This is a genomic window from Rhizobium sp. OAE497, from assembly GCF_040546565.1.
GTDB lineage: Bacteria > Pseudomonadota > Alphaproteobacteria > Rhizobiales > Rhizobiaceae > Rhizobium.
In genome coordinates this window covers 895336-1336759 of sequence record NZ_JBEPOA010000001.1, presented here as the reverse complement: position 1 = coordinate 1336759, position 441424 = coordinate 895336, and the positions used below count along the sequence as shown (strand labels likewise).

Genomic DNA, 441424 nt, shown 5'->3' with positions numbered 1-441424 from the left:
ACGCGGTGAAGATTTCGAGATCGAAGAACAGGTAGAAGAGCGGCGCGAAGAGGAAGATCGTGCGCGGGAACGGGAACAGCCAGAACAGCGTCGACGACATGTAGCAAAGACGCTGCGGGATCGTCAGGCCGCGCTTCAGGAGCGGGAAGCGGAAACGCAGGATCTGCATCATGCCCTGCGCCCAGCGGCTGCGCTGGCCGATGAAGCTGGCGAAGGTGGCGGGCTGCAGGCCGGCGATCAGCGGCTTGTCGACATAGATCGAGTTCCAGCCGGTGCCGTGCAGCGCCAGCGCGGTTTCGCAGTCCTCGGTGATGCTGATACCGGAGAAGCCGCCCTGGCTTTCCAGCGCCTTGCGGCTGAGAACGGCTGCGGAGCCGCAGAAGAAGGCCGCATTCCATTTATCGAGACCGCGCTGGATGATGCCGTAGAACATCTCGTTCTCGCTCGGCATGTTGTCGAAGGTGCGCAGGTTGCGCTCCAGCGGGTCGGGATTGATGAAGAAGTGCGGCGTCTGCACCAGGAAGAGCTTCGGGTCGTCGTCGAAATAGCCGACGGTCTCCAGCAGGAAGTCGCGGGCCGGCGCGTGATCGGCGTCGAAGACGGCGATCAGTTCGCCGGTCGAGTGTTTCATGCCGTTGTTGAGGTTACCGGCCTTGGCATGCTCGTTGCGGTCGCGGGTCAGGTATTTGACGTCGAGATCTTCGCAGAGCTGCTTCAGTTCGGCATGGCGTGCAACGGCGGCCTGTGCCTCGACGAGCTTGTTGGAATTGCGCTTCTGCAGCGTGCCGCCGTCATCGAGCAGCCAGACATGCAGCTTCTCTTTCGGATAGTCCATCGCCTTCGCAGCGGCCAGCGTGTTGGCGAGCAGGTGGGCGTCTTCGTTGTAGGAGGGAACGAAGACGTCGACATGCGGGAAGCGCTCCTCGCGCGCGGCACGCGACGGGCGCGGCGGCAGCGGGGTGGCGACGATGAAAAGGCTGAGCGCCAGCATCGCCACCGAATACATTTCGGCGAGATAGAGCAGCAGGCCGGGGATGAAGTTTTCCAGCTGGTTGACCGGCGGCAGCGTGTTGGTCGTGCGCCAGTAGACGTAGCGCAGAACGATCGCCGTGCCGAAGGCGAGCGCGATCAGGCGCCAGGTCCCCTCGCCCTTCATCACCTTGATGATCGCCATGATGGTGACGACGGTGATGCTGGCGATGAGCTGGGTCTGCAGGTTCACCGGCAGCGTGATCAGCGCAATCGTGCAGAGCGAGACAACCGCCCATATCAGGATGCTTCGGGCCTTATGCATCGACGTTCCTTCGAAATGACAGAACCGGGCCAGAAGGCCCGGGCATGCAAGTCTATCTCCGGCAGGCGGCCGTCATGGCCGCATCGCCTATGCAGTCTGGCGAGGGCACGGCGACGCCGCCTGCCCGCGCGGATTGTTGTGCCGGAGCCGCCGGCTGCGCGGGACTGCCCGGAGCAACCATCTGCGAACTCTGCTGCGGCGCATCCGGCAGCGGCACGCGCGGCCCGACGGGCGGCGCCTGCTGCACGACCGGCTGCGGTGCGGCGGGCTGCGGCCGCGTGACGACGGCGCGGCGCACGGTGACGCGGCCGACGGCCTGCGGCGCCGGTTCATAACCGAGCGGCATCGACGTCTGGCGATAGCCACCCTCATCCGGATAGATCGGCGTGCCGGTCTGGCCGAGCGTCGGGTCGGCGCCGCGAACGTCGCCGTAGGGATTCCAGATCTCGCCGTTCAGCGTGCCGGTGATCGTGTAGCCGTACATGACCGCGAGCAGCTGGCGCTCGCTGGCGCGGGCGTCGCAAAGCCGGAGCTTCACCTGGATCATGCCGAAATTGCGGGTCTGCGTATGCGCGGCGCGGCTGGAGCGGATTTGCTGCCAGCCATAGATGCAGGTATCGCCGCCGCGGCTGCGGCCGGAAGCGTAGGAGAACGGGCCGTAGCTGTTCTGCAGGAACGTCGTGTTGCGCGCCATGGCAACGCCGGGCACGGAAGCGAAGGCTTCGCGCGACATGCCGGTTTCGCTGAACATCCTGTAGCCGGCGCTTCCGGTATCCGGATTGGAGCCGCTGGCGCCCAGGAACTGCACCTTCATGAAATTCTGGCCGGGAACCGAGGACGACGTGAAGAGCGACAGCGTCTGCTCGACGCCATTGCCGCGCTTGGTCTCGACGACGCTGACGATCGACGGCCCGCCGGGCGGCGGCATGACCAGCGCCTTTTCGCTGGCAATGGCTTCCGGGCCGGACGGCTGCTTGACGCTGCCGCTCGTTGTACTGCAGCCGGCCATCACGCCCGCCACCGCAACGATCGATATCAGATTCAGCAAACGCATTCAGGGAGCCGCCGTTATCGTCTTTCCTGTTCCCCAAAACGGGAAAATTCGCCCAGCGGTTTCTCGAATCAACAAGCCGCCAGCATTCAGGATGGAATAAACGCCGCTTATGGTTAATCACTTATTAACGGGATACGCAGAGATCGCGGGCAAAAAGTCTCAACAGCGACCCTCGGGAAAGGCTAAGCCGCGGATACGCCATCCGTTTTAGTAAGGACTCAATTACTATCATTGCGCTTGGCGGTTGAAATGCGCCCCTGCCGCTCGCACATTGACATATGGCAGAAGGAAGAGTGGAGGAGTGAATGAACGCGGTGACAGAACGCGGGATACACGATCCGGTCGCGCCCGAAGAGGTCGATGTGCTTCAGGCCGTCTTCGATACGGTGGCGGCCGAGCGCCAGCGTTCACAAGCAGAGTGTGGAGGCGCTGGATGTCGCCCGCAGTGTCATTCGCTTCTATTTCGACGGCATCCAGGACTACGATACGCTGCTCGCGATGATGCGCGTGGAGCTCGCCGCCCGCTGAGATCGGCGGGCTGATTTGGGAACAACGAACTTTCCGCCACGTTTCCATGACGGCTGGGTAGGAAAAGGAGTTTATCCCATGCGCAAGATCATGCTGGCCACGGCCGCCGCACTGCTGACGGTTAGCTCTGCTGCCTTCGCGCAGAGCACCGTCATCGTCACCGATCCGGCTCCGACCGGTGCGATCGTCCTTCCGGGCGAAGTCCGCACCTATGTGATGGAGCAGCAGACGCCTTCGGTAGTCTATGACGGCGATGTGGTCGTCGGCACGACACTGCCCGATACCGTCGAAGTCCATACCGTCCCCAATATGGATGGCTATGCCTATACCGTGGTCAATGACCGCCGTGTGATCGTGGAACCGCAGACGCACCGCGTCATCCAGGTTCTCGAGTAGACCGGCGCGCGTCACAAGACCGCGGAGAGAAAGGGGCGAGACCTGGAGGTCCCGCCCCTTTCCTCGCTCATGAGGACACTGTTTCCTCGACCTTCCGCTCGCTCGGCGGCGTTTCGTCACTCGCCAAACTGGCCAAATGATCGGCAAGCCTCAGCGCCAGAGCGATGGCCGGCAGCGTCGGATTGGCCTGTCCACCCGTCGGAAAGACGCTGCTGCCGGCGACATAGAGATTGCCGACATCGTGCACCCGACAATCGGCGTTCACCACGCCGCTGCCGGGATCATCCGACATGCGGGTCGAGCCGATCTGGTGGTAGCCGTCGAGTGCCTGATCCCTGACGGCATCGTGCCGCTCGTCACAGCGGTGGATGTAATCGAGATGACCGAGCTTCTCGCGCCGCAGCCACCGATCGATGATCTCGTGGGAGCGGACGATGGAATCGAAATCCTGCATGCCGAACCGCAGGTCTATTTCGAGACCGGCCGCTTTCCCCTCGCCTTGCGTCCGTAGCCGGACGATGCTTTCGGCATTCGGCGCCTGCTCGGCGTGATAGCGCAGCAGATAGCGGCGCCGCGGATTGCGCACTGCGCCCGCCGCCCGCCGGAAGCGCCGCAGCAGCATGTCGAATAGCGTCCGCGCCGCACCCGGGATAACGGCGACATCATTGCGGATGTTGCGCCAGTGGGCGCGGTAGAGGCGTTGCGGCGTGATCGACGTAGCAGGCGCCAGGCCACGGGCAATGCGCGGATAGAGGCCGGTCAGCGCGAAGATCAGATAGACCAGCGACAGCGCGCCGCTGCCATGGCTGGGATCGGCGATCGAAAGGCTCTCCAGCCAATAGGCGGCATTGAGCAACCCGTTCGCCACCTGCACCGGGGGATCGATCATCAGGCGCTGGCGAACGATATCGCCGTCACGCGCCTTGCGAAACCAGAGCAGGTCCTCGGTCTCGACGTTGTTGAATTCGATGACGCCGAGATAGCCAGTCAGATGTCCCGCATAGAAACGGCCGAGCGGTCCTCCCCGCCCGCCGAATTTCTCCGGATGTCTCTCCTGCGCGGCCAGCAGAAGCCGGGTGTTTTCGAGACCGCCTGCCGCCAGTGCGTAGCGGCCGGCCTGCAGGTCCCTCCGGCCCTCCGATGTCAGCAGCTCCAGCCCCTCGATATCTCCATCGCCGGAGACCGTCATGGCGCTGACGCGCGCATTGGTGATCACCGTGATACCGGCGGCGGCGACCAGACGCTCGCGATATCTGCCGCCGAGATCAGGCTCCGGCGCCCAATGCTCCAGCGAATCCATCCGCACGTCACCTTCGACTCGCGACCTCATCACCGAAGCCCTGGGATCGCAGCCGAGAAAATTCAGGGCATCGGGATAGTAGGATTGCAATGCGTCAGCCGGGATCGGCCAGCCCGACATCGGGACGTGGCCGCGTCTGCCGAAATCCAGCGGATCGAGTGCCACGCAGCGGCCGCCCCAAAGCCGCGACGTGCCGCCGATGCCGCTTGCGACCGACAGCGCGCTTTCGACATGATGACCATTGGTGAAACTGACGGGACCGGGTGCGATATCGCCACCACTGCCGTCAGTGGATCCCGCCTCGACAATCGCTACGGAAAGACCGCGTTCGGCGCAGCGGAAAGCCAGCGAAAGGCCGACCGGACCGGCACCGACGATGCATATGTCAGATGAAGGAAATGCCCCGGCAGCGCCGTCTATAATCATCCAGAATTCCCCGTGCCGGATGGCTTACGGGGAGTTAGCTAGAAGCAAGGGCCATTGAAACAAGGGCAAAAGCGATTTCAGTCAGCGTACCTGGTCGAGCAGGCGCTTGCATTCCAGGAGGTCGTAGAGCGCTTCCTGGAGCAGCGCGCGGTCTTCCTTGCCGACGCTCGACTTGCCGATCGAGACTTCGCCCTGCTCATCCTCGCCGGCGACGAAATTGAAGAAGCGGCGGGTGATCGGCGCCTTGGCGCGGCCGACGAGCTGGTCTTCATCGGCCATGCTGACGCGGGGTTCGGAGGACGAAGAGCCGCCGCCATCCTTGGAACTCGCCGCCAGCGCCTCGACGCTGGCGAGATCGCCATGGGCGACGGAGACGACAAACTTGTTGCCGTTGGTCTTCAGGAGCTTCTGCACGCCCTTGATCGTGTAGCCGTGATCATAGAGCAGATGACGGATGCCCTTCAGCAGATCCACATCTTCAGGGCGATAATAACGGCGTCCGCCGCCACGCTTCATCGGCTTTATCTGCGGAAAACGAGTTTCCCAGAAGCGCAAGACGTGCTGCGGCAGATCAAGATCATCCGCAACTTCGCTGATGGTTCGAAAAGCATCAGGGCTCTTGTCCAACGTCCTACTCCCTACGCGACCTCGGTGGCGGTCCAATCCGCGACTCATCATATTTCAACGGTTTGAACCGCCGAATTCAAGTCACGTCTTCGGGTTCCCACAGTTCGCGGGCAATGACATCAATGATTTATCGATTAGGCAGAGCCGATGGAACGGGCTCAGGAGGCCGGATTTGCAGGCTTCTGCTTGACCTTGCGCAGCGTGTGAGCCTTGAGAATCCGGGTCTTCAGGACGTTCGACGCCTTGAAGGTCATGACGCGGCGCGGCGAAATCGGCACTTCTTCGCCGGTCTTCGGGTTGCGGCCGATACGCTCGTTCTTGTCGCGCACCTGGAAGGTCGCGAAGGAGGAGAGCTTGACCGTCTCTCCACGGACGATGGCGTTGCAGATTTCGTCAATGACGGTTTCGACGAGTTCGGCGGACTCTGTTCGAGAGAGACCAACCTTCCGGAAAACTGATTCCGCCAGGTCTGCTCGCGTCACTGTCTTTCCGGTCATGGTTTCCCCGCCCAAGCTGCAAAATATCTTATGAAAGCGAGCAAAGACTATTTGTCTTGCGCCTTACGGTCAAGCTCTTGTTCGTCGTCAGTTTTTTGCGATTTGCAGCACTACCAGCGCAGCAGCACGGCGCCCCAGGTGAAGCCGCCGCCCATGGCCTCGAGCATGACGAGATCGCCCTTCTTGATGCGTCCGTCACCGGCTGCAACGGCAAGCGCCAGCGGAATGGAAGCCGCCGAGGTGTTGCCATGCAGATCGACGGTGATGACGACTTTTTCTGGGGCGATGTTCAGCTTCTTGGCCGAACCGTCGATGATGCGTCGATTTGCCTGGTGGGGGACCAGCCAATCGAGATCGTCAGACGTCGTACCGGTGGCGTCGAATGCCGCCTGGATGACGTCCGTGATCATGCCGACCGCATACTTGAAGACTTCGCGGCCTTCCATGCGCAGCTTGCCGACGGTGCCGGTGCTCGACGGGCCGCCATCGACGAAGAGTTTGTCCTTGTGCGAGCCGTCGGAGCGCAGATGCGCGGTCAGAACGCCGCGATCCGAGGTCTTGCCCTCGCCTTCGGAAGCTTCGAGAACGAGAGCGCCGGCGCCATCGCCGAAGAGCACGCAGGTGGTTCGGTCATTCCAGTCGAGAATGCGCGAGAAGGTCTCGGCACCGATGACGAGAACGCGCTTGGCGAGGCCGCCGCGGATATAGGCGTCAGCCGTGGTGACGGCATAGACGAAGCCGGTGCAGACGGCCTGAACGTCGAAGGCGAAGCCATGGCTCATGCCGAGACGGTTCTGGATATTGACCGCCGTCGCCGGGAAGGTGTTGTCGGGCGTCGAGGTGGCACAGATGATCAGGTCGATATCGGCGGGCGTCAGGCCGGCATTATCGAGTGCTGCGCGTGCGGCCTGCTCGCCGAGCGACGACGTCGTCTCGCCCTCGCCTGCGACATAGCGCTGGCGGATGCCGGTACGCTGGACGATCCACTCGTCCGACGTGTCAACGACATCTTCCATGTCGCGGTTGGTCATTACGCGTTTCGGAAGTGCGGCTCCGAACCCGCGAACCACTGAACGGATCATTCTTGCTAAACCCCGTCGCTCACGCAGCTTCCGGCCCGATGGGCGGCTGCCGCTTGGCATGATATTTCTTGAGATCGTTTTCTATTTTCTGATTGAGGCCATTCTTGGCCATGTCGTAACCGACTTCGATCGCGGCTGCGATACCTTCGGCATTGGCGCCGCCATGGCTCTTGATGACGATGCCGTTCAGGCCGAGGAACACGCCGCCATTGACCTTGCTCGGGTCCATCTTCTCGCGCAGCATGTCGAAAGCGCTTTTCGCCAGCAGATAGCCGATCTTGGCCATCAGCGTGCGCGACATCGCGGCACGCAGATAGGTGCCGATCTGCTTTGCCGTGCCTTCGGCGGCCTTCAGTGCGATATTGCCGGAGAAACCTTCGGTGACGACGACGTCGACCGTACCCTTGCCGATATCGTCGCCTTCGACGAAGCCGGAATATTCGAGCGAATCAAGATTGGCTTCGCGAAGCAGGCGTCCTGCTTCCTTGACCTCTTCCTGACCCTTGATCTCTTCGACGCCGACATTGAGCAGGCCGATGGTCGGGCGCTCGATCTCGAAAAGCGCGCGCGCCATGGCGCCGCCCATCAGGGCGAAATCCATCAGCTGCTGCGAATCCGCGCCGATCGTCGCGCCGATATCGAGAACGATGCTCTCGCCGCGCAGGGTCGGCCAGATGCCGGCGATCGCCGGGCGTTCGATATTGGCCATGGTGCGCAGACAGAACTTCGACATCGCCATCAGCGCGCCGGTATTGCCCGCCGACACCGCAACGTCGGCATCGCCGGACTTCACGGCTTCGATGGTGCGCCACATGCTGGAGACGTAGCGGCCGCGGCGAAGCGCCTGGCTCGGCTTCTCGTCCATGCGCACGGCAACCTCGCAGTCATGGAAGACCGACTTGGCTGCGACTTTCGGGAACTTGGCGAGAACGGGCTCGCACTCTTCCTTCAACCCGTAGAAAACGAAGGAAATATCCGGATGCCGCTCCAACGCTTTGGCGGCACCTGGGATGACAACCTGGGGACCAAAGTCGCCGCCCATGAGGTCGAGAGAAATTCTGATCACGCGTCCCTGATCCTTCTTTTTCGCCGGGGGAGGCGAAATTTCGGCCAAAATACCGGTTTTCCCATCGCTTACAACTGAATTGTGTCAAATACCCAACGGGTATTCAGTCCTTCTTCCAGTCCTTGAGCGCAGCGAATGGCGACGGCTTCTTGTCGTTCTGGCCATCGTCCTCGATATGCCCGTTGAATTCGATGCCGGGCTTGCGCGGATAGGGATCGATCGCCATCGCGGCAAATTCGGTCACCACGGCGCCGGCATCGATGCTGTCGCCAGTGAAGGGTTCCGGCAGATCCGGACCATCGGGATCGAGCACCATCTCGCCGGCATCATTGGCCGGGCGGCGGGCAAGCTTGGAATTTTCCGGCACGAAGATCTGCTCGAAGGGCTCGTCGATATCCGAGATAACGGGCTCGAGCGTCACGACACAGGCCTGTACGATGCGGGCATGCACCCTGCCCTTGACGCGGATACCGTCCTTCTTCCAGCGGTTGACCTGCAGCTCGGCGCGCAGCTCATCGACGGAGAGAATGTTCCAGCTCTCGGCGAGCGCCTTACGCTCCTTCTCGTCGGCTTCTAGGCGCACCTCGACGGGATTGGCCGAGATATGGCCGACCTTTACCAGATAGGAAAAGGGAATGGCGTCGTCCTGATGTTTCATGTCTTCCTCCTCAGGCCGCGTCCGGCAGCGTCGCCGAGCCGGTCGCTATCTGATCTTCGGACTGCTCCGAGAGTGCCGCTTCGGCCTTGAACATCCAGGCGGCGAGCGCGCTCATGTCGGCCGGAGCTTCCGCCTTCGGGTGAATGTTGCGCGACAGCGCCGTGGACAGTGCTTCGCTGTCACCGGCATCCATCGCCTTGGAATAGGCTTCGAGGCGGCCGTAGAACATGCCCGCCAGCTTCTTCATGCGCTTCGGCACGCTGTTGTCGCCGATACCGAGCTCGCGGATCGAATAGTCGATATCCTGAAAGAAGGCGTCGACGATCTCCTGGGCGATCTCCTGGCCGCTGGTGCCGGAGGCCCGCGTGCGGCGGAAGAACAGGATCATCACCAGCGAAAGCATCTCGAAGCGGCCCATGACGGTGTCGGGCACATCCATGCTTTCGTAGAACTCGGGCGTGCGGGCGGCCGACGTCAGCGTCGAATACTGCCGCTCGACGATCGCCTGATTGTTGTTTTTCTTACGAAAGAGCCCGAAGATCATTGTTTTTTCCGGAAATGCCTCATTCTTCACGCGGAGTTGCGTGGGCCGTGTTGCATGAATTCGAAAGCTGGTTTACCGAAGCAGGCGCGAATTGCAATGCCGAAGGTGGCCACTTTCGGGACAGCGCCCTTTCAGGGCAGCGACGCGGCGAATTGGGAGAATTCGACCCCGGAAAGGCCACAAAGGTTTTGCATCAGCGGTGCTTCGCATGGTCAAAAGCCGCCTACCGATACTCAAGGGGAGTAGATGTCGTTGAAGAAACGGTATTTCAAGTCTGACGTAAAGTTCTTCAGCAGCGCGGCCATTGCCATCATGATTGCCTCAGCAGGACTTACCGGTTGCCAGACCGGCACCGTGCTGAACGGCGGCTATGTCGTCGATCAGGAATCGCTGAACCTCGTACCCGAAGGTTCGAGCCGCGAACAGGTTCTCCTGTCGCTCGGCACGCCCTCGACGACGGCGACCTTCGACAACGAAGTCTTCTATTACATCTCGCAGAAGCGCACGCGCTCGATCGCCTACCAAAAGCTCAGGGTGGTCGATCAGAGCGTTCTCGCCATCTATTTCGACAAGGACGGCGTCGTGGCACGCCGCGCCAACTACACGCTGCAGGACGGCAAGGTGTTCGACACGATCTCGCGCGTAACGCCGACCGGCGGCCGCGAGCTGACCTTCCTTCAGCAGGTTCTCCAGGGCGGCGCGGGCAGCGCGGCAAAGAGCCTGTTCGGCACGCCGCAGGGCAACCCGCAGAACCCGGCCAGCATCCAGTGAGTACGGAACGCATCAGACAATAAAGAAACCCGCCGGAGCGATCCGGCGGGTTTCTTCGTTTCAGCCCTGCCCTTCCCTTACATGCCGGCGAGAACCGCGAGCAGCAGGAGAGCAACGATATTGGTGATCTTGATCGCCGGGTTGACCGCCGGACCGGCTGTATCCTTGTAGGGATCGCCGACGGTATCGCCGGTGACGGATGCCTTGTGGGCTTCCGAACCCTTCATGTGACGATTGCCGTCCTTATCGACGAAGCCGTCTTCGAAGGACTTCTTGGCATTGTCCCATGCGCCGCCGCCCGAGGTCATCGAGATGGCGACGAAGAGGCCGTTGATGATCACGCCGAGCAGCGAGGCGCCGAGGGCGGCGAAGGCCGAGGCCTTGGAGCCCGAGATCAGCAGCACGCCGAAATAGACGACGATCGGCGCCAGGACCGGCAGCAGCGACGGGATGATCATCTCGCGGATCGCCGCCTTGGTCAGCAGATCGACGGCGCGGCCGTAATCCGGCTTCTCGGTTCCCTGCATGATGCCCGGCTTCTCGCGGAACTGCTTGCGCACTTCCTCGACGATCGCGCCGGCCGCACGGCCGACGGCGGTCATGGCGATACCGCCGAACAGATACGGGATCAGACCGCCGAACAGCAGGCCGGCGACGACATAGGGGTTCGACAGATCGAAGGAGATCGTGCCGATGCCCGCAAAGTACGGATACTGGTCGCCGTGAGCCGCGAAATACTGCAGGTCGTTCGAATAGGCGGCGAAGAGCACCAGCGCGCCGAGACCGGCCGAACCGATCGCGTAACCCTTGGTGACGGCCTTCGTCGTATTGCCGACGGCATCGAGCGCGTCGGTCGACTTGCGCACTTCCGGCGGCAGGTGGGACATTTCGGCAATACCGCCGGCATTGTCGGTGACCGGCCCGAAGGCATCGAGCGCGACGATCATGCCGGCAAGGCCGAGCATTGCGGTGACCGCAATACCGGTGCCGAACAGGCCGCCGAGCTGGAAGGTAGCCAGAATACCGCCGACGATGACGACCGCCGGCAGCGCCGTCGATTCCAGCGAGACCGCGAGGCCCTGGATGACATTGGTGCCGTGACCGGTGACCGATGCCTGGGCGATCGAGACGACCGGGCGCTTGCCTGTGCCGGTATAGTATTCGGTGATGACGACGATCAGCGCGGTGACGACGAGGCCGACGAGACCGCAGATGAAGAGGTTCGTGCCGGTGATGTCATGCCCGGCGACCATGCCCAGCGAACCCCAGCCGACCGTCAGCGAGGTTGCCGCACCAAGGCCGATGATCGACAGCAGACCGGTGACGATGAGGCCCTTGTAGAGGGCGCCCATGATCGAGCCGTTCGAGCCGAGCTTGACGAAGAAGGTACCGATGATCGAGGTGATGATGCAGACGCCGCAGATCGCCAGCGGATAGATCATCGCCGATTGCAGGATCGGTGCACCGGCAAAGAAGATCGCCGCGAGAACCATGGTGGCGACAACCGAGACCGCATAGGTTTCGAAAAGGTCGGCCGCCATGCCTGCGCAGTCGCCGACATTGTCGCCGACGTTATCGGCGATGGTTGCCGGGTTGCGCGGATCGTCTTCCGGAATACCGGCTTCCACCTTGCCGACGAGGTCGCCGCCGACGTCTGCGCCCTTGGTGAAGATACCGCCGCCGAGACGGGCAAAGATCGAGATCAGCGAGGCGCCGAAGCCGAGTGCGACCAGCGCATCGATGACTTCACGCGAGCCGGTGTCATGACCGAGCACGCCGGTCAGGATGTAATAGTAGATAGAGACGCCGAGCAGCGCCAGACCGGCAACGAGCATGCCGGTGATGGCGCCAGACTTGAAGGCGATATCGAGACCGGCGGAGAGGCTGTGGGAAGCAGCCTGGGCCGTGCGCACATTGGCGCGGACCGAAACGTGCATGCCGATGAAACCGGCGGCACCGGAAAGTACGGCGCCGATCAGGAAACCGATCGCGGCCGTGCCGGAGAGAAGCAGCCATGCTGCAATGAAAACAACGATGCCGACAATGGCAATGGTCTTGTACTGACGCGTGAGGTAGGCCTGCGCGCCCTCGCGGATATAGCCCGCGATCTCCTGCATGCGGCTATTGCCCTGATCGGCGGCCAGCACCGAACGGGTTGCCCAGATGGCATAGACCACCGAGAGCAGACCGCATGCGATTACGCATAAAAGAATGGTCATTTCGCTCTTTCCTCCAAAAGTGCCGGAACACTCCTCCGCCCGGCCACGCAAGCAGCCGAATCGTCTTCTCTCCTCAGAAACGCTCTAGCTTTGCGTGCGGAGATTGCTTGGTGGAAAACACGACGTCAAGACCGCAAGGGCCTAAAACCCTTGCAGCACAATGGATTGAGCGATTTGGTCCGATGGAGGACGGAGGAAGCTTACTTCCTGGTGTCGCCGCGTACCTGCTTGGCAATGCGGTCGAGAACGGCATTCACCAGCTTCGGCTCGTCGTCTTCGAAGAAGGCCTGGGCGATTTCCATATATTCCGTGACGATGACGGCGACGGGAACGTCCTTGCGATCGGTCAGTTCGAAGACGCCGGCGCGCAGGATGGCGCGGACCGTGCTGTCGAGACGCGACAGCGCCCAGTCGTCCTGCAGGGCAGAGGCGATCAGCGGATCGAGGCGGCGCTGTTCGCGCACGACGCCCGATACGATCGAGCGGAACCAGGACGGATCAGCCTTCAGATAGGTCTCGCCGTCAATTTCCTGGCCGAGGCGATGGGCCTCATATTCGGCGACGATTTCCAGCACGCCGGTGCCGCCGATATCCATCTGATAGAGCGCCTGTACGGCAGCGAGACGCGCAGCGCCCCGCTGATTTGCCGACTTTACCTGGCGCTCCGGAGTTTCGTTGGTCATTCAAGCCCACCCAGTTTCTTCTTCAGCTCGATCATCGTGAGAGCTGCGCGGGCAGCAAAGCCGCCCTTGTCCTTGTCCGAGCGGCGGGCGCGCGCCCAAGCCTGCTCGTCATTTTCGACCGTCAGAATGCCGTTGCCGATGGCAAGGGACTCGCTGACCGCCAGATCCATTATTGCACGCGAGGATTCGTTGGAGACGATATCGAAATGATAGGTCTCGCCGCGAATGACCATGCCGAGGGCGACAAAGCCGTCATACAGCACGCCGCCATTGTCTGCCCCGTCGAGCGCCATGGCAATGGCCGGCGGAATTTCGAGCGCACCGGGAACGGTGACGACGTCGAACGTGGCACCGGCTTCCTTCAGCGCGTGGGTCGCGCCATCGAGAAGGGCGTCAGCCATGTCATCGTAGAAGCGTGCTTCGACGATCAAAATATGGGGAGCATCATCCCGGGCCATGGTTCACCTTCGGTTTTAGAGAGTTCAGCCGTGCAGCAGGCCGCGGTCAAAACACGCCTACGCACGAATGGCAAGCAAATTCCGATCATGGCTGAAATGCAAATCCTGAAATCGCTGCAAGCATATAGCGGCAGGTTATGCTGCACTGCATCAAGGACGGCCTCCGGCCGCCTCGATCATGGCGAAAAGAAGGCAGCAAACGTGAAGAATAATTAACGCGATTTCAGTGACTTAGCCCATTGAAGGGAGAGGTTTTGCGCCCCAATTCCTTTCTCGTAACGCAGACGATCCCCTGCACGACAGCCGACCGTCAGAGCAGATGAAAGGACACTACCATGAACCGCGTTGCTAAGATTGCCATCGTTTCCGCTTTCTCCTCTCTCGCCTTCGTCGGCGTCAGCCGTGCGGAAAACCTGAGTATGAACTCCGCCTCCGGGATCGAGCACACCTTGCGTACGTTCCAGGGCAACGACTTCGCCGTCCAGCAATATCAGGACTGGCGCAACATCGACAGCATGGACCAGTTCGGCCCACGTTCGGCCCCGGTACGCGACGCCCAGGAAGTCCATCAGATCCAGGCCTCGATCGACGCCAACAAGAGCCTTACCCGCAAGCTCGCGGATCAAGGCGTCAGCGTCAGCAATGTCATCAACGCCGAACAGGCGGCGGATGGCAGCATCACGATCTATACCGATTAACAGCAGACGGGCGGCGCGTTCCTCACGCGCCGCCCGTCCATTTCTCGCGTCCCTACTCTTGAAAATTGCATGCGAATGATGGTCTGTTGCGCCCCAAAAGGGAGACGAGACATGCCATCAGAAACAACCAAGCCGGTGATTGACCCCTCCACGCTCGAACTCGAGCACTGGACGCAGGGCAAGCTTTACGAAGGCACCGACATTTCTTTCGGCAAGCTTCTCGGCCTTTCCAATCTCGGCGTCAGCTATAATGAAGTGCCTCCGGGCAAGTCGGGCTGTCCCTTCCACAATCATCATGTCGAAGACGAGCTGTTCATCGTGCTTTCGGGCAGCGGCGAATACCGCTTCGGCGGCGAACGGCATGCGATTTCCAAGGGATCGGTTCTCGGCGCGCCGGCGGGCGGCCCGGAAACGGCGCATCAGATTCTCAACACGGGCAGCGAGCCGCTGATCTATATCGGCGTCTCCACGATGTCGCCGACGGAGATCGTCGAATATCCCGATTCCGGCAAGTTCCTGGCGAAGACCCGCAAGGATGGCGGCTATCCGAGCTTCCGGGTCATCGGGCGCTCGGACGAGAGCCTCGACTACTGGCACAACGAACCCGGCGCATAAGACAGAAAGCGATTTTCAATGCTGAATATTCCGACGATCGAGACGGAGCGCCTGATCCTGCGCCCGCACAGGAAAACCGATTTCGAGGCCTACGTTACCTTCTGGGCTGATGAAGACGTGGTGCGCCATATCACCGGCGTTCCGAGCACGCGCGAACAGACCTGGGCGCGGCTGCTGCGCGCCACCGGCATGTGGCATCATATGGGCTTCGGCTTCCTGGCCATCGAGGAAAAAGAAACCGGCCGCTTCGTCGGCGAATGCGGCTTTCTCGAAACCCGCCGCGAAATGACGCCGTCGATCGAGGGCACGCTGGAAACCGGCTGGGCGCTCTCGCCGTCTTTCCATGGCCGCGGCTATGCGAGCGAAGCGCTGCAAGCGATGATCGCCTGGGCCGAACAGCGCTTTCCCGACATGGAGATGACCTGCATCATCTCGCCGGAAAACGCGCCGTCGATCCGCCTTGCGGGAAAGCTCGGTTTCCGCGAGGTCACCCGCACCGATTACAACGGCGAGATCATTCTGTTTTCGCGGCAGGGAACTCGGCAAGCCTAGCGGCGTAGCGGGCCATGGTATCGACTTCGAAATTGACGAAGTCGCCTGCCTTGCGCTCGCCCCAGGTCGTCACCTCGAGCGTGTGGCGGATCAGCAGCACGTCGAAATCCGTGCCTTCGACGGCATTGACCGTCAGCGACGTGCCGTCGAGAGCGACCGAGCCCTTCGGCGCCACGAATTTTGCCAGATGTTCCGGCGCGCGCAGGCGATATCGGGTCGCGTCGCCTTCGGCGGTCACCGAGAGGATTTCCGCCTTGCCGTCGACATGGCCGGAGACGATATGGCCGCCGAGCTCGTCGCCGATCTTCAGCGAACGCTCGAGATTGATGCGGCTTCCGGCTTTCCAGCCGGCAATCGTCGTCAGCCGCAACGCCTCTTCCCAGGCCTCGACCTCGAACCAGCGGCCGTTGCTGCCTTCGTCCGGCAGGCCGGTGACCGTCAGGCAGACGCCGGCATGCGAGATCGAGGCGCCCATATCGATGGTCGCCGGATCGTAGCTCGTGGCAACGCGCAGCTTGACGCCCTCGTTCATCGGGGAAACGGATTCGATCGTGCCCATATCAGTGACAATGCCGGTGAACATCAAAGCTCTCTTTCGTATTCGTCCATCCGGTCGGGGCCGAATGAAAATGTGCCCCTGTGGGCGAAACCGGATGGCATATCGGTCTTCGTGACCGGCGATTCAATACCATCGGCGCCGATCACCACATCGCCCTGATAGAGCTGGATGCGATCGACGAGACCGGCATCGAGGAAGAGTTTCGCCGTCCGGGCTCCCCCTTCGACGATCAACGAGGAAATGCCGCGGGAAGCGAGCGCCGGGAGCAGGACTTCCGGGTGATAGGGATTGCAATAGAGGACTTCGACGCCGAGGGCTTCGAGGGCGGTGCGGCGGGAGTCGAGGCCATCTTCAGTGCTGGCGGGTGGGATGCCCCCCTCTGCCCTGCCGGGCATCTCCCCCACAGGGGGGGAGATTGGCTGGGGGGATCCGCTCGCTTCAACATCGATTGCTTGGGGAGGCGCCGTCCGCGAGTCGATCTCCCCCCTTGTGGGGGAGATGCCCGGCAGGGCAGAGGGGGGTGACCCCTCGACGGCGGCCAAATCCGAAACCTCTTCCCGTGCCACAACGATCACCGGCACCTGCCGCGCCGTTTGCGCCAGCTTGCCCGTCACCGGCAGCGACAACGCCGGATCGAGCACGATCCGCACCGGCGAGCGATCCTCCTGCCCCGCAATCCGCACCGTCAGTTCCGGATCATCGGCAATCGCCGTGCCGATACCAACGAGAATGGCATCCGACTGTGCGCGCAGCTTCTGCACCTCGGCGCGCGCCGCAGGCCCGGTGATCGCCACCTGCCCCTCGCCTGCACGGCCGATCATGCCGTCGGCGGAAACTGCAAGTTTGAGAGTCACATAGGGCCGCCTCTTCGTCTGCCGGGTGAGATAGCCGGCGAGCGAGCGCCTGCCCTCTTCCTCCAGCACGCCCGTATCGACCTCGATGCCGGCGTCGCGAAGCATGCCGATGCCGCGGCCGGAGACGCGCTCATCGGGATCGGTGACGCTGATGACGACGCGGGAGACGCCGGACGCGATCAGCGCATTGGCGCAGGGCGGCGTCTTGCCGAAATGCGAGCATGGCTCAAGCGTCACATAGGCGGTGGCGCCCTCCGCCCTCGACCCGGCCTCGGCCAGCGCCTGCGGCTCGGCATGCGGGCGGCCGCCAACAGCGGTCGTGCCGCGGCCGACGATCTCGCCGTTCTTGACGACCACGCAGCCGACGGATGGGTTGGTGGAAGTTTGCCCAAGATGCAAAAGGCCGAGGCGGACAGCCTCGGCCATGTAACGTTCATCGTCTGATGCTGATGTCATCGCTCAACTGTCCAGAGTATCGCGGCCAATCTTGGCGTTGATCTCGGAAATGACCTTCTCGAAATCCTCGGCATGCGAGAAATCGCGGTAGACGGAGGCGTAGCGGACGAAGCCGACGTCATCCAGGCTCTTCAGCGCTTCGAGAACCTGAAGACCGATGGCCTCCGAACCGATCTCGACCTCACCGGAGCTTTCCAGACGCCGGACGATGCCGGAGACGGCGCGTTCGATGCGGTCGCGATCAACCGGGCGCTTGCGCAGCGCGATCTCGAAGGAGCGCACCAGCTTGTCACGGTCGAAGGGCACCTTGCGGCCGGTCTTCTTGACGACCATCAGCTCGCGCAGCTGCACACGCTCGAAGGTCGTGAAGCGGCCGCCGCAATCGGGACAGATACGCCTGCGGCGGATGGACGTATTGTCCTCCGCCGGGCGTGAATCCTTGACCTGTGTGTCTTCCGATCCGCAGAATGGGCAGCGCATGCGCTATCCTTAGCCGATGTAGTCGTACATTGGGAAGCGGTTGGTGAGGTTCACCACCTTATCCCGCACGGCGCCTTCGACAGCGGCATTGCCTTCGTCGGAATTGGCAGCCTTCAGGCCGTCGAGAACCTCGACGATCAGGTTGCCGATTTCCTTGAACTCGGCTTCCTTGAAGCCACGGGTCGTGCCGGCAGGCGCGCCGAGGCGGACGCCCGAGGTGACGAACGGCTTTTCAGGGTCGAACGGGATGCCGTTCTTGTTGCAGGTGATGTAGGCGCGGCCGAGGGCGGCTTCCGCACGCTTGCCGGTGGCGTTCTTCTTGCGAAGGTCGACGAGCATCAGGTGGTTGTCGGTGCCGCCGGAGACGACGTCGAGGCCGCCTGCGATCAGGGTTTCGGCAAGCGCCTTGGCGTTCTTGACGATCTGGGCTGCGTATTCCTTGAATTCCGGCTGCAGCGCTTCCTTGAAGGCAACGGCCTTGGCAGCGATGATGTGCATCAGCGGACCGCCCTGGAGACCCGGGAAGACGGCCGAATTGAACTTCTTCGCCAGATCTTCCTCGTTCGTCAGGATGACGCCGCCGCGCGGGCCGCGGAGCGACTTGTGGGTCGTGGTCGTCGCGACATGGCAGTGCGGGAACGGCGACGGATGCTGGCCACCGGCGACGAGACCGGCGATGTGGGCCATGTCGACCATCAGGTAGGCGCCGACTTCATCGGCGATCTCGCGGAAGCGCTTCCAGTCCCAGATACGGGAGTAAGCGGTGCCGCCGGCAATGATCAGCTTCGGCTTGTGGGTGCGCGCCTTCTCGGCAACGTCGTCCATATCGAGCAGGTTGTCGCCTTCGCGAACGCCGTAGGAGACGACGTTGAACCACTTGCCGGACATGTTGACCGGCGAACCGTGCGTCAGGTGACCGCCCGAGTTCAGGTCGAGACCCATGAAGGTATCGCCCGGCTGCAGGAGCGCCAGGAACACGGCCTGGTTCATCTGCGAACCGGAGTTCGGCTGAACGTTGGCGAAGTTGACGCCGAACAGCTTCTTGGCACGCTCGATCGCCAGTTCCTCGGCGATATCGACATACTGGCAGCCGCCGTAATAGCGCTTGCCCGGATAGCCTTCGGCGTACTTGTTGGTCATGATGGAGCCCTGGGCTTCCAGCACCGCGCGCGAAACGATGTTTTCCGAGGCGATGAGTTCGATCTCGTGCCGCTGACGGCCGAGCTCCTTTTCGATCGCGCCGAAGATCTCCGGATCGGTATCGGCAAGATTGCGATTGAAGAAGGTCTGAGTGGAAGCATTGGTCATGGGCGGGCTCCTCAACTGGAATGGCCGCAGCTTTAGCCTTCCGTTTGCGCCAGAGCAATACGAAGAACGACATTTGCTGGGCAATCTACGCGCGGGGTGACCTCCCTCCCTCATTCCTGTGACGAGCACAGGGATGAGGGAGGAAAGGTCTTGCCAAACAAAAAAGGCCGCGCAATCCGCGCGGCCTTTCCAAACTCAAAGAGAACCAGCCCTTACTGAACCGGCTGTTCCGTCGTCGCCGTGGTATCCAGCGCCAGTTCGGCATTGCCGTCCATCTGGTAGATGTCGTCGCGGAACTGGACGATGCCGTCGGGCATGCCCCAGGCGGAGATGTAGACGAAATAGACCGGCACTTCTTCGGCGAGCTTGATCGGCGTGTTGACGCGGCTGGCGATGACCTGCTCCATCTGCTGGCGCGGCCAGCCCGGGGTTTCGCCGAGCAGCCAGGTCGTCAGGTCGCGGACGTTCTGGACGCGCACGCAGCCCGAGGATTCGAAGCGCATGAGCTTGTTGAACAGGCCCTGCTGCGGCGTGTCGTGCATGTACTCGCCGTTCTTATTGTAGAAGTTGATCTTCGTGGACGCCATGGCGTTGATCTTGCCCGGGTCCTGGCGGAAGGTCAGGTTCGGTGCCTTTTCGGCGTTCCAGTCAATGGTTTCAGGCGCGACTTCGCTGCCCTTGCCGTCGATCAGGCGAATGTTGTTGCGCGTCAGGTAGGTCGGGTCCTTGCGCATCAGCGGCACGATGTCCTTTTCGACGATCGAGCGCGGAGCCGTCCAGTATGGATTGAGGATGACTTCGTAGATCTTCGAATTGACGAGGTGCGTCGGGCGGCTCAGGCGGCCGACGATCGCGTTGTGGCGGGTCGCGACGCTGCCATCCTGGACGGCTTCGACGTAAGCGGCCGGAATGTTGACCATGACGTGACGGCGGCCGAGATCTTCGGGGAAGGTCTGCAGGCGGATCAGGTTGGTGTTCAGCTGCTGCAGGCGCACATCGACCGGGATGTTCATCGCCTTCAGCGTGAATTCGCCGATCACGCCATCAGACGGAAGGCCGTGACGGGCCTGGAAGCGCTTGACCGCACCGTCGACATAAGAGTCGAACGAGGACGACATGCCGGCTTCCTGCGGAAGATCGCCGGTGGCAAAGAGACGCTGGCGCAGCGCCTGGACCGACTGATCGGTGACACCGAGCTGCAAGCGCTGATCGGCCGGCGGATTGACGGTCGGCCAGCCGCCGGCAGAGGCGATCTGCTGATACTGGGCGATCGCCTGCTGCATGCTGGAAACGGACTGCGGTCCGAGGATCGGGGTATTGGAAACGATGGCGTTTGCGGTGCGCGATGCGGCCTTGGCATCGAACTGATCATCCCAGTCGCCGCGTTGAGGCGCATTGATCAGCGCATCGACGGCCGTCTGCGCCAATGCCGGGGCGGCCAGTGCGCTGACACCGAACGTTGCCGCGGAGGCAAGAAATGCGCGGCGCGAGAGAGCTTCAATTCCGTTTTTCTTCGTCATAGTCCCAACCACTGAATGCCGCAGCTCTGAGAGGAAAACCGCGGGCTTTGCGAGTCACTGCGCGATAACGCAGACCACTATCATTCCGTTCTGCGGCGCATCACCGATTTTCCGCGTCCAGCCATCACAAGATTGCGAGCCGGAAGCGTGAATGCGTGAACTGCTGTTCGAGGGCGCCGTCTGCTGTGCATTTCCGCTGCCATACCAATATGGCCAATTCGTGTCGCCTGCCCTTCCGGGCACCTACCAGCGGTAGGAGACGGCACGCATCAAACCATAGCAATCCGTAAACGGTGCTGGTTAATAGCGGCTAAAAAACGGCCTGAATACAGGCGATTACGCTTGGCAGGCATGCGTTGCAAAGATGACACGCTGGTGGTGAGTGGCAAGGGAACCAGACGCATGTACTAGGAACGTTTCTGGTGCCCGCTGGGTGATTGACCAGCAGGAACATTTGCAGCACCAAGTTGTAGAGATACTTGGAGCGGGGGAATTCGCGCAAATGATGCTGCACAACGTTGCTGGATGGAAGGAATTAGCTCTGAAGCTAGCTGGCTGGGTTATCTCAGCCGCAATCATCCTTAGCCTTGCGATAGAAATTATCGGCCTTCTGCCGCAATTTGTCGCGCGGGAGGACTACACCGCGATTACGGTTCTCGTGGCCGTGTCGGGAGCCATTGTTGCCATAAGCCAGTTTCGCAGCACGGCCAGAGAACGCGTCCGCACAAGAGCGCGAATGCTCGCGTTTGTTGCTCAGCTTTGCGGCGAGGCTACCAATCTACTGATGCGACCTGTTCCAACTGGCCACATAGGAGAGATTCCCGATCCATGCGTGCTGGAACCTCGGGATATCGCTACGCGCAAACCTCACTTAGATGAGATTGGAAAGGCGCTTTTAGCATTCGATATTAAAGAGCTTCCTAGCGCGGAAGCCATGGCAGCAGTCGTGGAACTCCGTTCGGTTTTGAACCAAGTCGTCGCCTTTCTCGAGGCGCTCCCAGATGGACGCGTGAATTTCGACCACTTCGTTTCTCGCCTGATCTCCGCATCCATTCGGCTCGGAACAGAGCGAGACAAACTGTATCCAACGTATAGCATTGGCAAGTTGTTACTACAGCATCCGGATGTAGAACGGCGTTAGGTCGCACCACAAAAACGGACGTAACGGGGCGCCTTCTCTCGCCCCGTTACGTCCGTTTTGCCACTTTGAATTGTTACCGAGCCATCGGGAATAACGGCTCAGGAACTTAGAGGCGGTACATGATCGAGTCGTTCCAGAAGCGGTCGAGGCGCTGCAGGAGCTTGTTCATCTGGGTGAACTCGTCGGTGCCGATGCCGCCGACCTTGTCGATCGAGGTGATGTGGCGTTCGTAGAGCTTGGCGACCGTCTCGGCGATCTCGGTGCCGGTTTCCGTCAGGCTGATGCGGACGGAGCGGCGGTCGATGCGCGAGCGCTGGTGGTTGATGAAGCCGAGGTCGACGAGCTTCTTGACGTTGTAGGAGACGTTGGAGCCCAGGTAGTAACCGCGGGAGCGGAGCTCGCCGGCGGTCAGTTCCGAGTTGCCGATATTGAAGAGCAGGAGCGCCTGGATGGCGTTGACGTCGCTGCGGCCCTGACGGTCGAATTCGTCCTTGATGACGTCGAGCAGACGACGGTGAAGACGTTCAACAAGATGAAGGGATTCCATGTAAAGATCACGGATGTCCTGATCCTGCTGGTCACGGAAGTTCGATACCGCCTGCGGCTTGATTTTCGTGTTCATGATGACTGCCTCACTGTTTGTTTGGCGGTGTTGGTTTTCTTCCCGCCTTGAGACAGACCCTATCGAATACAAATAAAATTCTACTTAAACTGCAGGCTTAACAGCACCTTACCGAAAACCTCCCGTTGTATCAGGGTAAATCAACGCTTACCTGACGCCGCTGGCGGCGCCGCTCGAACCAGAGCGCGACGCGGAATGCAAGGTACATCACGGCCACCAGAACATGGGTGATGACGATCAGATGATTGGAGCCGAAAGTCTCCGGCAGGAAGCCGTGCATCAACACCTGCAGCCCCGCCGCAAGCACCCAGACGACCGGTCCCCAGGAGACCGTGAGCCATAGCCCCAGCGAGGCGACAGGGAAGACGACGGCGAGCGTCGTGGCCGCCACTTTCCAGGGAAGGCTCAAGAGATCGAAGCGGCCGGCGCCGAACAGCGAGTAGCCGACGAGCATGCCCCAATATTGCAGGCCGAACCAGAAACAGGTGATCGCCACCAGCCTCAGGAAGAGGATGAACATCAGGTCGGTCAGCGTACGCTTCGGCAGGGCCGGAGAATCATTTTCCATGGGGCGGACTTTATGGTTCTGTTCGGTCATTCGCCAGACGTTGCGCGCCGGCGCGGCCAATCGTCCGGTTTGGTTTTCGAAGATGGCATGATAATGAGCGCGCCAGCAAATGGAATGGCCAGGGACAAGACAATGCAGGACAAGACCCACCTCGTCGACGACATCACCGGACACCGCCGCATGCGCCGCAACCGCAAGGCCGACTGGACACGCCGCCTGGTGCAGGAAAACCGGCTGACGGTCGACGACCTGATCTGGCCGGTCTTCGTCGTGCCCGGCAGCGGCATCGTCGATCCGATCCCGGCCATGCCCGGCGTCGTCAGGATGAGCGTCGACAAGCTCGTCGAAGCCGCCAGGGAAGCCGCCGATCTCGGCGTGCCCGCGATCGCCACCTTCCCGAATATCGAGATGGAGCTGCGCGACGAAACGGGTTCGAACAGCCTCGAGGCCAATAACCTGATCAACCAGGCGACGATGGCGCTGAAGAAGCATGTGCCTACTATCGGCGTGATCACCGACGTGGCGCTCGACCCCTTCACCAGCCACGGGCATGACGGGATCCTGCGCGGCGGCGAGATCGTCAATGACGAGACCGTCGAGCAGGTGGCGCGCGCCGCCGTCATGCAGGCCGATGCCGGTTCCGATATCATCTCGCCTTCGGAAATGATGGATGGCCGCATCGGCGCCATCCGCCGGGCACTCGATGCCGCGGGCCACCAGAATGTCGGCATCATGAGCTATGCGACGAAATTCGCCTCCGCCTTCTACGGCCCCTACCGCGAGGCGATCTCGACCGGCGGGCTGCTGAAGGGCGACAAGAAGACCTATTATATCGACCCGGCCAACGGCACCGAGGCGATCCGCGATGCGGCACTCGACGTCGAGGAAGGCGCCGACATGCTGATGGTCAAGCCCGGCCTGCCCTATCTGGATATCTGCTGGCGCATGAAAGAGGCTTTCGGCCTGCCGACTTTCGCCTATCAGGTCTCGGGCGAATATTCGCAGATCAAGGCTGCGGCGATGAACGGCTGGATCGATGGCGAGCGCGCGATGATGGAAACGCTGCTCGCCTTCAAGCGCGCGGGCTGCGACGGCATCCTGACCTATTTCGCGATCGAGGTCGCCCGGGCGCTCGCCAAACGCTGAAAAGCGCGCATCATTGCATCTCCGGCCGCCGACACCATATCAGTGGCATCGTTTCACAAAGGAGACCCTAGATGAGCCTGAACCCCAACCCTGTCTATGCCGCACCGGAAGACTGGCGCGCCTATAGCGGGACGCTCAGCCGGCGGGTATTTGCGTTCATCCTGGATTACATCATCGTCCTGCTGCTGTGCATTCCGGCAGCGGTGGTGCTGTTCTTCCTGTCGATCGTGACGCTCGGCCTCGGCTTCTTCCTTTATCCGGCGCTCTTCGTGCTGGTGGCGGGCATCTATTTCGGCCTCACGGTCGGCGGTCCGGCGCAGGCTTCGCTCGGCATGCGCGCCATGGGCATCCAGATGATGCGCGTCGACGGACGCCCGCTCGATTTCCTGACGGCAATCGTTCACCTGGCGCTGTTCTGGATCCTGAACTCGGTGCTGACGCCGCTGATTCTTCTGGTCGGCCTGTTTACCGAGCGCAGCCGCCTGATCCACGACTTCCTGGTCGGCACCGTCACGGTCCGCACCGCCTGATCGCGGAAATAAAGTCCCCGGCTGGCCTTTGCGGGCCGGTTCGGGGCGCCATATCAAAAAGCTACGACAAAATGATAGCGCGGAGAACCCGGCCGCGCTGTTGACGTTTTTTATTCTTAAGTCATGCTGTCAAGATTGACGGTCACCGAAGGAACCATCCGCGTCAGATGAATACGCAGTCCACGCCATCCCCTCAGTTTTATCTGACGGCACCGGCTGCATGCCCGTATCTGCCGCAGGAGATGGAGCGCAAGGTTTTTACCCATCTCGTCGGCCCCCGCGCCGCCGAAATGAACGATATCCTGACGCAGGGCGGTTTCCGCCGCTCGCAGAACATCGCCTACCGTCCCGCCTGCGAAGCCTGCCGCGCCTGCGTTTCCGTGCGCATCCTGGCGCAGGAATTCCAGCCGACGAAATCGATGAAGCGGGTGCTGGCCAATAACAGCGACCTGATCGCCACCGAATTTCCGGCCCAGCCTTCGAGCGAGCAATATTCTCTGTTCCGCAGCTATCTCGACTACCGCCACCAGCAGGGCGGCATGTCCGACATGACGGTGCTCGACTATGCGATCATGGTCGAGGACACCCACGTCAACACCCGAATCATCGAATACCGCCGGCGCGAGGAAGGCTTGGGCCTCGAAACCCGGCCGCGCGGCGAACTCGTGGCGGCAGCGCTGACCGATACGATGAGCGACGGCCTCTCCATGGTCTATTCCTATTTCAATCCGGAATATGACCGCCGCTCGCTCGGCACCTTCATGATCCTCGACCACGTCAAGCGCACCAAGGCCCTCGGCCTCCCCCATGTCTATCTCGGCTACTGGGTGCAGGGTTCGCGAAAGATGGACTACAAGACCCGCTACCAGCCGCAGGAGCATCTGACGCCACGCGGATGGGAGCGTTTCGATCCATCGGTGTTGGAAGAGAGCGGCGGGGAGTAATGCGGCCCCTGCTCTGCGTGAGCAGCGCGGCACTGCATAACGACAACGCCGCGCCAGCTTTGGCGAAAAGCTAGCTCGCTAGCCGATCGACCTGGTCGACCTCCCGCTCCAACCCTTCCATCACATGCGCCCAGCCCTGGCGGGTCTTTTCCTCGTGAGCCGACCATTCGGAGCACATTTCGTGCGTCAGCGTCAGGCGGCAGCCGCTGCCGAGCGGTTCGAGGTCGATCTGGACGCGGTCGGTGCAGTGGTCGTGATCTTCGACGGAGAAGCTGAAGACCATGCGTTTCGGGCGGTGGAGGTCGAGGAAGATGCCGCTGTGGCAGGCATCGCCGGTCGGGCGGCGGTCGACGACGAGGAAGCGGCCGCCGACATGGGCGTCGATCTCGGCGCGGATCACATGGCCGTCATCGGTGGCGAAGAGGAAGCGCTTGGCGATCGCAGGATTCAGCCAGGCATCATAGACGACGGATGGCGGCGCCTTGTAGCTATGCGTAACGGTGAGTTTGATCTTTTCGGCGGCAGACATTGATTTTTTCCTCCGTGTTTTGGGCTCAGAGCACACCGCAAGGCATTGCCTTGCGGGGCCATTCCGTCCGCCTTTCGGAATGGAGCCGTTCCCAGTTTTTGGTGACAGGACTGAGATAGAGGAAGCGAGCCGCCCGCCAAGGGCGGATCGCCAAATTGTTACCGGTGTCAGCCGGCGAACTTGCCGCTGCGCGGGAAACCCTTCGGAACGGTGCGTCCGGCCGTTGCGCGGTCGGCCAGCCATTCGGCCAGCTCGTCCTTGTTCTTGTTGAACATACGGCCTGCGCTGTCTTCCCATGAGAGGCCCGCATCGATCGCAAAGCAGCGGACGTCGGAGATCCCGCCATCCTTGTAGCGCTGCAGGCGAACGCCCTTGCCGCGGGCCATTTCCGGCACCTGCGCCAGCGGGAATACCAGCATCTTTCGGTTCTCGCCGACGACGGCGACGTGATCGCCACTGACCGGAACGATCAGCTTGGTTTCATCCGGCATCGAGACGTTCATGATCTGCTTGCCCTTGCGGGTATTGGCAGCCATCTCGCCTTCCGCCACCACGAAGCCGTTGCCGGCGGTCGAGACGATCAGCTGCTTGCGCTGGGGATCGTGGACGAAGGCGGTGAGCACGTCCTGATCGTTGTCCATATCGATCATGATGCGCAGCGGCTCGCCATGGCCGCGCCCGCCGGGCAGCTTGTCGCCGCCGAGGGTGAAGGCCTTGCCGCCGGTGGTGACGATCAGGATCTTGTCTGTGGTCTGGGCCGGGAATGCCACCTTCAGCGCATCGCCTTCCTTGAAGGTCAGCGAAGCCGTGTCGGAGATGTGGCCCTTCAGCGCGCGGATCCAACCCTTTTCGGAGACCACGACGGTGATCGGTTCCTTTTCGATCATCGCCTGCTGGATCGCCTCTACGTCGGCTTCCGGCGCATCGGCAAACTGGGTGCGGCGGCGGCCGAGCTCGGTCGCCTTCGCGAACTTCTTCTTCACTTCGCCGATTTCCCAGGCGACGGTTTGCCACTGCTTCTCGTCGGAAGCGAGCAGCGCCTCGATGCCGGCCTTTTCGGCGGTGAGTTCGTCGAATTCCTTGCGGATTTCGAATTCCTCGAGCTTGCGCAGCGAGCGCAGGCGCATGTTGAGGATGGCTTCGACCTGGATTTCGGTCAAATCCCAGCGGGCGACCATCACCGGCTTCGGCTCGTCTTCCTCGCGGATGATGCGGATGACTTCGTCGATATTCAGGTAGGCGATCAACAGGCCGCCAAGAATTTCGAGACGCCTCTCGATCGCGGCAAGGCGGAAGCGCGAGCGGCGCTGCAGCACGTCGCGGCGGTGGTCGAGCCATTCCTTGAGAACCTCGTTCAGCGCCATGACGCGCGGAATGCGGCCCATGGAGAGAACGTTCATGTTCAGCGGGAAGCGGCTTTCGAGCTCCGTCAGCTTGAACATCGATTCCATCAGGATCGTCGGATCGACGGTGCGGTTCTTCGGCACCAGAACGATGCGGACGTCCTCGGCGGATTCATCGCGCACGTCTTCGAGCAGCGGCAGCTTGCGGGCAAGCAGCAGCTCGGCAATCTTTTCGATCAGACGCGATTTCTGCACCTGGAAGGGAATTTCGGTGACGATGATCTGGTAACCGCCGCGGCCGAGGTCTTCCGTCTCCCACTTGGCGCGGGTGCGGAAGCCGCCGCGGCCGGTCTTGTAGGCCTCGACGATGCTGGCGCGGCTGTCGATGATGATACCGCCGGTCGGGAAATCCGGGCCGGGAATAAAGGATTCGACCAGCGTCTCGACCGTCGCGTCCGGATGCTTGATGAGATGCAGGGCCGCATCGCAGAGTTCGTGGACGTTGTGCGACGGGATGGAGGTCGCCATGCCGACGGCGATGCCGGAAGAACCGTTCGCCAGAAGATTCGGGAAGGAGCCCGGCAGAACCACCGGCTCCTCGTCTTCCTCGTTATAGGTCGGGCGGAAATCGACGGCATCCTGCTCGATACCGTCGAGCAGCAGCGCAGTGACTTCGGTCATGCGGGCTTCGGTGTAACGATAGGCGGCGGCGTTGTCGCCGTCGATATTGCCGAAGTTCCCCTGCCCGTCGACCAGCGGATAACGCTGCGAGAAATCCTGCGCCAGACGCACCAGCGCATCATAGACAGACTGGTCGCCATGCGGGTGGAATTTACCGATGACGTCACCGACGATACGGGCGCATTTCTTGAAGGCGGCGTTCGGCCGGATGCCCATCTCGCTCATCGCGTGGATGATGCGGCGGTGGACCGGCTTCAGGCCGTCGCGCACGTCAGGAAGGGCGCGGTGCATGATGGTCGACAGTGCATATGCCAAGTAACGCTCTTCGAGCGCGGCCTTAAGGTCGACCGGAAGGATGCTGTCATCGTCTCCGCCAGAGGGCGGCAAAATCTCTTGTCCCATAGGCCTTGACTAGCCTAGAAGGCTCTCCACGGCAAGGAATCGGGAGGCTTGCGCCTGTGGATGACGTACCAGAATGACATCATGTGGCCATCAAGCATCGGCACGTCATTTGGACTTCGTTTTCTTTGCCTATCAACTAAAATTTAGAGTTCGCATCAATATAACGCGCGTCGACTTCGCAATAGACTAGCCTTAACCGCCACTAGAGGATTTCGTCATGACCTTTTACCGGACCACCCGGCTTATGCTTTCCGGCGCAGCATTCCTGTCGCTCGCCACCAGCGCATTCGCCCTTGATGGCCAGGATCTGCTGAAGAAGCTCAACGCCGCCTATATCGCCCAGGGCGGCACGCTCGTCGCTGACGGCGTCGATGTCGACGACACGACGGTGACGCTGAAGAACGCAAGCTTCAAGCCTGCGGCCGGCGATGCGCTGAAGATCGGCGACATCACCATGACCGGCGTCGAGGAAGACGAAGACGGCGGCTACTACATCGAGGAAGCAGCCTTCCCCGACATCAATGTCAGCGAAGAAGGCACGACGATCTCCGCCAGCGACATGAAACTCGGCGGCATCTCGATCCCGGCCGATGCGACCGGCGACGGCGTCGATTCCATGCTGCTCTACGAGACGGCCCATACCGGCCCGTTCAAGGTTTCGAAGGACGGCAAGGACATCTTCTCGCTCGGCCAGACCGACATGAACCTGACGCTGCGCGAAGACGAATCCGGCTTCGATTTCGACGGCGCCTTCAAGAACATGAAGGCCGACCTGACCGATGCTCCCGATCCGCAGTACAAGGAAGGGATCGAGAAGCTGGCGCTCGAACATGTCAACGGCGACATCACCATGAAGGGCGCCTGGGATCTCGGCCCCGGCACGATCGACATTTCCGAATTCGCCTTCGACGTCACCAATGTCGGCCGCCTAAACCTCGCCTTCAAGATCTCCGGCTACACGCCTGCCTTCATGAAGTCGCTGCAGGAAGCCGCCAAGGCTTCGGAAGCCAACCCGAACAAGGAAGAAGCACAGCAGGCTCTCGGCCTCGCAATGCTCGGCCTGCTGCAGCAGCTTTCGTTCAACAGCGCCGAAGTCCGCTTCGACGACGCCTCGATCACCAAGCGCGCGCTTGAATATGCCGGTTCGAAGCAAAACATGACCGGCAAGCAGATGGGCGATGCGCTGAAGGCAATGGCGCCGCTCGCCGTCGCACAGCTCAACGTTCCCGAGCTGCAGAACGCGATCTCGGCTGCCGTCAACACCTATCTCGACGACCCGAAGAACTTCGCTGTCTCGGCTGCACCGGCGCAGGCCGTGCCGTTCCCGACGATCATGGGCGCTGCCATGGGCGCACCGAACACGCTGCCGAACGTTCTCGGCGTGAAGATCACGGCAAACCAGTAAGGTTCAGCCTCGCTGAAACGAAAAGCCCGGCAGCGATGCCGGGCTTTTTTGTTTGTCAGTGCGAGCCGGTGGAGACCAGTGCTGCATCACCCTTGTCATGCAGGGCAAAGCGTTCGAGCATGTTGGCGCTCGCCTCGTTCAGGCCGCGGACATCGACACCTATACCGCGGCGGCGATATTTCAGGACCACCTTGTCGAGCGCGCCGACGGCGGTGATGTCCCAGAAATGCGCGTCGGTGACGTCGATGACGACTGACGTCACCTGCTCCTCGAAGTCGAAGGCAGCGGAGAAGCTTTCCGCCGAGGCGAAGAAGACCTGGCCATCGACAAGATAGGTCCGGATACCGGCTTCCGCATCCAGCGACGAGCGGACATGGAACAGCTTGGCGACCTTGCCGGCGAAGAACACACCCGACAGGAGAACGCCGACCAGCACGCCCTTCGACAGATCATGGGTCGCAACGACGGTGACGACCGTTGCCAGCATGACCAGCGACGACGATGGCGGGTTGCGGCGGATGTCGAGGATCGAGCGCCAGGAGAAGGTGCCGATCGACACCATGATCATGATCGCCACCAGCGCCGCCATCGGCACGACGCGCAGGATATCGTCGAGCACCAGAAGCAGGATCAGAAGGAAGGCACCGGCCACAAAGGTCGACAGACGGCCGCGGCCGCCGGAGGCGATATTGATGCCGGACTGGCCGATCATCGCGCAACCACCCATGCCGCCGATCAGGGCCGACGCGATGTTTGCAGCCCCCTGCCCGTAGCATTCGGTGTTCTTGTTGCTCTGGGTATCCGTGAGGTCATCGACGATCTGCGCCGTCAGCAGCGATTCCAGCAGACCGACCGCGGCGAGGCCAATCGAGTACGGGAAGATGATCTGCAGCGTCTCGAATGTCAGCGGCACCTGCGGAACGGTAAAGACAGGCAGGCTGGTCGGCAACTCGCCGAGATCGCTGACCGTGCGGACATCGAGCCCCAGCCCGACCGTTGCCGCCGTCAGCACCGCGATCGCCACCAGCGGCGACGGGATGACCTTGGTGACATAGGGGAAGAGGTAAATGATCAGCAGGGCCGCGGCGATCATCACATAGGTCGTCTGCGGCATGCCGATCAGCTCCGGCAGCTGCGCCATGAAGATCAGGATCGCCAGCGAGTTCACGAAGCCGGTCATCACGGAGCGCGACACGAAGCGCATGAGACGCCCGAGCTTCAGCATGCCGGCAATCATCTGCAGGATGCCCATCAGGATCGTGGCAGCGAAGAGATATTGCAGGCCATGCTCGCGCACCAGCGAGCCCATCAGCACCGCTGTCGCGGCAGTTGCCGCCGAGATCATGCCCGGCCGGCCGCCGGCGATGGCGGAGACGCAGGCAATGGCAACCGAGGCGAAAAGCCCGATCTTCGGATCGACGCCGGCAATGACCGAAAAGCCGATGGCCTCCGGGATCAGGGCGAGCGCCACGACGATGCCGGAAAGAATGTCACCACGAATGTTCGAAAACCATTCGCGCTTGTAAGCGGAGAGTTTGTTCATGTCGGATTGTTCACAAGGTTCAGCGCGACCGGACGCAAGTCCGGTTCAACATATTGGAAGATGTTGTGCGTTGTCTGGCGGATCGGCGGCCAGAAGAGCCACCCGGAGTTTCACCGGGTCCGGGGCGAATAGGCAAGCTATAGCCACGAAAAACGCCGGCCGCAAGCTGCGGCCGGCGTCGATACTTGCTGAAGGCAAGAGGCCCGCCGTTGGGCGGGCCTCTCTGAAATCGATCAGTCCTTCTTCGGCTGCGGCATGACGCGCAGCGACAGTTCCATGAGCTGCTTCGGCGTTGCCGGCGACGGCGCGTTCATCAGGAGGTCCTGCGCCTGCTGGTTCATCGGGAACAGCGTGATTTCGCGCAGGTTCTTGGCGCCGAGCAGCAGCATGACGATGCGGTCGATGCCGAATGCGCAACCGCCGTGCGGAGGCGCGCCGTACTGGAAGGCGCGGTACATGCCGCCGAAGCGCTCTTCGACATCCGCCTGGCTGAGGCCGACCAGTTCGAAGGCCTTGACCATGGCTTCCGGCGACTGGTTACGGATCGAGCCCGAGGCGATTTCGAAGCCGTTGCAGACGGCGTCGTACTGGTAGGCTTTGAGCGACAGCGGTTCCTGGGTCTGCAGCGCCTCGAGACCGCCCTGCGGCATCGAGAAGGGGTTGTGCGCGAAGTCGACCTTCTTGTCTTCCTCGCTCCATTCGTAGAACGGGAAGTCGATGATCCAGCACAGCTCGAACCGGTCGCGATCGACAAGGTTCAGGTCTTCACCGGCCTTGGTGCGGGCTTCGCCTGCGAACTTGTAGAACTTCGCCGGTTCGCCGGCGACGAAGAAGGCTGCGTCGCCTGCTTCAAGACCGAGCTGAACGCGGAGCGCCTCGGTGCGCTCTTCGCCGATATTCTTGGCGAGCGGGCCGGAACCGGCGACCTTGCCGTCCTCTTCCTTCCAGAAGATGTAGCCGAGTCCGGGCTGACCGAGAGACTGCGCCCAGGCGTTCATGCGGTCGCAGAATGCGCGGCTACCGCCGGTCTTGGCCGGGATCGCCCAGACTTCGACCTTCGGGTTTGCGGCGATCATGCCGGCGAAGACCTTGAAGCCGGAGCCATCGAAATGTTCGGTGACGGCCTGCATCTCGATCGGGTTGCGCAGGTCGGGCTTGTCGGAGCCGTACTTGCGGATCGCAACGTCATAGGGGATGCGCGGCCATTCCTTGGTGACCGGCTTGCCTTCGGCAAACTGCTCGAAGACGTTGGTGATGATCGGGGCCATCGTATCCCAGACATCTTCCTGGGTGACGAAGCTCATTTCGACGTCGAGCTGGTAGAATTCGCCCGGCAGGCGGTCGGCACGCGGATCTTCATCGCGGAAGCACGGCGCGATCTGGAAGTAGCGGTCGAAACCGGCAACCATCAGCAGCTGCTTGTACTGCTGCGGCGCCTGCGGCAGCGCGAAGAAGGTGCCGGGATGGATACGGCTGGGGACGAGGAAGTCGCGCGCGCCTTCCGGCGAGGATGCCGTCAGGATCGGCGTCGTGTATTCGCCGAAGCCGGCCGAGGCCATGCGGTTGCGGATATCCGAGATGATCTGCGTGCGCTTGACGATGTTCTTGTGCAGCGTCTCGCGGCGCAGGTCGAGGAAGCGGTACTTGAGGCGAACGTCTTCGGGATAATCGGGCTCGCCGAAGATCGGCAGCGGCAGCTCCTTGGCGGCGGCCAGAACTTCGATTTCCTGGGCGTAGAGTTCGATCTCGCCGGTCGCCATGTTCTTGTTGACGGTGTCTTCCGTACGGGCCTTGACGAGACCATCGATACGGATGACCCACTCGCCGCGAACGGCTTCGGCGGTCTTGAAGGCCGGAGAATCCGGATCGGCGACGACCTGAGTGATGCCGTAATGGTCGCGAAGGTCGATGAAGAGAACGCCGCCATGGTCACGAACGCGGTGAACCCAACCGGAAATCCGGACGGTCGAGCCGACGTCCGACTTGCGGAGGGCGGCACAGGTGTGGCTGCGGTAGCGATGCATAATCTCTATTCCCGATGTCTGCTGAGACGGCTGCAAGGGCAAATTTCCACCCTCAAGCGCCGACAAGAAAATCGGGCGGACAAGCGCATGGACGGTCTGATTTGTCAAGACTTGGCGCGAGAGCGGGCCGGTTTCACGGCGGTTTATTACGGCCGCCACTGCGGCAGTTTGGCCGCCATTTGCTTATTGATGAAACCGCCAGTCAACTTTAAAGATGGCACCTATCAGCTGCCGGAGCCTCGCATGCCCCTCCTCACCCGCCGAAATCTGCTCAAAGCCTCAGCCGTCGCCGGTGCTTACGGTGTCGGGATCGGTGTTGCCGGGAAGTTCGGTTTTGCGGAAGCGGCACCCGAGCCGCAGCTGTTGAAGGCGGTCAAGACCGAGGCCGTACTGACGGAGTTCGGCTCGACCAGGGACATCATGACGTGGGGCGACCAGGGCGTGCCGCCGGTATTGCGCATGCAGCGCGGCAAGCCCTATGCGGCGCGGCTGACCAACACTCTCGACGAACCGACGACGATCCACTGGCACGGGCTGCGGATCGACAACAAGATGGACGGCGTGCCGTTCATGACGCAGCCCTACGTCTACACCAATGACAGCTTCGACTATAATTTCACGCCGCCGGATGCCGGCACCTTCTGGTATCACCCGCATTGCAACACGCTGACGCAGATGGGTCACGGCATGACCGGCGTCATCGTCGTCGAGGACGCGACCGATCCTCTCTTCGATGCGGAAGTGGTGCTCAATCTGCGCGACTGGCGGCTTGGCGGCGACGGGCAGTTCATCGCCCCCTTCCGGCCGCGCGATGCGGCGAAAACCGGCACCTACGGCACGGTGCGCACCGCCAACTGGCACCAGGAGCCGCAATATGACGCCCCGGCCGGCGGGCTGGTGCGGCTGCGCATTGCGATCACCGATGTCACCCGCATCTATTCCTTGAAGATGGAAGGCGGCGCGGCCACCGTCATCGCCATCGACGGTAACCCAGTGCCGAAGCGCTTTCCGCTCGATCTGCTGCAGCTCGGCCCCGGCCAGCGTCTGGACCTCGCCGTGCGCATGCCCGACAGCGAAGGCGCGGTCGCGACGCTCGAAGACATCCGCGGCACGACGCCGAAGACGCTCGCGAAGCTGCGCGCCACCGGCCAGTCGCTGAAGCGCGACGTCGCCGATCTCGCAGCACTCGCCGCCAATCCGGTGCCGGAGGCCGATCTTTCCTCGGCGGAGAAAATCCCGCTGGTACTGAGCGCCACCGCCGAGAATGCGCCCGTCGACAGCATCTGCGGCACGCTGGGCTACAGCTTCTGGGCGATCAACAAGGTACCGTGGCCGGGCGACACGGCCGATCCGACGGCGCCGCTTGCCGAACTCAAGCAGGGCAAGAGCTACATCTTCCAGCTTGAGAACGTCACCCCTCACCTGCACCCGATCCATCTGCACGGCATGAGTTTCAAGGTGATCTCGTCCTCGACACGCGAGGTCATGCCCGTGATCTCCGACACCTACCTGATCCAGCCCGACGAAAAGGTCCAGCTCGCCTTCGTCGCCGATAATCCCGGCGACTGGCTGCTGCATTGCCATATCATCGAGCATCAGAAGACGGGGATGACGAGCTACGTCAGGGTTGCCTGAGGCGATTGACCTTTTCAGTCTTTTTCGCAACCATAGCATGCAACGCAGGGGAGGATCGGCGTTGCGTGAAATCGAGCGAACAAAATACCTGGCGAACGCAATAGATAGAGCCTCAACCTCCTGTCTCACAGTTGGCGTGTTCGCTCCGATTGCGGCCGCCCTATACTCGGCGACAGGCACGCTCGCATCGACCATAACCTTCGTGATCGGCGCATTCTGTTGGCTTTTGGCGGCGGTTGCATTACATTTGGCCGGAAGACGCGCACTCAAAGGTTTGCCATCATGAACGGCATCGAAATCTTTGCTTTCATCATTCTGCCGGCCATCGTCGCTGCCGGAGGCTGGATTGCCGTGCTCGCGAACGAGCGCAGCAATCGTATCAAGCATCGCCTTCATCCCGGCGAATAGACACTTCTGCTCAACACGCACCGGTTCAACGTATTGACATATCTCTTCGAAAGGAGAAGGAAGGTTAACCGACCTTTTTCCTTGTGAATGAATTGATATGATCGAAACCACCGCCGATTTGGCGGCCGCGTGCAAAGAGCTGGCCAAGTCTGACTTCATCACGATCGACACCGAGTTTCTGCGTGAAACGACCTTCTGGCCGGAGCTTTGCCTGATCCAGATGGCAAGCCCGACGACAGAAGTCATCGTCGATCCGTTGGCGAAGGGCATCGATCTGACGCCATTCTTCGAGTTGATGGCGAACACCGCCGTCCTCAAGGTTTTTCACGCCGCGCGGCAGGATATCGAAATCATCTTCAACCGTGGCGGGCTGATCCCGCATCCGATCTTTGACACGCAGGTCGCCGCCATGGTCTGCGGCTTCGGCGACAGCGTCTCCTACGACCAGCTGGTCAGCCGCACCAAGGGCGTGCAGATCGACAAGTCGTCGCGCTTCACCGACTGGAGCCGTCGGCCGCTCTCCGAAAAGCAGCTCGATTATGCGCTGGCCGACGTCACGCATCTGCGCGATGTCTATCTCTATCTCAAGGACGAGCTCGCCCGCGAAGGACGTTCCTCCTGGCTTTCCGAGGAAATGGACATCCTCGAAGCGCGCGAAACCTATGATCTCCACCCTGACGATGCCTGGCAGCGCCTGAAGATGCGCCTGCGCAAGCCGCAGGAACTGGCGATCCTGAAATATGTCGCCGCCTGGCGCGAGCGCGAGGCGCGTGCCCGCAACGTGCCGCGCTCGCGTGTGCTGAAGGACGATGCGATCTATGAGATCGCCCAGCAGCAGCCGAAGGATACCGAGGCGCTTGGCCGCCTTCGCACCATCCCGAAGGGCTGGGAGCGCTCCTCCTCCGGCGCGGCCGTCCTTGAAGCCGTCAACGAAGCGCTGGCGCTGCCGAAGGCCGACATGCCGCATGTGCCGCGCCACACCCAGGCGCCCGAGGGGGCCGCTGCCGCTGTCGAGCTGCTCAAGGTTCTGCTGAAGCTGATCTCCGAAAAGCATGGCGTCGCGCCGAAGGTCATCGCCAATAGCGAGGATCTCGACAAGATCGCCGCCGAAGGCGAGAAGGCCGAGGTTTCGGCGCTGCATGGCTGGCGCCGGGAGCTCTTCGGCGAGCCTGCCCTGCAGCTCATCAAGGGCGAAATCGCGCTGCGCTTTGCAGGCCGGAAGGTCGATACCGTCCTTCTCTAATTTACCTGCCTTCGAAATGCCTTGACCGACGCCTACATGGCCGGACACTATCAGGCAAATCAAGGCGATGGCGCATGCGAGAAATTTCTCCAGTCCAGAACTGGCTGCTTTTGACGCTGGTCATGGCTGGCAGCGGCGTGCTCTACGACGTCCTGTTTTACGGCGACAGCCGGCCGTTCATCGGCGCCACCTTTGCCCTGTTCATCGGCATGCCGATCCTCGCCTTCGAGCGCAAGGCGATCCTGCGCGGGCTGTCGCGGCGCATCCAGAAGCTGCCGACATTCACCTATTTCCTGGCGCAGCTTTTCATCTACGAAGTGCTGATGAGCGCCGGCTTTGCCGTTGCCGGCGTTCTCCTGCGCGCCGTTGGCGCCATCCAGCCGACCTCGTGGATCGAGGCCACCATCCTGCCGTTCAACGTCTTCATGTATGCGCTCGTCGTCTGCGCGGCGATCATCTTCGTCGTGCGGGTGCGCGAGTTGCTTGGGCGAGACGTGTTCCTGGCGATGCTGACCAGCCGCTACCGCAATCCGGTCAGCGAGGAGCGCATCTTCCTGTTCGTCGATCTCGTCGATTCCACGCCCTTCGCCGAGAAGCATGGCGATCTGCGCGCCCAGCAGATGTTGAATTCGCTGTTTGCCGCCTTTGCCGAACCGGTGCGCCGCAACAGGGGCACGATCGACGATTACGTCGGCGATTCCGCCATCATCACCTGGCCGCTTGCCCGCGGCATGAAGAATGGCCGCTGCGTGCGCTGCGTCTTCGATATCCTGAACGCGATCGAGAAAGAGGCGCCAAGCTGGCTGAAGCAGTATGGGCAGGTGCCGCGGCTGCGCGCAGCGCTCCACGGCGGTTTCGTCATCACTGCGGAAATCGGCGTCGATCACCACAAGATCACCTATTTCGGCGACACGGTGAATACGACCTCGCGGCTTGAATCGCTCTGCAAGACGCTGAACCGGCCGATCCTCATTTCCAGCGAGCTCGCCAACCGGATGACGCTGCCCGACTTCGTCAATGCCGAGGATCTCGGCATGCACGCGCTGAAGGGCCGCGGCCAGGGGCTTGGCGTCATGGCGCTCGCCCAGGCCATTCCAGCTTCTGCACAGTCACCAAAGCTTCACTCAACCGTCAATTCGGCGACATAGATCGGCTGCTAATCGGGACCGCCACTTCATTTTTTGGGGGTCTCCATGAAAAAAGCTCTTTTCGCTTCCGTTTCCTTGTTTATTTTGATTGCGACGTCCGCTTCGGCCGACCAGCAGGAATTTACCGCCACTCTTGCTGGACAGGCGATCCTGCCTGCCAACACGATGACACCGGCTCCTGCCGATGCCCCTGAATTTCTCAAGCATTCCGGCAAGTTCACCACGCCGGACCGCAAGCGCACCGAGGCGCTCGGCACCGTGCCGGGCAAGGACGGCGCACGCGTGACCGATATCAAGCTGCCGTTCGACGGCCAGCCGATCCAGGGCTTCTCCGGCATCAAGACGATGCCCGACGGCACCTTCTGGACCCTCTCGGACAACGGCTTCGGCTCAAAGTTCACCTCGTCGGACTCGATGCTCTTCCTGCACCGGATGAAGTTCGACTGGGCGACGAACAAGGCTGACGTCGTCGAGAACCTGTTCCTCTCCGACCCGAACAAGATCGCCCCCTTCCCGATCGTGATGGAAGGCTCGGACAAGCGGTACCTGACCGGCGCCGATTTCGACATCGAATCCGTGCAGCCGGTCGCCGACGGTTTCTGGCTCGGCGACGAGTTCGGTCCTTACCTCCTGAAGTTCGACACCAAGGGTCAGCTCACCGACGTCATTCCGACGACCGTCGACGGCAAGCCGGTCATCTCGCCCGACAACGCGCTGATCCAGCTGCCGGGCACGCCGGTCGGCAAGAACCCGGTCTTCAACCTGAAGCGCTCCGGCGGTTTCGAAGGTCTCGCCATGTCGAAGGACGGCAGCAAGCTTTACGGCCTGCTCGAAGGCGCGCTCTATCAGGACGACGGCAAGATGGAGACGGTTGACGGCCACACGGCGATCCGCGTCATCGAGTTCGACGTCGCCTCGAAGAAGTGGACCGGCCGTAGCTGGTTCTACCCGTTCGAAGACAAGGGCGCCTCGATCGGCGACTTCAACATGCTGGACGAAACGACCGCGCTCGTCATCGAACGCGACAACGGCGCCGGCACGAAGGACAAGGCCTGCGCCGATCCGAAGCAGCCGAAGCCGGATTGCTTCGAGGCTCCGGCCGAGCTGAAGCGCGTCTACAAGATCGAGTTCAACGATGCCAACGCAGGCAAGGCCGTCCGCAAGATCGGCTACATCGACCTGCTCAACATCAAGGACCCCGACAACAAGAAGAAGGCCGGCAGCAAGGATGGCGTCTACGACATGCCGTTCGTGACGATCGAGAATGTCGATCGCGTCGATGCCACACATATCATCATCGGTAACGACAACAACCTGCCCTTCTCGGCCGGCCGCGCCGTCGATAAGGCCGACAACAACGAGTTCAGCCTGCTCGAAGTCGGCGACTTCCTGAACGCCAAGTAAGCGCCGGATCCGGTTCGCAAAACGGGGAGCGTCCGGCCATGGCCGGGCGCTTCTTTTTGTATTGGGCGATATCATTGCGCTGCCGCCGGAATCGCGTAGTGATGCGCGGACATCCCGCGAAAATTGCTCTTTGCTTGGTCAAGACAATGAAGTTGCAGAGGCTGATCGTCACCGGTGCAAATGGGACCGGCAAGACCCACTTTGCCAGAGGGCTGGCGGCGGCACGTCCTGACATTCCCCTCATTTCCTATGATGCCATTAAACTTACCAGCGAGTGGAAACGCCGCCCGCAATCCGAAATCGCGGCAGCGCTTTCAGATGTCATTCAGGGCCGCAGCTGGATTCTGGAAGGCGGCCCAAGCCTGCTGCCTCAAGCCATCAAATACGCCGACGGCGTCATGTGGCTAGATCCTCCTGAATGGCTAAGAGCCTGGCGCCTGTTTGCACGGCCTCTCCGCAATCTCGGAAAGACGCGACCGGAGCTTCCCGATGGCAATGTCGATTGGCCGTGGCAGCAATACGGATTTGCGATACGAAGCCTGCGAAATCGCACCAGATTTCAAAGTGATATCACCGCTCAGCTCGCCGCCGCGAGCGCTTTGCGCGTCTGGCGCATCAGAAGCGCGACGGAGGGCGCGTCAGCGATTGCTGAATGGCAACACACTGTGGCTTAGGATGCAGATAACGAGCGGCATCGAACCCGCATCTCCACACGATCTATGTGATGACAGAGCCCCTCCCCAGCGATACTTTGCCCGCCGGTTCAAGGGTATCCTCATGGCAAGGAAGCGCGATCGCGAGGTGAAGTCCTGGTACGAGGCCCCGGCGCCGGCGGTCTGTCCGCTCTGCGGGCGCGTCGTGCCGGAAGATCAGCGTGACGAGCATCATCTGGTGCCGAAGAGCCGTGGCGGGCGCGAGACGCAGGTGCTGCACCGCATCTGCCACCGGCAAATCCACGCGCTGTTCTCAGAAGCGGAGCTGGAAAAGTCCTATCCGACGATCCCGCAGCTGCTGGAACATCCTGCCATCCGGAAATTCGTCGCCTGGGTGCGCAAGAAGCCGCCGGGCTTCTACGACGGGACGCGGAAAAGCGGTCTGCGGCGGTGATCGCGCGGCGTCACATCTTGACGCCCGGCAATGCCGCCGCCTGCCTGATCCATGCGGCAAACTGCACCTCATCCATCGCGTCTGTCTCGCGGATATCGAGATAGCGGACCTCGGCCTGTTTCGATTGTCCGGGCGGGATGGGATCGAGCAAGGCGCCCTGGAAGAACGAGACCTTCACGTATCTCTCGAAGCAGTGGAGGCCCAGAAACCAGGTCTTCTCGCCTGCCCCATAAAGCGGCGAATTCCATTTGACCGCCTTGCGCACGCCGGGAAGGGCTTGCTGCACCAGCCGATCGATATTGCGGCAGACCTCCTGCTTCCAGCCTGGGACGGCGTCGATATTGGCCTGGACCGGAGCGTCGCCCTCCCCCTTCGGTATCTGCGGGTTGCCGCCCGCCAGTAGTTTCGGCTTCTCCAACGGTGTCCTCCTTCCGTTTCAGTGAAGGAGCCTAGCAGAAGGCGGGCTCTCTGTCCGCCTTCTGCCGGGCGTGTCAGGCGGGCATCGGCTCGCGCTTGGCGAGCTTCAGGCCGAGAACCAGCGGAATGCCGATCGCATAGAGCGCGACAACCGAGAGCCAGATGGCGCCCGGCCAGGCATCGCGCACCACGAAATAGAAGCTCGAAAAGCCGAGCGGCGCGATGATCGAGGCAAGGCTGACGACCGAGGCGAGCACGCCCTGGAACTGGCCCTGCTGGTCTTCGCCGACCTGGCGGGTCGCCAGTGACTGCAGCGCGGGAACGCCGATGCCGCCGAGGGCAAAGAGCGGCATGATCGCAAAGATCATCCAGCCCTCGGTCGCAAAGGCCATGATGGCAAGCGCGATGCAGACGGCGCCGACGCCGGTGAGGATGGCCGTGCGCTCGCCGAGCAGTTTGACGGCAGGCCCCGGCAGGAAAGCCTGCGACAAGGTCTGGCAGATGCCGAAGGTGCCGAGCGAAAGCCCGATCCAGAGGCCGTTCCAGTGGAAGGCATCGCTGCCCCATAGCGCCCAGCAGGTGCCGTAGGCTTCGCCGGTGCCGCTGAAGACAAAGAAGATCAGGATCACCGGCAACAGGCTCTTCATCGAGAAGATCCAGCGCAGCGGCCGCAACGGATTGAGCGCGGCAAGATCGATCCTCTCGCGGCTCGGCTTGCGCGTTTCCGGCAGCACGGCGAATGCCAGCAGGAGATTGGCAGCGTTCAGCACTGCCGCGGCGATGAAGGGCAGCCGCAGCCAATAGTCCCCGAGCGCGCCGCCAAGGACGGGGCCGATGATGAAACCGATGCCGAACATGGCGTTCAGCAGGCCGAAGCGTCTGGCGCGCATCTCGGGCGGCGAGATATCGGTCACGTAGGCGGTGGCGACGGAAACATTGGCGCTGGTCAGCCCGGCAATGGCACGGCCGATCAGCAGCAGCCAGAGATTGGGCGCGAAGGCGAGCACCAGATAGTTGATGGCCGCGCCGCCAAGCGAGATCAGCAGAACGGGGCGGCGGCCGAGCCGGTCGCTGAGCGCGCCGAGAACGGGCGCAAAGACGAACTGCATGGCGGCATAAAGCGCGGTCATGATGCCGATATACTGGGCCACCTTATCGGCATGGGTGACCTCCTGCAGCAGCGAGGGGAGAATGGGGAAGATGAGGCCAATGCCGACGGCATCGAGGACAATGGCAGTGAGTATGATAACAAGCGGTTTGTTCATGGCGCGATCCTATCGACGCAAACGCGCGGCGCGCACGCCGGGAGCTTGCGATTGGGGCCTGACGAGGTCAGGCATTACAGGTTTGGGAAACGCTGGCCGAACCATGCGCATAGCGGGCATGGCTGACTTGTACTCGGCCGCCTGGACGACAATTCGTCCACCTGTTTACTCACGCCGATGGCGGATCAAGGGAAGCAGCCGCTTTTCGCGACCGGGATGATGTACACCCGGCCGCAGGCTGCGGCAAGCCCTGCTCCATTCAGTTGACCGCTTCGCCTTCGCGGAAGACGAGCTCAAGGAGGATGCCGCCCGGCGTGCGGACGAAGAGCCGGCGCTCGCCGAGATCCGGCAGATCCATGGTGGAATAGGGTATGGCTGCGGTGTCGAGCTTCCGGCGATAGGCGTCATAGCCTTCCAGCCGGAAGCCGACATGGTCGATCGTCTCCGCATTGCGGCCAACGGCGGCGGCGCCGCCGGGGATCAGGTGAACGACAGGTTCGCCGCCGCTATAGAGCCAGTAGCCGGGGAAGCCGAAATCGGGTCGGCTTCCCGTGGTCAGGCCGAGCAGGTCTTCGAGAAAACGCCTGGTCGCCTCCAGATCGGCAGTGCGTAGCGTAACGTGATCGATGAGCATGGCATCACCCGATCACGCCACCGCCATCGACGCGGACGGTCGAGCCGGTTGCGAAAGGCGTCGTCATCAGGAACAAGACGGCATTGGCGATATCGGAAGGCTTGCCCACCGTCTTTGCCGGCAATGAGCCCGCGACACGCTCGAACATCGCGTTGCGGTTCATCTCGTCCATCTTCGACCAGAGCGGCGTATCGATCAGACCTGGCGAGACGGTGTTGACACGCGCCGGGGAGAGTTCGAGCGCGAGGCCCCGAGCCAGCGATTCCAGCGCCGCATTGATGGCGCCCTGGAGCACAGAAGATGCCGAGGGGCGCTCGCTCAGGAAGCCGGAAATGAAGGTCAGCGAGCCGCGTTCGGCAAGCTTTGCTGCCCGGGCGATGCGATAGGCGCCCCAGAACTTGCTCTCCATGGCGCGCTTGGCGTCGTCGAGCGAAAGCTTGCGCACCGGGCCGGAGGGCGTCTGCGCCGCGGAGATGACGATGTGGTCCCATGCTTCGTTTGCCGTGAAGAAGGCGTCGATCCCAGCCTCATCGGCGGTGTCGATGGCGGCGGTGCGCACGCCCTGCCCGATCCGGCTGGCGGCTTCGGCAAGCTTGTCTGCCGAGCGGGATGCGATCGTGACTGCGGCACCGGCGGCTGCCGCCTGCTCTGCAACGGCCAGACCGATACCGGAACTGCCGCCGACCACGAGAACGCGTTGATTTGCAAGGGATGTCATCTGCTGCTCTCCTCTTTGCGGCAACCGTGCCGCCGTTTCGATGAGGCGACAATAGTCCGGCGCCTCTCTTGCCGGAACGGAGATTGTCGTCGACTGTCTCTTGCGATATTAGCAAGAATATGAGCGACAATTTTCTCGACATGCTGGTCTTCGTGCGCGTCGTGCAGGCGGGAAGCCTCTCCGCGGCGGCACGCGAACTGAACTTCTCGCTGACCGTCGTCAGCCGCAAGCTGTCTCGGCTTGAGGAGAGGCTCGGCGTGCGGCTGGTCAACCGGACGACGCGCTCGCTGGCGCTGACGGAGGAAGGGGCGCGCTTCTACGAACGCTGCGTGCAGATCCTCGCCGAGATCGAGGATGCCGAGACGGAAGCGTCGAGCGGACGGGATACGGCAAGCGGGCTTCTCAAGGTCACGTCGACCTTTGCCTTCGGCTGCCGCTGGCTGGCGCCGATCCTACAGGAATTCCAGGAGGCGCATCCGGAGCTTCTGGTGCATCTCGATACCGATGACGGCGTCGTCAATATCGTCGAGGAAGGCTACGACCTTGCCGTGCGCTTCGGGGCGCTTTCGGATTCCAGCCTGATCGCCCGGCAGATCGCCCCGAACCGCCGCGTCATCTGCGCCTCCCCCACCTATCTCGACCGCCGCGGGCGGCCCACGGCGATCGACGACCTGCCCGGCCATGACGTGATCGCCTTCGGCGAGCCGCCCAACACGCACTGGGTCTTTGCCGACGGGCGCAGCGCCAATGTCCGGTCCAAGCTGACGACGAACAATGGCGAGCTCGCGCATCGCTGGGCACTAGCCGGCGCCGGGCTGGTGCTGAAATCGATCTGGGATGTGCGCGACGATATCGATAGCGGCAAACTCGAAATCGTGCTGCCGGAGGCGAGGCTCGCGGCAGCGCCGATCCACGTCGTCTTCCCTCACAGCCGCTTGGCGGCGGCGAAGGTCCGGCTGTGCATCGACTTCCTGTCGCAGCGGCTGCGCAAGGCCGCTGTTGCCGAGACAGCGCTATGACCAAGTGGCGGGCTCATGTAATGAGTTCAGCTCCAGATAGGGGAAAGCGCCGTTGAGCCAGCGAATTTCCGATTTCGACGCCAGCCTGCTGATGACATTCGACACGCTTCTGAAGGAGCCGAATGTCACGCGGGCGGCGGCGCGGCTGAACATCAGCCAGTCCGCGCTTTCCGCCCGCCTGAACCGGCTCCGGCATCTGCTCAACGATCCGCTGTTCATCCCCTCCGTCTCCGGCCGCGGAATGACGCCGACGCCTCATGCCGTCGCCCTTCAGCCGGAACTCACCCGGCTGCTGGAGCGCTTCGAGGATTTCGTCAACACCGCCCATCTCTTCGATCCGGCGACGAGCAAGCGGGTTTTCCGGATCGCCGCGACCGATAATCCCGCCGCCATCCTGGCGCCCGATCTCATTCCGCTGATCAAGGCGCATGCGCCCGAGGTCAGGATCGCCTTCACCCTGCCCGACAAATCGAAGATCGCCGGGCTGCTGGAACAGGGCGAAATCGATCTCTTCGTCGGCGCGGCGGAAGACGGATCGAATGAGCTGATATCGCGCACGCTCTTCGAAGAGAAGTTCATGACCGCCCAGAGGCGCGGCCACCCCAGGGGAATGCGGGAGCTGACGCTCGACGAATTCTGTGCCCTCGACCACCTGTTGATCTCCACCAGCGGCGGGCATTTCACCGGCATGATCGACAATGCGCTGGCCGAGACCGGCCGCGAGCGGCGGGTGTCCGTATCGGTGCAGAGCTATGCGATGGCGCCGCTGGTGCTGGCGAGCACCGACTGCATCTGCACATTGCCGCTTCGCTTCCTGCGGCGCTTCACCGATACGCTCGATCTGTTCGAGCCGCCGGTGGCGCTCTCGCCGTTCAGCATCAATCTGTTCTGGCACCCGCGCATGCGCGCCGATCCTGCGCATAGCTGGCTCAGGAAGATGGTGATGAGCGCCTCACGGCCAGCCAAGAGCTGAACGCGGCAACGGGCGGAGATATCGACCGGCGCGCTAGGTGCGATCCACAGGATCGATTGGTCAAGGTTCTCTTGCACCGGCATGGTCGCGGCACGCCTTCCCCTCGCGAAGGCCGCGACAAAGGATATAGCCGATGCTTGATTTCTATTTTCACGCGACACCGAACTCGATGAAAGTGGCGGTGCTGCTGCACGAACTCGACCTCGCCTTCAAGGTTCACCCGATCGATATCTTCAAGGGCGAGCAGCACGCGCCCGAGTTTCTGAAGATCAATCCCAATGGCAAGGTCCCTGCCCTCAGCGATGACGGCGTGACGGTCTTCGATTCCCACGCCATCCTGCTCTATCTCGCCGGGAAGCATGGGCGCTTCATTCCCGCCGGTGCCGTCGAGAAGGCGGCGATGCTGTCCTGGCTGCAGCTGGTGGCGACCGGCCTCTCGCCGTTCTCGGGACAGGCGATCCACTTCCTGCACTATGCGCCGGAGGATATCCCCTATGCGAAGAACCGCTACGTGAAGGAGCTGGAGCGTCACTACCGGGTGCTCGAGCAGCGCCTCGGCGCATCCGCCTGGCTGGCAGGAGCCGAATACAGCATTGCCGACATGGCGCTGTGGGGCTGGGCGACATCTGCCGGCTATGTGTTCGGCGAAAAAGGCTTGGACGACTATCCCAACGTCGCCCGCTTCATGCAGACGATGGCGGAGCGGCCTGCCGTCCAGCGCGCCCTGCTGCTGAAGCAGGAGCATACGTTCAAGCACACGCTCGACGAGGAAACGCGCAAGGCGCTGTTCCCGCAGAACGCCGCCGCCTAACTGAGACAAACGGGAATGCGGCCGGAAGACCGCATTCCCTGAGACTTATTCGAAAACGAAGGCGAGGCGCTTGTTGGTGAGCTTCGCAAGCTGCTGCAGGCGGCCGTCGAGGCGTTCGCCGGTGAAGTCGTGGTATTCGTGCGGCACGACGAGCTCGATGTCGATATCGGGCTGCGCCGACTTGCGGAAATGCAGGTTCTTCACCAGGCCCGGCATCGATGCCGAGAACAGGTAGACGACGCGCAGCATGCCACCCAGCAACTTGGCGCGGTCGACGAATTGCGGGCCGGCGATGGTCGCCAGCGGCGCCGTCGAGCCGTCGTCATGCAGCCCCTCGAAGCGGTAGTAATTGGTCAGCGCGATGAAGGCGCGGCCCGGGTGGCTGATGCCGACGAAGGACGAGTGGGCAATCAGGTTCAGCGCCTGCAGGCCGCGATAATCAGGATGCGCGCGCCAGCTGATATCGGCGAGCAGGCAGGCAGCCTGGCGGTAGCGGGATTCTTCTTCGGTCTCGGTGATGCCGAAGCAGGGCATCATCCGGCCGGTCCATTCGGCCAGTTCGCGCGCATGCTCGGGCGAACGGGCACGCAGGATCGCCAGCTCACCGGCCGCGGCCAGCAACGGATCGGCGCGGCGTTCGCCTTCCGACAGCAGCGAATAGAGATAGCCTTCGCGAACGCCCTGCGCCGAGAAGGAAATGATCGAGGGCTTCATGGCGCTCAACACTTCCTTCATGGCGACGGCGCCAAAGGGAAGCAGCGCGCGGCGATGCTTGGAGACCGCCTGGAAGGCCGGGTCCTTACTGTCTCTTGCGACTTCCACCTGATCGAGAAACTGCATCATGCTGTCGAGCGTGACTTCGTAGCCCTGCATCATGTGCAGCGGATACTGGGTCATCTCCATGTGCAGCTTGGCGATGTTTCGCCAGGTGCCGCCGACGGCATAGAAGGTCCGGCCGGTGCCCTTCCCCAGGATCTTCGTGGCGCTGCGCACATGCTTGCGGGCAAAGCTACGGGCCTTGTCGAGCGAGCCGCCGGCATATTCTGACAGGCGCAGGCCGCCGAGCGGCAGCGTGATGCCGGTGCCGATCTCGCGCTCCCTGATATCGATGAGCTCCAGCGAGCCGCCGCCGAGGTCGCCGGCGATACCATCCGGATGGAAGAAGCCGCTGACGATGCCGAGGGCAGAGAACTTTGCTTCTTCCTCGCCCGAGAGCACGCGCACCTTGCGCTTCAGGATAGTCTCGGCCTTGTGGATGAAATCCGGGCCGTTGGAGGCTTCGCGTGCGGCAGCGGTCGCGAGCACATACATGGTCGCGGCGCGGGCCTGATCGGACAGGGCTTTGAAACGGTGGAGAGCTGTCAGCGCCCGGTTGACGCTGTCCTCGTCCATCTTGCCGGTCAGCGCGATGCCTTTGCCGAGGCCACACAGAACCTTTTCGTTGAAAAGGATCGCAGGCGAGCGCGACATACCTTCATAGATGACCACGCGGATCGAGTTCGACCCGATATCGACGACGGAGACCGGGGCAATCCCTGGCAGGCGCCCCTGGGCTTCTGATTCAACCATGCAGGTCCAGTTATCTCTTGGTCCGGCCGGAAAGCAGACCGGCAATCAGCTTGGGCGCACTGGATTTCAGGGCTTCACCGCGGCCGGAAAGGCTGGGGTTGGTCATGAAATACTGCTGCGCGTTGAACGGCTCCTCGCCCTTGCGCACCTCCATGCGCCTGGACGTTCCGTCGGGCAATATCTCGTAGCTTTGCTGATTGTCAATGATATTGCCCAGCATGATCTGGGACAAAACCTGCTCCTTGACCGTCGGATTGGTCAGCGGCACCAGCGTCTCGACACGGCGGTCGAGGTTGCGCGGCATCATGTCGGCCGATCCGATATAGACGAGCGCCTTGTCCGACGGCAGGCCATAACCGTTGCCGAAGCAGAAGATGCGGCTGTGTTCGAGGAAGCGGCCGACGATCGACTTGACGCGGATATTCTCCGACAGGCCGGGGACCTGCGGACGCAGGCAGCAGATGCCGCGAACGACCAGATCGATCTCCACGCCGGCATGGCTTGCCGTATAGAGCGCGTCGATGATCTCGGGGTCGACAAGCGCGTTCATCTTCATCCAGATCGCCGCCGGAGCGCCGTTCTTTGCATGCATGATCTCTTCGTCGATGTGACGCAGGATGCGCGAGCGCAGCGTATAGGGCGAGACCGCCAGCTTCATGCTTTCTTCCGGCTCGCCATAGCCGGTGATGAAGTTGAAGATATTCGCCATGTCATGGGCGATCACGGGATTGCAGGTGAAGAAAGACAGGTCGGTGTAGATCTTCGCGGTGATCGGGTGATAGTTGCCGGTGCCGAGATGGCAGTAGCTGCGTAGCTTGCCCTCCTCGCGGCGAACCACCAGCGACATCTTCGAATGGGTCTTCAGTTCGATGAAGCCGAAGACGACCTGCACGCCGGCGCGCTCTAGGTCGCGCGCCCAGCGGATGTTCGCCTCTTCGTCGAAACGCGCCTTGAGCTCGACCAGCGCCGTCACCGACTTGCCGGATTCGGCCGCATCGATCAGCGCACGGACGATCGGGCTGTCGTTGGAGGTGCGGTAAAGCGTCTGCTTTATCGCCAGAACGTCAGGATCGCGCGCAGCCTGGAGAAGGAACTGGACCACCACGTCGAAGGACTCGTAGGGGTGGTGAACCACCATGTCCTTCTCGCGGATGGCGGCGAAGCAGTCGCCGGCATGCTCGCGGACACGTTCGGGAAATCGGGCATTGTAGGGCGGAAACCGAAGATCGTCGCGCGGCGCCTTGGTGATCTCCGACAGCGTGTTCAGCGCCAGCAGGCCCGGCAGAACGGCGATACGGTTTTCGGGAACGCTGAGCGCCTGGACGACGAAATGGCGCAGCGAGGCCGGCATTTCGGAATCGGTCTCGATGCGGATCACCTTGCCGCGGCGGCGGCGCTTCAGCGCCGTTTCGAAGAAGCGCACGAGATCTTCGGCTTCTTCTTCGACTTCGATATCGCTGTCGCGGATGATGCGGAACGTACCCGAACCCTGCACCTCATAGCCCGGGTAGAGCCGGTGGATGAAGATGTTGGCGACGTCCTCGAGCGTGATGTAGCGGATCGTGTTGCCATCATCGGGCAGGCGCACGAAACGGTCGAGCGCCGGCGGCAGGCGCAACAGCGCCGTCATCGGCTCGCGGCCATGCTTGCTGGCGAGCTGCAGGCCGATCGAGAAGCCGAGGTTCGGGATGAACGGGAACGGATGGGCGGGGTCGATCGACAGCGGCGTCAGGACCGGGAAGATCGCCTGCTCGAATTCGGTCGCCAGCCACTGACGGTCGGTGTCGCTAAGCGCGCCCGGGCGGACGATCAGGATGTCCTCGCGGGCGAGATACTGCTGGAGAACTGCAAGCGATGCCTGCTGCTCCATCTGCAGATTATCGATCTCCTGCAGGATCGCATCGAGCTGCTCGGCCGGCGTCTTGCCGTCGGGCGTGCGTACGGCGATGTTCTGGCGCACCTGGGCCTCAAGGCCGGCGACGCGCACCATGAAGAATTCGTCGAGGTTGGCAGCCGAGATCGACAGGAAGCGGACACGCTCAAGCAGCGGATGCTCTGTGTTCAGCGTCTCCTCGAGAACGCGGCGATTGAACTGCAGCCAGGAAAATTCCCGGTTGATGAAGCGCTCGGGGCTCTGCAGCAATTCTGCAAGTGGAGGGACGGCGGAGGACGCTTCCGGCTTCGGTTCCTGATGCTCCGCAACTGCACTGTCCATAGGCCGATCCGTCCCCTTTTATTCGCCATCGCGAATTATATCAGTTTCACGACAGAACTGTGACAGTCAATCGACCGGGCCGGAATTTCCCAATTCATTCAATACTTCGGCCGCCATTGCCCGGGTGATCTTCGTGCCGCGCGACCAGGCGAGCCGGTCGAGCCGCTCGACGATCGTCTGGGCGGCATTCAGCGAGCGTTCCATCCGGTTGACGATATAGAACACCAGTTTGTCATCTATATTAAGCTGCCGGTCAGAGAAGAGCTTGACGATCACCTGCGACAACAGCTCTTCATCCGGCTCGCCGATCTCGACGACGGTCGCAGCTTTCAGGCGCGAGCGCAGGTCGGGAAGCTCGACCGGCCAGGACATCGGCCAGAGGCGGCTCGTCATCATCAGGCTGTGACCGTTTTCGCGCACGCTATTGATGACGTGGAAGAGCGCCGTGTCGTCGAAGCCTTCGCGGTCGACATCCTCGAACAGGACGGGACCGGCAGCGGCAGCGACCGCGGCATCGGAACCGGCCTTCGGATGGATGCTCTGCGCGCCGCTGTGCTCCTTCCAGATGCTGGCGAGATGCGACTTGCCCGAGCCGACGGGTCCGGCCAGGATCACCACAGGCGACGGCCATTGCGGCCAGGCATCGACGATGGTGACGGCAGCGCTCAGACGGTCGGAGATCAGAAGATCGTCACGGCCGCTCGCGGCATCATGGGTAAAGACCAGCGGAAGCTGCTCTCCGGCCTTGCGCTTTGCATCGTTCATTTGGATTCGGCTTTGCTCTTGCGGGCAACAGACTTCGACTGACCCGCATAAAGATCGCTCTCAAGGTAGCGCGACAGGGCAAAGCGGACAAGAACGCCGACAGCAGCGGCTGCAGGCACAGCAATCAGCAGGCCGACGAAGCCGAAGAGCGCGCCGAACGCGAAGAGCGCGAACATCAGCCAGACCGGATGCAGGCCGACGCTGTGGCCGACGAGCTTCGGCTGCAGGATATTGCCTTCGAGGAACTGGCCGCTGAAGAATACGGCGAGCACCGCGCCGACCCAGATGTAATCGGGCCAGAACTGCACGATGGCGACGCCAACAGCGATCAGCAGGCCGAGCATCGATCCGACATAGGGGATGAAGCTGATCATGCCGGCGAAGAGACCGATCAGCAGCCCGAAATTGAGGCCGACCAGCGACAGACCGGCGGCATAGTAGATGCCGAGGATGAGGCAGAGCGAGCCCTGCCCGCGGATGAAGCCGGCGATCGCCTGATCGATCTCGCGGGCGATCTGGTGAACATTGGCAACATAATCACGCGGGATATAGCGGTCGATCTGCGCCACCATGCGATCCCAGTCGAGCAGCATGTAGAAGGCGACGACGGGCGTGACGATCAGCAACGAGATCAGATTGACGACGGCAAGGCCGGAGCTCCAGATCTGCGCGAAGAGGCCGGTCAGGAAGCCGACGCCCTGCGAGAGGATTTCCGAGAAGTTGTTCTTGATCGTGCCGAGCTGGCTCTTGATCCATTCCGGCAGCAGCGAATTCTGCGAGGTGGTGATGAACTGCTGCAGCTGATCGATATAGCCCGGGAACTTGCCGGCGAAATCTGTGAACTGGCTCGCGAGGATCGGGATCAGCGTCATCAGCGCGATGACAATGACCAGCACGAAGCAGACGAGGATGACGATCGTCGCCATCATCCGGCTGAGGCCGATGCGCTGCAGCCGGTCGGCAACCGGATCAAGGAAATAGGCGATCGCCATTCCGGCCAGGAACGGCAGCAGGATGGAGCTGAAGACAAGCAGGAACAGGATGAAGAATGCGAGCACGCCGAGCCAGAAGAAGACCTGGCGCTTCAGACTTGTCCCGCTGACCTGATTTGGCATCGATTACCCCGTGTTGTCCCGCGTGCAACGCGATTTTGGCCGCGAACGCTTTCAAAGCACATAGGATGCAGCCCGGAAGATGGTCAACCCTGCCTGGAGAAATCCCATTCGCAGACCTTGAAAGAGCGGGAAATTGGGGCTTTTCTCTGTGCACCGCCTTGCATAAAGCGCACTCTCATGCAATTGCGACCGGCATGTGACGGGGTCGCTTGTCCCCATATTGTCCGCACGTGCAAAAACCACCGGAGAGCAGCATGAGCCAGTCTGGAAAAAACGGCCTGACCTATAGCGATGCAGGCGTCGATATCGATGCCGGCAACCTGATGGTGGAGAAGATCAAGCCTGCCGTGCGTTCGACGCGCCGCCCCGGCGCAGATGGCGAAATCGGCGGCTTCGGCGGCCTCTTCGACCTCAAGGCAGCAGGCTTCAAGGATCCGGTTCTGGTTGCCGCCAATGACGGCGTCGGCACCAAGCTGAAGATCGCCATCGACGCGGATTACCACGATACCGTCGGCATCGACCTCGTTGCCATGTGCGTCAACGACCTCGTCGTCCAGGGCGCCGAGCCGCTGTTCTTCCTCGACTATTTCGCCACCGGCAAGCTCGACCCGAACCAGGGCGCGGCGATCGTCGAAGGCATTGCCGCCGGCTGCCGCGATGCCGGCTGTGCGCTGATCGGCGGCGAGACGGCTGAAATGCCCGGCATGTATTCCTCCGGCGACTACGACCTCGCGGGCTTTGCCGTCGGCGCTGCCGAGCGCGGCGAACTGCTTCCGGCAGGCGACATTGCCGAAGGCGACGTCATTCTCGGCCTCGCCTCCTCCGGCGTTCACTCGAACGGTTTCTCACTGGTACGCAAGATCGTCGAACTCTCCGGCCTCGGCTGGGATGCTCCGGCACCCTTTGCAGAAGGCAAGAAGCTCGGCGAAGCGCTGCTGACGCCGACCCGCATCTATGTGAAGCCGCTGCTGAAGGCGATCCGCGAGACGAAGGCGATCAAGGCGCTGGCCCACATCACCGGCGGTGGTTTCCCTGAAAATATTCCGCGCGTGCTGCCGAAGCATCTGGCCGCCGAGATCGACCTGTCGGCCGTCAAGGTTCCGGCCGTATTCTCCTGGCTTGCCAAGACCGGCGGCGTCGAAGCCAAGGAGATGCTGCGCACTTTCAACTGCGGCATCGGCATGATCGCCGTCGTTTCGGCCGAGAATGTCGAAGCCGTGACCAAGGCGCTCGAGGCCGAAGGCGAGAAGATCGTCGTGCTCGGCCGGATGATCGCCCGTGCCGAAGGCGCGACCGGCACCCAGTATCAGGGTACGCTCGCCCTATGAGCACGCCGCGCAAACGCGTCGTCGTCTTCATCTCCGGCGGCGGCTCCAACATGCTGGCGCTCGTCGCCGCCGCCAAGACTGCCGATTTCCCGGCGGAGATCGTCGGCGTGATCTCCGATAAGGCGGATGCCGGCGGCCTCGCCAAGGCGGCCGCCGAGGGCATCCCGGCCTTCGCTTTCGTGCGCAAGGACTATGCCAGCAAGGAAGCCCATGAGGCGGCGATCTTCGAAGCACTCGATACGCTCTCGCCCGACATCCTCTGCCTCGCCGGCTACATGCGCCTGCTGAGCGCCACCTTCATCCAGCGCTACGAGGGACGGATGATCAACATCCACCCTTCGCTGCTCCCCCTCTTCCCCGGCCTGCACACCCACCAGCGCGCCATCGACGCCGGCATGCGGATCGCAGGCTGCACCGTGCATTTCGTCACCGAAGGCATGGACGAAGGCCCGGTCATCGGCCAGGCGGCAGTACCGGTGCTCTCCGGCGATACGGCCGATACGCTGGCCGGACGCGTGCTCACGGTCGAGCATCAGCTCTATCCGCAGGCGCTCCGGCTATTTGCCGAGGGCAAGGTGCGGATGGAAGGCGGCAAGGCTGTCGGGACCGGTGCCGGCGCTGCGGCGGGGACTGAGCGGGTTATTTCGCTGATCGCGTGACGGTTGACCGGTCCGCCGATGCGGATCATCATGGCTCCGGTATTGATGGAGCCCACGCATGACGATAACCGTCAGCATAGAAGACACAACGCTTGCCGAGCTTCTCGCAAAAATTGAAGCAGGCGAGGAAATTATCCTCGTCCGCGACGACGTGCCCGTGGCGCGCATGGCTGGTGTTGCAACTCAAAAGCGCGACACCCAGGACATCATCGATACAATCATCCGCGAGCGCAGCACTCGTAAACCGGTGACACAGGCCGAAATTGCCGAGTGGAAACAAATCGGCCGGCGTTGATGACCCTAGTAGTCGATGCCTCGATCGCCGCTGTCTGGTTTCTGCCTGATGAGGCTACTCTGTTTGCAGATAAGGTGCTGCAGCGTGTCGCTAGCGATGGCGCCCTTGTGCCAGATCTGTTCTGGCATGAAATGCGGAACGTTCTCACCTTGTCTTGCCGCCGTCAGCGGTTGTCGCGCGACGAGGTGCGGCGGTCGATGTTGCGCCTGACACAGCTCAATGTCGTCACCGCGACCTCATTGGACGGTGAACTCATTCTCGACCAGGCAGAGCGGCATAGGCTGACCGCCTACGACGCTGCTTATCTGGCACTCGCGATCGGATCGAAACTGCCGCTTGCCACCCTGGACAAGCAACTGATCGAAGCAGCCGCACGCGAAAACGTACCGCTGCTTTCGTGATCGTAAAGCCGTCTTAGGCCGCAATCGCCTGAAGCGGATGCAGCGTACCGTCGCTATACACAAAGCGCCCTGCCCGGAACGTCGCGCGGATGCGATGCACATGCCCCCTTCTCCACCGCCACCAGATCGGCGCGCTGACCGACGGCGATCTCGCCGCGATCCAGCAATCCGGCCGAGCGGGCGGCATTCGACGTTGCCATGGCAACGGCGGCCGGCAGGTTGTTATCCATCGCGTCGGCGATCTTGAAGATACCGGGGACGAAGGCGGCCGGGTGGTAGTCGGCGGCGATGACGGAGAGAAGGCCAGCCTTGGCGGCATCGAGGGCGCTGAGATTGCCGGACATCGACTGGCCGCGCAGCGCGTTCGGCGCGCCCATCAGCGTCCAGAGGCCACGGCGGCGGGCTTCTTCGGCGGCCGGCAGCGTGACCGGGAATTCGCTGATCGTCACGCCGAGATCATGCATCTCGGCAACCTTCTCGGCGCTGTCGTCATCATGCGAGGCGAGCGACAGCTTGTGCTGCAACGACAGCGCGACGATCTCCCGGAGCTTCGCGTCGATTGCCGGATCCTCGCGCATGGCGATGCGCTTCTGGACGATTTCCAGCGCCATTTCCTTGGTGATCGCGCGGCGCTCGGAAATGCTCGCGACATAGGCTTCGATATTGTTGTACTGGCCCTGCCCCGGCGTGTGGTCGGTCAGCGAGACCATGTCGACCTGATCGGCAACGAGCAGCTTTTCCAGCGTGGCGGCAGCGCCGACATTGGTGATCTCATAGCGCGCATGGACCTTGTGATCGACCAGCAGCGAATTGCGCAGACGATTGATGCCTTCGATGACGGCAGAGGTGGTCGCCAGCGAACGCACATGGCCATAGACGCTCTCGGTGGCAAAGGAGATCGCGGCATAGGCTGTCGTCACGCCGGCCGCAGCGAGCTTCTTGTCGAGCTCGTGAATACCGAAATCGATCGGCATCATCGCATTCGGGCGCGGCGCGATCTCGCGCTCGATCATGTCGCCATGCAGATCGACGAAGCCCGGCATCAGGAACCGTCCGCCGCCATCGATCGCCGCACCGGCGACCGGCGCATCACGGATCTCGGCGATGACGCCATCCTCGACACGCACCGAGCCGTGGCTCACGATTTCACCGGGAAGGACGAGCGTGAAATTACTGAGCCACATGATTTTTCTCCTGTTGGGGCAAGGCGGGAAGACAAACCGCAGCGCATAGGCCGGATTCGTGACAGGGGGATGACCAATGCTTATGTGACCTCTTCCACCGGATCAAATCTGGGGATTCGAAAAAAGCGAAGGCGCGCACGCTCATAATAACTACAGACCGCGGTCATAGCGGCGATACTATAGTTTGGGCTCAATTCGGCCTCCCGCCCGTTCGGAAACCAAAATCCGCTGTTGGGAGAAATCGATCGTTCATCTTCACGCCACTTACCCAGATAGGCAGCGACAAGACCAAGATGATCGTCAGGACAATTGCTTAGAAGCCGCCCAAACGCCCGGTTCATCAGCGAGATGGGCATGGTATCAACCCGATGCGTTTCAGGCCCGGCCACTCGACCCGATGAGTCCAGAACTCGAAAAGCCGACATTTCCTCCCAAGCCTCAGGAGGACTGTCGTCGGAAACAATGAGATGAATGACCGCAGCATATGGGAATCCCAAACGAAGAAGATGACATGCTTGGGTATAGCCGAAGTCGTTAGGGGATTTTCCCTGACGCTGATAGCTAGCTCTGATCACCTTAAGCTCAACCGCAACGATCTTATTGGCGACGAGGTAATTTCCCTCATAGGGAATGATAAGGAGATCGATATCGCCCGGGTTATTCTGCCCCGGAAAAATCGCGGAAGTCGGTGCGCATTGATGGACGAGCACGCCGCTATCTTGGGGCATACGCCAAAAATACTCCGATTGCACTGATTGATAGACCTCGCCGAAAAGCCGGCGATCGCACATCATCAGTGCCGCAAGAGCGATCTCGTCTTTCTTTCGAGCAAGCCTAGCATCCATGAAAAACGCTGGCTCTCCGCTGCGCCTGTAGCGCGGAAGTCTTTCTACTTTTATTAGCGTGGTACTAGCCTCGCTGCAAAATGGTTACCCTGTTCATCGCCGCCCATTGCAGCAGGATGATCGTCTTCATGTCGCGGATGTCGCCGTTGCCGATCATGGCGAGCGCGTCGTCGAGCGCCACCTCCAGCACCTCGATATCCTCATGCTCCTCGGCCAAGCCGCCACCGTTTGAAACGCGATCCGCGGTATCGACCTCTGCGGCGAAGAAATGGACGATTTCGGCGTTGGAGCCGGGCGAGCTGTAGGCCTTGAACAGGAAGCGGACGTCGCGGATGCGGAAGCCGGTTTCTTCCATTGCCTCGCGGCGGATGGCGGCTTCGGGCTCGTCGCCGTCGAGCAGGCCGGCGGGCGTCTCGAACATGAAGGGCATTTCGCCGTGCAGATCGGGCGGCAGGCGATATTGGCGCACGAGCACGACGGTGCGGCGTTTGGGATCGTAGAGCAGGATCGTCGCGGCCGGGGTCCGGTGATAGACCTCGCGGTCGAGCCGGTGGGTGACGCCTTCGGAATCGGTATAGTCGATCTTGTAGGCGCTGAGCTTGGTCCAGCCCCGGGAGAGCACGGCTTCGCTGACGATTTTGGCGCCAGCCTTCTCGAATTTCGTCATGCGGCGTCCTTGCGTAGCCAGACCTTGTTGTCGTGGACGGCGGCACCGCCATAGGGCGCGACGGGATCGGCGCCGGTGAGCACGTTGATCCCCTCGCCGTCGACATGCGCCTTGTTCGGCCACAGGCCCTCGGCGATAAGAACGCCGGGCTTCACTTCCTCGGTGATCTTCACATGGATGCGCAGGTCGCCTCTGGTGTTGCCGATGTGGACGAGATCGCCGCTCTCGATGCCGTTCGCTTCGGCATCGGCCGGATTGACCATTAGTTCCGGGCGGCCCTCCTTCTGGCGCGAGGTCTTCGTCTCGGCGAAGCTCGAATTGAGGAAGTTGCGGGCTGGAGAGGTGGCGAGGCGGAAAGGATGGTCGGCATCGGCGAGCTCGATGACATCCACCTGATCCGGGAAAGCAGGCAGCTGCTCATGCGGGCCGAAGGCGCCGAGGACTTCAGGCGGCTTGTTCGGCGCGGCGCCATTCACCCAGTCCGGGCGGAAGTGGAACTTGCGGTCGGCGTGGGCAAAGCCGTTCAGGAAATGCGCGTCGTCGAATTCCGGCTGGCGGTCGAACCACTTGTTTTCGAGGAAATAGTCGTAATCCGGCAGATTGCTGTCCTTCAGCACGCGATCGACCATTTCGCGCGCCGTAAAGCCAAAGCCCGGTCGGTCGGCGACGCCGAGGCGCTTGGCGAGCTCTTCGATGACGAAGAGATTGGTACGAACGGTTTCCGGCGGCTCGACGAGCTTGGGGCCGAGCAGAATGTGGTTCTGGCCGCCGGCGCGGTAGATATCGTCATGCTCGACGAACATCGTGGCCGGGATGACGATATCGGCCATCTCGGCGGTATCGGTCATGAACTGCTCGTGGACGGCGACGAAGAGATCGTCGCGGGCAAAGCCCTGCTTTACCAGCCGCTGCTCGGGGGCGATGTTCACCGGATTGGTGTTCTGGATCAGCATGGCGGTAACCGGGCCGCGGTGGCGAAGCGCTACGGCATCACCGGTCAGCGCCCGGCCGATCTGCGACTGGTCGATCATCCTGATGTCAGGATCCTTCATCGACTTTCCGGTCAGCTCCGCATTGTTCATGCGGAAGATATCGCTGTTCGAATGGAAGGCGCCGCCGCCCTCATATTGCCAGGAGCCGAGAACCGTGGCGATCGAGGCGGCCGCATGCATGGCGACCGCGCCGTTGCGCTGGCGGGTGAAGCCGTAGCCGAGGCGGAAATAGCTCTTCTTCGTGGTGCCGACGAGTTTGGCGAAATCCTCGATCTCGGCAACGGAAAGCCCGGTAATCCCGGCCGCCCATTCCGGCGTCCTGGTCTTCAGATGCGCTTCGAGACCGGCGGGATCGTCAGCGAATTTCGCCATATAGGCGCGGTCGGCATAGCCGTCGCGGAAGGCGATGTGCATGACGGCGCAGGCGAGTGCAGCATCGGTGCCGGGCTTGACGATCAGAGCCATGTCGGCCTGCTTCATCGTCGGGTTGTCGTAGATATCGATGACGACGATCTTCGCGCCGCGTTCCTTGCGGGCCTTAATCGCGTGGGTCATGACATTGACCTGCGTGGCGACCGCATTGGTGCCCCAGATGACGACGCAATCGGTGCGCGCCATTTCGCGCGGATCGGGGCCACGCAGCGTGCCGGTTGCCATCGTGAAGCCGGTCCATGCCGGGTTGGTGCAGATCGACGAGAAGAAGCCGGAATAGCGCTTGGCATGACGCAGGCGCTCGATCGAGTCGCGCTGCACCCAGCCCATGGTTCCGGCGTAGAAATACGGCCAGATGGCTTCGCTACCGTCCTTGGCTTCCGCCTTGACAAAGGCTTCGGCGATCTCATCGAGCGCGTCGTCCCAGGAGATCTGCTGCCAGCTGCCCGCACCCTTGGCGCCCTTGCGGCGCAGCGGAAGCATCAGTCTATCGGGATGATAGAGCCGCTCGGCATAACGGGCGACCTTGGCGCAGATGACGCCCGACGTGTAGCTGTGGTCGCCTGCCCCGCGCACGCGGCCGATCCGGCCGTCATCGCTGATGTCGACCTCCAGCGCGCAGGTAGAGGGACAGTCGTGCGGACAGGCGGTGTGCCCGACCCGGGATTTCGCGTGAATGGGGGTCGCAATGTTCATATGATTTCTATATGCGAAGCGGAAAGCGGCCAAAAGCCGGAAATTGCGCCGATCAGGCGAATTCATGACAGGCATCAGCAACGATGAACTACCGCCATATCTATCATGCGGGCAATTTTGCCGATGTGCTGAAGCATGCGGTGCAGGCACGGCTGATCCGCTATCTGCAGAAGAAGGACGCTGCCTTCCGCGTGCTCGATACGCACGGCGGCATCGGCCTCTACGACCTCTCCTCCGAGGAAGCGCAGAAGACCGGCGAATGGCAGACGGGCATCGGCAAGCTGATGGAGGCCGATCTCGATCCGCAGGTGGCCGATCTGCTTGAGCCCTATCTCTCGGCGGTTCGCGAGCTCAATCCTGAAGGCGGCATCCGCTACTATCCGGGTTCGCCGAAGCTTTCGCGCATGCTGTTCCGCCCGCAGGACCGGTTGTCCGCCATGGAGCTGCATCCGGAAGATTTCGCCCGGCTGCATCGCCTGTTCGAAGGCGACCACCATGTGCGGATCACCGAGCTCGACGGCTGGCTGTCGCTCGGTGCGCATCTGCCGCCGAAGGAAAAGCGCGGCATGGTGCTGGTCGATCCGCCGTTCGAAGAGGACGGCGAATATGAGCGGCTGGTGGACGGACTGGTGAAGGGCTACCGCCGCTTTCCGGGCGGCACTTATTGCCTCTGGTATCCGCTGAAGAAGGGCGCGCCGATTAAGGAATTCCACGAGGCGCTGCAGGCGACCGGCATTCCGAAGATTCTCTGCGCCGAACTCAGCGTGCGCAGCGACCGCGGCATCACCGGCCTGACGGGCTCCGGGCTGATCATCGTCAACCCGCCCTTCACGCTGAAGGACGAGTTGCACCGGATGCTCCCTGCCCTCAAGGACATCATGGCGCAGGACCGCTACGCATCGCACCGGGCCTTCTGGCTGCGCGGCGAAGAGAAGGCCGCGCGGGACGATTGACGCCTGCCCAACGACGACTGGCCATCGCCCCGATTGACCATGACGGCGGCGTGCGGAATAGTCCGCCGCGCCAACGCATTTCCATAGGTGTATGATGAAGCTCCTCTGCGCAACGACCTCACCCTATTCGAGCAAAGTCCGCATGGCGGCGCGCTATCTCGAGCTCGATGTCACGGAAATCCGCGTCGATACCAATGCCGGCCCGGCGATCCTCGTCGACAACAATCCGCTGGGCAAGATCCCTACCCTTCTGACCGACGATGGCGCATCGGTTTTCGACAGCATCGCCATCATGCATTATTTCCACCGGCTGAAGAAAAAGAAGCTCTATCCCGACAAGAACGGCAAGCGCACCGAGGCCGAGATTTTGGAAGCGCTTTGCGACGGCATCTGCGACTGCCTGCTGGCGATCGTCTATGAACGGCGTTTCCGGGACGAGGAGAAAGTGCACCAGCCGTGGATCGACCGGCAGTGGAAGAAGGCCGTCAGCGGCCTCAACCATATCAGCGCCCATCCGCCGAAACTCGGCAAGAAGCTCCACGGCGGCCATTTCGCGCTCGCTGCCGCAATCGGCTATCTCGACCTGCGCTTCAAGGGCCAGTGGGAAGCGGATCATTCCGAGCTGATCGGCTGGATCCGGGATTTCGAGAAGAAGTTCCCCGCCTATCCCGATCTCAAACCGCAACAATAAAAAAAGCCCGGCTCGAAGCCGGGCTTTTTCTTTGACCGGAAACCGATCAGAACTTTACGCCGATACCGACCTTGACGCTCTGCTCGTCATAGCCGCGCGAAACGCTGCCGATGCCGGTGTCGTAGTTCTTGTTCTGGTAATCGCTGAAGCGATATTCGACGCGAGCGGTGATGTTGTTCGTGACGAAAGCTTCTGCGCCGACGCCGACGGTGTAGCCGTAGGAGGTCTTGTCGTCAGAATCGCCGCCGGCGCTAACCTTGTTGTTGGTCGCAGCAAGACCAGCCGTGCCGTACAGCAGGAAGGGGTTCAGGTCGTAGCCAACGCGGCCGCGAACGGAGCCGTTGAAGCGGTTCTTTTCGGTAACGCCGCCAGCCGAATGGTCGAGGCCGGAGTAGCCGAGGTCGGCTTCAACACCGTAAACGATCTGACCAGCCTGCCAGTTGTAGCCCGTGTAGAGCTGACCGCCGAGGGCGTAGCCGTCACGGCTGTTGTTGAAGTCACCCATGTTGTAGGTGCCTGCACCGCCGAGGTAGAAGCCTTCCCAGTTACCGGCCGGGGTAACCGGCTCGTTCTGGGCTACCGGAGCTTCCGGGACCTGGTCAACTGCATCGGCAGCATTTGCAGCGGTGAAGCCGGCTACGACGAAGGCAGAAGCCATCAGGCTAGCAATGAGTGTACGCATACTTGTCTCCTTTCAGTCCCGCGCTCTTCGTCAACTGTTTTACACCGAAGCATTCGCGAGCAATTACTAGATGTCCCTCTCGGATCGAGGGTGAAAGTGGAGCCCAATTGCGGATTTGAAAGAGCCAAATTGTGAAATGATTGTGGCGGCGGGGTGGCTGAAATTCGATGTTGCTATAGCGCAACAGACTATTTGTTAACCATAATGAATGGTTAAATTCACAATACTTATTTTACGAAAATCTATTCTCAAATAATACATAGAATAAATCGGCCTGGAACGCAATTGCGTTCACCTATTTATCTACTCTTCGCCCGCCCCTATATAGGAAGCACTTAGATTCATTGATGACGAAGGCAAGCTTTTGAGCGGGAAAAGACTTAAGGCCGCACTGGTAACCGGTGCCGCCAAAAGAATAGGCCGGGCGATTGCCAAGGATTTGGCGGATAACGGCTTTTCGGTCGCAGTCCATGCGAATGGTTCGCTCGCTGAAGCCGATCGCTTTGTGGCCGAATTGCGGCAGAGCGGTGCGCGGGCAATCGTGGTCCAGGGCGATCTTACAAAAATAAATGAGACGGCAAGCCTGATCGAAAAGGCTTCTGCGGAGATCGGATCGCTCGATCTGCTCGTCAACAATGCCTCGATTTTCGCCGAAGATTCGCTGCGCAAGTTCGACGCCGCAATCTGGGACGAGCATTTCGCCGTGCATCTCCGCGCGCCGTCGATTCTCGCCGCCAAGTTCGCCGAGCAGCTGCCGGATGGCGCCGACGGGCTGATCGTCAACATCATCGACCAGCGCGTCTGGGCGCTGCGGCCGAGCTTCTATTCCTATACGCTGTCGAAATCGGCGCTGTGGACGGCGACGCAGACGATGGCACAGGCGCTGGCGCCGCGCATCCGCGTCAACGCGATCGGGCCAGGCCCCTCGATGCCGAGCGAAAGGCAGCTGCAAGAAGACTTCCAAGCGCAGGTCGCAGCCCTTATCTTGAAGAGAGGCCCCGAATTGGAGGAATTTGGGCGAACGATTCGTTTTCTGTTCGAAACGCCTTCGATCACGGGTCAGATGATTGCACTCGACGGCGGCCAGCATCTCGCGTGGCAGACGCCTGACGTGCTGGAGATCAAGGAATGAATGCCAAGAAGCTGCCGGATGGCGGTGTTCTTTATGATGAAGCCGACGAGAATGAAGACGATATCGAGGTGGAAGGCGATGCTTCCGCCGCGCCGATTTCGGCCGGGATCGACTGGAACGAAGGCGGGGTCAACGAAACAGGGCTGGTTGGCCAGGACCTGATCGCCGAAATCGTCAAGCGGCTGCCGAACAGTCCGGGCGTCTATCGCATGTTCAATGCCGATGGCGATGTACTCTATGTCGGCAAGGCGCGCAGCCTGAAGAAGCGCGTCGGCAACTATGCCATGGGCCGGGTGCATTCGAACCGCATCGCCCAAATGGTGCGGCTGACGGCCAATATGGAATTCGTGACGACGCGCACCGAAACGGAAGCGCTGCTGCTCGAAGCGAATCTGATCAAGCGCTTGCGGCCGCGCTTTAATGTGCTGCTGCGCGATGACAAGTCGTTTCCCTATATCCTGATCACGGGAGACCACCGGGCACCGGCGATCTTCAAGCATCGCGGCGCGCGTGCCCGCAAGGGCGACTATTTCGGTCCCTTCGCTTCCGCCGGAGCCGTGGGTCGCACGATCAATTCGCTGCAGCGCGCCTTCCTGATCCGCACCTGCACCGACAGCGTCTTCGAGACGCGCACCCGCCCCTGCCTGCTTTACCAGATCAAGCGCTGTTCGGGTCCCTGCACCCATGAGGTCAGCGATGCCGGTTATGGCGAGCTGGTGCAGGAGGCAAAGGACTTCCTGTCAGGCAAGAGCCAGAAGGTGAAGGCGCATATGGCGGAAGCGATGAATGCCGCCGCAGAGGATCTCGATTTCGAACGGGCCGCCGTCTATCGCGACCGCCTGGCTTCGCTTTCGCATGTCTCCAGCCACCAGGGCATCAATCCGGCAGGCGTCGAAGAGGCAGACGTTTTCGCCATCCATCACGAGGGCGGCGTTTCCTGTATCCAGGTGTTCTTCTTCCGCACCGGCCAGAACTGGGGCAACCGCGCCTATTTCCCGAAGGCCGATCCGCAGCTGACGGGCGCCGAAGTGCTGAATGCCTTCCTGGCGCAGTTCTACGACGACAAGCCGGTACCGAAGCAGATCATGCTGTCTGAGACCGTCGAGGAAATGGAGCTGCTAGCCGCGGCCCTCGGCGAAAAGGCCGGGCATAAGGTGTCGATCCTCGTGCCGCAGCGTGGCGAGAAGCGCGATCTCGTCGATCACGTCGTCGGCAATGCCCGCGAGGCGCATGGCCGCAAGCTTGCCGAGACGGCGTCGCAGTCGCGCCTGCTCGGCGGCTTCAAGGATACGTTCGCCTTGCCCTACACGCCGCAGCGCATCGAAATCTACGACAACTCGCATATCATGGGCACCAATGCCGTCGGCGGCATGGTGGTTGCAGGGCCGGAAGGCTTCGTGAAGGGCCAGTACCGCAAGTTCAACATCAAATCGACCGACATCACCCCCGGCGACGACTTCGGGATGATGAAGGAAGTGATGACACGGCGCTTCCAACGGCTGATCAAGGAAGAAGGCATTCCCGACCGTTCGCAGCCCGCTGTCGCAGCCGACACGGATGCCGCCGACATGCCCTTCCCCGCCTGGCCCGACGTCATCCTGATCGACGGCGGCCAAGGACAGATGACGGCGGTGCGCGGCATTCTCGCCGAACTCGGCATCACCGACAGCGTCATCGCCATCGGTGTCGCCAAGGGCGTCGACCGCGATGCCGGCCGCGAGCGGTTTTTCCCGCCCGACAAGGAGAGCTTCACGCTGCCGCCGCGCGATCCGGTGCTCTACTTCATCCAGCGCATGCGCGATGAGGCGCACCGCTTCGCGATCGGCTCGCACAGGGCGCGGCGCAAGAAGGAGATGGTCAAGAACCCGCTCGACGAGATCGGCGGCATCGGGCCATCGCGCAAGCGTGCGCTTCTGCAGCATTTCGGCACGGCGAAGGCCGTTTCGCGCGCCGCTCTCTCCGATCTGATGGCCGTCGAGGGCATTTCGGAGACGGTTGCGAAGACGGTCTATAATCATTTTCACGACGACGCCGCGAAATAGGCGGCGGCGGTCGCAAATTCCACGCAAAAGGAGGCGAAAAGCAGAAAGAATATTGACGGTTGAGGACCAAAGCCGTCATCTACGGGCACATCGTTTCAGAGAACAGTTTCATGGCATCGCGCGCATACAATATCCCGAACCTGCTGACCTACGGACGCATTCTTGCGGTGCCGCTGATCGTGCTCTGCTTCTTCGTCGAGGGGCGGCTGCAGAGCTCCGATCTCGCCCGCTGGGTCGCCTTCTGGATCTTCGTGATCGCCTCGGTGACCGACTTCCTCGACGGCTATCTGGCACGTATCTGGAACCAGACCTCGAATATCGGCCGCATGCTCGATCCGATCGCCGACAAGCTGCTGGTCGCCTCGATCCTGCTGCTCGTTGCTGCCGACGGCACGATTGCCGGCTGGTCGATCTGGGCGGCGATCATCATCCTCTGCCGTGAAATACTGGTCTCCGGCCTGCGCGAATATCTGGCGGCGCTGAAGGTCAGCGTGCCCGTGACGCGGATCGCCAAGTGGAAGACGACGGTGCAGCTCGTCGCTATTGCTTTCCTGCTCGCCGGCCCTGCCGGTGATGCCGTGCTGCCCTACACGACGCAGATCGGCATCGGCCTTCTCTGGATCGCCGCGCTGCTGACGATCTATACCGGCTACGACTATTTCCGCGCCGGCCTCAAGCACATCGTGGACGAAGAGTGATGACACGCCTCGTCTACTTCGCCTGGGTGCGCGAGCGGATCGGCAAGAGCGAGGAAGAGATTTCGCTGCCCGCCTCCGTCGTCACCGTCTCCGATCTTCTGAGTCATCTGAAGGGCTTGGGCGAAGAGTATGAGACCGCGCTTCAATATGAGAATGTCATCCGCGTGGCGCTCGATCAGGAGCATGTGGAGCACGACGAACCGATCGGGAACGCCCGCGAGATCGGGATTTTTCCGCCGATGACGGGTGGGTGAGACGGTGAGCGCCGCGCCAGTCCGCCCCCCCCTGGCCTGCCGGGCATCTCCCCCACGGGTGGGGAGATTGGCTGGGCGCACCGGCTTCGCTACAAAATCTCAACATTCGCAAATGCCGGAGTGGTCCTGGGAGCACGCCACTTGTGATCTCCCCACCTGTGGGGGAGATGGCCGGCAGGCCAGAGGGGGGCTGGCACGGCACAACCTCTCCGCCTCCGCGAGGTGCCGCCTATGACCCCCACCATCCGCGTCCAGCGCGACGACTTCGACCTGCAGGCCGAAACCACCCTCCTCTCCAAGGGCAAGCCCGGCATCGGTGCCATCGTCACCTTCACCGGCCTCTGCCGCGACGAAGGCGGGACGCTTTCGGCGCTGGAGCTTGAGCATTATCCGGGCATGGCCGAAGCCGAGATGCTCAGGATCGCCAATCTCGCCATCGAGCGCTTTGAACTGAAGGGCCTCACCGCCATCCACCGCTACGGCAAAATCGCCGCGGGCGAGAATATCGTGCTGGTCATCGCCGCCGCCCCGCATCGGCAGGCGGCCTTCGACGGCGCCAATTTCGTCATGGATTACCTGAAAACGTCAGCGCCCTTCTGGAAGAAGGAACATGCCAAGGATGGCAAGAGCGGCGACTGGATCGCCGCCAAGGACAGCGACGACAGCGCCCGCGACAAGTGGAAATGAGCAGAACCTTTTAAGGTATCGCCCGTTCGCGCCGGCTCATCACCAGCAGGAAGACCAATAGCGAGAAGACCGCAAAGTCGCGCCAGAGGAACGAGCCATAGGCCGTCCAGAGCGTTTCCGCGAGGCCGACACCGGCTGCCCCGCCCGCTGACTTCAACGGATCGGAGTAGCCGCCGGCGGCCGAAATCATCAGCACCTTCAGGCCGAAGAGCAGGCCGGCGCCGAAATCCATCGTGCCGTAATAGAAGGTCGTGAGGATGCCGCAGCAGGTGGCGAAGAAGATCGCCGCGACATAGGCGATCAGGAAGACGCGGCCGGAGCTCGTGCCGCAAAGTTCGGCGGCCAGCGGATCGTCGGTGACGGCCCGCCAGATGCGGCCGAGGCGGGTATAGCGCAGAATCAGTGCTCCCGCCCCGATCAGCGCGATCATCAGGCCGGCATTGACGAGCTGCATCAGCGTCAGCGTCACCTTGAAGGAGGCGTCGCTCCAAAGCACGACCGTGGTGTTCAGCAAGGGCGGCAGCCAGAGCTCGCGGGTCTGCGCGGCGAGCCTTGCCGTTTCCATCAGCAGGATGGTGACGCCGAGGGCTGCGACGATGACCGTATTGGCGGAGCGGCGCACCAGCGGCCGCATGATGCTGCGGCCGATCCAGAAGCCTGTGAGCAGCGAATAGACGAAGGACAGGCCGATGCCGATCGCCAACGCAGCGGGCAGCACCAGCCACAGCTTGTTATAGGCGAAATCGGTGAAGAGCAGCAGGATCTGGCCGGCGAAGGCGAACATCGCGCCATAGGTGATATCGGCCCGCTTGGTGACGCCGAAGGCCAGCGAATAGCCGAAGGCCAGCGCCGCATAGAGCGCGGCGAGCGGCACGGCATTGGCCAGTTGCTGCAGCAGATATCCCATTCACATGCTCCGTATCGCCTAAAATAATAACTGGCAAAATACGTTTTACCAGTTATATTTTCAGCATGAGCTTTACCTGGACCCCGCATCGCTTTTCCGGTGGCGCTTTGGCGCTCGATGTCGCCAACAGCGTCATTCTGCGCCATGATGCCGAGCGCAGCATCGACCGTTTTGCCTCGACAGCGCAACTCGACGCCTTTCCGGCTGCGGCGACGGAATTCTGCGCCGAACGGGCGCTGTTCGGCGATGTCCTGCCGGTCCATCAAGAGAACCGGCCGGCCTTTCTCGGCCTTCGTGAGGCTGTCGACCGCTATTTCCGTCAGCGGGTGCTTGGCGAAGCCGATGACGCGATGCTGGCCGATCTTCTGGAGCGGATCGCATCGGCGCTGCGTGGGGCGCGGCCGGATGGCCTCGATGCGGCGACGGCGCATTCGGCGCTCAGGCTGATCGCCATGCCGGATCCCGACAGGATGAAGATATGCCGGAACTGCGGCTGGCTATTCATCGACCGTAGCAAGAACAGGAGCCGCGCCTGGTGCGACATGGCGGTCTGCGGCAACCGGGCAAAGGCCAACCGCCATTACCGGCGCAAGAAGGAGGAGATGCCATGAAGATCAACGCGATTGCCGCGCTCGGCCTCTCGGCCCTGCTGATTGCGGGCTGCCAGCGCGAGATGGAAAAGATGGTCGAAGTGACCGGCCACATGTTCGTCTTCAACTACCGCGTGGCGACCGCCACCTATCTGGTGACACTGCGCAAGACCTCGCCGATCCCCGATGGCGCCGTGGCGATCGCCGAGTTCGAAAACCCGGCGGGCGGCGATCCCATCACCCTGCAGGAGAAAATCTTCCCCGCCTGGGACAAGATCACCCTGCAGAGCCCGGCGATCCACTGCGTGCGCAAGGACAAGCCCTACAGCGCCAAGATCAGGCTGGTCTCCGCCGACGGCAAGACGCTGCAGGAACTGCAAACGCAATTCGTCTCCGATGTCGACCAGGCGGCGATGCTGCCGAGCAAGCCGCTGGTGGTCGGGCCATTCTACAATAAGAATCCCGAGGTGTTTAAGGCTGACGGGACGGTGGATTATTCGAATACGGACAAGTGTCCGGCGGTTTGAGGGCTTTGCGCCCGGAGCCAACGCCTAACAGCACCCAAACAAAAAAGCCGGAGCAAAAGCCCCGGCTTCAAGAGTCATTTCAATCACTTCAGCCCTCAGGCTGACATTCCGATTCAGCCGACGATTTCGGTGTCGGAGAACCAGTACTTGATTTCCTGGGCAGCGGTCTCAGGAGCGTCAGAGCCGTGAACCGAGTTTTCGCCGATCGAGAGAGCGTGAACCTTGCGGATCGTGCCTTCGTCAGCGTTTGCCGGGTTGGTCGCGCCCATGATTTCGCGGTTCTTCAGGATGGCGCCTTCGCCTTCCAGAACCTGAACGATGGTCGGGCCCGAGGTCATGCCTTCAACGAGTTCGCCGAAGAAGGGGCGTTCCTTGTGAACGGCGTAGAAGCCTTCAGCTTCGCGCTTGCTCATCCAGACGCGCTTGGATGCGACGACGCGCAGGCCGGCGTCTTCGAGCATCTTGGTGATAGCGCCCGTGAGGTTGCGCTTCGTTGCATCAGGCTTGATCATAGAAAAGGTGCGTTCAATCGCCATTGGGTCAAATCCTCTGGTTTAGCGGGAAAAGTGGGCGGTCTTTACCCGCCCGCCGCCCCGAAAACAAGGGGGATGAGGCAATTTCACGCCGCTGTCACAGTGCGCCCCCGGCTTTCGTGAAGATCGAGGCAGCGATCGAGCCATGCGATAACCGGATCGTCCGGCGCCAGCATCGAGAGCCCCGCGGTGACCCGGAGCCATTGCAGCGCGCCGAAGACGATATAGTCGGCAAAGAGCGGGCTCTCGCCGCCGATGAACGGCTGGAACTTCAGCATGTGGCGCATCGGCTCCAGCTTGGCGGCGAAGGCTGCCTCTTCGGCGGCGCGGTTCGCCACCACATCCTCCAGCTTCCGGCCGAGCCGCTGCTCGCGGCTTTCACGGAAATAGGCCTTGTCGCCCTCGTCGAGCGCGCCATGGATATCCATCAGCGCCATGCGCATGATCGCCGTGTGGATCACCATCTGCGAATAGCCCTCGACCATGCGTGACAGCGCCTTGCCGCCCTCGCCGCCAAACAGCGAGGGGCGATCGGGATAGGCTTCTTCCAGATAGAGGGCGATCGCGAAGCTGTCGGTGACGAGATGGCCGTTATCGTCGAGCACCGGCAGGGTCGGCGAGAAGCCGCCGCCGATCTTGGCGATACCGGCATAGGTCGTCGGGATCTCCTCGAAGGCCAGCCCCTTATGCGCCAGCGCCATCACCGCCTTCCAGCAATGCGGAGAAAAGAAGTGCTGCGGATTGGCGCCGCAGAGCGAATAGAGCGCAAGCGTCATGGCGATCCTTTCATGAATGACAGGCGCATTTCACGGCAAAGCGGCGCCGCAATCAAATGACGAAATCTGATGGGCGCCATCGCCTTTGGTGAGCGCCGCTTCAAGGTTGCATTAACCGCATTTGCGCCTTTCCGGCGCTGCCCAGCCGGAGATACTGAAAATTCAAGCTATTTTAAAATCTGCGGCGCATAGCGGGAAGATAAGCCGCGGCTAAAGCAGTGCCGAAGGTGCGAGGAACGGTGATGCAGAACACAACCAGGAATGCAGCACAGCGCGAGGGCGCCCGCCCTGCCCCGCAGAACGACGCCCAGAAGATCGCCGAACATATGGCACGGCTGAACATTGCGGGCAGCCCGCGGAACTACGAGCTGCTGCACGAAGCCGTCTGCGGCCGCAACACGGCGCTCGCCACCGACATCTCCGCGCTCGGCAGTCATCCGGCGCAGGCCCGGCTCGATGAACTCGGCCTCAAATACCGGCTCGTCAGCCATTGCGGCCTTGCCGCCGAAACGGCCGGCACCGAGGCCAGCAAGCTGCTGCGCGAGGCGGCCGATCGTCTCTCGGACGGGCTGAAGCAGAAATATGCCTTTGCACGCGCGGCCGAAACGCTGCTGCAGTCGCTCTCTGGCAATTCCGAACAGGGCCTCGACGCCTTCATGAGCGAGATGGAATATCTCGCCTCGTCGCTCGCATCGGTGCTCGCCGCCGAGACCGAGCTCGAAGCCAAGCTGCTCTCCGATGTCGAGCGGATCGAGACCCTGGAGCGCGGCGTCGCCGCTGCCCAGGCCGCCTCGGTCACCGACCCGCTGACCGGGCTACCGAACCGCATCGCGCTCGCCAAGACGATCGGCGATCTCTACGAGGGCGAGGATGCCGCGGGCAGCGCGCTGCTCATGGTCGATATCGACGACTTCCGCCAGCTGAATGCCAAATACGGCGTGCAAGCCGGCAACAAGCTGATGAAGAAGCTCGGCAACCTGTTCCGCAAATCGATCAAGAAGAACGACTTCGTCTCGCGCGTCGAAGGCGACGAATTCGCCTTCCTGTTTGCCAATGTCGGCATGCGCGATGCCATCGCCATCGCCGACCGCCTGCGCCAGTCGGTCGAAGAGAACATGGTCTTCGCAACCTCGGACAAATCCGATCCCGGCAAGCTGACGATCTCGATCGGCATCGCGCTCAGCGGCGATGCGGCGACCGGCACGCAGCTCCAGGCCAATGCCCGCGTGGCATTGCTCGCCGCCCAATCCAACCGCCGCCAGCCGATCCAGGCTTTCGGCCGCTGAGGCTTTCCACGCTCTTGCCTTGATCCGCCGTTTCGGCCAAAACGCCGGGCATGATCACGATTACCGAAATCTCTGCCCGCATTGCCGGGCGCCTTCTCCTCGACCATGCCAGCGTGACGCTTCCGGCGGGTACCAAGGCAGGCCTTGTCGGGCGCAATGGCGCGGGCAAGTCGACGCTTTTCCGCATCATCACCGGCGATCTCGGCGCCGAGACCGGCAGCGTGTCGATCCCGAAGAATGCGCGCATCGGCCAGGTGGCGCAGGAAGCGCCGGCGACGGAGCAGTCGCTGATCGAAATCGTGCTTTCGGCCGACAAGGAACGCGCCGCGCTTCTCAAGGAAGCCGAAACGGCGACCGATGCGCATCGCATCGCCGAGATCCAGACGCGGCTCGTCGATATCGACGCGCATTCGGCCGAAGCCCGCGCCGCCAGCATTCTCGCCGGCCTCGGCTTCAGCCAGGAAGCCCAGCTGCGGCCTGCCTCCTCCTTCTCGGGTGGCTGGCGCATGCGCGTGGCGCTCGCCTCGGTGCTGTTTGCCGAGCCTGATCTCCTGCTGCTCGACGAGCCGACCAACTATCTCGACCTTGAAGGCACGATGTGGCTCGAGGACTATGTGCGCCGTTATCCGCATACCGTGATCGTCATCAGCCACGACCGCGACATGCTGAACAACGCGGTCAATTCGATCGTCCATCTCGACCAGAAGAAGCTGACCTTCTATCGCGGCGGCTACGACCAGTTCGAACGCCAGAAGGCCGAAGCCGACGAATTGCAGATGAAGGCGAAGGCGAAGAACGATGCGGCGCGCAAGCACCTGCAAAGCTTCATCGACCGCTTCAAGGCCAAGGCCTCCAAGGCCCGCCAGGCGCAGTCGCGCGTCAAGGCGCTGGAGCGCATGGGAACGGTTGCCGCCGTGATCGAGGATCACGTCCAGCCGATCACCTTCCCCGAGCCCGAGAAGCAGCCGGCCTCGCCGATCGTGGCGATCCAGGGCGGCGCCGTCGGCTACGAGCCGGGCAAGCCGATCCTGAAGAACATCACGCTGCGCATCGACAATGACGACCGCATCGCCCTCCTCGGCTCCAACGGCAACGGCAAGTCGACCTTCGCGAAGTTCATCGCCGGGCGCCTGAACGCCGAGAGCGGCGACTTGCGGATCGCCTCCAATCTGAAGATCGGCTTCTTCGCCCAGCATCAGCTCGACGATCTCGTGCCGAACGAGACGCCGGTGGAGCATGTGCGCCGCCTGATGCCGAGCGAACCGGAGGCCAAGGTGCGCGCCCGCGTTGCCCAGATGGGCCTTGCGACCGAAAAGATGGCGACGGCCGCTAAGGATCTCTCCGGCGGCGAGAAGGCGCGCCTGCTGATGGGCCTTGCCGCCTTCCATGCGCCGAACCTCCTGATCCTCGACGAACCGACCAACCACCTCGATATCGACAGCCGCCGGGCGCTGATCGAGGCGCTGAACGACTATGACGGCGCGGTCATCCTGATCTCGCACGACCGCCACCTGATCGAGGCGACCGTCGACAGGCTCTGGCTCGTCAATAACGGCACCGTCTCCAATTTCGACGGCGACATGGACGAGTATCGCGACCTGATCGTTTCCTCCGGCAGGAAGAAGGATGAGAAGGTCCAGAGCGCCGACGATCCGGCGAGCAAGGCCGAGCAACGCAAGCTGAATGCCGACAAGCGCGCCTCGCTGGCGCCGCTCAAGAAAAAGATCAACGAAATCGAATCGTTGACGGGCAAGCTGGAGAAACAGATTCAGGCGCTTGATGCGGAACTTGCAGATCCGGTTCTCTACGAGAAGGCGCCCGCCAAGGCGGCCGAGAAGGCCAAGCAGCGCGGCGAAGCGGCGGCGAAACTTTCTGCTGCCGAAGAGCAATGGCTGGAGCTTTCGGCCGAATACGAAGAGGCTATGGCAGGATAGCCACAAGCGCCCGGAAAAGGCTGCGGCAGAAGGGCACAAGTTAACGGCGGGACATCCGATTTAAACCGATCGTTAACCATAATTCGAAAGGTTGTCTCAACATTCATTACTGATTTGTTGAGCCCCCTTTCATGTCCCGTATCGCCCTTCTTTCGAGTGTCGTTCTCGCGCTTGCCCTTTGCGGCTGCCAGACAACCAAGCAGCCTGCCCCCGACAAGACGATCAAGACGTCTTCGATCAAGACCGAGGAGAGCACCACGGGCTTTCCCAAGCCCGCCAATCTCGCTTTCGGCGAGACGCATCATCTTGCCGGCCGGGTACTGACCGTTTCATCGCTCAAGGATTTGAAGCTGGAGCCGAAGGAAGTCGTCCTCTCCTTCGACGACGGCCCGATTCCCGGCCGCACCGACCGGGTGCTCGCAACGCTCGACCGCTTCGGCGTCAAGGGCGCCTTCATGATGGTCGGCGAAATGGCGGCGCTGCATCCGGAACTGGCGCGGCGCGTCGCCATGGAAGGCAACACGATCGGCAGCCACACCTACAAGCACCCGAACCTGAACACCCTGTCCTTCGACATGGCGATGGCGGAGATCGCCCGCGGCGAAGCTGCCGTGACCAAGGCGACCGGCACCGACGTCAACTTCTTCCGCTTCCCCTACCTCGCCGACAGCCGCAAGCTGCGCTCGGCCGTCGCGGCGCGCGAGATGATCGTCATGGATGTCGATGTCGACACCAAGGACTATTTCAACTCCACGCCGGACCAGGTGGCCGATCGCGCCATGAACCCGCTGCGCCAGCGCGGCCGTGGTATCATCCTGATGCACGACATCCACAAGCGCACCGCCGCCATGCTGCCCGCCCTCCTCGCCCGTCTCGAAGCCGAGGGCTACAAGGTGGTGACGCTGAAGTTCAAAAAGGACGCCAAAGCCGTCGAAATGGCCTCACTCTGAAGGTGACATGACGGCTTGCCCGGCTGTAGAGTTCTGTTAAAACAGGCGCCCAATAAATCATACTTTTGAGCACACCGGAGCGAACACCCGTCATGTCCCCCATCAACCTCGCCATCGTCGGCGTCGGCAAGATCGTCCGTGACCAGCATCTTCCTTCCATCGACAAGAATGCCGATTACAAGCTCGTCGCAACAGCGAGCCGCCACGGCACGGTGGAGGGCATCCAGAGCTTCACGACGATCGAGGCAATGCTCGAAGCGGTTCCCGAGATCAACGCCGTTTCGCTGTGCATGCCGCCGCAATATCGCTACGAAGCCGCCTACAAGGCGCTTTCGGCCGGCAAGCACGTGTTTCTTGAAAAGCCGCCGGGCGCGACGCTGAGCGAAGTGGCCGATCTCGAAGCGCTGGCCGCCGCCAAGGGCGTCTCGCTGTTTGCCAGCTGGCATTCGCGCTATGCCGCGGCCGTCGAGGCAGCCAGGGATTTCCTTGCGAAGACCGAGATCAAGAAGGTTCACGTCATCTGGAAGGAAGACGTGCGCCACTGGCATCCGAACCAGGACTGGATCTGGCAGGCCGGCGGCCTTGGTGTCTTCGATCCCGGCATCAACGCGCTTTCGATCGTTACCCACATCCTGCCGCGCGCCATCTTCCTGACCGGCGCCACGCTTGAATTCCCGGAGAACCGCGACGCGCCGATCGCCGCCGACCTGCATTTCCGCGATGCCGGCGCAATGACCGTCCATGGCGAATTCGACTGGCGCCAGACCGGCAAGCAGAGCTGGGACATCATCGCCGAGACGGCAGCAGGCACGATGGAACTGGCCGAAGGCGGCTCCAAGCTTTCGGTCAATGGCGAGCTGAAGTTCTCGGCACCGGAAGAAGAATATCCGTCGCTCTACCGCCGCTTCGCCGAGATCATCAAGGCCGGCAAGTCCGACGTCGACCTCGCGCCGCTGCGCCACGTCGCCGATGCCTTCATGCTCGGCAAGCGCAAGTTCGTGGAAGCCTTCCACGATTGATCACAAGGACGATGCGGCGCCCGGCGCCGCATCCCCAACCTGAAGCGAGGGCGGAGATGGCCGAAGACGAACCGGAACTGACCGCCCTCCTCAAGGAAGTCGCCGAGACCCCGAAGCGCGACAACAGCGCCTACCACGCTGCCATGGCCGAAGCCCGCCAGGCCTTCGAAAAAGCCGAAGCCGCCCTCGGCGGCCCGGTGCGGCTGAAGACCAAGACGAAACTCAAGCGCAACGGCGACTATGTCGTGAAGTGGACGTTCAAGCGGGAAGGCTAGACGCGCCTAGTTTGAAGGCTTAGGCCTTCTTCTCCCAGCGCCCCTCGGGCGTCTGCTGCCAATAGGTGAGGTTATGCCCCTCGCCTTTCAGCTTCTTCCATTGGGCGCGGGCGCCTTCCAGCTGTTCCGGATCGTAACCGTCGAACATGAAGACGATGCGCTCATAGGCATCGGCTTGCGGTGGTTCGGCACCATCGACGATGAAGCGGACGGTCGCCCGGTTGGCGTTATCGCCGGTGACGGTGAGCAGAACCGGCTGATTTCCGGCCAGTTCGCTCTCGTCGGTGCCGTGCGGCAGGAAGCTGTCGTCCCTATAGGTCCAGAGATGCGTATCGAGCGCATCCCGTCTTGCCGGCTCCTTCATCTGGACGGCGACGCGCCAGCCGCGTTCGACGCTCTTGTCGACGAGCGGCGGCAGCGCGTCCTCCAGCTTGGATTCCGTCAGATGGTAGAAAAGGACTTCGGTCATGCCTGCATTCCAGCCTGTGATCAGGCCTCGTAATGGTCGCGCACGAGCTGATCAAGCAGGCGCACGCCGAAACCGGAGCCCCAGGACTGGTTGATCTCGTCCTGCGGCGAGCCGAGCGCGGTGCCGGCGATATCGAGATGCGCCCAGGGCGTTTCCTGCACGAAGCGCTTCAGGAAATGCGCCGCGGTGATAGAGCCGGCATAACGGCCGCCGGTGTTCTTCATGTCGGCGAATTTCGAGTCGATCATCTTGTCGTAATCGCGGCCGAGCGGCATGCGCCAGAGCTTCTCGTTGGCGGCGAGACCGGCGGACGTCAGCTGCGCCGAGAGCGTGTCGTCGTTCGAGAACAGGCCGGCGTGGACATTGCCGAGCGCGACCATGATGGCGCCGGTCAGCGTTGCCAGGTTGATCATGAAGCGCGGCTTGAAGCGGTCGTTGCAATACCAGAGCGCATCGCAGAGCACGAGGCGGCCTTCGGCATCGGTGTTGATGATCTCGATCGTCTGGCCGGACATCGAGGTGACGATATCGCCGGGGCGCTGCGCGTTGCCATCGGGCATGTTTTCCACAAGACCGATGATGCCGACGGCATTGACCTCCGCCTTGCGGGCGGCGAGCACATGCATGAGACCGGTCACTGCTGCGGCGCCGCCCATATCGCCCTTCATGTCTTCCATGCCGGCGGCCGGCTTGATCGAGATGCCGCCGGTATCGAAGACGACACCCTTGCCGATGAAGGCGATCGGCCGGTCCTTCGCCTTGCCGCCCTTCCAATGCATGATCGCCAGACGCGGCGGACGGACGGAACCCTGGGCCACACCGAGCAGCGCCCCCATGCCGAGCCGCTTCATTTCGCGTTCCGTCAGGATTTCCACGTCGACGCCGAGCTTCTCGAGCTCCTTTGCCTTGGCGGCAAATTCGACCGGGCCAAGCACATTCGGCGGCTCGTTGACGAGATCGCGGGCGAGATTGACGCCCTCGGCGACGGCCTCGGCATCGGCCAGCGCCTTCTTGGCGCCGGAGGCATCGGCAGTGACGATCGTCACCTTGGCCGACTTGCCATTCGCCTTGTCGTCCTCGTCGGACTTCTTGGTCTTGTAATTATCGAAAGCGTAGGCGCGCATGAGCATGCCGAGCGCAAAACCGGAAGCAGCCTTGGCGTCGATCGCCGCACCCGGCGCATCGATGAAGATCGTCGCCTTGTCGGCGCCCTTGATCTTGCCGGCAGCAATACCGCCGAGCTTCAGCCAGTCATGCGCAACCAAATCCTGCGGCTTGCCGAGACCGATGACGAAGAGTCGGTCCGCGGGGGAGCCTTCGGGGGCGACGAGATCGAGCGCCGACATCGCCTTGGCGGAAAACTTGGCGATCTTGGATGCCTTGGCGATGACGCCTGCGGGGTCGGCAATCTCTGCGCCAGCCGCAAGTTCGCCGTCGCCGGCCTTCAAGAGAACGGTAAGGCCGCCGCTAATCTTGGCGGATTTAGCGAATGAAATATCGAATTTAACAGACATGTCTTCTCCTTGGGATTCGCAGCGGAATCCTCTCCGGCGGCGATCATTCCGGGTTTCATGTCCGAAAACAAGACGTGATCGCCGGGCCATGGACAAATCCGCGCCGCCGGGGCAGAAAGCCAGCGCGCCGCGGGAAGGCCAGGCCAACGGAAGACATCGACAGTGATTGCAGCCCTCAAGACCTATATTTTCGGCTGGAGAATCAGCTTTCCGCCGACCGCTGCCGATATTTTCGTCGGGCTCTTCTGCCTGTGGTGGCTGCTGCTCGTCATCTTCTACGCCTTTCCCGGGATCGATCTGGCGACCTCCCGCTACTTTTTCACGCCCGCGACCTGCGACGCCACCGCGCTTGCCGGCGATGTCTGCGGCTCCTTCACGCTGGCCGGCAACTGGTTCCTCAAAAATCTCCGCGTCATCTTCTTCCGGCTGCCCTACGTGGTGGCGATCGTTCAGCTCGGCTTCCTGATCGCCTGCTACACGCAGCATGGAGCGACGTTCAACGCGGTCCGGGCACGTAATCTTAAGGTCGCGCTCGGCTCGCTGCTGATCGGCCCAGGCCTGATCGTCAATCTGATCCTGAAGGAACATTGGGGCCGCCCTCGCCCGGTTTCCGTCACCGAATTCGGCGGCATGATGGACTTCGTCCAGGCCGGATCCTTCGCGGGCAAATGCGTCAGCAACTGTTCGTTCATCTCAGGCGAAGCGGCAAGTGCCGGCTGGCTTCTCTGTCTGCTGGTATTCATTCCGCAGCCGGCGAGAACCGGGCTTTTCCTGCCAGTTGTCGCAGTGTCGCTGCTGACGCCCATGATGCGGCTCGCTTTCGGCGGCCATTTCCTTTCCGACATCATCCTCGGCTGGCTGCTCGCGGTCGTCGTCTTTGCCGGTCTCTACGCGTTCACAGATTCGTCACACCGCCCAAAAAATTCTGAAATTTGAATGAATTTTTGAGCCGGACCGGTCGCAAAAGCGAAACAAACATCGTAGATGGAATCCGCTGCGGGGCGTTTGCCCGGCGGATCGTTCAAGGGCAGGCATGAAACTTCTCGAGATCTACATATTGCGGCGCGTCGGCCAGATGTTTTTCGTAGCGCTGCTGCCAGTGCTTGCGATCATCTGGACGACTCAGGTGCTGCAGCGCGTCAATCTCGTGACCGACAGCGGGCAATCCGTCGGATCGTTCGCGATGCTGGCAACGCTGATCCTGCCGTCGATCATTCCAATCGTCCTGCCCTTCGCTCTCGTCATCGGCATCACTCAGACGCTGACGACGATGAACAACGATTCCGAGCTGACCGTCATCGACGCTGCAGGGGCCAAGCGCAGCATCCTGGTGCGCCCGATCCTGCTGCTTGCGGCCGTCATCAGCGTCTTCTCCTTCTTCGTCGACAACGTCGTCGAGCCGAAGGCCAAGACCGGCGTCCGCCAGATGGTGGCTGAGACCTATGCCGACCTGCTCTCGACCGTCATTGAGGAGAAGAACTTCCGCAAGATCGACGACGGCCTGTTTGTGCAGATTTCCGAACGTCTCGCGGGCCGCGTCCTGCGTGGGCTCTTCGTCGTCGACGAGCGCGATCCGGCCTTCGACATGATCTATTATGCGCGCGAAGGCGCCGTCGACCAGAGCGGCACGTCGCTGCTCATGAAGGACGGCGAAGTCCAAAGAAAGACGCGCGACGGCAACGTCTCAATCATCCGCTTCGATTCCTATTCGTTCGACCTGTCGGACCTGACGGAAAACCGTGGCGAGGCGACGCTGCGCGCCAGCGACCGCGATCTGTCGTTCCTTTTGAACCCCGACCCGACGGATAAGGATTACATTGCGAAACCAGGCAGTTATACCGCCGAGCTGCATCGGCGCATGACGGACTGGACGCTGCCTTTCGTCTTTGCTCTGATCTCGCTGGTGATTGCTGGCGACGCACGCTCGCATCGCGAAGCGCGCCTCCATCCGATGATCTCCGCGCTCGGGATCGCCTTTGCTCTTCGCTGGGCATCTTTCTACGTCGCCAATGAGATCGATACCCGTCCAGTTTACATTATGCTCCTTTACGGCATCCCTGTTGTTGCTTCGCTGGTTTCGATCGTCCTTCTCAATTTCCACCGGCAACTCGTTCCGACGGCAATCGGCGATCGCCTTTCAGCGATTTCGCGTTTTGTGAGCAGCCACCTCGGCCCACGCAAGAATGGAAAATCCGGGGGTGCCGCATGATTTTCGGCACGCTTGGGCGTTATTTCTTCCGCCGCTACATGGTGACGACCGTCTGGTTTTTCCTGGGAATCATCAGCATCGTCTTCCTCATCGACTTCAGCGAGACCGCGACCCGAATGTCCGGCCTTCCCGGCTACACGGTTGCGAGCGGCCTGTTGATGACGGCGGTTCGTCTGCCGCTGCTTTTGCAGCAGACTATCCCATTCATCGCCCTCTTCGTTGGCATGACCGTGCTGATCGGGCTCAACCGGAAATACGAACTGGTCGTCACCCGCGCCGCAGGCATTTCCGTCTGGCAGTTCATGACGCCCTTCGTTGTCGGCGCCTTGCTGCTCGGCGTCTTGACGGTCACGGTCATCAACCCGATTGCCGCTTGGGGCCAGCGCCAGGCCGCGCTCGTCGAGACCGATTGGCGCGGCCAGGACAAGCTTGCCAACAAGGCATCGCAGATCCCGTGGATTCGTCAGATCAGCGGCCAGGACGACGTTATCATCGGCGCGCAGACGATCCTTGAGAACGGCACGCTGCTGACGGACGCGGTGCTTATCCACTTCGATTCGGATGGCCGGGTGATCCTGCGCCAGGATGCGAAGTCGGCAAAGTTGGAAGATGGTTACTGGCTTCTTAAGGATGTGACGGAGCGCCGCCCCGGCGAAGTCGTCCAGCGTAAGGATACGGTACAACTGCGTACCAATTTGAAGCAGGATTTCGTCAGGGAGCGCCTGACCCCACCTGAAACCATTGCTTTTTTTGATCTTTCTAATCGAATTGAAATTGCGAAATCCTTCGGTGTTCCGACCAAGGCGCTGGAGACGCAATTCCACTCACTGCTGTCGCAGCCGCTGCTTCTCGTAGCGATGACTCTCATTGCTGCAACAGTGTCCCTGAAATTTAGCCGGTTCAACCAATCGAGGTCCGTGATTCTGGGTGGCATCCTCTCAGGCTTCGTGCTTTATGTGCTGACCGTGCTTGTAAAAGCATTTGGAAGCAGCGGAGTTGTGCCGCCTTTCGTGGCGGCCTGGATTCCTGTAGTCGTCGCGCTGGCACTCGGCGCAACGATTCTGCTTCATCAGGAGGATGGCTAGTGGCGGCAGGCGACCGCAAGACTTTTAGTAAACAGTTGGTTGCCCTGCTCGCAGGTGCGACTCTGCTCAGCTATTCCGGCAGCATTCCAGAAGTCTTTGCACAGGAAAATCCAGCTATCCAGAAGCTGCAGCCGAAGGTCCAAGAGGGCCAGAAGCTGGTGCTTTCGGCAAACGAACTGGTCTATAACAAGGACCAGCAGATCGTTTCCGTCACGGGTGGCGTTCAGATCAATTACGCCGGCTACAAGCTGGTGGCGCAGCGCGTCGAATACAATCAGAAGACCGGCCGGATGATGGCGCTCGGCAACATCGAGATGATCAGTCCCGATGGCAACCGGATGTATTCCGACAAGCTCGACGTTACCGACGATTTTGCGAACGGCTTCATCAACGCGCTCCGTATCGAGACAGCGGACAATACGCGTATCGTCGCCGAAAGCGGTGAGCGGGTCGGCGGCACGCAGATGATCCTGAACAGGGGCGTCTATACGGCCTGCTTGCCCTGCGCCGAAAACCCTGAAAAGCCGCCCTTCTGGCAGGTCAAGGCTGAACGCGTCATCCAGAACGGCGAAAAGCATACCATTCGCCTGGAAAAGGCTCGCTTCGAGCTGCTCGGCACGCCCATCGCTTATATTCCGTGGATCGAAGTCCCCGATAACACCGTGAAGCGCAAGTCGGGTTTCCTGTTCCCGACGATGAGCACGTCGCAGAATCTCGGATTTGGTCTTTCCGTTCCCTACTATTATGTATTCTCCCCGAGCATGGATGCTACGGTGACGGGTACCGGTTATACGGAGCAGGGCTTCCTGCTCGATGCCGAGTTCCGCCAGCGGTTCGAAAACGGCACGCATACGCTTCGGATGGCCGGAATCAATCAGATGAACCCCGAGCGGTTCACAGCGGACACAAGCGACCAACGTGACGACCGTGGCATGATCGCGTCACAGGCCGAGTTCAAGATCAATCCGCGTTGGACCTTCGGCTGGGACGTCATGTACCAGTCCGACAACAATTTCTCGCGCACCTATGAGCTGAAGGGCTACGACCAGACGACGCACACCAATCAAGTTTACTTAACTGGATTGGGTAAGCGTAACTACTTTGATCTTCGGTCTTTCTATTTTGACGTGCAAGATGCTGACGCGACGAGCGAATCCGAGAAGCAGCAGGCAATCGTCTATCCGACGATGGACTACCACTATGTCGCGCCGCAGCCGCTTGCAGGTGGTGAACTGTCACTCGACGTCAATCTGACCAATATCTCGCGGACGCATGACAGCTTCTTCGACAATCCGCTTGGCGACGACAGGTTCTCGCTGAAGGGGCAGACCACGCGCCTCAGCGGCGAGTTGGAATGGAAGCGAACGTTTGTGACGCCTGCGGGTGTGCTGATCACGCCGCTGCTTGCTGCGCGCGGTGATGCTTTCTCACTCAATGTCGACGACCCGAACTCGATCAGCGGTACGTCTGTCTACAATGGTGACTTCGACAACGGCGACGCCGCAACCAGAGGGATGGTGACCGCTGGCCTCGAAGTCCGTTATCCGTTCCTGATCACGACTTCAAACAGCTCGCATGTGATCGAACCGATCGCGCAGGTTTATGCGCGCCCGGACGAGCCGCTCGCAGGCGCCTTGCCGAACGAAGATGCTCAGAGCTTCGTCTTCGACGCGACCAACCTCTTCGATCGTGACAAGTTCTCGGGTTATGACCGTATCGAGGGTGGCACGCGCGCCAATATCGGCTTCCAGTACACCGGCACCTTCGACAGCGGCTACAAGTTGCACGGTATCTTCGGCCAGTCCTTCCAGCTCGCCGGTGACAACTCGTTCGCCAGCCCCGACCTCGTCAATGCAGGTGCGGAATCCGGTCTTGAGACGTCGCGCTCCGACTATGTCGGCCTCGGCGGCATCGAAACGCCGCAAGGTATTGCGCTCGCCGCCTCCTACCGGCTGGACGAAAAAGACCTGTCGCTTCGCCGCGGTGATTTTACCGCTGGCTATCAGAACGACAATTTTCAGGGGCAGCTGATCTATACTCACATCACTAAGCAGCCTGATTACGGTTTGCTTTCGGATGCGGACGAAATCCAAACGAAGGCGTCGGTCAAGTTCAAGGATTACTGGTCCATCTTCGGCGGCATCGCCTGGGACCTGAACAACGACGTCATCGCCAAGAAGACCATCGGTCTCTCCTACGAAGACGAGTGCACGATCTTCACGATCGCCTATACCGACAAGCGCGACTTGAGCGACGAGTCGGCAAGCGACTGGACGATCGGCGCCAAGTTGACGTTCCGCACGCTGGGCGACATCAACGTCGGCAACTTCGACGATCCGGACAAGAAGATCTACAACAACTAAGCGTACAGAGCGGCGGCGAAAGAAAGAGAGCCTTTCTTTCGCCGCAAGACTTTTGCAGGACATTGCCGTCAGCAATTATCTGAGGCATAGGAAAGCATCATTTCGCTGGAAATGACGTCCTGTAGTCTCGATGAAAGGAAATAGGCGCGCATAGACTGTGTCGTCTAGGGAAGGGTCGATAGATGATTGGCGCCAGAAGAACGGTTACGGCAATCCTTGCAGGCGCTGCGATGTGCATCGCGGCTGCCGCGTTTCAGCCGGCCTTTGCAGCGAGCGAGGTCAAGGCCGTTGTCAACGGCACGGCGATCACCTCCGGTGACGTTGCCAAGCGTGTGGCCTTCCTGAAGCTTCAGCATCAAAAGGCAGATGCGAAGAGCGCCCAGGAATCGCTGGTCGACGAAGCGCTGAAGCGCCAGGAAGTCGCCCGCGTGCGCATGTCTGTCTCCAAGGACGACGTCGATGCCTCCTTCGCCCGCTTCGCGCAGGGTAACAAGCTGACCGTTGCGCAGCTGACCGACATTCTGACCCGCGCCGGCGTCGGCGCCGACCATTTCAAACAGTTCATCGCGGTGCAGATGAGCTGGCCACGCGTTGTCAATGCGCGCTTCGGCTCCGCCGGCCGCATGTCGAGCAGCGATCTCGTCTCGCGCATGATGGAAAACAACAAGCAGAAGCCCGAAACCACCGAGTATATGCTGCAACAGGTCATCTTCGTGGTGCCGCAGTCGAAGAAGGGCATCACCGCCAAGCGCAAGAGCGAAGCGGAAGCATCCCGCTCGAAATATCCAGGCTGTGATCAGGCGAAGGTCTTTGCCGCGACCATGCGTGACGTTTCCATCCGTGATCTCGGCCGCATGCTGGCCCCGCAGCTGCCGGCAGACTGGAAGCCGCTGGTCGAGCAGGCCAGGGGCAACACGACGGCAACCCGCGTGACTGACAAGGGCGTCGAGTATCTGGCGATCTGCAGCCAGCGTCAGGTTTCCGACGACACGGCCGCCGAGATGGTGTTCCGCCAGGAAGACCTCGACAAGGCAAAGGCCAACAAGGAAGCGCCGACCGACGAGAATTCCAAGAAGTACCTCGACGAACTGCGCTCCAAGGCGCAGATAATCTATCGCTGATCGCCATGGCAGCCTCCTTCTCGCGGCCACTGGCGCTGACGCAGGGTGACCCGGCAGGGGTCGGTCCGGATATCACGCTGATGGCGTGGCTGCGCCGCCGCGAGCTCGGTCTCGCGCCGTTCTTCTTCATCGGCGATCCCGACGTGCTGGCCGTGCGTGCCCGTCAGCTCGATGTTACCGTGCCGATCCGCCACGCGGATGCCCGCACGGCCGGCGAGATCTTTGCCGAAGCTCTGCCGGTACTGCCGATAGCGGCCGGCGTTGAAGTCGCCGCAGGCGAACCGCATGTGGCGACGGCCGCCGGAACGATCGCCGCGATCGAGACCGCGGTCGCGCTGACCCACAAGGGCGAAGCGCTTGCGGTCGTGACGAACCCGATCGCGAAGTCGGTGCTTTACGAGGCGGGCTTCAAATTCCCTGGACATACCGAGTTTCTTGCCGATCTCGCAGCACGCGCGACGGGTAAGGCCATGACGCCGGTCATGATGCTTGCCGGACCAAAACTGCGCGCCATTCCCGTCACCATCCATATCCCGATCAAGGACGTGCCGCAGGCGCTGACCGGCGCGCTGATCGTCGAGACCTGCCGCATTGCCAATGCCGACCTGATCGAGCGCTTTGGGATCGCCCAACCGCGCCTTGCGGTGGCCGGTCTCAATCCGCATGCGGGCGAGAGCGGCACGATGGGCCGCGAGGACGAGGACATCATCCATCCGGCCGTGCAGCAGTTGCGCGCCGAGGGCATCGATGCCATTGGCCCCCTGCCCGCCGATACGATGTTCCATGACGAGGCCCGCGCCCGCTACGACGTCGCCGTCTGCATGTATCACGACCAGGCGCTGATCCCGGCGAAGGCGCTCGGCTTCGACGATTCCGTCAATGTGACGCTTGGCCTGCCCTTCGTGCGAACCTCGCCTGATCACGGCACGGCCTTCGGCATTGCCGGCAAGGGCATTGCCCGCGAGCACAGCCTCGTCGCCGCACTGAAGCTCGGCGCCCAGCTGGGCCGCAACGCCGAGAGCCGCCGCTGATGGCTGCACTCGATGGCCTGCCGCCGCTGCGCGACGTCATCCAGCGTCACGGGCTCGACGCCCGCAAGGCGCTGGGACAGAACTTCCTCCTGGACCTCAACCTGACGCAGAAGGTTGCCCGCACTGCCGGCAATCTTGAGAATGCGACCGTGTTCGAGGTTGGCCCAGGTCCCGGCGGCCTGACGCGTGCAATCCTGGCGCTCGGCGCCAAGAAGGTGATTGCCGTCGAGCGCGATCCGCGCTGCCTGCCGGCACTCGCCGAGATTGCCGATCACTATCCGGGCCGTCTCGAGGTCATCGAGGGCGATGCGCTGAAGACCGATTTCGAGGCGATGGCGCCTGAGGGGCCGGTCAAGATCATCGCCAACCTGCCCTATAATGTCGGCACCCAGCTTCTGGTGAACTGGCTGCTGCCGAAGCAATGGCCGCCCTTCTGGGAGTCGCTGACGCTGATGTTCCAGAAGGAAGTCGGCGAGCGGATCGTTGCCGAACAGGATGACGATCACTACGGCCGCCTCGGCGTGCTTGCCGGCTGGCGCACTCAAGCGCATATGGCCTTCGACATTTCTCCGCAGGCCTTCACGCCGCCGCCGAAGGTGACGTCGACGGTTGTGCACCTGACGCCGCGTGAAAACCCGATCCCCTGCTCCGTGGCCAACCTGGAGCGGGTCACGCATGCCGCCTTCGGCCAGCGCCGCAAGATGCTGCGCCAGAGCCTGAAGCCGATCGGCGGCGAGGCGCTGCTGCAGAAGGCGGGGATCGATCCGCAGCGGCGGGCCGAGACGCTTTCGGTGGATGAGTTTTGTTTGCTGGCGAATAGCCTCTAGGGGACTTCCTACACCGCCCTCGTCCCTGTGTCCTTGTGGCTCCGCCCGCGAGATGTCACAGGAATCCGGCGGCGCCCCAGTCTTGGGGCGCGCGAGACACTTCTTCAAATCGGAAATGAGGGGCGCTCGCCGAGCCCCCAACCCGCCCCTCAGAGAACCGGCGTTTCTTCCAGCAGCTTGGTGACGAAGTCGAAGACGCCGTGGCCGCGGTCTCGGCGGAGACGCTCGGCCTTGACGATCGACTGAACGGAGTCGAAGGCTTTCTCGAGATCGTCGTTGACGATGACATAGTCGTATTCGCGCCAGTGGCCGATTTCAGCGCGGGAATTGGCCAGCCGCTGGGCGATGACTTCTTCGGAGTCTTCCGCACGGCGGTGCAGGCGGGATTGCAGCTCGGTCATGGTCGGCGGCAGCACGAAGATCGAGACGACATCGGCCGACATCTTTTCCTGCAGCTGCTGGGCGCCCTGCCAGTCGATGTCGAACAGCATGTCGCGGCCTTCGCTCATCGCCTGTTCGACGGGAGCGCGCGGCGTTCCGTAGAAATTGCCGTGAACCTCGGCCCACTCAAGAAGCGAATCGGAATCGCGCAGCACCTCGAATTCGCGGATGCTGACGAAGCGATAGTGGATGCCCTCGACCTCGCTCGGGCGGCGCTGGCGCGTTGTGACGCTGACCGACAGACCGATCTGGCTATCCTGCGCCAGAAGCGTGCGGGCAATCGTCGATTTTCCGGCGCCCGACGGCGACGAGATGACAAGCATCAGGCCGCGGCGCGCGATCTGAATGGGCGACGTTTTCGTCGGTTGCATGGATCACTCCAGATTCTGGACCTGTTCGCGGAACTGGTCGATGACGACTTTCAGTTCAATGCCGGCGGCGGTCACGGCCGAGGCATTCGATTTCGAACAGATGGTATTCGATTCCCGGTTAAATTCCTGTGCAAGGAAATCCAGCTTGCGGCCGACAGGGCCGCCTTTTGCCAGCAATTCGCGGGCAGCGGCGACATGCGCCTTCAGCCGGTCGATTTCCTCGCGAAGATCCGCCTTGGTGGCAAGCAGCGCCGCCTCGGCATGAAGGCGATCGCGATCGAGCGCTGCGGTGCCATCGAGCAGCATCGCCACCTGCGTCTTCAGGCGCTCGGCGATCTCCTGCGGCGAGCGCGAGGGGTCGCGCTCGATAGTCTGCGTCAGCGTTTCGATGGTCGAGACGTGGTCGAGGAGTACGCGCGATAGGGCCGCCCCCTCCTGCTCGCGCATCAGCTTCAGATCGGCAAGCGCGCCGACGAGGCCGCTGACGACATCGGCATCACGGGCAGCGAGTGCGTCTTCGCTGTCTTCGCTCTCGCGGAACTCCACGAGGCCGCGGATCGACAGCAGCGTGTCGAGCTTCAGCGGCTCCGGATCGATGATGCCTGCCAGCTGGTCGCGCAGGGCAAGAACGGTCGCCAGCGCATCCTGATTGAGGACCGTCTCGAAGCGGTTCTCGCCGGCCGAGACCGAGAGGTTTGCCTGCATGTTGCCGCGGCTGAAGGTTTCGCCCGCCATGCGGCGCACGTCCACTTCCATCCGCTCCAGACCGGGCGGCAGGCGCAGGCGCAGGTCGAGACCCTTGCCGTTCACCGAGCGCAGCTCCCATGCCCAACGCCAACGGCCGCTCGTTCCCTCACGCCGTGCAAAACCGGTCATGGACTGCAAAGCCATGCGAGCCTCCGAAATCAGTTGGTCTTCTTTTTCTTCTGGGCGGCAGGCGCATCCGCCTGTGCTTCGGGCTGGCCGTCCACCGCGATATTCGGGTCGGCGCCCTTGTCGGCTTCCAGCTTGCGCCAGCGCCTGACATTGGCATTGTGGTCGTCGAGCGTGGCCGCAAAGACGTGACCGCCGGTGCCGTCGGCAACGAAATAGAGGTCTTCGGTCTTCCAGGGGTTCGCCACGGCTTCCAGCGCGTCGCGGCCCGGATTGGCGATCGGCGTCGGCGGCAGGCCCTTGATGATATAGGTGTTGAAGGGCGTGTCCTTCTTCAGGTCCGACTGATAGATCGGCCGGTCGGCGGGCTTCCCGTCGCCGCCGAAGAGACCGTAGATGATCGTCGGATCCGACTGCAGGCGCATGCCCTTGCCGAGACGGTTGAGGAAGACGGAGGCGACATGGGCGCGCTCGTCCGGCACGCCGGTTTCCTTCTCGACGATCGAGGCGAGCGCCACCAGCTCTTCCTTCGACTTCAGCTGAAGCGCCGGATCGCGCTTGTCCCAGATCTGCTCGACGAGCTTGGTCTGGGCGGCTGCCATCTGGTCGACGATCTCGCCGCGCTTGGTGCCGCGCGAGAACTTGTAGGTATCCGGCCGCAGGCTGCCTTCAGCAGGAAGTACGGTCGGCAGCTCGCCTTCCAGAACCTGGTCATCATTCATCCGGTTGAACATCTGGCGGACCGTCAGCCCTTCCGGGAAGGAGATCGAATAGAGGATCGACTTGCCCGACTTCAGCAGCTCCATGATGTCGTTCATGGAAGCCTTGGCCTTGATCTCGTATTCGCCGGCCTTCAGGCTTTCGCCTTCGTTCAGATGGGTGGCCGTCAAATAGCGGAAGATGCGGGCGTCGGAGATGATGTTGTTGCGCTCGAGATTGCTCGAAATCTCGGAGAGACCGGCGCCGCTGCGAACGATGAAGTTCGTGTTCGTCTCGAGCGGGCCCGGATCCTGATAGCTCGAGATCGCGTAGTAGAAGGCAAAGACCGCCGCGGCGCAGCCGAGCACCACCAGCGTCATCACGAAATTGAGAAAAATCACGACCTGGCTGCGCGCCTTCTTGGAGCGCTTCGGCGGCTCCGGAACGCGTTCCGGGCGCAGCGCTTCAGTCGGCGATTTCGGAATGATCCGGCCGTTCTGTGCCTGCTGCTCGCCCTGACCCGGCGTTTCGTTGCTCTGGTTCGTGTCGCTCACCCGGCATTCCTCTATATTTGGCCCCGTCTGCTTTTTAAGAAGCAATACGGCAAAAAACAGGTGGGCCGCCGCCACGAGGTGCCGGCCCTGCCTTCGTGCTCTGCCAAAATGCGCCGTGGCGCCCGCCTGTTAGGCGGCGTAGCGGCGCAGAACCAGCGATGCGTTGGTACCGCCGAATCCGAAGGAATTCGACAGTGCCACATTGATTTCCCGCTGACGAGCCTTGTGCGGAACGAGATCGATGGCCGTTTCGCGCTCGGGGTTGTCGAGGTTCAGCGTCGGCGGGGCGACGTTTTGTCGCGGATCGCCAGCGTCGTGAAGATCGCTTCGATAGCGCCTGCGGCACCGAGAAGGTGACCCGTTGCCGACTTGGTGGACGACATCGAGATCTTCGAAGCGGCATTGCCGACGAGGCGCTCGACGGCGCCGAGCTCGATCGTGTCGGCCATGGTCGAGGTGCCGTGGGCGTTGATGTAGTCGATATCGGCAGGCGTCAGGCCGGCGCGCTTCAGCGCCATCGCCATGCAGCGCTGTGCGCCTTCGCCGTCTTCCGACGGAGCGGTGATGTGATAGGCATCGCCCGACAGACCATAGCCGACGACTTCGGCATAGATCTTGGCGCCGCGCGCCAGCGCATGTTCCAGCTCTTCGAGAACGACGATGCCGGCGCCCTCGCCCATGACGAAGCCGTCACGGTCCTTGTCGTAGGGACGCGAAGCCTTGGTCGGGTCGTCGTTGTGCTGGGTCGACAGCGCCTTGCAGGCGGCAAAGCCCGCGAGCGAAATGCGGCTGACCGGGGATTCGGTACCGCCGGCAACCATGACATCGGCATCGCCGAGTGCGATCAGACGGGCAGCATCGCCGATGGCGTGCGCGCCGGTCGAGCAGGCGGTAACGACGGAGTGGTTCGGGCCGCGCAGCTTGTGGCGGATCGATACCTGGCCGGAGACCAGGTTGATCAGGCGGCCGGGAATGAAGAATGGAGAGATGCGGCGCGGGCCCTTGTCGCGCAGCGTATAGCCCGCTTCGACGATGCCCTCGATGCCACCGATGCCGGAACCGATCAGCACGCCGGTGGCGATCTGGTCCTCGTCGGTCTGCGGATGCCAGTTTGCATCCTTCAGCGCCATGTCGGCGGCAGCCATGCCGTAGATGATGAAGGGATCGACCTTGCGCTGCTCCTTCGGCTCCATCCAGTCATCGGGATTGAAGGTGCCTTCGGTGCCGTCGCCGACGGGAATGCGGCAGGCGATCTTGGCGGGAAGATCTTCGACTTCGAACTCGCTTACAAGGCGGGCACCGTTCTTGCCTTCGAGCAGACGCTTCCAGGTGATTTCAGTTCCGCATCCCAAGGGTGATACCATACCGGTACCGGTGATAACGACCCGTCTCATCGAGTGTCCCCGCCTATAGTCTTCTTGAAATTGGGCTTAGCCCCAAATGAAAAGGGCGGACTCGTGGCCCGCCCTTTGAAAATCGCTCAGGATTAAGCCTGGGCCTTTTCGATGAACTTGACTGCGTCGCCGACGGTCAGGATCGAGTCAGCTGCGTCGTCAGGAATTTCAACGCCGAATTCTTCTTCGAACGCCATGACCAGTTCGACGGTGTCGAGCGAGTCTGCGCCCAGATCGTCGATAAAGCTTGCGCCTTCGACAACCTTGTCGGCATCGACGCCAAGATGATCAATAACAATTTTCTTTACGCGTTCTGCGATATCGCTCATGTCGGTTTCCTCGACCTTATGTCCTGATCAGAGTGCCTTCTGGCACCCCTACCCTGTTTCAGCCTACGGCGCCCTCTCGACGCCTTCAGCAAACTCGTTGGCCCGGCTTCCAGGTGTACCAGGCTGGCTCAAAGCCTGCCGGTTCGCCTTGTTTCTCGGGACGACTGTTCACAGTCATTGGCCCGCTTAACACGGTTTATGTCTGCCGCAAAGCCAGAAAATCAACCCCGCCAGATTGGTCAACACGCTATTGACGTGAAAAACGGTGACGGGGCCGGTTTCCTGTTTCAGATCATGGCCATGCCGCCGTTTACGTGCAGCGTCTGGCCCGTCATGTAGGCTGCTTCGTTGGAAGCGAGATAGGCAACGGCAGAAGCAACTTCGGCGCCCGTGCCCATGCGCTTCATCGGGATCGCGCCCATGATCGCGTCCTTCTGCTTGTCGTTCAGCTTGCCGGTCATGGCGGACTCGATGAAGCCGGGGGCGACGCAGTTGACGGTCACGTTGCGGGTGGCGATCTCCTGCGCCAGCGACTTGGTGAAGCCGATCATGCCGGCCTTGGAGGCACAGTAGTTTGCCTGGCCCGGATTGCCGGTGACGCCGACGATCGACGTGATGTTGATGATGCGGCCGAAGCGGCGGCGCATCATCGGATGGGTCAGCTCGCGGGTCAGCAGGAACATCGAGGTCAGGTTGACTTCGATGACGGCGTCCCAGTCCTCGTCGCTCATGCGAACGAAGAGGCCATCCTTGGTGATGCCGGCATTGTTGACGAGAATGTCGACGCCGCCGAGCTCTTCTTCGGCCTTGGCGCCGAGCGCCTTGACTTCGTCACGGTTCGACAGGTTCGCCGGGAAGATCTTGACGCGGTCGCCGAGATCGGCGGCCAGCGCTTCGAGCTTTTCGACGCGCGTGCCGTGCAGGCCGACGATGGCGCCCTGCTTGTGGAGGATGCGGGCGATTTCCTCGCCGATGCCGCCGGATGCGCCTGTGACGAGAGCCTTGCGGCCGGTAAGATCGAGCATGGATGCGTTCCTTATGTCTGGTGGGGCCGATCAGGCCATGAGGGCGGCGACGGCTGCGTCGATATCGGCGGCCGTATTCACTGCAATGCCATTGACCGTCTTGTCGATGCGGCGCGCGAGGCCTGTCAGCACCTTGCCGGAGCCGAGCTCGTAGAGCGTCGTGACGTTATTTGCGGCGAACCATTCGACCGTCTCGCGCCAGCGGACCTGGCCGGTGACCTGCTCGACGAGAAGCTTGGCAATCTCGTCTGCATCGCTGACCGGTGCAGCGCGGACGTTGGCGATGACGGGAACGATCGGATTGGACTTGGCAACGCCGGCGAGCGCTTCGCGCATCGCGTCTGCCGCAGGCGCCATCAGCTTCGAATGGAAGGGCGCGGAGACCGGCAGCAGGATAGCGCGCTTGGCGCCCTTGTCGGTCGCGAGCGCCGCAGCCTTTTCGACGGCTGCCTTCTCGCCGGAAATGACCAGCTGGCCGCCGCCATTGTCATTGGCGATCTGGACAGAACCTAGGGCGGATGCCTCTTCGCAGACGGCGATGACGTCAACCTGTTCCAGGCCGATGATGGCAGCCATGGCGCCGACGCCAACCGGAACGGCGGCCTGCATGGCATTGCCGCGGATGCGCAGGAGACGGGCGGTATCGGCAAGCGAGAATGTGCCGGCGGCGCAGAGTGCCGAATATTCGCCGAGCGAATGGCCGGCGACATAGGAAACCTTGGACTTGAGATCGAGGCCCTTGGCCTGCAGGACGCGGATGACGGCCATGGAGACGGCCATCAGCGCCGGCTGGGCATTCGCCGTCAGCGTCAGCGTCTCTTCGGGACCTTCGAACATGATGGAGGACAGCTTTTCGCCGAGCGCCTCGTCGACTTCATCGAATACCGCGCGGGCTTCAGCAAAGTTTTCGGCAAGCTCCTTGCCCATGCCGACAGCCTGACTGCCTTGGCCCGGAAATGTAAAAGCGACCGTCATTTCTATATCCCTATTATGTCATTTGGGCGATTTCGCCTCCAATTGACGTTCTTTCCTGAGGAGTCAATAGCCCGTTCGCGGTCTCCAGAGCCTTTTGCAGGTGCGAAAAACCGGGCTTTTTGCACTTGCGCTCGCCGAATTCGCACTTAAATTTGCGCCGCCCCAGAGCGGGTTCCGCCGCACACTTGCTTTCAAGGTTTTCCAATGAAGTTCAACAAATTAGGCCGTACAGACATATCGGTATCGCAAATCTGCCTCGGCACCATGACCTGGGGCTCGCAGAACAGCGAGGCAGAAGCCCATGCGCAGATGGATTACGCCGTCGAAAAGGGCGTGAACTTCTTCGACACCGCCGAACTCTATCCGACGACGCCGCTTTCCTCGGAAACATATGGCCACACCGAAGAGTTCATCGGCAGCTGGTTTGCAAAGACCGGCAAGCGCAAGGACATCGTGCTGGCGACCAAGGTAGCCGGTCACGGGCGCTCCTACATCCGCGGCGGCGAAGGCGCCGATGCCAAGAACATCAAGCTTGCCGTCGAAGCCAGCCTCAAGCGCCTGAAGACCGACTATATCGACCTCTACCAGATCCACTGGCCGAACCGCGGCCATTTCCATTTCCGCCAGAACTGGCACTACGACCCCTTCAAGCAGGACCGCGCCAAGGCCGTCGCCAACATTCTCGATATTCTGGAGGCGACGGATATCCTGGTGAAGGAAGGCAAGGTCCGCGCGCTTGGCCTCTCCAACGAGACGACCTGGGGCATCCAGAAGTACCTGACGCTTTCGGAGCAGAAGGGCCTGCCGCGCGTCGCCAGCGTGCAGAACGAGTATAACCTTCTCTACCGTCACTTCGATCTGGATCTCGCCGAACTCTCGCATCACGAAGATGTCGGCCTGCTCGCTTATTCGCCGCTCGCCGCCGGCATTCTCTCCGGCAAGTATCAGAGTGGCGTGAAGCCCGAGGGCTCCCGCGCCTCAATCAACGGCGACCTCGGCGGCCGCCTGCAGCCGCTGCAGGAAGCACCGACCAAGGCCTATATCGAGATCGCCGCCAACCACGGCCTCGACCCCTCGGCCATGGCACTCGCCTTCTGCCTCACCCGCCGCTTCATGGCCTCGGTGATCATCGGCGCGACGACGATGGAACAGCTGACGACCGATCTCAGCTCGGTCGATGTGAAGCTGTCGGGCGACGTGCTTGCCGAGATCGAGAAGGTCCACCGGCAGTATCCGATGCCGCTTTGATCATAGAGAAAGGCCGCGCGTCCGAAACGTGCGGCCAGCCCTTGCCTTCTGCCGAAAAATCCGTATAAGCGCCCCTGTTCGAAACCCGGTCTTCTGGCTGGTGGCTGAACGGAGGGCCGGTTTCCTTTAGGGGAATCGTTCGGAACGGAAGCGTTCCAGCCTCCCGTGTCTCCGCTCTCGACCGTCTCGGAAACGCTTTTCTTGCCTGGGTCCGCCCAATCAGGAGCAGTCGTTGAGGCTTAGCCGCCGAATACCGGGTTGACCAAACGCAAGAAAGGCAAAGCTGTCATGGCTCTTTATGAACATGTATTCCTTGCCCGGCAGGATATTTCCGCTCAGCAGGTCGACGCCCTCGTAGAACAGTACAAGGGTGTGATCGAAGCTAACGGCGGTAAGGTCGGGCGCGTCGAAAACTGGGGCCTCAAGTCCCTCACGTACCGCATCAAGAAGAACCGCAAGGCACATTACGTCCTCGTGGACATCGATGCACCGGCAGCTGCGATCCAGGAAATGGAACGTCAGATGCGCATCAGCGAAGACGTCCTGCGCTACATGACGATCGCTGTTGAAAAGCACGAAGAAGGCCCGTCTGCCATGATGCAGAAGCGCGACCGCGACGACCGCGGCCCGCGCGAAGGTGGCGACCGTGGCCCGCGCCGCGAGTTCGGTGACCGTCCGCCGCGCCGTGACGGCGACTTCCAGCGTGGCCCGCGTCCTGATCGCGCTCCCCGCGAAGACCGTGCATAAGGAGATATAAGAATGTCTGAAGCTTCCTCCGCTCCGGTCCGCCGCCCGTTCCATCGTCGTCGCAAGACTTGCCCCTTCTCTGGTGCAAACGCTCCGCGCATCGACTACAAGGACGTTCGTCTCCTGCAGCGCTACATTTCCGAGCGCGGCAAGATCGTTCCTTCCCGTATCACGGCTGTTTCGCAGAAGAAGCAGCGCGAACTCGCTCAGGCGATCAAGCGCGCCCGCTTCCTCGGCCTGCTGCCGTACGTCGTCGCCTAATCGGCTGACGAGACCAAATCGAGGGAAGGCAGCAATGCCTTCCCTTCTCCCTTTCGCGATGGGCGCGGATCGGAACTCTTAAAACCCATGTTGAGGCCTTTCTGAAACTGATTCAGAAAACGCCCTCTAACTGCTTGATGAAGCAGGACAGCGACCGTGAACAAACTGGACTTTAAAACGCTTTTGACCGGCGCCCTTGCCGGCATTACCGCCGCACTGCTGGTGCTCGGCGCGAGCGTTCAATTGTCGTTCAGCGCCGTCCTTTACGCGGCTTCCGCGCTTCCCATTCTTCTCGTCGGCCTCGGCTGGGGCAATGCTGCGGCCATCTCCGCCGTCGTGACTGCCGCCGTGCTCGGCGCCATCGCCATCTCGCCGACCTTCGCGCTGATGATGACGCTGGTGACGCTGCTGCCGGCCGGCTGGCTCAGCCATCTCGCCAATCTGGCGCGCCCCGCTTCCGAGCTCGGCGGTCCCGATCATCTGATGGCCTGGTATCCGCTGTCCGATATCCTGCTGCATCTCTGCGCACTCGTGACGCTCGCCGTCATCGTCACCGGCTTCATGATCGGCTACGGCCCGGATCTCGTCAGCCAGATGGTCGATGCGCTGTTCACGTCCTTTGCCCAGCAGCAGCCGGAAGTGAGCCTCGATCCGGCGGCGACGGCGCAGACCAAGTCGCTGCTGCTGCTGATGCTGCCAGCCATCCAGGGCGCCATGTGGGTGGTGCTCTTGTTTGCTGCCTATTACATCGCGACCCGCATCGTGAACGCTTCGGGCCGGGCGCTGCGTCCGCGCGAAGACATTCCGTCCGCGCTTCGGATGAACCGCAATTCGATTTTCGTCTTCCTCGCCGGTCTGGCCGCCACCTTCTTCGGCGGCGTTCCGGCGATGATCGGAGCAACCGTCGTCGGCACGTTCGGCGCCGGCTTCCTGCTTTCCGGCTTCGCCTCGCTGCATTTCCGCACGCGCGGCAAGGACTGGCGCCTGCCGGCGCTGATCCTGCTCTACCTGGCATCGCTCATCCTGATGCTGCCAGCCTTTTTCATCCTGGTCGTCGGCCTGTCCGATACGCGCAAAGCGATCGCACTGACCCCCAACAAGGATGCGGATGCCCCCAAACAAACAGATTCGAACATCTAAGAAAGGAACTCTAACATGGACGTCATTCTCCTCGAACGTATCTCCAAGCTCGGCCAGATGGGCGAAACCGTAAAGGTTCGCGACGGCTTTGCTCGTAACTACCTCCTGCCGCTCGGCAAGGCTCTGCGCGCCAACGAAGCCAACAAGAAGCGCTTCGAAGCCGAGCGTGCAACGCTCGAAGCCCGTAACCTCGAGCGCAAGTCGGAAGCCCAGAAGGTTGCCGACGTTCTCGACGGCAAGTCCTTCATCGTCGTCCGTTCGGCTGGCGAAACCGGCCAGATGTACGGCTCGGTCGCTGCTCGCGACGTCGTCGACATCCTCGGCGCAGAAGGCTTCAACATCGGCCGCAACCAGGTTCACCTGAACACGCCGATCAAGGCAATCGGCCTGCACAAGGTTGAAATCCAGCTGCATTCGGAAGTCGAAATCCACGTTGAGCTCAACGTTGCACGTTCGGCTGAAGAAGCTGAGCGCCAGGCCAAGGGCGAGACCCTGACCTCGGTTGACGCGATCTACGGCGTTGACGAAGACGCTCTGCGTCCGGAAGATTTCTTCGATCCGGAAGCTGACGGCCTCGACGAAGACGAAGCATAAGCTTCTCTCCGATACCGCATACGGAAAGCCCGGCCTCGTGCCGGGCTTTTTCGTTTCAGGGGCCTATTGGTTGTCGGCAACACACTCTTCAGAGGTGCTGCGCTCTTGTCGATCCGCACCACGACCGAGAGGCCGGGCGAGAGGTCCTTGGCCAGATCCTGCCCGGGATCGATGCTGATGCGCACGCCGACGCGCTGGGCGACCTTGGTGAAATTGCCGGTGGCGTTATCGGGCTTGATGACGGCGAATTCCGAGCCGGCGGCCGGCGAGAAGCGTTCGACGCGGCCAGTCAGCCGGTGATGGCCGAGCGCATCGACCGAGACCGAGACCGGCTGGCCGACCTGCATCCCATCGAGCTGGGTTTCCTTGAAATTGGCGATCACCCAGACGTCCTCGGGAACCACCGCCATCATCTGCGTGCCCAATGTGACGTATTGACCGATCCGCACGCCGATCTCTCCGAGATGGCCGTCGCGGGGTGCCACGACCGAGGTGTTCTGCAGGTCGATTTCGGCGAGCTGGACCGCCGCCTCGGCACCGGCGACATTGGCTTCCAGAGAGGCACGATTGACGATGATCGTCGCCAGGCTTTGCTTGGAGACTTCGAGGGCGGCCTGCGCCTGATTGAGCGCCGCCTTCGCCTGCTCGAGCGTCGCCTGGGCGGCTTCGGATTCGCTGGCCGAAGCGATGCCGCGGTTGCTCAGATTATCGACGCGGTCCCAGGCGAGCTGAGCGCGCTTCAGCGCCGCGGTGGCGCTATCGATCTGCGCCTGGCTGGAGGTGATGTTGGCTTGCGCCGAGAGCTCCTGCTGATGCGAATTGGCAAGCGAGGCTTTCTGGCCGTCGAGGGCGGCGCGCGACTGCGCCAGCTTCTGCGCATAGATGCGGTCGTCGATCTTGGCGAGAACCTGCCCCTGCTTCACATGCTCGTAGTCCTTGACCGGGACGTCGACGACATAGCCGCTGACCTGTGGGCTCATCAGCGTGACATAGCCGCGGACATAGGCATTGTCCGTCGTTTCCACCGAGGTGACGAAGGGCGGCAGGCGCCAGGCATAGAGCACCAGCAGGATGCCGGCGGCACCGGCGATCAGCACGATCAGAGAGGTGGGCGAGCGGAGGGATTTGAACATGCGGATGGGGCCTCTGGCTCAGGATTGCGCAAGGGCGGCCTCCGGCCCGTTTTGCCAGGGCCGGCGCTTCCATGCGAGATGGAGAAGAAGGACGACGAGACCTGCCAGGCAGGACAGGAAGATCACGTAGAAGGCGTCATTATAGGCGAGCACATAGGCTTCACGCGTCACCTGCTGGCTGAGCAGCGAGAGGCCCTCGGCATTCAGCAGCGCCTTGTCGGTGATGACCTTGCCGTAGGCGGCCGAAAGCTGCGAGACGCGCTGGGCGACGATCGGATCGGTCAGCAGGATATGCTCGACGAGAACGTTGGAATGAAACTTCTCGCGGATGACGACGAAAGTGCCGAGCACCGACGAGGCAAAGAGCGAGCCGATCGACTGGGTGAACAGGAAGATCACCAGGAAATTGACGATATAGGGCATGCCTTTGGCGAGAACGGCCGCGAAGCCCTTGGACATGACCGGTGGCAGGAACATCGCCGCACCCGCCGCGACCATCGCCTGGCTCAGATACATTTCCGGCGGCCGCGTCAGGCTGGTGGACTGGCTGTCGATATAGGCGCCCGCCGCGATCAGGATCAGCGCCAGCACATGCGCGGTCTCGACATAGCGCGTCATCATCAGATAGGCGCAGAACAGGCCGCCCGCGAGCGACGACAACAGGATGATCGCATAGAGATGGATCGTCTGGTCGTTGAGCAGGCCGAGCTGCTGGTAGAAATTCGCAGCCGTCGTCGATTGCTCCGAGGAGACGAAGCGGAACAACAGCAGGAGACCGGCCATGCGCATGTTCGCGCCCGAGAAGACGAAGCGCAGGTCGAGCATCGGATTGGCGCGCGGCAGCTCGATCAGGAACATCAGCGTCAGCGCGCCGATCGAGACGGCAAGCACGATGCCAAGCCAGGATACTTCGAACCACCAGTAGAGCCGCCCGAGCGTCAGGACGACGGCCAGGCAGCCGAAGCTGATGGCGAGCAGCAGGTAGCTCAGGATATCGAGCCGCTGGATGACCTTGGCGCGCGGCGGCGCCGTGAGCGGCAGCAGGTAGATGACCGGCAGGGCAATCAGCGCCAGCCCCATCTCGAAAGTGTAGAGCGCGCTGTAGCCGCCGAGATCCAGCAGCGACGGCGAGATGATGCGGGCGATCGGCGCTGCAAACAGCGTGTTCATCAGCGCGAGGCTGAGGCCCACCGAGAGCTTCTTCTCCGGCGGGAAGGCTTCCAGCATGTAAAGGAAGCCGAGCGTCGAGAGCGGAGCGGCGGCCATGCCGCTCAAGGCGCGCACGACGATTGCCGAATGCAGATCGGTGATCAGCAGGTTCATCATCGAGGCGAAGACGAAGCAGATGATGCTGAACTCGGCAAAGCGGCGCAGGCCATATTGCGTGCGGATCTTGAAGAGCGCGATTGCAAGGCTCGCATAGGGCGCCATGTAGGCCGCCGACAGCCAGGACACCTCGATCGTGGTCGCCGAGAACGAGCCCTGCAGCTGGTAGATATTGGCGGTGATCAGGTTCATTCCCAACCCCTGGGTCAGGAAAAACAGCACCGAGGAGGCCATGTAGAGCGGCACCTTCCAGCGCGCCAGAGGCGCCGGCAAGGGTGGTGCTGCGGGCGGCACCGCGACGGCCTCTTCCTCACCCTTGCGGGTGGGCACAGCATTGTCGTTTGCTGTCTCGGCGAGGCTCATTCACGCGTCCTCATTGTCCGCGAACGGCAGCCAGATTCGCTTGCATTGCGCGGATAACATTCAAGGTAGTCCTGAGATCGTTTTCGGGAATACCGGCGATGATCTGGCCGCGCACGTCTTCCGCCAAGCTCTCGACCTCGGCGGCGACCACCCTGCCCGCATCGGTCATGTAGATCTCCTTGGCGCGGCGGTCGGAGCCGGCGACACGGCGCTCGACATAGCCCTGCCCTTCCATCGCATCGAGGATGCGCACGAGCGTCGGGGTTTCGAGCTCGAGGCGGTCTGCTAGCTCGCGCTGGTTGATGCCGTCCTTCTTGTTGAGATTGAAGAACACCCGGGCACGCGGCAGCGTCATGTTGCGCTCCCTGACCCTGGCATCGAAAGTCGCTCTCAGCTTGCGGGTGAAGGCAGCAATGTCTTCGATCAATTCGCGGCCGAGCAGCTTATTCGCCATAGATTCCAGTCCAATTCGTTAGTGTGCTAATTATATTATTACTATCTAAAGCAGATTTGGCATTTTTTCAAGTGCTAACTCGGATGGCTTACGGGTAAAATAGCCATCAGTAAAAATGCAGGCTGAGTCGCAGCCGGGCCCGTGTCCCCAAGGTGACACGATAGCATTTTTTGTCCACAGGCTTTGAAGCGCTGTGGACAAGTCGAACAACGTGCAAAGCGCAGTGGATTTTGAAGACCGGCAGGCGCTGTTGCCGCCATGCACTTGCATTTGCAGGTGGCAGTCTTCAAATCCGGGATAGAAACGACAGAACGGATGACGATGAACGACGCCGCGCGAAAGATTGCCGCCGTTGCTCCTGCCGAGCAGCATTACCGCGAAGCACCCAACAATATCGAAGCGGAGCAGGCGCTTCTGGGTGCTATCCTGATGAACAACGACGCCTATTATCGGGTGTCGGACTTCCTCAAGCCGATCCATCTCTATGAGCCGCTGCACCGAAAGATCTTCGAGGTCGCCGGCGATATCATCCGCATGGGCAAGATCGCCAATCCGGTGACGATCAAGACCTTCCTGAAGGCCGACGAGAAGGTCGGCGACATGACGGTCTCCGAATATCTCGCCCGCCTCGCCCGCGAGGCCGTCACCATCATCAACGCCGAGGACTATGGCCGCGCGATCTACGATCTGGCGCTGCGCCGCGCGCTGATCACCATCGGCGAGGACGTCGTCAACATCGCCTATGACGCGCCGCTCGACATGCCGCCGCAGGCGCAGATCGAAGACACCGAACGCCGGCTGTTCGAGCTCGCCGAAAACGGCCGCTACGACGGCGGCTTCCAGTCGTTCAACGATGCGGTGGCGCTGGCGATCGACATGGCTGCCGTCGCCAAGGAGCGCGATGGCGGTCTTTCCGGCATCTCCACCGGCATCCATTCGCTCGACGGCAAGATGGGCGGTCTGCAGCGCTCCGACTTGATCGTGCTCGCCGGACGTCCGGGCATGGGCAAGACCTCGCTCGCCACCAACATCGCCTATAACATCGCCGCCGCCTATGAAGGCGAAGTGCAGGCGGACGGAAGTTTCAAGGCGAAGCAGGGCGGCGTCGTCGGCTTCTACTCGCTCGAAATGTCGTCCGAACAGCTCGCAACCCGCATCATCTCCGAGCAGACCGAAGTCTCCTCCTCGAAGATCCGCCGCGGTGACATCAACGATGCCGATTTCGAAAAGCTGGTCGCCTGCTCGATGATGATGCAGAAGGTGCCGCTTTATATCGACCAGACCGGTGGTATCTCGATCGCCCAGCTTTCGGCTCGCGCCCGCCGCCTGAAGCGCCAGCGCGGCCTCGATTGCCTGGTGGTGGACTATATCCAGCTGATGACCGGCGCCGGCAAGGGCGACAACCGTGTTCAGGAAATCACCCAGATCACCACCGGCCTGAAGGCGCTCGGCAAGGAACTCAACGTTCCCATCATCGCCCTTTCGCAGCTGTCGCGTCAGGTCGAAAGCCGCGACGACAAGCGCCCGCAGCTCTCCGACCTTCGTGAATCGGGCTCGATCGAGCAGGACGCGGACGTCGTGCTCTTCGTGTTCCGCGAGGAATATTACGTCAAGAACCTCGAGCCGCGCGATCCCGCCGATCCGAAATATGCGGAATGGGAAGCGCTGTTCGAAAAGGTCAAGGGCACGGCCGACGTCATCATCGCCAAGCAGCGCCACGGACCGACCGGCACCGTCAAGCTCGCCTTCCAGTCGGAGTTCACCCGCTTCGCCGACCTCGCCGAGCCGTCGTTTACGCAGTACGAAGAACACTGATCAGCATTGCTGCAGTTTGACACCGAGCCCTCATGTTGGCATTATCGCCAACATGAGGGCTCAATTGCTTTACCGTTCGAAACGAATGCTGTCGGACGGGGCCATCGTCGAGATGGTCATTTGGCAGATCCCGCAGCCTCTGCCGGGAAGCCTGCACGGCTACAAGTACAGCCTATTCTACGGCTATCCGGGAAAACGGGTCGTCGGTTACGACAACGAAAGAGGCAAAGGCGATCACAGGCACTTCGGCGAGCGGGAAGAGCGCTACCAGTTCACGACCGTCGACAAGCTGATCGAAGATTTTCTGAGAGACGTCGAGGTAAGGAGGCAAAGCCGCCGATGACCACCGCCACGATCCGAATTCAACGCGATGACGACGCCGCCCTGAGCGAGGCCGCCAAGGGATTTGCGGCTGCATGGACGTCCGGCGACGAGCAGGAGCACCTCTTCAGCTTCGCCTCGCCCGAGCAGCTTTTCAGCGTATTGACGCCCAAGCGGTGGACACTGATCGAGACTTTGCAGAAGCTCGGGCCTTCGACCTATCGGGGATTGGCCTCCGCGCTCTCCCGCGATGTGAAGCGGGTGCACGAGGACACCGTATCGCTCATCGAATGGGGTCTCGTGGAAATCAATGACGAAGGGCGAATTCATGTGCCTTACGACGTCATCCACGCGGATTTCGACCTGCGTAGCGTCGCCTGACAAGAATGACATTGCTGCAATGCAGCGACGGGCTTCCCCTCGCAGGTCATGAGCTTTAGAGTGGCCGGAGACTCCTCTCCGGCCTTTATTTTTGATGTGTGCGATGACCGATATTTCCGACGCCTTCGAAGACGATCATTTTGAATCCGCGGGACTGCGGCTGACGGTGGATCTCTCCGCCCTCGCCCAGAACTGGCAGGACATGGCGCGGCGTTCTGGAAAGGCGCGCGCCTCTGCCGTCGTCAAGGCGGATGCCTATGGCATGGGGATCGAGGATTCCGGCGAGGCGCTCTATATGGCGGGCGCACGCGACTTTTTCGTCGCGACCGTCGACGAGGGCGTGACGCTGCGGCTCTATGCGCCCGACGCCCGCATCTTCGTGCTGTCGGGCATCTGGCCCGGAACCGAGCGGCGCTTCTTCGAGAACGATCTGGTGCCCGTCATCTCGTCCGAGGAGCAGCTCGCCTTCTGGATGGCGGTGCTTTCCGACTATGGCGATTACCCCTGCGCGCTGCATGTCGATACCGGCTTCAACAGGCTCGGTCTTCACATAGACGAGGCCCTCGCGCTCGCCGACGACGTCTCGCGTCCCGCAAGCTTTGCGCCTGTTCTCGTCATGAGCCATCTTGCCTGCGGCGACGACCAGCTGTCGCCGATGAACAAGCAGCAGCTTGAATCATTCCGCAGGGTTACCGCCGCCTATGAAGGTATCGAATCAAGCCTTGCGGCCTCCGCCGGTGTGTTTCTCGGCGAAAATTATCATTTCGACCTGACGCGTCCGGGCATCGCCATCTATGGCGCCGAAGCCGTCCACGGCATGAAGAACCCGATGCGCCCTGTCGCCACCGCCGAAGCCCGGGTGATCCAGGTCAAGACGGTGCGCGCCGGTGAGTCCGTCAGCTACGGGCGGGCACTGAAGCTGACGCGCGACAGCCGCCTGGCGATCGTTGCGGCTGGTTATGCCGACGGCTACATGCGCAGCCAGTCGAGCGGCGGGGTGCCGCTGCGCAATGCGCTGCCGCAGGGCGGCCAGGGCTTCTTCGAGGGATATCACGTTCCGGTCGCCGGCCGCATCACCATGGACCTGACGATCTTCGACGTCACCGACCTGCCCGAGAACCTGATCCGCGCCGGCGACTACATCGAGCTCTTCGGCAAGAACATTCTCGTCGACGATGCGGCACGCGCCGCCGGCACGATCGGCTACGAGATGCTGACGAGCATCGGGCTGCGCCACGAGCGGAAATACGTGGTCGACGAGGAATAGGTCTCAGCGCGTCGTCAGCGCCAGGCGAACGCCGAGCGCAACGAGCAGCGCGCCGAGACCGCGATCGAGCCACAGACCGATCTTGCGGTTGCCCTTGACGAGTTCGGCGAGCTTGCCGCCCGCCAGGATCAACGGCGGTTCGATGAAGACGGCGACCACGACGATCAGCAGGCCGTGCACGGCAAGCTGCAGCCAGACCGGGCCTGCACCCTCGACGACGAATTGCGGCAGGAAGGCGAGGAAGAAGATCGCCACCTTCGGATTGAGCAGCGAGACGAGCACGCCCTGCCGGTAGATCCGGCGCCAGCTCATCGTCTCCGCCGCAGCCTTGACGAAACCGCCCTCACCGCCCGAGCGCAGCGCCTGGATGCCGAGCCAGACGAGATAGGCGGCACCCGCCCACTTCACCGCCGAGAAAGCGAAGGCCGAGGCGGCCAGCACTGCCGACAGGCCGAAGGCTGCGAAGAGTACATGCAGGCAGGCGCCGGTCCAGACGCCGAAGACCGCCGAAAACCCGGCCTGCGTGCCGCTCTTGATCGTATGGCCGAGAATGAACGCCATATCCGGACCCGGCGACAGGTTCAGGAGCACGGCGGCGGTCAGGAAGGTGATCCAGTGGGCAAGCGAATAATCGAGCATGGGCATTGGTCCGATGAATATGCATTCGGAGCCTGCCACTGCGGCCAATGATAGGAAAATCACTAGTTTTGATTGATGCGCCCAGGCGCAATGGACGGGCGGCCGCTCTTGACGAGCGGCCACCCGAATTCGGTTACTCTTCGTCGGAGCCGCCGTCTCCGTCGTCACCGTCGCCGTCATCAGCGCTATCGTCGCTGTCGTCGGCTTCGTCGGCGCTGGTCTCTTCGTCCGTCGCCGATTCTTCCTGCGTCATCGCTTCCTCGACGGTGGTCTCTTCGCTCTCGTAGGACGACTCGATGGTCTCCGTTTCCTCGGAGACATATTCCGAGTAGGAGAACGAGGCATCCGACGTGTCGCTTTCCCACGTCGCCACCTCGGTCACCGAGACGGCTTCGCTGTAGGATTCCATCGTGATGACGGCAGCAACGGCCACTGGTGTGCCGTCCCGCTGAAGGGAAAGCGCAATATCCGAATGACCGGCCTTCAGGTCGCGTCTGACCGCGACATCGACGTCGACAGGCTTATGAACCTTATGGCCATGAACCTCGGAGAGAACGTCGCCCGGCTTGATCCCTTGCTTGTCGGCAACACCACCCGGCTTGACGGAAAGAACCAGCACACCATGCTCTCCCTTGGCGAGCTTGAACTTCTTGGCGACGGCCTTGTTGACCGGCAGCAGAAGCGCATCCAGAGCCTTGGAAATGGAGGGTGCCGGCATTCCGTCTGCAGGGGGCGTTGCAGCGGCTGCGGGATATATTGCGAGCGGCGAAGCGATGTTCGCGGCAATCACCAGCGCGCGAACAGCAAGGTAGGTATTTCTCAAGTCAATCTCCACCGTAGATGCGAGCCGGCCGATGCCGTCTCCGCGTGTCATAAATGGCCCTCTCTCATTAAGAATTTGCCAATAGATCAGCAGATCATGAAACTAAAGTCGCATGCGCGTGTGCTGCTTGCGCCGTGTGCCTATCCCCTGTTGCGTCGGCGCCCGAACGGACCGACATATGGATGAAAGAGCGAATCACCCGCGACCGGATGATGCCGCCAACTCCAGCATCGAAAGTCCAACCTGATGGCGAAGGCCAGAACTCAATTCACCTGCCAGAACTGCGGCACGGTCCATAACCGCTGGGCCGGGAAGTGCGAAGGCTGCGGCGAGTGGAACACCATCGTCGAGGAAGATCCGATGGGCGGCATCGGCGGCGGACCGGCCAAGACGCCGAAGAAGGGACGTCCCGTTGCCCTGACCGCGCTCTCGGGCGAGATCGAGGAAGCGCCACGCATCCATACCGGCATTTCCGAGCTCGACCGGGCGCTCGGCGGCGGCTTCGTGCGCGGCTCTGCCGTGCTCGTCGGCGGCGATCCCGGCATCGGCAAGTCGACGCTCTTGATGCAGGCCGCCGCCGCGCTCTCGCGCCGCGGCCACAAGATCATCTATGTCTCGGGCGAAGAGGCCGTTGCCCAGGTGCGCCTGCGGGCGCAGCGGCTGAGCGCGGCCGATACCGACGTGATGCTGGCTGCCGAAACCAATGTCGAGGACATCCTCGCGACGCTTGCCGAGGGAAAACGCCCCGATCTCGTCATCATCGATTCCATCCAGACACTGTGGAGCGATCTGGCGGAATCGGCGCCGGGTACCGTCACCCAGGTCAGGACCGGCGTGCAGGCGATGATCCGTTTTGCCAAGCAGACGGGTGCTGCCATGGTGCTGGTCGGCCACGTCACCAAGGACGGCCAGATCGCCGGTCCGCGCGTCGTCGAGCACATGGTCGATGCCGTCCTCTATTTCGAAGGCGACCGCGGCCACCACTATCGCATCCTGCGCACCGTCAAGAACCGCTTCGGTCCGACCGACGAGATCGGCGTCTTCGAAATGTCCGACAAGGGGCTGCGCGAAGTCGCCAACCCTTCCGAGCTGTTCCTCGGCGAGCGCAACGAGAAATCCCCGGGTGCGGCGGTGTTCGCCGGCATGGAGGGCACGCGGCCGATCCTCGTCGAAGTGCAGGCGCTGGTGGCGCCGACCTCGCTCGGCACGCCGCGGCGCGCCATCGTCGGCTGGGACTCGGCGCGGCTTTCGATGATCCTTGCCGTGCTCGAAGCCCATTGCGGCGTGAAGCTCGGTCAACACGACGTCTACCTCAACATCGCCGGCGGCTACCGGATCTCCGAGCCGGCAGCCGATCTGGCCGTCGCTTCGGCTCTTGTTTCCTCGCTTGCCGGTATTGCTCTCCCGGCCGATTGCGTCTATTTCGGCGAAGTCAGCCTGTCGGGGGCCGTCCGACCGGTTGCGCACACTGCCCAGCGCCTCAAAGAAGCCGAGAAGCTGGGATTTTCTGCAGCGCTGCTTCCAACAGCGACCGCCGATCTGCCGAAGGGCACCGGGGGACGCTGGAACGAGATAGAGAGCCTGCCGGACCTGGTGGCGCGCATCGCCGGATCGAAGGGTGCGTTACGACGTGTGGAAGACGACGGTTGATCCTTTCATTGCCGTAAACGGTAGTGATATAGGATGCACACGAATGAGGCGCGGCCCGCTTGCGGAAACGCAGCAGCCCTGGAGTTGAATTTATATGCCCATTACGATTTTCGACGGTATTGTCATCGGCGTCGTGCTCTTCTCCGCCGTATTGGCGATGGTCCGCGGCTTTTCCCGTGAGGTCCTGTCGATCGCAAGCTGGGGCGGTTCGGCTGCCGCAGCCTACTACCTCTACCACTACCTGGTGCCCTACGCGAAGAAGTACACCGACGACGACCGCATCGCGATCGTCGGCTCGGCCGCCGTGGTGTTCCTGATCGCGCTGATCGTCATCTCCTTCATCACCATGAAGATCGCCGATTTCATCATCGACAGCCGCATCGGCGCGCTCGACCGTACGCTCGGCTTCCTGTTCGGCGCAGCGCGCGGCATTCTTCTGCTGGTCGTGGCCGTCGCCTTCTGGAACTGGCTGGTCGATGCCGATCACCGTCCGGCATGGGTCAACAACGCCAAATCCAAGCCGTTCCTCGACTCGATGGTCGTGAAGTTGCAGTCGGTCCTGCCGGAAGAGTTCGCCCAAATGATACGCACCAGCGTGATGGACAAAATTCAGCCGCAGGGCGAGAATACGGGCAATGCCAATGCGCCGGCAGCAGACCAGGCGCCGGCAGACGATGCAGCACCGGCCGCCCCTGCAGGCGGCGCGCAACCGCAGTCGAATTGACACAGTGTTCAACAGCTTGACCTGCACGATGGCAATTGCCATTTGAGCGGGACGTACAGTAAAGGTCCGGCCGGGCATCCGCTCTGCCGGGCCTCAGCCGTTTAAAACGCATGATGACGGCGTCATGCTATGGAAAGCCGATCCATTCTTGTGAGAGCAAAGGCCCGCATCGATGAACCAGTCCTATTCCCTGACGCTCAATGACGAACTCGATGGGGATACGCTCCACGAAGAGTGCGGCGTCTTCGGTATTCTCGGCCATGACGATGCGGCGACGCTGACGGCGCTCGGGCTTCACGCCCTGCAGCACCGCGGCCAGGAAGCCGCCGGTATCGTCTCCTTCGACGGATCGCGGTTCCATTCCGAGCGCCATATGGGTCTGGTCGGCGACCACTACACCAACCCGACGACGCTGGCCCGCCTGCCCGGCAATATCTCGATCGGTCACAACCGCTATTCGACGACGGGCGAAGTGGCGCTGCGCAACGTTCAGCCGCTGTTTGCCGAACTCGAAGTCGGCGGCATCGCCATCGCCCACAACGGCAATTTCACCAACGGCCTGACCCTTCGCCGCCAGCTGATCGCCGGCGGCGCCATCTGTCAGTCGACCTCGGACACCGAAGTCGTCCTCCACCTGATCGCCCGCTCGCGCTACGCCTCGACCGCCGACCGCTTCATCGACGCCATCCGCCAGATGGAAGGCGGCTACTCGATGGTGGCGATCACCCGCACCAAGCTGATCGCCGCCCGCGACCCCACCGGCATCCGTCCGCTGGTCATGGGCGAACTCGACGGCAAGCCGATCTTCGCATCCGAAACCTGCGCGCTCGACATCATCGGCGCGAAGTTCATCCGCGACGTCGAAAACGGCGAAGTCATCATCTGCGAGATCCAGTCCGACGGCTCGATCACCATCGACGCGCGCAAGGCCGGCAATGGCCAGCCGGAACGCCTCTGCCTGTTCGAATATGTCTATTTCGCCCGTCCTGATTCCGTCGTCGGCGGCCGCAGCGTCTACGTTGCCCGCAAGAACATGGGCATCAACCTTGCCAAGGAAGCGCCCGTCGAAGCCGACGTCGTCGTTCCTGTTCCCGATGGCGGCACGCCGGCTGCTCTCGGCTACGCGCAGGAAAGCGGCATTCCCTTCGAATACGGCATCATCCGTAACCATTATGTCGGCCGTACCTTCATCGAGCCGACGCAGCAGATCCGCGCCTTCGGCGTGAAGCTCAAGCATTCCGCCAACCGGGCGATGATCGAAGGCAAGCGCGTCGTGCTGGTCGACGATTCCGTCGTGCGCGGCACCACCTCGCTGAAGATCGTGCAGATGATCCGCGATGCCGGCGCCAAGGAAGTGCATCTGCGCGTCGCCAGCCCGATGATCTATTATCCTGACTTCTACGGCATCGACACGCCTGATCGTGAAAAGCTGCTCGCCAACCAGTACGAGAGCCTGGAAGCGATGTGCAAATATATCGGTGCCGACTCGCTCGAATTCCTGTCGATCAACGGCCTCTACCGCGCCGTCGGCGGCGAAGACCGCAACGACGCCCGCCCGCAGTTCACCGACCACTACTTCACCGGCGACTATCCGACCCGCCTGCTCGACAAGGACGGCGAGAAGATGGGCCGCAAGGTCTCGCTGCTGGCGACGAACGGGTAAGGCCGTTAGGCCTGCCAGGGGATTTGAGGGAACGCGTTTACCCGGAGCCCCCTCACCCTACCCTCTCCCCGCGGGGGAGAGGGGGAATCAGCGCAAGCGGCTACCGCGGTTATCCCTTCTCCCCAGCGGGGAGAAGGTGCCCGAAGGGCGGATGAGGGGGCCGCAATCGTAGACCTCTCCCTCTTGTATCACGAAAGACTCTCCTGCGCGCAAAGACTTGCTTGCGCTGGATCCCTGTGACAAGCACAGGGATGAGGGAGGTGGAGGCCGGATGCCTTCGTTTCCGATAATTTTGAAGACCAAGAAATCAGCCCGGCGCGGCATCAGGACAGCAGTATGAACATCAATCTTGAAGGCAAGATCGCGCTCGTGACCGGCGCTTCCCGCGGCATCGGCTATTTCACCGCGCTCGAACTCGCAAAGGCCGGCGCGCACGTCATCGCCTGCGCCCGCACCGTCGGCGGTCTCGAAGACCTCGACGATGCGATCAAGGCCGTCGGCGGCAGCGCCACGCTGGTTCCCTTCGATCTCGCCGACATGGAAGCCATCGACCGTCTCGGCGGCTCGATCTTCGAACGCTGGGGCAAGCTCGACATTCTCGTCGCCAATGCCGGCGTGCTCGGCGTCATCTCGCCGATCGGCCATGTCGAGGCTAAGACCTTCGAGAAGGTGATGAACATCAACGTCAACGCCACCTGGCGGCTGATCCGTTCGGTGGATCCGCTGCTGACCCGCGCCGAAGCCGGCCGCGCCGTCATCCTGTCGTCGGCTGCCGCGCACAAATGCCGTCCGTTCTGGGGCCCCTACTCCGCCTCCAAGGCCGCCGTCGAGGCGCTGGCCCGCACCTGGGCCGGTGAAAGCCAGTCGACGCCGCTGCGCATCACCAGCGTCGATCCGGGCGCCACCCGCACCGCGATGCGGGCCCAGGCCGTCCCCGGCGAAGACCCGGCGACGCTGCCGCACCCTTCCGAAGTCGCCAAGGCGATCCTTCCCCTCCTCGGCCCCGGCGTCACCGAAACCGGCAAGCTTTTCATCGTGCGCGAAAACAAGCTGGTGGATTACCACCTGCCGGCGTGAGCTAGCTTCCCTTGATGGCTCCTCGAATTGTGCTACATATGTAGCACTCTCTGGAGCGCAATAATGTCCATTACCACCAAGATCAGACGCCAGGGCGGAGCTGCGATCGTCACGCTGCCGCCTGCCGTTCTGAAAATGATGCAGGTCGAGGTCGGCGATCAACTTTCGCTCGATGTCGCCAATGGCGAATTGATCGGCCGGGCGACACGCCCTGCAAAGAAGCGGTACTCGCTCAGCGAGTTGCTTGAGGGAGCCGACGAAATCCGCGCGCTCAACGCCGAAGTCGCCGATGCACAGGATGGCGATCCGGTGGGCCGCGAAATCTGATGATGGTCCGCAGCAACGTTCCGAAGCGCGGCGACGTCTATTGGATCGATCCGAACCCTGTCGCCGGGCGCGAGATGAAGAACCGGCACCGTTTCGTCGTCATCACGCCGCGCGAAATCAATGCTCTCGGCGTCAGCATGACCGTGCCGATCACCAGCGGCGGCGCCTTCACCCGTGATGTCGGCCTGGCCGTTGCGATTTCCGGGCATGACACGACGGGCGTTGCCGTCTGCAATCAGGTGCGCAGCTTCGACATTACCGCGCGCATCCAGCAGAAGACCGCCCAATATATCGAAACGCTCGACGAGGCGACGATGAACGAAATCGTCGCCCGCGTGGTCAGCGCCATCGATCCGGCGCCGGAAGGCTAGCTCACCGGCCGCACGAAATACGGCTCGAGCGCGCTTCCCGGGCAGAGCGCGTTGAGATCGACTGCACCCTTGATGCCTTCCACCTTGCCGTCGTCGGCGAATTGCCAGATCGACCAGTTCTGGCAATCCGGCTGCTGACCGATGTTGCGGATCCAGAGGGTGTGGGGCGGGAAGCGGGTTTCGTTGCCCTTGAAATACTGTTCGAAGAAGCTCTCGTTCATGTAGAAGACCGGCTGGCCGGGATAGCGGCCGTTCAGCCGAGCGTAGAAGGCCGCGATCTCGGCGCTGAGTTCGTCCAGCGTCGGAACCTTGCCGCAATTGCCGGTGAATTCGAGGTCGAGCGCAAGCGGCAGGGCGTCGGCTTCGGCGGGGATGGTGGCGATGACGTTATCGGCCTGCTCGGCGCCGGGGCGGCAGAAGGTGAAGAAGTGATAGGCGCCGCGGACGATCCCGGCCTGCTTTGCTGCCTGCCAGTTCTCGGCGAATTTCCGGTCGCGGTGATCGCCGCCCTCGGTCGCCTTCATGATGGCGAAGCGGATGTTCGGTTGATCCTTCAGCCGCGCCCAGTCGATGTCGCCCTGGTGATGGCTGATGTCTATGCCCTGGATCGGATAGTCTGCGAGGGATGGCGGAGAGAACGGCGTCATGGCCCGATCGTATGCCAGATAGGCGCCGCAGGCGACAGCCGTCAGGATGATGGCGGTGATGAGCAGGAGGAAGACGCGGCGCACGGGTAATCTCTTCGGGGTTCGGTCCGTTGATAGCATGGAATTGCCGCGGCGTGACGCCCCGGCCCTTCGCTTGCGCTTCGGGCGTTCGGCCCTGCAATCGATTCGCTGGATCGATTGCTGCGGCTTTGCCGCATCGGGCCTCACCCCCCACTTGACCGATGACCGTTCCCGCGCCATAAAACGCGCCATGAAAACGGTTATCTGCATCAACTGCCGGAAGATTATTCGCTAGCGCGCTCGCTGGCCTGGCCGTTTTCGTCTCCCAAATACGCAAAGATGAGAAACGCCCCGGCCCGCCGGTGGCAGCATTTTTCGGATCATTGCATTGGGAGAACAGGACATGGCCGGCCCGGCTGAACTCAAGCTTTACAACACGCTGACACGCGAAAAGACGGTCTTCGAACCGATCGATCGCGACAATGTCCGCATGTATGTCTGCGGCCCGACCGTTTACGATTTCGCCCATATCGGCAATGCCCGCCCGGTGATCGTCTTCGACGTGCTGTTCCGGCTGCTTCGCCATGTCTATGGCGCAGACAAGGTCACCTATGCGCGCAACATCACCGACGTCGACGACAAGATCAACGCGCGGGCGCTGCGCGACTATCCCGGGCTGCCGCTGAACGAGGCGATCCGCCGCGTCACCGAGAAGACCGAGACGCAGTTTCTCGACGACGCCAAATCGCTCGGCTGCCTGGAGCCGACGCACCAGCCGCGGGCGACCGAGAACATCGCCGGGATGATCGAGATCATCGCGAAGCTGCTGGCTAACGGTCATGCCTATCAGGCCGAAGGAGAAGTGCTGTTCGACACGCGCTCGATGGCCGATTACGGCCAGCTCTCGAAGCGCAACCTCGACGAACAGCAGGCGGGTGCACGCATCGCTGTCGATGCGCACAAGAAGAACCCTGGCGATTTCGTGCTGTGGAAGCTGTCCTCGCACAACGAACCCGGCTGGGAGAGCCCCTGGGGCCGCGGCCGTCCGGGCTGGCATATCGAGTGCTCGGCGATGAGCCAGCGCTATGTCGGCGAGGTCTTCGACATTCACGGCGGCGGGCTGGACCTGATCTTCCCGCACCACGAAAACGAGATCGCCCAGTCGCGCTGCGCCCACGGCACCGAGGTGATGGCGAATGTCTGGATGCATAACGGCTTCCTGCAGGTCGAAGGCCGCAAGATGTCGAAGTCCGAAGGCAATTTCGTCACCATCTACGAGTTGCTGCACACCGAGAAATTCGGCGGCCGGAAGTGGCCGGGCGAAGTGTTGCGCGTGGCGATGCTGATGACGCATTACCGCGAGCCGATCGATTTCTCGATCAAGCGGCTTGAGGAGGCGGAGCGCCTGCTCGCCAAGTGGCCGGCAGCTGAAGCCGGCGATGCGGCACCGGATGCCGCGGTGATTGCGGCACTGGCAGACGATCTCAACACGGTCGCCGCCGTGCAGGCGCTGCATGCGCTGGCGCAGTCGGGTGACGCCGCAGTGTTTGCCGCGAGTGCTGCGCTGCTCGGCGTGCTGCCGGAGAAGACCGAGGTCGATGAAGCCGTCGCGCTCGACATCGACCGTCGCGTTGCGGCGCGGCTTGAATTGCTGAAGGCGAAGAACTTCGCCGAGGCGGACAAGCTGCGCGATCAGCTGCTTTCCGAAGGCCTGCAGCTGAAGGACGGCAAGGATGCGGCGACCGGCGAGCGTGTTACGACCTGGGAGTTGAAGCGGTGAGCCTACGGGTCTTGACCAAGTCCCCTCCCCAACCCCTCCCCACAAGGGGGAGGGGCTCAGCGGCCGCCTTGCCTGCTTTGGACCTTGCAGTTTGCGCCGACGCGTCGACAGTGTCGGCAAGCGGTGCCACGGGTAAGCCCTCCCCCTTGTGGGGAGGGTTGGGAGGGGTCTTTCTGCAAGACCCGGGATCACGGAGGAAGGCCCAATGACTGTTTACACCGGCGGATGCCAGTGCGGTGCCGTTCGCTTCCGGGTGGAGGGTGAGCTGACGCATTCGTCGATCTGTCATTGCCGGATGTGCCAGAAGGCATCTGGTGGATACTATGCGCCGCTGGTGTCCGTCCGCGGCGCGGAGCTTGCGTGGACGCGCGGCGAGCGCAAGCGTTTCAAATCCTCGAACTTCGCCTTCCGCGGCTTCTGCGGCGATTGCGGTACGCCGCTGACCTATGAGGCGCCGGATGGACTGGCGATTGCGGCTGGCGCCTTCGACGATCCCGCAGCACTGCCGCCGACGATCCAGTATGGCATCGAGGCGAAGCTGCCCTTTACCGACCGGCTGCACGAGCTGCCGGGTATCCGCACCGAGGATGACGTCGAGGCGGCCGAGTTCATCAACGACATCGTCTCCTACCAGCACCCCGATCACGACACCGCGGCCTGGCCGCCGGAGGACAAGGCGTGAGCGCAAGCGCGGATAGAAACGGCGGTTGCCAGTGCGGCGCGGTGCGTTACCGGGCCTCGGGCGAGCTCGGCTATCCGCATCTCTGCCATTGCCGCATGTGCCAGAAGGCGGCCGGCAATTACTTCCTGCCGCTTGCCGGTGTAGCGCGCGCCGATTTTACGCTGACGCGCGGCGAGCCGAAGTGGTTCAGCTCTTCCGAGCTCGTGCGCCGCGGCTTCTGCGCCGAATGCGGCACGCCGCTCTTTTACGATATCCCGGAAGCCGATTTCATCAATATCACGCTCGGCTCGCTCGACGATCCGCAGTCCGTCAAGCCGGTGGCGCAGTCGAACATGGGCACCCGCATGCGCTGGTTCCATGATCTCGACGCCCTGCCCGTCGAGCCGGAACCCGAAAGCAGCGAGCGCGAAGACACGATCGCATCCAGCAATCACCAGCATCCCGATCACGATACCATTCAGTGGCCCCATGGAGCAGCAAGATGAGTGAACCCATTCGAACAGGCGGCTGCCAGTGCGGCGCGATCCGCTTCCGCATCTCGGGAAAGATCGGCCGCCCGTCGATCTGCCATTGCCGGATGTGCCAGAAGCAGTTCGGCGGCTTCTTCTCGGCGCTGGTGACGGCGCCTGAGGACGGCATGGAATGGACGCGCGGCGAGCTCAGCTATTTCCAGTCGTCGATCAATATCGACCGCGGGTTCTGCAGCAATTGCGGCACGCCGATGACCTATCGCCATCCGGGCGGACTGGAGTTGGCGATCGGCACCTTCGACGAGCGCATCGACCTGCAGCCGCAGATCCAGGTGAACCACGAGGCACGCCTGCCCTGGGTCGAGAAGATCTTCGACGCGCCTGTGCATACCGACCCGGATTTCTATTCGCGCCAGGAAGCGATCATCTCCTTCCAGCATCCCGATCACGATACCGAAACATGGCCCGCGAAAGGCTTCAAGGCATGACCGAAGTGTTGCGCACGCTCTATCCCGAAATCGAGGCCTATGCCTCCGGCCATCTCGATGTCGGCGACGGCCACAAGATCTATTGGGAGCGCTCGGGCACGCCGGGCGCCAAGCCGGCGGTGTTCCTCCATGGCGGCCCGGGCGGCGGCTTCTCGCCGGTTCATCGGCGGCTCTTCGATCCCAAGCTCTACGACGTCATGCTGTTCGACCAGCGCGGCTGCGGCAAGTCCACGCCGCATGCGAACCTCGAAGCCAACACGACCTGGGATCTGGTTGCCGATATCGAGCGCCTGCGCGAAATGGCGGGCGTCGAGACATGGCAGGTCTTCGGCGGCTCCTGGGGCTCGACGCTGGCGCTTGCCTATGCCGAAAAGCACCCGGAGCGGGTTTCCGAACTCATCGTGCGCGGGATCTATACGCTGACCAAGGCCGAGCTCGACTGGTACTATCAGTTCGGCGTCTCCGAGATGTTCCCGGACAAGTGGGAGCGCTTCATCGCCCCCATCCCGCCGGAAGAACGCCATGAGATGATGCAGGCCTATAACCGCCGGCTGACCGGCGCCGACCGCGCCGTGGCGCTCGAGGCAGCACACGCCTGGAGCATCTGGGAAGGCGAGACGATCACGCTGTTGCCGGAAAAATCCACCAGCGGCAAGTTCGAGGAAGCCGAGTTCGCCTATGCCTTCGCGCGCATCGAGAACCACTTCTTCGTCAATGCCGGCTGGATGGATGAAGGACAGCTGCTGCGCGATGCGCACAAGCTGAAGGACATCCCCGGCGTCATCGTCCACGGCCGCTACGACATGCCCTGCCCCGCCAAATATGCCTGGCAGCTGCACAAGGCCTGGCCGAAGGCTGAGTTTCATCTGATCGAGGGTGCGGGGCATGCGTTTTCGGAGCCGGGGATACTGGATCAGCTGATCCGGGCTACGGACAAGTTTGCGGGGAAGGCCTGAGGTGGCCATCCTCGTCCTTCGAGGCCCTTCGGGCACCTCAGGATGAGGATGGAAGATCGCGCGCCGCCGTGGATTGAGAGCCGGGTGGCACAACGATCAACCCTCATGGTGAGGAGGCCCAAGGGGCCGTCTCGAACCACGAGGCCCATGAGCGTGAAGACGACCAAGGCACAAGGCTGCCTGAGAGAAATGCGTGCCGCAGGGCACAAGGATCAGCCCTCATGGTGAGGAGGCCCGCAAGGGCTGTCTCGAACCACGAGGGCGGGTGAACGACACACAACACCCGCTCAGCCGGGAGGAACGACAATGAGAGAACGCATCTACCTCTTCGACACGACGCTCCGGGACGGGCAGCAGACGCCCGGGATCGATTTTTCGGTCGAGGACAAGATTGCGATTGCCGCGATGCTGGATGATTTCGGTCTCGACTATGTCGAGGGCGGTTATCCCGGCGCCAACCCGACCGACACCGCCTTCTTCAGCGAGAAGCGCACGAAGGAAGCCCGCTTCGTTGCCTTCGGCATGACCAAGCGGCCGGGGATCTCGACTTCCAACGATCCGGGCCTCGCCACGCTGCTGCAGGCCAAGAGCGATGCGATCTGTTTCGTCGCCAAGAGCTGGGACTACCATGTGAAGGTGGCGCTCGGCTGCACCAACGAGGAGAACCTCGAATCCATCTCCGAAAGCGTCAAGGCGGCGGTTGCTGCCGGCAAGGAGGCGATGGTCGATTGCGAGCATTTCTTCGATGGCTACAAGGCCAATCCGGAATATGCCACCGCCTGCGCCAGGGCCGCCTATGATGCCGGCGCGCGCTGGGTGGTGCTCTGCGACACCAATGGCGGCACGCAGCCGCCGGAGATCCGCGCGATCGTCGAGGCGCTGATTTCGGCCGGCGTTCCCGGCGACTGTCTCGGCATCCACGCCCATAATGACACCGGCCAGGCGGTCGCCAATTCGCTCGCCGCCGTCGAGGCTGGCGTGCGGCAGATCCAGGGCACGCTCAACGGCATCGGCGAACGCTGCGGCAATGCCAATCTGGTGACGCTGATCCCGACGCTGGCGCTGAAGGATGCCTATTCGACCCGTTTCGAGACGGCGATCGACGAGGAGCGGCTCGTCAACCTCACCCGCCTGTCGCATGCCTTCGACGAGCTCCTCAACCGCTCGCCCGATCACCAGATGCCCTATGTCGGCGCCTCGGCCTTTGCGACCAAGGCCGGCATCCACGCCTCCGCGCTGCTCAAGGATCCGCGCACCTATGAGCATGTGAAGCCCGAAAGTGTGGGCAATTTCCGCAAGATCATGGTCTCCGACCAGGGCGGCAAGGCGAATTTCATCAATGCCCTGAAGCGCCGCGGCATCGAGGTCGGCAAGGACGATCCGAAGCTCGACCTCCTGATCTCCATCGTCAAGGAGCGCGAGGCTTCGGGCTATGCCTATGAGGGGGCCGATGCGAGCTTCGAGCTGCTCGCCCGCCGCACGCTCGGCACCATCCCGGAATTCTTCGGCATCGACGGTTTCCGTGTGATGATCGAGCGCCGGTTCGACAGTCTCGGCCGCGTCAAGATCGTTTCGGAAGCGGTGGTGAAGATCACCATAGACGGCCAGACGCTGATGTCGGTCGCCGAAGCCGAAGGCCCGGTCAACGCGCTCGACCTCGCGCTGCGCAAGGATTTCGGCAAGTACCAGCACGAGATCGACGACCTCGTGCTTGCCGACTTCAAGGTGCGTATCCTCAACGGCGGCACCGAGGCCATCACCCGCGTCCTGATCGAATCGATCGATTCCAGCGGCGTGCGCTGGTGGACGGTCGGCGTTTCCGAAAACATCATCGACGCCTCGTTCCAGGCGCTGATGGATTCGGTTATCTACAAGCTGATGAAGAACAGGCAGCTGGCGGGGAAGATCGCGGCGGAGTGAGCGGATGTGGAATTCCACATCTGGCAAATCAAAAGTCCTTCACATCCATTCACGGAAATGAATTGGCCTATTCATATGCGTTAGGTTAGAGCGGGTTCCATAAACATAAAATATGGAAACGCCCCCATGTCCGTCGATGCGACCGCGCCGATCATCAAGAACGAGGATAGTCCGCGAGGATTTGCCTTCGCGCTGACCGCCTATCTGCTCTGGGGCTTCCTGCCGATCTACATGAAGGCGCTGGCGCATATCTCGCCGGCAGAGGTTATCGCGCACCGTGTTCTCTGGTCGGTTCCGATCGCGGGGCTCGTGCTTCTGGTGCTCGGCCGCACGCAGGAAATCCGCGATGCGCTGCGTTCACCGCGGATGATCGCCATGGCGACGCTGACGGCAGCGCTGATCACCGTCAACTGGGGCACCTATGTCTGGGCGATCGGCGCCGGGCATTCGCTCGATGCGGCGATCGGCTATTTCATCAATCCGCTGATCAGCATCTTCATGGGCTCCGTACTGCTCAAGGAAAAGCTGCGGCCGATGCAGATGGCGGCGATCGGGCTGGCGGCAATTGCGGTCATCGTGCTGATCGTCGATGGCGGCGGCATGCCGTGGATCGCGCTGACGCTCGCCTTCAGCTGGGCCTTCTACGCCTTCTTCCGCAAGACGCTGCCTCTCGGGCCGAACCAGGGCTTCCTGCTGGAAGTGCTGATCCTCAGCATTCCCGCGATCCTCTACATCCTCTACCTGGAACTCGTCACCGGCGAAGGCCATTTCATCGAGACCGGCTGGAGCGATACCGCCCTTCTCCTCGGCTGCGGCCTCGTCACCGCCCTGCCGCTGATGATCTATGCCAATGGCGCCAAGCTCCTGAAGCTCTCGACCATCGGCATCATGCAGTATATCGCGCCGACGATGATCTTCCTGATCGCCATCTTCGCCTTCCACGAGCCGCTCGGCACGGCGCGCATGATCGCCTTCCCGCTCATCTGGGCAGGTCTGGTGCTCTATACGCTGTCGATGCTGAAGGCGACGCGCGGGCGCTAAAGCGCATCGCGATCTTTCAGATCGCTTTCTGCGCTTTAGCTTTTTGTCCTTTCGCATGTCGTTGTCGCAAAACCGCTGCGCACTTTTGCGCGACATGCTTTAGGCGCCCGCTTCAAGCAGGTTTACATCTTGGAGAGAACTTCGTCCTCGCCGCCGCGATCGGTGGCGATTTCGGCGGCCTGCGCCATGATCGCCGGAATGATGCCGGAGACGTCGTCGATGACGAGTGGCTGGACGCGGTGGGCGGTGTGGATGAAGCCTTCTTCCGTCATGTGCTTCATCAGCTCCATCATCGGATCCCAGAAGCCGTTGATATTGGCGAAGACCATCGGTTTTTCGTGACGGGCGAGCTGTGCCCAGGTCATGATCTCGACGATCTCTTCCAGCGTGCCGATGCCGCCCGGCAGCGCCACGAAAGCGTCCGAACGCTCGAACATCATGTGTTTGCGCGCATGCATGTCAGGCGTTACAATCAGTTCGTTGAGCTGGCCGAGCGAATGGCGCGTCGCTTCCATGTCGATCAGGAATTCCGGGATGATGCCGGTGACCTGGCCGCCCGCCGAAAGCACACCGCTGGCAACCGCCCCCATGATGCCTTTCGTGCCACCACCGTAGATGAGCCTTAACCCATATTCGGCAATTTCCTTGCCGAGCGTGCGGCCGGCAGTCATGTATGCAGCGTCGCGTCCCGGCCTGGAGCCGCAGTAGACGCAGATGGATTTTATCGAGTGCGATTGATCAGTCATGGGGCCAAACAACTATTCCGGGGCTGGGCAGTCAAGAAAAATGAGGCAAAACCTACGTCTTAAGCGTAGGTGATCGCCTTGGATGCTTGTGAAGAGCGACGGGAATCGCTAGCAATTTCTGATACTACGGCACATTTGCCGCCTGGGGAGAATGAATGATGAGAAACCGCGCCGGCTTGCTGGCCCTCGCAGTGCTTGCAATTGCAATCCTTCTTATGGTCTTCGTGGTCATGCCCCGGATCGGCGGAGACGCGTCCAAGGTCGGCGATGCGATCAACCAGGCAAGCAACGAAGTCAAAAATACGGTCGAAGAAGCAGGCAAGACCGCCCGCAACGCCGTTGCCGATGCTGCCGCCACTACAGAGAAGGTCGGCCGCCTGACGGCTGACGCCGGACAGTCTCTCACCGAACTTAAGGCGCTCTTCGCCGACGGCAAGACCCCGGCTGCAGATGCCCTTGCGGCTGCCAAGACGAAGGCGACCGGCGCGCTGCAGGCGATTGCCGATTTTGCAGCGCCTGAGGGCATCGACCCGGCGACCGCCGCGATCATCACCAAGGCCAAGGACGGCGCTTCGAAGGCGCTCGCCACCATCCAGGCGCTTCCTGAAAATGCCGCCGATGCGCTGGCCGCGCTCCTCAAGGCAGAATCCGAACTGACCGGCGCACCGGCAGCTCAGCCCGGCACGGCTCCCCAGCCGCAGGCTGACACGGCGCCGGCAGCAGCCGATGCCAACGCATCGGCCGCAACGGCGCCCGCCGCCGACCAGGCGAATGCCGGTCCGAAGCTTCCGGCCTTTGACGTTCTGCGCGTCGAACCCGATGGCTCCACCGTCATTGCCGGCTCGGCCGAGCCGAACGGCAAGCTCGAAGTCGTCGATGGCGACAAGGTCGTCACCACGACCGATGTCGGCCCCTCCGGCGACTTTGCAGCCGTGCTCGACAATCCGCTCGGCCCCGGCGATCACCAGCTGGTGCTGAAGGTCACCGGCAAGGACGGCAAGGTTCAGACCTCGGAAGAAGTCGCGACCGTTTCCGTGCCAAAGGACGGCAGCGGTGCCGAGCTCCTCGCCATGGTTTCCAAGCCGGGTGAAGCAAGCCGCATCATCACCGCTCCGAAGGCCGAGCAGCAGACCGCTGCGGCAACGCCTGCCGCGAACGGTGCGACGCCCGCCCTGCCCGCGGCTTCCACCGATATCGCCAACACCGCACCGGCCGTTCCCGCCGCTCCGGCTGAAGTCATGGTCAATGCCGTCGAAATCGAGGGCAACAAGATCTTCGTTGCCGGTACCGCCAAGGCCAATGCCAACGTGCTCGCCTATGCCGACGACAAGCTGATCGGCAAGGCACGCGCCGGTGGCGACGGCCATTTCGTCATCGACGGCGCCATGGATCTGGCCGTCGGCGACCACAAGATCCGCGTCGATGTGGTCGATGGCGCCGGCAAGGTTCTCGTGCGCGCCGCCGTCAACTTCAACCGTCCGGAAGGCGATCAGGTCACCGTCGCTGCACAGACCGGCACGCCAACGCCAGCCGCCACTCCGGCTGCGGCAACTCCGTCGATGGTGCCTCTCGAAGAAGGCGAACTTGCCAAGCTGAAGACGGATGCCGGCAAGGCTTTCGCGCTGCTGAAGGGCCTGTTCGTCAACGGCCAGCTTCCCGGCAACGAACAGCTCGCCGCCGCCCGTTCGGCGACCGAGTTTGCGCTGCGCTCGATCTCGGAATTCCGCCCGTCGGTGGATGCCCGCGCCGAGTTCAAGGAAACCGCTGCCAAATCCTCGCAGTCGGCAGCAAGCGCGCTGACGACGCTGCAGGCGCTGCCGCGCGATGCCAAGTCCGTTGGTGCGGCGATCGACAAGCTCGCCTCGATCATCGACGAGCTGACGACCGTTCCGGCTGCACCCGAGGCACCGGCCGCTCCGGCTGCACCCGCACCGGCGACCAACGAAGTCGCATCGGGCAACAGCAGCGAGCCGAAGACGATCGAACAGGCGCCGCTGACGACGAGCAACAACACAGTGATCATCCGCCGTGGCGATACGCTGTGGCAGATTTCGCGCCGCGTCTATGGCGCCGGTGTCCGCTACACGACGATCTACATGGCCAACGAGGACGAGATCAAAAACCCGGACCGCATCCTGCCGGGCCAGATCTTCGGCGTTCCGAAGGACGCGCTGCCGAATTCGGAAGAGCTGCATCGCAAGCTGAAGGCCGGCGAGCACCTCTAGGCTTTATGTCATTATGACGAAAAGGCCGGGCGAACCTCTCGCCCGGCCTTTTGCTTTGGCGGTTTGCCGTTGCATTCGGGCGCTGCAAATCCTATGTGCCGGGAAACGGCGAGACTGTCTGGCGGAGGCTTGAAAAGAGCCGATCCGCCTTTTGCAATTTGCCGCTATCGAAAACGATCAAAGCCCTGCCCCCGGGCTTGGAGATAGACATGGCAAACAAGACGGTCTCTGATTCCAACCTGATGCGCACGCTGTTCAATCTCTGGCCCTATATGTGGCCGAACGAGCGGCCCGACCTGAAGATGCGCGTCGTCTGGGCCTCGGTCTATCTGCTGGTCTCGAAATTCGTGCTGCTGCTCGTCCCCTACTTCTTCAAGTGGTCGACCGATGCGCTGAACGGCAAGACCGATCTCCACACCAGCCTTCCGCCGCTGCTGACCGGCGCCATCGCACTGATCATCGCCTATAACCTGACCCGCCTTATCCAGCTGGCGCTCAACCAGCTGCGCGACGCGCTGTTTGCCAGCGTCGGGCAGTATGCGGTGCGCAAGCTCGCCTACAAGACCTTCGTGCACATGCACGAGCTGTCGCTACGTTTCCATCTGGAGCGCAAGACCGGCGGCCTGTCGCGCATCATCGAGCGCGGCACCAAGGGCATCGAAACGATCGTCCGCTTCACGATCCTGAACTCGGTGCCGACGGTCATCGAATTCCTGCTGACGGCCTTCATCTTCTGGTGGGGCTACGGCTTCTCCTATCTCGCCGTTACCGCCTTCACCGTCTGGGCCTATATCTGGTTCACGATCCGCGCGAGCGACTGGCGCATCGCCATCCGCCGCTCGATGAACGACAGCGATACCGACGCCAATACCAAGGCGATCGATTCCCTCCTCAACTTCGAAACCGTCAAATATTTCGGCAACGAAGAGATGGAGGCCAAGCGCTTCGACAAGTCGATGGAGAAATACGAGAAGGCGGCAACCGACGTCTGGACCTCTCTGGGATGGCTGAACTTCGGCCAGGGCGTGATCTTCGGCATCGGCACGACGATCATGCTGGTTCTCTCCGGCCTGGCCGTCCAGCGCGGCGAGCAGACAGTTGGCGACTTCGTCTTCGTCAATTCCATGCTCCTGCAGCTTGCCGTGCCGCTGAACTTCATCGGCTTCGTCTATCGCGAAATCCGCCAGGGTCTGACCGATATCGAGCAGATGTTCGATCTTCTGGAGGTAAAGGCTGAAGTCACCGACGCGCCCGACGCCAAGCCGCTCGCGATCGGCCAGGGCGCCATCAGCTTCAGGGACGTGCATTTCTCCTACGATCCGGCCCGCCCGATCCTGAACGGGATCTCATTCGACGTGCCCGCCGGCAAGACCGTCGCCGTCGTCGGCCCGTCCGGGGCCGGCAAGTCGACGCTGTCGCGCCTGCTCTACCGCTTCTACGATATCCAGAGCGGGGCGATCACCGTCGACGGCCAGGATATCCGCGGACTGACGCAGAAGAGCCTGCGAACGGCGATCGGCATGGTTCCGCAGGATACCGTGCTCTTCAACGACACGGTCGCCTACAACATCCGCTACGGCCGCCCGTCGGCCAGCGAGGCAGACGTGAAGACGGCCGCCGAAATCGCCCAGATCGCCCATTTCATCGAGCTGCTGCCGGAAGGTTTCGACACCAAGGTCGGCGAGCGCGGGTTGAAGCTTTCGGGCGGCGAGAAGCAGCGCGTGGCGATCGCCCGCACCATCCTGAAGGCGCCGCCGATCCTGATCCTCGACGAGGCGACATCGGCGCTCGACACCACGACCGAAGGCGAAATCCAGGCCGCGCTCGATGCCGTGTCGAAGAACCGCACCACGCTGGTCATCGCCCACCGGCTGTCGACCGTCATCGGCGCCGACGAGATCATCGTGCTGAAGAGCGGCGAGATCGCCGAGCGCGGCACGCATGGCGAACTGCTTGCCAAGAACGGCCTCTACGCCTCGATGTGGAACCGCCAGCGCGAGGCAACCGCGGCCGAAGAACACCTGAAGCAGGTGCGCGAGAGCGACGAAATGGGCGTTGTCACGCGCCTTGCCCCCGCCACCTGACCATCTGAACAAAACGGCTGGTTTGCCGTTTTGCTGTTTAGAACCTTGACACAAAGGCCGCGGCAGCGGCCACGGCATTGCCCCGGCCGGAGTTTTTCTATAACCAGCGGTAACGAAAAAACCGAGGAGACCGGCGCATATGAGCCTGCTTGATACCGTTCGAAACACCATCGTTCCGGTCCATAAGGAAGGCTATCCTTTCGTCGCCGCCTTCTTCGTCGCGTCGCTGCTGCTTGGCTGGCTGTTCAAGCCGCTGTTCTGGGTCGGCCTGATCCTGACGCTGTGGTGCGCCTATTTCTTCCGCGATCCGGAGCGCATGACGCCGCAGGACGACGATCTCGTCATCTCGCCGGCTGACGGCAAGGTCTCGTCGATCCAGATGGTGACGCCGCCCGCCGAGCTCAATCTCGGCAGCGAGCCGATGCTGCGCATCTCCGTGTTCATGAACGTCTTCAACTGCCATGTGAACCGCTCGCCGGTGCGCGGCCGCATCGTCAGCATCAACTACCGCTCCGGCAGCTTCGTGAATGCCGAGCTCGACAAGGCCAGCGAAGACAACGAGCGCAACGGCCTCGTCATCGAAACTGCGCATGGCAATATCGGCGTCGTGCAGATCGCCGGTCTTGTTGCGCGGCGCATTCTCTGCTGGGCCAATACCAACGAGCCGCTCGATGCCGGTGAACGCTTCGGCCTGATCCGCTTCGGTTCGCGCCTCGATGTCTTCCTGCCTGCCGGAGCTGCGCCCCGCGTCGCGCTCGGCCAGACGGCGATTGCCGGCGAGACGGTGCTTGCCGAATTCGCCTCCGCCAAGGGTCCGGTCATCAGCCGCCGCAGCTAAGACGATCAGGAGCGACAGATGGAGACGCCTTTCCCACCTTTCGAGCCCAACGGACCGAACGATTCGGCTCGTGGTCCGCGACTGCGTGAAATCCCGCTCCGGCTGGTCGTTCCCAATCTCATCACCATTCTTGCCATCTGCGCCGGCCTGACCGGCATCCGCCTCGCCTTCGAGGGCCGTTACGAGCTTGCCGTGATGATGGTGCTGCTCGCCGCCTTCCTCGACGGCATCGACGGCCGTATCGCGCGGCTGATGAAGGCGACGTCGAAATTCGGCGCGCAGATGGATTCTCTCGCCGACATCGTCAATTTCGGCGTGGCCCCTGCCCTCGTCGGCTATGTCTATGCGCTCGACCAGGCCCGCTCGATCGGCTGGATCGCGGCGCTGATCTATGCGATCGCCGCCGGCCTGCGCCTTGCCCGCTTCAACGTCATGTCGGAGCGCGAGAACCGGGCGCCCTGGCAATCGGAATATTTCGTCGGCGTGCCCGCGCCCGCCGGCGCCATGCTGGTGCTGGCGCCCGTCTATCTCGGCTTCCTCGGCCTGGAGACGGACCGCCTCTTCGCGCTCCTGTCGTCCGCCTATACCGTTCTCATCGCCTTCCTGCTGATCAGCCGCCTGCCGGTCTGGTCGGGCAAGCAGGAGGGCAGCAAGCTGCGCCGCGATCTGGTGCTGCCGCTGATGCTCGGTGTCGTTCTCTATGTCGCTCTGCTGATGAGCTACACCTGGGAGATCATGGTCTTCACCGTGGTCATCTATCTGATATCGCTTCCCTTCGGCGCTCGGCGCTGGAAGAAGAAATACGGCACGCTGACGATAGAAGAACCGGGCGTCGGCGAAGACGATATGGGCCGCCATATCTGATTTGATTAGCACGCTACTCATGCGTGCTTTTCGCATCAAGCCTCGCGCAAAGTTTTCGCCTTACACACTTCCTGATAATCGATGCCTCTATTTTGTCGCTATTGCCGACAAAAGAGCAAATCAGAACATGTCCAGGGAACACGTAAGGAGAGTATCGTGACCTCGAAGAAGACTGGCTCCACGGAACAGCCGGCCAAGCATGACCTTAGCGCCCACTATCGCCCGCTCGGCCTGAAGGCCGTTCTGGCAGCAGCACTGATGCTGAAGAAGCCTGCCCTCATCAAGAAGCCCGCCTAAGCGGCCGCGAAAAAGCGGATGAGCAGGCTGATCGCCAGCAGGCTCATGACGACACCGATGATGACGTCGAGAACCCGCCAGGCGGCGGGTTTCGCGAAGACCGGCTGCAGCAGCCGCGCTCCATATCCCAGCCCGAAAAACCAGACGAATGACGCAACGGCGGCACCGATGCCGTAAGCGAGGCGATCTGCGCCCTGATAGGCGGCCGACAGGCTGCCGAGCAGCACCACCGTATCCAGATAGACATGCGGATTGAGGAAGGTGAAGGCGAGGCATGTGGCGACCGCCGCCTTCAATCCCAGCGCCTGCGGCGCCCCGGCCTGCATGGCGCCTGGATGCAGCGCGCGGCGAAAGGCCATGAAGGCATAGGAGCCGAGGAAGACGGCGCCGCCGAGCGTCACCACCGAGATCAGCACCGGCGACTGCGATACCAGCGTGCCGAGACCGCCCACACCGGCGGCGATCAGCAGCGCATCCGACAGCGCGCAGATCAGGCAGAGAATGAAGACATGCGAGCGCAGCAGGCCCTGGCGGAGAATGAAGGCATTCTGAGCGCCGATGGCGATAATCAGGGATGCACCAAGGAAGAAGCCCGAGAGGGCAGCCGAAATCGAGATCATGAAGATGGTCCGGGAATGAGAAGACTGGAAATCAGAAGAAGCTGAGCTGCCCGTCGCCGGGCTTCTTGGCAGGTGCCTTCGGGGGCTTTTCGAGAACGACGGGCGTCTGCAGATCGGCGCCCATATTCGCCACCTTGTTGACCTTGTCGGAAACAGGGATGGCTTCGAAGAAATCTTCCTCGACCGGCTTCATCAGGTCGGCAACCTCACGCGGCTCCTGCGTCTTGCAGTCGAGCCAGCGGGTATAGTCCTCGGGCTTGATGACGACGGGCATCCGGTCGTGGATCGGGGCGATCGCAGCATTGGCCGCCGTCGTCAGGATCGCGCCGGTATCGACCTCCGAGCCATCGGCCGACGACCATGTCTCCATCAGCCCGGCAAAGGCAACGATGCCGCCATGCTTCGGCTTGATCCAGTAGGCCTGTGATTTCTCGCCGCTTTCCTTCGACGGGCGGTGCCATTCGTAGAAGCCGCTTGCCGGGATCAGGACGCGGCGGTGGCGCATGGCGGCGCGGAAGGACGCCTTGCCGATCGCCGTTTCGGCCCGCGCATTGATCAGCAGCGGAAATTCCTTGGGATCCTTGACCCAGGAAGGCGTGAAGCCCCAGCGCACCAGGACGGCGCGGCGATCCGGAAGGTTGCTGCCCTTCTCCGGCGTTTCTCCGGAGACGACGACGAGGATCGGCTGCGTCGGCGCAATATTGTAGCGCGCGGGAAAGTCCTCGAGCTCAAAAAGCCCGAGCAGGTCCTGCAGCTCTTCCGGAGATATCGTCAGGGCGTAGCGTCCGCACATACCCTTGTCTTTGCACCCTGCCGGGCAACGGTCAAGGGTGGGCTCAGCTGCGTGGCGCAAAGAGGATGATTGCTGTTCCGGCAAGGCAGATCGCGGCGCCGCCGATGTCCCAGCGGTCGGGAATGCGGTTTTCGACGAGCCACAGCCAGAGGAGCGAGGCGACGATATAGATGCCGCCGTAAGCGGCGAATGTGCGCCCCGCAGCCTCGCTCGGCACGAAGGTCAGCAGCCAGGCGAAGAGCGCCAGCGACACCATGCCCGGCGCCAGCCACCAGACGGACTTGCCCATCCTGAGCCAGGCCCAGAAGGCGAAGCAGCCGGCGATCTCGAAGAGCGCGGCAGAGGCATAGATCAGATAGGTCAGCGGGCTTCTCTTCGAATCGATGCTGCGTTAGTCAGGTTCATCGATACGCTCGGCGATCGCCCTGCAATTCGCAACCGGCAGAGCCACGGAAACGGCAGAAATGACTTCGACGGCCAAGGCAGCATCCTCCGCCATCCTCGAACGCGACGGCAAATATCTGCTGGTGCTGCGCCGCAATCCGCCATCCGCCGACATGTATGCCTTTCCGGGCGGCCGCGCCGAAGAGGGCGAGACGCCCGATGAGACGGCGCTGCGGGAATTCCGGGAAGAGACCGGCATTACGGCGCGCAACCCTAAGCTCTTTTCGGTCTACGATCTGAAGACCCATGCGCCCGACGGTAGCGTCACCAGCCATTTCTTCCTGTCGGTCTTCACCGTCGAGGCCGACGCCGACGCTGTTGCGGAAGCCGCCGATGACGCCGCCGATCTAGGCTGGTACAGCCTGGACGAGATCCGCCGGATGCCGGTGCCGCAATCCGTTCTCGAATGCGCCGAGCGGCTGGCGCTTCGACAATAACGGCGTGGAAACTCCGCCACGCGCCTTGTTCCCGACACGGCTTGCGTATCAACTGTTCACATGATTCCCGTACGACGCGTTGTTTTGTCCCTGTTCTTGTGCGCCGGTGCAGCGATGAGCGCGCCCGTCTGGGCACAGGGCAAGAATGCGGCAGCGCCTGCGGCACCCGAGGCACCCCCACCTCCAGCGGCGGCCGTACCCTACGACGACAAGCTTTTGCGGTTTGCGGAAGTGATCGGTTCGGTGCATTACCTGCGCACGCTCTGCAAGGCGCCAGGCGGCGACGAGTGGCGCAACAGCATGCAGCAACTGCTTGATTCCGAAGCGAAAGACGAGCCTCAGCGCAAAGAGAAGCTGACCGCTGCTTTCAACCGTGGATACCGTGCCTTCGCATCCGTCTATACCGATTGCACCGCATCGGCGATCGTGGCAGAAGAGCGCTACCGTAACGAAGGTGCAACACTTGCCACAGAAATTACTTCGCGGTTTGGAAATTGACGTTTAATTAACCTGTTTTCACTCCCGCGCGTGTCGTTTTGGGAAAAGGCTGATAGAGTTGTTAACCAGGCAGTAAGGCATGCAGTTCGAGGAAAAGAAAATGGAACCGAGCCTCAACGACATCGACGACATGATCGTCCATGAAAAGATGCAGGCGGCTTTGGAGTACCACAACGAAGCTTGGGCTGACGGCATGGCCGACGGCATCGAGCCTGAGATCATCGCCGACACCGCCATCATTCACGCCCTTCGCGAAACGATCCGCCTGCATGGCGAAAACAGCGCGGAAGCCCTGCTCGATTCGCTGCGTGAACGTATGCTTGCTGGCGAGTTTTCTCCGAACCGCAGACTGCAGTAAAAATTAGAGAGTCGGATGCACACCGGTAAGGACAAGGCCCCGCGGCGGCTGATCGCGCCGCTTCTCGTTGCTCTATGCGCTGGCGCCGGCATTTTCGCGGCACCCGCAGCCTTTGCGCTTTCTGAGCTGCACAAGGCACCCGGACAGCCTGATCCGCAGGCGACCGACCAGAAAAATACCCAGCAGACGCAGACACCGCCGGCCGCGACGCCCGGCGTGCCGATGCCCGATCCGCTGGTGAACAAGGATCATGCGGCGCAGAGCACCGACAAGACGCCCGGCGCATCCGACAGCGGCAAGCCCGTAGACGTGATCTACGACATCACCAAGGTTCCCGAACCCGTGCGCAAGATGCGCGAACAGATCGTCGAAGCAGCGGCTTCCGGCGATCTCGAGCGTCTTCGTCCGCTGATGGGCACCGGAGCGCAGCAGACGCAGGTCAGCGTCGGCCAGCCGACCGACGATCCGATCGGCACGCTGAAGGACCTTTCCGGCGATCCTGACGGCGACGAGATCCTGGCGATCATCCTCGACGTCATCTCGACCGGTTTCGTGCATGTCGGCGCCGGGACTGCCGATGAGGCCTATGTCTGGCCCTATTTCGCCGAGAAGGACCTGAAAGCGCTGACGCCGCCGGAGCGCGTCGAGCTGCTGCGCATCGTCACCGCAGGCGATCTTTCCGACATGCAGGAATTCGGCGGCTACAATTTCTATCGCCTTGGCATTGCGCCCGACGGCAAGTGGAAGTTCTTCACCGCCGGCGATTGATCGCCCCTGCCCGCCGCTTGCAGCGGCGGCGCGGAAGACTTAACTCTGAGCGATCACGAACGCGACAGGTTTCGCCATGCCCTCCGTCTTTCTTCCGCACCGCGCCCTTCTCAGGATCGGTGGCGCGGACGCCGAGTCCTTCCTGCAGAACCTCATCACCACCGATATCGTCTCGATGGCGCCGGATGAGGCACGCCCCGGCGCGCTGTTGACGCCGCAGGGCAAGATTCTCTTCGATTTCATGATCTGGCGCGATGGCACGGATTTCGTCATCGAGACCGAGCGCGAGCAGTTCGAAGCGCTGACAAAGCGGCTGACCATGTACAGGCTGCGCGCCGCCGTGACGCTGGCGCCGGTGGACGCCGAGGGTGTGACCGTTTCCTGGGACAGCGATGCAGCCGAAGGCGCTGCCGACAGCCGCTTTGCCAAGGCCGGCATCACACTTCGCCGCCAGGCCGGAAAGCACGGCACTGACGATGTGGCGCTCTATGACGGCCTGCGCGCGGCGCATGGTGTCGTCACCTCGGGCGCCGACTTCGCGCTACAGGACGCATTCCCGCATGACGTGTTGATGGATCTGAACGGCGGGCTCTCCTTCAAGAAGGGTTGCTATGTCGGCCAGGAAGTCGTCTCCCGCATGCAGCATCGCGGCACGGCGCGGCGGCGCGTGGTGACGGTTTCTGCTGGCACCGAACTGCCCGCGCCGGGCACGGAGATCACCGCCGGCGGCAAGCCGGTCGGCACGCTCGGCACGGTCAGCGGCAAGAGCGGGCTGGCGATCGTGCGCATCGACCGCGCCGGCGAAGCGATGGCTGCGGAAACGCCGCTGCTTGCCGGTGACGTGCCTGTCACGCTCGCCCTGCCCGGCTGGAGCGGCCTTGCCTTCCCGTCCACATCCGACGAGGCCAGCGCGTGACGAAGCCGCCCCGCGCCTGGCAGCGCATGCTCTCCGGCAGGCGGCTCGATCTTCTCGATCCCTCGCCGCTTGATGTCGAGCTCAGCGATATCGCCCACGGTCTTGCCCGCGTGGCGCGCTGGAACGGCCAGACCTCGGGAAATCACGCCTTCTCGGTTGCGCAGCACAGCCTCGTCGTCGAGGACATCTTCCGCCGCCTCAACGAGGCGAGCGCCAGCGACTGCCTGATGGCGCTGCTGCATGACGCCCCGGAATATGTGATCGGCGACATGATCTCGCCGTTCAAATCCGTCGTCGGCGGCGGCTACAAGACCGTCGAGAAGCGGCTGGAGGCGGCGGTGCATCTCCGCTTCGGTCTGCCGCCGCATGCCTCGCGCGAGCTCAAGGACAAGATCAAGAAGGCCGACACCATTGCCGCCTATTTCGAGGCAACCTGCCTTGCCGGCTTTACCTCCGTCGAGGCGCAGAAGTTCTTCGGCCAGCCGCGCGGCATCACCAAGGAAATGCTGCTGATCGAGCCGCTGCCGGCCACCGAGGCGCAGCAGCTGTTCTGTGATCGCTTTGCCGCGATCGAGGCATTGAGGAGCGCCAAGCCGTGACGCGGATCGTCGTCTCGCCGCTTGCCCGCATCGCCGAGATGGCCGTGCGTCACGGCGCCCGCGAGATGGTGAGCCTGATGGCCAAGGAACAGGCGTTCCACCGCCCGGGCGTGATTTCCGCCAGCCGCCATCTGCTGCTGCATATGAACGACATCGCCTTCAAGGGTACCGGCAATCTGGTAGCGCCCGGCGAAACGCATGTGCGCGAGATCATCGGCTTTGCCGCCGCCTGGGACCAGAGCGCGCCGCTGCTCGTTCATTGCTGGATGGGCGTGTCTCGATCACCGGCGGCTGCCCTTGTCGCAGCCCTTTCGCTGGTGCCCGATCAGGATGAGAAGGCGCTTGCGGAGCGGCTGCGCTCCGCCTCCCCCTATGCCACGCCGAACACCCGGATCATCGAGATCGGCGATGCGCTGCTCGATCGCAAGGGCAGGCTTGTCGATGCCGTGCGCGCCATCGGGCGAGGCGCCGAAGCCGACGGCAATGCGCCTTTCATGTTTACGATCGCGCCCGAAAAAGCCGGTTGACGCTCCCCCCACCCTGCCCCATCTAGCCAAGTGCAATGGAAATTCGAGGTTTGGCAGCAGGCATGGAACAGGCAACAGACGTCATCGTAGCAACCCGGACAGCACTCAGCCAGGCAAGCGCGCTTGCCGTCCAGTATTCCTTCTCGATCCTTGGCGCGATCATTCTCCTCATCGTCGGATGGGCGATGGCGAGCTTCGTCAGCCGCTGGGCCTATGAGGGGATTTCGCGGGTGCGGGGCATCGACGAAACGCTGGCGCGCTTCTTCACCAATGTCCTGCGCTACGCTCTCCTCATCCTGGTCTTCATCACCGTGCTCGGCCAGTTCGGAGTGCAGACGGCCTCGATCATCGCCGCTCTCGGCGCTGCCGGCCTGGCGATCGGCCTGGCGTTGCAGGGGACGCTGCAGAACATCGCGGCCGGTATCATGCTGTTGATCCTGCGGCCTTTCCGGGTCGGCGAATATATCGAGACCAGCAGTATTTCGGGCACTGTGCGCGAGATCGGCCTCTTCGCCACCGAGTTCAAGACCGGCGACGGTCTATACCGGCTGGCGCCGAACTCGATCCTCTGGAACACACCGATCACCAATTACAGCCGCGAACCGACCCGGCAGAACGAGCTGAAGGTGACGGTCGCCTATGCCGACGACATCGACGCGGCGATGGACCGGCTGCTGTCGATCGCCAGGCAGGATTCGCGCGTGCTGAAATCGCCGGCGCCGGCGGTGTTCATCGATACGCTCGGCGGCGCGACGCTCGGGCTGACGCTGCGTTACTGGGCCAAGACCGGTGACTGGTGGGCGCTGAGCCGCGACATGGTCAAACGCGTCAAGCTGAGCTTCGACGAAGGCGGCCACCTGATCCCGGTCTCCGCCGCTAATGGCAATGCGGTTCCGGAACCCGAGCCGGAGGAAGCGCAGAAACCGGCCCGCCGCCGCGCCTCCTCCAAGGATCAGACGACGCGTCAGTGACGCAGGGCGGAACGTTTTGACTCCCTGCCGGTTAATCTCTCAAGGAGATTGACCATGCCGCTGCCGAACTACCGGGACACATTCCTCCAATGCCTGACGACGCTGAAAGGGCTCACGGCGCAATCGGAGGAGTATGTCCGGTTTCGCTGGCAGGCGATCTATCTCACCCGCGGCCGGTTCTCCTATTTCTTCCGCGGCGCGCTGGACGGCGCCAGCATTGGCTTCTCCGGCCAGCAGATCGACCTGACGAATGGCGAGGTCAGCATCATCCCCGCCCGCTCCGTCGGCCTCTATGGCGCGACCTTCGGGCTGAACGAAGCGATTACCGCCTATAGCGGCCCGCAGAAATCGGTGATCGAGGTGGCCCATGCCTTCAACGAGGAAAGCGAGATGGATTACCATCCCGAGTTCTTCTACGTGCGCATGAACCTGCTGCACACCGCAAGCGACAGCAAGATGGGCTTCACCCGCGATCCCCGGCTTCGGGAAAACACCAATCTGATCTTCGTCGGACTGGAAGACCAGATGACCGCCGACCTGCTCGAGGAAAGCGACATCGCGCGCTGGGTCGCGCAGGAAAAGCCGATGGCATCCACGGAATGGTATGCAGAGCGGTATTATTACAGCTGAGCTTTAGGCCGAGCCCTCACACAACACCGCACCCGGCGCCCCCTCGTGGTAACGTCCCTTCTCCCCCGCGGGGAGAAGGTGCCCGAAGGGCGGATGAGGGGGCCGCGCGCGAGGGCGCACACCCTACTCGATCACCCCACAAGCCAGTCTCTCACCGGCATCGCCCGCCGGCTGGCTGCGGTAATCGTCGGAATTGGCATGGATCATCAGCGCCCGGCCGCGGATGCCGTCTTCCTTGCCGTCAAGCGTCACCATACTATCGAAGACCTGGGCACGGAGAATGCCGTCCTGACCGACATACTGGTTCGGCAGGTCGCCGGCATGCGGGCCTTTGGCCGCCAGGAAGCCGTGCTCGGCCTTGGTCGGGTTGAAGTGCTTGCCGGCCGATTCGTGATGCGTTGCCGGATCGCATTTGCCGGTTTCATGAACGTGGAAGGCGACCCATTTGTTGGCCGGGAGGCCTGCAATCTCGGCCTCGATGAAGACGCCGCCATTGGCGGCTGCCGTCAGCGTCGCGCGGCCGGTTTCCTTGCCCTTGGCATCGACGAAATTGGCGGTCGCCGTCTGCTTGTCCTGGGCATTGACGGCAAAGGCCGCTGCAGTGAAGGCGAAGGCCGCGAGCGCGATTGTCTTTTTCATGAGGGTTTCCTTCCGCTTGGCTGTTCGTTGTCCAACGTCTCAAGCCGGAAGGGGTTCCTGCAAAACAAAAGCCGGCCACGAGGACCGGCTTCGTATAGTTGCCATTCCCGGCACCTTAAGAGGCGATATCGAGATCGTACTGGCCGTAGGTGTTGCGGTAAACATCCGGAAGGCCGTCGTCGTTGGATGCGCTCATCGCCATGTCGCTTACGCCACCGCGAAGGCCCATCATCAGGGCGAGAACATTGTCGGTCGCCGTCGAGCGCGGCTCGGACTGCGGTTCGTCTTCGCTCAGCTGAGCGAGAATTCCAGGCTTTTCATCGGCAGCACGCTCGCCACGGCTCAATACGCCGTCGCCATTGGTGTCGAGCCGCGAAAGCGTTGCCAAATAGGCATAGGCCGTGTCTGAAACTGATGAAACATTGCTCATGCAAACCTCCGTTCACCGTCTCTGTCCGGTGATGGCTGTACGCAATACAAAATGTTGGACGATCAAAACTGACTCGGTGAATACCGTGCTTAGTGAGTCGGGTCAATAAGCTGTTAACTTCGCATTAAGGAAGGTTGACAAAGAGTTTTCACCTGTGGCCCGGGCGCCGTTTTCCACGGCTTCCCGCCTTCGCCAAAAGCCTCATTGCAACTGGCGGCGCGAGGCCTTATCTCGGGCGTCCATACCAACAATTGCGGTGACGAGAATGCATCAGGCCGAAGCCTTTGCCCCCTTCGAAAGCCTTGCGGCAGAGCTTATTCCATTCGCCACGGAAGGCGACGACGGTTCGCACGATCTGGCGCATGTGCTGCGCGTCTTCAAGAACGCCATGCGTATCCAGAAGAACGAAGGCGGTGACGCCCGGATCCTGGCAGCCGCCGTGCTGCTGCACGATTGCGTCGCCGTCGAGAAGAGCTCGCCGCTGCGTTCCAAGGCATCGGCGCTCGCCGCCCAGAAGGCATCGGGGATCCTGCAGAAGATGGGCTGGACGGCAGAGGATATCGCCGCCGTCGCCCATGCGATCACCGCGCACAGCTTCTCCGCCAATGTGACGCCCGAGACGCTCGAGGCGAAGATGCTGCAGGATGCCGACCGGCTGGACGCGATCGGCGCTGTCGGCGCGGCGCGCTGTTTCTACATTGCCGGACGCATGGTCTCGGGGCTTTACGATCCCTTCGATCCCGATGCCAGGGAGCGCCCGCTCGACGACAAGCGCTATGCCATTGACCACTTCCAGACAAAGCTGTTCAAACTGGCTGACGGCTTCCAGACGGAAGCAGGCCGTGCGCTTGCAGCCGAGCGCGACAAGCGGCTTCGCGATTTCCTCGCGGATTTCATGGACGAGATTTAGGAGACGGGCATGCGCATCAGCGATCTTTTCATCTATCCGCTCAAGAGCGCACGCGGCATCGCCATCCCCTTCTCCGATATCGACGCTTTCGGCCTGCCGGGCGACCGCCGGGCGATGATCACCGATGCTCAGGGGCATTTCATCACCCAGCGCGAATTGCAGGATCTGGCCCGCATCGAGGTGCGCCCCGAAGCGTCCGCCTTCCGCCTGTTGATGGATGGCAAGGGCGAGATCGCCGTGCCGCCGCTACAGCCTGGCCGGCGCATGGATGTGTCGGTCTGGAAAGAGCCGGTGAACGCCGCCGTTGCCGACGACGACAGCAACCGCCGTCTCTCGGAATGGCTGGGGCGCGAAGTAAAGCTGGTGTTCTTCGACGGCGAGGCAAAGCGCATCGCCAGCACCGAATGGGCGGGCGGTGAGACGCCTGTTACCTTTGCCGACGGCTATCAGATCCTGGTGACGACAACCGGTTCGCTGAAGGCGCTGAATGCCGATCTTGCGGCCCACGGCGAAGGCGCCGTCGGCATGGAGCGGTTCCGCCCGAATATCGTCGTCGACATCGACGAGCCCTGGCCGGAGGATCGCTGGGCGGCGATCGAGATCAACGGCATCCGCTTCGATCTCGTCAAACCCTGCGCCCGCTGCATCATGACCACGCAGGACCAGCAGACGGGCTCGCGCGACGTGCCGAACCCGATGCCCGCCATGGGGCGCCTGCGCATGTCGGCGGACCGGCGCGTGCCCGGCCCGCTCTTCGGCTGGAACGTGACGCCGCGCGGCAGCGGCAAGATCGCCGTCGGCGACACCGTCACCGTGCTCGAGCAACGCGCCGACGGCTGGCCGCTGAAGGTGCGCAACCGCGCCTAAAGGCCAGCAAGCGCCCGGTCGATCTCGTTCATCACATCTACGGGCAGCGGCCCTTTCGCCAGCGCACCGGCATTTTCCTCTACCTGTGCCACCGTGCGGAAGCCGGGGATCGGCAGCGTGCGCGGCGAGCGTGCCCAGAGCCAGGCGAGCGCGCCCTGCGTCAGCGTGCGTCCGCCATCGGTCAGCAGGTTACGGACGGCCTCCAGGCGGGCCGCGAACTCCGGCGCGATCTTGCCATCCTTGAAATAGACCATCCAGTCGAGGCTGGCACCGCGGACGTCCTTTTCACCGACCGTCTTGCCCGGCGTGAACTTGCCGCTGAGCAGACCCATGGCGAGCGGGCCGCGATTGATCGAGATCAGGCCGTTCTTCTCGATGACATCGATCATATCGGGCACCGGCTCGAAGACGTTCATCGTATGCTGGATCGAGACGAAGCCGCTGCGATGGACATGGCGGGCGGCGCGGTCCGTGTAGTCGGTGCTCCAGCCGAAAGCGTCGATCTTGCCCTCGGCCTTCAATATCTCCAGCGTCTCGAAGACCTCATCGGATGCTTCCAGCGGGAAATCGTTGAGATGGAACTGCAGGAGGTCCAGCCGCTCGCGGCGCAGGCGGCGGAGCGATGTCTCGGCAGAAGCACGGATGAAGGCCGGATCGGCAAAGGCGCCGGTCGCCTGCCTGGTCTTCTCGTCGGTCGCGTGGCCGAACTTGGTGGCGATGACAATGTCGTCGCGATTGCCGATGGCACGGCCGACGATCTCCTCGGAATGCCCTGCCCCGTAATTCGATGCGGTATCGAAAAAGCGGATGCCGAGATCGACGGCGCGCGCGATGGCACGGAGCGATTCGGCGTCATCGACCTCGCCCCAGCCGAGCGGCACATCGCCGGCATGGAAGGGACCGCCGATCGCCCAGCACCCCATGCCGAGGCGCGGGATCTCGCGGCCGTTCCATAGCGTGATCGTCGTCGCGTTATCGGGTTTCGTCAGCATGTCATCCTCCTCGATCATCTGCCGTTGCAGGCAGAGATAGGCAGCGCCGAGCGCGGGGTAAACCGCCAGGGCTGCAGGATATCTTTCACGGGTGAAAAACCGCTATTCAGGCCGGCAGCTTGCCGCCTGCCGCGAGCGGATGCGCCGCGCCGGGTGGCAGCGCCCTGAGGGAAGGGTCGAGCGCCTTCAGGGCCGCCTGGATAAAGCCATCGCGGGCCGAGACGGCATCGATGCCGCGCGGCTCGTAGACATGGCGGTGCAGGAAGAAGCTGGTGAGCCGGAAACCGGCGAGCAGGCTGTCGTAATCGGCGGCGTGATTGCCCTCCTCCGACAGGAAGGTGGGCAGGACCAGCATCTTGTCGGCATAGGGCTTGCCCGCCGCGCGGCAGACGGCGCGGCCGGATTTCGGCGAGACATAGGCGAGATCGTTACGCACCCCCGTGGCGGCGCATTCGGTCAGATCGATGCCGTAGCCGAGGTCGTTCAGCACCGCGAGCTCGAAGCGGACGAAGAGCTCGCCGGCATCGGTCGGATTGTGGAGATTGTCGAGGATGACTTCGAGCGCGTCGTAGAGATGCGGATGCGGATCACGCTCGGGCAGCAGCCGCAGCAGCGCGCCCATCGCCTGCACGCCGTAGACGGCGGTGGCGCTCTCCATCAATCTCGCCGCGCGCAGTTGCAGCGGCTCGATGCGGAATTCGCCGAGATGCTCGTCGAGGCGGGCGCGCCAGATGACGTCGACCTCGTTGCCGGGCTGCAGCACCGGCTGCATGCTGCGCGAACGGCCGGAGCGCACGAGGCCGAGATGGCGGCCGCGGTCGCGCGTCATCACTTCGGCGATGACGCTTGTCTCACCGTGACGTTTCACACCCAGAACGATTGCATTGCCTTGCCACTGCATCGGCAAAATCCCAAAAACTTCAGGAATCGATCCTAGAGCAACCGCCCGCAAAAGTCATTGAAAGGCGTTATTCGCCCGGGAAGAGCTTGGCGAGGAAATCGCGCATGGCGCCTTCGTCGAAAGGCTTCACGAGAAGCGGCACCTGCTGCAGGTCGGCGGGAAAATCCGTGGTGTCGGAATAGCCGCTGACGAAGCCGAAGGGGATCGAGCGCTCCTTGAGATGACGGGCAAAGCCGAAGCTCATCGACTCGCCGAGATTGACGTCGAGCAGCGCGAAATCATAGGTCTCGGCGCTGACGGCCTCCATCGCCTGATCCAGGCTGTTGGCAATGTCGATCGTCTCAAGGCCGACGGCGCGCAGGATATCTTCCGCTTCCATCGCAATGATGAGACTGTCTTCCAGAACCAGAACACGGGTTGCGTTCATGATTTATGCCCCTCGCTGTGCGCCGCTGACGGCGCGCACCGTCTTCTCAAACCGCATTTCTACCTCTGATGCCCCTCTTGGCCGCCGCGATTGCAAAATCTCGCGGTCCACACCCTAACTTCCCCACTTGCTCGATAGAAAGCAAACCGGGAGGAAAAGTGGCATGTCCGCACCTTATTTTCCATAGCACCGATTTGCATTTAAAAAAGACATAGTTGTTGAAACGCTCATATAAAAGGGCGCCGCCCCTCCGCAAGCCCTTCCCAGCCGGCGATCTCCAGGAGCCCCTCGCCGTTCAGCACTTCGCAGCCGCGCTCCTGCCAGCGGATCAGCCCGCGCTCGGCCAGTTTCTTCAGCGTCTTGTTGGTGTGGACGATCGACAGGCCGAGCGTATCGGCAATGTGCTGCTGGGTGATCGGGATGAATTTTCTGCCGTTGAACAGGTTGAGCCGCTTGCCGCGTTCATAGAGGAAGGCGACGAGATAGGCGGCGCGCTCAAGCGCGGTACGGCGGCCGATGCTCAGCAGATGCTCGTCGAGGATCCGCTCCTCCTGGGCGGCAATCCAGGTGATGTCGAAGGCGAGCGACGCATGCTTGTTATAAAGCGTCATCAGCTTGTCGCGCTCGAAGACGCAGAGCGAGACGGGTGACAGCGCCTCGACCGAATGCTGCATCTCGTCCATGATCGTGCCCTGCAGGCCGATCAGGTCTCCGGGCATCACATAGTTCAGGATCTGGCGGCGGCCGTCTTCCAGTGTCTTGTAGCGAAAGCCCCAGCCGGAGAGCACGGTGAAGAGATGGGCGCTGTTGGCGCCTTCGACGAGGATCGTCGCCCCCGCATCGGCGGCAAGCTCGCCCTTCTTGAAGCGACTGACGAAATCCAGTTCGTCACCGCTGAATTCCCTGAAATGCGGCAATGGCCGCAAGGGACATTGCTCGCATGGTGTCTTGAACGAATGCGCTGGTTTTGCCGTTGCCATCCCTGCCCGAGCCCGCAAAAATCGGCGCCGCCGGTCCGCAGCGCCGTTCGATGCTGGAAATGCGACCGCGGGGATTTTGTTCCGCGAACGGCCGGGATTTTTTATTGAAAAACAACGGCGTGAGGGGTGGGTGAGAGAATTTTTGCCACCGAGGCGCCCGGAGCCCCCTCATCCCCGGCGCAACAGGTTGCGCCTGAAACCTATCGGGCCACCTTCTCCCCGCTGGGGAGAAGGGATAGGAGACGTTGCGGCCACTCCCCTTCTCCCCTCGGGGAGAAGGTGCCCGAAGGGCGAATGAGGGGGCCGCCAGCGCCCCGACTAAATGTCCTGCACGCCCAGTCCCCGTCAGTGCGGGAAATCCAGGCCCATTTCGCGGAAGCGCTCGGGGTCGTCGCCCCAGTTTTCGCGTACCTTCACGAACAGGAAGAGGTGGACGTTCTGCTCAAGGATTTCGGAGAGCTCGCGGCGCGATGCCGACGAGATCGCCTTGATGGTTTCGCCGCCCTTGCCAAGCGCGATCTTCTTCTGACTGTCGCGCTCAACATAGATGACCTGCTCGATGCGTACCGAGCCATCCTTGCGCTCTTCCCACTTCTCGGTCTCGACGTGAGATGAATAGGGAAGTTCCTGGTGCAGGCGCAGGAAGAGCTTTTCGCGGGTAATTTCGGCGGCGAGCTGGCGCATCGGCAGATCGGAGATCTGGTCTTCCGGATAGTACCAGGGGCCTTCAGGAAGCGTCTTGGCGAGATAGTCCATGACATCGTCGCAGCCCGAGCCGTTTTCGGCCGAGATCATGAAGGTCTGGTCGAACTGGACGGTCTGGTTGGCGGTCGCGGCGAGCGCCAGCAGCAGTTCGCGGTTAACGCGGTCGATCTTGTTCAGAACCAGGATCTTGCGCTGCGGCACATCCTTCAGGCCTTCGAGAATGGCTTCGGCATCGCCACGCAGACCGCGCTCGCTGTCGATCAGCAGCATGATGACATCGGCATCCTTGGCGCCGCCCCAGGCTGACGTCACCATGGCGCGGTCGAGCCGGCGGCGCGGCTTGAAGATGCCTGGCGTGTCCATGAAGACGATCTGGGCGTTGTTGTGGATGGCGATGCCGCGCACGATGGCGCGCGTCGTCTGAACCTTGTGGCTGACGATCGACACCTTGGCGCCGACCAGCCGGTTGACCAGCGTCGACTTGCCGGCATTGGTCGGCCCGATCAGGGCGACGAAGCCGGAATGCGTTGGGCCATGCGTTTCTTGGGCGCCATCATGCGCCATGTCGTTTTCTTCGGTCATCGTTCCGTCAATTCCCGGCAGAGGACTTCTGCCAAATAGCTTCGCGTTCGAGCATTCTTGTCGCTGCGGCCTGTTCGGCTGCGCGCTTGGAGCGGTCGATACCCGTTTCCGGGGAGACACCGGCCACTTCCACCGTCACCGTGAAGCGTGGATCATGATCCGGCCCGGTGCGTTCTTCAACACGATATAGGGGCGTCACGCCAAATTTCGCGTGGGCCCATTCCTGCAATTCGGTCTTCGCGTCACGGCGGGCGCCATCGGCACGCACCGCCCGCTTCTCCCAGAACTTCAGGATGAAGCGGCGGGCGGTCTCCAGACCACCGTCGAGATAGAGCGCGGCGATCAGGCTTTCGACCACATCGGCGCGCACGTTCATCATCCGCTTGCCGGTGAGTTTCTTCACGTCGGCGCCAGTGCGGATGAAAAGATGCAGGTCGAGCTCGTCTGCGACAGCCGCGCAAGTGTCGGCGCTGACCAGCTGGTTCAGCCGGACAGAGAGCTCACCTTCCGCGGCAGTGCCGAAGGTCTTGAAAAGCAGCTCGGCGATGCAGAGGCCGAGCACTCTGTCGCCGAGGAATTCGAGACGTTCGTAATTGCCGCCCTTCTGCGTTCGGGCGCTGGCATGCGTCAAGGCGCGGTCCAGGCGCTCCTTCTCGGCGAACTCGTGACCGATCAAAGCTTCAAGCTTGGTCCGGTCTGCCGCCGAGAGCGTCTGAGCCTTCGTCATTCAACAACCTTGAAGAGACGGTCCCAACGCATGTTGGACGGCCATTTCCAGATTTCGCGGAACGAGGTGTCATTGCCGAGCGAGAAGAAGATGACGCTGGCGCGGCCAACGAGGTTTTCGGCGGGCACGAAGCCGACGTCGAAGCGGCTGTCCAGCGAGTTGTCGCGGTTGTCGCCCATCATGAAGTAGTGACCTTCGGGAACGACGAACTCCTGGGTGTTGTCACCACGGGACACCGGCGACTGGTCGAGCGTGTCGTAGGTCTTGCCGTCATCCAGCGTTTCGCGGAAAACCGGAACGTCCTGGCCCGGATCCTGCGCATAGTCGGAATTGAAGGTGCCGTCGGCGACCTTCGGAACCGGCTTGCCGTTGATCAGCAGAACGCCGTTCGTCACCTGGATCTTGTCGCCCGGGAGACCGACGACGCGCTTGATGTAATCGATCTCGGGGTTCGGCGGGAAGCGGAAGACGACGATATCGCCGCGCGCCGGTTCGCTGCCGAAGATACGGCCGCTGAACAGGTTCGGCGAGAAGGGCAGCGAGTATTTCGAATAGCCGTAAGCGAACTTGTTGACGAAGATGTAGTCACCAACCAGGAGCGTCGGCATCATCGAGCCGGACGGGATGGTGAAAGGCTGGAAGAAGACCGTGCGGATCACCATCGCCAGCAGCAATGCCTGGATGATGACCTTGATGTTTTCCCACAGAGCGTTCGGCTTGGTATCGGCTTTTTCGGACACGCAGTCTTATTCCTTAAAGGCGCCGAAGCGGCGCAATTCTATAGTTGCTTCTCTCTAGCGGCTTCGGCCGGTGGCGGCAATGGCGCGAACATTAAAAGCGACGACAGGCCGCGGCTCAGCCTGCTTCCGGCAGCGCCTCGATGATCACGAATGCCTGAGCAAGCGGATAATCATCGGTTATTGTCAAATGAATGACCGGACGGTGCCCGGCCGGCATCATCGCTTCCAGGATGACGGCAGCCCCACCCGTCAGCTTCATCGTCGGCTTACCGCTCGGCAGGTTGACGACGCCCATGTCCTTCCAGAAGACGCCCTGAGCGATGCCGGTGCCGAGCGCCTTGGAGCAGGCTTCCTTGGCGGCAAAGCGCTTGGCGTAGGATTCGGCGCGGTTCGCGCGGCGGTCGGAGCGGGCGCGCTCGACATCGGTGAAGCAGCGGTTGGTGAAACGCTCGCCGAAACGCTCGATCGACTTTTCGACGCGGCGGATGTCGATGAGGTCGCTGCCAATACCGATGATCATGAGAGGTCCTTCTGCGGGCGGAACGTCAGACGGTGGGCACGTCGTGCACCTGATGGCTGAGACGCAGCTTGGCGCGCTCCATCAGGCGGGCGCGGCGGCGGGACTGAAAGCCCCTGACGGTGTAGAACGTCAGCGCGTAAAGCACAACCGAGGTGACGGCACCGGGCGGGATGGCGCCGATCAGCATCGGCTCCAGCACGGGGCGCCAGAGCTCGGTGAAATTCAGCTGGTGGAACATCTCGTGGAGATCGATCGACTGGCCGCCCAGCGTATCCTTGCGGGCGAGCACGAGATGGCCGATTTCCCAGGTGATGCCCCAGATGAAGGGATAGGTCAGCGGATTGCCGAAGGCGGCGCATCCGAGTGCCGCGGCCACCATGTTTCCCGAGAGGAAATAGGTGATCACGAAGGCCATGATGAAATGCACGCCGATGAACGGCGTCCAGGACACGAACACACCAGCGGCCACGCCCGCCGCAACAGCATGCGGCGAGGCCGTCAATCTCATGACGCGCATTCTCAGATAGCGCGCGGGACGCAGAAAGCCTTTGCGGGGCCATAAGGCCTCCCGCATTCTCTCGCGAAATCCTGCAGGTTTTCTACGGCGGAACAACATGGCGGCTATTTAGTGCAGCGCACCTCACCATGACAAGAGCGGCGAAAAATCACGGGGTCCGCCTGCCGCTCTTTGCTGTCGTCACACTTTTCAGTGTCTACTCACAGGGCGCACATAATGCATGGCGCCCCATCACATCTTCGCAAGTATTAACGCGGTATTAACGGGTACGGAACAGACCGCGATCAACCTGACGCTGACGATACTCAAGATCGATACGGTCGTACGAGCCGTTCAGGTAGGCCATTTCACGTTCCTGAGCATTCGGAGCGCGAAGAGCGCGGGCGATTTTCTTGATAGGACCAAACATAGCGTTGCCTCTTTCTTTCGTTCATTCTCTGATGACACGGAAGATAAGTGCTGCAGCGCACAATTACCAACGCTCTAATACAGGTGCAGCCATGCGCATTACGCATGCCTCGCCTTTTCGTCGTGCAAATTCGGTCACAAAACGATCATAAAATGTGCAGACGCCTCAGTCGTAGAGGCGCCGCACCGTCGCAATGCAGTCCAGTTCCTTGAGCTGGGCGAGCATCTGGTTCAGCTGGCGAAGGTCCCAGACCTCGATATCCAGCGTCATTTCGGTGAAATCGGCGGCAACGCGCACCGTGTTCAGGACGCGGATGTTAACGTCGAGACCGCCAACCGTCTGCGCCACTTTTGCAAGGGTGCCCGGCTCGTTCAGCGCATTCACCATGATGCGTGCCATGAAACGCGACTTGTTGGCTTCGTCGAGATCCCAGCGCACGTCGATCCAGCGATCCGGCTGATCGTCGAAATGCTGGAGCGCCGAAGACTGGATCGGGTAGATGGTGATCCCCTTCCCCTTCTCCATGATGCCGACGATGCGATCGCCGGGGACGGCGCCTGTGGGTGCGAACTGCACGGCGATGTTGCTGGAGATGCCGCGGATCGGCACGGCATCAACGCCCGCCTCGCCTGCCAGCAATCCGGCCTCGGCGCCTTCCTTGGTCTTGCCCGGCACCTTGAAGATCATGCCGGAAGCGCTGCGGACGTTGAACCAGCCTTCATCGCCGCTCGGTTTGACCGTGACGCGCTCGTCCTGGTGATCCGGATAGACAGCGCGCAGCACGTCGAGCGAGGACATCTCGCCGCGGCCGACGGCGGCGATGGCGTCCTCGACATCCTTCTGGCCGAGGCGGTGAAGCGCGGGCTTCATGGCATCGCGCGAGAAGATCTTGCCGGCGCGGTCGAAGGTGCGCTCGAGGATGCGGTGGCCGAGGCCGGCATATTGCTTGCGGATCGCCATGCGGGTGGCGCGGCGGATTGCGGCGCGCGCCTTGCCGGTGACGACGATCTCTTCCCAGGCGGCCGGCGGCACCTGCACGCCGGAGCGGATGATCTCGACTTCATCGCCATTCGCCAGACGCGTGACCAGCGGCATGATGCGGCCGTTGATCTTGGCGCCGACCGTGGTGTCGCCGATATTGGTGTGGACGGCATAGGCGAAGTCGATCGGTGTCGCCCCACGCGGCAGCGCGATCAGCTTGCCCTTCGGAGTGAAGCAGAAGACCTGATCCTGGAAGAGCTCGAGCTTGGTATGTTCGAGGAATTCTTCCGGGCTGTCGCCCTCGGCCAGCGCCTCGATCGTATGGCGCAGCCAGGAATAGGCATTGGATTCGCGCGAGAGGATGTCGCCCTCGGGGCTGGTCGCACCGTCCTTGTAGAGCGTGTGCGCGGCGATACCGTATTCGGCGATCTCATGCATGCGCTTGGTGCGGATCTGCAGCTCGATGCGCTGCGAGGACGGACCGACGATCGTGGTGTGCAGCGAGCGGTAGTCGTTCTGCTTCGGCGTCGAGATATAGTCCTTGAAGCGGCCGGGCACGACGCGCCAGCGGGTGTGGACGATACCGAGCGCCCGGTAACAGGCGGGGATCTCATCGACGAGGATGCGAAAGCCGTAAACGTCGGAAAGCTGCTCGAAGGAGAGCGACTTCGACTGCATCTTGCGGAAGACCGAATAGGGCTTCTTCTGGCGCCCCTTGACGTAGACGCTCTCCATGCCGTTCGCCACGAGCAGATCGCGCAGTTCGGTCTCGATCTTCTTGACGAGGCCTTCATTGCGCTGGGAGAGCTCCTCCAGGCGCTTGGTGACGGTCTCGTAGGCTTCCGGATTGATATGGCGAAAGGAGAGCTCCTCGAGCTCGTCGCGCATGTCCTGCATACCCATGCGGCCGGCGAGCGGCGCGTAGATATCCATCGTCTCTTCCGAGATACGGGCGCGCTTGTCGGCAGCCATATGGTCGAGCGTGCGCATGTTGTGCAGGCGGTCGGCGAGCTTGACGAGCAGCACCCGCACGTCGTCGGAAATGGCGAGCAACAGCTTGCGCAGGTTTTCGGCTTGCTTTGCCTTCTTGGTGACGAGGTCGAGCTTCTTGATCTTGGTGAGGCCCTCGACGAGGCGGCCGATATCTTCGCCGAACAGTTCGTCGATCTCGGCGCGGGTTGCCGTCGTGTCCTCGATCGTGTCGTGCAGCAGGGCGACTGCGATCGTCGACTCGTCGAGATGCATGTCGGTCAGAATGGCGGCGACTTCGAGAGGATGGGAGATATAGGGATCGCCGCTGGCCCGCTTCTGCTGGCCGTGCTTCTGCATGGCGTAGACATAAGCTTTGTTCAGCAGAGCTTCATTGGCATCGGGCTTGTATTTCTGCACCCGCTCCACGAGCTCATACTGACGCATCATGCCGCAACAACTCCGATAAAAACAAAAGCGCGCCAATCAACGATTGGCGCACAGATTGGCAATAATATGCCCTAGCAATAAAGGCGCAAGATTGACGATTGGTAATCGTCAATAAAGCCGCGAGACTTAGTAGTCGTCGCTCTTTTCCGGCGGCACGAGGCCTTCGATACCGGCAAGAAGTTCTTCTTCCGACATCTGGTCGAAAGTGATGGTTTCCGGCAGGTCGTCCTGCTCTTCGCCATCGGCAGCGGCAACACCGCCGGCAGCAATCAGGCTTGCCGGATCGGGCTCGGGCTCGTCGACTTCGACGTGCTTCTGCAGCGAATGGATCAGGTCTTCCTTCAGGTCGTCGGGAGACAGGGTCTCGTCGGCGATTTCGCGAAGGGCTACAACCGGGTTCTTGTCGTTGTCGCGATCGATGGTGATCGAGGCACCCTGGGAAATCAGCCGGGCGCGGTGGCTGGCAAGCAGAACCAGCTCGAAGCGGTTCTCAACTTTGTCGATGCAATCTTCTACTGTGACACGGGCCATTGCCTGTCCTTTGCGGTCGTGATCTCGGGATTGACACGCCCGATACAATTAAAACCCGGCGAATTCAAGTTTTTCGTGCGTTGACCCGTAGTTTCCGGGCTATCCTGTTAAAATCACACAGGGAATATGACATTTCCACCAATAGTTGCTTGGAATATGCCGAATCGTGCCCTAAATCTCCTGTATATGAATAATTCATAAATTACGGATTATTCCTCTCGGCAGGCAAGTCATTGTTTTTATGTGATTTTGGCGAGAGCCCATTTGGATTACTCTAATTGGATTGGCAAGCGATGTTCGACCCACGGGAAAAAATTGCACTCTTCATTGATGGCGCCAACCTCTATGCGGCATCCAAGAGCCTCGGCTTCGATATTGACTACCGGAAGCTGCTGAAAGCCTTCCAGAAGCGCGGCTATCTGCTGCGTGCTTACTATTATACGGCGTTGATCGAAGACCAGGAATATTCCTCGATCCGCCCGCTGATCGACTGGCTTGACTATAACGGCTACAAGGTCGTGACCAAGCCTGCGAAGGAATTCACCGATTCCATGGGCCGCCGTAAGATCAAGGGCAACATGGATATCGAACTCGCGATAGACGCGATGGAACAGTCCGAAACCGTCGATCACCTGGTCATCTTCTCCGGCGACGGCGACTTCACGACGCTGGTGGAAGCGCTGCAGCGCAGGGGCCGCAAGGTTTCGATCATCTCGACGATGGCCACACAACCGCCGATGATCGCCGACGATCTGCGCCGCCAGGCCGACCATTTCATCGACCTTCTGTCGCTCAAGGCCGAAATCGGCCGCGATCCGTCCGAACGTCCGCAGAAGCCGGTCGCCGAGACCACGGCTGCCGCCGACAGCGACGACTGACCAAGACGGCCGGTTGCAACCGGCCGCATCATTCCCTGGAAATTTGTGAGTTTCGCAGCCGGTCACGATCGGCTGCACCAAGCGGTTGCGCCTCGCAGGCGCTGAAGAATTGGCGCGAAGGCGGCTGAAGGATCAGCCGTTGTCCTTCATCAACCGGCTCTTCTGCCGGTTCCAATCGCGTTCCTTCTCCGTCTCGCGCTTGTCGTGCAGCTTCTTGCCCTTGGCGAGCGCCAGCTCCATCTTGGCGCGGCCGCGATCGTTGAAATAGATCTTCAGCGGCACGAGCGTCATGCCTTCGCGGTTGATGCCGGAGCGCAGGCGATTGATCTCACGGGCCGAAAGCAGCAGCTTGCGGCGACGGCGCGGCTCGTGATTGAAGCGATTGGCCTGCAGATATTCCGGAAGATAGGAATTGATCAGCCAGATCTCGCCATCCTCATCCGACGCATAGGATTCGGCGATATTGGCCTTGCCCTCGCGCAGCGACTTGACCTCGGTGCCCTTCAGCACGAGGCCTGCCTCGTAGGTATCGATGATCTCGTAATTGAAGCGCGCCTTGCGATTTTCGGCGACGATCTTCTTGACGACACGCTGGCTGCCTTTGGGGGCCATGACGAAATTCCAATTCTTGGGGCGCGCAACGGCGCGCCCTCATTTGCTGCCCATTATGTAGGGGAACTGCAAGTGCTTGTGAAGACAGGAGCCCTGCCCTCACCCGCAGCTTAGTTCAGGAGGCCGGCGTGGCGGAGCGCCGCGTCCATGGCCGCCTCGGTGCCGGCTTCCAGCGAGGAGACCAGCGGCGAGCGGACATTGCGGCTCATGCGGCCGAGCTTGTTGAGGCCGTACTTGGCGCCGCAGACGCCCGGCTCCATGAAGACGGCCTTGTGCAGCGGCATCAGGCGATCCTGATATTCCAGCGCCTTGACGTAATCACCCGCGAGCGTTGCCGCCTGGAACTCCGCACAGAGACGCGGAGCGATATTGGCAACGACGGAGATGCAGCCGACGCCGCCATGGGCATTGAAGCCCAGCGCCGTTGCGTCCTCGCCCGAAAGCTGGCGGAAATCATTGCCGCAGGTAATGCGCTGGTCGGAGACGCGCTCGATCTTGCCCGTCGCATCCTTGACGCCGACGATGTTGGAATGCGCCTTGGCAAGCACACCCATCGTTTCCGGCGACATGTCGATCACCGAACGGCCCGGGATGTTGTAGATGTAGATCGGCAGCTTGACCGCTTCGGCGATCGCCGAGAAATGCGCGATCAGGCCCTTCTGCGTCGGCTTGTTGTAATAGGGCGTGACGACGAGAACGGCATCCGCGCCTGCCTTTTCGGCATGCTGGGCGAGCTCGATCGCTTCGCGGGTGTTGTTCGAACCGGCACCGGCCATGACGGGCACGCGCTTGGCAGCCGCTTCGATGCAGAGTTCTACGACCCGTTTGTGCTCGGCATGCGACAGCGTCGGCGATTCGCCGGTCGTCCCGACCGGAACGAGGCCGCTGCTTCCTTCTTTGATCTGCCAGTCGACGTGAGCAGCGAAAGCCGCCTCATCGACATTGCCAGAATCCGTGAAGGGGGTGACGAGGGCGGGAATGGATCCCTTGAACATGCAGAACTCCCTAAGGCCGAAATCCACGCTTCGGCCGCATTCTTTGGATAAGAGTTGCGCACCATAGAGCGGTGAAAACGCCGCGACAAGCGTGGTGAGATCGGTTTAGGGCAAATTCCGATATCAAATGTGAACGAAGTTTACCGGTTCCGGTAAGCTTTCATTAAGATGCCGTTTGCGAGACTTGGGGCCACGTTTTCGTTGCGAGTATCCCGAATGAAAAGAGCTGTCCTGATCCTGACCGCCCTCGGCCTTTCGGCCGCCGCGTGGGGCAGCGCCGCGTCTCCATTGCCGCAGACGGACATTCCGGTACCCGACGCCAAGCCCCTCGGCTATCTGCCGCAGACCTCCGCGCCCGAAGCGATCATGACCGGCGCCATTCCGCGCACCGTCGCGCCGATCAACGGCGACCTGAAGAGCGGCCTCGACGCGCTCTCGGCCAAGAACCCGCAGCAGGCAATTTCCGTCCGCGACGGCATGGCCAAGGGAACGCTCGACCGGCATATCCTGACATGGGCGATCGCCATGTCGGGCCTCAAGGGCGTCCCCTCCTACGAGATCGCCGGCGCCTCCCAGGAACTGAAGGGCTGGCCGGGGCTTTCCAGGCTACGCGCCAATTCCGAGCGCGCGCTCTATGACGAAAACCCCGATCCGGCAGCGGTGCTCGCCGCCTTCGGCGAGACGGCGCCGGAGACGACGCAGGGCGCGATCGTTCTCTCACGCGCGTTGATTTCAGCGGGAAAGCAGCAGCAGGCCGCCAAATACATCCGCAAGGTCTGGCGCGGCGAAGGGCTGGACAAGGACACCGAGGACAAGGTCCTCGCCGAGTTTTCCGGCCTGCTTTCCCCCGCTGATCACAAGGCGCGCATGGACTATCTCATGTATCGCGGGCGCACGGCGCAGGCCAAGCGCTTCGGCGACATGGGCCAGGCGCAATCGCTCTACAAGGCATGGTCGGCCGTCGCCGCCAAGGCACCGAACGCGGCTGCCCTGCTCAACGGCGTCGATGCGAGGTGGGGTACCGATCCCGGCTATCTCTTTGCCCGCATCGAATATCTGCGCAAGCAGGACAAATATGCCGAAGCGGCCAAGCTTCTGGCGCAAATGCCCTCGAAACGCGACGAGCTCGTGAACGCCGGCGAATGGTGGAACGAACAGCGCATCGTCAGCCGCGGTCTGGTCGATCAGGGTCAGTTCGCCGCCGCCTACAAGATCGTCGCCAACAGCGTTGCGACCAGCACGGCCGATATCGTCGAAGCCGAATTCCATGCCGGATGGTATGCGCTGCGGGGGCTTCAGGAGCCGGAAGCCGCCGAGACGCATTTCCGCAAGATCCTGCAGGTTTCCAGCGGACCGCTTTCGGTCTCGCGCGCCTGGTACTGGCTCGGCCGCGCCGCGGAAGCGGGTGGTCCTGGCAAGTCCGCCGAATTCTACACCAAGGCCGCAAGCTTCCCGAGCACCTTCTACGGTCAGCTCGCCAGCGAACGCCTGGGCCGCAAGACACTGAATGTCGCCTACCCCTCGCCGAGCGCCGCCGACCGGCAGAACCTGCAATCACGCGAAGCCGTACAGGCAATCTCCCGCCTTGAGGCTGCCGGCCATGGATGGCGCGCCGCCACTCTCTATCTGGCGCTCGCCGACCAGATCCAGAGCCCCGGCGAGCTTGCGATCCTGACCGCGCAGGCCGAACGCTCCGGCGACCATCACCTATCGCTGCAGATCGGCAAGATCGCCTATTCGCGCGGCATCGATGTCGCCGCCCTCGCCTTCCCTGTCGGCGTCATCCCGTCAAGCGCCAATATTTCCGGCTCCGGCAAGGCGCTCGCCTATGCGATCGCCCGCCAGGAAAGCGCCTTCAACCCGGCCGCCGTCTCCGCCGCCAACGCCCGCGGCCTGCTGCAGCTGCTGCCAGGCACGGCCAAGGCCGTCGCCAAGCGGCACAACATCACCTTCTCCGCCGACAAGCTGACGGCCGACGCCGGCTATAACGCCACGCTCGGTGCCCACTATCTCGGCGAACAGATTGACGCCTTCGGCGGCTCCTACATTCTGACCTTCATCGCCTACAACGCCGGACCGAAGCGCGTGCCCGAATGGATCGCCCGCTACGGCGACCCGCGCGGCAAGAATATCGACGAGATCGTCGACTGGATCGAGCGCATCCCCTTCCCCGAGACGCGCAACTACGTGCAGCGGGTGATTGAGAATTTTGAAGTGTACAAGGCCAGGTTGGGCGAGACGCCCGACATCGTGCGCGACCTGGTCGGCGGCCGCTCCTCCTGAGACCGCTTGCAGAATGAGGCACCGGCGCTAACCTCCCTGGCAACAGGGAGATGGCGATGACGACGGATTTCAAGAGCGGCTTCGCAGCGCAGGCGATCAGCACGGCCGACGGCCTCACGCTGCATGCCCGGGACTATGGCAGCGCGCATCGGGACAGCCTCCCCGTCATCTGCCTGCCCGGCCTGACGCGCAATGCCCGCGACTTCCACCAGCTGGCGATGATGCTTTCGAGCCATCCGCAATCGCCTCGCCGCGTCATCGCCTTGGATTATCGCGGCCGCGGACAATCGGATTGGGATCATAACAAGGCGAACTACAGCATCGCCGTCGAGGCGCAGGATGTGCTCGCCCTCTGCGAGACGCTCGGCATCCACCGCGCCGTCTTCATCGGCACCTCCCGCGGCGGGCTGATTCTGCATCTGATCGCCGTGATGAAGCCGGAGCTATTGGCGGGTGTGGTGCTGAACGATGTCGGGCCGGTGCTGGAGGTCGAAGGGTTGCGGCATATCCAGAACTATCTCGGCCATGCCAGAGCGCCCCGTGATTGGGACGATGCGGCGGCCATCCTGCGGGAGCTACACGGCAAGGCGTTTCCGGCGCTCGGCGCCGATGACTGGCGGGAGATGGCGGAAGCGCTCTACCGCCGCGATGGCGACCGGATCGTCAGCGATTTCGATCCGGCGATTGCGGAAGCGATGGTTGCGGCGGATCTCAGCAAGCCGTTGCCGGATATGTGGGCACAGTTCGAAGCGATGAGACTGGTGCCGCTGCTGGTCGTCAGGGGTGAGAACTCGACGCTGCTGTCGGAGAAAACGGTCGGGGAGATGGTGAAGCGGCATCCAAACAGCCAAGGGCTGATCGCGGCGGGGCAAGGGCATGCGCCGTTGCTGCATGTCGATGGGGTTGGCGAGCGCGTCGTGCAGTTCGTCAATGCCTGCAGATAGACGAACAGCGCCCTTTCTAACGAACTAAGTCCGCAGCAATACCTGCAATACAAAAAGCCCGGCTCAGAGAGCCGGGCCTTCCTGATGAGACCGAAGTCAGATCAGATTAGAATGCACGCTGCAGGCGGAAGAAGCCTTCAACGCCATCAGCATCGTCGACGCCGACAGCAGAACCGACGTCACCGTAATCCTGGCTAACGTAGGTAACTGCCAGCTTCGTGGAGAGGTTCTCTACGATCTGGTAGTCAAGCGTTACGCCAGCGCGCCACTCATGACCGTCATCCCAGCCGTCGCCACCGTTGGCGTAGAATTCCGGAATGATGTTGGCGGTGTACTGAACGCCGGGGGTGATGGTCAGCTTGTCGGTCGCCTTGATGGCGTACTGAGCAGCAACAGCCCATTCACCCTGGATGAAGTAGGCGCTCGGGCCAGAAGACCAGATCGCTGCCAGGCCGATCGTGCCCGGACCTACGTCGAAGCCAACCTTCGCACGGATCGCACCGTTCTCAGCGTCCATGTCGTAACCGCCGAGCAACTGGTAGGTGAAGCCACCGACCGTGCCGCCAACAGCAGCGTCGATACCGAGGTTGTTGCCACCTTCCAGCCAGTCGATGTCCGGAACGCCAGCGGCAGACAGCGGAGCGAACGGCGAGTAGCCGCTAGCCGGCTGGATTTCTTCCAGTGCGACACCAGCGTAGAAGTCGCCAGACTCATACTGATAACGGATGGAGTTGAAAGACGTCGTGCCAGAGTTCGTTACGTCGAATTCACCCGAGAAGTCGTCGTCCCACCAGTTGAAGAGCTTACCAACGCGCAGACCAGCGATATCGATGTAAGCGGTGTCGAGAACGGTTTCGTTCTGAGCGCCACCGAGAACGCCTGCCGGACGGTAGTTAGCCTGGTAAACGATTACGCCGGTGAGCGGGCCGTATTCGGTGTCGCTCTTAGCCGTGAACTGAACCTGACCGCGGGTACGAACGTCCCAGTCTTCATCACCACCGTTGTCAGCGAAATCGCCGAAAGCGAAGTTTACGTCAAAACGAACGTAACCTTCGATCTTGAGGCAGGTTTCGGTGCCCGGGATGTAGAAGTAGCCAGTGCCGTATGCGTCGCAAACGCGAACGTATTCTACTGCTTCCGGCTCAGCTGCGACGATTGCGTCGGCAGCCTGTGCGCCAGATACTACTGCCAGAGCAGCAGCGGAGCCGAGAAGAAGGCTCTTGATTGTCATTGGTGACCTCCAATTCAAAGTTTCGATCGGGTCTGGGATTTTTCGCCGTTAGAGCAGCGTTCCCTGCCCCATCCCCATGTTTCAAGAAGTCGGACGATCAACCGCCCTCGCTTCCGAGGTTGAAAATACAAGACGGCGTCCGTCACGCAATCACCAACTGCCACCTTTGTGCTGTTTGCATCTGCCTTCACAGACCCCTGTTGCTCAAAGGACACAAAATAGACATACGCCCCATCGGCTTCTTTATACTTCGTTAAGAAACTCCCGGTTTTGCAGGGGTTTAGCGCTATAGAGCATGTGGAGAAACCGGCGATATGTGCCGCAATGATACCGGTTTTCCGCCGGATTCGGGGCTTTTCGTGATTTGCTTATAAAGGTGCCGATGCTGCAGCGAAGCAGTTCGAAGCTTGCCGAGCCGCGGTGAATCACTGACCGGCGCCGATGATTCCCGATTTTGATTCTACGCCGCGCTGAATTCGATTCCACCAACGACAAAATCCGCCGGAAGGATTCGCGGCGGACGATTCAGAATTCGATGCTGGGAAATCTCTAAGAAGGATGGCGGAGAAGATGGGATTCGAACCCACGATACCCTCTCGGGTATACTCCCTTAGCAGGGGAGCGCCTTCGACCACTCGGCCACCTCTCCGGTGCGAGCCTGATAGAGTCATTCGACTGGTGAAGCAAGCGGTTTTTCGGCTTTTCACAGTCGAGATCAACAGTCTCGCGGTCTTTATGCCAACAGCTGCTTCAGATCGGCGGATGCGTCGGCCAGAACGGCCTTGTCCGGGTTGATTCCGGTTTCCAGCATCTTCTTGCCGGTCACATAGGCCTTGGCGTCGTTGATCGCGTCGACGGCGATCAACTGGCCGTTCCTGAAATACCAGATGGAATGGGCGCCTTCGCGGGCGCCGGGGCGCAGCAGCGTCTGGTCGTAGCCGAGATTGAAACCGGCGATCTGCAGCTTCACGTCATACTGATCCGACCAGAACCAGGGCTTCGGATCATAGGGAGCATTGCCCCCGGCGATGACGGCGGCTGCGGCATCGGCCTGGTCGACGGCGTTCTGCACCGATTCGAGGCGGATACGGCCGCCCTGCCAGGGGAGCACGGCGCAATCGCCTGCCGCATATATGGAGGGATCGGAGGTGCGGGCGAATTCGTCGACGATGATCCCGTTGGCGACTTCGAGGCCGGCTTCCTTGGCGAGCTGGTCGTTCGGCACGACGCCGATGCCGACAATGGCGAAATCGATGTCGATGACCGATCCGTCGGAGAGCTCGGCGCCGGTGACGCGGCCGTCCTTGCCGATCAGATGTTTCAGACCGGTCTTTTCGCGGATGACGACGTCGTGCGTCTCGTGAATCACCCGGATGATGTCAGCCGTCTCCTTGGCGGCGACACGCTGAAGGATCCGGTCGGCCATTTCGATGACGGTAACTTCGAGGCCGAGATGGCGGGCAACGGCCGCCGCTTCGAGGCCAATATAGCCGCCGCCTATAATAAGGACTCGGCGGCCCGGGCGCATTTCGCCGGCGAGCAGATCGGCATCGCGCTTGTCGCGGGCGACATAGACGCCTTCGAGATCGCCGCCGATCGAAGCGGGAAGCTGGCGCGGCGTTGAGCCGGTCGTCAGCGCCAGCGTTCCATAGTCTATTGTCGAGCCGTCCTGCAGCACGACCTGCTTCGTGTCGCGCTTGATCTGCTCGACCCAGGTCGAGAGGCGGATCTCGACATTATTATCCGGGTACCACTGCTCCGGGCGAAACAGCAGGCGGTCGAAGCTCATCTCGCCGAGGAGATATTTCTTGGACAGCGGCGGGCGCTGATACGGCAGGACATCCTCGGCGCCGAGAATGGTGATGGGTCGGGTGTCCTTCAGGGCGCGCAGCTTTGCCGCCATGGCGAAGCCTGCCTGCCCTGCGCCGATGATTACCAGTCTGTCCGTCACGGTCCCGCTCCCTGCATCTGTTATTGAGGCGAGAGGTAGTCCCCGCCCCTTGCGCCGTCAACAGGAAGAGACTGTCTCAGATCTCGATCCAGCGGCGCTCGTGGAACGACTGTGCCATGGCGTGAACAGACTTCTCTATCCTAAGACCGTCTTCAAATGTGACCAAGGACGACGGCTCACCGGATATTGCGCGGATCAGCTCGCGGCATTCGATGATCTTCAGATCGTTGAAGCCGAGACCGTGGCCGGGCGCCGGGATGAAGCGGTCATAGGGCTGATGGGCGGGGGCCGCGAGAATCTTGCGATAGCCCTGCTCGGTGCCGCGTCCCGTCGCCTGATAGAGATCGAATTCGTTCATCCGCTCCTGATCATAGGCGATCGAGCCCTTCGAGCCGTAGATCTGCAGGGCGATGCGGCCCTTGCGGCCCCAGGCGGCGCGGTTGGCCATCAGCACGGCGGAGATGCCGCCGCCGAGACGCATCAGGACGTTTGCCGCATCGTGATTCTCCACGGCTCGGCGGCCGCCTTCTTTCAGCGGGCGATCGGCATAGGGTTTCACCATATCTGTAATGACGGCTTCCACATGGCCGAACAGATACCAGAGCAGCGACAGCGGATGGACGGCGAAGTCGTCGAGCGCGCCGTAGCCGGCCGAAAGTTCGCTCTTCCAATAGAAGAAGACATCGGCATCGGCCATGAAGTCCTCGTCCATCTCGACGCGGATATGATTGACGGTGCCGATCGCGCCCTCCTCGATCAGCGCCTTGATGTGGCGCATGATGGGGTTCTGGATATAGTTGTAGCCGAGAACCGCGACCTTGCCGGATAGCCTGGCGACCTCGAGCATGCGCTGCGCATCGGCATAGGCGGGCGCCATCGGCTTTTCGCACCAGACGTGCTTGCCGGCCTCGAGCGCCGCAATCGCCATTTCGGCGTGGAACTGGTTAGGTGTGGTAACCGAGACGACATCGACCTCGGGATCGGCGATCAGCGCCTTCCAGTCGGCCGTCGCCCTCTCGAAACCGAATTCGGAGGCACGGGATTTCGCCAGCTCGGGATTGGCTTCCGCCAGATGCACGAGGCGCGGCCGCTCGACATCACCGAAGACGGTCTTCACCGCGTTCCAGGCCAGCGCGTGGCACTTGCCCATGTAGCCGGTGCCGATCAGACCTATGCCAAGTGGCTTCATTTTGCGTATCCTCCTCCGAAAGCGAGGCGATTTTTGGAATATTTAGACCATTTTGACAAGGTGCTAATGTTGCGACATTTGCGGCATTCGACTGACTATAATGTCTAAAATACTGAAAATTCAGCATATTAAAAACAATTAGGATCGACGGGAGAAATCATTTATGGTGCAAATTATGGAATATATGTTTCATTTCTTGGGTTTCTCGCATGGATGAAGACGCAAAAACGCTGACGCGCGTGCCCCGCGATTTCGAAAGCCTGCGCAGCACCATCATCGAACGCAAGGCAAGCATGCCGAAGCGCCTGGCGCAGGTCGCGGCCTTCGCGCTCAGCAATCCCGATGAAATCGCCTTCGGGACGACGGCGAGCATTGCCGCCGCCTCCGAAGTGCAGCCGTCGACGCTGGTGCGCTTGGCCCATCACCTCGGCTACGAGGGCTTTTCGGATCTGCAGAGTATTTTCCGCGAGCGCCTGCGCGACCGCACGCTAAGCTATGAAGAGCGGCTGGTGACGCTTGAGCAATCCGGCGGCGACGATGACGACGCGAACCTGCTGGCAGGGTTCATCGGCGCAGCCAGCCAGTCGATCGCCCGCATGGCCTCGACGGTGCAGAGCGAGACCTTCACCAAGGCAGTCGATATTCTCGCCGCTGCCGAGACCATCTATCTGATCGCCAAGCGACGCTCCTATCCGCTGACGGCGCATATGACCTATGCCTTCTCGAAGCTCGGCATCCGGCATCAGATCGTCGCCTCGCCGAATGGCGTCGATCTGGAAATGGTGCAGTTCGCCACCCCCAAGGATGCGGCGATCGCCGCCAGCTTCTCGCCCTATGCGGCCGACAGCCTTTCGCAAGCGGAGGAGCTTGCGGATCGTGGCGTGCCCGTCATCGCAATCACCGATTCGGCTTTTTCGCCGCTCGCATCGCGCGCCACCTGTTGGTTCGAGGTTGCCGAGGCCGATTTCGCCGGTTTCCGCTCGCTCTCGGCTTCGATGGCGCTGACGATGGCGCTTCCGGTTGCCATCGCCGAGCGGCGGCGCAAAACTCAAGGCCAAAAGCCTGCGAAAAGCAAAATGGAATAAACATTCCGAATTGACAACAAGACGGAACCGTTGTTTCATTATTGCCAATTCGCAGGCGCTGGACGCCGCACAAAAATGAGCGGGAGGATACTATGGTACAATCGAATCCGGGTTCGCAGCCCGAGGCAGCTCTCGATGTGATCACCATCGGCCGCTCCTCCGTCGATCTTTACGGCCAGCAGATCGGCACGCGGCTTGAGGATATCGGCTCTTTCGCAAAGTCCGTCGGCGGTTGCCCGGCGAATATCGCGATCGGCACGGCGCGACTCGGCTTGAAGTCCGCCCTCATCACCCGCGTCGGCAACGAGCAGATGGGCCGCTTCATCATCGAGCAGTCGGCGCGCGAGGGCGTCGAGACCAAGGGCATCACGACGGACAAGGAGCGGCTGACGGCGCTCGTGCTTCTGGCGGTCGAGGCCGAAGGCGTTTCGCCGATGATCTTCTACCGCTCGGACTGCGCCGACATGGCGCTCGATGAAGGCGATATCGACGAGGATTTCATCAAGTCGTCGCGCGCCGTTCTCGTTTCCGGCACGCATTTCTCCCGCCCCAATACCGAGGCAGCACAGCGCAAGGCGATCCGTATCGCGAAGGCGAATGGCCGCAAGGTGATCTTCGATATCGACTATCGCCCGAACCTCTGGGGCCTTGCCGGCCATGCCGAGGGCTTTGAACGCTATGTGAAGTCCGACCGCGTCTCCTCGAAGATGAAGGAAACGCTGCCGGACTGCGACCTGATCGTCGGCACGGAAGAAGAGATCCTGATCGCATCCGGCGCCGATGACGTGCTGGCGGCGCTGAAGGAAATCCGCCGCGTCTCGCCGGCGACCATCGTGCTGAAGCGCGGCGCCATGGGCTGCGTCGTCTATGACGGCCCGATCAGCGACAATCTGGAAGACGGCATTGTCGGCCAGGGCTTCCCGATCGAAGTGTTCAACGTGCTTGGCGCCGGCGATGCGTTCATGTCCGGCTTCCTGCGCGGCTGGCTGAAGGACGAGCCGCTGAAGACCTGCGCCACCTGGGCGAATGCCTGCGGCGCCTTCGCCGTCTCCCGCCTGCTCTGCTCGCCCGAATATCCGACCTGGGCCGAGCTCGACTTTTTCCTGACCAAGGGCAGCGAACACCGTGCGCTGCGCAAGGACGAGGCGATCAATCACATTCACTGGGCGTCGACCCGCAAGGGCGACATCCCGCTGTTGATGGCGCTGGCGATCGATCATCGTTCGCAGCTGACCAGCGTCTGCGACGAACTCGGCGTCGACTACAAGCAGATCGTCGCCTTCAAGCGGCTGGCCGTCGAGGCTGCCGCCCGCGTCGCCAACAACCGCAGCGGCTACGGCATGCTGATCGACGAGCGCTTCGGCCGCGATGCCTTTTTCGATGCCGCGACCAAGAATTTCTCCTGGATCGGCCGTCCCGTCGAACTGCCAGGCTCGAAGCCGCTGCGCTTCGAATTCAGCCAGGATATCGGCTCGCAGCTGGTCGAATGGCCGCTCAACCACTGCATCAAGTGCCTGTGCTTCTATCACCCGGATGATCCGGCGGAACTGAAGGCGGAGCAGCAGCAAAAGCTGCGCACGCTGTTCGAGGCCGCGCGCAAGGTCGGCCGCGAGCTGCTGGTCGAGATCATCGCCAGCAAGAACGCACCCTTGACCGACGATACCGTCTCGACGGCGATGGAAGAGCTCTACGCGCTCGGCATCAAGCCCGACTGGTGGAAGCTCGAGCCGCAGGCTTCGAGCGCTGCCTGGAAGAAGATCGACGCCGTCATTGCCAAAAATGATCCATGGTGCCGCGGTATCGTGCTGCTCGGGCTCGAGGCGCCTGCGGACGAGCTGCTCAGGGGCTTCGAGGCGACGCTTGCCGCCCCGTCGGTCAAGGGCTTTGCCGTCGGCCGGACGATCTTTGCCGATGCCGCACGTGGCTGGCTGTCGGGCAAGATGAGCGACGAGGACGCGATATCGGATATGGCGGGACGTTTCCGCCAGCTGACGGAAGCCTGGCTGAAGACGCGCGGGCTGAATTGAGAGTTTGAGGATTAGACCCTCTCCAGCCCTCCCGACTGACGAGGGCTGGGAGGTGAAGAGACAGAGCGAAGGTTCGGGAGGACCCGATGGGTAAGACAATCCGTTTGACGATGGCGCAGGCTGTTGCGCATTTCCTGAAGAAGCAGATGACCGTCATCGACGGCAAGAAGGTTCCGATCTTCGGCGGCGTCTGGGCGATCTTCGGCCATGGCAACGTGGCGGGCATGGGGGAAGCGCTCTATCAGGTGCGCGGCGAACTGCCGACCTATCGCGCCCATAACGAACAGGGCATGGCGCATGCCGCGATCGCCTTTTCCAAGGCGAGTTTCCGCCAGCGCTTCATGGCCTGCACGACCTCGATCGGCCCCGGCGCACTGAACATGGTGACGGCTGCCGGTGTGGCGCATGTCAACCGCATTCCGGTTCTCTTCCTGCCAGGCGACGTCTTCGCCAACCGCGCGCCGGATCCGGTGCTACAGCAGATCGAGGATTTCGGCGACGGCACTGTTTCGGCCAATGACGCCTTCCGCCCGGTGTCGCGCTATTTCGACCGTATCACCCGCCCGGAACAGATCATCTCGGCGCTGAAGCGCGCCATGCAGGTGCTGACCGATCCGCTCGATTGCGGCCCGGTGACACTGTCGCTCTGCCAGGACGTCCAAGCTGAGGCCTTCGACTATCCGGAAAGCCTGTTCGAAGAGAAGGTCTGGTCTACCCGTCGGCCGCAGCCAGATGCCGATGAGCTGGCCTCGGCAATCGCGCTGATCAAGACGGCTGAAAAGCCCGTCATCATCGCCGGTGGCGGCGTGCTTTATTCGCAGGCGACCAAGGAGCTCGCGGCCTTTGCAGATGCGCATGGCATTCCGGTTCTGCTGACCCAGGCCGGCAAGTCGGCAATCGACGAGCGCCACCCGCTGGCGCTCGGCTCGGTCGGCGTGACCGGTACGTCTGCCGCCAATGCGCTGGCCGAGGAGACCGATCTCATCATCGCCGTCGGCACCCGTTGCCAGGACTTCACCACCGGCTCCTGGGCGCTGTTCAAGAACGACAAGCTGAAAATGCTCGGCCTCAACATCGCCGCCTACGACGCCGTCAAGCATGACGCGCAGCCGCTGGTCGCCGATGCCCGCGAAGGCCTGAAGGCACTGTCCAAGGGCCCTTTCCGGCTGGAAGGCACCGGCAGCACTTGCCGAGAAGGCGACAAAGGAAAAGAACGTCTGGATGGATGCCGCCAACAAGGCGATGGCCTCCACCAATGCGGCGCTCCCCTCCGACGCGCAGGTCATCGGCGCCGTGACGCGCTCGATCGAGCTCGAGAAGGCGATCGGCCTTTGCGCCGCGGGCGGTCTTCCGGGCGAAATGCACAAGCTGTGGCCGGCGACGGCGCCGGGCAGCTATCACATGGAATACGGCTTCTCCTGCATGGGCTACGAGATCGCCGGCGGTCTCGGCGCCAAGCTGGCGCATCCCGAGAAGGAGGTCTTCGTCCTCGTCGGCGACGGCTCCTACATGATGCTGAATTCCGAGCTCGCGACCTCCGTCATGATGGGCCTGAAGGTCAACATCGTGCTGCTGGATAACCGCGGCTACGGCTGCATCAACCGCCTGCAGATGGCAACCGGCGGCGCCAACTTCAACAATCTCCTGAAGGACTCCTATCACGAGGTCATGCCGGATATCGATTTCCGCGCCCATGCCGAAGCGATGGGCGCCGTCGCCGTCAAGGTGTCCTCGATTGCCGAGCTGGAAAAGGCGATCGCCGATTCGAAGAAGAACGACCGTACCTCGGTCTTCGTCATCGACACCGATCCGCTGATCACCACGGAAGCCGGCGGCCACTGGTGGGATGTCGCAGTTCCCGAAGTCAGCCCGCGCGGCGAAGTGAACAAGGCGCATGAGGCCTATCTGAAGGCCCGTGCGGCGCAGCGGGCTGGTTGATTTGAGAGATTAGAGCCCGGAGCCCCCTCATCCGCCCTACGGGCACCTTCTCCCCGAGGGGAGAAGGGAAAACCGGAGAGCGCCGCGAATCACCTTCTCCCCTCGGGGAGAAGGTGGCGGCAGCCAGGTGCAAGTTTTGCACCTGGGATGAGGGGGCTCCGGGCTCACCGATTTAAAAGAATGACGAGGAGAATACCAATGAAGGCAAAACTCGGCATGTCGCCCATCGCGTGGTGGAACGACGATCTTCCTGAGCTCAGCGACGACGTGTCCCTGGAAGAATGCCTGCGCCAGTCGCGCAGTGCAGGCTTCACCGGCATGGAACAGGGCCGCCGCTTCCCGAATAATCCCGGCGAGATGCTGCCGATCCTGCGCGCCGCCGACGTGACGCTCTGCGGCGGCTGGTTCTCCGGCACGCTGGTCAACGAGGAGCTGGCGGCCAACAAGGATCGCATCGCGCCGATGATCGAGCTGTTCAAGGCCGTCAACGCGCCCTGCATCGTCTATGGCGAAGTCGGCCGCTCGATCCAGGGCGACCGCTCCAAGCCGCTCGCCACCAAGCCGCGCCTCTCCGACGACGAGATGAAGGCCTATGGCCGCCGCGTCACCGAGTTCGGCGAATGGTGCGCCGATCAGGGCATGCCGCTCTCCTATCACCACCACATGGCGGCCGTGGTCGAGACCGAACCGGAACTCGACGCCTTCATGAAGAATTCGGGCGCCGGCATTCCGCTGCTGCTCGATGCCGGGCATCTGGCGTTTGCCGGCGGCGACGTGCTGCGCGCCATCAACAATCACCACGCCCGCATCAACCACGTTCATGTCAAGGACATTCGTCAGGCTGTCGTCGACGGTCTCGACCGCAGCAAACAGTCGTTCCTCGACGCGGTGGCACTCGGCGCTTTCACGGTTCCCGGCGACGGCTCGCTCGATTTCGCCGCCATCGTCCAGCGGCTTGCCGACCATGGCTATGAAGGCTGGTTCGTGGTCGAAGCCGAGCAGGATCCGCGCAAGGCACCGCCGCAAAAGATGGCCGAGATCGGCCATGCCGAACTGATGCGGGTGATGACGGCGGCCGGTTACACGGTCGAGACGGAAGGTTTCCCGAAGGGGGCTTGAGGCCGCCGATCGAAACACTGGAGCAAGCAGCCCCCTCATCCGCCCTTCGGGCACCTTCTCCCCGCTGGGGAGAAGGGGAAACTCGAGGGCGCGGCATCGTCCCTTCTCCCCTTGGGGAGAAGGTGGCGGCAGCCGGATGAGGGGGCCGCACCCACGGATACATCGAGGAGAAACACCAATGCCAAACCTCAAGGTAAAACCCGCCGGCACCAGCGGCCGCGTCACGCATGTGACGCCTGAAAGCGCCGGCTGGACCTATGTCGGTTTCGACATGCACCGGCTGAAACCCGGCGAGACCGTGTCCGGCGAGACCGGTGAGCGCGAGGTCTGCCTCGTCTGGGTCAGCGGTAAGGGCAAGGCATCTTCAGGCACCCGCGATTTCGGCACGCTCGGCGAGCGCATGAGCCCGTTCGACGGTGCGCCGCACGCCCTTTATATTCCGATGGAATCGGCCTGGTCGGTGACGGCCGAGACCGATCTTGAGCTTGCCGTCTGCTCGGCCCCCGGCGGTGGCACCTATGAGGCGAAGGCGATCCCGCCGGGCACGCATCCGGCGCTGACCCGCGGCAAGGGCACCAATGTCCGCTACGTCAACAACATCATGCCGGAAGACGATGCATCGGCGCATTCGCTGCTCGTCGTCGAGGTGATCACGCCGGGTGGACACACCTCCTCCTACCCGCCACACAAGCACGACCAGGACAATCTGCCGAACGAGAGCTTCCTGGAAGAGACCTATTACCACCGCCTCAACCCGCCGCAGGGCTTCGGCTTCCAGCGCGTCTATACCGACGACCGGTCGCTCGACGAGGCGATGGTGCTCGAAGACGGCGACGTGACGCTGGTGCCGAAGGGCTACCACCCCTGCGCCGCGACGCATGGCTATGATCTCTATTATCTGAACGTCATGGCCGGGCCGAAGCGGGTGTGGAAGTTCTACAATGCGCCGGAGCACGAGTGGCTGCTGAAATAATCTGCCGCTCGATCGCTAAATAATCTGACAGCGGGCGGGCCGTGCACATGGTTGACTGCCTCCATCGAAACAACACCGATGGAGCAATATCATGCACGGCTCGACCGCCCTCTTCTCCGGCCGCGACGGCCGCCTGCCGCAGACGGCGCAATCGCGCCTGCTGGCCACTCTCCTCTCCTTCTATCGCTGGACGGCGCGCAAGCTCAGGGAGCGGCGCAACCTCAACGCCGTCATGGAACTCTCCGATGCGCAGCTGAAGGATATCGGGCTTTCGCGCTACCAGACCGAAAGCGACGTGCACGTCTATTGCCGCGACTGAACTGTGGTAGTGTGCCTTTCCAATCTCCGGATGATGTGATGCCGCAATTTTCGACAGCGCTGCTTTTGAAGACGGACACCGTCGCCATCCGCGACGTTGTCTGCAATGGCGAATGCCGTCATCGCGGCGGCGAGGAATGCGCCCACAAGACCAGCCTGGTCTATCCCTATCGCGGCGTCTTCATGCGCCATGTCGGGCGCAACGACACCGTGGCGGAAGCCAACCAGATGCTGTTCTTCAATGCCGGCCAGGGCTACCAGATCAGCCATCCCGTCGATGGCGGCGATGCCTGTATCGACCTTTCCGTCGACGATGCCCTGCTTGCCGAACTCGCGCCGCGCGACCAGATCCAGTCGGGTGAGCTCTTCGGCTTTCGCCGCCAGCGCCGCCGGATCGATCCGCGGGCGCAGGCGCTCGTCGCGCTCCTCCGTCACGGGTTGCGCCAGAATGCGGCCGAGACGCTGGAGGCGGAAACGCTGGCGCTGACGCTGGTGCGCCGCTCGCTCGGCGAACGGACCTCGCATGCGGCAGCGGCGACAACCGGGCGGCAGAAGCTCGTCGACCGCGCCAAGCTGGTGCTCTCCTCCGATCTCGCAAGGCGCTGGACGCTTGCGGAAATTGCCACCGAAGTCGGCGTCTCGCCCGTCTATCTCACGCAGGTTTTCCAGCAGGTGGAGGCGACGCCGCTATATCGCTATCAGCTGCGGCTGCGGCTTGCCCGGGCGCTCGACCTGCTCGGCAAGTATGACGACCTGACGGCGCTCGGGCTCGATCTTGGCTTCTCCAGCCACAGCCATTTCACCTCCTCCTCTTCCGCCAGGCTTATGGCCAGACACCTGGCGAATTCCAGCGCGCGGCACGGTTGCGGCCGCGATAAGTCGCTAAAGAATTCGACAGCGAGGCGGGTGCCTCCGGTGTTCTTATGGTCCTGTCCCGAACGGGATCACCAACGGAGGACCGGAAGATGAAGAAGACCACATGCGCCGCCTGCGACTGCGAACTCGGCCACGACGCCATCAGCGTCAAGCTCGGCGGCACCACCGTCGAGGTTTGTTGCGAGGAATGCGCCAAGGCACTGAAGGAGGCCGATACGGCGGCGACGTCGGGCAAGAAGGACTGAGGGTCAAGCCATAGACTCCCTCACCTCTGTGCTCGTCACAGAGATCCAGCCGACGCGCGTCTGCGCGGCGAAGAGAGTCCTTCCTGCCCAAGGACTTGGGCAGGCTGGATCCCTGTGACAAGCACAGGGATGAGGGAGGGTCGGTGAGCGCTACAGCACGTCGCCGACCGCCTTCTCGGGCACCTCCCTCTTCAAACCGGCAACAACCCATAGCGCCACCCCATCCGCCGCGCATTCCGCGCCAGCACCGCGAACGCTAGCATAAACATGCAGGCTTCCGCGAAGACCGGGACCATCCAGATGCCCATTTCTCCGAAAGCATGCGGCAGGAGGAAGGTCAGCGGCAGGGTGAAGAGATAGGCGCGTGACAGGCCGAAGATCGCCGCCCGTTTGGCATCGCCGATCGCCTGGAAATAGCCGGACAGCACGATCATCTGGCCGAACAGGAAATAGGCGCCGACAGTCCAGGGCAGGATGCGGGATACTTCGGCGATGACGACGGGGTCGGCGACGAAGATGTGGCCGAGTCGCGTCGCCGAGAGCTCGACGATCAGTTCGACGCCGGCGCAATAGACGAGTGCCGAGATCAGCGCGATCTGCAGGCTTCGGCCGACGCGCTCGCGGAGCCCTGCTCCATAATTATTGCCCGCGATCGTCTGGAAGGCGATGTTGAGGCCGAGCAGCGGCAGGTAGGCGACGGTCATGACGCGGGTGATGATGCCGTAGGCGCCAACGGTCGCGACATAATCCCCCTCGCCCCAGATCGACAGGTTGAAGATGACGGCGGCCGAGCAGAGCGATATGCCGATGAAGCCGAGGCTCATCGGCGCGCCGAGCGCGAGGATCGGCTTCCAATCCGAGAGCGGGAAGCGTGTGGCCGGCCGCAGCGCCGCGGCGTTGCGCCAGCGGTAGACGAGCACCGCGATCAGGCAGATCGCCTGCGCCAGTACCGAGCCGAGCGCCGAACCGGCAACACCCCAATGCAGGATCGCCATGAAGAACCAGTTGGCGGCGATGTTGAGGGCGGAGGCCGCCAGCATGACAAGCGTCATGAAGCCGATCCGGCCTTCACTGCGCAACGCATCGATATTGAGCGACAGGAAGAAGGCGACGGGTGCTACGCCCACCATGATGCCCATGAAGGTGCGGGCGTTTTCGGCAACGGCGATATCGCCCGCCGCCGCATTGCCGACGATCCGCCAGCCTATCGTCCAATAGATCAAGTTGACGATGAGGACGACGGCGATCGCCAGGACATGGGCGGCCGCGAAGGTGCGGCGTGCGGCATCGCGGTTACCGGCGCCGAGCTCGCGGGCCAGAATGCTCGCCATGCCGTTGGAGACGAGCGATTGCAGCGCCACGACCATCATCAGGCCGGGGAAGATCAGGGTGACGGCCGAGAGCGCCCCGGCGCCGACATAGGCGCCGAGGAAATAGGCGTCCACCACGGCAAACAGGCCGTTGATGGTGGTGATGAGAATGATCGGTGCTGCCGTGCGGGCAAAGACCTTCGGCAGCGGCGCGGTGAGAAACGGATTGGTTGCGGATACGGGTTTCATCGATGGAGTCCGGCTATCGAAATGAATGATCAGATGTCGAGGACGAGCTGCGGCAGACCGTTCGAGGTCTTGCGCGGCGAGATGCCGTTGCCGTCCACCTGCGCGTTGATGCGCTGGCGGAAGGCCGAGAAGCTCTCGAAGGTCACGACATCGACGGGTTCGTCGAAATGGATGGTGATCTTGTGCAGCCCGCCATTGGTCTGCGCCAGCGCCAGGATCCGGCCCGAAAATGGCTGGTTCAGATAGCGGCCGCGCACCTGCGACCCGACTGAGAGCAGCGAGATAGGCTCGGCATTCGGGCGGGTGGCGAGCGCTGAGAGCGTGTTCCAGTCACGCGCGCCATATTGCTGAGCGATGAGTTCGAGCGCCGCGCTATGGGAGAGCGCACTGCCGCGGGCTTCCATGGCCTGGCGCAGGCGCCTTGCCTGAGCCTTCAGCTCGTCGATGGATGGATAGGTCGTGGTCACAGGTTCAGCCTTTCGGAAGGCATGCCATTATCGACTGTGAATGGGAGCTCGCCTTGCCGTCAGTCAGCATGCACCGGATGGCCGTGACTATGAAAACGAGGCTTCACCATGGACTTTCATCCGCGAGCGGCCGGTGCCTCGAACCGCCTTCTGTATGTGGGAAAGCGGCTTTCCTGTCAAGAATGCCCCATAATGACCCCGCGCCGCGGGGCATAACCACCGGAAACAAAGCGCTTTTTGCCGCCAGCCACGCATAAGACTCAAAATTTACCAATGCTTTTCAGAACTTATCAGCATTCGCGTGTTACATTTCAATCATACAACCAGCGGAGGCTGACGTGGCCTTTCAGATGCACCTCAATGACGGCAACCAGGAGCAATCCTACCGAGACTTCACTCTGGACCGGCCCGGCAAGATCATCTTCGTCGGCCACCACCTCAGCACCGGCACGCAGGTGCGCTGCCTGATCCGCACGATCAATCTCGGCGGCGCGGTGCTGGAAGTGAGCCCTTCGGTGGAGATGCCCAACCACTTCTTCCTCGAAATCCTCGGCATCCACGACGAGATCGGCTCGACCGTCGTCAAGCGCGAGGGCGACCTGGTGACGATCAGCTTCAACATGCTGATCAACGCGGAATTCCTGCACCATGTCCTGCGCCTGAGCTTCGAAACCGGCGTCTAACTTCCCCTAAACGAAATACGGGCAGCCCCGGCTGCCCGCACATTCCCTGAGATTGATGGGTCCGGTCAGGCCGCCAAACGGCGCTCGATCTGATCGACCGGCAGGTTGGTATAGTCCTTGGCAACCTCGGCGGAGATCGCGGCCTGCGCGTCGGCGCTCAGGACCGGGCGCAGCGTCCCCAGCGCACGCGGCGGGGCAACGAGGACGATGCGGCGGGCATCCTTCCGGTGCACAAGATCGTCCAGCTTGGCGGCAACCTGCTTCAGAAACTCGGCTTCGGCCTGTGCCTGCCAGTCTGTCTGCTCGATCGCGCTGCCGCTCAGTCCGTCGGGCGCATAGGAGCGGCCCGGCTTGTCGGTGCCCAGTTCGCGGGTCGGTGCGCTCGGTTGCGTCAGGGTTTCCTGCACCTGCAGATTCATGATCTGCGCGTCGCCGGCATTCCGCATGAACAGCGCCTTGGCGCCATCGCAGACCACAACCCAAGATTCCCAAGGCACTCTGATATCGGCCATCTGTCTTTCCTCTTGATTGTTTGCTGAAGCGGCAAAGCGCTTCATCGACTAGGGCAAAACGTGCAGAAATTGAAAGAGTTCGCGCGCCGGGCGCATAAATCGATTCACGCAGGCAATCCAATTTGTGAACCGCGCGTAGAGACCAGCAAAAGGAGAGACGCCATGAAGACCGCCCTCGTCGCCTATGCCGGTTCGTTCGCCACGCTTCTGGTGCTCGATGCGATCTGGCTCGGCCTCGTCGCCCGCACTTTCTATCGCGACCAGCTGGGCGAACTGATGCTGCCACAGCCGGCCTTCGGCATTGCCGCGCTCTTCTACCTGTTCTTCGCCGTCGCCGTCGTCGTGCTCGCCGTGCTTCCGGCGGTCAATGCCGCCTCGCTCGGCACCGCGCTTGCCTATGGTGCCATTCTGGGACTGGCCGCCTATGGCACCTATGACATCACCAATCTTTCGACGCTGAAGAACTGGCCGGTGACGATGAGCCTGGTGGATATGGCCTGGGGCACCTTCGTGACGGCGGCAACGGCTGCCGGCGGCTATGCGGCGGCGCGCGCCTTCGGCTGATCGCCATCCCGCCGCGGCACAGGCTGTGCCACGTAAGCACAAAATTCATAATCACTAAAATTGTCTTGATGTCTTTGACGAATGCGCAAAACATTCGTGTGAGGCTCTGCCATAACGGGCCGGGATGAGCTTGGCCCAGACGGAGGACTGCACGATGTCCATGGATCGGGCAACGCATCTTGCGACTGTGAAATCCGAGGTCTACGACCAGCGCTGGGAGCAGTTTCAGGTGAACCGCCCGGCGCGGATCATCGCCGTGCGCCCCTGTCTCACCGGCATGTCGCTCAGAAGTGCGGAGATCCTCGATATCTCGCGCGGCGGCGCCACCTTCCTGGTCTCCTCGACCGCAGGTCTTCCCAAGCACTACTACCTCAACATTCTCGGCCTCGCCTATCGCATCGGCTGCGCCGAGGTCTACCGCAACAAGGAACGCATCGGCGTCCGCTTCATCAACGTTCTCGATCCGGAAGTGCTGCGCCGCGTGGTGCGCGCCGACTTCATGGCCGGCAATGTCGAAGCCATGGAAGCGCGCCGCGGCGGACGCATCACCGCGATGCAATAGGCCGGATTCTGGAATAATCTTCCTTGCCATGAAGGGAGCGGCGCTTATTGTTGGCGCCACTTTTGTCTTATTCGGGATCCCGCATTTCCATGTCCGCCTTTTCGCGCTTCACACCGCTGGTCAGCGCCCTGCCCTCCACCGTTCCCTTCGTCGGCCCAGAGGCCATTGAGCGCCAGCGCGGCCTGAAGGTCGCGGCCCGCATCGGCGCCAATGAAAACGGCTTCGGCCCGGCGCCTTCCGTGCTCGAGGCGATGCGTGCTGCGGGCGGCGATATCTGGAAATACAACGATCCGGAGAATTTCGAGCTATGCGAGGCACTGGCCGCCCATCTCGGCGTCACCCCGGCGAATATCGCCATCGGCGGCGGCATCGACGAGCTGCTCGGCCAGATCGTCCGCCTCGTCATCGAGCCCGGCATGCCCGTCGTCACCTCGCTCGGCGGCTATCCGACCTTCAATTTCCATGTCGCCGGTTTCGGCGGCCGTCTCGTTACCGTTCCCTATGTCAACGACCGGGAAGATCTGGACGGGCTGCTCGACGCGGTGAAGCGCGAGAATGCGCCGCTCGTCTATTTCGCCAACCCTGATAATCCGATGGGCAGCTGGTGGGATGCCGACAAGATCGTCGCCTTCGCACGCGCCCTGCCCGAGACCTGCCTGATGGTTCTCGACGAGGCCTATAGCGAGACCGGACCGGCAAGCTCACTTCCCTCGATTTCTTCGCTGATCGACCTGCCGAACATCGTGCGCACCCGCACTTTCTCGAAGGCGTATGGTCTGGCCGGCGCCCGCGTCGGCTACGTGATCTCGACGCCGGGCACCGCCCAGGCCTTCGACAAGATCCGCAACCATTTCGGCATGAACCGGCTGGCGACGGCCGGCGCTCTCGCCGCGCTGAAGGACCAGGCCTATCTCGCCGAAGTCGTCGGCAAGATCCAGGCGGCGCGCGAACGGATCTCGGACATTGCCCGGGCGAACCAGCTGTCGCCGCTGCCCTCGGCCACCAATTTCGTGGCGATCGATGCCGGGCGCGACGGCACCCATGCGCGGGCGATCGTCGACGGGCTGATGCAGCACGGCGTCTTCATCCGCATGCCGGGCGTGGCACCGCTCAACCGCTGCATCCGCGTCAGCGTCGGGCCGGAAGCCGATATGGCGCTGTTCGAGCAGTCGCTGCCGCAGGTATTGCGCACGCTCGACTGAAACGAAAAAACCGCGCCGGCCTTGTTTCTGCCGGTCGCGGTTTCGTTCTCCTGGCTGCGGCCCCGTCCAAAGTGCCCCGCCAGCCCCCTCTTTTTGAGGTTGTTATTCTTGTCTGATTTTTCGATGCAGCTTAGTGGATGGTCATCCACTCGCGAGCTGCACGGAGCGCCTCGACGATCTGCATCTTGTTCATCGAAGCGGCGACATCGGCGCGCAGTTCGGCGGCACGGTCGCTGCCCTTGATGGCGGCGATGTTCAGCCACTTATGCGCGGCGACCAGATCGACATCGCAGCCGCGGCCGGTTGCATACATCAGACCCATTTCGCAGAAGACGTCGGCGTTCTTGTCGCCACCCATGGTGGCCATTTCAGCATTGTGCATTTCAAAGCGTGCCATCGGTTTTATCCCTGTTTAGCCTGTTGTCGACTTGCCCTGTTTTACCGTCCGGGCCGTGCCGTCTATCGCAGCTTTCGGTCCCTTCGGTGCGGCGGGTTTGCCCCGCTCGTTTGATGGCTCCACTATGCTCCAGGCCTTTCAAAAAACGCCTAAAATGCATGATTAATTTGAGACAAACAAAGTCCAAACGCTTGGTAAACTTGGGTTTTTGTTAAACATCGCGAAGCCTGCAAATTAAGGAGTTTCGAGACAATTTTACGAAAGATTCAGATTTCGAAATCAACGCTTCGTTCACCACGAAACGAGCAGGCAAATCGGGAAACCGGAAATATTGGCTGCCGGCAACCCCGGAAAACCGGGCTTTTGCGGCTCAGTCTTATTTACCTTTACGTTCGCGTCAGTTATTTTCCGCCGGCGTTTTTGACATCAGGGAGGAATGGATGATCCGCACACTTATTCTCGCAGGCGCGGTGGCACTTTCGGCAGGGCTCGCGCATGCCGACGAGGTGATCGTCGGCAACTGGAAGACGGTCGCCGGCGATACGGCAGAGATCGCCCCCTGCAGCGGCGGCTTCTGCGTGACGCTGAAGACCGGCAAGTTCGCCGGCAAGAAGATCGGCACGCTATCCGGCACCGGCGGCACCTATACCGGCGAAATCACCGACCCCGCCAACGACAAGACCTATAGCGGCTCCGGCACGGTTTCGGGCAGCTCGCTGAAGATGAAGGGCTGCGTGCTGAAGGTTCTCTGCAAGTCGCAGACCTGGACGCGGCTGTAGGGGCTATTCTTCCTGGTCGCTTCTGGATCGGGAGTTAGAACGGCCCGTCGAAGCCGGAGCCCCCTCACCCTACCCTCTCCCCGCGGGGAGAGGGGAAGTTGGCGCAAGCGGCATCCTCGACTTTCCCTTCTCCCCTGGGGGAGAAGGTGGCCGGAAGGTCGGATGAGGGGGGGCTCCAGCCACCACACTTCCTTCATTCCTGTGACAAGCACAGGGATGAGGGCGAAGGTAAGCGCGCGCAATGCCTCCCCCAAAAAACCGTCAATATTCCTGAACGCCATATGAACCGGCATCTCAGCACTCGTTCAGCCGCCCTGTGTCAGAAGGGAGGCAAGGATGAAGGGGCTTATGGGTTAGGGAACATGGACGTGCAAATCTTGGCAAGACGTTTCACCATCATCACGCTGTTTGCGGCACTGTTTGCGATCAGCTTTTCGGCAGCGGTCGTGCATGGCGGCGGCGGTGGGGCGCAGTCGCATTTCGGCGCCAACTATACCTGCCTGGAATCCTCCAGCCCCTTCTGCTCGGGCGAGCACAAGTAGGTAGCGCGGGCGAGCCCGCCCGCCGTCGCTTGCGTGTTGCATATGGCAACCTATAATGCGCCATGAGCAAACGAATCTCTCCATTAGCACCCCTCGATATTTCCTCTCCGCCAGCCTTTGAACCGCAAAGCTTCGACGACCCGGCAAAGGCCGTCGACGCGCTGACAGAGCTTTACGATCGCAACACGGCCTTCCTGATCGATAGCTTCACGGCGATCGCCAAGGGCGCACCGATCACCGCGCGGCACCGGGCCTTCTATCCGCAGGTCAGCATCGAGACGACGAGCTTCGGCCATATCGACAGCCGTCTTTCCTACGGCCACGTGACCTCGCCCGGCGTCTATACGACGACCGTGACGCGTCCGAAGCTGTTTCGCCATTACCTGAAGGAGCAGCTGGCGCTTCTGATGAAGAGCCACAACGTTCCCGTCGTCGTCTCCGAATCCTCGACGCCGATCCCGCTGCATTTCGCTTTCGGCGAAGGCGCCCATGTCGAAGCCTCCGCATCGGCCTTCATGGATATTCCGATGCGCGATCTCTTCGATACGCCGGATCTGAACACGACCGACGACGAGATCGCCAATGGCGAATATATCCCGCCGCCCGGCGAGCCCTCGCCGCTTGCGCCCTTCACGGCACAGCGCATCGACTATTCGCTCGCCCGCCTCGCCCACTACACGGCAACAGGCGCGCAGCATTTCCAGAACTTCGTGCTGTTTACGAACTACCAGTTCTATATCGACGAGTTCTGCACCTGGGCCCGCAAGCTGATGGCCGACGGCGGCGATGGCTATACGGCCTTCGTCGAGCCCGGCAATATCATCACTCATGCCGGCTCCAGCACGCCCGAAGGCGATGCGACACCCGGCCGCCTGCCGCAGATGCCGGCCTATCACCTGAAGAAGAAGGGCCATGCCGGGATCACCATGATCAATATCGGCGTCGGCCCCTCCAACGCCAAGACGATAACCGACCACGTCGCGGTGCTGCGCCCGCATGCCTGGCTGATGCTCGGCCACTGCGCCGGCCTGCGCAACAGCCAGCGCCTCGGCGACTATGTGCTGGCGCATGCCTATATGCGCGAGGACCACGTTCTCGACGACGACCTGCCGGTCTGGGTGCCGATTCCGGCGCTTGCCGAAGTGCAGGTGGCGCTGGAAGCAGCCGTTGCCGAGATCACCGGTTACGAAGGCTTCGAGCTGAAGCGCATCATGCGCACCGGCACCGTCGGCACGATCGACAACCGCAACTGGGAACTGCGCGACCAGGCAGGCCCGGTGAAGCGCCTGTCGCAGGCCCGCGCCATCGCGCTCGACATGGAATCGGCGACAATCGCTGCCAATGGCTTCCGCTTCCGCGTTCCCTACGGCACGCTGCTCTGCGTTTCCGACAAGCCGCTGCATGGCGAACTGAAGCTGCCGGGCATGGCGACGGCCTTCTACCGGACGCAGGTGAACCAGCATCTGCAGATCGGCATCCGCGCCATCCAGAAGCTGGCGGCCATGCCGCCAGAGGCGCTGCATTCGCGCAAGCTGCGCAGCTTCTTCGAGACGGCCTTCCAATAAGCCTACCTGACATCGCGGTCCGCAATCACCTGCGGACCGCTGTCTGCGGGGCTCGACAGTTCGAGCCCGGAGATGACGGTCGCGAAGACCGCGACGGCAAACATCAGGCGCACGAGCAGTCCGCGCAGATCGAAGCCCTGCATGTCATAATATTCGTCGGCGCTGACCGGCGCTCTTTTGCGCGCGGCCCAGCTTGCAATTCCAATCTCCAGAATTCCCATGATCGTGACTCCAATGGTTTCGACGATCATGGTCGTTTGCACGTTGGCGCTTTCGACAGCCGGAGCCCAACAAAGATTTTTCCCGTACCTGTCGATTTCCGCCTAGTCTCTTCGTCCAAGGGCTGTGAGAGGCAGCCAGGAGGAAAGCCGCAATGCGATATCTATGCCAGGTATGGTTCGAGCCATCGGTGCTCGAACGAATGAGTGACGAGGAGAAAAGGACGCTCGACCGGGATTCGGCCGGATACGATCTCGACCTGGAGGTCAGCGGCCACATGATCCACGCTGAAGCGCTGCAGGCGCCGAGCGCGGCAGTGACCGTCAAGGTCCGCAACGGCGAGATGGCGATGACCGACGGTCCCTTTGCCGAGACCAAGGAACAGCTCGGCGGCTTCATCCTGATCGAAGCCAAGGATCTCAACGATGCGATCCGGGTCGCGGCCGGCATTCCGCTGGCGAAATACGGCTCGATCGAAGTCCGGCCGGTCTATGACTTCAAGAGCAAGCTGCAGGAGGCCGCGCGATGAAATTCCTCTGCCAGATCTGGTTCGATACCGAAAAGAGCAAGCAGGTGACCCAGGCCGAATGGGACAGGCTGACGGAGCAATGCATCCTCAGCGACAACCGCTGGCGCGACAGCGGCCATCTGCTGACGGCGCTGGCGCTGCGCGAGCCGGAGAGCGCGGTGACGGTGCGCGTCACGAACGGTGCACTCAGCGCCACCGACGGGCCGTTCGCCGAGATCAAGGAACATCTCGGCGGCTTCGTGCTGATCGAGGCCCGGGACATCAGCCAAGCGACCGAGATCGCCTCGGCCTTCCCGATCGTCGAATATGCCTCGATCGAGGTGCGGCCGGCCTATTCGATCGAAGATGGGGTGTGAGCCGATGCGTTATCTCTGCCTTATCTACAACTCCGCCGACCGCGACGGAACGCTGACACGAGCCGAAGGGCATCAGCTGGTCGCCGCCCATTTCCGTTTCGACGAGGAGCTTCGTGCCGACGGGACGATGATCCATGCCGATGCGCTGCAGCCGCCGGAGACGGCGACGGTGCTGCGGGTGCGGGACAACCAGCTGCAGGCGACCGACGGCCCCTATGCCGAGACCAAGGAGCATCTCGCCGGTTTCTACGTCATCGAGGCACCCGATGATGAAGCGGCAAAAGAGATCGCCGCGCGGATCCCGTCGGCGCGCTTCGGAGCGGTCGAGATCCGGCCGGTGCGGCTTCTGACATTGCCGGAGTAGCGCTTGGACAGGGTCATCGAGGACATCTACCGCTCGCAGTCGCGCCGGGTTCTGGCGACGCTGATCCGTCTGCTCGGCGATTTCGACCGGGCGGAGGAAGCGCTGCACGACGCCTTTGCCGAGGCGGCGCGCACCTGGCCGCGCGACGGCATTCCCGGCAATCCGGTGTCCTGGCTGGTTTCGGCCGGGCGCTTCCGGGCGATCGACCATATCCGCCGCCGGGCGCGTTTCGACGCGTCCGTGCAGGATATCGAGGACAGCCTTTATCCCGCAACAGAGGAGGCAGACGATATGGACGCGATTGCCGACGACATGCTGCGGCTGATCTTCACCTGCTGCCATCCCGTCATTCCTGCCGAGGCGCAGGTGGCGATGGCGCTGCGCGAAGTCTGCGGGCTGACGACCGAAGAGATCGCCCATGCCTTCCTCGTCCCCGCGCCGACGGTGGCGCAGCGGATCGTGCGGGCGAAGAACCGAATCCGTGCGGCGGAGATCCCCTACGAGGTACCGGAGAAACCGGAACTGCCGGAGCGGCTCGACCGGGTGCTGCACGTCATCTACCTCGTCTTTAACGAGGGCTATTCGGCTTCATCAGGCAGTGCGGTCGTGCGCAGCGGCTTGACGGGTGAAGCGATCCGGCTGGCGCGGCTGGTCGGCGAGTTGCTGCCGCACCGGGATATCGATGGCCTGTTGTCGCTGATGCTGCTGCAGGATTCGCGGCGGCTGGCGCGATCGAGCGATGACGGGCGTCTGGTGCTGCTCGACGAGCAGGACCGCTCCGCCTGGGATCGCGGCAAGATCGTCGAGGGGCTGCAGTTACTGCAAAGCGCGATGGCCGGCGAAGAGGTCGGGCTCTATACGGTGCAGGCGGCGATCGCCGCCGAGCACTCGAAAGCGGCGACGCCAGAAGCCACCAACTGGCGGCAGATCGCCCGCTATTATGATCTGCTTGCGAAAGCCCAGCCCTCGCCCATCGTGGCGCTGAACCGGGCGGTGGCGATCGCCATGTCCGAGGGTTTCGAACAGGGGCTAGCGATCATCGACGGCATCCTGCAATCCGGCGATCTCGAGCGCTATCATCTGGCGCATTCGGCGCGCGCCGATTTCCTGCGCAGGCTTGAGCGGACCGCGGAGGCAATCGAGGCCTATGAGCGTGCGCTGTCGCTCTGCCAGCAGGAGCCGGAGCGAAACTTCCTGAGGAAGCGGATCTCAGAGCTGACGGCGGCGGCCGAAGGGCAGTGAGATCGCCGTCCCTGTCAGCGCCGAGACGATGATCAACAGATGCGCATTGATGCTCGCCTGCGCCAGTGCCGCCAGCGCTTCCTTCCCGCCCGAGGCGCCGAAAGCGACGGCACCGGCGGTGATGCCGGCCGGATAGGTGCCGACGCCGCCCGGCGCATGAACCGGCAGAACGGATGAGAGCTCGCCGCCAAGCGCGCCGCCGAAGCTCGCGGCCAGCGGCAGCACGCCCATCAGGCTGAGAGCCCAGGCAAGGACCAGAACCTTCACCAGCCAGTTCACCGCCGTCATCGCCCATGCACGCGCAAAGGCGATGCCATCGACCGGCAGGCCGTTCTCGATCTCGGCCAGAAAGCCCTGCGCCTTCTTCGGCGCCAGCTTGAAGCCGAAGCGCAGCAGCGGTTTGCGGACGATGAAGGCTGCAACGGGGAGCACCAGGAAAGCGGCCCAGATGATCCATGCAATCAAGCCGTTACCCGCTTCGCTTGCCAAACCGATTCCGGCTGCCGCAAGCAATGCATGAAGATCGAGCAGGCGCATGACGAGAAGCGCCGAGGTGCCGCGCGCCAGCGGAATGCCGAACTCGGTGCGCATCAGCAGCGGAAAGCTGGTCTCGCCGCTGCGGAAAGGCAGCATGATGTTGAGCAGATTGTGGATCTGGGTAACGCGGAACAGCGTGCGGAACTGGCCGGATGTCTCGCGCGGGAAGTAATCCAGAATGCGCCAGGTGCGCAGGAAATAGGTGCTGGTCAGGAGAACGAGCGCGATGACGATCGGCAGGACGCCGACGGCTACCCATTGCGCCAGGATGGAGGACCAGCCCCAAAACCATTCGATGAAGAGTGCATAGGCTGCGACAATCACAACGGTGAGCAACGTCATGCGATTGCGTGCGAACCAGGATTGTCGGCTAGCGCCAACCGGGGAGTTCATGTAGTAGGCATCCTGACTTTGGGCGGCGACGGCCGCCTGCTTGGCCATGAACGGCCTTTTAGGAGCAATAAGAGTTGCAGACAATGTCAGAGTCGCTTTCGAGCGCAAATGATGCCGGAACGCCGCTTGAGCTTTCGCTCGTGGTTCCGATCTTCAACGAAGAAGAAAGCGTCGGCCCGCTCGTCGAGCGCATTTGCGAGGCGATGGCTCAGTATCCGAGCAGCTGGGAGCTGATCCTGGTCGATGACGGCAGCACCGATGCGACGCTCGTCAACGCCAAGAAATATGCCGGCCGCGCCGGGCTTACGCTGCGCATCGTCGAGCTGCAGCGCAATTTCGGCCAGACGGCCGCCATGCAGGCCGGTATCGATACGGCCCGCGGCCGCCTGATCGCCACCATGGACGGCGACCTGCAGAACGATCCGAAGGACATTCCTTCGATGGTCTCCGAACTCGAGCGCCGCGAACTCGACCTGCTGGTCGGCTGGCGCAAGAACCGTCAGGACGGCCTGCTGCTGCGCAAGATCCCTTCCTGGTGCGCCAATTATCTGATCGGCCGCATCACCGGCGTGAAGCTGCACGACTATGGCTGCAGCCTGAAGATCTACCGTGCCTCGATCATCAAGCAGGTGAAGCTGATGGGCGAAATGCACCGTTTCATCCCGGCCTGGGTTGCCGGCGTCGTCCCGAGCTCGCGCATCGGCGAAGTGCCGGTCACGCATCACGCGCGCCAGCACGGTGTGTCGAAATACGGCATTTCGCGTACCTTCCGCGTGATCCTCGACCTGCTGTCGGTGATGTTCTTCATGCGCTACAAGGCGCGTCCCGGCCACTTCTTCGGTTCGCTCGGCCTCGGCTTCGGGGCGATCGCGGCACTGATCCTGCTTTATCTGTTTTTCGACAAGTTCATTCTCGGCAATGACATCGGCACCCGCCCGATGCTGATGGTCGGCGTTGTTTTCCTGCTGTCCTCGGTGCAGCTGATCACTACCGGCATCCTCGCCGAAATGATCGCCCGCACCTACTACCGCGACGACGCCTCGCCGAACTACATCGTCCGGCAGATCTTCGATGGAAGCTGAGGCGGTCGCTGCCGTCTTTTCATCAATCGACAGCTGATCGGAGAACCTATCGTGGTCACGTATCTTCGACGTAATCCAGACGGCGTGTTGTGGCTGCTCGCCGTCTATCTCGCGGTCCAGGCCGCTTTTCGAATTTTCGTTTCGAACAGCTTGAGCGTCGATGAATCGCAGCAGGTGTTTTTCGGGCAGTGGCTGTCCATTGGCTACAACACACAGCCGCCACTCTATAACTGGCTGCAATATGCGGTGTTTGCGGTCTTTGGCATCTCCATAGCCAGCGTCGCGATCCTCAAGAACATCATGCTGTTCATCAGCTATCTCTGCTACTACAGGCTGTCCCGGGAGGTCCTGAAGCAGCAGCTTTTCGCTGTCATCGCGACGTTGGGGTTCTTCACGATCCCGCAAATGTTCTGGCAGGCGCAAAAGGACCTGACACACACGGTTTCGCTGCTGATCGCGATTACGCTGTCGATCCACCTGACGATACGCATTCTGAAATCACCATCGACGCTCTCCTATGTTCTGCTTGGCTTTGCGGTCGCGGCCGGGATGCTGTCGAAATACAATTTCGCGCTTGTCGTGCTTGCGATTTTGGTTGCCGTGCTCATGCATCCCGAGGGGCTGCGCAGGCTGCTGGACAAGCGCTTCCTGCTGACGATTGCCATATCGGTTGTCCTTTTCCTTCCGCATGGCCTGTGGATTTTGCGCAATCCTGAGCTGGCATCCGATGCGACCCTGAGCATGATGTCCGCCGATGCAGTGCAAAGCCGCCTGGCGCAGATCCTTGAGGGCCTGAAGGATCTTGCGACGACGAGCTTTGCGATCGCCGCGCCGACTACGCTTTTCCTGGCAATCATCTTCGGGCGTGACTTCGTTGCCGCCTTCAAGGCGAGGAGCGATTGGAGCCGCTTTTTCACCCGGTTTTACGCCACGATCCTTGCAGCACTCCTGGTGATGATCCTGGTGATGACGCTGACCGAGTTCCGCGATCGCTGGCTCTTCCCGTTCCTGTTCCTTCTGCCGCTGCTCATCTGCTTGAAACTTGAAGCTGCCGACGTCAAAGCCGAAGACTATTTCGCCAAGTTTCTGGTGCTGCCCATCGTCATGCTGTGCCTCCTGCCGTTCATCCTTACCGGCGGCACGATGCTGGCTGGGGTGCTGGGGAAGTACGGCAACCTGAACCGGCCCTATGCGCGTTTTGTCGAAGCTGCCATCGCCAAGGAAGGGAAGCAGCCATCGTTGATCGTCACGGAGAGGTGGCACGACGCTGGCAATGTGAAGCTCGCCGAACAGGCAGCGCCGGTCATCGTCGGGAACTTCCCAGGATACGCGCCAGCGGCAACGATTTCATCAGATCATCCGGCGCTTTTGATTTTCAATACAGAGCGAGCCAATACGGAACCTTTGAGCGCTCAGTTGCAGGAATGGCTCAGCGCCCATCCGGAACTGAACCAGACACCGGTCAAACAGACGCTCGACATCCGTTACCTCTACGGCAAAGAGGATGCGACCTACCCCTTCACCTATGTCTGGGTCTATCCAGCAGCCCCCTAACCCCGCAACTCCTTCCACGCCGCATCCAGCGCAATCTTCGTGATCCGCGCCATCTCATCCACCTCCGCGTGGCTGATGATCAGCGGCGGCGAGGCTAGCATGCGGTCGGCGGTGGCGCGCAGCACCAGGCCGTTGGCGAGCGCGTGGTTTCGCACCAGCGACCCCACCGCGTCGGGCTTTTCGAAGCGGGTGCGGGTCTTCTTGTCGGCGGTGAGCTGCAGGGCGGCCATCAGGCCGACGCTTGCCGCTTCGCCGACGAGGTCGTGGTCGGCGAGCGCGCCCCAGGCTTTCGCGAAATAGGGGCCGATATCGTCGCGGACGCGTTCGACCAGTTTCTCGTCTTCGATGATGCGCAGGTTTTCAAGCGCGGCGGCGGCGCAGACCGGGTGGCCGGAATAGGTGAAGCCGTGGTTGAAATCGCCGACATCGTTGATCAGCACCTTGGCGACGCGGTCGGACACCAGCACGCCGCCGATCGGCAGGTAGCCTGAGGAGAGGCCCTTGGCGATCGGGCAGAGGTCGGGCTCGACGCCGTAATATTGGTGGCCGAACCATTCGCCGAGGCGGCCGAAGCCGCAGATCACTTCGTCGGTGACGAGCAGGATGTTGCGCGCCTTGCAGATGCGGGCGATCTCCGGCCAGTAGGTTTCCGGCGGGACGATGACGCCGGCGGCACCCTGGATCGGCTCGGCAACGAAGGCCGCGACATTCTCCTCGCCGAGCTCGTCGATCTTCGCTTCCAGCTCGCGGGCGACTTTCAGGCCGAATTCGGCGGGCGAGAGATCGCCGCCCTCGCCGTACCAGTAGGGCTGGCCGATATGGACGATCCCCGGGATCGGCAGGTCGCCCTGCTCGTGCATGTATTTCATCCCGCCGAGGCTGGCACCGGCGACCGTCGAGCCATGATAGCCGTTCCTGCGGGCGATGACCGTCTTCTTCGAAGGCTTGCCGACAGCGCTCCAATAGACGCGCGCCATGCGGAACCAGGTATCGTTGGCCTCGGAGCCGGAGCCGGTGAAGAAGACGTGGTTGAAGCGATCGCCGGCATGGACGGTCACCTTCTCGGCAAGCAGCGTCGTCGGCGTGCTCGTGGTGCCGAAGAAGGTGTTGTAATAGGGCAGCTCGTTCATCTGCCGGGCGACCGCATCGGTGATTTCCTTGCGGCCATAGCCGACATTGACGCACCAGAGACCGGCGAAACCATCCAGATACTTCTTGCCTTGATTATCCCAGATATGGACACCTTCGCCGCGCTCGATGATGCGCGTACCGTCAGCGTTCAGCTTTTTCATGTCCGAGAAGGGATGGAGATGATGAGCGGCATCGAGGGCGGCGAGATTTGAGCGCTGGTAAGTATCGGACATGATTTGCGAAACACCTGCAGAGATTGAAAGGATCTTCCCAATGGGTTACGACCTTGGCCTGCTCAGAGGGGATTTTCAAGATCATGACGGCTGACAAGATGCACGGCAAAGCTGCAACTGACGAGCCCTGGATCGAAATCATGCTTGTCGGCATGAACGGCGACCTGCGCGGCAAGCGCATTCCGCTCGATGCACAGAAGAAGGTCTGGGCCGGCGAGGTGCGCCTGCCCTCCTCGACGCAGTCGCTGGATATCTGGGGCGACGACAATGACGACATTACCGGCCTGTCGCTGACGATCGGCGATCCCGACGGCCTTTGCATCCCCGACCAGCGCAGCCTGGCACCGCTGCCCTGGGCGCCCGATGGCTCGATGCAGGTGCTGGCGACGATGCATGAATTCGACGGCAGCCCGAGCTTCATGGATCCGCGCGCCATCCTCGCTTCGGTGCTGAAGCGTTATGACGAGCGCGGATTGACGCCCGTCGTCGCCACCGAGCTGGAATTCTACGTCGTCGAGCAGAACTGGCTGGAGACCGGCCGCCCCTCGCCGCCGAAGAAGCTCACCTATCGCGGCGAGCCGAACGGCTATCAGCTCTACGACATGAGCGCGACGGATGCGCTCGACGACTATCTCAAGACCGTGCGCGGCTATGCGAGCGCGATGGAACTGCCCGCCGATGCGACGACGGCGGAATTCGGCCCGGGCCAGTTCGAGATCAACCTGCTGCACCGGCCGGATGCGCTGGCCGCCGCAGACGACTGCATCTATCTGAAGCGCGTAGCCGAGCAGGCAGCGAAGCGGCACGGCCTGAAATCCACCTGCATGGCCAAGCCCTATTCCGACCATGCCGGCTCCGGCCTGCATGTGCATGCGAGCATCGTCGACAAGGATGGCCGCAACATTCTGGACGCCAAGGGCGGCGAGCCGAAGCTCCTGAAGTCAGTCACCGCGGGCATGCTGAAGTCGATGCGTGAGGCGCAGCTCGTCTTTGCGCCCTTTGCCAATTCCTACCGCCGCTTCCAGCCGGGCTCGTTTGCGCCTGTTGATCTCACCTGGGGCTATGGGCATCGCGGCACGGCGATCCGCATTCCTGACATGAACGGCCCGGCAGCCCGCATCGAGCATCGCGTCGCCGGTGCCGATGCCAATCCCTATCTGCTGCTTGCGGCAATTCTCGGCGGCATGCTGCTCGGTCTCGACGGCGATCTCGACCCGGGCGAAGAGACGACGCCCTTGCATGTGCCTGAGCATACCGAGCGGCTGACGCATGATTTCCTGACGGCGGTCGAGGGCTTCCGGGCATCGCCCTTCATCAAGGATGTCTTCGGCGCGCGCTATCAGAAGCTCTACGGCGATACGAAATACAAGGAAGCGCTCGCCTATCTGCGTACGGTATCGGATTTCGACTACCGCACCTACTTGCCGCGGATCTAGAGCGTTTCCTGGTTATATTGAAGCATTCTGCCGGAGCAGGTTTTCGACAGGGCAAAGGCGATTGGCGAAGGGCATACCCAAAGGTACGGTCGAGCCGATCGCCTTTGATCCTGGCGGAAAGATGCCCGGCCCCTGCGGGGTTGGCTGAAACGGGCCGCCTGATCGACCGGCTGGCTTGGCCGTAGATCTGGGCTACGACGCGCGCCAGCCGGTCGACCATCCGACTCCGTTTGAGCCAACAGAATGCTTCAATATAACCAGGAAACGCTCTAGGCGGCAGGCTCCCGCCGTTCCGTCTCGTCGTTCTGCGCGGCGAGACCCTGCCTGACGAGAACCTTCAGCTCTTCCGGGTGCAGCTGCAGGCGGATGTCGCGCTCAAGCGGCAGCAATTCGCCATCCATGACGCAATTGGATTTGGCGCGCATCTTCGGGAAATGCAGATGCACCTCGGCCGGATGCATCACCATGACGTCGGCGTTATCGCGGACCTTGCCGCGCAGCATATCGAAGGCGAGCCTCGCGACGCCCATCGGCCGCAGCGGCTTCGCAGTATAGAAGCCGAGTTCGCCGCTGCGCAGATTGTCGGCATAGAGCAGCGCGTTTTCGCCGAAGGGATTGTTGGAGACCGAGACTGCCGAGACACGGCGGCGCTCGCGGACACCCAGCGCCTCGAACTCGACCTCGAATTCCGGCGGGTTCATCACCACGCCGAAGGCGGCGCGGGTGCTGGCGCGCATCTTTCCGAGGCGGGAGCGGAAGCTGTAGGAATTGCGGTAGCGCACCATGCGGGCGTGAAGACCGGCGGAAAACTGGTGGATGAAGGGGCGGCCGTTGGCACTGGCGATATCGACATGGTCGACCTCGCCGAAGGCCAGCGTATCGAGCGCCTGCCAGATATCGAGCGGTACTTTCAGCGAGCGGGCGAAAAGGTTCATCGTGCCAGCGGGGATGACGCCGAGCGCAACGCCGTTCTTCCAGGCGATCGAGGCGGCCGCCGAAATCGTGCCGTCGCCGCCACCGGCGACAATGCCGTCGATATCGTCGCGGCGCGCGGCACGTTCCATGGCCGGAACGATCTCCTTGCCGGGAAAGACGATGGCTTCGAAGTCATGGCCCGCTTCACGGAACACCGCCTCGGCGCGCTTCTCATACGCCTCCATATCCGTGGTGCGGAACGTGCCGCCATCCTTGTTAAAAAAACCGACAAGCTTCATGCGGTATCCATGCCCCCACGGCGAGTTACAAATCACAGCTACAGATGGTTTTGCGATGGGCGATTTCAAGCGCGCAGCTAGTTTGCGCAGTGCGGCGGCAAGCCTTGGCAAATGCTAATAATGCAATGGACGTATGCCGATAACAGGACGCTGCACTGCAAAAAATGCACTCGACGCTCTGCCGCCAATCAGGGATAGAATGCAAAATGGAGGCACGTACCTCCCTTCCCGCCATAGACAGGCCGACACCGGAGCCGAACGCTTCCGGTGAACCGCTTTTGATACATGCCCAAGGAGCTCCCGTGAGCCAGATCGCCGTAGACGATTCCCTCGATGCACCGGTTGCGGAGGCGCCTTCGCCAATGGCGGTTGCGCTGGTGCAGCTGGCGCTTGCCTGCGGCGGCTTCGGCATCGGCACGGGTGAATTCGCGATCATGGGCCTGCTGCCGAATGTGGCAGGCACCTTCTCGGTCACCACCCCGCAGGCGGGTTACGTGATCAGCGCCTATGCGCTCGGCGTCGTTATCGGCGCGCCGGTCATCGCCGTGCTTGCGGCGAAGATGGCGCGGCGCTCGCTGCTTCTGCTGCTGATGGGCATCTTTGCCATCGGCAATATCCTGAGCGCCATGGCCCCGACTTTCGAGAGCTTCACGCTGCTGCGCTTCATCACCGGCCTGCCGCATGGCGCCTATTTCGGCGTGGCGGCGATCGTTGCCGCGTCTATGGTGCCGGTTCACAAGCGGGCGCGCGCCGTCGGCCGCGTCATGCTCGGCCTGACGATCGCCACGCTGCTCGGCACGCCGCTTGCCACCTTCTTCGGCCAGTCGCTGGACTGGCGTATCGCCTTCACCACCGTCGGCGTCATCGGCCTCGTGACCGTGGCGCTGATCTGGACCTACGTGCCGCGCGATCAGGTGGAGGAAGGTGCAAGCTTCATGCGCGAGCTCGGTGCCTTCAAGCGCCCGCAGGTGCTGCTGACGCTCGCCATCGCCGCCGTCGGCTACGGCGGCATGTTCGCGATGTTCAGCTATATCGCCGATACGACGATGAAGGTGGCGATGCTGCCGGCCAGCATGGTGGCGGTGATGATGGTGCTGTTCGGCATCGGCATGAATGTCGGCAACGTGCTCGGCTCCTGGCTTGCGGACAAGTCGCTGATGGGCACGATCGGGGGCTCGCTGATCTTCAACATCGTGGTGCTCAGCTGCTTCTCACTGACGGCCGCCAATCCGGTCATGCTTGCCGCCTGCGTCTTCCTGACCGGCTGCGGCTTTGCTGCCGGCCCTGCCCTGCAGACCCGCCTGATGGATGTCGCCGCCGATGCGCAGACGCTGGCGGCCGCTTCCAATCACTCGGCCTTCAACATCGCCAATGCGCTCGGCGCCTGGCTCGGCGGCCTCGTCATCGCCTGGGGCTACGGCTACGCCTCGACCGGCTATGTCGGCGCTTTCCTGTCGTTCCTCGGTATCTTCGTCTTCGCGGCGTCGCTACGCCTGGAGCGCCGCAGCCGCAGCGCCTGAGGCTTCCCGCAGTTCCATGCCATCGGGGCGGCAGAACACATGTTCGTCGCCCCAGGCCGCCAGTGCCCGGATGACCGGCTTCAGCGTCTCGCCGAGCGGCGTCATCGTATATTCGACGCGCGGCGGCACGACCGGATAGACCTTTCGCGAGACCAGCCCGCAATCTTCGAGCTCGCGCAGCTGCTTGGTCAGCATGCGCTGCGTCACCGCCGGAAGCTTGCGGCGCAGCTCGTTGAAGCGCAGCGTTCCATCCATGAGATGGAACAGGATCACGCCTTTCCACTTGCCATCGAGAAAGCTCAGCGTCGCCTCTACTGGGCAGCCGGGGAAGTTCTTCGTCAGCTTGGCGCGCGGCAGAGACATTTGACGGTATCCTTTTGGGTACTACGTACAGAATTTGTGCATTCTTGCGTTAACAGAGCATAAGACGCATCTAGCCACTGTGCAACAAACACAGGAGTTTCCCATGCGCGCCGTCGCCTACAAGACCCCACAGCCGATCGCGGCAGAAACCTCGCTCGTCGATGTCGAGCTGCCCGTTCCCAAGGCCACGGGGCATGACCTGCTGGTCGAGATCAAGGCCGTCTCCGTCAACCCCGTCGACGTCAAGATCCGCGCCAATGTCGCGCCGCCCTCGGGCGAGCTGAAGGTCATCGGCTGGGATGCGGCGGGTATCGTCAAGGCCGTCGGCCCCGATGTAACGCTGTTCCAGCCGGGCGACGAGGTCTTCTATGCCGGTTCGATCACCCGCCCCGGCTCCAATGCCGAGTTCCATCTCGTCGATGAGCGCATCGTCGGCCGCAAGCCGAAGACGCTCGATTTTGCCGCGGCGGCCGCCCTGCCGCTCACCTCGATCACCGCTTACGAAGCGCTGTTCGACCGGCTGAAGGTCCGGGACGCCGTGCCGGGTGCCGCCCCTTCCCTGCTGGTCATCGGCGGCGCAGGCGGCGTCGGCTCGATCACCATCCAGATCGCCCGCGCGCTGACTGATCTGACCATCATCGCCACCGCCTCGCGTCCGGAAACGCAGGAATGGGTGAAGGAACTCGGCGCCCATCATGTGATCGACCATTCGAAGCCGATTGCCGCGCAGGTGGCCGCCCTTGGTATCGGCGCGCCGGGCTTCGTCTTCTCGACCACCAATACCGACCAGCATCTTTCCGAAATCGTCGAGGTGATCGCGCCGCAGGGCCGGTTCGCGCTGATCGACGATCCCAAAGTGCTCGACATCATGCCTTTCAAGCGCAAGGCGATCTCGGTGCATTGGGAGCTGATGTTCACCCGGCCGATCTTCGGCACGCCTGACATGATCGAGCAGCACAAGCTTCTCAACAGGATTTCCGAGCTCGTCGATGCCGGGAAGATCCGCACGACGCTGACCGACACAGTCGGCACGATCAATGCGGCGAATCTGAAAAAGGCGCATGCGATGATCGAGACCGGAAAGACCAAGGGCAAGGTCGTGCTGGCAGGTTTCTGACCGGCGCCTCGCCCGGAAATATCCGGTAAATCATAATCGCAAAGAATGCCGCGCCGGATGGTGCGGCATTCTGCCATTAAGCACATATCCCAGTTGACTTTTTTAGCGTTCAGGACCACCTGTTCCTGACGCGGACGGCGCTGCGCCGGACGCGGATATCAACGGAGCCATCATCACGATGCCAAGCGACAGTAGCAGTCGATTGCCTTTGCCGTACGCGGCCCTTTCGCGCTGACCTGGATGCTCCGGGCTCGCCCGATCGGACGCTACGGCGGATCGACGGAAAGGCGAGCTAATGAATATCAATCGCTTCCCCCTGCGGGCCGGCAATGCCGCGCGCGCTTTCATGACCAACAATAAAGTTGCGACCATCGCCGAGCGCGTCGAGTCGCTGAATGCACTCGCCCCGGCCGAGGTTTCACGCATCCTGTCGCGCATGCCGCAGGAATACGCGGTCAACATTCTCGACCGGCCGGAACTGCGCAACGCCTCCACCGTGCTGGCGCTTATGGACCGCGCCGATGCCGCACGTCTGCTGCACGGCATGTCGAACGACCGTGTCGCCGACGTTCTGCTCGAGCTCGACACAGATACCCGCACCCGGCTGTTCAACAGCCTGGAAGAGCCGGTGCGCGTCGCCATCCAGCACCTGATGGGCTATCCGGCCCGCACCGCGGGCAGCATCATGACGACCGAGTTCGTCAGCGTCCCCGGCAACTGGACGGTCGAGCAGACGCTTGCCCATGTGCGCCATGTCGAGCGTTCGCGCGAGACGGTCTATGCGATCTATGTGCTGGATGAGAATTCCGGCGCGCTGCTGCATGTCGTGACGCTGCGCCGCCTGATCACCGGCGAGCCCGATGCCTCGATCCTGACCGTCGCCCAGAAGGGCACGCCGGTGGCCGCCGATCCGCTGATGAAGCAGGAGGACGTGGCACGGCTGATCCGCAAGCACGACCTGCTGGCGCTGCCCGTCGTCGACGATCACGGCCTGATCCTCGGCATCGTCACCGTCGACGACGTGATCGACACGATGATTGCCGATACGACCGATGGCGCCCAGCGCTTCGGCGGTATGGAAGCCCTCGGCAAGCCCTACATGAAGATCAGCTTCGGCGGTATGATCCGCAAGCGCGCCGGCTGGCTCTGTGCCCTCTTCCTCGGCGAGATGCTGACGGCAAGCGCCATGCAGCATTTCGAGGGCGAGCTCGAGAAGGCCGTCGTGCTGACGCTGTTCATCCCGCTGATCATGAGCTCCGGCGGCAATTCCGGGTCACAGGCGACATCGCTGATCATCCGCGCGCTGGCCGTCGGCGAGCTGAAGCTTTCCGACTGGTGGAAGGTACTGCTGCGCGAACTGCCGACCGGCGTCGTGCTCGGCGCCATCCTCGGCCTCGTCGGCATGTTGCGCGTGTTCTTCTGGCAGAGCGCCGGGCTCTACGATTACGGCCCGCACTGGGTTCTGGTCGGGATCACGGTATTTGCAGCGCTGATCGGCATCGTCACCTTCGGTTCCGTATCCGGCTCGATGCTGCCCTTCGTGCTGCAGCGGCTGAAGCTCGATCCGGCAACGGCATCGGCACCGTTCGTCGCGACGCTGGTCGATGTGACCGGCCTGGTGATCTACTTCTCGGTCGCCCTGCTGATCCTCACCGGGACGCTTCTCTAGAAGCGATCGGCAGGCAGAGCGGCGTGCCATCCACCGGATGCGGGACGACCGCCGCATCCACTCCGAACACGGCCTTTATCAGCTCCGGCGTCAACAGCGCGCCGGGGCTTCCTGCTGCGTGGATGCCGCCATCGGCAACAGCGATGATGTGATCGGCATATTGTGCCGCATGGTTCAGGTCGTGGACGACCATGACGACGGTGCGGCCGCGATTGCGATTCAGGTCGCGCAGCAGTTCCAGCACTTCCAGCTGATGGGCGATATCGAGATAGGTGGTCGGCTCGTCAAGCAGCAGAATCGGCGTTTCCTGCGCCAGCGCCATGGCGATCCAGGCGCGCTGACGCTGACCGCCCGAGAGACGGTCGAGCGGGCGCGATGCGAGATCGGAAAGGCCGGTGGCGGCAAGCGCCCCGTCGACGATCTCCTCGTCATGTGCTGAGGTACGCGACAGCAGCCCCTTGTGCGGATGGCGGCCGAAGCGGCAGAGCTGGCGCACCGTCAGTCCATCAGGCGAGACAGGGCCCTGCGGCAGAAGCGCGAGAGCCTGGGCGATCGCCCTGCCCTGCATCGCCGAGATTTCCTTGCCGTCGAGATAGACCGTTCCCGAAGCGGGTTCGATGATGCGGCCGAGCGCCTTCAGCAGCGTGGACTTGCCGCTGCCGTTTGCCCCGATCAGAGCGGTGATCTTGCCGTCGGGGATCGAGACATCGACATTCTCAAGCACGCGGATGGCCGCGTAGCCGAGCGTCAGCTTTTCTCCGGCAAGGCGGGATTGCGCGGCACTACTCATGGCGGCCGGTCTCCTTGATAAGCAGGAAAATCAGATAGGGACCGCCGATGACGGCGGCGACGATGCCGGCCGGGATCTCATTCGGCAGCGCCACGAGCCGCCCCGCCAGATCGGCGGCGGAGAGCGCGAGCGCGCCCATCAGCGCACTGGCGGGCACGAGATGGCGGGCACGCGGGCCGACCATCAGCCTTGCCGCATGTGGCGCAAGCAGGCCGAGGAAGCCCATGCTGCCGACGCTGGCGACGGCACCGGCGCAGAGCAGGACGGCGACGACGATCAGGCCGCCGCGCAGGGCTCCCGGCGACATGCCGAGGCTGATCAGCGTATCGTCGCCGAAGCCCCCGGCATCGAGCCTGGCGGCGGCTATCAGGATCAGCGGCAGACAGGCGACAAGCCACAGGCTGAGGATCAGCACATCGGCGGCGGAACTGCCATAGACGCTGCCCGCCAGCCAGACCATCGACTGGTCGGCACGGGTCGGGAAGATCACCATGACATATTGCATCAGCGCCTGAGCCAGCATGCCGAGCGCCACGCCGACGAGTGCGAGCGCCGCAATGCCGCCGCCGAAGGCGCGGCCGATGACGAGCAGCAGACCGGCGCCGATGACGGCACCGAGAACCACACCTGATGGGATCGACCAGATCGCCCAGGCGGGGGGCGTCAGCATGCCCGCCAGGAAAGCGCCGAGACCAGCGCATTTGGTGATGCCGACGACGTCAGGCGAGGCCAGCGGATTGCGCAAGGCGCCCTGCAGGAAGACGCCAGCAAGGCCGAAGGACGCGCCCGCGAGGATGGAGACTGCGACGCGCGGCGCCCGGTACTGCATGACGATGAAGGCATTCTTGCCGCCGCCGATGCCATCGAGCACCTGCGCGATGCTGAGCGTCACGGCACCGACGGTCATGCCGAGGATGGCCAGAACGGCGATCAGGACGGCGATGGTGAGGCAAACCGTCAGTGCCCGGGTATTTCTTGCGGCAAGCGCACTCATCGGACCCGCTGCCTCCAGAGGATCAGCAGGAAAGCCGGAGCGCCGACCAGCGCCGTGACGATGCCGACGGGCATTTCCGAGGGGAAGGCAGTGATGCGGCCCGCGAGATCGGCGGCAATTCAGCAAGAGCGGCCCGGCGATGGCGCTGAGCGCGATGAGGGTGAACTGGTCGCCGCCGACGAGCCTGCGGATGATATGGGGCACGAGCAGGCCGATGAAGCCGATCGGGCCGCTGACGGCGACGGCGGAACCGGCGAGCACGACGATCAGCGCCGCAGCCAGCCCGCCGACGCGGCGCGCATTCTGGCCGAGCGAAACGCCGGTCGTGTCATCGAGCGCCAGCACGCCGAAATGTCGGCCTGCCAGCAGCGCCGTGCCGCCGCCGAGGATCGAGAATGGCAGGATGATCCAGACCTTGTCCCATTGCGCGCCGTTGATCGATCCGGCGAGCCAATAGACGATATCCTGCGCCGCATTGTTGGCGATCAGGATCGCCTGGACGAGCGCGGCGAGCACAAGCTGGATCGAGATGCCGGCGAGCGCCAGCTTCATGTCGTTCATGGCGCCGGAGACCGACAACGCCCACATGGCGAGGCCAACGGCGGCCGCACCGGTGAACGCGGGCCAGACGGTGCCCGCGCCTTTCAGCTCCGGCAGCGCGATGAGGCAGAGGACGATGACCAGCGAGGCGCCGGCATTGATGCCGAATGTCTGCGGCGAAGCGAGCGGATTGCGCGTCAGCGTCTGGATCAGCACGCCGGCGACCGCCAGATTGGCGCCGACCATGACGGCAAGCAGCGCCCGCGGCAGGCGGACATCCCAGACGAGCGCGCTATCGGGCGAGCCATCGGGAGATAAGAAAAGCGACAGAGCGCGGAGAACCGGCAGCTCCGAAACGCCGAAGGATATAGCGGCAATGATGACCACAGCGAGCGCGGCAAGCAGCAGGCAGCCGAGCGCGAGCGGCTGCATCCGCCGCTGCTCAACGCTTCGTGCTGCCGCCGCTTCGCTCACGGGTCTCAGGCCTTGTAGACCTTGGCGAGGATTTCGCGGGCGATCATCTCGGCGGTCTTCAGGCCGCGGAAACGCGAGAACTGGTTGCGATCGACCTCGAAGATGTTGCTGTCCTTGACGGCCGAGATGTTTGCGAAGGCGCTGTTACCCTTCCACTGGTCGAGCACCGTGCCACCGGCATCGGTGGCGACCAGGAGCACATCGGGATTGACGGCGATCAGGCGCTCAAGGCCCGCGCCGCTTTCCACCGCGTCGGAAGAATCGACCGCAGGCGTCAGGCCCATCGCCCTGAAGACGGAGCCGGTAAAGGACGAGGATGTGTGGAGGCTCATGGAATCGGGCGTCGCGACCGCCAGCAGGAAGCGGCGCTTCTCCCCGGCCGGGATCTTGGCGACCAGCGCTGCAACGACTGCCTCGTGATCGGCCACCGCCTTCTCGCCCTTCGCTTTGTCGCCCAGCGCATCGGCGATGGTGACGACACCTTCCTTGATCGTCTGGTAGCTGCCTTCCCAGCTGTTCAGGACGATGGTGGGCGCGATGGCGCTGAGCTGCGCATAGATTGCCGAATGGCGGATTTCGTCGGCGATGATGAGATCGGGCGTCAGAGCGCTGACAAGCTCGAGATTCGGCTCCAGCCGGGTGCCGACCGAGCTGTAGTCGATCTTCTTGCCGAGAAGCTGCTCGATGCGCTTCGGCTGGTTGTCGTCGGTGATGCCGACGGGCACGACGCCGATCGCATCGAGAGACTGTACGAAGGAGAATTCGAGCGCCACGACGCGCTGCGGCCTGCCCTTGATCTCCGTGGAGCCGAGCCGGTGCTCGATCGTGCGGGCCGCGTCATCGGCAAAAGCCGGGCGGGCCGCGAGTGCAGCACCGGCAGCGCCGAGGAGGAGGCCGAAATTGCGGCGGGATATCGGGTTCTGAAACAGGCTCACATCAAACTCCCAGCTGAAATTGCGGGAGGCGGGTCCCGCTTCAAAATTCCGCTACAGAATTGACGTGCAGACTTCAAGTAAAGTTTACAAAAACTCTCACCTTATTTTTTCTCAGGCAGTTTCAGGGCGCCGTGGGTCTTCATGCTGCGGATCGCGAAGTTCGAGCGGATGTCGCTGACATTGGGCAAGGTCAGCAGCGTTTCGGTCAGCAGACGCTCATAGGCGGCGAGATCCTCGACCACCACCTCGGCCAGAAAATCGGCCGTGCCCGAGATCAGGAAGCAGGAGACGATTTCCGGAATTGCCAGAAGTGCGGCCTGCTGCGCCTCGGAATTCTCTCGGGTGTGATGCGCCACCTTGAACTCGACGAACACGGTGAGCCCAAGCCCGACCTCCTTGCGGTCGATATCGGCGCGGTAGCCGCGGATGACGCCCGACTTTTCGAGGTTGCGGATACGGCGCAGACACGGCGACGGAGAGAGGTTCACCTTCTCGGCGATCTCCACATTGGTGGCCCGTGCATCCTCCTGAAGGCATTTGAGGATGGCGATATCGAATTTATCGAGATTTGGCATATCCGATAACTTTCAGAGATGATCTTGGCAGATAATTGCCAGTATCACGATTTCCTTGCCATAGATAGCAAGGACATGCCGGGGCCTTCCGGCCTATCTTGTTTCCAACCGGAGATCATCCGGACCACGGAAAGGATAGAGCCATGGCCAGCATCAGCCTCACCAACGACAAGTCCCCGTCCCTGCTTCCCGGCTATGCGGGCGGCACGGTGACCGTGCTTATCTGGGCCTCGTGGTTTCTCGCGACGCGCCATAGCGCGGCGACGCCGCTCGGCTCGATCGATATCGGCCTGATCCGCTACGGCATTCCAGCACTCGTGCTGGCACCGGTCTGGCTGAAGACCGGGTTGCTGCCGAAGGGCCTGCCGCTGCATCTCTTGGCGCTGATGGTCGCGGGTGCCGGTGCCGTCTTCTTCCTCGTCACGACGCTGGCGATCCATTCTACGCCTGCCGCCTCGTCCGGCATCCTGCTCGGCGGCTCGATGCCGCTTGCAACAGCCGTTATCGGCATCCTGCTGTTCGGCGAACGGCCGGACATCACCCGCAAGCTCGGCCTTGCGGCGATTGTCGGCGGCGTACTGATCCTGCTGATCGAAAGCCTCGCCGATGCATCGCTTCCGTGGACCAGCTTCGTCATGCTGCCTGCCGGTGCCGTGCTCTGGGCAAGCTATACCCACGCCTTCCGCCGCAGCGGCCTGACGGCGCTGCAGGCAAGCGCCCTCGTCGCCATCTGGTCGTTCTTGGTGATTGCCGTCCTTGCCCTCGCCTTCGGCACCTCGCTGGCGCAGGCAAGTGCTGCCGATCTCGGGCTGCAGGTGCTGAGCCAAGGCGTGCTTTCGGGATTGGTGGCGATGGTTGCCTATGGCACCGCGGTCAAGACGCTCGGCGGCACGCAGGCCGCAGCCTTCACCGCGCTCACGCCGGTCCTCGCCACGATCGGCGGCGGCATGTTGCTCGGTGAACCCGTCGGCATGGCGGAGATCGCCGCCGCCGTCATCACCGGCATCGGCGTCGCGCTCTCGACGGGCATTGCGGCCAGACGCCGCTAGTCATGCCTCACATGAAAAGCCCGGCTGAGACGCCGGGCTTTTTTGGCATTCAAGCCTGCATCACCACGACCTTGGCGCCAGGCGCGACGCGATCATAGAGATCGATGACATCATGGTTGAGCATGCGGATGCAGCCACTCGACATCGCAAGGCCGATCGATTGCGGCTGATTGGTGCCGTGGATGCGGAAATGGGTGTCGTTGCCGCCGCGGTAGAGATACATGGCGCGAGCGCCGAGCGGATTGTTCGGGCCACCCGGCATGCCGCCGGCGAGCCTGCGGTAGCGCTCTTCGCGGCGCTGCATGTTTTCGGTCGGCGTCCAGCTCGGCCATTCCGCCTTGCGCCCGACATAGGCGCCACCGGCAAAGGCCAGCCCCTCGCGGCCGACGCCGACGCCATAGCGCATCGCCCTGCCATCACCGAGAATGTAGTAGAGGCGGCGGGCGGGCGTATCGACGACGACGGTGCCTATATCATAGCTCGAAACGTAGGAGACTTCCTGACGGCGCAGTTCCGGATCGACCTTGTCGAGCGGCATGGCCGGAAGCGGAAATTTCTCGGCCGGAAGAGCCGCATAGTTGGCGCGATGATCAGGACCGCTCGACGCGCATCCGGCAAGAAGTGCGGAAACGCCCAAAACGAAACCGCGGCGGGAAATCGACATCGAAACAGGTCCTTAACGTTCGGTTGATGCGACCGAAGTTAATGAGATTATGGTTAATGAACTGCTAAGCGCGACCGTGGAAGTTGAGTTAGGACAAGAGGATATGGGACTGCATCATTGAATGATGCATCATCCGATGCTATTTTTGATGCATCAGGAGACGACAATGCGCACCACGATAACGCTGGACGATGAACTGCTTGAGAAGGCACGCCGCTATACCGGCGTGGCGGAGACGCCCACCCTCATCCGGCTGGCGCTCGAAGGGCTCGTTCAACGCGAAGCGGCAAGACGCCTTGCCGACCTGGGCGGCACTGAACCGAATATTGAGGCGCCGCCGAGACGGCGGTTTGGTCCGGTCGAGCCGGAATGATCCTTATCGACAGCTCGATCTGGATCGATCACTTTCGCGCTGCGGATGACTACCTGGACGCGTTACTGCGGTCGGAGAATGTCATCATTCACCCGTTCGTCATCGGTGAATTGTCGCTTGGGCATATTTCTCGATATGATGCGATCATGACGATGCTCGCGGACCTGCCGGTCATTTCGGTCGCGGAGGACGCCGAAGTTCGCCACATGATCCGTAGCAACAAGCTCTTCGGCACGGGCATCGGCTATATCGATGCCCATCTTCTCGCCTCGGCCCTTCTATCCCAACGGCACACGCTCTGGACTCGTGACAAGCGGCTGCACCGGATAGCGAGCGCACTCGGCGTCGCCATGCCGTTTCACCTGCACTAAGCCACCTCACATATTCGGATAAACCGGTCCCTCGCCGCCCTGGGGCGGAACCCAGTTGATGTTCTGGTTCGGGTCCTTGATGTCGCAGGTCTTGCAGTGGACGCAGTTCTGGGCGTTGATGACGTAGGTGTCCTTGCCGTCCTTCTCCACCCATTCGTAGACGCCGGCCGGACAGTAGCGGGTCGAGGGACCGGCGTAGATGTCGTGCTCGGATGACTTCTGCAGGGCCATGTCCTTCACCTGCAGATGCACAGGCTGGTCTTCCTCGTGGTTGGTGTTCGACAGGAACACCGAGGAGAGGCGGTCAAAGGTGAGCACGCCATCCGGCTTCGGATATTCGATCTTCTTGTGCTGCGAGGCAGGTTCCAGGGAGGCGGCGTCGGTCTTGCCGTGGCCGAGCGTGCCGAAGAAGGAGAAGCCGAACAGCGTATTGGTCCACATGTCGAGACCGCCGAGACCGATGCCCACAAGTGTGCCGAACTTCGACCAGAGCGGCTTGACGTTGCGGACCCTCTTCAGGTCCTTGCCGATGGCGGTCTTGCGCCATTCGTTCTCGATCTCGGCGACTTCGTCATTGGCGCGGCCGGCGGCGATCGCATCGGCGATCTTCTCGGCGGCGAGCATGCCCGACAGCACGGCGTTGTGGCTGCCTTTGATGCGGGGAACGTTGACGAAACCGGCCGAGCAGCCGATCAGCGCGCCGCCCGGGAAGGTCAGCTTCGGCACCGACTGGTAGCCGCCCTCGGTGATGGCGCGGGCACCGTAGGACAGCCGCTTGCCGCCCTCGAAGGTGCCGCGGATCGCCGGATGGGTCTTGAAGCGCTGGAATTCCTCGAAGGGATAGAGATAGGGGTTCTTGTAGTTCAGGTGCACGACGAAGCCGACGGCGACCATGTTGTCTTCGAGGTGATAGAGGAACGAGCCGCCACCCGCCGCCATGCCGAGCGGCCAGCCGAAGGAGTGCTGCACGAGACCTTGCTTGTGGTTCTCGGGCTTGACCTGCCAGAGTTCCTTGATGCCGATGCCAAATTTCTGCGGCTCGCGATCCTTCTGCAGATCGAACTTGGCAATGAGCTGCTTGGCGAGCGAGCCGCGCACGCCTTCGCCGATCAGCACGTATTTGCCCATCAGCTCCATGCCGCGGGTAAAGTTCGGGCCGGGCTCGCCGTTCTTCTCGATGCCCATGTCGCCGGTCGCGACGCCGATGACGGCGCCCTCGTCGTTATAAAGCACTTCGGTGGCGGCAAAGCCCGGATAGATCTCGACACCGAGCGCTTCGGCGTGGCCCGCCAGCCAGCGACAGACGTTGCCGAGCGAGACGATGTAATTGCCGTGATTGTTCATCAGCGGCGGCATCAGCGCGTTCGGCAGACGGATGGAGCCAGCGGGGCCGAGCACCAGGAAGTGGTCGGCATTGACTTCGGTCTTGAAGGGATGATCGCTTTCCGAGCGCCAGTTCGGCAGCAGGCGGTCGATACCGATGGGATCGACGACGGCACCCGAGAGAATATGCGCGCCGACTTCGGCGCCCTTCTCCAGCACAACGACCGAAAGATCCGGATTGACCTGCTTCAGGCGGATCGCGGCCGAAAGGCCGGCCGGTCCACCGCCGACGATCACCACGTCGAATTCCATGCTTTCGCGTTCCGGAAGCTCAGTCGTCTCGGTCATATCAGTCAGGTCTCCGCTCGGCCGTTCGTCCGGCCACATTCCCCATCTGGGGTAATCTCTTGTCAAAACCGGAAAGCATTGTCGAGCCGGGAAGCGACAGCCAATCCTCCAATTCGCACAATGATTTCCTCTGTGCTCATAAACCTATTTAACGTTTACGTTCACGTCAATTATACGGCAGCAGATTTGATGCAGGCGGCGCTTTTCTTTCCGCCGTCGCGGGCCTTATACAGAAGCATAGAATTGGAGGACATCATGGATCTCGGCATCAAGGGCAAACGCGCACTCGTTCTGGCTTCATCCCGCGGCCTCGGCCAGGGGATCGCGGTGGCTTTGGCGCGCGAAGGCGCAAACGTGCTGCTCTGCGGGCGCAGCGGCGAGCAGCTGGAAGCCAATTGCAAGGCGATCAATGCCGAGGGCAACGGCAAGGCCGACTGGATCTGGGCCGATCTCGGCGACGAGAATTTCGTCGCGACGGTGACGGCTGCGGTCAAGGAAAAGTTCGGTGGCCTCGATATCCTCGTCAACAATACCGGTGGCCCGACGCCCGGCACGACCGAGGAGATGAGTGCCGAGAAGCTCGAGACCTATTTCTTCTCGATGGTGCTGCGGGTCATCACGCTGACCAACGCGTTGCTTCCCGGCATGAAACAGCAGGGCTGGGGCCGCATCCTGACGGTCGCCTCCTCCGGGGTCATCGAGCCGATCGCCAACCTGGCGCTCTCCAATACGCTGCGCCCTGCCCTTGCCGGCTGGAGCAAGACGCTGGCTTCCGAGATCGCCAGCCATGGCGTCACCACCAACCTGCTCCTGCCGGGCAGTATTCTGACCGGCCGCTTGGACGAACTCGATGGTGCGGCAGCAAGACGCACCGGCAAAAAGATGGACGAAATCCGCTCGGAAAAGGAAGCGCGCATTCCAGTTGGGCGCTACGGGAAGGTCGATGAGTTTGCGGCGACGGCGGCGTTTTTGTGCAGCGAACCAGCAAGTTACATCACGGGGTCATTGATCCGTTGTGATGGTGGAGCGGCCCGCTCAGTGTAGTCGACTGATGTAGCGGCCCAGTATATATTAGTCACAGACTAATATTACGGAATGTTCATTACGAAAATTTAAGCTGTTATAAACGCTTAGTGATCGTAAGCGGCGAATAATGTCTTTTTTGCGCCGCAAAATAAGCGGCTCAGTTAGAGCATAGAATTCGCCCCATTCTGTTTAAAACCGGTCTCGCTCATGAAGAAATTCTGGATCACAGTCAGCGTCGTTGCAATTGCCGCAGTCGGCCTCTGGCAGTTCGGCAATCGCATTCCCTATGCACAGCAGATTCCCTATCTTTCGAAACTGATCAAACAGCCCGCCCATGGCGGCGGCAAGGGAGACGGCAGTGCTGCAGGCGGCGACCAGCAGGCTGCGGCAGACGGCCAGACGGCCGGCCAGGCTGACGGTCAATCCGGCAACAAGTCGGGCGGCGGTGGCGGACATCGCCGCGGCACAAATGGCCCGACCGTGGTCAAGACCGTGGCAGCAGCCCAGACGGCGTTGCCGATCGACGTGACCGCCTCGGGCTGGGCCGTCGCTGACGACAACACGACGATCGCTGCCCAGGAACAGGGCCAGATCGTCAACATCAACGTCCAGGACGGCGCGACCGTCAAGGCGGGCGACCTGATCGCCAAGCTCGACGACAAGTCGGCCAAGGCCGCCGTCGACAAGGATAAGGCGATGATCGTACGCGATCAGGCGACCCTCAACGGTGCCGATATCGCCTACAACCGCGCCCAGGACCTTGCCAACCAGAAGGCCGGCACCCAGGAAAGCGCCGACCAGGCGAAGGCGACCCGCGACAGCGCGGCCGCAACTGTCGAGGCCGACAAGGCCGCACTCGCCGCCGACCAGGTGACACTCGACCATACCGAAATCCGCGCCCCCTTCGACGGCCGCCTCGGCGACGTCGCAATCAGCAACGGCGCCTTCCTCAATGCCGGTTCGGCTATCGTCACGATCGCCAAATACGATCCGGTTTATGTGCAGTTCAATCTGCAGGAACGCTACCTCAAGGAGCTGAAAACGGCGCTGGCCAACGGCCCGGTCGATGTCAGCACCGCGCCGGACACATCCAAGGGCGAGGTGCGCAAGGGCGCAGTCAGCTTCTACGACAACACCGTTGATAAGGCTTCGGGCACGATCGTCGTCAAGGCACGCTTCGAGAACGCCTCCGGCGCGCTCTGGCCCGGCCAGTCGGTCAATGTCGTCGTGCATTTCGAGAACAAGGAACAGCAGGTCGTGGTGCCGACGGTCGCCGTCAGCCCCGGTCCGAACGGCTTCTTCACTTTCGTCGCCAAGGACGGCAAGGCACAGCTGACGCCGGTCACCGTCGCGCGCTCCAATGGCGGCTTCTCGGCGATCTCCGCCGGTCTTTCGGCAGGCGACCATGTCGTCATCGAGGGCCAGGGCCAGCTGACCGACAAGCAGGCGATCAACGAACAGTTTGACGACAAGGCGCTGAACGTTGCTTCGGCCGCCGACACGATGCAGCAGCAAACCGACAACGCTAGCGCGGGGACTGAGGAATGATTCCGAATTTCTGCATCCAGCGTCCGGTCGCCACGACGCTTCTGGCGATCGGCGTTGTTCTCGCCGGCTTGGCGGGATACCAGCTCATTCCGGTCGCCGCCCTGCCCCAGGTCGACTTCCCGACGATCAACGTTTCGGCCCAGCTGACCGGCGCCTCGCCGCAGACGATGGCGACATCGGTCGCCACGCCGCTCATCAAGCAGTTCGAAACCATCCCCGGCATCAGCGAAATCAGCTCTTCGAGCTCGCTCGGCAATACCAGCATCGTCCTGCAGTTCGATCTGAACCGCGATATCGATGCGGCAGCGGCCGACGTCCAGGCGGCGATCTCCCACGCCACCCGCCAACTTCCTGACAACCTGACGACCCCGCCGAGCTACCGCAAGACCAACCCGGCCGACGCGCCGATCATGCTGATGGCGGTGCAGAGCGATACGATGCCGCGCAGCAAGCTCGACGAGATTGCCGAAGACATCATTTCGCCGTCGCTTTCCACCCTCCCCGGCGTCGCCGAAGTTTCCGTCTACGGCGCGCAGACCTATGCGGTGCGCGTCGAGGTCGATCCCAGCAAGCTGCAGGCCCGCGGCATCGGCGTCGATACCGTCAACCAGGCGATCGCAGCCGCCAACAACCAGAACCCCGTCGGCACGCTGCAAAACAAATCGCAGACGATGACGATCAACGCCAATACGCAGCGAACCAATGCCGAGCAGTTCCGCTCGCTGGTCATCGCCTCGCCGAACGGCGCAGCAATCCACCTGAGCGACGTCGCCACGGTGGAAGACAGTGTCGAGAACCAGAATACCGGCAGCTGGTATGACGGCAATCGCGGCATCATCCTGGCGATCCAGCGCCAGCCCGATGCCAATACCGTCGATGTCGTCGATGCGATCAACGCCAAGCTGCCGCAGCTGCATGCGGAAATTCCGCCTTCGGTCAAAACGGTGATCATGAACGACGCCGCGCAGCCGATCCGCGCTGCTATCGCCGACGTCAAGTTCACGCTGCTCCTCACCATCGGCCTCGTCGTTCTGGTGATCTATCTGTTCACCGGCCACATGACGGCAACGATCATTCCTGGCCTTGCCGTGCCGCTGTCGCTGATCTCGACCTTCGGGATGATGTATGTGCTGGGCTACAGTATCGACAACATCTCGCTGCTCGGGCTGACGCTCGCGGTGGGTCTCGTGGTCGACGACGCGATCGTCATGCTCGAAAACATCTTGCGGCATGTCGAGGACGGCATGCCGGTGCGCGAGGCGGCGATCAAGGGTGCCGGCGAAGTCAGCTACACCATCATCTCGATGTCGGTCTCGCTGATCGCGGTCTTTATCCCGATCCTGTTGATGGGCGGCGTCGTCGGGCGCGTCTTCAACGAGTTCGGCATGGTGGTCGCGATCGCCATCGTCTCCTCGGCGATCGTCTCGCTGACGGTGACGCCGATGCTCGGCTCGCGGCTTGGCGAGGGTCACAGCCGCCCGCCGCTCTTCGTGCGTCTCTTCGACGCCGGCTTCGAACGGACGCTGCGCGGTTACGACCGTGCCGTCGGTTGGTGCCTGAAGCACCACATGACGGTTATCGGCGTGTTTTTTGCGTCGATTGCCCTGACCATCTATCTGTTCATGACGCTGCCCGCGAGCTTCTTCCCGCAGGAAGATATCGGCCGCCTGCAGGTCTCGACCCAGGCCCGCCAGGATATTTCCTACCAGGCCATGGAAGCGCTGCAGAAGCAGGCCGCGGCCGTCGTCGGCGCCAACCCGGCCGTCGATCACGTCATGTCGACCGTTGGGGGCAATGCCCAGAAGCCCCTGAACAACGGCACAATCTTCGTGCAGATGAAGGACAAGGACAAGCGCCCGCCGCTCGATCAGACCCTGCGTGAACTGCGCACGGCGCTGAACAAGATCCCCGGCCTGCAGGCCTTCGTCACCCCGAACCAGAGCCTGCGTTTCGGCGGTCGCCAGACGGCCAGCCAGTATCAGCTGATCGTCCAGGCGCTGAGCGCCGACACGACCAACCTCTGGGCCAACAAGATCATGACGACGATGCGCCAGGATCCGCGCTTCACCGACGTGACCACCGACGCCCAGAACAACGCGCTGCAGGCGAATATCGTCATCGACAGCGAAAAGGCTGCCGCCTTCGGCATCAACAACGACCTACTGCGCACAACGCTGCAGGAAGCGTTCAGCAGCTATACCGCTGCCGAAATCCAGTCGACCGGCGACAGCTACGACGTCATCGTCGAATATGATACCGGCAAGCCCTGGGACGACCAGCAGCTCGCCGAGATCAACGTCGCCTCGTCCAACGGCACGCTCGTGCCGCTGTCGAACTTCGCGCATGTGGAACGCACGACGGGCCCCGTCACTATCAACCAGACCGGCCAGCTCGTCTCGACCACCGTGTCCTTCAACCTGCCGGGTGGCGAATCTCTCGGCGACGCTACGGCGGCGATCGATCAGATCAAGAAGGACATCAACATGCCGACCGACGTGTTCACCAGCTATGGCGGCACGGCGCAGATCTTCCAGCAGTCGCAGGGCAATACGCCTTACCTGATCCTGGCGGCGGTCCTGACGATCTATGTGGTGCTTGGCGTTCTCTACGAGAGCTTCATCCATCCGCTGACGATCCTGTCCGGCCTGCCGGCGGCGGCACTCGGCGCACTCCTGGCGCTGAAGGTCATGGGCCTCGATCTGTCGATCATCGCGCTCATCGGCCTGTTGATGCTGATCGGCATCGTCAAGAAGAACGCGATCATGATGATCGACGTGGCGCTGGAAAACCTGAGGTCGACATCGATGTCGGCCTCGGAGGCGATCCACGAAGCCTGCGTCCGCCGTTTCCGGCCGATCATGATGACGACATTCTGCGCCCTGCTCGGCGCCCTGCCGATCGCGCTCGGCACCGGTGCCAGCTCGGAACTGCGCCAGCCCCTCGGCATCGCCGTTGTCGGCGGCCTGCTGGTCTCGCAGGCGCTGACGCTGTTCATCACACCGGTGATCTTCGTCGAGATGGGCCGCTTCGAAAACTGGCTCGGCCGGCTGTTCAGCCGCAAGAAGAAGCACGATACGCCGGCCAACGAGGATGGCGAGCCCGAGGCACGGGCAGTCGCTGCCGAATAAGACAGGAAGGGCGCCTCTAGGGCGCCCTTTTCATTTGGTGGTCTGAGCCTTGCTGTGGCAAATCCGGCGATGCTATCTCCGGTCAGACATGAATTGAATTAGGCCACAGCATGGTTCGACCCTACCTGCCGCTGAACGCCTTGCGGGCGTTCGAGGCGGCTTCCCGGCATCTGAGTTTCACCCGCGCGGCGATCGAGCTCTGCGTCACACAGGCGGCTGTCAGCCATCAGGTGAAGCTTCTGGAGCAACGGCTCGGCGTCACGCTCTTCCGCCGCCTGCCGCGCGGATTGATGATCACCGAGGAGGGGCTGGCGCTCTTGCCGGTGCTGCGCGAATCCTTCGACCGGATGGCCGACATGCTGGAGCGCTTCGAAGGCGGCCAGCTGCGCGAAGTGCTGAAGATCGGCGCGGTCGGGACGCTCGCCGTCGGCTGGCTGCTGCCGCGGCTTGCCGATTTCCGCACCCGCTTTCCCTATATCGACCTGCGCCTCTCGACCAATAACAACCGCGTCGATATCGCCGCCGAGGGCCTCGACTATACGATCCGCTTCGGCAACGGCGCCTGGCACGATATCGAGGCGGAAGCGCTGTTCGAGGCGCCGCTCTCCGTCCTCTGCATCCCACCGATCGCCCGGCAGCTGAAGACGCCGGAGGATGTCGCGGGCCAGACGCTGCTGCGCTCCTACCGCTCCGACGAGTGGCCGAGCTGGTTTGAGGAGGCCGGGCTCTCGGCACCACCGATCCTCGGCATGGTCTTCGATTCCTCGGTGCTGATGGTCGAGGCGGCGATGCAGGGTGCGGGCATTGCCCTCGCCCCGCCACTGATGTTCTCGCGCCAACTGGCATCCGGTGAGATCGAGCAGCCCTTCCCCATCTATATTTCCAAGGGCAGCTACTGGCTGACGCGGCTGAAGTCGCGGCCGGTGACCCTGGCGATGGAGAACTTCCGGCGCTGGCTGCAGGAGATGTCGGCGGAGACCCGCGGCGACTGATCCCAGCGGGTTGCTTTCGCCTCCGTCCTGTGCGATCACCCGCCCTCTCAAAAATTCGCGGGCGCGCATTTGCCGCCCTTTGTCACATCCGGGTCATCTCTTCCCGGTTCAAAGCATTTTTACTGATTTAAGGAGCACGGCCATGGCACGGGCGCTCGGGCTTGATTTCGGCACGACCAATACGGTTCTGGCAATGGCGGATGGCGCCAATGCCACACATTCGATGAGCTTCACCAGCGCGGCAGGCACTGCCGACAGCATGCGCACGGCGCTGTCGTTCATGAAGGATCCGCAGCTCGGCGCATCGGCCTTGAAGGTCGAGGCGGGTGCGGCGGCAATCCGCCAGTTCATCGACAATCCCGGCGATTGCCGCTTCCTGCAGTCGATCAAGACATTTGCCGCCAGCGCCCTCTTTCAGGGCACGATCGTCTTCGGCAAGCGCCAGAGCTTCGAAGACCTGATGGAAGTCTTCATCCGCCGCCTGCGCGCCTATGCCGGCGACAACTGGCCGTCCGATGTCAGCCGCATCGTCACCGGCCGCCCGGTGCATTTCGCAGGCACCACCGCCGATCCGGCGCTCGCGACACAGCGCTACAACGAGGCGCTGTCGCGCTTCGGCTTCCCGGAAGTGCATTACGTCTATGAGCCGGTCGCAGCCGCCTTCTACTTCGCGCAGAACCTGAAGGCCGATGCCACCGTTCTCGTCGCCGACTTCGGCGGCGGCACCACCGACTACTCGCTGATCCGCTTCGAGACCGTCGCCGGCAAGCTGACGGCAAAGCCGATCGGCCATGCGGGGGTCGGCATCGCCGGTGATCATTTCGACTACCGGATGATCGACAATGTCGTCGCGCCGCAGATCGGCAAGGGGAGTCATTTCAAGAGCTTCGACAAGATCCTTGAGGTGCCGTCGAACTACTATTCGAGCTTCGGCCGCTGGAACCAGCTGTCGATCTTCAAGACCTCGCGCGAGTTCGAGGACCTGAGGAAGCTGGTGCGCACTGCCCTCGAGCCGGAAAAGCTCGAGCTCTTCGTCGATCTCGTCGATCACGACGAGGGCTACCCGCTCTATCAGGCGGTCTCTGCCACCAAGATGGCGCTCTCGGCAAACGAGGAAGCGGCATTCGACTTCGGCCCGCTCGGCCGCAGCGGTCACCGCACGATCAAGCGCAGCGATTTCGAAGGCTGGATCGGCGAAGACCTCGCCCGCATCGAAGGCGCGCTCGACGAGGTGCTGGAAAAGACGCAGACGCGCGCCGATGGCATCGACAAGGTGTTTCTCACCGGCGGCACGTCCTTCGTGCCCGCCGTGCGCCGCATCTTCACCGAGCGCTTCGACCAGGACAAGATCGAGACCGGCGGCGAACTACTGTCCATCGCCCACGGCCTGGCGCTGATCGGCGAGCGCGACGACATCGCGCAATGGACTGTGCAATAGCCGCTTAGGCGGGCGGCTGCACTTTCATTGCCGCCGCTCGTCCGTTAAGGTTGCCGCATGATCTCCGCCAACGACCTCTCCCCGGCCGAACTTGCCGCGCTTTTGCATTTCCATGCAGATGCGGGCGTCGAGTGGCTGCTGGAGGAAGAGGCGGTCGACCGCTTTGCCGAATTCGAGGCGATGAAGGCGGCGCGCCGCGCGGCGGCACCTCAGCAGGCTCCGCAACAAAACACGCAGCAGCAGAGCCGCGCCACGGCGCATCAGCGTCAGGCACCGGCTGCCGCCAGCGCTCCGGCGGCGCGGCCGCAACCGGCCATTCCCGATGGCGAAGCCGTCCAGCAGGCGCGCTTTGCCGCCGAGAGCGCTCGCTCGCTTGCGGAATTGAAGACCGCGCTCGAAGCCTTCAACGGCTGCAATCTGAAACACAGCGCCCGCTCGACGATCTTTGCGACGGGCGATGCGGCGAGCGGCATCATGGTGATCGGCTCGGCGCCGAGCGCCGAAGACGACCGCGAGGGGCAACCCTTTGCGGGACGCCCGGGCGCCCTTCTCGACAAGATGCTGGCTGCGATCGGCCTCGACCGTTCCGGCATCCTGCTGACGCAGGTCATTCCCTGGCGCCCACCGGGCAACCGCGTGCCGTCGCCCGCCGAGATGGATATCTGCCGTCCCTTCATCGAGCGGCAGATCGCGCTCGCGGAGCCGAAAGCCATCCTGCTGTTTGGAAATTTCGCCGCGCGCGTGTTTTTCGGGGAGACGGATACGATCCACGGCCTGCGCGGCCAGTGGAAGGAAATCGGCGCCGGCGGGCTTACGATCCCGGCAATCGCCACATTGCATCCGCAGGATCTGTTGACCGCGCCGGTCAATAAGCGCTTGGCCTGGAACGATCTTTTAGCGTTTCAGCAAAAGCTGCGCGATCTCGATCTGATTACAAAATAGCCAATCTTAAAGATTTTATGAAACGACCCATGCACTTTATGCATGGCTGCGTCTCATTTAGGTGCATTGCAGAATCGATGCTGCGCTGCAATATATACTCGTGTCTTGGGAGGAATCTGACAGGAACCAAGGCAATGAACACACGTTTTCGTCCTATACACTGCGGGTTTGAAACCCTCCGCCTCGCGAGCGATGCGGTACGCACGACGCAAGGCTACAGCCGTCTCGGCTTCGCGACCAACGAACAGATGATCGCCCGCGGTACCGGCATCACGGGCCGCACGACGCGTCCGGCCGCGATCTTCGCCGATTTCCAGGAATATTGAGTAACCGCGCCGCCCAGCCGGGCGCGCGGATGGAGTAAAGCATGTCTGCCGTCATCATCTCGCTTCTGCGCAATATCGAAACGATCGAGCATATCCGCGCCGCCGTCTGTGCTGCGAAGGAATATGAGCGCGAACTTTGCTCGACGCAGACGGACCGCAAGGCGACCGACGTCGCCGCGATCGCGCTCTAAGCGCAGACCGCGAACCTGACCGGATCGCGCTCGATCTGCATCTTGGCGGCTTCGAATGCCTGGTCGATATAGGCGAATTTGATCGCCTGCCAGCCGCAATATTCCCTCAGGAATGCGCCCGAAATCCAAAGCTGCGTCTTCTTCGGCTCGTCGTACCAGCCGAGGCATCCCGTTTGCACCGCCTTGGCGAACAGCCGTTGCAGATGCGTGCGCGACATCATGAAATCGCCCGCCAGATTGCGCGTCTCGATACGGCCGGCGTCATAGCGCTCGCCTTCGCAGGTCTCCAGATCGATCTTCGAAACAAGGTGATCGACGACGAGGCCGCCGGCTTCGGTCCACATGAAGAGTGCCACCTGCTCCGGCGGCTCGCGCCAGCGGGAATCCTTCAGGCAGTTTTCGGCAACCATCGGCTGGGCGATGCGGATCAGCTCCGGGTTCGCCTGGAAACAGGCAGCGCGGTTGCCGCCATCAAGAACATCGAGTGCCGCAAGGTTCGAGAGGAACCACCCCGCCATCGCCTGATGACTGACATCGGCAGGCTCGAAATGCCGCGGACGGCGGCGCTCTTCGCCCGGCGTATGGGCGATGAAGCGGTAGGTGATCAGCTCTTCGATGAAATTGAGAACGGTGTTGCGGCTGGCGACCCTGTGCTCGGTGATGCACCCCGTCAGCGCCACGGCGGTAAAGCCGGATGACGGGTCGGAGGGGTCATGCCGCAGGCTCAGGCCGTAGGCCGTCTGCGTCAGAAGCCAGCGCTGGTGGGAGGCAAGCAGCCGCGCCAGGCGCGGGGCAGCGTCGAACATGCCGCGCATGTTGCCTGCGAGCAGGCGGATAGCGGCGAGGAAGTTCGGATGCTGAGCCAGTTCGTCCGCCGAAAATGCCATAAGCGCCCCCGCTCGCAAGCCAGCTTCCGGAGCTACCACTTCAGGGACATTTCCGTCCGGCGTCAGTGGCCATTCGCATATGCAAGGCTTTGAATAAATGAAACTTCGTCAGTTTCATCAACCATATTCAGCGGGTCATGTGTATCCCAAGATTTCGCCAGTACATTCCCGCCAAAAGCGCGAATCGACAGCTAAAACAACCGGAAAGCCTAGCCACCGCCGGCGCGCTGGGCGTTGCGCCGTTCCAGACCGAGCTGGTGCTCGCGGTGGATGATGTAGATGCCGGCGGCAACGACGATCGCCGTACCGACCATCATGTGCCCACCTGGCACATCGCCGAAGACGACATAGCCGATTACGCCACCAAGCAGGATCGATGTGTATTCGAACGGCGCAACGGTGGAGACATCGGCATGGCGATAGCTCTCAGTCAGCAGGATCTGCGCCACCCCGCCGCAAAAACCGGCGACGATGAGATAGAGCGTCGTTTCCAGATCGAGCGAATACCAGCCGAAAGGCAGCGTCAGCAGCGAGCAGAGCGAAGCGATCATCGAGAAGTAGAGTACGATCGTCGCCGTCCTCTCCTCTTCCACCAGTTTGCGCACCTGGATCATCGCCATGCCGGCCAGCACTGCCGACATCAGCACGCAGATGGCGCCGAGAGCCTGCTCGGCCTCGATGCCGCCGGCGCGAAACAGCGTCAGCTTCGGCCAGGAGACGATCGCCACACCGACGATGCCGAAGAACACCGCGCTCCAGCGGTAGAGCCGCACGCGCTCGCGCAGGAAGACGGCCGCGAAGATGACGGCGATCAGCGGCGTCGCATATCCAAGCGCGATCGCCTCGGGCAGCGGCAGATGCATCAGGCCGTAAAAGCCGAAACCCATCGAAACGATGCCGATCGTACCGCGCTTCACATGGCCGATAGGATTGGCGGTGTAAAAGGCCGCCTTCAGCTGCCCGCGATATGCAAGATAGGCCATGATCGGAAAGAGCGCGAAGAAGGAACGGTAGAACGTGACCTGCCCCGGAGCGACGTCAGTTCCCGCAAGCTTGATGAAGGTCTGCATGCCCAGGAACACGACCACCGACGAGACCTTCATCAGGATCCCCCTCATCGGGTTTCTCAGTACCGATTCCATGTCTTCCAATGCTCGCTTGCGGGAGGGGCCGCCGACTCGGCGGCACATCGAAGTGCGGCACCATCGTAACCAAAGAGATCAGGCGTTGGGAAAAATTTCCGAAGAAAAGCGAATTTTGCGGACGTGCCAGGAAAAGTCCGCACGCCATGCGGAAAAGAAAGATCAATGGTCTTTGCTTTAAGTTTAGTTCAGACTTTAATGTAATCATCGCCCCCAAAATTTACGGCGGGGATTCCGTCCCTGTCTCGGTCATATCGATAAAGGTCTTCAGGGAACACTTATGCGTACAGACACAGGCCAGGTCATTAATCTGGCAGACTACCGGCCCACCGATTTCGTCCTTGAGCGCGTGGACCTGACCTTCGAGCTTGACCCGACGGAAACGAAGGTCGAGGCGCGGCTGATCTTCCATCGCCGCGAAGGCGTCGATCCGAAGACGCCGCTGATCCTCGATGGCGACGAGCTTTCCCTGTCCAGCCTGCTGTTCGATCAGATGGAAATGCCGGCGGAGCAATATACCGCAACGGCCGACAGTCTGACGGTCCGCGATCTCCCTGCGAGCGAACCGTTCGAACTGACGATCACCACGATCATCAATCCTTCCGAGAATACCCAGCTGATGGGCCTCTACCGCACCGGCGGCATCTACTGCACGCAGTGCGAGGCCGAGGGCTTCCGCCGTATCACCTATTTCCCCGACCGCCCTGACGTTCTGGCGCCCTATACGGTCAACATCATCGCCGACAAGGCGCAGAACCCGCTGCTGCTCTCCAACGGCAACTTCCTCGGCGGCGCCGGTTACGGCGAAGGCAAGCATTTCGCCGCCTGGTTCGATCCGCATCCGAAGCCGAGCTACCTCTTTGCGCTGGTCGCCGGCGACCTCGGCGTCATCGAAGATACGTTCACGACGATGAGCGGCCGCGAAGTGGCGCTGAAGATCTATGTTGAGCACGGCAAGGAGCCCCGCGCTGCCTACGCCATGGACGCCCTGAAGCGCTCGATGAAGTGGGACGAAGAGGTCTTCGGCCGCGAATACGACCTCGACATCTTCATGGTCGTCGCCGTCTCCGACTTCAACATGGGCGCGATGGAGAACAAGGGCCTCAACGTCTTCAACGACAAATACGTCCTTGCCGACCCGGAAACCGCGACCGATGCCGACTACGCCAATATCGAGGCGATCATCGCGCATGAATATTTCCACAACTGGACCGGCAACCGCATCACCTGCCGCGACTGGTTCCAGCTCTGCCTGAAGGAAGGCCTGACGGTTTATCGCGACCACGAGTTCTCGTCGGATCAGCGCTCGCGCCCGGTCAAGCGCATTGCCGAAGTCCGTCATCTGAAGTCCGAGCAGTTCCCGGAGGATGGCGGCCCGCTCGCCCATCCGGTGCGCCCGACAAAGTATCGCGAAATCAACAACTTCTATACGACGACGGTCTATGAGAAGGGCAGCGAAGTGACGCGTATGATCGCGACGCTGCTCGGCAAGAAGGCCTTCAAGAAGGGCATGGATCTCTATTTCGATCGCCATGATGGCCAGGCCGTCACGATCGAGGATTTCGTCAAGTGCTTCGAGGAAGCCAGCGGCCGCGATCTCTCGCAGTTCTCGCTCTGGTATCATCAGGCCGGCACGCCGCTGGTCACCGCTTCCGGCACCTATGACGCCAAGGCCAAGACCTTCACGCTGCAGCTCGAGCAGATGGTTCCGGCCACACCCGGCCAGGCGGACAAGAAGCCGATGCATATCCCGCTCAGCCTGGCGCTGTTTGCCGAAAGCGGCAAGGCAATCAAGCCGAAGTCGGTCGAAGGCGCGGAATATGCCGATGAGGTCCTGCATCTGACCGGCCGCACGCAGACCGCCGTCTTCCACGGCATTGCCTCGCGCCCCGTCGTCTCGATCAACCGCAGCTTCTCGGCGCCGATCAACCTGCATTTCGATCAGGCACCGGCCGATCTCGCGCTGCTTGCCCGCCACGAGACCGATCATTTCGCCCGCTGGCAGGCGCTGACCGATCTGGCGCTGCCGAACCTTCTCAAGGCCGCCCGCGATGCGCGTGACGGCAAGGCGGTCGCCTGCGAACAGACCTTCGTCGACACGCTGCTTGCAGCCGCCTCCGACGACGCGCTGGAGCCCGCCTTCCGCGCCCAGGCGCTGGCGCTTCCGAGCGAAGCCGATATCGCCCGCGAACTCGGCGGCAACAATGATCCCGACGCGATCCATGCCGGCCGCCAGGCGGTGATGAAGCAGATCGCCGATCAGGGTGCTGCCATCTTCGCCACGCTGTTCGAAACGATGACGACACCGGGCGCCTTCAGCCCGGATGCCAAGAGCGCCGGCCGCCGCGCGCTGCGCAACGCCGCCCTCACCTATCTCTCCTATGCGGAGAACACGCCGGTTCGTGCCAAGGCCGCCTTCGACGCCGCCAACAACATGACCGAGCTTCTGCATGCTCTGACGCTGCTGGCGCACCGCTTCCCCGACAGCGCCGAAGCGATCAGCGCGCTGACCGCCTTCCGCGACCGCTTCTCCGAAAACGCCCTCGTCGTCGACAAGTGGTTCTCGGTGCAGGCAACGATCCCGGGTGCCGGCACGCTCGACCGCGTCAAGAAGCTGATGGACAGCCCTCTCTTCAAGCGCACCAATCCGAACCGCGTGCGCTCGCTGATCGGCACCTTCGCCTTCACCAACCCGACCGGCTTCGGCCGCGCCGATGGCGAAGGCTACCGCTTCCTGGCCCGCGAGATCCTCGACATCGACCAGCGCAACCCGCAGCTCGCCGCCCGTATCCTGACATCGATGCGGTCGTGGCGCTCCCTGGAGCCGGCGCGTGCGGATTTCGCCCGCGCGGCCCTGATGGAAATCGAACGGGCGCCCGGTCTTTCGACCGACGTGCGCGACATCGTCGAGCGTACGCTCAAGGGGTGATTTGCAAGCGAAAGGCTTCGCCGCTATCGGCGGAGCCTTTTCGGAATCCCCAAAAAATCAGCACTTATAAATAGTTAACAGATTTTTACCTTTGCCTCTGGACACGGCGAATCAGGAGTGATTCATTGGGTCAGGTTCGAGCGGCGGCGCTGCGAATCACACGAGGGATCAAGGTTATAGCGATGATGAACGTGCGGCGGGCAACTGCGGCCGAGGGACGGCTGCGTGTTGATTTCGGGGCGTTGCGGGGTTGGTCTCGGGCCACTCAGAGCAGCCGGCCGGCCGTCAGCCGTTCCGGCGCTCCGCGTCTTCCACAGGTCGAAACCATCCTCAAGCGCGCCATCCCGGCGCTGATCATCGCCTTTCTCTCCGTCGTTGCCGCCTCGCACATCTTCGGGATGATGTCGGAATATTCGCGGATGGGCGCAGCCGCCCGCCACGCAACGTCGCTCTCGGCTGCTGCGGCGGCCGCCGTCTTCACCGATGCCGGTCAGCTCTTCGAGGCCGGCAACGCCGCCGAGGCGCAGGCCCGCCTTTCGAAGTTTTTGCCGCAGGACCGGCTCGACAGTGGCTCGTTCATTCTCCTCGTCCAGGCGAGCGGCAAGGTCTTTGCCGCATCGGCTGCGGGCGTCTCCTATGTCGGCTCCAACGTCGCCGACTTCTTCCCCGAAGTCTCCGCCATCCGCCGCTTCGGAGACCGCGCCGGCGTCATCGAAACGACGATCAGCGGCGATCCCCATTATGCCGAGATCAGCCTCGTCGGCGGTGCGGGCGGCTATATCGTCGCCGCCACCTCGCTCGATCAGATCGGCAAGCTCTGGCGCGAGGAGCTGACGCTCAACGTCACGCTGTTTGCCGGTATTTCCTCGATCCTGCTCGTCATTCTCTATGCCTATTACATGCAGGTCCGCCGCGCCCGTGATGCCGACGACATTTTCGTCGAATCCAACCAGCGCGTCGAAACCGCACTGTCGCGCGGCCGTTGCGGCCTCTGGGATTTCGATTTCGAAAACCGTGAATTCTTCTGGTCGCGGTCGATGTACGACATGCTCGGCCTGCCCGCTTCCGACAAGACCATGTCCTTCAACGAGGCTGCCCGCCTGATGCATCCCGAAGATGGCGGCCTGCACGAGATCGCCCGCTCGATCGCCAAGGGGACCTCCGGCCAGGTCGACCAGATCTTCCGCATGCGCCATGCCGCCGGTCACTATGTCTGGATGCGCGCCCGCGCCCAGATGATCCGCAGCAATTCCGGCCGCATGCACATGATCGGCATCGCCATGGACGTCACTGAGCAGCACCGGCTGGCTCAGCGCTATGCCGAAGCCGACCAGCGTCTCGCAGACGCGATCGAGTGCACCTCCGAGGCATTCGTCCTCTGGGACAAGAACGACCGCCTGGTCATGTGCAACGCCCACTTCCAGCAGGCTTACGGCCTTCCTGACAGCGTGCTGGTTCCCGGCACAGAGCGCAGCGTCGTCAATGCCGCGGCCGCCCGCCCGGTCATCGAGCGCCGCATGGTCGATCCGAACGGCGCCGGCCACTCGCGCACCGCCGAAGTGCAGCTCGCCGACGAGCGCTGGCTGCAGATCAACGAGCGCCGCACCCGCGACGGCGGCATGGTCTCGGTCGGCACCGACATCACCCTTCTGAAGCGCAACCAGGAGCGCCTGCGCGACTCCGAGCGCCGCCACGTCGCAACCATCGGCGACCTCAAAGCATCGCGCCAGACGCTCGAACACCAGAAGGCCGAGCTGTCGGTCGCCAACGCCAATTACCTCGTCGAGAAGGAACGCGCCGAAGCCGCCAACAAGGCGAAGTCGGAATTCCTCGCCAACATGTCGCATGAGCTGCGCACGCCGCTCAACGCCATCCTCGGCTTCTCGGAAATCCTGCAGAACCAAATGTTCGGCCCGCTCGGCTCGCTGAAATACGACGAATATGCCCGCGATATCCACGACAGCGGCCAGCACCTGCTCAACGTCATCACCGACATTCTCGACATGTCGAAGATCGAAGCCGGCCACATGAAGCTGCACCGCGAGACCGTCGATCTCGCCCCGCTCATCGAAGAGAGCCTGCGCTTCACCGCCATTCCGGCTGCCGAGAAGAACATCGTCATCGAGCAGCGCCTCTGCGAGGGCATGACGCTGACCGCTGACCGCCGCGCCATGAAGCAGATCCTGCTCAACCTGCTCTCCAATGCCGTGAAGTTCACCAATGACGGCGGCCGCATCGCGCTTCGCACCCGCCGCGACGCCAAGGGCCTGATCGTCACCATCGCCGATACCGGCATCGGCATCCCGCGCAAGGCGCTGACCAAGATCGGCCAGCCTTTCGAGCAGGTCCAGAGCCAGTATGCCAAGAGCAAGGGCGGCTCGGGTCTTGGCCTGGCAATCTCGCGCTCGCTCACCTCGCTGCATGGCGGCAACATGCGCATCCGCTCCCGCGAAGGCGTCGGCACCGCCGTCACCTTCCGCATCCCGGATGCTGCCCGCTAAGCTTTAACGGTTACCTGAAAGATCTTCCGCACAGCCTTCGACAGCCGTTTCACTTCGCCTTCCAGCGTCTTGATGTCAGGGCAATCGCCGGCGCGGCAGACGAGCTCGACGAGGCCAGACGGCGCCTCCTTCGGATCGAACAGACCATCGATGCAGAGCCGGATCAGCTGCGACAGCTCCGTATAGAGATTGAATGCCTCGAGGCAGGTGTCGAGATCGGCAGGCGCCATCAGCTTGCCGCCGAGCGCCTTCAGCGCCTCGCCGGTATTCAACCCGTTGACCTTGACCACCGAAGCCTTGGCCGGCGCCACCAGCGCCAGATACTGAGCGATGAACTCGATATCGATAACACCGCCCGCGATCAGCTTCAGATCCCAGCCGCTCTCCGGCGCCTTCTCGTTGTCGATCAGATTGCGCATCTCGGCGACATCGCGGGCGACCTTGGCGATATCGCGCTTGGCAGACAGGACATCGGAAATGATCCGCTCGGCAGCTTCCGTTAAGCTCGCATCGCCGCAGATCAGCCGGGCGCGGCTGAGCGCCATATGCTCCCAGGTCCAGGCTTCCTCACGCTGATACTTCTCGAAGGAATTGATGCGCGTCGCCACCGGCCCCTTGTTGCCGGAAGGGCGAAGCCGCATGTCGACTTCGTAGAGAATGCCTTCCGCCGTCGGCGCCGAGAAAGCGGCGATCAGGCGCTGGGTGATACGGGTGAAATAGCGCAGCGCATCGAGCGGCTTCTCGCCGTCGGATTCGGCAGCCGTATCGTCGTAATCGTAGAGCAGGATGAGATCGATATCCGAGCCAGCCGTCAGCTCGAAACTGCCGAGCTTACCCATGCCGGCAACGGCAACCCTGCCGCCCGGGAAACGGCCATGCGCCGCCTCGATCTCCTTCAGCACGCCGTCCAGCGCCGCCTCGATGATCAGATCGGCAAGATCGGTAAAGGCCCGCGCCGCCATGGCGCCGTTGATCGCCCCGGTCAGCAGCCGGATGCCGATCAGGAAACGCTGCTCGGCGGCGAAGATGCGCAGCCGGTCCAGCAGTTCCTCGTAGTAGCGGGCCTGCACCAGCGATGCCTTGAGACGCTCGCCGAGATAGTCGCGCGTCGGCAGTTCCGCCATCAGGCCGGGATCGAGCATGCCGTCGAAGACATGCGGCTTGGCGGCAATGACCTCCGCCAGTTTCGGCGCCGAGGACATGATGTTGACGATCAGCGACAACAATGCGGGATTGCTGCCGAGCAGCGAGAACAGCTGGATCCCGGATGGCAGGCCGGAAATGAAGCTGTCGAAGCGCAGCAGCGCCTCATCGGCCCGCTTGCTCTCGCCGAAGACACGCAAGAGCTCCGGCGTCAGTTCGGTCAGCCGCTCGCGCGCCTCGACGGATTGCGTGGCGCGGTAGCGGCCGTAGTGCCAGGTGCGGATGATGCGGGAAATGTCCGACGGGCGCTCGAAGCCGAGACGTTTCAGCGTCTCCAGCGTATCAGGGTCGTCGTTCTGGCCGGTGAAGACAAGATTGCCGGTATCGGTCGAAAGCTTGTTTTCCTGCTCGAACAACCGCGCATAGCGCCGCTCCACCGTCCTGAGCACCTCCACCAGCTTCTCGGAGAAGCTCGGCGTATCGCTGAAGCCCATCATGAAAGCGATGCGTTTCAGATCGGCTTCCGTTTCCGGCAACAGATGCGTCTGCTCGTCACGCACCATCTGGATGCGGTGCTCGACATCGCGCAGGAACCAGTAGGCATCCGTCAGTTCGTCGCGGGTTTCCGCATCGATCCATTTCGCCTTGGTGAGCTCGGCGAGCGTCTCCTCGGTGCCGCGGCTGCGCAGCACGGGCATACGCCCCCCGGCGATCAGCTGCTGCGTCTGCGCGAAGAACTCGATCTCGCGGATACCGCCGCGGCCGAGTTTGACGTTGTGCCCCTTCACCGCGATCGCCCCGTGCCCCTTATGGGCGTGGATCTGCCGCTTGATCGAATGGATATCGGCGATCGCCGCATAGTCGAGATATTTGCGGAAGACGAAGGGCACGAGACCGCGCAGGAAATCCTCACCAGCAGCGAGATCGCCGGCAACCGGCTTCGCCTTGATGAAGGCCGCCCGCTCCCAGTTCTGCCCCCTGCCCTCGTAATAGATCATCGCTGCATCGACCGAGATCGCCAGTGGCGTCGAGCCGGGATCGGGACGCAGGCGAAGATCGGTGCGGAACACATAGCCGTCGGCGGTCCGTTCCTGCAGGATGCGCACCAGCCGCCGCATCAGCCGCGGATAGATCTCGATCGCATCATCAGGATCGGGCACGATGCCCGCCTGCTCGTCGAAGAAGACGACCAGATCGATGTCGGAGGAGTAATTGAGTTCGGAGGCGCCGAGCTTGCCCATGCCGAGTACGATCAGGCCGGAGCCCTCGCTGGGCTTCGAGACATCCTTCAGGACCAGCTTGCCGCCCTCATGCGCCGACATCAGCAGATGGTCGATCGCAGCGGCGACCGAGGCCTCGGCGAGCGCGCTCAGCCAGCCCGTCGTCTGGCGGCCGTCGAAAATCCTGGTGAGATCGGCAAGTGCGATCAGGAAGGCGACCTTGCGCTTGATCTGCCGCAGCCTCGCCATGACGGCGGATTCGGCCGGCAATGCGCCGTCGACAGGTTTCCAGCAGGCGCGCGCCTCCTCGATCAGCCCTTCGATCTCAGGCTCCAGCGGCGCCGAGATCGCCGCGGCGAGAACGGCATTGTCGATATTGGCGACCTCCCGCAGATAGGGAGACAGGGTGAAGGCGGCGGCGATGAAATCGAGCAGCGGCCCACCGGACTTCACCATCGCGGCAACGGCGGGCTCTTCGCGGCCGATCTCCGCGAGATCGCTCAGCGCCAGCTTCAACTCGGCCTGGTTCAGCGGCTTCAGCGCCACCTCGCCAGCGTCCTTCAAGAGATGTGTCGACTTCTTCAGCATCCCGCCTCCCTGCCGCAACGCGCCGGATTCGCGTTGTCTCGCATGCGCTTAACCTAGAGCGGCAAACGCCGGGAGCCAATACCGTCTTTCAGTGCTCGAAACTCAGGCGGGCTTGACCGGAAAATGCATGGTCACCGTCAGGCCACGCCCTTCTTCCTTGTCGGGATAGGTGTCGGAAAGCTCGAGCGTACCGCCATGCAGTTCCATGACGGCCTCGACCAGCGACAGGCCAAGCCCGGTCCCCGGCTTCGACCGGCTCTCGTCCAGCCGCACGAAACGCTTGATCACCGCCTCGCGCTTGTCGGCTGGCACACCGGCGCCGCTATCGGCGACCGAGAGGCAAATGGCGTCCTGCCGACGCGCCAGCTTGATGGCGATCTGGCCGTGGCCGTCGCAATCGACGGAATATTTGATGGCATTGTCGATCAGGTTGAACAGCGCCTGGCCGATGAGCTCGCGGTTACCCTGCACCGAAATTCCAGGCTCGATATCCGAGGTCAGCGTCAGCCCGGCATCGTCGGCCACCGGCTCGTAGAGCTCGGCGCTGTCGGCAACGATCGCCGAAATCTCCACCGTCGACATCTCGGCAGCCACCGATCCTGCCTCGACACGCGAGATCATCAGCAGCGCGTTGAACGTCCGGATCAGCTGGTCGGATTCCGAAATGATCCCTTCGAGCGCCACGCGGCGCTGCTCGCCGTCATCGGTATCCACCGCGTCGGCCGCCTTGTTGCGCAGCCGCGTCAGCGGGGTCTTCAGGTCGTGGGCGATATTGTCGGAAACCTGCCGCAGTCCTTCGTTGAGCTTCTCGATACGCTCCAGCATGGTGTTCAGCGACACCGAAAGGCGGTCGAATTCGTCGCCGGAGCCGCCGACCGGCAGGCGCTGCGAGAGGTCGCCGGCCATAATCTTCTTGCTCGCCGCCGACATGCGGTCGATGCGTTTCAGTGCGTTGCGGCCGATACCGAACCAGATGATCAGTGCGCCCAAGCCCATAATCGCCAGCGCCACCATGAGCGCCTGGCGAACCAGCACGCGGAAGCGCTCGGGTTCGCCGAGGTCGCGCCCGACCAGAATGCGCAAGCCATTGTCGAGCACAAAGATATTGGCGATCGCCATATGCCGGCGGTCGAGACCGCTTTCGGCATAGCGCTGGTAGAAGAAGGGAACCGAGGTCCAGCCCGTCTCCTCGAAGACACCGGGCTGCACCGAGGCTACGTTACCCGCCAGGATGTCGCCAGAAGGGCCGGCGATGATGTAGAGATTGGCGCCCGGCTGGCGGGAGCGGCGCTCCATTGAGCGCAAGAGCGCGTTGATGCCGCCGGTGTCATAAGCGCGTTTGACCTGATCGACTTCCTGCTGCACGGCCTCGCGGATCTGCCCCGTCAGCAGGCGCTGCGACATCGCCGTCACATAGATAACGAGCGTCGCGGCGCAGATGGCGAAGAGCAGGATGTAAAGGGCCGAAAGGCGGACTGCGGTAGATCGGAAGAGAAACCAGAAACGGTTCATCCCTCATCCTTGATCATGTAACCCGCCCCGCGGATCGTCTTCAGCAGCGGCTGGCTGAAATCCTTCTCGATCTTCGAGCGCAGGCGCGAGACATGCACGTCGATGACGTTGGTCTGTGGATCGAAATGGTAATCCCAGACATTCTCGAGAAGCATGGTGCGGGTCACGACCTGACCTGCATTCTTCATCAAGTACTCGAGAAGACGGAATTCGCGCGGCTGCAGCGGGATTTCCTTGCCGCCGCGGCGCACTTCGTGGGAGAGCCGGTCGAGTTCGAGGTCGCCGACGCGATAGACGACGTCCTGTTCCGGCGTGCCCTTGCGGCGACCGAGAACCTCGACGCGGGCGAGCAGTTCGCTGAAGGCATATGGTTTCGGCAGATAGTCGTCGCCGCCGGCGCGCAGGCCGGTCACGCGGTCATCGACCTGGCCGAGAGCCGAAAGAATGAGAACGGGTGTATGAACGCCCTTGCGGCGCAGCTCGCTGATGACGGAAAGGCCGTCGCGGCGCGGCAGCATGCGGTCGATGACGATGACGTCGTAGGTATTTTCCGAGCCCATGAAGAGACCGCTCTCGCCATCACTTGCGTGATCGACGACGATCCCGGCCTCGCGAAAGGCTTTCGTCAGGTATACCGCAGCTTCGAGGTCATCCTCGATGATGAGAATCTTCATGCGGCTGACATTACCTGCCGGTTTTGTTTCGGCAAGGCTCAATACGTCTTCCTGTTGCGCTTGGGTCATCGCGGCACCTGTGGATGGAACGGAAGGGAGCCGCGCTGGGCTGGAAGCGCGGCTCCCCTTCTCTGGCGCATCATGGGGATGCGCCGGTCAAGGCTGTGGGGGATCAGCCTTGGCTGTTGATCGGAAGGGCGACGAAACGGCTGCCGTCCTTCGACTGGATCTGGAAGAGCGCCCGGGTGCGGCCGTCCTTCTTCGCCTGGTTCAGAACCTTGACGACATCGTCAGCGCTGGAAACCTGCTGGTTGTTGACCGAGGTGATCGTCTCGCCTTCCTTGATGCCCTTGTCGGCAGCGTCGGAATTCGGGTCGATACCGGTGATCGCCAGGCCCTTGCCGTCATCGGCCGGGCCAACCGTCAGACCGAGATCGGCAAGCGCCTTCTCGGAAGCCGGTGCCTGCGGCTCCTGCTGCTGGTCGCTGTCGTCGTTGGAAGCGTCCTTCTGGTCTGCCGGCAGCGTGCCGAGCTCGACGTTGAGGGACTGCGCCTTGCCATCGCGCCAGATCGACACTTCGACCTTCTTGCCGGGCTGCATCGCGCCAATGCGGCGGCTGAGATCGCGGGCATCTTTGACCGGCTCGCCATTGACGGCGGTGACGACGTCTCCCGCCTTCATGCCGGCCTTCTGGCCGGGCGTGCCGTCCTGAGCGGAAACGACGAGCGCGCCGTTGGCTTCGGAAAGGCCGAGAGAGTCGGCGATGTCCTTGGTCACCGGCTGGATCTGCACGCCGAGGTAACCGCGCGAAACCGTACCGTCCTTCATCAGGTCGGCAACGACGTCCTTGGCGGTCGAGGCGGGAATTGCGAATGCGATGCCGACGCTGCCGCCCGACGGCGAGAAGATCGCGGTGTTGATGCCGACGACCTGGCCGTTGAGGTTGAAGGTCGGGCCACCGGAGTTGCCGCGGTTCACGGCGGCATCCACCTGCAGGTAGTCATCATACGGGCCGGAGCCGATGTCGCGGCCGCGGGCGGAGACGATACCCGCGGTCACCGTGCCGCCGAGGCCAAACGGATTGCCGACTGCGACAACCCAGTCGCCGACGCGGACATTGTTGTCGTCGGCCCAGTTGACGTAGGTGAACTTCTTGCCCTTGCCGTCGACCTTCAGCACGGCGAGGTCGGTGCGCGGGTCCTTGCCGATCAGCTTGGCGTCAAGCTCGGTGCCGTCGTTCATGACAGCAACGAAAGCCGAACCGTCGGAAACGACGTGGTTGTTGGTGACGATATAGCCGTCTTCGGAGATGAAGAAGCCGGAGCCCTGGGCAACGGGACGCAGACGGCCGGGGCCGCCAGGACCGCCGGGGCCACCCGGACCGCGATCGCCGAAGTGGCGCGGCGGACGCTGCTGGCCATCCTGGCCGTCACCGCCGTTCGGACCCTGCTCGCCGAACTGCTTGAAGAAGCGCTTCAGCGGGTGATCGTCCGGCAGGTCGTCAAAACCACGGCCGTTGAAATCGAAGGAGAAACCGTTGCCGTCGTCGGAAGCCGGCTTGATGCGGGATTCGACGCGGACGGAAACGACGGCCGGCGAAACGGCGTCGACGACATTGGCAAAGCTCGGAACCTGCGGCGCCTGAACATTGACGGCTTCGGCATAGGAACGGGTGATCTCAAGCGGCACGCCAGTGGCAAGCACGGCGGCTGCGAGACCTGCGACGGTCGAAGCCTTGAGCGCAGTGGCAAGGGAGGGAGTCTTGAACATTATAGGCACCTTCTCTTCTTCATTTAGTCGGTCCGGCCCCCGGTCGGGATCGGCTGATGAAGGAAGATATAGGATGCGAGACCTTACTGCGAACTGTCTGGGCAATGAAAAATTTGTAATGTTGAGAGCGCTACAGCTTTCGGCTGCAACGCACGCAACGGGCCGGATTTCCGCAGGACTCAGGCCTGGCGGTCAGTCCGCATCAACTCGTCGAGCTTGGCCTGTTCGTCTGCCGTAAGACGGCTGCCGGTCGGTTTGCCGGTCCGGCGGCGTGCGAAGACGATGAGCGAAATGCCGCCTGCCAGGATCAGCACGATGGGCGCGCCCCAGAGCATCACCGTGCGGATACTGAACCGCGGCTTCAACAGCACGAATTCGCCGTACCGGGAAACGATGTAGTTCAACACCTGCTCGTCACTGTCGCCATCCTTGATGCGCTCGCGCACCAGCAGACGCAGATCCTTGGCGAGATCCGCATTGGAATCGTCGATCGACTGGTTCTGGCACACCATGCACCGCAACTCCGCCGACAACGTCCGCGCCCGGCTTTCCATCGCGGGGTCGGGGAGCACTTCGTCGGGGTTTACGGCGAAGGCGGGGAGTGGTGAGAGGAACGCGGCAAGTACGAGGAAGAGCCGCAGCGAGCGCCACAATCCCCTTCTCCCCTCGGGGATAAGGTGTCCGTCAGGACGGATGAGGGGGCCACGCGTGCCGCCGGTTGCTTCTCGCTGATGCTCGAAGGCCTCGCAGCCGCGCTGCTCATCCCCCTCATCTGCCCTTCGGGCATCTTCTCCCCGCTGGGGAGAAGGGAGAAACCACGAGCGTCTCATTCCGCAGGCTCCATGGCCGGAGCCGATGGCTTCGCCGCCTTGGCCTTGCGCCGCGGCGCACCAACCCTCAGGCGCCGGTCGCTCAACGACACGAAGCCACCAATCGACATGATCAACGCCCCGCCCCAGATGCAGAGAATGAACGGCTTCCACCAGATGCGCACGACGATGCCGCCGTCATTGGTGGGGTCACCAAGCGAGACATAGAGCTGGCTCAACCCAAAGGTCAGGATACCCGCTTCCGTCGTCGGCATCTGCTGGGCGACATAGACGCGCTTGGCAGACCAGACATCGGCGACTTCGAGACCGCCGCGGCGAATGCTGAAATGACCGCGATCTTCCTTGTAGTTGGGGCCGGTCGCCGGCTGCATGCCGTCGAAATGCAGCGAGTAGCCGCCGGCATCCGTGGTCTGGCCCGGCTTCATCTCCAACACATGCTCCGTCGCAAAGGTCGAGACCGCGACGATGCCGAGAACGGTGATGCCGAGACCAGCATGCGCAAGCGCGGTACCGAAGGCGGAGCGCGGCAGGCCGGTCAATCTCCGCCAGGCGACATTCGCCGCCACCTTGCCGATTCCGGCGCGATACCAGAGATCAGCCGCAGCCCCGAAGACGAGGAAGAGACCGGCAGCGAGGCCGAGAACCGAAAGAACCGGCCCGCCATGCTCGATATAGAAGAAGACGAGGGCCGCAACGAAAGCGAGACCCGCGACGACATAAAGCCGCTGCAGCACGCCGAGCAGATCGCCGCGCTTCCAGGCGAGCAGCGGCCCGAAAGGCACGACCAGCAGCAGCGGGATCATCAGCAGCCCGAAGGTCATGTTGAAGAAGGGCGGGCCGACGGAGATCTTGTCGCCGGTCAGCGTTTCAAGCAGCAGCGGATAGAGCGTACCCGTCAGAACTGTGCCGCAGGCAACCGTCAGGATCAGGTTGTTCAGCACCAGCGCGCCCTCGCGCGAAATCGGCGCAAAGAGACCGCCTGCCGAAAGCAGCGGCGCGCGGAAGGCAAAGAGCGACAGCGCCCCACCGATGAAGATCATCAGGATGCAGAGGATGAAGACGCCGCGGCTCGGGTCGCTCGCAAAGGCATGGACCGAGGTCAGCACGCCGGAGCGCACCAGGAAGGTGCCCATCAGCGACAGCGAGAAGGTCAGGATCGCCAGGAGCACCGTCCAGATCTTCAGCGCCTCGCGCTTTTCCATGACGAGAGCCGAATGCAGCAGCGCGGTGCCCGCGAGCCAGGGCATGAAGGAGGCGTTCTCGACCGGATCCCAGAACCACCAGCCGCCCCAGCCGAGCTCGTAATAGGCCCAGTAGGAGCCCATGGCGATGCCGAGCGTCAGGAAGGTCCAGGCGGCCAGCGCCCACGGGCGCACCCAGCGCGCCCAGGCCGCATCGATCCGGCCTTCCATCAGCGCCGCGACGGCGAAGGAGAAGCAGACGGAGAAGCCGACATAGCCGAGATAGAGAAGCGGCGGATGGATAGCGAGGCCGATATCCTGCAATACCGGGTTCAGGTCACGCCCCTCGGCCGGCGCCGGATCGAGACGGACGAAGGGGTTGGAGGTCAGCAGGATGAAGAGGATGAAGGCAACCGAGACCCATGCCTGCACCGCCAGCACATTGGCCCGCAGCGTATCCGGCAGATTGCGTCCGAACAGCGCCACCATGGCGCTGAACAGCGCCAGGATCAGCAGCCAGAGCATCATCGATCCCTCGTGATTGCCCCAGACGCCGGAATATTTGTAGATCAGCGGCACCAGCGAGTGCGAGTTCTCCCAGACATTCTCGACCGAGAAGTCGGAGACGACATGCGCATAGGTCAGGACACCGAAGGAGAAGGCGACGAGGCCGAAGAGCACGATCGAGCCGAGCGGCGCGACGTCCATCATCGCCTGGTCGCGGCGGCGCGCGCCGATGACGGGGACGACCGAGAGAATGATCGCCGTCGCCAGCGCCAGCACGAGTGCGTAATGGCCGATCTCGATGATCATTGCGCGCCCTCGCCTTCCTTCCACAGCCCCTGGGATTTCAGCCGGTCGGCCACTTCCTTCGGCATGTATTTCTCATCATGCTTGGCAAGCACGGTATCGGCAATGAATTCGTGGCTCGATGCCTCGAACTTGCCTTCGGTCACCACACCCTGCCCCTCGCGGAAGAGATCGGGAAGAATGCCGGTATATTTCACCTTCACCGGCTGGCCACCGCCGTCGGTCACGGCGAATTCGACGGTCGAGCCGACACCGCGCACGACGCTGCCCTCGCCGACGAGACCGCCCAGACGGATGCGCGTCTCCGGCGCCACCGGCGTCTTCGCAAGGTCTGCCGGCATGTAGAAATAAGCGACGGACTGGCTGAAGGCGAACATCACGAGCAGCACCGCGGCAATGATAAAGCCCATGCCGCCGCCGATTACCGCCAGGCGCTTCTGCTTGCGCGTCATTCCGTTACCCCCTCGGTCGCAATACCCAGCTCGCGCCCCAGTGCGAGCAGCTGCTTGCCTTGATCGCCGTCAGCCGGGAACACGGCGAGCCCGCGTTTCAGCGCGTCGGCCGCACGATCCTTGTCGTTCAATACGGCATAAGAGCGGACGAGCCGCACCCAGCCCTCGAAATTGTTGGGATCGGCCTTCAGCTTGGCGTCTAGGCTATCCACCATGCCGCGGATCATCTGCTGCTGGTCCGCCGGGCTCATGTTCTGGGCAGCGGCCACATCCTCCTGTGTCGGTCCGCCCGGCGCCTTGCTGGAGGCAACCGGGGCGCCGCCATTCTTGGCGATATGATCGTTGACCAGCGGCAGCCACGGCGCATCGGCAGGCGATTCCTTGGCGATCGCCTCGAAGGCGGCCTTGGCCTGCTCGGTCTGTCCGCCCTGTTCCAGGCTCAGCGCCACGTAGAATTTGGCGCGCGGATTGTCGGGCTCGATCGACAGCGACTGTTCCAGCGTCTGGCGCACCTCCGGCGTCACCATGCCGTTGGAACCGGCCATCAGCGACTCCGCCAGGCCGTCGAGGCGGATCGCGCTCGGTCCAAGCAGGCGGATCGCGTTGCGATAGGCTTTCTCGGCATCGGCGATGCGCATCGCATTGAAATAGATCGGCGCCAGCACGTCCCAGCCCTTGCCGTCATCCGGGTTGAGCGCCAGATGGCGCTCCGCCTTGGAGACGAGGATCGCCATGTCGTTGCCGGGATTTTCGAGCCGTGCCTGGAGCGGTTGCGATGGCAGGCCGGGCCGACCCATCGCAACGTAAAGACAGAGCCCGATGGCCGGCAGCAGCAGCAGGATGAAGGCTTCGCTGAAGCGGTGATGGCTCGCCGCCTTCGGCTCGGCGGCAGGGCCCGTCGCCGAAACGGCGATCAACCGGCGGCCGATCTCGGCGCGCGCATAGTCGGCTTCATCGGAGGTGATCAGGCCGCCCGAGAGGTCGCGGTCGAGTTCGCGCAGCTGGTCGCGATAGACCGCCGCCTCGCCTGCGCGCGTGTCGTCGAGCGTCTTTCCGCCGCGCAGGAGCGGGTAAAGCAGCAGCGCGGCCACAGCCGCCGTCATTGCAGCAACAAGAATCCAGAAAAGCATAACGGCCCCAATACTTGAAGCGCGCGGCCATTCCAACTGGCAAAGCCGGAATGACGAAGATTTGAGGCGTTTCGCCGCAATATTCGCTACGGCTTACGACACACGGCATTCAGTGCAGGCTGAGCCGAAAATGGTGATTTTCCACGACCCGCAGCGCAGCGTACTAAAGGTACGTGAGCACCGGAAGCGTGGTAAGGCGCCATTTGCAGGCCAGCATGGGCCGAATGTCCTAGCCGAGCGGAGACCAGCTGCCATCATCGTTGCGGCAGGCCGAACCGCGCGCCACGGTCTCCTTGCCGTCGACGGTCAGCGTATGCGTGTACTGGCGGCAGTTCTGCGAGCCGACCTGATAGGGTGCTGCTGCGATGACCTTGCCGCTGACATTGCGTCCGCTCCAGACGACCGGCTGGCCGACGGCGGCCCCTTCCAGCGCCCGGTATTCGGCTTCGAGCGCGCGCTGCTTGTCGCTATCGCTGAGTTCGATGCCGGTACGGCCGACGATCCCGCCCTGAAGCGCGGTGATGAACTGTGCCGAGGCCGAAGGCTTGCGGGAGAAAACGCCGGTCGAGCTGGCGCTCTTCGTCGTCGTGCAGCCGCTCAGGGCAACGGCAACGAAAAGCGAGGAAACGATCATGGCATTCGCGCGTGATATCATTCGGTCGAACCAGCAGAAAGAAACAAATCAATGCCGGCAGATGCGCACAGGCACTTGTCGGCTTTAAGGCAAAGCATGCTATGCAACTGCCTATGTCTTTGTGACATCAAGCAATTGGTCACGCAACATCCTTTGTGAGACCGGGCAAAATTAGCTTTGCTTTGAGCCCGCCGGCAGCACCGCGGGAAAGCTCCAGGCGGCCCTGATATTCATTCGCGATCTCGGTGACGATCGAAAGACCGAGCCCGGTTCCGGGCTTGCTTTCGTCGAGACGCTTGCCGCGCTTCAGCGCTTCCTTGATCTGATCGGGCTCCAGCCCCGGCCCGTCGTCCTCGACGATGAGCTCGACCCAGTGCCGGCGGCCGCTGGTCTCGGCACCCTTCACGTCCTCGGCGGCTTCCGATGCGCTGACCTTGACCTTGTGAACGGCAAAGCGCGCCGCATTCTCCAGAAGGTTGCCGACCGTCTCCTCGAGGTCCTGCTGCTCCATGGCAACGGCCAGATGCGGCTGCGTGACGGAAAGCTCGAATTCCTTGTCGACGTTCAGGCGGCGCATGACGCGCACCAGCCGTTCCAGCGCCGGTTCCGCATCGGTGCGGGCAAGCACGGATTCGCGCTGCGCGGCAATGCGGGCGCGGTTGAGATAGGATTGCACCTGCCCCTGCATCGCTTCCGCCTGGTTCTTGACGAGCTCGCCATGCGAGCGCTCCAGCACCCGCGCCTCGTTCAAGAGCACGGCGATCGGCGTCTTCAGCGAATGCGCCAGATTGCCGACCTGCATGCGGGCGCGCTCGACGATGCGGCGGTTGCTGTCGATCAGCGCATTGACCTCATTGGCCAGCGGCAGGATCTCGCGCGGGAAATCGCCCTTCAGCTGCTCGCTCTCGCCGGCGCGGATACGCTCCAGCGCCGCACGCGCCTTGTCGAGCGGTTTCAGGCCGAAGAGAATGGCGAGCGCATTGACGATCAGACTGCCGACGCCGAAGCCGGCGAGCGCCAGGTAGAGACTGTGGGAGAAGTTGCTGACGTCGGATTCGACGACCTCGACATTGCCGGTGACGCGAACGCGCGCGGCGCGGCCGTCGGTATCGAGCACCACCTCGGTCTCGGCCACCTGCACCCGGTTCCCGCTGGCATCCGTCACCTGGTAGTAGCGTTCGTAATTCTTGTCGAAGGGCGCTTCGAGAACGGAGGGAACGGGAATGGTCGCCGAGCCCAGCGAGGGCGAAACCAGCGGCGCCGTCGTATAGGTCCCGAGCGGCTCCACCACCCAGTACCAGCCGGTGCGCGGCTGCGCGAAACGCAGGTCGCCGAGCTGCGGGCTGCCGGCCAGCGCGCCCTGGTCGCCGATGGTGACGGAATTGATGACGTTATAGAGCTGGGCGCGCAGCAGATCCTGAAAGCCGCGCTCGGCGCTGCGGCGATAAAGCGTCGAGATCAGCAGGCCGATCACCACAAGCGCCACCGTCGACCATACGGTCGTCAGCAGCAGAACGCGTGCGGTGAGCGATTTTATTCGCATCAGGCCGGCGCTTGAATGCGGTATCCGAGACCGCGCACCGTTTCGATCAGATCGACGCCCATCTTCTTGCGCAGGCGCCCGACGAAGACTTCGATCGTGTTGGAGTCACGGTCGAAATCCTGGTCGTACATATGCTCGACAAGCTCCGAGCGCGAGACAACCTCGCCCATGTGGTGCATGAGATAGGAAAGCAGCCGGTATTCGTGCGAGGTGAGCTTCAGCGCCACGCCGTTGACGACAGCCTTGGAGGTCTTGGTATCGAGCCTGACAGGACCGCAGACGATCTCGGAGGATGAATGACCGGCAGCGCGGCGGATCAGCGCGCGGATGCGGGCGAGCACTTCTTCGACATGGAAAGGCTTGGTCACATAGTCGTCGGCGCCGGCATCGATGCCCGCTACCTTGTCGCTCCAGCGGTCGCGTGCCGTCAGGATCAGAACCGGCATGCCGCGACCCGCCCCGCGCCACTTTTCGAGCACGGTCACGCCGTCCATCTCAGGGAGGCCGATGTCGAGGATGATCGCGTCATAGGGTTCGGTATCGCCGAGGAAGTGTCCTTCCTCGCCGTCGAAGGCCTGATCGACGACATAGCCGGCTTCCTTCAGCGTATCGCTCAGCTGACGGTTCAGATTGACGTCGTCTTCGACTACCAGAATGCGCATCGGTCCGCTTTCACCTTGTTTCAGTCAGTGCTTTATAGGCCGATTCCGCCTACATCGGAACCTTGACGGTTACCTTGCGGGGGCGTTGGCCATTGCCCTGAACGAGCACGGTGATGATGCATGAATCGCCCGAAGGCTGCACGGAAAGAAGCTGGCCGCCCGTCTGCTCGACGACCTGCTGCGCGGCGGCGCTGCAATCGCCAGCGACGCGCACCACAAGCGTGCGCGAGTCGTCCGGTGAGGGCGCCGATACAGCCAGCCCTGCGGCCAAGGCTACGACGCTCAGAGGAGAGGCCATGTGCAATGCTTCCAACGTAATTCCAACCTGGCCCGACTATGTACTCACGTGACCTGAATGGCAAATGAATGCACTGTAATGACGGTGGTTTAGAACAATTCTCGACTGTATTGCCGCAACGATATTCACAGCCAAAAGACGAGGCGGCGGAAGCTCTTGATATCGCTGCCGCCGCCCTCTCGAAATGCTCGATCAGCGGATCGCCGTGCTCGCCGTCAGCCGTCCATAGACGGCCAGAAGCCCGCCGATGGCGCCGGCGATATTGACGAGAGAATCGACGATCTGACTCTGGTCGCCGGCGTCGATATCGATGCCCGCCGCGTGCAGAACGGAAGCGCCGATCGCAATCAGCGCACCCCAGATCGTCTTCGAATGATACCAGTCCTTCAAATCACCCATGACCATTCCTTTCGTTGAAAATCACATCGTCATCGTTGCGACCGCCGGAATGCCGAGCGGCATCCGCTGCCCCATCTGCCTGACCCGCATCGTCAGCGCGCTCTGCACGCCGCCGAAGTCAGCAAGCTCGTCCGTGAGCGGATAGGTCCATCGCGGCACGCCGACCTCCACCTGCCGCCGCACCACGCCATCAGCCATCACCTCGATCCGGTAGCGCTCGAACGGTTCGTCGAGCGGAATATCCGCCGCGATCCAGTTGTCGGCATCAACCCGGCCGCGCCGGATCCACGAAAACTCGACCGCCCCCGCCTCGCCCCGCGCTGCCCTCAGATGAACCGGCGAAAGCGGCGTCTCCGCCCGCATCCCGCCCTCGAAGGAGAAGGGACCGGCCTTGCCGCTCACACCGGCCGCCTCGGCGATCCAATTGAGCCGCAGCCCCATCTCATCGGCCGTAAGGCCAAGCGGCACCACGGCATGGTCGAGCATCACCACGGACGCCCCTGAAACGGCACCCGCCGCCATCGCATCGTCGGTTCCCGCCAGCGCCCGCAGCAATCCGCCAAGCCGCCAACGCCCGGCGCCGATCTCCTCCGCCTGCCGGAACCCGATCACCTCCCAGCCGCCGTTGTCAGCAGCCACCGCGATCAGGTTTTCACCATTCAGCACCGACACAGCCGCCGCCGAGGACAGCGCGCCGAACGGCAGATCGATCTCCAGCACCTGCGACCAGTCGAACCGCCCCCGCACACCCGCCGTCAGCGGCCCTGCAAGCGTCCCGATCCGCGCCGGCCGCTCGACCAGTGCCCGTGCGCGATACCCCTCCTCGCTCACCGAGGAGGACAGCCCGATCATCCGCCAGGGCTTTGCAAAAACCGCCGCCCGCGCAAAATTCGCCGCCTCGCCCGCCGCAAAGCGCGGCAGATCCATCAGTTCCACCAGCGGTGCAAACAGGCTTGAGGGATCGCCGGCACCGTTCTTGCCGCCAGTCTCGCTTGGGGGCGCCGCACCCGCCGACGGCGCGAACTCGCGCGCCTCGACCTGCCTCACCGCACCGTCCTCGATCGAGCCGATCAGGAAGCGCCCCTCTGGCCCATCCGCGAAGGTCACGACATCCCCCGGCTGGAAACCGAGCTCACCCGGCGCCAGCGAAAAGCGCACCGAGCGCCTGCTGATCCGGTTGTCACGCAGCAGCGCTTCGGCTGCATTCAGCGCCGTCTCCTCGGCCAGCACCGCCGAAAGATCGCTCTTCAGCACCCGGCTCGTCGCCGATTGCGCCCGGTGCGATCGCACACCCGCCTGTTCGTAACCGAGATCGGGATTGTAGAAGGTGATGACGGCCTCGGCCGCATGGTCGCTGTCGTGCCCGCGCGTCTCCTGCCACAGCGGCCGGTCCTCGATATCGGCCAGCACCGCAACCTCCGTCGCCGGCAAGCTCGCCCGGCCGCGCGAGCGGAACCGCAGCACGCCGCCATCTTCCACCGCATCGATCTGGAAAGCCTCCAGCAGCGGCTCGATCAGCCCCCGCGCCGTTGTGATGTCGCCCTGAACATAGCCCGTCAGGTCGCCGGACACTTCCGAAACGTCGAAATCCTCGAAGCCGTGATCGCGAAGCACCGCCGCAATCACATCCGCCAGCGTCCCCGCCCCCAGCCTGCCATTCAGCCAGTGGCCCGTTCGCCAGTTCCCGCCATCGCTCCAGACGCCGCCATCCAGCGGAAAGGCCGGATAGGGCCGCGCATCCCACGACCAGACGAAGATGCGGCCGGGATCGACCATGCCTACAGGCACCTCATCACTCTGCCACCAGAGATGATGGGCCTCCAGAAACCGCCGCTGCATCGTGTCGGAGCGCATGCGGTTGGAGAAGTAGGGAACCGCGCTTTCGGCCGATTTCGGATCGGCAAACACATTCGGCTGGTTGCCGCCCTTGTCGATCGCCGCGCAGCCGAGCTCGGTAAACCACACCGGCTTCATCCGCGCCTGCCAGGCCGTCGCATCAGCCTTCTCGACGCCACCGATCCGCTCGCAATGCCGGTTCGCCCACCAGCCCCCGATGTCCTTATAGCGATAGACCCAATGCTTGCCCGCAAGCCCGTCGCTGATGGGCGCCCGCGTCCGGCTCGACCGCGCCGCATCGTCGGCATAGTACCAGTCGAAGCCCTCACCAGCGGTGATACCGGCGATCAGCCCGTCGCGATCATCCGCCGTCCGCATACCCTCGGGGTTTGCCTCCGCCAGATCAGCATCCCGCCAGTCGGAGAGCGGCATGTAATTGTCGATCCCCACGGCATCGATGGCGCTCGATGCCCAGAGCGGATCGAGATTGAAATAGACGTCGCCGCTGCCGTCGTCCGGCCGGTAGCCGAAATACTCGCTCCAGTCTGCCGCATAGGTCAGCTTCGCCTGCGGCAGCAACGCTTTCACATCCGCCGCCAGAGCCGTCAGCGCCGTGACAAACGGAAAAGCGCCCGCCTCATCGCGCACCTGCGTCAGCCCGCGCATTTCCGAGCCGATGATGAAACCCGAGACGCCACTTGCCGCCTTCGCCAGCTGCGCATAATGCAGGATGAAGCGCCGGTAGCTCTCCTCGCTGCCATTGTAGCTCACCCGCTGGCCGGAAATGCTGAAATGCCCCGCCTGCGCCGCCCCGCGAAAAGCCTGGATCTGCGCCCGCGCCGCCGCCGTCCGGTCCACCGATCCCGGCTTTCCGATCGCCGGATGACACGTTACCCGCCCGCGCCAGGGATAAGCCGCCTGCCCCGTCCCACCATAGGGATCGGGCAGCGCATTGCCGCCGGCAATATCCATCATCACGAAAGGATAGAGATAGACCTCCAGCCCCCTCGCCTTCAGATCGGCAATCGCCGAAACGACGCTCGCATCATCCGGCGTACCGCCATAGGCCGGCCCGCCGTCGCGGCGACTGACGAGATACGCCTCGTTGCGCGATGCACCGGAGACAGACCACGGGCTGCTTTCGCCATTCCTCGCGCTAACCTCGACACCCGGAACGATCCGGCAATTGCCGGCCCTGAGGTCGGTGCCAAACCAGGAGACGACAAGCGCCACACGCTCCAGCTTCGGGCAGACTGCCATCAGCTCGTCGATCGAGACGTCCCAATCCGTCAGCCCCTGCAGGCTGTTGCGGTTAATCACCCGGGCGCTCCCAGCCCCGGTCTTCTCCGACACCGCCACCGTCCGGTAGCCATGCTCGGTCGCACCGGGAATGATGCAGACCGCCCGCACCTGCTCTTCCAGCGCGCCGACGGCCCGCACCACCTCGAACTGCAGCAGCGGAATGCGATTGCCGTAGTTGTCGAGTGGCAGCCGCTCGAAGACGGCATAGGCAAGCCCGCGATAGGCCGGCGCCATGCCCACCCCCTGCTTCGCCTCGATCAGCGGATCGGGCAGCTGACCGGCATCGCCCCTGTAAACCCGCATCTCGATCTTCGTCAGATCGAGCTCCTTGCCATCGGCCCAGACGCGCCTGACACAGGCGATCGGCCCCTCGCAGAGCCCGACGGCAAAATTCGCGAAATAGCGGAAGCTCTCGACCGTCGGCCCCGAAGACGACTTGCCGCCGGTGCGCTCGCTGGTCATCTCCTCCTCGAAGCGCGTCGCCCAGATCATCGTCCCGCCGATCCGCACCGCGCCATAGACACGGTTGATCGACGTGCCCTCTTCGGCACCCAGAATGCGTGCCGTCGAAAGCCGCGATCCGCGCACCGTCTGCCCGCCGCCGATCAGCGCCCGGTCGAGCGCATTGCCCGCCAACGCGCCCGCCGCCCGGCCGATAATCGCGCCGACCGGCCCGAAAACGCTGCCCAGCGCAGCACCCGCCGCCTGCAAAAGTAGAGTGGCCATGAAAACCTCGCAGCGAGCCACCAGCGCCGTTCACACGGCACTTGCTTTTTCCCGCAATGATTGTGTTAGATTGCTGCAGTCGTGAGCAGAAGCAGAAGCGCCGAGACCAGCCAGCGCACTGGGGAGGATAGGCCTCTCCAGCCTCGGCAAGGGCCTTGCTCTCGATCAAGGAGGTGATGCGATGTGGTTCTTGCCACTCAGTATCACGCTTAGTGCGAGGAAGACCCGGACGGGCTGGTCTATAGCCATCCGGGTCCAATTCGTAACATAAGCAAACGGTGGGCGGAGCTGTAACTCCGCTCACCACTCCCGAAACATATCCTCAGATGCCCCGATTTTCAAGCATCGCCACAACCTCAGGGAACCGGAATACCGCCGTCACCCGCCGCCGCCAGCTTGGCACCAAAGCCGAGCGGATCACCGCAGCCTGCTCATAGGCATGGATGAAACTTTTCTCTCCGGCAAAGATGCCCGCATGCTTGGCCGCCACATCCGGCCGCCAGCGAAACAGCATGAGATCACCCGGCAGCATCGCCTCGGCGGACATTGGCTCCCCGAAGTGCCGCAGCGCCGCCTCGAGCAAGCGATCCTGCCCACTGCGTTCGGCCCAGTCCCGCGCATAGGGCGGCGGCATTTCCGGCTCGATGCCGTAGAGCTCCCGCCAGATGCCGCGGATCAGCCCCAAGCAATCGCAGCCGATCCCCCTGGCCGAAGCCTGGTGCCGGTAAGGCGTGCCGATCCAGCCCTCGGCCGCGGCGAACGCCCTTTCGTGGATAGCAGTCATCTGAACAGCGCGCCTCCGTCATGGATGCTCTCGCCATCCGCATAGGTGTAGGCAAAGTCGGCGCCCGGCATATGCGGAAAGCCGCGGAAATTCTGCTGGTTGGAGAATTTCGTCCGGCAGGTGGCAAAGGCCTTGTCGCAACCGGCTGTCATCCGCACGGCATCGCCCACGTCGGGCGCCCGAGCCAACGGAAGCCACAGCGTCACCTCGACATCCGCACCGGCTGAAGAATGCGCCTCGATATCCAGCCGGTCTCCAGCAGTTGGCCCGCCGAGAAATTCAAGGCTGCCATAGCGAAACAGCCCGTCGGCAAAAGGCGCCAGTCCCGACACCACAATCCGCGTCGCATCGATCACCTCGGCCACGATCCCCTGCCGCCGGAATGCGCCCTGCCCCCGATCGACGCCGCATCGCGCATCCCCCAACGCCGCATCGCAGCGGCGGCCATAGAGGCGCCCCTGCGGCTGGTTCAGCCGGTGGGCGAAGCTGCGCAGCTCGGCGCGAAATTCGCCCTCGCTGCGCGTCACCTCGCCGATCTCCTGTACCTTCAACAGCAGATGCTGCTCGGGTGCCGCCCAGTTGACCAGAAACACCTCGACCCGCGCCCCATCATAGAGCCCGCGCTGCAGATCGGCCTCGCGGATCGCCTCGCTCGACAAGCCGCCCATCACCTCGCTGGTCGCCGCCGGCAGACCAGCGCCCTCCTCCGTGCCGCTCGCGGAAAAACCGCTCGCCGCCAGAAAATCCGTCCCGGCAAAGACGAGATCGCCATCATGCTCGGTGAAACCCAGCACCACCCCGTCGCGGCGGGTCACCCGCCAGGCATGGCACGTCGTCGTCGCATCGCCTTTCAGATGCGCCTTCAACCCGGGATCGATCTCTCTCATGGCAGGATCTCCATCAGCGGAATGGCCGGAATGCGCCCGGCATTGAAGGCCGTCAGGTTGACGTCGATCCACCCGGTCGCGAAGCGCACGGGAACATCGAACTCAAAACCCGCCGTCACACTCGCCCCCGCAGCCGGCACATGCCCGGACGCAAAACTGACAACGCCGGTAGCCACATCGCAGGAAAAAGTCCCAGCTGCTTTCACCACACCATCGACTGCAACCACCACCGTCCCGGCCACCGGCTTGGCGATGACGCGCAGGCTACTGCCGCCCGCATCGCCATAAGTTTTCGCCAGCTGGAAATCCGCCTTCGCTCCGTCGCCGATCCCGAGCGCCTGATCCAGCGCCGTCACCGGCTGATCCGGCCGCCCGGAGCGGCAATCGAGCGGATCACGAAAACGGAAGCCGTAAAGCTCGCCGCCGCGTGCCTCGAAGAATTCCAGCACTTCGTAGAGATCGCCGATAGAGCGGATGCCCGAGCCCGCATCGTAAGCGCGCCTGGCATTGCGCCAGCGGCTGTTGCGGCTCTCGCGCCCGTTGGAAAGATTGACGATATCGGTCCGCCGCACCGGCCCGCCGCTCGTCGACAGCGACAGCCGCAGCGGAAACCGCACCTCGTGGAAACCGGCCATCTCAGCCTCACAGGTTGCGCTGGCCGCGCATCGCCGTGCGCGCCAGCAATGCCGAAATCTGCGCCTCGCTCTTCTGAAAGCTCTGCACATCCGTCGCCGTCACATTGAAAACGATCTGCTGCCCGCCCCCGGAGCCCGAAGCCGCAACGCCCAGCGCCCCATCCGGCCCGCGCCGCAGCGGCAGGATCGCCTCGCTGCCCGCCTCGCCCATCAGCCCGATATTGCCACCCATGGGAAAATAGCTCGGCGCCGACACCACGCCGCCATCGGCAAAGGGCAGAACCTTGCCGATCCCGCCCGTGATCCCCGACATCGCCCCTCCGATCAGCCCCTCGAGCGGCTTCATCCCCGCCGAAAGCGCGATATCGGCGAGCCGGTTGCCCAGCGAGCGCAACACGTCGTCCAGCCCCCTGCCGCCGCTGACGGCACTCCTCAGTGCGCCGCTCAGCGCAGAGCCGAAGGAGCGAGACCGCCCCTCCAGATCCTCAAGCGCCCGGCGCAGTTCATCAGCCTGCCCCGCCATCTCGGCGAGCCCGGTGTCAACGTCTTCCATCGATGTCTCCTGAATATGCGGGCTGATATCAGCCCTTGTCCGGCATCGCCGAAAGCGCCAGCCGCAGGATCTCTCCCATCCTCACATGGCTGACGCCCGGACCGACCCTGAGCGCCGTCGCCGACCGGTGGACGACGACGAGATCGAGATCCGGCAGCACGATCAGATATTGGCCGCCCCAGCCGCTGGCGTAGAACATCGGCACATGCACGGCCATGGCGTCATCCGGCGCATTCGCCTGCGTGATCCACCACAGCAGCCCATAGGCCCACCCGTTACCAACCGCCGAGTGCGGGCGCACGCTGTCGCGCACCCAGCTCTGCGGCACCAGCTGCGTTGCGCCCCAGCGTCCATGCCTGAGATAGAGAAGCCCGACCCGCGCCAGATCGCGCGCCGAGAGCTGGATCTTGTAGACCGGATGCATGGATTCCGGCCCATGCTGAAACCAGCCGTCGCCGGCAACGCAGTCCTGCATCCTGAGCGGTCGCGCCACACGCGATGCCAGCGCATCCAGCACGCTCTCGCCGGTCGCCCGCTCGACGATCGTGCCGAGAACGTTGAAATCCCAGTTGTTGTAGAACCAGTGCGCCCCCGGCGGATGGCTGCCCCTCTCAGGCCTGCCGTTCGCCGTATCGTAGACCGACGGCAGATAGACGCCGGAGCGCGCCCGCAGCAGATCCATCACCGTCGCGCTGCGCTCGCCTGCCGTCAGCGGCGTCATGTCATCGATGTTGAAATCGGCCAACGTCTGCAGCGGATCGATCCGCCCCTCGGCGATCAGCATGCCGTAGAGCACGTTGACCAGGCTCTTGCGCACCGAAGCGATGCTCGACTTCAAGGCAATATCGCCCCAGCGATAGATCATCCGTCCGCCCTGGACGATCATGAAGGCGCTGCTCTCGCCCTTTTCCAGTTCGGCGGAAAGCGTCGCCAGCCGCTCCTCGGACCAGCCGAATAGCAAAGCCGACCGCTCGTCCCAGTCGCCGAACGGAAACACGACCATTCCCTTCGCAAACATGCTGTCCGACTGCGCCATCGCCGCTCCGAATCCGATGCCACGAGCATAGCACGGGGATCGGCCGCCTCACCCATCCGGAAACCGCGCCATCATCTCGCTCAGCCCGGCGCGCGACAGAACCGGCGCGCGCGGCGCCAGCCCGCCGGCGGCGGCATGCAGCTCCACCGGCGTCATCGCCCAGAATGTCTCGGGAGGAAGCCGCAGCAGGCAGAGGCCGGTATGCAGTGCGCCGGCCCATGGGAACGGGCCGGGGCGCCCGGCCCCTATGCCTGCTGCGGCTCCAGGGGGCGGAGGGAGGTCTTTTCCGCCCCTGAAGGGTCCGCGAATGTCGCCACCAGCAGGTCGCCGACGATACCGGCAAAACCGGCAATGCCGCCCTCGACGCTCGCTTCTGCAACGTCCTGATCCGAATAGAGATTGCCGCCGCCGCGCAGGCCGGCGCCGATGATGCGGATCATGTCGCCCGCCTTCAGCCGCCCGGCTGAAAAGCGCCCGGCAAGATCGGTCAGGTCATCGGCGGCAAATGCGGTCTCGAGCTCGGCCAGCGCCCCGAGCGTCAGGCAGAGAATGCGCCTTTCGCCATCGACGACGGCCTCGATCTCGCCGCGCCTGCGGTTCGCCCTTGCCCCCGCGCCGCCCATCAGAGCGCCCCGAAGCTGAGTTCATCGAAGCTGAGTTCATCGAAGCTAAGCGCGCCAGCCGATTCCAGCGCCAGCTCGAACGTCACCTCGCCGTCATGGGCGCCGGAATATTCGAGCGCCGTCACCTGGAAGGGGCCGCTCACCGTGCCGAAATCCGGCACCGCAATCTGCCAGCCGAGGATCGCCCCATTGAAGAACGCCGCCCGCACCAGCCCGTCCGACGCCGCATCCTTGAAGATGCCCGCCCCCGAGACCGAAGCCCGCTGCACGCCCGCGCCACCCAGCAACTCCCGCCAGCGCCCGGCGCTCTCCGCATCGGTGATATCCACCGTCTCGGCATTGAAGGCCAGCCGCTTCGACCTGAGCCCCGCCACCGTCTCAAACGCCGCCCCGTTATGGACCTTCAACAGCAGATCCTTACCCTTCTGCGCCACCATGTTTTTGCCCTCCTGAAACCCCGACCGCCACTCAATCCACCCTCATTCCTGTGCCCGTCACAGGAATCCAGCCGCCGCGCGTCGGCGCGGCGAAGGGACTCCTTGTCTACAAGTGGTGGCGGGGCATCCCACCCGGAGCCCCCTCATCCGCCCTTCGGGCACCTTCTCCCCCGAGGGGAGAAGGGAAGACCGGAGCCTACCGCGAGCCCCCTTCTCCCCAGCGGGGAGAAGGTGGCCCGATAGGGCCGGATGAGGGGGCTACGGGCGATACCTTCCCGATAGGAAGCAACCCAAGCACCCCACCTTCCCCCACCCCACCAAACCTGCTAAGCCACCACCATTTCCAGCACCCAAAACACTTCCAGCACCCATGCCCAAACTCCCGCTCCGCTCGGCGCAGACGATCGCCGTCCTCGCCGTCACCCAGCTGATCGGCTGGGGCACGACCTTCGACATGCTCGGCGTCATGGGCCGCGTCATCGCGCCCGATCTTGATATCGCCAACGAGATCGCCTTTGCCGGGCTCACCCTGATGATGGTCGTCAGCGCGCTTGCCGGTCCGGCGACCGGCCGCTGGCTGGCGCGCTATGGTGCCGCCCGCGTGCTCGCCGCCTCATCGATCTGCTTTGCCGTCGGCCTCCTGCTGCTCGCTTCAGCAAACGGCATCGTTCTCTATGCCGCCGCCTGGACCGTCATCGGCCTTGCCGGCGCGCTCGGACTTTCGGCGCCCGCCTATACCGCGGTCGTCGAGCGCGAGGGGCTGAACGGCAAGCGCATCATCGCCATCCTCATGCTGTTCACCGGCCTGTCGGCGACGATCTTCTGGCCGATCCTGACGGAGCTGACGCATGCCTACGGCTGGCGCATCACCTTCGTCATTTCGGCCGCGCTCCATATTCTCATCTGCCTGCCACTGCATCTCTTCGGGCTGCCGAAACCAGCCGCCGAACACACGCAGGGCGCCGCCGCCGAAACCCCACCGATCCATCTCACCGAAGAGCAACGCCGCAAGGCCTTCCTGCTGCTCGCCATCTCGACGACGCTCTGCACCTTCATCAGCTTCGGCCTGTCGCCGTCGCTGATCGAAGTCTTCCATCAGGCCGGCGCCTCTCCGGCGCTCGCGCTGCAGCTCGGCTCGGCGCGCGGCATCATCGCGATTTCCGCCCGCGGGCTCGACATGCTGCTCGGCAAGCGCGGCAACCCGATCCTGACATCGATCACCGGCATCGCCCTGATGGCCGCAAGCTTCCTGCTGATGCTACTGGCGCCGGGCTCCACACCCGTCCTCGTCGCCTTCATCCTGATGTACGGCTTCGGCACCGGCGTGCTGACGGTCGCCCGCGCGCTATTGCCGCTCACCTTCTTCTCGGCGAAGGAATATGGCCTGCAGTCCGCCCGCCTCTCGACCCCGCAGAACCTTGCGAACGCCGTCGCACCCGTGGTCTTCACCGCGACGCTCGACCGCGGCGGCACGGGGCTAACGATCGGCATCTGCCTCGTGCTCGCCGCCATCGCCCTCATCCTGATCTTCCGCCTCGCCGCCATGGTCAGGCAGGCCGAGCCGGTTCCGTCACTGCCCTGAAGCGCATCTCGGCCACATGCATCTTCGTCTTCGCCTCCCGCCGCGAGCGCGTTATCCGATGCTGCAGCGTCACGAGATAATGCCCGGCAATCGATAGCGCGACGCCATCGAGCAGGACCGCAACGATCCCCGCGATCTCGCCCGCCACCCTGCGTCCGCCATCCTCGACACAGATCTCCAGCGAAAACAGGTGCTCCTCCCCGGCCTCGCCAAGGATCACGGCCCCGCTCGTCATCTCGCCGATGACGATGCACGGCATCTTCCTGCCCGCGATCAGCCGGTCGCGCACCCCATCGGCGCCGATCAGCGCCGAAAGCCCTCCATCGCCGGAAAGCCGCGCATGAACAGCCGTCAAAAGCTCATTTGCCGCGCTCATCCGCAGCCTCCTTCCGCCGCTCCTGCGAAACCCTGGAAAGAAAGGCCGCGAGATCGCCAAGCGTCACCGCCAGAACCGCCGTCATCGACCCTCCTCCTCGCAGAGGCAGGCCAGATAGCGCCCGCCCTCATCGGGATCGCGCAGGCTGCGGATCACGAAAACCCGCTCCCCCTTGCGCAGCCGCATGCCGCTCCTGATGTCGGTGCGAAACCGCACCCATACCCGGTGCGTCAGCGTCACCAGATCGGCCCCCGCCCGCTCCTCGCTGCTCTCGCCGACTGGCTCGATCCGAGCCCAGAGCGAAGCCACCCCTTCGAACGAAACGCCAGCCCCGCCCTGCCCATCCGCCAGCTCGACCGGCCGCTCCAGCACCAGCCGCGCACTCATCGCGCCTGGATCGAGAACCACCGCCCGCATCAGAGCCGCCTCATCAGGAACGGTGCAATCAGCCGGTCGTAACCCGCAGGAATATCCGCCGGCTGATCGGCCGTCGCGACAGCGCCGCGAAACGCAAACATCTGCGCCACATGCATCAGCATCGCCCGCTTCAGCACATCCGGCACCTCGGCCCCGCTCTCGCCGAACCCCGCCGAAAAGTCGATCTCGATCCCGTTGATGGCGCGCGCCACGCCCTCGCCCCGCTTCAACAGCAACCGCGCCGGCCGTGCCTGACGATCGAGCACATGCCCCTCCACCGGCCAGGAAACCTCCTCGCCACCGGCATCGTAAAGCGTCACGCTTTCAATCGCTTGCACCGGCCCCCTGGCAATCTGAATCATCCCGTCTTCAGGAACTGAATCAAGATAGAGCCGCCAGGTCTGCGTCATCAGGCAAAGCCCGCTCACCCGCTCCAGATGCTCCCGCGCCACCGAGATCAGCGAGACGAGCAACGCATCCTCCTCCGCCCCATCCAACCGCAAATGCGCCTTCACCTCCCCAAGCGTCAGCGCCTCCGCCGAGGGCGGAGTGATCAATGCATAGGTCATCGGAAATTCCTTTTTGGTATGTGGGTGGGGTGGCCAACACACGTTGGCGCTCATCACCCGGAGCCCCCTCATCCGACCCTTCGGGCCACCTTCTCCCGCTGGGGAGAAGGGAAAGCGGAGAGTGCGGCAAAGTCCCTTCTCCCCTGGGGGAGAAGGTGCCCGGCAGGGCGGATGAGGAGGGCCACACCACCAAGCCGAACCGACTATTCGCTATTCGCTACTCACTACTCACTACCCCCTACTCACCCCACCTCAACTCACCCCAAACTTCACCACCTTGATCGCCTCGAAATTCTGCACCCCGCCGCCGACCCTCTTGGTCGTGTAGAACAGCACATAGGGCTTGGCCGAATACGGATCCCGCAGCACCCGCACCCCGGTGCGATCCACGACCAGATACCCCGCCCGGAAATCCCCGAAGGCGATCGACAGCGAACCCGCCGCGATATCCGGCATGTCCTCGGCCTCGGCGACCGGGAAGCCCATCAGCGTCGCCGCCTGGCCTGCCGCTGCCGGCGGCTGCCAGATGTAGCGGCCGTCGGCATCCTTCAGCTTGCGCACCGCGGCCTGCGTCTTGCGGTTCATGACGAAATTGGCGTTGCGGCGGTATCCGGCCTTCAGCGCGTAGATGGCGTCGACCAGCACGTCGGACGCGCCGCTCGCGGCAAAGGCGCCGGCCGCCCCGGTCGGGATATAGCCGAGAGCGCCCCAGCTCCAGCTGCTTTCGGCCACCGCGCTATAGGCGAGGAACCCCTTCGGCTTGTTGGTGCCGTCGCCGGAGACAAACGCCGTGCCCTCCTGTTCGGCAAAGACGGTATCGACCTCGCCCGAGATCCAGGCCTCGATATCGACGGCGGCATCGTCGAGCAGCGCCTGCGTCGCCGCCGGCATGGCGTAGAGCTCCATGGTCGGAAAGGAGAGTTCGGCAAGCTGGGCATTGCCGGTCTGCGGCCGCGCCGCCGTCTCGGCCACCCAGCCGGACGCCATGCCCGAGGTCGAGAACGGCTTCTTCAGCACCGAGCCGGACACCTGCCGCACCGTCGCCAGCGACCGGATCGGCGAGACGACCGAGAGACGCCGCCCGATCTCGGTATCGGTCTCCGGCGGCACCAGATAGCCGCCGTCGGCGCCTGTCCCCACCGACATCGCCTTCGCCTCGATCTCGCGCAGCCCCGCCTCGTCGCCACGGCGGATATAGTTTTCGAAGGCCGCCTTGTGCTCGCCGTTGTCCGACGCGCCGGCACCGGCACGTCCAAGCGGCGGGCGCGCCTTCTTCAGCACCAACTGGTCGAGCAGCTTCTTCTGCTCTTCCATGGCGCGGTTGATGCGGTCCATCTTGTCGCGGGTCACGACATCGTCGGTGAACTTCGCCTCGATCTCGCCGAGACGCCGGTCGTTGGTTTCCTTGAAGGCCTCGAAGGCTTCCATGAAATCGTCGAAGGCAGCCGTCATCGTCTCCGGCACCGCCTTGATCTCGGGTGCCGTCCTCGCAGTCATATCGCTCATGTTCAGGTCCTATCTGAAGGTTTCGGTCAGCATCTGCCGCGCCGCCCGGCGCATGGCGCGGACGAGCTCGGTCTCCTTGTCGCGGAACCACCGCGCATTCTTGATGTTCTGCACGCGCGCCGAAGGCAGCATCGGGAAGGTCACCACCGAGATCTCCCAGAGATCGGCCTCGATGATCCGCCTGACACCGCTCTTGGCGTCGGTGCGCGCCCTGACGGTCCGGAAGCCGATCGACAGCCCGTCGAGCGCCCCGCTCTTGATCAGCTGATGCACCTCGCGGGCCCGCGCCACGCCATCGGCAAGCACGCCCTCGACATAGAGCCCCCGCCCATCCTCGCGGATGGTCTTCCAGGCGCCGATCGGCTCGGACGGATCGTGCTGAAACAGCATCCTGACGCCCTCCGCGCCGCGCTCCGACAGGGACTTGCGAAACGCCCCGCGCTCCACCTGATCCTTGCCGAGATCGACCTCGCCGAAGACGCTCGCATAGCCCGAAAACGTCCCGTCGCGCCTGACCCCGCGCAGCTCCAGATTGGCAAATTTGCGCGTCTCCGCGCCCATGAGCGATGCGGCCATGGTTGGTGCTCCTGATTATGAAATGAGAAAGGCTGGCGGGGGATTGCGGTCGCGAATAGCGAATAGCGAATAGCGAATAGCGAATAGCGAATAGCGAATAGCGTCGACTGCGCTCGACCGCGCTTCATCGGCAAGCGCCAAAAACTATTCGCTATTCGCTACAAACTATTCGCTACTTCCACCTCTTCGCCACCCGCGCCAAAACCCCAAGCCCCCACCAGGCACAGAGGCTCGCCGCGGCCGAACCCGACAGCATGACTTCCGAAGCCGAGAGCCGGTCGGCGATCCCCAGCCGCTCCGCCAGCCAGATCCCCGTCGGCCCACCAAAGATCAGCCCGCAGGAAAGCCCGGAGAAAAACCGGCTCGCCGCCTCGCGCCTGCTCTTCGGCAAGAGATAGATCAGCGACACCGCCGCCCCCGCCGAAGCCCCCAGCGCCCGGCTGGCCCAGAGCCCGCCATCATTGGAAAAGTCAGCCATCGTTAAGGCCTCCCGGGTAAAACGCCCGCCATCCCCGGCAGGCAGCAACGCGCCAAACGGACGCGTCAAAACCCGCCCGGCGCGTCGCGCGCACCCCGGCAGGCCCAATTTCCCCGAATTGTTTGAATCGCTTACGCCCGAGACTTCTCAGATCGAGTCAGGCGCTTGAGAGGTTGATTCAACGGCGCATCAACTGTCGCCAGGAACCTCGAAATCGTCGTCTTCGTCGAAGTCCAGAACCGTGCCCTGCTGGCGCCCGTGGCGGATCGCCGAAATCAGGATCGCGTCAGCCTCCACACGATAATCGATGACATAGGGCGCCTCGACGAAACGCCGCCGCCCGGTGAGCGGCAACACCGGGCTACCCGCGTTCGGATGCGCCGCCAGCATTCGAAAGGCCGCCTGCAAACGCCGCAAGGTCGTCGCCGCCGCGCGAGGATTGGCCTTCATAAGGTAAGCCTTCTCACGCTCAATATATCCCGCCGCATCGGCCGACAGGACGATCCGCTTCAAGCAGCGTCATCCTTGGCATCCGCAAGCAGCAGCGCAAACAGATCGTCGGCATCGACGGCCTCCCCATTCTCGATCTGCTTTTCACCCTGCAGGACCTGAAGGATGTCGTTACCCTCCTGCTGCAGGTAATATTTCAACGCCCGCACGATCACCCAGCTGCGCGTCCGCTCGGTCGCCTTTGCGATCGTCTCGATATCCCTGAGCATATCTTCAGGAAGGCGCAGCGCGATCGGATCGGAAAGAACAGGCTTGGACATGGCAGCGTCTCCATTTTGTAATACGACGTATAACAAAATCGCCGCCCGGCCTCAATCGCCTATCCCAGCACCACGGTCCTGAAGGTCAGCGAAACCCGCCGCCCGCGCATCCGCCTCACACCATCGACGATGTCGGAAGCCCGCGCCGGTATCTCATGCGTCCAGTCGTAGCGCGCCGCTCCCTGCATCACCAGCAGCGACCCGGGCTCCAGCACTAAGCTCCGCCGCACACCACTGCCACGATGACGAAACACCATCTCGCAAGCCGAGAGCAAACTCAGCGACGCAATCACGCCACCGAAGCACGGCTCGCAATCGACATGCGCACTGATCCCCTGCCCCGGCAGATATTCATTGGCGATCACCTGATCCGGCAGCGCCCCAAAGTGCCCATCCCCGACGAGCCGTCGCGCCAGACCACCGAGCCAGTCCGGCAGAGGCCCCAGCCGCGCATCATCGGCCACCGTCCGCGCCCGGTAATCATAGCGATATCCGAAATGCTGCACCCGCCGCTTCAGCGTCGTGTCCCAATCGCCGGCATCGAGCGCACGGCAAACCTCGTCCGCCTGCTGCCCGGCCAGCAAGCCAGGCACGTAGCTCAGCCCCTCGATGCCCTCGAAATCCACAGCGACCCCCAGCCTGCAGAATCGCCATAGGCTTCACAGCCCGAACGTTAGAGGTCAATACCCCACAGCCTCCCGCTTCTCCTCATCCGTCAGAAACGCCGCCGCCCCCACCCGCGCCCAGAGCTCCCCGCGTTCCGCCGAAAGCCCCGCCACCCTGTCCAGATCCGGCTCCAGCCGCAGTCCCTCGCCATAGGCTCCGCCGAGCCAGGCCGAAAGCGAGGCCGCCGTCCGTGTCAGCATCGGCAGCACAGTCAGGCGATAGAAAGCCCTGTTCGCCTCCTGGTAATTGGCAAATGTATTGTCGCCGGGAATGCCGAGCAGCATCGGCGGCACCCCAAAGGCGAGCGCGATGTCGCGGGCGGCGCCATTTCGCGCCTCGACGAAATCCATGTCCTTCGGCGAAAGCCCCATCGCCTTCCAGTCGAGCCCGCCCTCGAGCAGCAGCGGCCGCCCGGCGCGCATCGGCCCGGAATAGCCGTCGTCGAGCTCCTGGCGCAGCCGCTCATATTGATCGGGCGAGAGATTGCCACCCTCTTTCGGCTGATAGACCAGCGCGCCGGAGGGACGGGCGGAATTGTCGAGCAGGGCCTTGTTCCAAGTCGCCGCCGCATTGGAAAGATCGAGCGCCACCTGCGCTGCCGCCAGCGGCGGAAAACCCATATGATCGTCGAGCGGATGAAAGAGCTTCAGATGCAACAGCGCCATCCCGTCGGCCTCCGCCGCAAAGCGCCTCACCGAGCCGCCGGCCCTGTAGTCATAAGCCTCCGGCCACCCGTCCCGCCCCTCGACGACGCTCACTCTGTCGGGCCGAAGCAGATGCAGTTCGCGCAGCGCCGCGCCGACCATCAGCGGCTCGACATAGGCATTGCCCGACAGCAGCAGATGCCCATAGAGCGCCTCGAAAAAGTCAGGCCCGCCCATCCGCCCGTTCGGCTGGCGCAGCAGTGCGGCGGCCGGATGCTCCGGCCGCTCCCGCTCGCCCTCATAGACCAGCCACGGCACGGCCGCCGCCGCCTCCGACACCAGCCTGACGCAGCGATGCGCCACCGGGTTCTTCATGAACCCTTCGCGCGACAGCGCCGCATAGGACCGCCCCGTCCAGCTCGCCTGCCCCTGCGCCGCCAGCGACAACAAAGACCCCGCCGCCTTCTTCTCGGCCACGGCACTACGCCCCGCCCACGGCAGGAAAGACCGGATATTCATGATGATGTCCCTTGTTGAAAGGCCGGAGATGAGACGGCGACGCGTCCCCACGTTCTCCCTCATTCCTGTGCTCGTCACAGGAATCCAGCCACCGCGCGTCCGCGCGGTGAATGACTCACATGCCTAAGAAGGGTCTCCCGCGCCCATGGACATGGGCGCACTGGATTCCTGTGACATCCCGTGGGCGCAGCCCTAAGGCCACAGGAATGAGGGGAGGAAAGGCCTTTACCCCCGCCCGCCAACCGACGGAGAGACCTGCGGCCCTAACTATCTACCCTACAACCGGCACCTTCACAGCCAGCCCGCTGTCGAAATCTGCCGCCACCCGCGTCTCGCGCAGCGGCTTCACCGTCCGGGTCGAAAGCTCGTAATCCGGATGCGCCTTGTAGGCCGCCAGTGCCGCCTCGTCGGCGAACTCGCCGTAGACGATGAAGTCGACGGCATTGCCCCACTGGTCGGATTTCAGGTTTTCGCCGATCTCCAGCGTCAGCGCGTGGGGGATGCCGGTCAGCCGCGACAGGCCGTTGCGCACCGCCTCGCGATTTTCTTCCGGCGCGGTGAAGAAAACGATGTGGCGGATCACGCGGGCTCTCCCTCTTTTTTCAAGTGCGCCGCGCGATAGCATGCGAAAGCCAGGCCATCAACCGCTGCCACAGCCCGCAGACGCCGTCGCGGCGCAAGGCCGCATGGAAGGTGCGGCCGTAATCCGCGAGCTTTTCCGCCCTGTCGGTGCCGTTGACGATGCGCCTGGCGTTCACCCAATCCGCCTTTTCGGCATTCAGGTGATCGGCCAGCTTGTGCGGCGCGAAGCTGCCTGAGATCATCCCCTCGATGAGAATGGTCACTGCCGTCTGCATTTCCATGGCGCGCGCCGGATCGGCCACCAGGTCGATCCCCGTCAGCCTGCTCATCGCCTCGTAATTGCGCTTGTGCGTCAGCTGCACCAGCCCGCGCCCCAGCCAGCTATTGCCGTCCTCGTCGGGCAGCCAATAGACCGTCTTCACCCAGGAAAGCTTGCCCGCGGCATAGGCCCGGTCCAGGATTTCCACCGCCTTCTCGTCGCTTGCAGCCAGCGTCTCGCGCACCGGCTGCATCGTGTAGGCGGTCTCGTGAAAGGCGGTTGCCAGGATATAGGCGAGCCAGCGCGGATCGGCGCGGTCGTGATGCCGCTCCCAATAGTCGAGGATGGCATTGATGCCCTCCACCTGCTGTTGCTGCAGGCTGCCCTTGAAGAGCGTGCCGCGCACCTGATCGAAGAAGTATCGGCGGTCGATGTGGATAACCATGAAAATCGTCCCGGCCTTAATCGATTAAAATAATTTCAATCGTTTAAAGCGTTTAAGCCCCTGATTTACAGCATATTTAAGCTGTGTCATGCGTTTCCTATCGCCGCAGCGCCAAAGGCTTTCGAAAGCCTTGGCCCAGCCGATTGGCCGTCAAGCCGGAGAGGAGACCGATGCAAACGACCGATACCCAACAGCAGCCCATCATTCCCCAGCACCTCGTCGACCAGATGGAAAACGAGTGGCGCCAGGTCCGCCCGGTTCGCGAAGCACCGCGCCCCGCAGAACCGCCGAAGCAGCGATAAACTGCCAAGGCGCAAAAGGCGAGCGGCGAACCGTCATATACCTCTCACCCGCGGCTCGCCGCCGCCATCAAGCACCAGTGCCGTCAGCGCCCAGACCAGCGCATCCAGCCGGTCCGGCGAGCGGCCGTTCGAGAGCCCGTCCGGGCCGAAATCGCACATCTGGTCCTCCAGCGCCGTGAAGCGCCCGGCATGGACCACCCGTCCCTGCTCGTAGAGTGCCGCCACCGGCTCCGCCCTTAAAAACTTTCCCCGCGTCGCCCTCACGCTCGAGACCGGCAGCGTCGCGTCGGTGCTCTTCAGCATGGCCGACACCATGTCGCCGCCCTGGTTGATCTCGGCGATCACCCGGTCGGCGCCGAAGCGCTGATAGGCGCGCACCACGGCACCCGCCCAGCCAGCCGGGCTCAAGCCCTCGACCGAGCAATCCGCCAGCACCACCGCCCGCCCGGAAACCTCGATCCCCGCCACGACGATCCCGCAGCAGGATTGCGCGCCCGCCGCCGCCGGCGGATCGACCGCCACGACAATGCGCCTAAGGGCACCGGTCACCCGCGTCACCAGCGCCTCGATCTGCCCGCGCTTCCACAGCCCGTCCTCGCGATCCTCGATCAGCTCGCCGTCGAGCTCCTGCCGCCCCAGCCGCGTGCGGCCATAGCGCGCCGCGAGCACGTCGATGAAACCCGGCGCCAGATTGGCGCGGTTAGCAAGCGTGCTGATCCGCGTCAGCCGCGTGCCCTCGTCGGCAATCAGCGCCTTCAGCAACGGCACCGGCCGCGGCGTCGTCGTCACCAGCTGCCGCGGCGCAGCGCCGAGGCGCAGGGAAAATTGCAGCATGTCCCAGGTCTCCTGCCCATGCTTCCATTTCGCCAGCTCGTCGCACCAGGCGAGATGAAACTGCGGCCCGCGCAAACTCTCGGGATCCTCGGAGGAAAACACCTGCGCCACCGCGCCATTCGGCCAGACGAGCCTGCGCCGCGAAATCTCGAAGTCCGGCCGGTTGCGCCGCGCGATCCTGCAGATCCCGGAAATACCGTCGATCATCACCTCGCGCGCATCCCCCAGCGTCTCCGCCACCAGCGCGATCCTGAGATCCGAACGCTGCCCGGCGCTCGCCAGACCATGCACCCATTCCGCCCCCGCCCGCGTCTTGCCAGACCCGCGCCCGCCAAGCAGCAGCCACGTCCGCCAGTCGCCAACAGGCGCCATCTGCTCCAGCCGCCCCGCCAGCGCCCAATCCCTGAGCGCCCCCGGAAACCCTTCGAGCAACGGCCCGCCGATCCGCTCCAGCCTCTCAAGCGCCGAAAGCCCCGGTTCAAGCCACATCGGCCAGACCTCCGTTGGTGGGTGAGCGGGTGGAGTTCGTCGGGAGGGAGCAGTAGCCGATGCAGGCTCCGCGCCTGAGACGCGACAACCCGCCGCCTCCCGTTCATCCGCCCGGCCCGCACCGATCGCCTCCAGCCCCTGCCGCAGCATTCCCGCCGCCGACAGCGCCTGCGCCATCGCCGAGCGCACCTTCGCCGCCTCGGCCCGCCGCTTCTGGCGCGCCGATCGCGGCCGCATCGTTCGTCCCGGTGAAGGAAATCCCGCCACGTCCGCCCGCCTCCGCCTGCCAAGCCCTGATCCGCTGTTCAACGATCAGTGCCGCCTTCTCTTCGGCGCGCTGCTCGATGATCGCAAGAAGCTGCCCCTTGGCCGCCGCATAGCCTTCGGCCTGTTCGCAGCTTTCGATCTCCATCTCGCGGTCGCGAGCAAGCTGGCGCTGCAGCTGGTCGATCTTCTCGAGCGTGCGGACGATCAGCCCCATGGCATCGGCCGCCGCCTTCAGGTCCGCCCGCGCCAGCTTCTCCGCCGCCTCGTCGCCGCTCAGCGCGGCAATCTCGGCGCCCTTCCTCAGCTCGACGAAAGCCGCAAACTGCTCCCGCATCTCCGCCGTCATCTGGTTGAGCAACACCCGGAGCTCATCCCCCGGCAACCCCTCCGACTTGGTCTCCAGCAGCAGCCCGCCCCCATAGGCAGGGCGCTCCGGCCATAAGCCGCAAAGCTCGGGTCTGAATTCGCCAGTGCTCATGGAGGGTCCTTTCGGCGAGGTGCCGTAAAGTGCGAGGGGTCAGGGTGCGCGAGCCGCACTCAGGTCTTCCCTTCTCCCCGGCGGGGAGAAGGTGCCCGAAGGGCGGATGAGGGGGCCGCCTGGAACAAGACATCCCTCATCCCTCATCCCTGTGCTCGTCACAGGGATCCAGCCACGGCGCGTCCGCGCCGTGAATGACTCATGCCCTTAATAAGAAGGTATTCCGCACCCCAGGACTGGGGTGCACTGGATTCCTGTGACATCCCGTGGGCGCAGCCCTAAGGGCACAGGAATGAGGGAGCGTGATGTGGTTCTACGCGCCAAACAACAACCGCTCAGCGCCACCAACCACATCCCGCAGCCGCAACTTTCCGACTATGCCATAACCCTACCAAACCACCGTCACGCCGTCAAGGATTATTTTCCTACAATCTCCAATTACCCCTCATCGCACCATCCCGCACAAGCTTCATTCAATAATTCTAATATGTTGAAATTCAACTGAAATCCGCGATCTTAACCAATCCCCTGAACCCTTCCGCAACCACCCCTGCCCCAAGACTCCTCACATCCAGGAACGGCAGGACATCATGAGCGGCATCCAGATCCGGCTTGCGGAAATCATCGAAGCGCTCAGCAAGGCGCTCGATCTGACGGAAGGGCAGCCGCCCGGCCATTGCATCCGCGCCTGCTATATCGGCACCCATATCGGCCGCGAGCTCGGCCTGCCGGATGGCGAGCTGCAGGATCTCTATTACACGCTGCTGCTGAAAGACCTCGGCTGCAGCAGCAATGCCGCCCGCATCTGCGAGATCTATCTGGCCGATGATCTCGCCTTCAAACGCGATTTCAAGCTGGTCGACGGCAGCCTCGGCCAGGTGCTGCGCTTCGTCATCGGCCACACGGGCATGCAGGCCGGCCTCGCCGAGCGCTTTCGCGGCATTCTCAACATACTCCAGAACGGCGGCGAGATCGTCACCGACCTGATCCAGACGCGCTGCCAGCGCGGCGCCGAGATCGCCCGGATGATGCGGTTTTCCGAAGCGGTGGCAAACGGCATTCTCGGTCTCGACGAACACTGGAATGGCGGCGGCCGGCCGATCGGCCTGTCGGGCACCGAAATCCCGCTGTTCTCGCGCATCGCGCTCTTGTCGCAGATCGCCGATATCTTTCAGGCGAGCGGCGGCCCCGAGGCGTCGAAGGCCGAGATCGCCAAGCGGTCCGGCACATGGTTCGATCCCGATCTCACGGCTGCCTTTGCCCGCGTCGCCGCGCGCCCCGATTTCTGGGAAATCCTGCGTTCTGAAGCGCTGGAGGAGGTCGTGCTGAGCAGCGAGCCCGGCCAGCAGGCGATCATGGCCGACGACGACTATCTCGACGATATCGCCGCCGCCTTCGCCAAGGTGATCGACGCCAAGAGCCCCTATACATCGGGCCATAGCGATCGTGTCGCGCTGTTTACCGATCTGATCGCCGAGGAAATGGGCATCGATGCCGAGGGCCGCCGCTTCCTGAAGCGCGCCGCCCTGCTCCACGATATCGGCAAACTCGGTGTCTCCAATTCCGTGCTCGACAAGCCCGGCAAGCTCGAAGGCGAGGAATGGGAGCAGATGAAGCGCCATTCGGAATTTTCCGAGCTTATCCTGTCGCGCATCCACGCCTTCTCCGAAGCCGCCGTCATTGGCGGCGCCCATCACGAAAGGCTTGATGGCAAGGGCTATCCGCGCGGCTTGACCGCCGAAGCCATCCCAATGGAAGTCCGCATCGTCTCGACCGCCGACGTCTTCGACGCGCTGACGGCCGACCGCCCCTACCGCGCCGCCATGCCGATCGCCAAGGCGCTCGCCATCCTCTGGGAAGGTGCCGGCCAAAGCCACGATCCCGTCTGCATCACCGCACTCGAACGCGCGCTCGACCGCACCGCCATCGAAAAGAAGGCGGCGGCGTAGAAGCGGCCGGCCACGCCAAAACCGTCGCCGACATTTGTCCGCCACCCCATCCATGCTATAATCCGCCATGGACCGGGAACAGCTTGCAGCCTTTGCGCTCTCACTGCCGGAAGCGGTCGAAAGCGCCCATATGGGCACACGCGATTTTCGCGTGCGCAGCAAGATCTTTCTGACCTTTCCCGACCAGGATTACTGCGTCGTCCGCCTCACCCCCGACCAGCAGAAACTCACCCTCGAAATCGCCCCGAAGGAAACCCTCCCCGTCCCCGGCGGCTGGGGCCTGCGCGGTTCCACCCGCCTCTACCACACGCTCGCCGAGGACACGCTGACCCGCGACCTCGTGCGCAAGGCCTGGCTGAATGTGGCGCCGAAGGGGTTGCATGGGCTGCTGGAGGGATAGGCGGGCACACTCCACCACCCCCTCACCGATACCCCACCGCATCCGCCTCCTTCCCCGTCTCCACCACCTCGTCCATATACCGCCAGCAATCCGGCCTAGACCCGTCCACATCGTCGAACCCATAGACCTTCGCCAGCCCGCCGCTCGAGAGCGACTGCCCGTTGAAACGCCCCATCTGCGCATCCCCCGCCAGCGCCGCCACCGCCCGGCCGACGAAGCGCGGCGTCTCGGAAATGACGAAATGCGCCGGGGCGATGGTGCTCTCGCGCCAGGTCGCTTCGGTCACCCCGTAGATCTCCAGCATCATTTCCGAGCGCATCCAGCCGGGCGTCATGGAGACCGCCGTGCAGCCGTGCTTTTCCAGGTCCTTGCCATGCCCCCAGGCCATGCGGATCACGCCAGTCTTGACGAGGTCGTAATAGGGGTTCAGCCGGTAATGCGTGGCGTTATACTCGGCCGTGCCGTCGGTCATTTCGACAAGCAGCCCGCCCGGCCGCTCGATCAGCAGCGGCAGGGCGTAGCGGGCGGTGATGAAATGCGTGTCGATCGCCAGCCGCAGCATCTTCAGGCCGTTTTCCAGCGAATGTTCCCAGACCGGCTTTTCCCATTCTGTCAGGTGCTCGCCGCCCCAGATGTCGTTGACGAGAATATCGAGCCGACCCTGATCGCGGCGGATGCGCGCCACCAGCGCCTCCACCTCCGACGGCACCAGATGATCCACCCTCAGCGCGATCGCCCGGCCTCCGGCCGCCTCCACCAGTTCGGCGGTCTCCTCGATCGTCTCCGGCCGGTCGTATTCGGAGCGCTGGCCGCGCGTCGAGCGGCCGGTCACGTAGACGGTCGCGCCTGCGGCCCCGAGCTCGATCGCGATCCCGCGTCCGGCGCCACGCGTGCCGCCCGCCACCAGCGCCACCTTTCCCTTGAGCTCCGCTGTCATAATCCAATCCTCCACGCTAGAAGCAATTTCGCCCGTCTCGCGACGGGCCATTGAATATAAACGAACGTTCGTTCATAATGGATGCGAACGCAAGAGGAAATTTCATGCCGCGCACCCGCACCCTGCCGGACGAGCAGCTTCTGGAGATGGTTCTCGCCCTCATCCATGCCGAGGGTCCGGATGCGGCAAGCTTCGGCGCGGTGGCAAAGGTCAGCGGCCTCTCCGGCTCCACCCTCGTCCAGCGCTTCGGCACCAAGGCCGGCATGCTGCGCGCCGCCCTCCTTCATGCCTGGGACCGGCTGGATGCCGAGACCGCAAAGGTTTCCGCCGCTGCGGACAAGACCCCCGATGGCGCGGTCGGCCTGCTCACCGCCCTCTCCCAGGATTACGGCGAAGACCCCGCCGCCTATGCCCAGGGCCTCCTCGTGCTGCGCGAAGATTTCCGCGATCCGGTCTTGCGCTCCCGGGGTGCGGCATGGGCCAAGGCGCTGACCGCAGCCCTCTCCGAATGCCTCGCGTCCACCCCCGACGCCGAAACCTCCGCCCGCCTGATGCTGTCGCAATGGCAGGGCTCGCTGCTCTGGTGGGGCTTCACCTCGGAGGGCCGTGTCGCCGATTATGTCGAGCGCGAACTCAGCCTGTTCCTGAAGACGCTTCTGCACCGGCCCTGATCCAAGCCCAAATTTATCTAGGGTCTCCCGCGAGTTCTTATCGTTTGTGGCGGGGCATCGGCGCGCGCTATCGAGCCTGCACCGGAGATTTAGCCGGATGCATCGCAAGGAGCCGCCCATGAAGATGAGACATTGCCTGATCGCGCTTTCCCTTTCCGCAAGTCCGCTCCACGCTGCCGAACTAACGGACAAGGCCTTCCAGGAAATCGCCGCCCGCGCCTTCCAGCCTGTCATCAAGACCTACGATATCCCCGGCATGGCGATCGGCGTCTCGATCGGCGGCAAGCAATTTTTCTATGTGTCGGGCGAGGCCTCGCGCGAAGCGAAGACGCCGGTGACCACAGAGACTATCTTCGAGCTCGGCTCGGTCAGCAAGGTCTTCAACGTGACGCTCGCAGCCCTCGCCGCCGAGCGCGGCCTGATCTCCCTCGATGATCCCGCCTCCACCTATCTGCCGGAGCTGAAGGGCAGTGCCTTCGACAAGATCACCCTCGTCAATCTCGCCACCCACACATCCGGCGGCCTGCCGCTGCAGGTGCCCGACGCAGTCACAAATGATGCCGAACTGACGGCCTATCTGAAGAGCTGGAAGCCGCCCTACAAGCCGGGCACGATGCGCTCCTATTCGAATGTCAGCATCGGCCTGCTCGGCCGCATCGCCGGCCAGCGCCTTGCCGGCAGCTACCGCGAGGCGGCGGAGAAACAGCTCTTCCCGGCGCTCGGCCTGAAGAGCACCTTCATCAGCGTGCCCGACGCTGCCAAGGATCGCTACGCCTTCGGCTATTCCAAGGACAACCGCCCGATCCGCGTCAATCCCGGCGTCCTCGACGACGAGGCCTATGGCGTCAAGACGACGATCCGCGACATGACGCACCTGATGGCGCTCAACCTTGACCAGCAGGGCCTGGCGCCCGATCTCGCCGCCGCCATCCGCCAGACCCATACCGGCTATTTCACCACCGCTTACTACACGCAGGACATGGTCTGGGAGCAGTATCCCTGGCCGGTCAAGGCAAAGCAGCTGATGGACGGCAACGGAAACCAGATGAGCCTGGAAAGCCAGCCGGTCAAAGCGCTGAAGACGCCGCTTGCCCCGCAGAAATCCGTTTTGATGAATAAAACCGGCGCCACCGGCGGCTTCGGCGCCTATGTCGTGCTGGCCCCCAAATCAGGCATCGGCCTGACGGTTCTCGCCAACCGCAACTATCCGAACACGGCGCGCGCCGAAGCCGGGCTGAAGCTCATTGAGGCGCTGGAAAAATACACGAAGTAAGTCAGGCTGCGGCCGGTTTATTCCGGCCGCTCCTTCGCGTCGTTGCCGACCGTCAGCGGCCAGTCGACGACGTAGTCCTCCAGCGCTTCAGGATCGATCTCGGTCTCGCTGATCGTCCGCCCGCGGGCGGAAATGCCGGCCTGGTGCACGGTCTCGGGGTCGCCGGAGACCAGCGGGTGCCACCAGTAGAGGTCCTCGCCCTCGTTGATCAGCCGGTAGCCGCAGGTCGGCGGCAGCCATGCGATCTCAGGCACGTTTTCCTTGGTCAGCTGCACGCAGTCGGGCACGAAGTCCCAGCGCTTCTCGTAGTTCGAGCACCGACAGCTCTCGCCGTCGAGCAGCTTGCAGGCCACCGAAGTGAAATAGATATCGCCCGAGTCCCATTCCTCGAGCTTGTTGAGGCAACAGAGCCCGCATCCGTCGCAGATGCTCTCCCATTCCTCTTTGGTCATCTCGGGCAGCGTCTTGCGCTTCCAGAAGGGCGTATCTTCCATCATTTCGTTTCTGCAACAGCCGTTCCGCAAATTCGCGTGAGGCCGGCTGCGTCTCTTGTTATCGTCGGGCAAATCAATCAAACATTCAGCATGCTTCGTTTATCGAAGAGCGCAATGCCAAGTTAGGCTGTTGCTCTGACGCCTGGGGGGCCAGCCGTCAAGCGCGATCGGGCGGGAAGAACAACGTGCAGGATCCTGAAACTCCGGAAAAGCAGCCGAAGAAGAGCAAACATCTTCTGCTGAAGATCGATTCCTGGATCGATTCGACGGTCTGGAATGCCGGCTTCCGCTCTGCCGAAATCTGGGAAGACATCACCATCTTCTTCCGCCGCTTCCGCGTTCGCGGCTGGAAGCGCATCGTCTTCGAACTTGGCGGCGAAGGCCTGACGCTCGGCTCGGTCGGCGCCGTGCTGATGCTGGCGCTTGCCCAGCCCGCCTTCGAGGCGACCAAGGAAGACTGGCGCAATCGCGGCGATTTCGCCGTCACCTTCACCGACCGCTACGGCAATGTCATCGGCCATCGCGGCGTCATCCACCAGAACTCGGTGCCGATCGACGAGCTGCCGGACAGCCTGATCAAGTCGGTGCTCGCCACCGAAGACCGGCGCTTCTTCGACCATTTCGGCATCGATGTCATCGGCCTGTTCCGCGCGCTGGTCACCAATGCCCAGGCCGGCGAAGTCGTGCAGGGCGGCTCGACGCTGACGCAGCAGCTGGCGAAGAACCTGTTCCTTTCCAACGAACGCTCGATCGACCGCAAGATCACCGAAGCCTTCCTGGCGCTGTGGCTGGAGGCCAATCTTTCGAAGAAGGAAATCCTCTCCACCTATCTCGACCGCGCCTATATGGGCGGCGGCACGTTCGGGGCGGCGGCAGCCTCGCAGTTCTATTTCGGCAAGAGCATCACCGACGTCAATCTGGCCGAAAGCGCCATGCTTGCCGGTCTGTTCAAGGCGCCGGCGAAATATGCCCCGCATGTCAATCTTCCGGCGGCGCGTGCGCGCGCCAACGAGGTGCTCACCAATCTCGTGCAGAGCGGGCTGATGACCGAGGGCCAGGTGATCGCGGCGCGGCGCAATCCGGCGACGGCGATCGACCGCAACGAGCAGGAAGCCCCCGATTTCTTCCTCGACTGGGCCTTCGACGAAGTGCAGCGGCTCGCCTCGCGCTTCCACCAGCATTCGCTGGTCGTGCGCACCACCATCGACATGGGCATCCAGCAGGCGGCCGAGGATTCGGTCGAGACGTCGCTGCGCGAATATGGCGAGAGCTATCACGCCAAGCAGGGCGCGATGGTGATGATCGAAAACGGCGGCGCCGTGCGCGCCATGGTCGGCGGGCGGGATTACGGCGAGAGCCAGTTCAACCGCGCCACCAAGGCGCTGCGCCAGCCGGGCTCCTCCTTCAAGGTCTACACCTATTCGGTGGCCATGGAGAGCGGCATGACGCCGAAGACGACGATCATCGACGCGCCGATCTCCTGGGGCAACTGGAGCCCGCACAATTACGAAAACCGCTATGCCGGACGCGTAACGCTGGAAACGGCGATCGCCCAGTCGATCAACACCATTCCGGTGCGTCTCGCCAAGGAAAAGCTCGGCATCCAGCCGATCCGCGCCATGGCGAAAGCGATGGGCGTGGAATCGCCGGTGCGCGACGACGTGACGATCCCGATCGGCACATCGGAAGTGACCGTCCTCGACCAGGCGACGGCCTATGCCGTCTTCCCGGCAGGCGGCTATCAGTCCCGCCGCCACGGCATCACCCAGATCCTCGATTACGACGGCGACGTGCTCTACGATTTCGACCGCGACGAGCCGCCGGCAAAGCGGGTGCTGTCGGAAAAGGCCGACGACGAGATGAACCAGATGCTGAGCCGCATCCCCTATGTCGGCACCGCCCGCAAGGCAGCACTCGACAACGGCATCGTCACCGCCGGCAAGACCGGCACGACGCAGGCCTATCGCGACGCCTGGTTCGTCGGCTTCACCGGCAATTACACGACCGCCGTCTGGTTCGGCAATGACGACTATACCTCGACCAACAACATGACCGGGGGATCACTGCCCGCCATGACCTTCAAGCGCGCCATGGACTACGCCCACCAGGGCGTAGTGCTCCGTCCGATCCCCGGCATCGAAAACCCGCTGCCCTCCCCCAAGGACGCCGCCAAGACCGCCGCCGCCAAACCCGCCGACGGCACCCCCCAGCTGGTCCGCCCGCGGATGCTCTCGGTGGAGAGCACGAAAATCCTGAAGGACCTCGGCGAGAAACTGAAGGATGCCGCGCCGCTCGAGGCGCAGAAGGTTGCGAGTGTGGAGTGAGGTTGGGGGCCGGCACCCGTAGGTGCCCCCCCCTGCGGCGCCCACCCAACACTCCCTTATTCCTGTGGCCTTAGGTCTGCGCCCACGGGATGTCACAGGCAACCAGCAGCCGCGCGTCTGCGCGGCGAAGGATTCTTTTCAGCACAAGAACGCAGCCCGCCTCGACAGTGTAACCCCTACCGCCCATTCCACCGCCGGATCACCGGCTCGGTCAGGTCATGCTCATAGCCGAGCACACTGACACTCGCCGTATCCAGCACGAATTTCTCGCCACCCTCAGGCGGCAGGCCGAGCCAGCGGGCGGCCAGCACGCGGAGGAAGTGGGAGCTGGAGAAGATCAGGACCGGGGCGTTGAGGGCACGGAGTTCAGCGATGATGCGGTCGGCGCGGGTGCCGGTGGCAGCGGCGGTTTCGCCGTTGGGGCAGCCGTCGCGGAAGAGTTGCCAGCCGGGGCGGGTTTGGAGGATCTCCTTGGTGGTGATGCCTTCGTAGTCGCCGTAGTCCCATTCGGCCAAGTCGTCCTTGATGACGGCGTTGGCGCCGAAGCCCGAGAGGGCGCAGGTGTTGCGGGCACGGGCTGACGGGCTCGACCAGACGGCGGCGGGGGTAATCCCTGCAAGGCGGGACGCGAGGCCGCGGGCGGCTTCCTCGCCTTTTGCGGTCAGCGGGATGTCGCTGCGGCCGGTGTGGCGGCCGGAGAGGCTCCACTCGGTTTCGCCGTGGCGCACAAGGGTGATCTCGGGATAGGGCATGACTGCACCTTAATATGCAAAAGCGCGGCCTTGAAGCCGCGCCTGATGGTCAGAACGTGATCTTTTCGAGCGGCGGGCGGACCGCCTCGAATTCCTTGAGCCTGGTTTCGGCGGCCGGGATATAGTTGCGGTTATCGGGCGTCGAATACTGGTTCTTGGTGATCTGGATCTGCATGATGAAAAGCTCGTCCCAGCGGAAGCCGATCTCGGAACCGGCGAGATAGAATTCCCACATGCGGAAGAAGCGCTCGTCGTAGAGTCCGACCGCTTCGGCCTTGCGCGCCACGAAGCGCTCGCGCCAGGCACGCAGCGTGTAGGCGTAATGCAGCGGCAGCACCTCGACATCGCGCACCAAAAGCCCGGCCTTTTCGATCGCCGGGATGGTTTCGCCGATCGAGGGAATATAGCCCTGAGGGAAGATATATTTCTCGATGAAGGCGTTGGTGGCGAAGCTCGGCTTCGGACGGGCGATCGAGTGCAGAACCATGACGCCGTCATCGGCGAGCAGCTCGTGCACCTTCTTGAAATAGCCGGGGAAATTGCCGATGCCGACATGTTCGAACATGCCGACCGAGACGATGCGGTCGAAAGGCTCGGCCTTCATCGTCCGGTAGTCCTGCAGCTCGAAACGGACGCGATCGGCGATGCCGCGCTTTTCGGCCCGGTCGCGCGAGATCTTCAGCTGCTCTTCGCTGAGCGTGATGCCGGTATGATCGAGACCCGGCGTCGCCTCGGCGATATAGAGCCCCATGCCGCCCCAGCCGGAGCCGATTTCGAGCACGCGCTGGTTCGGCTCAAGCAGCATCTTGGCGGCGATATGGCGCTTCTTGGCGACCTGGGCCTCCTCCAGGCTGATACCAGGCGGGTCGAAATAGGCGCAGGAATACTGCCAGTCCTCATCGAGGAAGAGCTCGAACAGGCGCTCCGACAGATCGTAGTGATGGGCAACGTTGCGCTTGTTGTGATTGACGGGAAGCCGGCTCTTCAGCTGCTGCAGGGCAATGCGGCCGATGAGGAGCGCCGCCATCGGGATATCGAAGATCTCGTTGGTGGTGTTCTGCTTCACCATGGCGAGGAAGTCGTAGATGTTGCCGTGTTCAAGAATGAACCGGCCATCCATATACATTTCGCCAAGCTTGAGGGTGGGGTCGCGGCGGATCAGCTTTTCCGCCTCCTCGTCGGCGATGCGGACAGCGACGAAATCGCCGCTGCCATCCCCGATCGTATGTGTCTCGCCGTTGGCGAGTGTAAGCTTCAGGTTACCCTTGCGGATGATTTTCTGGACAATCGATAGAAATCCCGACGCCATGATAAGGCCTCGCAATGTGACAGGACGGTCACATCAACTTAATGCGTGCCTTTCGTCTGACAAGCGCACAGTTTAGCACTCCGGCAACAACGCTGCCAAAGTGTGACATTTTTGCAAATGCTAGCCCTAAGTGCTTATTTTCGCTTCATGGCTTCGGCCAGGGCAGCGCCGAATGCGCCCTGACTTTCCTGTTTTGGCGGTGCGGAGCGCGAAGAATTCTGCGACCGGGGCGCGTTGTTTGCCCGCGACTCGCCCCGCGGCGGGGGTGCGCCGGCATCGTCCTTGCGCATCGAAAGAGCGATGCGCTTGCGCTTGGCATCGACCTCGACGACGCGCACCTTGACGACATCGCCGGCTTTGACAACCTCATGCGGATCCTTCACGAAACGGTCGGCGAGCTGGGAGACGTGAACCAGACCGTCCTGGTGGACGCCGATATCGACGAAGGCGCCGAAGGCCGCGACATTGGTGACGGTGCCTTCCAGCGTCATGCCGGGCTTCAGGTCGGAGATCTCGTTGATGCCTTCGGCGAAGGTCGCGGTCTTGAAGCTCGGGCGCGGGTCGCGGCCGGGCTTGTCGAGTTCGGCGATGATGTCCTTGACGGTCGGCAGGCCGAATTGCTCGTCGATGAACTTGCGCGGATCGAGACCCTTCAGCAGCACGCTGTCGCCCATCAGCGAGCGCAGGTCGCGGCCGCAGGCGGCCACGATCTTCTTGGCGACGCCATAGGCTTCCGGATGGACGGAGGAGGCATCGAGCGGCTCCTTACCGTTCGGGATGCGCAGGAAGCCGGCAGCCTGTTCGAAGGTGCGGTTGCCAAGGCGGGCAACCTTCAGCAGATCCTTGCGGCTTTCGAAGGGGCCGTTCTGATCGCGGTGGACGACGATGGAATCGGCGATCGAGCGGCTGAGGCCGGACACGCGGGCGAGCAGCGGCGCCGACGCAGTGTTCAGATCAACGCCGACGGCATTGACGGCGTCTTCGACGACGGCATCGAGCGAGCGGGAGAGTTTGCCCTGGTCGACATCGTGCTGGTACTGGCCGACGCCGATCGACTTCGGCTCGATCTTGACGAGCTCGGCCAGCGGATCCTGGAGGCGGCGCGCGATGGAGACGGCGCCGCGCAGCGAAACGTCGAGATCGGGGAATTCGGCGGCGGCGGTGGCCGAAGCCGAATAGACGGAGGCGCCGGCTTCGGAGACGATGACCTTGGTGGGCTTGGCGCCCGGAAGCTCGGCCAGCATGTCCGCCACCAGCTTTTCGGTCTCGCGGCTGCCGGTGCCGTTGCCGATCGAGATCAGCTCGACATTGTGCTTGCGGATCAGCGAGGCGAGCTCGACCTGGGCGCCGCGCACGTCGTTTCTCGGCTGGAACGGATAGACGGTGGAAGTGGCGACGACCTTGCCGGTGCCATCGACGACGGCGACCTTGACGCCGGTGCGGATGCCCGGATCGAGGCCCATCGTGGCGCGCGAACCGGCCGGGGCCGCCAGCAGCAAGTCCTTGAGATTGCGGGCGAAGACGTGGATCGCCTCTTCCTCGGCGCGCTCACGCAGCTCGCGCATCAGGTCGAGCGACAGCGACATGGAAAGCTTGACGCGCCAGGTCCAGGTGGCGACATCCATCAGCCAGCGGTCGCCGGGGCGGCTCGCACCGATTTCATAGGCGCTAGCGATCATCCGCTCCACCGGCTTGTTCGGCGATGCGGTGTCGGCATCGGCCTCGATCGTCAGCGTCAGCACTTCCTCGTTCCAGCCGCGCAGCATGGCGAGCGCACGGTGGCCCGGCGCCGTCGCCCAGCGTTCGGAATGGTCGAAATAGTCGGAGAACTTCTCGCCGGCCGCCTGCTTGCCATCGACGACCTTGGCCTTCAGCAGGGCAGCACTGCGCATATGGGCGCGCAGCTTGCCGAGCAGATCGGCATTTTCGGCGATGCCTTCGGCGACGATATCGCGGGCGCCTTCGAGCGCCGTCTTCACGTCTGGAACGTCGGCGGTGATATAGGCCTCGGCGAGCGTTGCCGGCTCCTTTGAGCGGTCGGCGAGGATGGCTTCGGCGAGCGGGCCAAGGCCGCGTTCGCGGGCGATCTCGGCGCGGGTGCGGCGCTTCGGCTTATAGGGCAGATAGAGGTCTTCGAGCTCGGCCTTGGTGGTGGCGCCCGAGAGCTTGCCCATCAGCTCGTCGGTCATCTTGCCCTGCGAGGTGATGGATTCGACGATCGTGTCGCGGCGCGCTTCGAGCTCGCGCAGATAGACCAGCCGTTCGGCGAGGTCCCGGAGCTGCGTATCGTCAAGCCCGCCGGTCACTTCCTTGCGGTAGCGGGCAATGAACGGAACGGTCGCGCCCTCATCCAGCAACTCGATCGCCGCCTTGGCCTGATCCGGCCGGGCATTGATTTCCGAGGCGATGACTGCGGAGAGCGAACGAAGATCTGCGGCCATGGGATGTCCTGAGCGTTGACGAAAGTTGCGGGACCATAGCGGCGAAAAACGGCAAGGCAATGCCCGAGGACGGTTTCCACAGAGGAAGGTGGGGGTTGAGTGGTGGGATATGGGTGGGCCCGGAGCCCGGAGCGCCCCCCTCTGCCCTGCCGGGCATCTCCCCCACAGGTGGGGAGATTGGCTGGGCGCGCCCGCTCGCTCAATCTTCAATGATTGGCGATGAGCCAGCCGCGGGTCGATCTCCCCCCTTGTGGGGGAGATGCCCGGCAGGGCAGAGGGGGGTGCCACACCCACGACCGCCTCATTTGATACACCACCGACGAAATGCCCTCCCCTCCCCGCCGCGCGGCGTTTTTGCGGTTGTGCAGATGCGGCATTCTTTGGTAGCAGAGGCGACCGTTTTGGACCGTCCCGAACCCGGTGACGCAAGGAAAAGTGACATGCCTGATCTGCTTCTAGAACTCCGCTCCGAGGAAATTCCGGCCCGTCTGCAGCGCAAGGCTGCCGGCGACCTGAAGAAGCTCGTTACCGATGCGCTTGTCGAAGCCGGTCTTTCCTATGAAGGTGCGCGCGAATACTGGACGCCGCGCCGCCTGACGCTCGATATCCGCGGCCTGACGGCGCGCTCCGCCGATGTGCGCGAGGAGAAGAAGGGCCCGCGCACCGACGCCAACGAGAAGGCGATCGAAGGGTTTCTGCGCAGCGCCGGGCTTTCCTCCATTTCCGAAGCGCAGGTTCAGAGCGATCCGAAGAAGGGCGATTTCTACATTGCCGTCATTTCGCGCGCCGGCCGCGCGGCGGAAGAGATCATTGCAGGCGTGATGCCCGGCATCATCCGCGATTTCCCGTGGCCGAAGCCGATGCGCTGGGGCAAGGCTTCCGCCAAGCCCGGCTCGCTGCGCTGGGTGCGCCCGCTGCAGTCGATCGTCTGCACCTTCGGCACCGAGCATGAAGAAACGACCGTCATCCCCTTCGAGATCGAAGGCATCGTCGCGTCGAACGTCACCTACGGCCACCGCTTCCATGCGCCTGATGCCATCACCGTCAAGCGCTTCGACGACTATGCGGCCAATCTGGAGAAGGCCAAGGTCATTCTCGATGCCGAGCGCCGCAAGGAGATCATCGCTTCCGACGCCGCCAATCTGGCTTTTGCCAGCGGCCTTGAGCTGGTCGAGGACGAAGGCCTGCTCGAAGAGGTCTCCGGCCTCGTCGAATGGCCGCAGGTGCTGATGGGCGCCTTCGAGGAAGACTATCTGTCGATCCCCTCCGAGATCATCCGCCTGACGATCAAGACCAACCAGAAGTGCTTCGTCACCCGCAAACAGGGTGAGCAGACGCTTTCGAACAAGTTCATCCTGGTTTCCAATATCCAGGCGACCGATGGCGGCAAGGAAATCATCCACGGCAACGGCAAGGTCGTGCGCGCCCGCCTTTCCGACGCGCTGCATTTCTGGAAGCGCGACCAGGGCAACCTGCCGGACCTCGAAACGCTGGAAGCTTCGGCAAAGGCGTTCGATCTCGACCTCAAGAAGCCGCTCGACCAGCGCATGGCGAAGCTCGATGCGCTGAACGTGACCTTCCAGGCGAAGCTCGGGACGCAGGGCGAGCGGGTGCAGCGCATGCGGGCCATGGCTGCGAAGATCGCCTTTCCGCTTAGCGCCGACCACAAGCTGGTCGACCGGGCCGTCGTGCTCGCCAAGGCGGATCTGCGCACCGAGGCCGTCGGCGAATTCCCGGAACTGCAGGGCGTCATGGGCCGCAAATACGCGGCACTCCAGGGCGAAGATACCGCCGTTTCGACGGCGATCGAGGACCACTACAAGCCGCAGGGCCCATCCGACCGGGTGCCTGACGACAAGATCGCCATCAGCGTTGCACTGGCCGACAAGCTCGACACGCTGATCGGTTTCTGGGCCGTCGATGAAAAGCCGACCGGCTCCAAGGACCCGTTTGCGCTGCGCCGCGCCGCGCTCGGCGTCATCCGCATCATTCTGGAGCGCAACGTTCGCCTGACGCTCTTGCCGCGGATCGTTAGCCATATGGGCCGGATCGATGACGACATCGCCGATAAGGCCGGCGTACCGAGGGCGGAGCAAGGCGCGGATCTTTCCCGCCAGCTCGATCTGCTGTCGTTCTTCCACGATCGCCTCAAGGTCTATCTGCGCGATCAGGGCGCGCGCTACGACCTGATCGACGCCGTGTTGACGCCGGAGACGGACGATCTCCTGATGATCGCCCGCCGCGTCGAAGCGCTGACGGCCTTCATCACCTCCGAGGACGGCAAGAACCTGCTCGCCGGCACCAAGCGCGCCACCCAGCTGCTCGCCGCCGAAGAGAAGAAGGGCACCGTGGTTGCCGACGGCGTTTCCGAACCGCTCTTGAAGCTCGATGCCGAGAAGGAGCTGTTTGCCGCCGTCGCCCACGCTTCCGCCGAGGCTTCGGACGCGATCGTCAACGAGGATTTCCGCTCGGCGATGGCTGCGCTGTCGAAGCTGCGGGCGCCCGTCGACCGCTTTTTCGAGGACGTGCTGGTCAACGACGAGGACGCCGCGATCCGCGCCAACCGCCTGGCGCTGCTGCGGCTGATCCGCGAAGCGACGGGCACGGTTGCCGACTTCTCGAAGATCGCCGGGTGATGAATGATTGGGCGGCGCCGGATACCAGCCGACGCCGCCCACCAACGCATCGTCATCCTCGGGCTTGTCCCGAGGATCTACGGCGTCGCAATACGGGAAGCGTTGCAGATCCTCGGGACAGGCCCGAGGATGACGGCGGGAGACAGGCTGGTCCTGTGCGGCCGGAAAACTCCGCAACGCCGTTTTCCATCTGGCGCGCCGCGCCTATCCTAGGGCCGGTTGCCCCTCGAACGGACGTTTGCCATGAAGGCCTATAATATCGAAGTCCTCCCGCAATCCGTTTCCGAGGAAGGGCCGCGTGGCGGTGGCTGGTGTTTCGGCCTGCCCCCTGGGATCGTCGAGGAGCAGTGGCCGCTCGATGCCAATACCGGCTATCCGCTGCAGCATGGTTTCACGCTGCTGTTGCCTCCGGAATATCGCGGCTTCGGACCTGATATCGTCGCCCTCTCCTTCTTCGGCAGTGCGCATGACGAAGACGAAGGGCGGGTTGGCGAGATCGCGGCGCTGGTCGCCGATGCCGACGCGAAGGAACCCAGCGACAGCGATCTCTATCCCTTCTGGATGAGCGAGAGGCTGAGCCATCCGCGGCTCTACCGGATCGCCGATTTCCTCGGGCGCTCGCATGCGGTGATCCTGCTCACCGAAGCGGAGTTCAACGCGCCCTTCTGCCAGCCGCCGCGGCTGAGGCCGAACAAGTATCGCGACCGCATCCGCCGCCCCGAATGGCTGGCGCGCGGCGCTGCCGCCGTCTATCTCGACGATCAGACCGAGAATTACGGCCTGCTGCAGATGCTCGGCAACACAGATCATGCCGACCTCTTCTACAACCGCGCTCTCGACGTCACGCCCCGCGCGGAAGACCCGAATGCCGGCATTGCGCCGCGCGACGAATGGGCAGCGGCGGAGACCGGCTACCAGGCCTTCTATTACTGGGAGGGCGACGAGGTGGAGGAAGAGAACTACCGCGAGCATGCCTGGGCGGTCGATCATCTTCCTGACCATATCGGCGGCTCGATGCGCCCGGCGCAGAACATTCCCGATATCAGCCCGTACTATATCGAGTTCGAGGAATATCTGGGGGGATTCAACTTCGGCGGCGGCAATGCCTGGCTGGACTTGCAGACAATGAGCTTCGACTGGGCGCAATAGGCGCCGGCACAAACGTTCAAGACCGCGCCACCGCCCTGATCTACCACTGCCCGGCAAGATGGAGATCAAAATGGCCGAGACCAAGACGTATAACGCTATCAATTTCGCCGAGAAACTCTCGAAATTCAGCGACCAGTGGCAGCCGCGGGTGATCGCGGAGCTGAACGACTACCAGTTCAAGATCGTCCGCATCGAGGGCGATTTCATCTGGCACGACCATCCGACGACCGACGAGGCATTCCTGGTGCTCGAGGGCGTGCTGCGGATCGATCTGCCCGACGGCGCAGTCTCGATCGGGCCGGGCGAAATGTATGTCGTGCCGAAGGGCGTCAAGCATAAGCCCTATGCCGCAGCCGAGGTGAAGATGCTGCTGATCGAGCCGCGCGGCACGCTGAACACCGGCGAGGAAGGCGGCGAGCGCACGGCAAAGAGCGATCTCTGGATCTGAGGAAAGCGGCTGGCGGAGAACCCCGCCAGCCTGCCGTTGCAGCTGATATCACCGCTCCTTCTGCATCTTGGCGATGGTGAGCGTTTCGTCGGCGCGGCCATAGCCGCCGTCGGCCACTTCGTCGACGAGGACCATCGTGTAGGGGCGCACGCCCTCGCCGAAATAGCCGACGAAGATGGCGGTGGTCTTGTGGATGAGGTCTTCCTTCTGCTCGGCGCTCATCGTTCCCTGCGGAACCTTGAAATTGGCGAATGGCATGGTCGTCTCCTTGGTTGGACCGGTTGATGCCCAGACGTTACGGCTGCGCGGCGCATACTTGAAATCGATAGTCGATATATGCATTCATCCATGTCATGGATTTGCACGGCATCGATCTCAACCTGCTCGTCGCCTTCGATGCGCTGATGCAGGAGCGCAGCGTCACCAAAGCAGGCATCCGCATCGGCCGGACGCAGCCGGCGATGAGCGCCGCGCTCTCCCGCCTCCGGGCGCTGTTTCAGGACGAGCTCTTCGTGCGCGGCGTGGATGGATTGCAGCCGACACCGCGGGCGGTGGATCTGGCGGGGCCGCTGCAGCAGGCTTTGTCGGCGATCCAGAGGACGCTGTCCTTCACGCAGAGCTTCGAGCCCGGCACGGCACGGCTCACCTTCACGCTCGGGCTTTCAGATCATCCGGCCTTCGTGCTGTTGCCGCAGCTTGTCCGGCGGCTGCAGGAGATCGCGCCCGGCGTCACGCTGCAGGTCCGTAACTTCAGCGCCCGCGACGACGCCGTCGACATGCTCGATTCAGGTGCAGCGGATGTGGCGATCGGCGTGCCCCCGGCATCGGCGGGCCGCATCCTCAGCCAGCCGCTATTCGAGGAGCGCTTCGTCTGCATCCTGCGCAGGGGACATCCGGCAGCCGAAGGGACACTCGATCTCGATACGTTCCTGACGCTCGGGCATCTGCTGGTTTCGCCGGAGAACGACCGGTTCGGGCATGTCGATACGGCGCTTGCGAAACAGGGCCTCAAGCGCCGGCTGGCGCTGACGCTGCCGCATATGTATGCGGCCCCTCTCCTCGTTGCGCAGTCCGACATGATCGCAACGCTGATGGCCGGTGTCGTCAAGGCATCCGGGCGGGAGAGCGATTTGCAGCTGCTGGAGCCGCCGGTCGAGCTGGCGCCCGTTCCCTTCGTCATGTCCTGGCACCGGCGCAACGACGCCCATCCGGCACAGCGCTGGTTTCGCGAGACGATTGCGGCACTGCCGGTTGCGGACGCTTCTCCAAAATGACACGGCCGCCGGATTGCTCCGGCGGCCGCTAATGCTGGTCTTGATGAAAATGTCTGTAATAAAAACTCAGGCTGCGCGGCGGTGCTGAACGGCCGGGGCGGCATGGGCAGCATTGCCGATGCGGAACCCGCGGATGAGGCCGAGCAGTTCGTCGGTATCGGCAGCCAGCGTTTCGGCCGAAGCGGTGGTTTCTTCCGCCATCGCCGCGTTCTGCTGGGTTGCCGCATCGAGCTGGTTCATCGAGGACGAGATCGAGCGCAGCGTGGTATCCTGTTCGGAGGCGCTGTGGGCGATCTTGGCGACGATTTCGTTGGCCGACTTGATCTGGTCGGAGATGCGCTTCAGGGCTTCACCTGCTTCACCGACCAGACGGACACCCTGGTCGACCTGGCTGGAGGAACGGGCGATCTGGTCCTTGATCTCCTTGGCGGCAGCGGCAGAGCGCTGGGCCAGTTCGCGGACTTCCTGAGCGACGACAGCGAAGCCCTTGCCGGATTCACCGGCACGCGCTGCTTCGACACCTGCGTTCAGAGCGAGCAGGTTGGTCTGGAAGGCGATCTCATCGATGACGCCGATGATCTTGCTGATCTCTTCGGACGACTTCTCGATGCCGCTCATGGCGGTGATCGCTTCGGTGACGACTGCATCGCTGCGGCTGGCTTCGGTGCTGACTTCGCGAACGCGCTGGCTGGCTTCGTGCGCACCCTCCGCCGTCTGGCGAACGGCGACGGTGAGCTCGTCGAGAGCGGCCGAGGTCTCTTCCAGGCTGGCGGCCTGGCGCTCGGTGCGCTGCGACAGTTCGTTCGAGGCGCGGCGGATTTCTTCCTTGGCGACGCCGATGTCACCGCCCTTGGCGCTGACCTTGGCCATCGCCGCTTCGAGATGCTGGAGAGCATCGTTGAAGTTGTGGCGGAGTGCAGCGTATTTCTGGCCGATATCGGCGCAACGGACGGTCAGGTCGCCGCGAGCGATCTGCTCGAGGGCTTCGCCGATCGTGGAGACGACGCGGGCCTGGGCCGAGGCTTCGTCCTGCTGACCGCGCAGGTTGGTCTCGCGCTCGGTTTCCAGCGCCAGGGCCTGAACCGCTTCGCGCTCAGCCATCGCATGGCGCTCGCGGATCTTTTCCTGCAGCGACTGGGTGGCCTTGGCCATCATGCCGATCTCGTTGTTCATGCCGGTATGCGGAATGACGACCGAGACATTCTCATCGGCAACGGCCTGCAGCGTCTTGTGGACGTCCTTGAGCGGACCGGAAATGCCGCGGATGACGACATAGGCAGCGATCACCGCGAGAACGAAGAGGATGAGGCTGGCAGTCAGGGCCTCAAAGACCTTGCCGCGGATCTGCGCGTCGAGATCGTCCATGTAGACGCCTGTTACAACCACGACCTTCCAGGGGTCGAAGGCGAGCGCATAGGCGGTCTTGCGGAAATCGCCGGCCGGCTGGCCGGGCTTGGCGGTCGAATAATATTCGACGAGGCCGCCGCCCTGCTGGCCGAGCTTGACCAGTTCTTCGCGGTAAAGCTTGCCCTTGCTATCCGGCTGGCCCTTGTTGAACTGGCCGACCTTCGAGGCGTCGTAGTGGAACATCATCTGGATGTCGTAGCTATAGCCGAAGAAATAGCCATCCGGATCGTATTTCATGGCGTTCAGCGTGGTGTAGGCCTGTTTCTGGGCGTCTTCCAGCTTCAGCTCACCGGAATCGACCTTCGCCTGGTACTGCTTGAGAACGGAGACAGCCGACTGGACCTCCGAACGGAGCATGTCGTAGCGCTCCTTATAGATCGCGTTGACCGAGGACCGGACCTGCAGCGTGGTGGCGATCGCAAAGGCGAGCATCAGGCCGGTAACCAGCAAAATCAGTTGTTTTGAAATCTGCAATTTTTTCATAATGCCCCGCAGCGGAAAAGGACGAAAAGGACTCCGGCGCGGTGTGATACCGCCTGTGTCAGCAGGTCTGGACGACCGCTTAAACCGCTGCTCAAGAACATGCAGCGGCCGGCAGGTGGACAATGGCATGCGAACGGCTAAAAAATCCTTAAAAATCAGTAGGCGTTCGCAGAAAAATCATTATAAATCATGAGCTTAACTCGATTCACCGGGCAAATGCCCGGTGATGTCAGGTCAGCGGATTTCGGATGCTTCGGCGGCCTGAAATCAGGCCGCGCGGCGTGCCGTTACCGGTGCGGCATGGGCAGCATTGCCGATGCGGAAGCCGCGGATCAGGCCGAGCAGCTCGTCGGTATCGGCAGCCAGCGTTTCGGCCGAAGCGGTTGTTTCTTCCGCCATCGCCGCATTCTGCTGGGTTGCAGCATCGAGCTGGTTGATCGAGGACGAGATCGAGCGCAGCGTCGAGTCCTGTTCGGACGCGCTGTGGGCGATCTTGGCGACGATTTCGTTGGCCGACTTGATCTGATCGGAGATGCGCTTCAGGGCCTCGCCTGCTTCACCGACCAGACGGACACCGTGGTCGACCTGGCTGGAGGAACGGGCGATCTGATCCTTGATTTCCTTGGCGGCAGCGGCCGAGCGCTGAGCCAGTTCGCGGACTTCCTGGGCGACAACCGCAAAGCCCTTGCCGGATTCACCGGCACGCGCCGCTTCGACACCTGCGTTGAGTGCGAGCAGGTTGGTCTGGAAGGCGATCTCATCGATGACGCCGATGATCTTGCCGATTTCGTCGGAAGACTTTTCGATGCCGCTCATCGCGGTGATCGCTTCGGTGACGACTGCATCGCTGCGGCTGGCTTCGGTGCTGACTTCGCGAACGCGCTGGCTGGCCTCGTGCGCACCTTCCGCGGTCTGGCGGACGGCAACGGTGAGCTCGTCGAGAGCGGCCGAGGTTTCTTCCAGGCTTGCGGCCTGACGCTCGGTGCGCTGCGACAGTTCGTTGGAGGCGCGGCGGATCTCTTCCTTGGCGACGCCGATGTCGCCACCCTTGGCGCTGACCTTGGCCATCGCAGCTTCGAGATGCTGCAGGGCGTCGTTGAAATTGTCGCGGAGTGCGGCGTATTTCTGGCCGATATCGCCACAGCGGACCGTCAGGTCGCCGCGGGCGATCAGTTCGAGCGCCTGGCCGATGGTGGTGACGACGCGCGTCTGGGCCAGGGCCTCGTCGCGCTGACCGCGCTGATTGGCTTCACGCTCGTTGTCGAGCGCCATCTGCTGGGCGGCTTCGCGCTCCGACATGGCGTGGCGTTCGCGCACCTTCTCCTGCAGCGAGCGGGTGGCGCGGGCCATCATGCCGACTTCGTTGTTGAGACCGGTATGCGGGATCGCGGCATCGACGCGCTCGTCGGCAACGGCTTCGAGAGCCTGATGCACATCCTTGAGCGGGCTGGAAATGCCGCGGATGAAGTAGAAGGCAGCGCCGATGCCGGCGAGGAAGACGATGCCGCAGGCAATCAGGGCCTTCCACATCGTTGCGTTGATCTGCGCCTGCAGGTCATCGAAATACACACCGCAGCCGACGACGAGCTGCCAGGGGGCGAAGGCCTTGGAATAGGCGCCCTTGAGGAAGACGTCACTGTCCGGCTGGCCGGGCTTGTTCCAGAAGTAGATGGTCTGGCCGCCGCCTGCCTTGCCCTTGTCGACCATTTCCTGGCTGAAGTGGGTGCCGCGCTTGTCGACCTGGCCGCTCATGTCCTTGCCGATATTGACCGGGCTCGGATGGAAGCGCTGGACGACGTCGTAATCGAAGCCGAAGACATAACCGGCCGGCTCGAACTTGACCTTGGAGAGAACCTTGAAGGCTTCAGCCTGGGCGGCCTCATGCGTCATCTCGCCGGACTGTTCGCGCTCGTAATAGGTATTGAGCACCGAAATGGCGCTTTCGACCTGCGTGCGCAGCAGATCGAAGCGGTCGTCATAGATCGACTGGGACGTGGTGCGGATCTGAAAATAGGTGGCAACGGCGAAGGCCGCCATGAGCACACCGACAAGAGCGAAAAGCTGGTGGGCAATCTTGAGCTTTTTCATAATTGTCTCGTGAAAGTGGTGAATTCGCAAAAACACCGGATCGGGTAAACTCCCGTCCTTTGCGCGTGTCACCACGCACTTTCAGCAAGCGCAATCATGCTCGCTCCGGTCCTCCGGTGGCTAGAATTATGGTCAATGGTTAAACGATGAATTAACGATATCGGGGCCGGGAACGGTCAATTATGAGTCCCGTTTTTTCGCATAAGCGCATGCGTTGCATGAGTAATTTATCATTCAATCAAAATAAAGAATGCGCCCCTGCTTCTCTCAGGAGCGCATTCAATCCGCGCTAAGCGGACCCCAGCGATCAAACCTTGACCGGATCAGGGGCAGGGAACTTGTGGCTGCTCAATCACGCAGCTTGAAATCAGAAATGTCCAACGGCGCGATTTGTTCCGCCGGAGCCGCCATGCCTGCCATAGCCGGCTTTGCGTCGAGGCCGATTACCGAGGTGGTGGAAGTCGGGTCGATGCCATCTGCGGGCGTTCCGGTCTTGTTGAAGGCCTGGACCACATCAGGCGTCGCCTTGGTGACGAAGACGACGGGCGAGCCGCCCATCCAGCCTTCCGTGCGGTAGAGCTTCTTCTGGCCGTCGATATCGCGCAGTTCGCTCGCCTGCAGCGCGCCCGGCGCCAGCGTCGGGACGGTGTAATCCTTCTTGCGCTCGGAAACGGCGAGCGGCGGGCAGCTGGTGCAGGTTTCCTTGAGGATGCTGCCATTGCCTTCCGGCGCGGAAGGACGCACGACATCGATGGACGATGCCATGGCCGAACCGGCGATAAGGGCGATTGCCGCACCGAGGATGAACTGACGCATGAACGCTACTCCGTCTGACTATGAACAGGAGAATAGCGCGTCTTTATTTCCATCCGGTCAGGGGAAAGGGTAAAAATTTAGCGAACTGACCCGATTTTGGGCCAGCCCTACGCCTTTTCGCGCTCGACTGCGCGCCAGCCGATGTCGCGGCGGCAGAAACCGTTGTCCCACTCGACCTGATCGAGCAGCGCATAGGCATGGCGCTTGGCGTCGCTGACGCTTTCGCCCGTGGCCGTGACGTTCAGTACGCGGCCGCCGGTGGCGACCAGCTGGCCGTCCTTCAGCGCCGTACCGGCGTGGAAGACCTTGGCCCCCTCGCCTGCCGCCGGCAGCGAGCCGATCGGCGTGTTCTTGTCGTAGGCGCCCGGATAGCCCTTGGAGGCCATGACGACGGTCAGAGCCGGATCATCGCTCCATTCGGCGGAGACCTGATCGAGCGTGCCATCGGCGCAGGCAAGCAGCAGCGGCAGCAGATCGCTCTTCAGGCGCATCATCAGCACCTGGCATTCCGGATCGCCGAAGCGGACATTGTATTCGATGAGTTCCGGGCCCTTGGCGGTGATCATCAGACCGGCAAAGAAGACGCCCTGGAAGGGATAGCCGCTCTCGGCCATGCCGCGCATCGTCGGCTCGATGATTTCCTTCATCGTGCGCTCGACCATTTCCGACGTCATGACCGGCGCCGGGGAATAGGCGCCCATGCCGCCGGTATTGACGCCGGTGTCACCCTCGCCGACGCGCTTGTGATCCTGCGCCGTTGCCAGCGCCAGCGCATGCTTACCGTCCGAGAGGCAGAAGAAGCTTGCCTCCTCGCCATCGAGATAGGCCTCGACCACGACTTCGGCACCGGCAGCGCCGAATGCGCCTTCGAAACAGTCGTCGACGGCGGCGAGCGCCTCATCGACGGTCATCGCCACGGTGACGCCCTTGCCGGCTGCCAGGCCATCGGCCTTGACGACGATCGGCCCGCCCTGCTCGCGGATATAGGCCTTGGCCTTCGGGGCATTGTTGAAGCGCTGATAGGCGCCGGTCGGGATGTCGTAGCGGGCGCAGATATCCTTGGTGAAACCCTTGGAGCCCTCAAGCTGGGCAGCGGCGGCCGACGGACCGAAAACCTTGAAGCCGGCAGCACGCAGCGTATCGGAGAGACCGGCGACGAGCGGCGCTTCCGGGCCGACGACGACGAAATCGATCGCCTTTTCGCGGCAGAAGGCGACGACGGCATCCTGGTCTTCGGTGTTGACGGCAACGAGCGTCGCATGCTCGGCGATACCGGGATTGCCAGGCGCGGCATAGAATTCCGTCAGCAGCGGCGACTGCGCCAGCTTCCAGGCGAGAGCGTGCTCGCGGCCACCCGAACCGATCAACAGAACCTTCATGCCCGATCCTTTCCGTTTTCCGCTTGGCGGTTAAGGGGCGGGAGGCGAAAGGTCAAGTGTTGGAGGGCTGATCGATGGCGTAATCGCCGAGGTTCTGCCGTGTGGCCCCCTCATCCGCCCTTCGGGCACCTTCTCCCCCAGGGGAGAAGGTGGCCCGTTAGGGCCGGATGAGGGGGCTGCCCGGTAGAACGCGCACTACCACCCCCCGCCACCACCGCCGCCTCCGCCGCCGCCCGAGGAACCGCCGCCGCCGGAGAAGCCGGAGGAGGAGCTGGAGGGTGGTGGGGATGGGATGGTCGAGGCGATGGTGGAGGCCATCGAGGAGGAGAAGCCGCCGATGCGATCGGAGAAGCTGCCGCTGTTGAAATTGCCGGAATACCAGGCCGGGCTATAGGCAACCGCGCCGGCTGCGGCGGCCGCCAGCCAGGTTTCGAAGGTCTGGCTCCAGGGCTTTTCGACGCCGAGCGCCACCGCATAGGGCAAGAGCTTCTCGAAATGCTGCGGCGACATCTCCGGCGCGCCCGCCATGTTCATGCGGTCCTTCTCGGCGAGCGTCAGATATTGCCTGAGGCCATCGATGCCATCCATCATTTTGGCGCCGAGCATGGTGGGCGCGCCCATGATGAAGACATAGAGCATGTTGAGGAAGACGATGCCGCCGACGGCAAAGAGCATCGGCGTTTCGTGAAACTCCATCAGCGACGAGAATAGCGCCAGCGCCAATGAGGAGACGATCGAGAAGCCGATGAAACCGGCAATGCCGATCGCCACGACCGACATGATCTTGGCGCCGAGCGAATGGCCGCGCCTGAACGACTTGGCAAAACCGGCGACGAAGAGCGAGAGGAAGGCGACGACGGCGATCGGGACGATCATCAGCGCGATCGTATCCGGCTGCAGCGAGCCGAAGACGAAGAGGATGATCAGCACCGCGACGCTGAGCACGACGCCGCCGATCACATAGCCGGTATTGGCGTTGTAATATTTGCCGCGATGCTCGCGCTCGATGGCGGATCGGAAATTCTGGCCGACGGATTTGACCCGTTCGCCATTGGCCTTGTCGATGGTCAGCGATCCGCGGCTGCCGACGGCGTTCAGCAGGCTCGCCTCGCCCGCCTCGAACTTCTGGCCGACGTTGGGTTTGTCGGTGCGGCGGATGACGATCGACTGCTTTAGATCCTCGAGTACGACGAAGCCGCGCACCGCAAGGTTCAGAGCCGTGGCCGACAGCGCCGTCCAGCCCTGGCCGGAGAAGCCCTTGTTATCGATGTAATTGACGAGCGCCGGCGAGATATTGTCGGGCGCATCCCAGCGCGGCACGACGACGCCGCGGGCCGGATCGCGCCCGACCTTCAGCCAGGAGCGGGTGTAATAGAGGAAGACGAGGATGAGACCGCCGAAGCCGATGAAATAATCGCGGTTATCCTTCAGCCACCACATGTTCTGATCGGATGAGCTCGGCGGATCGATGGCGCCCTTCGGGAACTTGACGGCAATCGTCAGGCCCTCTTGCGCATTCAGCGGCTGCGTCGTCGAGAAGACGGGGCGGGTGTTGCTGCCGGAGACGCGGGCGTTCCTGTCCTTCGCGCCGAGCGGGCCGGTGAAGACATTGGTGTCGGTGGCGGTCACACCTTCCGGCAGATTGACGGTTGCCGTCGCCGCCATGATCGGGAAGATCCAGCCATTGCCGGTGACGTTCCAATAGAGCTCGTCATGATCGGGGAAATAGCGGATCTGCCGGTTCGTCTTGTAGGTGAAGACATATTGATGGCGGCCGGGCGAGAGCATCACGTCTTCCGAGCCCGCATAGATGCGGATGCCGCCGGTGATCGATTCCGTTTTCCAGGGCTCGTCCTGGCCGTCGCGGGTGACCGAGACGACGTCGAAATCGACGCTGCGGAGGCGGCCGTTCTCATCGGTGAAGGTCAGCGGGAAATCGCGGAAGATGCCGCGGCGGATGCGGTTGCCTTCGGCATTGACGGTGATGGTCTCGGCCACCGTCATCGCCCCGCTCTTTTCCAGCCGGATATCAGAATTGAAGGAGGAGATGATCTCGGCGCCAAGTGCCGTGCGCACCGTCAGCGCCATGAAGAGCGCCAGGCACACACCGAAAGACCGCAGGATCATTCCACCCCTCCCCGATCGCGGCAGCTGCCGCTTTGCTATCTCAACTTTCGTTGGCGTAGGTGACGCCGAGTGCTGCGAGCATGCGCCAATAGGCGGGAACCGTCTTGCCGACGCAATCCGGATCCAGAATGGTGATGCCGTCGATCTTCAGGCCCGCCAGCGCAAAGCTCATGGCGATGCGGTGATCGGCGAAGGTGTCGATCGCGGCAGGCAGATGCTGGCCGGCGAGATCAGGATCGGCATTGACGATCAGGTCGTCGCCTTCCTCGCGGGCGAGATCGGCACGGATCTGCGTCAGGCCGGTCGACAGCGCGCGGATGCGGTCGCATTCCTTGACCCGCAGGTTGGCAATGCCGACGAAGCGAACGGGCGTATTGTTGAAGGCAGCGAGAACGGCGAGCGTCGGCACCGCATCCTGCATCTGCGAGCCGTCGATTTCGGCCGGCAGGTTCGGGAACCTGGCGATGATGTCGTAGGCCTTGGCATCCGGCTGGGTGAAGGCGGCGTTGGGCACGCCGAGATCGATCTTTCCGCCGGTCAGCACTTCGGCCGCCCAGAAATAGGTCGCGGCGGAGGCATCGGGCTCGATGACGAAATCGACGGCGGTATAGCCTGTTGGTTCGACCTGCCAGGTGACGGGGCTGGTCTTTTCGACCTTGGCGCCGAACGCACGCATCGCCGCCGTCGTCAGGTCGATATAGCCGAGTGCGCCGATATCCTCGCCGAGCAGTTCGATGGTGACGGGCTTGCTGCCACCGGCGGCCATCATCAGGAGGGCCGAGACATACTGGCTGGAAAGGCCGCCATCGATCTCGATGCGGGTGGCGTCGAAAGTGCCGGTGCCGTTGATCTTGACGGGCGGGCAGCCGGTTTCGGTGCTGGCATCGATGCCGAGCGTGCGCAGCGCATCGACGAGCGGGCCGATCGGGCGCTTGCGCATATGCTGGTCGCCATCGACGATGACGGTGCCATCGACGAGTGCGGCAGCGGCCGTCAGGAAGCGGGTGGCGGTGCCGGCATTGCCGAGAAACAGCGGCTCCTTCGGCGGCCGAAGCTTGCCGCTGCCCGTCACCACGAAGCTCGTATCATCGGGCTCGTCGATCTTGACGCCCATGGCGCGCAGGGCCTCGGCCATATAGCGGGTATCGTCGCTCTTCAGCGCGCCGGTCAGCCGGCTGGTGCCCTTGGCGAGACCGGCCAGCAGCAGCGCCCGGTTGGTGATCGACTTCGAGCCCGGCGCCACGGCGCGCCCTTCGAGCGGAGCCTTGACCGGGATGATCGTGAGTTTCTTGTCTGTACCCATTACGCTGTATTCCATCCATTGCGCTGCAGCCGTGACCGGCCCTGCTCATAGCAGCTTTTGCGCAAAGACAAACGTCAGAATTTGACCTGCGGGACGGCGCGATCCGCCTCGTTGGTGATCTCGAAATAGTCCTTCTTCTGGAAACCGAACTGACCGGCGACCAGATTGGACGGGAAGCTCTCGACCTTGACGTTCAGATCGCGGGCAGCACCGTTATAATAACGGCGGGCCATCTGGATTTCGCTTTCCATGGTTTCCAGCGAGCTCTGCAGCTCGGCAAAATTCGCGTTCGCCTTCAGATCCGGATAGGCTTCGGCAAGCGCGATGACACGCCCGAGTGCGGCCCCAAGCAGACCTTCCGCCTGCGCCCTGCCGGCCACATCGCCCGAAGGCACGGCCTGCGCCTTGTTGCGCAATGCCACGACTTCTTCCAGCGTGGTCTTCTCGTGGGTGGCATACCCCTTCACCGTCTCGATCAGGTTCGGGATCAGATCCGCACGGCGCTTCAGCTGCACATCGATACCCGACCAGGCCTCCTCCGCCATCTGCCGGGCCCGCACGAGGCCGTTATAGACGAAGATGGCGTAGAGGGCGATCAGTACGATCAAGCCGAGAATGATATACATCGCGAATCCCCCGCAACGGAAATAGAGTTGCGGCGAGACTATGCATGTTGCGAAGAATTGTCATCCGGGAACTCACGCGATCGTGAGCTCCCTAAAGCGGTGATTTATGCGGCGTCTTTCGCGAGGTTGACCCCACCAGCATCCGTCAGCAGGAAGGCTTCGCCGCAGGCCTTGGCGAGCGTGCGGACGCGCAGGATGTAGCCCTGGCGTTCGGTGACCGAGATGACGCCGCGGGCGTCGAGCAGGTTGAAGACGTGGGACGCCTTGATGCACTGGTCGTAGGCCGGGAAGACGCATTTGTGGAGGCGCTGGTTGTCGGCATCGCCGGGGGCGCCGGCGGCGAGCAGCGCCTGGCATTCCTTCTCGGCATCGATGAAGTGGCGGTGCAGCATCTCGGTATTGGCGAATTCGAAGTTGTGGCGGGAATATTCCTGCTCTGCCTGCAGGAAGACTTCGCCATAGCTGATCTTCTCGTCGCCTTCGCGGCCGTTGAAGTTCAGGTCGTAGACATTGTCGACGCCCTGGACATACATGGCGAGGCGCTCGAGGCCGTAGGTCAATTCGCCGGCAACCGGCGCGCATTCGATGCCGCAGACCTGCTGGAAATAGGTGAACTGCGAGACTTCCATGCCGTCGCACCAGCACTCCCAGCCGAGACCCCAGGCGCCGAGTGTCGGGCTTTCCCAGTCGTCCTCGACGAAGCGGATGTCATGCAGCAGCGGATCGAGACCGATGGCAGCGAGCGAGCCGAGATAGAGTTCCTGCAGGTTCGGCGGGTTCGGCTTCAGGATGACCTGATACTGGTAATAGTGCTGCAGGCGGTTCGGGTTTTCGCCGTAGCGGCCGTCCGACGGGCGGCGCGACGGCTGCACATAGGCGGCCTTCCACGGCTTCGGGCCAAGGGCACGCAGCGTGGTTGCCGGATGGAAGGTACCGGCGCCGACTTCCATGTCGTAGGGCTGCAGAACCGCACAACCCTTGTCCGCCCAGTAATTATGCAGGGTCAGGATCAGCGCCTGGAAGGAGCGCTTCGGATTCATATGGTCGGGGATCGATGCAGACATGGGAATTCACCGTTGCTTATTTTGCCGGGACAGGTGCCACGGCGGGGGACAAGGGTCAATAGATAACGTATGATCGCAATGGTTTCGAACGGATACAGGCCATGAACGTCAAGACCACAGTGACGCTATCGGATGAAGACCTCCGCTTTGCCGAGGAGCTGGTGGAAGCCGGGCGCTTTCCGAGCGTCTCCGATGTGATCGGCGAAGGGCTGGCGCGGCTGCGGCTTGAAGAGAGCGGCGAGGACGATCCGGTTGCGGGGATGGCGGATGAAATCCGGCGGCGGATGGAATTGCCGCGGGATCAGTTCATCAACATGGAAGACGACGACCTCTTCGAGCGCGTCCGCAAACGGCTGAACTCCAGGCCCGCGCGATGAGCGAACGCTACCGCCTGCGTTATCACCCAGGCGCGACCGACGATCTCTTCAATATTTTCACGCTGATCGAAGACTATGCTGGCACGGATATCGCCAACCGGAAGTTTTCCGAGATCGAACGGGTGACGAAAAGCCTGGTCGACTTTCCGTATAAGGCAGCCCCTCGGGACGAGGTTTGTCAGGGACTTCGCATCATTCCGGCCGCCGAAAAGGCGGTCATCTGCTTCACGATCGACGAAGCTGACAAGTCCCTTCTTATATTGGCGATCGGCTATGCCGGTTCGGACTGGGAAGCACGCGTGAAAGAGCGGCGCTAAGGCGCCTACTCATCCTCGCGCTTCACCCGGTACTCCCCGGTCACCGGATCCTTCACCAGCGTGCCGACGGCGCCGGTCTGGCGTTCCCTTTCGGTGCGGCGGGATTTTTCCTGGAGGCGCTGGGCGTCGGAGATGAAGCGGCGGTAGAGCCACCAGCCGGCGCATATCAGGATTGCAATCGTAACAAGCTGCGCCATGGCCCCCTCGCCTATCTCTTCTTATAGCCCGTAGCGGCTCCACAATGCCTTTTCTTCGGCGGTTTCGACAAGTCCCGCGGCAAGACCTGATGCCGCACCTTCGAGCGACATGGTGGAGATGCCGGGAACGCGGCGGCCGAAGAGGCCTCGGGCGGCGGTGACGAGCTCCAGCTTCGTCTTGTGGCCGTAGCGCTTCTTCAATTCCTGGCGCATGTCGCCGAGGCCGTCGATGAGGCCGAGTTCGAGGCCGCGGGTGCCGGTCCAGAAGAGGCCGGAGAAGACGGTCGCGTCATCCTTCAATTTGCCGGCGCGGCGTTCGCGCACCATCGAAATGAAGACCTGGTGGATTTCGAGCTGCAAGGTCTTCAGATACTCGATGTCCTTTTCCTTCTCCGGCTGGAACGGATCGAGGATCACCTTGTTTTCGCCGGCGGTATAGACGCGGCGCTCGACGCCGATCTTCTTCAGGAGTTCCGGAAAGCCGAAGCCGCCGGAGACCACGCCGATCGAGCCGACGATCGAGGTCGGATCGGCGATGATCTCGTCACCGGCGAGCGCGATCATGTAGCCGCCGGACGCGGCGACATCCTCGACGAAGACGAGCACCTTCTTCTGCTTTTCGCGCGCCAGCTCGCGGATACGGGTGAAGATCAGGCGTGACTGGACCGGCGAGCCGCCGGGCGAATTGATCGAGATCGCCACAGCCGGCGCATCCTTGGCGGAGAAAGCCTTTTCCAGCATCGGGGCGACCGAGGCCAGATTCAGCGCCGGGCGGAACTGGTTGCCGCCGCTCATGATGGCGCCCTGCAGCCTGACGACGGGGATCACCACCCCTTCCTTGCGGAAGCGCTTCGGCATCAGCTTTCTCAAAAATCCGGCCATTTCAAATCCTTCTTCGCATTTCGGCGTCGCAATCCATGTATGCAGCGCAACGGCAAACACAATGGGAGAGCGCCGAAAACCGCTTCAGAATTACCGGAAAAACGCACACTCCATTTTCTTGTTGCGAATGACTTGCATTATCATTCTAATCGGTCATAGTGCCAATATAAGCAACAGGTGGAAATGACATGGATGTTTTGAATCCGCAGAGAAAAGGCGGCTGGCGGTATGAACGCCAGGAAGCCTCGCTCTCCGACGTCTATCGCAGCGTCAATACGAGACGAGACGGATCGAAACTCCGCAGGATCGCCGCCTTTGCAGGTCCGGGCTACATGGTCGCCGTCGGCTACATGGATCCCGGCAACTGGGCGACGTCGCTCGCCGGTGGCTCGAAGTTCGGCTATGCGCTGCTGACGGTGGCGCTGCTTTCCAACCTGATGGCGATCGTGCTGCAGTCTCTCTGCGCCCGCCTGGCGATCGGTTCCGGCCGCGATCTGGCACAGGCCTGCCGCGATGCGTTTCCGAAATGGGTTTCCATTCCGCTCTGGGCCTTTGCCGAGATCGCCATCATCGCCACCGATATCGCCGAGGTGATCGGCACGGCGATCGGTCTCAACCTGATCTTCGGCGTGCCGCTGGAGCTCGGCGTGCTGATCACCGCGCTCGACGTTTTCCTCATCCTCTATCTGCAGAAGATGGGCTTCCGCTGGGTCGAGGCCTTCATCATCACCCTGCTCGGCGTCATCGCGCTCTGCTTCGGCGTACAGATCCTGCTTGCCGATCCGCAATGGGGCGCGGTTCTCAAGGGCTTCTTCCCGACGACGGAGATCGTCACCAATCCGGAAATGCTCTACCTGGCGCTCGGCATTCTCGGCGCAACCGTGATGCCGCATAATCTCTACCTGCATTCAGGCATCGTGCAGACGCGCGACTTCGGCCACACGCTGCCGGAAAAGCGCGAGGCGCTTACCTTCGCGACGATCGACTCGACGGTTGCGCTGTGTTTCGCGCTGCTGATCAACGCCTCGATCCTGATCCTGGCGGCAGCCGCCTTCAACGCCAACGGCCAGACCAATATCGTCGAACTCGGCGAAGCGCATTCGCTGCTGGCGCCGCTGCTCGGCCTCGCCATCGCGCCGACGCTGTTCGGCATCGCGCTGCTCTGCTGCGGCCTGAATTCGACGGTGACGGCAACGCTTGCCGGCCAGATCGTCATGGAAGGCTTCATCAAGATGAAGGTCCAGCCATGGGTGCGCCGCCTGATCACCCGGGCGATCGCCATCATCCCCGCCGCCTTCGTCACCATCTGGTATGGAGATGCGGGGACTGCAGAACTGCTGATCCTGACGCAGGTCGTGCTCAGCCTGCAGCTGTCCTTCGCCGTCTTCCCGCTGGTGATGTTCACCGCCAGCAAGGCAAAGATGGGCGAGCTCGTCGCTCCCCGCTGGCTCTCGGCGATCGCCTATCTGATCGCGATCGTCATCGCCGGACTGAACATCAAGCTGCTCTTCGACTTCGTGACCGGCTAAAGCCGCTCATAGGCCGCGCGGCCATTGTTCAGATCGTCGACGAAGGGGGAGAACTTGTGGCTTCCCTCTTCGTGCATGATCAGCGGTGCGCGCAGCGACAGCCGCGCACGCGAACCCTTGATCGCCGTCAGCAGGATGCGCACCGCGTTTTCGCCCTGGCGGGGATGGATGGCGGTGATTTCGATGCCGCCGAAGCGGCGGCCGCAGGCGGCGATGATCTCGGCGATCGATTCCGGACGGGCGATCAGCGACAGCTGGCCGCCGGGGATCATGATGGCGCCGGCGGTGCGGATCCAGCTTTCGAACAGTCCCTCGGTCATCGCATGCGCCTCCGCCTTCAAGGCGTCGGGCGTCTTGCGGTCGCCAGCGTCGTTAAAGGGCGGGTTCATGATGACGTGGTGGAAAACCTCATCGGAAAGGCCGGCATCGTTGCGGGCCTTGGCAGTCAGCGTCACATCGGCCTCGATGACCGAGACGCGCCCGGCCATATGGGCGTTCTCCGGCAGAGCGATGCTGCGGCGGGCATAATCCGCCATCTCCGCCGAGCGTTCAAAGAGGACGGCTTCCGCCTTCGGCAGCCGCGAAGCAACGGCAAGACCGGCCGCACCGGCACCGGCGCCGAGATCGGCAACCCTGACCGGCCTCTCATCCGCGACCAGGGCTGCGAGCAGCATCGCATCCATGCCAGACCGGTGCCCCCTGCCCTTCGGCTGGACGATGTGGAAGCCGCCGCGGTGGAAGGCATCGATCGTTTCGGAAACCGGGCTCGTCATCGGCTCACTTTTCCGCGCGCAGCTCGTCGGCCAGACCGGCATCGGTGAGGATGCGGCGGGCCTGAACGGCTCGCTCGTCATCGACAAGCAGGCGGCGCGGCAGCATGCCGAGCGAACCCTCCAGAATGCTCATGCCCTGATCGGCTACGAAGCAGTGAATTCCGGCATCCTTTAACAGGCTCTGCGCAAACGAGAGCAGGACGGGATCGTTGGCACGGATAAGTTCATGCATTTGCGGTCAATTCCGTTTCAAATTTGCGCTACGCGACAATTCACCCCTTGCCGCTTCTGCCGCCCCTTTCTATTGTCAAATTCAAAGAGTGAACAGGAGTCCGGGTCGTTGGGCGTGGTCATACCGCTTGAAGAAAGCAAAAACAAACTGGCATCCGTCAAGCCGCTGGTCGATTTGACAAAGGCGGACATGGAGCGGGTCAACCAGCTTATCCTTTCGAAGGCCGGTTCCGACGTGCAGATGATCCCGGAGGTGGCCAACCACCTGATCTCCTCCGGCGGCAAGCGCCTGCGCCCGATGCTGACGCTCGCCTCGTCCTGTCTGTTCGGCTACAAGGGCGAAAACCACATCAAGCTCGCGACCTCGGTCGAGTTCATGCATACGGCGACGCTTCTGCATGACGACGTGGTTGATGAAAGCGATCTGCGCCGCGGCAAGTCGACGGCCCGCACCATCTGGGGCAACCAGGCCAGCGTCCTCGTCGGCGACTTCCTGCTCGGCCAGGCCTTCCGCATGATGGTCGATGTCGGCTCGCTCGATGCGCTCGACGTTCTCTCGTCCGCTGCCTGCGTCATCGCCGAGGGCGAAGTGCTGCAGCTTTCGGTCGCCAAGAACATGGAAACGACCGAGGACGACTATCTCTCCGTCATCCGCGCCAAGACGGCGGCGCTCTTTGCGGCAGCCGCCGAAGTCGGCCCGATCGTTGCCGATGCCGGCAAGTCCGGCCGCAACGCGATGAAGTCCTACGGCATGAATCTCGGCCTCGCCTTCCAGCTGGTCGACGATGCGCTGGATTACGGCGGCAAGGCTGCCGATCTCGGCAAGAATGTCGGCGACGATTTCCGCGAAGGCAAGATCACGCTTCCCGTCATCCTCGCCTACCGCCGCGGCACGCAGGAAGAGCGTGCCTTCTGGCGCGATGCGATCGAGGGCGGCAACAGCAGCGATGCGAACCTTGAAAAGGCCCTCGGCCTGATCACCAAATACGGCACGCTGAACGATACGATCGCCCGGGCGGTCCACTATGGCACGATCGCGCGCGACGCTCTGGCGCCGCTTCCCGATACGTCCTGGAAATCGGCCATGATGGAAGTCATCGACTTCTGCATCGAGCGCGTGAACTAATCAAAGGTCTTTGATCGCGGGCTGATTTTGTTGCAGGGCCGCTTCAAAAAAGCCATCCTGTTGTGAATCAGTCATTGCAACTGATTTCGCAGCCGGAGGTTTGCTGGCTGCATTGAAGAGAGGTTTTCTAATGCGGCAGAGATTTGCCATCCGTCTTCTTTCGAGCGCAGCCCTTGCAGCCGTTCTTTCGTTCGGCGCATTGACCGGCGCGCATGCGGAAGACGCGGCCAAGCCCGACGACGCCAGCAAGACCGTGATGTTCGACCCGGATACGGTTTCCACCTTCTCCGGCGCTTTCCTCGCTGCCCGCACCGCCGATGTCGACCACGACTACAAGACGGCGATCGAACTCTACAAGAAGGCACTGCAGATCGAGCCCGGAAATCCGGAAATCCGCCAGCGCCTGATGATCTCGCTGCTGCTCAGCGGCGATTTCAAGGAAGGCGTCAAATACGCCAACGAGCTGAAGCTCGACCCGAGCATCGAGCGCGTGACCACGGTCGTGCGTTCGATGGATGCCGTCAGCCGCGGCGACTACAAGGGCGCCGAAGCGATCCTGAAATATGACGGTCCGAACGATCTCGACCGGATGATGAACGACCTGCTGTCGGCCTGGGCGCGTCTCGGCGCGGGACGCGGCAAGGAAGCCTTGGCGATGGTCGAGAAGATGAAGGGACCGGACTGGTTCCGCATCTTCCAGAACTACCATGCCGGCGCGATCGCCATCGTCAACGGCAATGTCGCCTCTGCCCGCAAGCATCTGAACGACGCCGTGCTCGACAAGGATGGCGGCGCCACGGCGCCCGATACCTTCATGCGCTCGATCATGGCGCTTGCCCGCCTGGAGGCATCGCAGGGCAACAAGCAGAAGGCGCTGGACGCGATCTCCGTCGGCGACAACCTGCTGCCGAACTACGCACCGCTGAAGGCACTGCGCCAGAGCATCGAAAGCGGCGAGAAGCCGAAGCAGCAGGTCGAGAATGCCGCGCAGGGTGCGGCCGCCGTGCTGTTCTCCGTCGGCGCCGCGCTGAACCGGGATGGCGCCGAAGACATCGTCTCGCTCTACCTGCAGACCGCCAATGCGCTCGACCCCGACAGCGCCGATACGCTGGTCCTGCTCGGCGGCATTGCCGAGAAGCAGGAACAGATGGACCGCGCCATCGAATTCTACCAGAAGGTTCCGGCGGATTCGCCGATGCGCCGCATCTCCGAACTGCAACTCGGCCTGGCGCTCGCCCAGGGCGGCAAGGTGGAAGAGGCCCGCAAGCATCTGCAGCAGCTGATCGCCTCCGACCCGAAGGATATTCGCAGCTACCTCGCCTATGGCAGCGTTCTTTCCGACGCCAAGGACTATCCGGCCATGGCAGAGAATTACGACAAGGCCGTCGAGGCGATCGGCTCCCTGCCGGGCCGCGCCGACTGGACCGTGTTCTTCCAACGCGGCATTGCCTATGAGCGCCTGAAGAAGTGGGATCAGGCCGAGCCGAACTTCCGCAAGGCGCTGGAGCTCAATCCGGACCAGCCGCAGGTTCTGAACTATCTGGGCTATTCCTGGATCGACATGAACAAGAATCTCGACGAAGGCCTGACGATGATCAAGAAGGCCGTCGATCTCAGACCTGACGACGGCTACATCATCGATTCGCTGGGCTGGGCCTACTACCGGCTCAACCGCTTCAACGATGCCGTGGCCGAGCTCGAAAAGGCCGCCGAAATCAAGGCCGGCGACGCGACGATCAACGATCACCTCGGCGATGCCTACTGGCATGTCGGCCGCAAGCTCGAGGCCGTCTATCAGTGGAACCGGGCGCTGAACTCGCAGCCCGAGGAAGCCGAGATCCCGAAGATCAAGGACAAGATCGCCAACGGCCTGAAGCCGGAGAACGACGAGGCCAAGTCTGCCGACAAGAAGCAGCCGGACCCGGCGCCGGTGACCCCGCCGCCCGTCGACAAGAAGTCCTGATAACGGATGCCGGATGCGGAGAGCCGCCGTTTCACGGTGACTGAAGACGCGCCTGCGAAAATCAATCTGGCCCTGCATGTGACGGGCGAGAGAGACGACGGCTACCATCTGCTCGACATGCTGGTGACCTTCACCAGTCACGGCGACCGGCTGAGCTTCACCGCCGCCGATGCCGACGGCTTCACGATCGGCGGGCGTTTTGCCGGCGATCTCGGCGGCGATCCCGGCAGCAATCTCGTTCTCAAGGCACGAGATCTTCTGCGGCAGGCCGTGCTTGCCCAGGGCGGCCATGCGCCCGCGGTTTCCATCCATCTCGACAAGAACCTGCCGGTTGCCTCCGGGATCGGCGGCGGCTCGGCGGATGCGGCTGCGGCGCTGCGCGGGCTTCAGCGTTTCTGGAACGTGCGGGTGCCGGCCGATATCCTTTCGGCGCTCGCCCTGCAGCTTGGCGCCGATGTGCCGATGTGCCTGGAAAGCCGCCCGCTGATTGCCCGGGGGATCGGCGAGGAGATCGAGCGGGTCGCGCTGCCACGGCTCTTTTTGGTGCTCGCCAATCCGCTGAAGGGCGTCTCGACGCCGCAGATCTTTCGCGCGCTGGCACAGAAGAACAACCGGCCGCTCGATCTTTCGCCCGGCGGCTGGATGCGGGTGATCGAGGCCAATCGCAACGACCTCGAGCCGCCGGCGCGCAGCCTGACGCCCGAGATTGCCGAGATTTCGGCCCTGCTTGCCGGGAGCGGCGCCGATCTGGTGCGCATGTCCGGCTCCGGCGCCACCTGCTTTGGCCTCTTCCCTTCCCTGCAGGCGGCAGAGGCCGCCGCCCAACAGCTTCACAGCCAGCGGCCGGACTGGTATTTCCAGGCAACGGAAACTGTTTCGGGAGAGTGACATGCCTGGCATAGACGAGAACCGGCCATTCATTCCCGTCGGCATCGCCGTGCTGACCGTCTCCGATACCCGCACGCTCCAGGACGACAAGTCGGGCGACACGCTCGCTGGCCGCATCGTTGAGGCCGGCCACAGACTGGTCGACCGCGCCATCGTGCGGGACGACAAGCAGGCGATCGCGGCGCGGGTGAAGGCGTGGACGCAGACCGATGGCATCGACGTCGTCATCACCACCGGCGGGACCGGCTTTACCGGCCGCGACGTGACGCCCGAGGCATTGGAGCCGCTGTTCGAAAAGCGCATGGACGGCTTTTCGGAAGTCTTCCACCGGATTTCCTACGACAAGATCGGCACATCGACGATCCAGTCCCGCGCCACGGCCGGCGTTGCCAACGCCACCTTCATCTTCGTGCTGCCCGGCTCGCCCGGCGCCTGCAAGGATGCCTGGGACGGGATCCTGAAGGCGCAGCTCGACTACCGGCACATGCCCTGCAATTTCGTGGAGATCATGCCGCGGCTCGACGAGCACCTGAAGCGCGGCGGCTGATTCTATCTGGCGGCGCGCGCCACCCAGGAAGGAATCAATTCACTGGAAAGCTGCCTGAGCTTCTGGCCCTTCGGGAATTCCGAGAGCCGCATGCCGCTCCTTGCCGAGGCGACCGCCTGTTTCTTGGGGACAAGATAGGCAAGCTCCAGCGGCGGCAAGGCACGGCCGACCCGCTGCAGGAACGGACGTCGGTAGGCGCGCGAGGCGGTGAAGCGGGCGGGCAGTTTGTTCAGCGCCACATATTCGGCGATCTCGTCGATCCAGCCCGCCTGCGGGCGCGCACCCGGCTCGACGAAGAGCAGCCACTCGCCCCGGGCCGAGCGCAATATGTCCTTGATATCCCATTGCGAATGGAAACGGCAGCCGGCAGCATCCGCCACCCGAGAGGTGCCGTCGCGCGAGCCGTGATCGAGCACCACGACATCACTTACAAGCCCTTCGACCGCGCCCGCGACCAGCACCGATAAAGTCTGCGCCAGCTCAGGTTCCTGATCCTGGCACTCCAGAACAACCGTCAACATTGCCTATTTATAATGCGCCGCACAAAATTTTGCCAGCGCGACTTTCCTCATTTTGTTCTTGCATTGTTCTCATTTTCTGACTAGGAATTTAATCATCAAGAACGGGCGAAGGCAACGCCTCCGCTGCGGGAGAATCCGATGAACGAACAGTCCCTTGCAGGGCAGGCCGCATTCGCGCCTGCCAATACGGCAGATATTGCCGAAGCGCTGATCGCCCAATCCGGCCTGCGGGTGGATGGCGAGCGCCGCCGCGGACGTGGCGCCGGGCTTAACCCGAGCGGCAGGTTCGAGCCGCAAAGCCGCGAGACGTTCGACGACGGCTGGCAGACGCTGGAAGAGTTGCCGCCGTTCCGCACCGAAGTGCAGATCGAGAAGCCACGCACGGCGATAACCCGCAACGAGTCGCCCGACATTCCCTTCGACCGATCGATCAATCCCTATCGCGGCTGCGAGCATGGCTGCATCTATTGCTTCGCGCGGCCGAGCCACGCCTATATGGGGCTGTCGGCCGGGCTCGATTTCGAGGCGAAGCTGTTTGCCAAGCCCGATGCCGCCAAGCTCCTGGAGCGCGAGCTTGCCAAGCCCGGTTACAAGCCGCGGGTGATCGCCATCGGCACCAATACCGACCCCTACCAGCCGATCGAGAAGGAATGGCGCATCATGCGGCAGATCCTCGAAGTGCTGAACAAGGCGAACCACCCGGTTTCGATCGTCACCAAGTCGGCGATGATCATGCGCGACATCGATATCCTCAAGGACATGGCCGCCAAGGGGCTGGTGCGCGCCTCGCTCTCGGTGACGACGCTCGACCGCAAGCTCGCCCGCACCATGGAGCCGCGCGCCTCGACGCCGCCGCGGCGGCTGGAGGCGATCCATGCGCTGAGCGAGGCCGGCATTCCGACCTCGGTGATGGCGGCACCCGTCATCCCGGCGCTGAACGACCACGAGCTGGAGCGCATTCTGGAGGCTTCGCATGCCGCCGGCGCGCGCGAGGCGGGTTACGTTCTGCTGCGTCTGCCGCTCGAAGTGTCGCCGCTCTTCCGCGACTGGCTGCTGCAGCATTATCCGGACCGTTACCGGCACGTCATGTCGCTGGTGCGCTCGATGCGCGGCGGCAAGGATTATGACGCCGAGTTCGGCAAGCGGATGAAGGGTGCAGGCCCCTATGCCTGGCAGATTTCCCGCCGCTTCGAGATGGCCACCAAGCGGCTCGGCATGGTCAGACGCAGCATGCCGCTGCGCGACGATCTCTTCGTGCCGCCGGATGGCAGCGGCGTGCAGCTGTCGCTGCTTTGACGACTTCGCGCCCGCTGGCACGGGCGCGTGAGGAGCGTTTCGACCGGCCGGCGGGTATGCCGCCGGCAATGACGCAATACCCGCAGGCCGCCGCCGCCCTGGCTGCCTGCACACCGCGAATGGGTCCCCTGCCCCTTCGCGGCCCTAGCCCCCGGCCGCCGCCCTGTTCCGGGGGCTTGCAGGAAATCGGGTTGGCGTGCGAGGTTCAGCCGCATGAAACGTCGCACGCCACCCGATTCTCCTCTGCTTTTCGAAGACGTCCCGCTCACTCCGGATTTCAAGCTGGAGCTGAAGGCCCGCAAGGCGGGCCACTGGCCGGTCGCCGGTGCCGATGAAGCCGGACGCGGGCCGCTCGCAGGCCCTGTCGTTGCCGCAGCGGTCATTCTCGACCCTAAGCGCATCCCCGAGGGGTTGAACGATTCCAAGCAGCTGTCGGCGGCCAAGCGCGAGGAGCTGTTCGTGCAGATCCTGGCAACGGCCACGGTGTCCATCGCCTCGTCGAGCGCGACGCGCATCGACGACACCGATATCCGCAAGGCGAGCCTCGACGCCATGCGCCGCGCCATCTGCGGCCTCTCCATTCCGGCGGCCTACGTGCTGACCGACGGCCTCGACGTGCCCCAGGGGCTCGAGTGTCCCGGCCAGGCGGTGGTCAAGGGCGACGCGCGTTCCGTCTCCATCGCCGCCGCCTCGATCGTCGCCAAGGTCACCCGCGACCGGATGATGACCCGCGCCCACCTCGTCTTCCCCAACTACGGCTTCGCCGCCCACGCCGGCTACGGCACGGCGCAGCACCGTGCGGGGATCGAGGCGCATGGCCCCTGCCCGCTGCACCGCATGACGTTCCGGCCGTTGCGGAAGGATGGGGTGGTTGCGGTGACGGAGGAGATGTTGCGGGATTGAGGCGTGGCGGCTCCGCCCGATGCGGTTGCACCCGGAGCCCCCTCATCCGCCCTGCGGGCACCTACCGGGGTCGAGCCACTGGTCTCGACCCCGGTAGGTGGCCCGATAGGGCCGGATGAGGGGGCTGCGGGCGCCAGCCTTTGATGTTTCACACGTCCCCTATGGACCGCCCCTAGACGCTGCCTCGTGTGCTACCTCGCTCCAAGGCCGCCACTTCTCCTCCCTCATTCCTGTGCCCTTAGGGCTACGCCCACGGGATGTCACAGGAATCCAGTGCGCCCCAGTCCTGGGGCGCGAGAGACTCATTGGTGCGCTGGAAGTCGTCTCGTGTCATTCACGGCGCAGACGCGCCGTGGCTGGATTCCTGTGACAAGCACAGGAATGAGGGAGGTTGGGGAGGTCTCGGTGATCCGATTGACGGTCTGCGTTGGCTGCGCGGCATGAGAGGCCCCTCCCACGGTGAACAACTGTCGCAGCAGATTGCGAGGCTGCTAAAGCCACCACCCCAAAAACAAAAAGCCCCGCACAATGGCGGGGCTTTTCAAACTCAATGTCCGAACCTCAGTTCAGGCGCGTCTTCACTTCGCCGACGCGCGGCCTTGAAGAGGTCGGTCTGGACCTTGGCGTCCGCCTTCTTGGCGAGAACGGCTTCGGCTGCCGAGATGGCGAGGTCGACGGCGGCCGAGCGGACGGCCTTCATCGCATCGGCTTCCGCCTGCTTGATCTTCTGCTCGGAAAGCGCGGTGCGGTTGGCAACGAACTCTTCCGTCTTCTTCTTGGCTTCGGCGGTCAGCATGTCTGCTTCGCGCTCGGCAGCCGCGACGATGTTGGCAGCTTCGGCTTCGGCTTCCTTGCGCTTGCGCTGGTATTCGGCCAGCAGGTGCTGGGCCTCTTCGCGCAGGCGCTTGGCTTCCGCCAGTTCGTTGCGGATCTGATCGGCGCGGTCGTCGAGCGACTTCGCCATCATGCCGGGAACCTTGAGATAGACAACCAGTCCCAGGAAGAGGAACAGGCCGATCATCGCAAAGAATGTTGCGTCAAGTGCCATCGATCAAGCCTCCTTCTTGGCGGCTGCAACGGCAGCGGCAACGTCGGTCTTGGCAGCGGTGCCGCCGATCAGCTGTTCGACGACGGCGGTTGCCGTTTCTTCAGCGATCGTGCCGACGTCTGCGAATGCCTTCGCCTTGATATCGGCGATGCGGCCTTCGGCAGCCTTCAGCTTTTCAGCAAGGCTGGCTTCGACAGCGCGGCGATCGGCTTCGGCCTTGACCTTGGCGGCGTCACGAGCGGCGGAGCCGATCTGATTGGCCTTGGCGCGGGCTGCGGCGAGTTCGCCTTCATAGGTTGCGACTGCGGCGTCGGCTTCGGACTTGAGGCGGGCTGCCTCGTCCAGGTCCTGAGCGAGCCGGTTATGGCGCTGCTCGAGGATGCCGCCGATGCGCGGTGCGATGACCTTTTGCATGAGCACGAAGAAAACAGCGAACGTAATCACCAGCCAGAGAAGCTGGGATGCGTAGGTCGACGAATCGAACGGCGGGAAAACGCCGCCATGATGCTCGCCACCGGCAACGCCGGTTTCGGTATGGACCTCGCCAGCAGCCGGGGCGGCGTGCGGATCCGTACCAGTGGCTGCACCCGTTTCTGCCGTTCCCGCCGGAGCCTCTTCAGCATAGGCCGGGGTCACAAAAAACATGCTCACCTCCAGGTGTACTGCAAATGCAAAGGATCACGGCTTGCGGTCTGCAGGCCGTGATCCCTCAATCCACCGAAATTAAACGGCGAAGAGCAGGAGGAGAGCGACGAGCAGCGAGAAGATGCCCAGAGCTTCCGTAACGGCGAAGCCGAAAACCAGACGGCCGAACTGGCTGTCAGCGGCAGACGGGTTGCGCAGAGCGCCGGACAGGTAGCTGCCGAAGATGTTGCCGAGGCCGAGAGCCGTGCCGGCCATACCAAAGCAAGCCAGACCTGCACCGATGAACTTTGCTGCTTCCGCTTCCATGTTGAACTCCTTTGAAATGGTTGTTGCGGCGAATGACTGACGCCCTTTGACGTCGATGTCGTTATCCTTAGTGCCCGCCAGGGTGGATCGCGTCGTTGAGGTACATGCAAGTCAGTACCGCGAAGACGTAAGCCTGGAGGAAGGCGACGAGGAACTCGAGACCGGTCAGGGCGACGGTCATGATGAGAGGAAGAATGGCACCGCCGATGCCAAGCGCGCCAAGGGCTCCGAGCGAGGCGACGAAGCCTGCGAACACCTTGAGCGTAATGTGACCGGCGAGCATGTTTGCGAAGAGACGAACCGAGAGCGAAATCGGACGGGACAGGAACGAAATGATTTCGATCGCCACGACCAGCGGCAGGAGAATGCCGGGAACGCCTTGCGGGACAAACACATTCAGGAAGTGGAAGCCGTGCTTATAGAAGCCGTAGACCAGAACCGTGCCGATGACGAGCAGCGCCAGGGCGAAGGTGACGATGATCTGGCTGGTGATGGTGAAGAAGTACGGGAACATGCCGAGCAGGTTTGCAGTCAGCACGAACATGAAGAGCGAGAAGACCAGCGGGAAGAACTTCATTCCCTTGGTGCCCGCGCCTTCCTTCAGCATCGAGGCGATGAATTCGTAGGACATTTCAGCGACCGACTGCGAGCGGCCGGGAACGATCGCGCGGTTCGAGGTCGAGAAATACAGGAAGCCTGCGGCAACGGCAGCCGAAGCGACCATAAAGAGCGAAGCGTTGGTGAACGAGAAATCAATCCCGCCGACTTCGATCGGCACAATCTTCTGGATCAGGAACTGATGGGTCGGATCGTTAGACACCGCTTGTTCTCTCTTCTTTGGCCCGCGGGCGCGGGATCATTCATAATGAACGAGGCGCTGGCGCGCCCTGCCCTATTTGCTGCCGTTTCCGTTTCCAGGCTCCGGTTTTGCAACCTTGCCCGCGGCACGGAGAACATTCAAAACACCGGCACAAAATCCGAGAAGCAGAAGAATAATCAAACCCCAAGGCGCCGTGCCGACAAAACGGTCGAGGAGATAGCCCAGAAGCGCGCCGACAATGATAGCGGAGATGAATTCGCTCGAAAGCTTCATCGCCTGGGCATAGCCTTTACGGCTTTCCTCGGCGCGGGCCTCGCTCGCCTGTTCCTCTCTCGCCTCTACACGCTTTGCCTTGAGCTCTGCTCCCAGCTGCGTGCGGCGCCTGTCCAGACTTTCTTCCCGGTCATCCGACATGGTTCCTCCTCCTACATCCCTATCCGCAATCCCGCTACCCCGGTCCCGCGGACGTCAGAGACATGGAATATAGAACCTTTCGGCCCGTTCTGAAGTCGCGCGCAACATAGTTTTAGGGATTGGTATAGTCAAGGCATAGGGCGCCCGTGCCTGGACATAAAATAATCGTTTTATATCAGGCACTTGATCTCAATCTCGGCCGCTTGGCAAAATTCGAGCGGGAGAATCAGCTTTATAGCCGGTGGAAGCTGCAGAGAATCCACAGATTAGCGGCGCTCAGCTCCAGCCGCCGCCATAGGTGCGGTAGAAGACGTGCAGGCCGATGCGGCCGACCTTCTCCATGGTCTTGGCCCATTTCGGGCGGACATAGACCGCATGATAATGCGTGGCGGAGCCGACCTGCGGCAGCCAGATCTTGCCGGCCGTCACCGCCATCGCCACTTCGCGGGCCATGCGCCAATGATATTGCGAGTTCACGCGGTCCTTGATGTTGTCGCAGGCAAAGGAGAACTGGCAGCGGTTGCGCCAGTCCTCGTTCTGATAGACGACGCCGCAGATGGTTTTCGGATAGGCCGGGTTGCGAACGCGGTTGAGGATGACCTGGGCAACGGCTGCCTGCCCCTTCACCGATTCTCCGCGGGCCTCGAAATAGATGCCGGACGCGAGACATTGCTGCTCAGCGGCGGAAAACACCGTTGGCGGAAGAACGCTTGCGGCCCAGGCATGATCCTTGGCGCCGATCTGCGGCACGAAGCGGCCGTCATTGGCGCCCTTGTCGGCAAGAATCGAATCGAAGGGGGACTGGCGGGAATAGTCGGGTGCTGCCGGTGCATAGGCGGTTGCCAGCACATCCGGCTTGTCGTTGTTGACGAGATCGGCAAGGAAGGTCGGCACCACGGTTTCCGGCTTGATCGGCTCCTTCTTATAGAAGGCCGTGGCGATCTCGATTTCCTTGCCCTTGATCTTCGGCTTCACGAAGGCCGACTTGTCCTTGAGATTGAAGGTCGGCTGGAAGAGCAGCCGGGTGCGCTGGAGAATGGAGCCGGCGGTGAAATCCTTCGGCGGCTGCATCTTCTCGACGGCGACGATGCGGCCCTTCTTCAGGCTGCGGTTGACGCGTTCTTCATCGGTCGTGTCCTCATGCCCCTTCCCTTCGGCGACGAAGGCGACCTTGCGGCCATCGGGCAGAACCATGCCGGCACCGGCGGCGACCGTGCCCGTCACGATCGGGTCTGCGAAGGTGAGCTCGGCCTGGTGGATGGAGCCAGCCGGCGAATTGGTCATGACCATGCGCCAGTTCTCGCGGCTCTCATCAAGGCCGGCGAGCATGGCGGCGAGATCCGCATGCGAGACGATGGAAGGGAATGCGAGCCACCCGCAGATGCCGAAGATGGCGGGTGAGACCCAGTTTTTGGGCACAATACGCAGCTTGCCGAGGGAAACGCTCTTTCGACGCAACGCCAGACTCCGGGAACACGGGACGCATGAACTTTGTATCGAAAATCTCTCATTAACCTTGATGGTTGGTTAATTTGCCGTCCCAGAATCTCCCATGAGCATTTTTTCATATAGCAAAACGCAAAAAGCCCGGCGCGATGGCCGGGCTTTGAAAGATGTCTTTGCGTCGCGTCAGATGATGACGTGCGATCCGAGCTCGACCACGCGGTTGGCCGGCAGGCGGAAATAGTCCGAGGGATTGGCGGCCGCATTGGCGAGCGCGATATAGAGACGGTCCTGCCAGTAAGGCATGCCCGACTTCGCATCCGGCACCAGCTTGCGGCGGCCGAGATAGAAGGAGGTCGACATGATATCGAACTTCAGCCCGGTCTTGCGAAGGGTGGCGAGCGCCTGCGAGACGTTCTGGGTTTCCATGAAGCCGAACTGCAGCTCGACGCGCGAGAAGCGCTCGGAAATCGGCTCGACCTTGTAGCGGTCGACGCTCGGAACACGCGGCTTGTTGACGGTGCGGATCGTCAGGATGACGTTCTTGTCGTGCAGGACGTGATTATGCTTCAGGTTATGCAGCAGCGCTGCGGGCGCGGATTCCGGATCGCTGGTCAGGAAGATCGCGGTGCCCGGAACATGGGCCGGCGAGTGATCGCTCTTGCGCTCGATCGAGCTGACGAAGGATGCCAGCGGAATATCGGTGTGGCGGGTCTTCTCGGTGAGAATGCCGGTGCCGCGGCGCCAGGTCCACATGATGACGATGAAGGCGCTGGCGATCAGGATCGGAATGTAACCGCCGTCATGGATCTTGAGCAGGTTGGCGCCGAGGAAGATCAGCTCCAGCGCCAGCAGCGGCAGAAGCACGATCGAGGCAACCAGGATCGACCAGTTCCAGCGGGTGCGGACGAACTCGAAGGCCATGATGGTGGTGACGACCATCGCGCCGGTAACCGAGATGCCATAGGCCGTTGCCAGCGCATCCGAGGTCTTGAAGGTGATCACCAGGAACATGACGCCGAGGAAGAGGATGGCGTTGACCGACGGCAGGAAGATCTGCCCGGTATTGGTTTCCGAGGTGAAGAGGATTTCCATACGCGGCAGGAAACCAAGGTTGATCGCCTGGCGCACCAGCGAGAAGGCGCCGGTGATGACGGCCTGGCTGGCGATGATGGTGGCGCAGGTGGCGAGCACAACGCCGAAGGGCAGCGCCCATTTCGGGAACATCAGATAGAAGGGATCGGACATCGCCTCCGGATTGCCGAGCACGAGCGCGCCCTGGCCGAGATAGTTCAGCGTCAGCGCCGGGAAGACCAGCGCGAACCAGGCCCACTGGATCGGACGGCGGCCGAAATGGCCGAGGTCGGCGTAGAGCGCTTCGGCACCGGTGATCGTCAGGAACACGGCGCCGAGCACGACGATGCCGTAGAAGCCTTCGTTCAGCAGGAAGCTGACGGCATAATAGGGATTGAAGGCGGCGAGAATGCCGTAATCGTCGGAGATATGCGACAGGCCGACGACGGCCATGACGATGAACCACAGCGCGGTAATCGGGCCGAAGAAGCGGGCCATGGTGCCGGTTCCGCGTGACTGGAAGGCGAAGAGGCCGACGAGGATCGCAACCGAGATCGGCACGATATAGGGCGAGGCATTCGGCGCCACGAGCTTGATACCTTCGACCGCCGACAGAACCGACAGCGCCGGCGTGATCATCGCGTCGCCGAGGAAGAGTGCCGCACCCGTCAGGCCGAGGGCGACGAGGATCGCGGTGTGGCCGTTGGCCGTCTTCATCAGCAAGGCGAGCAGCGACAGCGTGCCGCCTTCGCCTTCGTTGTCGGCGCGCAGCAGCAGCAGCACGTATTTGATGGTGACGATGATGGTCAGCGCCCAGATCATCAGCGAAATGAGGCTGATGACTTCAAAGCGGGTGAGACCATCCTGGGCCACCGGCTTCAGCGCTTCGCGGAAGGCGTAAAGCGGGCTGGTACCGATATCTCCATAGACGACGCCAACGGAGCCGAGCGCAAGATAGAAGAGCTTGCGCGGCGTCATGTTGCTGTCGTGCGAATGACTTTCGTCGGACATGAAGTAACAAACAGGCTCCTCAGAGCCAGCCTTTCCAGCGGAAAAAGAAAAACGGAATGACGGCGGAGATGACCATCAGGGCCAGCGAATAGGGATAGCCCGCCGCGAAATGCAATTCCGGCATGAATTCAAAATTCATACCATAGATGGATGCGACAAGCGTCGGCGGCAAGAACACCACCGATGCGATCGAGAAGATCTTGATGATCGAGTTCTGTTCAATGTTGATCAGGCCAAGCGAAGCATCGAGCAGGAAGGTGATATTGCCGGCGATGAAGGATGCGTGCTCGTTCAGCGACTGGATATCGCGCGACACGGTGCGGCAGAGTTCCTTGGTGGCCTGGTCCTGCTGCACGGCCGGCAGCGCATAGAAGAAGCTCGACAGACGCGACAGTGAGGCGAGGCTGTCGCGCACCTTGCTGACCAGCCGGTGATGGGCGGCGATGTCGCGGAGCTTCTCTTCCAGATAGTTCGACGGCTTGCGGACCTTCTTGGCGCGATCGCCGAAGACGTGGGTCGAGAGGATATCGATGCGGGAGACCGAAAGCTCGAGGATCTCGGCGGTACGGTCGACGATGGTCTCGAGCAGCTTGGCAAGCAGGGAAGCGCCGTTGCGCCACTGCTCGGGCACGCGATGCAGGGCGGCGATGAACAGCTTGAAGGATTTCGGGTGGGCGTAGCGGATGGTGATCAGCTTTTTGCCAGCCAGGATGAAGGCGACATCGGTCAGCGTCGGAGAGGATGTATCGGCCTGCCAGACGAGCGAGGCGGTCATGAACACGGCGTCGTCCTCGGTATAGAGACGGGCCGACGGTTCGATGTCCTTGAGGTCGTCGCGGGTCGGCACTTCGATGCCGATCACTTTTTCGACGTAGAGCTCTTCCTCGCGCGTCGGCTCGACCATGTCGATCCAGACGACGTCATCCGGAAATGCGGCGGTCTGCGACAGATCGCCAATCTCGACGGATTTGCAATTGGAGCAATAGGCGGTGATCAACGGGCCGGTCTCCAGCCGCGTTCGCGCCTTGCCATGATCGCCATCATCGCACGCCCTTCCATTACGCGGCCGCCGATATGGCAGCGCCTGCCCTGTAGCCTAACGGAAACGGATAAAAAAAGTTCATACCACTCCGGCTGCGTCCGGCCATTTGCCGGGTGCGCATTGTGCTCAACCGCATCGCAGTCACCAATCCTTCAACCGACAAGTCAACTCCGAACATGCAGGCTGGCCGGGAACCCTGGGGCAAAAGGCGGCCGTCATCGAGCATCTGCAGAAGCCGCCCTCATGGCGACGGCGGGGCATATGACGGAAAGCGGTGAAATAATCAAGACGTGTTACGTGAACTGCGCGGTTTCACCACATTTCCCCCGCAATTTGGGGTATGCGGCGCGCGCTCACGAAACCGCGTCTGTCCTATTCGAAGACAATGGCCGGGGCAGCGCGCTGCGGCTGGCCGCCGACTTCCGCCCAGACCTTCGCAGCGATCTCCTTATAGATACCGGCGACGATGCCGTTCGGCTCGGAGGCGACGAGCGGGGTGCCGGCATCCGAGGTTTCGCGGATGTTCATGGTCAGCGGCACTTCGCCGAGGAAGGGCACGCCGATGCGCTCGGCTTCCTTGCGGGCGCCGCCATGACCGAAGATGTCGTAGCGGGTGCCGGTATCGGGAGCGATGAAGTAGCTCATGTTCTCGACGATGCCGAGAACAGGGACTTCCACCTTGCGGAACATGTTGAGGCCCTTGCGGGCGTCGATCAGCGCCAGGTCCTGCGGCGTCGAGACGATGACGGCGCCGGCGAGCGGCACCTGCTGGGCCATGGTCAGCTGCGCGTCGCCGGTGCCGGGCGGCATGTCGACGACGAGAACATCAAGATCACCCCAGGCGACTTCGCGCAGCATCTGCATCAGTGCCGACTGGACCATCGGGCCACGCCAGATCATCGCGGTCTCCTCATCGACGAGGAAGCCCATCGACATGACCTTGAGACCGTAATTTTCCATCGGGTTGATGATGCGGCCATCGATCTGCGTCGGGCGGCCGGAGATCTTCAGGAGCCGCGGCATGGACGGGCCGTAGATATCGGCGTCGAGGATGCCGACCTTCAGGCCGTTGGCGAGAAGGCCGAGCGCCAGGTTGACGGCGGTGGTCGACTTGCCGACGCCGCCCTTGCCGGAGGCGACGGCGATGATCGCGCCGATGCCGGGGACGCCGATCTTGCCGGAGCGCGGCTGCTGGGTCTGCGGGGCGTGCGAATGGGAATGGCCGTGGTGATCGTGGCCGGCATGCGATGCGGCAGCCGGACGGGCGGCGGGAGCAGATGCCGAGGCGGCCTTCTTGTCCGCCGTCAGCGCCACCAGCGCGCCCTTGACGCCCGGCATTTCCTTGATGACGCGCTCGGCGGCCTGGCGCAGCGGCTCAAGCTCCTTTGCCCGTTCGGCAGGCACTGTGATCGAGAAATAGACCTTGCCGTCGGAGATGAAGACATCCGACACCATGCCGAGCTCGACAATATTATGTTCGAGATCGGGACCGCGCACGGTCTTCAGCGTTTCGAGAACCTGTTCCTTGGTGACCTCAGTCATGCATTCCTCACGCGTATCTTTGTGACACGTAGATAGTGGAGGGCTGCGCCTTCGCCAAACGAAATCATCATTGAGGGAAACGGAAATCGCGCAATCGAATTCCGTTGCGGCCATCTGGTCCGCCAGGCTTTCGCCTAGATGGCCGCAACGGTCTCCCCGAAAACCAAAGCGATCAGACCCACCTAGCGCAATGGCCCAAAATGACCAGAGCCTAAAGCACACTAATAATTGGGGGGCGGCGATGATCCCGAACCTGCCGTCACAAAAAAGCAACAGCCGCCGCCAGCGACCGGATGCATGAGGAAACGCATCGACAATGCTGGACGGCGGCTGGCCGAAACGGCGCCATTTTTGGCGCTCTTTTCAAAGTCCCCTCTGGACCTCTGCCAAATAAGAAGCAAGGTGCATGCCAAGTGCCGCGCTTGGCTTTGCCGGTACACGGCTGTATGGCCAGCGGAACCGAAACGGACGACGACGATGGAACTGCCGAGACAATTGCGCGAACGGGTGGAAGCGATGCTGGAGGGCCAGCCGCTGGATGCGCTGAAGCGCGCCTCGGCGCGCCTTTCCAGCCGCTACCGCCAGGAACTTCGCGACGGCAGCTTCCATATCAGCGACCAGCTGGCGGCGCAGGCCTATCTCGCCGCACGGTTGCCCGCCACCTATGCGGCGATCCGCGCGGCGATGGAGATGATCGCCGAGGTGCGGCCCGGCTTCGAACCCCGCCAGCTCATCGATGTCGGCGCCGGTCCGGGCTCGGCACTGTGGGCGGCCGCCGACTGCTGGCCCGATATCGAGCAGGCGACGATGGTCGAAGCAAGCGAGGCGATCCGGCAGACCGGGAAAAGCCTTTCCGAAGGTCTGGAAGTTGCCTCCACCTGGCTGGATGGCAATCTTATCAAGGCCTTGCCTGACATCGCGCCGGCCGATCTCGTCACCCTCGCCTATGTACTGGACGAGATGGAGCCGCATCAGATCGCCGCATCGATCGGCAAGCTGTGGGCGCTGACATCGGATACGCTGCTGATCATCGAGCCGGGGACGCCGGCGGGATGGGAGCGGATTCTGGCGGCGCGCGACGTGCTGCTGTCGAAGGGCGCGCATATTGTGGCGCCCTGCCCGCATGCCAAGGACTGTCCGATCGTGGCGCCCGACTGGTGCCACTTCTCGCGCCGCGTCGCCCGGTCGAAAATCCACCGGCTGGTCAAGGATGCGGACGTGCCGTGGGAAGACGAGAAGTATATTTTCATCGCCGCCAGCCGCGTCCCCTCGCCTCTGCCCGAGGCACGCGTCATTGCGCCGCCGCAGGGTTCGGGTAGCGTCATCCGGCTGAAACTCTGCCGCGAGGATGGCAGCGCGGCCGAGCAGATTTATTCGAAGAGAGACGGCGCCGCCTTCAAATGGGCCCGCCGTGCGGATTGGGGCGATGCCCGGGAAAAGGACAGCGGCTGATCCGGCTGCCCATCTTTGAGACGCGCTGCCGATTTTTTCGGCAGCTTACTTGATCAGGCCGATGCGCAGCGCCTTGGCGACCGCCTGGGTGCGGTTGACCGTATCGAGCTTCTTGGTTGCCCGGTTCAGATAGTGGTTCACCGTATGCTCGGAGAGGCCGAGGATATCGGCGATTTCGGCGCTGGTCTTGCCGGCGGCCGTCCAGTTGAGGCAATCGACTTCACGATCGGTCAGCGTATCGGTCAGCCGGTTGTCGAGATTGCGGATCTCGGCCAGCCGGTCGAAGACGTGGATGGCGATATAGGAGAGATTGCGCATCTCTTCCGGCGTATAGGGCTCGCGATCTCCGGCAAAGGAGACGGCGCCGCGCAGGCCCGAAGGCTCGTGCGTCGGGAAATAGGCGCAGCGCACCATGCGGAAACGCTCGAAAAGCCCAGCCACCATCGCCGACTTGCCGTCGTCACGGACCCAGCCCTTCGAGGTGTCATGGAAGAAGGGCAGCGACGAGGTGCGCAGGCGGCGCAGAACCGGGCTGTTCATCATCAGCCCTTCCTGATCGTAGAGCGACAGAAGTTCGGCCGGCCAGCTGGTAATGACAGTCGTACTCTGCAGTTCGAAGGAGGTAATCGGCGGCAGGTTGAGAACCATGAAGGCGCGGCTGCCGAAAGCATCCGTCACGCGCTTCATGAAACGGAAGATATCGAACTGGGTCTTTAGACCCGCTATCTCCTGGACGTATTCATCCGTCTGATCGGATGCTTGAGACAAGGCCATCTATTCTTCATCTTCCCGAGCTTGCGGTTCAGATCAACTGCGCTGCTAAATTGCTAAACCTATTGAAAAAATATGGTCTCCCGGCCTTAAAATGCACGGCCGGTCGAAGCTTGTATCTCTTTTGCGAGTTATCGCAGTTGGTGTGATTCGCCACCAAATCTCAATATGGTCCTCATCATAAGCATGCTCTTCTTTTGCGTCCACCCGATGAAGCTATCACGCCCGCGTTACCGGCGCGGACCGAGCCGGATGCGCATGCCTTCCATGATGCTTTCGGCCGCCGCGCGGACGGGGCCGGCCCACTCGGCAAGCCGCTCCATCGTCAGCCGGTAGGCGGGGCCGGTGATCGAGACGCCGCCGACCAGACTGTGATCGGCCGTCCAGATCGGCGCGGCGACGCAGCGGATGCCCTGCTCGTGCTCCTCCCGGTCGAAGGCGCAGCCCTCCCTGCGAATATCGGAAAGCTCGGCGAGCAGGCTTTCGGGTGAAGCCAGCGTGTGTTCGGTGAAGCGCTGGAACGGGATGGCGGTCGCAAGCGCGGCAACGGTGGCGTCCGGGAGCACGGAAAGAGCCGCCTTGCCGACGCCGGTGCAATAGACCGGCGAGGCATTGCCGATCTGCGAATACATACGGACGGATTGCTGGCCTTCCACCTTGTCGAGATAGATGATCGAGGTACCGCGCAGCACGCCGAGATGGACGGTCTCGCCGCTCATCGCCTGCAGGGCGCGCAGATGCGGCTCGGCGATCAGGCGGAATTCGTTCTTCGCCCAGCTGCGGGCGGCGAGATCGAGCAGGCGCAGTCCCGGCGAATAGCGGCCGTCGGCATCGAGCTCCAGCAGCCCCTCCTCCACCAGATGCCCGAGCTGGCGGTGCAGCGTGCCGCGCGGCTGGTTGGCCTGCGCCAAAATGTCCGTGAAGCGCAGCGGCCTTTCGGCATGGGTCACCAGATCGAGCAGAACCATCAGCTTGCCGAGGGTTCCGGTGTCGTTTTCGCCTTCCGTGCCTTTTCGCGGAGCCATCGATCGCCTACCGTTGTGACCGCCTGCGGTCTTGACAGAGAGGCCAGCGTAAATCGATAATTCCACATAGTCAAATTAAGTTCCAAATAATGGAACTTCGGGAGGAATGCGGTGACGGGCGTATCGGCACAGTTTCCGGAATTCAGGGATCGCACGGTTCTGGTGACCGGCGGCGGATCGGGCATCGGCGCGGCGATCGTCGAGGGCTTCGCGCGTCAGGGCGCCAAGGTTTCCTTCATCGACGTCGCCGAAGACGAGAGCCGCGCGCTTTCCCTGCGGCTTTCGCGCGACAGCGAGCATCCTGTGCATTTCTTCAAGGCCGATCTTCGCGACATCGAGGCGATCCGCCAGACCGTCGACGCGGTGGTGGCGCAGTCGGGGCCGATCACGGTTCTCGTCAACAATGCAGCGCGCGACGACCGGCACGATTTCGATACGGTGACGCCCGAATACTGGGACAACAACCAGGCGACCAATCTGCGCCATGTGTTCTTCACCGCCCAGGCCGTCGCGCCCTCGATGCGCGAAGCAGGCGGCGGGGCGATCATCAACATGTCGTCGATCGCCTATCTGCTGAATATGCCCGATTTCCCGGCCTATTCCACCGCCAAGGCCGCCGTGATCGGCCTGACGAAGAGCATGGCGGGCAAGCTCGGGCCGGACAATATCCGCGTCAACTGCATCCTACCCGGCATGATCGTCACCGAGCGACAGATGAAGCTCTGGCTCACCGAGGAAGGGATCGCCAAGACCGTCGAGCGGCAGTGCCTGAAAAGGGTGCTGAACGCCGACGCGATCGTCGGTCCCTGTCTATTTCTTGCATCCGATTGCGCGGCGGCAGTGACCGCGCAGTCCATGATTGTCGATGGAGGCATTTTCTGATGGCAAATCCCGCATATGTCGCGGTTGACTGGGGTACGAGCAGTTTCCGGCTCTGGCTGATCGCCGACGATGGCAGCGTGCTCGGCGAAAGCCGCGGCAGCGAGGGCATGACGGTGGCGGCGAAGACAGGCTTTGCCGAAGTGCTTGCCGCGCATCTCGACAAGGTTTCGGCACCGGCCGATCTGCCGGTCATCGCCTGCGGCATGGTCGGCGCCAAGCAGGGCTGGGTCGAAGCCGGTTACACCGATGTGCCGGCATCGCTCTCGTCGATCCTGACGGGCGCCGTCTCCGTTCCCGGCCAGAGCCGCGATATCCGCATTCTTCCGGGCCTCGCCCAGCGCGACAAGGCATCTCCCGATGTCATCCGCGGCGAGGAAACCCAGCTGCTCGGCGCACTTGGCGCGGAGAGCAGCGGCGCGCAGGCGGTCTGCATGCCCGGCACGCATTCCAAGTGGGTGCATGTGCAGGACGGCGAGGTCATTGGTTTCTCCACCTTCATGACCGGCGAGCTTTTCGACGCGATCACCAAGCATACGATCCTGTCGCATGCCGTTGCCGGCGCCGACCAGTCGCCGGCCGACAACTCCGCCTTCAAGGCTTCCGTTACTGCGGCCTTCCGCCAGCCGGCGATGGCGACCAACCTGCTCTTCACCGCCCGCTCCGGCCAGCTGCTGCATGGCGTGACGCCGGCTGCGGCACAGGCAAAGATTTCGGGCACTCTGATCGGCCTCGAAATCGCCGGGGCGCTGTCGGATGCCGCCAACGATACGCCGATCGCGCTCGTCGCCTCCGGCCGCCTGCAGACGCTTTACGAAACCGCCTTCAAATCCCTGTCTCTTAAATTCACGACGATAGATGCCGATACGGCCGTTCTTCGCGGCCTCTCGGCCGCTGCTGCCGCTATCTGGTCAAAGTAAGAAAGTTAAAGCCATGAACCGTATTCCTTTCCCCTCCATGAAGCGCCCGCTGATCGCCATCCTGCGCGGTATCAAGCCGGAAGAAACCGCTGGCGTCGTCGGCGCGCTGATCGAAAACGGCCTGCAGGCGATCGAGATCCCGCTGAACTCGCCGGAGCCCTTCAAGTCGATCGAGATCGCCGCGAAGATGGCGCCGGCCGACGTGCTGATCGGTGGCGGCACCGTGCTGACGGTCGAAGCGGTCGACAACATGCACAATGCCGGCGGCAAGCTGCTGGTGACGCCGAATGTCGAGCCCGACGTCATCATCCGCGCCCGCGGCTATGACATGGTATCGATGCCCGGCGTCTTCACGCCGACGGAAGCGCTTGCCGCAGCGCGCGCCGGCGCCACCGGCCTGAAGTTTTTCCCGGCAAGCGTGCTCGGCCCGTCCGGCATCAATGCGATCCGCGCCATCCTGCCGCCGGAGCTCGTCATTGCCGCGGTCGGCGGCGTTTCCGACAAGAACTTCTCCGAATACACCGATGCCGGCATCAAGGCCTTTGGCCTCGGCACCAGCATCTACAAGCCGGGAATGACTGCCGCAGAGGTTGCCGAGCGCGCCAAGGCGACCATTTTAGCCTATGACGCAGCCGTAGGAGCATAGGCATTATGACCGCTATTCATGAGTTTGAAGGCAAAACACTTTGCGACACCAATTCCGTACTTGGCGAAGGCCCGACCTATGATCCGGCGACCGATACCGTCTGGTGGTTCAATATCCTCGGCAAGGAACTGCATGAACTGACGCTGTCGAGCGGCGCGAAGAAGGTTCACGCGCTGCCGATGATGGCGAGCGTTCTGGCGCGGATCGACAGCAAGCGGCAGCTGCTCGCCACCGAAGAAGGACTGTTCGTGCGCGATCTCGCCGACGGCAAGCTCACTTTCTATGCGGCGCTCGAAAACGACATGCCGGAGAACCGCTCCAATGACGGGCGCACGCATCCCTCGGGCTCGCTGTGGATCGGCACGATGAGCAAGCGCGCCGAGAACCAGGCGGGCTCGATCTATCACGTCGCCTCCGGCGGCAAGGTCACCAAGATCTTTGCCGGGATCAGCATTCCGAACTCGATCTGCTTCTCGCCCGACGGCACGATCGGCTACTACACCGATACGCGGATCAGCCGCCTGATGCGGGTGATGGTCGATCCGCAGACCGGCCTGCCCTCCGGCGAGCCGATCGTCATGGTCGACAGCATGGAAGATCCGGGCGGCATCGACGGCTCGGTCTGCGATGCCGACGGCTATATCTGGAACGCCCGCTGGGGTGCGGGCGTCGTCGACCGCTACAGCCCGGACGGATTGCGGATCGCCCGCTACAAGGTGCCGGCCGCCCAGCCCTCCTGCCCCGCCTTCATCGGCAAGGATGCGGACCGGCTGGCAGTGACGACCGCTTGGGAAGGTCTCGACGAGACGGCCCGCTCCACGCAGCCGCAGGCCGGTGCGCTTCTGGAACTCGGCGTTGCCGTCAAGGGCGTCTTCGACCCTGCCTTTGTGATCTGAAACGGGTCATAAGCGTTGACGAAGGGCATTCCCGGCGGGAGTGCCCTTTTTCTATTCCGGCCGCAGAATTCTGCAGCCGATGCGATAAATGTTCCCGAAAAATCGCGAAATTTTAGAGATTTTTGAGAGGAACCAATAGCCTACCCACCCATTTTCCCTTTCGAACCGGCACGGCAGAGACGCCCGAACAGAAGCGGCAGCCGCGCCAGAGATCACACTAGGGAACACAAAAGGTAGGTTCGAAATGACACGCAAACTCCTGACGACCGTTGCTGCTGGCGCCCTGTTTGCCACGGCTTTCGCACCGGTGGCATTCTCGCAGAGTGCTCCGCAGCCCGCGACCCCGGGCGCTACTCAGTCGGCTCCGGCCGATGCGACGGCACCGAAGATGCCCGATGCGACGGCTCCGGCCGGTGACGCAGCCCAGGCTCCGGCGCCTGCAGCGTCCACTGACACCGCACAGGCCGGTGGCGGCACCTATCTCACCGAACAGGGTGCAGATCAGGTCAGCGCCAACACCTATATCGGCCAGTCGGTCTATACCGGTCAGAACGAAAGCATCGGTAACGTCACCGACCTGATCATGAAGAAGGATGGCGGCCTCGTTGCTGCCGTGGTCGGTGTCGGCGGCTTCCTTGGTATCGGCCAGAAGAACGTGGCCGTGCCGATGGAAAAGATCACCGTTGCCCAGAACACCCAGGACGGCAGCGTCAAGCTGACGACCACGGAAACGGCCGACAGCCTGAAGGCTGCACCGGAGTTCAAGACCCTGCAGATGCAGGCCGCCGAAAAGGCTCCGGCCGCAACGGGTGGCACGATGCCGACCGACTCGACGGCAACCGGCTCGACCACCACCAAGTAATACCGGGCGGGAAACCGCACGGGAGTATAGCGTAGATGGCGGCGCCCTTCGGGGCGCCGCTATTCTTGTTTCTAGAGCAGCGAACAGAAGCGCAGGGCGTCGTAGATCGCCGCGTGGACATTGCGGCTGGAGACGGCGTCGCCGATGCGGATCAGGTCGAAGGCGGCCTCGGGGTTCTTGACAGGGATCGGCTGCTTGCGGGCGATGAGCGATGCGTAGTCGACCGCCCCCAGGTTTCGCGACAGCGGCTTCAGCTCCAGATAGAGATCGGCATTGGCCATGGTGCCGTGCTCGACGACGACCTGGGCCACGCGCCGCTCGCGCGTGACCGCACCGGCATAATCCGAGCCGAGGACGGCGACCAGGCCGTTGCCGTCGCGGCGGACCGATTTCAGCCGGGTGTTGATGGTGACGCGGACGTCCTTCTCGGCGAAGGTCTTGGCATAGGGCACATGGTTCATGCCGCCCATTTCGGGGGCGAAGAAGCGTTCGGGCGAGACGAGTTCCAGATCGGCGCCGCCATTGGCGATGACCTCGGCGGCCGACATGCCCTGATGGCCGCCATTGTCGTCGAAGAGCAGGACCGAACTCTCGGGCTTTACGGCGCCGGCAAGAATATCCCAGGACGAGGTGACCAGCTCCTCGCCTGCCTCTAGCTCCGGCGACTGGGCAATGCCGCCCGTGGCGACGACGACGAGATCGGGAGAGAATTCCAGGACTTCATCGGCACCGGCATAGACATCGTAATGGATGGCGACGCCGAGGCGCTCGAGCTCTTCCAGCCGCCAGTCGATGATGCCGATCATTTCCTTGCGGCGCGGATTGCGGGTGAGCAGGTTGATCTGGCCGCCGGCCTTGCCGGTCGCCTCGAGAACATCGACGCTATGGCCGCGCTCGGCGAGCACGCGCGCTGCCTCCAGACCCGCGGGACCGGCGCCGATGACGACGGCTTTCCTTTTGGCCGCGGCCTTCTCGATCTCATGCGGCATCTCGGCCTCGCGGCCGGTTGCGGCATTGTGGATGCAGAGCGCCTCGCCACCTTCATAGATGCGGTCGAGACAGTAGGTGGCGCCGACGCAGGGGCGGATGCGCGCCTCCTCGCCCGCCATCACCTTGCGCACGATATGCGGATCGGCGATGTGAGCGCGGGTCATGCCGACCATATCGAGCTTGCCTTCGGCGATCGCATGGCGGGCGGTGGCGATATCGGCGATGCGGGCGGCGTGGAATACCGGGAAGCGGGTCGCGGCCCTGACCTCGCCGGCGAAATCCAGATGCGGCGACGCGGCCATGCCCTGGATCGGGATGACGTTGTTGAGATCGGCATCGTGATCGATATGGCCGCGGATGATGTTCAGGAAATCGACGCCGCCGGACGCGACGAGGCGGCGAGCGATCTCGATCCCTTCTTCGCGTGAAAAGCCCTTCTCCCAATCCTCGTCCGCCACCATGCGGATGCCGACGATGAAATCGGGGCCGACGGCCTTGCGCACCGCATCGGTGACCATCAGCGAGAAACGCATGCGGTTTTCGAGCGAGCCGCCGAATTCGTCGTCGCGGCGGTTGGTGGCTGGGGACCAGAAGCCGTCCATCAGGTGGCCGTAGGCCTCGAACTCGATGCCATCGAGCCCGGCTTCCTTCATGCGCTGCGAGGCGGAGACGTAATCGGCGATGATGCGCTCGATATCCCACTCCTCGGCTTCCTTCGGGAAGGCGCGGTGGGCGGGCTCACGAATCGGCGATGGCGCCAGGACCGGCAGCCAGTCGCCCTTGTTCCAGCCGGTGCGGCGGCCGAGATGGGTGAGCTGGATCATCACGGCCGTGCCGTATTCATGACAGTCGTCGGCGAGCTTCTTCAGCCACGGCACGATCTCGTCGCGATAGGCATGCAGGTTGCCGAAGGCCGGCGGAGAGTCGGCCGAGACGACTGCGGAGCCTGCGGTCATCGTCAGCGCGATGCCGCCCTTGGCCTTCTCCCGGTGATAAAGCCGGTAGCGGTCGGTCGGCATGCCGTCTTCGGAATAGGCGGGCTCATGCGCCGTCGACATCACGCGGTTCTTCAGCGTCAGATGCTTGAGCTGAAAGGGCTGTAACAAGGGGTCTTTGGATGACGTCATGAGACACTCGCTTTTCGCGCCGAAGCAAGCGGGGATCATGGCGCAGCGGCGCTAAAATAGAAATGTCTGATGACGCCGTGGACTAGCCTCGATGCGGCTTATGCAGGGATGCGGTCGGCGCCTGCCGAGTCATAATTCTCGTGCAGGAAGCGCAGCGTGGCGATGCTGTCTGCCGGCTTGCCGAAATGGTAGCCCTGGCCCATGCCGCAGCCAAGCGCGCGAAGCTTCACGGCCTCGGAATAATCCTCGATGCCTTCGGCGACGACTTCGAGATCGAGGCCTTCGCACATCGTCAGGATCGCCTTGATGATATGTTCGGAGGCACGGTCATTGTTGATGCGCGAGACGAAGGCGCGGTCGATCTTCACCTTGTCGAAGATGAAGTCGCGCAGGCGCCCGAGGCTCGACTGGCCGGTGCCGAAATCATCGAGCGAGACGCGAACGCCGGCCTGGCGCAGATCGGAGATGATGCGGTGCGCCGTGTCGGCGGAGCTCATCACTGCGGTTTCGGTGATCTCCAGCTCCAGGCGGTGCGGATCGAAACCGACGCGGCCGAGGATGGAGAGGACGTTGGCGCTGGTGCCGGGGTCCATCAGCTGCGCCGAGGACAGGTTGAAGGAGAGGAAAAGCTCGCGCGGCCAGGAAAGCGCTGCCTCCGCAGCCTTGCGCAGCAACGTTTCAGATAGGGCGTCAATAAAGCCCCGCTCCTCGGCAAGCGGTACGAAGACGCCCGGCGAGACGAAGCCGAGATCCGGATCGTTCCAGCGGGCGAGCGCCTCGAAACCGACGACCTGATTGTTGGCAAGCGAGACGATCGGCTGGAAGTGCACATCGATCGCATCCGAGATGATGGCGTTTCTGAGCGCCTGCTCCAGCTGCGTCGCCCGCTTCATCTCCTGCGCGATCTCGCGCGAATAGACGGTGATCTGGCTGCGGCCGCGGCGCTTGGAACGGTAGAGCGCGGTCTCGGCGCTCTTCAGGAGCTCGTCGAACTCCTCGCCGGCAAACGGATAGATTGCAAAACCGAAGGATGCAGAGAGGCGCACGTTCCGGTCGCCGAGATCATAGGGTGCCGACAGCACTTCGCGGATCATCTGTCCGAATTTTTCCGCACTCGCACGCTCGAAGATCAGCGGCAGGACGAAGGCGAATTCATCGCCGTCATGGCGCGTCACAAGCGCGCCGTCGGGGATGCAGGCCTTCAGGCGGTGAGCAACCTGGCAGAGGATCTCGTCGCCGGCGGCGGATCCGAACAGGTCATTGATAGGCTTGAAGGAATCGAGATTGGCGATGCCGATGGTGAACGGCGCCGGATCGTTGGCGCGCTCGGCCGAAATCTGGGTCACCCGGTCGCGCATACGATGGCGATTACCGAGTCCGGTCAACGGATCGGTATAGGCCATGGCCTGGAGCTCATTCTGGCTCACGGGCATAAAAGGTACGTCCACCGGTTTCATATTTTGACCTGAGATTTCACTCCCTCCGGGGAGAATGGCGGCCAAGTCTTAATAAACCGATAGTGGAAAAGCGATGTTTGGGATTGTTGGCGCCCCAAAATCTGGGGAGTTGACCAGAGTTTCGATCAGCAGACCGCGCGCATCTCTTCGCGCTTCAGATGCTTCTGGAAGATTGTCTCCAGTATATCCGGGCTGACAGGCTTCATGATGACATCATCCATGCCGGCTTTTGCGCATTCGGCATGGTCGCGCTCGAAGGCCTGGGTGAGTACGCCGATGATCGGCGTCCTGACGCTGCCGCCCTCTTCGATGCCGCGGATCATGCGGGCGGCCTCGAAACCGTTGAGACCGGGAAGCGAGATATCCATCAGCACGATCTGCGGCTTGTGCTCGGTCCACAGACGCACCGCCTCGTCGCCGCTGGAGGCGATCATGTAGCGATAGCCGAGGCCTTCGAGGATCTGCGAAAAGACGATCTGGTTGATGTCGTTGTCTTCGGCGACCAGAACCTGCAGCGCGTCGCTATCGGCCGATGTCGAGATCTCCCAATCGGCTTCCGGCTCGTTGCTCGTGCGGTTGTTGCGGTTGAAGTGGCGGGCGACCTGGAAGGTCAGTTCGTTGGCCAGCTGGAAACCGTCCATGACGAGCGCCGGAATGCCGTGCTGGCCGGAAAGCTCCAGGCAGCGCATGCCCATCTGGTTGTCGATGATGATCAGGTCGAGATCGATACCGGCCGAAGAGGCGATTTCGAGGAAATGCTCCTGCTCGTCCTCACCGCGCACGGCACAGGCTTCGAAGCCGTATTTGGCGAGCGTGCGCAGCGCCGCAGTCTCGGCGGCGAGATCGCCGGTGACGACGAGGATCTTGCGGCCCGAGAAATTCTCCGGAACGATCGCTTCCATTGCCGCCGGCTCGCGGCGCTGCGCATCGCCGTTCAGCGGCACATAGGCGCGGCGATAGGACTGGTGGCTGGAGGCGGTCACCGAGGTGGCGCGGTCGAACTCGTCGAGATCGGCGCCATCGCGCGGCAGGTCCTGCATGGTGGAAACCAGGAAATAACGGCCCGGCTTGCCGATGCGGTGCTTGCGGCTGACGATGTCGCGCTCGGCACCGTCACGCGAGACCTGGCGCTGGCGGGAGATCGACATCTCGCCGGTTTCCAGCACGTGGCGGTCGCTTTCCTCGAAGCGCTTGGCGATATCGGCCGAGAACAGGTCGCCGCTCTTGCGGCCGAGCACTTCGTCCGGCGTCGTCTGATATTTCTCGCAGAAGGCGATATTGACCGCGACATAATTGAGATTGCGGTCCTTGACGAAGAGCGGAAATGGCAGGTTGTCGAGAATATCCTCGGTCAGCTGCACGCGCTCCAGATCGGCGCGCCACTGCTCCTCGCGCTTGCGCTCTTCGGAAATGTTGCAGATCATCGACACGCAATAGCCGCTCGGCAGACGGCGCTTGACGAGGCGGATCCAGCGATCCGGGCCATGCCGCTCGACGATCTCGAAACGCTCGCGCCAATGCGAGGCGATCTTCTGCGACAGCCAGTCCTCGCGGCCGAGCACGCCGCCCGGCTGCTTGGCGGCATATTGCTGGCGCACGCCGGTATCGAAGACGGCGCCCAGGAAATCGCGCAGGCGCGTGCCGGGCTTCAGCATGGACGGCGAAATCGGGAAGAAATCGAGAACCTGACGGCTCGCGAAGATCATCTGGTCGTTCTTGTTATAGACGATGAGGGCGGCGGCGAGGCCATCGGAGACGGCATCGAAAAGCGACGACTGGAGATCGGGCTCGGCCGGCAGCTCCCCGCTCACGGATGATGCGTCCGTCTCTTCAAAGCCGGCACTCATTCCTCAAAATCCCACATCTATCCGATTTAACAGCACTATTTGGTGGTATGCGTTCAAAATGCCAGCTTTCTCCTAACGGTCGCTTAACATTAATCTACCCAAATCTTGGGGTCTGAGACGCGGCTTTGGAGACCGGCTTTTTCACCCTTCCATCGGGCCTGCGAATCCACGAAAATGGCGCATGGCCATCAGACAGCTCTCAGAAACGCTCATCAACCAGATCGCCGCCGGCGAAGTCATCGAACGCCCGGCGAGTGCGGCGAAAGAGCTGATCGAAAACGCCCTGGACGCGGGCGCGACGCGCATCGAGATCGCCACATCGGGCGGCGGCAAGGGTCTACTGCGCGTCAGCGACAACGGCTCGGGCATGGATGCCGCCGATCTCGAGCTTGCGGTAAAACGTCACTGCACCTCGAAAATTTCAGAAACGCTCGACGATATCCGCACGCTCGGTTTTCGCGGCGAGGCCTTGCCCTCGATCGGTTCGGTCGCCAAGCTCAGCATTTCGAGCCGCCGCAAGGATAGCGCCGGCGGCAGCGAGATCGCCGTCTCCGGCGGCAAGTTCCTGCATCTGAGGCCATCGGCCCTGAACCCCGGAACGATCGTCGAGGTGCGCGACCTGTTCTTCGCCACCCCGGCGCGGCTGAAATTCCTGAAGACCGAGAAGGCGGAAGCGGCGGCAATCACCGAAATCGTCAAGCGCATGGCGATCGCCTTTCCGGGCGTGCGCTTCGTGCTCTCCGGCACCGACCGCAGCACGCTGGAATTTCCGGCGACCGGCGACGACCATCTGGCGCGCATGGCGCAGATCCTCGGCAAGGATTTCCGCGACAATGCGATCGAGATCGATGCAGAGCGCGAGGATGTGAGCCTGACGGGCTATGCCGGGGTGCCGACCTTCAACCGCGGCAATTCCGGCCACCAATATGCCTTCGTCAACGGCCGCCCGGTGCAGGACAAGCTGATCCTCTCGGCGATCCGCGGCGCCTATGCCGAGACGATCCCGGCCGGACGCTATCCGGTCGCGGTGCTCTCCTTCAAACTCGATCCGGCGCTTGTCGACGTCAACGTGCATCCGGCGAAATCCGATGTGCGCTTCCGCGATCCCGGGCTGATCCGCGGGCTGATCATCGGCGCGGTGCGCGAAGCGCTCGCCCGCGACGGCAGCCGTGCCGCGACGACGGGTGCCGACGGCATGCTGCGCTCCTTCCGCCCCGGTTTCCAGCCGAATGCCTATCCGCGCCCGGCGCAGGCGCCCTGGTCGCCGGAGACCTCGCCGTCCCGCCCCTATCAGGCCGCCAATTCAGGCTTTTCCGAGCGGCCGCAGGCATCCTTCGACGGGCTGGTGACGCCGACGGCGCGTTCCGAACCGCAACCGCAGAGCTGGCAGCAGCCGGCCGCTGCGCCACGCGAAGAGGCGCCGCAGCGCTTTCCGCTGGGGGCCGCGCGCGCCCAGCTGCACGAGAACTACATCGTGGCGCAGACCGAGGACGGTCTTGTCATCGTCGACCAGCATGCGGCGCATGAGCGGCTGGTCTTCGAAGAAATGCGCAAGGCGCTGCATTCCAAGCGCCTGCCCTCGCAGGTGCTTCTGATCCCGGAGATCGTCGATCTGCCGGAAGAGGATTGCGACCGGCTGATGGTGCATGCCGAAGGGCTCGGCGAGCTCGGGCTGGCGATCGAGCGCTTCGGGCCGGGCGCCATTGCGGTGCGCGAAACGCCGGCGATGCTCGGCGAAGTCGATGCCAACGGCCTGATCCGCCAGCTCGCCGACGAGATCGCCGAATGGGATACGGCGTCGGGCCTATCGCAGAAGCTCGAATATGTGGCGGCGACCATGGCCTGCCACGGCTCGGTGCGCTCCGGCCGGCGCATGCGGCCGGAGGAGATGAACGCGCTTTTGAGACAGATGGAAGTGACGCCGGGTTCGGGCCAGTGCAATCACGGCCGGCCGACCTATATCGAGCTCAAGCTTTCCGACATCGAGCGGCTGTTCGGCCGGAGCTGACGGCAGCAAGCCGAAAATACTGGCAATCGCCCGTGCCGCGCGCTATGGCAGGACGATCAGAGCCGCAGGAATGGAGCAGGATGAACTTGTTTGAAGGTCACGGAAACCGCGAGGCGAAAATCCGCTATCTCGACGCCGATTTCCAGATCCTGTCGCCGGGCTCCTACGTCGTCTGCGCCATGACCGGCAAGCATATCCCGCTCGACGAGCTGCGCTACTGGAGCGTCGCCCGTCAGGAACCCTATGCCGACGTCATCGCCTCCTTCGAGGCCGACAAGCGCGCAGGCGTGCTGCCGGTGCAGAAGCGCTGACTTTCCCTGATGCGTGACTTCGGCCGGCCGATCATCCATTCGCCACGCCCCTTTCCCGAACGGATCGTCCATCGCGGGCGTTCGGTCAGGCTTGATCCACTGACACCGGCGCATGCCGAGCCGCTCTGGCCGCTTGCCGCCGCCTCCCCCGATAGCTTCGGCTATCTGCGCTATGGTCCATTCGAGAGCCCCGGCCTGTTCGCCGTCTTCGTCGCGGACCTCGCCGGGCGGGCCGACCAGCCGTTCTGGGCCGTCGAACCGCTCGGCGCCGGAAAGCCTGCGGGATGGCTGTCGCTCTGCGATGTCTCTCCGGCGGATTCCTCGATCGAGATCGGCAGCATCTGGTTTTCACCGGAGCTGCAGCGCACGCGCGCTGCGACCGAGGCGATCTTTCTCCTGATGCGCCACGCCTTTGACGATCTCGGCTATGAGCGGCTCGTCTGGCGCTGCGCCGCGCTCAACGAAGCGTCGCGCAAGGCGGCGCTGCGCTATGGCTTCGTGTTCGAGGGCATCTGGCGCAATGCTGCGATCGCCAAGGGCTATCAGCGCGATGTCGCCTGGCACAGTATCCTGAAAGACGAATGGCCGGCGCACCGGGCCGCTGTGGAAGCCTGGCTCGACGATGGCAATTTCGACGCCGATGGCCGCGCGGCATCCGGGCTTGCCGATATCCGCAAACGGCTGGCGCTATAGGCCGGACTGCTCTTTCAACCGGCGGGCACGGCAGGCCTCGATCGCCCGGTCGATGATCAGGCCAGGTGCCTGCGGGTCCTCGAAGGCCATTTCCACTTCGATCACCTTCGACTTTTCCGCAAGCTCCTGCGCCCGGCCGTGATGGCCGGCAAGGCGGACGAAGTCTTTCGAGGTGGTGACGATCTGCAGCTCTTCGCGTTCGGCAACGGCAATGAGATCGGCGATCTCGTCGTCGCTCAGATGCTCGTGGTCCCCGAAGGAGCGGGTGGCGGCGATCTCGGCGCCGAGCGATTCCACCGTGCGGAAGAACTTTGTGGGATCGGCGATACCGGCAAAGGCGAGCACGCGGCGGCCGGAAAGCTCGTTCATGCCGACCGTCTTCAGCGACGCCGTGAAATAGGGTTTTGCGGCGCGGGCGGCCATGCGGACGATGGCATCGGCGGCATTGCCGTTGCCGACCTTCAGGAGTGCCGTCGCATAACGCATCTGCACCGGGATCGGCGCGCGCACCGGGCCGCCCGGTACCGTATGGCCATTGCCGAGGCCGCGTGTCGTATCGATGACCAGCAACGCATAGTCGAGCGCCAGTCTGGCGCTCTGGAAGCCGTCATCCATGATGATCAGGTCGGCGCCTTCCTTGACGAGACGCTCGGCGCCTTCGACCCGGCGGCGGGAAATCACCGTCAGCGCCTCGCGGGCGAGCAGCAGCGGCTCGTCGCCGACGGCCATGGCGCGGTGATGGGCGGGGTCGACGACCGTCGTCACATCGAGCGAGCCGCCATAGCCGCGGCTCAGAAATCCGGGCTTCAGTCCCTTTGCCTTGGCCGCCTTGGCGATCGCCAGCGCCGTCGGCGTCTTGCCGGCACCGCCGACGGTGAAATTGCCGATGCAGATGACGGGAATGGGCACCGAGGCACGGCGCGCATGCTTCATGCGATAACCGGCGACCTGTCCGTAGATCAGCGAAAAGGGCGACAGCGTCCAGGCCCGCCAATCGGCTTTCGTCCACCAGAACGGCGGCGCTTCGGATACCATGATCTGCCTGTCCTGCGCTCCTCCGGCGCATCCCGCCCGGAAATCCCCTTCAATTGGCGGCAAAGAGAGGGCAAAACCGAAGAAAAAGCAAGCCTTTGCCGGATTTTGATGGGTGGGGCGGGTGGACGGTGGCGGCGGTTCGTCGCATTGGCGATTGGGGCGCGGGACGTCGCGAGTATGGGCGCTTGCCAGAGAACACGGCGGTAAGAGACGCTTACCCAGCCCGTTCAAAGGAGTCATTCACGGCACGGACGCGCGGCGGAGAGCCTCTACCCGGACGGCAAAAAGCACACCACCATTCCACCCCGCCAGAATCAGTGCTAACCCTTTCACCTGATTTGATCTCAAGGGCATGCAGTGTTTCGATTTCCGCTATTTATCGCGATCACGCTGATCGTCGCTTTCGGCGGCGGGATCATGGTTTCGCGGTATGCGCTCGATGTGACGCAGGGGTTTGGCGCCATCAAGCTTGGCGCCTGGGAGGCGTTTCCGGAGTTGCAGACGGCCGATGCCGATCCTTATGCGAAATCGCACCGGGCGCGGGCGGGCAAGCTGCTTTACGGCAGTGCCGAGGGGCTGACCTTTACGGCGAGCGTCGATGATGGCGGCGAGCGGCTGAATGCGGGCTGCAGCTACCGGATCAGCGGGCAGACGCCGGCGGCGCGGTTGTGGACGCTCTATACGTCCGACAATGGCGGCAATCCGGCTTCCGTGCGTCCCGGCCTGCCCGGCGCGCTGAATTCCTGGACGGTGCTGCGCCAGCCCGACAGCAGCTTCGTGATCGACGTTTCGGCCAATGCCCGGCCGGGCAACTGGCTGGCGCTGCCGGCCGCGGGCACGTTCCGGCTGGTGCTGACGCTGTTCGATACGCCGACGGCGGGCAGTTCCGGGGTTATCGATCTTTCCATGCCGAAGCTCGAGAAGACCGGGTGCGGCAATGCTTAGGATCGTCTTTGCCATCATTACCGGCCTGTTCGGCGCCGCCCTGCTGCACCTGATCATCATTCTGGCGCTGCCGCATTTCACCGGCAAGGATGCCGAGACGCGGGTGATTGCCGAGGGCGATCCGAACAATTTCTATCTGCTGTCGTCGAACTACGACGATGCCGGGCTTTCCAACAGCGATCCCTTCGTGCGCACCGCGGTCTGCTCCTTCGATCTCGAGGATGGCCCTGTACGCTTCACCGCCAAGGGCAGCGTGCCCTTCTGGTCGATCGCCGTTTATGACGGCGCCTCGAACGAGGTGTTCAGCATGAATGACAGGACGTCGGTGGGTGGGGCGCTCGATGTGCTGGCGGCAAGCCCGATCAAGCTGACGGAGCTGCGCAAATCACTGCCGCAGGATCTGCAGCAGACCATCCTGGTGGAGATGACGCATAATGAGGGCTATGCGGTGCTGCGCACTCTTGCGCCGCAGGCGAGCTTCGATGACGCAGCCAAGAATTTTCTCACCGAGGCAGGCTGCGAGACCTACGGTTCGGACAACTGACGCCTACTTGGTCTTTACACGCGATGCGCGCGACGGGGCGCGGCGCTTCGGGCTCTCCACGAGACGCTCGTAGCGAACGCCGGTGAACAGCAATATCTGAGCCTCGACGGGCTCCCGGTCTTTTCGGCGCGGCTGTTGCGAGCGCCTGTCAGCCAATGCGACTATAGTGGCCATTCTCGTCTCCATGCACTGCCCGAGACGGATGAAGCAAAGCGGATTTCACCCTGCCCGCCTGTGCGGGCCAGCGCGTCCTGCAATGCCGGAAACCGGAACCGAGGTCATTCGCGCCTTTCTCACGGCACCTGTTTGAATACCGTGATGTGGAATCTTTACGGCCGAAGCATCGAACCGCGCCGTTCCTGTCCGAATTGAGACATACGATAGTTAACAGTCTCCTAATATTTCATCCCTGTTGTAGGGCTGTTCAATAAACGCTGCGAGCTGGCTTTTAGTTTCAATCGGCAATAAGTCAGATTTAATTAGGAAAGACTTATGAATTCATAGGCTTGACCAAGTACAGCCGATCACCTTTACGTCATAAGGATGTGTTGCCGATTTGCGTCACCGAAATATCAATTGCAGTTCAGGTGAATAGGCGTATGGTCGGCGCATCGGTCAAAAGTTTTATGGCGATGACCGCTTGAGAGACAACCCATGCTCTTGCCGTAGATACGGAGGGCAGAAAATGTCTTTATTCATGAACCCGACATTCTCTCCTGAAGACCTGGATGTGCTGCGCGGCGCGCTCGATGCGTGGTGCTCGGAAAAGCGTCTGGATATCAAAAGCCCCGAGGCCCAGTTTGCAGCTTCGGCTGCGCTCGACCTCTATCAGGCCGGCCATAACGACGGCGAAAAGCTGCTTTTGGCTCTGCGTGCCCACAAGGGACTCTGACATTCATCTCCAGGCCGGAGCGATCCGGAAAGACGGTGGCGCCTCGTATCTGCGGGGCGCTTTCTTTTTGTGCGCCATCCACAGCTGAACACGTTCTGCGTGTATCATTGCTGCGCATTTGATTAAAATCTTCAGCAAGCATTAACCCTGCCAGTGTAGGATTTGTTCATATTCGTCTGAGCCCGGCCTCCGTCCAGCCGGCACATTCGATCCCTCAGTATCGGCGTTTCCGGGGTATTCTTTGTGCGTGACCGGTTTAGAGACCTAGAAGGGCCTATGGCCAGCCGCAAGAAGGACGTGGTGTTGATGGCAACCGTGAGCAGCTTCGAGGGATTGGCGCATCCGACGCGATCCGAGCTGCGCCAGTTCGCCGAGCTCTTTACCCCGCTGTTCCAAGCCTCTTCCGACGAAGCCCGCCGCCAGGCCGTCGCCGCCCTCTCGCAATGCCCGGTCATTCCGCAGGCCGTGGCTCTCTTCATCGGCAACCTGCCGATCGCCGTTGCCGCACCGTTTCTGACGGCTTCGCAGGCGGTCAGCGACGATACGCTGATCATGATCGCCCGCACGCAGGGCACCGCCCATATCCGCGCCATCGTCAGCCGCGACAATCTTTCGCCGAAAGTGATCGATGCGCTCGTGGCGCTGCGCCAGGCGACCGCCCGCCCCTCGCCCGCCGACCTGCCGCTTCCGGCCATCGAGGAACAGCTGGCCGCGGCACCGGCGCCGGTCTTTGCGCCCGTCGCAACCGAACCGCCGGCCGTCGATCCTGACTTTGCCGAGCGTCTCGCCAATGAAGAGGCGATGCGCCAGAAGATCCGCGGTCTCGCCAATCATCTCGGCCGCGATGACGACGACCGGCTGGGCCTGAGGACGATCTCCGACATCCAGGAAGCGCTGCTGGTGCGCTTTGCCCGCTCGCGCGAGGCGAGTCACTTTGCCAGCACGCTTGCCGATGCGCTCTCCGCCAGCCGCTGGCTTGCCGAGCGCATCATGCTCGATCTCTCCGGCCAGCAGCTGGCCACCACGCTCGTCAGCCTCGGCATGGGCTTTCTCGATGCCGTCTTCGTCCTGGAAAAGCTCTATCCGCATCTCGCCGAACCGCAGCACAGCGTGACCCGCGCCTGGATGGTGCTCGATGCGCTCGATCCGGAAGAATGCCATGAGCGGGTGGAAGCCTGGCGGCGCGCCGACAGCTATACCTACAAGCCGGAAGAAGGCGAAAACCCTGCCGCGCCTGCCGCCGCCGGCGCGATCTCCCGCACGGCACGCCTGATACCGCCGGCCCGCGACCTGAAGACCGTCGGCCGCCGCTGATCTCTTTCAGAGCGGGTTCTTCTTTTCTACCGCCAGCGGCAGCAGCGATGCCGCATCTGCCGTTTCGAGCTCGACGATCCACAGATCGGGATCGAACCTGCGCTCGCGCTCCAGCAATTCGCGCACGGCATCCGGCTCCTGCCGGTCGAGGCGGATCTCGAACAGCCGTCCGGCACTCTCCTCCTCATCGAAGAAACTCTGCGGCGCCGGGCCATAGAGCGTCTCCAGCCCGTCGCGGAAATGCTGGCGGATGAAGACCGCGCCCGCCTCTTCCGCGCCTTTCTTCTCCACGGCGGCGAAATCGCCCATGGCGAAGACCCGGCGCAGCAGGGCGGAAACGAAGATGTCGGTGCGGAGTCTCATATGCTTCGTATAGGGCAACAGGCGGCGGTTACGCTAGACCTTGACCGCCAGCCGCAGCCCGCCCCAATGCCGTCCGCGGACGGTGATCGGGGCGGAGATGTCCTTCATCATCACGAAATTGCCGCCGCCCATGTCGCGACGGTAGGTCTGGACCAGGAAGGGTGCGGTGCTTCTGCCTGCCGAGAGGCCGACGCGATCGTTGAAGATGCGGCGGTTGCGGCAGTTGGCGGTGTTCCAGGCGGTGTCGCCGGGGCGCTGCGGCTCGGAGAACTTGCGATTATGGGTCGGCAGGTAGCCGTTCTCGTCGATCGCGGCGCAGAAGGCGATGCGCTCGTCGGAGCTGGAGACCGGCTCCTGGATCGGCGGCAGAAGACGGTCGGTGAGCTCGGTAAAACCTGCCATCAGCTGCACCGGATCGGTCCCGGGGATCGGCCGATAGTTTCGGTCGAAGAGCGCTTCCAGGCGGATCTGGCCGGATGACAGCGCCCGCTCGAAGGCGGCCGAGATGTCGGCGGCGACCGATTGGGCGCGGGCGATCCAGCGGCTGTCGGCGGTTTCGACACCGGCGCTCGCCGTCAGCTGCACCAGCTTTTCCGACAGGCCGACGACGCTATCGACGCGCTTGGCGGCATGCTGCAGCTTGCCGTTCGATTCCAGCACCTCGGCCGACATTTCGCCGAGCGCGGCGACGAAGCCGGCGCATTGGCGATCGACCGCTTCCGTCGTGTTCGCCATGACCGAGGAGCTGTCGAGGATCTGGGTGATCACCTGCTCCATGCTGTGGAAGGCGCCGTGCATGGCCTGCGACTTCTCCTTGACGCTGGCGGCACTATCACGGGCGCCGCTGCCGGCGGCCGAGAGCCTGCCGATCTTGGCGCGCAGCTGATCGAGCGTTTCCTGGATCAGGCCGGTCGCCTTGGAGGTCTGCAGCGAGAGGGCGCGGATCTCGGAGGCGACGACGGCAAAGCCCTTGCCTGCCTCACCGGCGCGCGCCGCCTCGATCGCCGCATTGAGGGCAAGCAGGTTGGTCTGGCGGGCGATGGTGCCGATCTCGCCGGCGACGGTATCGACATCGGAGAGCGAGCGGGCAAACGTGCTGATCTCGGCGCTGATCTCCTCGGAGGAGCGCAGCATATGGCCGATCTCCTCAACCGACCCCGAGAGCCGCCCGGCAGATTCCTTCAGCATGTGGCGGGCATCGGCGGCGGTCTGGTCTGTCTCGCGCAGCGACACGGCAACCGCCCGGTTGGTTTCGGCAATCGAAAGCGCCGTGCGCGTCACGTCGTCGAAGGCATTGGCATGGCGGGCGGACATCGCCGCCATGTCCTGGATGGCACCGGCGATATCGACGAGGTCGATGCCGAGCGTCGACGCCTCCTCGGCCAGCTTCGACAGGATATGCCGCAACGCCGGGTCCTCCGGCTGCGCATTCCCCTCTTCAGATACATCGACCGCCCTCATTGCCTGCATGACAAAGCTCCCCCGGTACATTAGCGGAGCGTCAGGCATTATGGTTAACAAGTTGCAAAAATTCCGGGGGCTTAGACTTAGGTTGTAGGCGGCGGTATCAGACATTCAGGCCTGCGATATTTTTCCGCCAGCATGTCGTGAGGCTGTAACATGTTCGCGACATTGAGGCGCTGTACCCGCCGGGCCTCTTCATGTATCAGTGCCGCAGGGATAAAAATAACAGATGTGCGCGCAGGGGAATTGTGAGCTCGAACACCGAAGAAAAACTGAAGCGCCCGCGCGGACGCCCGAAGAGCATAGACCTGGATCAGCGCCAGGCTGATATCATCGAGTCCGGTACCGACGTCTTCATCGAACTCGGCTATGCCAATACGACGGTCGATATCATCGCCGCCCGCTGTGGTATCTCGAAGCGCACCTTCTATGATTTCTACGAGGCCAAGGGCGACCTGCTGTCTGCGGCGATCAAGGCGCGCAGCGGTTCGATCTTCCACTTCCCTGAGGCCGACGCCGCTCTCGATGTGCTCCTCGGTCAGGTCTTCTATGTCGACGCCGACGATGCGCCGAGCCCGGCCAACATGCGCCAGTATTTCCTGATCGAAGTTGCCTGGGAAGCGACCGAATATGTGCCGCAGCTGCGGCAGGATTTCGATGCGGCGCGCGCCGAGCTTGCAAGCTGGCTGCGGACGCTGAGCGAAAGCGGCAAGATCATCGCCATCGATGCGGATGCGGCGGCCACGATGCTGATCGGCATCGTCTTCGGCAGCCTCAGCATCGACCGGACGGGCGCCGATCTCGACGTGCGCGCCAAGCGCACCAAGGCCTATCTGCGCTCCAGCCTGAAGATCTTCGCCAACGGCCTGCTGCCGTAAGGCGGCCGCTGCGGCCCCTGCCCTCGACGGCAACTCATCCAGCAAAAACAAGAAGAGCCCGGTTGGGAACCCGGGCTCTCCTTTCGAAACCGATTTGGAGGTCAATCTAATCGGTTGTCAGCGTATGATTAGAAGTCACGCTGCAGACGGAAGAAGCCTTCCGTGTAGCTTGCATCCGGACGGCCGTCGTCGAACTTGTCGTTGACGTAAGTTGCCGTCAGCTCGGTCGAGAGGTTCTCAACGATCTTGTAGTTGAGCGTCAGACCAGCGCGCCATTCATGGCCACCGTCGAAGCTGTCGCCGAGAGCGCCACCCGTCTGGATGTCGTCGATGTACTGAGCGCCGGGGGTGATGGTCAGCTTGTCAGTTGCCTTGAGGGCGTACTGAGCAGCAACAGACCACTTACCAGCGTCGTAGTAGTTGTTGTAGCCGCTGGAGTAGATGCCAGCGATTTCAAACGTACCCGGACCAACGTCGGCGCCGAGCTTGACGCGAACTGCGCCTTCCTGGGCCTGCGTGTCATAAGAACCGAGAACTTCCCAGGTGAAGGCGTCGAACTTGCCGCCAACTGCACCGTCGATACCAGCGTCGCTGCCGCCGTTGCCGGACGGAGGAGCGTCGGTCTGAACGAGTTCTTCAGCTGCGATACCAGCGTAGAAGCTGCCGCCGTCGTACTGATAACGGATTGCGTTCGGCTTGGTCGTGCCATGGAGGGTAGCGAGGACGTCCGTTTCGCCGGAGAAGTCGTTATCCCACCAGTTAGCGAACTTACCAACCGTTACACCAGCAATGCTGATGAACGCTTCGTCGATTGCCGTGCCGTTGCCAGCGCCGCCGAGGGTCGTGGAGTTGCCAACCGTCGGGCTGACTGCATCGCTGCCGCCGGTGCTGGTGCCGCGGTAGTTGGTTTCGAGGACGATACCGCTGGTGAGCGTGCCGTATTCGGTATCGCTCTTAGCGGTGAAGGTTACGTGCGAACGGGTGTGGGCAGCCCAGTCGTCCTGATTGTTGCCGTCGTAAGGATCGCCAGCGCCGAAGCCGACGTCGAAGCGGAGGTAGCCGCCGATCTTGAGGCAGGTTTCCGTGCCCGGGATGTAGAAGTAGCCAGTGCCGTAGGCGTCGCAAACCTTGACGTATTCTACTGCTTCCGGTTCGGCGGCGACGATAGCGTCGGCAGCCTGTGCACCGGATACTACTGCGAGGGCAGCAGCGGAGCCGAGAAGGAGGCTCTTGATGTTCATTTTCTGTCTCCGTTCCAGAGGCCAACCCCAAGGTTGGCTCTTTGCTTAGCGCGATGGATGCGGTCCCCTGAAATTTCAGTCCGCCATGCGTTTCCGAACATTTGCTTCGGTCACGGGCTGGATATGAACAGGAGGCCCCGGAGTCGTCAATTATTTAATAAACGTATTCGTACCAAAATTATGCCGGAAGTTTTTCTCGTTGTATTTTTACCACATTGTGGCCATCCGGGGCGGCTCTTCTGTGTATAACCTCGCGAGCACGTTAAGAAAAAATTAAGGAAAGCAAAGCGCTAGCGGCACGGCTTTACGGAGTGAAGTAGGAATTCCGGCGCATCGCAATGCGGGCCGGATGATGGCAGCGAGCCGGCCGCACGATGGCGGCCGGATCCGACATATCAGGCATCGTGGCGGCGGCAGCCGCGCACGAAGAGCTGGATGCAGCTCTTCATATATCCAATGAGAGAAGCGCGATCCGGCAGGCCTTCACCGGCGCTCATGCGCGATGCGAAGCCGCCGAACATCATCGAGATCAGCATGGTCGCCGCATGGCCGGCATCGTCCACCTGGAGGATCTGGCGGACGTCCTGGAAAGAGAGCCAGTCGGCGAGGTTCGACATCGTCGCCTGTGCATCATTGCTCTGCTGGCCGCCACCGAGCCGCGGGCCGGACGGATAGAGCGCTGCAATGCAGGTCGTGATTCGACGCTCGGTCTCGGCCGAATCGTTGAGATCGAGATGGAAGATCGACATCAGCACGTCTTCCGGCGCCCGCGGCTCGTCGAGCGGCCGAGGGAGTGCCAGCAGCTGACGGGGTGATGCGACGCGCGACGTGCTCCACTGCAGACCGTCCTTCGCATATTTCTTCGTCCGCGAGTTGAGCGAACGGGTGACCGCCGCAAAACGCGAAATATCCGAATAGGTGATCTCGAAGCTCAAGTCGTTCAGCCCGCGGTGCAGGCGGAACGTCTGGCCGCCGCCGAGATGAAACTCGGATGCGCCTGTTTTGGCAGATACGGGATAGACCGCCGCAAAATGATCGTGCAGGGCCTTGTAGAGCCGGGGATTATTGAGATCGGTCAACGAAGCGATCGAGCGATACATGGCGCGCTCAGCGCCATCCTGCTCGGCCAGGCCACCGTAAGAAGGTTCACGCAACATTTGATTGATCCTGGCGGGCAATGGCTTCGTTCCGTTCGAGGAACTCGGCTGATGGCCCGCTGCGTGGCGACGAGAGAAAGAAACCATCCGCGTGGCGTCTTTCAGGTGCGGGAAAGTGACATATAGGTCACAGTGTTATGCTCCTCACTGGCCCCCCGGTCGCACTTGGATGAATAGCACCAAGCTCACCCAGTACTTATATCATATTTTTGTGAGCGTAATACACGGATCCCTAATAGAGGGCGCAGTCTGAAACGGCTGATTGCAAAGCTTTTTCAGCTTTTCCCGCGTTTACAGCGCTTTAGACAGTCATATCATCCATTTGCGAAGTATTGCCGCCGCCTGCCCGCGCAAGTCATCTGCGACAATCTGTCATTATTTGCGGAACGCATATGTACCAAAACGCGAGCGCGAACACCGCCAAAGGCGTGCCATGCAGCTGTTAATGCAATCCTAGAGAGAATTCCGACTCAGCGCTAAATCGCGCCGATTTCCTTGAGTTTCTTCAGCACAGCCTCGTTCGGCTCGCCATTTTCAGGCAGGTTATAGTGCTTCTGGAAGTGGCGGATGGCGGCACGGGTCTGTTCGCCGGCGACGCCGTCGACGCCGACATTGGCGTAGGCCATGTTGGCGAGGCCCTTCTGGATCTTCAGGACCAGGTCGACGCTGGTGAGCTCGCCGGAGGTGACCTGCTTGGGGGCGGCGGGTGCGGTCTTCACCTGCTTTTCGGCGCTGCGGATTGCGGCCGCGACCGGGTCTTCCGCCGAGGCCTGGGAGGTGACGTCCTCGCGCGGCTTTTCAGCGGGGATGGTCGAGGGGCCGACGGAATCGGTCTTCAGGGCGGCCAGCACATCCGGCGTCGCGTCGCCGCTCTGCGGCATGCCGACGGTTTCCTCGAAGAACAGGATGGCGGCGCTGGTGCGCGGGCCGATGACGCCGTCTGCGGTGCCGTTATAGAGGCCGCGACGGATCAGCTCCTTCTGGATATCCATGACCAGCTGATTCGGCTGTTGGCCGGTGGCCGCATTGGCGGGCGGCGTGGCGTTGGTTGTCGAGGCATCGCCCTCTTCGCCCGGGCGCTCGATCTTGAAGGTGGTGACGTCGCCCGGATGCGGCTCCTCTATCGACGGACGGCCGATCGAGAAGGGCGAGGTCAGATCGCGGGTGCGGAAGAAGGGATGTGGGTGGTTGCCCGGCTGATACCAGAGCGCATTGGCGGCAACGAAGGAGAAGATGACGACGAAGGCGACGGTGCCGCCCGCGACCGACGGATTGCGCGCAACGACGCCGCCGAGCATCGAAGCGCCCGTCATGCCTACGCCGCCCAAGGCGGCTGCCCCCGTGAGAAGCAGACCCGGCTGCTGCCGGCCCCTCTTCCCCTTAGGCGATTTTCGCTTGCGCGCGGCCATCGAACAGCCCCTCTTCCAAACCGGCAGCCGGTGCTGCCGCAGTCTTCAGGCGCGGCGGAAACTCGACGGCCGTCTCCCGTGCCGCATCCGCGGCATAGGCGCCGGAACCATCCGCCGCGATCGATATGGTGATAATGGTGCCCTCGCCCGGCGCGCTGGCCAGCGCAAAGTGGCCGCCATGCAGCGCCACCAGCCCCTTGACCAGCGACAGGCCGAGGCCCGTGCCTTCATATTGGCGGGTATAATCGTTCTGGATCTGCATGAAGGGCTGGCCGAGCATGGCGAGCTTGTCCGTCGGAATGCCGATGCCGGTATCGCTGACGCTGAGCTGCAGGATGCCGCCGCGGACGGACGCATCGACGGTGACCGCCCCGCCCTGCTCCGTGAACTTCACGGCATTGCCGACGAGATTGATGAGGATCTGCTGGATAGCGCGCTGATCGGCAACGACCTCGTCGAGATCGCGCTGGATGCGGCTCGTCAGCGTCACGCCCTTGCTCTTCGCCTGCAGCGCCAGCATCGCCTCGCAGGAGCGGATCGAGGCGCCGATATCGAAGGGCTCGAGCAGCAGCTCGTAGCGCCCGGCCTCGATCTTGCTCATGTCGAGCATGGTGTTGACGACCGACAGCAGATGGGCGCCGGAATCACGCACCAGACCGACATATTCGCGCTGGCGCTCGTTCTCGAACTTGCCGAAATACTCGCCGAGCAGGATATCCGAGAAGCCGAGGATGGCATTCAGCGGCGTGCGCAGCTCGTGGCTGACGGCAGCGAGGAAGCGGGACTTGGCATCATTGGCAGATTCGGCATCGGCTGCACGGCTCTGCGCATCCATGCGCAGCTGCTGCTCGACCGAGACGTCGCGCAGCTGGGCAATGACGGCCGCAAGCTGACCCTCGCCATCGCGGCGCGCGGTCATATCCATGCGGAGATAGGCAAACTGGCGCAGATCCCGCGAGACGCCGGGACGGTCGAGCCTGAGATCGACGCTGACGGACTCATCGCCCTGGCGCAGCTGATCGAGCGCCTGCAGGAAGAGGATGCGGTCGGAGACATGCACCTGCTCGATGAAGCCGCGGCCCTTCGGCTCGCGCATCCAGGCGAGATAGTCGCTGATATCGCGGCCGCCGGACGCGGTGACGTTGCCCTGCGCATCGAGGAAGAGCACGAGGCCGGCGCTGTTTTCCAGGAAGAAGTCTTCAGCGGGCTGCGAGGCAACCGAAACCGTCGCCTGCGTCTGGCGCGACAGAGCGATGCTGCCGACGGCCGAAAACAGGAAGGCGGCGCAGACGGTGGCGACGCCGGCAGGCAGCGCCACAGCAGGGCTGGTTATAAAGGAGAGGCCGGCAGGCGCTGCAATCAGTGCGCCCGAAGACAGGAGAGCGAGGCGGCGAAGGATGGCAAGTTCGCGTTCGGCCACGGCCTCGCCGCTTCCCGTGCGGGAAAGCCAGCTTGCCGCCGCCCGGTCCACGAGGGCTGCTGCCCGGTTGCCGATGTCACTCAATACTCGCACGCAATACCCGCCCGAAAAGGCTCTTTAACAAGACCGGACAATAGGCCCTGGCCGCTTAAAGAAAGGATAAGGCAAAGGCCGCCTCCACAGCCGGAAGGCGGCAAAAGTCCCATTTTGGACCATCCGGAAGCTCCTTTGTTTTTTGTGGTTAATAGGGGGTAAGCGATGGATTTCGCTCGCATTTCAGCTTCGCGTTAACTTTTGCGGCGAGGCCGCCATTGAGATTCCCTGCAATTACAGGCGGCAGGTTCCGCCATGCTTAACGCCGATGGCTACAATTTGACTGAAATACGGTCCAACGGCCTTTATTTAAAATTCGAATTAAATTTGCCGCAAATGCCACGGAGTTTCGAAAAGTGGCATTCGCACTTCCGCGCTAGGGTGAAAGCACACCGGAAACGGACCCTGATTCGGCAACAAGACCGGACGGGAAAACAGGATGGGCAACGACAATGAGACTACTGATCAAAGGAAGCTTCTGGTTCGGACTTGTGCTGGTGCTCTTGCCGCTTTTCAGCTCGGAAAGCTCGACGCGCCTCGCCAACGACCCCCAGGTCCAATTCTCCGACGCCTTCACCGCCGTCAGCGGCGCCTATGACTATATAACCGGCATGTGCGGCGAGAAGCCGGAAGTCTGCAGCAAGGGCGGCGAAACGCTGACCGCGCTCGGCTACCGGGCCCGCGAAGGCGCCCGCGTCGCTTACCAGCTGATCGACAGCCAGCTTTCCGGCGACGAGAAGGACAAGCCTTCCGCCAAGATCGCCGAAGCGGCAAAGGCCGTCGCCCCGCTCGCCACCCTGGCGCCTGCCGCAGCGCTCGCCCCTTCCGCGAAGGAAGAAAAGACCGCCGCGCTGAACCAGCCGATGCCGTACCGCCCGCCGGTCGATGATGCGGCCGCCTCCGACGCGGTCGTCACCGGAACCGTTCCGGCCGTCATCCCGACCCCGAAGCCGCGCCCGGTTTCCTGACCAATTCCGCGGGCTCCGGCCCGCAACCAAGCTTGCACACCGGTCTTCCCTTGAGGGAACGCCCCGTGCCTGACGTGCCTGCCCTGTTTATTTCAGCATTTTGCTGCGCCGTGAGGATGCCCATCCTTCACGGCGTTTTCTTTTTTAATGGTTCAAAACGGCGGCCACTTCACCTATATGGAGGGCATCACGGAAAGGCCCGCGCTCCCATGGCATCGCTTGACGAAATCATCGACGACTTCTCCTTCCTCGACGACTGGGAAGACCGCTACCGCTATGTCATCGAACTCGGCAAGGCGCTGCCCGATCTTGCAGACGACAAGAAGACCTCGGAGAACAAGGTGATGGGCTGCGCCAGCCAGGTGTGGCTGGTGACCCATACCGATGGCAACCCCGACAATCCGGTGATGACCTTCGAAGGCGATTCCGACGCCCATATCGTGCGCGGCCTCGTCGCCATCGTGCTCGCCACCTATTCCGGCAAGACCGCCTCCGAAATCACCGCACTCGACGCCTTCGAGACGTTCTCGAAGATCGGTCTCGTCGAGAACCTTTCGGCGCAACGCTCCAACGGCCTGCGCTCGATGGTCAACAGGATCAGGGAAGAGGCACGCCTGCGGGCTGCGGCTTGAAGCGTCAGCCTTCGAGCAGTTCGCTCGCTTCCTGCCGGCGCCCCCGCAGCCGCCCCGCATCGCGGGCCGGCGACTGGCCGAACTGGCGGGTGTATTCGCGGCTGAACTGGGTGGCGCTTTCGTAGCCCACCGAGAATGCCACGCGGGCCGTATCGCCGGGCTCGGCGAGCAGGCGGCGGCGGGCTTCGTGGAGCCTCAGCTTCTTCTGGTACTGGATCGGGCTCATCGCCGTCACGTCCTTGAAGTGCTTGTGGAAGACCGACGGGCTCATGCCGGCGATGCAGGCGAGCATTTCCACGGTGATCGTCTTGTCGAAATTCTCGCGGATATGGCCAATGGCGCGGCGGATCTGGCAGAGGCGGCTGTCGCTGACGACGAGCTGGCGCAGCGCCGGGCCATGCGGCCCCTGCAAGAGCCGGTAGATGATCTCGCGCTCCAGCATCGGTGCCATGACCGGGATGTCGGCCGGCTTGTCGAACAGCTTCACCAGCCGCAGCCAGGCATCGGCGAGTTCCGGCGTCACCGGGCTGATGCCGAAACCCGGGCCATCGGCAGGCGGCGGCAGATCGGGCATGGTCAGGATGATGTCGCTGACCACGGCGATATCCAGCGTCAGCGCCAGCGCCAAATAGGGATGATCCGGCGCGGCCTCGACGATCTGGCAGGCGCCGGGTACCTCGATGCTGGCGACGAAATAGCTGGCCCGGTCATAATGCAGCGCCCTGTCGCCGATGATGGCGCATTTCGAACCCTGCAGCACGAGGCAGAGCATCGGCTCGTAGATGCCTGCAATCATCGGCGTACGCGCCGAATCCCGGGTGATCGTCACCCGCGGCACCGGCGTCTGCGTCAGGCGGCCGTCTGCGTGTTTCAGCGCGCGGTCGCGCAATTCGTCCATCACATCCATAATGGACATATGGTGACATGGCGGCCGGACGCAAGACAAGGCGCGCACCGGGCGCGCATCAAACGTCAGGAGGAATAGGCAAGAAGCCCGGACTTTAGGGCTCACGCCGGAGGGGCGATCGACACGATCTCTGTTGCTCCACAAACGGAGTGAGACCATGACACATACGAAGACTGCAGTGGTAACCGGCGCCAACAAGGGCATCGGTTTCGAAATCGCCCGGCGGCTGGCGGCGGAAGGATACCGCGTCTTTCTCGGCGCCCGCGACCGGGGCCGCGGCGAAGCGGCCGCCGCCAAACTCAGGGCGCAGGGCCTCGACGCCCACTGGCTGGAACTCGACGTCACCGACGACGAGAGCACAATCTCGGCCGCCGAAAAGCTTGCCGCACAGACCGGCACGCTCGACGTGCTCGTCAACAATGCCGGGATTGCCGAGGGCTTCGGCATCTCGCCGCTGGAAGAGCCGATCGAGATCACCAAGAAGGTCTACGAAGTGAATGTCTTCGGCCCGATCCGCGTGACCCAGGCCTTCATGCCGCTCCTCAAGGGCTCGAAGGCCGGGCGGATCGTGATGATGAGCAGCGAGCTCGGCTCCATTCAATCGCTGCTGGACCCCGGCAACGAGTTCTACGCCATCAACGCGCTCGGCTATAACAGCTCGAAATCGGCGCTGAACGCCGCCACCGTCTCGATCGCCAAGGCCGCCGAACCCTTCGGCATCAAGGTCAACGCCGCCGACCCCGGCTATACCGCGACCGAGATGAACGGCAATAGCGGCTACCGCACGGTGGAACAGGCCGCCGAAGTGGCGGTCAAGCTCGCCACTCTCGGCGAAGACGGGCCGACGGCGGGGTATTTCAACCACAATGGGGTGTTGCCCTGGTAGGCAGCCAGCGGCTGACTTTCTGCAAGGACACCGCCCCTGACGGGGCGGTGGACAGGCTCGGCGCCGGCATGTCTCAAAGAACGGAAACGTCGAGCGGCGGCGGGGGCGGTGGCGGCGGCGGAGCAACGGCAGCCGGTGCCGTGCGAGGCGACGGGCCGCCCTTCCTGTCGCTTCCCTGGTCGGTGCGGGAATCGCTGAAGAAGCCGCCGGCCTGGCAACCTTGAGTACGATGATTGCGATGCTGTTCCGATGTGACGAAGCGATTGCCGTCACACCCACGGTGCCTGTTCTGATCCGTCGCCACGCAACCGCTTGCGATGACGACGAAAGGCAGGATGCAGAGCGTGTAACGCATTGTCATGATCTCTTCCTTTCGAGGTTGTTACCCCTCTGAGGACAAAATCCACAACCTGGCGTACGTTCCGGATTGCAGCGGCATCAGGCGCTACATCCTGTGATTTGGATAATCTTGGATAAGGATGGGTTTAAGCTGTTGGTGGAATTGGGGAAAACTGTTTGATTTTGGGGCTGCGGCGCTTGTTCCGGTGGCTGCGATGAAGCGCGTTCCCGACAACTCACCTCATCTTCAGATCATGCCAACAGCGTTTGCAGATAAAGTTGCGCGGCCAGACGAGCTTGATGCCCGCGGGTTCCCCACAATAAGGGCATGACTGGGCTTTGGCCTTAAAATCAAGACCCCAGCCGAACAGCAGCCAAGCGATGAAAGATGCCATAACAAAATACGTCTCAATCTGCTTGTCATACACACCTAGAAGATGGGTGAGGATGTGAAACGATAGAACAACTGCCAAAACCACAGCGGCCGATAGGTTATACACCTTCTCCAAAATTCTTCTCTTGGCGCGAAAAGCCACAAGTTCTTCTCCGATATTGCGTCCCCTCATAAGGCGCCTCCTATGCAAGAACACGATGCCATGGTCGATCATACACGAAAATCAGAACCTATCAGCGAACGGCGCCGAGCCTGAACGGCAGCGGATACTTGACGGTAGAGCGAGCCGCCGAAGTGGCGGTGAGGCTGGCGACCTCCGGCGAAGACGGGCCGACGGCGGGGTGTTTCAACCATAATGCCTGGTAGAGTGGACGATTAGCGGTGGGCTCACGATTGGTGAGCGCTCTGCCAAGATTCGGCGCGAACCATATGGCGTGCCATATAAATTTCTGTATGGCCATCGATCGAGCACTTGCTTCTACATCAAATAACGATCGTGCGGCTCTCGGCCTTCCAAACACTTTTTGGTAGAACAGTCACTAGTGTCCTTTCCAGCCGCATGGTGAAAAATGTCCGTTGCAAGTGTCCAAACTGCAATCAGGGAATTTCTGGCTACGCCCAAAGCTGAAGTTCTCTGCATTAGGGGGCATTGGGGTACAGGCAAAACCTATAGTTGGAAGACCATAGCTAAGGCGCAGCGTAGCGTAAGCGGCGGCGTTGCGCTGAACAGCTATGCTTATGTGTCCCTTTTTGGGGTCAACTCGATAACAGAGCTCAAATCGCAAATCCTCCAAAGCACGGTGACGAGAGCACAGATCGGTGACGTCCCGAGCATGGAGACTGCTGGAAACATAGTTTCAACCGTCGACACAGCCGCGAAGAAGGGATTTCTCGGGCTAATCTCCGGAATCTTGGGAAGCCGCTCCGAAGCGGTCGTATCAGCTCTGGGCCTGCTTATCAGCAAAGAGATCGTTTGCATCGACGACCTTGAACGGAAAGGTGAAAGGCTGAGTAGTAGCGATGTGCTCGGCTATATCTCTAATTTGAAAGAAGAGCGCGGCTGCAAGATCGTCATTCTTCTCAACGACGAAGCTTTGAAAGGGGCAGATAAGATCCAGTTTGCCGCTTATCTTGAAAAAGTCGTGGACCGAAACCTATTGTTCGCACCAACGGCGGAAGAGAGCGCGGACATCGCCATTACACAAACTGACGATATCGCTAGCATTGTTAAGCAACGATGCATTCAGCTTGATATCGACAACATCCGCGTTATCGCAAAGATCTATGGCGCCGTCCAACAACTACTGCCGCTGCTAACGGCTTTTTCGAAAGAGACTGTAGAAGCTATAACAGCGATGATGGTCGTTATGGGTTGGGTACACCATCAGCCGTCCAGCGCACCTTCGATAGAATTCCTAAAAGGCTTCAGCAGCCGAATGTGGGGCCGCGACGATCAGAAACTGACAGCGGCAGAAGAGACCCACGATGCGCTCTTAAGCAAATTCGGGTTCAGCCATCTTGATGATCTGGACATGGAACTATATCGCGGCATAGCCAATGGCTATTTCACACAGGATGTAATTGACGCACATGCCTCGGAATTCCACAAGCGAGTTTTGAAAGGCAAAGCAGTGGAACGCCATCGCAAAGCATGGCAGGCCTACCACTATTCCTTCAGGAACGGCATGGAAGTCGTAACCGAGATTGTTGAGTCTTTCATTCGTGAGGCGGAGTTCTTGTCGGCAGAAAACATGCATGGAGTAGCCAAGCTGCTACGCGACCTCTCCCTGGCGGACAAGATCGCTCCAATGATCGACGCTTTTGTTGCCGCGCACAGCAATGATCCGGAAGCCATGAACCCCGAGCGAATCTACATCCATGACGGGACGCTTGATCCGGAAATTGCCGATCGCTTAGCCAAAGCGCGGAAAGACCGACGACCGAGGAGGGCGATAGAGGATATCCTCTTTTCACCGCATGATCTCTATGACCAACAGGTTGTTGCCGACCTTATCGAGTTTCCAGTTGAACAATACGAACGTATTCTCCGCACCTATGAAGGCGACAAGCTAGCCGCGATATTACGCAGCTTGCACTCCTACTCGCGTATCGCCAATCCATCTGCAGACATGACGGAGGTTATCAGACGGTATCACGACGCCATGAGGAAGGTCGCCGCAGATTCCGAGCTGAACCGTCACCGGGTATCCATGCGAGGCGTACAACTTCAGGAATAGTCATGCGGAACCATCCCCCTCACGCACGCATCACCCGCTCCGTCGCAAACCCCTGCCCCACAACCACCCCCACGCACCCGCCACGCGTGCGGTTGCGCCCGGCGCTCTTGGCTTCGTAGAGCAGCTTGTCCGCACGCTCGTAGATCGCCGCGAAGTCCTCGCAGCCGGCGAGCGTGGTGAGGCCCATGCTGGCGGTGACCGGGCGGCCGAGGCCGGGGACGGTGTGGGCGACGATGGCGGGGATGGCCTGGCGGCGCAGTTCGGCCTGCGTTTCGGCGTCCTCGCCGCGCAGCAGGAGGACGAATTCTTCGCCGCCGAGGCGGTAGGCGCGGGCGTGCTGGCCGGGCTGGAGGGCGCGGGCAACGGCTTTCAGCACCTCGTCGCCGATGCTGTGGCCGTTGACGTCGTTGATCGCCTTGAAATGATCGATATCGATGACGGCAAGTGCGCAAAAGCCTTCGGCGCGCAGCTGCTCGAACTGGCGCTCGATGGCGCGGCGGTTCAGGAGGGCGGTGAGCGCATCGGTCTCGGAGAGGCGTTCGAGCAGCTCGGCTTCGTTGCGGGCGCGGTCGCGCTCGCGCTTCATGGTGACGAAGCGTTCGGCAACGCCGAGCGTGGTGAAGACGACTTCGCAGACGCAGCCGGCATAGAAGAGCAGCGTCGCATCGGTGCTGTGCAGCCAGGGAACGAGGCCGGTTACCAGGCGGATCAGGCCGACCGCGACCATCGGCGCGTAGCCGATCGCCTGGTAGCGCGCAGCGCGGCTTCCGCGGCGCCAGGCATCGATCATCGACAGCATGAAGATGGCAAGGACAGGAGCGAAGGCGGCCGTATAGGCGCTGGACTGGATGGGGCGGGCGACGAAGGGGAAGGCCGCGTGAAAGACGCTCAGGAAGATCGCCCAGGCGGCGCACCAGGGCAGCACGCGCCTCAGCAGCGGATGCATGAGGCCGGGCTCGACGAAGCTGTAGGTGAACATTGCGCCTGAGGCGACCGTCATGCCGAAGATCACCGTCGTCATCCAGCTGAGCGTCATCGCCGGCGGATCGAAGAGGAGGACCGAGAGACCGGAGGTGACCAGAATGGTCGCCAGCAGCGAGAAGGTGAGGGCCGTGTGCCAGAGAACGAAGGTCTCGCGCAGCGCCCGGTAGAAGGCGGCGTTGAAGATCAGCGGCATGACCAGCATGCCGGCGAGCCCCGCGAGAAGCAGCGCGAAGCGCATGTCGCTGACATCGCCGGCGGCATCGACCGGGGCGAGATAGGCGCGCTCCAGCGTCATCTTGTGGCTCGGCAGGTCGATGGCGGCGACGATCTGCCGGGTCTCGGACGTGACCTCAGGCAGGTGCGCCTTGAAATAGCCGCCGGCCATGGAACTCCGGAGGGCGGCGGCGGCGATGGTATCCTGACGGATCGCGCCATCGCGGTCGATCGCGAGGAGATGGACGGCGTCGAGTGCTGCGCGGCGCGAGAGGAAATAGCGGGGAAGCGGCTCGCCGGAGGCGATATCGAAGCGCAGCAGGACGCGCTCGGCATCGATCGAGAATTCGCGGGTATCGCAGGACCATCGCTTCTCGTCGGCGGCCACAGTGGCGATGTCTTCCGAGAGGCTGGCGGGGGCCCAGCAGGAGCTTGGAATCCCTGATGGCTCCGCTTCGCCAGCCGATGCGGCGGCGAAGGGCAGCAGCATCATCAGAAGCAGAACGGCCAGCGAAAGCAGGTTTCGAAGTCCACTCGTAATCATGGCTTTCCCTTACGGCAAAAAGCTTTTGATGCCGTTAATCGTCGCCCCAAGAAGCTGCCCCTGCCCGTGTCATGCGGCAGCGCCGCAGGGGCGGCAAATGGCCTCGCAGGGATCGCCGGATAGTGTCACAATCCTGTTCGATTTGATGTTTAGAGCGCAGAAAAACGGTACAGAGGATCGTCGGATGGCAGAAGAAAAGCCCCTTGAATTCGCAGGCGGGATCGTGGATTTCGATGCCGGGCACGGCGAGGCCGCCACCGTCGAGATGAAGGACTACAGCGACAGCCTGGCCCAGGCCAAGGCGAAGTCGGTGCGCCTTGTCGATGCCATCACCGGTGCGGCGCTGAAGAAGAAGGACGCCATCCACTTCGACGACCTGCGCCCTGCCCTTGCCGATTTCATGCGCCAGAAGCATCCCGGCCTGCGCTCGGACGACTATATCAACCGAAAGGTCGTCGACGACTATCGCGGCCAGTATATCGCCGAGCTGCTGCGCGACGAGCGCGGCGAGCTTTCAAACCTCGAGGACGAGGTCGTCGAAAGCCTCAGAAGCCACGACACGCTGGCCGAAAACATCGAAGAGGATTACGAGGAGCGCCGCTCGATCGGCGACCGCGTCGCCGATGTCGTCGCCACCTTCGGCGGCAGCTGGACCTTCATCATCTCCTTCTGCCTGTTCCTCGCCGTGTGGATGGGCATCAACTTCCTGATGGGCGAGCAGCGGGCCTTCGACGCCTATCCCTTCATCCTGCTGAACCTCATCCTCTCGACCATCGCCGCGCTGCAGGCGCCGATCATCATGATGAGCCAGCGCCGCCAGGAATCGAAGGACCGGCTGCGGGCGCTCAACGACTACAAGGTCAACCTCAAGGCCGAACTCGAAATCCGCCACCTGCACGAAAAGGTCGACCACCTCCTGAACCGGCAATGGGAGCGGCTGACCGAGATCCAGCAGATCCAGATCGAGATGATGCTGGAACAGGCCAAGGCCGCCAACCGCGCCCTGAAGCTCAGCAAGGCGCAGAAGACCAAGACCAGTGCGCTGAAGAACCTGTTCAATGCCTCGAGGGCGGACGAGACGGATAGCTGATTGCAGGGCACTCAGGCGGCGACGCGGATGACCTCGGCGGCGCGGCCGTATCGTGCCACCGATGCCGCGTGAAACTTGATGAAATCGGCCGCCGTCAGCGGCTTCGAAAACAGCCATCCCTGCCCGAAGGTGACGCCGTGTTCGCGCAGGTAGCTCGCCTGCTCCTCGGTTTCCACGCCCTCGGCGACGGTGAACAGCCCGAGCTCCTTTGCCATCTCGATGATGTGGGAAGTAACGGCGCTGGTCGCGGTGCCCTTGCCGATCGTGTCGACGAAGGACTTGTCGATCTTCAAGGCGTCCATCGGCAGCCCCTGGAGATATTGCAGGCTGGAATAGCCGGTGCCGAAATCGTCGATCGCGACGGAATGGCCGGCCTTTCTGGCGCGGTCGAGGCTGATGCGGGCCGCATCGATATCGATGAACCCCCGCTCGGTCGCCTCGAACCAGATCTGCTCGTTGCGAATGCCGGTTTTCTTGAGTTTCAGCGACACCATGTCGAGGAAGCGCCCGGTCTTGATGTCATCGGCGGAGATGTTGATCGCGACATGGAGCGAGCGATCCTGCTCCAGCGTGCGCCCGAGATCGCTGATGACGCCATCGACGACCTGATCGGTGATCGCGGCGATCAGGCCGGTTTCCTCGGCGAGCGGGATGAAGAGGTCCGGGCGCACCATCGTGCCGCTCGGCCATTTCCAGCGCACCAGCGCCTCGGCACCGACGCAGACGCCGGTCGAAAGCTCGACGATCGGCTGGTAATGCACGAGGAATTCGCGCTTGTGGATGCCGATCTCGAGCTCGCCGCGCGGCGAGAGCCGGCGGCGCGAGAAGTAGATGACGATGCCGACGATGAAGGCGGCGATGAACAGGCCGGCCGGGAGCAGCAAAAGCAGCTCGCCGCGCAGCCGTGAATAGACCTTGGTGACGGGCTCGGTGACCACGGCGGCAAGGCCGCCATCGGCAACGGTGGCGAACATGTCGCTGCCGTCGATGCCATCGGCCTTTTGTTCGAGGTGGCGGCGCGCGAAGGCAACATCGGGGCTGTTCTTGCCATCGATCAACAGCCCGGTGGAATTCGTGAGCGCGAGCGAGACATCCGGCGGCAGGCCGATATCGACGAAGCGGGACGGCGTCACCAGCACGTTGTGGCTTCCCAGATGCAGGGCGACCATCGGCTTGGCGTGCGTCACGGCCGGCTGGATGCGAAGCGTCACTTCCACGCCGTCAGGCGTCACGTAATCGACGCGAGCCTTGCCGATATCGCCTTCGGTCAGGCCCCAGGATGTGCATTTGAGCTTGCCGTTGTCGAAATAACCGATCTCCTCGACGGAGGGCGTATTGATCGTCAGCGTGCGCATCAGCGCCAGATGGGCGGGAGAGCAGCGGGCGGCGCCGGAGGCCTCCATATCGACCAGCGCCTTGCGGGCATCGGCAAAGGTGAAGCGTGCGCGGGCGATCGCGTCATTGCCGGCTTCGTCGAGAACCCGGAGCTCCTTGTTGATCGCCAGTTTCCAGGAGGCATGGCCCATGACCGCGAGAGGGATAAGCGCGCCGACGGTTGCCAGCACGACGCTTAGTACGATGACCCTTGAACGCCTTGCCTGCATGCGGATGACCCTCCACAGAGCCCCATTCAGCCACAAATCGCTTAACGCAGGTCTTAGACCGGGATTGCAATTTTAAGTATTTTATCGGGTTGAATTCGCGCGCGCCGCAGTTTGCCTCAGCGCTCTGCCTTCTGGAAGATGTGGGCGGCCGATATGCGGGTCGTCGGGATGACCGGGCCGAGAAGCGCGCGAAGATTCTCTGTCAACGCCTCGGCGACACGTTCCTGCCGTTCCGGGGCGAGCGCCAGGAAGGGCGAGAGGCTGCGATGCAGGGCGACGAAACGCTCGATGCCGTAGTCTTCGGCAAGCTCGACATGGCAGAAGAGCCTCTCTTCGAAAGCCTGTGTCTGCAAGGGCCCGGCAAGACCGCGGAACACCGCGGCGACATCATCCCGCGATTGTCTCGCAATCGGCTGCTTGTAGCCGGAGCGCCGGAACGCCTCCTCCACTGCCTCGGCCTGCCCGGCCACCGGCTGGGGCTCCTTGTTCCACAGCAGCACGGCAAATCCACCCGGCGCCAGCACTTCGCCGATGCGCCGGACGCCTCTTTGCTGATCGATCCAGTGGAAGGAGGATGCGGCAAGAACGATATCGAACGGGACCGGGAGATCGGCCTGCTCCAGCGTGCTCGTCTGGAAGGAGACATCGGGAAAAGGGGCGAGGACTTCACGCGCAATCGCCACGAAATCGGCATTCGGCTCGACGCAGGTAAAGCGGCCGCCGAGCGCGGCGAAATCCTGCGTGGCGGTGCCTGGGCCGCTGCCGATTTCCAGAACGCGGCTGTCCGTCCGCCATCCCGCGACGGCTGCGGCTGCGGCTATCAGCGCAGCCGGATAACGCGGCCGTCCCTCCACGTAGAACCGTGCACCGCTGGAATACCAGCGCGCCTTCTCATCGTCGGTTTTTTCGTCGTAGACCGGCAAGCGTGATCCTCCATCATACCGCTTCCTACTAACGGCCACATGTGCCGCGAAACTGCGAAAGCAAGGTCCACCTTGATTTGGCTTTCCGGCTGCGCATCTCTGCGGTTAGGCTAGCCCGGAATAGCCCCGCTTATGGAGATGAAACATGTTCACCCACATCATGATCGGCAGCAACGACCTGGAGCGGTCGCGCCGCTTCTATGACGCCACCTTCGCGGCATTGGGCGGCAAGCCCGGCGAGATGGATGCGCGAGGCAGGCTGATCTATGACCATGAGGGCGGCCGGCTGATGATCACCACACCGATCGACGGCAAGCCGGCGACCGCCGCCAATGGCGGAACGATCGGCATGGGTGCCGCAAGCCAGGCCCACGTTCTCGCCTGGCATGCCGCCGGTGCCGCGCATGGCGGCACGGCAATCGAGACCCCGCCCACGGAACGCCCGAACGGCGCCTTCGTCGCCTATCTCCGCGACCCCGACGGCAACAAGCTGACGGCGCGGACGCAGGCGACGAAGTGAATTAGGCCTTCGTCGCTTCCGCTCCGGCCTTCGACTTCAGCAGGATGATGAGAAGCAGTCCGGCGACGATGAGGGCTGCGCCTTCGAGATGGTAGCGCTGCAGCTGTTCGCCGAGGATGAGGTAGGCGAGCACGGCGATGAAGATCGTCTGGATGTAGAGCAGCACGCCGGCGCGCGCCGCGCCGAGCGCCTCGATGCTGCGATTGAAGAGGTAGTACATGACCGCGCCGCCCGGGATCGCCACATAGCCGAGCGCCAGGAGGCCGCTGGCGGTCAGCGCGGAGCGCTCGTCGGAGGCAAGCTCGAAGAGGTAGAAGGGCAGCGCCGTCGCGACTGCAGCGCCAAGCAGCAGAACCAGGAGCGCCAGGCGGTTCAGATCGAATTTCGCCCGGCGCAGCAGCACCGTATAGAGGCTGAAACAGAAGGCGCCGGCGACGATCCACAGCTCGCCGGGATTGAGATCGAGGCGCAGGAGTGCCGCCGGGTTGCCCTTGACGATGATGACCAGGATCCCGAGAAAGGCGAGGATCGAGCCGATCACCTGCCAGCGCCCCATCGGTTCGGCCAGGATGAAACGGGCGAGGATCATGGTGATGATCGGGATCAGCGCGATGATGATGCCGGCGGTCGTGGCATCGGCATGTTCGAGACCGACGAAGATCAGGCCCTGGCAGATCGCAAGCCCGATGCCGCCGATGGCGAGCAGCTCCAGGCCGCGAGCCCGCGCCAGCGCGATCATGGCGGGGAAATGCCGGTAGACGATCGGCATCAGGATCGCCCAGGCGATCAGCACCCGCCAGAAGCACAGCGCCCAGGGCGGCATCTCGGGAGAGACCCATTTGGCGGCGATATAAACGCCCGCCGACAGCAGCCAGCAGAAGACGCCCACGGAATAGGCGGCAGCAAGCGAACCGCCCGGCCCCTCTTCCGTCCCGACCGTGTCACGATGGACCGCCAAGACATGTATCGCCATGGAGGAGTTATGCCACAATTCCCCTGCGCTGCACAGATGTGGGCGACGGCGCGCTCAGCCGCCCTGATCGCGATCCATCTTGATCTGCCGCAGCATGCTGTGGCCGGAGACGAGGAGCTCGAGCAGGAAGGCGGCCAACGAGGCCATCAGCGAAACGATGGCGCCGCCGAAGAACCACACCAGATTTTCTGGCCTGAGACGCACGGCAAGCGCGCCTGAGAGAAGATTGAGGATTGCGCAACAGGTGCAGATACCGGCGAAAACGCCAAGGATGACGGCGGCCTCGAGGATCAGGGTCCGGCTGCGGAGATAGACGAGCTGGCGCGAGCGGTTTTCGCGCGGCAGGTGGGTGTCCGTCACCTCGTTCAGCCTGTCCGAGACGCGCCCCAGGCGGGTGACGTAGATCCCGACAAAGGCCGCGGTGCCGGCAAGCAGGAAAACCGGGGCAAGCGAGGTCTGGATGACTTCTGCATAGTCGACAATGATCGGAGGGGTGTCCATCCGGATTCCCTAACAGTTCGATGCTGCAACAGGATATCAGGATATGGCGGGGGCTTCCACGGAGGCAATGTGAAAGGTGGAGGCTCAGCCAAGGAGGACGTTGGCACGGCTTGGCTCGCCGGCTAGAAGGACAGGAACAAGCGAGGGAGGATTGCGATGACGGACGCGCTCGACAAGGGACCTTTCTTTCATGGCACAGTCGCGGCCTTGCGCGCGGGTGATCTGCTCACCGCAGGATACAGGTCGAACTACCATCCTGATGTCGTCATGAACCACATCTATTTCACAAGCCTTGTGGACGGCGCCGGGCTTGCCGCCGAAATTGCCGCGGAACTCATCAAAGGCGGCAGCATTCCGCATGTCTACGCGGTGGAACCGACAGGGCCATTCGAGAACGACCCGAATGTGACAGACAAGAAATTCCCCGGAAACCCGACCCGGTCCTACCGCAGCCGCGCCCCGCTTAGGGTCCTCGGCGAAATCACGCACTGGACCCGATTGACGCCTGAAGCCCTGCAGGCGTGGAGAGAACGGCTGGCCGTGCTGCTTTCAGATGAACGGGCCGAGATTATCAACTGATGCGGGAGGCGAACGGAAACCGGTCCCCTCACGTCACGCCGTAGATGCGTGAGGCCATCTCCCTAACGTCAGCAGGGGTGTTAGCCTCTAGCTCTTCGAGGTAGGCCATGAAGTCGTCACGGTTGGCAAAGGAGAAGATTCTCGCTCTGTATTCCAAGTCGTCTGAAAGCGGCCGTTCTTGAAGTAATTGAGCTGACGTCTTGTCCACGAACATCGCATCGAGATATGGGGCATAGGCTGATATAGCGCGGATATCGTTCATCATCCCCCTGTCGATGATCGTCTTCTGCCCTCTTACGACCCGTCTGGCTGTAGCAGCGAAAAGGTAAGCTGAAATGCGATGATGTGGCAACTGCTTATGGAAGTCAGATGCCCATAGGTCGCGGACTTTTTGGCCTGCCTCATCGCCAGGGACGCCCGCGTTTTGCATGACTTTCAACAAGGTCCGGACTTCCCTCTGGATCGGCGAGTTGACCGCATTGAAGAAAATCTCCGGGTCGGCGCTGGACTTCTTCCTCTCGGTCGCGACCAATGCGCCGACCTTTCCAGGGAGAACTGCGTCCAGCTCCAATTTAAGAACGGTTTCAAAATCTGGCTTCTCGGCTGCCCAACGAGCTGCAAGCTTCTCCATCTCACCATGCGCTTCATCACGCATCTTTCGAATGCCGTCGGCAAGCTGGCTATAATCGGACCGCACGGAGATGTGCATGTCCGAGAGCCATTCATTTCGCTTGCTCTCCAAAACTTCATCAACGGAGAGATTAAGGGAGAGCGGCGTGTTGTTTAAATACGCCTCTGCGGCTTCCAACACCTGCGCCAGCTCGATGGTCGATGTGTCGGATAGCGACACGTCTCCCCCGATAAATTCGTATGCTTCCCGCAACTCCATGGGGCTGTGAAAAACGGTTGTTTCGTCTCGATGGATATCAGAGTGAGGGAGAATGACTTGTTGCAGCAGAACCAGACGGCGCAGGCGGTGGTGCAACTCTGTGGCAAACGCTTCGTGCCCAACTGGCAAGCGCCCACCGGAAGCAACATTGAAGAGCAAGCTGAAGACGAACTGATCGAGGTAGATTACTTTCTTGTCGACGGGTGGAAGCTCGAGGTTTTCCGCATGCCGACAGCTTGAACATCTCATTGTAAGCGTGTGGCCACCGGCTCGGAGAAGTCCAAACGTTTTCTTCTCACAGATCACACATACAGAAAATGGCGCTCGCTCCCAGGTAAAGCTTTTCATCAGTCCACCGTGAGGTTTGCGGTGTCTAGCGGCAGGCAAACCGACCGCCCATCATCAATCGTCGGCACCGTCGCCCCCTCAATCCCGATAGCCAGACCCCTCCCTATCCAGCACCCGCCTCACACTCTCCAGGTGCATGCGCGCACTCTCGGGATCCCCCTCGCGCATCTGCCGCGCGGCGGCGGCAGCCACCTCGGCCGGAACCGGCAGGAGGCGGCGGCCGGTGCTCATGGCTTTGAGCTGCACTTCGGCGGCGCGTTCGAGGTAGTAGAGATCGTCCCAGGCCTCGGCGATATTGGGGGCGCAGACCATGACGCCGTGGTTTTTCATGAACAGGATGTCATTGCCGCCGAGGACGGCGGCGATGCGGTCGCCTTCGCGCTCGTCGAGCGCCAGGCCGTTGTAATTCTCGTCGACGGCGACGCGGCCGTAGAATTTCAGCGCGGTCTGGCCGGCCCAGACCAGCGGTTCGCCCTCGACCATGCTGAGCGCCGTGGCATTCGGCATATGGGTGTGGAAGGCAGCGCCGACGCGGGGCGACATCTTGTGCAGGCGGGCGTGGATATAGAAGGCGGTCGCCTCCGGCACGCCGTCACCGGCGACGACATTGCCCTCGAAATCGCAGATCAGCAGCGACGAGGCCGTCGCCTCCTGGAAGGCCCAGCCGAGGCGGTTGACGATAAAGAGATCGGGATGGCCGGGGACGACGGCGGAGAAATGGTTGCAGATCCCCTCCTCCAGGCCGAGTTTCGCGGCCATCCTGAGGCAGGCGGCGAGATCGGCGCGCGCCTTCCAGATCTCCTCGGTATCGAGCGAGACATTGCGCAGGAGGGCAGGCGCGCCGTTAGTGATGTTCAGTTCGTGAGCCATGTTTGCCTCCGCAGCAGTGGTTACATCCAGCCGGCGGCAGCGAGCACGCCGGGCACCTTTTCAAGATCGGGAACGACCGCATCGGCGCTGTAATCGCTGAGCGGCTTGCGCCCCGTGCCGCGATCGACCCAGACCGTACGAAAGCCCAATCTGCGCGCGGCGGCAAGGTCAAGATGCGGGCTTGCGCATATATGGACGAGATCATTCATGCCGATGCCGAGTTCCTTCCAGGCATGATGGAAGATTTGGGTGGTGGGCTTGTAGGCACCGGCCTGCTCTGCGGTGATCACGCGGTCGACATGGCCGCCGAGCTGGGCGACGTTGCCCGCAATGATCGCATCGTCGGTATTGGAGATGATGGCGAGGCGGAAGCCCGCCGCCTTCAGGCGCCCAAGCGTCTCCACCACTTCGGGAAATGGCGGCATTCTGCCGATCGAGGAGGTCAGGATTTCGGCATCACTGGGGGTGAATGCGAGGCCGAATTCGCCCATCGCCCGCTCCAGCGCGATGGCGCTGACATCGCTGAACGAGCGGTGCGGACGCTCCTCTTCCAGCGCATGTTCGTGGCGGTCATAGGTGGCGATGAAGGCTGTCTGATCGATATCGCCGCCCTTCGCCGACAGGATCCTGTCCATGGCGGCGAGCAGGCCCTCGTCCCATTGGATGAGGGTCCCGTAGCAATCGAAGGTCAGCCAGCGCGGGCGGTTTCCGGAAAGGGTCATATCCGTCGTCTCCTTTTGTGGGAGCAGATTGACAAAGGTCGGCGCCATTGAGAAATTAAATAAGGAAATTTCTCTCAGTGAAAAATCAAATGAGCTACGGCTTCGATCTCGATCTCCTCAAAACCTTTGCCGCTGTCGTCGATACCGGCGGCTTCACCCGGGCGGCCGAGCGGGTGCATCTGACGCAATCGACGGTCAGCCAGCAGGTGAAGAAGCTGGAGACCAATATCGGCCATGCGCTGCTCTTGCGCGACACGACGGGCGGGGTGCAGACGACGGAGGCGGGCGAGCTGCTGCTCAGCTATGCCCGGCGGCTGCTTTCGACCGCCGAGGAAGCGGCCGAGGCGATGCGCAGGCCGGCGGCGCCGCGCACGGTGCGGCTCGGCGTGCCCGAGGATTTCGCCGGGCGGCGGCTGATCGGGCTGCTCTCGGGCTTTTCGACCGCCTCGCCGCATATCCGGCTCGATACGGTGAGCGGCTGGAGCACGGAGCTGCGCCGCCTGCTGGAAGCCGGCGAGATCGACCTGGCGTTGATCAAGCGGGAGCCGGGCGATGGCGCAGCACTCGCAAGCTGGAAGGAAGAGCTGATCTGGGTGGAGGGTGAAACGCGGGCGGCGGAGAGCGATCCGGTGCCGCTGGCGGTGTTTCCGGTCGGCTGCATTTACCGCGAGCGGGCAATCCGCGCCATCGAGCGCAGCGGACGGCGCTGGCGGATTGCCTATACCAGCCAGGGGCTGATGGGCGTGCAGGCGGCCGTCGCCTCCGGTCTCGGCATCAGCCTGCTGCCATCGGATGCGGTTCTGCCGGAGCACCGGCCGCTTTCGGCCGCCGATGGCTTCGAGCCGCAACCGGCATCGGAGCTGGCGCTGGTGAAAGGGCGGCCGCGGCTTTCGGCGGAGGCGAAATCGCTCGGCGAATTCCTGACCGGCAACCTGGCACCCTAGGGCCGATTGGCCCGGAAATGCGGCAGGGGCGAGCGTGGCGCCCGCCCCTCAGCCGATGTCTCAGCCGAACTTTTCGGTCGTATCGGCCTTGCCCTTGACCCAGTAGCCGGAGGCCTTGATCCAGGCGAGCGGATAGCCGCGCTCCTCGGTGAGATAGGCGCGGGTGGCGCGCACCACCGAGGCTTCGGCGGCGACCCAGACGAGGGTCTGCGGGGCGATGTCGATGCCGCTGAGCGCCGCGATCAGCGGTGCGGGATCGGTTGCGGCATCGAGCGGGCGGTGGACCCAGCGGGTGGTGAGCTCAGCCGTTGTCTCGAAGCTCTGCTGCTCCTGCGGCCCGGCGACGGCGCCGAGCACGGTGATGACGCTGCCCTCGCCGCTTTCCTCGATACGCCGGCCGATTGCCGGAAGCGCGGTTTCATCGCCGACCAGCAGCCAGCGCTTGACCTTGTCGGAGATGACAGCCGAGCCGCGCGGGCCGCCGATCTCGAGCGTGGTGCCCGGTTTCGCATCGATCGCCCATTGGGTGACCGGACCGGCCTCGTGGAGGGCGAAATCGATGGTCAGGCTGCGGGCGGCGTTGTCGTAGCGGCGCGGAGTATAGTCGCGGCGCTCTTCCTCGCCATCGGCGCCTGAAACGATGACCTTGATATGGTCATCCGGCGCGAGGCTGACGAAATCGGCGAGGTCTTCGCCACGGAGCACGACGCGGCGCATGCCGGGCGTGATGTCGGTGACGCTTTCGGCGACCAGCGAGCGGCGGCGCAGCTCATGCCTGACACGTTCGATTTCGGGGGCGGAAATATCCTTGGCGTTGGTATCCATCTTGTCCTTCAGAGGCTCATAAAGCTCGATCCGCAGGACACAGTCGCGCAGATCGAAGCCGCAGAGCCGTTCGATCATACGCGTTGAGTGACGTTAACGCTTACGTGGCCGGGCAGACGCCCGGGCAGTGACGAACCGGCTTAAACCGACAGTGCCCCCCGGCGCAAGAGGCTGCGCGGAAGGAATATCCAATGTTGCTAAGATTTAACTTTTGCAAGGCTGGTGGGTCCGGTGATGATCTGAATGGCAATATAGGATGCGATGGCGGATCAAAAAAGATGACTGCTTCAGGTATTTGAGCCGCCCGCTTCCCGCCGATCGCGATAGGCGGCAATCAGCTTGGCGGCGACGAAGACTTCCGTTCCGGCAAGGCCGGCGGAGCAGAACAGGGTCGTTTCGTCCTCTCCCACCGGTCTTGCGGATGAATTTCCGGCAAGCGCGCTCAGATCGGCAAGCGGCATGGCAGCAGCAGCCTTGGAGAGAAAGAACGGTGCGTCATAGGCTGTCGTCTGCTCGATGGAATCGGTGGCGACCATTGCCGCCTTCAGGGCGATATCGAGGTCGAGCTCGTGGCCATCCACCGTCTTGGGGCCGACGGAATTGACATGCGCGCCGGGTTTCAGCCAGGCGGCCTCGATGACGGGAACCCTGCTATCCGTGGCGCAAATGACGATGTCGGCATCCGCTACGGCCTCGCGCGCCGAACTCTCGGGCAAGATGGGCAGCTTCAACCGGGCTCCCATCCCGGCAGCGAAGGCGCGGCATCTTTCGCTGCTGCGGCTGAAGACGCGGACCTGCCGGAGAGGCCGGACGATCGATGCGGCTTCGAGCTGTGTCCGGGCCTGCAGACCGCCGCCGATCACGGCAACGTTCGCCGCGCTCCCGGAGGACATGCGACGGATGGCGATGCCGCCGATCGCACCGGTTCTGACGGCGCCGAGCTGTTCGCCAACGACGACGCCTTCCAGCCTGCCGGTCGCGATCGACCAGACGGCGACGACCTGATCCTGCCTGCTCCCGGCGAAGGTCTCGTAGGCGCGGAAACCGGCCAGAGCCCGCTCCCCCATCGACCCTCCGACGGTGAAGACGAGGCTTCCCGCCCCCGCAAAGGGAACCGCATGCCGCGGCGGCGCGATGAGGAGACCGGCGGCCCTTGCCGCCAGAGCCTCCTCGACCGCCTCTATCGCCAATGCCATTGACGGCATCGCCGCCAGCTGCTCGTCACCAAGAACAATCATTTCCGCCTCCGCGCCGATCCGCGAAAGGCTGGCATCTCAACCTAGGTTGAGGTCAAGGGCCAGGTCTCCATCCCCGGCCTGTATCCCTCCTCGCCCCAATGCTGCATCCGCGCGCTGCGCCGCGGCGGGTTATAGTGGCGGGCGAGCGCCAGGAGGGCGGTGCGGAGCATCAGCTTGGCGGAGCGGACCGGCCATTGGCGTTCGCGCTCCACGGTTTCCAGGCCCTTCATGAAGCAGCAGATATCGAGGGCTGCGCCCGCGAGCTCCGGTCCCATCGCCTCGATGGCGCGGTTGACGGCGATGCGGGCGGCGATGGCGCTGTCGGCGAGATCGGCCATGCCGCCGCGCTCGCCTTTGGTGCGGCCGGAAAGGCGCGGCTGCCAGGAGGCGGTGACGCGGGGCTGCAGCTGGGCGCGGGTGAAATCGGCATGCAGGCGCTCGCCGGCGGCCAATGCTTCGGCGGGAAGGAAGGGCTCGCCGCCCTTGTCCTTCAGCCGGGCAAGCCCGGCGAGCGGCGATTCCGCCTCGTTAACGCGTAAAGTCTGCGGCGTGCCGTCGATCTCGCGGACCGCCGTGGCGATCTCGCCATGCTGTTCGAGGAAGGCTTCCTCGCGGGCGGCGAGCGCGCGCCGCAGATAGGCGCGTGCAGGCGGTGCAAGACTGAGGCGGGACCGGGTCTCGGTAACGAGGCCGCGGGAGATCGCCTCGGCAAGCACGGCGGCCGGAAGCGCGTGGCGGCTGCCGGCACGGTGGAGCACCGGTGCCGGCGTCCCCTGCCCCTCCACCCTCGCCTCGCCACCGGACAGGAAGCGCAGGAGCTTCAGCATCGCCTTGTTGTTCGCCGCCTCACTCATGGGCCGAGACCTCCGGAAAGCGGAAAACCGAGACGACGGTGCGCTCGATCGCCGAGACGAAATCGTCGAAGGCGGCATCATCGCGGCGCTGCTCGACGACCATGCAGGCATGCGCCACCGTCGACCGGTGCCGCCCGAAGCCGCCGGCGATGTCCTGTTGCGTGAGCTGCAGCGCGGTGTGGCAGGCATACATGGCGATCTGGCGGACGTGGCAGAGCATGCGCCGCCGGTCGCGCCGCTCCAGCATGCGGCTGCCTGTGATCATCACCATCTCGGCGGTGATCTTCTGGGCGATGCGGCAGACGGTGCGGATGGGGAGCGAGACCGATGGCGGGCGCGGAGGCGGAGGCGGCGCCGGCGGCTCGTCGTCGATCAGCGGACGAAGCGCGGTTTCGAGACGGTGGCGGGGTAAAGGGATTTGATTGAGCGGCATTTGAAAACTCCTGGGTAATAGGAATTAATTCATATACCGTAGCTGAAGAATGATGGGGCGGGAAGAGTGGGATGGGAGAGGATTGGTGGATTTTGAGTTGGTTGTGGCGTAACCTATTGAAAGGGTTTGTGGATTATTTTCCTATACCATGGGCCGACCATAGAGCGCCGAGCGTGGAGCCCCCTCATCCGGCCCTACGGGCCACCTTCTCCCCGAGGGGAGAAGGGGAGTTGCGGCGGGCTCCGATTTTCCCTTCTCCCCTCGGGGAGAAGGTGCCCGTAGGGCGGATGAGGGGGCCGCGGGTGAGACGCTCAATCGGTCGACCTACAACCCCGCTTCAGCCATCCAGATCTCCGCATCCGCACCGCCGGGAATGCGCAGCGGCGCGGCGGGATCGGTGGCAGCGCGCCAGATGGCTGCGGCAACATCGGGCGCATGGGTCACCGGGCCGGTATCCTCCTGCACGCTTTTCACAAACTGCTGGAGCAGCGGCGCGTAATCGGGATCGTCGGCGCCGCGCAGATGCGGGCGGGCGTTCTGGCCGAAGCGGGTTTCGGGCGAGCGGCCGGGCAGGACGATATGGACGCGCACACCGAAGGGCGCCACCTCGACGGCGAGGGATTCGCTCAGCGCGTTCACCGCCGCCTTGCTCGCGCGGTAGACGCCGATGACCGGCAGCGTCTTGACGGTCACCGTCGAGGTGACGTTGACGATGACGCCTGCCCGGCGCTGGCGCATCTGCGGCAGCACCGCCTGGATCATCGCCAGCGTGCCGATCACATTGGTCTGGAACAGCGACTGCGCCGTTTCGGGGTCGGTCAGCTCGATCGGCGCCGGGGCGCCGAAGCCGGCATTGTTGACCAGCACATCGACCGGACCGGCGCTGGCGACCGCCGCCGCAATGCTTGCGGGATCGGTGACATCGAGCGCCAGGACGCGCAGGCGCTCGGACGGCGGGAGCAGGCTGGCCGCGGGCGTGCGCATCGTCGCGATGACGTCCCAGCCGCGTTCGAGAAAGAGTTTCGCGGTCTCCAGGCCGAAGCCGGACGAGCAACCGGTGATCAAAATCGTAGGCATAGACATCTCCATGTGAAAAGGAATGCCGTGATGCTAGTGACCGTGATCAAGACTTACTATAGGCTGAAGTCTCAATTTCTTTAGCGTTAGTCCTGATCATGACCATCGATCCGCTTACCGACATCGTCACCCTGCTGCAGCCGGCAGCACGCTTTTCCAAGCTGGTGGAATGCGCCGGCGCCTGGCGCATTCGGCGCGAGGCCACCGGCGAGCCGTTCTATTGCGCCATCCTGGAAGGCGCCTGCCGCGTCAGATTCGGGGACGATCCGCCATTCATCCTGGAGGCCGGCGATTTCGTGCTGGTGCCGGCGATGCGCGACCTGGTGAACGAGAGCCTTGAGGGAACAGCCGATCTGCCGGATACGATCCCGGCGCAGCTCGGCGACGGCCGCTTTCGCGCCGGGCGCCTCGAAGGGCCGGCGGATCTGCGCATGCGGATCGGCCATTGCAGCTTCGGCGCGCCGGATGCGGCGCTGCTGGTGTCGCTGCTGCCTGACGTCGTCATCGTTCGCGGCGAGCCGCGGCTGGCGACGCTGATACAGCTGGTCGGCGAGGAAACCCGCGCAAAGCGCCCGGCCCGCGAACTGGTGCTGGAGCGGCTGCTCGAAGTATTGCTGATCGAGGCCCTGCGCTGCGGCACGGAGACGGCCGATGCGCCCGGCCTCAGCCGCGGCCTAGCCGACGAGCGCCTGGCGGCCGCCCTCCACGCGCTGCATGCGCGCCCGGCGCATCCCTGGACGGTAGCCGATCTCGCGGCGGAAGCAGCGCTCTCGCGCTCCGCCTTCTTCGCCCGCTTCCAGCGCGTGGTCGGCGTGGCGCCGATGGAATATCTGCTCGCCTGGCGCATGGCGCTGGCCAAACAGCTGCTGCGCAGGCGGGAGATGGGGATGGACGAGGTGGCGGAGCGGGTGGGCTATGGCTCGGCGAGCACGTTCAGCGTCGCCTTCGCGCGCTATGCGGGAGTGCCTCCGGCGCGGTATGCGCGGGGTGGGTGAGGTCGCGTGGCTGAGGCGGGAAGGATGCCGTCGTGAGACGGAAAGGGTGTTGGGCGTGGCCCCCTCATCCGCCTGCCGGCACCTTCTCCCCGCTGGGGAGAAGGGACGTTTCCATCTGCTGCCTCAACAGCTCAGCAGGAGCATCCGTCGTGACCTCCCCTTCTCCCCAGCGGGGAGAAGGTGCCCGAAGGGCGGATGAGGGGGCTCCGGGTGATGGGCTACGGGCGAGGCGTCGCATAGGCTATCGACTCGATCAGGCACAGCCATCCGGACATCGCGACAAGGACCCGAGATAGAGATCTCTCATCTCTCATCTCTCATCTCTCATCTCTCATCTCTCATCTCTCACCTGCCCCTCACCCCACCCTCCCTTGTCATCAAACCGATACACTTCACTTGCTAATGATTTGCAATTGCAGACCGGACACCATTGATGACCGAAGACCATACCGAGACCAGTATTCTCCTTCCCCTCGCCGTTCTCTCCGTCGCCCAGCTGATCGGCTGGGGCGCGGTCGGATTTCCGGCCGTCGCAGCGCCGCAGATGGCGGCGGATCTTCAGATCGGGATGCCTGAAGTCTTTGCCGGGACGACGGTTTTCTATGTGATGATGGGGGCGTGTTCGCCGTTGTTGTCGCGGGTGTTTGCGCGCCTTGGGGCGCGGCCGGTGATGATTGCCGGGACGGCCGGGTCGGCGGCGGGGCTTCTTCTCCTGTCGCTGGCGCATTCGCCGGCCGTCTATTTCCTGGGATGGCTGATCATCGGCGCCGCAGGGAGCGCCAGCCTGACCATGCCGGCGCATATCCTGCTCAACGAGATTGCCGGGCGCAAGGCGGCGCGGGCGATCGGTACGCTGATGCTGGTGACTGGCCTGTCGAGCACGATCTTCTGGCCGCTCACCTCGTTTCTGCAGGCGGAGATCGGCTGGCGGGGCGCCTGCGAGGTCTATGCGCTTGTCACGGCTCTCGTCTGCCTACCGCTCTATGTCTTTGGCCTGCCGCGCAGACGCATCGAGGCGTCGCCTTCGGGCGTGACGGCGGCGCCCGTTGCGGCGCGCAGCTATGACCGGACCTTCGTGCTGATCGTGGCGGCCATCGTCTTCAATGCCTTTATCACCTATGGCTTCAGTTCGGTGCTGATCGAACTCTTGAAAGGCGAAGGCCTCAGTGCGGCGCAGGCGCTGACTTTCGGCTCGGCGCTCGGCATCGTCCAGATCGCGGCGCGCGGCGTGAATTTCGTCGCCGACAACAAATGGGATGGGGTGGCGATCGGCATCGGCTCGTCGGCGATGCTTTGCCTGTCGCTCCTCATCCTGCTTGCGGTGCAGGGTTCGCCGGTCGCGGTCGGCATCTTCCTCGTGCTTTACGGAACGAGCAGCGGTGCGCTGGCAGTGGCGCGCTCGACGATCCCGCTGGTGTTCTACGACAAGGGCGAATTCGCCAGGGCGCTGTCGCGGATCGCGCTGCCGCTCAACTGGATTTCGGCCGCCTCGCCGCCCGTTCTCATCTGGCTGATGAGCAAGTACGGCAATGGCGCGGTGCTGTCGCTCTGCCTGTTCTGCTCGCTTTCGGCCATCGTCATGCTCTGCCTGCTGCGCGGGCGGCGGCCGGTTGAGGCGGCAGTCGCCGCATAGTAACGCCCAGAAACGAAAAAAGCCGGGCGGGAGCCCGGCTCTTGGCATCGACAGCGCGCTGATATCAGCCGCGGCCGCGCTTGCGGCGCTGGCCGAGACCCATTTCCTTGGCGAGGCGCGAGCGCGCTTCGGCATAGGCGGGAGCGACCATCGGATAGTCGGCGGGAAGATCCCACTTTTCGCGGTATTCTTCCGGCGAAAGGCTGTGATGGGTCATCAGGTGGCGCTTCAGGGACTTGAAGTTGCCACCGCATTCCAGGCAGGTGATCTGCTCGTCCTGAACGGACTTGCGGACAGAAACAGCAGGCTTCTGCTTTTCTACGATCGCTGCGGCGGGTTGAGGCACGGACGTGTTGCTAAGGGCGGAATGCACGTCGGAAATCAGATTGGCCAAGTCGGTGACCGGGACTACATGATTGCTGACATAGGCCGCTACGATATCGGCCGTCAGCTCTACCAGCAATTCCGGCCCAGTGCCGGTCGCGGTATCCGTCATATTTTGTTTCTCCTGTTCGCATGCATGGATGATCTATGCTTCGAGAAGCAAAAAGATCGCCTTCGTAGAGGCTAACAGCAGAAGTCCAGCCTAAGGCAGCATGTCCTAAAACGCGAATCCACCCCTAGATTCTTGCCGCCGAATTCTGTCCCAATACTGCCTGAATCCGAATCATACCGTCGCACTCTTCGACCGCAGCCCTAATTAGACATTGGATATCAATGTTAAGGATGGAAAAGCGAAACGATTCTAATTCGAAATCAGAACTCTACTTGCAATTCAATTATCATCGTTTTACCGAAAGTCCAATTCTTATTTGCGTGATTTCTACGTAAAAAATCGACGCACATTAAGATTTTGCAAGCAAGCACCCGACTTTAGTCCATAAGCGAAGGCAAAATTTGCGTAAAACTGCTTAACGCCCTGTATTTTATACTCTCATCGTTTGCGCATCTCATCACGTACGGAACCGTCCCACAATTTGTGCCCGGTCGCATGCGCGGCCTTCGCCAGGAGGTGCGCGGCAACCGGAGCGGTCAGTAGAAGGAAGACGATGCCGGCTAGCGCTCGCGCAAAGATTGCAAATTCCCCGGAATAGGTGCCGGCCGCCAAAAGCAGCAGTCCCGAACCGACTGTGCCAGCCTTGGACGCCGCGTGCATGCGCGAATAGAGATCGGGCAGACGCAGCACGCCGATCGCCGCAGCGAGCGCGAAAAAGGCGCCGCCGAGCATCAGAAGCGAGACGAGGATCGCGATCGCATATTCCATCAGCCTGCCCTCCCCGGCTTGGCGGCTTTGCGCTTCGGCTTGCCCTTGGGCTTGGACTTTTTGACGGCGGGCGGCGCCTGCTGCTCGCCGCGCGACAGCACGAAGCGGGCGAAGGCGACGGTGGCCAGGAAACCGACGAGGCCGAGCGAGATGGCGATGTCGATATAGAGCGCGAAGCCGGTCTTGACCGCGACGACGGCGATGAAGCCGATGGCGATGCCGGTCAGCATATCCAGGCCGACCACCCGGTCCGATAGCGTCGGCCCGGCGACGATGCGCCAGGCGGTCAAGAGCAGCGCCAGGCCGAGGACGGCGAGCGCGACATTGGCGGCGAGCGCGACGATGGCTGACGGCTCCATCAACGGAAGGCCTCCATGATCTTGCGCTCGAAGCCCTCGGCGATCGCCTTGCGGGCGGCCTGCGGGTTGGAGCAGTCGAGCGCGTGGACATAGAGCGTGCGGCGGTCGTCGCTGACATCGACGGAAAGCGTGCCGGGCGTCAGCGTGATGAGATTGGCGAGCAGCGTGATCTCGAAATCGCGGTCGACGGTGAGCGGAAAGGCGAAGATGCCGGGCTTGATATCCATCCTCGGCTTGAGGACGGTGAGCGCCACCGTCCAGGCCGAGAGCGCCAGTTCCTTCAGGAAGAGCAGCGCCAGAGACAGGATGCGGCCGGCGCGGAAGACATAGGCGCCGCGGCCGATCGACTGGCGCACGATCGCGAGCGCGATGGCGCCAAGCACGAAGCCGAGCAGCAGATTGTGCGGCGAGGCGCTGCCGGAGACGGCGGCCCAGGCGATGGCGAGCAGCAGATTGAAGAGGAAGGCGATCATGGCACGCCTCCAGGGAAGACGGAGTGGATATAGGCGGAGGGATCGGCGAGGCTTTCGGCCGCCGATTGCGTCAGCGACAGGAGCTGTTCCGGCAGGATGCCGAAGGCGACGACGAGTGCGGTCAGGAGCAGCAGCGGCACGGTCATGGTCCAGCCGATTGCTGCGGGTGCGGCGGCCTCGCCGGCCGGGCGCCAATAGGCGAGCAGGAAGACGCGGCCGAAGCAGATGGTGGTGAGGAAGCCGCCCACCAGCAGCGATGCGGCGAGCCACCAGGCGCCGACATCGAGCGAGGCCTTGACCAGCATCAGCTTCGGCCAGAAGCCGGAGAATGGCGGCAGGCCGGAGGCGGCGAAGAACAGGATGAGCGAGACGGCGGCAAACCAGCCGCGCGCCCGGTAGAGCCCGCCGAGCGACGCCAGCGAGAAGCTGCCGCCAAGACGCCCGGCAATGCCGGCGGCGAAATAGAGCGCCACCATCAGCACGATCGAATGCAGCGCATAGAAGATCGCGCCGCTGACCCCGCCCGGCGTGCCGATCGATATGCCGACCAGCATGTTACCGATGCCAGAGATCACGACATAGCCGAGCAAGCGGCGGATATCGGTCTGCGCCAGCGCGCCGAGCGCACCGGCGAGCGTCGTTGCGGCGCCGAGCACGGCGATCAGCAGGCTGAGTTCTTCCCGCTCGACCGGCATCAGCATGACCATGACGCGGATCAGCGCGTAGATGCCGACCTTGGTGAGCAGACCGGCGAACAGCGCGGAAACGACGATGCGCGGCGTGTGATAGGAGGCGGGTAGCCAGAAATTCACCGGGAAAGCGGCGGCCTTGATGGCGAAGGCGAAGAGGAAGAGTGCGGCGAGCGTCACCAGCGGCGCGCTGTCGCGAAGACCTGCCGCCTTCTGCGCCACGTCGGCCATGTTGAGCGTGCCGAAGATGGCGTAGAGATAGCCGACGGCCGTCAGGAACAGCGTCGTGGCGATCAGGTTCAGCACCGCATATTTCATCGCGCCGTCGATCTGCCGGCGCTCGGAGCCGAGGATCAGCAGGCCGAAGGACGAGATCAAGAGCACCTCGAACCAGACATAGAGATTGAAGACGTCTCCCGTGAGGAAGGCGCCGCTGACACCGGCCATCAGGAGAAGCAGCAGCGGGAAGAAGCCGAAACGGCGATGCCCGGCATCGGTATCGGCAAGCGCATAGAGGCTGCCAGCCAGTGCTGCGATCGCGGCCGCAAGCGCCATCAGTGCCCCAAAGAGATCGGCGGTGAAGGCAATGCCGAAGGGCGGCAGCCAGCGGCCCATGACCATGGTGACCGGCCCTTCGGCGATGACCTTCTGCAGCAGCAGCGCATCGACGACGACGAGGGCCGCGAGGCCGCTGACGGCGATCGGGGCGTGGAGGCGGACATGGGCACGCAGCGTCAGCAGCAGGGCGCCGAGGACGATGCAGAGCGCGACAGGGAGGATGACCAGCCAGTGGCCCGCCGAAACGGGGGCGGTGAGCATGGCGGTGGAGAGGTCGGCGATCGGTGTCGTTGAAGCGGCCATTTAGAGGGTGGCTCCCTTTGACGTGGTTGGGGTGGCACCCCCCTCTGCCCTGCCGGGCATCTCCCCCACAGGTGGGGAGATTGGCTGGGCGCGCCCGCGCGCTCCACCTTTGATGATTGGCGAGAAGCGGGCCACGAGTCGATCTCCCCCCTTGTGGGGGAGATGCCCGGCAGGGCAGAGGGGGGTAACCACGCGCACAACACCCATCATCAATACCCCACCGGCGGAACCGGCTCGTCGCGCGGCTCGGCAAGCCGCATCTCGTCGGTATTGTCGGTGCCGATGTCCTGGTAGGCGCGGTAGGTCAGCACCAGCAGGAAGGCGAGGAAAGAGAAGGAGATGACGATCGCCGTCAGGATCAGCGCCTGCGGCAGCGGATTGGCAGCACCCTGCGGCAGCGTGTCGAGACCGGCCGGGATGATCGGCGGGATCTCGCGGGTCAGGCGGCCCGCGGTGAACAGCAGCAGGTTGACGCCGTTTCCGAGGATAGCGATCCCCAGCATGATGCGGATCGAGAATTTCGACAGCATCAGATAGATGGCGGCGGTGAAGAACAGCCCGGAGAGAACGGCAAGCAACGGCTCCATCATTCCACCTCCCTTTCCTCGAGCGTCAGGGCAATGGCGGTGATGGCGCCGAGCACGACGAAATAGACGCCGAAATCGAACAGCATCACCGAGGAGAGCGGCACCTCGATGCCGAGGATCACAGGATAGATCCAGAGCCCGGTCATGAAGGGCACGGCAGCGAAGATCGAAATCAGGCCGGCAACCGACGACATTAAGAGCCCTGTTCCGGCGATGGCGAGCGGGTGGAACCGGATGGCGCGGCGCACCGCCGGGACACCATTGGCGATGCCATAGATCGCGAGCGCCGAAGCTGCGATCAACCCGCCGATGAAGCCGCCACCCGGCTCGTTATGGCCGCGCAGCAGGATGAAGACGGAGAATAGCAGCATCAGGGCCGTGAGGAACGGGGCGATGGTGCGGAAGATCAGCGTGTTCATGGGCGGGCCTCCCTCTTTTCTTCCCTTCTCCCCAGCGGGGGTCCGAAGGACGGGGCGAGACCGGCGGCTCGACCCCGGTAGGTGCCCGGCAGGGCGGATGAGGGGGCGGCTGGCTCGAAGTGGTCAGCAGGGGTTGTAACGGTTTTGCCGTGCGGCCCCCTCATCCGGCCCTTCGGGCCACCTTCTCCCCGAGGGGAGAAGGGAAGAACTGAGGCCACCATCACGTACCCCTCCCCGGTTGTTTCGGATCCGGCGGCGCCAGCTTGCGTTCGGTGCCGGCGCGCATGCGGATCAGCGCGATGATGGCCAGCGCGGCGATGGCGACGACGGCGATTTCGCCGAGCGTGTCGGTGCCGCGGAAGTCGACGATGATGACGTTCACCACATTGGTGCCGTGGGCGATGGTCTTCGAATAGGTGTTGAAGAAATCCGAGAGCGCCGTGTCGAAGCGGCCGGAGGTGGCGCGGAGCAGGAGCAGCGTCAGGCCGAGGCCGCAGGCGAGCGCGATCGTGGCATCGAGAAGCCGCTGGCCGCGCGGGCGGCGGTCGGTGGGCGAAAGGCGCAGCCGTGTCATGACGAGGGCGAGAATGACGACCGCGAGCGTCTCGACCATGAACTGCGTGAAGGCGAGATCCGGAGCGCCGAACATCAGGAAGATCAGCGCGACCGAGAGGCCCTGGATGCCGAGCGCGGCAATCGCCGTCAGCCGGTCGCGGGCGGTCAGCACGGCGGCAAGGCCGATCACTGCCAGCAACAGCACCGCCCATTCATGCAGCCGGACATGATCCGGCCAGGCGATGCCGGTGGGCAGTTCGCCATAGAGATAGAGCGGGACGAGCAGGATGGCGGCAAGCAGGATGAAGGTCGCCGTCACATAGATTTCCAGACGCCCGGGCTGCAAGATGCCGGTAATGCGGTGCGCGAGGCGCACGAGGCCGGAGATGAAGATGTCGAAACCCGTATCCGGGCCGGGACCGGCAGCGCGGAAGAAGGCATCGGCGAGACGGCGGCTGCGGTCGAGCTGGAAGTAGATGACGATGCCGAGCGCGATGGTGAGCACCGAGAGCAGCAGCGGCACGCCGATATGCGGCATCAGCGAAATGGTGATCTCGACCGGCCGGTGTTCGACGGCCGACGCCATCGGTGTCGAGATATAGCGGTGGACAGAACTGGAGAAGATGGCGGCTACGAAGCCGAGCAGCGCCAGCAGAGCCGGGCCGATCCACAGGAGAACGGGCGCCTCATGCGGCGGCTTCGGGGTTTCCGAGCGTTTACCGATGAAAGGCTTCAGGCCGACGGCGAAGGCGATCGCGAACATCAGCGCATTGCCGAAGACGGCGACCGATGTGAAGACGATCGAGCGCAGGTCGCCGATCGCCAGCGCCGCATAGATCTCCTCCTTGGCGAGGAAGCCGAAGAAGGGCGGCAGGCCGGCCATCGAGAAGGCGGCGGCAAGAGCGGCGGCGCAGGTGAGCGGCATGGCGGAGGCGAGACCGCTCAGCCGGGTGATATCGCGCGTGCCGGTCTCATGATCGAGAATGCCGGCGACCATGAATAGCGCGCCCTTGAAGAGCGAATGGGCGACGAGATAGAGCACCGCCGCCTCGATGGCATATTCCGAGCCGAAACCGGTGAGCAGCACCAGCAGGCCGAGCGAGGAGACGGTCGTATAGGCGAGCTTCAGTTTCAGGTCGGTCTGGCGGATGGCGAGCGCGGCACCGGTTGCCAGCGTCATGCCGCCGAAGAAGGGCAGCAGGATTTCCCAGGCGGGCGTTTCGCCGAGCAGCGGATGCAGGCGCAAGAGCAGATAGACGCCGGCCTTCACCATGGTTGCCGAATGCAGATAGGCCGAAACCGGCGTCGGCGCTTCCATGGCGTTCGGCAGCCAGAAGTGAAACGGAAACTGCGCCGACTTGGTGAAGGCGCCGCCGAGGACGAGGAGCAGCGTCGCCAGATAGAACGGGCTCTCGCGCATCAGATCGCCCGCTTCCATGATCAGCGACAGCTGGGTGACGCCCGTTATGTTCCAGATGAACAGCAGGCCGGCGAGCAGGCAAAGCCCGCCGCCACCGGTGACGACGAGCGCCTGGAGCGCTGCCCTTCGCGCCGCCTCGCGCTCGTGATCGAAGCCGATCAGCAGGAAGGAGGTGATCGAGGTCAGCTCCCAGAAGATGAAGAGCATCAGGAAGCTGTCGGAGACGACCAGCCCCAGCATCGACCCCATGAACAGGAAGATGAAGGAGAAGAAGCGGCCGTGATCCCTGTGCCCCTTCAGGTATCCCCCGGCATAGAGCACGATCAGCGTGCCTATGCCCGTGATCAGCAACGCGAAGGTGAGCGACAGGCCATCGAGAAACCAGGAGAAGCTGAGATTGTAGCTGGGCACCCAGACATAGCCGCCGGTCGCGACTTCGCCGGCAGCGATCTCCGGCAGAAAACCGAGGAAATGCAGGAAGGAGAGCAGCGGAAAGAGCGCCAGAAGCCAGGCGGCATTGGCGCCGAACAGCCTGACGGCAAAGGGTGCGGCAAGGGCGCCGATGAACGGCAGGCACAGGGCAAGAAATGTCAGACCCGTGACACCGGCCATATGCTCTCCTTGATGGAAACCCCTCGGAAATCCGGAAAACCGGATGCGTTTCCAAGACCTAGGTCAATCGGCGCCGGGCCTCAAGCCTTTTCGGGATGGGTGCACAGGCAAAGCGCGGGCCGAGAGCGGCATGCACCAATGGCGCGAGGAGGATCAGCGGCCAGACGATGCAGGCGGCAAGGCCGGCGATTCGGGAGGGCGTATAGCGATCATGCTCCGCCCAGCCTTCCAGAAAGGTGATCAGAAAACAGGCGGCCGAGATGGCGGCGTAGATTGCGAATGCGAGGATGGTCAGCACGTCGAAGTCCCCCCTGGTACTCCCCGTTGCAAGGAGAATACCGGAGAAGCGCCAACGCCCGCAAACCGGCAAAACGGACTAAAGCTTTCAGGCTATAGACGCATCACTCTTGATACCGCCCAATTTCCGCTCCACATTCGCGGCGTCGGAAAATCTGTCTTCTTTGGCGCCGAAGGAGCAAGCCCCCATGCCCGATATCGACATTGCGAAGTTTCACAGGACCGATGACGAGTGGAAAGCTCAGCTGACACCCGAGCAATACCGCATCACCCGCCATCACGGCACCGAGCGGGCCTTTACCGGGCCTTATTGGGATAGTTTCGAGACGGGGCTCTACAGCTGCGTCTGCTGCAACGAGCCGCTATTCCGCTCCGATACCAAATTCGATGCCGGATGCGGCTGGCCGAGCTATTTCGAGGCCGTGTCGCCAGAGGCGATCACCGAGCACCGCGACACCACCTATGGCATGGTGCGCACCGAGATCCGCTGCGCCAATTGCGACGCCCATCTCGGCCACGTCTTCCCCGACGGACCACCGCCGACAGGGCTGCGCTACTGCATCAACGGGCACGCGATGGTGTTCGAGGCAGGGCGGTAGAAGCTCAGCTGCCGCGCAAGCGCTGGAGAACGATCGCCGCAGCCTCGGCGATCGGCAGGTTCGACGTATCGAGGATTTCGCAGCCCGCGCCTAGGGCCTCGCGGCGCAGGAAGGCGGCCCAGTTCATCATGTCGTCATTGGCGAGTTCGGGCTGGTTGCGATCGGAGGTCAGGCGGTGGCGCCGGGTCGAGTCGTCGCAATCGACGAGGATGATGTGGCAGGCAAGGCCCATGGCGGCAGCGGCATCGACGACGAAGGCGATGCGCATCTGGCCCTCGAAGAGAACCGGGCGGCCGGGCTGCATGGTTCCCGCGAGCCGCGCCATCCATTCGGCCGTCATCGCCTGCTGCCAGCCGGCCGGCGAGCCGAACAGCGCATTCATTTCCTCGACGGGCGGCACGCCGATCGAATCGAAGAAGCGGATGTCGATGTCCGCGCCGTGCTCGGCGGCGATCAGATCGGAGATCGCGGTCTTGCCTGCGCCCGAGGCGCCTGTGAGGACGACGAGGGTCAATTCGGCACCCTCAGTTCCATGAAGGTCAGGTCCAGCCAGCGGCCGAACTTCTTGCCGACTTCGAAGAAGGTGCCGCCATTGCGGAAGCCGAGCTTTTCGTGGAGGGCGATCGACGCCGCATTGTTGGCCTCGATGCCGGCGATCATCACGTGGATGCCGTTTTCGCCGGCACGCTTGATCAGCGCCTGCATCAAAAGCTTGCCGATACCGGCGCCCTGATTATCCTTCTCGACATAGACGGAATGCTCGACCGTGTGGCGGAAGCCGTCGAAGGCGCGCCAGTCGCCATAGGAGGCATAGCCGGCGATCGCGCCATTGCGCTCGGCGACCAGAACCGGAAAGCCCCTCGCCTGCCGCGCCCTGAGCCACTCGACCCGGTTGTCGAGATCGACGACCGTCTCGTTCCAGATCGCCGTGGTGTGCTCGACGGCGTGGTTGTAGATATCGCGGATCGCGGCAAGGTCGGCTTCGGTGGCGTCGCGGATGGTGACGGCGTCGGTCATGTCTTCTTCCATTTCGGCAAAATATAGGGCAGCGATACGCTGGCGCCCAGGCGATGTAAACCCGATAGATTTGCCGCGACCGGCGGCGCGGTTTGCGCTAGTTTGCGGCGGCTGACCGGAGGATCCGATGCGCCTGTCCCTTGCTCTTCTGCTGCTTCTCGCCGCCTCGTCTGTGCTTGCCGCCGACTGGAAGCCCTATGCCAATCCGCGCTTCGGCTATGTCATCGACCTGCCCGGCGATTTCGCCACCGTCAGCGAGGCCGACAATGGCGACGGCATGACGCTGCAATCGAAGGACGGCAAGGCGAAGCTTCTGGTCTTCGGCGCCAATCTCACCGAGGAGAATTTCGCTGCCTATACCGCCAAGCGCAAGCAATCCGACAAGGATGCCGGCTGGGCGATCTCCTACGACAAATCAGCCAAGGGCTGGGCCAGCTATTCCGGCACGCGCAAGGACCGCATTCTCTATGTGCGCGCGGTTTCGCTCTGCCAGGATGCCGGCGGCTATTTCGTGCTGGATTATCCGAAGGCCGATGCGAAGCTCTACGATCCCGTCGTCGCGCATCTCGTCAAGACGCTCTCGGGACCGCCGCACTGCCGCTGACTAGAGCGCGCTCATGCTGAAGCAGGTCAGCACCGCCGAATAATGGACGGCGGCGGCGGCAACGACGAAGCCGTGCCAGATGGCATTCTGGAAGCGCAGCTTCTCCCAGACATGGAAGATGACGCCGGCCGAATAGATGACGCCGCCGATGACGATCAGCAGCATCGAGGCAAAGGGGATGCGCGAGGCGACGGGCTCGGCCACCAGGACGCCGCTCCATCCCATGGCGAGATAGAGCAGGATCGCCAGCTTGTCGTAACGCCCGGGAAAGACGCATTTCAGGAGAATGCCGACGATCGCCACGACCCAGATGCCGATCAGCATCGAAAACAGCAGCGGATCATCCGACCCGCGCTCCAGGAAGGGCGTGTAGGTGGCGGCGATCAGGATGAAGATCGAGGAATGATCGAGCCGCCGCAGGAACCATTTGGTGCGCGAAACAGGCCAGGCATTGTAGGTGAAGGAAATACCGATCGTCATGACGAGCCCGATGCCATAGACCCAGGCGGCGGCCAGCTCGCCATGCGAACTCCAGACGGTGGCATAGAAGATCAGCACCGTGGCGCCGACGAGCGCCAGCGCCAGCCCGACGCCATGCACGATGCCGTCAGCGATCAACTCGTATTTGTCATAAGCCCAGCGGATCCCGTTGAACTCGGTCATTGCGCACACCCGTTTCTGTCGGTGCCAATGCTGGCATCGAATGGGTATCGGCGCAACCGGTACCAAGGTGTTAGAGACGTAAACTCGGGGTGAGCGAATATGGCAGGACAGCGACGATGGCAGCCGCTATACGAGCGGCATCAGGACGCATCGCGATCCCTCGCCGGCCGGAATAGAATTCCTTCATCGAAATTATAGAAACTCGTCTCCCATGATCCGTATTGTTCTTGCTTCCGCGCTGCTTGCAGCCTCGCTTTCCGCTGCTTCTGCGGCGGAGCTTCCCGCTCCGGCGCCTGCTGCTCCAGCCGCCGCAAAGCCGGCGCCGAAGGTGAAGGGGCCGAAGCTGGTGGAGCCGGAGCTGCATGTGGTGCGCTCGGGCGTTCCCGGACGTCCGCGCGTGGCGCTGACCTTCGATGCCTGCATGGGCAAGGCCGATGAGCGGATCATTTCGACGCTGGTTTCCGAGCGCATTCCGGCGACCATCTTCGTCACGGCGCGCTGGCTGAAGCGCAATCCGGAGGCGCTGGCGGTGTTCCTGAAGAACCCTGATCTGTTCGAGCTCGAGAACCACGGGCAGAACCATATTCCGGCGGTCGACAAGCCGGCGTTGATCTACGGCATTGCGGCGGCCGGTTCGCCCGAGGCGGTGCATCAGGAGGTCCAGGGCGGCGCCGATGCGATGCTGGCGGCGGGGATTGCCGCGCCCCACTGGTTCCGCGGCTCGACGGCGAAATACGACCTTCCGGCAATCGCCCAGATCCGCGCCATGGGCTACAAGATCGCCGGTTATTCGGTGAATGGCGATGGCGGGTCGCTGCTCGGGGCCGCGGTGACCGAGAAGCGCATCGGCTCGGCCAAGGATGGTGATGTGGTGATCTCGCATATCAACCAGCCGACGCATGCTGCCGGTGCCGGGGTTGCCAAGGCGATCGTCGATCTGAAGGCTCGCGGGGTGGAGTTTGTCAGGTTGCAGGATGCTGAGGATCTGGGGGATGATCAGACGACGAATTGAGGGTTTTGTGCCCTGAGGCACCCCCCTCTGCCCTGCCGGGCATCTCCCCCACAAGGGGGGAGATTGGCTGGGCGCGCCGCCTCAACCTCCCTCATTCCTGTGCTTGTCACAGGAATCCAGTGCGCCCCAGTCCTGGGGCGCGGGAGACTTCTTCATATCGGTATGAGTCATTCACCGCGCAGACGCGCGGTGGCTGGATTCCTGTGACAAGCACAGGAATGAGGGAGTTTTGGGTGGCTCGCCGTGTCCTACAAATGCCGGGTGTAGTTCGCGAAAATAGCCTGGCGAGCGGCTTGCCCCAGCCGATCTCCCCCCTTGTGGTGGGCTCGAAGAGCGCGGAGAGACACGTGGCTCGACGCCGGCAGCCCGGCAGGGCAGAGGGGGGTGGCCCCGGGTGAAACGCCACGCGATGAATTACCGCAGCACCGTCTCCACCCCATACTCCCCAGCCCGAAAACCCTGGAACCCCGGCCCGTCGCGGTCGAGTGCGTAGTCATCGAACCAGTCGCGGTGAACGCCTGCCACCATCGCCCCGATCATCTGGGCGGCGAGGAAGGAGAAGGTGATGCCGTTGCCGCCGTAGCCGTAGGCGGCGTAGACGTTGGGCAGGCGGGGGACCGGGCCGATCAGGGGTAGGCCGTCGGCTGTTTCGCCGAAGGTGCCGCACCAGGCGGTGGCGATTTCGGTGTTGGCCTGCGGCCAGAGGCGCTGCAGCTTGTCGCGGATGATGCTTGCCTTGCCAGCCAGTTCGGCATCGCGCCTGCCGGGGTCGACTGTGGCGTCGTCCTCGCCGCCGGCGATGATCCGGTGGTCGGGGGTGGTGCGCACGTAGAGATAGGGATGGGCGTCCTCCCAGATCAGCGCCCGGTCGCGCCAGAGCGTTGCCGGATCCTGCGGCACGGTGGCGATCGCGAAGCTGGAGCTCACCTTGTGCAACTTCGGCATGTCGATCTCGGGCATCGAATAGCCGGTGGCGAGCACGGCGGTATCGGCCTCGATGACGAAGGGACCGTCGAGCTCGGCGGTGACCTTGCCGCCCTCGCTGTGCAGCCGTTTGACCGTGCCGCTGACCGGCATGGCGCCGCGGGCGATGGCGATCTCGAGCAGGCCCCAGGCGAGTTGCAGCGGATCGGCCTCCGCCGAACCCGGCGAGAGAATGCCTGCATCGCGGTCGAGCTCGAACTGGGTGAAGAGGTCGCAATGTTCGAGATAGACGCCCGGCAGACCGGCGCGGCGGCGCAGCTGGCGTTCCTCGAAGAGATCGCGGGCGCCCTCGTGGTTCTGAGCGAGATAGAGTGTCTGCCGCGGTTGGAAAGCGCAGGGCAGCGCGTGGGCGGCGATCAGCTTGGCAAGGCCGGAGACGGCGGCGGCGCTGCGCCTGTACATGCCCGCCGCCCGCTCGAAGCCGTAATAATGCTCCAGCTCGGTCAGCGTGCTGTCGATCTCCCATTGCAGCATGGCGGTGCTGGCGGCGGTGGAGCCGAGGCCGGGCTCTTCCTTGTCGATGACGATCACCGAGAGGCCGCGGGCCGTCAGGTGTTCGGCGGCGAGCGCGCCGGTGATCCCGCCGCCGATGACCAGCGCGTCGGTCTTGTAGCTTTGCGTCAGCGGTTCGTAGGCCGGGCCGCGGGCGCCGCGTCCCCATGGGCTGGCGCCGCTGCGCAAAGCGTCCTGGCTTTCAGGATTGAATTCGACGCCACCGGTCATCGTCACCTCACTTCGGCAGCTGCGGCTGGACGCGCTCTTCGAGGAACAGCTCGTCGACGATGGTCATGACGATCAGCGACAGCGGCAGCGCCAGCATGGCGCCGACCGCACCCCACATCCAGGTCCAGAAGATGATGGCGAGGAAGACGACGAAGGGATTGATCTCCAGGCGGCGGCCCATGACGGCCGGGAAGATCAGGTTTTCCATCAAGAGGTGGACGACGAAGAAGCAGGCGGCCGGCAGCAGGCCGATGACGATGCCATCATGGGTGAGAATGCCGGCGACGGCGACCGCGAAGGTCATCATGGTAATGCCGAGATAGGGAATGAAGCTCGAGAGAAAGGCGAAGAAGCCCCAGAGCACCGGCGCCGAGAGGCCGCCCGCCCATGCGATCAGCGTCATGATCACGCCGAGCCCGGCATAGATGATTGACGCCGTGGCGAAATAGAAGCCGAGCACCTGCTCGACCGAGCTGATGACGCGAATCGCGGCGAGGCGCTGCGGCCGCTCGCGGAAGGTCATGATGATCGTCTTGCGGAGATTGACCCGCCCGATCAGGAAGAGCAGCAGCGCGGCAAAGAAGATCAGCCCCTGCACCAGCGCCGGTGTCAGGTTGGCGGTGACGAGATGCAGCACATTGCCGGTGTTTTCCAGCAGCTTGTCGGCCGACATCGGGCCGCTCTGGAAGGTCTCGGGGGTGATATGCAGCCAGCGGATCTTCTCGAGATAGGGCATCAGCCGGTCGGTGGTCTTCTCGATGAAGGCCGGCCCTTCATTGAGTAGCGTCGTCACCGGCCCGGCCAGCGCATTGGAAACCAGGAAGATGACCAGCGCCACGGAGCTCGACAGGATCACCGCATTGGTGATGCGCGGCACGCCCATGCGCGACAGCTTCTCGGCGAGCATGCCGAGGATCATGCCGACGACGATCGCCAGTGTCAGCGGTATCAGGATCAGCGACATCTGATAAACGGCGGCCAGCCCGAGAATGCCGAAAATGCCGATGATCGCCCAGGCCATCGAAATATCGAGGCCGTCCTTCTCGACCCGGCGAACCGGCGCCTGCGGCATCTGTTCGGTGGCTGCCGAAAGCGTCTCGGCCCAGGCGCTCTTGTGCGAGCCGCCGATCGCGATCTTCCTTGCCTGCTTGCGGATGCCGTTGGCTATGCCCATGTCGATCTGTCCCCGGAAACCCCATTGCTTCGCCACGGAAACGCAAAGCGGCGGATTCGGTTCCGCAGCGGTTTCAGGGCGATCGAAGGTGTTGCGTGGAGACCACGAAAGACGGTGGACAGCCTATGCGGCAGCACGCGGCCCGGCGCCTCAACGGCCCCGGTCATGGCGCGCCGGGTCCTCCGGCATCAGCCTGCGCCGCGTACGCTCCAGCGCTTCGATGCGCCGGCATTCGCGGGCAACGGTTGCGGCGGTGACGTCCGTCCAGGGAGCGCCGTCGCTTTCCGATGCGATCACCCGGCCGCCGGATTCGATGAATTCGCAGAAGAGGCGCCGCGATCTGATCTCGCCCGAGAGTTCGGTGATGCGTGCCAGCCTGTCCATCCGCGTCTCCTTCATTCGGTAGATCAAAGGAGGGTTCGCCACGCGCGACGACGGCGAACCCTCGAACCTCGTCGTGCGATAGATTGGTCGCCAGCGCGCACAAGGTCTGCTGATGAGATAGGGCTTTCGCAACGCGCCGGTATCGGACCGAAGTCCTACCTCTGCCGCCTCTCCCGGCCGCCGCCGCGCCCTATCCGACCAAAGTCCGATATGCGGAACAAACTCGCCGCCGCGGCTTTTCCCACCCCACCAGACAGAAGGAGATTTGGTCATGAAAACAGTTCTTATCGCAGCAGCAATGACGTGTTTCGCAGCTTCCGCCTATGCCGACGGCGCCGTCACCGGCATGGTCGGCGGTGCAGCCACGGGCGCCATCGTCGGCGGTCCTGTCGGCGCCGGCGTCGGTGCTGTGGTCGGCGGCATTGCCGGCGGCGTCATCGATCCGCCGCCGCGCGAAGTCGTCACCTATGTCCAGCAGGCTCCGGTTCCGCAGCAGACCGTCGTTGTGCAGCAGCCGGTCCAGGTGGGCGCGGCCCTGCCCGCCGATGTCGTGGTGACGCCGGTGCCTGAGAACCCCAAATACGGCTATGTGGTGATGGGCCAGGAGCGCGTCATCGTCGAGCCGCAGACCCGCAAGGTGGTTCAGGTCATCCAGTAATATCCCAGTAGTGCATCCGCCCTGGTTCCAGAGTGAAAACTCCCTGCGGATGCGCGATGCAGGCGTTGGCTTCGGTCAACGCCTGTTTCGTTTGCGCGCTATTTCGCGACGCTCGCAAACACCTTCGCCAGCCGCGCCGTCGCGATATCCGCCTCGGCAGCCGTCAAACCGGAGAAGCCGAGCAGCAGGCGCGGCTCGCTGGAGGCGGAGACATGCATCGGCGAGACCGGGATGACGACCACGCCGCCTTTCAGCGCCGCTTCGGCGAGCGCCCGGTCATCGGTCCATGTGCCGGTGCTTCGCACGGTGTAGTGGATGCCCTGTTCGGGGACCGGGGCGATCAGGTGATCGGAGAGCCGGTCTTTCAGGAGAAGAGCGAGATTGTCGCGGGCGGCGCGGTGGCTTTCGCGCAGGCGGCGCAGATGGGCGGGGAAATAGCCCTCATTCAGGAAATCGGCGACGACGAGCTGGTGGAGCGGTGCCGGGAAGCGGTCGATGATCGGGCGCACGGCGCGGAAGGCGGCGACGAGATCGTCGGGCACGATCAGATAGCCGACGCGGAAGCCCGGCAGCAGCGCCTTGCTGAAAGTGCCGGCATAGATGACGCGGCGCGTCGCATCGAGGCCCTGCAGCGAGGCGATCGGATGGCCCTCGTAGCGGAATTCGCTGTCGTAGTCGTCCTCGATGATCCAGCTGCCGCGGGCCTGCGCGAAGGCGAGAAGCTCCAGCCGCCGGGCCAGCGGCAGGGCCGAGCCGGAGGGATATTGATGTGACGGCGTCACGTAGATCGCCGCCGGTGCGGGGCCGTCGTAGAGCGACAGATGCTCGGTGATCAGGCCTTCGCCATCGACAGGCAGGCCGGTGATCGCGGCACCGTTCAGCAGGAAGGCGAGCCGCGCCGGCGGGTAGCAGGGATCCTCGATCATCACGGTTTCGCCGGGCGAGACGAGAACGCGGATGGCGAAATCCAGCGCCTGCTGCGTGCCTGAGGTGATGAAGATCTGGCCGGGATCGCAGCGCACGCCGCGCGAGGCCGCAAGATGGGCAGCAACCGCCTGGCGCAGCGAAAGCTCGCCCTGGGGATCGCGGTAGCGGTCGCTGGCATAATCGATATGGCGATGGGCGAGCCGCTTCAGGAGCCCTGCGGTGCGCTCGCCATGGATCACCCGGCCGGTGGCGAAGGCGACCTGGGCGGGCGGCGCAAGATCGGTGCGCATCGCCAGTCGCGCTGCCGTCGATATGCCGCGGCGCGCGCTGTTGTCGGCCGCCTCGCGTGTGCCGGGGCTTCCGGTGGGCATCGGCGGCAGGCCGGAGGCGACATAGGTGCCGGAGCCATGCCGCCCCTCGGCATAACCCTCAGCGATCAGCATCTCGTAGGCCTCGGCGATCAGCCCGCGCGACAGCGACCATTCCGATGATGCCGTGCGCGTCGAGGGCAGCCGGTGATCCGGCTGCAGCACGCCCGCAACGATGCCGTCGCGCAGTTGCAGATAGAGCTGGCGGACTGCGGGAACGGAGGAGGCCGGATCGATATCCGGCAGGAAGCCGGCGGCGGCGCTTTCGCGGCGCAGGGTGCGGGCGCTGGCCTTCGGGGCACTGGTCTTGCGGGGTGAAGTGGCTTGCATGGCTGGCGTCGAAGTGGCTCTGGATATATCTTCGATTATTCACTTTTATCAGACCACTTTCAACCACTCTCCGGAAATGCCAATGCGCCCGTCTGCTGCACCCTTTCTCTTCACCGGCACCATGCTTGCTGCGGCAGGCTATGGCGCCACCTTCCTGTTTTCGGCCTATTACCGCGCCCATGGCGGCAGCGATGTCGATACCGGGCTGACGCTCGCCGCCGCCATGGCCGGGACCTTTACCGGCGTGCCGCTGGTCGGCTGGCTTTCGGGGCGGATCGATGCGGCGCGGATGAGCGCCATTGCGAGTGCTGCCGTGGCGCTCGGCTTCCTGCTGCTCGCTTTTGCCGCGGGCGGCGGTCTCGGCCTGCCGCTGGTCTCCGGCTTCCTGATCGGGCTCGGCTGGGGAATGTTCTATATCGGCGCGCCGATGGCGCTGTCCGAGCGCGTCACCGATGCCGATCGCGGCTTCCGGTTCACCCGCTTCGGCGCCTTCCAGATGGCCGGCATCGGCGGCGGTCCGGTCATTCTCAACCTGGTGCTGAGCGAGGCCGGTCTCTCGGTCGAGGCGACCTTCATGCTGGTCGGCGCCGCCTGCCTTGCGGCGTCGCTGCTGCTCTGGATCTTCGGCTCGATGGCGCCGGGCGGTGAGCGAACATCGGCGCTGCGTCCCTGGGTGCGGGATATCGGCGTGATTGCCCGCAGCGCCTCGATCAGGCCGATCCTGATGGTGGCGCTTGGCGCCTGCGTGTTCTCCGGCCTGCTAACCTTCCAGTCCTCGCTGGTGGCGGGCACGGGTGCGACCGCCGCAACCTTCTTCGCCGTCTATGCCGTTACCGTCGTTGCCGCGCGGCTGCTGCTTGCCCGCTTCCTGGCGACCCTGCCGCAGGCGCAGCTTGCCTCGGCTCTGTTGACCTCGATGTGCCTCGGCGTTGCCGCGATGTTCGGCGTCGGCCTTCATCCGGCCTTCCAGATCGTCTCGGCGATCCTGACCGGCATCGGCTATGGTCTCGTCTACTCTGTGATCCAGACCTGGGCCGTCAACAACACCGAGCCGCGCTATCGCCATGCGGCGCTGACCTGGTTCGTGATGTCCTATTTCGTCGGCATCTTCGGCTTCCCGGCCGTGGGCGGATGGGTGCTCGTCCATCTCGGCCGGGAAGTCTTTCTCTCGATCCTGCTTGCCGCAGCACTGGCCGAACTCGCCATCGCCGCCAGCATCGGCCTGCGCCGGGTGCAGGCGGCGTGAGCCCTATTCCGCAGGGCTGGCGCAGGCGGCCTCTACCGTCTCCGCCGGCCGGCGGCCGAGGAAGGCGATGACGACGACCGCGGTGAAGACCGTGACGCCTGCAAGCAGCACCAAAAGCGAGCTGAAGGCCTGGGCATAGGTTGCGGCAAGCGCCTCGCTGGTCATGCCGGGGATTGCGGCGCCGGCGGCCCGAAGATCGCCGGTCACCAGCCGCTGGGCTGCGGCCGCGGCGCCATCGCCGCCGAGCCTTGTGCCGATCAGGGCCGAGAGCACGGCGCTGACCACCGCCAGCGCCACGCCTTCGCCGGCAACGCGCGTGGTGCTGAAGATGCCGGTCGCCATGCCAGCCCGCTCCTTCGGCACGACGCTGACGGCGAGCCCGTCCATCAGGCCCCAGGGCAGGCTGATGCCGGTGCCGATCATCATCAGCGGCGCGATCAGCAGCGCCGGATCGGAGGACGGCGTGGCCGACAGCCAGAACAGACCGCCCGCCGAAATCAGCAGGCCGCCGCTGCAGATGACCGCCGCCGAGAACCAGCGGGTCAGCATGCCCGCGACGACCGGCAGCACCAGCAGCGGTCCGGAAAGCGCGACCATCATCTGGCCGGCCTGAACCTCGCTCATGCCGTCGATGCCGACGAAGCGCACCGGCAGCAGGATCAGCAGCACCACGAAGGCATAGGCAGGCGCGGCCGCCAGCAGCTGGACGCCGACGAAGCGCGGGTAGCGGAACAGCGAGAGGTCGAGCATCGGGCGGGCAACGCTGCGCTCGATCCGCCAGAAGGCGACGAGAAGCGCTGCGGCGCCTGCAAGCAGCGCAGCAACCGACAGGCTCGCCCAGCCCTGCTCCGGCGCCAGAAGAACGCCATAGGTCAGGAGTGCCAACGCCAGGGTGAAGCTTGCGGCGCCCGGCCAGTCGAGGCCGGCGGCATCGGGATCGCGGGTTTCGTGCAGGAAGTTTGCGCCGAGCACGAAGGCGATCAGGCCGAGGGCCGCGACCAGCGCAAAGATCGACCGCCAGCCGAAACTCTCGGCCATCAGCCCGGAGGCGATCGGCCCGAAAGCGAGGCCGACGCCGAAGCTGGCGCCGACGATGCTGAAGGCCCGCATCCGCGCATTACCCTCGAATTCCTGCGCCAATGCGGCCATGCCGCTGGAGAAGGTCGCGGCCGCCCCCAGCCCCTGCAACGCCCGCAGGAGATCAAACCAGAGGATATCGGGGGCGAAGGCGAGCATGACGGAGAAGATCAGGAAGGCCGTGAGCCCGCTGAGAAACAGCCGCTTGCGGCCATAGGTATCGGCCAGCGTTCCCGCCGCCATCAGGCTGCTGCCGAAGGTCAGCATGAAGGCATTGGTCACCCAGTTCAGCGCGATCGGACTGCCGCCGAGCGAATGGGCGATGGCCGGAAGCGCCACTGCCGGGCCGGTGAAGGTGAGCGGCATTGCCGCGGCCGCAGAGCAGATGCCGGCGAGCGCCAGGATCCGCTTGGACATGTCAGGTTTGGTCATGAGCTTTCCGCCTGTTCGAAAGAGAGGGCGTGCCGCCTTGAGGTGGGAGGTCTATCGGCGGCAACACAAACAGGATAAATTCGCTTCAATTATGCGATAAGCGCGCTATCTCTCCTGGCATAATGGAAAGATTCGCTCGAATGGATGAAATGAGATGGATCAGCTGAGCGGGCTTTCGGCCTTTGTCAGAACCGCCGATCTCGGCAGTTTCGTTGCCGCGGGCCGCGTGCTCGGCCTTTCGGCATCCGCAGTCGGCAAGGCGGTGACGACGCTGGAAAAGCAGCTTGGCGTGCGCCTCTTCCAGCGCTCGACGCGCAGCATCCGGCTGACGGAGGAAGGCCGGCTGTTCCACGAGCGCTGCCGCCGCGTGCTCGACGATCTCGAGGATGCGCAGGCCTCGCTTGCGGCAGCGGTGGCGACGCCGCGTGGGCGGTTGCGGCTCAGCGCGCCGCTGGTCAGCTACCATCTGCTGCTGCCGGTGCTGCCGGAATTCATCCGCCGCTATCCCGAGGTCGAGCTCGATCTCGATTTCAACGACCGGATCGTCGATCTGATCGATGAAGGCGTCGACGTGGCGATCCGCAGCGGCGACTTGCAGGATTCCAGGCTGATGTCGCGGGCGCTCAGGCCATTTCAGATGCTGCTCTGCGCCGCACCAAGCTATCTCGAAAAGCACGGCACGCCGCAGACGCCGCAGGATCTGCCCGGTCATCTCGCCATCCGCTTCCGCTTTCCAAACAGCGGCAAGATCCAGGACTGGCCGCTGATGGAGGCAGGCGGCGCGGCCCTGGCGCCGCCCGGCCTGATGACCTGCAACAATATGGAAGCGCTGCGCGGCGCCGTGCTTGCAGGTCTCGGCATCGGCTGCATGCCGGATTTTCTGGCGCGGCGGCCGCTGGCCGATGGGACGCTGCGCAGCGTGCTCGGCGACCATATCGATGGCCCCGGCCAGTTCCATGTCATCTGGCCGTCGAACCGGCACCTGTCGCCGAAGGTTCGCGTGCTGGTCGACTACCTGATCGACACGCTGTTTGCCGAGCGCTGCGACGAACCCGCAGCGCCCGGCCTTTCCGTTACCGGTCGACCGTAGGCATGATCCAGGAAGCGTAGCGGTCGCCGGAGACCTTTTCCGGCGCGAGCGCGGCATCGAGGCTCTTCATGTCGGCGGCGGTAAGCGCGATGGCGGCGGCGCCGACATTTTCTTCCAGATAGCTCTGGCGCTTGGTGCCGGGGATCGGCACGACGTCGTCGCCCTTGTGCAGCAGCCAGGCGAGCGCGATCTGCGCCGGGGTCGCCTGCTTGTCGCGGGCGATCGCGTGGACCACTTCGGCGGCCTTGACGTTTTCGTCGAAGTTTTCGCCCTGGTAGCGCGGGTCGTTATGGCGGTGATCGTTTTCCGGATATTCCTCGGCGCGCATCACCTTGCCGGTGAGAAAACCGCGGCCGAGCGGCGAGAAGGGAACGAGGCCGATGCCAAGTTCGCGCAGCACCGGGATGATCTCCGGCTCGAGATTGCGCTCCCACAGCGAATATTCGCTCTGCAGCGCCGTCACCGGGAAGACCGCGTGGGCCTTGCGGATGTTGGCGATACCGGCTTCCGACAGGCCGAAATACTTGACCTTGCCTTCCTTGACGAGCTCGCTGACGGTGCCCGCCACGTCCTCGATCGGCACGGTGCGGTCGACGCGGTGCTGGTAGAGGAGATCGATATGATCGGTCTGCAGCCGCTTCAGCGACCCCTCGACCGCCTTGCGGATATTATCGGGACGGCTGGTCACTTCGCCGGGCACCTGCTTGCCGTCGACGATCTTGAAGCCGAACTTGGTGGCGATGGTCACCTCGCTGCGACGGCCCTTGAAGGCGCGGCCGAGCAGGTCTTCGTTGGTGTGCGGTCCGTAGACTTCGGCGGTGTCGAAGAAGGTGCAGCCGAGATCGATCGACCGGTGCAGCGCGCGGATCGCCTCGTCCTGATCGGCCGGACCATAGGACTGGCTCATCGGCATGCAGCCGAGGCCGATTTCCGAGACTTCCAGACCCTGGCTGCCGAGTTTGCGCTTCTTGAGGCTCATGATGCATTCTCCATTCGTGATTGCGCCTGGAGACTGCGCCCGGCCGGCCGAATTTCAAATACTTGTAAATTCCGATTACATGCGCGAAAATTCGAGAATGTCGAACGATCCCTTTTCAGACCTACTGACGCTCACCAATGCGCAATCCGTCATCTCCGGCGGCTTCAAGATCGGCGGCGCCTGGTCGCTGCAGTTCCGGCCGCAGCAGATCAAGTTCTATGCGCTGCTGAAGGGCAGCTGCTGGCTGGATGTCGAGGGCGGCGCCGGGCCGGTGCGGCTGGAAGCCGGCGATACCTTCCTTGTCACCACCCGCGATTTCGTGCTCTCAACCGATCTGTCGCTGGCGCCGGTCGAGGCGAAGCCGCTGTTTGCCACCTTCGAAGGTCGCGTCAAGGAGCTCACCGCTGAGACCGACGTGGAAATCATGGGCGGCCATGCGGGGCTCGATCCGGAGCGCGGCGCGCTGCTGACCGATGTCATGCCGCCCTTCATCCACGCAAAGGCCGGATCGCCGCAGGCAGCCGTGCTGCAATGGGTGGTGGCGCAGATCGTTTCGGAGCAGACGGCGGACCTGCCGGGCGGTTCGGTCGCCTCGGCGCAGCTGGCGCAGCTGCTGTTCGTGCAGCTGCTGCGCGCCCATCTCGATCATGCCGGTTCGCTCGCCGCCGGCCTGCTGCGCGCCGTCAGCGACCGGCGTATAGCTCCGGCGCTTCGGCTGATGCATGCCGAGCCCGGCCGCGCCTGGCAGCTGGAAGAGCTCGCGGCGGCGGCCGCCATGTCGCGCACCACCTTCGCCGTCTATTTCAAGCAGGTGGCCGGCATCGCGCCGCTCGCCTATCTGACGGAATGGCGCATGCGGCTTGCCGAGCGCTCGCTGCGCGAAGACGACGTGCAGGTGGCGACGCTCGCCCGCACGCTCGGCTACACCTCCGAAAGCGCCTTCTCCAACGCCTTCAAGCGCGTCACCGGCCGCGCCCCGAAATTCTACCGGAACGACACGCGGGCCATGGCCGTGGCAGCGGAATAGGCTGACGGGGCGATCCGCGCATGATAGGGCTGCGGCAGTCAAACATGGATGCCGCGATGCCCACTGAAATCTCCTTCCGCCAGCCCACCCCTGCCGATGCAGCGCGATGCTTCGAGATCGAAACGTCGGCCTATGAGGGCGACGAGGCGGCGACGCTGGAGAAGATCGCGACGCGGATCGCGCTCTATCCCGAGGGCTTCGTCATTCTCGAAGCGGACGGCAAGATCGCCGGTTTCATCAATAGCGGCTGCGCCTTCGAGGTCGTCATGTCGGACGAGGAGTTCAAGGAGCTGGTCGGGCATGATCCCGCGGCACCCAACGCCGTCATCATGTCCGTGGTCGTCGATCCTGCCGAACAGGGCAAAGGCTATTCGAAGCTGCTGATGCAGCATTTCATCGCGCGGATGAAGGCGATGGACAAGAAGACCATCCACCTGATGTGCAAGGAAGCGCATGTGCCGCTCTATGCCAGGATGGGCTATCGCTACACCAGACCCTCCGCCTCCGATCACGGCGGCATGGCCTGGCATGAGATGGTCATGGAGCTCTGATCAGATTGCCGGGCCTAGCCTTATCGGGCTGCCGTCGGAGAAGCGCGCGAAGCGGAAGCGGTCGAGCTTGTGGCCGGTGTCGTTGCCCTGGATCAGGTCGGACATGACGCGGCCGACGCCCGGGCCGATGCCGAAACCGTGGCCGCTCATGCCGGTGGCGACGAAGAGGCCGTCGATGGCACTGATGCGATCGACGACAGGCACGACGTCGGGCATCGCATCGATCATCCCCGCCCAGGCCGTCTTCAGGCGCAAGTCTTTGAATTGCGGGAAAAGCGTGGTGAAGCCGCGCCTGATCGACGCGAGATCGGACGCTCCGGGCGCCGGGTTGAGCACGCGCATGCGCTCGAAGGGGCTCTTGCTATCGGGCGTCCAGTCGCGCGGCGTCGACCAGCTGTCGGGAAAGCCCGCGGGGGCGGCCGGGAGATAGCGCGTGCCGAAGGGATGGTCGAGCAGCGCCGGGAGATATCTGGTGGCGTTGCGGAAGGCATCGGGGCCGACGAAGAGAAGGTTGCTTCCGCCGGGCGCCAGCGTATAGCCGCCATCCTGCCGGCGCCGGAAGGCGATATCGTCCTCGATCGCCGCGCCTGCATGAAACTCCGGCAACGGTTCGGTCGCGGCCACCGTGGCGCGCACACTGAGCTGCGGGATCGAGACGCCATGCTTCCTCAGGAACAGCGACGACCAGGCGCCGCCGGCAACCAATACCGTCGATGTGGAGATCCTGCCGCTCTCGGTCCAGACGCCGGTGATGCGGCCGCCAGCGGTATCGAGCGCCCTGACGGCGCAGTTTTCGATGATCCTGACACCCTTGCGGGCGGCAAGCCGCGCCAGCGCCGGAACGGCGAGCCAGGGTTCGGCGCGCATATCCGACGGCGTCGTCATCGCACCGGCATAGCGGCGCGCCATGCCGCCGATCCGCGAGGCAACCTCCGCGCCATCGAGAAGGCGGGTATCGAGATCATGGGCGGCGGCGATCTGCATGAATTTCGCGAACTTCGCCATGTCCTTGTCGCTGCGTGCCAGATAGGTGACGCCGGTCTGCCGGAGGCCGATATCCTCGCCGCATTCTTCTGCAAGCTGCTGCCACAGACGGCAGGCTTCGATGACGATCGGCAACTCGTCGGGATCGCGCCCCTGCTTGCGGATCCAGCCCCAGTTGCGCGACGACTGCTCGGCGGCGATGCGGCCCTTTTCCAGAAGCGTCACCTGGACATTGCGCGCAGCAAGGAAGAGCGCGGTGCTGACGCCGATCACCCCGCCACCGACGATGACCACCTCCGAGCTTTCAGGGAGAGGGCTGGAGTGGCTAATAGGGTCGGCTTCGGAGAAGGGAAACATCAGGGAGGATCTTGCTGCATGAGGAGTGTCAGCCGATCCCTAGCCTTCCGTTAGCATCCGTTCAAGCATGGTTATGCTGCGTTTTGGCAGTGCCCGGAACGATCTTTGCGGAGCATTGCTTTCCTCAGGCGAAACGCAGCGCCGAGCGCGCTTTCGCCTTGGCTGCCTCTTCCTCGCGGTCACGCGGCGGCTGCGAGGTCTCCAGCGACTCCAGCAATTCGGCGGCGCATCTGGCGATCGATTGCACGGCATGCTCGAAGGCCGCCTCGTTACGCTTTGAGGGCTTGTTGCTGCCGCTCAGCTTGCGCACGAACTGCAGCGCCGCATCATGGATCTCCGCCTCTGTTGCCGGCGGATCGAAATTGAACAGCGGTTTGATATTCCGGCACATGGCCCGCATCCTCCTCGTCTCGGCACCGCGAAAGACGCGCGGCACAAGGGGAAAGCTAGTGGTATCCGTGGCAATTGCAACGGAGTGGGTGTGTCAGGATGGGCTTTCGGTTTGGAGGAGCGGGCTGCTAAGCTCTGGCATGACCAGCCCCATCCCTTCAGACTATCTCATCGGCGGGACTTCCGATTGGAGCGTCAACCACCGGATCAATTCGGCCTTGCCAGGCTATCTGATGATCAGTTCGACTGCCGATACCAACAGTCTGAGCGACCTATCCGCCGACGCGCTGAGTGCGATGGGGATGGTTTTTGCCAAGGTGCAGCGAGCGTTGAGCGATGTCCTCGGCGCCGAGCGGGTCTATATCGGCCGCTACGGGCATTCGCCGGGCTATCCGATCCATTTTCACGCCATCCCGATCTATGGCTGGGTCGAGGAGCTATTCTGGAGCGACGCGCGCTACCGGGTGCTCGAGCGCTTCGCGGATGGGCCGGGGGAGACGCCGACCGATGGCGCGGAGCTGACGCTTTTCGTCTGGCGCGAGTTCTGCGAGCGCAAAGACCCGCCGCCGATCAAGGGTCCGCCTGTGACCGAGACGATCTCTATGCTGCGCCGGACCCTTCAGTTCTGAAGGCAAGGTGCGAGGCGCTCACGCCGTCAGCGTCAGGCCGATCCCCCAGGGATCCCTCAGGAACACGCCGCCGTCGCGCGCTTCGGTCTTGATCTCGAGCTTGTCGAGAGCGGCCTTGGCGGTGCCGAGGGCGGTTTTGTCGTTGAAGTGCAGCGAGTAGTCGGCAAGGCCGGTCATGCTTTCGCTGCGGGTGCCGGCGCCGCGGCTGTTCCAGATGTTGGCGGCGACGTGGTGGTGGTAACCGCCGGTGGCGAAGAAGCTGGCGCCGGGATAGCGGGCCATGATCTTCAGGCCGAGGACGTCGCGGTAGAAGGCGTCGGCTTCGGGTATGTTGCCGACCTGCAGATGGATGTGGCCGATCGCCGTGCCGTCGGCCATGCCGTTCCAGCGATCATCAGGGGCGCTGTCATAGAGCGCCTGGAGGTCGAGGCGGTTGGTGGCCATTTCCACCTGGCCGTCCTGATGGAACTTCCAGACATCGTGCGGGCGGTCGGCATAGATCTCAATGCCGTTGCCTTCGGGGTCGGAGAGGTAGATCGCCTCGCTGACGAGATGGTCGGAAGCGCCGTCGAGCACGACATTGTTATGCGCGGCATGGCGCAGCCAGCGGGCAAGCTCGGTACGGTCGGGCATCAGGAAGGCGGTGTGGAACAGGCCGGCGGCGTTGCGCGGCGCGGTCTGCGCGTTGCTATCCGTCGTCAGCGTCAGAAGCGGCAGGCCGGCGACGCCAAGCACCTCGCCGCTCGCGGTCTTTTCGATCACCTTGAGGCCGAGCATCGACTGGTAGAAGCCGGAAACGGCGGCCAGGTCCTTCACGACCAGATGCGAATGGCCGACATGGGCAGGGCGCGTCAGCGCGTAGGAAGTCTCAGATGTCATCGGTCTCTCTCCCGCCATCAGTTGCGAAGGTGTACCGGCGGTGGCGGCGAAGGCGCCGCCTGTGGCAAGCTCGAGGAATGTTCGCCGGTTCATGATCTCATGGTCCCCTCGGCCGCTGTACTTGCATCCTATATGGCGCATTCCGATTGTTCGCAGAAGACGGGTTTTTGCGGATAAATCGTTCAACATCTGTTGACGCAGTGGGCGCCGCCGCTTGATCCGTATCAGAGCGCCTTATCTATCCTCCGGTAGAGTGGATGCAGTTCATACCGGAGCAGATCATGTACAAGAAAATCCTCGTTCCCATCGAAATCGGCAGTATCGACCGCGGCGAGAAATCGCTGCGCAAGGCGGCGACGCTGCTCGACGAAGGCGGCGAGATCATTCTGCTGAATGTCGTCGAGGACGTGCCGACCTATGTGGCGATCGACCTTCCGGCCGAACTCGTCGAAAACGCCATGAAGGACGGCCGGGCGCGGCTGGAAACCCTGCGGCTGAAGACCGGCATCCCAGCCAGCATCGAGATCGGCCGCGGCCCGCCCGCCAACGGCATTCTGGTGGCCGCCGAAACCCACGGCGCCGACCTGATCATCGTCGCCTCGCATATCCCCGATTTCTCCAACTATTTCATCGGCGCCACCGCCGACCGCGTGGTGCGGCATGCGAAATGCTCGGTGCTGGTGGATAGGTAGGAACCCGTTCTTCCCGGACAGGAGAAAAGGGGCAGTCACCCCCTGCCCTTTTCTCCATCCTCCTGGAAATAGAGCCGCTGAATGATGGCCATGATCAGGGCTGTGGCCCAGCCGAAGATGATCCAGCCGTTGACCGCTTCGAAGACCGAGACCTGGCGCCAGTCCTGGCCGAGGACGATGTCGCCGTAGCCGACGGTGGTGAAGGTGGTGGTGGAGAAATAGACGGCATCCTCGAAGCTCGGCAGCGCGCCGATGAGATAATAGACCAGCGCCCAGAGGCAGATGTCGAGGATGATCGGCACCAGCAGGTAGCTGACCCAGACGACGGTCGCCAAGGTGGCGTGGCGGGTCAGATAATGGGGGTCGATGCGCCGGAAGACCCTGAGGCCGGCAGCCATGAAGATTGCCTGGATGGCGACCGTGGCGGCAATCAGCGCCGTCGCGAGGAGAAGCTTGGCGAACACTGTGCCTCCCGGGATGGATGCGGCCCGCATGGAGCGGCCTTCGCTTCACGATAACAGCTCTGCCGGAGGCTGCATTGAAGAGGATCAATCACCCCGCCCTGCAAAGACTGAAAATCCGCCACCGGCATCGCGAGGCTTGATCGCGGTCAATGCATGAAGGCCGCCTGCGCCGTAGCGTGGGACGTTTCGAAATATGGCGGAGGCGGCTGTGCAGAACGTTCAGCAGACAGGCGGACATTCGCGGCCCTCGGGCATCCTAGCTGCCGCGATCGCCGAGCTGCGCGCCATGCCGCTGCTCGCCCTCCTCGTCTTCGTGCCGGTGGTGATCCTGACGGAGATGGCGGCACCCGAGGCGCATACGCTGCTTTTCATACTCTCGGTACTGGCGATCGTGCCGCTGGCCGCACTTCTGAGCCGGGCGACCGAGGCAGTCTCGGCGCGCACGGGTGACGCCGTCGGCGGGCTGCTGAACGCGACGCTCGGCAATCTCACCGAACTGGTGATCGCGCTTGCCGCATTGCAGGCGGGCGAATATCTGCTGGTCAAGGCGTCGATTGCCGGCGCGATCGTCACCAATACGCTGTTCATGCTCGGCGGCTCGTTCCTGCTCGGCGGATTGAAGCATCATGTGCAGAAGTTCAATCGCGTCAGCGCCCGGTTCCAGGCCTGCCTGTTGTTTCTGGCGACCGTCGCCGTGCTGGTGCCGTCGCTGATCGGCAATAACGGGCAGAAGCCGGAGACGCTGCATCAGCTCAGCCTTGGCCTGGCGATCATCCTGATTGCCGTCTATGCGATGGGCATGCTGTTTTCGCTGAAGACCCATCGCGAGCTCTTCGCCAGTGTCGGCGAGGCTGCGGAGGAGCATGGCGGCTGGCGGCTTTCGACCAGCATCACCGTGCTTGTCGTCGTGACGCTGTTCGTGGCGCTGATCAGCGAGGTCTTCGTCGGCTCGGTGCAGGCGGCTGCCGAGAGCATGGGCATGAGCCCGGCCTTTGTCGGCTTCATCGTCGTGGCACTGGTCGGCGCTGCCGCCGAGATGGCAGCGGCCTTTTCCGCGGCGCGCGCCAACCGGCTCGATCTCAGCGTCGGCATCGCGCTCGGCAGCGCCTCGCAGATCGCCCTCTTCGTCGCCCCCGTCCTCGTCATCCTCAGCTATTTCATCGGCCCCGAGCCGATGTCGCTGGAATTCTGGCCGGGCGCCGTCGCCATGATCTTCATCTCGACGATGGCGGCGAGCCTGCTTTCGAATGGCGGACGCGGCGCCTGGTATGTGGGCGTGCTGGCGCTCGCCGTCTATTCGGTCTTCGGGCTGACGCTGTTCCTGCTGCCGCCCGCCTCTCCCTGAGATTCAGACATCCAGCTGCTTGAGGAAGGCGATCATCCGCTCCGACACCTCGGCGGGGCGTTCCTGCTGCAGCCAGTGACCGGCCTCGGGGAGGATGTGAGAGCCACGCAGTTGCGGCACCAGCGCGGGCATGGCGGCGATGATTTCGGCCATGCCGGGGATGGCGAGGCCGGGGTCTCGTTCGCCGGTCATGAACAGCGCGGGGATCGCGACGCGCTGGCCGGCATTGGCCTGCTGGAGTTCCCAGTTGCGGTCGAGATTGCGGTAATAGTTGAGGCCGCCGGTGAAGCCCGACGCCTTGAAATCCGAAACCAGTCTTTCAAAATCGGCGGAGGGTAGCCAGGCGGGAAGCTCTGTGGGATCGGGCAGCGCGGCGAGCAGGCCGGCGTTGCGACTGACCATCGAGAAGGGATTGGGCGTGGCGTCGCCGGGCTTTCTCGGACCCGCCTCGCCACTCGCCGCATGGAGGATCTTGCGCAGCGTCAGCGCGGGATCGCGTTCGAACTCGGCTTCGGCAAGACCGGGCTCCTGGAAATAGAGCGTGTAGAACAGCGCCCCGTCATTCTGCGGAAAGATCTTCGAGGGCGGCACCGGCGGCAGGCCCATCATCGGCACGCTCAGCGCAATGACGGCCTTGAACCTGTCGGGGCGCAGGAGGGCAGCCTGCCAGGCGATCGTCGCGCCCCAATCGTGACCGGCGATCACCGCCTTGTCCTCGCCGAGCGCATCCATCAGCGCGATAAGATCGCCAACGGCGTGGAAGACGGTGTATTGATCGACGCGTTCGGGTGCGGCCGTCTTGCCGTAGCCGCGCAGATCCGGCGCCACGGTGCGATAGCCAGCCTTGGCAAGGGCGGCGACCTGATGGCGCCAGGCATGCTTGCTTTCCGGAAAGCCGTGGCAAAGCAGCACGAGCGGCCCGGAGCCCGCCTCCAGGATGCCCGTCCTGATCGTTCTCGTCTCGATGACTGTCTCGTTCATGATGGGCTCGTTCATGATGGGCTCCTGATTTGTTGCCTTGGCGCCGGAAACTGAGATAACCAAGGCCGGTGCGGCGAGTAGAAACTGGCGGCGCAGCATGAGTGCTCCCTTTATCCGTAACAATATCTGTTACAGATATGCGGAGCCGTCAAGATAGCGTAACAATAATTGTTGCGGAAAGGTTCGCGATGAAGACCGATGGCCGGCTTTCCCGGATGCTGCATGTGCTGGTGCATATGGGCCTGCTCGGCGGCAGGGAGACGTCGGAACGGATCAGCCAGATGCTGAACACCAATCCCGTCGTCGTGCGCCGGACGCTGGGGGCGCTGCGCGAACATGGGATCGTGGAATCGGAAGGCGGGCGCGGCGGCGGCTGGAAGCTCGTGCGGACGCTGGATGAGGTGACGGTGCTGGATGTGCAGCGGGCGCTGAACGAGGGAGCGATCCTGCCGGCGCCGCTTTCGCGCGATCACCCTTCATGCCCTGTCGAGCGTGCCTCGAATTCCGTGCTGCAGATGGCGCATGCGGCGGCCGAGAAAGAGCTGCTGGCGCGCTATGCGGCGACGACGCTCAGGGAGATCGCCGACATGGCCATCATCGATCAGGGCAAGGAGCCGCCGAAGCTTGCGTGATCCATGATATCAGGCCGATAGGCCGGTTAGCTCAATCGTAGAGGTAATACTTCGTCCAGGTATCCTTCGGCACTTTTTCGCCGATCTGATATTCGAGCTCGCGGACATTGATGTGTTGCGGGCCGGTGATGCAGGTGTAGGAGAGATGGTACCAATCGCCCTTGCTGCGGAAGACGGCGCCGGGGGCGACGAGGCGGTCGTCGCTGGGGACCGGATCCTTGAAGGTGTAGGCGATCACCTTGTCCGGCTTGAAGCCGGTCTTGTCGCTGTTGATGCGGCTCATCGCTTCGGTATCGCAGCTCTGTTCGAGGCGGGTCGCGGGATCGAGCTTTTCAAGCTGCTTCTTGATGGCGGGATCGACGGCGAAGGCGGACGAGGCAAGGCTGAGAAGCGATACGGACAGGACCAGGCATTTCGGCATTTAGGAAGAATCCCTCTATCTGCTCATTCCGGAACAAGCCTCAGCCAGACACCCCCGTCATCCTGCCAGGCAATGCGCAAGTCCCGCGCGACGCTAGCGGACTTTCTTAAACAATGTGGTGACATCAAGGCAACGTGAGGAAGACTTCGATTTAGCAGGAGCTTATCCACCGATGCTTGCGCGGCGCTTGATTGCATCCCGCAGCACCTCTATCTCTTCCCCACCGCAATACCGATCCGGAGCTTTTCATTTGTCCGTTTTCAAGAACCTGCCGAACCCGCCCGCTGCCGCCAAGAAGCCGCTTTCCGATACGCGCCACGGCGTTACCAGGACAGACGATTACGCCTGGCTGCGCGCCGATAACTGGCAGGCGATGTTCAAGGATCCTTCGATCCTCGACCCCGAGATCCGCAAGCATCTGGAAGCCGAAAACACCTATATGAACGCGGCGATGGAAGACACCAAGCCGCTGCAGACGGTGCTGTTTTCCGAGATGCGCGGCCGCATCAAGGAAGACGACAGCTCGGTGCCGATGAAGGACGGCGGTTTCGCCTATGGCACGTTCTTCGTCACCGGCGGCGAACAGCCGCACTATTTCCGCATCCCGCGCGACGGCGACACCAAGGACGAGACGATCCGCGCCGTGCTGCTCGACGGCGATAAGGAAGCCGCCGGAAAGAGCTATTTCCGCCTCGGCGGCCTCGACCATTCCACCGATCACAGCCGCGGCATCTGGGGCTATGACGACAAGGGCTCGGAATTCTTCACGCTGAAGGTTCGCGACCTCGCGACCGGCGAAGATCTCGCAGATGTGATCGAGAATACCGGCGGCGGCGGCATCTGGGCGCCCGACGGCAAGAGCTTCTTCTACTCGGCGCTCGACGAGAACCACCGCCCCTCGAAGGTGTTCCACCACATTCTCGGCACGCCGCAAAGCGACGACCGGCTGGTCTACGAGGAGAAGGATCCGGGCTTCTTCATGGGCGTCGGCGGCTCGCTGCTCGACGATTTCATCTATATCGACATCCACGACCACGAGACCTCGGAATACCGGCTGCTCTCGACCAAGGACCTGACGGCCGAACCGAAGATCGTCGCCGAGCGCGAGGAAGGCATCGAATATACACTGACCGAAGGCGGCGACGTCTTCTACATCCTGACCAATGACGGCGATGCCAAGGATTTCAAGATCGTGGAGGCGCCGGTCAATGCACCCGATAAGGCAAACTGGCGCGAGATCGTGCCGCACAAGCCGGGCACGCTGATCATCAACCACATGGCCTTTGCCCGCCATCTCCTGTGGCTGGAGCGCAAGGACGGCCTGCCGCAGATCATGATCCGCGACCGCAAGACGGGCGAGGAACATGCGATCGCCTTTGCCGAGGAGGCCTATTCGCTGGGTCTCTCGGGTGCCGCAGAATACGACACCGACGTCATCCGCTTCTCCTATTCGTCGATGACGACGCCCTCGCAGCTCTACGACTACAACATGGTGACGCGCGAGCGGACGCTGCTGAAGACGCAGGAAGTGCCGTCGGGCCATAACCCGGACGATTATGTCACCCGCCGCGTCTTCGCGCCCGCCTGGGATGGCGAGACCGTGCCGGTCACTCTGCTCTACCGCAAGGACACCGCGCTCGACGGCTCGGCGCCCTGCCTGCTCTATGGCTACGGCGCCTACGGCATCACCATTCCGGCCGGGTTCAACACCAACTGCCTGTCGCTCGCCGACCGCGGCTTCGTCTATGCCATCGCCCATATTCGCGGCGGCAAGGACAAGGGTTTTGCCTGGTACGAAAACGGCAAGATGGAATTCAAGACCAATACGTTCAAGGACTTCATCGCCGCGGCTGACTATTTGAATCAGCAGAAGTTCACGTCCTACGCTGGTATCATCGCCGAGGGCGGATCGGCCGGCGGCATGCTGATGGGGGCGATCGCCAACATGGCGCCAGAAAAATTCGCCGGCATCATCGCCGCCGTTCCCTTCGTCGACGTGCTCAACACCATGCTCGACGACACCCTGCCGCTGACCCCGCCGGAATGGCCCGAATGGGGCAACCCGATCGAGAGCCGGGAAGAATACGAACAGATCGCCGCCTACTCGCCCTACGACAATGTCGGCGCCAAGGCCTATCCGCCGCTCTTGGCGCTCGGCGGGTTGACGGACCCGCGCGTGACCTATTGGGAACCGGCGAAATGGGTGGCGAAGCTGCGTGAGAAGACGACGGGCGAGGCGCCGATCCTGTTGAAGACGAATATGGATGCCGGGCATGGCGGAGCATCCGGGCGCTTCCAGCGGCTGGAGGAGATTGCGTTCGAATATTCGTTTGCGATCAAGGTTGCGGGGAAGATGTAGGGCGTTGGTGGGCGTGGGGTTCACCCCCCTCTGCCCTGCCGGGCATCTCCCCCACAAGGGGGGAGATCGACTCGTGGTTGGCTGCCCGCACCTTAATTAACGTCACGGCTTGCTCCACTGCTGCTGGAGCGGGCGGTTGTCCCCAGCCAATCTCCCCACCTGCGGGGGAGATGCCCGGCAGGGCAGAGGGGGGCCGGCTGGCCGCCGCGTTCGAGATGGAGGACCCCACCCATGCCCGTCTACATCGCCCTGCTCCGCGCCATCAATGTCGGCGGCACAGGCGCCTTGCCGATGGCGGAACTGAAGGCGATCTGTGATGCGCTCGGGTTCGAGGACGCCAAGACCTACATCCAGAGCGGCAATGTCGTCTTCCGATCCGCTGACAGCGAGAAAACGGCAGGCGAGAAGCTCGACGCGGCGCTGGGGGAGAAGCTCGGCAAGAAACCGGGCGTGATGATCCGCAGCCGCAAGGAAATGGAAGCGATCGCCGAAAACGCCCCCTTCCCCGATGCCAAGCCGAGTTTCGTGCTGGTACATTTCCTGCCGGAAGCGGCACCGAAAGATGCGCTCGACACGATGAGCGCGCCGGATGGCGAGGAGGCTGTGGTTTCCGGCCGGGAGATCTATGTCCAATATCCCATAGGCTCCGGCAAATCGAAGCTGAAGCTCTCGGCGCTGAAGGCCGGAACCTCGCGCAATATCAACACGGTGCGCAAGCTTGTGGAGATGGCGGCGGCGCTGGAGGACGCGGGGCCGGGCTGACCCCGCAGCCCTGCTATTTCACCTGTTCGAAATCCGCCGGTTTCCAGCTGCCCTCGAAGGCCGGGCCATCGGGGCCGTAGATGCGGATATAGGCGAACCAGCCGCGGCCGGGCACGGTCTTGATCCAGCGGCCCTCGCTGTTCTTCGGCGCCTTGGGGCCGAAATAGAGATCGACGCTGCCCGATGGCTTGACGTCCTTCAGTTCGAAGAGCGAGCGGAGCGCGGCCTTGTTCTGGTCCGTCTGCACCTCCGAGCGGGTCTGCGCATCATAGGCGGTCACCGACCAGAAGAGCTTGGCCGGAACGGGCTGGGGAATGGAGAGCTTGTAGGTCTTGCCGCCATCGAGATAGGCGCCCTTGCGGTCGCGCACGCCGAGCCAATAGAGCGAACCGGCGCCGGCGCTGCGGCGGAACATGGCGGGCGAGGTCACGATCGCCTGCGCGAACCAGCGGTCTCGCGCTTCGAGATCGATGCCGGCGGTGGTCTCGAACTGTGCGGTATCGGGCACGAGCCCTACCCATTCCCATTTGCGATCCGGCCAGGCGAAGCGATCGGGACGGTTGCTGTCGAAGGCCGAAACCAGCATCTGGTCGCGCCCCTGGCGTGCCGCCCGCTCCAATATCGCCTTCATGCGCGCGTCGGGCTTGAAGGTCTTGCCCTTCTCGATGCCGACGGTGGCGAGCAGGCCGTACATCGGCTCGAACTTGGCAACTTGCGGCTCCTCCTGAATGACGCGATCGAGCACTTCCCAGAACTTGATATTGTCCTCCCAGGCGAGCGATGTACTGTCCATATCGGTATTGGTGGTATCGACGATCTTCATCGGCTTCGGATCGGCGGCAGTGGAGAGCGGGTAGATCTTGATGGCATGCAGGGCGTCCAGCGCCTTCTGCTGATCGCCGCCGACAGGCAGGGCGCGGACGGCCATCAACACCTTGTTGGTGGCGGAGTGACCGGCGAAATAGCCGTCCGGGATCGCGCCCTTGTAGTCGGGACCGGCGATCAGATGCTTGCCGCCCTTGCCGCCATCCGGGCCCGGGATGCCCATATCGAGGATCCAACTCTGATTGTGATCGTTGGCGAGACCGATATAGCCGCCGGGCGGCAGCTCGATCACCATCGGCTCCTTGGCGACGTCAAGGGTCGCCGAGCCATAGGGGGTGTCGGAATTGAGGGTGAAGCCTACCTGTCTCGGGCCTGCGGCTGCGGCTCCGACCGCCTCGTTGTCCTTCAGCCCGGCCTGCCGGTTGCCGTTGAAGATGCCTTCCACTGACACCGTCGGATACCAGAAGCGGTAGGCGGTGATGGCGCGCTGCAGGTCGGCATCGTCACGGGCTTTTGTAATGGCCTCGGCGGCCGGATAGCCCTTCGAAAACTTGTAGGGTGAAGCCTCAGCCGCGATGGCGGGTGCCTGGATGGCGCCGAGCCAGAGGATGGCACCGGTTAGCAAGAGAGGCCTGCAAATGCTGCGCATCACGTTGATCTCCGTTCTTGAGCTGATGGGAAGGCTTTGGGGCTATGGCATCTTCTCGACATCGGGGAGTTTCCAGCTCTTGTCGAAGAGCGGCTTTTCCGGGCCGTAGAGGCGAAACAGCAGCTCGAACTTCCGCTGCGGATCGACGGGCACCCAGTTGGCTTCCTTGCCTGCCGGAGCCTTTGCGCCGAAGAAGACTTCGACGGAGCCATCGGCGGCTTTCTGCACTCCGGGGGTGATCGAGGCGACGCTTGCCTTGTCCATGTTGCGGATCAGGGCGTGGGTCTCGCGGTCATAGGCGGTGACCGACCAGTATTGCTTGACGGGCGCATCAGCCGGCACGACGAGCCGGTAGGTCTTACCGCCGTCGAAGGCGTTTCCGCCCTTGTCCTTGTTGGCCATCAGGTAGAATTGCGCCGTGCCGATGCGCTTGATGCCGGTGAAGCCGAGCGTATAGGTGACGCCCCGGACATCGACGGGATAGCTGTCCGGATCGGCGTAGCCGCCCTGGGCGGCCTTGACCATTTCGGCCATGGCGGCAGGGAACCAGCGAATTCCCTCGTTCAGCGCTGGGAAGCCCTCGTCATAGCGGGCGGAGAGGAGTGCGTGGGCCTCTTCAGCCGCGGTATCGAGGATCTTCTTCTCCGATGGCTCAGGTGTGTAGGGCTTGCCCTTCTCGATGCCGATCGTCTTCAGCGGATCGATCATCGCGCGGTCACGGTCGAGCCACGGCTCAGTCTGGACGATGCGGTCGAGATTGACGAAGAAGCTCGCATCATAGCGGATCGTCGCATCGAACAGGGTGCCGAAGGCATCGGTAAATCGGGTGGGTGGCGGATTGGCCGCCTGTTTCAGCGGATAGATCTTCAGGCGCTTGCCATAGGTCACCGACTTTTCGATATCGGCATCGGCGTGGCTCTTCAGATTGGAGCGCAGCAGGGCAAAGCCGCTGAACGTATCTGATTTCAGGACGATGTAACCGGGTGGCGTCACGCCGGTATAGCCGGGCGGCAGGATCACGTATTTGCCGCCCTTGCCCTTGTCGGCGCCTTCGGGGCCGGCGTCTTCCAGCGGCATCTGCCAGGCATTGACGATATTACCCGCGAAGGATCCGCCCTCGGCCGGCGGGACGTCGATGACAAGCGGCCCGTCCTTCACGTTCCAGAAGGACATGAGGTAGATCGAATCCGGATTAGGCGTCAGGGTCTGGTTCTGCCAGTTCACCGGCCGCGACCAGTAGACGACCTCGTTCACCTTTGCCTTCGTCTTCGACAGGATTTCCTGCAGCATCAGGTCGGCATTGACGGCGGGCATGCCCCAGATGACCGCCTCGACGGCGCGGCGCTCGACCGAGCGGTCACGGAGCTCCTGCGCGGTGAGAGCCCAGACATGGGCGGGCACAAAGCTGATTGCAGCGGCGGCAAGGAGAAACGGAAAACGTCGCATCGCGGGACCCCCTTCGAGATAGCCGGGAGGTTGAGCGACGCCTTGGCGTAAAAGGAAGTACGTTACGGTAAACGTGCCGCGTAAATTGCCCGCCATGATGGCGAACGGTAGCCGCCCACGCGAGGACGCGGGCGGCCGTGTGCGTCAGGACGCGGCAGTCGCCGCCTGCCTGCTGCGCAGGAGGACCGCGATGATGAAGCCGCAGCCGGCGGTGAGGCTGCCGGTGAGGAAGACGGCGCTGTAGCCGGCACGGTCGGCAAGGAGCCCGGCGAGCGGGCCGGTCAGGCCGTAGGCGAGATCCTGGAAGGCCGAGAAGCCGCCGAGTGCGGTGCCGCGCAGATGCGGAGCGACGAGGTGGACGACCTCTCGGCCCATGGCCGGGAAGATCATCGAGCAGCCGAGGCCGGTCATGAAGGCGCCGAGAAGCGCGAGGTCGGGACTGCCGGCACTCCAGATCAGCATCTGGCCGACGGCTTCCACCGCCATCGAGACGACGGCGACCGTCAGCCCGCCGAAGCGATCCGGCAGGTGGCCGAAAAGGATGCGCACCAGCACGAAGCCGGTGCCGAAGGCCGTCAGCCCGAGACCGGCATAGGCCCAGTGCTGATCGCGGAAATAGAGCGTGAAGAACGAGCCGATCGCCGCAAAGCCGATGCCCTGCAGGCAGACGACGAGGCCATGCGGCCAGATGCGGCCGATGACGCTCCAGAGCGGCGGGCGGCTTGCCGCGGCATGCACGGCGACGGCCGGGATCGGGCGGATCGCCAGAAGCCCGAGCAGCGGCAGGATGGCGCTTGCCGCCATGGTGCCGGTGAAGCCGAAGCGGTCGAGGAGCAGCAGGCCGACCGGGCCGCCAACGGCGAGCGCGCCGTAGATCGCCGCCCCCACCAGCGCCAGCACCCGGCCGGAATTCTGCGGCCCGACGATGCCGATCCCCCAGGAGATGACGCCGACGGCGACCATGCTTTCGCCGAGGCCGATCAGCAGGCGCCCGGCGACCAGCACCGCGAAGGAGAGGACGGGCGAACCAAGCGCCAGCCCGGAGGCCAGCGAGACCAGCGCACCGAGCACATAGAGCCCAAGGCCGCGCTGGACGGCGCGTTTGCCGCCCTCTTTATCGGCGAGCGCCCCGGCATAACCGCGGCTGAGGATGGTGGCGAGAAAGGCGACGCCGACGCCGAAACCGGCCCAACCATTGCCAAGGCCAAGCGTTGCCGTGACATGAACGGGAACGACAGGCAGGGCGACTGCGACGCAGAGATAGGAGATGAACAGAATGGCGGCCAAAAGCAGCAGACGGCGCTGCTCGGGATCGCGGGTCATGCGGAAAGCCATGATATCCTCCTGGCTATTCCTTGGCGGCGGGCACAAAAAAACGCACTCCGACCGGCAAAGGATCGATAAGTGCGTTGCTTGACGTCAAACGCTTACGGCCAGCGAACCGGCATAAGCATGGCCTAATAAAGATTGCGGCCGGTGTCAATGCGGCTCAGGCGCCGAGGACATCGCCGAGCCTGGCGCGGACGGTTTCGAGCACGCCATCGGCAAGCGCGGGGTCGGATTTCAGAATGCCGCGGGAGATGACGATGGCGCCGAGTTCGGCGGCGATCGCGGTGATCGCCAGCGCGCGGCGCTCGTCGTCGGCCATCTGCGGCGGCGCGGCGGCGGCGAGCGCCGCCACCATGTTTTCGAACCCTTCGGCGAAGGAGCGGCTAACCTCGGCGCTGCCGCGGGCGATCTCGCTGCCGGAAGCGGTCATCGGGCAGCCCTCCTCGATCGCGTCGCGCATGTGCCGCGACAGCAGGAAATCGAGATAGCCGCCAAGCGTCGGTTCCGTGTCGCCCGCCGACGCCTTCACATCGCTCAGGCTCTTCTGCATGCCGGATTTCAGCGCTTCGGCGGCCAGCATCTCCTTGGAGGGGAAATGCGCGTAGAGCGCGCCGTGGGTGAGCCCCGCCTCCTTGGCGACTTCGGCAACGCCGACGCCATCGACACCCCTGACGCGGAACAGACGGCCGGCGGCATCCACCAGCGTTTCGCGGTTTGCCGCTGCCTGTTCCCTGGACACCCTGACCATCTGCATTCCCCCACCTATTGACAGGCCGCATTTTTAATTGCATTTGCAATCAAAGTCAAATGATTGCGATCGCAATCAATAATCACGAGGACTGTCATGCAGGAATTTCTACAGGCCATCATCGACGCCCATGGCGGACTGGAGCGCTGGAGCCGGCTGAGCTCGGCCGAGCTCGATCTCAATTTTTCCGGCATCGTTCTGGAAATGAAGGGCTTTCCGCGGCACCTGCGGCCGCATTGCGCCATCGACCTGCGCAGCCAGCGCGTCGTCATCCAGGGGATCGGCGCGCCCGACGAGCTCTGCGTCTATACGCCGGACCGGGTCTGGAGCGAGCGGCCGGACGGTACGGTGACGGCAGCGCTCGATGCGCCGCGCGAGGCGCTGAAGCAGGTGCCGCGCGAGGAACCCTGGCATCCGCTGCACCTCACCTATTTCATCGGCTATGCACTTCGGAACTACCTGACGGTGCCCTTCACCTTTGCCGAGCCCGGCATGCGTTTTCGCGATCTCGGCACGCATGCCGAAGCGGGCGAGACCTGGCGGAAGCTCGAGGTCAGCTATCCCGGCGACATCCCGGTTCATACCGCGACGCAGACGCTCTATTTCGGCCCTGACCACCTGCTGCGGCGGCTCGACTATTCGGTCGACATTCTCGGCGGCGGACCGGCCAATCACTATTGCTACGACTACCGCTCCTTCGACGGCATCATGGTGCCGATCGTCCGGCGCGTCGTCAGCCCGGTCGACATGGGACCGCTGCGGGCGGGGCGCACGACGATCTTCCTGCTCGACTATGTCGATCTCGTCTTCCACGGCACGAAGGGCTGAGGGCGGCCGCCTTCAGAGCCAATACTTGACCGCATAGACCACCGCCATCACCGCGCCGGTGACGATGACGAACCAGCGGACGATGGTGGCGGGGAGGATGCGGACGAGGTAGCCGCCGAGATAGCCGCCGAACAGGGCGCCCGAGAGCATGACCAGTGTCTGCGGCCAGCTGACGGCGCCCTCGAGGACGAAGATCGTCACGGCGGCGATGCTGACGGCGGTTGCCAAGAGGTTCTTCAGCGCCTTGACGCGGCGGATGTCGTCGGGATCGCCGATCGCCAGAACCGCGGTCAGGATGACGCCGAGACCGGCGCCGAAGAAGCCGCCATAGACCGAGGCGAGCGCCAGCACCGAGGAACCGGTAAGCTGCGACGGCTCGCCGCCGCCGCGGCGGCGCTCCGCCCAGGCGGCGATCTGCGGCGAGAACAGGAAGAGCAGCGTCGCGGCACCGATCAGCGCCGGCACTGGCAGCACGAAGAGCCGCTCCGGCAGCGCCAGCAGCAGCAGCGCGCCGAGAATGCCGCCGATCAGGCAGATCAGAACCGAGAGGCCGAGTTTGAGATCGAGCGGCTGCAGCTTGCGGTGATCGGCGAGCACTGCGAGCAGATGGCCGGGGACGATGGCGACGGCATTGGAGGCATTGGCGGTCACCGGCGGCAGGCCGGAGGCCAGCATGGCGGGAAAGGTGAGCAGCGTCGCGCCGCCCGCCAGCGCGTTGATGACGCCGCCGGCAATGCCCGCGGCAAACAGCAGAATTGCGATCTCCAGGCTCATCGGCGGCTCCCCATCCCCCTGCCCTAGCTAGCCGTCTCGCGCCGCGCCGCCAAGCCGCCGCCGGCGGCGAACGGTTCTGCCGGAGGCCGATTTTGAGATTTGCCGCGGCAATGCGATAATCGCCTGAGGAGAGAGCGATGGGGCGTCACTGGCGGATCCTGACTGCGCTGCTTTCACTGGCGCTCGTCAGCGCCGGTCCGGCCGACGACGGCCGCTGGTATGCCGGCGACTTCTCCTTTTCCGACGAGCTCGGCGGCTTCCATATTCTTGGTATTTCAGGCAGCGGTACGCGCGACGATCCGATCGAGATCACCGAGGCGATGACCTCCTCCGATCCGGTGACGCTGATCATCCGCGCTGCGAACCCGGCAACGCTCGACACGCTGCGGCAGAACTCGATGCACCTGCGCATGGTGACGGTGAACGAGAGCAAGCTCGCCTGGATCGGCTTCGAATTCGAACTGGAGGAAATCCGCGGCAAGCCCAGCGACTTCTACGACGGCCTGTCCTTCGGGCAGACCAATCCCAATCCGGATTTCATCTCCTCCGACCGGTTTGCGCATTTCCAGAACCAGTTCGAGAGCTTCGACCGGCTGCGCTTCGATCAGGGCCATGCCGACCCGAAGACGAAGGCGAGCTTCGGCTTCTTCGTGACCGACGTGACGCCGGTGCCGGAATTCTTTCTGGTGCAGGATCCGCTGATACCGGATTCGTGAGCGGCTATCAGCCGAGGCTGACGAGTGCCGTTCCGGCGATCGCCATGGCCGCGCCGGCCCAGGCATAGGGCTGCGGCATCTTTCCGCTTCTCAGCCACACCATCGGCAGGATGACGATCGGGGTCATGGAGGAGAGCGTCGAGACGATGCCGACGCTGCCGGTTTTCAGCGCGCCCATCAGCAGCGACATGCCGAGCGCCGTGCCGAAGAAGGCCGAGATGACGGCGAGCGGGAAATCCCGCCTTTCGATCTCCCCCGTCTGGCGGCGGATGGCGGGCAGCAAAAGCAGCGCCCAGAAGAAGATGACGGCAAGGCCGGAGCGGACGGCCATGGCGGCGAATGGCTCGACACCGGCGGCCATTGCCGGGCGGGCGAGAAGGCTGCCGACGGCCTGGCCGAAAGCGGTGACGACGCCGAGCGCGATGCCTTTCAGCGACGGGCTTTCCTGCGGCGCGGGGGCCTCGATCGGCTCGCCATCGGCAAGCGGGATCATCGGCGCCGGGCGGCGTCGGCGCACGCCGATGGCAATGACGATGCCGCAGAGAATGAGCGCGACACCGGCGCCCTGCATGGCGCTGATGGTTTCCCCGAAGACGACATAGCCCATGGCGAGCGCGAAGGGAGATGCGAGCGAGAAGAGCAGCGCCGTGACCCGCGGCCCGGCGGCGTAGATCGCCGCGAAATAGGTGGTGCTGGCGAGCACGATGCCGAACAGGCCGGAACCGGCGAGCGCCGAAAACTGCCAGGCGCCGAGCGTTGCCCAGCCGCCGAGCGCGGTCGCTGCAAGCGCCGTCATCAGGAAGGCGGCGGTGATCTGCCAGCGGGCAAGGCGCATCAGCGGCACCCGGCCGTTCAGCTCGTTGATGAACATCGAGCTCAGGGCCATGCAGATGGCGGAACCAAGGGCAAGCGCTTCGGAAATCAGCAAAGAGGGGCTCCAGGACGGGAGGCATCCATGGCTGCCGGTCCGCGCCCTGTCAATGCATTGCTTAGCAATTGCTTTTATTGCCGGAAGGTCGTGACCGCACCAGCCTGTGGCTGGAACAGCAGCTTGATCAGCGAGCGCAGCACGAGGATCTGTTCGGCGAGGCTGTTCGGCTCCTTCAGCGCCCGCGACAGCACGATGCCGCCTTCGAGCACGGTCGAAACCATATCGGCGAGCTGATCGACCTCCAGCGGTTCGCGCGGCCTGTAGACCGCCATGATCTCCTCGAACATCCGCCCGAAGCGGCGGCGCCAGGCGAGCACGGCGTTGCGGTTGGTCTCCTGGATTTCGCGGTCGAAGATGCGCTCGTAATAGCAGACGGTGGCGACCAGGCAGCCCGGATGACCGTTCGGCAGATCGGCCAGCAGTTCGGAGAGCAGCTTGAGGCCGAGCAGGAAGGCCTGTAGCGGATCGTCCGTCAGGTCGCGGGCGCGGCTGAAGATCTCGTCATAGATGCGCTCGTCATTTTCGATGTAGCGGTTGAGCAGCGCCTTGGCGAGCTCGTTCTTGTCCCGGAAATGGTAGAAGAAACCGCTCTTGGTGATGCCGGTTTCGGCGATCAGCTCCTCGATCGACGTGCCGCCGAAACCCTTCTGAAGCACGGCAGCTTCGGCGACATCGAGGATGCGCGTCCTCGTTTCGATGCCCTTTTTCATGCTCCCTCCTGTACCGCCGGTACAGTTTTCAGTTGCCGAAACGTTTTACTGATCGCAACCCGGCAATCGGAAAACGCGAGCAAGATCATGATTTCAATAGGCAATGTCGGCGACCAATCCGAAGTATACCGCAAGTCGCCTAGTTTGCCATGCAATTAAGCGCGAGAACTCTATTGCCGGCACCAAGTAGAGGTGACACCGGCCTGTGTAGGGGCGGGCTTTTGAAATGGCACAATACAGACAGAAACTGCCGCAGCTCGGCAGCGGTACCTTCATCTCCGATGGCGGGATGGAGACGGTGCTGATCTTCCACGAGGGCGTCGAGCTGCCGCACTTTGCGGCCTTCACGCTGCTCGCCTCCGAAGAGGGACGGCGCAGGCTGAGGGACTATTACCGGCGCTATCTCGATATCGCTAGGCGCCACGGCACCGGCTTCGTGCTCGACAGCGCCACATGGCGGGCCAATGCCGATTGGGGCGCGCGTCTCGGCTATTCGCCCGACAAGCTGAAGGCGGCCAACGAGGCGGCAATCGAGCTGATTTCGGGTCTGCGGCAAAGCTATGAGCGGCGCGGCATGCCGATCGTGCTCGGCGGCGCTATCGGCCCGCGCGGCGACGGCTACAAGGCGGGCGCGATGAATGCCGCGGAGGCCGAGGACTATCACGGCGAGCAGATCGCCACGTTTGCCGGGACCGAGGCCGACATGGTCAGCGCCTTCACGCTCACCAATATCGACGAGGCGATCGGCATTGCGCGGGCCGCCCGCGCTCACGGCATGCCCTGCGCGATCTCGTTTACCGTCGAAACCGACGGGCGGCTGGTGACCGGCCGCAGCATCGAGGAAGCGATCGAGACGACGGATGCGGCAACCGGCGGCGCACCGGCCTATTACATGATCAACTGCGCCCACCCGGCGCATTTCGACACGGTGCTGGCGCAGGGCGGCGCCTGGGTGAAGCGGATCGCCGGCATCCGTGCCAATGCCTCGATGATGAGCCATGCCGAGCTCGACGAGAGCGAGGTGCTGGATGCGGGCGACCCCGCAGATCTCGGCCGCCGCTACCGGCAGCTGATCGCCGCCCTGCCGCATTTGCGGGTGCTCGGCGGCTGCTGCGGCACCGACCACCGCCATGTCGCAGCAATCTGCGAAGCCTGCCTGCCGCAGGCAATGAGCGCTTGAGGGAGAAAGCGATGACCAGCCTGAGAAAGAAACTGACCCCGAGACGGCTGATACGGATGATGACGCATCACCCGATCTGGCCGAAGACCAAAAGCAAGGCCCGCCAATGCGCCGATGCCGGCATGATGCCCTTCGAAGCCGTGGACAGCCATCTGCTGCGCGACATCGGCATAGGGCCGCATGGGCGACGATCGACGTGTGAGTGAGCGAATAGTGAGTAGTGAATTGGAGGTCCGGGTGCGCTGTGCCCGGGCTTTTTGACGTTTCAAGCGCCCTCCCCGCCGGATAGTTGACAGCGAGCCTCTCCGAGAATAGACCGATATGGTCGAATACCTACCGATTCGGTTGAAAACCCGATTGCCGCTGAGCGCGGCGGTCGGGTGACGGCGAGCCTTTGACCTTTCACATGTCTGGAACACATCATGAGACTTCTCAGCGAACCCATCGCGATCATCCGGCGGCACAGGCGGGCCTATCTGCTGCTGAACGCCGGCTTCTACGGCCTCTTCCTCTGCGCCATGGCGCTGACCCTGCTGGCGCCCGAACTGCAGGGCTTCTTCAAGCCCGATATCGACCAGGCCTATCTGAAGCCCGGCATTCTGAAATCGGTGGCGGATGCCTATGCGAGCAGGAGCATCCTGCTGGCGATCGCACTGACCTTCGCCGTCAACCTCGCAGTTGCAGTGTTCATGACGACGCTTCCGTCGCTGATCATTCCGTTCATCGGCATTCTTGCCGTGCTCCAGCGCGGCATTCTCTGGGGCATCATGTTCGCGCCGATCGGCCCGCATCCGGCGATGCTGATCCCGCATTCGCTCACGCTCTTCATCGAGGGACAAGCCTATGTGCTGGCGGGCTTTGCCGCCTATGTCCACGGCCGGACGTTTCTCAGGTTCGATCACTATCGGCTGAGCTCGAGCTGGGAGGCCTACAAGGCGGGAACCGTCTCGACAGTCCGGCTCTATGCCGCCGTCATCCTCGCCCTGCTGATCGGTGCGATCTACGAGGTCCTGGAAGCAATCTACATCATCCCGCACCTCCTCTAGCCAACCACCTCCTCCCTCACCCCGACGCCATCATGCGCAGCCCGCGCAGCCGATGACGCATGCCCGAAAGGACAAGAAATGCAGATGAAAACGACCGTGATGCTGACGCTTGCCGCCACGCTCCTGATCTCAGGATGCCAATCGGCGCAGCAATCGATGGACAGCGCCTATGTGACTTGTGCCGATGCCGGTGCCCGCCCCGGATCGTGGCAGCACGAGCGCTGCACGCGAAACGTCTATGCCGAGAACCGGCGGAAATCCGATGAGGCGGCGGCGGCCGTGGCTGTCGGCGTCGCCGCCGGTGCGGTCGGCGCCTATGCGATCTCGCAGGCGGCCAAGGACGACCGCAAGGACTGGAACCACCGGCACCGGCCACGGCCGCGCTGGTAAGCGGTGCAATCCTGAAAGAAATCCACCCGGGCTTTCAGAGGCCCGGGCGTTCTAATGTCCGAGCGCATCCATGGCGGCCGCGGCAATCATCCCGCGCCATTCCTTCGAAAGCTTGTTCTTCTCGGCGATGGCGGCGGTGATGCCAAGTCCGGCAAAGGCGCTGGTGACGCGCACCAGCCTGTCCATCTCGAGGTTCGCCGGGTCGATGCCGAGCGCCTCGTACATGATGAGGCCGATTGCCGTCAGTTCCGCATTCTCAGGATCCGGGTCGACAGCGATGCGGTTGCTGAGCGCCGAAATACCGGGACGTTCGAAGGCGAAATCGATGGAGGCCTCGACCAGCGCCCGGTCGCGCTCGATGCCGACCGGCAGCGACCTGACCCCGGCCGCCATCGCCTCGATATACGCGCGCAGGGCGCTGATCACGGCGTCGTAGAGCGCCTTCTTGCTCGGGAAGTGGTGCAGCAGTCCCGCCTTGGAATAGCCGACCGCATCGGCGATCTGCTGCAGCGAGGTGTGCTCGAAATCATGCCGGGCAAACAGCGCGGCGGCGCGGTCGACGATTTCGGCGTCTATCTGGGTCTTGGTCGGTCTGAGCATGGGCGGATGTGCGTTGAGGTGATCTTGGATCACCCTATACGCAATAAGGCGGCACTTGTCTGTGCCGCTTTTCCGGTGTCCCCGTCTAGGACCAATCGACATTCAGCACATACCGGCCTGCAAATGGCACTTTTCGGCGCAGCCTGAACTGAATGTCGATTGGTCCTAGTGCTCGGCCGTTGCTGCGGCAGCAGCATCCTTGCGGCGGTGGCCGCTGATTTCCGAGCCGGCGTTCGGGGCGAAGCGCAGGTTCCAGATGGTGGCGGCGAGCGAGATGATGGTGACGACGATGAAGGCGGTGGAGAAATCGTGGAGCTTCGGCTGCTCGCTGCCTGAAATCGTCATCGAGCCGTGCAGCGCCAAGGCGCCGATGCAGATGCCGAGCGACAGCATCAGCTGCTGGAAGGTGGTGTAGAAACTGGTGGCCGAGCTCATGCGCTCGTGGCTGATCTCGTCGTAGGCGATGGTGTTGTAGGCCATGAACTGGAACGACAGGAAGAAGGCGCTGAGCGTCAGCACGGCGAACATCACGCTGACCGGCCATTCCGGGCTGAAGGCGGCACAGAGGCCGTAGCCGAGCGTGCCGAGCAGGCCGTTGATGATCAGACTGTTGCGGAAGCCGAGGCGGCGGAAGACCGGGCCGGAGAGCGGCTTCATCGCCATCGAGCCGATGGCGGTGGCGATGACGATCTGGCCGGCGGTTGCTGCCGACATGCCGAAGCCGACCTGGAAGAGCAGCGGCAGCAGGAAGGGCTGGGCGCCCTGGGTGATGCGCGTCAGCGAACCGGCGATTACAGAGGTGCCGAAGGTCGGCACCTTCATCAGCGAGAAATCCATGATCGGCGCCGGATGCTTGCGGGCATGGCGCAGATAACAGATGCCGAAGAGCAGGCCGATGGCGATCAGGAAGACGGCGGCCGAGGCCTCGCCCTCGCGGCTCGACATTTCGAAGCCGAACAGCAGCGATCCCAGCGAAATGCCGGAAAAGATGAAGCCGACGGTATCGAACGGGCCGATCGCCTTGCCCTTCACCTCGTCGATGAAGATCGACACGAGGATGAAACCGACGATGCCGATCGGCACGTTGATGTAGAAAATCCAGCGCCAGTCGAGATAGGTGACGATGAAGCCGCCGAGCGGCGGGCCGATGATCGGGCCGATCAGCGCCGGAATCAACAGCCAGGACATGGCATTGACCATATCCTTGCGGGCGACGCTGCGCATCAGCACCAGACGGCCGACCGGCATCATCATGGCGCCGCCGACGCCCTGGATCAGCCGGGCGACGACGAGCAGGAAGAGGTTCGGCGCCAGCGCACAGGCGATCGACCCGGCGACGAAGACGGCGATCGCCGAACGGAACACGGTGCGCGAGCCGAAGCGATCCGCCATGCGGCCGCTTGCGGGGATGAAGATCGCCAGGCTCAGAAGATAGGAGGTGAGCGCGATACTCATCGACGGCGCATCGACGCCGAAATCGCGCGCCATCGTCGGCAACGCCGTCGCCAGCACCGTGGCATCGACGTTTTCCATCAGCATGGCGCTCGCAACGATCAGCGCGATCGTGCGAAAATTTGGGGCAGCCCGGTCGGTTCGAACGGGGTGGAATATCTGATCCGGCATCAGCAGGGATCACTCGCAATGACGCGGCGAAGCCATTGATGACGACAGGGCCGCAGATGTGAAATGGCATGATGCCACACGGGGGATAACGACGTGTATACGCCCGCAAATGTGGCAAAGGCATGCATTTTAGGAAATGCTGGCATGATGTAACCGAATGGCTACTTGGGTGGGCGCAGGAGGGTAGCGTAGTCGCGGGCCCTCCCCCCCCCCCGCATTCCCCCCACCTCACTTTCCCGCTAAACTCCAACCCTGGTGGAGGTTTTCTTACATGGCGAAGCTTGTGTTTGAGATGAACCAGTCGATCGACGGCTATGTGGATCATGACCGGATGTCGCCGGAGCCCTTGTTCAGCCATTGGGTGAAGCGGACGCAAGAGCTGAGCGCCACCGTCTATGGGCGGACGATGTATGGGCTGATGCGCTACTGGGACGAGGATCAGGAGGGCTGGGGCGATGAGCATCGGGCCTTTGCCGAGGCCTGGCGGAAACTGCCGAAATGGGTGGTGTCGCGGTCGCTGACGGAGGTCGGGCCGAATGCGGTGCTTGTCCGCGACAATGTGGAGGCAGTGATTGCCGGGCTGAAGGCGGAGCGTGAAGGGGAGATCACGGTTGCCGGGCCGGTGCTGGCGCATAGCCTGGCCGATAGCGGGCTGATCGACGAATACCGGCTTTATACGCATCCGGTCGTGCTTGGCGAGGGGCGGCCGTTCTTTGCCGGGCCGCGCCCGCCGTTGCGCCTCGCCGCCCATGAGCGGATCGTCGGGGATGTGGTGCGGCTGACTTATGTGCCGGCGTAGCGCCGGAAGCGGCTTGCGCCTCCTCCACCCCAGCCCTACCTATTGAGGCATGAGCTCAGCACCGTCACAGAACGCGCCTCGCGCCGCCGTATTTCCGTTCGACAACAGCTACGCCCGGCTGCCGGCGCATTTCTTCGCGCGCCAGACGCCGTCGCAGGTGTCGGAGCCCTGGCTGATCAAGCTGAACGAGGAGCTCGCAGCCGAGCTCGGGCTCAATGTCGAGCGGCTGAAGCTTGACGGTGCGGCGATGTTTTCCGGCAATCTCGTGCCTGATGGCGCCGATCCTTTGGCGATGGCCTATTCCGGACATCAGTTCGGCCAGTTCAACCCACAGCTCGGCGACGGACGGGCGATCCTGCTTGGCGAGGTGATCGACCAGAAGGGCAACCGCCGCGACATCCAGCTGAAGGGCGCCGGGCAGACGCCGTTTTCCAGGCGGGGTGATGGGCGCGCCGCACTCGGGCCGGTGCTGCGCGAATATATCGTCAGCGAGGCGATGTATGCGCTCGGCATTCCCGCGACACGGGCGCTCGCCGCCGTCTCGACCGGCGAGCCCGTCTATCGCGAGCGGGTGCTGCCGGGGGCGGTCTTTACCCGCGTGGCGGCCAGCCATATCCGCGTCGGCACCTTCCAGTTCTTTGCGGCGCGCGGTGATACCGATGGCGTCAGGGCGCTCGCCGATCACGTAATCGAGCGGCATTATCCGGAGATTTCGGGCGCCGAAAACCGCTATCTCGCGCTCTACGAAGCCATTGCCGAGCGGCAGGCGGCGCTGATTGCCCGCTGGCTGCATATCGGCTTCATTCATGGCGTGATGAACACCGACAATATGACGATCTCCGGCGAGACGATCGATTTCGGCCCCTGCGCCTTCATGGATGCCTATGATCCCGGCACCGTGTTCTCCTCGATCGACCAGCAGGGACGCTATGCCTATGCCAACCAGCCCGGCATCGGCCAGTGGAACCTGGCGCGGCTCGGCGAGACGCTGATCCCGCTGTTCGACGAGGATCAGGACAAGGCGGTCGATCTCGCCAATACGGTCATCAAGGGTTACGGCGAGCGCTTCCAGGCCCATTGGCTAGCGGGTATGCGCGAGAAGATCGGGCTTGTCTCCGAAGAGGATGGCGATCTCGACCTGATCCAGGCGCTGCTGGCGGCCATGCAGGCCGGACAGGCGGATTTCACGCTGGTCTTCCGGCGGCTTTCGAAGCTCGCGGGCGACGATGCCGCCGAGGGCGAATTTCTCTCGACATTCGACGGCATCGGGGAAGCCATGGGCTGGCTGGTGCGCTGGCGCGAGCGGCTCAGCCGCGATCCGCAGACGGCAGAGGCCCGGAGTGCGGCGATGCTTTCGGTCAACCCGGCCTTCATTCCGCGCAACCACCGGATCGAGCAGGCGATCAACGCCGCCATGGAAGACGGCGATTTCTCGCTGTTCGAGGCCCTGGTGAAGGTGCTGGCCAATCCGTATGAGGATCAGCCGGCATTTGCGGCCTATATGGATCCGCCGAAGCTGGAAGAGCGGGTTTTGCAGACGTTTTGTGGGACTTGAGGCGGACAAAGCCGACGATCTGTCCGGTCTCGGCCGGAGCCCCTTTCACCCTACCCACCGGGGTCGAGCCGACGGTCTCGACCCGTCCTTCGGACCCCCGACGGGGAGAAGGGAAGTAGTCCACCGACCAAGGCTACTTGCCGTGGCCTTCGTGGCCGGCATGGGCGGCTGAGGCGGTCGCGGCACCGAGCGTCACCGTGCCCTCGAAGCTGGCGAAGGCTTGCAGGGCCTTTGGATCGGCTGTGGCTTCGGCATCCCTGAGAGCAGCGGCCAGCGCGGTCGCGTCGGCGGCGGGGACACCGGCTTTCGCGAGCGCCTCGGCTTCCCTGATCGCATCGCCGCCGCAGAGCAGCGGACGCCAGCCGTGTTCCCCGTTCTGCAGCAGGATGCGGCCGCCGCGGCCGTCCTGTTGCCAGTCGGCGATCGCCCAGCCACCCTGGACCGTGACCGGGCCGATGGCGAGCGGTTTGGCCTGGGTTTCGAACATCGTCTTCAGCACATCGGAAATCAGCTGCTGCGGATCGCCGGACGGCGGTTGGTCCATCGGCATGTCCATCGTCGTGCCGTCGGGCATCTGCATGGTCTCGGCACGGGTGGTGATCGGCGCGGCCATCGAGAGGGCGGCGGCGAGAAGGATAGGGACTGTCTTCATGGTCGTCTCCCTCACGAAAACGCGCGCCGCAGCGGCGGCACGAAGCGGATGACGATCTGGTCGAAGGCGATCATCGCAAGGATCGCGAGGCCGGTCAGCGGGAAAGCCAGCGAGAAGGCGAGCGCGATCACCCAGAGGCCGATATAGACCGAGCGCTGCGGCGGCAGCGGCGGCACGCCGACGCGGCCGAGCGGGCGGCGCTTCCACCACATGACGACGGCGGTGACGCAGGAGAGAATGATCGCGAGGCAGGTCGCCAGCATCAGGAACTGGTTGAACCGGCCCCATTCCTGCCCCTGGTGGACATTGATGCCCCATTCGATCGCCTTGCCGAGGAAGGGATAGGCGCCGAAGCTGATATCGACCAGCGGCTTGCCGGAATATTGGTCGATATGCAGCGTGCGCTCGCGGGAGAGATCGTCGGGGAAGATCGCCGCGGTATAGACGCCATTCTCGCTGGCCGGCATCGCCATGTCGAAGCCGGGTGTGACGCCTGCCGCCTTGGCGATCTCGACGGCCTTGTCGAGGCCGATCGGCTGTTTCGACTGGGCAGCGGCGATATCGGAAAGCGGTACCGGCGCCTTCTCGACGGTCCAGCCGACCTTCGGCAGGATATCTTCCGTCACCTTCGCCGATTTGGGCACGTCGTCCCAGAGCTGCGCCGGATAGCCCATGCCGTGGCTGCCGAGGAAAGCCTGCACATTGGCGCCCCAATAGCCCGACCAGGGCATGCCGGTGACCGCCAGGAACAGGATGAGAAGACCGGCAAAGGCGCCGGTGACGGCATGCAGGTCGCGCCAGAAGACGCGTCTGTCAGGCGTGCCGCGAACGCTGACGACGCCACCCGTCTGGCGGCGCGGCCACCAGAGATAGATGCCGGTGACGACGAGCACCATGGCAAAGCCGCCGGCGATCTCCACCAGGCGGTTGGCGAAATCGCCGAAATAGGCAAGGCTGTGGATGTGCTTGACGACGGTGTTGAACTCGTCTGCCGAGGCGACCTTATCGAGTACCTTGCCGTCATAGGGATTGACGAAAACCAGCGTCGGGCCGCCCTCGCCTGAGACCGTGACGATCGCCGAGCGCTCCGGCGTCGCCGGGTCCCTGTAGGTGGTGGCGACGGAGCCGGGGACGGCCGAGGCGGCGATATCGGCGACGGCCTGCGGCGCCAGCGGCTGGCCCGTCGGGGCGACATCATATCGATAGGCGAAGAGGCTGTTGTTGATCTCGTCCTTGAAGAGATAGAGCGAGCCGGTGATCGCCAGATTGAGCATGAAGGGCACGGCGAGCAGGCCGGCGAAGAAGTGCCAGCGCCAGATGGCGCGGTAGAGCGAGACGCCCGAAGCGGCGCTCTCCACCGGCTCGGCGGAGGTGATTGAAGACATGAGAGAATTCCAGATCCATGGCAGCGCCCGAGACGCAGCCGAAAGCGAAGCACGCCGCCGGGCCGGATGACCGGGGCGCGGGTTCAGGCAGTCAGCGGATCTGCAGGGGGCGCTCGCGGCCCTGTATTCGGCGGGAAGGGATCGCGGTGGAAGACGGCGGCGCGCAACGGCGCGGCTTCGGCAATAGCATAGCCGAGCGGCGCACCCGACACATCGGCCGGAGACGGCAGCATCGCGGTGGCGCTGATGCGGCAGGCTTCGCAACCATGATTGTGATCGGCGCCATGCTGGCTCTTGCCGCTATCGCCGGTGACGGTAACGCAGAGCGTCGGCAGGGTTCCGTCCGGCAGCGCATAGGCGGAATAATCGGCGGGGCCGGAAAGCTCGGCCGCCGAGACCGGCAGCTGATGGGCAAAGCCGACGGACACGAGCGCGATGGCGCATAGAATGCGCACCGCCCACTGCTCGAATCTGCGACCAAGATATTTCATATGACCCCTGCCCTGAAGGCGCGGGAGGGTTGATAGCGGCATCGCCCTCAAAGCTCAATGCGGCATTAGCGCCGATCACCGTTTCAGCCCGTCGTGAGCGCATGGCTGCCCTGCGCAGGTCGCGGCAATTGTGGCGGTTGAAAGGCAAAGCCCACGCTCTATGTGCTTGAGAATGCTTGCGGTGGCAGCCTCCAGCCCTTGCCGCGGGCCTTTTCGCAATTCGATCCCGGCACCCGGGAAACCCTGCCCGCGCTCCGCCCCCGGAGGCGGGTTTCAGCGGGAGACACTTTTCATGGCAATTGCCATAACCTCCATCCTCTTTCTTCTCATCGGACTGGCGCTTGGCGGCGGCGGGCTGTGGCTCGTGCTGCTTGGCGGCAGCATCTTCTATCTGTTCGCCGGCGCGATGTTCATCATCACCGGCGTGCTACTCCTCATGCGCAAGGCGGTGGCGCTCTGGGTCTATGCGGCGCTGGTCGTCGCCGCGCTGATCTGGGCCGTCTGGGAAGTCGGCTTCGACTGGTGGCAGCTCGGGCCGCGCGGCGGCCTCATCATCCTGCTCGGGCTCTGGCTGCTGACGCCGTGGATCCGCCGCCCGCTCGGTTTTACGAGCCCGACCGGCGCGGTCTACAGCGCCAATCCCTGGCCGCTCGGCGTGCCCGTCATCATCGCGATCCTGGTTGCCGGTTACTCGATGACGACGGATCCGCATGATCTGGCGGGCGACCTGCCGAAGGATGTGGTCGCGGCCGCCCCGCCCTTCGGTGGCGATGTGCCGGATGGCGAGTGGCATCAGTATGGGCGCACGCCTTTCGGCCAGCGTTATTCGCCGCTCGACCAGATCAATGCCACCAACGTGAAGGACCTGAAAGAGGTCTGGCGCTACCAAACCGGCGACGTCAAGCGGCCCGACGATGTCGGCGAGACCACCTATCAGGTGACGCCGCTGAAGGTGAACGACACGCTCTATCTCTGCACGCCGCATAACTGGGCGATCGCACTCGATGCCAAGACCGGCAAGGAGAAATGGAAGTTCGACGCCAATTCCGGCATGAACCCGGACCGGCAGCACCAGACCTGCCGCGGCGTCACCTATTACCACGACACGGCGACGGCGGCCGGCCAGCCCTGCGTCGACCGCGTCTACCTGCCGACCTCCGATGCCCGGCTGATCGCGCTCGATGCGGCGGACGGGAAGGTCTGCGAGAGCTTTGCCGACAAGGGCACGCTGCATCTTGAGACCGGCATGAAATACAATCCGGCCGGTTACTACTATTCGACCTCGCCGCCGGTTGCCGTTGCGGGCAAGCTGATCATCGGCGGGGCCGTCAACGACAATTATTCGACGCAGGAACAGTCCGGCGTCATCCGCGCCTTCGACATCAATACCGGCGCGCTGCTCTGGAACTGGGATTCCGGCAATCCGGATGTGACGACGCCGCTGCCGCAGGGGCAGACCTACACGACCAACTCGCCGAACAGCTGGTCGGTGCTCTCGGTCGATGAGGGCCTCGGCATGGTCTATATCCCGCTCGGCAACCAGGTGCCCGACCAGCTCGGCATGGGCAGAAGCGCCAATGTCGAGAAGTTCTCGTCGTCTGTCGCAGCGCTCGACATCAATAGCGGGCAGCTGAAATGGGTGCAGCAGTTCGTCCACCACGATCTCTGGGACATGGACGTTCCGGCCCAGCCGGTGCTCTTCGACATGACCAAGCCTGACGGCTCCGTCGTGCCGGCGCTGGTGGCGCCCACCAAGCAGGGCGATATCTATGTGCTCGACCGGCGCACCGGCGAGGCGATCATTCCCTTCAAGGAAATCCCGGCTCCATCAGGCGCCATTCCGGAGGACAAGACGGCGCCGACGCAGCCGATCTCGGATCTCACCTTCTCGCCCGATCCGCTGCAGGAAAAGAACATGTGGGGCATCTCGCTGTTCGACCAGCTCGCCTGCCGCATCGAGTTCCACCGCTACAAATACGAGGGCCGCTACACGCCGCCGTCGCTTCAGGGCACGATCGTCTATCCCGGCAATTTCGGCACCTTCAACTGGGGCTCCGTCGCCGTCGATCCCGAACGGCAGATCATGTTCGGCATGCCGACCTATCTCGCCTTCACCTCAAGGCTCGTGCCTGCCGCCGATATCCCACCGCGCGGCCAGGACGAGAAGGGCAGCGAACAGGGCCTGAACCGCAATGACGGCGCGCCCTATGGCGTGTTCATGGGACCATTCCTCGGACCGCTCGGCATTCCCTGCCAGGCGCCGCCATGGGGCTATGTCGCCGGCGTCGACCTGCGTACCGGCAAGATCGCCTATATGCACAAGAACGGCACGGTCCACGACATGACGCCGCTGCCCCTGCCCTTCAAGGTCGGCGTCCCCGGCATCGGCGGCCCGATGATGACCAAGGGCGGCGTGGCCTTCCTGGGTGCCGCCGTCGACAACTATCTGCGCGCCTATGACGTGACCAGCGGGGCGCAACTCTGGCAGGCCAGGCTTCCGGCCGGTGGGCAGGCGACGCCGATGACCTATACGACCTCTGACAACAAGCAGTATGTGGTGATGGTTGCCGGCGGGCATGGGTCGGTGGGGACCAAGCCGGGTGATTATGTGATTGGGTATACGTTGCCTTGATGGAGGGTTCTCGTCAGTAGAAGGTCCGTCTCACCCGGAGCCCCCTCACCCTACCCTCTCCCCAAGGGGAGAGGGGAAGTTGGCACAAGAGGCATCGACGGCATTCCCTTCTCCCCAGCGGGGAGAAGGTGCCCAACGGGCGGATGAGGGGGCTCCGGGCGCTGATTTCACCCAGTCAAAGCACAGCCTCAATATCCGTCTGCGCGAAGTCATCCCCCTTGTAGAGAAGCGGCACGCGCTGTGCACGGGCGCAGGCATAGGCGAAGCAATCGCCGAAATTCAGGGCTGCCGGGTGGCGTGATTTGCCGTAGCGAGCATAGGCGGTGATGGCGGCGTGGCGGGTTTCTGCCGGAACGGCGATGACCTCTATTGCGGCGAGCTGCAGGAAGTCTTCGACTGCCTGGTGGGCGTCCGCCACATCGAGGCCGAGGATGCGGGCGACGGCGATTGCCGTTTCCCAGACGGCAAGCGGCGACGTGAGGCGGCGACTGCCTGATTGCAGGCGGGCGAGCAAGTCTGGGCCATCCTCCTCGGATGTCAGGATGGCGGTCAGGGCCGATGCGTCGACGAACATCATCAGTCCTCGTAGAGGTTATCGATGAAGGCCTTGCCGGCAGGCTGGCCGGCTGCGGGGTTGCCTTTCGCTCTGAGCTTGCGGGCAAACTCCATGCCCTTTTCGACAAGCGAAGGCTTGATGCCCTCTCGCTCGATTTCCTTCTGCAGGACCTGCCGCAACACTTCGGTCTTGGTCTGCCGCCGGGCCTTCGCCAGCCGCTCGACAAGCCGCCCGACTTCCTCATCCTTGACGTAGAGAGCCATGGGATATCCTTTCCGTAAAAGGGATATACCACACCCCTCACCCGCTGTCAGCAAACCTAGCCATCCACCTTTTCAGCACAACCTTAAATAAGCAAATCCAGCTTCGCGCATGTTTCCGCGCCGATGGTCTGCGCAATCTTTGAGGGAGTCCTTTTCATGGAAATCAGCGGCAGTGTTCTAAGCCTTTTCAATCCCTACAATCTTTCCGGCGACCAGCGCGCCAAGCAGCAACAGCAGAACGCGCCGATGCAGGCCGAGAGCTCTGCGCGTGAAGTCGGTGGCGGGATAGCGCCGAGCTATACGGCGCCTTCGATCTCCAGCGTGATGTGGTCGATGCAGACGGCATCGGATACGACGATCGCGCAAGAGACGGACGCCGATGTCGAGGCCAAGCAGAAGCACGATGCGCTGCTTCAGGAATTCCAGGACTACGCCAACATGACGCCGGCGGAGAAGATCCGCAAAAGCATTCTCGACCAGATGGGCCTCAGCGAAGAGAGCCTCAAGGCGATGGATCCGGACGCCCGGGCGGCGATCGAAAAGCAGATCGCCGATGCGATCAAGAAGCAGCTTACCGGCATCGACGACGACGGCAAGGGCAGCCAGGCGACGGCAGACGTGCCGCAGACAGCATCCGACAACCAGCCCACCTCGGGCTGACCGGTCCGGGCCGATCGGCACAGCCCGACGCCCCTTCATAATCCGATTCAAGTCGATACGGCGGAGATTCACATCTCCGCCGTATCGCTTTGACGGAATTGATTATTGCAGCATGCCGGCGGCGATCTTGGCGACTTCGGCAAAGACCTGATTGAGCTCGGAAACCGGCGCCGTCGCCTCGGCGATATAGGTGGCGACGAGGATCGGCGAGCCGCTTTCCTCCGGCCAGAGTACGGCGATATCGGCGGCCGAGCCGTTATTGCCCGTGCCGGTCTTGTCGCCGATCTTCCACTCTTCGGGGAGGCCAGCGCGCAGGCGGGCGGCACCCGTGGTATTCGCCACCATCCAGTCGATCAGCTGCGTGCGCGAGGGCTCCGACAGCACCGAGCCAATGGTCAGATTGCCGAGCGTATCCAGCATCGCATCCGGCGTCGTCGTGTCGCGCGGGTCGTCCTTCTTGCCCTCGTTGAGCGCGGTCTCGATACGGTCGAGGCGGGTCGAGGTGTCGCCGATCGAGCGCAGCCATTTGGTCAGCTCTTCCGGGCCGCCGAGGCTTTCGAGCAGCAGGTTGCCCGCGGTGTTGTCGCTAAGCGTAATAGCCGCCTTGCAGAGCTCGCCGACGGTCATGCCTTCGGCGCCGACATGCTTTTCGGTTTCCGGCGAATAGGTGACGATCTTGTCCTGATCGTAGGTGACGCGGCGTTCGAGATTTTCCTCGCCCTTGTCAATCCGGGCGAGCACCATGCCGGAGGCCAGGACCTTGAAGGTGCTGAGCAGCGGGAAGCGCTCGGTCTCGCGATTGGAGAAGCTGACATTGGTGCCGGTATCCATGACCGAGACGCCGAGGCGCCCACCCGTGCGCTTTTCGAGTGCCGCCAGCTGCTGGTCGACATCGTCGTCATCGGCCCGCGCTCCCGGCACCAGCATGACGGCGGGATAGAGAAGCGCAGAGCCTATCAGCAGGCTCCGGCGGGTCAGGGCAATGGGCATGAAATCCTCCGGCAGAATCACCGGAGGACAGAATTAAGGAGCGATTGTGGCGCGATGTCGCCGCGCCAAAAAAGATATCAGGCTGCAGCCCTTGCGCGGCTGACCTCTACGGTCACATGCGACAATTCGCCGAGTGCCTCGAGCTTGGCCTTGTAGACTTCGGGCGCCTGCGGATCGGCGCTGACGAGGGCGACGATCGCCGCGTGGTGGCCGGGGCCGACCTGCCAGACATGCAGGTCGGTGATGCGGTCGCCGCCGGTTTCGATCGCCTGGCGGATTTCGCCGGGCAGATCCTCGTTCTCTTCCATCGCATCGAGCAGCACGCGGCCGGAGGATTTCATCAGGCCGTAGGACCACTGGGCGATGATGACGCCGCCGACAATGCCCATCAACGGATCGAGCCACAGCCAGCCATAGACGCTCCCGAGCGCAAGTGCGGCAATAGCGAGGACCGAGGTCAACGCATCGGCGATGACATGAATGTAGGCGGCGCGCATGTTGTTGTCGGCGCCGTGGCCGTGATTTCCGGGGCCGGGATGGGCGTGCCCTTGTTGGGCGTGATCCCCGTGGTGGTGGTGACCGTGATCGTGGCCATGGCTGTGGCCGTGGCCACTAGCATGGCCGTGATGATGGCCCTCACCGCGCAGCAGCCAAGCGCTGGCGAGATTGACGGCGAGACCGGCGACGGCAACGCCGATCGCCTGTGCAAAGCTGATCGGCACGGGATGGGTGATGCGCAGGAAGCTCTCCCAGGCCATCAACAGCGCGATCAGCGCCAGGATGATGGCGCTCGCGAAACCGGCGAGATCGCCGAGCTTGCCGGTGCCGAAGGTGAAGCGCGGGTTATGGGCCTGCTTGCGGGCATAGAGATAGGCGCAGGCCGAGATCAGCAGCGCGCTTGCATGGGTGGACATGTGCCAGCCATCGGCAACCAGCGCCATCGAGCCGTAATAGGTCCCCGCCCCGATCTCGACGACCATCATCACCGCCGTCAGCGCGATCACCAGCCAGATGCGGCGTTCGTTGCGGTCGTGATCGGCGCCCAGGAAGACGTGATCATGTTCAAGCGTGTTCGCAGTCATTGCGCAGTCCTCAACTCGTCAGCGGATATAGGTCCGCAGCACTTCGGAAATCTCTTCCACCGCCTCTGCCCGCGCCTTCTCGTCGGCGGCGTGCAGGACGTGTTCATGCAGGTGATCGTCCAGCACCTCGCCGGTCAGCCCGTTCAATGCACCGCGGATCGAGGCCAGCAGCTGCAGGATATCGCCGCAGGGCCGCTCGGCCTCCAGCGCGCGCTCGACAGCCTCGAGCTGGCCCTTGAGGCGGCTGATGCGGGCGATCAGCTTCTTTTTCTGGTGATGGGTGTGGGACATGTCTACTCTCGATTTAATATAGGGGGGTATCCTATCATGGAGATGCACCTTTACGAAAGAGCCAAGCTGCCGCAGGTCCATCTTGAATTTATATAGGACTCCTATATATAAGCATCATGGAAACGCCATCTGACCCGACCCCGATCTCACACCGCATCAGCGAAGGCCTGGCGCGCCTGGCAGCCGCCATGCGCAGCGACGACTGGACGCGCGCCGAAGCGACCGGCCTGAAGCCGACGCAGCTTGCGATCCTCGATTACCTCGCCGGCCGCGACCGGCCGGTACGGGTGAAGGAGATCGCCGTTCATCTCGGCGTCTCGCAGCCGACAGCGACGGATTCGATCGCAGCGCTGGAGCGCAAGGGCTATGCGGAGAAGGCAGCGGCCGCGGGCGACAAGCGCGCGGCGGCCGTGGTGGTGAGCGCTGCGGGACGGGCGATCCTGGCCGAGGCGAGTGCGGCCGAGGGATCGGCGGCAGCGGCGGCGCGGGCGCTTCCCGCCGGTGAACAGGAAGATTTGCTGATGTCGATCGTCAAGATGATCCGGCATCTCCAGGAGGCCGAGGCGATACCGGCGCAGCGCATGTGCGCCACCTGCCGCTATTTCCGCCCCTACCAGCACGATGACGCGGCCAGGCCGCATCATTGCGACTTCGTGAATGCGGCCTTCGGCCAACGCGATTTCCGCGTCGATTGCCGTGAACATGAAACTGCCGATCCGGCAACCCGGGCTGCCACCTGGGACGCCTTTCAAAAGGGATAGGCAGGCTCTCCAGGCAAACAGGAACAGGAAAGGAACCGACCATGTTCAGGCCTATACTGACCGGCGCGCTGATCGCCGGAACGCTGGCGCTCGCGCCGAATTTCGCCGCAGCCCACTCCGTGCATGCCAAGCCGGACGACAAGGTGAAGGCGGCATTCGACATCATCGAGACGCGGATCACCACGACCAGGGACAGCGCCACCTTCTCGACCCGCGTGCGCGGCGAAGCCGGCAGCGAAAAGCCCGCGGCGACGGGGAAATTCGAGGGATCGGGCGTCTATGCCTATGTCTGGCCGACCTCGCTCAACAGCGGCGATATCGGCTTCGAGAGGGACAAGGGGATCGTGGCCCTCGCCGTCACCTTCCATCCGGATTTCGACGATGCCGCCTATGGCAAGAAGAACCGCTCCGTCTGGCATCCGCATTGGGTGGTACTGAATGAAGACAAGGCCTGCGCTGGCGGGCTGAAGGTCAGCGATATCCCCGAAGGCAGCAAGCCGAAGCTGCCGGTCACCTGGCCGGGCGTGCCGCTTCTGATCGACAGCCCGGAATATCCGACGGCGCTGAAGGGCGATACGGTCGACGTCACCATCCCACTGTCCTTGATCGGCGGCATCAAGGGCGCGTCCTATGACGGCGTGACGGCTGGTCTGAAGATCAACGGCAACCTGCACTCGCCGCTGCTTTGCGTCGACAATGTCTTCAAGGTCGCCTCGGGCAATCTCAGCCTGCCCGGCAAGGTCATGCCCGCCAAGTAAGGAAGGCGCCGGTCCGCCAACTGCCATCGACGGACCGGCATGTTCCTCTCTCCAGGCAAATGGAAAAGAGAAAGCCGCCCAGACTTACTCCCCCGCATGCGCCGTTTGCAACTGCGCCGGGGCGGGCCGGCTCACGAAAGGATTTCAGCAATGCCGAACGAAACCGCTATTGCCGCGCCGGAACTCGCCGTCAGCCAATGGTTCAACACCAGGACGCCACTGACCCTCGAAGGCTTGCGCGGACGGGTGATCTATCTCCACAGCTTCCAGCTTCTCTGCCCGGGCTGCGTATCCGAAAGCCTGCCGCAGGTGCGCCGCATCGAGCGGCTCTTCGGCCATACCGACCTGCAGGTCATCGGCCTCCACACCGTCTTCGAGCACCATGAGGCGATGACGCCGGTGACGCTGAAGGCCTTCATCCACGAATACCGGCTGACCTCGCCCATCGGCGTCGATCAGACCGACGGCCAGTCGGACATTCCCGTCACCATGCGCCGCTACGGGTTGCGCGGCACCCCCTCTTCCGTCCTCATCGGCCGCGACGGCACGATCCTGCACCAGGCCTTCGGCGTCGAAGACGACATGGCCGTCGGCGCCAGGATCGCCATGGCGCTGGCGGCACCGGTGAAGGATGCCGGTGAGCGCGCGGGCGGCAGTGATGGCTGTGCGGATGGGCGCTGCGGAGTGTCCGAACGCTGACGCCGATTTCCGGCGCCGACATGTCAAATGCAAAAGCCAGACCGGCACCGGCAGTGTACCATCCCTACCGGCGCGTTTTCATGGGGATGCAGCGGCTGACACCGAGCGGCGATGCGAGGTCTCCCGATGGAGAATTCCGGGGATGAACAGCAGGAAGTAAAGGCCGAAGCGGTGGCATCAGCCGCTCCGGCACAAATCGAACCGGCGCTGCGGCGCCTGCCGCAATCCGTCCGCCGGGCGCTCGGTTGGTGCGCAATCACCCTCGCCGTCGCCCTGATCTTCAGCCTCTCCTCGCTCGCCGCCTGGTGGCCGCGATGAGCGGCCGGATCGAACGCGGCACACTCGCCCTCATCTGCATCGCGGCGATCGCCGGGCTGATCTATGTGTTTTGTTAGGATGAATAGCATGTCGAAACGCGGCCCAAAGCTGTTTGGCGCGCTCAGCGGTGTTGAGAGAATAGAAGCCTTTGCGCTTGGTTGATCGAAGCATCGTCCCAATCAACCTCGCGCTTTGATGGCGGCATTATTCGCTGTGTGGCCTGATTGTCGAAGAACAGCGTCCCGTGGATTCCCATTGCCTCCCGCTTGAGGATAGGCCGTTCCCAAATCGGCGCCAGCAGCCGGCCGGCTTCATCATCACCGATCCGTGCGATCAGATCTTCGATCAGCTCCATGTCTTGCCCGCTCGGAAAGATGATGGCGTATTCCTGCTCATTGGCTTGGAACACACTGAAAGTGGCATTTCGAGCACCGTCAACGATCAGGATATTCTTCATAGCAATATCGTGACAGTAAGCGATGGAAGCGGCAACGGTTGATCGAATAGGAAAAATTCACCTGTCCGGCGGCCAAAGGAATAAAGGCCGTACCGCCATGCACCGAAAGTGCCATTGACAAAATCCGCGATCTGGAGAATCTATCATCCCATGATCAAGAACGCGCACATCACCAGCACGTATTTTTGGCTGTACCTGTAAGGGGCGGCTCGACAGATCATATTGTCAACAAGCCGCCGTCAGGCGGCTTTGTTGTATCGGCAGCGTCCTGACGGCAGAAATAGAAAAGGACGCGAAGGCCATGATTGAAATCGAAGACAGCGAAATCTCATTGATACGGGCGCCCGTGGTGACGATCCGCACGGCAAAGCCGCGCGATCTGCCCGAACTCAACGAAATGATCAGCCTCCTGGCGCTGCATCACGGCGATGCCGCAGGATCAACGCCGGAGCAGTTGGAGCGCGATCTCTTCGGCCCGGTTCCGTGGATCACCGCGCTGGTGGCCGAGACCGACGAGGGCTTGATCGGCTACGCCATTCTCTGCCCGCTCTACCGCGCCCAGGAAGGCAAGCGGGGCATGGACCTGCACCATCTTTTCGTGCGCGACGGCCATCGCGGCCATGGCATCGGCCAGCATCTCGTCAACCGCGCCCGCGAGACGGCGAAGACCGCCGGCTGCGACTACCTTTCCGTCAGCGCCGCGACCGGCAATATCCAGGCGCACCGCTTCTACCAGTACATGGATTTCACGGCGCGCCCGGTCACCGGCATGCGCTACATGCAGGCGCTCGCCTGAGCGCCAGCAAGGCTTTTCAGCGGATCACCGGCTCGCCGTGGAAACGGCGCCGGGACGGCTTCGAGACGCCGAAGCCGACTTCCATCATCAGCCGCGGCGCTGTTTTCGGCACCGTGCCCATGTGGAAACCGAACGGATCTTCGACGAAGCCCTGTCCGGCCTTGCCGGTCAGCGTTACCGCGCTGTCACTGCCGTAATAATCGAGGATCTCATCGGCCGGGTGGCCGACGAGCAATGTCAGCTGGTGCTTCATCCGGCGCCGTTTGTGGCTGCCCCTGACATAGATATGCGGACCGGTGTTCTCGTCGACATCGACGAGATAGAAGAAGAATTTCAGCATCCGCCAGTCGTCGAGATCGAAGTGATACTTGTCGAGCGAGGCAAGGCTGCGGTCTGCTTCGCTGGCTTCGGTCGGGAAGCTCCACCAGATCCGGGTGGTGATGAGCTGCGCCTGGGCGCCGAGATAACGCCGGGCGACCGCAGACAGCAGCGGGTCCTTCTGCACGGCGAGCACGGCATCGCAATCCAGCGCGCGTTCGAAATGATGGCCGCTCAGGAGCGCGCGGCCGAAGCGCTTCTCGGCATCGCGATGCTCGGATGCGCGAAATTCCAGGCGGCGGTCGAAATTGCCGAAGCACGGCGTCTCCGCGGCAAAACCGGCGATCTCGCGGTGGATATGGCCTGGCAGGACAAGCCCCGAAAACAGCCCCTCTCCCCTGAGGCTGTCCACGACATCATCCACCTCGACACCCGCAAACAGCGACGGCAGCACCTGCGGACCGTCATTGACGCGCTTGGCCGTCAGCCAATGGGCGCGGCGGCCGGGAATGGTGCGCGCCAGAAGAAACATCGGCAACCAGGCCGGATTTTCCCTGATATCGGCGAGATAGGTCGGGATGCGCACCGCCATGCGGCGCAGCTTGCCACCCTTGCGGGCGACGGCTTCAAGATCATTCGACGAGGAGACAGACATGCCGTGCATTCAACTATCCTTTTCTTTCGGAAGATCAGAGTGTTCTTCAGTCAGTCGCGGACGAGAGCTTGCCAGGGCGGCAAGTATTGAGCAGCGCAGGAAAGATTGTGCTGCAATGCGGCATTTCTTTGTTGATATGAAAATGGCTATACTTTTCGAAACCAAATATAACCATGACGCGACGATGGATCGACTTGCAACCTTCTCTGTCGACTGCCTTCGCCAAGCTTTGCCGAAGAAGACGGGAACCTCGATACTTCTTTCGGATTAACCCCTGGAGATCGGCGCAGTCCTGAGGAGAAAAGCGTGAGCGAGACGAAAGAACAGCTGGCAGCGCTCTACCGCGGCTATATCGATTGCCTGAACGCGCAGGATTGGGCGCAGCTCGGGCGCTTCGTCCATCCCGACGCGGAACATAACGGCCGGCCGCTTGGGCTTTCCGGGTATCGCGCCATGCTGGAGAAGGATTACCGGGAAATCCCCGACCTGCGCTTCACCATCGACCTCCTGATCTCCGACCCGCCGCATATCGCGGCGCGGCTCGCCTTCGATTGCGCCCCAGTGGGGGAGTTCATGGGACTGCCGGTGAATGGCAGGCGCATCGTCTTTGCGGAGAATGTCTTCTACCGCTTCGAGGACGGGAAGGTGCGCGCGGTCTGGTCGGTGATCGACAAGGCAGCGATCGAGGCGCAGCTGGGCGCTTGAGGATATAAATGAAAAGCACCCCAAGCGGGCTTGGAGTGCTTTCTTATGTGGCTGCCCTGCGCTTGCGCTTCGGGCGTTCGCCGCCGCCGACGCGACAGCAATTGCTTACTGCCAGACGACGATCGGGGTCTTCTGCGGCACGCGGTCGTAGAGGTCGATGATGTCCTGGTTCAGCAGGCGGACGCAGCCGCTGGAGACGGCCTTGCCGATCGAGCGCCATTCCGGATTGCCGTGCAGGCGGTAGAGCGTGTCTTCGCCATTGGAGAAGATGTAGAGCGCACGCGCGCCCAGCGGGTTTTTCAGGCCCGGCTCCATGCCGCCGTTGGCGATCGAATACTTGGTGAGCTCCGGCTGGCGGGCGACCATCTCATTCGGTGGCTTCCAGCGCGGCCATTTCTGCTTCCACTGGATCACGCCGTTGCCGGACCAGGCAAAGCCTTCGCGGCCGATGCCGACGCCGTAGCGCATCGCCGTGCCGCCCGGCTGGACGAGATAGAGGAAGCGCGAGGGCGTATCGACGACGATCGTCCCCGGCGCCTGGCCGGTGGGGTCGATGACCTGCTGGCGGTAGAAGCGCGGATCGATCTGCTGATAGGGAACGGCGGGGATCAGGAAGCCGCCGTCTTCGATCGGACCATACATGACTTCCAGTTCGGCATCCGTGGGGGCCGGCGTCGTCTGGAAGAGCCGCGGAACGCGGAAGGCTACGGGCTGGACGCCCGGGGCACTAGATGTGGAAGCGCAGCCGGCGAGCGCGGAGGCCGCGGTCAATGCCGAGAAAGACAGAAAGCTGCGGCGGGAAAGAGGTTTTTCGAAGCTCATGGCCTGGGAGGGACTTCCTTCTGACGCGGAACCGGCCCGTAACGGCAGGCCGGTCCCCGTTTGATTCATTCGACGCAATGAACGTCTCTTTGAAATCTATCGGCCCCAGCTAAATAAACCATAGCTTCACGAAGTCTTGTCCAGCAGTGAGCGCACGATATCGGTGGCGCTGTTGCGCTGCTACATCACCACGATCTCAGCTTTGGCGGAAACCCGGTCGTAGAGATCGACGACATCCTGGTTCAGCATGCGTACACAGCCGGAAGAGGTCGCCTTGCCGATCGACTGCCATTCGGGCGTGCCGTGGATGCGGTAGAGCGTGTCCTTGCCGTCATGGAAAATATACATGGCGCGGGCGCCGAGCGGATTGCCGAGGCCGGGATTCATGCCGCCGTTCTCGGCGGAGAAAGAGCGCACGTCGGGCTGGCGCTGGACCATTTCGTCGGGCGGCGTCCAGCGCGGCCATTTCTGCTTCCACTGGATCACGCCACGGCCCGACCAGGCATAGCCCTCGCGGCCGAGACCGACGCCGTAGCGCATCGCCTTGCCATTAGGCTCGATGAGATAGAGGTGTTTGGTCCGGGTATCCACAACGATCGTGCCGGGCTTTTCGTTGCTCGGATAATCGACTTCTTGGCGCAGGTACTCGGAACTGACGCGGCTGACGGGAATGGCCGGCAGCCGGAAATCGCCATCCTGCTTTTCGGCATACATGGCGACGCTGACCGGATTGCTGACCGGCAGGCCGTAGGTCCGGCTGGATGCCGCACTCGGGATGCCGTAGGTGACACCCGGATCGGTGGCGCCCAAGGTGCGGCCGGGAATGCCGTAGCTCTGATTGTAGATCGTCGCCGGAACGCCGGGCCGCTGCGGCACCGGCGCATCGATCGGGCGGACACGATTGGGATTGGTGCCCGGCTGATAGAAGACCGGCGCAGTCTCCTGCACGAAACGGGCGGGATCGGTGGCGCCGGTATCGGGGATCAGCACGTTGCAGCCAGCAAGAGACAAGGCAGCAACAGCAAGCCCGGCAAGAGGCAGCACCCGGCGCAAGAATTCCATAAATCCACCCTTATCGAAATCGGCAGAGAAACATATCTGCCGGAAGGATGGCATTTGCGGCTGGCGTGAAGCTGGTGTCGGGGGCGTTCAGATCTGCCAGAGGCGAGCAGCCTCGGCGCGCAATCTGTCGATGGCGGCGATCGCCAGTTCGGGGTCCATCTGCAGGACTTCGGCCGCACGGCGCAACTCTGCGGCATCGGCAAGCTTGCCGGTGACCCAGAGCATTTTGCGCCCGATATCAGCGCCATAAGCCTGTTCCGCCTTGACAACCGATGCGTCAGGAAATGCGCCATAGGCGCCGAGGAGCATTCCGAGATCGAAAGCGTCGCGATAGGCAACCGCGCGATCCTGGCACCGATCGGCATTGGCGAGCAGCTTTTCCGTGAACATGTCTTCGACGGCGAGCACAGGCACGTTCAACCCCGCATGGAGCGCGCCCGCCAAATGAATGCGCGCTTCGCGAACGATCTCGAAGCGAATCTGCTGGCCATTGATACCGAAGACCGTGCGTATCCCATATTGATCGGCACGAAACTCGCGAATCGGCGAAACCGGTGGACCGAAGAAGGCCGGCAGCCCCTTCTCTACCGCCGCGCCGCGCAGGCGCCGGTAGCCATCCGCATCCGCGCACAGGAAGTCGACATCCAGCGACAGGCGGTATTCTCCGAGCAGCATGACAATCGCCGTCCCGCCCGCGAACCAGCATTGGCTGTCCAGGAAGAGATCACGGTCGAGCAGCGATAAAGCTTCGGCGATCGTGCGATGTTCTTGCCGCTTGAATTCCATCGAGCGCAGTTTACCCACCAACGATAAAGAAAGCGAAAATCAGGATACCAGAAGCACGCCATTGCCATAGGCGCGGGTGAGACCGCGGATCAGCTCCGCCTCGGCTTCCGTTAGCGCGCTCGCATCTACGAAACGCCAATTGCGCTCGTAAAGCGCATAGGCCTCATCGGCGGGAATGGGGCGTGCGGTATCGCGGTTCCAGGCGAGCATCTTGAGCTCGGGAAACTCGTTCGGAATGATCTCGCGTGCGATCCGGTCTGCCATTCCTTCATTATAGGGCGGTGGCCCTGGAATTTGAAGGCGTGCCTTTACGCCGCCACGCCCTGGAAGAAGTGGATGCTCTGGGCGATCTCGGCGGGGAGTGCTGAGGTGTGGTTGCCGGCGACCGTATCGGTTTCGATGCGGATGTTGGCGCGCCGCGCGCGGCGCGCGAGCAGGTCGGCGCGGTCGTTGAAATGCTCCTCTTCCGTACCGTGGACGACGCGGACCGGGCATTTGAAGCTTTCGGCGTAGCAGAGCGCGGTACGGACCTCGAATTCCCGCTCGTTGCTGTCGTCGAAGCGGATATCCTGCGGGTAGCGGTTGAAGAAGCGGAAGGCGTCCGGATTGCCGGAGATCGGGGCTGCGGCGCGGAACTTGTGGGTCGACATCGCCGCCAGCATGGTCAGCGTGCCGCCGATGCTGTGGCCGGCGATGAACAGGCGATTCTGGTCGACACCAGGCAGATGCGCCATGCGGTCGGCGGCGGAGAGCACGTCATCGACTTCGTCGTAGAAGCCGGAGAAATTGCCCATCTGGCCGTTTTCGCCGCGCAGCGACGGCATCATCACCACGAAACCGGCATCCATATAGGGCTTCATCAGCACCCAATGGCCCATGCCCATGGCATTGCCGCCATGCAGGAAGAGGACGGCGGGTTTGGGCTGGCGGGTGCGGGTATATTTGCTGACCCAGGCGCGCAGTTCCAGTTCACTGCCCGCCCCCGAGCGGTAGAAGATCTGGTCGCCATCGGCGGGTGCCACGAGGGTTTCGTACTTGTCCGGCGCCGGGCCTTTCTGCAGCAGCCTGGTGCGGAAATGGCTGCGGACCTTGGCGTAGTCGTGGGAGATCAGCTTGGGCTTTGCGGGAACGTCGAAAGCGCGGGCCATGCCCGGCAGCAGCAGGGTTCCGGCAATGCCCGCAAGAACCGAGCGGCGCTGACGGAAGAAGGCATTCTGGTCATCGGTCATTGTTCAGCACTCTATGTACCCGGCCGCTAAAATGTGCCTGCAAATGCAATGACAACCAATACACATTGTGTTGAAAATGTGACCCTGCGGCATTTTGCGCAGGCGCGTCATTCCGCCGCCCTGGCGTCGATCATGGCGACCAGCGTTTCCAGCCGGTCGGCCTCGTAGCTCGGCTTGTCGGGCCTGAGACGCGAGATGCGCGGGAAGCGCATCGCCACCCCGGATTTATGCCGGGTCGAGCGGTTGATTCCCTCGAAGGCGACCTCGACGACGAAGCCGAACTCCTTGTCGGCGCGCACGGCGCGGACCGGGCCGAAACGCTCGGTCGTGTTGTTGCGCACGAACTTGTCGAGCACTTCGAGCTCCTGATCGGTGAAGCCGAAATAGGCCTTGCCGACGGGCACCAGCTGTTCTCCATCCGGCATCTCGGCCCAGACGCCGAAAGTGAAATCGGAATAATAGCTGGAGCGCTTGCCGTGGCCGCGCTGCGCATACATCAGCACGGCATCGACATTATAGGGGTTACGCTTCCACTTGAACCACGGCCCCTTCATGCGGCCGGCCTGGTAGACGCTGTCTTTCCGCTTGATCATCACGCCTTCGATGACCGGATCGGGGGGCGTGGAGCGCAGCCCGTCGAGCTCCTCCCAGGTGGAGAAATCGACGAGCGGCGAGAGATCGAAGCGGTCGTGCGGCGCCTGTTCGATAATCTCCGAGAGGCGGTCGCGGCGCTCGGTGTAGACGGTGCCGCGCACATCCTCCTCGCCGTCGAAGAGCAGGTCGTAGGCGCGGATGAAGGCGGGGTATTCCTCGAGCATCTTGCCGGTCACCGTCTTGCGATTCAGGCGCTGCTGCAGGTCGGAGAAGGTGCGGGTCGGGCTGTTGGAGCGGGCGGTGCCGCCGACCAGCAATTCGCCGTCGACGACGCCGTTGAAGCTGATGGCATCGAGGACATCGGGGAAGGCGCCGGAGATGTCGTCACCGGAGCGGGAATAGATTTTTCGCGTGTCGCCGGAGCGCGAGAGCTGGACGCGGATGCCGTCCCATTTCCACTCGGCGGCATAGTCTTTCGGATCGAGATTGGCGAGATCGCCTTCCTCAACGGGATTGGCGAGCATGACGGAGTGGAAGATCGCCGGCGTCGCCAGAACCGGCTTGCCGCCCTTGCCTTCCAGCCATGCGAATAGCGATTCGTAGGGCGGTTCGAGGCCGTGCCAGAGCGTCTCGATTTCGGTGACATCCTTCGCCCCGAGATCGGCGAGCGCCTGCTTGGCGAGGCGGGCGGAGACGCCGATGCGCAGCGCCCCGGTGGCGAGCTTGATGAAGGCGAAGCGGCCGGAGGCATCGAGCCGGTCGAGGAGATCGCGGACACAGCTGCGCACTTCGGTGCGCCCGAGCGCGTTCATCTGGCTGATCACCTCACCCAGACGCGGCTGGGCAAGCGCAGAGCGCTCGATATCCTTCTCGTTGTCCCAGACCAGCGAAATGGTCTCGGCGAGATCGCCGACATAATCGTAGGAATAGCGGAACAGCACCTCGTCCATGCGTTCCAGCACCAGTTCGCGTAGCATGGCGGGCTTGACGTTACGGACCTCGAGCGTGCCGGCGATGGCGGCAAGGCCGTAGCCGCGGTCCGGGTCCGGCGTGTCGCGGAAATAGTCGGTGAGCAGCTTGAGCTTGCCGTTTCGCGAGGGGGTGAGGACGAGACGGTCGAGGAGGTCGGCGAAGGGTTTCATGGGTGGGGGCCGCCGGAACTCTGGGTGTGGTACCCCCCTCTGTCCTGCCGGACATCTCCCCCACAAGGGGGGAGATCGACTCGTGGTGAGGGTCTCCCCAAACAATTCAGATTGGAGCGAGCGGGTGCGCCCAGCCGATCTCCCCACCTGTGGGGGAGATGCCCGGCAGGGCAGAGGGGGGCTGGCGAGGCACGATGGCCGACGGACATGAGCTCCATCAATCCCCCTCATCCTCATAACCCACCAGATGCAGCGGCTTGGCCTTGACGCCCTGCAGCTCGCACCAGCGCACCAGCGCCTCCTCGCGGCCGTGGGTGACCCAGACTTCCGCCGGGTGCAGTTCGGTGATCGTTTCGGTCAGTTCCGGCCAGTCGCAATGGTCGGAAATCACGAGCGGCAGTTCGACGCCGTTCTGTTTGGCGCGCTGGCGGACCATCATCCAGCCGGAGGCAAAAGCGGGGAGCGGTTCGTGGAAGCGGCGGGCCCAGCGGTCGGCGAAGGCCGATGACGGGCCGACGACGATGGCGCCCTTGAAGGCGGATTTGTCGCGGCCTTCGACAGTGGCGGGCAGCAACTCTCCGAGATCGATCCCCTGCCCCTGATAGTAATCGCAGAGCCGCTCCATGGCGCCGTGGATATAGATCGGCTCGTCGTAACCGGCATCGCGCAGCAGGCGGATGACGCGCTGGGCCTTGCCGAGCGCATAGGCGCCGATCAGGTGGGTGCGCTCGGGAAACTGGCGCAGCGACGCGAAGACCTTGCCGATCTCGTCCATAGGGTCCGGGTGATGGAAGACCGGCAGGCCGAAGGTCGCCTCGGTGATGAAGACGTCGCAGGGCACCGGTTCGTAGGCGGCGCAGGTCGGGTCGGGGCGGCGCTTGTAATCGCCGGAAGCGACGATGCGGGTGCCGTTCTTCACGACCGCGATCTGCGCCGAGCCGAGGATGTGGCCGGCTGGATGGAAGCTCACCTTGACGCCGTTGACGGAGATTTCCTCGCCGAAGGCGGCGGCCTGCTCGCTGCCGGCAAAATCCTCGCCGTAGCGCAGCCGCATGATATCGAGCGTCTGGCGCGTTGCCAGCACATGGCGGTGGCCGGGGCGCGCGTGATCGGAATGTCCGTGGGTGACGAGCGCCCGGTCCACCGGTCGTACGGGATCGATATAGAACCCGCCCTCTGGACAGAAGAGCCCTTCGGGGGCGGGATAAAGCAGGGCGTCGGGTCGCATCATCCGAGGGAAGATAGCGGCATCGCCGCGAAGCGCCAGTAGCGGGCGGAAATTGCGCCGCCCGCTACTTGAACATGCGCACCACGTCGCCCGGCGGCAGCGGCTTGGCAAAGCGGAAGCCCTGGGCCTCCTCGCATTTTGCCCAGCGCAGGAATTCCAGCTGTGCGTCGCTCTCGACGCCTTCGGCGACGACGGTCAGCTGCAGGGTCTGGGCGAGCGAGATGACGGCCGAGGCGATGGCGACGGCGGTCTTGTCGCCGGGCAGCGCCTCGACCAGCGAGCGGTCCATCTTCAGCCGGTCGAAGGGGAAGGTCTTCAGCGCCGCGAGGCTGGAATAGCCGGCGCCGAAATCGTCGATCGACAGGCGCACGCCGAGCCGGTGCAGGCGGCCCATGATGCCGATCGCCTTGTCGACATCCTGCATGACGGTGCTTTCGGTGAGCTCCAGCTCCAGCCAGCGCGGATCGAGGCGGTGACGCTCCAGCGCTTCGTGGACGTGGCCGGCGAAATCCGGGTCGGCGAATTGCTTGGCGGACACATTGACGGCGACGGTCACGGGCTTCAGGCCGCGATCCTGCCATTCGCGCGCCTGGCGGCAGGCTTCGTTCAGCACCCAGAGACCGAGCGGGATGATGAGGCCGCTTTCCTCCGCAAGCGGGATGAAATTGCCGGGTGGGATCATGCCGCGTTGCGGATGGTTCCAGCGCACCAGAGCCTCAAGGCCGGTCAGGCGGCCGGAGACGACGGCGACCTGCGGCTGGTAATGCAGGCAGAGGTGATCGGCGACGATCGCCTGGCGCAGTTCCTCTTCCTCGGTCAGCGGGATATCGACGCAGTAGTCGCGCTGGCGATTGTGATATTGCAGCCTGTTGCGGCCGAGTTCCTTGGCCCGGTACATGGCCTGATCGGCATTGGCGATCAGCTCTTCCGGCGTGTTGCCGCCCGCGGGGAAGGCGGCAACGCCGATGCTGCTGGTGACCGGGAATTCCGTTCCATCAAGGATAACCGGCCGGGTCAGCGCCTTCTGCAGCTCGCGAAGGCGGCGCTGGATGCCGGCATCGTGGCTGGACTGATGGACGAGGACGACGAGGAACTCATCGCCGCCGAGACGGACGACCATGTCGGAAGCGCGCACGCAATTGACCATGCGTGCGGCAATCTCCTTCAGAACCTCGTCGCCCGCGGCATGGCCGTGGCTGTCGTTGATGTCCTTGAAATTGTCGAGGTCGATATAGGCGACGGTGACCTTGCGGTTGTTTCGGCCGGCCTGGAACAGGGTTTTTGCCATGCGCTCCTTCAGGAAGGCGCGGTTCGGCAGGCCCGTCAGGTCGTCGTGATGGGCCATGAAATAGATGCGGTCGTCGACGCGTTTGCGCTCGATGGCGATGCCGGCGATATGGGTGGCAACGGCCACCATTTCGCGCTCGTGCTCACTGGGTTCGCGCACCGTATCGGAATAGAGCGCGAAGGTGCCGAGCACGTTGTTCTGCGAGGTCAGGACCGGCGCCGACCAGCAGGAGCGGAAGCCGAATTCGGCGGCGACGCCGCGGAAATCTTCCCAGAGCGGGTCGGAGAGCACATCGGAGACGATGACCGTCTTGCCGCGCCAGGCGGCGGTGCCGCAGGAACCGACCTTGGGGCCGATCGGGATGCCATCGATCATCCGGCTATAGGCGCTCGGCATGTTCGGGGCGGCGCCATGATGAAGGCGGGTGCCGTCGCGGTCGAGCAGCAGGACGGAACCGGTGACGCCATCGAGCTCGGCCTCGATGAGCAGAACGAGCGCCTCGAGGATCATTTCCAGCGGCTCGTTGCGGGCGATCATTTCGAGGAGAGCCGACTGGCCGCGGCGCAGGTCTTCCTGGCGCTTGCGCTCGGTAATGTCTCTGGAGACGCCGATGAGGCCGACCACCTCGCCGCGATCGTTGCGCAGCGGGATCTTCGAGGTCAGGCGGCACATCGGCTTGCGGCCGGGCACCGGGATGATCTCTTCCATGTCGAGCGCCGGAACGCCCGTCGACATGATCTCCTGCTCGATATCGAAATAGCGCCGCGCCATCTCGAATTCGAAGAGATCGAAATCGCGCTTGCCGGCAATATCGGCGGCATTCTCGAAGTTGTGGCTGCGGGCGACGACGGCATTGGCGAAGACGAAGCGGCTGTCGCGATCCTTGACGTAGAGGAAATCGGGAAGCGCGTGGACGATCGCCTTGAGGCGGACGTTCTCGATGCCGTCGGACTGATGGGCGTTGGCGGCCATCATCGCTTCGGTGGCGACAACGAGACGTTTGGTTTCTTCTGCAAGATCGCCGTCAGACTGCCATTGTTTGGCACTCATTTCGTTCATGACGACGCTCCCAACCGGCCCAGGCCGTACGCTGTAAAAGTGACAATAGAAATTGCGAATAGGCTAATGCGCATTCCCTTCGGCTTGCTTAAATGGAAAGGTGAAAGGGCGCCAAATAATCATCTACAAGAGTTTGCGTTTGCGCCCTGCGGTTACTGACAGGCAAGGTTTTCGTGCCAAAAACAAACATCCATTTGTTCCGAAATAGCTATGTGTTCCATAGCAACCAGAGGATGCCGCATGGTTGAACGCCGGGCTATACTTGCACTGCTTGCTACGGCGGCGGCACTCCCCTTTGCGCGTCCTGCCCTTTCGGCCAGCAAGCCGCCGGCGCTGCGCGGCGCGCTCGATGCCTCCAGCATGAAGAAGAGCGACCTGCAGGCGATGATCGACACGGCGGCCGGCAGCGATACGCCGCTTTACCTGCCGCCCGGAACCTACAAGGCGACCAATCTCGTGCTGCCCGACCGTATCAGGATCACCGGCGTTCCCGGCGCGTCGCGCATCGTCCATACCGGGCCGCTGAACTCTGCCGAAGGGGCGCAGCGGATCGAGCTTTCTGGCATCACGATCGAAAGCGGCGGCGGCACGGCGGAGGATCTGAACGGCGGGCTTCTGCAGCTGACGGGGATCGGCGCACTCTCGATCGACAATTGCGAGATCCGCGGCGGCGGCAAGCACGGCCTGCGGCTGGAACGCTGCGCCGGGCGGGTGGAGCGCTCGCGCTTTTCCGGCTCAGGCCAGGCGGGCATCTTCGCCGTCAATTCGGCGGGGCTGACGATCGACGGCAACATGGTGAGCGACTGCGGCAATGGCGGCATCCTGATCCATCGCTGGGACAAGGGCGAGGACAACAGCGTCGTCACCGGAAACCGCATCACCCGCATTCGCGCCGATGACGGCGGAACCGGCGAAAACGGCAATGGCATCAACGTGTTCCGCGCCGGTGGCGTGATGGTTGCCAACAACCACATTTCCGACTGCGCCTTCACCGCCATCCGCGCCAATTCCGGCGACAACGTGCAGATCAGCGCCAATCAATGCCTGCGCTCCGGCGAGACGGCGATCTATGTCGAGTTTGCGTTTCAGGGCGCTGTGGTGTCAGGCAATCTCGTCGATGGCGCGGCCAACGGCATCTCGATTGCCAATTTCAACGAGGGTGGCCGTCTCGTCAGCATAACCGGCAATGTCGTGCGCAATCTGAAGCTCGACGGCCCCTACAAGCCCGACGTCGCCTTCGGCACCGGCATTGCCGCGGAAGCCGATACGGTGATCTCCGGCAATGTCATAGAAGGCGCGCCTTACTGGGCGCTGCAGCTCGGCTGGGGTCCCTATCTCCGCAATCTGGTGGTGACAGGAAACGTCATCCGGCAATCGGCCGTCGGCTGCGCCGTTTCGGTTGCCGACGGGGCGGGAACGGCGATCATTTCGGACAATGTCTTCGAGGCGATGAAGGATGGCGCCGTCTTCGGCTATGCCTGGGAGAAACGGCAGACGGGCGAGCTTGCGAAGGCGGGCGCCGAGGCCTTTCCGCATCTGCAGATCGAGCGAAACCGCATCATCTGACGACATATCAAAAGCTTTCATCGGTCCATCAGCCACAGCCACTTTTCCGCAGGCAGCGGCGTTTATAGGGTCCGCGCGAAACCAGAGGGGATACCGACATGCTGAAGATCTACGGCGTTTACCGCTCCCGCGCCTCGCGCGTCTACTGGATGGCCGAGGAGCTCGGCATTCCGTTCGAGTATGTCCCGGTTCTGCAGGTCTTCCGGATCGCCGATCCGGCTGCCGCCGGCGCGCCGCTCCATACGCGCTCGCCCGAGTTCCTCGACGTCAATCCGATGGCGATGATCCCGAGCATCGACGACGACGGGTTCGTCATGCACGAGTCGCTGGCGATCACCCAGTATCTCGCCAAGAAGCATGGCGGGATGCTGGCGCCGAGGACGCTGCAGGAAGAGGCGCTGATCAGCATGTGGTCGATCTGGGCAACATCGGAAGTCGAGGTGCAGACGATCCAGATCGTCAAGACCTATGACAACGCGCTTGAGAATACCGAAGGCGGCAAGTCGGTGATCGCTGTTGCCACCCGCCAGCTGAAGCGGCCGCTCGACGTGCTGGAGCAGCATCTGTCCAGGAATGAATGGGTTGCCACCGACCGCTTCACCGCCGCCGACCTCAACATCGCGGAAGTGCTGCGTTACGCGCAGACGGAAGAAGCGCTGTTTACGGCACGGCCGCATATCGACGCCTGGATCAAGCGCTGCCAGTCGCGCCCGGCTTACCTGAAGATGCAGGCCGGCCGCGCCGCCGAGCCCAGCTGATCAGGCAAACAGCGCTTCCGTTTCCTTCATCTCGAAACGGATCCACTCCTTGAACGCGCGGACCTTCTTCGGCTCGCGCGTGCCTTCCGCAGTGATGAAATAATGGCCGAAGCCGGTTCTGGCGCGGATGCCGAAGGGCGCCACGAGCTGGCCAGCCTGCAGCGAATAGCCCGCCAGCGTCTGCCAGGCGAGCATCACCCCCTGCCCGGCGATCGCCGCATCGAGGCAGAGCGAGGCGTCGTTGAACACATGCCGCGTCGTCAGCGTCGAGCCGGAAAGGCCGGCCTCGCGCATCCAGACTTCCCATGAAAACATTGCCTTGCCGTCGATGATGGCGGGGAGTTTCAGGATATCGCGCGGCTCCCGGAGCCCTTCGGCGACGCGCGGCGCGCAGACCGGAAAGACCTCCTGCTGCAACAGCAGCTCCGCCCTGACGCCCGGCCACTGGCCGCTGCCGACGCGGATGCCGAGATCGACATCGGAGGCCGCCGGATTGACGAGCCTTGTCGTCGCATCGATGCGCAGATTGATATCGGGGAAATGCTCGGCAAAGCGATCGAGCCGGTAGACCAGCCAGCGCGCCGCAAAGACCGGCGCCACCGAAATCGTCAGCGTCGTCTCGTCCTTCTTCTGCGCCATCGACACGGCTTCGGAGAGACGGGCCATGCCTTCGCTCAGCGCCGCCAGAACCGCCGCGCCGGCTTCAGTGACCACCATGCCCTTCGGCGTACGCTCGAAGATCACCCGCTCCAGCTGCGCCTCGGCCTTGATGACCTGCTGGCTGACGGCGCCGACGGATACGCCGAGCTCATCGGCCGCCAGCTGCAGCGAGCCGAGGCGGCCAACCGCTTCCAGCGCCCGCAGGCCGTTCAGATGGACGGAGTTCAGGTTTCGCATATAGGTTTTCTATAGTGGCTGCCGCGTAATCTCAATTGAAAACGAGTGTGGGGAGCGCGATATTTCAGGCATTAAGAAAGATCGGAACCAACTTTATGCGAGGCTTTGAACGTTGCCGCGCTGCCGTTCCGTTTTGCGAGGAAAGCGAGGATTACCATGTCGCTTCTGAAGTTTTTCTGGAATGAACTGGTCTCGATTCCGGTTGTGCCTGATGATCCGCTGGCGCATTGCGAGATCGCGGCGATGTCGCAACGGGAGATCGCCGATTTGCCGCTGGGTTTTCCGAAGCCGAAGCCGACGCGGTTCGAGGTGGTGCGGCTGGCGCGGTGCGCGTGAGTTGAGATCATTCCGCACATCGCCCGGAGCCCCCTCACCCTACCCTCTCCCCGCTGGGGAGAGGGGAACGTTGGCGCGAAAGGCATCCGCCGCGTTCCCTTCTCCCCAGCGGGGAGAAGGTGCCGGCAGGCGGATGAGGGGGCCGCGGGCGCGACGTTTACTTTCTCCACAGGCCCATGAGCCGTGATATGGTCTTCCGTGCCATGGACATGGCGCTGCTGGAGGGCGCATCGTGGAGAACCCAATGCCCGAAACAATGGACAGCATCTTCACCCGCCTGATCCGGCTTGCCGAGGAAGCCGGGCTGCCCGGCGTCGAGCAGAGCACGACCTACGGCAATCCGGCGCTGAAGGTTGGCGGCAAGGCGTTTGTTTCGGTGAAAAACAACGAGACGCTGGTGCTATCGATCGCCATTCCGGACAAGGAGCAGCTGATCGAAATGGCGCCGGAGATCTATTTCCAGACGGATCACTACAAGGGCTGGCCGTCGCTGCCGGTCAGGGCGGCGGCGATCGGCGATGACGAGCTGCGCGGGCGGCTCGTCAATGCCTGGCTGTTCCGGGCTCCGAAGAAGCTGGCAGCGACCTACCGGGCCTAGGCCTGGTCTTTCGCCAGCGCCGCCTTGACGGCCGGGCGCTCCAGCATGCGGGCATAGTGGGCGGAAACCTTCGGAAAGCGCGCCATATCGACGCCATCGCCGGGGAGCCACTTGGTCATGGTGAAGAGGTAGCCATCGGCGACGGTATACTGCTCGCCCATGGCCCAGGGGCCGGCGAACATCTTGTTCTCGATCATCTCAAAACTCTCGCCCATGGTCTGCGGCACCTTGGCGCTCATGTCGGCGATCGCGGCGGGATCATTGGCCCAGCGGGCGCCGCGGCGGCTATGGGCGTGGTTCACATGGACGGTGGAGGAGAGGTAGCTGTTGAAGGCCTGCAGGCGGGCGAATTCGAAGGGATCGTCGAGCCGCGCGAGCTTTGCCTGCGGCACGGTCTGGGCGATATAGGCGAGGATGGCGATCGTTTCCGTCAGCACGCCGCGATCGGTGACCAGCGCGGGGACGCGGCCCTTCGGATTGATCGCCAAATAGTCGGCCGCACGCTGCTCGTTGTCCTTGATGCTGAGCTTCTTCGGCTCATAGGCGAGACCCGCTTCCTCCAGCGCGATCAGGCTCGCGAGCGCGCATGTTCCCTGGGCGAAATACAATGTCAGCATGATCGTCTCCCTGTTTTGGGGAGATGTATAGCGTGGCGGCGGAGCGGCTGCCATGAGGAAATCGGACGCAGCCCCGACCCTCCCTCATCTTTGTAACATCCCGTGGGCATAGCCCTAAGGGCACAGAGATGAGGGAGCTGCCGAGCCCTTACGCCGCCACCGCACACCCCGGCACATCCTCAAGCCGGTGCCAGACCGGGATGCCGCGTTCACGGGCGATGCGGACGTCGTTGTCGGCGCCCTTGGAGTCACCCGGCAGGCGCAGCACGCCCTCGCAGAGTTCCAGCAGGCGGTGGGCGACGGGGTAGAAGATTTCCTCGTGCAGGGCGTCGCCGATCGTCTCACCGCCCGCGGCATTCCAGACCGGCAGCGCCACCCATTCGCCGATCATCGGCACATGGCCTGCCCGGAACAGCGTGTAGGACGGCTCTTCCAGCCGCTTCAGGTTGGCAGCCATCTTCGCCGGGTCGTCGCCCGTGCCAGACCGGTAGGGACCGGCAATCAAAATCAACATGATCAAAACTCCTCAACTCCCGGCCTCATGCACGGGATCTCACGATAATGCGCGAAATTGCTTGCTTGTCGAGTCATTTCAGGCAATATCGTGATGTATCGTAAATTTCCGTGCAGGACCATGCTGACCACACAACGCAAATCCCTGATCCTCGACATCCTGCGCCGCGATGGCCAGGTGGTGGCCAAGCGCGTTGCCGAAGACTTCTCGCTGTCGGAGGATACGATCCGCCGCGACCTCCGGGAGATGGCGGCCGAGGGCTTGCTGAAGCGCGTGCATGGCGGGGCGCTTCCGGTCTCGCCGGATCTGCCGGATTTTTCCGCGCGGCGCACCGTCGCATCAGATGCCAAGCAGCGGCTGGGCGCGCTGGCGGCCGGGATGGTGAAGGCGGGGCAGCTGATCTTTCTCGACGGCGGTACGACGACGGCGGAGATTGCCCGGCGGCTGCCGCGCGACATCGCCTTCACCGTCGCCACCCACAGCCCGACGATCGCGGCCGAACTGGAGCATCATCCGACCGCCGAGGTGATCCTGACAGGCGGGCGGCTCTACAAGCATTCGATGGTGGCGACGGGTGCGGCGGCGATGAGCGCGATCTCGCAGCTGAGGCCCGACATCTTCTTCCTCGGCGTTACCGCCGCGCACCCGGTTCACGGGTTGTCGACGGGGGATTTCGAGGAGGCGGCGATCAAGCGGCATATCGCCCGCTGTTCGGTGGAGACCTATGTGCTGCTGACGGAGGAGAAGCTCGATCTCGCCTCGCCCTGCCCGGTTCTCGGTATCGGTGAGGTTTCCGGGCTGATCGTGCCTGAGGGGATTGGGGAGGCGCGGCTTTCTCCCTACCGGGTGCTCAACGGCGCGATCCTCGTGGCATGAAGGGTTCGATCAGCCGCTCGCGCAGCAGCGCCAGGTCCTGCGGCAGCAGCGTTGCGGCCAGGCTGGCAGCGAAGAGGCCGAGCACCGTATAGGCGGGCACCATGCTGCCGGTTCCGAGATCGAGGGCATTTTCCAGCGGCGCCTGAAGGCCGGCGATCGAGGATGCAATCCAGGGCATGCCGATCAGGCGGGCGGGCGCGGCGGCGAAGCCCGGCGTTTGCGCCAGCGCCGTCAGCGCGCCATAGGCGGCGCAGAACCAGAGCAGCCCCTTGAGCCAGAGCCATTCGCCGAAAGGCACGGTGCGCCCTTCCTCGAACGGGATTGCCAGATAGGCACAGAGGACATTGATGAACAGGAACGCCGCAGGCAGGCTTTCAGCGACCATTTCCGGCCGCAACATGCCTGTCCAGCCGGCCGCGAGAATGCCCGGGAAACCCGCCGAGGCATAGAACCAGAGCAGCGCCACGGCGGCCCAGGCCCATCCGGCCTTGAGATAGCGCAGCCGTGCCACGGTGCAGACCACCATGATCAGGCTCGCGAGCCCCATGCCGGCCGGCTTCATCGCGCCCGACATGGCGAGCACGATCGGCCCGCAGGACCCGGCCACTTCGGCGCAGCCGGACATGGCGACGATCGCCCAGGTGACGTAATCGAAACACATCGAAAAGAACAGGAAGACCGCGACTGCGATCAGCATCCACCAGAGATAGCGGCCTGCAAACATATCCTGCCCTCATGGCATAGAAGGAGTGGAACCTCGCGCCATTGTAGGACAAATTCCGGCGGCCGCACGCGCAGCCGCCGGAATTGGTTTAATCCATATTAGTGTTTGCTGATTTTTGTAAAGCTTATGTGCCGCAACGGCACGGGTCGTTAGGAAAACGCAGCCGTGGCGCGCACCTCGCCCACCACTGCGCCATTGCGATTGTGGATCGGACGGGTGGCGAGCGCCATCAATGCCGCGTGCGTTTCGCCGCCCTTTTCGAAAAAGCGGGCGAGCGTGGCGGCAACCATGGCTTCAGCGGCGCGCGTCGTGCCGTCTTCGCATTTCAGCGCGACAGCAATCCCCTGCTCCGGAAGCGTGGCGCAGAACACGCCTTCGGCACCGGTCTTGGCAAAGATCTTGCCGGGGGCGATCTGCATCAGCGCCGTGCAGGTGCCGCCGGTGCCGGAGACATAGAAGGGCTCTGCCATGCAGGCTTCCATCAACCGCTTCGAGGCGCGGGCGCGTAGCGGCTCGAGGCCGTTGCCGGTCGTCATCCTGGCAAAGCCATGCGCGAGGCGCTTCAGCGGTACGGCATAGGTCGGGATGGCGCAGCCGTCGACCCCGCAATTGTCATGGCCGAGCACGGCGCCCGTCAGGCTTTCCATCGTGCCGCGGATTTCCCGCTGCAGCGGATGGTCGTAGCCGACATAGCCCTTGGTATCGATGCCCTGATGGACGCAGGTGCAGACGAAGCCGGAATGCTTGCCGGAGCAATTGTTGTGAAGCGCGTTCGGCTTGTCGATGGTGCGGGCCTGATGGATCAGCACTGCCTGGTTTCCCGACCAGTGAGTGCCGCATTCGAGCGCGCTCTCGTCACGCCCGGCGCGCGCCAGCATCGAGGCGGCGAGCGCGACATGCGCATCCTCGCCGTAATGCGAGGAGCAGGCGAGCGACAATTCGCTGTTGCCGAAGCCATAGGCATCCGCCGCGCCGCTTTCGACCAGCGGCAGCGCCTGCATCGCCTTGCAGGCCGAGCGCGGAAACACCGCCGCATCGGCATCGCCCAGCGAGAACACCACCTTGCCGTCCCCATCGACAGCAACCACCATGCCGCGATGACGGCTTTCGACGAGCGAACCACGGGTGACTTCGACGGTAACGGGATTGGACATGGGGGAAAATCCGGAAGGTTGGATGATATGATCAAAGGCATAGCGCCACTCACCGAGAAAGCAACGACTTTCGGCCCCGCCTCCGGCGCAATTGCGCCATCATGGTCGGGAATATCATCCTATCGGCGCTGGTTGAGGGGCTTTGTCGTTCATGCGGTTTTTCAAGAGGCTGTTTCTGGTAATCGCGGTCATCTATCTGCTGCCGGCGATCGCGGCTGCCGGGTGGTGGGCGCTGAAGGAGCGGCCGCAGAGCTGGCGTGAGGCGAAGTGGACATCGGCGGGTGTTTTGCCGAAGCCGGATGCCGACAGCGAGGCGGCGATCTATATTCTCTCCGCCTCGACGGGCGGGATGAAGGGTGCCGTTGCCAGCCATTCCTGGATCGTCACCAAGGGTGCGGGAGACACTGCCTATAACCGCTATGACAAGGTCGGCTGGGGCTCGCCGATCCGCCGCAACAACTATCAGCCGGATGCCTACTGGTATTCGAACACGCCGCATATCGTGCGGGCGCTGAAGGGGCCCGAGGCGCAGGCGCTGATCCCCAAGGTCGAGGCGGCGATCCAGTCCTATCCCTATGCGGCGACGGGTGACTACCGCATCTATCCGGGACCGAACTCCAACAGCTTCGTCGCCCATGTGCTGCGCACCGTGCCCGAACTCGGCACCGTCCTGCCGCCCGACGCCGTCGGGCGCGATTTTCTGACCGATGGCAGTTTCTTCGAGATCGACCCCGATGGACGCGACATGCATGCGACGCTCTACGGCCTGATCGGCTTTGCCGCCGGTGCCCGCAGCGGCTTCGAGGTGCATTTCATGGGGCTGGTCGCCGGCATCGACATCGCCAATCCGGGCGTGAAGATCCCGGCATTCGGGCGGGTGGGGATTTGATCTCGGCGCAGCGTCACGGCTGGGTTCTGCACGAGGCGATTGTCTAGGCTGCGGCCCGGAGCGGCGCCAGGGCCGCGAGAGCCAATGCCGAGAGCACGGCTCCAGCCAGCGCGAGCGGCCACAGGCCTATCGAAATATGGGGTGCGACCGCCGTCGTCCCGAGCGCCGCGATCCCCAGGATCGCCGCCACGACGATCGCTGCTCCCCGCGAGTGATCGCCACGCGCAGTGGTGATGGCCCGATGAAATCCTATCGGCCCGCGGATGCCGAAGCCGAGGTTCATGACGATGCTGAGCGGGATGATCACATAGAGGCTGGTGCCGCCGGCAAGCGCATATGCAAGAATGGCCAGAAAGGCGACCGGCATGATCGCCGTGCCGGTGCGAATGACCCTGCCGGTACCGAACCTTACGGCAAGCCACGCCGATGAATTGGCGGCGACGATGAAGGCCGCGATGCCGCAGACCTGCAGCGCCACGAAATGCTCGATCCCCTTGCCGAGCGGCCCGGTCAGGACAGCCGGCGCGCCGAAGACGAAAACCAGCAGGGCGCCGAGCGAAAGCGCCTGACTGGACGCGTAGCAGAGGAATTCGAAATTCCGGAGGATCGCCAGATAGCTGCTGTGCTCATGCGGCAGCTTTTCCTGGCGCGGCAGCCCGGCCCGCAGCGCGAAGGTGGCGGCGCCGACAAGCACCGAGAGCAACGCCAACAGCAGGAAGGACAGTTTCCAACCGCCGAGCTGCAGAAGATAGGCGCCGGCAATCGGCGCCAGGGCGGGAGCCAGAGATTCCACCGAACCGAGCCTGCCCATGGCGGCGGGCGCCTTGTCCTTCGAATAGAGCCCCTGGATGAAGCCCGGCGCAAAGACGGCAGGTCCTGACCCGAAAGCGCCTTGCGCGAAGCGCAACAGGATCAGCCACTCGATATCAGGTGCGGCGGCGGCAGCAAGGGAGGCCAGGCCGAACAGCGCGAGCGATATCATCAGCAGAAGACGCGGATCATGCCTCGCGCCGAGCTCGCCGAAGGTCAGAAGGCCGATCAAGGTACCGAAAGCATAGGCCGCAAGCACAAGCTGAGCGAGCTCGACCGTCCCGCCGAGCGCCACCGGCAGGCTGGGCACAGCAGGCAGAACCAGGTCCGTACCGGCAATACCGAGGACGGTACCGCTGGCGATCAGGGCAAAGAGCGCGGGGGTTTTCGATATGCTGGACATGCACGCGTCCTATCAGAGCGTTGCGGCCCGGCCAATCGCACCATGCAGATCGCTGTCATTCAATTATTTGATCTTTTTCGAATGACCGGATGCAATCACGCGCCGTCGCACTGCATCACACGAATTGACATCCCCATCACAAACTATCGTTTTCCGATCGCGCCTCGCGGGACTACAGCTAGCGCATCGGGAACCACATCCATGCCATCTGCCTTCTCCGTCATCATCCGCGAACCGAAAATCCGCATTCCGGCGATCACGCTGGTTGCGCTCGCCTTCACCTATGCCTCGACGCTGCCCTATCAGTCGATCATCGGCATTAACGAGCTCGGCATGAGCGACGGTGCCTATTCGGCGCTGGTGTTCTTCTCGGCGCTTGCGAATGTGGCGACCAGCCTGACGCTGGGGATATGGTCGGACCGGCTGGGAGACCGGCGGCCGCTGGTGCTGATGCTTTCGGTCTGCGGCATGATCGGCTTCGGCTCGGTCTTCATCTTTCACACGGCGCCGGTCTTCGTTGTCTGCGTGCTGCTGCTGATCCCGATGAGCAACTCGACCTATTCGATCCTTTTTGCCAGCATCCGCGCCACCACCAACCGGATGGACCGGGGTTTGGCGGGGTCGATCTCGTCGACGGTGCGGGCGCTCTATTCGGGATCCTGGGCGCTGGCGCCGGGGGTGATCGGGCTTTATCTGGCGACCGCGCAGTCGATGACGCCGGCCTATGGGATTGCCGGGGCGGCGAGCCTCACCTGCTTCCTTCTTTATTTCTTCTTTGCCGGGAAGACGCCGAAATCTTCCGGGCCGCTTTCGGATGCGCCCGGTTTCCTGCCGTCGCTGAAGCGCATCCTGCAGCCCTATATCCTGAAGCGGATCATCGCCATGTCGCTGCTGCTCGGATTGCAGCGGCTGAACACCATGCTGTCGCCGCTGATCATCACCCATCCGGCGGGAGGTACCGTCGTCGATGTCGGCTTCATGGCGGGGCTGACGGCCTTTCTGGAAATGCCGTTCATGATGATGTGGGGGACGCTGCAGAAGCGTTTCCGCAATGTGCATATCCTCGCCGCGGGCAGCCTGATCTACTGCCTCTACCTGACGCTTGCGGGCTTTGCCTCGGCGCCCTGGCACATCTATGCGCTGGTGGGGATCAATGCCTGCGGGGCGGCGGCGATCCTCAGCGTTCCCATCACCTATCTGCAGGACCTGATCGCCGACCGGCCGGGGCTCGGAAGTTCGCTGATCTCGGTCAGCGTCTTCATCAGCAACGGCGTGGCGGCAACGATCTTTGCGATCGGCACGACGCTGACGGATTATTCGGGAACGGCGCAGATCGCCGCCTTCGCCGGTCTGGGCGCAATCGGCTTCCTGCTGTTCCTCGAAAGCAGCAAGCGGCAGCTGAGCGCGGCTTAGGCGCTGATCCGGTAGGCGCAGCGGCGGGCGCCGAGCAGGATGTGTTCGGAGCGCTCGACATCAGCGCCAAGCACGCTGCGGAAGGTCTCGATCTCCGAGCGGCAAAAGCCGGCGCAGACGCTGGCGGCGGCGCAGATCGGGCAGTGGTTTTCGACGAGCATGAAGGAGCCGTCCTCCTCCTGCCAGCAGTCGGCCATATAGCCCTCGCGGCTTCTGATGGCGGCGAGCTGGCTGACGCGCTCGGACAGTGCCGGAGCCGAGACGTCCTGCCGGTAGCGGGCAAAGGTTTCCGTTTCGCGGGCGGAGATGACGGCGTCGAGAGCGGCAGGGCCGAGCTCGGCGTTGATGATCGAGAGCAGGCCGGCGGTGAGTTCGGCATGGCCGTCGGGGAAAGTCTGATGACCTGCCGGGGTCAGGTGCCAGAGCTGCTTCGGGCGACCGCGGCCGGCACCCTGCTCCGTCACCGGTTCGGCAAGGCCCTCTTCGGCGAGCTTCGTCAGCTGCTGGCGGGCAGCCTCGGCGGAGATGCCGAGATGGCCGCCGACATCGGCGCCTAGTTGCGGGCCTTCGGTCTTCAGCAGAAGCAGGATACGGTTGGCAGGCGATTGGCGCATTTATTTTTCCAAGTTCACACTTGTTTTAATAACACAAGCATGCAATTTTCCAACTCATAAATTGGAAAATAATATCCGTCAGGGAAAACATCAAGGCATACAGGCATGACCAGCATCGACCAGGGCGCCGCCCCGAAATCCTCCGTCTTCCAGCTCTTCACTCCAGGCTTGCTTCCGGCGACCCTGATGCTCGGCGGCGGTGTAACGCTCTATGCCGTCGAGAGCTACATCATGGCGACGATCGCGCCGTCTATCGTGCGCGATATCGGCGGATTGCCGCTGCTCTCCTGGGTGACGACGCTCTATGTGGCGGCTGCGGTTCTCGGATCGATCTCGGTCGCCATGCGGCCGCGCGGCATGGGTCTCAGGATCGCCTATGTGTTCGGCGCCGTGCTATTCGGCGGCGGCAGCCTGATCTGCGCGGCGGCGCCCGCCATGGAAGTGGTGCTTGCGGGACGCGCCGTGCAGGGTTTCGGCGCCGGCATTCTGGCGGCGCTTGCCTATGCCTTCGTGCGCTTTGCCTTTCCCGAACATCTCTGGCCGAAAGCCTCGACGCTCTATGCGGCGATCTGGGGGATTGCGACGCTGCTTGGCCCGAGCGCCGGCGGGTTGTTTGCCGATGGCAGCAACTGGCGGCATGCCTTCATCATTATCGTGCCGCTCGGCGTGCTGATGGCCGTGCTTGCGCCCTGGCTGCTACCGAAGGCCCGGGATGATCGTGCGGAAAGCAAAATCCCCTTCCTGCAGATCATGCTGCTGATCGGCGCCGTGCTTCTCGTCAGCATTGCCGGAACTCTGGAGCATGCGGGCGGCAAGGCGCTGCTCGTGGCGCTGTCGGTGATTGCGATCGCGCTGATGCTGGTGATCGAGCGGC

The 441424-nt window shown here is 63.0% G+C and carries 445 protein-coding genes, 1 tRNA gene, 8 pseudogenes and 1 other annotated feature (2 of these 455 running past the window's edge); of the genes and pseudogenes, 208 read left to right on the top strand and 246 right to left on the bottom strand.

Annotated elements, in window-relative coordinates; genetic code table 11:
* Nucleotides 1-1294, bottom strand: partial view of a UDP-forming cellulose synthase catalytic subunit gene (bcsA, locus tag ABIE40_RS06820; RefSeq protein WP_112718827.1) — the 5' portion only. It extends 908 nt beyond the left edge of the window; only the first 1294 of its 2202 coding nucleotides appear in the window; the start codon lies at nt 1292-1294; its stop codon lies off the left edge, out of view.
* A gap of 52 nt (nt 1295-1346) precedes the next feature.
* The gene (gene bcsN, locus ABIE40_RS06815; RefSeq protein WP_199628791.1) at nt 1347-2348 is read right to left on the bottom strand and encodes a cellulose biosynthesis protein BcsN; all 1002 of its coding nucleotides are present in this window, start codon (nt 2346-2348) and stop codon (nt 1347-1349) included.
* A gap of 360 nt (nt 2349-2708) precedes the next feature.
* Between bcsN and ABIE40_RS06810 the strand changes: the two genes are divergently transcribed.
* Together ABIE40_RS06810 and ABIE40_RS06805 are read left to right on the top strand one after the other, a co-directional pair.
* Nucleotides 2709-2876 (top strand): hypothetical protein, encoded by a 168-nt coding sequence (locus ABIE40_RS06810; RefSeq protein WP_354540983.1) that lies wholly within the window; start codon nt 2709-2711, stop codon nt 2874-2876.
* Between the two features lie 78 nt (nt 2877-2954).
* Nucleotides 2955-3272, top strand: a complete 318-nt coding sequence (locus ABIE40_RS06805) for a DUF1236 domain-containing protein (protein WP_112718745.1) — start codon at nt 2955-2957, stop codon at nt 3270-3272.
* A 67-nt stretch (nt 3273-3339) separates the two neighbouring features.
* On the opposite strand, the gene ABIE40_RS06800 is transcribed toward ABIE40_RS06805, so the two are convergent.
* From ABIE40_RS06800 to ABIE40_RS06770, 7 genes and pseudogenes are all read right to left on the bottom strand, one after another.
* Nucleotides 3340-4998 (bottom strand): FAD-dependent oxidoreductase, encoded by a 1659-nt coding sequence (locus ABIE40_RS06800; protein WP_354540982.1) that lies wholly within the window; start codon nt 4996-4998, stop codon nt 3340-3342.
* 81 nt (nt 4999-5079) lie between these two features.
* Nucleotides 5080-5673 (bottom strand): MerR family transcriptional regulator, encoded by a 594-nt coding sequence (locus ABIE40_RS06795; protein WP_112718747.1) that lies wholly within the window; start codon nt 5671-5673, stop codon nt 5080-5082.
* A 110-nt stretch (nt 5674-5783) separates the two neighbouring features.
* Nucleotides 5784-6122 (bottom strand): integration host factor subunit alpha, encoded by a 339-nt coding sequence (locus ABIE40_RS06790; RefSeq protein ID WP_112718748.1) that lies wholly within the window; start codon nt 6120-6122, stop codon nt 5784-5786.
* A gap of 110 nt (nt 6123-6232) precedes the next feature.
* On the bottom strand, nt 6233-7204 hold the full coding sequence (locus tag ABIE40_RS06785; RefSeq protein WP_112718749.1) for a beta-ketoacyl-ACP synthase III: 972 nt from the start codon (nt 7202-7204) through the stop codon (nt 6233-6235).
* A gap of 19 nt (nt 7205-7223) precedes the next feature.
* A complete protein-coding gene (plsX, locus tag ABIE40_RS06780) occupies nt 7224-8270 on the bottom strand; it encodes a phosphate acyltransferase PlsX (RefSeq protein ID WP_112718828.1) in 1047 nt (348 codons plus the stop codon).
* Nucleotides 8271-8373: 103 nt separating this feature from the next.
* Nucleotides 8374-8928: a YceD family protein gene (locus tag ABIE40_RS06775; RefSeq protein WP_112718750.1), complete on the bottom strand. Its 555-nt coding sequence runs from the start codon at nt 8926-8928 to the stop codon at nt 8374-8376.
* Between the two features lie 10 nt (nt 8929-8938).
* A pseudogene (locus tag ABIE40_RS06770) lies at nt 8939-9528 on the bottom strand (ubiquinol-cytochrome C chaperone family protein).
* A 190-nt stretch (nt 9529-9718) separates the two neighbouring features.
* Between ABIE40_RS06770 and ABIE40_RS06765 the strand changes: the two are divergent.
* Nucleotides 9719-10243 carry an outer membrane protein assembly factor BamE gene (locus ABIE40_RS06765; protein WP_112718752.1) on the top strand — a complete coding sequence of 175 codons (525 nt, stop codon included), beginning with the start codon at nt 9719-9721 and terminating at the stop codon, nt 10241-10243.
* A gap of 77 nt (nt 10244-10320) precedes the next feature.
* Here ABIE40_RS06765 and ABIE40_RS06760 read toward each other — a convergent pair whose 3' ends face one another.
* The 3 genes from ABIE40_RS06760 to ribH form a co-directional block, all read right to left on the bottom strand.
* Complete coding sequence (locus ABIE40_RS06760) at nt 10321-12462, bottom strand: sodium-translocating pyrophosphatase (protein ID WP_199628792.1); 2142 nt, start codon at nt 12460-12462, stop codon at nt 10321-10323.
* A 200-nt stretch (nt 12463-12662) separates the two neighbouring features.
* On the bottom strand, nt 12663-13145 hold the full coding sequence (gene nusB, locus ABIE40_RS06755) for a transcription antitermination factor NusB (RefSeq protein ID WP_112718754.1): 483 nt from the start codon (nt 13143-13145) through the stop codon (nt 12663-12665).
* On the bottom strand, nt 13142-13603 hold the full coding sequence (ribH, locus tag ABIE40_RS06750; RefSeq protein ID WP_112718755.1) for a 6,7-dimethyl-8-ribityllumazine synthase: 462 nt from the start codon (nt 13601-13603) through the stop codon (nt 13142-13144). Before ribH ends, nusB begins: the two co-directional genes overlap by 4 nt.
* 335 nt (nt 13604-13938) lie before the next feature.
* Here ribH and ABIE40_RS06745 point away from each other — a divergent pair, with 335 nt between their 5' ends.
* From ABIE40_RS06745 to ABIE40_RS06735, 3 genes are all read left to right on the top strand, one after another.
* Complete coding sequence (locus ABIE40_RS06745) at nt 13939-14301, top strand: hypothetical protein (RefSeq protein ID WP_112718756.1); 363 nt, start codon at nt 13939-13941, stop codon at nt 14299-14301.
* Nucleotides 14302-14412: 111 nt separating this feature from the next.
* A complete protein-coding gene (locus tag ABIE40_RS06740; RefSeq protein WP_199628793.1) occupies nt 14413-14916 on the top strand; it encodes a cupin domain-containing protein in 504 nt (167 codons plus the stop codon).
* Nucleotides 14917-14934: 18 nt separating this feature from the next.
* Nucleotides 14935-15468 (top strand): GNAT family N-acetyltransferase, encoded by a 534-nt coding sequence (locus tag ABIE40_RS06735; RefSeq protein WP_199628794.1) that lies wholly within the window; start codon nt 14935-14937, stop codon nt 15466-15468.
* Here the strand turns inward: ABIE40_RS06735 and ABIE40_RS06730 are convergent.
* From ABIE40_RS06730 to ABIE40_RS06710, 5 genes are all read right to left on the bottom strand, one after another.
* On the bottom strand, nt 15431-16051 hold the full coding sequence (locus ABIE40_RS06730; RefSeq protein WP_130282716.1) for a riboflavin synthase: 621 nt from the start codon (nt 16049-16051) through the stop codon (nt 15431-15433). The two genes, ABIE40_RS06735 and ABIE40_RS06730, sit on opposite strands and share 38 nt — an antisense overlap.
* Nucleotides 16051-17337 (bottom strand): bifunctional diaminohydroxyphosphoribosylaminopyrimidine deaminase/5-amino-6-(5-phosphoribosylamino)uracil reductase RibD, encoded by a 1287-nt coding sequence (gene ribD, locus ABIE40_RS06725; protein ID WP_199628795.1) that lies wholly within the window; start codon nt 17335-17337, stop codon nt 16051-16053. Before ribD ends, ABIE40_RS06730 begins: the two co-directional genes overlap by 1 nt.
* Nucleotides 17338-17340: 3 nt before the next feature.
* Nucleotides 17341-17817, bottom strand: a complete 477-nt coding sequence (nrdR, locus tag ABIE40_RS06720) for a transcriptional regulator NrdR (RefSeq protein WP_112718761.1) — start codon at nt 17815-17817, stop codon at nt 17341-17343.
* A 9-nt stretch (nt 17818-17826) separates the two neighbouring features.
* Nucleotides 17827-19125: a serine hydroxymethyltransferase gene (gene glyA / locus ABIE40_RS06715; RefSeq protein ID WP_199628796.1), complete on the bottom strand. Its 1299-nt coding sequence runs from the start codon at nt 19123-19125 to the stop codon at nt 17827-17829.
* Between the two features lie 212 nt (nt 19126-19337).
* On the bottom strand, nt 19338-20645 hold the full coding sequence (locus tag ABIE40_RS06710; protein WP_199628797.1) for a L,D-transpeptidase family protein: 1308 nt from the start codon (nt 20643-20645) through the stop codon (nt 19338-19340).
* A 433-nt stretch (nt 20646-21078) separates the two neighbouring features.
* Between ABIE40_RS06710 and ABIE40_RS06705 the strand changes: the two genes are divergently transcribed.
* Nucleotides 21079-21786 carry a hypothetical protein gene (locus tag ABIE40_RS06705; RefSeq protein WP_199628798.1) on the top strand — a complete coding sequence of 236 codons (708 nt, stop codon included), beginning with the start codon at nt 21079-21081 and terminating at the stop codon, nt 21784-21786.
* Between the two features lie 106 nt (nt 21787-21892).
* Here the strand turns inward: ABIE40_RS06705 and ldtR are convergent, their stop codons facing one another.
* Both ldtR and ABIE40_RS06695 read right to left on the bottom strand, forming a co-directional pair.
* Nucleotides 21893-22408 (bottom strand): transcriptional regulator LdtR, encoded by a 516-nt coding sequence (gene ldtR, locus ABIE40_RS06700; RefSeq protein ID WP_112389587.1) that lies wholly within the window; start codon nt 22406-22408, stop codon nt 21893-21895.
* Nucleotides 22409-22538: 130 nt separating this feature from the next.
* Nucleotides 22539-22976, bottom strand: coding sequence for a DUF6163 family protein (locus tag ABIE40_RS06695; RefSeq protein ID WP_199628799.1), 438 nt, complete (start codon nt 22974-22976; stop codon nt 22539-22541).
* 132 nt (nt 22977-23108) lie between these two features.
* Here ABIE40_RS06695 and hemB point away from each other — a divergent pair, with 132 nt between their 5' ends.
* The 3 genes from hemB to ABIE40_RS06680 all read left to right on the top strand — a co-directional run bounded on the left by hemB (nt 23109) and on the right by ABIE40_RS06680 (nt 25596).
* Complete coding sequence (gene hemB, locus ABIE40_RS06690) at nt 23109-24122, top strand: porphobilinogen synthase (RefSeq protein WP_199628800.1); 1014 nt, start codon at nt 23109-23111, stop codon at nt 24120-24122.
* Between the two features lie 71 nt (nt 24123-24193).
* Complete coding sequence (locus tag ABIE40_RS06685; protein ID WP_199628801.1) at nt 24194-24652, top strand: RDD family protein; 459 nt, start codon at nt 24194-24196, stop codon at nt 24650-24652.
* 167 nt (nt 24653-24819) lie between these two features.
* Nucleotides 24820-25596 (top strand): arginyltransferase, encoded by a 777-nt coding sequence (locus ABIE40_RS06680; protein ID WP_199628802.1) that lies wholly within the window; start codon nt 24820-24822, stop codon nt 25594-25596.
* A gap of 70 nt (nt 25597-25666) precedes the next feature.
* Here the strand turns inward: ABIE40_RS06680 and ABIE40_RS06675 are convergent, their stop codons facing one another.
* Nucleotides 25667-26125, bottom strand: coding sequence for an SRPBCC family protein (locus ABIE40_RS06675; RefSeq protein WP_112718770.1), 459 nt, complete (start codon nt 26123-26125; stop codon nt 25667-25669).
* 167 nt (nt 26126-26292) lie between these two features.
* Complete coding sequence (parC, locus tag ABIE40_RS06670; protein ID WP_199628803.1) at nt 26293-28551, bottom strand: DNA topoisomerase IV subunit A; 2259 nt, start codon at nt 28549-28551, stop codon at nt 26293-26295.
* 217 nt (nt 28552-28768) lie between these two features.
* Here parC and ABIE40_RS06665 point away from each other — a divergent pair, with 217 nt between their 5' ends.
* Entirely contained in the window at nt 28769-29956 is a 1188-nt protein-coding gene (locus tag ABIE40_RS06665) for an aq_1923 C-terminal domain (protein ID WP_199628804.1), read from the top strand.
* Between the two features lie 55 nt (nt 29957-30011).
* On the opposite strand, the gene ABIE40_RS06660 is transcribed toward ABIE40_RS06665, so the two are convergent.
* Together ABIE40_RS06660 and aspS are read right to left on the bottom strand one after the other, a co-directional pair.
* Nucleotides 30012-31499: a SulP family inorganic anion transporter gene (locus tag ABIE40_RS06660; RefSeq protein WP_199628805.1), complete on the bottom strand. Its 1488-nt coding sequence runs from the start codon at nt 31497-31499 to the stop codon at nt 30012-30014.
* Nucleotides 31500-31567: 68 nt separating this feature from the next.
* Nucleotides 31568-31623 (bottom strand) — a sequence feature (sul1 is cis-regulatory element that is thought to sense ions involved in sulfur or methionine metabolism; They are found in Alphaproteobacteria).
* A 109-nt stretch (nt 31624-31732) separates the two neighbouring features.
* A complete protein-coding gene (gene aspS, locus ABIE40_RS06655; protein ID WP_130282730.1) occupies nt 31733-33523 on the bottom strand; it encodes an aspartate--tRNA ligase in 1791 nt (596 codons plus the stop codon).
* A gap of 243 nt (nt 33524-33766) precedes the next feature.
* Here aspS and ABIE40_RS06650 point away from each other — a divergent pair, with 243 nt between their 5' ends.
* The 7 genes from ABIE40_RS06650 to ABIE40_RS06620 all read left to right on the top strand — a co-directional run bounded on the left by ABIE40_RS06650 (nt 33767) and on the right by ABIE40_RS06620 (nt 40468).
* Complete coding sequence (locus ABIE40_RS06650; RefSeq protein WP_199628806.1) at nt 33767-35158, top strand: multicopper oxidase family protein; 1392 nt, start codon at nt 33767-33769, stop codon at nt 35156-35158.
* 282 nt (nt 35159-35440) lie between these two features.
* On the top strand, nt 35441-35566 hold the full coding sequence (locus tag ABIE40_RS06645; RefSeq protein WP_354540981.1) for a hypothetical protein: 126 nt from the start codon (nt 35441-35443) through the stop codon (nt 35564-35566).
* Between the two features lie 97 nt (nt 35567-35663).
* A complete protein-coding gene (gene rnd / locus ABIE40_RS06640) occupies nt 35664-36809 on the top strand; it encodes a ribonuclease D (RefSeq protein WP_112718777.1) in 1146 nt (381 codons plus the stop codon).
* A 74-nt stretch (nt 36810-36883) separates the two neighbouring features.
* Entirely contained in the window at nt 36884-37957 is a 1074-nt protein-coding gene (locus tag ABIE40_RS06635; protein ID WP_112718778.1) for an adenylate/guanylate cyclase domain-containing protein, read from the top strand.
* A gap of 45 nt (nt 37958-38002) precedes the next feature.
* A complete protein-coding gene (locus ABIE40_RS06630) occupies nt 38003-39361 on the top strand; it encodes an esterase-like activity of phytase family protein (protein WP_199628807.1) in 1359 nt (452 codons plus the stop codon).
* 38 nt (nt 39362-39399) lie between these two features.
* Complete coding sequence (locus tag ABIE40_RS06625; RefSeq protein ID WP_354540980.1) at nt 39400-40035, top strand: P-loop NTPase family protein; 636 nt, start codon at nt 39400-39402, stop codon at nt 40033-40035.
* 103 nt (nt 40036-40138) lie between these two features.
* A complete protein-coding gene (locus ABIE40_RS06620) occupies nt 40139-40468 on the top strand; it encodes an HNH endonuclease (RefSeq protein WP_112718780.1) in 330 nt (109 codons plus the stop codon).
* Nucleotides 40469-40478: 10 nt separating this feature from the next.
* Here ABIE40_RS06620 and ABIE40_RS06615 read toward each other — a convergent pair whose 3' ends face one another.
* The 4 genes from ABIE40_RS06615 to ABIE40_RS06600 form a co-directional block, all read right to left on the bottom strand.
* Nucleotides 40479-40886 carry a DUF1801 domain-containing protein gene (locus ABIE40_RS06615; RefSeq protein WP_199628808.1) on the bottom strand — a complete coding sequence of 136 codons (408 nt, stop codon included), beginning with the start codon at nt 40884-40886 and terminating at the stop codon, nt 40479-40481.
* A gap of 73 nt (nt 40887-40959) precedes the next feature.
* Nucleotides 40960-42150, bottom strand: a complete 1191-nt coding sequence (locus tag ABIE40_RS06610; protein WP_199628809.1) for a TCR/Tet family MFS transporter — start codon at nt 42148-42150, stop codon at nt 40960-40962.
* Between the two features lie 259 nt (nt 42151-42409).
* The gene (locus tag ABIE40_RS06605; protein ID WP_199628810.1) at nt 42410-42784 is read right to left on the bottom strand and encodes a VOC family protein; all 375 of its coding nucleotides are present in this window, start codon (nt 42782-42784) and stop codon (nt 42410-42412) included.
* A 4-nt stretch (nt 42785-42788) separates the two neighbouring features.
* A complete protein-coding gene (locus tag ABIE40_RS06600) occupies nt 42789-43502 on the bottom strand; it encodes an SDR family oxidoreductase (protein ID WP_112718784.1) in 714 nt (237 codons plus the stop codon).
* A gap of 119 nt (nt 43503-43621) precedes the next feature.
* On the opposite strand from ABIE40_RS06600, the gene ABIE40_RS06595 reads away from it, so the two are divergent.
* From ABIE40_RS06595 to ABIE40_RS06585, 3 genes are all read left to right on the top strand, one after another.
* Nucleotides 43622-44521: a LysR family transcriptional regulator gene (locus ABIE40_RS06595; RefSeq protein WP_199628811.1), complete on the top strand. Its 900-nt coding sequence runs from the start codon at nt 43622-43624 to the stop codon at nt 44519-44521.
* Between the two features lie 52 nt (nt 44522-44573).
* Nucleotides 44574-45494: a LysR family transcriptional regulator gene (locus tag ABIE40_RS06590; RefSeq protein WP_354540979.1), complete on the top strand. Its 921-nt coding sequence runs from the start codon at nt 44574-44576 to the stop codon at nt 45492-45494.
* A gap of 133 nt (nt 45495-45627) precedes the next feature.
* Nucleotides 45628-46305 carry a glutathione S-transferase family protein gene (locus tag ABIE40_RS06585; protein WP_199628812.1) on the top strand — a complete coding sequence of 226 codons (678 nt, stop codon included), beginning with the start codon at nt 45628-45630 and terminating at the stop codon, nt 46303-46305.
* A 45-nt stretch (nt 46306-46350) separates the two neighbouring features.
* On the opposite strand, the gene ppx is transcribed toward ABIE40_RS06585, so the two are convergent.
* From ppx to ABIE40_RS06565, 4 genes are all read right to left on the bottom strand, one after another.
* Nucleotides 46351-47874 carry an exopolyphosphatase gene (ppx, locus tag ABIE40_RS06580; protein WP_130282748.1) on the bottom strand — a complete coding sequence of 508 codons (1524 nt, stop codon included), beginning with the start codon at nt 47872-47874 and terminating at the stop codon, nt 46351-46353.
* 10 nt (nt 47875-47884) lie between these two features.
* A complete protein-coding gene (locus tag ABIE40_RS06575; protein WP_112718788.1) occupies nt 47885-50089 on the bottom strand; it encodes an RNA degradosome polyphosphate kinase in 2205 nt (734 codons plus the stop codon).
* 66 nt (nt 50090-50155) lie between these two features.
* On the bottom strand, nt 50156-50854 hold the full coding sequence (gene hdaA / locus ABIE40_RS06570; protein WP_112718789.1) for a DnaA regulatory inactivator HdaA: 699 nt from the start codon (nt 50852-50854) through the stop codon (nt 50156-50158).
* On the bottom strand, nt 50851-51969 hold the full coding sequence (locus tag ABIE40_RS06565) for an AI-2E family transporter (RefSeq protein WP_112718790.1): 1119 nt from the start codon (nt 51967-51969) through the stop codon (nt 50851-50853). Before ABIE40_RS06565 ends, hdaA begins: the two co-directional genes overlap by 4 nt.
* Before the next feature lie 254 nt (nt 51970-52223).
* Here ABIE40_RS06565 and purM point away from each other — a divergent pair, with 254 nt between their 5' ends.
* From purM to ABIE40_RS06545, 4 genes are read left to right on the top strand one after another with little or no spacing between them, the layout of a single operon-like run.
* Nucleotides 52224-53297 carry a phosphoribosylformylglycinamidine cyclo-ligase gene (purM, locus tag ABIE40_RS06560; RefSeq protein ID WP_112718791.1) on the top strand — a complete coding sequence of 358 codons (1074 nt, stop codon included), beginning with the start codon at nt 52224-52226 and terminating at the stop codon, nt 53295-53297.
* Nucleotides 53294-53956, top strand: a complete 663-nt coding sequence (gene purN / locus ABIE40_RS06555) for a phosphoribosylglycinamide formyltransferase (RefSeq protein ID WP_112718792.1) — start codon at nt 53294-53296, stop codon at nt 53954-53956. The genes purM and purN overlap by 4 nt, the downstream gene beginning before the upstream one ends.
* A 58-nt stretch (nt 53957-54014) precedes the next feature.
* The gene (locus ABIE40_RS06550; protein WP_112718793.1) at nt 54015-54251 is read left to right on the top strand and encodes a type II toxin-antitoxin system prevent-host-death family antitoxin; all 237 of its coding nucleotides are present in this window, start codon (nt 54015-54017) and stop codon (nt 54249-54251) included.
* Entirely contained in the window at nt 54251-54652 is a 402-nt protein-coding gene (locus ABIE40_RS06545) for a type II toxin-antitoxin system VapC family toxin (RefSeq protein WP_199628813.1), read from the top strand. The genes ABIE40_RS06550 and ABIE40_RS06545 overlap by 1 nt, the downstream gene beginning before the upstream one ends.
* Nucleotides 54653-54665: 13 nt before the next feature.
* Here the strand turns inward: ABIE40_RS06545 and ABIE40_RS06540 are convergent.
* The 4 genes and pseudogenes from ABIE40_RS06540 to ABIE40_RS06525 all read right to left on the bottom strand — a co-directional run bounded on the left by ABIE40_RS06540 (nt 54666) and on the right by ABIE40_RS06525 (nt 59468).
* Nucleotides 54666-55836, bottom strand: a pseudogene (locus tag ABIE40_RS06540) (alpha-D-ribose 1-methylphosphonate 5-triphosphate diphosphatase).
* Between the two features lie 80 nt (nt 55837-55916).
* Complete coding sequence (locus ABIE40_RS06535) at nt 55917-56681, bottom strand: hypothetical protein (protein WP_199628815.1); 765 nt, start codon at nt 56679-56681, stop codon at nt 55917-55919.
* 64 nt (nt 56682-56745) lie between these two features.
* Nucleotides 56746-57348, bottom strand: a complete 603-nt coding sequence (locus ABIE40_RS06530; protein ID WP_199628816.1) for an NUDIX domain-containing protein — start codon at nt 57346-57348, stop codon at nt 56746-56748.
* Nucleotides 57345-59468 carry a molybdopterin oxidoreductase family protein gene (locus ABIE40_RS06525; RefSeq protein WP_354540978.1) on the bottom strand — a complete coding sequence of 708 codons (2124 nt, stop codon included), beginning with the start codon at nt 59466-59468 and terminating at the stop codon, nt 57345-57347. The genes ABIE40_RS06530 and ABIE40_RS06525 overlap by 4 nt, the downstream gene beginning before the upstream one ends.
* An 83-nt stretch (nt 59469-59551) precedes the next feature.
* On the opposite strand from ABIE40_RS06525, the gene ABIE40_RS06520 reads away from it, so the two are divergent.
* On the top strand, nt 59552-60421 hold the full coding sequence (locus ABIE40_RS06520; RefSeq protein ID WP_130282766.1) for a 23S rRNA (adenine(2030)-N(6))-methyltransferase RlmJ: 870 nt from the start codon (nt 59552-59554) through the stop codon (nt 60419-60421).
* A gap of 94 nt (nt 60422-60515) precedes the next feature.
* The gene (locus tag ABIE40_RS06515) at nt 60516-61112 is read left to right on the top strand and encodes a glutathione S-transferase (protein ID WP_130282768.1); all 597 of its coding nucleotides are present in this window, start codon (nt 60516-60518) and stop codon (nt 61110-61112) included.
* A gap of 46 nt (nt 61113-61158) precedes the next feature.
* Here ABIE40_RS06515 and ABIE40_RS06510 read toward each other — a convergent pair whose 3' ends face one another.
* Nucleotides 61159-61794 carry an outer membrane protein gene (locus ABIE40_RS06510; protein ID WP_199628818.1) on the bottom strand — a complete coding sequence of 212 codons (636 nt, stop codon included), beginning with the start codon at nt 61792-61794 and terminating at the stop codon, nt 61159-61161.
* 364 nt (nt 61795-62158) lie between these two features.
* Between ABIE40_RS06510 and ABIE40_RS06505 the strand changes: the two genes are divergently transcribed.
* The 5 genes from ABIE40_RS06505 to ABIE40_RS06485 all read left to right on the top strand — a co-directional run bounded on the left by ABIE40_RS06505 (nt 62159) and on the right by ABIE40_RS06485 (nt 66607).
* Nucleotides 62159-62926, top strand: a complete 768-nt coding sequence (locus tag ABIE40_RS06505) for an SDR family oxidoreductase (RefSeq protein ID WP_199628819.1) — start codon at nt 62159-62161, stop codon at nt 62924-62926.
* Nucleotides 62923-64968, top strand: a complete 2046-nt coding sequence (uvrC, locus tag ABIE40_RS06500) for an excinuclease ABC subunit UvrC (RefSeq protein ID WP_199628820.1) — start codon at nt 62923-62925, stop codon at nt 64966-64968. The genes ABIE40_RS06505 and uvrC overlap by 4 nt, the downstream gene beginning before the upstream one ends.
* A 110-nt stretch (nt 64969-65078) precedes the next feature.
* Nucleotides 65079-65666, top strand: coding sequence for a CDP-diacylglycerol--glycerol-3-phosphate 3-phosphatidyltransferase (gene pgsA, locus ABIE40_RS06495; protein ID WP_112718834.1), 588 nt, complete (start codon nt 65079-65081; stop codon nt 65664-65666).
* A complete protein-coding gene (gene moaD, locus ABIE40_RS06490) occupies nt 65666-65920 on the top strand; it encodes a molybdopterin converting factor subunit 1 (protein WP_199628821.1) in 255 nt (84 codons plus the stop codon). The genes pgsA and moaD overlap by 1 nt, the downstream gene beginning before the upstream one ends.
* A 231-nt stretch (nt 65921-66151) precedes the next feature.
* Complete coding sequence (locus tag ABIE40_RS06485) at nt 66152-66607, top strand: molybdenum cofactor biosynthesis protein MoaE (RefSeq protein WP_199628822.1); 456 nt, start codon at nt 66152-66154, stop codon at nt 66605-66607.
* 10 nt (nt 66608-66617) lie between these two features.
* On the opposite strand, the gene ABIE40_RS06480 is transcribed toward ABIE40_RS06485, so the two are convergent.
* Nucleotides 66618-67514 carry a branched-chain amino acid ABC transporter permease gene (locus tag ABIE40_RS06480; RefSeq protein WP_199628823.1) on the bottom strand — a complete coding sequence of 299 codons (897 nt, stop codon included), beginning with the start codon at nt 67512-67514 and terminating at the stop codon, nt 66618-66620.
* Between the two features lie 65 nt (nt 67515-67579).
* Between ABIE40_RS06480 and ABIE40_RS06475 the strand changes: the two genes are divergently transcribed.
* Nucleotides 67580-68125 carry a CGNR zinc finger domain-containing protein gene (locus ABIE40_RS06475; RefSeq protein ID WP_130282780.1) on the top strand — a complete coding sequence of 182 codons (546 nt, stop codon included), beginning with the start codon at nt 67580-67582 and terminating at the stop codon, nt 68123-68125.
* The gene (locus ABIE40_RS06470) at nt 68122-68631 is read left to right on the top strand and encodes a hypothetical protein (protein WP_199628824.1); all 510 of its coding nucleotides are present in this window, start codon (nt 68122-68124) and stop codon (nt 68629-68631) included. The genes ABIE40_RS06475 and ABIE40_RS06470 overlap by 4 nt, the downstream gene beginning before the upstream one ends.
* Nucleotides 68632-68744: 113 nt before the next feature.
* On the opposite strand, the gene ndk is transcribed toward ABIE40_RS06470, so the two are convergent.
* Entirely contained in the window at nt 68745-69167 is a 423-nt protein-coding gene (gene ndk / locus ABIE40_RS06465) for a nucleoside-diphosphate kinase (RefSeq protein WP_016553456.1), read from the bottom strand.
* 83 nt (nt 69168-69250) lie between these two features.
* The gene (locus tag ABIE40_RS06460; RefSeq protein ID WP_199628825.1) at nt 69251-69940 is read right to left on the bottom strand and encodes a glutathione S-transferase family protein; all 690 of its coding nucleotides are present in this window, start codon (nt 69938-69940) and stop codon (nt 69251-69253) included.
* Nucleotides 69941-70182: 242 nt separating this feature from the next.
* Between ABIE40_RS06460 and ABIE40_RS06455 the strand changes: the two genes are divergently transcribed.
* From ABIE40_RS06455 to ABIE40_RS06435, 5 genes are all read left to right on the top strand, one after another.
* Complete coding sequence (locus ABIE40_RS06455) at nt 70183-71226, top strand: GGDEF domain-containing protein (RefSeq protein WP_148195330.1); 1044 nt, start codon at nt 70183-70185, stop codon at nt 71224-71226.
* A 50-nt stretch (nt 71227-71276) separates the two neighbouring features.
* A complete protein-coding gene (locus tag ABIE40_RS06450; protein WP_199628826.1) occupies nt 71277-73160 on the top strand; it encodes an ABC-F family ATP-binding cassette domain-containing protein in 1884 nt (627 codons plus the stop codon).
* Between the two features lie 131 nt (nt 73161-73291).
* Nucleotides 73292-74110 carry a polysaccharide deacetylase family protein gene (locus tag ABIE40_RS06445; RefSeq protein ID WP_199628827.1) on the top strand — a complete coding sequence of 273 codons (819 nt, stop codon included), beginning with the start codon at nt 73292-73294 and terminating at the stop codon, nt 74108-74110.
* Nucleotides 74111-74202: 92 nt separating this feature from the next.
* Nucleotides 74203-75129, top strand: a complete 927-nt coding sequence (locus ABIE40_RS06440; protein ID WP_199628828.1) for a Gfo/Idh/MocA family protein — start codon at nt 74203-74205, stop codon at nt 75127-75129.
* Between the two features lie 56 nt (nt 75130-75185).
* Nucleotides 75186-75404, top strand: a complete 219-nt coding sequence (locus ABIE40_RS06435) for a hypothetical protein (RefSeq protein WP_199628829.1) — start codon at nt 75186-75188, stop codon at nt 75402-75404.
* A 19-nt stretch (nt 75405-75423) separates the two neighbouring features.
* Here the strand turns inward: ABIE40_RS06435 and ABIE40_RS06430 are convergent, their stop codons facing one another.
* Together ABIE40_RS06430 and ABIE40_RS06425 are read right to left on the bottom strand one after the other, a co-directional pair.
* Nucleotides 75424-75873 carry a DNA polymerase III subunit chi gene (locus tag ABIE40_RS06430; protein ID WP_199628830.1) on the bottom strand — a complete coding sequence of 150 codons (450 nt, stop codon included), beginning with the start codon at nt 75871-75873 and terminating at the stop codon, nt 75424-75426.
* 20 nt (nt 75874-75893) lie between these two features.
* Complete coding sequence (locus ABIE40_RS06425; RefSeq protein WP_199628831.1) at nt 75894-77387, bottom strand: leucyl aminopeptidase; 1494 nt, start codon at nt 77385-77387, stop codon at nt 75894-75896.
* A gap of 186 nt (nt 77388-77573) precedes the next feature.
* Here ABIE40_RS06425 and ABIE40_RS06420 point away from each other — a divergent pair, with 186 nt between their 5' ends.
* From ABIE40_RS06420 to rsmA, 7 genes are all read left to right on the top strand, one after another.
* Nucleotides 77574-78323: a phosphatase PAP2 family protein gene (locus ABIE40_RS06420; protein WP_354541065.1), complete on the top strand. Its 750-nt coding sequence runs from the start codon at nt 77574-77576 to the stop codon at nt 78321-78323.
* A 97-nt stretch (nt 78324-78420) separates the two neighbouring features.
* Complete coding sequence (locus ABIE40_RS06415; RefSeq protein ID WP_199628833.1) at nt 78421-79596, top strand: LptF/LptG family permease; 1176 nt, start codon at nt 78421-78423, stop codon at nt 79594-79596.
* On the top strand, nt 79593-80681 hold the full coding sequence (gene lptG / locus ABIE40_RS06410; protein ID WP_199628834.1) for an LPS export ABC transporter permease LptG: 1089 nt from the start codon (nt 79593-79595) through the stop codon (nt 80679-80681). The genes ABIE40_RS06415 and lptG overlap by 4 nt, the downstream gene beginning before the upstream one ends.
* On the top strand, nt 80681-83044 hold the full coding sequence (locus ABIE40_RS06405) for an LPS-assembly protein LptD (protein ID WP_199628835.1): 2364 nt from the start codon (nt 80681-80683) through the stop codon (nt 83042-83044). Before lptG ends, ABIE40_RS06405 begins: the two co-directional genes overlap by 1 nt.
* A gap of 182 nt (nt 83045-83226) precedes the next feature.
* Complete coding sequence (locus ABIE40_RS06400; RefSeq protein WP_199628836.1) at nt 83227-84165, top strand: SurA N-terminal domain-containing protein; 939 nt, start codon at nt 83227-83229, stop codon at nt 84163-84165.
* Between the two features lie 5 nt (nt 84166-84170).
* On the top strand, nt 84171-85196 hold the full coding sequence (gene pdxA, locus ABIE40_RS06395) for a 4-hydroxythreonine-4-phosphate dehydrogenase PdxA (RefSeq protein WP_199628837.1): 1026 nt from the start codon (nt 84171-84173) through the stop codon (nt 85194-85196).
* Nucleotides 85196-86023: a 16S rRNA (adenine(1518)-N(6)/adenine(1519)-N(6))-dimethyltransferase RsmA gene (gene rsmA, locus ABIE40_RS06390; RefSeq protein WP_199628838.1), complete on the top strand. Its 828-nt coding sequence runs from the start codon at nt 85196-85198 to the stop codon at nt 86021-86023. Before pdxA ends, rsmA begins: the two co-directional genes overlap by 1 nt.
* Nucleotides 86024-86172: 149 nt before the next feature.
* On the opposite strand, the gene gmk is transcribed toward rsmA, so the two are convergent.
* The 7 genes and pseudogenes from gmk to fabD all read right to left on the bottom strand — a co-directional run bounded on the left by gmk (nt 86173) and on the right by fabD (nt 92684).
* A complete protein-coding gene (gene gmk, locus ABIE40_RS06385; protein ID WP_112719525.1) occupies nt 86173-86835 on the bottom strand; it encodes a guanylate kinase in 663 nt (220 codons plus the stop codon).
* Nucleotides 86836-86838: 3 nt separating this feature from the next.
* Nucleotides 86839-87726, bottom strand: coding sequence for a YicC/YloC family endoribonuclease (locus ABIE40_RS06380; protein WP_112719526.1), 888 nt, complete (start codon nt 87724-87726; stop codon nt 86839-86841).
* A gap of 14 nt (nt 87727-87740) precedes the next feature.
* Nucleotides 87741-88961 (bottom strand): endolytic transglycosylase MltG, encoded by a 1221-nt coding sequence (gene mltG / locus ABIE40_RS06375; protein WP_199628839.1) that lies wholly within the window; start codon nt 88959-88961, stop codon nt 87741-87743.
* 129 nt (nt 88962-89090) lie between these two features.
* Nucleotides 89091-90355 (bottom strand): annotated as a pseudogene (gene fabF, locus ABIE40_RS06370) (beta-ketoacyl-ACP synthase II).
* Between the two features lie 92 nt (nt 90356-90447).
* A complete protein-coding gene (locus ABIE40_RS06365) occupies nt 90448-90684 on the bottom strand; it encodes an acyl carrier protein (protein WP_003502080.1) in 237 nt (78 codons plus the stop codon).
* Between the two features lie 287 nt (nt 90685-90971).
* On the bottom strand, nt 90972-91709 hold the full coding sequence (gene fabG / locus ABIE40_RS06360) for a 3-oxoacyl-[acyl-carrier-protein] reductase (protein ID WP_112719529.1): 738 nt from the start codon (nt 91707-91709) through the stop codon (nt 90972-90974).
* Nucleotides 91710-91739: 30 nt separating this feature from the next.
* Entirely contained in the window at nt 91740-92684 is a 945-nt protein-coding gene (gene fabD / locus ABIE40_RS06355) for an ACP S-malonyltransferase (protein ID WP_199628841.1), read from the bottom strand.
* A gap of 204 nt (nt 92685-92888) precedes the next feature.
* On the opposite strand from fabD, the gene ABIE40_RS06350 reads away from it, so the two are divergent.
* The 5 genes from ABIE40_RS06350 (at nt 92889) to rplI (ending at nt 96674) form a co-directional block, all read left to right on the top strand.
* Entirely contained in the window at nt 92889-93932 is a 1044-nt protein-coding gene (locus ABIE40_RS06350; protein WP_199628842.1) for an aldo/keto reductase, read from the top strand.
* Nucleotides 93933-94220: 288 nt separating this feature from the next.
* Nucleotides 94221-94679 (top strand): 30S ribosomal protein S6, encoded by a 459-nt coding sequence (rpsF, locus tag ABIE40_RS06345; protein ID WP_112719533.1) that lies wholly within the window; start codon nt 94221-94223, stop codon nt 94677-94679.
* A 12-nt stretch (nt 94680-94691) separates the two neighbouring features.
* A complete protein-coding gene (rpsR, locus tag ABIE40_RS06340) occupies nt 94692-94940 on the top strand; it encodes a 30S ribosomal protein S18 (protein WP_004680498.1) in 249 nt (82 codons plus the stop codon).
* 156 nt (nt 94941-95096) lie between these two features.
* Nucleotides 95097-96080 (top strand): DUF2232 domain-containing protein, encoded by a 984-nt coding sequence (locus ABIE40_RS06335; RefSeq protein WP_112719534.1) that lies wholly within the window; start codon nt 95097-95099, stop codon nt 96078-96080.
* Nucleotides 96081-96095: 15 nt separating this feature from the next.
* Nucleotides 96096-96674, top strand: coding sequence for a 50S ribosomal protein L9 (gene rplI, locus ABIE40_RS06330; RefSeq protein ID WP_112719535.1), 579 nt, complete (start codon nt 96096-96098; stop codon nt 96672-96674).
* Here the strand turns inward: rplI and ABIE40_RS06325 are convergent.
* From ABIE40_RS06325 to ABIE40_RS06315, 3 genes are read right to left on the bottom strand one after another with little or no spacing between them, the layout of a single operon-like run.
* Nucleotides 96593-97807: an HlyD family secretion protein gene (locus tag ABIE40_RS06325; protein ID WP_354540977.1), complete on the bottom strand. Its 1215-nt coding sequence runs from the start codon at nt 97805-97807 to the stop codon at nt 96593-96595. The genes rplI and ABIE40_RS06325 overlap by 82 nt on opposite strands.
* Before the next feature lie 18 nt (nt 97808-97825).
* A complete protein-coding gene (locus ABIE40_RS06320) occupies nt 97826-99496 on the bottom strand; it encodes an MFS transporter (protein ID WP_199628844.1) in 1671 nt (556 codons plus the stop codon).
* Between the two features lie 10 nt (nt 99497-99506).
* The gene (locus ABIE40_RS06315) at nt 99507-99950 is read right to left on the bottom strand and encodes a MarR family winged helix-turn-helix transcriptional regulator (protein ID WP_199628845.1); all 444 of its coding nucleotides are present in this window, start codon (nt 99948-99950) and stop codon (nt 99507-99509) included.
* A gap of 321 nt (nt 99951-100271) precedes the next feature.
* On the opposite strand from ABIE40_RS06315, the gene ABIE40_RS06310 reads away from it, so the two are divergent.
* The 4 genes from ABIE40_RS06310 to alr all read left to right on the top strand — a co-directional run bounded on the left by ABIE40_RS06310 (nt 100272) and on the right by alr (nt 103734).
* Nucleotides 100272-101765: a replicative DNA helicase gene (locus tag ABIE40_RS06310; RefSeq protein WP_112719675.1), complete on the top strand. Its 1494-nt coding sequence runs from the start codon at nt 100272-100274 to the stop codon at nt 101763-101765.
* Nucleotides 101766-101829: 64 nt separating this feature from the next.
* A complete protein-coding gene (locus ABIE40_RS06305; protein ID WP_354540976.1) occupies nt 101830-102108 on the top strand; it encodes a toxin-antitoxin system TumE family protein in 279 nt (92 codons plus the stop codon).
* Complete coding sequence (locus ABIE40_RS06300; protein ID WP_199628846.1) at nt 102105-102467, top strand: HVO_A0114 family putative DNA-binding protein; 363 nt, start codon at nt 102105-102107, stop codon at nt 102465-102467. Before ABIE40_RS06305 ends, ABIE40_RS06300 begins: the two co-directional genes overlap by 4 nt.
* Before the next feature lie 103 nt (nt 102468-102570).
* Nucleotides 102571-103734 (top strand): alanine racemase, encoded by a 1164-nt coding sequence (gene alr, locus ABIE40_RS06295; RefSeq protein ID WP_502944777.1) that lies wholly within the window; start codon nt 102571-102573, stop codon nt 103732-103734.
* A gap of 3 nt (nt 103735-103737) precedes the next feature.
* Here alr and ABIE40_RS06290 read toward each other — a convergent pair whose 3' ends face one another.
* Nucleotides 103738-104373, bottom strand: coding sequence for a LysE family translocator (locus tag ABIE40_RS06290; protein WP_199628848.1), 636 nt, complete (start codon nt 104371-104373; stop codon nt 103738-103740).
* A 133-nt stretch (nt 104374-104506) separates the two neighbouring features.
* The gene (locus ABIE40_RS06285; protein ID WP_112719542.1) at nt 104507-105196 is read right to left on the bottom strand and encodes a PDZ domain-containing protein; all 690 of its coding nucleotides are present in this window, start codon (nt 105194-105196) and stop codon (nt 104507-104509) included.
* Nucleotides 105197-105442: 246 nt separating this feature from the next.
* Between ABIE40_RS06285 and radA the strand changes: the two genes are divergently transcribed.
* From radA to mazF, 6 genes are all read left to right on the top strand, one after another.
* Complete coding sequence (gene radA / locus ABIE40_RS06280) at nt 105443-106846, top strand: DNA repair protein RadA (RefSeq protein WP_112719543.1); 1404 nt, start codon at nt 105443-105445, stop codon at nt 106844-106846.
* A gap of 94 nt (nt 106847-106940) precedes the next feature.
* On the top strand, nt 106941-107570 hold the full coding sequence (locus ABIE40_RS06275; RefSeq protein ID WP_112719544.1) for a CvpA family protein: 630 nt from the start codon (nt 106941-106943) through the stop codon (nt 107568-107570).
* Nucleotides 107571-107742: 172 nt separating this feature from the next.
* Entirely contained in the window at nt 107743-109233 is a 1491-nt protein-coding gene (gene purF, locus ABIE40_RS06270) for an amidophosphoribosyltransferase (RefSeq protein ID WP_112719545.1), read from the top strand.
* Between the two features lie 336 nt (nt 109234-109569).
* Nucleotides 109570-110310: an SDR family NAD(P)-dependent oxidoreductase gene (locus tag ABIE40_RS06265; protein ID WP_199628849.1), complete on the top strand. Its 741-nt coding sequence runs from the start codon at nt 109570-109572 to the stop codon at nt 110308-110310.
* A 63-nt stretch (nt 110311-110373) separates the two neighbouring features.
* Entirely contained in the window at nt 110374-110637 is a 264-nt protein-coding gene (gene mazE / locus ABIE40_RS06260; protein ID WP_112719547.1) for a type II toxin-antitoxin system antitoxin MazE, read from the top strand.
* Entirely contained in the window at nt 110637-111008 is a 372-nt protein-coding gene (gene mazF / locus ABIE40_RS06255) for a type II toxin-antitoxin system toxin MazF (RefSeq protein WP_354540975.1), read from the top strand. The genes mazE and mazF overlap by 1 nt, the downstream gene beginning before the upstream one ends.
* Here the strand turns inward: mazF and ABIE40_RS06250 are convergent.
* Nucleotides 111005-111739: a GH25 family lysozyme gene (locus ABIE40_RS06250; protein WP_354540974.1), complete on the bottom strand. Its 735-nt coding sequence runs from the start codon at nt 111737-111739 to the stop codon at nt 111005-111007. The two genes, mazF and ABIE40_RS06250, sit on opposite strands and share 4 nt — an antisense overlap.
* A 340-nt stretch (nt 111740-112079) precedes the next feature.
* Between ABIE40_RS06250 and cysS the strand changes: the two genes are divergently transcribed.
* From cysS to rarD, 7 genes are all read left to right on the top strand, one after another.
* Nucleotides 112080-113456 (top strand): cysteine--tRNA ligase, encoded by a 1377-nt coding sequence (gene cysS / locus ABIE40_RS06245; protein ID WP_199628851.1) that lies wholly within the window; start codon nt 112080-112082, stop codon nt 113454-113456.
* Between the two features lie 205 nt (nt 113457-113661).
* Nucleotides 113662-114138 (top strand): GFA family protein, encoded by a 477-nt coding sequence (locus tag ABIE40_RS06240; protein WP_199628852.1) that lies wholly within the window; start codon nt 113662-113664, stop codon nt 114136-114138.
* Nucleotides 114135-114623 carry a GFA family protein gene (locus ABIE40_RS06235; RefSeq protein ID WP_199628853.1) on the top strand — a complete coding sequence of 163 codons (489 nt, stop codon included), beginning with the start codon at nt 114135-114137 and terminating at the stop codon, nt 114621-114623. Before ABIE40_RS06240 ends, ABIE40_RS06235 begins: the two co-directional genes overlap by 4 nt.
* Nucleotides 114620-115096 (top strand): GFA family protein, encoded by a 477-nt coding sequence (locus ABIE40_RS06230; protein ID WP_130282836.1) that lies wholly within the window; start codon nt 114620-114622, stop codon nt 115094-115096. Before ABIE40_RS06235 ends, ABIE40_RS06230 begins: the two co-directional genes overlap by 4 nt.
* Nucleotides 115093-116052: a prolyl aminopeptidase gene (gene pip / locus ABIE40_RS06225; protein ID WP_199628854.1), complete on the top strand. Its 960-nt coding sequence runs from the start codon at nt 115093-115095 to the stop codon at nt 116050-116052. The genes ABIE40_RS06230 and pip overlap by 4 nt, the downstream gene beginning before the upstream one ends.
* A gap of 306 nt (nt 116053-116358) precedes the next feature.
* Nucleotides 116359-117972: a citramalate synthase gene (cimA, locus tag ABIE40_RS06220; protein WP_199628855.1), complete on the top strand. Its 1614-nt coding sequence runs from the start codon at nt 116359-116361 to the stop codon at nt 117970-117972.
* 126 nt (nt 117973-118098) lie between these two features.
* Complete coding sequence (rarD, locus tag ABIE40_RS06215) at nt 118099-119013, top strand: EamA family transporter RarD (RefSeq protein WP_199628856.1); 915 nt, start codon at nt 118099-118101, stop codon at nt 119011-119013.
* Nucleotides 119014-119135: 122 nt separating this feature from the next.
* On the opposite strand, the gene ABIE40_RS06210 is transcribed toward rarD, so the two are convergent.
* Nucleotides 119136-119759, bottom strand: coding sequence for an LOG family protein (locus tag ABIE40_RS06210; protein WP_199628857.1), 624 nt, complete (start codon nt 119757-119759; stop codon nt 119136-119138).
* A gap of 155 nt (nt 119760-119914) precedes the next feature.
* Between ABIE40_RS06210 and ABIE40_RS06205 the strand changes: the two genes are divergently transcribed.
* From ABIE40_RS06205 to ABIE40_RS06185, 5 genes and pseudogenes are all read left to right on the top strand, one after another.
* Entirely contained in the window at nt 119915-121984 is a 2070-nt protein-coding gene (locus tag ABIE40_RS06205; protein WP_199628858.1) for a LysM peptidoglycan-binding domain-containing protein, read from the top strand.
* A gap of 209 nt (nt 121985-122193) precedes the next feature.
* The gene (locus ABIE40_RS06200) at nt 122194-124068 is read left to right on the top strand and encodes an ABCB family ABC transporter ATP-binding protein/permease (RefSeq protein ID WP_199628859.1); all 1875 of its coding nucleotides are present in this window, start codon (nt 122194-122196) and stop codon (nt 124066-124068) included.
* 136 nt (nt 124069-124204) lie between these two features.
* Nucleotides 124205-124906: pseudogene (locus ABIE40_RS06195) on the top strand (phosphatidylserine decarboxylase); the annotation flags it as partial.
* Nucleotides 124907-124924: 18 nt separating this feature from the next.
* On the top strand, nt 124925-125770 hold the full coding sequence (gene pssA / locus ABIE40_RS06190) for a CDP-diacylglycerol--serine O-phosphatidyltransferase (protein WP_112719561.1): 846 nt from the start codon (nt 124925-124927) through the stop codon (nt 125768-125770).
* Nucleotides 125771-125926: 156 nt separating this feature from the next.
* Nucleotides 125927-126067 (top strand): hypothetical protein, encoded by a 141-nt coding sequence (locus tag ABIE40_RS06185; protein ID WP_199628861.1) that lies wholly within the window; start codon nt 125927-125929, stop codon nt 126065-126067.
* Here ABIE40_RS06185 and ABIE40_RS06180 read toward each other — a convergent pair.
* The 3 genes from ABIE40_RS06180 to ABIE40_RS06170 are packed head-to-tail and all read right to left on the bottom strand — an operon-like array spanning nt 126064 to nt 127844.
* Entirely contained in the window at nt 126064-126687 is a 624-nt protein-coding gene (locus ABIE40_RS06180) for a LysE/ArgO family amino acid transporter (RefSeq protein WP_130282850.1), read from the bottom strand. The genes ABIE40_RS06185 and ABIE40_RS06180 overlap by 4 nt on opposite strands.
* A gap of 31 nt (nt 126688-126718) precedes the next feature.
* On the bottom strand, nt 126719-127480 hold the full coding sequence (locus ABIE40_RS06175; protein ID WP_199628862.1) for an SOS response-associated peptidase: 762 nt from the start codon (nt 127478-127480) through the stop codon (nt 126719-126721).
* Between the two features lie 43 nt (nt 127481-127523).
* On the bottom strand, nt 127524-127844 hold the full coding sequence (locus ABIE40_RS06170) for a YnfA family protein (RefSeq protein ID WP_199628882.1): 321 nt from the start codon (nt 127842-127844) through the stop codon (nt 127524-127526).
* A gap of 100 nt (nt 127845-127944) precedes the next feature.
* Between ABIE40_RS06170 and ABIE40_RS06165 the strand changes: the two genes are divergently transcribed.
* The 9 genes from ABIE40_RS06165 to ABIE40_RS06125 all read left to right on the top strand — a co-directional run bounded on the left by ABIE40_RS06165 (nt 127945) and on the right by ABIE40_RS06125 (nt 133628).
* A complete protein-coding gene (locus tag ABIE40_RS06165) occupies nt 127945-128361 on the top strand; it encodes an NUDIX hydrolase (protein WP_199628863.1) in 417 nt (138 codons plus the stop codon).
* A gap of 60 nt (nt 128362-128421) precedes the next feature.
* On the top strand, nt 128422-128859 hold the full coding sequence (locus tag ABIE40_RS06160; RefSeq protein ID WP_199628864.1) for a TIGR02301 family protein: 438 nt from the start codon (nt 128422-128424) through the stop codon (nt 128857-128859).
* A 100-nt stretch (nt 128860-128959) separates the two neighbouring features.
* Nucleotides 128960-129217, top strand: a complete 258-nt coding sequence (locus ABIE40_RS06155) for a hypothetical protein (protein WP_112719678.1) — start codon at nt 128960-128962, stop codon at nt 129215-129217.
* Between the two features lie 15 nt (nt 129218-129232).
* Nucleotides 129233-129985 (top strand): hypothetical protein, encoded by a 753-nt coding sequence (locus ABIE40_RS06150; RefSeq protein ID WP_112719567.1) that lies wholly within the window; start codon nt 129233-129235, stop codon nt 129983-129985.
* A 76-nt stretch (nt 129986-130061) separates the two neighbouring features.
* Nucleotides 130062-130901 carry a CAF17-like 4Fe-4S cluster assembly/insertion protein YgfZ gene (ygfZ, locus tag ABIE40_RS06145; RefSeq protein WP_199628865.1) on the top strand — a complete coding sequence of 280 codons (840 nt, stop codon included), beginning with the start codon at nt 130062-130064 and terminating at the stop codon, nt 130899-130901.
* 26 nt (nt 130902-130927) lie between these two features.
* Complete coding sequence (locus ABIE40_RS06140; RefSeq protein WP_112719679.1) at nt 130928-131500, top strand: YfbR-like 5'-deoxynucleotidase; 573 nt, start codon at nt 130928-130930, stop codon at nt 131498-131500.
* Nucleotides 131497-132027 carry a tyrosine phosphatase family protein gene (locus ABIE40_RS06135; protein WP_199628866.1) on the top strand — a complete coding sequence of 177 codons (531 nt, stop codon included), beginning with the start codon at nt 131497-131499 and terminating at the stop codon, nt 132025-132027. Before ABIE40_RS06140 ends, ABIE40_RS06135 begins: the two co-directional genes overlap by 4 nt.
* A 62-nt stretch (nt 132028-132089) precedes the next feature.
* Nucleotides 132090-132998 (top strand): mechanosensitive ion channel family protein, encoded by a 909-nt coding sequence (locus ABIE40_RS06130; RefSeq protein WP_199628867.1) that lies wholly within the window; start codon nt 132090-132092, stop codon nt 132996-132998.
* 54 nt (nt 132999-133052) lie between these two features.
* Nucleotides 133053-133628 (top strand): hypothetical protein, encoded by a 576-nt coding sequence (locus ABIE40_RS06125; protein ID WP_148194747.1) that lies wholly within the window; start codon nt 133053-133055, stop codon nt 133626-133628.
* Nucleotides 133629-133751: 123 nt separating this feature from the next.
* Here ABIE40_RS06125 and ABIE40_RS06120 read toward each other — a convergent pair whose 3' ends face one another.
* Both ABIE40_RS06120 and ABIE40_RS06115 read right to left on the bottom strand, forming a co-directional pair.
* Nucleotides 133752-134267, bottom strand: coding sequence for a superoxide dismutase family protein (locus ABIE40_RS06120; RefSeq protein WP_199628868.1), 516 nt, complete (start codon nt 134265-134267; stop codon nt 133752-133754).
* Nucleotides 134268-134382: 115 nt separating this feature from the next.
* Entirely contained in the window at nt 134383-134697 is a 315-nt protein-coding gene (locus ABIE40_RS06115; protein WP_112719572.1) for a hypothetical protein, read from the bottom strand.
* A 265-nt stretch (nt 134698-134962) separates the two neighbouring features.
* Between ABIE40_RS06115 and ABIE40_RS06110 the strand changes: the two genes are divergently transcribed.
* Nucleotides 134963-135607, top strand: a complete 645-nt coding sequence (locus tag ABIE40_RS06110; protein ID WP_112719573.1) for an HD domain-containing protein — start codon at nt 134963-134965, stop codon at nt 135605-135607.
* Nucleotides 135608-135616: 9 nt separating this feature from the next.
* Nucleotides 135617-136474, top strand: coding sequence for an MOSC domain-containing protein (locus tag ABIE40_RS06105; protein WP_199628869.1), 858 nt, complete (start codon nt 135617-135619; stop codon nt 136472-136474).
* Here the strand turns inward: ABIE40_RS06105 and ABIE40_RS06100 are convergent.
* The 12 genes from ABIE40_RS06100 to rpoZ all read right to left on the bottom strand — a co-directional run bounded on the left by ABIE40_RS06100 (nt 136471) and on the right by rpoZ (nt 146905).
* On the bottom strand, nt 136471-137466 hold the full coding sequence (locus ABIE40_RS06100) for an aldo/keto reductase (protein WP_199628870.1): 996 nt from the start codon (nt 137464-137466) through the stop codon (nt 136471-136473). The two genes, ABIE40_RS06105 and ABIE40_RS06100, sit on opposite strands and share 4 nt — an antisense overlap.
* Nucleotides 137467-137572: 106 nt before the next feature.
* Nucleotides 137573-138367, bottom strand: coding sequence for a DNA repair protein RecO (recO, locus tag ABIE40_RS06095; RefSeq protein WP_112719575.1), 795 nt, complete (start codon nt 138365-138367; stop codon nt 137573-137575).
* A gap of 67 nt (nt 138368-138434) precedes the next feature.
* A complete protein-coding gene (locus ABIE40_RS06090) occupies nt 138435-138794 on the bottom strand; it encodes a response regulator (protein WP_130282870.1) in 360 nt (119 codons plus the stop codon).
* A gap of 227 nt (nt 138795-139021) precedes the next feature.
* Nucleotides 139022-139774 (bottom strand): Crp/Fnr family transcriptional regulator, encoded by a 753-nt coding sequence (locus tag ABIE40_RS06085; RefSeq protein ID WP_112719577.1) that lies wholly within the window; start codon nt 139772-139774, stop codon nt 139022-139024.
* A gap of 345 nt (nt 139775-140119) precedes the next feature.
* On the bottom strand, nt 140120-141061 hold the full coding sequence (gene era, locus ABIE40_RS06080) for a GTPase Era (protein WP_112719578.1): 942 nt from the start codon (nt 141059-141061) through the stop codon (nt 140120-140122).
* Between the two features lie 7 nt (nt 141062-141068).
* Nucleotides 141069-141788, bottom strand: coding sequence for a ribonuclease III (gene rnc, locus ABIE40_RS06075; protein WP_112719579.1), 720 nt, complete (start codon nt 141786-141788; stop codon nt 141069-141071).
* Nucleotides 141785-142528: a signal peptidase I gene (gene lepB, locus ABIE40_RS06070; protein ID WP_112719580.1), complete on the bottom strand. Its 744-nt coding sequence runs from the start codon at nt 142526-142528 to the stop codon at nt 141785-141787. Before lepB ends, rnc begins: the two co-directional genes overlap by 4 nt.
* 115 nt (nt 142529-142643) lie before the next feature.
* Nucleotides 142644-143048: a holo-ACP synthase gene (gene acpS, locus ABIE40_RS06065; RefSeq protein ID WP_112719581.1), complete on the bottom strand. Its 405-nt coding sequence runs from the start codon at nt 143046-143048 to the stop codon at nt 142644-142646.
* A gap of 25 nt (nt 143049-143073) precedes the next feature.
* A complete protein-coding gene (locus ABIE40_RS06060) occupies nt 143074-143664 on the bottom strand; it encodes a DUF2062 domain-containing protein (protein ID WP_112719582.1) in 591 nt (196 codons plus the stop codon).
* Nucleotides 143665-143824: 160 nt separating this feature from the next.
* Nucleotides 143825-143974: a DUF3563 family protein gene (locus ABIE40_RS06055; protein WP_112719583.1), complete on the bottom strand. Its 150-nt coding sequence runs from the start codon at nt 143972-143974 to the stop codon at nt 143825-143827.
* A gap of 165 nt (nt 143975-144139) precedes the next feature.
* Nucleotides 144140-146374: a RelA/SpoT family protein gene (locus ABIE40_RS06050; RefSeq protein ID WP_112719584.1), complete on the bottom strand. Its 2235-nt coding sequence runs from the start codon at nt 146372-146374 to the stop codon at nt 144140-144142.
* Between the two features lie 126 nt (nt 146375-146500).
* The gene (gene rpoZ / locus ABIE40_RS06045; protein WP_112719585.1) at nt 146501-146905 is read right to left on the bottom strand and encodes a DNA-directed RNA polymerase subunit omega; all 405 of its coding nucleotides are present in this window, start codon (nt 146903-146905) and stop codon (nt 146501-146503) included.
* A gap of 293 nt (nt 146906-147198) precedes the next feature.
* On the opposite strand from rpoZ, the gene ABIE40_RS06040 reads away from it, so the two are divergent.
* Entirely contained in the window at nt 147199-147783 is a 585-nt protein-coding gene (locus tag ABIE40_RS06040; RefSeq protein WP_112719586.1) for a LabA-like NYN domain-containing protein, read from the top strand.
* A gap of 132 nt (nt 147784-147915) precedes the next feature.
* Here ABIE40_RS06040 and smpB read toward each other — a convergent pair whose 3' ends face one another.
* Nucleotides 147916-148395, bottom strand: a complete 480-nt coding sequence (smpB, locus tag ABIE40_RS06035; protein WP_112719587.1) for an SsrA-binding protein SmpB — start codon at nt 148393-148395, stop codon at nt 147916-147918.
* A gap of 110 nt (nt 148396-148505) precedes the next feature.
* Nucleotides 148506-149390 (bottom strand): 4-hydroxy-tetrahydrodipicolinate synthase, encoded by an 885-nt coding sequence (gene dapA / locus ABIE40_RS06030; protein ID WP_199628871.1) that lies wholly within the window; start codon nt 149388-149390, stop codon nt 148506-148508.
* A 216-nt stretch (nt 149391-149606) separates the two neighbouring features.
* Here dapA and ABIE40_RS06025 point away from each other — a divergent pair, with 216 nt between their 5' ends.
* Nucleotides 149607-151673 carry a lytic transglycosylase domain-containing protein gene (locus tag ABIE40_RS06025; protein ID WP_199628872.1) on the top strand — a complete coding sequence of 689 codons (2067 nt, stop codon included), beginning with the start codon at nt 149607-149609 and terminating at the stop codon, nt 151671-151673.
* A gap of 56 nt (nt 151674-151729) precedes the next feature.
* The gene (locus tag ABIE40_RS06020) at nt 151730-152617 is read left to right on the top strand and encodes an alpha/beta fold hydrolase (protein WP_199630046.1); all 888 of its coding nucleotides are present in this window, start codon (nt 151730-151732) and stop codon (nt 152615-152617) included.
* Between the two features lie 106 nt (nt 152618-152723).
* Here the strand turns inward: ABIE40_RS06020 and ABIE40_RS06015 are convergent, their stop codons facing one another.
* The 4 genes from ABIE40_RS06015 to ABIE40_RS06000 form a co-directional block, all read right to left on the bottom strand.
* Complete coding sequence (locus ABIE40_RS06015) at nt 152724-153848, bottom strand: porin (RefSeq protein WP_199630047.1); 1125 nt, start codon at nt 153846-153848, stop codon at nt 152724-152726.
* Between the two features lie 559 nt (nt 153849-154407).
* Nucleotides 154408-154497 (bottom strand) — tRNA-Ser (locus ABIE40_RS06010).
* Between the two features lie 84 nt (nt 154498-154581).
* Complete coding sequence (locus tag ABIE40_RS06005) at nt 154582-155799, bottom strand: NAD(P)/FAD-dependent oxidoreductase (RefSeq protein WP_199626725.1); 1218 nt, start codon at nt 155797-155799, stop codon at nt 154582-154584.
* A gap of 76 nt (nt 155800-155875) precedes the next feature.
* Nucleotides 155876-156988 carry a Gfo/Idh/MocA family protein gene (locus ABIE40_RS06000; RefSeq protein WP_199626723.1) on the bottom strand — a complete coding sequence of 371 codons (1113 nt, stop codon included), beginning with the start codon at nt 156986-156988 and terminating at the stop codon, nt 155876-155878.
* A gap of 209 nt (nt 156989-157197) precedes the next feature.
* On the opposite strand from ABIE40_RS06000, the gene ABIE40_RS05995 reads away from it, so the two are divergent.
* The 8 genes and pseudogenes from ABIE40_RS05995 to ABIE40_RS05960 all read left to right on the top strand — a co-directional run bounded on the left by ABIE40_RS05995 (nt 157198) and on the right by ABIE40_RS05960 (nt 165569).
* Entirely contained in the window at nt 157198-158073 is an 876-nt protein-coding gene (locus ABIE40_RS05995) for a MurR/RpiR family transcriptional regulator (protein WP_199626721.1), read from the top strand.
* 92 nt (nt 158074-158165) lie between these two features.
* Nucleotides 158166-160100 (top strand): bifunctional 5-dehydro-2-deoxygluconokinase/5-dehydro-2-deoxyphosphogluconate aldolase, encoded by a 1935-nt coding sequence (locus tag ABIE40_RS05990; protein ID WP_199626719.1) that lies wholly within the window; start codon nt 158166-158168, stop codon nt 160098-160100.
* A gap of 86 nt (nt 160101-160186) precedes the next feature.
* Nucleotides 160187-162038, top strand: a pseudogene (iolD, locus tag ABIE40_RS05985) (3D-(3,5/4)-trihydroxycyclohexane-1,2-dione acylhydrolase (decyclizing)).
* Between the two features lie 198 nt (nt 162039-162236).
* Entirely contained in the window at nt 162237-163157 is a 921-nt protein-coding gene (iolE, locus tag ABIE40_RS05980) for a myo-inosose-2 dehydratase (protein WP_199626715.1), read from the top strand.
* 178 nt (nt 163158-163335) lie between these two features.
* Nucleotides 163336-164130 carry a 5-deoxy-glucuronate isomerase gene (iolB, locus tag ABIE40_RS05975; RefSeq protein ID WP_199626714.1) on the top strand — a complete coding sequence of 265 codons (795 nt, stop codon included), beginning with the start codon at nt 163336-163338 and terminating at the stop codon, nt 164128-164130.
* 91 nt (nt 164131-164221) lie between these two features.
* Entirely contained in the window at nt 164222-164449 is a 228-nt protein-coding gene (locus ABIE40_RS05970) for a DUF1127 domain-containing protein (protein ID WP_199626712.1), read from the top strand.
* A gap of 38 nt (nt 164450-164487) precedes the next feature.
* Nucleotides 164488-165326: pseudogene (locus tag ABIE40_RS05965) on the top strand (helix-turn-helix transcriptional regulator).
* 87 nt (nt 165327-165413) lie between these two features.
* Nucleotides 165414-165569 (top strand): hypothetical protein, encoded by a 156-nt coding sequence (locus ABIE40_RS05960; protein ID WP_199626709.1) that lies wholly within the window; start codon nt 165414-165416, stop codon nt 165567-165569.
* 191 nt (nt 165570-165760) lie between these two features.
* On the opposite strand, the gene ABIE40_RS05955 is transcribed toward ABIE40_RS05960, so the two are convergent.
* Entirely contained in the window at nt 165761-167128 is a 1368-nt protein-coding gene (locus tag ABIE40_RS05955; RefSeq protein WP_199626706.1) for an MATE family efflux transporter, read from the bottom strand.
* A 29-nt stretch (nt 167129-167157) separates the two neighbouring features.
* Nucleotides 167158-167595: a glyoxalase superfamily protein gene (locus ABIE40_RS05950; protein WP_199626705.1), complete on the bottom strand. Its 438-nt coding sequence runs from the start codon at nt 167593-167595 to the stop codon at nt 167158-167160.
* A gap of 350 nt (nt 167596-167945) precedes the next feature.
* Here ABIE40_RS05950 and ABIE40_RS05945 point away from each other — a divergent pair, with 350 nt between their 5' ends.
* Nucleotides 167946-168278, top strand: coding sequence for a hypothetical protein (locus ABIE40_RS05945; RefSeq protein WP_112719681.1), 333 nt, complete (start codon nt 167946-167948; stop codon nt 168276-168278).
* Between the two features lie 65 nt (nt 168279-168343).
* Here ABIE40_RS05945 and ABIE40_RS05940 read toward each other — a convergent pair whose 3' ends face one another.
* Nucleotides 168344-168790, bottom strand: a complete 447-nt coding sequence (locus tag ABIE40_RS05940) for a baeRF12 domain-containing protein (RefSeq protein ID WP_199626704.1) — start codon at nt 168788-168790, stop codon at nt 168344-168346.
* A gap of 162 nt (nt 168791-168952) precedes the next feature.
* Here ABIE40_RS05940 and ABIE40_RS05935 point away from each other — a divergent pair, with 162 nt between their 5' ends.
* The 3 genes from ABIE40_RS05935 to ABIE40_RS05925 all read left to right on the top strand — a co-directional run bounded on the left by ABIE40_RS05935 (nt 168953) and on the right by ABIE40_RS05925 (nt 171118).
* Entirely contained in the window at nt 168953-169354 is a 402-nt protein-coding gene (locus ABIE40_RS05935) for a DUF2177 family protein (RefSeq protein WP_112719606.1), read from the top strand.
* 154 nt (nt 169355-169508) lie between these two features.
* The gene (locus ABIE40_RS05930; protein WP_112719607.1) at nt 169509-169916 is read left to right on the top strand and encodes a PilZ domain-containing protein; all 408 of its coding nucleotides are present in this window, start codon (nt 169509-169511) and stop codon (nt 169914-169916) included.
* An 89-nt stretch (nt 169917-170005) separates the two neighbouring features.
* Nucleotides 170006-171118, top strand: a complete 1113-nt coding sequence (locus tag ABIE40_RS05925) for a pyridoxal phosphate-dependent aminotransferase (protein WP_199626699.1) — start codon at nt 170006-170008, stop codon at nt 171116-171118.
* Between the two features lie 130 nt (nt 171119-171248).
* On the opposite strand, the gene ABIE40_RS05920 is transcribed toward ABIE40_RS05925, so the two are convergent.
* Nucleotides 171249-171515 (bottom strand): sel1 repeat family protein, encoded by a 267-nt coding sequence (locus ABIE40_RS05920; protein WP_112719609.1) that lies wholly within the window; start codon nt 171513-171515, stop codon nt 171249-171251.
* 440 nt (nt 171516-171955) lie between these two features.
* Between ABIE40_RS05920 and ABIE40_RS05915 the strand changes: the two genes are divergently transcribed.
* The 3 genes from ABIE40_RS05915 (at nt 171956) to ABIE40_RS05905 (ending at nt 174401) form a co-directional block, all read left to right on the top strand.
* Nucleotides 171956-172294 (top strand): DUF2147 domain-containing protein, encoded by a 339-nt coding sequence (locus ABIE40_RS05915; RefSeq protein ID WP_112719610.1) that lies wholly within the window; start codon nt 171956-171958, stop codon nt 172292-172294.
* Between the two features lie 362 nt (nt 172295-172656).
* The gene (locus tag ABIE40_RS05910) at nt 172657-172836 is read left to right on the top strand and encodes a hypothetical protein (protein ID WP_112719611.1); all 180 of its coding nucleotides are present in this window, start codon (nt 172657-172659) and stop codon (nt 172834-172836) included.
* A gap of 62 nt (nt 172837-172898) precedes the next feature.
* A complete protein-coding gene (locus ABIE40_RS05905; RefSeq protein WP_112719612.1) occupies nt 172899-174401 on the top strand; it encodes an AMP nucleosidase in 1503 nt (500 codons plus the stop codon).
* A 2-nt stretch (nt 174402-174403) separates the two neighbouring features.
* Here ABIE40_RS05905 and ABIE40_RS05900 read toward each other — a convergent pair whose 3' ends face one another.
* Entirely contained in the window at nt 174404-174622 is a 219-nt protein-coding gene (locus ABIE40_RS05900) for a hypothetical protein (protein WP_199626697.1), read from the bottom strand.
* Between the two features lie 152 nt (nt 174623-174774).
* Here ABIE40_RS05900 and ABIE40_RS05895 point away from each other — a divergent pair, with 152 nt between their 5' ends.
* From ABIE40_RS05895 to ABIE40_RS05880, 4 genes are read left to right on the top strand one after another with little or no spacing between them, the layout of a single operon-like run.
* A complete protein-coding gene (locus tag ABIE40_RS05895) occupies nt 174775-175149 on the top strand; it encodes a YciI family protein (RefSeq protein ID WP_199626695.1) in 375 nt (124 codons plus the stop codon).
* A complete protein-coding gene (locus ABIE40_RS05890; protein WP_130278608.1) occupies nt 175146-175505 on the top strand; it encodes a YciI family protein in 360 nt (119 codons plus the stop codon). The genes ABIE40_RS05895 and ABIE40_RS05890 overlap by 4 nt, the downstream gene beginning before the upstream one ends.
* 4 nt (nt 175506-175509) lie before the next feature.
* Nucleotides 175510-175869, top strand: coding sequence for a YciI family protein (locus ABIE40_RS05885; protein WP_199626693.1), 360 nt, complete (start codon nt 175510-175512; stop codon nt 175867-175869).
* A 3-nt stretch (nt 175870-175872) separates the two neighbouring features.
* Nucleotides 175873-177111, top strand: a complete 1239-nt coding sequence (locus ABIE40_RS05880) for an RNA polymerase sigma factor (RefSeq protein ID WP_199626691.1) — start codon at nt 175873-175875, stop codon at nt 177109-177111.
* Here the strand turns inward: ABIE40_RS05880 and ABIE40_RS05875 are convergent.
* Nucleotides 177079-178041, bottom strand: coding sequence for a lysylphosphatidylglycerol synthase domain-containing protein (locus tag ABIE40_RS05875; RefSeq protein ID WP_199626843.1), 963 nt, complete (start codon nt 178039-178041; stop codon nt 177079-177081). The genes ABIE40_RS05880 and ABIE40_RS05875 overlap by 33 nt on opposite strands.
* An 83-nt stretch (nt 178042-178124) precedes the next feature.
* On the opposite strand from ABIE40_RS05875, the gene ABIE40_RS05870 reads away from it, so the two are divergent.
* Nucleotides 178125-179123 carry a glycosyltransferase family 2 protein gene (locus tag ABIE40_RS05870; protein WP_199626689.1) on the top strand — a complete coding sequence of 333 codons (999 nt, stop codon included), beginning with the start codon at nt 178125-178127 and terminating at the stop codon, nt 179121-179123.
* Nucleotides 179124-179174: 51 nt separating this feature from the next.
* The gene (locus ABIE40_RS05865) at nt 179175-180677 is read left to right on the top strand and encodes a glycosyltransferase family 39 protein (protein WP_199626688.1); all 1503 of its coding nucleotides are present in this window, start codon (nt 179175-179177) and stop codon (nt 180675-180677) included.
* Here the strand turns inward: ABIE40_RS05865 and ABIE40_RS05860 are convergent.
* Nucleotides 180674-182041 carry an aspartate aminotransferase family protein gene (locus ABIE40_RS05860; RefSeq protein WP_199626687.1) on the bottom strand — a complete coding sequence of 456 codons (1368 nt, stop codon included), beginning with the start codon at nt 182039-182041 and terminating at the stop codon, nt 180674-180676. The two genes, ABIE40_RS05865 and ABIE40_RS05860, sit on opposite strands and share 4 nt — an antisense overlap.
* Nucleotides 182042-182124: 83 nt before the next feature.
* Here ABIE40_RS05860 and ABIE40_RS05855 point away from each other — a divergent pair, with 83 nt between their 5' ends.
* Nucleotides 182125-183477: a glutamine synthetase family protein gene (locus ABIE40_RS05855; protein WP_199626685.1), complete on the top strand. Its 1353-nt coding sequence runs from the start codon at nt 182125-182127 to the stop codon at nt 183475-183477.
* 269 nt (nt 183478-183746) lie between these two features.
* Here the strand turns inward: ABIE40_RS05855 and ABIE40_RS05850 are convergent, their stop codons facing one another.
* Nucleotides 183747-184691, bottom strand: a complete 945-nt coding sequence (locus ABIE40_RS05850; protein WP_199626683.1) for a diacylglycerol/lipid kinase family protein — start codon at nt 184689-184691, stop codon at nt 183747-183749.
* A 302-nt stretch (nt 184692-184993) separates the two neighbouring features.
* Here ABIE40_RS05850 and ABIE40_RS05845 point away from each other — a divergent pair, with 302 nt between their 5' ends.
* Nucleotides 184994-186211: an MFS transporter gene (locus ABIE40_RS05845; protein WP_199626681.1), complete on the top strand. Its 1218-nt coding sequence runs from the start codon at nt 184994-184996 to the stop codon at nt 186209-186211.
* Here the strand turns inward: ABIE40_RS05845 and ABIE40_RS05840 are convergent.
* Nucleotides 186179-186574: a winged helix-turn-helix transcriptional regulator gene (locus tag ABIE40_RS05840; RefSeq protein WP_199626679.1), complete on the bottom strand. Its 396-nt coding sequence runs from the start codon at nt 186572-186574 to the stop codon at nt 186179-186181. The two genes, ABIE40_RS05845 and ABIE40_RS05840, sit on opposite strands and share 33 nt — an antisense overlap.
* Nucleotides 186575-186677: 103 nt before the next feature.
* On the opposite strand from ABIE40_RS05840, the gene ABIE40_RS05835 reads away from it, so the two are divergent.
* Both ABIE40_RS05835 and mgtE read left to right on the top strand, forming a co-directional pair.
* Nucleotides 186678-187691 carry a zinc-binding alcohol dehydrogenase family protein gene (locus ABIE40_RS05835; RefSeq protein WP_199626677.1) on the top strand — a complete coding sequence of 338 codons (1014 nt, stop codon included), beginning with the start codon at nt 186678-186680 and terminating at the stop codon, nt 187689-187691.
* Between the two features lie 295 nt (nt 187692-187986).
* Nucleotides 187987-189360, top strand: coding sequence for a magnesium transporter (gene mgtE, locus ABIE40_RS05830; protein ID WP_199626675.1), 1374 nt, complete (start codon nt 187987-187989; stop codon nt 189358-189360).
* On the opposite strand, the gene ABIE40_RS05825 is transcribed toward mgtE, so the two are convergent.
* The 4 genes from ABIE40_RS05825 to ABIE40_RS05800 all read right to left on the bottom strand — a co-directional run bounded on the left by ABIE40_RS05825 (nt 189341) and on the right by ABIE40_RS05800 (nt 193668).
* Nucleotides 189341-190150 carry an ABC transporter ATP-binding protein gene (locus ABIE40_RS05825; protein ID WP_199626673.1) on the bottom strand — a complete coding sequence of 270 codons (810 nt, stop codon included), beginning with the start codon at nt 190148-190150 and terminating at the stop codon, nt 189341-189343. The genes mgtE and ABIE40_RS05825 overlap by 20 nt on opposite strands.
* The gene (locus ABIE40_RS31010) at nt 190143-192116 is read right to left on the bottom strand and encodes an iron ABC transporter permease (RefSeq protein WP_502944776.1); all 1974 of its coding nucleotides are present in this window, start codon (nt 192114-192116) and stop codon (nt 190143-190145) included. The genes ABIE40_RS05825 and ABIE40_RS31010 overlap by 8 nt, the downstream gene beginning before the upstream one ends.
* Before the next feature lie 47 nt (nt 192117-192163).
* Nucleotides 192164-193093, bottom strand: a complete 930-nt coding sequence (locus tag ABIE40_RS05805) for an ABC transporter substrate-binding protein (RefSeq protein ID WP_199626667.1) — start codon at nt 193091-193093, stop codon at nt 192164-192166.
* A 101-nt stretch (nt 193094-193194) separates the two neighbouring features.
* Complete coding sequence (locus ABIE40_RS05800; protein WP_112719631.1) at nt 193195-193668, bottom strand: Lrp/AsnC family transcriptional regulator; 474 nt, start codon at nt 193666-193668, stop codon at nt 193195-193197.
* Between the two features lie 143 nt (nt 193669-193811).
* On the opposite strand from ABIE40_RS05800, the gene ABIE40_RS05795 reads away from it, so the two are divergent.
* Entirely contained in the window at nt 193812-194717 is a 906-nt protein-coding gene (locus ABIE40_RS05795; protein WP_199626665.1) for a DMT family transporter, read from the top strand.
* A 49-nt stretch (nt 194718-194766) separates the two neighbouring features.
* On the opposite strand, the gene ABIE40_RS05790 is transcribed toward ABIE40_RS05795, so the two are convergent.
* Nucleotides 194767-195381 carry a L,D-transpeptidase gene (locus tag ABIE40_RS05790; protein ID WP_112719633.1) on the bottom strand — a complete coding sequence of 205 codons (615 nt, stop codon included), beginning with the start codon at nt 195379-195381 and terminating at the stop codon, nt 194767-194769.
* A 166-nt stretch (nt 195382-195547) separates the two neighbouring features.
* Here ABIE40_RS05790 and ABIE40_RS05785 point away from each other — a divergent pair, with 166 nt between their 5' ends.
* Both ABIE40_RS05785 and ABIE40_RS05780 read left to right on the top strand, forming a co-directional pair.
* Entirely contained in the window at nt 195548-195754 is a 207-nt protein-coding gene (locus ABIE40_RS05785) for a type II toxin-antitoxin system VapB family antitoxin (RefSeq protein WP_199626663.1), read from the top strand.
* Nucleotides 195751-196125: a type II toxin-antitoxin system VapC family toxin gene (locus ABIE40_RS05780; RefSeq protein WP_199626662.1), complete on the top strand. Its 375-nt coding sequence runs from the start codon at nt 195751-195753 to the stop codon at nt 196123-196125. Before ABIE40_RS05785 ends, ABIE40_RS05780 begins: the two co-directional genes overlap by 4 nt.
* A 6-nt stretch (nt 196126-196131) precedes the next feature.
* On the opposite strand, the gene ABIE40_RS05775 is transcribed toward ABIE40_RS05780, so the two are convergent.
* Nucleotides 196132-197796 carry an electron transfer flavoprotein-ubiquinone oxidoreductase gene (locus tag ABIE40_RS05775; protein WP_199626660.1) on the bottom strand — a complete coding sequence of 555 codons (1665 nt, stop codon included), beginning with the start codon at nt 197794-197796 and terminating at the stop codon, nt 196132-196134.
* Between the two features lie 255 nt (nt 197797-198051).
* Between ABIE40_RS05775 and ABIE40_RS05770 the strand changes: the two genes are divergently transcribed.
* From ABIE40_RS05770 to ABIE40_RS05735, 8 genes are all read left to right on the top strand, one after another.
* Nucleotides 198052-198840, top strand: coding sequence for an SDR family oxidoreductase (locus tag ABIE40_RS05770; protein ID WP_112719637.1), 789 nt, complete (start codon nt 198052-198054; stop codon nt 198838-198840).
* A 189-nt stretch (nt 198841-199029) separates the two neighbouring features.
* Nucleotides 199030-200370 carry an efflux RND transporter periplasmic adaptor subunit gene (locus ABIE40_RS05765; RefSeq protein WP_199626659.1) on the top strand — a complete coding sequence of 447 codons (1341 nt, stop codon included), beginning with the start codon at nt 199030-199032 and terminating at the stop codon, nt 200368-200370.
* Entirely contained in the window at nt 200367-203498 is a 3132-nt protein-coding gene (locus ABIE40_RS05760; RefSeq protein WP_112719639.1) for an efflux RND transporter permease subunit, read from the top strand. Before ABIE40_RS05765 ends, ABIE40_RS05760 begins: the two co-directional genes overlap by 4 nt.
* A 110-nt stretch (nt 203499-203608) precedes the next feature.
* Entirely contained in the window at nt 203609-204490 is an 882-nt protein-coding gene (locus tag ABIE40_RS05755) for a LysR family transcriptional regulator (RefSeq protein WP_199626657.1), read from the top strand.
* Nucleotides 204491-204632: 142 nt separating this feature from the next.
* On the top strand, nt 204633-205928 hold the full coding sequence (locus ABIE40_RS05750; protein ID WP_199626655.1) for an Hsp70 family protein: 1296 nt from the start codon (nt 204633-204635) through the stop codon (nt 205926-205928).
* A 57-nt stretch (nt 205929-205985) separates the two neighbouring features.
* The gene (locus ABIE40_RS05745; RefSeq protein ID WP_199626653.1) at nt 205986-206870 is read left to right on the top strand and encodes a uracil-DNA glycosylase; all 885 of its coding nucleotides are present in this window, start codon (nt 205986-205988) and stop codon (nt 206868-206870) included.
* A 134-nt stretch (nt 206871-207004) separates the two neighbouring features.
* Complete coding sequence (locus ABIE40_RS05740; protein ID WP_130278633.1) at nt 207005-207196, top strand: hypothetical protein; 192 nt, start codon at nt 207005-207007, stop codon at nt 207194-207196.
* 41 nt (nt 207197-207237) lie between these two features.
* Nucleotides 207238-207387 (top strand): hypothetical protein, encoded by a 150-nt coding sequence (locus ABIE40_RS05735; protein WP_165402614.1) that lies wholly within the window; start codon nt 207238-207240, stop codon nt 207385-207387.
* Here ABIE40_RS05735 and ABIE40_RS05730 read toward each other — a convergent pair.
* Nucleotides 207384-208274 (bottom strand): hypothetical protein, encoded by an 891-nt coding sequence (locus ABIE40_RS05730; RefSeq protein WP_210341035.1) that lies wholly within the window; start codon nt 208272-208274, stop codon nt 207384-207386. The genes ABIE40_RS05735 and ABIE40_RS05730 overlap by 4 nt on opposite strands.
* 209 nt (nt 208275-208483) lie before the next feature.
* Nucleotides 208484-209416 carry a DMT family transporter gene (locus tag ABIE40_RS05725; protein WP_112719645.1) on the bottom strand — a complete coding sequence of 311 codons (933 nt, stop codon included), beginning with the start codon at nt 209414-209416 and terminating at the stop codon, nt 208484-208486.
* A gap of 280 nt (nt 209417-209696) precedes the next feature.
* On the opposite strand from ABIE40_RS05725, the gene pepN reads away from it, so the two are divergent.
* Both pepN and ABIE40_RS05715 read left to right on the top strand, forming a co-directional pair.
* Nucleotides 209697-212345, top strand: a complete 2649-nt coding sequence (pepN, locus tag ABIE40_RS05720; protein WP_199626651.1) for an aminopeptidase N — start codon at nt 209697-209699, stop codon at nt 212343-212345.
* 182 nt (nt 212346-212527) lie between these two features.
* The gene (locus ABIE40_RS05715) at nt 212528-214846 is read left to right on the top strand and encodes a PAS domain-containing sensor histidine kinase (protein WP_199626643.1); all 2319 of its coding nucleotides are present in this window, start codon (nt 212528-212530) and stop codon (nt 214844-214846) included.
* Here the strand turns inward: ABIE40_RS05715 and ABIE40_RS05710 are convergent.
* From ABIE40_RS05710 to ABIE40_RS05605, 22 genes are all read right to left on the bottom strand, one after another.
* Entirely contained in the window at nt 214843-217797 is a 2955-nt protein-coding gene (locus tag ABIE40_RS05710) for a bifunctional [glutamine synthetase] adenylyltransferase/[glutamine synthetase]-adenylyl-L-tyrosine phosphorylase (protein ID WP_199626635.1), read from the bottom strand. The two genes, ABIE40_RS05715 and ABIE40_RS05710, sit on opposite strands and share 4 nt — an antisense overlap.
* Nucleotides 217798-217899: 102 nt before the next feature.
* Entirely contained in the window at nt 217900-219309 is a 1410-nt protein-coding gene (locus ABIE40_RS05705; protein ID WP_112719649.1) for a sensor histidine kinase, read from the bottom strand.
* The gene (locus ABIE40_RS05700; RefSeq protein ID WP_281438209.1) at nt 219306-220052 is read right to left on the bottom strand and encodes a response regulator transcription factor; all 747 of its coding nucleotides are present in this window, start codon (nt 220050-220052) and stop codon (nt 219306-219308) included. The genes ABIE40_RS05705 and ABIE40_RS05700 overlap by 4 nt, the downstream gene beginning before the upstream one ends.
* Nucleotides 220053-220155: 103 nt before the next feature.
* On the bottom strand, nt 220156-221754 hold the full coding sequence (locus ABIE40_RS05695) for a Do family serine endopeptidase (protein WP_130278639.1): 1599 nt from the start codon (nt 221752-221754) through the stop codon (nt 220156-220158).
* 179 nt (nt 221755-221933) lie between these two features.
* Nucleotides 221934-222407 (bottom strand): cytochrome c-type biogenesis protein, encoded by a 474-nt coding sequence (locus ABIE40_RS05690; protein WP_246777501.1) that lies wholly within the window; start codon nt 222405-222407, stop codon nt 221934-221936.
* A 173-nt stretch (nt 222408-222580) separates the two neighbouring features.
* Nucleotides 222581-224578: a heme lyase CcmF/NrfE family subunit gene (locus ABIE40_RS05685; RefSeq protein ID WP_199626633.1), complete on the bottom strand. Its 1998-nt coding sequence runs from the start codon at nt 224576-224578 to the stop codon at nt 222581-222583.
* Complete coding sequence (gene ccmE / locus ABIE40_RS05680) at nt 224575-225027, bottom strand: cytochrome c maturation protein CcmE (RefSeq protein ID WP_025555378.1); 453 nt, start codon at nt 225025-225027, stop codon at nt 224575-224577. The genes ABIE40_RS05685 and ccmE overlap by 4 nt, the downstream gene beginning before the upstream one ends.
* Nucleotides 225024-226157: a c-type cytochrome biogenesis protein CcmI gene (gene ccmI / locus ABIE40_RS05675; protein ID WP_199626631.1), complete on the bottom strand. Its 1134-nt coding sequence runs from the start codon at nt 226155-226157 to the stop codon at nt 225024-225026. The genes ccmE and ccmI overlap by 4 nt, the downstream gene beginning before the upstream one ends.
* Nucleotides 226158-226386: 229 nt before the next feature.
* Nucleotides 226387-226812 (bottom strand): RT0821/Lpp0805 family surface protein, encoded by a 426-nt coding sequence (locus ABIE40_RS05670; RefSeq protein ID WP_025555380.1) that lies wholly within the window; start codon nt 226810-226812, stop codon nt 226387-226389.
* A 118-nt stretch (nt 226813-226930) separates the two neighbouring features.
* Nucleotides 226931-228334, bottom strand: a complete 1404-nt coding sequence (locus ABIE40_RS05665; protein WP_025555381.1) for an ATP-binding protein — start codon at nt 228332-228334, stop codon at nt 226931-226933.
* Nucleotides 228334-228996: a response regulator transcription factor gene (locus ABIE40_RS05660; RefSeq protein WP_025555382.1), complete on the bottom strand. Its 663-nt coding sequence runs from the start codon at nt 228994-228996 to the stop codon at nt 228334-228336. The genes ABIE40_RS05665 and ABIE40_RS05660 overlap by 1 nt, the downstream gene beginning before the upstream one ends.
* A 49-nt stretch (nt 228997-229045) precedes the next feature.
* The gene (locus ABIE40_RS05655) at nt 229046-229294 is read right to left on the bottom strand and encodes a hypothetical protein (RefSeq protein WP_025555383.1); all 249 of its coding nucleotides are present in this window, start codon (nt 229292-229294) and stop codon (nt 229046-229048) included.
* Between the two features lie 192 nt (nt 229295-229486).
* On the bottom strand, nt 229487-229693 hold the full coding sequence (locus tag ABIE40_RS05650) for a hypothetical protein (protein WP_025555384.1): 207 nt from the start codon (nt 229691-229693) through the stop codon (nt 229487-229489).
* 21 nt (nt 229694-229714) lie between these two features.
* Entirely contained in the window at nt 229715-233557 is a 3843-nt protein-coding gene (locus ABIE40_RS05645) for a baseplate multidomain protein megatron (RefSeq protein WP_199626625.1), read from the bottom strand.
* Between the two features lie 322 nt (nt 233558-233879).
* Nucleotides 233880-234341 carry an NlpC/P60 family protein gene (locus tag ABIE40_RS05640; RefSeq protein WP_199626623.1) on the bottom strand — a complete coding sequence of 154 codons (462 nt, stop codon included), beginning with the start codon at nt 234339-234341 and terminating at the stop codon, nt 233880-233882.
* Complete coding sequence (locus ABIE40_RS05635; protein ID WP_199626622.1) at nt 234338-235228, bottom strand: phage/gene transfer agent baseplate hub protein; 891 nt, start codon at nt 235226-235228, stop codon at nt 234338-234340. Before ABIE40_RS05635 ends, ABIE40_RS05640 begins: the two co-directional genes overlap by 4 nt.
* Entirely contained in the window at nt 235225-235863 is a 639-nt protein-coding gene (locus ABIE40_RS05630) for a phage distal tail protein, Rcc01695 family (RefSeq protein ID WP_199626620.1), read from the bottom strand. The genes ABIE40_RS05635 and ABIE40_RS05630 overlap by 4 nt, the downstream gene beginning before the upstream one ends.
* Before the next feature lie 7 nt (nt 235864-235870).
* Nucleotides 235871-236416: a phage tail tape measure protein gene (locus ABIE40_RS05625; RefSeq protein ID WP_199626618.1), complete on the bottom strand. Its 546-nt coding sequence runs from the start codon at nt 236414-236416 to the stop codon at nt 235871-235873.
* Nucleotides 236417-236444: 28 nt separating this feature from the next.
* Nucleotides 236445-237452 carry a serine hydrolase domain-containing protein gene (locus ABIE40_RS05620; protein ID WP_354540973.1) on the bottom strand — a complete coding sequence of 336 codons (1008 nt, stop codon included), beginning with the start codon at nt 237450-237452 and terminating at the stop codon, nt 236445-236447.
* A 48-nt stretch (nt 237453-237500) separates the two neighbouring features.
* Nucleotides 237501-237701 (bottom strand): rcc01693 family protein, encoded by a 201-nt coding sequence (locus tag ABIE40_RS05615; protein ID WP_199626831.1) that lies wholly within the window; start codon nt 237699-237701, stop codon nt 237501-237503.
* Nucleotides 237698-238075, bottom strand: coding sequence for a gene transfer agent family protein (locus tag ABIE40_RS05610; RefSeq protein ID WP_199626616.1), 378 nt, complete (start codon nt 238073-238075; stop codon nt 237698-237700). Before ABIE40_RS05610 ends, ABIE40_RS05615 begins: the two co-directional genes overlap by 4 nt.
* Entirely contained in the window at nt 238075-238512 is a 438-nt protein-coding gene (locus tag ABIE40_RS05605; protein WP_199626614.1) for a phage major tail protein, TP901-1 family, read from the bottom strand. Before ABIE40_RS05605 ends, ABIE40_RS05610 begins: the two co-directional genes overlap by 1 nt.
* A 370-nt stretch (nt 238513-238882) precedes the next feature.
* On the opposite strand from ABIE40_RS05605, the gene ABIE40_RS05600 reads away from it, so the two are divergent.
* Nucleotides 238883-240094 carry an MFS transporter gene (locus tag ABIE40_RS05600; RefSeq protein WP_199626612.1) on the top strand — a complete coding sequence of 404 codons (1212 nt, stop codon included), beginning with the start codon at nt 238883-238885 and terminating at the stop codon, nt 240092-240094.
* Here the strand turns inward: ABIE40_RS05600 and ABIE40_RS05595 are convergent.
* From ABIE40_RS05595 to ABIE40_RS05540, 12 genes are all read right to left on the bottom strand, one after another.
* Nucleotides 240060-240470 carry a DUF3168 domain-containing protein gene (locus tag ABIE40_RS05595; protein ID WP_199626610.1) on the bottom strand — a complete coding sequence of 137 codons (411 nt, stop codon included), beginning with the start codon at nt 240468-240470 and terminating at the stop codon, nt 240060-240062. The genes ABIE40_RS05600 and ABIE40_RS05595 overlap by 35 nt on opposite strands.
* An 81-nt stretch (nt 240471-240551) precedes the next feature.
* The gene (locus ABIE40_RS05590; protein ID WP_199626608.1) at nt 240552-240887 is read right to left on the bottom strand and encodes a phage head closure protein; all 336 of its coding nucleotides are present in this window, start codon (nt 240885-240887) and stop codon (nt 240552-240554) included.
* Nucleotides 240887-241456: a head-tail connector protein gene (locus ABIE40_RS05585; RefSeq protein ID WP_199626829.1), complete on the bottom strand. Its 570-nt coding sequence runs from the start codon at nt 241454-241456 to the stop codon at nt 240887-240889. The genes ABIE40_RS05590 and ABIE40_RS05585 overlap by 1 nt, the downstream gene beginning before the upstream one ends.
* 252 nt (nt 241457-241708) lie before the next feature.
* On the bottom strand, nt 241709-242962 hold the full coding sequence (locus ABIE40_RS05580; protein ID WP_199626606.1) for a phage major capsid protein: 1254 nt from the start codon (nt 242960-242962) through the stop codon (nt 241709-241711).
* A 9-nt stretch (nt 242963-242971) separates the two neighbouring features.
* The gene (locus tag ABIE40_RS05575) at nt 242972-243538 is read right to left on the bottom strand and encodes an HK97 family phage prohead protease (RefSeq protein ID WP_130278653.1); all 567 of its coding nucleotides are present in this window, start codon (nt 243536-243538) and stop codon (nt 242972-242974) included.
* 172 nt (nt 243539-243710) lie between these two features.
* On the bottom strand, nt 243711-244016 hold the full coding sequence (locus ABIE40_RS05570; protein ID WP_112719667.1) for a DUF6107 family protein: 306 nt from the start codon (nt 244014-244016) through the stop codon (nt 243711-243713).
* Nucleotides 244017-244205: 189 nt separating this feature from the next.
* Nucleotides 244206-244529 carry a type II toxin-antitoxin system RelE/ParE family toxin gene (locus ABIE40_RS05565; protein WP_199626600.1) on the bottom strand — a complete coding sequence of 108 codons (324 nt, stop codon included), beginning with the start codon at nt 244527-244529 and terminating at the stop codon, nt 244206-244208.
* On the bottom strand, nt 244526-244786 hold the full coding sequence (locus ABIE40_RS05560) for a CopG family ribbon-helix-helix protein (RefSeq protein WP_199626598.1): 261 nt from the start codon (nt 244784-244786) through the stop codon (nt 244526-244528). Before ABIE40_RS05560 ends, ABIE40_RS05565 begins: the two co-directional genes overlap by 4 nt.
* Before the next feature lie 59 nt (nt 244787-244845).
* The gene (locus ABIE40_RS05555; protein WP_354540972.1) at nt 244846-245412 is read right to left on the bottom strand and encodes an alpha-ketoglutarate-dependent dioxygenase AlkB; all 567 of its coding nucleotides are present in this window, start codon (nt 245410-245412) and stop codon (nt 244846-244848) included.
* A 54-nt stretch (nt 245413-245466) separates the two neighbouring features.
* Nucleotides 245467-246615 carry a phage portal protein gene (locus ABIE40_RS05550; RefSeq protein ID WP_199626590.1) on the bottom strand — a complete coding sequence of 383 codons (1149 nt, stop codon included), beginning with the start codon at nt 246613-246615 and terminating at the stop codon, nt 245467-245469.
* A gap of 271 nt (nt 246616-246886) precedes the next feature.
* Nucleotides 246887-247198: a Dabb family protein gene (locus ABIE40_RS05545; protein WP_199626581.1), complete on the bottom strand. Its 312-nt coding sequence runs from the start codon at nt 247196-247198 to the stop codon at nt 246887-246889.
* Between the two features lie 19 nt (nt 247199-247217).
* Nucleotides 247218-247901 (bottom strand): hypothetical protein, encoded by a 684-nt coding sequence (locus ABIE40_RS05540; RefSeq protein WP_199626579.1) that lies wholly within the window; start codon nt 247899-247901, stop codon nt 247218-247220.
* Between the two features lie 170 nt (nt 247902-248071).
* Between ABIE40_RS05540 and ABIE40_RS05535 the strand changes: the two genes are divergently transcribed.
* A complete protein-coding gene (locus tag ABIE40_RS05535; protein WP_281438210.1) occupies nt 248072-248203 on the top strand; it encodes a hypothetical protein in 132 nt (43 codons plus the stop codon).
* 33 nt (nt 248204-248236) lie between these two features.
* Here the strand turns inward: ABIE40_RS05535 and ABIE40_RS05530 are convergent, their stop codons facing one another.
* On the bottom strand, nt 248237-249526 hold the full coding sequence (locus tag ABIE40_RS05530; RefSeq protein ID WP_354540971.1) for a DNA-packaging protein: 1290 nt from the start codon (nt 249524-249526) through the stop codon (nt 248237-248239).
* 103 nt (nt 249527-249629) lie between these two features.
* Nucleotides 249630-250271 (bottom strand): hypothetical protein, encoded by a 642-nt coding sequence (locus ABIE40_RS05525; RefSeq protein ID WP_199626577.1) that lies wholly within the window; start codon nt 250269-250271, stop codon nt 249630-249632.
* Nucleotides 250272-250861: 590 nt separating this feature from the next.
* Here ABIE40_RS05525 and ABIE40_RS05520 point away from each other — a divergent pair.
* Together ABIE40_RS05520 and ABIE40_RS05515 are read left to right on the top strand one after the other, a co-directional pair.
* Complete coding sequence (locus tag ABIE40_RS05520; protein WP_199626575.1) at nt 250862-252220, top strand: HD-GYP domain-containing protein; 1359 nt, start codon at nt 250862-250864, stop codon at nt 252218-252220.
* A 67-nt stretch (nt 252221-252287) separates the two neighbouring features.
* Entirely contained in the window at nt 252288-252620 is a 333-nt protein-coding gene (locus ABIE40_RS05515; protein WP_199626569.1) for an MmcQ/YjbR family DNA-binding protein, read from the top strand.
* A gap of 22 nt (nt 252621-252642) precedes the next feature.
* Here ABIE40_RS05515 and ABIE40_RS05510 read toward each other — a convergent pair whose 3' ends face one another.
* Nucleotides 252643-253557: an SDR family oxidoreductase gene (locus tag ABIE40_RS05510; RefSeq protein WP_199626567.1), complete on the bottom strand. Its 915-nt coding sequence runs from the start codon at nt 253555-253557 to the stop codon at nt 252643-252645.
* 104 nt (nt 253558-253661) lie between these two features.
* Between ABIE40_RS05510 and ABIE40_RS05505 the strand changes: the two genes are divergently transcribed.
* On the top strand, nt 253662-254228 hold the full coding sequence (locus ABIE40_RS05505; protein ID WP_199626565.1) for a TetR/AcrR family transcriptional regulator: 567 nt from the start codon (nt 253662-253664) through the stop codon (nt 254226-254228).
* A gap of 118 nt (nt 254229-254346) precedes the next feature.
* Complete coding sequence (gene ampC, locus ABIE40_RS05500) at nt 254347-255501, top strand: class C beta-lactamase (RefSeq protein WP_199626563.1); 1155 nt, start codon at nt 254347-254349, stop codon at nt 255499-255501.
* Between the two features lie 17 nt (nt 255502-255518).
* Here the strand turns inward: ampC and ABIE40_RS05495 are convergent, their stop codons facing one another.
* Entirely contained in the window at nt 255519-255995 is a 477-nt protein-coding gene (locus ABIE40_RS05495; protein ID WP_112719293.1) for a YcgN family cysteine cluster protein, read from the bottom strand.
* Between the two features lie 185 nt (nt 255996-256180).
* On the opposite strand from ABIE40_RS05495, the gene ABIE40_RS05490 reads away from it, so the two are divergent.
* Nucleotides 256181-258319, top strand: coding sequence for a transglycosylase domain-containing protein (locus ABIE40_RS05490; protein ID WP_130278670.1), 2139 nt, complete (start codon nt 256181-256183; stop codon nt 258317-258319).
* 176 nt (nt 258320-258495) lie between these two features.
* Here the strand turns inward: ABIE40_RS05490 and ABIE40_RS05485 are convergent, their stop codons facing one another.
* The 3 genes from ABIE40_RS05485 to ABIE40_RS05475 form a co-directional block, all read right to left on the bottom strand.
* Entirely contained in the window at nt 258496-259071 is a 576-nt protein-coding gene (locus ABIE40_RS05485; protein WP_199626561.1) for a histidine phosphatase family protein, read from the bottom strand.
* Between the two features lie 49 nt (nt 259072-259120).
* On the bottom strand, nt 259121-260380 hold the full coding sequence (locus tag ABIE40_RS05480; RefSeq protein WP_199626559.1) for a cyclopropane fatty acid synthase: 1260 nt from the start codon (nt 260378-260380) through the stop codon (nt 259121-259123).
* Between the two features lie 134 nt (nt 260381-260514).
* On the bottom strand, nt 260515-262821 hold the full coding sequence (locus ABIE40_RS05475; protein ID WP_199626557.1) for a Tex family protein: 2307 nt from the start codon (nt 262819-262821) through the stop codon (nt 260515-260517).
* Between the two features lie 440 nt (nt 262822-263261).
* Here ABIE40_RS05475 and glyS point away from each other — a divergent pair, with 440 nt between their 5' ends.
* The 3 genes from glyS to ABIE40_RS05460 all read left to right on the top strand — a co-directional run bounded on the left by glyS (nt 263262) and on the right by ABIE40_RS05460 (nt 267054).
* Nucleotides 263262-265457 carry a glycine--tRNA ligase subunit beta gene (gene glyS / locus ABIE40_RS05470; protein ID WP_199626550.1) on the top strand — a complete coding sequence of 732 codons (2196 nt, stop codon included), beginning with the start codon at nt 263262-263264 and terminating at the stop codon, nt 265455-265457.
* A 243-nt stretch (nt 265458-265700) separates the two neighbouring features.
* Nucleotides 265701-266606: a hypothetical protein gene (locus ABIE40_RS05465; protein ID WP_199626542.1), complete on the top strand. Its 906-nt coding sequence runs from the start codon at nt 265701-265703 to the stop codon at nt 266604-266606.
* A 70-nt stretch (nt 266607-266676) separates the two neighbouring features.
* A complete protein-coding gene (locus ABIE40_RS05460) occupies nt 266677-267054 on the top strand; it encodes a cupin domain-containing protein (RefSeq protein WP_199626540.1) in 378 nt (125 codons plus the stop codon).
* A gap of 48 nt (nt 267055-267102) precedes the next feature.
* Here ABIE40_RS05460 and ABIE40_RS05455 read toward each other — a convergent pair whose 3' ends face one another.
* Complete coding sequence (locus ABIE40_RS05455; protein WP_112719292.1) at nt 267103-267312, bottom strand: tautomerase family protein; 210 nt, start codon at nt 267310-267312, stop codon at nt 267103-267105.
* Nucleotides 267313-267407: 95 nt separating this feature from the next.
* On the opposite strand from ABIE40_RS05455, the gene ABIE40_RS05450 reads away from it, so the two are divergent.
* Nucleotides 267408-268328, top strand: coding sequence for a LysR family transcriptional regulator (locus ABIE40_RS05450; protein WP_199626538.1), 921 nt, complete (start codon nt 267408-267410; stop codon nt 268326-268328).
* A gap of 66 nt (nt 268329-268394) precedes the next feature.
* Here ABIE40_RS05450 and ABIE40_RS05445 read toward each other — a convergent pair whose 3' ends face one another.
* The 8 genes from ABIE40_RS05445 to ABIE40_RS05410 form a co-directional block, all read right to left on the bottom strand.
* Nucleotides 268395-270218 carry a methyl-accepting chemotaxis protein gene (locus ABIE40_RS05445; RefSeq protein ID WP_199626536.1) on the bottom strand — a complete coding sequence of 608 codons (1824 nt, stop codon included), beginning with the start codon at nt 270216-270218 and terminating at the stop codon, nt 268395-268397.
* A 267-nt stretch (nt 270219-270485) separates the two neighbouring features.
* Nucleotides 270486-272306, bottom strand: a complete 1821-nt coding sequence (locus tag ABIE40_RS05440) for a methyl-accepting chemotaxis protein (protein ID WP_199626528.1) — start codon at nt 272304-272306, stop codon at nt 270486-270488.
* Nucleotides 272307-272654: 348 nt separating this feature from the next.
* Nucleotides 272655-273122 (bottom strand): plant virulence effector HPE1-like domain-containing protein, encoded by a 468-nt coding sequence (locus ABIE40_RS05435; RefSeq protein ID WP_112719274.1) that lies wholly within the window; start codon nt 273120-273122, stop codon nt 272655-272657.
* A gap of 107 nt (nt 273123-273229) precedes the next feature.
* On the bottom strand, nt 273230-274501 hold the full coding sequence (purD, locus tag ABIE40_RS05430; RefSeq protein ID WP_199626523.1) for a phosphoribosylamine--glycine ligase: 1272 nt from the start codon (nt 274499-274501) through the stop codon (nt 273230-273232).
* A gap of 195 nt (nt 274502-274696) precedes the next feature.
* On the bottom strand, nt 274697-276628 hold the full coding sequence (locus ABIE40_RS05425) for a DUF2207 domain-containing protein (RefSeq protein ID WP_199626522.1): 1932 nt from the start codon (nt 276626-276628) through the stop codon (nt 274697-274699).
* A 40-nt stretch (nt 276629-276668) separates the two neighbouring features.
* Entirely contained in the window at nt 276669-277931 is a 1263-nt protein-coding gene (gene aroA, locus ABIE40_RS05420) for a 3-phosphoshikimate 1-carboxyvinyltransferase (protein WP_199626521.1), read from the bottom strand.
* Between the two features lie 74 nt (nt 277932-278005).
* The gene (locus ABIE40_RS05415) at nt 278006-278557 is read right to left on the bottom strand and encodes a LemA family protein (protein WP_199626520.1); all 552 of its coding nucleotides are present in this window, start codon (nt 278555-278557) and stop codon (nt 278006-278008) included.
* Nucleotides 278558-278661: 104 nt separating this feature from the next.
* Complete coding sequence (locus tag ABIE40_RS05410) at nt 278662-279621, bottom strand: glycine--tRNA ligase subunit alpha (RefSeq protein WP_112719098.1); 960 nt, start codon at nt 279619-279621, stop codon at nt 278662-278664.
* 101 nt (nt 279622-279722) lie between these two features.
* On the opposite strand from ABIE40_RS05410, the gene ABIE40_RS05405 reads away from it, so the two are divergent.
* Nucleotides 279723-279998 carry a ribbon-helix-helix domain-containing protein gene (locus tag ABIE40_RS05405; protein WP_112719099.1) on the top strand — a complete coding sequence of 92 codons (276 nt, stop codon included), beginning with the start codon at nt 279723-279725 and terminating at the stop codon, nt 279996-279998.
* Nucleotides 279995-280315 (top strand): type II toxin-antitoxin system RelE/ParE family toxin, encoded by a 321-nt coding sequence (locus tag ABIE40_RS05400; protein ID WP_199626519.1) that lies wholly within the window; start codon nt 279995-279997, stop codon nt 280313-280315. Before ABIE40_RS05405 ends, ABIE40_RS05400 begins: the two co-directional genes overlap by 4 nt.
* Nucleotides 280316-280320: 5 nt before the next feature.
* Here the strand turns inward: ABIE40_RS05400 and ABIE40_RS05395 are convergent, their stop codons facing one another.
* Both ABIE40_RS05395 and ABIE40_RS05390 read right to left on the bottom strand, forming a co-directional pair.
* Nucleotides 280321-280512, bottom strand: coding sequence for an NfeD family protein (locus ABIE40_RS05395; RefSeq protein WP_112719101.1), 192 nt, complete (start codon nt 280510-280512; stop codon nt 280321-280323).
* Between the two features lie 21 nt (nt 280513-280533).
* Nucleotides 280534-281394 (bottom strand): S49 family peptidase, encoded by an 861-nt coding sequence (locus ABIE40_RS05390; RefSeq protein ID WP_199626518.1) that lies wholly within the window; start codon nt 281392-281394, stop codon nt 280534-280536.
* Nucleotides 281395-281582: 188 nt separating this feature from the next.
* Between ABIE40_RS05390 and ABIE40_RS05385 the strand changes: the two genes are divergently transcribed.
* Nucleotides 281583-282923, top strand: coding sequence for an Nramp family divalent metal transporter (locus tag ABIE40_RS05385; RefSeq protein WP_199626517.1), 1341 nt, complete (start codon nt 281583-281585; stop codon nt 282921-282923).
* On the opposite strand, the gene ABIE40_RS05380 is transcribed toward ABIE40_RS05385, so the two are convergent.
* A complete protein-coding gene (locus tag ABIE40_RS05380; protein WP_199626516.1) occupies nt 282920-283696 on the bottom strand; it encodes a tRNA1(Val) (adenine(37)-N6)-methyltransferase in 777 nt (258 codons plus the stop codon). The genes ABIE40_RS05385 and ABIE40_RS05380 overlap by 4 nt on opposite strands.
* A gap of 4 nt (nt 283697-283700) precedes the next feature.
* Complete coding sequence (locus ABIE40_RS05375; RefSeq protein WP_112719104.1) at nt 283701-283928, bottom strand: putative signal transducing protein; 228 nt, start codon at nt 283926-283928, stop codon at nt 283701-283703.
* 108 nt (nt 283929-284036) lie between these two features.
* Here ABIE40_RS05375 and ABIE40_RS05370 point away from each other — a divergent pair, with 108 nt between their 5' ends.
* From ABIE40_RS05370 to moaB, 4 genes are all read left to right on the top strand, one after another.
* Entirely contained in the window at nt 284037-285053 is a 1017-nt protein-coding gene (locus ABIE40_RS05370) for a polyprenyl synthetase family protein (protein ID WP_199626515.1), read from the top strand.
* Between the two features lie 130 nt (nt 285054-285183).
* The gene (locus ABIE40_RS05365; RefSeq protein WP_199626514.1) at nt 285184-287016 is read left to right on the top strand and encodes a tetratricopeptide repeat protein; all 1833 of its coding nucleotides are present in this window, start codon (nt 285184-285186) and stop codon (nt 287014-287016) included.
* A 6-nt stretch (nt 287017-287022) separates the two neighbouring features.
* Nucleotides 287023-287904 carry a 4-(cytidine 5'-diphospho)-2-C-methyl-D-erythritol kinase gene (locus tag ABIE40_RS05360; protein WP_199626513.1) on the top strand — a complete coding sequence of 294 codons (882 nt, stop codon included), beginning with the start codon at nt 287023-287025 and terminating at the stop codon, nt 287902-287904.
* 1 nt (nt 287905) lies between these two features.
* On the top strand, nt 287906-288451 hold the full coding sequence (moaB, locus tag ABIE40_RS05355) for a molybdenum cofactor biosynthesis protein B (protein WP_199626512.1): 546 nt from the start codon (nt 287906-287908) through the stop codon (nt 288449-288451).
* A gap of 2 nt (nt 288452-288453) precedes the next feature.
* Here moaB and ABIE40_RS05350 read toward each other — a convergent pair whose 3' ends face one another.
* Nucleotides 288454-288972, bottom strand: coding sequence for a glycosyltransferase family 2 protein (locus ABIE40_RS05350; protein ID WP_199626511.1), 519 nt, complete (start codon nt 288970-288972; stop codon nt 288454-288456).
* Between the two features lie 138 nt (nt 288973-289110).
* On the opposite strand from ABIE40_RS05350, the gene ABIE40_RS05345 reads away from it, so the two are divergent.
* Both ABIE40_RS05345 and rnhB read left to right on the top strand, forming a co-directional pair.
* Nucleotides 289111-290268: a PA0069 family radical SAM protein gene (locus tag ABIE40_RS05345; protein WP_199626510.1), complete on the top strand. Its 1158-nt coding sequence runs from the start codon at nt 289111-289113 to the stop codon at nt 290266-290268.
* Between the two features lie 213 nt (nt 290269-290481).
* Nucleotides 290482-291171 (top strand): ribonuclease HII, encoded by a 690-nt coding sequence (rnhB, locus tag ABIE40_RS05340; protein WP_112719111.1) that lies wholly within the window; start codon nt 290482-290484, stop codon nt 291169-291171.
* Between the two features lie 561 nt (nt 291172-291732).
* On the opposite strand, the pseudogene ABIE40_RS05335 reads toward rnhB, so the two are convergent.
* The 9 genes and pseudogenes from ABIE40_RS05335 to apbC form a co-directional block, all read right to left on the bottom strand.
* Nucleotides 291733-292219, bottom strand: a pseudogene (locus tag ABIE40_RS05335) (F0F1 ATP synthase subunit B).
* Between the two features lie 3 nt (nt 292220-292222).
* On the bottom strand, nt 292223-292864 hold the full coding sequence (locus tag ABIE40_RS05330; protein ID WP_112719113.1) for a F0F1 ATP synthase subunit B: 642 nt from the start codon (nt 292862-292864) through the stop codon (nt 292223-292225).
* A gap of 78 nt (nt 292865-292942) precedes the next feature.
* A complete protein-coding gene (locus ABIE40_RS05325) occupies nt 292943-293170 on the bottom strand; it encodes a F0F1 ATP synthase subunit C (protein ID WP_003588243.1) in 228 nt (75 codons plus the stop codon).
* Nucleotides 293171-293237: 67 nt separating this feature from the next.
* Nucleotides 293238-293990 carry a F0F1 ATP synthase subunit A gene (locus tag ABIE40_RS05320; protein WP_112719114.1) on the bottom strand — a complete coding sequence of 251 codons (753 nt, stop codon included), beginning with the start codon at nt 293988-293990 and terminating at the stop codon, nt 293238-293240.
* Nucleotides 293991-294062: 72 nt separating this feature from the next.
* Nucleotides 294063-294404, bottom strand: coding sequence for an AtpZ/AtpI family protein (locus ABIE40_RS05315; protein ID WP_112719115.1), 342 nt, complete (start codon nt 294402-294404; stop codon nt 294063-294065).
* Nucleotides 294405-294680: 276 nt separating this feature from the next.
* Entirely contained in the window at nt 294681-295862 is a 1182-nt protein-coding gene (locus ABIE40_RS05310) for a cell wall hydrolase (RefSeq protein WP_210341033.1), read from the bottom strand.
* Nucleotides 295863-296033: 171 nt separating this feature from the next.
* On the bottom strand, nt 296034-297932 hold the full coding sequence (locus ABIE40_RS05305) for a potassium transporter Kup (protein ID WP_112719117.1): 1899 nt from the start codon (nt 297930-297932) through the stop codon (nt 296034-296036).
* Between the two features lie 19 nt (nt 297933-297951).
* Nucleotides 297952-298929 carry a magnesium transporter CorA family protein gene (locus ABIE40_RS05300; protein WP_199626509.1) on the bottom strand — a complete coding sequence of 326 codons (978 nt, stop codon included), beginning with the start codon at nt 298927-298929 and terminating at the stop codon, nt 297952-297954.
* A gap of 417 nt (nt 298930-299346) precedes the next feature.
* Nucleotides 299347-300516: an iron-sulfur cluster carrier protein ApbC gene (apbC, locus tag ABIE40_RS05295; RefSeq protein ID WP_112719119.1), complete on the bottom strand. Its 1170-nt coding sequence runs from the start codon at nt 300514-300516 to the stop codon at nt 299347-299349.
* Between the two features lie 477 nt (nt 300517-300993).
* On the opposite strand from apbC, the gene ABIE40_RS05290 reads away from it, so the two are divergent.
* Entirely contained in the window at nt 300994-301968 is a 975-nt protein-coding gene (locus tag ABIE40_RS05290) for a small ribosomal subunit Rsm22 family protein (RefSeq protein WP_199626508.1), read from the top strand.
* Nucleotides 301969-302013: 45 nt separating this feature from the next.
* Here the strand turns inward: ABIE40_RS05290 and ABIE40_RS05285 are convergent, their stop codons facing one another.
* Together ABIE40_RS05285 and ABIE40_RS05280 are read right to left on the bottom strand one after the other, a co-directional pair.
* Nucleotides 302014-302742 carry a helix-turn-helix transcriptional regulator gene (locus ABIE40_RS05285; protein ID WP_112719121.1) on the bottom strand — a complete coding sequence of 243 codons (729 nt, stop codon included), beginning with the start codon at nt 302740-302742 and terminating at the stop codon, nt 302014-302016.
* Nucleotides 302743-302969: 227 nt separating this feature from the next.
* Nucleotides 302970-303764 (bottom strand): IclR family transcriptional regulator, encoded by a 795-nt coding sequence (locus ABIE40_RS05280; protein WP_199626507.1) that lies wholly within the window; start codon nt 303762-303764, stop codon nt 302970-302972.
* Between the two features lie 111 nt (nt 303765-303875).
* On the opposite strand from ABIE40_RS05280, the gene ABIE40_RS05275 reads away from it, so the two are divergent.
* The 5 genes from ABIE40_RS05275 to ABIE40_RS05255 all read left to right on the top strand — a co-directional run bounded on the left by ABIE40_RS05275 (nt 303876) and on the right by ABIE40_RS05255 (nt 307967).
* Nucleotides 303876-304646, top strand: a complete 771-nt coding sequence (locus ABIE40_RS05275) for an SDR family NAD(P)-dependent oxidoreductase (RefSeq protein ID WP_199626506.1) — start codon at nt 303876-303878, stop codon at nt 304644-304646.
* Nucleotides 304646-305563, top strand: a complete 918-nt coding sequence (locus tag ABIE40_RS05270) for a 2-dehydro-3-deoxygalactonokinase (RefSeq protein ID WP_199626505.1) — start codon at nt 304646-304648, stop codon at nt 305561-305563. Before ABIE40_RS05275 ends, ABIE40_RS05270 begins: the two co-directional genes overlap by 1 nt.
* Nucleotides 305564-305576: 13 nt before the next feature.
* On the top strand, nt 305577-306209 hold the full coding sequence (locus tag ABIE40_RS05265; RefSeq protein WP_112719125.1) for a 2-dehydro-3-deoxy-6-phosphogalactonate aldolase: 633 nt from the start codon (nt 305577-305579) through the stop codon (nt 306207-306209).
* A 5-nt stretch (nt 306210-306214) separates the two neighbouring features.
* Nucleotides 306215-307105, top strand: a complete 891-nt coding sequence (locus ABIE40_RS05260) for an SMP-30/gluconolactonase/LRE family protein (RefSeq protein ID WP_199626504.1) — start codon at nt 306215-306217, stop codon at nt 307103-307105.
* 244 nt (nt 307106-307349) lie between these two features.
* Entirely contained in the window at nt 307350-307967 is a 618-nt protein-coding gene (locus tag ABIE40_RS05255; RefSeq protein WP_199626503.1) for a PRC-barrel domain-containing protein, read from the top strand.
* Nucleotides 307968-308038: 71 nt separating this feature from the next.
* On the opposite strand, the gene ABIE40_RS05250 is transcribed toward ABIE40_RS05255, so the two are convergent.
* The 3 genes from ABIE40_RS05250 to ABIE40_RS05240 form a co-directional block, all read right to left on the bottom strand.
* The gene (locus tag ABIE40_RS05250; RefSeq protein ID WP_199626502.1) at nt 308039-310084 is read right to left on the bottom strand and encodes an oxidoreductase; all 2046 of its coding nucleotides are present in this window, start codon (nt 310082-310084) and stop codon (nt 308039-308041) included.
* 98 nt (nt 310085-310182) lie between these two features.
* Nucleotides 310183-311541 (bottom strand): putative bifunctional diguanylate cyclase/phosphodiesterase, encoded by a 1359-nt coding sequence (locus ABIE40_RS05245; protein WP_112719129.1) that lies wholly within the window; start codon nt 311539-311541, stop codon nt 310183-310185.
* Nucleotides 311542-311666: 125 nt separating this feature from the next.
* Nucleotides 311667-313388, bottom strand: a complete 1722-nt coding sequence (locus ABIE40_RS05240; RefSeq protein WP_112719130.1) for a response regulator — start codon at nt 313386-313388, stop codon at nt 311667-311669.
* Nucleotides 313389-313569: 181 nt separating this feature from the next.
* Between ABIE40_RS05240 and mutL the strand changes: the two genes are divergently transcribed.
* The 3 genes from mutL to ABIE40_RS05225 all read left to right on the top strand — a co-directional run bounded on the left by mutL (nt 313570) and on the right by ABIE40_RS05225 (nt 316400).
* Complete coding sequence (mutL, locus tag ABIE40_RS05235) at nt 313570-315396, top strand: DNA mismatch repair endonuclease MutL (protein WP_199626501.1); 1827 nt, start codon at nt 313570-313572, stop codon at nt 315394-315396.
* Nucleotides 315397-315476: 80 nt separating this feature from the next.
* Nucleotides 315477-315707: a DUF2093 domain-containing protein gene (locus ABIE40_RS05230; RefSeq protein ID WP_112719132.1), complete on the top strand. Its 231-nt coding sequence runs from the start codon at nt 315477-315479 to the stop codon at nt 315705-315707.
* A gap of 9 nt (nt 315708-315716) precedes the next feature.
* A complete protein-coding gene (locus ABIE40_RS05225) occupies nt 315717-316400 on the top strand; it encodes a GNAT family N-acetyltransferase (protein WP_199626500.1) in 684 nt (227 codons plus the stop codon).
* On the opposite strand, the gene lpxK is transcribed toward ABIE40_RS05225, so the two are convergent.
* Complete coding sequence (gene lpxK, locus ABIE40_RS05220; RefSeq protein WP_199626499.1) at nt 316395-317435, bottom strand: tetraacyldisaccharide 4'-kinase; 1041 nt, start codon at nt 317433-317435, stop codon at nt 316395-316397. The two genes, ABIE40_RS05225 and lpxK, sit on opposite strands and share 6 nt — an antisense overlap.
* A 357-nt stretch (nt 317436-317792) precedes the next feature.
* Here lpxK and ABIE40_RS05215 point away from each other — a divergent pair, with 357 nt between their 5' ends.
* Nucleotides 317793-318380: a DUF1214 domain-containing protein gene (locus ABIE40_RS05215; protein ID WP_112719134.1), complete on the top strand. Its 588-nt coding sequence runs from the start codon at nt 317793-317795 to the stop codon at nt 318378-318380.
* Nucleotides 318373-318924: a DUF1254 domain-containing protein gene (locus ABIE40_RS05210; protein WP_112719135.1), complete on the top strand. Its 552-nt coding sequence runs from the start codon at nt 318373-318375 to the stop codon at nt 318922-318924. The genes ABIE40_RS05215 and ABIE40_RS05210 overlap by 8 nt, the downstream gene beginning before the upstream one ends.
* Nucleotides 318925-318927: 3 nt before the next feature.
* Here the strand turns inward: ABIE40_RS05210 and ABIE40_RS05205 are convergent, their stop codons facing one another.
* Nucleotides 318928-319098 carry a hypothetical protein gene (locus tag ABIE40_RS05205; protein WP_165402615.1) on the bottom strand — a complete coding sequence of 57 codons (171 nt, stop codon included), beginning with the start codon at nt 319096-319098 and terminating at the stop codon, nt 318928-318930.
* Nucleotides 319099-319609: 511 nt separating this feature from the next.
* On the opposite strand from ABIE40_RS05205, the gene ABIE40_RS05200 reads away from it, so the two are divergent.
* Both ABIE40_RS05200 and ABIE40_RS05195 read left to right on the top strand, forming a co-directional pair.
* A complete protein-coding gene (locus ABIE40_RS05200; protein ID WP_112719136.1) occupies nt 319610-319816 on the top strand; it encodes a hypothetical protein in 207 nt (68 codons plus the stop codon).
* A gap of 243 nt (nt 319817-320059) precedes the next feature.
* On the top strand, nt 320060-321130 hold the full coding sequence (locus ABIE40_RS05195) for a DUF2336 domain-containing protein (protein WP_199626498.1): 1071 nt from the start codon (nt 320060-320062) through the stop codon (nt 321128-321130).
* A gap of 6 nt (nt 321131-321136) precedes the next feature.
* On the opposite strand, the gene ABIE40_RS05190 is transcribed toward ABIE40_RS05195, so the two are convergent.
* Together ABIE40_RS05190 and ABIE40_RS05185 are read right to left on the bottom strand one after the other, a co-directional pair.
* Nucleotides 321137-321493: a DUF1491 family protein gene (locus ABIE40_RS05190; RefSeq protein WP_112719138.1), complete on the bottom strand. Its 357-nt coding sequence runs from the start codon at nt 321491-321493 to the stop codon at nt 321137-321139.
* A 33-nt stretch (nt 321494-321526) separates the two neighbouring features.
* A complete protein-coding gene (locus ABIE40_RS05185; protein WP_199626497.1) occupies nt 321527-322963 on the bottom strand; it encodes a methyl-accepting chemotaxis protein in 1437 nt (478 codons plus the stop codon).
* 242 nt (nt 322964-323205) lie between these two features.
* Here ABIE40_RS05185 and ABIE40_RS05180 point away from each other — a divergent pair, with 242 nt between their 5' ends.
* A complete protein-coding gene (locus ABIE40_RS05180) occupies nt 323206-323835 on the top strand; it encodes a TetR/AcrR family transcriptional regulator (RefSeq protein ID WP_162708747.1) in 630 nt (209 codons plus the stop codon).
* A 128-nt stretch (nt 323836-323963) separates the two neighbouring features.
* On the opposite strand, the gene ABIE40_RS05175 is transcribed toward ABIE40_RS05180, so the two are convergent.
* The 4 genes from ABIE40_RS05175 to ABIE40_RS05160 all read right to left on the bottom strand — a co-directional run bounded on the left by ABIE40_RS05175 (nt 323964) and on the right by ABIE40_RS05160 (nt 329155).
* A complete protein-coding gene (locus tag ABIE40_RS05175) occupies nt 323964-325076 on the bottom strand; it encodes a porin (protein ID WP_199626496.1) in 1113 nt (370 codons plus the stop codon).
* Nucleotides 325077-325471: 395 nt separating this feature from the next.
* Complete coding sequence (locus tag ABIE40_RS05170; protein ID WP_112719142.1) at nt 325472-326233, bottom strand: hypothetical protein; 762 nt, start codon at nt 326231-326233, stop codon at nt 325472-325474.
* Between the two features lie 476 nt (nt 326234-326709).
* Nucleotides 326710-327642 (bottom strand): peptidoglycan-binding domain-containing protein, encoded by a 933-nt coding sequence (locus tag ABIE40_RS05165; RefSeq protein ID WP_199626495.1) that lies wholly within the window; start codon nt 327640-327642, stop codon nt 326710-326712.
* Nucleotides 327614-329155: a sensor histidine kinase gene (locus ABIE40_RS05160; protein ID WP_199626494.1), complete on the bottom strand. Its 1542-nt coding sequence runs from the start codon at nt 329153-329155 to the stop codon at nt 327614-327616. Before ABIE40_RS05160 ends, ABIE40_RS05165 begins: the two co-directional genes overlap by 29 nt.
* 452 nt (nt 329156-329607) lie before the next feature.
* On the opposite strand from ABIE40_RS05160, the gene ABIE40_RS05155 reads away from it, so the two are divergent.
* Together ABIE40_RS05155 and ABIE40_RS05150 are read left to right on the top strand one after the other, a co-directional pair.
* Nucleotides 329608-330123 carry a DUF5330 domain-containing protein gene (locus ABIE40_RS05155; RefSeq protein WP_199626493.1) on the top strand — a complete coding sequence of 172 codons (516 nt, stop codon included), beginning with the start codon at nt 329608-329610 and terminating at the stop codon, nt 330121-330123.
* Between the two features lie 209 nt (nt 330124-330332).
* Nucleotides 330333-330755, top strand: a complete 423-nt coding sequence (locus tag ABIE40_RS05150) for a SufE family protein (protein WP_199626492.1) — start codon at nt 330333-330335, stop codon at nt 330753-330755.
* Between the two features lie 4 nt (nt 330756-330759).
* Here the strand turns inward: ABIE40_RS05150 and ABIE40_RS05145 are convergent, their stop codons facing one another.
* Nucleotides 330760-331671, bottom strand: coding sequence for an AraC family transcriptional regulator (locus tag ABIE40_RS05145; protein WP_210341031.1), 912 nt, complete (start codon nt 331669-331671; stop codon nt 330760-330762).
* Between the two features lie 148 nt (nt 331672-331819).
* Between ABIE40_RS05145 and ABIE40_RS05140 the strand changes: the two genes are divergently transcribed.
* A complete protein-coding gene (locus ABIE40_RS05140) occupies nt 331820-332548 on the top strand; it encodes an SDR family oxidoreductase (RefSeq protein ID WP_199626491.1) in 729 nt (242 codons plus the stop codon).
* A 73-nt stretch (nt 332549-332621) separates the two neighbouring features.
* Here ABIE40_RS05140 and ABIE40_RS05135 read toward each other — a convergent pair whose 3' ends face one another.
* Both ABIE40_RS05135 and ABIE40_RS05130 read right to left on the bottom strand, forming a co-directional pair.
* Nucleotides 332622-332909 (bottom strand): hypothetical protein, encoded by a 288-nt coding sequence (locus ABIE40_RS05135; protein WP_112719148.1) that lies wholly within the window; start codon nt 332907-332909, stop codon nt 332622-332624.
* Nucleotides 332910-333123: 214 nt separating this feature from the next.
* Complete coding sequence (locus ABIE40_RS05130) at nt 333124-333453, bottom strand: hypothetical protein (protein WP_199626490.1); 330 nt, start codon at nt 333451-333453, stop codon at nt 333124-333126.
* Between the two features lie 397 nt (nt 333454-333850).
* Here ABIE40_RS05130 and ABIE40_RS05125 point away from each other — a divergent pair, with 397 nt between their 5' ends.
* Entirely contained in the window at nt 333851-335518 is a 1668-nt protein-coding gene (locus tag ABIE40_RS05125; protein ID WP_199626489.1) for a P-loop NTPase fold protein, read from the top strand.
* A 19-nt stretch (nt 335519-335537) separates the two neighbouring features.
* Here ABIE40_RS05125 and ABIE40_RS05120 read toward each other — a convergent pair whose 3' ends face one another.
* On the bottom strand, nt 335538-337259 hold the full coding sequence (locus tag ABIE40_RS05120) for a sensor domain-containing diguanylate cyclase (protein WP_354540970.1): 1722 nt from the start codon (nt 337257-337259) through the stop codon (nt 335538-335540).
* A 184-nt stretch (nt 337260-337443) separates the two neighbouring features.
* Between ABIE40_RS05120 and ABIE40_RS05115 the strand changes: the two genes are divergently transcribed.
* Nucleotides 337444-338349, top strand: a complete 906-nt coding sequence (locus ABIE40_RS05115; protein ID WP_199626488.1) for a DUF1003 domain-containing protein — start codon at nt 337444-337446, stop codon at nt 338347-338349.
* Between the two features lie 11 nt (nt 338350-338360).
* Here the strand turns inward: ABIE40_RS05115 and ABIE40_RS05110 are convergent, their stop codons facing one another.
* Nucleotides 338361-339953, bottom strand: coding sequence for an EAL domain-containing protein (locus ABIE40_RS05110; RefSeq protein WP_199626487.1), 1593 nt, complete (start codon nt 339951-339953; stop codon nt 338361-338363).
* Nucleotides 339954-340069: 116 nt separating this feature from the next.
* Entirely contained in the window at nt 340070-340876 is an 807-nt protein-coding gene (locus ABIE40_RS05105; RefSeq protein ID WP_199626486.1) for a class I SAM-dependent methyltransferase, read from the bottom strand.
* Nucleotides 340877-341021: 145 nt separating this feature from the next.
* Here ABIE40_RS05105 and ABIE40_RS05100 point away from each other — a divergent pair, with 145 nt between their 5' ends.
* Entirely contained in the window at nt 341022-341396 is a 375-nt protein-coding gene (locus tag ABIE40_RS05100; RefSeq protein ID WP_199626485.1) for a VOC family protein, read from the top strand.
* A gap of 1 nt (nt 341397) precedes the next feature.
* Here the strand turns inward: ABIE40_RS05100 and ABIE40_RS05095 are convergent, their stop codons facing one another.
* Both ABIE40_RS05095 and ABIE40_RS05090 read right to left on the bottom strand, forming a co-directional pair.
* Nucleotides 341398-342369 carry a DMT family transporter gene (locus ABIE40_RS05095; protein WP_199626484.1) on the bottom strand — a complete coding sequence of 324 codons (972 nt, stop codon included), beginning with the start codon at nt 342367-342369 and terminating at the stop codon, nt 341398-341400.
* 54 nt (nt 342370-342423) lie between these two features.
* Nucleotides 342424-342870: a DUF2721 domain-containing protein gene (locus tag ABIE40_RS05090; RefSeq protein ID WP_199626483.1), complete on the bottom strand. Its 447-nt coding sequence runs from the start codon at nt 342868-342870 to the stop codon at nt 342424-342426.
* Between the two features lie 150 nt (nt 342871-343020).
* Here ABIE40_RS05090 and arr point away from each other — a divergent pair, with 150 nt between their 5' ends.
* The gene (gene arr, locus ABIE40_RS05085) at nt 343021-343449 is read left to right on the top strand and encodes an NAD(+)--rifampin ADP-ribosyltransferase (RefSeq protein WP_502944800.1); all 429 of its coding nucleotides are present in this window, start codon (nt 343021-343023) and stop codon (nt 343447-343449) included.
* 28 nt (nt 343450-343477) lie between these two features.
* Here arr and ABIE40_RS05080 read toward each other — a convergent pair whose 3' ends face one another.
* From ABIE40_RS05080 to ABIE40_RS05070, 3 genes are all read right to left on the bottom strand, one after another.
* Nucleotides 343478-344686: a hypothetical protein gene (locus ABIE40_RS05080; RefSeq protein WP_199626481.1), complete on the bottom strand. Its 1209-nt coding sequence runs from the start codon at nt 344684-344686 to the stop codon at nt 343478-343480.
* Between the two features lie 78 nt (nt 344687-344764).
* Nucleotides 344765-345556: an aldolase gene (locus ABIE40_RS05075; protein ID WP_199626480.1), complete on the bottom strand. Its 792-nt coding sequence runs from the start codon at nt 345554-345556 to the stop codon at nt 344765-344767.
* 20 nt (nt 345557-345576) lie between these two features.
* Complete coding sequence (locus ABIE40_RS05070) at nt 345577-346278, bottom strand: haloacid dehalogenase type II (RefSeq protein WP_199626479.1); 702 nt, start codon at nt 346276-346278, stop codon at nt 345577-345579.
* Nucleotides 346279-346367: 89 nt separating this feature from the next.
* Between ABIE40_RS05070 and ABIE40_RS05065 the strand changes: the two genes are divergently transcribed.
* Nucleotides 346368-347222 (top strand): LysR family transcriptional regulator, encoded by an 855-nt coding sequence (locus ABIE40_RS05065; protein WP_199626818.1) that lies wholly within the window; start codon nt 346368-346370, stop codon nt 347220-347222.
* 60 nt (nt 347223-347282) lie between these two features.
* Here the strand turns inward: ABIE40_RS05065 and ABIE40_RS05060 are convergent, their stop codons facing one another.
* From ABIE40_RS05060 to ABIE40_RS05045, 4 genes are all read right to left on the bottom strand, one after another.
* On the bottom strand, nt 347283-348047 hold the full coding sequence (locus ABIE40_RS05060; RefSeq protein ID WP_199626816.1) for a siderophore-interacting protein: 765 nt from the start codon (nt 348045-348047) through the stop codon (nt 347283-347285).
* A 287-nt stretch (nt 348048-348334) separates the two neighbouring features.
* Nucleotides 348335-349285, bottom strand: coding sequence for an ornithine cyclodeaminase family protein (locus tag ABIE40_RS05055; protein WP_199626478.1), 951 nt, complete (start codon nt 349283-349285; stop codon nt 348335-348337).
* A gap of 41 nt (nt 349286-349326) precedes the next feature.
* The gene (locus ABIE40_RS05050; RefSeq protein ID WP_199626477.1) at nt 349327-350139 is read right to left on the bottom strand and encodes a DUF6456 domain-containing protein; all 813 of its coding nucleotides are present in this window, start codon (nt 350137-350139) and stop codon (nt 349327-349329) included.
* Nucleotides 350132-350572 carry a helix-turn-helix domain-containing protein gene (locus ABIE40_RS05045; RefSeq protein WP_246777509.1) on the bottom strand — a complete coding sequence of 147 codons (441 nt, stop codon included), beginning with the start codon at nt 350570-350572 and terminating at the stop codon, nt 350132-350134. The genes ABIE40_RS05050 and ABIE40_RS05045 overlap by 8 nt, the downstream gene beginning before the upstream one ends.
* Nucleotides 350573-350747: 175 nt before the next feature.
* On the opposite strand from ABIE40_RS05045, the pseudogene ABIE40_RS31005 reads away from it, so the two are divergent.
* A pseudogene (locus ABIE40_RS31005) lies at nt 350748-350882 on the top strand (endonuclease domain-containing protein); the annotation flags it as partial.
* 14 nt (nt 350883-350896) lie between these two features.
* Here ABIE40_RS31005 and ABIE40_RS05040 read toward each other — a convergent pair.
* Nucleotides 350897-351649: an SDR family oxidoreductase gene (locus ABIE40_RS05040; protein WP_199626476.1), complete on the bottom strand. Its 753-nt coding sequence runs from the start codon at nt 351647-351649 to the stop codon at nt 350897-350899.
* Nucleotides 351650-351747: 98 nt separating this feature from the next.
* Here ABIE40_RS05040 and ABIE40_RS05035 point away from each other — a divergent pair, with 98 nt between their 5' ends.
* Both ABIE40_RS05035 and ABIE40_RS05030 read left to right on the top strand, forming a co-directional pair.
* The gene (locus ABIE40_RS05035) at nt 351748-352644 is read left to right on the top strand and encodes an AraC family transcriptional regulator (protein WP_199626475.1); all 897 of its coding nucleotides are present in this window, start codon (nt 351748-351750) and stop codon (nt 352642-352644) included.
* Nucleotides 352645-353077: 433 nt separating this feature from the next.
* Nucleotides 353078-354277 carry an MFS transporter gene (locus tag ABIE40_RS05030; RefSeq protein ID WP_199626474.1) on the top strand — a complete coding sequence of 400 codons (1200 nt, stop codon included), beginning with the start codon at nt 353078-353080 and terminating at the stop codon, nt 354275-354277.
* Nucleotides 354278-354341: 64 nt separating this feature from the next.
* Here ABIE40_RS05030 and ABIE40_RS05025 read toward each other — a convergent pair whose 3' ends face one another.
* The 9 genes from ABIE40_RS05025 to ABIE40_RS04985 form a co-directional block, all read right to left on the bottom strand.
* Entirely contained in the window at nt 354342-354773 is a 432-nt protein-coding gene (locus ABIE40_RS05025) for a Ros/MucR family transcriptional regulator (protein ID WP_112389884.1), read from the bottom strand.
* Nucleotides 354774-355211: 438 nt separating this feature from the next.
* A complete protein-coding gene (mnhG, locus tag ABIE40_RS05020; RefSeq protein ID WP_199626812.1) occupies nt 355212-355544 on the bottom strand; it encodes a monovalent cation/H(+) antiporter subunit G in 333 nt (110 codons plus the stop codon).
* Nucleotides 355541-355903: a cation:proton antiporter gene (locus ABIE40_RS05015; RefSeq protein WP_199626473.1), complete on the bottom strand. Its 363-nt coding sequence runs from the start codon at nt 355901-355903 to the stop codon at nt 355541-355543. The genes mnhG and ABIE40_RS05015 overlap by 4 nt, the downstream gene beginning before the upstream one ends.
* Nucleotides 355900-356373 carry a Na+/H+ antiporter subunit E gene (locus ABIE40_RS05010; protein ID WP_112719168.1) on the bottom strand — a complete coding sequence of 158 codons (474 nt, stop codon included), beginning with the start codon at nt 356371-356373 and terminating at the stop codon, nt 355900-355902. The genes ABIE40_RS05015 and ABIE40_RS05010 overlap by 4 nt, the downstream gene beginning before the upstream one ends.
* Entirely contained in the window at nt 356370-357923 is a 1554-nt protein-coding gene (locus ABIE40_RS05005; RefSeq protein WP_199626472.1) for a Na+/H+ antiporter subunit D, read from the bottom strand. Before ABIE40_RS05005 ends, ABIE40_RS05010 begins: the two co-directional genes overlap by 4 nt.
* Before the next feature lie 209 nt (nt 357924-358132).
* Nucleotides 358133-358513: a Na+/H+ antiporter subunit C gene (locus tag ABIE40_RS05000; protein ID WP_502944775.1), complete on the bottom strand. Its 381-nt coding sequence runs from the start codon at nt 358511-358513 to the stop codon at nt 358133-358135.
* Entirely contained in the window at nt 358510-358929 is a 420-nt protein-coding gene (locus ABIE40_RS04995) for a Na+/H+ antiporter subunit B (RefSeq protein WP_199626471.1), read from the bottom strand. Before ABIE40_RS04995 ends, ABIE40_RS05000 begins: the two co-directional genes overlap by 4 nt.
* A gap of 220 nt (nt 358930-359149) precedes the next feature.
* A complete protein-coding gene (locus tag ABIE40_RS04990) occupies nt 359150-361516 on the bottom strand; it encodes a putative monovalent cation/H+ antiporter subunit A (RefSeq protein ID WP_199626470.1) in 2367 nt (788 codons plus the stop codon).
* Nucleotides 361517-361574: 58 nt separating this feature from the next.
* A complete protein-coding gene (locus ABIE40_RS04985) occupies nt 361575-361814 on the bottom strand; it encodes a hypothetical protein (protein WP_130278748.1) in 240 nt (79 codons plus the stop codon).
* A gap of 187 nt (nt 361815-362001) precedes the next feature.
* On the opposite strand from ABIE40_RS04985, the gene msrB reads away from it, so the two are divergent.
* The gene (gene msrB / locus ABIE40_RS04980) at nt 362002-362412 is read left to right on the top strand and encodes a peptide-methionine (R)-S-oxide reductase MsrB (protein ID WP_112719174.1); all 411 of its coding nucleotides are present in this window, start codon (nt 362002-362004) and stop codon (nt 362410-362412) included.
* Between the two features lie 4 nt (nt 362413-362416).
* Here msrB and ABIE40_RS04975 read toward each other — a convergent pair whose 3' ends face one another.
* Together ABIE40_RS04975 and ABIE40_RS04970 are read right to left on the bottom strand one after the other, a co-directional pair.
* Nucleotides 362417-362926 (bottom strand): P-loop nucleotide/nucleoside kinase family protein, encoded by a 510-nt coding sequence (locus ABIE40_RS04975; RefSeq protein WP_199626469.1) that lies wholly within the window; start codon nt 362924-362926, stop codon nt 362417-362419.
* On the bottom strand, nt 362923-363429 hold the full coding sequence (locus ABIE40_RS04970) for a GNAT family N-acetyltransferase (protein WP_199626468.1): 507 nt from the start codon (nt 363427-363429) through the stop codon (nt 362923-362925). Before ABIE40_RS04970 ends, ABIE40_RS04975 begins: the two co-directional genes overlap by 4 nt.
* Nucleotides 363430-363556: 127 nt before the next feature.
* On the opposite strand from ABIE40_RS04970, the gene ABIE40_RS04965 reads away from it, so the two are divergent.
* Nucleotides 363557-364033 carry a hypothetical protein gene (locus ABIE40_RS04965; protein WP_199626467.1) on the top strand — a complete coding sequence of 159 codons (477 nt, stop codon included), beginning with the start codon at nt 363557-363559 and terminating at the stop codon, nt 364031-364033.
* On the opposite strand, the gene trhA is transcribed toward ABIE40_RS04965, so the two are convergent.
* Nucleotides 364034-364696: a PAQR family membrane homeostasis protein TrhA gene (gene trhA / locus ABIE40_RS04960; protein ID WP_199626466.1), complete on the bottom strand. Its 663-nt coding sequence runs from the start codon at nt 364694-364696 to the stop codon at nt 364034-364036.
* Nucleotides 364697-364907: 211 nt separating this feature from the next.
* Between trhA and ABIE40_RS04955 the strand changes: the two genes are divergently transcribed.
* Nucleotides 364908-365708, top strand: a complete 801-nt coding sequence (locus ABIE40_RS04955) for a polysaccharide deacetylase family protein (protein WP_199626465.1) — start codon at nt 364908-364910, stop codon at nt 365706-365708.
* A 414-nt stretch (nt 365709-366122) separates the two neighbouring features.
* On the opposite strand, the gene ABIE40_RS04950 is transcribed toward ABIE40_RS04955, so the two are convergent.
* The 3 genes from ABIE40_RS04950 to ABIE40_RS04940 all read right to left on the bottom strand — a co-directional run bounded on the left by ABIE40_RS04950 (nt 366123) and on the right by ABIE40_RS04940 (nt 368973).
* On the bottom strand, nt 366123-367415 hold the full coding sequence (locus tag ABIE40_RS04950; protein WP_199626464.1) for an NAD(P)/FAD-dependent oxidoreductase: 1293 nt from the start codon (nt 367413-367415) through the stop codon (nt 366123-366125).
* A 7-nt stretch (nt 367416-367422) separates the two neighbouring features.
* The gene (locus ABIE40_RS04945; protein WP_130278758.1) at nt 367423-368589 is read right to left on the bottom strand and encodes an AI-2E family transporter; all 1167 of its coding nucleotides are present in this window, start codon (nt 368587-368589) and stop codon (nt 367423-367425) included.
* A gap of 150 nt (nt 368590-368739) precedes the next feature.
* Nucleotides 368740-368973: a hypothetical protein gene (locus tag ABIE40_RS04940; RefSeq protein WP_199626463.1), complete on the bottom strand. Its 234-nt coding sequence runs from the start codon at nt 368971-368973 to the stop codon at nt 368740-368742.
* 271 nt (nt 368974-369244) lie between these two features.
* Here ABIE40_RS04940 and ABIE40_RS04935 point away from each other — a divergent pair, with 271 nt between their 5' ends.
* A complete protein-coding gene (locus ABIE40_RS04935; RefSeq protein WP_162708749.1) occupies nt 369245-369631 on the top strand; it encodes a DUF1236 domain-containing protein in 387 nt (128 codons plus the stop codon).
* 98 nt (nt 369632-369729) lie between these two features.
* Here ABIE40_RS04935 and pdxR read toward each other — a convergent pair whose 3' ends face one another.
* The gene (gene pdxR, locus ABIE40_RS04930) at nt 369730-371256 is read right to left on the bottom strand and encodes a MocR-like pyridoxine biosynthesis transcription factor PdxR (RefSeq protein WP_199626462.1); all 1527 of its coding nucleotides are present in this window, start codon (nt 371254-371256) and stop codon (nt 369730-369732) included.
* Nucleotides 371257-371338: 82 nt separating this feature from the next.
* Between pdxR and ABIE40_RS04925 the strand changes: the two genes are divergently transcribed.
* Entirely contained in the window at nt 371339-372502 is a 1164-nt protein-coding gene (locus ABIE40_RS04925) for an MFS transporter (RefSeq protein ID WP_199626461.1), read from the top strand.
* 3 nt (nt 372503-372505) lie between these two features.
* Here ABIE40_RS04925 and ABIE40_RS04920 read toward each other — a convergent pair whose 3' ends face one another.
* The gene (locus ABIE40_RS04920) at nt 372506-374011 is read right to left on the bottom strand and encodes an MFS transporter (protein ID WP_199626460.1); all 1506 of its coding nucleotides are present in this window, start codon (nt 374009-374011) and stop codon (nt 372506-372508) included.
* A gap of 154 nt (nt 374012-374165) precedes the next feature.
* On the opposite strand from ABIE40_RS04920, the gene ABIE40_RS04915 reads away from it, so the two are divergent.
* Nucleotides 374166-375101, top strand: coding sequence for a LysR family transcriptional regulator (locus tag ABIE40_RS04915; protein ID WP_199626459.1), 936 nt, complete (start codon nt 374166-374168; stop codon nt 375099-375101).
* On the opposite strand, the gene ABIE40_RS04910 is transcribed toward ABIE40_RS04915, so the two are convergent.
* Entirely contained in the window at nt 375085-376080 is a 996-nt protein-coding gene (locus ABIE40_RS04910) for an aldo/keto reductase (RefSeq protein WP_199626458.1), read from the bottom strand. The genes ABIE40_RS04915 and ABIE40_RS04910 overlap by 17 nt on opposite strands.
* Before the next feature lie 97 nt (nt 376081-376177).
* On the opposite strand from ABIE40_RS04910, the gene ABIE40_RS04905 reads away from it, so the two are divergent.
* Both ABIE40_RS04905 and ABIE40_RS04900 read left to right on the top strand, forming a co-directional pair.
* A complete protein-coding gene (locus tag ABIE40_RS04905; RefSeq protein ID WP_199626457.1) occupies nt 376178-377107 on the top strand; it encodes an AraC family transcriptional regulator in 930 nt (309 codons plus the stop codon).
* Between the two features lie 56 nt (nt 377108-377163).
* Complete coding sequence (locus ABIE40_RS04900) at nt 377164-377658, top strand: GNAT family N-acetyltransferase (RefSeq protein ID WP_199626456.1); 495 nt, start codon at nt 377164-377166, stop codon at nt 377656-377658.
* Here the strand turns inward: ABIE40_RS04900 and ABIE40_RS04895 are convergent, their stop codons facing one another.
* Together ABIE40_RS04895 and ABIE40_RS04890 are read right to left on the bottom strand one after the other, a co-directional pair.
* On the bottom strand, nt 377659-378999 hold the full coding sequence (locus ABIE40_RS04895) for an NAD(P)/FAD-dependent oxidoreductase (protein ID WP_199626455.1): 1341 nt from the start codon (nt 378997-378999) through the stop codon (nt 377659-377661).
* A gap of 124 nt (nt 379000-379123) precedes the next feature.
* Nucleotides 379124-379390, bottom strand: a complete 267-nt coding sequence (locus ABIE40_RS04890; RefSeq protein WP_112719191.1) for a DUF2277 domain-containing protein — start codon at nt 379388-379390, stop codon at nt 379124-379126.
* A gap of 139 nt (nt 379391-379529) precedes the next feature.
* Here ABIE40_RS04890 and ABIE40_RS04885 point away from each other — a divergent pair, with 139 nt between their 5' ends.
* Nucleotides 379530-380018 (top strand): HIT family protein, encoded by a 489-nt coding sequence (locus ABIE40_RS04885; protein ID WP_199626454.1) that lies wholly within the window; start codon nt 379530-379532, stop codon nt 380016-380018.
* Nucleotides 380019-380036: 18 nt separating this feature from the next.
* Here the strand turns inward: ABIE40_RS04885 and ABIE40_RS04880 are convergent, their stop codons facing one another.
* Nucleotides 380037-380897 carry a VOC family protein gene (locus ABIE40_RS04880; protein WP_354540969.1) on the bottom strand — a complete coding sequence of 287 codons (861 nt, stop codon included), beginning with the start codon at nt 380895-380897 and terminating at the stop codon, nt 380037-380039.
* A 281-nt stretch (nt 380898-381178) separates the two neighbouring features.
* Between ABIE40_RS04880 and ABIE40_RS04875 the strand changes: the two genes are divergently transcribed.
* Nucleotides 381179-381589: a universal stress protein gene (locus ABIE40_RS04875; RefSeq protein ID WP_112719193.1), complete on the top strand. Its 411-nt coding sequence runs from the start codon at nt 381179-381181 to the stop codon at nt 381587-381589.
* Between the two features lie 35 nt (nt 381590-381624).
* Here ABIE40_RS04875 and ABIE40_RS04870 read toward each other — a convergent pair whose 3' ends face one another.
* Nucleotides 381625-382083, bottom strand: a complete 459-nt coding sequence (locus ABIE40_RS04870) for a potassium channel family protein (RefSeq protein WP_130278770.1) — start codon at nt 382081-382083, stop codon at nt 381625-381627.
* Nucleotides 382084-382246: 163 nt separating this feature from the next.
* Here ABIE40_RS04870 and cax point away from each other — a divergent pair, with 163 nt between their 5' ends.
* Nucleotides 382247-383398: a calcium/proton exchanger gene (cax, locus tag ABIE40_RS04865; RefSeq protein WP_199626452.1), complete on the top strand. Its 1152-nt coding sequence runs from the start codon at nt 382247-382249 to the stop codon at nt 383396-383398.
* A gap of 3 nt (nt 383399-383401) precedes the next feature.
* Here the strand turns inward: cax and ABIE40_RS04860 are convergent, their stop codons facing one another.
* A complete protein-coding gene (locus ABIE40_RS04860) occupies nt 383402-384394 on the bottom strand; it encodes an alpha/beta fold hydrolase (protein ID WP_354540967.1) in 993 nt (330 codons plus the stop codon).
* 173 nt (nt 384395-384567) lie between these two features.
* On the opposite strand from ABIE40_RS04860, the gene ABIE40_RS04855 reads away from it, so the two are divergent.
* Nucleotides 384568-385011 (top strand): RrF2 family transcriptional regulator, encoded by a 444-nt coding sequence (locus ABIE40_RS04855; protein WP_199626450.1) that lies wholly within the window; start codon nt 384568-384570, stop codon nt 385009-385011.
* Nucleotides 385012-385042: 31 nt separating this feature from the next.
* Here the strand turns inward: ABIE40_RS04855 and ABIE40_RS04850 are convergent, their stop codons facing one another.
* Nucleotides 385043-385432 (bottom strand): DUF930 domain-containing protein, encoded by a 390-nt coding sequence (locus ABIE40_RS04850; RefSeq protein ID WP_112719198.1) that lies wholly within the window; start codon nt 385430-385432, stop codon nt 385043-385045.
* 250 nt (nt 385433-385682) lie between these two features.
* Between ABIE40_RS04850 and ABIE40_RS04845 the strand changes: the two genes are divergently transcribed.
* Nucleotides 385683-387791, top strand: coding sequence for a S9 family peptidase (locus ABIE40_RS04845; RefSeq protein WP_199626449.1), 2109 nt, complete (start codon nt 385683-385685; stop codon nt 387789-387791).
* Between the two features lie 231 nt (nt 387792-388022).
* Entirely contained in the window at nt 388023-388553 is a 531-nt protein-coding gene (locus ABIE40_RS04840) for a DUF1697 domain-containing protein (RefSeq protein WP_199626448.1), read from the top strand.
* A 13-nt stretch (nt 388554-388566) separates the two neighbouring features.
* On the opposite strand, the gene ABIE40_RS04835 is transcribed toward ABIE40_RS04840, so the two are convergent.
* The 4 genes from ABIE40_RS04835 to ABIE40_RS04820 form a co-directional block, all read right to left on the bottom strand.
* Nucleotides 388567-390027: a DUF1254 domain-containing protein gene (locus ABIE40_RS04835; RefSeq protein WP_199626447.1), complete on the bottom strand. Its 1461-nt coding sequence runs from the start codon at nt 390025-390027 to the stop codon at nt 388567-388569.
* Nucleotides 390028-390069: 42 nt separating this feature from the next.
* Nucleotides 390070-391473, bottom strand: coding sequence for a DUF1254 domain-containing protein (locus ABIE40_RS04830; RefSeq protein WP_199626446.1), 1404 nt, complete (start codon nt 391471-391473; stop codon nt 390070-390072).
* A gap of 144 nt (nt 391474-391617) precedes the next feature.
* Complete coding sequence (locus ABIE40_RS04825; protein ID WP_199626445.1) at nt 391618-392808, bottom strand: arabinose transporter; 1191 nt, start codon at nt 392806-392808, stop codon at nt 391618-391620.
* Nucleotides 392809-392962: 154 nt separating this feature from the next.
* Entirely contained in the window at nt 392963-393556 is a 594-nt protein-coding gene (locus tag ABIE40_RS04820; protein WP_354540966.1) for a TetR/AcrR family transcriptional regulator, read from the bottom strand.
* 90 nt (nt 393557-393646) lie between these two features.
* Here ABIE40_RS04820 and ABIE40_RS04815 point away from each other — a divergent pair, with 90 nt between their 5' ends.
* Complete coding sequence (locus ABIE40_RS04815; protein WP_199626444.1) at nt 393647-394378, top strand: hypothetical protein; 732 nt, start codon at nt 393647-393649, stop codon at nt 394376-394378.
* A gap of 12 nt (nt 394379-394390) precedes the next feature.
* Here the strand turns inward: ABIE40_RS04815 and ABIE40_RS04810 are convergent, their stop codons facing one another.
* Entirely contained in the window at nt 394391-395152 is a 762-nt protein-coding gene (locus ABIE40_RS04810; protein ID WP_199626443.1) for a sulfite exporter TauE/SafE family protein, read from the bottom strand.
* A 137-nt stretch (nt 395153-395289) separates the two neighbouring features.
* On the opposite strand from ABIE40_RS04810, the gene ABIE40_RS04805 reads away from it, so the two are divergent.
* Nucleotides 395290-395868 carry a hypothetical protein gene (locus ABIE40_RS04805; RefSeq protein ID WP_199626442.1) on the top strand — a complete coding sequence of 193 codons (579 nt, stop codon included), beginning with the start codon at nt 395290-395292 and terminating at the stop codon, nt 395866-395868.
* A gap of 7 nt (nt 395869-395875) precedes the next feature.
* Here the strand turns inward: ABIE40_RS04805 and ABIE40_RS04800 are convergent, their stop codons facing one another.
* Together ABIE40_RS04800 and ABIE40_RS04795 are read right to left on the bottom strand one after the other, a co-directional pair.
* Nucleotides 395876-396796, bottom strand: a complete 921-nt coding sequence (locus ABIE40_RS04800) for an EamA family transporter (RefSeq protein WP_199626441.1) — start codon at nt 396794-396796, stop codon at nt 395876-395878.
* Between the two features lie 74 nt (nt 396797-396870).
* Nucleotides 396871-397509, bottom strand: coding sequence for a TetR/AcrR family transcriptional regulator (locus ABIE40_RS04795; RefSeq protein ID WP_112719208.1), 639 nt, complete (start codon nt 397507-397509; stop codon nt 396871-396873).
* A gap of 226 nt (nt 397510-397735) precedes the next feature.
* Between ABIE40_RS04795 and ABIE40_RS04790 the strand changes: the two genes are divergently transcribed.
* The 4 genes from ABIE40_RS04790 to ABIE40_RS04775 all read left to right on the top strand — a co-directional run bounded on the left by ABIE40_RS04790 (nt 397736) and on the right by ABIE40_RS04775 (nt 400125).
* On the top strand, nt 397736-398689 hold the full coding sequence (locus tag ABIE40_RS04790) for a homocysteine S-methyltransferase family protein (protein WP_199626440.1): 954 nt from the start codon (nt 397736-397738) through the stop codon (nt 398687-398689).
* A gap of 11 nt (nt 398690-398700) precedes the next feature.
* Entirely contained in the window at nt 398701-398895 is a 195-nt protein-coding gene (locus ABIE40_RS04785; protein ID WP_199626439.1) for a hypothetical protein, read from the top strand.
* A 216-nt stretch (nt 398896-399111) separates the two neighbouring features.
* Nucleotides 399112-399735 carry a hypothetical protein gene (locus ABIE40_RS04780; protein ID WP_199626438.1) on the top strand — a complete coding sequence of 208 codons (624 nt, stop codon included), beginning with the start codon at nt 399112-399114 and terminating at the stop codon, nt 399733-399735.
* 78 nt (nt 399736-399813) lie between these two features.
* The gene (locus ABIE40_RS04775; RefSeq protein ID WP_210341030.1) at nt 399814-400125 is read left to right on the top strand and encodes a hypothetical protein; all 312 of its coding nucleotides are present in this window, start codon (nt 399814-399816) and stop codon (nt 400123-400125) included.
* Nucleotides 400126-400176: 51 nt separating this feature from the next.
* On the opposite strand, the gene ABIE40_RS04770 is transcribed toward ABIE40_RS04775, so the two are convergent.
* Both ABIE40_RS04770 and ABIE40_RS04765 read right to left on the bottom strand, forming a co-directional pair.
* Nucleotides 400177-400725, bottom strand: a complete 549-nt coding sequence (locus ABIE40_RS04770; RefSeq protein ID WP_199626436.1) for a TetR/AcrR family transcriptional regulator — start codon at nt 400723-400725, stop codon at nt 400177-400179.
* A gap of 165 nt (nt 400726-400890) precedes the next feature.
* A complete protein-coding gene (locus ABIE40_RS04765) occupies nt 400891-402348 on the bottom strand; it encodes an MDR family MFS transporter (protein WP_199626435.1) in 1458 nt (485 codons plus the stop codon).
* A gap of 271 nt (nt 402349-402619) precedes the next feature.
* On the opposite strand from ABIE40_RS04765, the gene ABIE40_RS04760 reads away from it, so the two are divergent.
* Both ABIE40_RS04760 and ABIE40_RS04755 read left to right on the top strand, forming a co-directional pair.
* Complete coding sequence (locus tag ABIE40_RS04760; protein WP_199626434.1) at nt 402620-403147, top strand: dihydrofolate reductase family protein; 528 nt, start codon at nt 402620-402622, stop codon at nt 403145-403147.
* Between the two features lie 49 nt (nt 403148-403196).
* Nucleotides 403197-404702 (top strand): protein adenylyltransferase SelO, encoded by a 1506-nt coding sequence (locus ABIE40_RS04755; RefSeq protein WP_199626433.1) that lies wholly within the window; start codon nt 403197-403199, stop codon nt 404700-404702.
* A gap of 133 nt (nt 404703-404835) precedes the next feature.
* Here the strand turns inward: ABIE40_RS04755 and ABIE40_RS04750 are convergent, their stop codons facing one another.
* From ABIE40_RS04750 to ABIE40_RS04740, 3 genes are all read right to left on the bottom strand, one after another.
* Nucleotides 404836-405354: a copper uptake system-associated protein gene (locus ABIE40_RS04750; protein WP_199626432.1), complete on the bottom strand. Its 519-nt coding sequence runs from the start codon at nt 405352-405354 to the stop codon at nt 404836-404838.
* An 11-nt stretch (nt 405355-405365) separates the two neighbouring features.
* Nucleotides 405366-406739 (bottom strand): PepSY-associated TM helix domain-containing protein, encoded by a 1374-nt coding sequence (locus tag ABIE40_RS04745; protein ID WP_199626431.1) that lies wholly within the window; start codon nt 406737-406739, stop codon nt 405366-405368.
* Nucleotides 406740-406822: 83 nt separating this feature from the next.
* Nucleotides 406823-407230 carry a hypothetical protein gene (locus ABIE40_RS04740; protein WP_199626430.1) on the bottom strand — a complete coding sequence of 136 codons (408 nt, stop codon included), beginning with the start codon at nt 407228-407230 and terminating at the stop codon, nt 406823-406825.
* 292 nt (nt 407231-407522) lie between these two features.
* Between ABIE40_RS04740 and ABIE40_RS04735 the strand changes: the two genes are divergently transcribed.
* Nucleotides 407523-409862: a glucose/quinate/shikimate family membrane-bound PQQ-dependent dehydrogenase gene (locus ABIE40_RS04735; RefSeq protein WP_199626429.1), complete on the top strand. Its 2340-nt coding sequence runs from the start codon at nt 407523-407525 to the stop codon at nt 409860-409862.
* Between the two features lie 175 nt (nt 409863-410037).
* Here the strand turns inward: ABIE40_RS04735 and ABIE40_RS04730 are convergent, their stop codons facing one another.
* Together ABIE40_RS04730 and ABIE40_RS04725 are read right to left on the bottom strand one after the other, a co-directional pair.
* Entirely contained in the window at nt 410038-410436 is a 399-nt protein-coding gene (locus tag ABIE40_RS04730) for a type II toxin-antitoxin system VapC family toxin (RefSeq protein ID WP_199626806.1), read from the bottom strand.
* Nucleotides 410437-410438: 2 nt separating this feature from the next.
* Entirely contained in the window at nt 410439-410681 is a 243-nt protein-coding gene (locus ABIE40_RS04725) for a type II toxin-antitoxin system VapB family antitoxin (RefSeq protein WP_199626428.1), read from the bottom strand.
* 156 nt (nt 410682-410837) lie between these two features.
* Here ABIE40_RS04725 and ABIE40_RS04720 point away from each other — a divergent pair, with 156 nt between their 5' ends.
* The gene (locus ABIE40_RS04720; RefSeq protein ID WP_199626427.1) at nt 410838-411341 is read left to right on the top strand and encodes a hypothetical protein; all 504 of its coding nucleotides are present in this window, start codon (nt 410838-410840) and stop codon (nt 411339-411341) included.
* Between the two features lie 102 nt (nt 411342-411443).
* On the opposite strand, the gene bla is transcribed toward ABIE40_RS04720, so the two are convergent.
* The 3 genes from bla to dmeR form a co-directional block, all read right to left on the bottom strand.
* Nucleotides 411444-412331, bottom strand: a complete 888-nt coding sequence (bla, locus tag ABIE40_RS04715) for a class A beta-lactamase (protein WP_199626426.1) — start codon at nt 412329-412331, stop codon at nt 411444-411446.
* 77 nt (nt 412332-412408) lie between these two features.
* Complete coding sequence (dmeF, locus tag ABIE40_RS04710; RefSeq protein ID WP_199626425.1) at nt 412409-413413, bottom strand: CDF family Co(II)/Ni(II) efflux transporter DmeF; 1005 nt, start codon at nt 413411-413413, stop codon at nt 412409-412411.
* An 18-nt stretch (nt 413414-413431) separates the two neighbouring features.
* Nucleotides 413432-413704: a Ni(II)/Co(II)-sensing transcriptional repressor DmeR gene (dmeR, locus tag ABIE40_RS04705; RefSeq protein ID WP_199626424.1), complete on the bottom strand. Its 273-nt coding sequence runs from the start codon at nt 413702-413704 to the stop codon at nt 413432-413434.
* Between the two features lie 116 nt (nt 413705-413820).
* On the opposite strand from dmeR, the gene ABIE40_RS04700 reads away from it, so the two are divergent.
* The 4 genes from ABIE40_RS04700 (at nt 413821) to ABIE40_RS04685 (ending at nt 416240) form a co-directional block, all read left to right on the top strand.
* On the top strand, nt 413821-414465 hold the full coding sequence (locus tag ABIE40_RS04700) for a MarR family winged helix-turn-helix transcriptional regulator (RefSeq protein WP_199626423.1): 645 nt from the start codon (nt 413821-413823) through the stop codon (nt 414463-414465).
* 41 nt (nt 414466-414506) lie between these two features.
* Nucleotides 414507-415223 carry a hypothetical protein gene (locus ABIE40_RS04695; protein ID WP_199626422.1) on the top strand — a complete coding sequence of 239 codons (717 nt, stop codon included), beginning with the start codon at nt 414507-414509 and terminating at the stop codon, nt 415221-415223.
* A 150-nt stretch (nt 415224-415373) separates the two neighbouring features.
* Complete coding sequence (locus tag ABIE40_RS04690) at nt 415374-415922, top strand: redoxin family protein (RefSeq protein WP_199626421.1); 549 nt, start codon at nt 415374-415376, stop codon at nt 415920-415922.
* A gap of 126 nt (nt 415923-416048) precedes the next feature.
* Nucleotides 416049-416240: a hypothetical protein gene (locus ABIE40_RS04685; RefSeq protein WP_199626420.1), complete on the top strand. Its 192-nt coding sequence runs from the start codon at nt 416049-416051 to the stop codon at nt 416238-416240.
* 121 nt (nt 416241-416361) lie between these two features.
* On the opposite strand, the gene ABIE40_RS04680 is transcribed toward ABIE40_RS04685, so the two are convergent.
* On the bottom strand, nt 416362-416697 hold the full coding sequence (locus ABIE40_RS04680) for a DUF8220 family protein (RefSeq protein WP_199626419.1): 336 nt from the start codon (nt 416695-416697) through the stop codon (nt 416362-416364).
* 301 nt (nt 416698-416998) lie between these two features.
* Between ABIE40_RS04680 and ABIE40_RS04675 the strand changes: the two genes are divergently transcribed.
* Nucleotides 416999-417493, top strand: a complete 495-nt coding sequence (locus ABIE40_RS04675; protein ID WP_199626418.1) for a GNAT family N-acetyltransferase — start codon at nt 416999-417001, stop codon at nt 417491-417493.
* A 16-nt stretch (nt 417494-417509) separates the two neighbouring features.
* Here ABIE40_RS04675 and ABIE40_RS04670 read toward each other — a convergent pair whose 3' ends face one another.
* Nucleotides 417510-418475: a phytanoyl-CoA dioxygenase family protein gene (locus ABIE40_RS04670; protein WP_199626417.1), complete on the bottom strand. Its 966-nt coding sequence runs from the start codon at nt 418473-418475 to the stop codon at nt 417510-417512.
* Nucleotides 418476-418772: 297 nt separating this feature from the next.
* Between ABIE40_RS04670 and ABIE40_RS04665 the strand changes: the two genes are divergently transcribed.
* Nucleotides 418773-419171, top strand: coding sequence for an ester cyclase (locus ABIE40_RS04665; protein ID WP_112719233.1), 399 nt, complete (start codon nt 418773-418775; stop codon nt 419169-419171).
* 105 nt (nt 419172-419276) lie between these two features.
* Here the strand turns inward: ABIE40_RS04665 and ABIE40_RS04660 are convergent, their stop codons facing one another.
* From ABIE40_RS04660 to ABIE40_RS04625, 8 genes are all read right to left on the bottom strand, one after another.
* Nucleotides 419277-419993, bottom strand: a complete 717-nt coding sequence (locus ABIE40_RS04660) for a L,D-transpeptidase (RefSeq protein WP_112719234.1) — start codon at nt 419991-419993, stop codon at nt 419277-419279.
* 180 nt (nt 419994-420173) lie between these two features.
* Nucleotides 420174-421055, bottom strand: coding sequence for a L,D-transpeptidase (locus ABIE40_RS04655; RefSeq protein ID WP_112719235.1), 882 nt, complete (start codon nt 421053-421055; stop codon nt 420174-420176).
* Between the two features lie 87 nt (nt 421056-421142).
* On the bottom strand, nt 421143-421841 hold the full coding sequence (locus ABIE40_RS04650; protein ID WP_199626416.1) for a nucleotidyl transferase AbiEii/AbiGii toxin family protein: 699 nt from the start codon (nt 421839-421841) through the stop codon (nt 421143-421145).
* A 39-nt stretch (nt 421842-421880) separates the two neighbouring features.
* Nucleotides 421881-422105 carry a hypothetical protein gene (locus ABIE40_RS04645; RefSeq protein ID WP_199626415.1) on the bottom strand — a complete coding sequence of 75 codons (225 nt, stop codon included), beginning with the start codon at nt 422103-422105 and terminating at the stop codon, nt 421881-421883.
* A 44-nt stretch (nt 422106-422149) separates the two neighbouring features.
* The gene (locus tag ABIE40_RS04640) at nt 422150-423070 is read right to left on the bottom strand and encodes an alpha/beta hydrolase family protein (protein WP_199626414.1); all 921 of its coding nucleotides are present in this window, start codon (nt 423068-423070) and stop codon (nt 422150-422152) included.
* A gap of 107 nt (nt 423071-423177) precedes the next feature.
* Nucleotides 423178-424806 carry a cisplatin damage response ATP-dependent DNA ligase gene (locus ABIE40_RS04635; RefSeq protein ID WP_199626413.1) on the bottom strand — a complete coding sequence of 543 codons (1629 nt, stop codon included), beginning with the start codon at nt 424804-424806 and terminating at the stop codon, nt 423178-423180.
* Between the two features lie 217 nt (nt 424807-425023).
* Nucleotides 425024-426034: a ligase-associated DNA damage response exonuclease gene (locus ABIE40_RS04630; RefSeq protein WP_199626412.1), complete on the bottom strand. Its 1011-nt coding sequence runs from the start codon at nt 426032-426034 to the stop codon at nt 425024-425026.
* Between the two features lie 64 nt (nt 426035-426098).
* Nucleotides 426099-428381 (bottom strand): sensor domain-containing protein, encoded by a 2283-nt coding sequence (locus ABIE40_RS04625; protein ID WP_199626411.1) that lies wholly within the window; start codon nt 428379-428381, stop codon nt 426099-426101.
* 240 nt (nt 428382-428621) lie between these two features.
* Between ABIE40_RS04625 and ABIE40_RS04620 the strand changes: the two genes are divergently transcribed.
* Together ABIE40_RS04620 and ABIE40_RS04615 are read left to right on the top strand one after the other, a co-directional pair.
* Nucleotides 428622-429947, top strand: a complete 1326-nt coding sequence (locus tag ABIE40_RS04620) for a TIGR03808 family TAT-translocated repetitive protein (protein WP_199626410.1) — start codon at nt 428622-428624, stop codon at nt 429945-429947.
* Nucleotides 429948-430045: 98 nt separating this feature from the next.
* Nucleotides 430046-430705 carry a glutathione S-transferase family protein gene (locus ABIE40_RS04615; RefSeq protein ID WP_199626409.1) on the top strand — a complete coding sequence of 220 codons (660 nt, stop codon included), beginning with the start codon at nt 430046-430048 and terminating at the stop codon, nt 430703-430705.
* Here the strand turns inward: ABIE40_RS04615 and ABIE40_RS04610 are convergent, their stop codons facing one another.
* Nucleotides 430706-431602 carry a LysR substrate-binding domain-containing protein gene (locus tag ABIE40_RS04610; RefSeq protein ID WP_130278814.1) on the bottom strand — a complete coding sequence of 299 codons (897 nt, stop codon included), beginning with the start codon at nt 431600-431602 and terminating at the stop codon, nt 430706-430708.
* 156 nt (nt 431603-431758) lie between these two features.
* Between ABIE40_RS04610 and ABIE40_RS04605 the strand changes: the two genes are divergently transcribed.
* Together ABIE40_RS04605 and ABIE40_RS04600 are read left to right on the top strand one after the other, a co-directional pair.
* Complete coding sequence (locus ABIE40_RS04605; RefSeq protein WP_199626408.1) at nt 431759-431938, top strand: hypothetical protein; 180 nt, start codon at nt 431759-431761, stop codon at nt 431936-431938.
* Nucleotides 431939-432182: 244 nt separating this feature from the next.
* On the top strand, nt 432183-432536 hold the full coding sequence (locus ABIE40_RS04600; protein ID WP_199626407.1) for an MmcQ/YjbR family DNA-binding protein: 354 nt from the start codon (nt 432183-432185) through the stop codon (nt 432534-432536).
* On the opposite strand, the gene ABIE40_RS04595 is transcribed toward ABIE40_RS04600, so the two are convergent.
* Complete coding sequence (locus ABIE40_RS04595; protein ID WP_199626406.1) at nt 432533-433153, bottom strand: glutathione S-transferase family protein; 621 nt, start codon at nt 433151-433153, stop codon at nt 432533-432535. The genes ABIE40_RS04600 and ABIE40_RS04595 overlap by 4 nt on opposite strands.
* 148 nt (nt 433154-433301) lie before the next feature.
* Entirely contained in the window at nt 433302-433667 is a 366-nt protein-coding gene (locus tag ABIE40_RS04590; protein ID WP_199626405.1) for a DUF4406 domain-containing protein, read from the bottom strand.
* Nucleotides 433668-433787: 120 nt separating this feature from the next.
* Here ABIE40_RS04590 and ABIE40_RS04585 point away from each other — a divergent pair, with 120 nt between their 5' ends.
* Complete coding sequence (locus tag ABIE40_RS04585; protein WP_199626404.1) at nt 433788-434543, top strand: DeoR/GlpR family DNA-binding transcription regulator; 756 nt, start codon at nt 433788-433790, stop codon at nt 434541-434543.
* Here the strand turns inward: ABIE40_RS04585 and ABIE40_RS04580 are convergent.
* Nucleotides 434518-435267: a hypothetical protein gene (locus ABIE40_RS04580; RefSeq protein WP_199626403.1), complete on the bottom strand. Its 750-nt coding sequence runs from the start codon at nt 435265-435267 to the stop codon at nt 434518-434520. The genes ABIE40_RS04585 and ABIE40_RS04580 overlap by 26 nt on opposite strands.
* Nucleotides 435268-435416: 149 nt before the next feature.
* Nucleotides 435417-436421, bottom strand: coding sequence for an asparaginase (locus tag ABIE40_RS04575; RefSeq protein WP_199626402.1), 1005 nt, complete (start codon nt 436419-436421; stop codon nt 435417-435419).
* A 151-nt stretch (nt 436422-436572) separates the two neighbouring features.
* Between ABIE40_RS04575 and ABIE40_RS04570 the strand changes: the two genes are divergently transcribed.
* A complete protein-coding gene (locus tag ABIE40_RS04570) occupies nt 436573-437310 on the top strand; it encodes a DUF3750 domain-containing protein (protein ID WP_199626401.1) in 738 nt (245 codons plus the stop codon).
* A gap of 43 nt (nt 437311-437353) precedes the next feature.
* Here ABIE40_RS04570 and ABIE40_RS04565 read toward each other — a convergent pair whose 3' ends face one another.
* Nucleotides 437354-438523, bottom strand: a complete 1170-nt coding sequence (locus ABIE40_RS04565; RefSeq protein ID WP_199626400.1) for an MFS transporter — start codon at nt 438521-438523, stop codon at nt 437354-437356.
* Between the two features lie 42 nt (nt 438524-438565).
* On the opposite strand from ABIE40_RS04565, the gene ABIE40_RS04560 reads away from it, so the two are divergent.
* Nucleotides 438566-439936, top strand: a complete 1371-nt coding sequence (locus ABIE40_RS04560; RefSeq protein ID WP_354540965.1) for an MFS transporter — start codon at nt 438566-438568, stop codon at nt 439934-439936.
* On the opposite strand, the gene ABIE40_RS04555 is transcribed toward ABIE40_RS04560, so the two are convergent.
* Nucleotides 439933-440550, bottom strand: a complete 618-nt coding sequence (locus ABIE40_RS04555) for a helix-turn-helix transcriptional regulator (protein WP_199626398.1) — start codon at nt 440548-440550, stop codon at nt 439933-439935. The genes ABIE40_RS04560 and ABIE40_RS04555 overlap by 4 nt on opposite strands.
* A gap of 105 nt (nt 440551-440655) precedes the next feature.
* On the opposite strand from ABIE40_RS04555, the gene ABIE40_RS04550 reads away from it, so the two are divergent.
* Nucleotides 440656-441424: the 5' portion of an MFS transporter gene (locus tag ABIE40_RS04550; RefSeq protein ID WP_199626397.1), read on the top strand. 653 nt of this gene lie beyond the right edge of the window; the window shows 769 of its 1422 coding nt (coding positions 1-769); it begins with the start codon at nt 440656-440658; the stop codon falls past the right edge of the window.

Excerpts from the sequence above, each read along its gene's own strand:
- ABIE40_RS05270 (WP_199626505.1), top strand. The coding sequence starts at position 304,646 with ATGGCAAATCCCGCATATGTCGCGGTTGACTGGGGTACGAGCAGTTTC.
- ABIE40_RS06265 (WP_199628849.1), top strand. The coding sequence starts at position 109,570 with ATGAACATCAATCTTGAAGGCAAGATCGCGCTCGTGACCGGCGCTTCC.
- ABIE40_RS05465 (WP_199626542.1), top strand. The coding sequence starts at position 265,701 with ATGAAGGCCTATAATATCGAAGTCCTCCCGCAATCCGTTTCCGAGGAA.
- ABIE40_RS06325 (WP_354540977.1), bottom strand. The coding sequence starts at position 97,807 with ATGTTCAAATCCCTCCGCTCGCCCACCTCTCTGATCGTGCTGATCGCC.
- ABIE40_RS06625 (WP_354540980.1), top strand. The coding sequence starts at position 39,400 with ATGGCCGGGCGCTTCTTTTTGTATTGGGCGATATCATTGCGCTGCCGC.
- ABIE40_RS06575 (WP_112718788.1), bottom strand. The coding sequence starts at position 50,089 with ATGGACAGTGCAGTTGCGGAGCATCAGGAACCGAAGCCGGAAGCGTCC.
- ABIE40_RS04740 (WP_199626430.1), bottom strand. The coding sequence starts at position 407,230 with ATGAAATATCTTGGTCGCAGATTCGAGCAGTGGGCGGTGCGCATTCTA.
- ABIE40_RS04735 (WP_199626429.1), top strand. The coding sequence starts at position 407,523 with ATGGCAATTGCCATAACCTCCATCCTCTTTCTTCTCATCGGACTGGCG.
- ABIE40_RS06760 (WP_199628792.1), bottom strand. The coding sequence starts at position 12,462 with ATGACCATTCTTTTATGCGTAATCGCATGCGGTCTGCTCTCGGTGGTC.
- ABIE40_RS05905 (WP_112719612.1), top strand. The coding sequence starts at position 172,899 with ATGAGCAAACGAATCTCTCCATTAGCACCCCTCGATATTTCCTCTCCG.
- ABIE40_RS04590 (WP_199626405.1), bottom strand. The coding sequence starts at position 433,667 with ATGTTGATTTTGATTGCCGGTCCCTACCGGTCTGGCACGGGCGACGAC.
- hdaA (WP_112718789.1), bottom strand. The coding sequence starts at position 50,854 with ATGAACGATGCAAAGCGCAAGGCCGGAGAGCAGCTTCCGCTGGTCTTT.
- ABIE40_RS05750 (WP_199626655.1), top strand. The coding sequence starts at position 204,633 with ATGGCACGGGCGCTCGGGCTTGATTTCGGCACGACCAATACGGTTCTG.
- ABIE40_RS05090 (WP_199626483.1), bottom strand. The coding sequence starts at position 342,870 with ATGGACACCCCTCCGATCATTGTCGACTATGCAGAAGTCATCCAGACC.
- ABIE40_RS04630 (WP_199626412.1), bottom strand. The coding sequence starts at position 426,034 with ATGCGACCCGACGCCCTGCTTTATCCCGCCCCCGAAGGGCTCTTCTGT.
- ABIE40_RS05350 (WP_199626511.1), bottom strand. The coding sequence starts at position 288,972 with ATGTTGACGGTTGTTCTGGAGTGCCAGGATCAGGAACCTGAGCTGGCG.
- ppx (WP_130282748.1), bottom strand. The coding sequence starts at position 47,874 with ATGGTTGAATCAGAAGCCCAGGGGCGCCTGCCAGGGATTGCCCCGGTC.
- ABIE40_RS05710 (WP_199626635.1), bottom strand. The coding sequence starts at position 217,797 with ATGCTGAAGAAGTCGACACATCTCTTGAAGGACGCTGGCGAGGTGGCG.
- ABIE40_RS04880 (WP_354540969.1), bottom strand. The coding sequence starts at position 380,897 with ATGACATCTGAGACTTCCTACGCGCTGACGCGCCCTGCCCATGTCGGC.
- ABIE40_RS04795 (WP_112719208.1), bottom strand. The coding sequence starts at position 397,509 with ATGAAAAAGGGCATCGAAACGAGGACGCGCATCCTCGATGTCGCCGAA.
- ABIE40_RS04615 (WP_199626409.1), top strand. The coding sequence starts at position 430,046 with ATGCTGAAGATCTACGGCGTTTACCGCTCCCGCGCCTCGCGCGTCTAC.
- purN (WP_112718792.1), top strand. The coding sequence starts at position 53,294 with ATGAGCACGCCGCGCAAACGCGTCGTCGTCTTCATCTCCGGCGGCGGC.
- ABIE40_RS05935 (WP_112719606.1), top strand. The coding sequence starts at position 168,953 with ATGAAGACCGCCCTCGTCGCCTATGCCGGTTCGTTCGCCACGCTTCTG.
- ribD (WP_199628795.1), bottom strand. The coding sequence starts at position 17,337 with ATGACATCAGCATCAGACGATGAACGTTACATGGCCGAGGCTGTCCGC.
- ABIE40_RS04925 (WP_199626461.1), top strand. The coding sequence starts at position 371,339 with ATGCGCCCGTCTGCTGCACCCTTTCTCTTCACCGGCACCATGCTTGCT.
- ABIE40_RS05390 (WP_199626518.1), bottom strand. The coding sequence starts at position 281,394 with ATGGCCGGATTTTTGAGAAAGCTGATGCCGAAGCGCTTCCGCAAGGAA.
- mgtE (WP_199626675.1), top strand. The coding sequence starts at position 187,987 with ATGAATATCAATCGCTTCCCCCTGCGGGCCGGCAATGCCGCGCGCGCT.
- ABIE40_RS05200 (WP_112719136.1), top strand. The coding sequence starts at position 319,610 with ATGTCTTTATTCATGAACCCGACATTCTCTCCTGAAGACCTGGATGTG.
- ABIE40_RS06460 (WP_199628825.1), bottom strand. The coding sequence starts at position 69,940 with ATGACGCTTGCGCTCTATTCGCTCTGCGGCGCCAATCCGCAGCACTTC.
- ABIE40_RS06445 (WP_199628827.1), top strand. The coding sequence starts at position 73,292 with ATGTCCCGTATCGCCCTTCTTTCGAGTGTCGTTCTCGCGCTTGCCCTT.
- ABIE40_RS05010 (WP_112719168.1), bottom strand. The coding sequence starts at position 356,373 with ATGATCGCCTTCCTCTTCAATCTGCTGCTCGCCATCGCCTGGGCCGCC.
- ABIE40_RS05380 (WP_199626516.1), bottom strand. The coding sequence starts at position 283,696 with ATGACGAGCCCGGTTTCCGAAACGATCGATGCCTTCCACCGCGGCGGC.
- ABIE40_RS05400 (WP_199626519.1), top strand. The coding sequence starts at position 279,995 with ATGAGCGAACGCTACCGCCTGCGTTATCACCCAGGCGCGACCGACGAT.
- iolE (WP_199626715.1), top strand. The coding sequence starts at position 162,237 with ATGAAGGCAAAACTCGGCATGTCGCCCATCGCGTGGTGGAACGACGAT.
- ABIE40_RS05240 (WP_112719130.1), bottom strand. The coding sequence starts at position 313,388 with ATGAGTGCCGGCTTTGAAGAGACGGACGCATCATCCGTGAGCGGGGAG.
- ABIE40_RS04575 (WP_199626402.1), bottom strand. The coding sequence starts at position 436,421 with ATGTCCAATCCCGTTACCGTCGAAGTCACCCGTGGTTCGCTCGTCGAA.
- ribH (WP_112718755.1), bottom strand. The coding sequence starts at position 13,603 with ATGGCCCGGGATGATGCTCCCCATATTTTGATCGTCGAAGCACGCTTC.
- ABIE40_RS04955 (WP_199626465.1), top strand. The coding sequence starts at position 364,908 with ATGATCCGTATTGTTCTTGCTTCCGCGCTGCTTGCAGCCTCGCTTTCC.
- ABIE40_RS05255 (WP_199626503.1), top strand. The coding sequence starts at position 307,350 with ATGACACGCAAACTCCTGACGACCGTTGCTGCTGGCGCCCTGTTTGCC.
- ABIE40_RS04595 (WP_199626406.1), bottom strand. The coding sequence starts at position 433,153 with ATGCTGACATTGTATTTCGCCCAGGGAACATGCGCGCTCGCGAGCCTG.
- ABIE40_RS06665 (WP_199628804.1), top strand. The coding sequence starts at position 28,769 with ATGACCTTTTACCGGACCACCCGGCTTATGCTTTCCGGCGCAGCATTC.
- purD (WP_199626523.1), bottom strand. The coding sequence starts at position 274,501 with ATGAAGGTTCTGTTGATCGGTTCGGGTGGCCGCGAGCACGCTCTCGCC.
- ABIE40_RS06205 (WP_199628858.1), top strand. The coding sequence starts at position 119,915 with ATGATGAGAAACCGCGCCGGCTTGCTGGCCCTCGCAGTGCTTGCAATT.
- ABIE40_RS05415 (WP_199626520.1), bottom strand. The coding sequence starts at position 278,557 with ATGTATATCATTCTCGGCTTGATCGTACTGATCGCCCTCTACGCCATC.
- ABIE40_RS05510 (WP_199626567.1), bottom strand. The coding sequence starts at position 253,557 with ATGACAGCGGAGCTCAAGGGAAAGGTGGCGCTGGTGGCGGGCGGCACG.
- ABIE40_RS06660 (WP_199628805.1), bottom strand. The coding sequence starts at position 31,499 with ATGAACAAACTCTCCGCTTACAAGCGCGAATGGTTTTCGAACATTCGT.
- ABIE40_RS06050 (WP_112719584.1), bottom strand. The coding sequence starts at position 146,374 with ATGATGCGTCAGTATGAGCTCGTGGAGCGGGTGCAGAAATACAAGCCC.
- ABIE40_RS06180 (WP_130282850.1), bottom strand. The coding sequence starts at position 126,687 with ATGATCTCGATTTCGGCTGCCCTCTCGGGCTTCTTCCTTGGTGCATCC.
- ABIE40_RS05520 (WP_199626575.1), top strand. The coding sequence starts at position 250,862 with ATGAGCGGCATCCAGATCCGGCTTGCGGAAATCATCGAAGCGCTCAGC.
- ABIE40_RS06635 (WP_112718778.1), top strand. The coding sequence starts at position 36,884 with ATGCGAGAAATTTCTCCAGTCCAGAACTGGCTGCTTTTGACGCTGGTC.
- ABIE40_RS05645 (WP_199626625.1), bottom strand. The coding sequence starts at position 233,557 with ATGGCCACTCTACTTTTGCAGGCGGCGGGTGCTGCGCTGGGCAGCGTT.
- ABIE40_RS04620 (WP_199626410.1), top strand. The coding sequence starts at position 428,622 with ATGGTTGAACGCCGGGCTATACTTGCACTGCTTGCTACGGCGGCGGCA.
- mazE (WP_112719547.1), top strand. The coding sequence starts at position 110,374 with ATGTCCATTACCACCAAGATCAGACGCCAGGGCGGAGCTGCGATCGTC.
- ABIE40_RS05825 (WP_199626673.1), bottom strand. The coding sequence starts at position 190,150 with ATGAGTAGTGCCGCGCAATCCCGCCTTGCCGGAGAAAAGCTGACGCTC.
- ABIE40_RS06545 (WP_199628813.1), top strand. The coding sequence starts at position 54,251 with ATGACCCTAGTAGTCGATGCCTCGATCGCCGCTGTCTGGTTTCTGCCT.
- ABIE40_RS06765 (WP_112718752.1), top strand. The coding sequence starts at position 9,719 with ATGTCGTTGAAGAAACGGTATTTCAAGTCTGACGTAAAGTTCTTCAGC.
- ABIE40_RS06645 (WP_354540981.1), top strand. The coding sequence starts at position 35,441 with ATGAACGGCATCGAAATCTTTGCTTTCATCATTCTGCCGGCCATCGTC.
- ABIE40_RS05900 (WP_199626697.1), bottom strand. The coding sequence starts at position 174,622 with ATGGGAATTCTGGAGATTGGAATTGCAAGCTGGGCCGCGCGCAAAAGA.
- ABIE40_RS06055 (WP_112719583.1), bottom strand. The coding sequence starts at position 143,974 with ATGTTTGGTCCTATCAAGAAAATCGCCCGCGCTCTTCGCGCTCCGAAT.
- ABIE40_RS05165 (WP_199626495.1), bottom strand. The coding sequence starts at position 327,642 with ATGGCCGCGCGCAAGCGAAAATCGCCTAAGGGGAAGAGGGGCCGGCAG.
- ABIE40_RS05640 (WP_199626623.1), bottom strand. The coding sequence starts at position 234,341 with ATGACTGCTATCCACGAAAGGGCGTTCGCCGCGGCCGAGGGCTGGATC.
- parC (WP_199628803.1), bottom strand. The coding sequence starts at position 28,551 with ATGGGACAAGAGATTTTGCCGCCCTCTGGCGGAGACGATGACAGCATC.
- ABIE40_RS05525 (WP_199626577.1), bottom strand. The coding sequence starts at position 250,271 with ATGAGCACTGGCGAATTCAGACCCGAGCTTTGCGGCTTATGGCCGGAG.
- rpsR (WP_004680498.1), top strand. The coding sequence starts at position 94,692 with ATGTCTGAAGCTTCCTCCGCTCCGGTCCGCCGCCCGTTCCATCGTCGT.
- ABIE40_RS05315 (WP_112719115.1), bottom strand. The coding sequence starts at position 294,404 with ATGTCGGATGACCGGGAAGAAAGTCTGGACAGGCGCCGCACGCAGCTG.
- ABIE40_RS05630 (WP_199626620.1), bottom strand. The coding sequence starts at position 235,863 with ATGGCCGGTTTCCACGAGGTGCGGTTTCCGCTGCGGCTGTCGCTGTCG.
- ABIE40_RS05990 (WP_199626719.1), top strand. The coding sequence starts at position 158,166 with ATGGTACAATCGAATCCGGGTTCGCAGCCCGAGGCAGCTCTCGATGTG.
- bla (WP_199626426.1), bottom strand. The coding sequence starts at position 412,331 with ATGCCCATTGCCCTGACCCGCCGGAGCCTGCTGATAGGCTCTGCGCTT.
- ABIE40_RS04625 (WP_199626411.1), bottom strand. The coding sequence starts at position 428,381 with ATGAACGAAATGAGTGCCAAACAATGGCAGTCTGACGGCGATCTTGCA.
- ABIE40_RS04745 (WP_199626431.1), bottom strand. The coding sequence starts at position 406,739 with ATGTCTTCAATCACCTCCGCCGAGCCGGTGGAGAGCGCCGCTTCGGGC.
- ABIE40_RS04855 (WP_199626450.1), top strand. The coding sequence starts at position 384,568 with ATGAAGACCGATGGCCGGCTTTCCCGGATGCTGCATGTGCTGGTGCAT.
- ABIE40_RS04945 (WP_130278758.1), bottom strand. The coding sequence starts at position 368,589 with ATGGGCATAGCCAACGGCATCCGCAAGCAGGCAAGGAAGATCGCGATC.
- ABIE40_RS05860 (WP_199626687.1), bottom strand. The coding sequence starts at position 182,041 with ATGTCCGATACTTACCAGCGCTCAAATCTCGCCGCCCTCGATGCCGCT.
- ABIE40_RS06795 (WP_112718747.1), bottom strand. The coding sequence starts at position 5,673 with ATGAGTCGCGGATTGGACCGCCACCGAGGTCGCGTAGGGAGTAGGACG.
- ABIE40_RS04840 (WP_199626448.1), top strand. The coding sequence starts at position 388,023 with ATGCCCGTCTACATCGCCCTGCTCCGCGCCATCAATGTCGGCGGCACA.
- ABIE40_RS05185 (WP_199626497.1), bottom strand. The coding sequence starts at position 322,963 with ATGCAGGCAATGAGGGCGGTCGATGTATCTGAAGAGGGGAATGCGCAG.
- ABIE40_RS05225 (WP_199626500.1), top strand. The coding sequence starts at position 315,717 with ATGCGTGACTTCGGCCGGCCGATCATCCATTCGCCACGCCCCTTTCCC.
- aspS (WP_130282730.1), bottom strand. The coding sequence starts at position 33,523 with ATGCATCGCTACCGCAGCCACACCTGTGCCGCCCTCCGCAAGTCGGAC.
- ABIE40_RS05455 (WP_112719292.1), bottom strand. The coding sequence starts at position 267,312 with ATGCCATTCGCCAATTTCAAGGTTCCGCAGGGAACGATGAGCGCCGAG.
- ABIE40_RS06320 (WP_199628844.1), bottom strand. The coding sequence starts at position 99,496 with ATGAGCCTCGCCGAGACAGCAAACGACAATGCTGTGCCCACCCGCAAG.
- ABIE40_RS05405 (WP_112719099.1), top strand. The coding sequence starts at position 279,723 with ATGAACGTCAAGACCACAGTGACGCTATCGGATGAAGACCTCCGCTTT.
- ABIE40_RS06800 (WP_354540982.1), bottom strand. The coding sequence starts at position 4,998 with ATGATTATAGACGGCGCTGCCGGGGCATTTCCTTCATCTGACATATGC.
- ABIE40_RS31010 (WP_502944776.1), bottom strand. The coding sequence starts at position 192,116 with ATGCAGCCGCTCGCGCTCGGCTGCCTGCTGCTTGCCGCGCTCGCTGTG.
- ABIE40_RS04585 (WP_199626404.1), top strand. The coding sequence starts at position 433,788 with ATGCTGACCACACAACGCAAATCCCTGATCCTCGACATCCTGCGCCGC.
- rpoZ (WP_112719585.1), bottom strand. The coding sequence starts at position 146,905 with ATGGCCCGTGTCACAGTAGAAGATTGCATCGACAAAGTTGAGAACCGC.
- ABIE40_RS05505 (WP_199626565.1), top strand. The coding sequence starts at position 253,662 with ATGCCGCGCACCCGCACCCTGCCGGACGAGCAGCTTCTGGAGATGGTT.
- ABIE40_RS05290 (WP_199626508.1), top strand. The coding sequence starts at position 300,994 with ATGGAACTGCCGAGACAATTGCGCGAACGGGTGGAAGCGATGCTGGAG.
- gmk (WP_112719525.1), bottom strand. The coding sequence starts at position 86,835 with ATGCAACCGACGAAAACGTCGCCCATTCAGATCGCGCGCCGCGGCCTG.
- ABIE40_RS05770 (WP_112719637.1), top strand. The coding sequence starts at position 198,052 with ATGGATCTCGGCATCAAGGGCAAACGCGCACTCGTTCTGGCTTCATCC.
- ABIE40_RS04970 (WP_199626468.1), bottom strand. The coding sequence starts at position 363,429 with ATGACCGACGCCGTCACCATCCGCGACGCCACCGAAGCCGACCTTGCC.
- ABIE40_RS05745 (WP_199626653.1), top strand. The coding sequence starts at position 205,986 with ATGATCTCCGCCAACGACCTCTCCCCGGCCGAACTTGCCGCGCTTTTG.
- ABIE40_RS05600 (WP_199626612.1), top strand. The coding sequence starts at position 238,883 with ATGCCCAAACTCCCGCTCCGCTCGGCGCAGACGATCGCCGTCCTCGCC.
- ABIE40_RS06275 (WP_112719544.1), top strand. The coding sequence starts at position 106,941 with ATGCCCATTACGATTTTCGACGGTATTGTCATCGGCGTCGTGCTCTTC.
- ABIE40_RS05850 (WP_199626683.1), bottom strand. The coding sequence starts at position 184,691 with ATGAAGCTTGTCGGTTTTTTTAACAAGGATGGCGGCACGTTCCGCACC.
- ABIE40_RS05140 (WP_199626491.1), top strand. The coding sequence starts at position 331,820 with ATGACACATACGAAGACTGCAGTGGTAACCGGCGCCAACAAGGGCATC.
- ABIE40_RS04805 (WP_199626442.1), top strand. The coding sequence starts at position 395,290 with ATGGGGCGTCACTGGCGGATCCTGACTGCGCTGCTTTCACTGGCGCTC.
- ABIE40_RS05265 (WP_112719125.1), top strand. The coding sequence starts at position 305,577 with ATGAACCGTATTCCTTTCCCCTCCATGAAGCGCCCGCTGATCGCCATC.
- ldtR (WP_112389587.1), bottom strand. The coding sequence starts at position 22,408 with ATGAACACGAAAATCAAGCCGCAGGCGGTATCGAACTTCCGTGACCAG.
- moaD (WP_199628821.1), top strand. The coding sequence starts at position 65,666 with ATGACACGCCTCGTCTACTTCGCCTGGGTGCGCGAGCGGATCGGCAAG.
- ABIE40_RS05945 (WP_112719681.1), top strand. The coding sequence starts at position 167,946 with ATGCACCTCAATGACGGCAACCAGGAGCAATCCTACCGAGACTTCACT.
- ABIE40_RS06455 (WP_148195330.1), top strand. The coding sequence starts at position 70,183 with ATGCAGAACACAACCAGGAATGCAGCACAGCGCGAGGGCGCCCGCCCT.
- rarD (WP_199628856.1), top strand. The coding sequence starts at position 118,099 with ATGTCCGTCGATGCGACCGCGCCGATCATCAAGAACGAGGATAGTCCG.
- ABIE40_RS04755 (WP_199626433.1), top strand. The coding sequence starts at position 403,197 with ATGAGCTCAGCACCGTCACAGAACGCGCCTCGCGCCGCCGTATTTCCG.
- ABIE40_RS05890 (WP_130278608.1), top strand. The coding sequence starts at position 175,146 with ATGAAATTCCTCTGCCAGATCTGGTTCGATACCGAAAAGAGCAAGCAG.
- ABIE40_RS06230 (WP_130282836.1), top strand. The coding sequence starts at position 114,620 with ATGAGTGAACCCATTCGAACAGGCGGCTGCCAGTGCGGCGCGATCCGC.
- ABIE40_RS05305 (WP_112719117.1), bottom strand. The coding sequence starts at position 297,932 with ATGTCCGACGAAAGTCATTCGCACGACAGCAACATGACGCCGCGCAAG.
- acpS (WP_112719581.1), bottom strand. The coding sequence starts at position 143,048 with ATGATCATCGGTATTGGCAGCGACCTCATCGACATCCGCCGCGTCGAA.
- ABIE40_RS06475 (WP_130282780.1), top strand. The coding sequence starts at position 67,580 with ATGAGCTTTACCTGGACCCCGCATCGCTTTTCCGGTGGCGCTTTGGCG.
- ABIE40_RS05665 (WP_025555381.1), bottom strand. The coding sequence starts at position 228,334 with ATGCGAATAAAATCGCTCACCGCACGCGTTCTGCTGCTGACGACCGTA.
- ABIE40_RS06775 (WP_112718750.1), bottom strand. The coding sequence starts at position 8,928 with ATGAAACATCAGGACGACGCCATTCCCTTTTCCTATCTGGTAAAGGTC.
- ABIE40_RS04775 (WP_210341030.1), top strand. The coding sequence starts at position 399,814 with ATGCAGATGAAAACGACCGTGATGCTGACGCTTGCCGCCACGCTCCTG.
- ABIE40_RS04690 (WP_199626421.1), top strand. The coding sequence starts at position 415,374 with ATGCCGAACGAAACCGCTATTGCCGCGCCGGAACTCGCCGTCAGCCAA.
- ABIE40_RS04935 (WP_162708749.1), top strand. The coding sequence starts at position 369,245 with ATGAAAACAGTTCTTATCGCAGCAGCAATGACGTGTTTCGCAGCTTCC.
- ABIE40_RS04920 (WP_199626460.1), bottom strand. The coding sequence starts at position 374,011 with ATGACCAAACCTGACATGTCCAAGCGGATCCTGGCGCTCGCCGGCATC.
- ABIE40_RS06100 (WP_199628870.1), bottom strand. The coding sequence starts at position 137,466 with ATGCTGACGAAACCCGATAACGCGACGACGATCACGCTATGGAACGGC.
- msrB (WP_112719174.1), top strand. The coding sequence starts at position 362,002 with ATGCCCGATATCGACATTGCGAAGTTTCACAGGACCGATGACGAGTGG.
- ABIE40_RS04885 (WP_199626454.1), top strand. The coding sequence starts at position 379,530 with ATGACCAGCCCCATCCCTTCAGACTATCTCATCGGCGGGACTTCCGAT.
- ABIE40_RS05385 (WP_199626517.1), top strand. The coding sequence starts at position 281,583 with ATGGATGTTTTGAATCCGCAGAGAAAAGGCGGCTGGCGGTATGAACGC.
- ABIE40_RS05610 (WP_199626616.1), bottom strand. The coding sequence starts at position 238,075 with ATGGGCGGCGCGGGGGCAAGGGCGAACCGCAGGCGCGGCGAGATCGAG.
- ABIE40_RS05025 (WP_112389884.1), bottom strand. The coding sequence starts at position 354,773 with ATGACGGATACCGCGACCGGCACTGGGCCGGAATTGCTGGTAGAGCTG.
- rnhB (WP_112719111.1), top strand. The coding sequence starts at position 290,482 with ATGAAACGTCGCACGCCACCCGATTCTCCTCTGCTTTTCGAAGACGTC.
- ABIE40_RS04560 (WP_354540965.1), top strand. The coding sequence starts at position 438,566 with ATGCAGATCGCTGTCATTCAATTATTTGATCTTTTTCGAATGACCGGA.
- ABIE40_RS05870 (WP_199626689.1), top strand. The coding sequence starts at position 178,125 with ATGTCAGAGTCGCTTTCGAGCGCAAATGATGCCGGAACGCCGCTTGAG.
- ABIE40_RS06515 (WP_130282768.1), top strand. The coding sequence starts at position 60,516 with ATGAAGCTCCTCTGCGCAACGACCTCACCCTATTCGAGCAAAGTCCGC.
- ABIE40_RS06210 (WP_199628857.1), bottom strand. The coding sequence starts at position 119,759 with ATGACTGATCAATCGCACTCGATAAAATCCATCTGCGTCTACTGCGGC.
- rnd (WP_112718777.1), top strand. The coding sequence starts at position 35,664 with ATGATCGAAACCACCGCCGATTTGGCGGCCGCGTGCAAAGAGCTGGCC.
- ABIE40_RS05755 (WP_199626657.1), top strand. The coding sequence starts at position 203,609 with ATGGTTCGACCCTACCTGCCGCTGAACGCCTTGCGGGCGTTCGAGGCG.
- aroA (WP_199626521.1), bottom strand. The coding sequence starts at position 277,931 with ATGGGTACAGACAAGAAACTCACGATCATCCCGGTCAAGGCTCCGCTC.
- rsmA (WP_199628838.1), top strand. The coding sequence starts at position 85,196 with ATGGCTGCACTCGATGGCCTGCCGCCGCTGCGCGACGTCATCCAGCGT.
- recO (WP_112719575.1), bottom strand. The coding sequence starts at position 138,367 with ATGCAGTGGCAAGGCAATGCAATCGTTCTGGGTGTGAAACGTCACGGT.
- ABIE40_RS04565 (WP_199626400.1), bottom strand. The coding sequence starts at position 438,523 with ATGTCCAGCATATCGAAAACCCCCGCGCTCTTTGCCCTGATCGCCAGC.
- ABIE40_RS04870 (WP_130278770.1), bottom strand. The coding sequence starts at position 382,083 with ATGCGGGCCGCATCCATCCCGGGAGGCACAGTGTTCGCCAAGCTTCTC.
- ABIE40_RS04875 (WP_112719193.1), top strand. The coding sequence starts at position 381,179 with ATGTACAAGAAAATCCTCGTTCCCATCGAAATCGGCAGTATCGACCGC.
- ABIE40_RS06310 (WP_112719675.1), top strand. The coding sequence starts at position 100,272 with ATGAACGACGCCGCGCGAAAGATTGCCGCCGTTGCTCCTGCCGAGCAG.
- ABIE40_RS04835 (WP_199626447.1), bottom strand. The coding sequence starts at position 390,027 with ATGCGCAGCATTTGCAGGCCTCTCTTGCTAACCGGTGCCATCCTCTGG.
- ABIE40_RS04915 (WP_199626459.1), top strand. The coding sequence starts at position 374,166 with ATGGATCAGCTGAGCGGGCTTTCGGCCTTTGTCAGAACCGCCGATCTC.
- ABIE40_RS04670 (WP_199626417.1), bottom strand. The coding sequence starts at position 418,475 with ATGCACGGCATGTCTGTCTCCTCGTCGAATGATCTTGAAGCCGTCGCC.
- fabD (WP_199628841.1), bottom strand. The coding sequence starts at position 92,684 with ATGACGGTCGCTTTTACATTTCCGGGCCAAGGCAGTCAGGCTGTCGGC.
- ABIE40_RS04890 (WP_112719191.1), bottom strand. The coding sequence starts at position 379,390 with ATGTGCCGGAATATCAAACCGCTGTTCAATTTCGATCCGCCGGCAACA.
- ABIE40_RS04850 (WP_112719198.1), bottom strand. The coding sequence starts at position 385,432 with ATGCCGAAATGCCTGGTCCTGTCCGTATCGCTTCTCAGCCTTGCCTCG.
- ABIE40_RS05660 (WP_025555382.1), bottom strand. The coding sequence starts at position 228,996 with ATGCGCATTCTGGTAGTCGAAGACGACGTCAATCTGAACCGTCAGCTG.
- ABIE40_RS04785 (WP_199626439.1), top strand. The coding sequence starts at position 398,701 with ATGACCAGCCTGAGAAAGAAACTGACCCCGAGACGGCTGATACGGATG.
- ABIE40_RS06805 (WP_112718745.1), top strand. The coding sequence starts at position 2,955 with ATGCGCAAGATCATGCTGGCCACGGCCGCCGCACTGCTGACGGTTAGC.
- ABIE40_RS05765 (WP_199626659.1), top strand. The coding sequence starts at position 199,030 with ATGAAGAAATTCTGGATCACAGTCAGCGTCGTTGCAATTGCCGCAGTC.
- ABIE40_RS04645 (WP_199626415.1), bottom strand. The coding sequence starts at position 422,105 with ATGGCAGACCGGATCGCACGCGAGATCATTCCGAACGAGTTTCCCGAG.
- ABIE40_RS06810 (WP_354540983.1), top strand. The coding sequence starts at position 2,709 with ATGTGCTTCAGGCCGTCTTCGATACGGTGGCGGCCGAGCGCCAGCGTT.
- ABIE40_RS06530 (WP_199628816.1), bottom strand. The coding sequence starts at position 57,348 with ATGACGAAATTCGAGAAGGCTGGCGCCAAAATCGTCAGCGAAGCCGTG.
- ABIE40_RS05100 (WP_199626485.1), top strand. The coding sequence starts at position 341,022 with ATGTTCACCCACATCATGATCGGCAGCAACGACCTGGAGCGGTCGCGC.
- bcsN (WP_199628791.1), bottom strand. The coding sequence starts at position 2,348 with ATGCGTTTGCTGAATCTGATATCGATCGTTGCGGTGGCGGGCGTGATG.
- ABIE40_RS04580 (WP_199626403.1), bottom strand. The coding sequence starts at position 435,267 with ATGTTTGCAGGCCGCTATCTCTGGTGGATGCTGATCGCAGTCGCGGTC.
- dmeF (WP_199626425.1), bottom strand. The coding sequence starts at position 413,413 with ATGACTGCGAACACGCTTGAACATGATCACGTCTTCCTGGGCGCCGAT.
- ABIE40_RS06550 (WP_112718793.1), top strand. The coding sequence starts at position 54,015 with ATGACGATAACCGTCAGCATAGAAGACACAACGCTTGCCGAGCTTCTC.
- ABIE40_RS05110 (WP_199626487.1), bottom strand. The coding sequence starts at position 339,953 with ATGCAGGCAAGGCGTTCAAGGGTCATCGTACTAAGCGTCGTGCTGGCA.
- ABIE40_RS04950 (WP_199626464.1), bottom strand. The coding sequence starts at position 367,415 with ATGACCGGTGGCGTCGAATTCAATCCTGAAAGCCAGGACGCTTTGCGC.
- ABIE40_RS05795 (WP_199626665.1), top strand. The coding sequence starts at position 193,812 with ATGGCCAGCATCAGCCTCACCAACGACAAGTCCCCGTCCCTGCTTCCC.
- ABIE40_RS05190 (WP_112719138.1), bottom strand. The coding sequence starts at position 321,493 with ATGAGACTCCGCACCGACATCTTCGTTTCCGCCCTGCTGCGCCGGGTC.
- ABIE40_RS04660 (WP_112719234.1), bottom strand. The coding sequence starts at position 419,993 with ATGAGCTTCGAAAAACCTCTTTCCCGCCGCAGCTTTCTGTCTTTCTCG.
- ABIE40_RS05360 (WP_199626513.1), top strand. The coding sequence starts at position 287,023 with ATGCCGGATGCGGAGAGCCGCCGTTTCACGGTGACTGAAGACGCGCCT.
- mazF (WP_354540975.1), top strand. The coding sequence starts at position 110,637 with ATGATGGTCCGCAGCAACGTTCCGAAGCGCGGCGACGTCTATTGGATC.
- ABIE40_RS06365 (WP_003502080.1), bottom strand. The coding sequence starts at position 90,684 with ATGAGCGATATCGCAGAACGCGTAAAGAAAATTGTTATTGATCATCTT.
- ABIE40_RS06160 (WP_199628864.1), top strand. The coding sequence starts at position 128,422 with ATGATTCCCGTACGACGCGTTGTTTTGTCCCTGTTCTTGTGCGCCGGT.
- ABIE40_RS06790 (WP_112718748.1), bottom strand. The coding sequence starts at position 6,122 with ATGACCGGAAAGACAGTGACGCGAGCAGACCTGGCGGAATCAGTTTTC.
- ABIE40_RS05145 (WP_210341031.1), bottom strand. The coding sequence starts at position 331,671 with ATGTCCATTATGGATGTGATGGACGAATTGCGCGACCGCGCGCTGAAA.
- ABIE40_RS06015 (WP_199630047.1), bottom strand. The coding sequence starts at position 153,848 with ATGACAATCAAGAGCCTTCTTCTCGGCTCCGCTGCTGCTCTGGCAGTA.
- cax (WP_199626452.1), top strand. The coding sequence starts at position 382,247 with ATGGCGGAGGCGGCTGTGCAGAACGTTCAGCAGACAGGCGGACATTCG.
- ABIE40_RS04640 (WP_199626414.1), bottom strand. The coding sequence starts at position 423,070 with ATGACCGATGACCAGAATGCCTTCTTCCGTCAGCGCCGCTCGGTTCTT.
- ABIE40_RS05960 (WP_199626709.1), top strand. The coding sequence starts at position 165,414 with ATGAAGAAGACCACATGCGCCGCCTGCGACTGCGAACTCGGCCACGAC.
- ABIE40_RS04650 (WP_199626416.1), bottom strand. The coding sequence starts at position 421,841 with ATGGAATTCAAGCGGCAAGAACATCGCACGATCGCCGAAGCTTTATCG.
- ABIE40_RS06040 (WP_112719586.1), top strand. The coding sequence starts at position 147,199 with ATGTTCGACCCACGGGAAAAAATTGCACTCTTCATTGATGGCGCCAAC.
- ABIE40_RS05075 (WP_199626480.1), bottom strand. The coding sequence starts at position 345,556 with ATGGCTCACGAACTGAACATCACTAACGGCGCGCCTGCCCTCCTGCGC.
- ABIE40_RS05425 (WP_199626522.1), bottom strand. The coding sequence starts at position 276,628 with ATGATCCTGCGGTCTTTCGGTGTGTGCCTGGCGCTCTTCATGGCGCTG.
- ABIE40_RS06380 (WP_112719526.1), bottom strand. The coding sequence starts at position 87,726 with ATGGCTTTGCAGTCCATGACCGGTTTTGCACGGCGTGAGGGAACGAGC.
- lpxK (WP_199626499.1), bottom strand. The coding sequence starts at position 317,435 with ATGGTATCCGAAGCGCCGCCGTTCTGGTGGACGAAAGCCGATTGGCGG.
- purM (WP_112718791.1), top strand. The coding sequence starts at position 52,224 with ATGAGCCAGTCTGGAAAAAACGGCCTGACCTATAGCGATGCAGGCGTC.
- ABIE40_RS05780 (WP_199626662.1), top strand. The coding sequence starts at position 195,751 with ATGATCCTTATCGACAGCTCGATCTGGATCGATCACTTTCGCGCTGCG.
- ABIE40_RS04790 (WP_199626440.1), top strand. The coding sequence starts at position 397,736 with ATGGCACAATACAGACAGAAACTGCCGCAGCTCGGCAGCGGTACCTTC.
- hemB (WP_199628800.1), top strand. The coding sequence starts at position 23,109 with ATGCAGGACAAGACCCACCTCGTCGACGACATCACCGGACACCGCCGC.
- ABIE40_RS05530 (WP_354540971.1), bottom strand. The coding sequence starts at position 249,526 with ATGTGGCTTGAACCGGGGCTTTCGGCGCTTGAGAGGCTGGAGCGGATC.
- ABIE40_RS05395 (WP_112719101.1), bottom strand. The coding sequence starts at position 280,512 with ATGGCGCAGCTTGTTACGATTGCAATCCTGATATGCGCCGGCTGGTGG.
- ABIE40_RS05495 (WP_112719293.1), bottom strand. The coding sequence starts at position 255,995 with ATGGAAGATACGCCCTTCTGGAAGCGCAAGACGCTGCCCGAGATGACC.
- radA (WP_112719543.1), top strand. The coding sequence starts at position 105,443 with ATGGCGAAGGCCAGAACTCAATTCACCTGCCAGAACTGCGGCACGGTC.
- ABIE40_RS05055 (WP_199626478.1), bottom strand. The coding sequence starts at position 349,285 with ATGATTGTTCTTGGTGACGAGCAGCTGGCGGCGATGCCGTCAATGGCA.
- ABIE40_RS05725 (WP_112719645.1), bottom strand. The coding sequence starts at position 209,416 with ATGGAATCGGTACTGAGAAACCCGATGAGGGGGATCCTGATGAAGGTC.
- glyS (WP_199626550.1), top strand. The coding sequence starts at position 263,262 with ATGCCTGATCTGCTTCTAGAACTCCGCTCCGAGGAAATTCCGGCCCGT.
- pdxA (WP_199628837.1), top strand. The coding sequence starts at position 84,171 with ATGGCAGCCTCCTTCTCGCGGCCACTGGCGCTGACGCAGGGTGACCCG.
- ABIE40_RS05670 (WP_025555380.1), bottom strand. The coding sequence starts at position 226,812 with ATGATATCACGCGCGAATGCCATGATCGTTTCCTCGCTTTTCGTTGCC.
- ABIE40_RS05800 (WP_112719631.1), bottom strand. The coding sequence starts at position 193,668 with ATGCCAAATCTCGATAAATTCGATATCGCCATCCTCAAATGCCTTCAG.
- ABIE40_RS06695 (WP_199628799.1), bottom strand. The coding sequence starts at position 22,976 with ATGGAAAATGATTCTCCGGCCCTGCCGAAGCGTACGCTGACCGACCTG.
- ABIE40_RS05050 (WP_199626477.1), bottom strand. The coding sequence starts at position 350,139 with ATGAGTGAGGCGGCGAACAACAAGGCGATGCTGAAGCTCCTGCGCTTC.
- fabG (WP_112719529.1), bottom strand. The coding sequence starts at position 91,709 with ATGCTCGATCTTACCGGCCGCAAGGCTCTCGTCACAGGCGCATCCGGC.
- ABIE40_RS06440 (WP_199628828.1), top strand. The coding sequence starts at position 74,203 with ATGTCCCCCATCAACCTCGCCATCGTCGGCGTCGGCAAGATCGTCCGT.
- pepN (WP_199626651.1), top strand. The coding sequence starts at position 209,697 with ATGCGTACAGACACAGGCCAGGTCATTAATCTGGCAGACTACCGGCCC.
- ABIE40_RS06350 (WP_199628842.1), top strand. The coding sequence starts at position 92,889 with ATGAAGTTCAACAAATTAGGCCGTACAGACATATCGGTATCGCAAATC.
- ABIE40_RS04990 (WP_199626470.1), bottom strand. The coding sequence starts at position 361,516 with ATGGCCGGTGTCACGGGTCTGACATTTCTTGCCCTGTGCCTGCCGTTC.
- ABIE40_RS06290 (WP_199628848.1), bottom strand. The coding sequence starts at position 104,373 with ATGCTCGATTATTCGCTTGCCCACTGGATCACCTTCCTGACCGCCGCC.
- ABIE40_RS06125 (WP_148194747.1), top strand. The coding sequence starts at position 133,053 with ATGCCGCTGCCGAACTACCGGGACACATTCCTCCAATGCCTGACGACG.
- moaB (WP_199626512.1), top strand. The coding sequence starts at position 287,906 with ATGCCTGGCATAGACGAGAACCGGCCATTCATTCCCGTCGGCATCGCC.
- ABIE40_RS05445 (WP_199626536.1), bottom strand. The coding sequence starts at position 270,218 with ATGAAAAAATTGCAGATTTCAAAACAACTGATTTTGCTGGTTACCGGC.
- ABIE40_RS05920 (WP_112719609.1), bottom strand. The coding sequence starts at position 171,515 with ATGGCACGCTTTGAAATGCACAATGCTGAAATGGCCACCATGGGTGGC.
- ABIE40_RS06600 (WP_112718784.1), bottom strand. The coding sequence starts at position 43,502 with ATGACATCCCTTGCAAATCAACGCGTTCTCGTGGTCGGCGGCAGTTCC.
- ABIE40_RS05595 (WP_199626610.1), bottom strand. The coding sequence starts at position 240,470 with ATGAGCGCGGCAAATGAGCTTTTGACGGCTGTTCATGCGCGGCTTTCC.
- ABIE40_RS05995 (WP_199626721.1), top strand. The coding sequence starts at position 157,198 with ATGGATGAAGACGCAAAAACGCTGACGCGCGTGCCCCGCGATTTCGAA.
- iolB (WP_199626714.1), top strand. The coding sequence starts at position 163,336 with ATGCCAAACCTCAAGGTAAAACCCGCCGGCACCAGCGGCCGCGTCACG.
- ABIE40_RS05855 (WP_199626685.1), top strand. The coding sequence starts at position 182,125 with ATGACGGCTGACAAGATGCACGGCAAAGCTGCAACTGACGAGCCCTGG.
- ABIE40_RS05375 (WP_112719104.1), bottom strand. The coding sequence starts at position 283,928 with ATGCATGAACTTATCCGTGCCAACGATCCCGTCCTGCTCTCGTTTGCG.
- ABIE40_RS05580 (WP_199626606.1), bottom strand. The coding sequence starts at position 242,962 with ATGAGCGATATGACTGCGAGGACGGCACCCGAGATCAAGGCGGTGCCG.
- apbC (WP_112719119.1), bottom strand. The coding sequence starts at position 300,516 with ATGACTGAGGTCACCAAGGAACAGGTTCTCGAAACGCTGAAGACCGTG.
- ABIE40_RS06155 (WP_112719678.1), top strand. The coding sequence starts at position 128,960 with ATGGAACCGAGCCTCAACGACATCGACGACATGATCGTCCATGAAAAG.
- ABIE40_RS06025 (WP_199628872.1), top strand. The coding sequence starts at position 149,607 with ATGAAAAGAGCTGTCCTGATCCTGACCGCCCTCGGCCTTTCGGCCGCC.
- ABIE40_RS04635 (WP_199626413.1), bottom strand. The coding sequence starts at position 424,806 with ATGAAACCCTTCGCCGACCTCCTCGACCGTCTCGTCCTCACCCCCTCG.
- ABIE40_RS04905 (WP_199626457.1), top strand. The coding sequence starts at position 376,178 with ATGTCGAACGATCCCTTTTCAGACCTACTGACGCTCACCAATGCGCAA.
- ABIE40_RS04730 (WP_199626806.1), bottom strand. The coding sequence starts at position 410,436 with ATGTTCGTCGACGCATCGGCCCTGACCGCCATCCTGACATCCGAGGAG.
- ABIE40_RS05910 (WP_112719611.1), top strand. The coding sequence starts at position 172,657 with ATGGACGTGCAAATCTTGGCAAGACGTTTCACCATCATCACGCTGTTT.
- ABIE40_RS05205 (WP_165402615.1), bottom strand. The coding sequence starts at position 319,098 with ATGGCCACTATAGTCGCATTGGCTGACAGGCGCTCGCAACAGCCGCGC.
- ABIE40_RS05930 (WP_112719607.1), top strand. The coding sequence starts at position 169,509 with ATGTCCATGGATCGGGCAACGCATCTTGCGACTGTGAAATCCGAGGTC.
- ABIE40_RS05585 (WP_199626829.1), bottom strand. The coding sequence starts at position 241,456 with ATGACCTATGCATTGATCACTCCGCCCTCGGCGGAGGCGCTGACGCTT.
- ABIE40_RS05540 (WP_199626579.1), bottom strand. The coding sequence starts at position 247,901 with ATGGTTATCCACATCGACCGCCGATACTTCTTCGATCAGGTGCGCGGC.
- ABIE40_RS04770 (WP_199626436.1), bottom strand. The coding sequence starts at position 400,725 with ATGCTCAGACCGACCAAGACCCAGATAGACGCCGAAATCGTCGACCGC.
- ccmE (WP_025555378.1), bottom strand. The coding sequence starts at position 225,027 with ATGACGCGCAAGCAGAAGCGCCTGGCGGTAATCGGCGGCGGCATGGGC.
- dapA (WP_199628871.1), bottom strand. The coding sequence starts at position 149,390 with ATGTTCAAGGGATCCATTCCCGCCCTCGTCACCCCCTTCACGGATTCT.
- ABIE40_RS06315 (WP_199628845.1), bottom strand. The coding sequence starts at position 99,950 with ATGGCGAATAAGCTGCTCGGCCGCGAATTGATCGAAGACATTGCTGCC.
- ABIE40_RS05550 (WP_199626590.1), bottom strand. The coding sequence starts at position 246,615 with ATGAATATCCGGTCTTTCCTGCCGTGGGCGGGGCGTAGTGCCGTGGCC.
- ABIE40_RS06130 (WP_199628867.1), top strand. The coding sequence starts at position 132,090 with ATGGAACAGGCAACAGACGTCATCGTAGCAACCCGGACAGCACTCAGC.
- ABIE40_RS05700 (WP_281438209.1), bottom strand. The coding sequence starts at position 220,052 with ATGACCCAAGCGCAACAGGAAGACGTATTGAGCCTTGCCGAAACAAAA.
- ygfZ (WP_199628865.1), top strand. The coding sequence starts at position 130,062 with ATGCCCTCCGTCTTTCTTCCGCACCGCGCCCTTCTCAGGATCGGTGGC.
- smpB (WP_112719587.1), bottom strand. The coding sequence starts at position 148,395 with ATGGCCCCCAAAGGCAGCCAGCGTGTCGTCAAGAAGATCGTCGCCGAA.
- ABIE40_RS05245 (WP_112719129.1), bottom strand. The coding sequence starts at position 311,541 with ATGAAACCGGTGGACGTACCTTTTATGCCCGTGAGCCAGAATGAGCTC.
- ABIE40_RS04940 (WP_199626463.1), bottom strand. The coding sequence starts at position 368,973 with ATGGACAGGCTGGCACGCATCACCGAACTCTCGGGCGAGATCAGATCG.
- ABIE40_RS05450 (WP_199626538.1), top strand. The coding sequence starts at position 267,408 with ATGGATTTGCACGGCATCGATCTCAACCTGCTCGTCGCCTTCGATGCG.
- ABIE40_RS04810 (WP_199626443.1), bottom strand. The coding sequence starts at position 395,152 with ATGAGCCTGGAGATCGCAATTCTGCTGTTTGCCGCGGGCATTGCCGGC.
- ABIE40_RS05460 (WP_199626540.1), top strand. The coding sequence starts at position 266,677 with ATGGCCGAGACCAAGACGTATAACGCTATCAATTTCGCCGAGAAACTC.
- ABIE40_RS04695 (WP_199626422.1), top strand. The coding sequence starts at position 414,507 with ATGTTCAGGCCTATACTGACCGGCGCGCTGATCGCCGGAACGCTGGCG.
- cimA (WP_199628855.1), top strand. The coding sequence starts at position 116,359 with ATGAGAGAACGCATCTACCTCTTCGACACGACGCTCCGGGACGGGCAG.
- rpsF (WP_112719533.1), top strand. The coding sequence starts at position 94,221 with ATGGCTCTTTATGAACATGTATTCCTTGCCCGGCAGGATATTTCCGCT.
- ABIE40_RS04830 (WP_199626446.1), bottom strand. The coding sequence starts at position 391,473 with ATGCGACGTTTTCCGTTTCTCCTTGCCGCCGCTGCAATCAGCTTTGTG.
- ccmI (WP_199626631.1), bottom strand. The coding sequence starts at position 226,157 with ATGCTTTTCTGGATTCTTGTTGCTGCAATGACGGCGGCTGTGGCCGCG.
- ABIE40_RS06165 (WP_199628863.1), top strand. The coding sequence starts at position 127,945 with ATGACTTCGACGGCCAAGGCAGCATCCTCCGCCATCCTCGAACGCGAC.
- ABIE40_RS04820 (WP_354540966.1), bottom strand. The coding sequence starts at position 393,556 with ATGCAGATGGTCAGGGTGTCCAGGGAACAGGCAGCGGCAAACCGCGAA.
- ABIE40_RS06175 (WP_199628862.1), bottom strand. The coding sequence starts at position 127,480 with ATGTGCGGACGCTACGCCCTGACGATATCTCCGGAAGAGCTGCAGGAC.
- ABIE40_RS04750 (WP_199626432.1), bottom strand. The coding sequence starts at position 405,354 with ATGAAGACAGTCCCTATCCTTCTCGCCGCCGCCCTCTCGATGGCCGCG.
- ABIE40_RS05695 (WP_130278639.1), bottom strand. The coding sequence starts at position 221,754 with ATGTTCAAGACTCCCTCCCTTGCCACTGCGCTCAAGGCTTCGACCGTC.
- ABIE40_RS06415 (WP_199628833.1), top strand. The coding sequence starts at position 78,421 with ATGAAACTTCTCGAGATCTACATATTGCGGCGCGTCGGCCAGATGTTT.
- ABIE40_RS05620 (WP_354540973.1), bottom strand. The coding sequence starts at position 237,452 with ATGGCGCAGTCGGACAGCATGTTTGCGAAGGGAATGGTCGTGTTTCCG.
- ABIE40_RS05135 (WP_112719148.1), bottom strand. The coding sequence starts at position 332,909 with ATGACAATGCGTTACACGCTCTGCATCCTGCCTTTCGTCGTCATCGCA.
- ABIE40_RS06605 (WP_199628810.1), bottom strand. The coding sequence starts at position 42,784 with ATGCTCATCGATCACGTTACGCTACGCACTGCCGATCTGGAGGCGACC.
- ABIE40_RS05080 (WP_199626481.1), bottom strand. The coding sequence starts at position 344,686 with ATGAAAAGCTTTACCTGGGAGCGAGCGCCATTTTCTGTATGTGTGATC.
- ABIE40_RS05285 (WP_112719121.1), bottom strand. The coding sequence starts at position 302,742 with ATGGCCTTGTCTCAAGCATCCGATCAGACGGATGAATACGTCCAGGAG.
- ABIE40_RS06650 (WP_199628806.1), top strand. The coding sequence starts at position 33,767 with ATGCCCCTCCTCACCCGCCGAAATCTGCTCAAAGCCTCAGCCGTCGCC.
- ABIE40_RS05740 (WP_130278633.1), top strand. The coding sequence starts at position 207,005 with ATGAACACACGTTTTCGTCCTATACACTGCGGGTTTGAAACCCTCCGC.
- dmeR (WP_199626424.1), bottom strand. The coding sequence starts at position 413,704 with ATGTCCCACACCCATCACCAGAAAAAGAAGCTGATCGCCCGCATCAGC.
- ABIE40_RS06595 (WP_199628811.1), top strand. The coding sequence starts at position 43,622 with ATGAGCGACAATTTTCTCGACATGCTGGTCTTCGTGCGCGTCGTGCAG.
- ABIE40_RS05130 (WP_199626490.1), bottom strand. The coding sequence starts at position 333,453 with ATGAGGGGACGCAATATCGGAGAAGAACTTGTGGCTTTTCGCGCCAAG.
- ABIE40_RS05065 (WP_199626818.1), top strand. The coding sequence starts at position 346,368 with ATGAGCTACGGCTTCGATCTCGATCTCCTCAAAACCTTTGCCGCTGTC.
- ABIE40_RS05155 (WP_199626493.1), top strand. The coding sequence starts at position 329,608 with ATGAGACTACTGATCAAAGGAAGCTTCTGGTTCGGACTTGTGCTGGTG.
- ABIE40_RS04860 (WP_354540967.1), bottom strand. The coding sequence starts at position 384,394 with ATGAACGAGCCCATCATGAACGAGACAGTCATCGAGACGAGAACGATC.
- ABIE40_RS05925 (WP_199626699.1), top strand. The coding sequence starts at position 170,006 with ATGTCCGCCTTTTCGCGCTTCACACCGCTGGTCAGCGCCCTGCCCTCC.
- ABIE40_RS05785 (WP_199626663.1), top strand. The coding sequence starts at position 195,548 with ATGCGCACCACGATAACGCTGGACGATGAACTGCTTGAGAAGGCACGC.
- ABIE40_RS05040 (WP_199626476.1), bottom strand. The coding sequence starts at position 351,649 with ATGCCTACGATTTTGATCACCGGTTGCTCGTCCGGCTTCGGCCTGGAG.
- ABIE40_RS05570 (WP_112719667.1), bottom strand. The coding sequence starts at position 244,016 with ATGGCTGACTTTTCCAATGATGGCGGGCTCTGGGCCAGCCGGGCGCTG.
- nrdR (WP_112718761.1), bottom strand. The coding sequence starts at position 17,817 with ATGCGCTGCCCATTCTGCGGATCGGAAGACACACAGGTCAAGGATTCA.
- ABIE40_RS04815 (WP_199626444.1), top strand. The coding sequence starts at position 393,647 with ATGCAGGAATTTCTACAGGCCATCATCGACGCCCATGGCGGACTGGAG.
- ABIE40_RS05735 (WP_165402614.1), top strand. The coding sequence starts at position 207,238 with ATGTCTGCCGTCATCATCTCGCTTCTGCGCAATATCGAAACGATCGAG.
- ABIE40_RS06685 (WP_199628801.1), top strand. The coding sequence starts at position 24,194 with ATGAGCCTGAACCCCAACCCTGTCTATGCCGCACCGGAAGACTGGCGC.
- ABIE40_RS06400 (WP_199628836.1), top strand. The coding sequence starts at position 83,227 with ATGATTGGCGCCAGAAGAACGGTTACGGCAATCCTTGCAGGCGCTGCG.
- ABIE40_RS05435 (WP_112719274.1), bottom strand. The coding sequence starts at position 273,122 with ATGCGTCAGTTCATCCTCGGTGCGGCAATCGCCCTTATCGCCGGTTCG.
- ABIE40_RS05650 (WP_025555384.1), bottom strand. The coding sequence starts at position 229,693 with ATGGGTGATTTGAAGGACTGGTATCATTCGAAGACGATCTGGGGTGCG.
- ABIE40_RS04895 (WP_199626455.1), bottom strand. The coding sequence starts at position 378,999 with ATGTTTCCCTTCTCCGAAGCCGACCCTATTAGCCACTCCAGCCCTCTC.
- ABIE40_RS06085 (WP_112719577.1), bottom strand. The coding sequence starts at position 139,774 with ATGGCAACGGCAAAACCAGCGCATTCGTTCAAGACACCATGCGAGCAA.
- nusB (WP_112718754.1), bottom strand. The coding sequence starts at position 13,145 with ATGACCAACGAAACTCCGGAGCGCCAGGTAAAGTCGGCAAATCAGCGG.
- ABIE40_RS05560 (WP_199626598.1), bottom strand. The coding sequence starts at position 244,786 with ATGTCCAAGCCTGTTCTTTCCGATCCGATCGCGCTGCGCCTTCCTGAA.
- ABIE40_RS05280 (WP_199626507.1), bottom strand. The coding sequence starts at position 303,764 with ATGGCTCCGCGAAAAGGCACGGAAGGCGAAAACGACACCGGAACCCTC.
- ABIE40_RS06150 (WP_112719567.1), top strand. The coding sequence starts at position 129,233 with ATGCACACCGGTAAGGACAAGGCCCCGCGGCGGCTGATCGCGCCGCTT.
- ABIE40_RS05895 (WP_199626695.1), top strand. The coding sequence starts at position 174,775 with ATGCGATATCTATGCCAGGTATGGTTCGAGCCATCGGTGCTCGAACGA.
- ABIE40_RS06435 (WP_199628829.1), top strand. The coding sequence starts at position 75,186 with ATGGCCGAAGACGAACCGGAACTGACCGCCCTCCTCAAGGAAGTCGCC.
- ABIE40_RS04685 (WP_199626420.1), top strand. The coding sequence starts at position 416,049 with ATGGAGAATTCCGGGGATGAACAGCAGGAAGTAAAGGCCGAAGCGGTG.
- ABIE40_RS06485 (WP_199628822.1), top strand. The coding sequence starts at position 66,152 with ATGACCCCCACCATCCGCGTCCAGCGCGACGACTTCGACCTGCAGGCC.
- ABIE40_RS04555 (WP_199626398.1), bottom strand. The coding sequence starts at position 440,550 with ATGCGCCAATCGCCTGCCAACCGTATCCTGCTTCTGCTGAAGACCGAA.
- alr (WP_502944777.1), top strand. The coding sequence starts at position 102,571 with ATGACCGATATTTCCGACGCCTTCGAAGACGATCATTTTGAATCCGCG.
- ABIE40_RS04610 (WP_130278814.1), bottom strand. The coding sequence starts at position 431,602 with ATGCGAAACCTGAACTCCGTCCATCTGAACGGCCTGCGGGCGCTGGAA.
- ABIE40_RS06200 (WP_199628859.1), top strand. The coding sequence starts at position 122,194 with ATGGCAAACAAGACGGTCTCTGATTCCAACCTGATGCGCACGCTGTTC.
- ABIE40_RS05940 (WP_199626704.1), bottom strand. The coding sequence starts at position 168,790 with ATGGCCGATATCAGAGTGCCTTGGGAATCTTGGGTTGTGGTCTGCGAT.
- ABIE40_RS04765 (WP_199626435.1), bottom strand. The coding sequence starts at position 402,348 with ATGCCGGATCAGATATTCCACCCCGTTCGAACCGACCGGGCTGCCCCA.
- ABIE40_RS05005 (WP_199626472.1), bottom strand. The coding sequence starts at position 357,923 with ATGGCCGCTTCAACGACACCGATCGCCGACCTCTCCACCGCCATGCTC.
- ABIE40_RS05485 (WP_199626561.1), bottom strand. The coding sequence starts at position 259,071 with ATGCCCTATCCCGAGATCACCCTTGTGCGCCACGGCGAAACCGAGTGG.
- pdxR (WP_199626462.1), bottom strand. The coding sequence starts at position 371,256 with ATGCAAGCCACTTCACCCCGCAAGACCAGTGCCCCGAAGGCCAGCGCC.
- ABIE40_RS05970 (WP_199626712.1), top strand. The coding sequence starts at position 164,222 with ATGCACGGCTCGACCGCCCTCTTCTCCGGCCGCGACGGCCGCCTGCCG.
- ABIE40_RS05760 (WP_112719639.1), top strand. The coding sequence starts at position 200,367 with ATGATTCCGAATTTCTGCATCCAGCGTCCGGTCGCCACGACGCTTCTG.
- pip (WP_199628854.1), top strand. The coding sequence starts at position 115,093 with ATGACCGAAGTGTTGCGCACGCTCTATCCCGAAATCGAGGCCTATGCC.
- ABIE40_RS06000 (WP_199626723.1), bottom strand. The coding sequence starts at position 156,988 with ATGAAGCCACTTGGCATAGGTCTGATCGGCACCGGCTACATGGGCAAG.
- ABIE40_RS04825 (WP_199626445.1), bottom strand. The coding sequence starts at position 392,808 with ATGGCTTTCCGCATGACCCGCGATCCCGAGCAGCGCCGTCTGCTGCTT.
- rnc (WP_112719579.1), bottom strand. The coding sequence starts at position 141,788 with ATGACGAAGGCTCAGACGCTCTCGGCGGCAGACCGGACCAAGCTTGAA.
- ABIE40_RS06620 (WP_112718780.1), top strand. The coding sequence starts at position 40,139 with ATGGCAAGGAAGCGCGATCGCGAGGTGAAGTCCTGGTACGAGGCCCCG.
- ABIE40_RS04910 (WP_199626458.1), bottom strand. The coding sequence starts at position 376,080 with ATGAGCCTCAAGAAGCGCAAACTCGGCAGCCAGGGTCTGGAAGTCTCG.
- mutL (WP_199626501.1), top strand. The coding sequence starts at position 313,570 with ATGGCCATCAGACAGCTCTCAGAAACGCTCATCAACCAGATCGCCGCC.
- purF (WP_112719545.1), top strand. The coding sequence starts at position 107,743 with ATGAACCAGTCCTATTCCCTGACGCTCAATGACGAACTCGATGGGGAT.
- ampC (WP_199626563.1), top strand. The coding sequence starts at position 254,347 with ATGAAGATGAGACATTGCCTGATCGCGCTTTCCCTTTCCGCAAGTCCG.
- ABIE40_RS06115 (WP_112719572.1), bottom strand. The coding sequence starts at position 134,697 with ATGAGCAATGTTTCATCAGTTTCAGACACGGCCTATGCCTATTTGGCA.
- ABIE40_RS06240 (WP_199628852.1), top strand. The coding sequence starts at position 113,662 with ATGACTGTTTACACCGGCGGATGCCAGTGCGGTGCCGTTCGCTTCCGG.
- ABIE40_RS04760 (WP_199626434.1), top strand. The coding sequence starts at position 402,620 with ATGGCGAAGCTTGTGTTTGAGATGAACCAGTCGATCGACGGCTATGTG.
- ABIE40_RS06020 (WP_199630046.1), top strand. The coding sequence starts at position 151,730 with ATGACGACGGATTTCAAGAGCGGCTTCGCAGCGCAGGCGATCAGCACG.
- ABIE40_RS05345 (WP_199626510.1), top strand. The coding sequence starts at position 289,111 with ATGAACGAACAGTCCCTTGCAGGGCAGGCCGCATTCGCGCCTGCCAAT.
- ABIE40_RS05365 (WP_199626514.1), top strand. The coding sequence starts at position 285,184 with ATGCGGCAGAGATTTGCCATCCGTCTTCTTTCGAGCGCAGCCCTTGCA.
- ABIE40_RS05955 (WP_199626706.1), bottom strand. The coding sequence starts at position 167,128 with ATGAAACCCGTATCCGCAACCAATCCGTTTCTCACCGCGCCGCTGCCG.
- ABIE40_RS05480 (WP_199626559.1), bottom strand. The coding sequence starts at position 260,380 with ATGGCGTCGGGATTTCTATCGATTGTCCAGAAAATCATCCGCAAGGGT.
- ABIE40_RS06470 (WP_199628824.1), top strand. The coding sequence starts at position 68,122 with ATGAAGATCAACGCGATTGCCGCGCTCGGCCTCTCGGCCCTGCTGATT.
- ABIE40_RS05410 (WP_112719098.1), bottom strand. The coding sequence starts at position 279,621 with ATGTCTGCATCGATCCCCGACCATATGAATCCGAAGCGCTCCTTCCAG.
- ABIE40_RS05775 (WP_199626660.1), bottom strand. The coding sequence starts at position 197,796 with ATGACCGAGACGACTGAGCTTCCGGAACGCGAAAGCATGGAATTCGAC.
- ABIE40_RS06675 (WP_112718770.1), bottom strand. The coding sequence starts at position 26,125 with ATGTCTGCCGCCGAAAAGATCAAACTCACCGTTACGCATAGCTACAAG.
- ABIE40_RS05175 (WP_199626496.1), bottom strand. The coding sequence starts at position 325,076 with ATGAACATCAAGAGCCTCCTTCTCGGCTCCGCTGCTGCCCTCGCAGTA.
- ABIE40_RS05035 (WP_199626475.1), top strand. The coding sequence starts at position 351,748 with ATGACCATCGATCCGCTTACCGACATCGTCACCCTGCTGCAGCCGGCA.
- ABIE40_RS05095 (WP_199626484.1), bottom strand. The coding sequence starts at position 342,369 with ATGGCGATACATGTCTTGGCGGTCCATCGTGACACGGTCGGGACGGAA.
- ABIE40_RS04680 (WP_199626419.1), bottom strand. The coding sequence starts at position 416,697 with ATGAAGAATATCCTGATCGTTGACGGTGCTCGAAATGCCACTTTCAGT.
- ABIE40_RS06450 (WP_199628826.1), top strand. The coding sequence starts at position 71,277 with ATGATCACGATTACCGAAATCTCTGCCCGCATTGCCGGGCGCCTTCTC.
- ABIE40_RS06430 (WP_199628830.1), bottom strand. The coding sequence starts at position 75,873 with ATGACCGAAGTCCTTTTCTACCATCTGACGGAATCCAAGCTGGAGGAC.
- ABIE40_RS05060 (WP_199626816.1), bottom strand. The coding sequence starts at position 348,047 with ATGGATACCAACGCCAAGGATATTTCCGCCCCCGAAATCGAACGTGTC.
- ABIE40_RS05915 (WP_112719610.1), top strand. The coding sequence starts at position 171,956 with ATGATCCGCACACTTATTCTCGCAGGCGCGGTGGCACTTTCGGCAGGG.
- ABIE40_RS06510 (WP_199628818.1), bottom strand. The coding sequence starts at position 61,794 with ATGCGTACACTCATTGCTAGCCTGATGGCTTCTGCCTTCGTCGTAGCC.
- ABIE40_RS05120 (WP_354540970.1), bottom strand. The coding sequence starts at position 337,259 with ATGATTACGAGTGGACTTCGAAACCTGCTTTCGCTGGCCGTTCTGCTT.
- ABIE40_RS06300 (WP_199628846.1), top strand. The coding sequence starts at position 102,105 with ATGACCACCGCCACGATCCGAATTCAACGCGATGACGACGCCGCCCTG.
- ABIE40_RS06525 (WP_354540978.1), bottom strand. The coding sequence starts at position 59,468 with ATGAACATTGCGACCCCCATTCACGCGAAATCCCGGGTCGGGCACACC.
- ABIE40_RS04720 (WP_199626427.1), top strand. The coding sequence starts at position 410,838 with ATGGAAATCAGCGGCAGTGTTCTAAGCCTTTTCAATCCCTACAATCTT.
- ABIE40_RS05475 (WP_199626557.1), bottom strand. The coding sequence starts at position 262,821 with ATGGCCGCAGATCTTCGTTCGCTCTCCGCAGTCATCGCCTCGGAAATC.
- trhA (WP_199626466.1), bottom strand. The coding sequence starts at position 364,696 with ATGACCGAGTTCAACGGGATCCGCTGGGCTTATGACAAATACGAGTTG.
- ABIE40_RS05115 (WP_199626488.1), top strand. The coding sequence starts at position 337,444 with ATGGCAGAAGAAAAGCCCCTTGAATTCGCAGGCGGGATCGTGGATTTC.
- ABIE40_RS05210 (WP_112719135.1), top strand. The coding sequence starts at position 318,373 with ATGCTTAGGATCGTCTTTGCCATCATTACCGGCCTGTTCGGCGCCGCC.
- ABIE40_RS06585 (WP_199628812.1), top strand. The coding sequence starts at position 45,628 with ATGCTTGATTTCTATTTTCACGCGACACCGAACTCGATGAAAGTGGCG.
- ABIE40_RS04570 (WP_199626401.1), top strand. The coding sequence starts at position 436,573 with ATGCGGTTTTTCAAGAGGCTGTTTCTGGTAATCGCGGTCATCTATCTG.
- ABIE40_RS05440 (WP_199626528.1), bottom strand. The coding sequence starts at position 272,306 with ATGAAAAAGCTCAAGATTGCCCACCAGCTTTTCGCTCTTGTCGGTGTG.
- ABIE40_RS05330 (WP_112719113.1), bottom strand. The coding sequence starts at position 292,864 with ATGTTTTTTGTGACCCCGGCCTATGCTGAAGAGGCTCCGGCGGGAACG.
- ABIE40_RS05635 (WP_199626622.1), bottom strand. The coding sequence starts at position 235,228 with ATGAGAGAGATCGATCCCGGGTTGAAGGCGCATCTGAAAGGCGATGCG.
- ABIE40_RS06425 (WP_199628831.1), bottom strand. The coding sequence starts at position 77,387 with ATGTCTGTTAAATTCGATATTTCATTCGCTAAATCCGCCAAGATTAGC.
- ABIE40_RS06630 (WP_199628807.1), top strand. The coding sequence starts at position 38,003 with ATGAAAAAAGCTCTTTTCGCTTCCGTTTCCTTGTTTATTTTGATTGCG.
- ABIE40_RS04655 (WP_112719235.1), bottom strand. The coding sequence starts at position 421,055 with ATGGAATTCTTGCGCCGGGTGCTGCCTCTTGCCGGGCTTGCTGTTGCT.
- pgsA (WP_112718834.1), top strand. The coding sequence starts at position 65,079 with ATGGCATCGCGCGCATACAATATCCCGAACCTGCTGACCTACGGACGC.
- ABIE40_RS04675 (WP_199626418.1), top strand. The coding sequence starts at position 416,999 with ATGATTGAAATCGAAGACAGCGAAATCTCATTGATACGGGCGCCCGTG.
- ABIE40_RS05875 (WP_199626843.1), bottom strand. The coding sequence starts at position 178,041 with ATGAACTCCCCGGTTGGCGCTAGCCGACAATCCTGGTTCGCACGCAAT.
- era (WP_112719578.1), bottom strand. The coding sequence starts at position 141,061 with ATGACCGAAGAAAACGACATGGCGCATGATGGCGCCCAAGAAACGCAT.
- ABIE40_RS06090 (WP_130282870.1), bottom strand. The coding sequence starts at position 138,794 with ATGAACGCAACCCGTGTTCTGGTTCTGGAAGACAGTCTCATCATTGCG.
- ABIE40_RS06480 (WP_199628823.1), bottom strand. The coding sequence starts at position 67,514 with ATGGGATATCTGCTGCAGCAACTGGCCAATGCCGTGCCGCTCGCCGCG.
- ABIE40_RS04780 (WP_199626438.1), top strand. The coding sequence starts at position 399,112 with ATGAGACTTCTCAGCGAACCCATCGCGATCATCCGGCGGCACAGGCGG.
- uvrC (WP_199628820.1), top strand. The coding sequence starts at position 62,923 with ATGAATGCCAAGAAGCTGCCGGATGGCGGTGTTCTTTATGATGAAGCC.
- ABIE40_RS05790 (WP_112719633.1), bottom strand. The coding sequence starts at position 195,381 with ATGTCGATTTCCCGCCGCGGTTTCGTTTTGGGCGTTTCCGCACTTCTT.
- ABIE40_RS06120 (WP_199628868.1), bottom strand. The coding sequence starts at position 134,267 with ATGAAAAAGACAATCGCGCTCGCGGCCTTCGCCTTCACTGCAGCGGCC.
- lptG (WP_199628834.1), top strand. The coding sequence starts at position 79,593 with ATGATTTTCGGCACGCTTGGGCGTTATTTCTTCCGCCGCTACATGGTG.
- ABIE40_RS05715 (WP_199626643.1), top strand. The coding sequence starts at position 212,528 with ATGATGAACGTGCGGCGGGCAACTGCGGCCGAGGGACGGCTGCGTGTT.
- ABIE40_RS06745 (WP_112718756.1), top strand. The coding sequence starts at position 13,939 with ATGAACCGCGTTGCTAAGATTGCCATCGTTTCCGCTTTCTCCTCTCTC.
- ABIE40_RS05325 (WP_003588243.1), bottom strand. The coding sequence starts at position 293,170 with ATGGAAGCGGAAGCAGCAAAGTTCATCGGTGCAGGTCTGGCTTGCTTT.
- ABIE40_RS06710 (WP_199628797.1), bottom strand. The coding sequence starts at position 20,645 with ATGACGAAGAAAAACGGAATTGAAGCTCTCTCGCGCCGCGCATTTCTT.
- ABIE40_RS06610 (WP_199628809.1), bottom strand. The coding sequence starts at position 42,150 with ATGAACAAACCGCTTGTTATCATACTCACTGCCATTGTCCTCGATGCC.
- ABIE40_RS05625 (WP_199626618.1), bottom strand. The coding sequence starts at position 236,416 with ATGGAAGACGTTGACACCGGGCTCGCCGAGATGGCGGGGCAGGCTGAT.
- ABIE40_RS06105 (WP_199628869.1), top strand. The coding sequence starts at position 135,617 with ATGCGCATCAGCGATCTTTTCATCTATCCGCTCAAGAGCGCACGCGGC.
- ABIE40_RS06680 (WP_199628802.1), top strand. The coding sequence starts at position 24,820 with ATGAATACGCAGTCCACGCCATCCCCTCAGTTTTATCTGACGGCACCG.
- ABIE40_RS05070 (WP_199626479.1), bottom strand. The coding sequence starts at position 346,278 with ATGACCCTTTCCGGAAACCGCCCGCGCTGGCTGACCTTCGATTGCTAC.
- ABIE40_RS05885 (WP_199626693.1), top strand. The coding sequence starts at position 175,510 with ATGCGTTATCTCTGCCTTATCTACAACTCCGCCGACCGCGACGGAACG.
- ABIE40_RS06535 (WP_199628815.1), bottom strand. The coding sequence starts at position 56,681 with ATGGATGCTAGGCTTGCTCGAAAGAAAGACGAGATCGCTCTTGCGGCA.
- ABIE40_RS05835 (WP_199626677.1), top strand. The coding sequence starts at position 186,678 with ATGCGCGCCGTCGCCTACAAGACCCCACAGCCGATCGCGGCAGAAACC.
- ABIE40_RS05260 (WP_199626504.1), top strand. The coding sequence starts at position 306,215 with ATGACCGCTATTCATGAGTTTGAAGGCAAAACACTTTGCGACACCAAT.
- ABIE40_RS05250 (WP_199626502.1), bottom strand. The coding sequence starts at position 310,084 with ATGACGTCATCCAAAGACCCCTTGTTACAGCCCTTTCAGCTCAAGCAT.
- ABIE40_RS05575 (WP_130278653.1), bottom strand. The coding sequence starts at position 243,538 with ATGGCCGCATCGCTCATGGGCGCGGAGACGCGCAAATTTGCCAATCTG.
- ABIE40_RS06735 (WP_199628794.1), top strand. The coding sequence starts at position 14,935 with ATGCTGAATATTCCGACGATCGAGACGGAGCGCCTGATCCTGCGCCCG.
- ABIE40_RS04700 (WP_199626423.1), top strand. The coding sequence starts at position 413,821 with ATGGAAACGCCATCTGACCCGACCCCGATCTCACACCGCATCAGCGAA.
- ABIE40_RS05030 (WP_199626474.1), top strand. The coding sequence starts at position 353,078 with ATGACCGAAGACCATACCGAGACCAGTATTCTCCTTCCCCTCGCCGTT.
- cysS (WP_199628851.1), top strand. The coding sequence starts at position 112,080 with ATGGCCGGCCCGGCTGAACTCAAGCTTTACAACACGCTGACACGCGAA.
- ABIE40_RS05125 (WP_199626489.1), top strand. The coding sequence starts at position 333,851 with ATGTCCGTTGCAAGTGTCCAAACTGCAATCAGGGAATTTCTGGCTACG.
- ABIE40_RS05605 (WP_199626614.1), bottom strand. The coding sequence starts at position 238,512 with ATGGTGGCGCAGAAGGGTAAGGATCTGCTGTTGAAGGTCCATAACGGG.
- ABIE40_RS05590 (WP_199626608.1), bottom strand. The coding sequence starts at position 240,887 with ATGCGGGCGGTGGTTCTCGATCCAGGCGCGATGAGTGCGCGGCTGGTG.
- ABIE40_RS06060 (WP_112719582.1), bottom strand. The coding sequence starts at position 143,664 with ATGTTGTTCCGCCGTAGAAAACCTGCAGGATTTCGCGAGAGAATGCGG.
- ABIE40_RS05515 (WP_199626569.1), top strand. The coding sequence starts at position 252,288 with ATGGACCGGGAACAGCTTGCAGCCTTTGCGCTCTCACTGCCGGAAGCG.
- ABIE40_RS06110 (WP_112719573.1), top strand. The coding sequence starts at position 134,963 with ATGCATCAGGCCGAAGCCTTTGCCCCCTTCGAAAGCCTTGCGGCAGAG.
- ABIE40_RS05685 (WP_199626633.1), bottom strand. The coding sequence starts at position 224,578 with ATGATCATCGAGATCGGCCATTACGCACTCGTGCTGGCGCTGGCGACG.
- ABIE40_RS05170 (WP_112719142.1), bottom strand. The coding sequence starts at position 326,233 with ATGTTGCGTGAACCTTCTTACGGTGGCCTGGCCGAGCAGGATGGCGCT.
- ABIE40_RS04965 (WP_199626467.1), top strand. The coding sequence starts at position 363,557 with ATGCGCCTGTCCCTTGCTCTTCTGCTGCTTCTCGCCGCCTCGTCTGTG.
- ABIE40_RS06785 (WP_112718749.1), bottom strand. The coding sequence starts at position 7,204 with ATGATCCGTTCAGTGGTTCGCGGGTTCGGAGCCGCACTTCCGAAACGC.
- pssA (WP_112719561.1), top strand. The coding sequence starts at position 124,925 with ATGGAGACGCCTTTCCCACCTTTCGAGCCCAACGGACCGAACGATTCG.
- ndk (WP_016553456.1), bottom strand. The coding sequence starts at position 69,167 with ATGGCGATTGAACGCACCTTTTCTATGATCAAGCCTGATGCAACGAAG.
- glyA (WP_199628796.1), bottom strand. The coding sequence starts at position 19,125 with ATGACCAATGCTTCCACTCAGACCTTCTTCAATCGCAATCTTGCCGAT.
- ABIE40_RS05730 (WP_210341035.1), bottom strand. The coding sequence starts at position 208,274 with ATGGCATTTTCGGCGGACGAACTGGCTCAGCATCCGAACTTCCTCGCC.
- ABIE40_RS05000 (WP_502944775.1), bottom strand. The coding sequence starts at position 358,513 with ATGATGGAGCCGTTGCTTGCCGTTCTCTCCGGGCTGTTCTTCACCGCC.
- ABIE40_RS05045 (WP_246777509.1), bottom strand. The coding sequence starts at position 350,572 with ATGCCGCTCAATCAAATCCCTTTACCCCGCCACCGTCTCGAAACCGCG.
- ABIE40_RS05655 (WP_025555383.1), bottom strand. The coding sequence starts at position 229,294 with ATGGCCTCTCCTCTGAGCGTCGTAGCCTTGGCCGCAGGGCTGGCTGTA.
- ABIE40_RS04900 (WP_199626456.1), top strand. The coding sequence starts at position 377,164 with ATGCCCACTGAAATCTCCTTCCGCCAGCCCACCCCTGCCGATGCAGCG.
- ABIE40_RS05840 (WP_199626679.1), bottom strand. The coding sequence starts at position 186,574 with ATGTCTCTGCCGCGCGCCAAGCTGACGAAGAACTTCCCCGGCTGCCCA.
- ABIE40_RS06520 (WP_130282766.1), top strand. The coding sequence starts at position 59,552 with ATGAACTACCGCCATATCTATCATGCGGGCAATTTTGCCGATGTGCTG.
- ABIE40_RS06730 (WP_130282716.1), bottom strand. The coding sequence starts at position 16,051 with ATGTTCACCGGCATTGTCACTGATATGGGCACGATCGAATCCGTTTCC.
- ABIE40_RS06565 (WP_112718790.1), bottom strand. The coding sequence starts at position 51,969 with ATGCCAAATCAGGTCAGCGGGACAAGTCTGAAGCGCCAGGTCTTCTTC.
- ABIE40_RS05535 (WP_281438210.1), top strand. The coding sequence starts at position 248,072 with ATGCAAACGACCGATACCCAACAGCAGCCCATCATTCCCCAGCACCTC.
- rplI (WP_112719535.1), top strand. The coding sequence starts at position 96,096 with ATGGACGTCATTCTCCTCGAACGTATCTCCAAGCTCGGCCAGATGGGC.
- ABIE40_RS04725 (WP_199626428.1), bottom strand. The coding sequence starts at position 410,681 with ATGGCTCTCTACGTCAAGGATGAGGAAGTCGGGCGGCTTGTCGAGCGG.
- ABIE40_RS04600 (WP_199626407.1), top strand. The coding sequence starts at position 432,183 with ATGCCCGAAACAATGGACAGCATCTTCACCCGCCTGATCCGGCTTGCC.
- ABIE40_RS06740 (WP_199628793.1), top strand. The coding sequence starts at position 14,413 with ATGCCATCAGAAACAACCAAGCCGGTGATTGACCCCTCCACGCTCGAA.
- ABIE40_RS04605 (WP_199626408.1), top strand. The coding sequence starts at position 431,759 with ATGTCGCTTCTGAAGTTTTTCTGGAATGAACTGGTCTCGATTCCGGTT.
- ABIE40_RS04995 (WP_199626471.1), bottom strand. The coding sequence starts at position 358,929 with ATGAACACGCTGATCTTCCGCACCATCGCCCCGTTCCTCACGGCCCTG.
- ABIE40_RS05705 (WP_112719649.1), bottom strand. The coding sequence starts at position 219,309 with ATGAACCGTTTCTGGTTTCTCTTCCGATCTACCGCAGTCCGCCTTTCG.
- ABIE40_RS05150 (WP_199626492.1), top strand. The coding sequence starts at position 330,333 with ATGGCATCGCTTGACGAAATCATCGACGACTTCTCCTTCCTCGACGAC.
- ABIE40_RS05230 (WP_112719132.1), top strand. The coding sequence starts at position 315,477 with ATGAACTTGTTTGAAGGTCACGGAAACCGCGAGGCGAAAATCCGCTAT.
- ABIE40_RS06140 (WP_112719679.1), top strand. The coding sequence starts at position 130,928 with ATGCTCTCCGGCAGGCGGCTCGATCTTCTCGATCCCTCGCCGCTTGAT.